Annotated in this window: 403 protein-coding genes, 2 tRNA genes, 6 pseudogenes and 2 riboswitches (1 of these 413 only partly in view); of the genes and pseudogenes, 226 read left to right on the top strand and 185 right to left on the bottom strand. The window is 62.2% G+C overall.

Going from position 1 to position 452,292, the window contains the following annotated elements:
• The first annotated feature begins 372 nt into the window (after positions 1–372).
• The gene (locus tag ACW4TB_RS00005; RefSeq protein WP_279930278.1) at positions 373–2,214 is read left to right on the top strand and encodes an amidohydrolase; all 1,842 of its coding nucleotides are present in this window, start codon (positions 373–375) and stop codon (positions 2,212–2,214) included.
• A 149-nt stretch (positions 2,215–2,363) separates the two neighbouring features.
• On the opposite strand, the gene ACW4TB_RS00010 is transcribed toward ACW4TB_RS00005, so the two are convergent.
• The 4 genes from ACW4TB_RS00010 to ACW4TB_RS00025 form a co-directional block, all read right to left on the bottom strand.
• Entirely contained in the window at positions 2,364–2,636 is a 273-nt protein-coding gene (locus ACW4TB_RS00010; RefSeq protein WP_012312170.1) for a DUF3077 domain-containing protein, read from the bottom strand.
• Between the two features lie 4 nt (positions 2,637–2,640).
• Entirely contained in the window at positions 2,641–2,910 is a 270-nt protein-coding gene (locus ACW4TB_RS00015) for a hypothetical protein (RefSeq protein ID WP_012312171.1), read from the bottom strand.
• A gap of 365 nt (positions 2,911–3,275) precedes the next feature.
• Positions 3,276–4,538: an OprD family porin gene (locus ACW4TB_RS00020; protein ID WP_279930106.1), complete on the bottom strand. Its 1,263-nt coding sequence runs from the start codon at positions 4,536–4,538 to the stop codon at positions 3,276–3,278.
• 118 nt (positions 4,539–4,656) lie between these two features.
• The gene (locus tag ACW4TB_RS00025) at positions 4,657–5,568 is read right to left on the bottom strand and encodes a LysR substrate-binding domain-containing protein (protein WP_012312173.1); all 912 of its coding nucleotides are present in this window, start codon (positions 5,566–5,568) and stop codon (positions 4,657–4,659) included.
• Positions 5,569–5,703: 135 nt separating this feature from the next.
• Between ACW4TB_RS00025 and ycaC (ACW4TB_RS00030) the strand changes: the two genes are divergently transcribed.
• Positions 5,704–6,333 carry an isochorismate family cysteine hydrolase YcaC gene (gene ycaC / locus ACW4TB_RS00030; protein WP_119688057.1) on the top strand — a complete coding sequence of 210 codons (630 nt, stop codon included), beginning with the start codon at positions 5,704–5,706 and terminating at the stop codon, positions 6,331–6,333.
• Between the two features lie 196 nt (positions 6,334–6,529).
• On the opposite strand, the gene ACW4TB_RS00035 is transcribed toward ycaC (ACW4TB_RS00030), so the two are convergent.
• The 3 genes from ACW4TB_RS00035 to ACW4TB_RS00045 all read right to left on the bottom strand — a co-directional run bounded on the left by ACW4TB_RS00035 (position 6,530) and on the right by ACW4TB_RS00045 (position 10,228).
• A complete protein-coding gene (locus ACW4TB_RS00035) occupies positions 6,530–7,108 on the bottom strand; it encodes a PBECR2 nuclease fold domain-containing protein (protein ID WP_254466971.1) in 579 nt (192 codons plus the stop codon).
• A 195-nt stretch (positions 7,109–7,303) separates the two neighbouring features.
• Positions 7,304–9,091, bottom strand: a complete 1,788-nt coding sequence (locus ACW4TB_RS00040) for a monovalent cation:proton antiporter-2 (CPA2) family protein (RefSeq protein WP_279930098.1) — start codon at positions 9,089–9,091, stop codon at positions 7,304–7,306.
• Between the two features lie 162 nt (positions 9,092–9,253).
• The gene (locus ACW4TB_RS00045) at positions 9,254–10,228 is read right to left on the bottom strand and encodes a GlxA family transcriptional regulator (RefSeq protein ID WP_012312175.1); all 975 of its coding nucleotides are present in this window, start codon (positions 10,226–10,228) and stop codon (positions 9,254–9,256) included.
• A gap of 178 nt (positions 10,229–10,406) precedes the next feature.
• On the opposite strand from ACW4TB_RS00045, the gene ACW4TB_RS00050 reads away from it, so the two are divergent.
• Positions 10,407–10,778: a helix-turn-helix domain-containing protein gene (locus tag ACW4TB_RS00050; protein WP_039602819.1), complete on the top strand. Its 372-nt coding sequence runs from the start codon at positions 10,407–10,409 to the stop codon at positions 10,776–10,778.
• Positions 10,779–10,851: 73 nt separating this feature from the next.
• Positions 10,852–11,478: an isochorismate family cysteine hydrolase YcaC gene (gene ycaC, locus ACW4TB_RS00055; RefSeq protein ID WP_012312177.1), complete on the top strand. Its 627-nt coding sequence runs from the start codon at positions 10,852–10,854 to the stop codon at positions 11,476–11,478.
• Between the two features lie 59 nt (positions 11,479–11,537).
• Here ycaC (ACW4TB_RS00055) and ACW4TB_RS00060 read toward each other — a convergent pair whose 3' ends face one another.
• Entirely contained in the window at positions 11,538–16,595 is a 5,058-nt protein-coding gene (locus ACW4TB_RS00060) for a trifunctional serine/threonine-protein kinase/ATP-binding protein/sensor histidine kinase (protein WP_279930093.1), read from the bottom strand.
• 241 nt (positions 16,596–16,836) lie between these two features.
• Between ACW4TB_RS00060 and ACW4TB_RS00065 the strand changes: the two genes are divergently transcribed.
• Positions 16,837–17,829, top strand: coding sequence for a response regulator (locus tag ACW4TB_RS00065; protein ID WP_279930090.1), 993 nt, complete (start codon positions 16,837–16,839; stop codon positions 17,827–17,829).
• A complete protein-coding gene (locus tag ACW4TB_RS00070) occupies positions 17,826–18,200 on the top strand; it encodes a response regulator transcription factor (RefSeq protein WP_254466975.1) in 375 nt (124 codons plus the stop codon). Before ACW4TB_RS00065 ends, ACW4TB_RS00070 begins: the two co-directional genes overlap by 4 nt.
• Positions 18,201–18,403: 203 nt before the next feature.
• Here the strand turns inward: ACW4TB_RS00070 and ACW4TB_RS00075 are convergent, their stop codons facing one another.
• The 3 genes from ACW4TB_RS00075 to ACW4TB_RS00085 form a co-directional block, all read right to left on the bottom strand.
• On the bottom strand, positions 18,404–19,711 hold the full coding sequence (locus tag ACW4TB_RS00075) for an Nramp family divalent metal transporter (RefSeq protein WP_012312181.1): 1,308 nt from the start codon (positions 19,709–19,711) through the stop codon (positions 18,404–18,406).
• A 219-nt stretch (positions 19,712–19,930) separates the two neighbouring features.
• Positions 19,931–20,191 carry a DUF2790 domain-containing protein gene (locus ACW4TB_RS00080; protein WP_012312182.1) on the bottom strand — a complete coding sequence of 87 codons (261 nt, stop codon included), beginning with the start codon at positions 20,189–20,191 and terminating at the stop codon, positions 19,931–19,933.
• Positions 20,192–20,330: 139 nt separating this feature from the next.
• The gene (locus ACW4TB_RS00085) at positions 20,331–21,821 is read right to left on the bottom strand and encodes a YifB family Mg chelatase-like AAA ATPase (RefSeq protein WP_012312183.1); all 1,491 of its coding nucleotides are present in this window, start codon (positions 21,819–21,821) and stop codon (positions 20,331–20,333) included.
• A 254-nt stretch (positions 21,822–22,075) separates the two neighbouring features.
• Between ACW4TB_RS00085 and ACW4TB_RS00090 the strand changes: the two genes are divergently transcribed.
• Positions 22,076–24,103, top strand: a complete 2,028-nt coding sequence (locus ACW4TB_RS00090) for a DUF4034 domain-containing protein (protein WP_279930084.1) — start codon at positions 22,076–22,078, stop codon at positions 24,101–24,103.
• 16 nt (positions 24,104–24,119) lie between these two features.
• Here the strand turns inward: ACW4TB_RS00090 and ACW4TB_RS00095 are convergent, their stop codons facing one another.
• Positions 24,120–24,383, bottom strand: a complete 264-nt coding sequence (locus tag ACW4TB_RS00095) for an accessory factor UbiK family protein (protein ID WP_012312185.1) — start codon at positions 24,381–24,383, stop codon at positions 24,120–24,122.
• A 363-nt stretch (positions 24,384–24,746) separates the two neighbouring features.
• Here ACW4TB_RS00095 and glnK point away from each other — a divergent pair, with 363 nt between their 5' ends.
• From glnK to sutA, 3 genes are all read left to right on the top strand, one after another.
• Complete coding sequence (gene glnK / locus ACW4TB_RS00100) at positions 24,747–25,085, top strand: P-II family nitrogen regulator (protein WP_002555808.1); 339 nt, start codon at positions 24,747–24,749, stop codon at positions 25,083–25,085.
• Positions 25,086–25,132: 47 nt separating this feature from the next.
• A complete protein-coding gene (locus tag ACW4TB_RS00105) occupies positions 25,133–26,467 on the top strand; it encodes an ammonium transporter (protein WP_012312186.1) in 1,335 nt (444 codons plus the stop codon).
• A gap of 429 nt (positions 26,468–26,896) precedes the next feature.
• On the top strand, positions 26,897–27,226 hold the full coding sequence (gene sutA / locus ACW4TB_RS00110) for a transcriptional regulator SutA (RefSeq protein ID WP_012312187.1): 330 nt from the start codon (positions 26,897–26,899) through the stop codon (positions 27,224–27,226).
• A gap of 80 nt (positions 27,227–27,306) precedes the next feature.
• On the opposite strand, the gene ACW4TB_RS00115 is transcribed toward sutA, so the two are convergent.
• Genes ACW4TB_RS00115 through lptM form a run of 6 tightly spaced genes read right to left on the bottom strand, consistent with a single transcriptional unit; the run spans position 27,307 to position 31,917 of the window.
• On the bottom strand, positions 27,307–28,002 hold the full coding sequence (locus ACW4TB_RS00115; protein ID WP_012312188.1) for an HAD family hydrolase: 696 nt from the start codon (positions 28,000–28,002) through the stop codon (positions 27,307–27,309).
• Positions 27,999–28,898, bottom strand: a complete 900-nt coding sequence (gene xerC / locus ACW4TB_RS00120; RefSeq protein WP_012312189.1) for a tyrosine recombinase XerC — start codon at positions 28,896–28,898, stop codon at positions 27,999–28,001. Before xerC ends, ACW4TB_RS00115 begins: the two co-directional genes overlap by 4 nt.
• A complete protein-coding gene (locus tag ACW4TB_RS00125; protein WP_012312190.1) occupies positions 28,898–29,608 on the bottom strand; it encodes a DUF484 family protein in 711 nt (236 codons plus the stop codon). The genes xerC and ACW4TB_RS00125 overlap by 1 nt, the downstream gene beginning before the upstream one ends.
• A gap of 13 nt (positions 29,609–29,621) precedes the next feature.
• On the bottom strand, positions 29,622–30,446 hold the full coding sequence (gene dapF, locus ACW4TB_RS00130) for a diaminopimelate epimerase (RefSeq protein ID WP_455842877.1): 825 nt from the start codon (positions 30,444–30,446) through the stop codon (positions 29,622–29,624).
• A gap of 10 nt (positions 30,447–30,456) precedes the next feature.
• Entirely contained in the window at positions 30,457–31,704 is a 1,248-nt protein-coding gene (gene lysA / locus ACW4TB_RS00135) for a diaminopimelate decarboxylase (protein ID WP_279930076.1), read from the bottom strand.
• Positions 31,705–31,713: 9 nt separating this feature from the next.
• Positions 31,714–31,917 (bottom strand): LPS translocon maturation chaperone LptM, encoded by a 204-nt coding sequence (gene lptM, locus ACW4TB_RS00140; protein WP_012312193.1) that lies wholly within the window; start codon positions 31,915–31,917, stop codon positions 31,714–31,716.
• A 252-nt stretch (positions 31,918–32,169) separates the two neighbouring features.
• Between lptM and cyaY the strand changes: the two genes are divergently transcribed.
• The 3 genes from cyaY to rnk all read left to right on the top strand — a co-directional run bounded on the left by cyaY (position 32,170) and on the right by rnk (position 33,261).
• Positions 32,170–32,502: an iron donor protein CyaY gene (gene cyaY, locus ACW4TB_RS00145; protein ID WP_012312194.1), complete on the top strand. Its 333-nt coding sequence runs from the start codon at positions 32,170–32,172 to the stop codon at positions 32,500–32,502.
• 1 nt (position 32,503) lies between these two features.
• Positions 32,504–32,716: a DUF1289 domain-containing protein gene (locus ACW4TB_RS00150; protein WP_012312195.1), complete on the top strand. Its 213-nt coding sequence runs from the start codon at positions 32,504–32,506 to the stop codon at positions 32,714–32,716.
• Between the two features lie 134 nt (positions 32,717–32,850).
• Positions 32,851–33,261 (top strand): nucleoside diphosphate kinase regulator, encoded by a 411-nt coding sequence (gene rnk / locus ACW4TB_RS00155; RefSeq protein ID WP_012312196.1) that lies wholly within the window; start codon positions 32,851–32,853, stop codon positions 33,259–33,261.
• Between the two features lie 4 nt (positions 33,262–33,265).
• Here the strand turns inward: rnk and ACW4TB_RS00160 are convergent, their stop codons facing one another.
• The 3 genes from ACW4TB_RS00160 to ACW4TB_RS00170 all read right to left on the bottom strand — a co-directional run bounded on the left by ACW4TB_RS00160 (position 33,266) and on the right by ACW4TB_RS00170 (position 36,891).
• On the bottom strand, positions 33,266–36,130 hold the full coding sequence (locus ACW4TB_RS00160; protein ID WP_254466978.1) for a class I adenylate cyclase: 2,865 nt from the start codon (positions 36,128–36,130) through the stop codon (positions 33,266–33,268).
• Between the two features lie 146 nt (positions 36,131–36,276).
• Complete coding sequence (locus ACW4TB_RS00165; protein ID WP_012312198.1) at positions 36,277–36,522, bottom strand: TIGR02647 family protein; 246 nt, start codon at positions 36,520–36,522, stop codon at positions 36,277–36,279.
• Between the two features lie 69 nt (positions 36,523–36,591).
• Positions 36,592–36,891 (bottom strand): hypothetical protein, encoded by a 300-nt coding sequence (locus tag ACW4TB_RS00170; RefSeq protein ID WP_012312199.1) that lies wholly within the window; start codon positions 36,889–36,891, stop codon positions 36,592–36,594.
• Between the two features lie 147 nt (positions 36,892–37,038).
• Between ACW4TB_RS00170 and ACW4TB_RS00175 the strand changes: the two genes are divergently transcribed.
• Complete coding sequence (locus tag ACW4TB_RS00175; protein ID WP_012312200.1) at positions 37,039–37,701, top strand: glutathione S-transferase; 663 nt, start codon at positions 37,039–37,041, stop codon at positions 37,699–37,701.
• 131 nt (positions 37,702–37,832) lie between these two features.
• Here ACW4TB_RS00175 and argH read toward each other — a convergent pair whose 3' ends face one another.
• On the bottom strand, positions 37,833–39,227 hold the full coding sequence (gene argH / locus ACW4TB_RS00180) for an argininosuccinate lyase (protein ID WP_279930070.1): 1,395 nt from the start codon (positions 39,225–39,227) through the stop codon (positions 37,833–37,835).
• Positions 39,228–39,536: 309 nt separating this feature from the next.
• On the opposite strand from argH, the gene ACW4TB_RS00185 reads away from it, so the two are divergent.
• From ACW4TB_RS00185 to ACW4TB_RS00215, 7 genes are all read left to right on the top strand, one after another.
• Positions 39,537–40,280: a LytR/AlgR family response regulator transcription factor gene (locus tag ACW4TB_RS00185; protein WP_012312202.1), complete on the top strand. Its 744-nt coding sequence runs from the start codon at positions 39,537–39,539 to the stop codon at positions 40,278–40,280.
• 134 nt (positions 40,281–40,414) lie between these two features.
• Positions 40,415–41,356 carry a hydroxymethylbilane synthase gene (gene hemC / locus ACW4TB_RS00190; RefSeq protein ID WP_279930068.1) on the top strand — a complete coding sequence of 314 codons (942 nt, stop codon included), beginning with the start codon at positions 40,415–40,417 and terminating at the stop codon, positions 41,354–41,356.
• Positions 41,353–42,120, top strand: a complete 768-nt coding sequence (locus ACW4TB_RS00195; RefSeq protein WP_279930065.1) for a uroporphyrinogen-III synthase — start codon at positions 41,353–41,355, stop codon at positions 42,118–42,120. Before hemC ends, ACW4TB_RS00195 begins: the two co-directional genes overlap by 4 nt.
• Before the next feature lie 45 nt (positions 42,121–42,165).
• Positions 42,166–43,266: a uroporphyrinogen-III C-methyltransferase gene (locus ACW4TB_RS00200; RefSeq protein ID WP_279930062.1), complete on the top strand. Its 1,101-nt coding sequence runs from the start codon at positions 42,166–42,168 to the stop codon at positions 43,264–43,266.
• Positions 43,263–44,501 carry a heme biosynthesis protein HemY gene (locus ACW4TB_RS00205; protein ID WP_254466981.1) on the top strand — a complete coding sequence of 413 codons (1,239 nt, stop codon included), beginning with the start codon at positions 43,263–43,265 and terminating at the stop codon, positions 44,499–44,501. Before ACW4TB_RS00200 ends, ACW4TB_RS00205 begins: the two co-directional genes overlap by 4 nt.
• 221 nt (positions 44,502–44,722) lie before the next feature.
• Positions 44,723–45,229 (top strand): disulfide bond formation protein B, encoded by a 507-nt coding sequence (locus ACW4TB_RS00210; protein ID WP_279930059.1) that lies wholly within the window; start codon positions 44,723–44,725, stop codon positions 45,227–45,229.
• Between the two features lie 231 nt (positions 45,230–45,460).
• On the top strand, positions 45,461–45,931 hold the full coding sequence (locus ACW4TB_RS00215) for an Rsd/AlgQ family anti-sigma factor (RefSeq protein ID WP_012312208.1): 471 nt from the start codon (positions 45,461–45,463) through the stop codon (positions 45,929–45,931).
• 9 nt (positions 45,932–45,940) lie between these two features.
• Here the strand turns inward: ACW4TB_RS00215 and ACW4TB_RS00220 are convergent, their stop codons facing one another.
• Entirely contained in the window at positions 45,941–46,606 is a 666-nt protein-coding gene (locus ACW4TB_RS00220) for an FKBP-type peptidyl-prolyl cis-trans isomerase (RefSeq protein WP_254466982.1), read from the bottom strand.
• 224 nt (positions 46,607–46,830) lie between these two features.
• Here ACW4TB_RS00220 and ACW4TB_RS00225 point away from each other — a divergent pair, with 224 nt between their 5' ends.
• A complete protein-coding gene (locus ACW4TB_RS00225; RefSeq protein ID WP_254466983.1) occupies positions 46,831–47,847 on the top strand; it encodes an AlgP family protein in 1,017 nt (338 codons plus the stop codon).
• Here the strand turns inward: ACW4TB_RS00225 and ACW4TB_RS00230 are convergent.
• On the bottom strand, positions 47,823–48,305 hold the full coding sequence (locus ACW4TB_RS00230) for a TIGR02444 family protein (RefSeq protein ID WP_012312211.1): 483 nt from the start codon (positions 48,303–48,305) through the stop codon (positions 47,823–47,825). The genes ACW4TB_RS00225 and ACW4TB_RS00230 overlap by 25 nt on opposite strands.
• 50 nt (positions 48,306–48,355) lie before the next feature.
• Here ACW4TB_RS00230 and ACW4TB_RS00235 point away from each other — a divergent pair, with 50 nt between their 5' ends.
• Complete coding sequence (locus tag ACW4TB_RS00235; RefSeq protein WP_455828197.1) at positions 48,356–50,266, top strand: ATP-binding cassette domain-containing protein; 1,911 nt, start codon at positions 48,356–48,358, stop codon at positions 50,264–50,266.
• 230 nt (positions 50,267–50,496) lie between these two features.
• Positions 50,497–51,129, top strand: coding sequence for a LysE family transporter (locus ACW4TB_RS00240; protein WP_012312213.1), 633 nt, complete (start codon positions 50,497–50,499; stop codon positions 51,127–51,129).
• A gap of 30 nt (positions 51,130–51,159) precedes the next feature.
• On the opposite strand, the gene ACW4TB_RS00245 is transcribed toward ACW4TB_RS00240, so the two are convergent.
• Both ACW4TB_RS00245 and ACW4TB_RS00250 read right to left on the bottom strand, forming a co-directional pair.
• Entirely contained in the window at positions 51,160–51,912 is a 753-nt protein-coding gene (locus tag ACW4TB_RS00245) for a slipin family protein (protein ID WP_012312214.1), read from the bottom strand.
• A 2-nt stretch (positions 51,913–51,914) separates the two neighbouring features.
• Positions 51,915–53,264: an NfeD family protein gene (locus tag ACW4TB_RS00250; protein ID WP_455828198.1), complete on the bottom strand. Its 1,350-nt coding sequence runs from the start codon at positions 53,262–53,264 to the stop codon at positions 51,915–51,917.
• A 96-nt stretch (positions 53,265–53,360) separates the two neighbouring features.
• On the opposite strand from ACW4TB_RS00250, the gene ACW4TB_RS00255 reads away from it, so the two are divergent.
• The 3 genes from ACW4TB_RS00255 (at position 53,361) to ACW4TB_RS00265 (ending at position 54,832) form a co-directional block, all read left to right on the top strand.
• Entirely contained in the window at positions 53,361–53,819 is a 459-nt protein-coding gene (locus ACW4TB_RS00255) for an aminoacyl-tRNA deacylase (protein WP_039601719.1), read from the top strand.
• A 61-nt stretch (positions 53,820–53,880) separates the two neighbouring features.
• A complete protein-coding gene (locus tag ACW4TB_RS00260) occupies positions 53,881–54,123 on the top strand; it encodes a DUF2789 domain-containing protein (RefSeq protein ID WP_012312217.1) in 243 nt (80 codons plus the stop codon).
• Between the two features lie 70 nt (positions 54,124–54,193).
• Entirely contained in the window at positions 54,194–54,832 is a 639-nt protein-coding gene (locus ACW4TB_RS00265; protein WP_012312218.1) for a hypothetical protein, read from the top strand.
• A gap of 6 nt (positions 54,833–54,838) precedes the next feature.
• Here ACW4TB_RS00265 and ACW4TB_RS00270 read toward each other — a convergent pair whose 3' ends face one another.
• From ACW4TB_RS00270 to ACW4TB_RS00285, 4 genes are all read right to left on the bottom strand, one after another.
• The gene (locus ACW4TB_RS00270; RefSeq protein WP_012312219.1) at positions 54,839–55,276 is read right to left on the bottom strand and encodes a CBS domain-containing protein; all 438 of its coding nucleotides are present in this window, start codon (positions 55,274–55,276) and stop codon (positions 54,839–54,841) included.
• A gap of 192 nt (positions 55,277–55,468) precedes the next feature.
• Positions 55,469–57,199: a dipeptidase gene (locus tag ACW4TB_RS00275; RefSeq protein ID WP_279930044.1), complete on the bottom strand. Its 1,731-nt coding sequence runs from the start codon at positions 57,197–57,199 to the stop codon at positions 55,469–55,471.
• Positions 57,200–57,360: 161 nt separating this feature from the next.
• Positions 57,361–57,437: transfer RNA gene (locus tag ACW4TB_RS00280), tRNA-Arg, on the bottom strand.
• Complete coding sequence (locus ACW4TB_RS00285; protein WP_012312221.1) at positions 57,428–57,790, bottom strand: hypothetical protein; 363 nt, start codon at positions 57,788–57,790, stop codon at positions 57,428–57,430. Before ACW4TB_RS00285 ends, ACW4TB_RS00280 begins: the two co-directional genes overlap by 10 nt.
• A gap of 126 nt (positions 57,791–57,916) precedes the next feature.
• On the opposite strand from ACW4TB_RS00285, the gene ACW4TB_RS00290 reads away from it, so the two are divergent.
• Positions 57,917–58,387, top strand: a complete 471-nt coding sequence (locus ACW4TB_RS00290) for an Lrp/AsnC family transcriptional regulator (protein ID WP_012312222.1) — start codon at positions 57,917–57,919, stop codon at positions 58,385–58,387.
• Between the two features lie 94 nt (positions 58,388–58,481).
• Here ACW4TB_RS00290 and ACW4TB_RS00295 read toward each other — a convergent pair whose 3' ends face one another.
• The gene (locus tag ACW4TB_RS00295) at positions 58,482–59,858 is read right to left on the bottom strand and encodes a CYTH domain-containing protein (RefSeq protein WP_279929393.1); all 1,377 of its coding nucleotides are present in this window, start codon (positions 59,856–59,858) and stop codon (positions 58,482–58,484) included.
• A 114-nt stretch (positions 59,859–59,972) separates the two neighbouring features.
• Here ACW4TB_RS00295 and argE point away from each other — a divergent pair, with 114 nt between their 5' ends.
• The gene (gene argE / locus ACW4TB_RS00300; RefSeq protein WP_012312224.1) at positions 59,973–61,115 is read left to right on the top strand and encodes an acetylornithine deacetylase; all 1,143 of its coding nucleotides are present in this window, start codon (positions 59,973–59,975) and stop codon (positions 61,113–61,115) included.
• Positions 61,116–61,240: 125 nt separating this feature from the next.
• Positions 61,241–62,539 carry an amino-acid N-acetyltransferase gene (gene argA, locus ACW4TB_RS00305; protein ID WP_012312225.1) on the top strand — a complete coding sequence of 433 codons (1,299 nt, stop codon included), beginning with the start codon at positions 61,241–61,243 and terminating at the stop codon, positions 62,537–62,539.
• A 63-nt stretch (positions 62,540–62,602) separates the two neighbouring features.
• On the opposite strand, the gene ACW4TB_RS00310 is transcribed toward argA, so the two are convergent.
• Positions 62,603–63,979: a glutamine synthetase family protein gene (locus ACW4TB_RS00310; protein ID WP_254466988.1), complete on the bottom strand. Its 1,377-nt coding sequence runs from the start codon at positions 63,977–63,979 to the stop codon at positions 62,603–62,605.
• 272 nt (positions 63,980–64,251) lie between these two features.
• Positions 64,252–64,512 (bottom strand): hypothetical protein, encoded by a 261-nt coding sequence (locus ACW4TB_RS00315; RefSeq protein ID WP_279929385.1) that lies wholly within the window; start codon positions 64,510–64,512, stop codon positions 64,252–64,254.
• 41 nt (positions 64,513–64,553) lie between these two features.
• Here ACW4TB_RS00315 and ACW4TB_RS00320 point away from each other — a divergent pair, with 41 nt between their 5' ends.
• The 21 genes and pseudogenes from ACW4TB_RS00320 (at position 64,554) to ACW4TB_RS00420 (ending at position 87,482) form a co-directional block, all read left to right on the top strand.
• Positions 64,554–65,912, top strand: a complete 1,359-nt coding sequence (locus ACW4TB_RS00320) for a glutamine synthetase family protein (RefSeq protein ID WP_012312227.1) — start codon at positions 64,554–64,556, stop codon at positions 65,910–65,912.
• A gap of 49 nt (positions 65,913–65,961) precedes the next feature.
• A complete protein-coding gene (locus tag ACW4TB_RS00325; RefSeq protein WP_279929382.1) occupies positions 65,962–67,323 on the top strand; it encodes an aspartate aminotransferase family protein in 1,362 nt (453 codons plus the stop codon).
• Between the two features lie 170 nt (positions 67,324–67,493).
• Complete coding sequence (locus tag ACW4TB_RS00330; RefSeq protein WP_012312229.1) at positions 67,494–68,591, top strand: polyamine ABC transporter substrate-binding protein; 1,098 nt, start codon at positions 67,494–67,496, stop codon at positions 68,589–68,591.
• A 190-nt stretch (positions 68,592–68,781) separates the two neighbouring features.
• Positions 68,782–69,846, top strand: coding sequence for a polyamine ABC transporter substrate-binding protein (locus ACW4TB_RS00335; protein WP_455842878.1), 1,065 nt, complete (start codon positions 68,782–68,784; stop codon positions 69,844–69,846).
• A gap of 60 nt (positions 69,847–69,906) precedes the next feature.
• A complete protein-coding gene (gene potA, locus ACW4TB_RS00340; protein ID WP_012312231.1) occupies positions 69,907–71,049 on the top strand; it encodes a polyamine ABC transporter ATP-binding protein in 1,143 nt (380 codons plus the stop codon).
• Entirely contained in the window at positions 71,046–71,966 is a 921-nt protein-coding gene (locus tag ACW4TB_RS00345; RefSeq protein ID WP_012312232.1) for an ABC transporter permease subunit, read from the top strand. Before potA ends, ACW4TB_RS00345 begins: the two co-directional genes overlap by 4 nt.
• Positions 71,963–72,781 (top strand): annotated as a pseudogene (locus ACW4TB_RS00350) (ABC transporter permease subunit); the annotation flags it as partial. The gene ACW4TB_RS00345 and the pseudogene ACW4TB_RS00350, both read left to right, overlap by 4 nt.
• 282 nt (positions 72,782–73,063) lie before the next feature.
• Positions 73,064–74,152 carry an efflux RND transporter periplasmic adaptor subunit gene (locus ACW4TB_RS00355; RefSeq protein WP_012312234.1) on the top strand — a complete coding sequence of 363 codons (1,089 nt, stop codon included), beginning with the start codon at positions 73,064–73,066 and terminating at the stop codon, positions 74,150–74,152.
• Complete coding sequence (locus ACW4TB_RS00360) at positions 74,149–75,216, top strand: efflux RND transporter periplasmic adaptor subunit (protein ID WP_012312235.1); 1,068 nt, start codon at positions 74,149–74,151, stop codon at positions 75,214–75,216. The genes ACW4TB_RS00355 and ACW4TB_RS00360 overlap by 4 nt, the downstream gene beginning before the upstream one ends.
• On the top strand, positions 75,213–78,278 hold the full coding sequence (locus tag ACW4TB_RS00365) for an efflux RND transporter permease subunit (RefSeq protein ID WP_254466990.1): 3,066 nt from the start codon (positions 75,213–75,215) through the stop codon (positions 78,276–78,278). Before ACW4TB_RS00360 ends, ACW4TB_RS00365 begins: the two co-directional genes overlap by 4 nt.
• 184 nt (positions 78,279–78,462) lie before the next feature.
• Positions 78,463–78,645, top strand: coding sequence for a sulfur starvation response protein OscA (gene oscA / locus ACW4TB_RS00370; RefSeq protein WP_012312237.1), 183 nt, complete (start codon positions 78,463–78,465; stop codon positions 78,643–78,645).
• A gap of 48 nt (positions 78,646–78,693) precedes the next feature.
• A complete protein-coding gene (locus ACW4TB_RS00375) occupies positions 78,694–79,701 on the top strand; it encodes a sulfate ABC transporter substrate-binding protein (RefSeq protein ID WP_039602412.1) in 1,008 nt (335 codons plus the stop codon).
• Between the two features lie 171 nt (positions 79,702–79,872).
• Positions 79,873–80,691 carry a sulfate ABC transporter permease subunit CysT gene (cysT, locus tag ACW4TB_RS00380; protein WP_115273332.1) on the top strand — a complete coding sequence of 273 codons (819 nt, stop codon included), beginning with the start codon at positions 79,873–79,875 and terminating at the stop codon, positions 80,689–80,691.
• An 11-nt stretch (positions 80,692–80,702) separates the two neighbouring features.
• Positions 80,703–81,575 carry a sulfate ABC transporter permease subunit CysW gene (gene cysW, locus ACW4TB_RS00385; RefSeq protein WP_279929372.1) on the top strand — a complete coding sequence of 291 codons (873 nt, stop codon included), beginning with the start codon at positions 80,703–80,705 and terminating at the stop codon, positions 81,573–81,575.
• A 3-nt stretch (positions 81,576–81,578) separates the two neighbouring features.
• A complete protein-coding gene (locus ACW4TB_RS00390; protein ID WP_012312241.1) occupies positions 81,579–82,568 on the top strand; it encodes a sulfate/molybdate ABC transporter ATP-binding protein in 990 nt (329 codons plus the stop codon).
• 303 nt (positions 82,569–82,871) lie between these two features.
• Entirely contained in the window at positions 82,872–83,666 is a 795-nt protein-coding gene (locus ACW4TB_RS00395; RefSeq protein WP_279929368.1) for an energy transducer TonB, read from the top strand.
• A 30-nt stretch (positions 83,667–83,696) separates the two neighbouring features.
• On the top strand, positions 83,697–84,416 hold the full coding sequence (locus tag ACW4TB_RS00400; protein ID WP_012312243.1) for a MotA/TolQ/ExbB proton channel family protein: 720 nt from the start codon (positions 83,697–83,699) through the stop codon (positions 84,414–84,416).
• A gap of 1 nt (position 84,417) precedes the next feature.
• Positions 84,418–84,819: an ExbD/TolR family protein gene (locus tag ACW4TB_RS00405; RefSeq protein ID WP_012312244.1), complete on the top strand. Its 402-nt coding sequence runs from the start codon at positions 84,418–84,420 to the stop codon at positions 84,817–84,819.
• Positions 84,820–85,043: 224 nt separating this feature from the next.
• Positions 85,044–85,625: an alpha/beta hydrolase gene (locus ACW4TB_RS00410; protein ID WP_012312245.1), complete on the top strand. Its 582-nt coding sequence runs from the start codon at positions 85,044–85,046 to the stop codon at positions 85,623–85,625.
• Positions 85,626–85,689: 64 nt separating this feature from the next.
• A complete protein-coding gene (locus ACW4TB_RS00415; protein WP_254466994.1) occupies positions 85,690–86,520 on the top strand; it encodes a sigma 54-interacting transcriptional regulator in 831 nt (276 codons plus the stop codon).
• A gap of 176 nt (positions 86,521–86,696) precedes the next feature.
• Entirely contained in the window at positions 86,697–87,482 is a 786-nt protein-coding gene (locus tag ACW4TB_RS00420; protein ID WP_012312247.1) for a MetQ/NlpA family ABC transporter substrate-binding protein, read from the top strand.
• A gap of 238 nt (positions 87,483–87,720) precedes the next feature.
• Here the strand turns inward: ACW4TB_RS00420 and ACW4TB_RS00425 are convergent, their stop codons facing one another.
• Positions 87,721–90,084 carry a penicillin acylase family protein gene (locus ACW4TB_RS00425; protein ID WP_279929363.1) on the bottom strand — a complete coding sequence of 788 codons (2,364 nt, stop codon included), beginning with the start codon at positions 90,082–90,084 and terminating at the stop codon, positions 87,721–87,723.
• A gap of 86 nt (positions 90,085–90,170) precedes the next feature.
• On the opposite strand from ACW4TB_RS00425, the gene ACW4TB_RS00430 reads away from it, so the two are divergent.
• Positions 90,171–90,737, top strand: coding sequence for a sugar O-acetyltransferase (locus ACW4TB_RS00430; RefSeq protein ID WP_012312249.1), 567 nt, complete (start codon positions 90,171–90,173; stop codon positions 90,735–90,737).
• Here ACW4TB_RS00430 and ACW4TB_RS00435 read toward each other — a convergent pair.
• Positions 90,716–91,285: a DUF6436 domain-containing protein gene (locus ACW4TB_RS00435; protein WP_279929359.1), complete on the bottom strand. Its 570-nt coding sequence runs from the start codon at positions 91,283–91,285 to the stop codon at positions 90,716–90,718. The genes ACW4TB_RS00430 and ACW4TB_RS00435 overlap by 22 nt on opposite strands.
• A 119-nt stretch (positions 91,286–91,404) precedes the next feature.
• Here ACW4TB_RS00435 and ACW4TB_RS00440 point away from each other — a divergent pair, with 119 nt between their 5' ends.
• Positions 91,405–92,331: a phospholipase BipL gene (locus ACW4TB_RS00440; protein WP_012312251.1), complete on the top strand. Its 927-nt coding sequence runs from the start codon at positions 91,405–91,407 to the stop codon at positions 92,329–92,331.
• Here the strand turns inward: ACW4TB_RS00440 and ACW4TB_RS00445 are convergent, their stop codons facing one another.
• Positions 92,332–93,084, bottom strand: coding sequence for a DUF2059 domain-containing protein (locus ACW4TB_RS00445; RefSeq protein ID WP_012312252.1), 753 nt, complete (start codon positions 93,082–93,084; stop codon positions 92,332–92,334).
• A gap of 122 nt (positions 93,085–93,206) precedes the next feature.
• Between ACW4TB_RS00445 and ACW4TB_RS00450 the strand changes: the two genes are divergently transcribed.
• Both ACW4TB_RS00450 and ACW4TB_RS00455 read left to right on the top strand, forming a co-directional pair.
• Entirely contained in the window at positions 93,207–93,830 is a 624-nt protein-coding gene (locus ACW4TB_RS00450; RefSeq protein WP_455842868.1) for a 2OG-Fe(II) oxygenase, read from the top strand.
• Complete coding sequence (locus ACW4TB_RS00455) at positions 93,817–94,320, top strand: DUF523 domain-containing protein (RefSeq protein WP_279929355.1); 504 nt, start codon at positions 93,817–93,819, stop codon at positions 94,318–94,320. Before ACW4TB_RS00450 ends, ACW4TB_RS00455 begins: the two co-directional genes overlap by 14 nt.
• A gap of 60 nt (positions 94,321–94,380) precedes the next feature.
• Here the strand turns inward: ACW4TB_RS00455 and ACW4TB_RS00460 are convergent, their stop codons facing one another.
• Complete coding sequence (locus ACW4TB_RS00460; RefSeq protein WP_012312255.1) at positions 94,381–94,869, bottom strand: transporter substrate-binding domain-containing protein; 489 nt, start codon at positions 94,867–94,869, stop codon at positions 94,381–94,383.
• Between the two features lie 197 nt (positions 94,870–95,066).
• Between ACW4TB_RS00460 and ACW4TB_RS00465 the strand changes: the two genes are divergently transcribed.
• Positions 95,067–95,543, top strand: coding sequence for a DUF4399 domain-containing protein (locus tag ACW4TB_RS00465; RefSeq protein ID WP_279929351.1), 477 nt, complete (start codon positions 95,067–95,069; stop codon positions 95,541–95,543).
• Between the two features lie 129 nt (positions 95,544–95,672).
• Here the strand turns inward: ACW4TB_RS00465 and serA are convergent, their stop codons facing one another.
• Positions 95,673–96,902 carry a phosphoglycerate dehydrogenase gene (serA, locus tag ACW4TB_RS00470; RefSeq protein WP_039602651.1) on the bottom strand — a complete coding sequence of 410 codons (1,230 nt, stop codon included), beginning with the start codon at positions 96,900–96,902 and terminating at the stop codon, positions 95,673–95,675.
• Between the two features lie 171 nt (positions 96,903–97,073).
• On the opposite strand from serA, the gene ACW4TB_RS00475 reads away from it, so the two are divergent.
• From ACW4TB_RS00475 to ACW4TB_RS00490, 4 genes are all read left to right on the top strand, one after another.
• Entirely contained in the window at positions 97,074–98,471 is a 1,398-nt protein-coding gene (locus tag ACW4TB_RS00475; protein WP_254466999.1) for an FAD-binding oxidoreductase, read from the top strand.
• A gap of 24 nt (positions 98,472–98,495) precedes the next feature.
• Entirely contained in the window at positions 98,496–99,161 is a 666-nt protein-coding gene (locus ACW4TB_RS00480) for a fumarylacetoacetate hydrolase family protein (protein WP_012312259.1), read from the top strand.
• A 106-nt stretch (positions 99,162–99,267) separates the two neighbouring features.
• On the top strand, positions 99,268–100,188 hold the full coding sequence (locus ACW4TB_RS00485) for an SdiA-regulated domain-containing protein (protein ID WP_254467000.1): 921 nt from the start codon (positions 99,268–99,270) through the stop codon (positions 100,186–100,188).
• A gap of 89 nt (positions 100,189–100,277) precedes the next feature.
• Complete coding sequence (locus tag ACW4TB_RS00490; RefSeq protein WP_012312261.1) at positions 100,278–101,189, top strand: SdiA-regulated domain-containing protein; 912 nt, start codon at positions 100,278–100,280, stop codon at positions 101,187–101,189.
• Between the two features lie 93 nt (positions 101,190–101,282).
• Here the strand turns inward: ACW4TB_RS00490 and rpiA are convergent, their stop codons facing one another.
• Positions 101,283–101,957, bottom strand: coding sequence for a ribose-5-phosphate isomerase RpiA (gene rpiA, locus ACW4TB_RS00495; protein WP_012312262.1), 675 nt, complete (start codon positions 101,955–101,957; stop codon positions 101,283–101,285).
• 133 nt (positions 101,958–102,090) lie between these two features.
• Between rpiA and ilvA the strand changes: the two genes are divergently transcribed.
• Positions 102,091–103,605 (top strand): threonine ammonia-lyase, biosynthetic, encoded by a 1,515-nt coding sequence (gene ilvA, locus ACW4TB_RS00500; RefSeq protein ID WP_161871724.1) that lies wholly within the window; start codon positions 102,091–102,093, stop codon positions 103,603–103,605.
• A 38-nt stretch (positions 103,606–103,643) separates the two neighbouring features.
• Complete coding sequence (locus ACW4TB_RS00505; protein ID WP_012312264.1) at positions 103,644–104,069, top strand: DUF2269 family protein; 426 nt, start codon at positions 103,644–103,646, stop codon at positions 104,067–104,069.
• A 102-nt stretch (positions 104,070–104,171) separates the two neighbouring features.
• Here the strand turns inward: ACW4TB_RS00505 and ACW4TB_RS00510 are convergent, their stop codons facing one another.
• Complete coding sequence (locus ACW4TB_RS00510) at positions 104,172–104,828, bottom strand: histidinol-phosphatase (RefSeq protein ID WP_279929334.1); 657 nt, start codon at positions 104,826–104,828, stop codon at positions 104,172–104,174.
• 141 nt (positions 104,829–104,969) lie between these two features.
• On the opposite strand from ACW4TB_RS00510, the pseudogene ACW4TB_RS00515 reads away from it, so the two are divergent.
• Positions 104,970–105,425: pseudogene (locus tag ACW4TB_RS00515) on the top strand (RNA pyrophosphohydrolase); the annotation flags it as partial.
• A 46-nt stretch (positions 105,426–105,471) separates the two neighbouring features.
• Positions 105,472–107,751: a phosphoenolpyruvate--protein phosphotransferase gene (ptsP, locus tag ACW4TB_RS00520; protein WP_012312266.1), complete on the top strand. Its 2,280-nt coding sequence runs from the start codon at positions 105,472–105,474 to the stop codon at positions 107,749–107,751.
• A gap of 114 nt (positions 107,752–107,865) precedes the next feature.
• Here ptsP and ACW4TB_RS00525 read toward each other — a convergent pair whose 3' ends face one another.
• Positions 107,866–108,612, bottom strand: a complete 747-nt coding sequence (locus ACW4TB_RS00525; RefSeq protein ID WP_012312267.1) for an NRDE family protein — start codon at positions 108,610–108,612, stop codon at positions 107,866–107,868.
• Positions 108,613–108,741: 129 nt separating this feature from the next.
• On the opposite strand from ACW4TB_RS00525, the gene ACW4TB_RS00530 reads away from it, so the two are divergent.
• The 3 genes from ACW4TB_RS00530 to ACW4TB_RS00540 are packed head-to-tail and all read left to right on the top strand — an operon-like array spanning position 108,742 to position 111,370.
• Positions 108,742–109,524, top strand: coding sequence for a sulfite exporter TauE/SafE family protein (locus tag ACW4TB_RS00530; RefSeq protein WP_012312268.1), 783 nt, complete (start codon positions 108,742–108,744; stop codon positions 109,522–109,524).
• Positions 109,525–109,540: 16 nt separating this feature from the next.
• Entirely contained in the window at positions 109,541–110,350 is an 810-nt protein-coding gene (gene lgt / locus ACW4TB_RS00535; RefSeq protein WP_012312269.1) for a prolipoprotein diacylglyceryl transferase, read from the top strand.
• 48 nt (positions 110,351–110,398) lie between these two features.
• Positions 110,399–111,370: a thymidylate synthase gene (locus tag ACW4TB_RS00540; RefSeq protein ID WP_012312270.1), complete on the top strand. Its 972-nt coding sequence runs from the start codon at positions 110,399–110,401 to the stop codon at positions 111,368–111,370.
• Positions 111,371–111,410: 40 nt separating this feature from the next.
• Here the strand turns inward: ACW4TB_RS00540 and cadR are convergent, their stop codons facing one another.
• Positions 111,411–111,854, bottom strand: coding sequence for a cadmium resistance transcriptional regulator CadR (gene cadR / locus ACW4TB_RS00545; RefSeq protein ID WP_254467004.1), 444 nt, complete (start codon positions 111,852–111,854; stop codon positions 111,411–111,413).
• Positions 111,855–111,936: 82 nt separating this feature from the next.
• Here cadR and ACW4TB_RS00550 point away from each other — a divergent pair, with 82 nt between their 5' ends.
• The 5 genes from ACW4TB_RS00550 to ACW4TB_RS00570 all read left to right on the top strand — a co-directional run bounded on the left by ACW4TB_RS00550 (position 111,937) and on the right by ACW4TB_RS00570 (position 119,117).
• Positions 111,937–114,189, top strand: a complete 2,253-nt coding sequence (locus tag ACW4TB_RS00550) for a heavy metal translocating P-type ATPase (protein WP_254467005.1) — start codon at positions 111,937–111,939, stop codon at positions 114,187–114,189.
• Between the two features lie 100 nt (positions 114,190–114,289).
• Positions 114,290–115,159, top strand: a complete 870-nt coding sequence (locus ACW4TB_RS00555; RefSeq protein WP_254467006.1) for a LysR family transcriptional regulator — start codon at positions 114,290–114,292, stop codon at positions 115,157–115,159.
• Positions 115,160–115,276: 117 nt separating this feature from the next.
• A complete protein-coding gene (locus tag ACW4TB_RS00560; RefSeq protein ID WP_254467007.1) occupies positions 115,277–116,335 on the top strand; it encodes a putative 2-aminoethylphosphonate ABC transporter ATP-binding protein in 1,059 nt (352 codons plus the stop codon).
• 1 nt (position 116,336) lies between these two features.
• Positions 116,337–118,061, top strand: coding sequence for a putative 2-aminoethylphosphonate ABC transporter permease subunit (locus ACW4TB_RS00565; protein WP_254467008.1), 1,725 nt, complete (start codon positions 116,337–116,339; stop codon positions 118,059–118,061).
• A 30-nt stretch (positions 118,062–118,091) separates the two neighbouring features.
• Positions 118,092–119,117: a putative 2-aminoethylphosphonate ABC transporter substrate-binding protein gene (locus ACW4TB_RS00570; RefSeq protein WP_279929326.1), complete on the top strand. Its 1,026-nt coding sequence runs from the start codon at positions 118,092–118,094 to the stop codon at positions 119,115–119,117.
• Positions 119,118–119,200: 83 nt separating this feature from the next.
• On the opposite strand, the gene ACW4TB_RS00575 is transcribed toward ACW4TB_RS00570, so the two are convergent.
• Complete coding sequence (locus tag ACW4TB_RS00575; RefSeq protein WP_012312277.1) at positions 119,201–120,565, bottom strand: GTPase/DUF3482 domain-containing protein; 1,365 nt, start codon at positions 120,563–120,565, stop codon at positions 119,201–119,203.
• The gene (locus tag ACW4TB_RS00580) at positions 120,558–121,937 is read right to left on the bottom strand and encodes a DUF2868 domain-containing protein (protein ID WP_455842869.1); all 1,380 of its coding nucleotides are present in this window, start codon (positions 121,935–121,937) and stop codon (positions 120,558–120,560) included. Before ACW4TB_RS00580 ends, ACW4TB_RS00575 begins: the two co-directional genes overlap by 8 nt.
• A 66-nt stretch (positions 121,938–122,003) precedes the next feature.
• On the opposite strand from ACW4TB_RS00580, the gene ACW4TB_RS00585 reads away from it, so the two are divergent.
• Positions 122,004–122,519, top strand: a complete 516-nt coding sequence (locus ACW4TB_RS00585; protein WP_012312279.1) for a dihydrofolate reductase — start codon at positions 122,004–122,006, stop codon at positions 122,517–122,519.
• 34 nt (positions 122,520–122,553) lie between these two features.
• Here ACW4TB_RS00585 and ACW4TB_RS00590 read toward each other — a convergent pair whose 3' ends face one another.
• Positions 122,554–123,945 (bottom strand): L-cystine transporter, encoded by a 1,392-nt coding sequence (locus ACW4TB_RS00590; protein WP_279929323.1) that lies wholly within the window; start codon positions 123,943–123,945, stop codon positions 122,554–122,556.
• A gap of 241 nt (positions 123,946–124,186) precedes the next feature.
• Between ACW4TB_RS00590 and ACW4TB_RS00595 the strand changes: the two genes are divergently transcribed.
• Positions 124,187–125,242 carry an HAD family hydrolase gene (locus tag ACW4TB_RS00595; RefSeq protein WP_012312281.1) on the top strand — a complete coding sequence of 352 codons (1,056 nt, stop codon included), beginning with the start codon at positions 124,187–124,189 and terminating at the stop codon, positions 125,240–125,242.
• Positions 125,243–125,623: 381 nt separating this feature from the next.
• Here the strand turns inward: ACW4TB_RS00595 and ilvD are convergent, their stop codons facing one another.
• Positions 125,624–127,465: a dihydroxy-acid dehydratase gene (gene ilvD / locus ACW4TB_RS00600; RefSeq protein WP_012312282.1), complete on the bottom strand. Its 1,842-nt coding sequence runs from the start codon at positions 127,463–127,465 to the stop codon at positions 125,624–125,626.
• Between the two features lie 479 nt (positions 127,466–127,944).
• Between ilvD and mgtE the strand changes: the two genes are divergently transcribed.
• The gene (gene mgtE, locus ACW4TB_RS00605; protein WP_254467010.1) at positions 127,945–129,000 is read left to right on the top strand and encodes a magnesium transporter; all 1,056 of its coding nucleotides are present in this window, start codon (positions 127,945–127,947) and stop codon (positions 128,998–129,000) included.
• Positions 129,001–129,039: 39 nt separating this feature from the next.
• Here the strand turns inward: mgtE and ACW4TB_RS00610 are convergent, their stop codons facing one another.
• Complete coding sequence (locus tag ACW4TB_RS00610) at positions 129,040–130,236, bottom strand: class I SAM-dependent rRNA methyltransferase (RefSeq protein WP_254467011.1); 1,197 nt, start codon at positions 130,234–130,236, stop codon at positions 129,040–129,042.
• Between the two features lie 155 nt (positions 130,237–130,391).
• Between ACW4TB_RS00610 and ACW4TB_RS00615 the strand changes: the two genes are divergently transcribed.
• Together ACW4TB_RS00615 and mutM are read left to right on the top strand one after the other, a co-directional pair.
• Entirely contained in the window at positions 130,392–131,264 is an 873-nt protein-coding gene (locus ACW4TB_RS00615; RefSeq protein WP_012312285.1) for an HDOD domain-containing protein, read from the top strand.
• Between the two features lie 3 nt (positions 131,265–131,267).
• Entirely contained in the window at positions 131,268–132,080 is an 813-nt protein-coding gene (gene mutM / locus ACW4TB_RS00620; protein ID WP_279929316.1) for a bifunctional DNA-formamidopyrimidine glycosylase/DNA-(apurinic or apyrimidinic site) lyase, read from the top strand.
• Positions 132,081–132,138: 58 nt separating this feature from the next.
• Here mutM and ACW4TB_RS00625 read toward each other — a convergent pair whose 3' ends face one another.
• The 5 genes from ACW4TB_RS00625 to ACW4TB_RS00645 form a co-directional block, all read right to left on the bottom strand.
• Positions 132,139–132,390, bottom strand: coding sequence for a YfhL family 4Fe-4S dicluster ferredoxin (locus ACW4TB_RS00625; RefSeq protein ID WP_009683359.1), 252 nt, complete (start codon positions 132,388–132,390; stop codon positions 132,139–132,141).
• A 107-nt stretch (positions 132,391–132,497) separates the two neighbouring features.
• Positions 132,498–132,977, bottom strand: a complete 480-nt coding sequence (coaD, locus tag ACW4TB_RS00630; RefSeq protein ID WP_012312287.1) for a pantetheine-phosphate adenylyltransferase — start codon at positions 132,975–132,977, stop codon at positions 132,498–132,500.
• 111 nt (positions 132,978–133,088) lie between these two features.
• Positions 133,089–134,687 carry a GMC family oxidoreductase gene (locus ACW4TB_RS00635; RefSeq protein ID WP_279929311.1) on the bottom strand — a complete coding sequence of 533 codons (1,599 nt, stop codon included), beginning with the start codon at positions 134,685–134,687 and terminating at the stop codon, positions 133,089–133,091.
• A 21-nt stretch (positions 134,688–134,708) separates the two neighbouring features.
• A complete protein-coding gene (locus ACW4TB_RS00640; protein ID WP_012312289.1) occupies positions 134,709–135,194 on the bottom strand; it encodes a hypothetical protein in 486 nt (161 codons plus the stop codon).
• 10 nt (positions 135,195–135,204) lie between these two features.
• Entirely contained in the window at positions 135,205–136,635 is a 1,431-nt protein-coding gene (locus tag ACW4TB_RS00645; protein ID WP_042111078.1) for a coniferyl aldehyde dehydrogenase, read from the bottom strand.
• 151 nt (positions 136,636–136,786) lie between these two features.
• On the opposite strand from ACW4TB_RS00645, the gene ACW4TB_RS00650 reads away from it, so the two are divergent.
• Positions 136,787–137,452 (top strand): TetR/AcrR family transcriptional regulator, encoded by a 666-nt coding sequence (locus tag ACW4TB_RS00650; RefSeq protein ID WP_012312291.1) that lies wholly within the window; start codon positions 136,787–136,789, stop codon positions 137,450–137,452.
• A 35-nt stretch (positions 137,453–137,487) separates the two neighbouring features.
• A complete protein-coding gene (locus tag ACW4TB_RS00655; RefSeq protein ID WP_279929306.1) occupies positions 137,488–138,342 on the top strand; it encodes a sulfurtransferase in 855 nt (284 codons plus the stop codon).
• Positions 138,343–138,351: 9 nt separating this feature from the next.
• Here ACW4TB_RS00655 and ACW4TB_RS00660 read toward each other — a convergent pair whose 3' ends face one another.
• From ACW4TB_RS00660 to ACW4TB_RS00685, 6 genes are all read right to left on the bottom strand, one after another.
• Positions 138,352–139,344 (bottom strand): hydrolase, encoded by a 993-nt coding sequence (locus tag ACW4TB_RS00660; protein ID WP_279929304.1) that lies wholly within the window; start codon positions 139,342–139,344, stop codon positions 138,352–138,354.
• A 71-nt stretch (positions 139,345–139,415) separates the two neighbouring features.
• Complete coding sequence (locus tag ACW4TB_RS00665; RefSeq protein WP_279929302.1) at positions 139,416–140,810, bottom strand: M16 family metallopeptidase; 1,395 nt, start codon at positions 140,808–140,810, stop codon at positions 139,416–139,418.
• Positions 140,807–142,150, bottom strand: a complete 1,344-nt coding sequence (locus ACW4TB_RS00670) for a M16 family metallopeptidase (RefSeq protein WP_012312295.1) — start codon at positions 142,148–142,150, stop codon at positions 140,807–140,809. The genes ACW4TB_RS00665 and ACW4TB_RS00670 overlap by 4 nt, the downstream gene beginning before the upstream one ends.
• An 85-nt stretch (positions 142,151–142,235) precedes the next feature.
• On the bottom strand, positions 142,236–142,838 hold the full coding sequence (gene rsmD / locus ACW4TB_RS00675; protein ID WP_012312296.1) for a 16S rRNA (guanine(966)-N(2))-methyltransferase RsmD: 603 nt from the start codon (positions 142,836–142,838) through the stop codon (positions 142,236–142,238).
• Positions 142,838–144,322 (bottom strand): M16 family metallopeptidase, encoded by a 1,485-nt coding sequence (locus ACW4TB_RS00680; RefSeq protein WP_012312297.1) that lies wholly within the window; start codon positions 144,320–144,322, stop codon positions 142,838–142,840. The genes rsmD and ACW4TB_RS00680 overlap by 1 nt, the downstream gene beginning before the upstream one ends.
• On the bottom strand, positions 144,315–145,670 hold the full coding sequence (locus tag ACW4TB_RS00685; RefSeq protein WP_279929296.1) for a M16 family metallopeptidase: 1,356 nt from the start codon (positions 145,668–145,670) through the stop codon (positions 144,315–144,317). Before ACW4TB_RS00685 ends, ACW4TB_RS00680 begins: the two co-directional genes overlap by 8 nt.
• Before the next feature lie 232 nt (positions 145,671–145,902).
• Between ACW4TB_RS00685 and ftsY the strand changes: the two genes are divergently transcribed.
• From ftsY to rpoH, 4 genes are all read left to right on the top strand, one after another.
• On the top strand, positions 145,903–147,465 hold the full coding sequence (gene ftsY / locus ACW4TB_RS00690) for a signal recognition particle-docking protein FtsY (protein ID WP_254467019.1): 1,563 nt from the start codon (positions 145,903–145,905) through the stop codon (positions 147,463–147,465).
• Positions 147,462–148,133 (top strand): cell division ATP-binding protein FtsE, encoded by a 672-nt coding sequence (ftsE, locus tag ACW4TB_RS00695; RefSeq protein WP_012312300.1) that lies wholly within the window; start codon positions 147,462–147,464, stop codon positions 148,131–148,133. The genes ftsY and ftsE overlap by 4 nt, the downstream gene beginning before the upstream one ends.
• Positions 148,130–149,155 carry a permease-like cell division protein FtsX gene (gene ftsX / locus ACW4TB_RS00700; protein WP_012312301.1) on the top strand — a complete coding sequence of 342 codons (1,026 nt, stop codon included), beginning with the start codon at positions 148,130–148,132 and terminating at the stop codon, positions 149,153–149,155. The genes ftsE and ftsX overlap by 4 nt, the downstream gene beginning before the upstream one ends.
• Positions 149,156–149,266: 111 nt before the next feature.
• Positions 149,267–150,121, top strand: coding sequence for an RNA polymerase sigma factor RpoH (gene rpoH / locus ACW4TB_RS00705; protein WP_012312302.1), 855 nt, complete (start codon positions 149,267–149,269; stop codon positions 150,119–150,121).
• A gap of 112 nt (positions 150,122–150,233) precedes the next feature.
• Here the strand turns inward: rpoH and mtgA are convergent, their stop codons facing one another.
• Entirely contained in the window at positions 150,234–151,010 is a 777-nt protein-coding gene (mtgA, locus tag ACW4TB_RS00710; protein ID WP_455842870.1) for a monofunctional biosynthetic peptidoglycan transglycosylase, read from the bottom strand.
• Between mtgA and ACW4TB_RS00715 the strand changes: the two genes are divergently transcribed.
• The 4 genes from ACW4TB_RS00715 (at position 151,009) to trmB (ending at position 153,265) form a co-directional block, all read left to right on the top strand.
• On the top strand, positions 151,009–151,380 hold the full coding sequence (locus ACW4TB_RS00715) for a DUF423 domain-containing protein (protein WP_012312304.1): 372 nt from the start codon (positions 151,009–151,011) through the stop codon (positions 151,378–151,380). The genes mtgA and ACW4TB_RS00715 overlap by 2 nt on opposite strands.
• Positions 151,381–151,483: 103 nt before the next feature.
• Entirely contained in the window at positions 151,484–151,684 is a 201-nt protein-coding gene (gene thiS, locus ACW4TB_RS00720; protein WP_012312305.1) for a sulfur carrier protein ThiS, read from the top strand.
• A gap of 54 nt (positions 151,685–151,738) precedes the next feature.
• Positions 151,739–152,533, top strand: a complete 795-nt coding sequence (thiG, locus tag ACW4TB_RS00725) for a thiazole synthase (RefSeq protein WP_008092966.1) — start codon at positions 151,739–151,741, stop codon at positions 152,531–152,533.
• 9 nt (positions 152,534–152,542) lie between these two features.
• Positions 152,543–153,265 carry a tRNA (guanosine(46)-N7)-methyltransferase TrmB gene (gene trmB, locus ACW4TB_RS00730; RefSeq protein ID WP_012312306.1) on the top strand — a complete coding sequence of 241 codons (723 nt, stop codon included), beginning with the start codon at positions 152,543–152,545 and terminating at the stop codon, positions 153,263–153,265.
• 169 nt (positions 153,266–153,434) lie between these two features.
• Here the strand turns inward: trmB and ACW4TB_RS00735 are convergent, their stop codons facing one another.
• From ACW4TB_RS00735 to ACW4TB_RS00775, 9 genes are all read right to left on the bottom strand, one after another.
• The gene (locus ACW4TB_RS00735) at positions 153,435–153,761 is read right to left on the bottom strand and encodes a DUF3392 domain-containing protein (RefSeq protein WP_003257821.1); all 327 of its coding nucleotides are present in this window, start codon (positions 153,759–153,761) and stop codon (positions 153,435–153,437) included.
• Positions 153,762–153,770: 9 nt separating this feature from the next.
• Positions 153,771–154,958: a radical SAM family heme chaperone HemW gene (gene hemW, locus ACW4TB_RS00740; protein ID WP_254467020.1), complete on the bottom strand. Its 1,188-nt coding sequence runs from the start codon at positions 154,956–154,958 to the stop codon at positions 153,771–153,773.
• On the bottom strand, positions 154,955–155,548 hold the full coding sequence (rdgB, locus tag ACW4TB_RS00745) for an RdgB/HAM1 family non-canonical purine NTP pyrophosphatase (protein WP_455842879.1): 594 nt from the start codon (positions 155,546–155,548) through the stop codon (positions 154,955–154,957). Before rdgB ends, hemW begins: the two co-directional genes overlap by 4 nt.
• Positions 155,548–155,982, bottom strand: coding sequence for a DUF4426 domain-containing protein (locus ACW4TB_RS00750; protein ID WP_012312309.1), 435 nt, complete (start codon positions 155,980–155,982; stop codon positions 155,548–155,550). Before ACW4TB_RS00750 ends, rdgB begins: the two co-directional genes overlap by 1 nt.
• Before the next feature lie 22 nt (positions 155,983–156,004).
• Positions 156,005–156,625, bottom strand: a complete 621-nt coding sequence (metW, locus tag ACW4TB_RS00755) for a methionine biosynthesis protein MetW (RefSeq protein WP_012312310.1) — start codon at positions 156,623–156,625, stop codon at positions 156,005–156,007.
• Between the two features lie 7 nt (positions 156,626–156,632).
• Positions 156,633–157,772, bottom strand: a complete 1,140-nt coding sequence (gene metX / locus ACW4TB_RS00760; protein ID WP_012312311.1) for a homoserine O-succinyltransferase MetX — start codon at positions 157,770–157,772, stop codon at positions 156,633–156,635.
• Between the two features lie 88 nt (positions 157,773–157,860).
• The gene (locus ACW4TB_RS00765; RefSeq protein ID WP_012312312.1) at positions 157,861–158,451 is read right to left on the bottom strand and encodes a YggT family protein; all 591 of its coding nucleotides are present in this window, start codon (positions 158,449–158,451) and stop codon (positions 157,861–157,863) included.
• Positions 158,452–158,461: 10 nt separating this feature from the next.
• A complete protein-coding gene (proC, locus tag ACW4TB_RS00770; protein ID WP_012312313.1) occupies positions 158,462–159,280 on the bottom strand; it encodes a pyrroline-5-carboxylate reductase in 819 nt (272 codons plus the stop codon).
• Positions 159,281–159,318: 38 nt separating this feature from the next.
• Entirely contained in the window at positions 159,319–160,005 is a 687-nt protein-coding gene (locus ACW4TB_RS00775) for a YggS family pyridoxal phosphate-dependent enzyme (RefSeq protein WP_012312314.1), read from the bottom strand.
• Between the two features lie 65 nt (positions 160,006–160,070).
• On the opposite strand from ACW4TB_RS00775, the gene ACW4TB_RS00780 reads away from it, so the two are divergent.
• Complete coding sequence (locus tag ACW4TB_RS00780; RefSeq protein ID WP_012312315.1) at positions 160,071–161,069, top strand: type IV pilus twitching motility protein PilT; 999 nt, start codon at positions 160,071–160,073, stop codon at positions 161,067–161,069.
• A gap of 36 nt (positions 161,070–161,105) precedes the next feature.
• Here the strand turns inward: ACW4TB_RS00780 and ACW4TB_RS00785 are convergent, their stop codons facing one another.
• A complete protein-coding gene (locus ACW4TB_RS00785) occupies positions 161,106–161,732 on the bottom strand; it encodes a C40 family peptidase (protein ID WP_012312316.1) in 627 nt (208 codons plus the stop codon).
• Between the two features lie 176 nt (positions 161,733–161,908).
• Between ACW4TB_RS00785 and ACW4TB_RS00790 the strand changes: the two genes are divergently transcribed.
• The gene (locus tag ACW4TB_RS00790; RefSeq protein WP_279929276.1) at positions 161,909–162,328 is read left to right on the top strand and encodes a TM2 domain-containing protein; all 420 of its coding nucleotides are present in this window, start codon (positions 161,909–161,911) and stop codon (positions 162,326–162,328) included.
• A 44-nt stretch (positions 162,329–162,372) separates the two neighbouring features.
• Here the strand turns inward: ACW4TB_RS00790 and ACW4TB_RS00795 are convergent, their stop codons facing one another.
• From ACW4TB_RS00795 to ACW4TB_RS00805, 3 genes are all read right to left on the bottom strand, one after another.
• A complete protein-coding gene (locus ACW4TB_RS00795; RefSeq protein ID WP_012312318.1) occupies positions 162,373–163,071 on the bottom strand; it encodes an SPOR domain-containing protein in 699 nt (232 codons plus the stop codon).
• A 1-nt stretch (position 163,072) separates the two neighbouring features.
• A complete protein-coding gene (argS, locus tag ACW4TB_RS00800; RefSeq protein ID WP_012312319.1) occupies positions 163,073–164,809 on the bottom strand; it encodes an arginine--tRNA ligase in 1,737 nt (578 codons plus the stop codon).
• 164 nt (positions 164,810–164,973) lie between these two features.
• Positions 164,974–167,193 (bottom strand): primosomal protein N', encoded by a 2,220-nt coding sequence (locus tag ACW4TB_RS00805; RefSeq protein WP_042111864.1) that lies wholly within the window; start codon positions 167,191–167,193, stop codon positions 164,974–164,976.
• A 167-nt stretch (positions 167,194–167,360) separates the two neighbouring features.
• Here ACW4TB_RS00805 and rpmE point away from each other — a divergent pair, with 167 nt between their 5' ends.
• The 3 genes and pseudogenes from rpmE to ACW4TB_RS00820 form a co-directional block, all read left to right on the top strand.
• Positions 167,361–167,576, top strand: a complete 216-nt coding sequence (rpmE, locus tag ACW4TB_RS00810; protein WP_012312321.1) for a 50S ribosomal protein L31 — start codon at positions 167,361–167,363, stop codon at positions 167,574–167,576.
• Positions 167,577–167,578: 2 nt separating this feature from the next.
• The gene (locus ACW4TB_RS00815; RefSeq protein WP_455828200.1) at positions 167,579–168,400 is read left to right on the top strand and encodes a thermonuclease family protein; all 822 of its coding nucleotides are present in this window, start codon (positions 167,579–167,581) and stop codon (positions 168,398–168,400) included.
• Positions 168,401–168,579: 179 nt separating this feature from the next.
• Positions 168,580–169,797 (top strand): annotated as a pseudogene (locus ACW4TB_RS00820) (malic enzyme-like NAD(P)-binding protein); the annotation flags it as partial.
• 192 nt (positions 169,798–169,989) lie between these two features.
• On the opposite strand, the gene ACW4TB_RS00825 reads toward ACW4TB_RS00820, so the two are convergent.
• The gene (locus ACW4TB_RS00825) at positions 169,990–172,443 is read right to left on the bottom strand and encodes a penicillin-binding protein 1A (RefSeq protein WP_279929268.1); all 2,454 of its coding nucleotides are present in this window, start codon (positions 172,441–172,443) and stop codon (positions 169,990–169,992) included.
• Positions 172,444–172,622: 179 nt separating this feature from the next.
• Here ACW4TB_RS00825 and pilM point away from each other — a divergent pair, with 179 nt between their 5' ends.
• The 11 genes from pilM to ACW4TB_RS00880 all read left to right on the top strand — a co-directional run bounded on the left by pilM (position 172,623) and on the right by ACW4TB_RS00880 (position 187,607).
• Positions 172,623–173,471, top strand: a complete 849-nt coding sequence (gene pilM / locus ACW4TB_RS00830) for a type IV pilus biogenesis protein PilM (RefSeq protein ID WP_279929267.1) — start codon at positions 172,623–172,625, stop codon at positions 173,469–173,471.
• Entirely contained in the window at positions 173,471–174,007 is a 537-nt protein-coding gene (locus ACW4TB_RS00835) for a PilN domain-containing protein (RefSeq protein ID WP_279929266.1), read from the top strand. Before pilM ends, ACW4TB_RS00835 begins: the two co-directional genes overlap by 1 nt.
• Positions 174,004–175,020 (top strand): pilus assembly protein PilP, encoded by a 1,017-nt coding sequence (locus ACW4TB_RS00840; RefSeq protein WP_279929265.1) that lies wholly within the window; start codon positions 174,004–174,006, stop codon positions 175,018–175,020. The genes ACW4TB_RS00835 and ACW4TB_RS00840 overlap by 4 nt, the downstream gene beginning before the upstream one ends.
• Positions 174,944–176,212 (top strand): type IV pilus secretin PilQ, encoded by a 1,269-nt coding sequence (locus tag ACW4TB_RS00845; RefSeq protein WP_279929263.1) that lies wholly within the window; start codon positions 174,944–174,946, stop codon positions 176,210–176,212. Before ACW4TB_RS00840 ends, ACW4TB_RS00845 begins: the two co-directional genes overlap by 77 nt.
• Before the next feature lie 4 nt (positions 176,213–176,216).
• Complete coding sequence (aroK, locus tag ACW4TB_RS00850; RefSeq protein WP_039602073.1) at positions 176,217–176,735, top strand: shikimate kinase AroK; 519 nt, start codon at positions 176,217–176,219, stop codon at positions 176,733–176,735.
• A gap of 94 nt (positions 176,736–176,829) precedes the next feature.
• A complete protein-coding gene (aroB, locus tag ACW4TB_RS00855; protein ID WP_279929260.1) occupies positions 176,830–177,927 on the top strand; it encodes a 3-dehydroquinate synthase in 1,098 nt (365 codons plus the stop codon).
• 15 nt (positions 177,928–177,942) lie between these two features.
• Positions 177,943–179,523 carry an SPOR domain-containing protein gene (locus ACW4TB_RS00860; RefSeq protein WP_012312332.1) on the top strand — a complete coding sequence of 527 codons (1,581 nt, stop codon included), beginning with the start codon at positions 177,943–177,945 and terminating at the stop codon, positions 179,521–179,523.
• A 373-nt stretch (positions 179,524–179,896) separates the two neighbouring features.
• Positions 179,897–184,342 carry a glutamate synthase large subunit gene (gltB, locus tag ACW4TB_RS00865; RefSeq protein WP_254467027.1) on the top strand — a complete coding sequence of 1,482 codons (4,446 nt, stop codon included), beginning with the start codon at positions 179,897–179,899 and terminating at the stop codon, positions 184,340–184,342.
• A 123-nt stretch (positions 184,343–184,465) separates the two neighbouring features.
• A complete protein-coding gene (locus ACW4TB_RS00870; RefSeq protein ID WP_279929256.1) occupies positions 184,466–185,884 on the top strand; it encodes an FAD-dependent oxidoreductase in 1,419 nt (472 codons plus the stop codon).
• A 151-nt stretch (positions 185,885–186,035) separates the two neighbouring features.
• Positions 186,036–187,100 carry a uroporphyrinogen decarboxylase gene (gene hemE / locus ACW4TB_RS00875; protein WP_115273378.1) on the top strand — a complete coding sequence of 355 codons (1,065 nt, stop codon included), beginning with the start codon at positions 186,036–186,038 and terminating at the stop codon, positions 187,098–187,100.
• 159 nt (positions 187,101–187,259) lie between these two features.
• Positions 187,260–187,607 carry a YgiW/YdeI family stress tolerance OB fold protein gene (locus tag ACW4TB_RS00880; RefSeq protein WP_279929251.1) on the top strand — a complete coding sequence of 116 codons (348 nt, stop codon included), beginning with the start codon at positions 187,260–187,262 and terminating at the stop codon, positions 187,605–187,607.
• A 116-nt stretch (positions 187,608–187,723) separates the two neighbouring features.
• On the opposite strand, the gene ACW4TB_RS00885 is transcribed toward ACW4TB_RS00880, so the two are convergent.
• Positions 187,724–189,001 carry an MFS transporter gene (locus ACW4TB_RS00885; protein WP_455842871.1) on the bottom strand — a complete coding sequence of 426 codons (1,278 nt, stop codon included), beginning with the start codon at positions 188,999–189,001 and terminating at the stop codon, positions 187,724–187,726.
• Between the two features lie 75 nt (positions 189,002–189,076).
• Here ACW4TB_RS00885 and ACW4TB_RS00890 point away from each other — a divergent pair, with 75 nt between their 5' ends.
• Positions 189,077–189,976 (top strand): LysR substrate-binding domain-containing protein, encoded by a 900-nt coding sequence (locus ACW4TB_RS00890; protein WP_455828201.1) that lies wholly within the window; start codon positions 189,077–189,079, stop codon positions 189,974–189,976.
• A gap of 90 nt (positions 189,977–190,066) precedes the next feature.
• On the top strand, positions 190,067–190,840 hold the full coding sequence (locus ACW4TB_RS00895) for a ParA family protein (RefSeq protein WP_279929247.1): 774 nt from the start codon (positions 190,067–190,069) through the stop codon (positions 190,838–190,840).
• Here ACW4TB_RS00895 and trxC read toward each other — a convergent pair.
• The 7 genes from trxC to betI form a co-directional block, all read right to left on the bottom strand.
• Entirely contained in the window at positions 190,837–191,271 is a 435-nt protein-coding gene (gene trxC, locus ACW4TB_RS00900) for a thioredoxin TrxC (RefSeq protein ID WP_012312340.1), read from the bottom strand. The two genes, ACW4TB_RS00895 and trxC, sit on opposite strands and share 4 nt — an antisense overlap.
• A 136-nt stretch (positions 191,272–191,407) precedes the next feature.
• Positions 191,408–192,868, bottom strand: coding sequence for a protein adenylyltransferase SelO (gene selO / locus ACW4TB_RS00905; protein WP_455828202.1), 1,461 nt, complete (start codon positions 192,866–192,868; stop codon positions 191,408–191,410).
• 170 nt (positions 192,869–193,038) lie between these two features.
• Positions 193,039–196,347: a mechanosensitive channel MscK gene (mscK, locus tag ACW4TB_RS00910; RefSeq protein WP_254467031.1), complete on the bottom strand. Its 3,309-nt coding sequence runs from the start codon at positions 196,345–196,347 to the stop codon at positions 193,039–193,041.
• 35 nt (positions 196,348–196,382) lie between these two features.
• Positions 196,383–198,125: a potassium/proton antiporter gene (locus tag ACW4TB_RS00915; RefSeq protein ID WP_012312343.1), complete on the bottom strand. Its 1,743-nt coding sequence runs from the start codon at positions 198,123–198,125 to the stop codon at positions 196,383–196,385.
• Positions 198,126–198,311: 186 nt separating this feature from the next.
• The gene (betA, locus tag ACW4TB_RS00920; protein ID WP_012312344.1) at positions 198,312–200,003 is read right to left on the bottom strand and encodes a choline dehydrogenase; all 1,692 of its coding nucleotides are present in this window, start codon (positions 200,001–200,003) and stop codon (positions 198,312–198,314) included.
• 160 nt (positions 200,004–200,163) lie between these two features.
• On the bottom strand, positions 200,164–201,636 hold the full coding sequence (betB, locus tag ACW4TB_RS00925; RefSeq protein ID WP_012312345.1) for a betaine-aldehyde dehydrogenase: 1,473 nt from the start codon (positions 201,634–201,636) through the stop codon (positions 200,164–200,166).
• A gap of 38 nt (positions 201,637–201,674) precedes the next feature.
• The gene (gene betI / locus ACW4TB_RS00930) at positions 201,675–202,331 is read right to left on the bottom strand and encodes a transcriptional regulator BetI (RefSeq protein ID WP_279929237.1); all 657 of its coding nucleotides are present in this window, start codon (positions 202,329–202,331) and stop codon (positions 201,675–201,677) included.
• A 476-nt stretch (positions 202,332–202,807) separates the two neighbouring features.
• Here betI and ACW4TB_RS00935 point away from each other — a divergent pair, with 476 nt between their 5' ends.
• Together ACW4TB_RS00935 and ACW4TB_RS00940 are read left to right on the top strand one after the other, a co-directional pair.
• The gene (locus ACW4TB_RS00935) at positions 202,808–204,811 is read left to right on the top strand and encodes a BCCT family transporter (RefSeq protein ID WP_012312347.1); all 2,004 of its coding nucleotides are present in this window, start codon (positions 202,808–202,810) and stop codon (positions 204,809–204,811) included.
• A gap of 119 nt (positions 204,812–204,930) precedes the next feature.
• Complete coding sequence (locus ACW4TB_RS00940) at positions 204,931–209,598, top strand: dermonecrotic toxin domain-containing protein (RefSeq protein WP_279929235.1); 4,668 nt, start codon at positions 204,931–204,933, stop codon at positions 209,596–209,598.
• 5 nt (positions 209,599–209,603) lie between these two features.
• Here the strand turns inward: ACW4TB_RS00940 and ACW4TB_RS00945 are convergent, their stop codons facing one another.
• The 4 genes from ACW4TB_RS00945 to gpmI form a co-directional block, all read right to left on the bottom strand.
• Positions 209,604–210,371, bottom strand: coding sequence for a divergent polysaccharide deacetylase family protein (locus ACW4TB_RS00945; protein WP_042111092.1), 768 nt, complete (start codon positions 210,369–210,371; stop codon positions 209,604–209,606).
• Between the two features lie 8 nt (positions 210,372–210,379).
• Complete coding sequence (locus tag ACW4TB_RS00950; protein WP_012312350.1) at positions 210,380–211,693, bottom strand: S41 family peptidase; 1,314 nt, start codon at positions 211,691–211,693, stop codon at positions 210,380–210,382.
• 92 nt (positions 211,694–211,785) lie between these two features.
• Positions 211,786–213,072: a murein hydrolase activator EnvC family protein gene (locus ACW4TB_RS00955; RefSeq protein ID WP_012312351.1), complete on the bottom strand. Its 1,287-nt coding sequence runs from the start codon at positions 213,070–213,072 to the stop codon at positions 211,786–211,788.
• Positions 213,073–213,234: 162 nt separating this feature from the next.
• Positions 213,235–214,770: a 2,3-bisphosphoglycerate-independent phosphoglycerate mutase gene (gene gpmI, locus ACW4TB_RS00960; protein ID WP_279929231.1), complete on the bottom strand. Its 1,536-nt coding sequence runs from the start codon at positions 214,768–214,770 to the stop codon at positions 213,235–213,237.
• 206 nt (positions 214,771–214,976) lie between these two features.
• Here gpmI and ACW4TB_RS00965 point away from each other — a divergent pair, with 206 nt between their 5' ends.
• The 3 genes from ACW4TB_RS00965 to secB are packed head-to-tail and all read left to right on the top strand — an operon-like array spanning position 214,977 to position 216,171.
• Positions 214,977–215,390 (top strand): rhodanese-like domain-containing protein, encoded by a 414-nt coding sequence (locus ACW4TB_RS00965; RefSeq protein ID WP_279929229.1) that lies wholly within the window; start codon positions 214,977–214,979, stop codon positions 215,388–215,390.
• A 1-nt stretch (position 215,391) separates the two neighbouring features.
• Complete coding sequence (grxC, locus tag ACW4TB_RS00970) at positions 215,392–215,646, top strand: glutaredoxin 3 (protein WP_279929227.1); 255 nt, start codon at positions 215,392–215,394, stop codon at positions 215,644–215,646.
• 39 nt (positions 215,647–215,685) lie between these two features.
• On the top strand, positions 215,686–216,171 hold the full coding sequence (gene secB, locus ACW4TB_RS00975; protein WP_279929225.1) for a protein-export chaperone SecB: 486 nt from the start codon (positions 215,686–215,688) through the stop codon (positions 216,169–216,171).
• A 70-nt stretch (positions 216,172–216,241) separates the two neighbouring features.
• On the opposite strand, the gene trmL is transcribed toward secB, so the two are convergent.
• The gene (gene trmL, locus ACW4TB_RS00980; RefSeq protein ID WP_012312356.1) at positions 216,242–216,703 is read right to left on the bottom strand and encodes a tRNA (uridine(34)/cytosine(34)/5-carboxymethylaminomethyluridine(34)-2'-O)-methyltransferase TrmL; all 462 of its coding nucleotides are present in this window, start codon (positions 216,701–216,703) and stop codon (positions 216,242–216,244) included.
• Here trmL and ACW4TB_RS00985 point away from each other — a divergent pair.
• Positions 216,702–217,139 (top strand): hypothetical protein, encoded by a 438-nt coding sequence (locus ACW4TB_RS00985; RefSeq protein ID WP_012312357.1) that lies wholly within the window; start codon positions 216,702–216,704, stop codon positions 217,137–217,139. The two genes, trmL and ACW4TB_RS00985, sit on opposite strands and share 2 nt — an antisense overlap.
• Positions 217,140–217,497: 358 nt before the next feature.
• Here the strand turns inward: ACW4TB_RS00985 and ntrC are convergent, their stop codons facing one another.
• The 3 genes from ntrC to glnA form a co-directional block, all read right to left on the bottom strand.
• Positions 217,498–218,934: a nitrogen regulation protein NR(I) gene (gene ntrC / locus ACW4TB_RS00990; protein ID WP_012312358.1), complete on the bottom strand. Its 1,437-nt coding sequence runs from the start codon at positions 218,932–218,934 to the stop codon at positions 217,498–217,500.
• Positions 218,931–220,016 carry a nitrogen regulation protein NR(II) gene (gene glnL, locus ACW4TB_RS00995; RefSeq protein ID WP_046784991.1) on the bottom strand — a complete coding sequence of 362 codons (1,086 nt, stop codon included), beginning with the start codon at positions 220,014–220,016 and terminating at the stop codon, positions 218,931–218,933. The genes ntrC and glnL overlap by 4 nt, the downstream gene beginning before the upstream one ends.
• 542 nt (positions 220,017–220,558) lie before the next feature.
• On the bottom strand, positions 220,559–221,965 hold the full coding sequence (glnA, locus tag ACW4TB_RS01000; RefSeq protein WP_012312360.1) for a type I glutamate--ammonia ligase: 1,407 nt from the start codon (positions 221,963–221,965) through the stop codon (positions 220,559–220,561).
• A 471-nt stretch (positions 221,966–222,436) separates the two neighbouring features.
• On the opposite strand from glnA, the gene thiI reads away from it, so the two are divergent.
• On the top strand, positions 222,437–223,891 hold the full coding sequence (gene thiI, locus ACW4TB_RS01005) for a tRNA uracil 4-sulfurtransferase ThiI (protein WP_039604090.1): 1,455 nt from the start codon (positions 222,437–222,439) through the stop codon (positions 223,889–223,891).
• Between the two features lie 126 nt (positions 223,892–224,017).
• Positions 224,018–225,838 (top strand): translational GTPase TypA, encoded by a 1,821-nt coding sequence (gene typA / locus ACW4TB_RS01010; RefSeq protein ID WP_012312362.1) that lies wholly within the window; start codon positions 224,018–224,020, stop codon positions 225,836–225,838.
• A gap of 146 nt (positions 225,839–225,984) precedes the next feature.
• Here typA and ACW4TB_RS01015 read toward each other — a convergent pair whose 3' ends face one another.
• Positions 225,985–226,389, bottom strand: coding sequence for a YkgJ family cysteine cluster protein (locus tag ACW4TB_RS01015; RefSeq protein ID WP_012312363.1), 405 nt, complete (start codon positions 226,387–226,389; stop codon positions 225,985–225,987).
• A 186-nt stretch (positions 226,390–226,575) separates the two neighbouring features.
• Between ACW4TB_RS01015 and ACW4TB_RS01020 the strand changes: the two genes are divergently transcribed.
• The 3 genes from ACW4TB_RS01020 (at position 226,576) to ACW4TB_RS01030 (ending at position 230,802) form a co-directional block, all read left to right on the top strand.
• Positions 226,576–229,026, top strand: a complete 2,451-nt coding sequence (locus ACW4TB_RS01020) for a glycogen/starch/alpha-glucan phosphorylase (RefSeq protein ID WP_012312364.1) — start codon at positions 226,576–226,578, stop codon at positions 229,024–229,026.
• 165 nt (positions 229,027–229,191) lie between these two features.
• Complete coding sequence (locus ACW4TB_RS01025) at positions 229,192–230,202, top strand: class 1 fructose-bisphosphatase (RefSeq protein ID WP_012312365.1); 1,011 nt, start codon at positions 229,192–229,194, stop codon at positions 230,200–230,202.
• A 3-nt stretch (positions 230,203–230,205) separates the two neighbouring features.
• The gene (locus ACW4TB_RS01030) at positions 230,206–230,802 is read left to right on the top strand and encodes a DUF924 family protein (RefSeq protein WP_012312366.1); all 597 of its coding nucleotides are present in this window, start codon (positions 230,206–230,208) and stop codon (positions 230,800–230,802) included.
• Between the two features lie 35 nt (positions 230,803–230,837).
• Here ACW4TB_RS01030 and ACW4TB_RS01035 read toward each other — a convergent pair.
• A pseudogene (locus ACW4TB_RS01035) lies at positions 230,838–232,604 on the bottom strand (methyl-accepting chemotaxis protein); the annotation flags it as partial.
• A gap of 348 nt (positions 232,605–232,952) precedes the next feature.
• Between ACW4TB_RS01035 and bamE the strand changes: the two are divergent.
• Together bamE and ACW4TB_RS01045 are read left to right on the top strand one after the other, a co-directional pair.
• Positions 232,953–233,207 carry an outer membrane protein assembly factor BamE domain-containing protein gene (bamE, locus tag ACW4TB_RS01040; RefSeq protein WP_012312368.1) on the top strand — a complete coding sequence of 85 codons (255 nt, stop codon included), beginning with the start codon at positions 232,953–232,955 and terminating at the stop codon, positions 233,205–233,207.
• Positions 233,204–233,776, top strand: coding sequence for a lipocalin family protein (locus ACW4TB_RS01045; protein ID WP_254467034.1), 573 nt, complete (start codon positions 233,204–233,206; stop codon positions 233,774–233,776). The genes bamE and ACW4TB_RS01045 overlap by 4 nt, the downstream gene beginning before the upstream one ends.
• 34 nt (positions 233,777–233,810) lie before the next feature.
• On the opposite strand, the gene ACW4TB_RS01050 is transcribed toward ACW4TB_RS01045, so the two are convergent.
• On the bottom strand, positions 233,811–235,175 hold the full coding sequence (locus tag ACW4TB_RS01050) for a formimidoylglutamate deiminase (protein ID WP_279929209.1): 1,365 nt from the start codon (positions 235,173–235,175) through the stop codon (positions 233,811–233,813).
• A 143-nt stretch (positions 235,176–235,318) separates the two neighbouring features.
• On the opposite strand from ACW4TB_RS01050, the gene hutC reads away from it, so the two are divergent.
• The 7 genes from hutC to hutG all read left to right on the top strand — a co-directional run bounded on the left by hutC (position 235,319) and on the right by hutG (position 243,635).
• Positions 235,319–236,029, top strand: a complete 711-nt coding sequence (gene hutC / locus ACW4TB_RS01055; protein ID WP_174141112.1) for a histidine utilization repressor — start codon at positions 235,319–235,321, stop codon at positions 236,027–236,029.
• Positions 236,026–236,598 (top strand): HutD/Ves family protein, encoded by a 573-nt coding sequence (locus ACW4TB_RS01060; protein WP_279929207.1) that lies wholly within the window; start codon positions 236,026–236,028, stop codon positions 236,596–236,598. Before hutC ends, ACW4TB_RS01060 begins: the two co-directional genes overlap by 4 nt.
• A 257-nt stretch (positions 236,599–236,855) precedes the next feature.
• Positions 236,856–238,529, top strand: a complete 1,674-nt coding sequence (gene hutU / locus ACW4TB_RS01065; RefSeq protein WP_254467037.1) for a urocanate hydratase — start codon at positions 236,856–236,858, stop codon at positions 238,527–238,529.
• Between the two features lie 69 nt (positions 238,530–238,598).
• Positions 238,599–240,131, top strand: a complete 1,533-nt coding sequence (gene hutH, locus ACW4TB_RS01070; protein ID WP_279929203.1) for a histidine ammonia-lyase — start codon at positions 238,599–238,601, stop codon at positions 240,129–240,131.
• A gap of 65 nt (positions 240,132–240,196) precedes the next feature.
• The gene (locus ACW4TB_RS01075; protein WP_012312375.1) at positions 240,197–241,600 is read left to right on the top strand and encodes an amino acid permease; all 1,404 of its coding nucleotides are present in this window, start codon (positions 240,197–240,199) and stop codon (positions 241,598–241,600) included.
• 15 nt (positions 241,601–241,615) lie between these two features.
• Entirely contained in the window at positions 241,616–242,821 is a 1,206-nt protein-coding gene (gene hutI / locus ACW4TB_RS01080; protein WP_279929198.1) for an imidazolonepropionase, read from the top strand.
• A complete protein-coding gene (hutG, locus tag ACW4TB_RS01085; protein ID WP_455842872.1) occupies positions 242,805–243,635 on the top strand; it encodes an N-formylglutamate deformylase in 831 nt (276 codons plus the stop codon). Before hutI ends, hutG begins: the two co-directional genes overlap by 17 nt.
• A 54-nt stretch (positions 243,636–243,689) precedes the next feature.
• Here hutG and ACW4TB_RS01090 read toward each other — a convergent pair whose 3' ends face one another.
• A complete protein-coding gene (locus ACW4TB_RS01090; RefSeq protein ID WP_420094564.1) occupies positions 243,690–245,063 on the bottom strand; it encodes an NEL-type E3 ubiquitin ligase domain-containing protein in 1,374 nt (457 codons plus the stop codon).
• Between the two features lie 3,126 nt (positions 245,064–248,189).
• Positions 248,190–249,233 (bottom strand): annotated as a pseudogene (locus ACW4TB_RS01095) (dermonecrotic toxin domain-containing protein); the annotation flags it as partial.
• Between the two features lie 193 nt (positions 249,234–249,426).
• Between ACW4TB_RS01095 and pip the strand changes: the two are divergent.
• The 7 genes from pip to ACW4TB_RS01130 all read left to right on the top strand — a co-directional run bounded on the left by pip (position 249,427) and on the right by ACW4TB_RS01130 (position 258,217).
• Complete coding sequence (gene pip, locus ACW4TB_RS01100; RefSeq protein WP_012312379.1) at positions 249,427–250,398, top strand: prolyl aminopeptidase; 972 nt, start codon at positions 249,427–249,429, stop codon at positions 250,396–250,398.
• Positions 250,395–250,832, top strand: a complete 438-nt coding sequence (gene dtd / locus ACW4TB_RS01105; RefSeq protein WP_012312380.1) for a D-aminoacyl-tRNA deacylase — start codon at positions 250,395–250,397, stop codon at positions 250,830–250,832. Before pip ends, dtd begins: the two co-directional genes overlap by 4 nt.
• A 322-nt stretch (positions 250,833–251,154) precedes the next feature.
• Positions 251,155–252,834: a glucan biosynthesis protein G gene (locus ACW4TB_RS01110; protein ID WP_042111094.1), complete on the top strand. Its 1,680-nt coding sequence runs from the start codon at positions 251,155–251,157 to the stop codon at positions 252,832–252,834.
• On the top strand, positions 252,827–255,400 hold the full coding sequence (gene mdoH, locus ACW4TB_RS01115; protein ID WP_012312382.1) for a glucans biosynthesis glucosyltransferase MdoH: 2,574 nt from the start codon (positions 252,827–252,829) through the stop codon (positions 255,398–255,400). Before ACW4TB_RS01110 ends, mdoH begins: the two co-directional genes overlap by 8 nt.
• A gap of 215 nt (positions 255,401–255,615) precedes the next feature.
• Positions 255,616–256,416, top strand: coding sequence for a transporter substrate-binding domain-containing protein (locus tag ACW4TB_RS01120; RefSeq protein WP_012312383.1), 801 nt, complete (start codon positions 255,616–255,618; stop codon positions 256,414–256,416).
• A 111-nt stretch (positions 256,417–256,527) separates the two neighbouring features.
• Entirely contained in the window at positions 256,528–257,490 is a 963-nt protein-coding gene (locus tag ACW4TB_RS01125) for an amino acid ABC transporter permease (RefSeq protein WP_012312384.1), read from the top strand.
• Positions 257,483–258,217 (top strand): amino acid ABC transporter ATP-binding protein, encoded by a 735-nt coding sequence (locus ACW4TB_RS01130; RefSeq protein WP_012312385.1) that lies wholly within the window; start codon positions 257,483–257,485, stop codon positions 258,215–258,217. The genes ACW4TB_RS01125 and ACW4TB_RS01130 overlap by 8 nt, the downstream gene beginning before the upstream one ends.
• A gap of 145 nt (positions 258,218–258,362) precedes the next feature.
• Here ACW4TB_RS01130 and ACW4TB_RS01135 read toward each other — a convergent pair whose 3' ends face one another.
• The 11 genes from ACW4TB_RS01135 to ubiE form a co-directional block, all read right to left on the bottom strand.
• The gene (locus ACW4TB_RS01135; RefSeq protein WP_012312386.1) at positions 258,363–260,306 is read right to left on the bottom strand and encodes a methyl-accepting chemotaxis protein; all 1,944 of its coding nucleotides are present in this window, start codon (positions 260,304–260,306) and stop codon (positions 258,363–258,365) included.
• A 182-nt stretch (positions 260,307–260,488) separates the two neighbouring features.
• Positions 260,489–262,405, bottom strand: coding sequence for a methyl-accepting chemotaxis protein (locus tag ACW4TB_RS01140; RefSeq protein WP_012312387.1), 1,917 nt, complete (start codon positions 262,403–262,405; stop codon positions 260,489–260,491).
• Between the two features lie 100 nt (positions 262,406–262,505).
• Positions 262,506–263,213: a 16S rRNA (uracil(1498)-N(3))-methyltransferase gene (locus ACW4TB_RS01145; protein ID WP_012312388.1), complete on the bottom strand. Its 708-nt coding sequence runs from the start codon at positions 263,211–263,213 to the stop codon at positions 262,506–262,508.
• On the bottom strand, positions 263,210–264,001 hold the full coding sequence (gene tatC / locus ACW4TB_RS01150) for a twin-arginine translocase subunit TatC (RefSeq protein WP_012312389.1): 792 nt from the start codon (positions 263,999–264,001) through the stop codon (positions 263,210–263,212). The genes ACW4TB_RS01145 and tatC overlap by 4 nt, the downstream gene beginning before the upstream one ends.
• Positions 263,998–264,366 (bottom strand): Sec-independent protein translocase protein TatB, encoded by a 369-nt coding sequence (tatB, locus tag ACW4TB_RS01155; protein WP_012312390.1) that lies wholly within the window; start codon positions 264,364–264,366, stop codon positions 263,998–264,000. The genes tatC and tatB overlap by 4 nt, the downstream gene beginning before the upstream one ends.
• A gap of 3 nt (positions 264,367–264,369) precedes the next feature.
• Entirely contained in the window at positions 264,370–264,642 is a 273-nt protein-coding gene (locus ACW4TB_RS01160; protein WP_012312391.1) for a twin-arginine translocase TatA/TatE family subunit, read from the bottom strand.
• 25 nt (positions 264,643–264,667) lie between these two features.
• Complete coding sequence (locus ACW4TB_RS01165) at positions 264,668–265,003, bottom strand: phosphoribosyl-ATP diphosphatase (RefSeq protein WP_012312392.1); 336 nt, start codon at positions 265,001–265,003, stop codon at positions 264,668–264,670.
• A 1-nt stretch (position 265,004) separates the two neighbouring features.
• Entirely contained in the window at positions 265,005–265,397 is a 393-nt protein-coding gene (gene hisI, locus ACW4TB_RS01170) for a phosphoribosyl-AMP cyclohydrolase (RefSeq protein ID WP_012312393.1), read from the bottom strand.
• A 73-nt stretch (positions 265,398–265,470) separates the two neighbouring features.
• Positions 265,471–267,090 (bottom strand): ubiquinone biosynthesis regulatory protein kinase UbiB, encoded by a 1,620-nt coding sequence (gene ubiB, locus ACW4TB_RS01175; protein ID WP_455828203.1) that lies wholly within the window; start codon positions 267,088–267,090, stop codon positions 265,471–265,473.
• A complete protein-coding gene (locus tag ACW4TB_RS01180) occupies positions 267,087–267,710 on the bottom strand; it encodes a ubiquinone biosynthesis accessory factor UbiJ (RefSeq protein ID WP_254467042.1) in 624 nt (207 codons plus the stop codon). The genes ubiB and ACW4TB_RS01180 overlap by 4 nt, the downstream gene beginning before the upstream one ends.
• Positions 267,710–268,480: a bifunctional demethylmenaquinone methyltransferase/2-methoxy-6-polyprenyl-1,4-benzoquinol methylase UbiE gene (gene ubiE, locus ACW4TB_RS01185; protein ID WP_012312396.1), complete on the bottom strand. Its 771-nt coding sequence runs from the start codon at positions 268,478–268,480 to the stop codon at positions 267,710–267,712. Before ubiE ends, ACW4TB_RS01180 begins: the two co-directional genes overlap by 1 nt.
• A gap of 124 nt (positions 268,481–268,604) precedes the next feature.
• Here ubiE and ACW4TB_RS01190 point away from each other — a divergent pair, with 124 nt between their 5' ends.
• The 3 genes from ACW4TB_RS01190 to ACW4TB_RS01200 all read left to right on the top strand — a co-directional run bounded on the left by ACW4TB_RS01190 (position 268,605) and on the right by ACW4TB_RS01200 (position 270,254).
• Entirely contained in the window at positions 268,605–268,880 is a 276-nt protein-coding gene (locus ACW4TB_RS01190) for a polyhydroxyalkanoic acid system family protein (protein WP_012312397.1), read from the top strand.
• A 179-nt stretch (positions 268,881–269,059) separates the two neighbouring features.
• Positions 269,060–269,479, top strand: coding sequence for a phasin family protein (locus ACW4TB_RS01195; protein ID WP_012312398.1), 420 nt, complete (start codon positions 269,060–269,062; stop codon positions 269,477–269,479).
• A 10-nt stretch (positions 269,480–269,489) separates the two neighbouring features.
• The gene (locus ACW4TB_RS01200; RefSeq protein WP_279929176.1) at positions 269,490–270,254 is read left to right on the top strand and encodes a phasin family protein; all 765 of its coding nucleotides are present in this window, start codon (positions 269,490–269,492) and stop codon (positions 270,252–270,254) included.
• Between the two features lie 126 nt (positions 270,255–270,380).
• On the opposite strand, the gene ACW4TB_RS01205 is transcribed toward ACW4TB_RS01200, so the two are convergent.
• From ACW4TB_RS01205 to gshB, 14 genes are all read right to left on the bottom strand, one after another.
• On the bottom strand, positions 270,381–270,995 hold the full coding sequence (locus ACW4TB_RS01205) for a TetR/AcrR family transcriptional regulator (protein WP_012312400.1): 615 nt from the start codon (positions 270,993–270,995) through the stop codon (positions 270,381–270,383).
• A gap of 13 nt (positions 270,996–271,008) precedes the next feature.
• Positions 271,009–272,691, bottom strand: coding sequence for a class II poly(R)-hydroxyalkanoic acid synthase (gene phaC, locus ACW4TB_RS01210; protein ID WP_012312401.1), 1,683 nt, complete (start codon positions 272,689–272,691; stop codon positions 271,009–271,011).
• Between the two features lie 54 nt (positions 272,692–272,745).
• Entirely contained in the window at positions 272,746–273,597 is an 852-nt protein-coding gene (gene phaZ / locus ACW4TB_RS01215; RefSeq protein ID WP_042111097.1) for a poly(3-hydroxyalkanoate) depolymerase, read from the bottom strand.
• Positions 273,598–273,660: 63 nt separating this feature from the next.
• Positions 273,661–275,340 carry a class II poly(R)-hydroxyalkanoic acid synthase gene (gene phaC / locus ACW4TB_RS01220; RefSeq protein WP_455828204.1) on the bottom strand — a complete coding sequence of 560 codons (1,680 nt, stop codon included), beginning with the start codon at positions 275,338–275,340 and terminating at the stop codon, positions 273,661–273,663.
• A gap of 352 nt (positions 275,341–275,692) precedes the next feature.
• Complete coding sequence (locus tag ACW4TB_RS01225) at positions 275,693–276,070, bottom strand: gamma-butyrobetaine hydroxylase-like domain-containing protein (RefSeq protein ID WP_012312404.1); 378 nt, start codon at positions 276,068–276,070, stop codon at positions 275,693–275,695.
• Between the two features lie 161 nt (positions 276,071–276,231).
• On the bottom strand, positions 276,232–277,578 hold the full coding sequence (gene hslU / locus ACW4TB_RS01230; RefSeq protein ID WP_455842880.1) for an ATP-dependent protease ATPase subunit HslU: 1,347 nt from the start codon (positions 277,576–277,578) through the stop codon (positions 276,232–276,234).
• A gap of 73 nt (positions 277,579–277,651) precedes the next feature.
• Positions 277,652–278,182: an ATP-dependent protease subunit HslV gene (gene hslV / locus ACW4TB_RS01235; RefSeq protein WP_012312406.1), complete on the bottom strand. Its 531-nt coding sequence runs from the start codon at positions 278,180–278,182 to the stop codon at positions 277,652–277,654.
• A gap of 253 nt (positions 278,183–278,435) precedes the next feature.
• Positions 278,436–279,707: a dihydroorotase gene (locus ACW4TB_RS01240; RefSeq protein ID WP_012312407.1), complete on the bottom strand. Its 1,272-nt coding sequence runs from the start codon at positions 279,705–279,707 to the stop codon at positions 278,436–278,438.
• Positions 279,704–280,708 (bottom strand): aspartate carbamoyltransferase catalytic subunit, encoded by a 1,005-nt coding sequence (locus ACW4TB_RS01245; RefSeq protein WP_012312408.1) that lies wholly within the window; start codon positions 280,706–280,708, stop codon positions 279,704–279,706. Before ACW4TB_RS01245 ends, ACW4TB_RS01240 begins: the two co-directional genes overlap by 4 nt.
• A gap of 13 nt (positions 280,709–280,721) precedes the next feature.
• Complete coding sequence (pyrR, locus tag ACW4TB_RS01250; RefSeq protein ID WP_012312409.1) at positions 280,722–281,240, bottom strand: bifunctional pyr operon transcriptional regulator/uracil phosphoribosyltransferase PyrR; 519 nt, start codon at positions 281,238–281,240, stop codon at positions 280,722–280,724.
• A 49-nt stretch (positions 281,241–281,289) separates the two neighbouring features.
• Positions 281,290–281,715 (bottom strand): Holliday junction resolvase RuvX, encoded by a 426-nt coding sequence (ruvX, locus tag ACW4TB_RS01255; RefSeq protein WP_012312410.1) that lies wholly within the window; start codon positions 281,713–281,715, stop codon positions 281,290–281,292.
• The gene (locus ACW4TB_RS01260) at positions 281,715–282,284 is read right to left on the bottom strand and encodes a YqgE/AlgH family protein (RefSeq protein WP_012312411.1); all 570 of its coding nucleotides are present in this window, start codon (positions 282,282–282,284) and stop codon (positions 281,715–281,717) included. The genes ruvX and ACW4TB_RS01260 overlap by 1 nt, the downstream gene beginning before the upstream one ends.
• A 119-nt stretch (positions 282,285–282,403) precedes the next feature.
• Positions 282,404–283,306 carry an energy transducer TonB gene (locus ACW4TB_RS01265; RefSeq protein WP_012312412.1) on the bottom strand — a complete coding sequence of 301 codons (903 nt, stop codon included), beginning with the start codon at positions 283,304–283,306 and terminating at the stop codon, positions 282,404–282,406.
• Between the two features lie 146 nt (positions 283,307–283,452).
• On the bottom strand, positions 283,453–284,406 hold the full coding sequence (gshB, locus tag ACW4TB_RS01270; protein WP_279929159.1) for a glutathione synthase: 954 nt from the start codon (positions 284,404–284,406) through the stop codon (positions 283,453–283,455).
• 243 nt (positions 284,407–284,649) lie between these two features.
• Here gshB and ACW4TB_RS01275 point away from each other — a divergent pair, with 243 nt between their 5' ends.
• The 7 genes from ACW4TB_RS01275 (at position 284,650) to trhA (ending at position 294,176) form a co-directional block, all read left to right on the top strand.
• Positions 284,650–285,051 carry a response regulator gene (locus ACW4TB_RS01275; RefSeq protein ID WP_012312414.1) on the top strand — a complete coding sequence of 134 codons (402 nt, stop codon included), beginning with the start codon at positions 284,650–284,652 and terminating at the stop codon, positions 285,049–285,051.
• A gap of 47 nt (positions 285,052–285,098) precedes the next feature.
• The gene (gene pilH, locus ACW4TB_RS01280) at positions 285,099–285,464 is read left to right on the top strand and encodes a twitching motility response regulator PilH (RefSeq protein ID WP_012312415.1); all 366 of its coding nucleotides are present in this window, start codon (positions 285,099–285,101) and stop codon (positions 285,462–285,464) included.
• Positions 285,461–286,015, top strand: coding sequence for a chemotaxis protein CheW (locus ACW4TB_RS01285; protein WP_012312416.1), 555 nt, complete (start codon positions 285,461–285,463; stop codon positions 286,013–286,015). Before pilH ends, ACW4TB_RS01285 begins: the two co-directional genes overlap by 4 nt.
• An 11-nt stretch (positions 286,016–286,026) precedes the next feature.
• Positions 286,027–288,087, top strand: a complete 2,061-nt coding sequence (locus ACW4TB_RS01290) for a methyl-accepting chemotaxis protein (protein ID WP_012312417.1) — start codon at positions 286,027–286,029, stop codon at positions 288,085–288,087.
• A 9-nt stretch (positions 288,088–288,096) separates the two neighbouring features.
• Positions 288,097–292,986: a hybrid sensor histidine kinase/response regulator gene (locus ACW4TB_RS01295; protein WP_279929152.1), complete on the top strand. Its 4,890-nt coding sequence runs from the start codon at positions 288,097–288,099 to the stop codon at positions 292,984–292,986.
• On the top strand, positions 292,979–293,440 hold the full coding sequence (locus tag ACW4TB_RS01300; RefSeq protein ID WP_012312419.1) for a chemotaxis protein CheW: 462 nt from the start codon (positions 292,979–292,981) through the stop codon (positions 293,438–293,440). Before ACW4TB_RS01295 ends, ACW4TB_RS01300 begins: the two co-directional genes overlap by 8 nt.
• Positions 293,441–293,558: 118 nt before the next feature.
• Positions 293,559–294,176 (top strand): PAQR family membrane homeostasis protein TrhA, encoded by a 618-nt coding sequence (trhA, locus tag ACW4TB_RS01305; RefSeq protein ID WP_012312420.1) that lies wholly within the window; start codon positions 293,559–293,561, stop codon positions 294,174–294,176.
• On the opposite strand, the gene ACW4TB_RS01310 is transcribed toward trhA, so the two are convergent.
• The 3 genes from ACW4TB_RS01310 to ACW4TB_RS01320 all read right to left on the bottom strand — a co-directional run bounded on the left by ACW4TB_RS01310 (position 294,173) and on the right by ACW4TB_RS01320 (position 297,040).
• Positions 294,173–294,892, bottom strand: coding sequence for a 16S rRNA (uracil(1498)-N(3))-methyltransferase (locus ACW4TB_RS01310; RefSeq protein WP_279929148.1), 720 nt, complete (start codon positions 294,890–294,892; stop codon positions 294,173–294,175). The two genes, trhA and ACW4TB_RS01310, sit on opposite strands and share 4 nt — an antisense overlap.
• Before the next feature lie 171 nt (positions 294,893–295,063).
• Entirely contained in the window at positions 295,064–296,470 is a 1,407-nt protein-coding gene (locus tag ACW4TB_RS01315; RefSeq protein ID WP_254467049.1) for an adenosylmethionine--8-amino-7-oxononanoate transaminase, read from the bottom strand.
• A 78-nt stretch (positions 296,471–296,548) separates the two neighbouring features.
• On the bottom strand, positions 296,549–297,040 hold the full coding sequence (locus ACW4TB_RS01320; protein ID WP_279929144.1) for a hypothetical protein: 492 nt from the start codon (positions 297,038–297,040) through the stop codon (positions 296,549–296,551).
• A gap of 208 nt (positions 297,041–297,248) precedes the next feature.
• Here ACW4TB_RS01320 and ACW4TB_RS01325 point away from each other — a divergent pair, with 208 nt between their 5' ends.
• The 3 genes from ACW4TB_RS01325 to ACW4TB_RS01335 all read left to right on the top strand — a co-directional run bounded on the left by ACW4TB_RS01325 (position 297,249) and on the right by ACW4TB_RS01335 (position 300,313).
• Positions 297,249–298,946 carry a flavin monoamine oxidase family protein gene (locus ACW4TB_RS01325; protein WP_012312424.1) on the top strand — a complete coding sequence of 566 codons (1,698 nt, stop codon included), beginning with the start codon at positions 297,249–297,251 and terminating at the stop codon, positions 298,944–298,946.
• Between the two features lie 205 nt (positions 298,947–299,151).
• The gene (locus ACW4TB_RS01330; RefSeq protein WP_012312425.1) at positions 299,152–299,703 is read left to right on the top strand and encodes a cytochrome b; all 552 of its coding nucleotides are present in this window, start codon (positions 299,152–299,154) and stop codon (positions 299,701–299,703) included.
• 34 nt (positions 299,704–299,737) lie between these two features.
• Complete coding sequence (locus ACW4TB_RS01335) at positions 299,738–300,313, top strand: YceI family protein (protein ID WP_455842881.1); 576 nt, start codon at positions 299,738–299,740, stop codon at positions 300,311–300,313.
• 579 nt (positions 300,314–300,892) lie between these two features.
• Here the strand turns inward: ACW4TB_RS01335 and ACW4TB_RS01340 are convergent.
• The 5 genes and pseudogenes from ACW4TB_RS01340 to ahcY all read right to left on the bottom strand — a co-directional run.
• Positions 300,893–302,266, bottom strand: a pseudogene (locus ACW4TB_RS01340) (DEAD/DEAH box helicase); the annotation flags it as partial.
• Between the two features lie 216 nt (positions 302,267–302,482).
• Positions 302,483–303,271: a substrate-binding periplasmic protein gene (locus ACW4TB_RS01345; RefSeq protein WP_012312428.1), complete on the bottom strand. Its 789-nt coding sequence runs from the start codon at positions 303,269–303,271 to the stop codon at positions 302,483–302,485.
• Positions 303,272–303,347: 76 nt separating this feature from the next.
• Positions 303,348–304,424, bottom strand: coding sequence for a hypothetical protein (locus ACW4TB_RS01350; RefSeq protein WP_254467052.1), 1,077 nt, complete (start codon positions 304,422–304,424; stop codon positions 303,348–303,350).
• 94 nt (positions 304,425–304,518) lie between these two features.
• Complete coding sequence (gene metF / locus ACW4TB_RS01355) at positions 304,519–305,364, bottom strand: methylenetetrahydrofolate reductase [NAD(P)H] (RefSeq protein ID WP_012312430.1); 846 nt, start codon at positions 305,362–305,364, stop codon at positions 304,519–304,521.
• Between the two features lie 166 nt (positions 305,365–305,530).
• Positions 305,531–306,940, bottom strand: coding sequence for an adenosylhomocysteinase (gene ahcY, locus ACW4TB_RS01360; RefSeq protein ID WP_012312431.1), 1,410 nt, complete (start codon positions 306,938–306,940; stop codon positions 305,531–305,533).
• Positions 306,941–306,960: 20 nt separating this feature from the next.
• Positions 306,961–307,057: riboswitch (S-adenosyl-L-homocysteine riboswitch) on the bottom strand.
• A 179-nt stretch (positions 307,058–307,236) separates the two neighbouring features.
• Between ahcY and ACW4TB_RS01365 the strand changes: the two genes are divergently transcribed.
• Entirely contained in the window at positions 307,237–307,638 is a 402-nt protein-coding gene (locus ACW4TB_RS01365; RefSeq protein ID WP_012312432.1) for an acyl-CoA thioesterase, read from the top strand.
• An 89-nt stretch (positions 307,639–307,727) separates the two neighbouring features.
• Here the strand turns inward: ACW4TB_RS01365 and ACW4TB_RS01370 are convergent, their stop codons facing one another.
• Complete coding sequence (locus tag ACW4TB_RS01370; RefSeq protein ID WP_012312433.1) at positions 307,728–308,963, bottom strand: cation:proton antiporter; 1,236 nt, start codon at positions 308,961–308,963, stop codon at positions 307,728–307,730.
• A 202-nt stretch (positions 308,964–309,165) separates the two neighbouring features.
• On the opposite strand from ACW4TB_RS01370, the gene ACW4TB_RS01375 reads away from it, so the two are divergent.
• Both ACW4TB_RS01375 and ACW4TB_RS01380 read left to right on the top strand, forming a co-directional pair.
• On the top strand, positions 309,166–309,999 hold the full coding sequence (locus tag ACW4TB_RS01375) for an EamA family transporter (RefSeq protein WP_012312434.1): 834 nt from the start codon (positions 309,166–309,168) through the stop codon (positions 309,997–309,999).
• Between the two features lie 25 nt (positions 310,000–310,024).
• The gene (locus ACW4TB_RS01380; protein WP_012312435.1) at positions 310,025–310,411 is read left to right on the top strand and encodes an MAPEG family protein; all 387 of its coding nucleotides are present in this window, start codon (positions 310,025–310,027) and stop codon (positions 310,409–310,411) included.
• Between the two features lie 49 nt (positions 310,412–310,460).
• Here ACW4TB_RS01380 and mltA read toward each other — a convergent pair whose 3' ends face one another.
• Entirely contained in the window at positions 310,461–311,612 is a 1,152-nt protein-coding gene (mltA, locus tag ACW4TB_RS01385) for a murein transglycosylase A (RefSeq protein ID WP_012312436.1), read from the bottom strand.
• A gap of 115 nt (positions 311,613–311,727) precedes the next feature.
• Between mltA and ACW4TB_RS01390 the strand changes: the two genes are divergently transcribed.
• Positions 311,728–312,174 carry a c-type cytochrome gene (locus ACW4TB_RS01390; protein WP_012312437.1) on the top strand — a complete coding sequence of 149 codons (447 nt, stop codon included), beginning with the start codon at positions 311,728–311,730 and terminating at the stop codon, positions 312,172–312,174.
• Positions 312,175–312,230: 56 nt separating this feature from the next.
• Here ACW4TB_RS01390 and ACW4TB_RS01395 read toward each other — a convergent pair whose 3' ends face one another.
• From ACW4TB_RS01395 to ACW4TB_RS01415, 5 genes are all read right to left on the bottom strand, one after another.
• Positions 312,231–312,626, bottom strand: a complete 396-nt coding sequence (locus ACW4TB_RS01395; RefSeq protein WP_279929121.1) for a DUF1090 domain-containing protein — start codon at positions 312,624–312,626, stop codon at positions 312,231–312,233.
• Between the two features lie 127 nt (positions 312,627–312,753).
• Positions 312,754–313,149 (bottom strand): DUF1090 domain-containing protein, encoded by a 396-nt coding sequence (locus ACW4TB_RS01400; protein WP_012312439.1) that lies wholly within the window; start codon positions 313,147–313,149, stop codon positions 312,754–312,756.
• 132 nt (positions 313,150–313,281) lie between these two features.
• Positions 313,282–314,985, bottom strand: a complete 1,704-nt coding sequence (gene ligB, locus ACW4TB_RS01405) for an NAD-dependent DNA ligase LigB (protein ID WP_279929118.1) — start codon at positions 314,983–314,985, stop codon at positions 313,282–313,284.
• 166 nt (positions 314,986–315,151) lie between these two features.
• Positions 315,152–316,342, bottom strand: coding sequence for a methionine adenosyltransferase (gene metK / locus ACW4TB_RS01410; RefSeq protein WP_012312441.1), 1,191 nt, complete (start codon positions 316,340–316,342; stop codon positions 315,152–315,154).
• 19 nt (positions 316,343–316,361) lie between these two features.
• Entirely contained in the window at positions 316,362–317,354 is a 993-nt protein-coding gene (locus ACW4TB_RS01415) for an ArsR/SmtB family transcription factor (RefSeq protein WP_012312442.1), read from the bottom strand.
• Positions 317,355–317,580: 226 nt separating this feature from the next.
• On the opposite strand from ACW4TB_RS01415, the gene tkt reads away from it, so the two are divergent.
• The 10 genes from tkt (at position 317,581) to ACW4TB_RS01465 (ending at position 327,837) form a co-directional block, all read left to right on the top strand.
• Positions 317,581–319,578, top strand: coding sequence for a transketolase (gene tkt / locus ACW4TB_RS01420; RefSeq protein WP_279929112.1), 1,998 nt, complete (start codon positions 317,581–317,583; stop codon positions 319,576–319,578).
• Positions 319,579–319,734: 156 nt separating this feature from the next.
• Positions 319,735–320,796 (top strand): erythrose-4-phosphate dehydrogenase, encoded by a 1,062-nt coding sequence (epd, locus tag ACW4TB_RS01425; protein ID WP_279929110.1) that lies wholly within the window; start codon positions 319,735–319,737, stop codon positions 320,794–320,796.
• 12 nt (positions 320,797–320,808) lie between these two features.
• On the top strand, positions 320,809–321,972 hold the full coding sequence (locus ACW4TB_RS01430) for a phosphoglycerate kinase (RefSeq protein WP_012312445.1): 1,164 nt from the start codon (positions 320,809–320,811) through the stop codon (positions 321,970–321,972).
• Positions 321,973–322,004: 32 nt separating this feature from the next.
• Positions 322,005–322,223 (top strand): hypothetical protein, encoded by a 219-nt coding sequence (locus tag ACW4TB_RS01435; RefSeq protein ID WP_012312446.1) that lies wholly within the window; start codon positions 322,005–322,007, stop codon positions 322,221–322,223.
• A gap of 64 nt (positions 322,224–322,287) precedes the next feature.
• Positions 322,288–322,617, top strand: a complete 330-nt coding sequence (locus tag ACW4TB_RS01440; protein ID WP_012312447.1) for an MliC family protein — start codon at positions 322,288–322,290, stop codon at positions 322,615–322,617.
• A gap of 101 nt (positions 322,618–322,718) precedes the next feature.
• Positions 322,719–323,783, top strand: a complete 1,065-nt coding sequence (fba, locus tag ACW4TB_RS01445) for a class II fructose-bisphosphate aldolase (protein ID WP_008093958.1) — start codon at positions 322,719–322,721, stop codon at positions 323,781–323,783.
• Between the two features lie 196 nt (positions 323,784–323,979).
• Positions 323,980–326,100 (top strand): putative bifunctional diguanylate cyclase/phosphodiesterase, encoded by a 2,121-nt coding sequence (locus ACW4TB_RS01450; RefSeq protein WP_012312448.1) that lies wholly within the window; start codon positions 323,980–323,982, stop codon positions 326,098–326,100.
• 39 nt (positions 326,101–326,139) lie between these two features.
• Positions 326,140–326,640 (top strand): M48 metallopeptidase family protein, encoded by a 501-nt coding sequence (locus ACW4TB_RS01455; RefSeq protein WP_279929105.1) that lies wholly within the window; start codon positions 326,140–326,142, stop codon positions 326,638–326,640.
• 12 nt (positions 326,641–326,652) lie between these two features.
• Positions 326,653–326,949 (top strand): winged helix-turn-helix domain-containing protein, encoded by a 297-nt coding sequence (locus tag ACW4TB_RS01460; RefSeq protein ID WP_012312450.1) that lies wholly within the window; start codon positions 326,653–326,655, stop codon positions 326,947–326,949.
• A 150-nt stretch (positions 326,950–327,099) separates the two neighbouring features.
• Complete coding sequence (locus ACW4TB_RS01465) at positions 327,100–327,837, top strand: substrate-binding periplasmic protein (protein WP_254467058.1); 738 nt, start codon at positions 327,100–327,102, stop codon at positions 327,835–327,837.
• A gap of 23 nt (positions 327,838–327,860) precedes the next feature.
• Here ACW4TB_RS01465 and yccS read toward each other — a convergent pair whose 3' ends face one another.
• From yccS to ACW4TB_RS01500, 7 genes are all read right to left on the bottom strand, one after another.
• Positions 327,861–330,044, bottom strand: coding sequence for a YccS family putative transporter (gene yccS, locus ACW4TB_RS01470; RefSeq protein ID WP_012312452.1), 2,184 nt, complete (start codon positions 330,042–330,044; stop codon positions 327,861–327,863).
• 83 nt (positions 330,045–330,127) lie between these two features.
• The gene (locus ACW4TB_RS01475) at positions 330,128–331,309 is read right to left on the bottom strand and encodes a BaiN/RdsA family NAD(P)/FAD-dependent oxidoreductase (RefSeq protein WP_042111100.1); all 1,182 of its coding nucleotides are present in this window, start codon (positions 331,307–331,309) and stop codon (positions 330,128–330,130) included.
• 133 nt (positions 331,310–331,442) lie between these two features.
• Positions 331,443–332,828, bottom strand: a complete 1,386-nt coding sequence (gene dbpA / locus ACW4TB_RS01480) for an ATP-dependent RNA helicase DbpA (RefSeq protein WP_455842873.1) — start codon at positions 332,826–332,828, stop codon at positions 331,443–331,445.
• A gap of 64 nt (positions 332,829–332,892) precedes the next feature.
• Entirely contained in the window at positions 332,893–334,320 is a 1,428-nt protein-coding gene (gene mdtD / locus ACW4TB_RS01485) for a multidrug transporter subunit MdtD (protein ID WP_012312455.1), read from the bottom strand.
• A gap of 74 nt (positions 334,321–334,394) precedes the next feature.
• Complete coding sequence (locus ACW4TB_RS01490; RefSeq protein ID WP_279929097.1) at positions 334,395–335,726, bottom strand: TldD/PmbA family protein; 1,332 nt, start codon at positions 335,724–335,726, stop codon at positions 334,395–334,397.
• Positions 335,726–337,168, bottom strand: coding sequence for a TldD/PmbA family protein (locus ACW4TB_RS01495; protein ID WP_279929095.1), 1,443 nt, complete (start codon positions 337,166–337,168; stop codon positions 335,726–335,728). Before ACW4TB_RS01495 ends, ACW4TB_RS01490 begins: the two co-directional genes overlap by 1 nt.
• A 30-nt stretch (positions 337,169–337,198) precedes the next feature.
• Positions 337,199–339,001 carry an acyl-CoA dehydrogenase gene (locus ACW4TB_RS01500; RefSeq protein ID WP_254467062.1) on the bottom strand — a complete coding sequence of 601 codons (1,803 nt, stop codon included), beginning with the start codon at positions 338,999–339,001 and terminating at the stop codon, positions 337,199–337,201.
• Between the two features lie 344 nt (positions 339,002–339,345).
• On the opposite strand from ACW4TB_RS01500, the gene ACW4TB_RS01505 reads away from it, so the two are divergent.
• Positions 339,346–340,074, top strand: a complete 729-nt coding sequence (locus ACW4TB_RS01505; RefSeq protein WP_144415439.1) for a hypothetical protein — start codon at positions 339,346–339,348, stop codon at positions 340,072–340,074.
• Between the two features lie 61 nt (positions 340,075–340,135).
• On the opposite strand, the gene ACW4TB_RS01510 is transcribed toward ACW4TB_RS01505, so the two are convergent.
• Positions 340,136–340,543: a hypothetical protein gene (locus ACW4TB_RS01510; protein ID WP_158621129.1), complete on the bottom strand. Its 408-nt coding sequence runs from the start codon at positions 340,541–340,543 to the stop codon at positions 340,136–340,138.
• 935 nt (positions 340,544–341,478) lie between these two features.
• On the opposite strand from ACW4TB_RS01510, the gene ACW4TB_RS01515 reads away from it, so the two are divergent.
• A complete protein-coding gene (locus ACW4TB_RS01515) occupies positions 341,479–341,742 on the top strand; it encodes a DUF3077 domain-containing protein (protein ID WP_012312461.1) in 264 nt (87 codons plus the stop codon).
• A 170-nt stretch (positions 341,743–341,912) separates the two neighbouring features.
• Here the strand turns inward: ACW4TB_RS01515 and putA are convergent, their stop codons facing one another.
• The gene (gene putA, locus ACW4TB_RS01520; protein ID WP_279933771.1) at positions 341,913–345,866 is read right to left on the bottom strand and encodes a trifunctional transcriptional regulator/proline dehydrogenase/L-glutamate gamma-semialdehyde dehydrogenase; all 3,954 of its coding nucleotides are present in this window, start codon (positions 345,864–345,866) and stop codon (positions 341,913–341,915) included.
• A 119-nt stretch (positions 345,867–345,985) separates the two neighbouring features.
• Between putA and ACW4TB_RS01525 the strand changes: the two genes are divergently transcribed.
• The 9 genes from ACW4TB_RS01525 (at position 345,986) to ACW4TB_RS01565 (ending at position 355,865) form a co-directional block, all read left to right on the top strand.
• Complete coding sequence (locus ACW4TB_RS01525; RefSeq protein WP_279933772.1) at positions 345,986–346,138, top strand: hypothetical protein; 153 nt, start codon at positions 345,986–345,988, stop codon at positions 346,136–346,138.
• 84 nt (positions 346,139–346,222) lie between these two features.
• Positions 346,223–347,701, top strand: a complete 1,479-nt coding sequence (putP, locus tag ACW4TB_RS01530) for a sodium/proline symporter PutP (protein WP_254467066.1) — start codon at positions 346,223–346,225, stop codon at positions 347,699–347,701.
• Positions 347,702–347,830: 129 nt separating this feature from the next.
• Complete coding sequence (locus ACW4TB_RS01535; RefSeq protein WP_012312464.1) at positions 347,831–348,667, top strand: 23S rRNA (adenine(2030)-N(6))-methyltransferase RlmJ; 837 nt, start codon at positions 347,831–347,833, stop codon at positions 348,665–348,667.
• A 184-nt stretch (positions 348,668–348,851) separates the two neighbouring features.
• Positions 348,852–350,609, top strand: a complete 1,758-nt coding sequence (locus tag ACW4TB_RS01540) for a carbamoyltransferase family protein (protein ID WP_279932609.1) — start codon at positions 348,852–348,854, stop codon at positions 350,607–350,609.
• A complete protein-coding gene (locus tag ACW4TB_RS01545; protein ID WP_012312466.1) occupies positions 350,593–351,723 on the top strand; it encodes a glycosyltransferase in 1,131 nt (376 codons plus the stop codon). Before ACW4TB_RS01540 ends, ACW4TB_RS01545 begins: the two co-directional genes overlap by 17 nt.
• Positions 351,723–352,619, top strand: coding sequence for an antimicrobial resistance protein Mig-14 (locus tag ACW4TB_RS01550; RefSeq protein ID WP_012312467.1), 897 nt, complete (start codon positions 351,723–351,725; stop codon positions 352,617–352,619). Before ACW4TB_RS01545 ends, ACW4TB_RS01550 begins: the two co-directional genes overlap by 1 nt.
• Entirely contained in the window at positions 352,616–354,019 is a 1,404-nt protein-coding gene (locus ACW4TB_RS01555) for a PIG-L family deacetylase (protein WP_279932606.1), read from the top strand. Before ACW4TB_RS01550 ends, ACW4TB_RS01555 begins: the two co-directional genes overlap by 4 nt.
• 48 nt (positions 354,020–354,067) lie before the next feature.
• Positions 354,068–355,024 carry a glycosyltransferase family protein gene (locus ACW4TB_RS01560; RefSeq protein ID WP_012312469.1) on the top strand — a complete coding sequence of 319 codons (957 nt, stop codon included), beginning with the start codon at positions 354,068–354,070 and terminating at the stop codon, positions 355,022–355,024.
• Between the two features lie 103 nt (positions 355,025–355,127).
• Positions 355,128–355,865 carry a glycosyltransferase family 2 protein gene (locus ACW4TB_RS01565; RefSeq protein WP_455842874.1) on the top strand — a complete coding sequence of 246 codons (738 nt, stop codon included), beginning with the start codon at positions 355,128–355,130 and terminating at the stop codon, positions 355,863–355,865.
• Between the two features lie 57 nt (positions 355,866–355,922).
• Here the strand turns inward: ACW4TB_RS01565 and ACW4TB_RS01570 are convergent, their stop codons facing one another.
• The gene (locus ACW4TB_RS01570; protein ID WP_012312471.1) at positions 355,923–356,528 is read right to left on the bottom strand and encodes a serine/threonine-protein kinase; all 606 of its coding nucleotides are present in this window, start codon (positions 356,526–356,528) and stop codon (positions 355,923–355,925) included.
• A gap of 228 nt (positions 356,529–356,756) precedes the next feature.
• Here ACW4TB_RS01570 and msbA point away from each other — a divergent pair, with 228 nt between their 5' ends.
• Entirely contained in the window at positions 356,757–358,565 is a 1,809-nt protein-coding gene (gene msbA / locus ACW4TB_RS01575; RefSeq protein ID WP_042111867.1) for a lipid A export permease/ATP-binding protein MsbA, read from the top strand.
• Positions 358,566–358,695: 130 nt separating this feature from the next.
• On the top strand, positions 358,696–360,117 hold the full coding sequence (hldE, locus tag ACW4TB_RS01580) for a bifunctional D-glycero-beta-D-manno-heptose-7-phosphate kinase/D-glycero-beta-D-manno-heptose 1-phosphate adenylyltransferase HldE (RefSeq protein ID WP_012312473.1): 1,422 nt from the start codon (positions 358,696–358,698) through the stop codon (positions 360,115–360,117).
• A gap of 32 nt (positions 360,118–360,149) precedes the next feature.
• On the opposite strand, the gene ACW4TB_RS01585 is transcribed toward hldE, so the two are convergent.
• The 4 genes from ACW4TB_RS01585 to ACW4TB_RS01600 form a co-directional block, all read right to left on the bottom strand.
• Complete coding sequence (locus ACW4TB_RS01585) at positions 360,150–361,118, bottom strand: metal ABC transporter ATPase (RefSeq protein WP_279932603.1); 969 nt, start codon at positions 361,116–361,118, stop codon at positions 360,150–360,152.
• Between the two features lie 50 nt (positions 361,119–361,168).
• Positions 361,169–361,981 carry an aldo/keto reductase gene (locus ACW4TB_RS01590; protein ID WP_012312475.1) on the bottom strand — a complete coding sequence of 271 codons (813 nt, stop codon included), beginning with the start codon at positions 361,979–361,981 and terminating at the stop codon, positions 361,169–361,171.
• A complete protein-coding gene (locus ACW4TB_RS01595; protein WP_012312476.1) occupies positions 361,978–363,153 on the bottom strand; it encodes an NAD(P)/FAD-dependent oxidoreductase in 1,176 nt (391 codons plus the stop codon). The genes ACW4TB_RS01590 and ACW4TB_RS01595 overlap by 4 nt, the downstream gene beginning before the upstream one ends.
• Positions 363,154–363,229: 76 nt before the next feature.
• Positions 363,230–363,562 (bottom strand): DMT family transporter, encoded by a 333-nt coding sequence (locus ACW4TB_RS01600; protein ID WP_012312477.1) that lies wholly within the window; start codon positions 363,560–363,562, stop codon positions 363,230–363,232.
• Between the two features lie 86 nt (positions 363,563–363,648).
• On the opposite strand from ACW4TB_RS01600, the gene ACW4TB_RS01605 reads away from it, so the two are divergent.
• The gene (locus ACW4TB_RS01605; protein ID WP_012312478.1) at positions 363,649–364,539 is read left to right on the top strand and encodes a LysR family transcriptional regulator; all 891 of its coding nucleotides are present in this window, start codon (positions 363,649–363,651) and stop codon (positions 364,537–364,539) included.
• An 11-nt stretch (positions 364,540–364,550) separates the two neighbouring features.
• On the top strand, positions 364,551–365,822 hold the full coding sequence (gene waaA / locus ACW4TB_RS01610; RefSeq protein WP_279932598.1) for a lipid IV(A) 3-deoxy-D-manno-octulosonic acid transferase: 1,272 nt from the start codon (positions 364,551–364,553) through the stop codon (positions 365,820–365,822).
• 85 nt (positions 365,823–365,907) lie between these two features.
• Here the strand turns inward: waaA and ACW4TB_RS01615 are convergent, their stop codons facing one another.
• On the bottom strand, positions 365,908–367,296 hold the full coding sequence (locus ACW4TB_RS01615; RefSeq protein ID WP_012312480.1) for an aminotransferase-like domain-containing protein: 1,389 nt from the start codon (positions 367,294–367,296) through the stop codon (positions 365,908–365,910).
• A gap of 420 nt (positions 367,297–367,716) precedes the next feature.
• Here ACW4TB_RS01615 and ACW4TB_RS01620 point away from each other — a divergent pair, with 420 nt between their 5' ends.
• The 10 genes from ACW4TB_RS01620 to ACW4TB_RS01665 all read left to right on the top strand — a co-directional run bounded on the left by ACW4TB_RS01620 (position 367,717) and on the right by ACW4TB_RS01665 (position 379,678).
• Positions 367,717–368,742: a TauD/TfdA family dioxygenase gene (locus ACW4TB_RS01620; RefSeq protein ID WP_042111104.1), complete on the top strand. Its 1,026-nt coding sequence runs from the start codon at positions 367,717–367,719 to the stop codon at positions 368,740–368,742.
• Between the two features lie 31 nt (positions 368,743–368,773).
• A complete protein-coding gene (locus ACW4TB_RS01625; protein WP_012312482.1) occupies positions 368,774–369,559 on the top strand; it encodes a sulfite exporter TauE/SafE family protein in 786 nt (261 codons plus the stop codon).
• Between the two features lie 25 nt (positions 369,560–369,584).
• Positions 369,585–370,346, top strand: coding sequence for an SDR family NAD(P)-dependent oxidoreductase (locus tag ACW4TB_RS01630; protein WP_012312483.1), 762 nt, complete (start codon positions 369,585–369,587; stop codon positions 370,344–370,346).
• 128 nt (positions 370,347–370,474) lie between these two features.
• Positions 370,475–373,543 (top strand): formate dehydrogenase-N subunit alpha, encoded by a 3,069-nt coding sequence (gene fdnG / locus ACW4TB_RS01635; RefSeq protein WP_150105113.1) that lies wholly within the window; start codon positions 370,475–370,477, stop codon positions 373,541–373,543.
• Positions 373,543–374,499, top strand: coding sequence for a formate dehydrogenase subunit beta (fdxH, locus tag ACW4TB_RS01640; protein ID WP_012312486.1), 957 nt, complete (start codon positions 373,543–373,545; stop codon positions 374,497–374,499). Before fdnG ends, fdxH begins: the two co-directional genes overlap by 1 nt.
• Positions 374,496–375,152, top strand: coding sequence for a formate dehydrogenase subunit gamma (locus ACW4TB_RS01645; protein WP_012312487.1), 657 nt, complete (start codon positions 374,496–374,498; stop codon positions 375,150–375,152). Before fdxH ends, ACW4TB_RS01645 begins: the two co-directional genes overlap by 4 nt.
• On the top strand, positions 375,133–376,083 hold the full coding sequence (gene fdhE, locus ACW4TB_RS01650) for a formate dehydrogenase accessory protein FdhE (protein WP_012312488.1): 951 nt from the start codon (positions 375,133–375,135) through the stop codon (positions 376,081–376,083). Before ACW4TB_RS01645 ends, fdhE begins: the two co-directional genes overlap by 20 nt.
• A gap of 146 nt (positions 376,084–376,229) precedes the next feature.
• Positions 376,230–377,657 carry an L-seryl-tRNA(Sec) selenium transferase gene (gene selA / locus ACW4TB_RS01655; RefSeq protein WP_012312489.1) on the top strand — a complete coding sequence of 476 codons (1,428 nt, stop codon included), beginning with the start codon at positions 376,230–376,232 and terminating at the stop codon, positions 377,655–377,657.
• Entirely contained in the window at positions 377,654–379,576 is a 1,923-nt protein-coding gene (gene selB, locus ACW4TB_RS01660; protein ID WP_254467070.1) for a selenocysteine-specific translation elongation factor, read from the top strand. The genes selA and selB overlap by 4 nt, the downstream gene beginning before the upstream one ends.
• A 6-nt stretch (positions 379,577–379,582) precedes the next feature.
• Positions 379,583–379,678: transfer RNA gene (locus ACW4TB_RS01665), tRNA-Sec, on the top strand.
• A 9-nt stretch (positions 379,679–379,687) separates the two neighbouring features.
• Here ACW4TB_RS01665 and ACW4TB_RS01670 read toward each other — a convergent pair.
• Together ACW4TB_RS01670 and ACW4TB_RS01675 are read right to left on the bottom strand one after the other, a co-directional pair.
• The gene (locus ACW4TB_RS01670) at positions 379,688–380,677 is read right to left on the bottom strand and encodes an asparaginase (protein WP_279932587.1); all 990 of its coding nucleotides are present in this window, start codon (positions 380,675–380,677) and stop codon (positions 379,688–379,690) included.
• A gap of 72 nt (positions 380,678–380,749) precedes the next feature.
• Positions 380,750–382,192, bottom strand: coding sequence for an alanine/glycine:cation symporter family protein (locus tag ACW4TB_RS01675; RefSeq protein ID WP_012312492.1), 1,443 nt, complete (start codon positions 382,190–382,192; stop codon positions 380,750–380,752).
• A gap of 178 nt (positions 382,193–382,370) precedes the next feature.
• Here ACW4TB_RS01675 and ACW4TB_RS01680 point away from each other — a divergent pair, with 178 nt between their 5' ends.
• From ACW4TB_RS01680 to ACW4TB_RS01690, 3 genes are all read left to right on the top strand, one after another.
• Positions 382,371–383,180, top strand: a complete 810-nt coding sequence (locus ACW4TB_RS01680) for a helix-turn-helix domain-containing protein (protein ID WP_012312493.1) — start codon at positions 382,371–382,373, stop codon at positions 383,178–383,180.
• A 211-nt stretch (positions 383,181–383,391) separates the two neighbouring features.
• Entirely contained in the window at positions 383,392–384,276 is an 885-nt protein-coding gene (locus ACW4TB_RS01685) for a sugar nucleotide-binding protein (protein WP_039603270.1), read from the top strand.
• Positions 384,269–385,201 carry an NAD-dependent epimerase/dehydratase family protein gene (locus ACW4TB_RS01690; protein ID WP_279932582.1) on the top strand — a complete coding sequence of 311 codons (933 nt, stop codon included), beginning with the start codon at positions 384,269–384,271 and terminating at the stop codon, positions 385,199–385,201. The genes ACW4TB_RS01685 and ACW4TB_RS01690 overlap by 8 nt, the downstream gene beginning before the upstream one ends.
• A gap of 47 nt (positions 385,202–385,248) precedes the next feature.
• Here the strand turns inward: ACW4TB_RS01690 and ACW4TB_RS01695 are convergent, their stop codons facing one another.
• Positions 385,249–385,692, bottom strand: coding sequence for a winged helix-turn-helix transcriptional regulator (locus ACW4TB_RS01695; protein WP_012312496.1), 444 nt, complete (start codon positions 385,690–385,692; stop codon positions 385,249–385,251).
• Between the two features lie 104 nt (positions 385,693–385,796).
• Between ACW4TB_RS01695 and ACW4TB_RS01700 the strand changes: the two genes are divergently transcribed.
• Positions 385,797–387,002, top strand: a complete 1,206-nt coding sequence (locus tag ACW4TB_RS01700; protein ID WP_254467073.1) for an MFS transporter — start codon at positions 385,797–385,799, stop codon at positions 387,000–387,002.
• On the opposite strand, the gene ACW4TB_RS01705 is transcribed toward ACW4TB_RS01700, so the two are convergent.
• The 5 genes from ACW4TB_RS01705 to ACW4TB_RS01725 all read right to left on the bottom strand — a co-directional run bounded on the left by ACW4TB_RS01705 (position 386,990) and on the right by ACW4TB_RS01725 (position 390,856).
• The gene (locus tag ACW4TB_RS01705; protein ID WP_279932578.1) at positions 386,990–387,673 is read right to left on the bottom strand and encodes an OmpW/AlkL family protein; all 684 of its coding nucleotides are present in this window, start codon (positions 387,671–387,673) and stop codon (positions 386,990–386,992) included. The two genes, ACW4TB_RS01700 and ACW4TB_RS01705, sit on opposite strands and share 13 nt — an antisense overlap.
• Positions 387,674–387,782: 109 nt before the next feature.
• On the bottom strand, positions 387,783–388,298 hold the full coding sequence (locus tag ACW4TB_RS01710) for a DUF3299 domain-containing protein (protein ID WP_012312499.1): 516 nt from the start codon (positions 388,296–388,298) through the stop codon (positions 387,783–387,785).
• Positions 388,299–388,307: 9 nt separating this feature from the next.
• On the bottom strand, positions 388,308–389,573 hold the full coding sequence (locus tag ACW4TB_RS01715; RefSeq protein ID WP_012312500.1) for an ABC transporter permease: 1,266 nt from the start codon (positions 389,571–389,573) through the stop codon (positions 388,308–388,310).
• Complete coding sequence (locus ACW4TB_RS01720; protein ID WP_012312501.1) at positions 389,573–390,283, bottom strand: ABC transporter ATP-binding protein; 711 nt, start codon at positions 390,281–390,283, stop codon at positions 389,573–389,575. The genes ACW4TB_RS01715 and ACW4TB_RS01720 overlap by 1 nt, the downstream gene beginning before the upstream one ends.
• Complete coding sequence (locus ACW4TB_RS01725; protein ID WP_254467076.1) at positions 390,284–390,856, bottom strand: DUF2796 domain-containing protein; 573 nt, start codon at positions 390,854–390,856, stop codon at positions 390,284–390,286.
• Positions 390,857–390,989: 133 nt separating this feature from the next.
• On the opposite strand from ACW4TB_RS01725, the gene ACW4TB_RS01730 reads away from it, so the two are divergent.
• On the top strand, positions 390,990–391,334 hold the full coding sequence (locus ACW4TB_RS01730; protein ID WP_012312503.1) for a hypothetical protein: 345 nt from the start codon (positions 390,990–390,992) through the stop codon (positions 391,332–391,334).
• Positions 391,335–391,392: 58 nt separating this feature from the next.
• Here ACW4TB_RS01730 and trxA read toward each other — a convergent pair whose 3' ends face one another.
• Genes trxA through ACW4TB_RS01745 form a run of 3 tightly spaced genes read right to left on the bottom strand, consistent with a single transcriptional unit; the run spans position 391,393 to position 393,409 of the window.
• On the bottom strand, positions 391,393–392,265 hold the full coding sequence (trxA, locus tag ACW4TB_RS01735; RefSeq protein WP_012312504.1) for a thioredoxin: 873 nt from the start codon (positions 392,263–392,265) through the stop codon (positions 391,393–391,395).
• 31 nt (positions 392,266–392,296) lie between these two features.
• The gene (locus ACW4TB_RS01740; RefSeq protein ID WP_012312505.1) at positions 392,297–392,956 is read right to left on the bottom strand and encodes a class I SAM-dependent methyltransferase; all 660 of its coding nucleotides are present in this window, start codon (positions 392,954–392,956) and stop codon (positions 392,297–392,299) included.
• Positions 392,957–393,409 (bottom strand): YbaY family lipoprotein, encoded by a 453-nt coding sequence (locus ACW4TB_RS01745; RefSeq protein WP_012312506.1) that lies wholly within the window; start codon positions 393,407–393,409, stop codon positions 392,957–392,959.
• Positions 393,410–393,515: 106 nt separating this feature from the next.
• Here ACW4TB_RS01745 and nrdR point away from each other — a divergent pair, with 106 nt between their 5' ends.
• The 12 genes from nrdR to ACW4TB_RS01805 all read left to right on the top strand — a co-directional run bounded on the left by nrdR (position 393,516) and on the right by ACW4TB_RS01805 (position 402,214).
• Positions 393,516–393,980, top strand: a complete 465-nt coding sequence (nrdR, locus tag ACW4TB_RS01750; protein WP_008092351.1) for a transcriptional regulator NrdR — start codon at positions 393,516–393,518, stop codon at positions 393,978–393,980.
• A gap of 2 nt (positions 393,981–393,982) precedes the next feature.
• On the top strand, positions 393,983–395,113 hold the full coding sequence (gene ribD / locus ACW4TB_RS01755) for a bifunctional diaminohydroxyphosphoribosylaminopyrimidine deaminase/5-amino-6-(5-phosphoribosylamino)uracil reductase RibD (protein WP_279932571.1): 1,131 nt from the start codon (positions 393,983–393,985) through the stop codon (positions 395,111–395,113).
• Between the two features lie 42 nt (positions 395,114–395,155).
• Positions 395,156–395,821, top strand: coding sequence for a riboflavin synthase (locus ACW4TB_RS01760; protein ID WP_279932569.1), 666 nt, complete (start codon positions 395,156–395,158; stop codon positions 395,819–395,821).
• Complete coding sequence (gene ribBA / locus ACW4TB_RS01765; protein ID WP_217433226.1) at positions 395,822–396,931, top strand: bifunctional 3,4-dihydroxy-2-butanone-4-phosphate synthase/GTP cyclohydrolase II; 1,110 nt, start codon at positions 395,822–395,824, stop codon at positions 396,929–396,931. It begins immediately after the preceding gene.
• Positions 396,932–397,028: 97 nt separating this feature from the next.
• Positions 397,029–397,499: a 6,7-dimethyl-8-ribityllumazine synthase gene (gene ribH, locus ACW4TB_RS01770; protein ID WP_455842882.1), complete on the top strand. Its 471-nt coding sequence runs from the start codon at positions 397,029–397,031 to the stop codon at positions 397,497–397,499.
• Positions 397,496–397,996 carry a transcription antitermination factor NusB gene (gene nusB, locus ACW4TB_RS01775; protein WP_012312511.1) on the top strand — a complete coding sequence of 167 codons (501 nt, stop codon included), beginning with the start codon at positions 397,496–397,498 and terminating at the stop codon, positions 397,994–397,996. The genes ribH and nusB overlap by 4 nt, the downstream gene beginning before the upstream one ends.
• A gap of 18 nt (positions 397,997–398,014) precedes the next feature.
• Positions 398,015–398,974: a thiamine-phosphate kinase gene (thiL, locus tag ACW4TB_RS01780; RefSeq protein ID WP_279932565.1), complete on the top strand. Its 960-nt coding sequence runs from the start codon at positions 398,015–398,017 to the stop codon at positions 398,972–398,974.
• Positions 398,971–399,474: a phosphatidylglycerophosphatase A family protein gene (locus tag ACW4TB_RS01785; RefSeq protein ID WP_012312513.1), complete on the top strand. Its 504-nt coding sequence runs from the start codon at positions 398,971–398,973 to the stop codon at positions 399,472–399,474. The genes thiL and ACW4TB_RS01785 overlap by 4 nt, the downstream gene beginning before the upstream one ends.
• 16 nt (positions 399,475–399,490) lie before the next feature.
• Positions 399,491–400,234 (top strand): substrate-binding periplasmic protein, encoded by a 744-nt coding sequence (locus ACW4TB_RS01790; protein ID WP_279932562.1) that lies wholly within the window; start codon positions 399,491–399,493, stop codon positions 400,232–400,234.
• 134 nt (positions 400,235–400,368) lie between these two features.
• Positions 400,369–400,986 (top strand): GTP cyclohydrolase II, encoded by a 618-nt coding sequence (gene ribA, locus ACW4TB_RS01795; RefSeq protein WP_279932560.1) that lies wholly within the window; start codon positions 400,369–400,371, stop codon positions 400,984–400,986.
• On the top strand, positions 400,983–401,402 hold the full coding sequence (locus ACW4TB_RS01800; RefSeq protein ID WP_279932558.1) for an MFS transporter: 420 nt from the start codon (positions 400,983–400,985) through the stop codon (positions 401,400–401,402). The genes ribA and ACW4TB_RS01800 overlap by 4 nt, the downstream gene beginning before the upstream one ends.
• Positions 401,402–402,214 carry a cobalamin-binding protein gene (locus ACW4TB_RS01805; RefSeq protein WP_012312517.1) on the top strand — a complete coding sequence of 271 codons (813 nt, stop codon included), beginning with the start codon at positions 401,402–401,404 and terminating at the stop codon, positions 402,212–402,214. Before ACW4TB_RS01800 ends, ACW4TB_RS01805 begins: the two co-directional genes overlap by 1 nt.
• Here ACW4TB_RS01805 and ACW4TB_RS01810 read toward each other — a convergent pair.
• The 5 genes from ACW4TB_RS01810 to ribB all read right to left on the bottom strand — a co-directional run bounded on the left by ACW4TB_RS01810 (position 402,192) and on the right by ribB (position 408,144).
• A complete protein-coding gene (locus tag ACW4TB_RS01810) occupies positions 402,192–404,063 on the bottom strand; it encodes a TonB-dependent receptor domain-containing protein (RefSeq protein WP_279932555.1) in 1,872 nt (623 codons plus the stop codon). The two genes, ACW4TB_RS01805 and ACW4TB_RS01810, sit on opposite strands and share 23 nt — an antisense overlap.
• Before the next feature lie 121 nt (positions 404,064–404,184).
• A complete protein-coding gene (gene dxs / locus ACW4TB_RS01815; RefSeq protein WP_254467080.1) occupies positions 404,185–406,080 on the bottom strand; it encodes a 1-deoxy-D-xylulose-5-phosphate synthase in 1,896 nt (631 codons plus the stop codon).
• A 109-nt stretch (positions 406,081–406,189) separates the two neighbouring features.
• Entirely contained in the window at positions 406,190–407,077 is an 888-nt protein-coding gene (ispA, locus tag ACW4TB_RS01820; protein ID WP_254467081.1) for a (2E,6E)-farnesyl diphosphate synthase, read from the bottom strand.
• Positions 407,074–407,316, bottom strand: a complete 243-nt coding sequence (locus ACW4TB_RS01825) for an exodeoxyribonuclease VII small subunit (protein WP_008092375.1) — start codon at positions 407,314–407,316, stop codon at positions 407,074–407,076. Before ACW4TB_RS01825 ends, ispA begins: the two co-directional genes overlap by 4 nt.
• Positions 407,317–407,493: 177 nt before the next feature.
• Positions 407,494–408,144, bottom strand: a complete 651-nt coding sequence (gene ribB / locus ACW4TB_RS01830) for a 3,4-dihydroxy-2-butanone-4-phosphate synthase (RefSeq protein ID WP_039604856.1) — start codon at positions 408,142–408,144, stop codon at positions 407,494–407,496.
• Positions 408,145–408,224: 80 nt separating this feature from the next.
• Positions 408,225–408,366: riboswitch (FMN riboswitch) on the bottom strand.
• Between the two features lie 161 nt (positions 408,367–408,527).
• On the opposite strand from ribB, the gene ACW4TB_RS01835 reads away from it, so the two are divergent.
• Entirely contained in the window at positions 408,528–409,508 is a 981-nt protein-coding gene (locus ACW4TB_RS01835) for a zeta toxin family protein (protein WP_254467082.1), read from the top strand.
• An 11-nt stretch (positions 409,509–409,519) separates the two neighbouring features.
• On the opposite strand, the gene ACW4TB_RS01840 is transcribed toward ACW4TB_RS01835, so the two are convergent.
• Positions 409,520–410,425 (bottom strand): alpha/beta hydrolase, encoded by a 906-nt coding sequence (locus ACW4TB_RS01840; protein WP_279932551.1) that lies wholly within the window; start codon positions 410,423–410,425, stop codon positions 409,520–409,522.
• 507 nt (positions 410,426–410,932) lie between these two features.
• On the opposite strand from ACW4TB_RS01840, the gene ACW4TB_RS01845 reads away from it, so the two are divergent.
• Both ACW4TB_RS01845 and ACW4TB_RS01850 read left to right on the top strand, forming a co-directional pair.
• On the top strand, positions 410,933–411,175 hold the full coding sequence (locus ACW4TB_RS01845; protein ID WP_012312526.1) for a hypothetical protein: 243 nt from the start codon (positions 410,933–410,935) through the stop codon (positions 411,173–411,175).
• 142 nt (positions 411,176–411,317) lie between these two features.
• Positions 411,318–411,413: a DUF3077 domain-containing protein gene (locus ACW4TB_RS01850; protein WP_080516454.1), complete on the top strand. Its 96-nt coding sequence runs from the start codon at positions 411,318–411,320 to the stop codon at positions 411,411–411,413.
• A 238-nt stretch (positions 411,414–411,651) separates the two neighbouring features.
• Here the strand turns inward: ACW4TB_RS01850 and ACW4TB_RS01855 are convergent, their stop codons facing one another.
• From ACW4TB_RS01855 to exaC, 9 genes are all read right to left on the bottom strand, one after another.
• The gene (locus ACW4TB_RS01855; RefSeq protein WP_012312528.1) at positions 411,652–412,353 is read right to left on the bottom strand and encodes a LexA family transcriptional regulator; all 702 of its coding nucleotides are present in this window, start codon (positions 412,351–412,353) and stop codon (positions 411,652–411,654) included.
• Between the two features lie 171 nt (positions 412,354–412,524).
• The gene (gene ppa / locus ACW4TB_RS01860; RefSeq protein ID WP_003255365.1) at positions 412,525–413,052 is read right to left on the bottom strand and encodes an inorganic diphosphatase; all 528 of its coding nucleotides are present in this window, start codon (positions 413,050–413,052) and stop codon (positions 412,525–412,527) included.
• A 93-nt stretch (positions 413,053–413,145) separates the two neighbouring features.
• Positions 413,146–413,961 carry a M90 family metallopeptidase gene (locus tag ACW4TB_RS01865; RefSeq protein ID WP_012312529.1) on the bottom strand — a complete coding sequence of 272 codons (816 nt, stop codon included), beginning with the start codon at positions 413,959–413,961 and terminating at the stop codon, positions 413,146–413,148.
• Positions 413,962–413,969: 8 nt separating this feature from the next.
• Positions 413,970–414,617, bottom strand: coding sequence for a DedA family protein (locus tag ACW4TB_RS01870; protein WP_012312530.1), 648 nt, complete (start codon positions 414,615–414,617; stop codon positions 413,970–413,972).
• Between the two features lie 191 nt (positions 414,618–414,808).
• Positions 414,809–415,267 (bottom strand): GNAT family N-acetyltransferase, encoded by a 459-nt coding sequence (locus ACW4TB_RS01875; RefSeq protein ID WP_012312531.1) that lies wholly within the window; start codon positions 415,265–415,267, stop codon positions 414,809–414,811.
• Between the two features lie 107 nt (positions 415,268–415,374).
• Positions 415,375–416,193: an ethanolamine ammonia-lyase subunit EutC gene (eutC, locus tag ACW4TB_RS01880; protein WP_279932547.1), complete on the bottom strand. Its 819-nt coding sequence runs from the start codon at positions 416,191–416,193 to the stop codon at positions 415,375–415,377.
• A gap of 8 nt (positions 416,194–416,201) precedes the next feature.
• A complete protein-coding gene (locus ACW4TB_RS01885) occupies positions 416,202–417,596 on the bottom strand; it encodes an ethanolamine ammonia-lyase subunit EutB (protein ID WP_012312533.1) in 1,395 nt (464 codons plus the stop codon).
• 48 nt (positions 417,597–417,644) lie between these two features.
• A complete protein-coding gene (eat, locus tag ACW4TB_RS01890) occupies positions 417,645–419,093 on the bottom strand; it encodes an ethanolamine permease (protein WP_039604782.1) in 1,449 nt (482 codons plus the stop codon).
• Positions 419,094–419,262: 169 nt separating this feature from the next.
• A complete protein-coding gene (exaC, locus tag ACW4TB_RS01895; RefSeq protein ID WP_012312535.1) occupies positions 419,263–420,783 on the bottom strand; it encodes an acetaldehyde dehydrogenase ExaC in 1,521 nt (506 codons plus the stop codon).
• A gap of 256 nt (positions 420,784–421,039) precedes the next feature.
• Between exaC and ACW4TB_RS01900 the strand changes: the two genes are divergently transcribed.
• From ACW4TB_RS01900 to ACW4TB_RS01915, 4 genes are all read left to right on the top strand, one after another.
• Positions 421,040–423,025, top strand: a complete 1,986-nt coding sequence (locus ACW4TB_RS01900) for a sigma-54-dependent Fis family transcriptional regulator (RefSeq protein WP_012312536.1) — start codon at positions 421,040–421,042, stop codon at positions 423,023–423,025.
• Between the two features lie 66 nt (positions 423,026–423,091).
• Entirely contained in the window at positions 423,092–424,441 is a 1,350-nt protein-coding gene (mpl, locus tag ACW4TB_RS01905; protein ID WP_012312537.1) for a UDP-N-acetylmuramate:L-alanyl-gamma-D-glutamyl-meso-diaminopimelate ligase, read from the top strand.
• On the top strand, positions 424,438–425,067 hold the full coding sequence (ubiX, locus tag ACW4TB_RS01910; protein WP_012312538.1) for a flavin prenyltransferase UbiX: 630 nt from the start codon (positions 424,438–424,440) through the stop codon (positions 425,065–425,067). Before mpl ends, ubiX begins: the two co-directional genes overlap by 4 nt.
• On the top strand, positions 425,064–425,351 hold the full coding sequence (locus ACW4TB_RS01915) for a YceK/YidQ family lipoprotein (protein WP_042111119.1): 288 nt from the start codon (positions 425,064–425,066) through the stop codon (positions 425,349–425,351). The genes ubiX and ACW4TB_RS01915 overlap by 4 nt, the downstream gene beginning before the upstream one ends.
• Positions 425,352–425,397: 46 nt before the next feature.
• On the opposite strand, the gene ACW4TB_RS01920 is transcribed toward ACW4TB_RS01915, so the two are convergent.
• The 3 genes from ACW4TB_RS01920 to ACW4TB_RS01930 all read right to left on the bottom strand — a co-directional run bounded on the left by ACW4TB_RS01920 (position 425,398) and on the right by ACW4TB_RS01930 (position 428,353).
• Positions 425,398–426,042, bottom strand: coding sequence for an oxidoreductase (locus ACW4TB_RS01920; RefSeq protein WP_012312540.1), 645 nt, complete (start codon positions 426,040–426,042; stop codon positions 425,398–425,400).
• 27 nt (positions 426,043–426,069) lie between these two features.
• On the bottom strand, positions 426,070–427,803 hold the full coding sequence (locus tag ACW4TB_RS01925; protein ID WP_279932540.1) for a C13 family peptidase: 1,734 nt from the start codon (positions 427,801–427,803) through the stop codon (positions 426,070–426,072).
• 94 nt (positions 427,804–427,897) lie between these two features.
• Positions 427,898–428,353 (bottom strand): MaoC family dehydratase, encoded by a 456-nt coding sequence (locus ACW4TB_RS01930; protein ID WP_012312542.1) that lies wholly within the window; start codon positions 428,351–428,353, stop codon positions 427,898–427,900.
• A gap of 144 nt (positions 428,354–428,497) precedes the next feature.
• On the opposite strand from ACW4TB_RS01930, the gene ACW4TB_RS01935 reads away from it, so the two are divergent.
• From ACW4TB_RS01935 to ACW4TB_RS01945, 3 genes are read left to right on the top strand one after another with little or no spacing between them, the layout of a single operon-like run.
• Positions 428,498–428,860, top strand: a complete 363-nt coding sequence (locus ACW4TB_RS01935) for a CidA/LrgA family protein (protein WP_012312543.1) — start codon at positions 428,498–428,500, stop codon at positions 428,858–428,860.
• Positions 428,857–429,573, top strand: a complete 717-nt coding sequence (locus tag ACW4TB_RS01940; protein ID WP_279932536.1) for an LrgB family protein — start codon at positions 428,857–428,859, stop codon at positions 429,571–429,573. The genes ACW4TB_RS01935 and ACW4TB_RS01940 overlap by 4 nt, the downstream gene beginning before the upstream one ends.
• A gap of 9 nt (positions 429,574–429,582) precedes the next feature.
• Positions 429,583–430,173, top strand: coding sequence for an LON peptidase substrate-binding domain-containing protein (locus ACW4TB_RS01945; RefSeq protein ID WP_012312545.1), 591 nt, complete (start codon positions 429,583–429,585; stop codon positions 430,171–430,173).
• A 72-nt stretch (positions 430,174–430,245) separates the two neighbouring features.
• Here the strand turns inward: ACW4TB_RS01945 and ACW4TB_RS01950 are convergent, their stop codons facing one another.
• Both ACW4TB_RS01950 and ACW4TB_RS01955 read right to left on the bottom strand, forming a co-directional pair.
• Positions 430,246–431,562, bottom strand: coding sequence for a bifunctional DedA family/phosphatase PAP2 family protein (locus ACW4TB_RS01950; RefSeq protein ID WP_012312546.1), 1,317 nt, complete (start codon positions 431,560–431,562; stop codon positions 430,246–430,248).
• A 3-nt stretch (positions 431,563–431,565) separates the two neighbouring features.
• Positions 431,566–432,258 carry a DNA-3-methyladenine glycosylase gene (locus ACW4TB_RS01955; protein ID WP_279932533.1) on the bottom strand — a complete coding sequence of 231 codons (693 nt, stop codon included), beginning with the start codon at positions 432,256–432,258 and terminating at the stop codon, positions 431,566–431,568.
• A 204-nt stretch (positions 432,259–432,462) separates the two neighbouring features.
• Here ACW4TB_RS01955 and ACW4TB_RS01960 point away from each other — a divergent pair, with 204 nt between their 5' ends.
• The 13 genes from ACW4TB_RS01960 (at position 432,463) to ACW4TB_RS02020 (ending at position 444,868) form a co-directional block, all read left to right on the top strand.
• Complete coding sequence (locus tag ACW4TB_RS01960) at positions 432,463–433,734, top strand: glutamate-5-semialdehyde dehydrogenase (RefSeq protein ID WP_279932531.1); 1,272 nt, start codon at positions 432,463–432,465, stop codon at positions 433,732–433,734.
• Position 433,735: 1 nt separating this feature from the next.
• A complete protein-coding gene (gene nadD / locus ACW4TB_RS01965; protein WP_012312549.1) occupies positions 433,736–434,395 on the top strand; it encodes a nicotinate-nucleotide adenylyltransferase in 660 nt (219 codons plus the stop codon).
• Positions 434,396–434,440: 45 nt separating this feature from the next.
• Positions 434,441–434,863 carry a ribosome silencing factor gene (gene rsfS / locus ACW4TB_RS01970; RefSeq protein ID WP_012312550.1) on the top strand — a complete coding sequence of 141 codons (423 nt, stop codon included), beginning with the start codon at positions 434,441–434,443 and terminating at the stop codon, positions 434,861–434,863.
• A gap of 9 nt (positions 434,864–434,872) precedes the next feature.
• Positions 434,873–435,340: a 23S rRNA (pseudouridine(1915)-N(3))-methyltransferase RlmH gene (gene rlmH, locus ACW4TB_RS01975; protein WP_008090421.1), complete on the top strand. Its 468-nt coding sequence runs from the start codon at positions 434,873–434,875 to the stop codon at positions 435,338–435,340.
• A 16-nt stretch (positions 435,341–435,356) separates the two neighbouring features.
• Positions 435,357–437,246, top strand: coding sequence for a penicillin-binding protein 2 (gene mrdA, locus ACW4TB_RS01980; RefSeq protein ID WP_254467088.1), 1,890 nt, complete (start codon positions 435,357–435,359; stop codon positions 437,244–437,246).
• Complete coding sequence (gene rodA / locus ACW4TB_RS01985) at positions 437,243–438,388, top strand: rod shape-determining protein RodA (protein WP_012312552.1); 1,146 nt, start codon at positions 437,243–437,245, stop codon at positions 438,386–438,388. The genes mrdA and rodA overlap by 4 nt, the downstream gene beginning before the upstream one ends.
• 17 nt (positions 438,389–438,405) lie before the next feature.
• The gene (gene mltB / locus ACW4TB_RS01990) at positions 438,406–439,416 is read left to right on the top strand and encodes a lytic murein transglycosylase B (RefSeq protein ID WP_012312553.1); all 1,011 of its coding nucleotides are present in this window, start codon (positions 438,406–438,408) and stop codon (positions 439,414–439,416) included.
• Entirely contained in the window at positions 439,416–440,414 is a 999-nt protein-coding gene (locus tag ACW4TB_RS01995) for a septal ring lytic transglycosylase RlpA family protein (RefSeq protein WP_012312554.1), read from the top strand. Before mltB ends, ACW4TB_RS01995 begins: the two co-directional genes overlap by 1 nt.
• Before the next feature lie 254 nt (positions 440,415–440,668).
• Positions 440,669–441,829, top strand: a complete 1,161-nt coding sequence (locus ACW4TB_RS02000) for a D-alanyl-D-alanine carboxypeptidase family protein (RefSeq protein ID WP_012312555.1) — start codon at positions 440,669–440,671, stop codon at positions 441,827–441,829.
• 72 nt (positions 441,830–441,901) lie between these two features.
• Positions 441,902–442,177 (top strand): DUF493 domain-containing protein, encoded by a 276-nt coding sequence (locus tag ACW4TB_RS02005; RefSeq protein WP_012312556.1) that lies wholly within the window; start codon positions 441,902–441,904, stop codon positions 442,175–442,177.
• The gene (gene lipB, locus ACW4TB_RS02010) at positions 442,177–442,824 is read left to right on the top strand and encodes a lipoyl(octanoyl) transferase LipB (RefSeq protein WP_012312557.1); all 648 of its coding nucleotides are present in this window, start codon (positions 442,177–442,179) and stop codon (positions 442,822–442,824) included. The genes ACW4TB_RS02005 and lipB overlap by 1 nt, the downstream gene beginning before the upstream one ends.
• A 2-nt stretch (positions 442,825–442,826) precedes the next feature.
• Positions 442,827–443,843 (top strand): lipoyl synthase, encoded by a 1,017-nt coding sequence (gene lipA / locus ACW4TB_RS02015; protein WP_012312558.1) that lies wholly within the window; start codon positions 442,827–442,829, stop codon positions 443,841–443,843.
• An 86-nt stretch (positions 443,844–443,929) separates the two neighbouring features.
• Positions 443,930–444,868, top strand: a complete 939-nt coding sequence (locus ACW4TB_RS02020) for a S66 peptidase family protein (protein WP_279932522.1) — start codon at positions 443,930–443,932, stop codon at positions 444,866–444,868.
• A gap of 108 nt (positions 444,869–444,976) precedes the next feature.
• Here ACW4TB_RS02020 and ACW4TB_RS02025 read toward each other — a convergent pair whose 3' ends face one another.
• The 5 genes from ACW4TB_RS02025 to leuS all read right to left on the bottom strand — a co-directional run bounded on the left by ACW4TB_RS02025 (position 444,977) and on the right by leuS (position 450,989).
• Complete coding sequence (locus ACW4TB_RS02025; RefSeq protein WP_254467090.1) at positions 444,977–446,293, bottom strand: lytic murein transglycosylase; 1,317 nt, start codon at positions 446,291–446,293, stop codon at positions 444,977–444,979.
• 60 nt (positions 446,294–446,353) lie between these two features.
• Positions 446,354–446,518 carry an alternative ribosome rescue factor ArfA gene (gene arfA, locus ACW4TB_RS02030; protein ID WP_012312561.1) on the bottom strand — a complete coding sequence of 55 codons (165 nt, stop codon included), beginning with the start codon at positions 446,516–446,518 and terminating at the stop codon, positions 446,354–446,356.
• Between the two features lie 122 nt (positions 446,519–446,640).
• The gene (gene holA, locus ACW4TB_RS02035; RefSeq protein ID WP_012312562.1) at positions 446,641–447,696 is read right to left on the bottom strand and encodes a DNA polymerase III subunit delta; all 1,056 of its coding nucleotides are present in this window, start codon (positions 447,694–447,696) and stop codon (positions 446,641–446,643) included.
• A 19-nt stretch (positions 447,697–447,715) separates the two neighbouring features.
• Positions 447,716–448,321, bottom strand: coding sequence for an LPS-assembly lipoprotein LptE (locus ACW4TB_RS02040; RefSeq protein ID WP_012312563.1), 606 nt, complete (start codon positions 448,319–448,321; stop codon positions 447,716–447,718).
• Positions 448,322–448,382: 61 nt separating this feature from the next.
• On the bottom strand, positions 448,383–450,989 hold the full coding sequence (gene leuS / locus ACW4TB_RS02045; RefSeq protein ID WP_254467091.1) for a leucine--tRNA ligase: 2,607 nt from the start codon (positions 450,987–450,989) through the stop codon (positions 448,383–448,385).
• 227 nt (positions 450,990–451,216) lie between these two features.
• Between leuS and ACW4TB_RS02050 the strand changes: the two genes are divergently transcribed.
• Positions 451,217–451,531, top strand: a complete 315-nt coding sequence (locus tag ACW4TB_RS02050; RefSeq protein WP_012312565.1) for a hypothetical protein — start codon at positions 451,217–451,219, stop codon at positions 451,529–451,531.
• Positions 451,532–451,665: 134 nt separating this feature from the next.
• Positions 451,666–452,292, top strand: partial view of a YdcF family protein gene (locus ACW4TB_RS02055; protein ID WP_012312566.1) — the 5' portion only. 135 nt of this gene lie beyond the right edge of the window; the window shows 627 of its 762 coding nt (coding positions 1–627); it begins with the start codon at positions 451,666–451,668; its stop codon lies beyond the right edge, outside the window.

Consider the following 452,292-nt stretch of genomic DNA (forward strand, 5'->3'; position numbering starts at 1 on the left):
CCACGGTCTGTACTGCTGCGAACAGTCAGAAGCCGGCTTTAGGTCCCACCCACCCCTTCGAGTCCTACCATACAAGCCGGCTTGCCGGCGAAGGGCCGGCCCCGGCAGCACAAAATGTGAACGGGGCTAACCTTCATCAACCCACCGCACATCCATGCAATCCTTGGCCAGGCTTGAACCGGCATGCTCCGCAGTTGCCCCAGCCACCGCCGCACCCAGACGGAGAAGAAGATGTCCCAGGACCCCAACGACAAGACCCGTCGCCAGTTCCTCGCTACCAGTACCGTGCTCGGTGCCGCCGGCGCGCTCTGGTCCGCATTGCCCTTCACCGGCGCCGCCGGCTCCGCCCACGCATCCATCCAAGGAGGTTCCATGACCGCCGACCTGATCCTGTTCAACGGCAAGCTGCATACAGTCGACCGTGAAAAGCCCACGGCCACCGCCGTCGCCATCAAGGATGGCCGCTTCATTGCCGTGGGCAACGACGCCGAGGCCATGGCCCACAAGGGTGCTGCCACGCAGATCATCGACCTGAAGCAGCGCACGGTTATCCCGGGCCTGAACGACTCGCACCTGCATCTGATCCGCGGCGGCCTGAACTACAACCTTGAACTGCGCTGGGAGGGTGTGCCGTCGGTGGCCGATGCCCTGCGCATGCTCAAGGACCAGGCGGCGCGTACGCCAACCCCGCAGTGGGTGCGCGTGGTCGGTGGCTGGAACGAATTCCAGTTTGCCGAAAAACGCATGCCCACCCTGGAAGAAATCAACCAGGCTGCGCCCGATACCCCGGTGTTCCTGCTGCACCTTTACGACCGCGCACTGCTCAACCGCGCCGCGCTCAAGGCCGTGGGCTACAGCAAGGACACGCCAAACCCGCCGGGCGGTGAAATTCAGCGCGACAAGTTCGGCAACCCGACCGGCATGCTCATCGCCCGCCCCAACGCGATGATCCTTTACGCAACACTGGCCAAAGGGCCGAAGCTGCCGCTGGAATACCAGGTCAACTCGACCCGTCAGTTCATGCGTGAGCTCAACCGCCTGGGCCTGACCAGCGCCATTGACGCAGGTGGCGGCTACCAGAACTTCCCCGACGACTACTCGGTGATTCAGGAGCTGGCCGACAATAACCAGCTGACCGTGCGCATCGCCTACAACCTGTTCACCCAGAAGCCCAAGGAAGAACTGGACGACTTCAGGAAGTGGACCTCCAGCGTCAAGCTGCACAGTGGCACCGACTTCCTGCGCCATAACGGCGCCGGTGAGATGCTGGTGTTCTCTGCCGCCGACTTCGAGGACTTCCTCGAACCGCGCCCGGACCTGCCGCAAACCATGGAAGAAGAGCTGGAACCGGTGGTGCGCCACCTGGTCGAGCAGCGCTGGCCGTTCCGCCTGCACGCTACGTACAACGAATCGATCACGCGCATGCTCGACGTGTTCGAGAAGGTCAACCGCGACATCCCTTTCAACGGGCTGCCATGGTTCTTCGACCACGCCGAGACCATTACCCCGCAGAACATCGAGCGCGTGCGTGCGTTGGGCGGTGGTATTGCCATCCAGGACCGCATGGCCTTCCAGGGTGAGTACTTCGTCGATCGCTATGGTGCGAAAGCCGCCGAGCAGACCCCGCCGATCAAGCGCATGCTCGAAATGGGTGTGCCTGTGGGCGCCGGTACCGACGCCACCCGGGTCTCCAGCTACAACCCGTGGACTTCGCTGTACTGGTTGGTCAGCGGCAAGACCGTAGGCGGTATGGAGCTGTACCCGGAAGGCCTGAGCCGCGACACCGCACTGCAACTGTTCACCCAGGGCAGCGCCTGGTTCTCCAGCGAGCAGGACAAGAAAGGCCAGATCAAGGTTGGCCAGCTGGCGGACCTGGCGGCGCTGTCGCTGGACTTCTTCAGCGTTGATGAAGAGGCGATCAAGGGCATCGAGTCGGTACTGACTATCGTCGACGGCAAGGTGGTGTACGGCGCTGGCGAATTCGACAGGCTTGGCCCGCCACAGGTGCCGGTGCTGCCGGAGTGGTCGCCGGTGGCCAAGGTGCCGGGGCACTGGCGCGTGGGTACGCCATCACTGGCTGCAGCGGTGCACCAGTGCAGCGGGCCTTGCGGGGTGCATGCGCACAGCCATGAAAAGGCGCGGCATTCGAGTGTGCCGGTGAATGACTTCCAGGGCTTCTGGGGAGCCTTGGGGTGTTCGTGCTTTGCGTTTTGAGCTGATGTAAGAAAGGGCGCTCTGCGGTAATGCCAGTCAGTTAGTTATCAGGGCTGCTACGCAGCCCATCGCCGGCAAGCCGACTCCCACAGGGCCTGGTTTGCCGGCGATGGGCCGCAAAGCGGCCCCAAACGCTTGACTGACGGGTATCAACGCTGTCTGTTCTTGGCGATCTCGATATCGTCCATCAGCGCTTTGGCCAACAGGCTCAGATAGTCGGCTGCCGACAGCAGCTTGTGGTCATCCTCCATGTCGCCTTCACGCACCAGGTGCTTGATGTAGCTGAGCAGCACGGATACCTGCTCGTAGGCATCGTCAATCGGAATGCCGGGCTGCACACGCAGCAGATCAACCGGCGGGTTACCCACATCGAGGAAGGTCGCCACGCCAACGGTGGTCAGGACCTTGGGTTCGTCTGCCATGGCTTCACTCCTCGGTCCGTTGGCAAAAAAGCCGAGCGTGCACGTGCTCGACCAGCGAATGGGCGATCTCGCTGGCATGCATGGCATTGCTCAGCATGTTCAGGCCAGGTTCGCCTGCGCGGGCGCGGCAGTGTTCGTCGATGGTTTCGATGACGCCGCGCAACAGCTCGCTGGCATGGGCCAGGGCGTCGGGCGGGTACATGTCGGACTGGACGGTGAAGAATGGGGTAGTGACGGGTTTACGGCTGGGTGGGTCGGGTACGATCTTCTTCATGGTGTAATTCCTTTTTTTTCAAAATGGGAACTACCACTCGAATCTTTCTCACAGATTGTGGGTGGCAGCCGTACGCGGGGTGAGAAAACCGAGGAAAAAAGGCAAAACCCGGCCGAGCCGAAGCCCGCCCACGTACGGCAACCATTACGGTGCTGCTGTTTTATCGGTCGGGTTTCTCACACCCGGTCGCCTGAGCGACCCGAAAACGTTATCCCTGAGGCATTTCCCCGACAACAGCGATACTTCAGCAGCGCTCGTAGGATAATTCCCAAGCAGGTCGATGCTGAAGCATTTGGTTTCAGGTTCAGAAATGTCTTACGGCTAAAGCCTTGGTCTGGAAGACTCCCGCAGAAGAGGTGCTCAGGTCAGAAGCTGCCTTTGAGTGGGTATTCGATGATCAGGTAGATGCGGTCAATGTCGTCGCCTGCCTGTGCCTCGTTGGCGCGGTGGCTGACGTGTGAGAACGACAGGCTGAGGTCCTTGGCGGCGCCGGACTGCACCACATACTTGAGGTCGATGTCGCGTTCCCAGTGGCGCCCACCTTGACCCTGCTGGCCCGTGTAGGCACCGCCCGCCGGAGCATGCGAGCCATCGATCGCGCTACCACTTACATAACGCGCCATCAGGCTAAGACCGGGCACGCTGAGGGTGGCGAAATTGAGGTCGTAGCGCAGTTGCCAAGAGCGCTCGCCTGGGCCGTTGAAGTCGGCGTATTTGATCGAGTTTGCCAGGTAGATGGAGTCGCCGCCGACGAAGTCGAACGGGGTGTCGCCCTCGATCTTCTGGTACGCCAGGGTCACGGCTTGAGCACCGAAGCGGTATTTGCCTGAAAGGCTGTAGGCGAGGGTGTCGATGGCGCCGGCACTGGCGTTGCCGGTGTCGCGGGTCTGGTACAGGTTGCCGTCCAGGCGCCAGTTGCCCTCGGCCAGGTTCAGGTTGAGGTAGGCCTGGCGCCAGGTGTCCTGCAGCTGCCCGGCGTACAGCGCGCCGCCGAACGGCCCATCAGGCGCGAAAGTGGCGCCGGCCAGGCTGATGGCTCGGCCTTGGGTGGTGGCGCCGTAGCCGCTGAAGTCGTCATGGGTCGAGCTGTTGTCCTGGTTGTTGAACGCGGTGAAGCGCCCAGCCTGCAGGTGCCAGTCGGGCAGGTCGGTGTTCTCCAGCAGCCAGCCGGTGGCGTATTCCGGGTGCAGGCGTTTGTCGCCGGTGTCGAACACCGGGGTTTCCACCATCAATTCGCCGTAGCGCAATTGCGTGTTGCCCAGGCGGAACTTCAGGGCGGCGCCGGCGCTGGAATAGTCGGACGCGGCGCGGCCGTCGCTGTCACGTGGCAGCAGGCCGGTGCCGGCATGGCCTCGGCCACCGTCGAGCTTGAGGCCAAGGAAACCATGGGCGTCGATGCCTACACCGACAGGGCCTTCGGTGAAACCGGAGCGAATCTCGCCGATGAAACCTTGGGCCCATTCCTGGCGGTAGTTCTGGCCGCTGCCGGAAGGCGAGCGGAAGTCGCTGTGCAGAAAATAGTTGCGGCTGAGCAGCGACCAGCCGGGGTCTTCTGCCTGACTGAGCGCGGGGCAGAGGGCGAGGGTGGCGAGCAGGGCGCGGCCTGGTCCGTGAGTGGCGCGGATCATGGGGGCTCCGGGATGGATGATCCGGGACTGTGCGGGAAGCGTAGAACAGGGTCTTGTAAGGGTGTGCTGGTTTAGATGGCCCTATCGCCGGCAAGCCTGCGATAGGGCCTGTACTGACTCAGGCCATGTCGCTGATCGCGAATTCCTCCGCCAGGTGATCGATCAGCGACCGCACCGACGGCAGCAACCCACGCCGCGAAGGAAAGATGGCATGCACGATGCCGCAGCGCGGGTGCCACTGCGGCAACAGTTCCACCAAACGGCCTTCGGCCAGGTCTTCGCGCACCGCCACCCGTGGCAAGTGCGCGATACCAACTCCGGCCACCACGAAATGGCGCAGGGCAAACAGGTCATCGGTGACCATGCGCGGTGTGTGCGGGATCACGATGCTGCGGCTCATGTCCTCGCCCTGGAACAGCTCCCACTGGTACTCGCGCTGGGCGCTACCCCAATGCACGCTGGGCAGCGTGCCGAGCAACTGCGGGTTGAAGCCCTTGGGCAAGTGCTCCAGATACTGCGGGTGCCCCACCAGGCACTGGGTGCTGTTGCTCAGTACTTTCATCACCATGTCGGTGTTTTCCAGCGGCGGGAAGCGCACGCGCAGCGCTACGTCGAAGCCTTCGTGCAGCAGGTCGACGCGGCGGTTGGTGCTCTCGATGAACAGCTCTACCTGCGGATACTTGAGCATGTAGCGGGTGAGCATTGGCCCGACCCAGGAGTTGAGCAGGGTAGTCGGGCAGCTGATGCGCACCAGCCCGCGCGGTTCGCTGCGGTTGCGCTCGATGATTTCTGCCGCGCCCTCGGCCTCTACGCGCATGGCCAGACAACGGTTGTAGTAGGCCTGGCCGATCTCGGTGAGCGAACAGTGCCGGCTGGTGCGGTGCAGCAGGCGCACGCCCAGGCGGTCCTCAAGGTCGGCGATGCGGCGGCTGAGTTTCGACTTGGGCATGTCCAGCGCCCGCCCGGCCGGGGCGAAGCCGCCGTGCTCTACCACTTGGGTGAAGTAGTAGAGGGAGTTGAGGTCTTCCAATGATCGTTCTCCAGGTGGAACGCTAAGGGCAATTTTCGCAGTCTACCGCTCTAAAGGTGATGATTTTAATCTGTGCCCATCAACGCGAAACACCCCAGATTGCTGAAAAATTCATAAACCTAAGGAGCACAGAACATGAGCAAATTCACCTACAACCGCCTCAACAAAGACGACGCTGCCGTGCTGCTGGTCGACCACCAGGCTGGGCTGCTGTCGCTGGTGCGTGACATCGAGCCTGACAAGTTCAAGAACAACGTGCTGGCCCTGGCGGACCTTGCCAAGTTCTTCAACCTGCCGACCATCCTCACCACCAGCTTCGAGCAAGGCCCCAACGGCCCGCTGGTACCGGAGCTCAAAGCACTGTTCCCGGACGCCCCGTACATTGCCCGCCCTGGCCAGATCAACGCCTGGGACAACGAAGAATTCGTCAAGGCGGTGAAGGCTACTGGCAAGAAGCAGCTGATTATTGCCGGTGTGGTGACCGAGGTGTGTGTGGCGTTCCCGGCACTGTCGGCGCTGGAAGAAGAGTTCGACGTGTTCGTGGTGACCGATGCATCCGGCACCTTCAACGAGATGACCCGCGATGCGGCCCATGACCGCATGAGCCAGGCGGGTGCGCAGATGATGACCTGGTTTGGTGTAGCGTGTGAGCTGCATCGCGACTGGCGCAACGATGTTGAAGGGCTGGCGGCGCTGTGCTCCAACCACATCCCGGATTATCGGAATTTGATGACCAGCTATAACGCGTTGACTGCTGGTAAGTAATACAAAGTAACTTGACGGATGGCTTCTGCAAAAGGGCCATAGTTGACTTGATCCAGAAGTGTTGTTAGCGTTTTAACTGAGCGCGAAACCAGCTGCCATTCAGCGGCAATAGCTGGTGTAGGAACCCCGTCGATGGCTGGATCATCAACGTCGGGTGAGACCTCCACACCCTGGCTTGAGGGCGTGTATATGAATATCAAGCATGATTACAGGGCCACTGGTGACAGTGGCCCTTTTCTTTGCTCGACAGCACACAGTATCGCTTGTAGAGCAGCTTCCCATGACGATGCTTGTTCAGTGCCTTTGCATCGCACTGCATGAAGTTCCACAACATCTTGCCGTTGTGGAGAGTTACGACCACTAGCATTTGCCGCTTGGTCTCGTAGACGCCTATGAAGGCGAGCCTATTGGTGCCATTGGTGTAAGCGACCTCCCACACCTCGAACGGCCCGGTTAATGTATCCAGCGCTACTTTCACATATCGCTCCCTAGCGTCTTGTCGTTTTTCGACGATGTGACGGACACAGCTGCGCTGAATCCGGATGACGCCCATTGGGGTGGTGACCGCTACTGAGTTAGTCCTTGTACTGCTCAAACCCAGATGGAGTGCAGCAAGCTCCATTGCGGCATCGTGCGATGCGGCAGCGGCTAATTCTTCGACAGGATGGTTACGCATTTCACGGACAAGCGTTCTGAGATCGGGCTGTAGCTTGTCCCGCCAGGTATTCTGGCCTTTCTTTTCGGCGACTCTCACGGTTGAATTATTGGGGCTCAATGGATACCTGGCTGCGATCAGAGCCGCTGAAGCGGTAGCGACCAAGTGAGCCTATGGAGAAGGGTTTCCGCGGGCTATCAGACGAGGGGGGACCAATTGTGTAGGGCTTTTCCTCAATTGAGGTGGGGTAGTCCTCGACGCTTCCAGGCCAAAAAAAGAGGGCCTGAGCCCTCTTTGTGTGTCGACGTACAAGCCTCAATCCGCATCCGAATCAAACAACCGCTCCAACTCCACCCGCGCTTCGTTGGCCGTCTGCATCACCTTGGCCCGGTCATCACGCACCTGCCCCTGCGCCTCCAGCACTTCCTCGTCATGCTGGGCAAACCGATCGATGCGGTCCGCCGCCTGTTCACTGCTCAGCCCCAACCCGACCAGCGCCCGGCGGGTCATTTCCAGGCTCGAATAGAACGTCTCGCGAATTGGCTCTGCGCCCACGTCTACCAGCTTGTGCACATGCTGCCGGTTACGCGCGCGTGCCAGTACCTTAAGGTGTGGGTACAGGCGTTTGACCCGCTCCGCGGTGCGTGTGGTCACTTCCGGGTCGTCGGTGGTGATGACGAAATACTCCGCTTCGCCGACCTTGGCTGCATGCAGCACCTCGGGGCGCTGCGGGTCGCCGTAGAACACCGGGGCCTGTTCGAACATACGGGTCATCTCGATGGCGTCCACCGAGGTTTCCAAGGCGACGAAGGGGATTTTCTGCGCCCGCAGGATACGCGAGACGATTTGCCCCATGCGGCCCATGCCGACGATCACCACACGCGGGGTACCGGCATCGATGGCCTTGTATTGCTCGGGTACTTCGCGTGCAGGTTGCGTGTGCTTGAGGGCGCGGGCGCAGCCGAGCATCAGCAGCGGGGTGAGGGCCATCGACAGGGTGATGGTCATCAGCAGCAGGTCGTAGGTCTGAGTGTCGAACAGGCCCTGGTCCTTGCCCAGCTTGAACACCACGAAGGCGAACTCACCACCGGCGGCCAGCACCATCCCCAGGCGCAGTGCGCTGGCGCTGTTCAGGCCTCCGGCCAGGCGGCCGACGCCGATCAGCAGCACCAGTTTGACCGTCACCAACAACAGGGTCAGGCCCAGCAGAACGAGCGGCATTTCCAGCAGCAGGCTGAGGTTTGCGCCCATGCCGACACTCATGAAAAACAGCCCCAGCAGCAGGCCTTTGAACGGTTCGATCTGCGATTCCAGCTCATGTCGGTATTCCGAGTCGGCCAGCAGCAGGCCCGCGAGGAAGGCGCCCAGGGCCATGGAAATGCCGGCTTCCTCCATCAGCCAGGCGGTGCCGATCACTACCAGCAGCGCGGTGGCGGTCGACACTTCCGGTAGGCCGGTGCGGGCCACGATGCGGAACACCGGGCGCAGTAGGTAGCGCCCGCCGACGATCACCACAGCGATGCTGGCGAAGACGTTCAGGCCATTTTGCAGGCTGTCACCGTGGCTGGTCTCCGGGCCGCTGGCGGCCAGCAGTGGCACCAGGGCGATCAGCGGGATCGCGGCGATGTCCTGGAACAGCAAGATGGCGAATGCCAGGCGGCCATGCGGGGCGTTGAGCTGCTTGTTCTCGGCCAGGCTCTGCAGGCCCAGGGCGGTGGACGAAAGGGCCAGGCCAAGGCCTACCACGATGGCGGCAGAGAGTGACTGGCCGAAGCCGAACAGGGCGATGGCGCCGATGAGTGCGCCGGTCAGCAGCACCTGTGCAGTACCGACGCCGAACACTGACTTACGCATCAGCCACAGGCGCTTGGGCGACAGTTCTAGGCCGATGATGAACAGCAGCAGGACCACGCCCAGCTCGGAAATGTGCGCCACACTTTCGGTGTCGCGGATAAGACCCAAGGCCTGTGGGCCGATGGCCACGCCAGCCAGCAGGTAGCCGATAACGGCGCCAAGTTGCAGGCGTTTGGCCAGGGGGACGGCGAGGACGGCGGCGAGCAAGAAGATCACCGCGGTTTGCAGAAGGCTGCCTTCGTGTGGCATTGGCTCGAACTCCATGAGCTGCCGGGGCAGCGTTAGAACAGTGTGGCGGGCAATTCTGGGGATTGCCGGTGCCTAAGACAATCTGCCGGAGAGGAGAAACATTGTCCCACCAAGTGTGACAGTCTTGCCTGGCCTCTTTGCGGGCAACAGAGATCTATCAGCTCAAATGCCGCCAAACTGCGCCCGATACTGCGCCGGCGTCATCCCTATCCGCTCGCAGAACACTTTGCGCATATGCCGGTCGCTGCCAAAGCCACATTGCGCCGCCACCACCTTTAACGGCCGGTCGCTGCCTTCGAGCAGTTTGCGTGCCTGGTCGATCCGCGCGTTCTGCAGGTACTGCAACGGCGTGATGCCCACCTCGCGCTGAAAGGTACGCGCGAAATTGCGCCCACTCATCGCCACCAGATCGGCCATCTTCTGCACGGTAAAAGCCTGGTCGATATGGTCGACGACATACGCTTGTACCCGTGCTGTTACCGAGCCGTCCCGTGGCACCGCCGCGAGCAGTGGACTGTAGGGCGTCTGCCCGCCCTGGCGATGACGGGCCACCAGTAGCACCTTGGCCACTTCCAGGGCCAGCGCCTTGCCGTGATCTTCCGCGACGACGGCCAACGCCAGGTCGATACCTGCGGTGATACCACCTGAAGTAATCAGGCCACGGTCGACCACATAGATCTGCTCGGTCTCGACTTTCGCCTCGGGGAATGCGCGGGCCAGGCGCTCCACATAATTCCAGTGGGTGGTACAGCGATAGCCGCCCAGCAGCCCGGCCCGGCCGAGCAGGAACACTCCGGTGCAGATGGCGCCGAAGCGTTTGGCACTGTGCACGGCGTGCCCAAGCCAGCGCTCCAGCCTGGGCAGGGCGACGTCATAGGCTCCTGGCCCGCCGGGCACCAGTAGCAGGTCGACGTTGCCCGGTAGGTCTTCCAGGCGCAGGTCTGCCATGACCTTCAGGCCACAGGAGCCCCGAATGGCACTTTGGCTTTCGGCCACGGTGATCAGCCGGTAGCGCCTGTCTTCGGGCAAGAACCGGTTGGCGATGGCGAAGGCGTCCATGGGCCCCGTGACATCCAGCAACAGCACATCGTTGAACAGCACCATGACCACGGTGCGATGAGCGGGATTTTCCTGCATACCTCTTACGCCTTGAATGCTGGCCGCTTGTGCGGCCTGAAGCTGAATTCGGAGTGCATTTTAAGTTATCGGCAGGGCATCGGGGCCAGCAGTGCACAATTAAGAACTATTCAGGTTTGGCTCAGGACTTTGTCATGTCCCGAGGGCGAGACTTCCTGCATTGAACAGGAGAGTCCCCATGAACCCTGGCACGCCCGAAGACAACCCTCATTCCCCCGGTGCCCTGACCCCCGCGCGGTTACGCCAGGCCAAGGAACTGATGCTGCGCAGCTCGCTGTCGATCATTGAGATCGCAGGGGTGTGCAACCTCACCCGTAGCCATTTCTCCCGTGCCTTCAAGGTCAACACCGGCCTTTCGCCCCAGGCCTGGCGACTGCTGGCGCGGATGGAGAAGGCCAAGCGCCTGTTGGCCACCGAGGCGCCTATCACCCATGTGAGCCTGGAGTGCGGTTTTTGCGACCAGGCCCATTTCACTCGCGCCTTCAGCCGCTTGGTCGGCCAACCGCCCAAGGCCTGGCGCCGGGCAGCGCGCATCGACGCACATCCTTAAGACAGTTTTATCCACAGGTATAAGCCCTCGGGACAGTACCGAGGCCATTTTCCCCACCCAAGGAGTTACCCCAATGAGCCAACCAGATTACAAGCGCCTGAACAAAGACGACGCCGTGGTGTTGCTGGTCGACCACCAGACCGGCCTTATCTCACTGGTGCAGGACTTCTCGCCAAATGAATTCAAGAACAACGTTCTGGCGCTGGGCGACCTTGCCAAGTTCTTCGGGCTGCCGACCATTCTCACCACTAGCTTCGAACAAGGTCCTAACGGTCCGCTGGTGCCTGAACTCAAAGAGATGTTCCCGGACGCGCCGTACATCGCCCGCCCTGGCCAGATCAATGCCTGGGACAACGAGGACTTCGTCAAGGCAATCAAGGCCACCGGCCGCAAGCAACTGATCATTGCCGGTGTGGTTACCGACGTGTGCGTGGCGTTCCCGACCCTCTCGGCACTGGCCGAGGGTTTCGAGGTTTTCGTGGTGACAGATGCATCGGGCACCTTCAATCAAACCGTGCAGCAGGCAGCGTGGGTACGCATGACCGAGGCGGGCGCGCAGATGATGAACTGGTTCTCGGTGGCCTGTGAGCTGCACCGTGACTGGCGCAACGATATCGAAGGGCTGGGCAACTTGCTGTCACAGCGCATTCCAAACTACCGCAACCTGATGAACAGCTATGCGGCCTTGAGCGCGCGTTGATGTGAATCAAGGGCCGCTATGCGGCCCAATCGCCTGCAAGCCGGTGCAGACAGCAGAATTCAGACCTGCTGCACCGGGATGGTAAGCCGAATCCTGCACCCACCAAGCGCCGAAACCTGCGCCTGCAACTGCCCTCCATGGGCCTGTACCACCGAATTGCAGATCGCCAGGCCCATCCCCAAACCGCCGCTCTTGGTCGTGTAGAACGCCCCGAATACCTGATCCCGCTCCTCTGGAGCGATGCCCGGGCCGTTATCGTCGACGCAGATCTCCACTTTGTCTGCCAGCACCTCGGATGAAATCTGCAGCCGCCCATCACTGCGATAGCCCGCCAGCGCCTCCAGCGCATTGGTGATGAGGTTGAACACCAACTGCTGCAACTGCACCGGGTCAGCCATCACGCTTACCGCTGCATGCAGCCGGGTCTGCACATCCACCTTGCATTTGCCGGCATCGCCAGAGGTCAGCCGCACTACTTCCAGAATCAGTTCGTCCAGCTTCACCGTCTTGAGTTGCATCGGCGTTTGTTTGGCCAGCGAACGCAGTGCCCGCACGATGTTGGCTGCGCGCTCGCTGTCGTTGCGAATGTCTTCAAGGCCGGCAATGGCTTCCTTCAGATCGGGCGTTTCGCGCTTGAGCCAGCGCAGGCTGGCTGCGGCATTGGAGGCGATACCCAGAAGCGGCTGGCTGATTTCGTGGGCGATGGATGCCGAAAGCTCGTTCATCACCTGCTGGTGCGCACTGCTGGCAAGCTGCGCACGTGAACGGCGCAGTTCGGCTTCCATCTGCGCGCGAGTCTGGTTGTCTTCCGCCAGACGGGTATAGAACTTTGCTGTCTGCAGCGACACCGCCGCTTGTGATGCCAGAATCTCCAGCATGGCCAGGCGCTGGCCGCCGAACAGGTTCGGCACCAGGCGGTTCTCCAGGTAGACCAGGCCGATCAGCACACCCTGAATAACCAGTGGCAGGCACAGTACCGAGCGCGCATTACGCGCCTGCAGCTCCTGGCGGAAGGCTTCCGGGCATTCGCTCAGGGCATCGTTGAGCACCAGCGGTTTCTTGGTGCGCATGGTGGCGTTGATGATCGACAGCGGGGCCTGGGTGAGGAATTTCTGGCAGTTGTCCATGCGCACATGCAGGCCGACATCATCGATATAGGCCAGGGCAGCCATCTGGAACTCGGCGCCACTGACGATCAGCAGTGCGCCGTGATCGGCACCGGAGTGCTGGGTCAGGTGGCCCATAAGCGTCTCGATGAGGCCTTCGAGCAACACCTCTTCGGACAGCGCCCGCGCAGCTTCGATACCCGCTTCCAGGTCCAGCCGCGCCTGGCTGGAGGAACGGTGGGTTTCCTGTACCGGCTGGGTGCGCAGGAACGGGTGCAGTGTCTCGAGTTGACGTACTTTGCCGGTCGCGCCCCAGATATGAAAACAGTCGCGGGCGATGCGCAGGTGCAGGTTGGCGCCAGAGATCAACCCGTTGGGGATGCACACCTCGGCCAGTTGTTCATGAGCCAGAGCCTGTTCATGAATGAAACCGGCCGCTGTGGCGGCGATCTGCGCCTGATCGAAGCAGCGGATGGCGGCCATGCCGTCGCCATTGAGTTTGGCGATGACCCCTTCTATCAACAGCAGCTTGTTGCGGAAGGTAACCGGGTTGAAGTTGGCCCAGCTGGCAAAGCGCACGCGCACTGCCTGCAGCGCGGCCAGTTTACTGGCAAGGCTGCCAGGTGCTTCCGGGCTGCCCAGAGCCAGGCCATGAAACAGGTGGTAGTCCGCCAGGTTGATGTGCGCGGGTGCCGCCCAGGCATGCTCGCCAGCACAGGCGAGGCTATGTATGGCCTGCTTGATGTTGCCCAGATAGAAGGCCGACATGCCGCTGAACAGGTGTTTGAAGAACAGAGTCGTTCGTGATTTCACCCCTACGGTCGAGCCTGAGAAGGCGTTGCCACACAGGTCGGCGACGAATGCTTGCTGGGCCAACAGGATATGTTCAATGTCGCTGTAGCTGTACCTGCGCACGGTGGCCAGGCCCTGTGCCACCTCATCGGCTACTTCCGGCAGGTAGCGCCCCATGAACAGCGAGTCCGAGACCAAGTGATTGCTGGCATAGCAACTCATTGCCAGGTCGCCGCTCAGGCGGCCTGAATCAATAGCCTCCAGGGCAGTGCGCCGGGCGAATTCCATGGGTGCGGTCCAGGCGCTGACCTGGTCCAGGGCAAGCAGCGCGCTGGTCAGGTCTGCCTCGAAGCCGTGACGCTCGATCAGTTTCAGCGCCGCCAGGCAGCAGGCATGCCCATCGTGGTAGGCACCGAAGCGCTCGGCGATCATCACGCCGTACCAGGCGAGCCCATACGTGCTGCCTGGCGCAACACCCTGGCTCAGGGACAATTCCATGAGCTTGGCCAAGTGCAGGAAACAGATATCGTCCTGGACGAAAAAAGATGATGAAAGGGTCGCCAGAAGGCCAACGGCAACCGTCACTTCCTGCGCATTGCAACGCGGCAGTGACTCCAGGCAGTGGCGGCCTTTGCGCTCGATCAGGGCCTGCACATGGGCAAAGCTGGCCTCGACCTGGGCCTGATTGCTTCCGCGGTCCAGTGTGATGCCCAGTAGCTCAAGGCCGTAGACCGCTGCGCTGATGGCCGCTTGGTAGTCGCAGCGCAAGGTATGCAGGCGTGCCTGCAGCCTGCATACCCGTGCCTGGTCAAGGGCCGTTCTCGCCCGGTTCTGGCAATCGGCGAGGCGGGCCTCAGCCTGCGGCATGCGTGACAGCTGCATGTCGCACTCCGCTGCCATGCAGGCGATGCTGAAGGCGTGTTCGGCATGGGCTGAGGGTGTCGCGCTGACGCGTAGCACATGGTCGGCGGTGTGCAGGTAGGCGGCCGCCTGGTCAACGGCACCACTGTCGCGCGCACGCAGGGCGGCCTCGTGCAGTAATGGCAGGAAGGCCTCGCAGTCATTCGTTTCGAACGCTTTCGGGCTGGCGCGTTGTAGCTGGTTGGCGATATCGAAGACGGCATCTTGCAGATCGTCTTGCCATGTAAGCTGCATGGCCTGCGCGATCCGCGCATGCAACTGTGCCCGTTCACGCATCGGCGTGAGTTCGTAGGCGGCGTCCTGCACACGGTCATGGGCGAAACCAAGGCCTCTCTGCCCAGGCAGAAGGAAGCCTGCGGCAGTCAGTGCTTTGAGCGATGCGGCGGGTAGCCCTGCAGGCAGCGCCAGGATGCGCTCGAGCAACCGCTCATCGCAGCGGTTGCCCACGGCGCTGGCAATGCGCAGCACATCGCGCTGGACAGCGGGCAGGCGGGCCATGCGTTGGACCATCAGGTCGGCGACGTTATCGGCATAACGGTGGCGCGCCACCGCTTCCAGTGACCATGACCAGCGCATGGCTTGGGTGTCGAACGTAAACAGCCCATCCTCGACCATCGCAGTGAGAATCTGGTTGATGAAAAACGGGTTGCCCGCGGTCTTGTCGTGCACCAGCTGCGCAACCTCCAAAGCCGCCTCCTGCTGCACGTGGTATCGCTCGCCAATAAGCTCTGTCACTGCGCTCACGGTAAGCGGGCGCAGGTTCAAGGTGGTACTGCGCACAGCGGCAGCAGGCGTGAAGGCATTGCTGCTGGGGTGCGCATCGTTGCGCCGGGCGAAAATCAGCAAAAGGTTACCCGGCGGCTTGGCGAACAGCTCCGCCAGCAAGTGCTGTGTGCCATCGTCAGCCCACTGCATGTCATCCAGGAATAGCGCCAGCGGGTGGCCGGGCCGGCTGAACACGTGGAGGAACTCGACGATGGCCCGTAGCTCCTTCTGCAGTGCCGACCGCGTAGGTTTTTCCGGCAGTTCGGGCAGTGGGCCGATGATCAGGTTGAGGTCTGGAGCCAGCTTGCCCAGCAGTCGGCCGCGGCCTTTTAGCCGACGCAGGATCTCGCGGCGCAGCGTTTGGAGGTCCTGGCTGTTTTTCGCCAGCAACTGCGTGGCCAGCGACTGCAGAATTTCGATCCAGGGCGCGTAGGGCACTGCCTGTTCGAGGCTGTTGCATTTCCCGATGGCCCAGTAACCGTCGGCGCCGGCCTTCAGCGCCGTTTCGACCAGGCGTGACTTGCCCATGCCGGTGGCACCACTGACGAACAGCGCTTGCGGTGTGCTGTCACGGCGCAAGGCTTTCATCAGCAGAGCGATCACCTTCTGTTCGGCATCGCGACCGTACAGGCGTTCGCGGCTGGGCGCGATACCGTCCGCGCTGCCCGGTTCAAAGCCTTCGATGGCCTGTGAGGCGGCCCACTGCCGTTGACAGTGGTCAAGGTCGATGGCCAGGGCACGTGCGCTCTGGTAGCGGGCTTCAGGCTCTTTGGCCAGCGCTTTGGCCAGGATGTCGCTGAGCGCCAGCGGCACCCTGGCGTCGACTTCGTTGGCTGCCCGCGGTTGCACGCCGGCATGCAGCTGGCGCCAGTGCAGTGTGTCGCGCCCGCTCAAGGGCAGCTCGCCCAGCAGCAACTGGTAGAGGATCGCGCCCAAGGCATAGATGTCGCTGCGCTGATCGCGGCTGGTGCCATGGGGGCAGAGCTGCTCTGGTGCCAGATAGGACCAGTTGCCGATCGCCATTTGCTGTGCGCTGCCCTGCACTTGAGTGTCGGCGCGAAAGCAACCAAGCCGAACACGTAGCGCTTGCCCGATGCAGATGTGTTTCGGTTGCAAGGCTCCATGCAGCACATTGTGCTCATGTGCCTGCGCCAGGGCCCGCGCAGCGTTTACCGCAACGCGGAGAAAGGGCGCAAGCGCCGCAGGGCCTTGGGCGATGAGGTCAGCGATCGAACGGCCGGCCGGGTATACCAGCAATGGGCCTTCGGCGGAGCGCAGAAAGGCCGAAGGGAGAACCGCCCACTCAGGGTCAAGGTGCAGACGGTAGTCGCGCTCCAGGCGTTGGCAGGCGGCTGGAGCTTCGACCGGGGCGCGCACGGCGAGCCAGGCCAGGCGTGTGACGGGGTCATGCAGGCGGAAGAAGGTGAGGTCACCTTCCTGGTCCAGTTGCGTGATGTCACACCGGCTCAACCAGCCGTCGTCGATAGACTGAGCGTAATCGACGGGCCTTTGCACAAGGCGTTCATCGAGCATCCATCACCCCCCGCTTGGCGACATCCAGAGGCGCGAGTATACGCAGCGAAACCCTTGCGCTTGGTGCATGCAGGCCGCTTGGCAGGAATGGGCACCATCTTGACCGTTATGAGCCCCGGTGCAACGGCGCGCGCTTGTATAGTCCTAAGGCCAACCTATCCCTCGGGATAATTGTTACATCGCGCCCGCTGGCCTAGATTGCACAAGGCCGCGCAACCGCCCGTGCCCGCGAGAGAAGCCCATGATCCGATTAGGCAATGCCCAAGTATCGTTGGAGCGGCGAGAAGCCTTTGTCGACGGCAAGCCGGTCCCATTGGGTGGGCGCGCGTTCGAGGTACTGGCCACTTTGATCAAGGCCAAGGGCCGCGTGGTCGGCAAGGACGAGCTGTTCAGCGAGGTCTGGGCGGGCACGGTGGTTGAAGACAACAACCTGCAGGTGCAGATCTCTTTGCTGCGCAAAGCCTTTGGCGCCCCGGGTCTGATCCAGACGGTACCACGCCGCGGCTACCGGCTGGCTGTCGACGTTGTCCTCGATCTGCCATGCACTGCGCTGGGTAGATCGCCCTTGAAGGATGCGGCAGAGGCCCTCGTGCCTATGGGCGACAGTGCGAGCGTACCGGTGCTCGTGGTGGATGATGACCCGTCGGTGCGCAAGGCTCTGGCGCGGCTGTTCCGTTCGCAGGATATCGCGCATCGGTTGTATGCCTCGGCCGAAGAATTGTTCGAAGGCCAGGTCGAAACGCCCTACGCGTGCCTGTTGCTGGACATGAACCTACCGGAGGCCAGCGGGCTGGAGGTTCAGGATGTGTTGCGTCGGCTCGACCTGCCCTGGCCGATCATCTTCATGACCGGTTACGGCACCATCCCCCTGACGGTGCAAGCCATGCGCGCAGGTGCGGTGGAGTTTCTGACCAAGCCCTTTGACGAAGTCCAGTTGCTGGCGGTACTCGACGCTGCGCGCGCACGTGCCATGGTGCAAGGACGCAAATGGCATCAAGCGCGGCAGGTGAAGCAGAAATACCAGCGCCTTACCCAGCGTGAGCGCCAGGTGTTCTCGTTGGTGGTCGATGGCCTTTCGCACAAACAGATTGCCAAGCAGATCGGCACCAGTGAGGTGACGACCAAGGTCCACAAGAAGAACATCATGAACAAGATGCAGTCCCGCTCACTGGTCGAACTGGTAGCCATGCACCACGTCATCGAATCGCGTGTCGAGGGCCAGGGCCCGGCATGAACAGTGCGGTGTGTATCGTTGATGACGATGCTTCAGTGCGAAAAAGCCTGGCCAACCTGTTGCGTTCGGCCGGGGTTGCCACGTTGCTGTTCGCCTCAGGTGAAGAGCTGCTGGCATCTGACCTGGCACCGATGGCCGGCTGTGTGCTGTTGGATCTGAAGATGCCTGGGTTGAGCGGCCTTGAGGTTCAGCGGGAGATGGCGCGGCTGGGTTGGCGGTTGCCGGTGATCTGTATGTCGGCGCATTGGGATGATTTGGCGGTGGAGGCGTCTATGCGCAACGGGGCCTTGGCATGCCTTGGTAAACCGTTCAGCGAAGAGGTTTTGCTTCGGGTTGTCGAAGAAGCACTGGCAGCTTTAAGACATTTCTGAACCTGAAACCAAATGCTTCAGCATTGGCCTGTTTGGAGAATTGAGTAGCGATGGGTTTACGGCTGGGTGGACCGGGTACGATCTCCTTCATGGCTTTTAGCCTATTGGCCAGAGCGCTGATGGACGATATCGAGATCGCCAAGAACAGGCAGCGTTAACCTTCAGTGCACCATCGCCGGCCTGCCGGCGATGGTGCAAGGGGCTCAGCCCAGGCCGAGCAGATCCACACCCAACTGGAAGGCCACCCACAACGCCAGCCCGGTCGCGAATGCCAGCGCGATGTTTTCGAACAGGTTGTTGCGGTATTCCTTGCTGAGCAGCGACTTTTGGTTGGACATGATCAGCAAGCCCAGCGAAATGACGGGCAAGCCGATGATGTTCAACGCACTGACGCCAATGGTCAGGGTCACGAAGTCGGGCATGCCCGGGATCGACCAGATCAGCGGCGTGACCAGAATGAACAGCATGAACCACTTGTGCATCGGGTCTTTGTGGAACTCTTTGCCGTAACGCTCGCGCCGCTGCGGCTGTACATGCTGGAAGGCATCGGTAATCAGCATCGGGAAGGCCGTGGTCTTGCCGGAAATGCTGGCAAACAGCGTGGCGAACACGCCGATGAAGAAGATGTACCAGCCGATCGGGCCGAAGAAGATTTCCAGCGCCTTGCCCAGGTCGCCGAGGGTTTTCACTTCGATGCCGTTCGGCCGCAGGATTTCCGCGCCGACGATCCAGATGGCCAGGTTGATGACGATACCGACGAACACCGCGAACAGCAGGTCGTTGCGCTGGATGCGTTTGTGTTGCGGGCCTACCCAGCCCTTCTGGCGCATCACGTACGGGTGCACGAAGTTGGCCACCGAGCCTGCCACCGCGCCGATCACCGAGACCGCCACTAGCAGCGCCCCGTGCACGCCTTCGTCAGCCGGGATGCTGAAGCCGATCGTACCTTTGACGATACCGGCCACATCCGGGCCAGACATCACGGCCAGTGCCAGAAACGCCAGCGTCATCACGGCGAGCAGGACCTTCATCACGCCTTCGATCATTGCGTAGATGTTGCGCCCGACCAGCATCCACACAGCCAGCACCACAGCCATCGAGCACAGCAGCGGGTAGTCGATGCGCAACAGCATCGCCAAGGCTTCGCCGGCGCCCTTGATCATGTAGGCGTTCATCAGGTGGCCCATCAGCAGCGCATAGGCCAGCATGAACCAGGCAAATACGGGGTGCAGTTGCGCATACCCCTGAAGGATGGTCATGCCTTGGTTATTGCACAGCTGGAAGCGCGCGATGATGTTGACGATCAGGTATCTGAGCAGCAGCGAAACGGCCAGTACCCACATCATGGCGTAACCGTAGTTGGCGCCGGCCACGGATGAGGTTATCAGATCACCTGCGCCAAGCCAGGACAGCACCGCGATGATGCCTGGGCCCAGCAGTTTGATCAGCCGTGTTACACGGCCTTGAGAGGGTGTGGCAGCACTGCCCTCGGCCGAATGAATGCTCGACATGGGGATGTCTCCGATTATTGTTCTTGTTAAACGAGCGCAGTCGAACACAGTAGATAGGATGTCGTACAACTACATTTTGTTTTCAAATGTTTCTAAGTATTACAGATTTTAGGTGATGCCTTGTTACTACTGGTGTCGCGAGCAGATGCCTTGAAAGTGCCAGTATCCTGAAGATGAAAAAGGCCGTTTGCACGGCCTTCCTCAGTCTCGCATGGGCATTTAGTTCTGGTTGCCTTGAGCGTCGTCTGGTTGGTAGTAGCGAATGCTCCGAACCTGGCCAGTGCTGTCCCGGTAGGTCATGGTCGCGGTGCTTGCCTGGCCTTGGCTTGTGGCCGAGGGGGCGAGGCTGATCACTTCGGCGATGTCCAGGTTCATGCCGTAGTGGTAGGGCGTCGCTTCGGTGGACTGGGCAAAGGCGCCGGCGCTGGTGCCCAGTGCAAGGGTAGCGAGGGTGAGTGCGAAAACGGTGCGAAGGGTCATGGTCGTTCTCCAGATTCAGTAAGGGTTGGCGACGATTGCTTGCTGTCTGGAATTAATATTGCGCGCAATTAGTTAGCGCACAAAATATATTGCTGCTATGGGCAGCATTGAGTGCGCATATGAGGGGCAGGCCGCAGGGCTAATGACTACCGGGCCGATACTGCAGGGCCTCGGCCAGATGCGCCCTGGCAATCGTGCTGGCCCCCTCCAGGTCGGCCAGCGTGCGCGCTACCTTCAACAGCCTGTGTGCGGCGCGAAGGGAAAGCGTCAGGCGCTCGCAGGCACTCTCCAGCCAGGCCTGATCGGCGGCGCACAATTCACAGTGCCGGCGCAGCCCCTCTAGGTCCAGAAACGCATTGGCACAGCCTTGCCGGCGGTGCTGCACCTCGCGCGCCTCGGCCACCCTGGCCGCCACATCGGCACTTGTCTCGCCGCAAGGTTGATTGTTGAGCGTGGTGGTTTCACGCGCCACGGTCAGGTGCAGGTCGATGCGGTCCAGCAGCGGGCCGGAAAGCTTGTTGCGGTAGCGCTGGATCTGTTCGGTGCTGCAGCGGCAGCGGCCCGTGGGGTCACCCAGGTAACCGCAAGGGCACGGGTTCATGGCCGCCACCAGTTGGAAGCGCGCCGGAAAGCGTACTTTGTCCCGTGCCCGGGCAATCACGATCTCGCCAGACTCCAGCGGCTCGCGAAGCACCTCAAGTACACGGCGCTCGAACTCCGGCAGCTCATCCAGAAACAGTACCCCATGGTGCGCCAGGGTGATTTCACCTGGCTGTGGCCGGCTGCTTCCGCCTACCAGCGCGGGCCCGGACGCTGAGTGGTGCGGATGGCGAAACGGCCGTTGCGGCCAGCTATCAAGCGGTTTGTGCCCGCTTACCGACTGGATGGCTGCCACTTCCAGCGCTTCATGCTCATCCAGCGGCGGCAGCAGGCCGGGCAGGCGGCTGGCCAGTAGTGTCTTGCCCGTGCCGGGCGGCCCCGTGAACAGCAGGTTATGCGCACCTGAAGCCGCCAGCAGCAAGGCACGCTTGGCGGCCACCTGGCCCTGCACCTCGCTGAGGTCGGGGTAAGGGCGGCTGTGCAGCAACAGACCGTTGGCGGCAAAGGGAGGCAGCGGCACCTGGCCGTTGAGGTGCGCGACCAGTTCCAGCAGGTGCCCCACGGCGTACACCACCAGCCCACCCGCCAGGCTCGCCTCTTCGGCGTTTTCCCGCGGCACCACCAGTGCCCGGCCAGCCTCGCGCGCCGCCAGTGCGGCAGGCAGCACGCCCTGCACCGGGCGCAGCTTGCCCGAAAGCGCCAGCTCGCCCAGGCATTCGATGTCGGTCAACGTGGCCACCGGCACCTGGCCGTCAGCGGCAAGGATGCCCAGGGCGATGGCCAGGTCGTAGCGCCCGCCATCCTTGGGCAGGTCTGCCGGTGCCAGGTTTTGGGTGATGCGCCTTTGCGGGTAGTTCAGCCCGGAGTTGACGATGGCGCTGCGCACCCTGTCCTTGCTTTCCTTGACGGTGGTTTCGGGCAGGCCGACCAGGGTGAGGTGGGGCAGGCCGTTGGCCAGGTGGGTTTCGACGCTGACAGCAGGTGCCTGCACGCCAACCTGGGCGCGGCTGTGGACGAGGGCAAGGGACATGGACGCTCCGTTGTCGATGATGAGGACGCCGCTTCCTGCGGCTTGGGCAAGCATAGAGAGGGTAGGGGGAACAAGCGCAAGAAGAGTGCGTCCTTGTTTTTCAGGTCAGGGATCTCCCCTGCTTTTCATACAACCTGACAAACAATGGATCCAATATCTTTGCGCCTGGCAAAGCTATGGCTTAGTGTTCAACCGTTACTGCCTTGCCATGGGATGGCAATGCGTCTCCTCCAAATGGACTTAAGGTACTGCCCGTGCAAACGCTCACTCGCATCCGCCAGCAGATCCATGAACAGGTAAAGGCCAAGGAGTTCGCTGAACTCAACCATTTCTTCGATACCCTTCAGGCGCAGTGGCGGCAAGCGCGCCCAGGGGCGTGCCCGGCCTACCTTGAGGCTGTTCAGGGGCACATGCTGGTCGACTGGGATGTAGAAGGCAGCAAGGCCCTCACACAACGCCTCAAAGCCTGGATCGATGCCTGCCCCAAGGCTTATCACCCCCAGGTAGCCATGGGCTTTCACTGCTTCAATCGCGCTTGCCGTATTCGCGGTACGGTTGCCGCCAATGAGGTATCCGCAGCGCGCTGGCTGGCCGCCGAGCAGGCCTGCGAAATGGCCGCAGCGCACTTCCTGCGGGCCATTGAGCGTTGCGCGCAGCCTGTAGCGGCGGCGATCGGTATGTTGCAGATCAGTGCGCATTTTCGTGAACCGGGCTGGCTGGTGGAGCTGTTTCAGGGACGGACGGCGTGCTTTCGGCCCAGTGCCCATGCCGATGTCGAAGTGCAGGAGGCTGCGGCACCGCTGCTGGTCAAATATGGGCTGGCACCCCTGGTTGAGCTGCCGCAAGTGCTGCCTTCGTGCCTGACTCACCGCCTGCTGGCTGAGCAGGAGCCTGCGCGGGACTACTGGCTGCGCCATGCCTTGAACTGGTTCCCTGGTTGCTTCGAGGTGGTCGAGGCCTATGCCAGCTACCTCACACCCCGTTGGGGCGGTAGTTATGAGGCCATTGATGCCGTGGCCAGCGGCCCTTTATGCCGGGGCTGGCCTGAAACCCTGCGTAATGCGATCCGTTGGCTGGCACTTGAGGATCAGTTCCGGCTGCCTTCTGCCGATCAGGTGCAGCAAGTCGCGGCTTGGCAGCGACTCTTCGAGCGGTGGATGCAACGCGAGCTCAGGCCAAAGGAACGCGCCACGCTCATGGCCCGACGAGGGGCTTTTCGCCGCTTTTCGCTAAAGGATTACCCCGGTGCGATGCACGACTTCGTCGCTTCTGTGGCGCTATACCCCGATCAGGGCTTCGTACCGGCCATTGGTGAGCCGTTCTACAGCTTTGTCTGCCTGGTAGTGACACATGGCGTGCAAGACGATGCGCAAAGCTTGCGTATCGCCATCGAGCGGTTAAGCGAAAACCGCAGGCAAGCGGCGGCCTGTGCTTTGCGGTCCGTGGGGCACCAGTTCGGGTTGTGGGGTTTCAGGCAATGCGCCGAGCAGGCCCGCACCTGGCTGAACGCTGCGGTTAAACGACAGTGCGGCCGCGAGGGGCTGGGCTTTGATGTACTCGAGGTAGCGCGCCTGCTTTGGGCCGCCAAGTATTACGAGGCCGCGTATTTCCTCTACAGGCAGTGTGCCGAGTGCAAGTTGCCCGATGCCGCCGCCGCGCTTTACGCGCTGCATTGCGGTCGGCTCGAGGGGACGCCGGAACACTACATAGACTCTGGTGCAGCAGCGCATTGGCTGCTGTGTGCCGCGCAGGCAGGCAGCCAGATGGCCAAGTACGACCTGGCCTGCCAACGCATGCGTAATGACCAGAACTTGAGCGAGCGTAGCGCGATGCTGGCGGTAAGGCGCTTGCTGCTCGATTGCCTGGGCAACGAGGCGCTCGATGCCCAGGCCCGCTTGCAGTTGGCCATTCTGCAGCGCCAGTTCGGCGACCCCCGGGAGCGTGCAGAGGCAGTCGCCTACCTGCTGGATCTGGTGCACTACGTTGATTGCGCGATAGCCGGGCGTGCCAGCGCGGAGCTTGGCCTGGCCTGGATGCACGGGCATGGTACGCGCAAGCCGAGCCGCTTCGCGGCCATCGAATGGGCCAACCGTGCGGTCGCGCTGCAGCCAGAGGATTCGGTCATCGAGGGCATTCAGGCCCGGATTCGCAATTCGCACAACCTGTTCAGGACGCTGTTCACGGTGTGCGGTGCAACGCTGTTTCGAGGGGACCTGCATGCCAGTGAGCTGCCGCCCAAGCCAAGCAGCCAGGCACCCGGCCGGCTGCGGGCTCCCGCGTGAGGGCAGGGCGCGGAGCTTAATCCTGTGCCGCGGGTGCCATGCGGGCTTCCAACTCGGCGACCTGTTTCTCCAGGGCCTCCAGGCGCGCACGGGTGCGGGCCAATACGACCATCTGGCTGTCGAATTCTTCGCGGCTGACCAGGTCCAGCTTACTGAAGGCACCTTGCATCAGCACCTTGAACTGGCTTTCCAGTTCGGCGCGGGGCTGGGCGGTGTCGCCACTGAACAGGCGCGAGGCCTGGTCGCTCAGGGCATCGAGAAGGGCTTTGGGCGCGAGCATGATCGGCTGTCCACTGCTGATGGGAATGGCCGGCAGTGTAACACGTGGCCCTTTCGCGCTTCGTTGCACGTTTTTCGAGCAGGCCCGTGCACTGATGTGCACCAAGGCTGTGCATCTTTTTAATGCTGGCGACTGGCCAATCCTGACTCTTTCACGCAACTGCCTGTTTTTCGGCGCTTTAACGGAACTGGCAAGGTTTCTGCAAAGACCTGTACGAGCCATGCACTGATGCAGTTCCTTGTGACCAGGCAGTGCGCACGCGGAGCCGGATGCCGACGACGCGTTACAAAGCCAACCGCTGCGCTTAGACTTGAGACGGGTTTGTTTTCCTGGGGCAAGTCCACCAAATCGGGAGAGAGTTTCATGAAGCTAGTCACAGCCATCATCAAGCCGTTCAAGCTGGACGACGTGCGAGAGTCACTGTCGGAAATCGGCGTGCAGGGCATCACCGTCACCGAAGTCAAAGGCTTCGGTCGGCAGAAGGGTCACACCGAGTTGTATCGCGGTGCGGAATATGTGGTCGACTTCCTGCCCAAGGTGAAGATCGACGTCGCCATCGACGACAAGGACCTCGATCGAGTGATCGAAGCCATCACCAAGGCTGCCAACACCGGCAAGATCGGTGACGGCAAGATCTTCGTGGTGAATCTGGAGCAGGCAATCCGCATCCGTACCGGCGAAACCGATACCGACGCGATCTAAGCGCCCAAAAAAGCCTCACCAAACCCAACGCCCCAGGAGAAAACAACATGACTCTGCGTAAGATCGCAGGGCTAGGAGCCCTATTGTCCCTCGTAATGCCGGGCATCGCCCTGGCAGAGGAGGCTGCCGCCCCAGTTCTGAACTCAGGTGACACCGCCTGGATGCTGACTGCCACGGCGCTGGTGCTGTTCATGACCATCCCGGGCCTGGCCCTGTTCTACGGCGGTATGGTGCGTTCGAAGAACGTACTTTCGGTGATGATGCAATGCTTTGCCATCACCGGCCTGATGAGCATTCTCTGGGTCGTTTACGGCTACAGCATGGCCTTCGATACCACCGGTATGGAAAAGGGCGTGCTCAACTTCAATTCCTTCGTCGGCGGCTTCTCCAAGGCGTTTCTCAGCGGCGTCACTCCGGACGGCCTGACGTCGGCTGCCGCACTGTTCCCTGAAGCGGTCTTCATTACCTTCCAGATGACCTTCGCCATCATCACCCCGGCGCTGATCGTGGGTGCCTTCGCCGAACGCATGAAGTTCTCGGCAATGCTGGTGTTCATGGGCATCTGGTTCACCTTGGTCTACGCACCGATCGCGCACATGGTCTGGAGCGGTGATGGCGCGCTGATGTGGGACTGGGGCGTGCTCGACTTCGCTGGCGGCACCGTGGTGCACATCAACGCAGGTATCGCCGGCCTGGTCTGCTGCCTGGTATTGGGCAAGCGCAAAGGCTACCCGACTACCCCGATGGCCCCGCACAACCTGGGCTACACCCTAATGGGCGCAGCCATGCTGTGGATCGGTTGGTTCGGCTTCAACGCCGGCTCCGCCGCAGCCGCCAACGGCACTGCCGGCATGGCCATGCTGGTGACCCAGATCGCCACCGCTGCTGCAGCGTTGGGCTGGATGTTCGCCGAGTGGATCGGCCACGGCAAACCTAGCGCCCTGGGCATCGCCTCGGGTGTGGTCGCCGGCCTGGTTGCCATCACCCCTGCTGCCGGCACCGTGGGCCCGATGGGCGCCCTGGTGATTGGCCTGGTGTCTGGCGTGCTCTGCTACTTCTGCGCTACCACCCTCAAGCGCAAGCTGGGTTATGACGACTCCCTGGATGCCTTCGGCGTGCATGGCATCGGCGGCATCATCGGCGCCATCCTCACCGGTGTGTTCGCGGCTCCGGCCCTGGGCGGCTTCGGCGCGGTCACCGATATCGGTGCGCAGGTCTGGATCCAGGCCAAGGGCGTGATTTTCACCGTGGTCTACACCGCCATCGTCACCTACGTGATCCTCAAGGTGCTGGACGTGGTGATGGGCTTGCGGGTCAACGAAGAAGAAGAGTCGGTCGGCCTCGACCTGGCTCAACACAACGAACGCGGTTACAACCTGTAACTGCGACGCTGGAAAAACTTGCCCGGCTTGCCGGGCATTTTTTTGCCTGTTTTTTGCCATTTCCCGCAGAGCAAACGGTTTATCAGTCACGTTCGCGACGTAGGCCAAAAACTTACAACAAGCAGGGCGTTTATGGAGCTTTGCTTTTTCCACGGGCGCGCTAGAATGCGCGCCGAGAGGTGTTGCACGAGTTGTCCGCACGCTTCGTCAGCCTTTGCTAGGCTTGCCAATAGCGTGTGGCCAGCAAGGGCTGCAAGGTTTTGTCAGGTCCTGCCAGGAGCAGGGCCTGCCGGGCGGGGCGTCCCATCAGGAGTGCCGTCCCAAGGGCAGTGGCCAACCCACGGCCAGTTGAATTTTCACTGGTGGCTGCCGGTCTACGGCTGCACTGGTCTATAACTAACCTGCTTTTCGCAAGTCATGAGGTAGAACATGAGCGACGACGATCTGGAAAATGATGACCTCGAAGTAGGCGACGAAGACGAGGCTGATGATGGCCTCGAAGCTGCGGCTGACGATGGCGCTGAAGACGCTGGCGATGACGACAGCAGCCCGGCACCGGTTGCCAAAGGCAAATCCAAGGCGGCTGTTTCGGTAGACGAGATGCCGAGCATGGAAGCCAAGCAAAAGGAGCGTGATGCCCTGGCCAAGGCGATGGAAGAATTCCTTTCGCGCGGTGGCAAGGTGCAGGAAGTCGAGGCCAACGTAGTCGCCGACCCGCCCAAGAAGCCGGACAACAAGTACGGCAGCCGCCCTATCTGAGTGGCTGAACACCAAAAAGCCCGCCGTCGCTGCGGGCTTTTTTGTGGCTATCGGTTTTCACTGCCGCAAAGCGGCCCCTGTCAGCGCCAGCGCGCAAGTATGTCGGGCAGCTGCGACAGGCGCTGGATTTCGGCATCCGGCGCCGCTTCCCCCAACCAGGCCTTGCCCTGGGGGTTGAACCAAACCGCCCGCAAGCCTGCGCGCTGGGCGCCGCCAATGTCATCCCCGGGATGATCGCCAACATGCACGGCGGCACTGGCTTCTACTTCGCCACGCTTCAGCGCTTCGATGAAGGGCGCCGGGTCTGGTTTGCCTATCCCCAGGTCCTCGGCGCACAGGGCGAAGCGGAAGTAATCGGCCAGGCCCAGGCGGCGTACGTCGGCATTGCCATTGGTGACCACCCCCAGGGTGTAGTGGTGGCGCAGAATTTCCAGCACCGGCTGCACTTCTGGGAACACCTCAACCTGGTGCCGGGCATGCAAGAACACCTCAAACCCTTCGTTGGCAAGCTCCTGAGCGTGCTTTTCGCTGTATCCCACCTCTTCCAGCGCATGGAACAGCACGCGCCGGCGCAAAGCGCTGATACGGTGCTTGAGGCCTGGCTCAGCCTGCACCAGACGTTCGCGAATGGCGAACAGGTGCTCCACCGGCACGCCGCCAAGTATCGGAGCGTTGGCCTGCAGCCAGTCGCGCAGCACGACTTCCGCGCTGGCAATCACTGGCGCGGTGTCCCACAAGGTGTCGTCAAGGTCGAACGTGATCAGCTTGATGCTCATGAGTCTGTGCCTTTGCTGCGTTTGGCCCGTGGGTGGGCGCTGTCGTACACCGCCGCCAGGTGCTGGAAGTCCAGGTGGGTGTAGATCTGTGTGGTGCTGATGTCGGCATGGCCGAGCATTTCCTGCACCGCCCGCAGGTCCTGGGACGATTCCAGCACATGGCTGGCGAATGAATGGCGAAGCATGTGCGGGTGCAGGTGCTGGCCCAGTTCGCGTTCACCGGCTGCCTTGACCCGCATCTGGATAGCCCGTGGCCCAAGGCGATTGCCTTGACGGCTGATGAAAACGGCGCCGTCACGCGGGCCGCCGATGCCGCGCAGCCGCAACCATTGCTGCATGGCTTCGCGCGCTTTGCGGCCGACAGGCAGCACGCGCGCCTTGCCACCTTTGCCGAGCACCTGTACCAGGCCGGCAGCAAGGTCCAGGTGCTCAAGGTCGAGGTTGGTCAGCTCGGACAGGCGCAGGCCAGAGGAATAGAACAGTTCGAGGATGGCCTGGTCGCGGCGGGCGATGAAGTCGTCGTCCACGCCGCCGTCGAGCAGTTGCAGGGCACGGTCGGTGTCCAGCACCTTGGGCAGCCGGCGCTCGCCCTTGGGGGCGCTCAGGCCGCTGGCGGGATCGTGCTGGCAGAGGCCTTCACGGTTCAGGTAGCGATACAGCCCGCGTACCGCCGACAGTAGCCGCGCCAGGCTGCGCGAGGATTGCCCCTGATGATGCTGGCGGGCGATCAGTTGGCGCAGTTGCTGGATCTGCAAGGCGCCCCAGCCAGCTATGCCTTGGGTGTTGCAGTATTCGATGACCTTTTCGAGGTCGCGGCGGTAGGCCAGCAGCGTGTGTTCGGACACCTGGCGCTCGTTGCGCAGGTGGGCGCAATAAGCCTCCAGCTGGCGTTCCATCAGCGCACCGGGCGCAGGGGCTGGGTAACGCGCGGCACCACGCGGCCTAGCACTTCGGCGATGTAGCCAAGGAACAGGGTGCCGACGCTGCTCTTGTAGTGTTGCGGATCGCGGCTGCCGATCGCCAGCACGCCGTGCAACCCTTGGTACTCCAGGGCAGCGACGGCGCTGGAGCCCACTTCATGGTGCTGCTCCTCACCGAACAGGAAGGCCAGTTCGTGCTCACGCAGGTTGCCACTGACTGTCTTGCCGCCGCCCAGCAGGCCGCCGATGGCCTGCTGGGCCTCGGCATTACTGACCCAACGGCCAACCGGCGCTGCATGGTCACCGAACAGGATCAGGCTGACGAACGGGACCTGGAACTCCTGGCGCAGGCTGTCTTCGACCGCCATGACCACTTCTTCCAGGCTGCCGGCATCGAGCAGGTCGAGGATCAGCCGGCGAGTCTTTTCGAACAGCCGGTCGTTGTCCCGGGCCACGTCCATCAGTTGTGATAGGCGATGGCGCATCTCGATGTTGCGATCGCGCAGCAGTTTGAGCTGGCGTTCCACCAGCGACACGCTGTCGCCACGCTGGTGAGGGATACGTTGCTCGACCAACAGTTCGTCGTGTTCGGCGAAGAAGGTCGGGTGGGCGCGCAGGTAGGCGACCACCGCTTCGGCATCGAGCTCACTGGACTGCTGGGGTACAACCTTGGGCTGATCGGTCATGGCGGTTACTCGCTTAGAGACGAACCTGTCCTTCGTAGACGCGTACGGCTGGGCCAGTCATCAACACGGACGTGCCGGGGCCGGCCCACTCGATGTTCAGGCGCCCACCAGGCAGGTCCAGGGACACCGGAGAGTCCATCCAGCCCTGGCTGATGGCGGCCACGGCTGCTGCACAGGCACCGGTGCCGCAGGCCTGGGTCTCGCCGGCGCCACGTTCCCATACCCGCAGGTTGGCGCGGTGGCGGTCAATGACCTGGAGAAAACCGGCGTTCACCCGCTGCGGGAAGCGTGGGTGGTTCTCGATTTTCGGGCCCAGGCCATGGACCGGCGCAGTACGTATGTCATCGACGCGCAGCACGGCATGCGGATTACCCATGGATACGGCAGCAATAGAGTGCAACTCGCCGTCGACTTCCAGCGGGTAATTGAGCGCCTGCTCATCAGCGACGAATGGGATTTCGGCGGGAATGAAGCGCGGTGGCCCCATGTCGACACACACCTGGCCGTCGTTCTGCACGTCCAGCTCGATGATGCCGCCCTTGGTTTCAACACGGATGCGCTTTTTCGCGGTCAAGCGTTTGTCCAGCACGAATCGTGCGAAGCAGCGCGCACCGTTGCCGCATTGTTCCACTTCCGAACCGTCGGCATTGAAGATCCGGTAGCGGAAATCCACTTCCGGATTGTTCGGTGCCTCGACGATCAGCAGTTGGTCGAAGCCGATGCCGGTGTGGCGGTCGCCCCATTGCTTGGCGTGCTTGGGCTGGATGTGTGCGTGCTGGCTGACCAGGTCCAGGACCATGAAGTCATTGCCCAGCCCATGCATCTTGGTAAAACGCAGAAGCATGGGGTCACTCCGGCAGCAGGCTTTCGCCAGCGTACAGTTCGGCAATGGTCTCGCGACGGCGGACTTCGAAAGCCTGATCGCCGTCGACCAGGATTTCCGCACAACGGCCACGGGTGTTGTAGTTCGAGCTCATGACGAAACCATAGGCGCCCGCAGACTGCACAGCCAGCAGGTCACCTTCGGCCAGGTTCAGCTGGCGGTCCTTGGCGAGGAAGTCGCCGGTTTCGCAGATTGGCCCGACCAGGTCGTAGGCACGCCCTTCGCCCTCACGTGGGGTGACCGCGCTAACGCCCATCCAGGCCTGGTACAGGGCTGGACGGATCAGGTCGTTCATCGCCGCATCAATGATGGCGAAGTCTTTGTGTTCGGTGTGCTTGAGGTATTCCACGCGGGTCAGCAGGGCACCGGCGTTGGCCACGATGTAGCGGCCCGGCTCGAACACCAGGGCCAGGTCACGGTCGCCGACGCGCTCGCGGATGGCCTTGATGTAATCGGCTACCAGTGGCGGCTCTTCGTCGCGATAGCGCACGCCAACACCGCCGCCCAGGTCCAGATGGCGCAGGTGGATGCCGCAATCGGCCAAGCGGTCGACCAGGTCCAGCAGGCGGTCGAGCGCGTCGAGGAATGGCTCTACGGTGGTCAGCTGCGAGCCGATGTGGCAGTCGACACCGACCACTTCCAGGTTTGGCAGCTGCGCGGCACGCACGTAGATGGCTTCGGCGTCGGCGATGGCGATGCCGAACTTATTCTCTTTGAGGCCGGTGGAAATGTAAGGGTGGGTGCCGGCATCGACGTCCGGGTTGACCCGCAGCGAGACGGGGGCGACCTTGCCCATCTCGGCGGCAACCACCTGCAGGCGCTCCAGTTCGTCGGTGGATTCGACGTTGAAGCAATGAACGCCGACTTCCAACGCGCGCCGCATGTCTTCGCGGGTCTTGCCGACGCCGGAGAACACCACACGGTCAGCCCGCCCACCGGCGGCCAGTACCCGCTCCAGCTCACCGCCGGAAACGATGTCGAAGCCTGCGCCGATGCGGGCCAGAACGTTCAGCACACCAAGGTTGGAGTTGGCCTTGACCGCGAAGCACACCAGGTGCTCGACACCTTGCAGGGCATCGGTATAGCTGCGGTACTGGGCCTCGATGTGGGCGCGCGAGTACACGTAGGTGGGGGTGCCGAAACGTTCGGCGATGGCCGACAGGGCCACGCCCTCCGCGAACAGTTCACCGTCGCGGTAATTGAAAGCGTTCATCTGATTTCCTTACTGCTCTGGCGTTTGCTCGGGCTCGATTGGCTGCTCATCCTGTGGCTGGACAGGCTGAGCGTGCTGGTGCTGATGCGACTTCTGGCTGCCCTTGCCGTCCTTGCCGTCTTCTGGCAGGTACAGGGGGCCCTTCTGACCGCAGGCCGAAACGAGGCAGGCAACCGCGACCAGCGCCGCGAGCGAGGAAATCAGGCGCTTCATGGGTGAAATCCTTTGAAATATGCAGTATTGCGCCCGAGTATACCGAGCGACTGCCGGATTGCCTATGCAAGAGCCGGTCCGCCGGGCGGGCAGAAATTAGCCACAAGCGGTGAGCGGCAAGCGGCAAGAAAAAGCCCTCAGGTGTACGCTGACCTTTTTCTTGCAGCTTGGAGCTCGCCGCTTGCGGCTGGCGCCAAGCGCCCGTATCTTGCCCGACCTGCCTGTAACGCAGCCAATTTCGAGGTTCCTGCAATGAGTTTGAGCGAAGCGCGTTTCCATGATCTGGTCGACGCCACCCAACAGGCCCTGGAAGACCTGTTCGACGAGAGCGGCCTGGACTTGGACATGGAGAATTCCGCCGGCGTACTTACCATCAAGTTCGACAACGGCAGCCAGCTGATCTTCAGCCGCCAGGAGCCACTGCGTCAGCTTTGGCTGGCCGACCGCTCCGGTGGCTTCCACTTCGACTACGACGAAGAGAGCGGCAAGTGGGTCTGCGAGAAGAGCGAAGAGCTGCTGGGCGAGATGCTCGAGCGGATTGTCTGGGAGCGGGCCGGCGAAAAGCTGGACTTCGACGAGATCTGATATGAGCGCCCAGGCGCGGCCCGCCAAGCCGCTTTACAGCAACGTCAGCCCAGCGGTGCCGTCGCCGTGCATCAGCGTGTGCCGGCTGGATGAACAGCGCGTTTGCACAGGTTGCCATCGCCATGTCGAGCACATTCGCGAGTGGCGCTCGGCCGACGACGAACGGCGCCGGCAGATTTGCCGCGAAGCCGATGCCTTGCGCGCGCAGGCTTGAGTATTTGCCCGGCTGTGGTAGTGTCGGGTTATGCGTCGGTGACGCCAAAGCACTCATCAAACCCCGCCCTCTGGGCGGGGTTTTGCTTTATCTGCCCCTAGAAAACCAACCGTTCAATGGAGTCTGACTGGATCATGAGCACCAAGCCTTCCCTCATCCTTACCCGATTGGACGTGCAGCGTCTGGAGCGCCTGATCGACAGCCTCGACGAAAGTACCCCGGGTGTGCTCGCCCTTCAGGACGAGCTGGACCGCGCCGAGCAGGTGGTCGGTCACGAGGAAGTGCCGGCGGGTGTTGTGACCATGAATTCGCGCGTGCACTGCCGTGAGGAAGCCAGCGGCAAGGACTACCATCTGACCCTGGTGTATCCGAAGGATGCCGGCGGCGAAGGCAAGGTATCGATCCTGGCGCCGATTGGTTGCGCACTGCTGGGCTTGTCGGTGGGCGAGCAGATCGACTGGCCTGCGCCAGGGGGCAAAACCCTCAAGCTCAAGTTGCTGGCCGTCGAGTACCAGCCTGAAGCTGCGGGCGATTTCGACCTCTGAGGGTTCAAGGCTCCAGGGTAGCCTGCAACTGAGCCAGGCCATCGTTCAGGGCCTGCTCCAGTTCGCGCTTGTAGCGCAGGTAGAGGACGGTCGAGCCCCTTTCGTCATCGAGCAGTTCGGACAGGTCAAGATCTGTGATGTAACAGCGGTAGTGCCCGGCGCTGCGGCGCTGGCTGAGAATCTGCCGGGCGACCACGGTGTAGAGCTCATCGCCGTGGTCCAGCTCGGAAAACTCCTGCTGATTGCAATAGAGCGTGACATGCATGTCATCGCCCGTGCCGGCCTGGAGGATGGCCTGCACTTCGTAATACGGCTGATCATTGAGGTCGTTGGGCGTTGACCGCGGCTCTATGCTGCGTGCCTTGCCCGGCCCCGAGGGCAACAGTTGCGCATAGTGGGTCTGCAATGGTGCTTGCTGCAGGTTGTCCAGCGGCACGCGTGCGTCGTGGCGCATTACCATCGAGCGCAGAAAGCGCTGCAGCGGCAGCAGCAGGTGGTTTTCGTCGTGCAAGGGCAGGCGTTGCTGCCACAGGGCATTGTACTCATCCAGCACATACAGGTCGGCCCAGCCCTCAAGCAGGCGGTAGAACACCTGGATGCAGCCGGGGCGGCCGTGTTCCAGCACCAGTGGCAGGTCGTGGTCCTGCAGGGCATTGGCATCCAGGTATAGCGGGCTGTAGGTGCTGCGTTCTTCGCCCAGGCAATCGAGTACGGCCTCATGCTCTGCGAGCGTGGTCAGGCTGACCTGGCCGGGCAGCAGTTCCAGCACGTGTGTGTGCTGCGCCACCTGCAGCAGGTAGCGGTGGTTGCGACCCTGGTCGAGCAACAGTTGCACCGTGTCGAAAATCTCCTCGACCCGCTGGCTGATGGCCTGGGCGCGGTTGTGGCAGAAACAGCGCACCCGCACGCTCGGCCGATGGCTGCGCTGGCCGAGGCTGTTGAGGAAATCGCGCAGGCAACGCATCAGGGCGTGCTCGCCGTCGTAGCGCTGGACCAGCACTTCGTTCCAGCTGTTGAGGGTAATCTGGTCGAGGGTCAGCACCAGGTTTTCGCGAACGCCCGCGTAGCTCAACGAGTCGGTCCGCTCGGTGGTCATCAGGATGTTCAAGTCGCGATGGTGTTGCAACGGATCGACGCCGACGTTGACCAGCAGCAGAATCTCGTTGGCCACGCTCGGTTGCAACAGGCGCACTTCACTGACGGTTTCCAATGGCAAAGGGATGCTCTGCTGCAGGCTGCCGAGCAGGTTGAACAGCTCGAACTCGTTCAGGTCACTGACGCCGGGGTGCAGCGCCAGGCGCGTGGTGTTGTCGATGACGCCGTTGCGGTGTGCCCAGGTCAGCAGCTCGATCAGCTCTCGGCAGCGTTTGATCGGGCTGAAGTGCTCCCATTCGTGAACACTCAGGCTACCGTTGTACAGGCCCCAGTGATGGCTGCCGGGTTCCTTGCGATTTGGCGACTGGACCAGGGTCAGGGTGTCCTCGGCGAGATCCGGGGCAATGCCGGGGTTGATCACTTCTATCTTGCCGGCACGGCGCTCGAACGCGGCATAAAGGCGCCGGCCCAGGACATTCAGGTCGCGCTGGTCGGCGCGGCTGCTGGCATTGTTGTTTTGCGCGAACTGGCTGAGGAAGCGGTAGCTATGGTTCAGCTCGGCAACCAGTTCGCGGCGCTCCACGGCCACCTGACGCACTTTCCACTGGCTGCGGCTGTCGAGCAACGCCAGTTGGCGCTCGTCCCAACCCCACTCATCGGCCAGGCGCTTGAGCAACCGGCGCTGCCAGCCGTTGCTTCGTGCGCGGTCCAGGCCGCTGAGTTTCTTGTTGACCTTCAGGTAAAGGCTGCGCCTTGCCAGCTCCAGCCGCCTGGTTTCACCGCGTGCTTGCAGGTAGCGTTCGATGCGCCGGTAAACCATGACGTAGGGATCAAGCGCATCGAGGTCGAGGTGGTTGGCGAATACCGCCTGTTTATAGTCCAGGCTCAGGCAGCGTACGGCTGGATGTTCGCTGGCGTAGACCTCGGTCAGCAACAGCTTGAGCAGTGACTTGTAAGGTGAGTCGATACCTTTGAACAGCTGCCACAGGCCAGCGCCGACATACTCGCCGGCCGGGATGTGGGCCAGGTTGCCGAGATCGAGAGCATCGGTGCTGCGGATGAAACGCTTGGACAGCAAGGTTTCGGTGTAGCTGCTGTAGTTGCGCTCTTCATACACCGGCACCAGCCACCACAGCGGTGTGCGCCCGGCCAACCAGATGGCCGTGCGGTAGAACTCGTCGAGCAGAAGGTAGTGCTGGGTGGTACCACAGTCGTCGGAGCTGAGCTGGCTGTCGCGCTGGCCTTGGGCGAAGCTTTGCGGGTCGATCAGGAAGCAGTGTGCTTCGGCGCCCAGGCTGGCGGCCCAGGTTTCGAGCAACTGGCATTTGCGTCGCAGTTCATCGAGCTGGCTGTCACCCAGGCCGGGGGCATGACAGACCCACAGGTCGATGTCGCTTTGCTCAGCCTGGGCCAGCGTGCCAAGGCTGCCCATCAGAAACAGGCCGTGTATCGGGCGGTTGGGGTTGCCCAGGCGTGTTTTGTAAGTGAACGATCGCGCCAGCCGTTGGCCCTCGGCGACCAGGTTGGCATCGGGCTCGAAGCCCGACACACCGGCCGGGGTGCTACCCGAAACGTAGCCAGGCAGCAGCGGGTGGTTGACGTGAAACAGCAGTGGTAGCAGGGTCAACACCTGTTGCTGGCGGGTCGAAAGCCCATCCATGGCGCGCTGTAGCCGGCCTGTGTTCAGTTGCAGAAACCGCGCACGCAATTTCGCCAGCACCTTGCGATCGATGCCTTCGTCGATATCGGGGCGGATTTCGTGGGGGTGGGTCATTGCACACTCAGGGCAGGCCGGGGAAGCTCTGTCGAGTTTAGCCTGAGTAATGCACTCGGATAAGCGGCAATTGGAGTTTTGACGCCATTTTTCTTGCGCCTTGGCGGGCCCCATCGCCGGCTTGCCAGCGATGGGGCGGGGCAGGCTTATGCCGGCTGGGGCGACTTGAGAATGTTCAGCAACAGTTGCACGCTTTCGACTGCGTCATGCCCAAGGCTGGTGAGGTAACCGCCATCGGGCTGATCGGTCAATTGCTTTTCATGCAGGCGTCGAGCTGCTGCGACCAGCGCGGGGGAGGCATTGGCGTGAATCTTGATGCCTTCCTGGCTGCTGTCCAGGTTGAACAGGGCAAGGACTTCCAGTTCAGCAATCAGTTCGGGGGTGAAGGACATGGCGACTCCTGACTTCCAGACGAGGATGGCGGCACCGCCAGCGGTGCCTGACCCTGGAGTGTAGTCGGGTTATTCGGCCTCGCCTTGATCTGCCTCAGGTGGCAGCTCGGGCAGAGCGCGCAGGGCGGTTTCGTACCACTCGGTGTTGAAAGGACGGTCCTCGTCGAGCATGTTGTCGATCTCGATGGCCAGCACGTGGGCCATGAGGTTGAGGATGTCTTCGCGCTCGTAGCCGACCAGGCTCAGTTTGTTGAACGTAGCCTTGGCTGCCGGCGGTTCGCCGCTTTCTATCTGGTTTTCGATGGCCTGGGTCAGCGTCGCTTCGGCGAAGGCTTCGTCGTCATTGTCGATGTCGGTGGGCTCGCTCATGGCGCTACTCCTGTGAATGGGCACACAGTGTGCCATGCCCGCGTCGGCAATGCCCGGTCATCGACCAGGTGCATGACGCTGGTCAGGCACAGCCGTAACGAGCTATAAAAGCCCGGCCAACCCCTACGGCCTGGAGGCTGTTACCCCATGCTCAAGCTTCACGGATTCTCGGTCAGCAACTACTACAACATGGTCAAACTGGCCCTGCTGGAAAAGGGCCTGCCGTTCGAAGAGGTCACCTTCTATGGAGGTCAGACGGCTCAGGCGCTGGAAATCAGCCCGCGCGGCAAAGTGCCGGTGCTGCAGACCGAACACGGCTCGCTCAGCGAAACCGGTGTGATTCTCGACTATATCGAGCAGACCCAACCGGGCAAGGCGCTGCTGCCAGCCGACCCGTTCGAGCAGGCCAAGGTGCGCGAGCTGCTCAAGGAGATCGAGCTGTATATCGAGCTGCCGGCCCGTACCTGCTATGCCGAGTCGTTCTTCGGCGCAGCGGTAGAGCCATTGATAAAGGAGCGGGCGCGTGCGGATCTGCTGGCGGGGTTCGCCACCTTGAAGCGCAATGGCCGTTTTGCGCCCTATGTGGCCGGTGAGCAACTGACGATTGCCGACCTGATGTTCTGCTTCTCGGTCGACCTGGCTTGTGCAGTAGGCAAGAAGGTGCTGAACGTCGACTTCCTCGCCGATTTCCCTGAGGCCAGAGCGTTGCTGCAGAAAATGCACGAAAACCCGCACATGGCGCGGATCGTGGCAGACAAGGAGGCGGCGATGCCGGCCTTCATGGAGATGATTCGCAGCGGTAAGCGCTGAAGACGAGGGCTGCTTCGCAGCCCAATCGCCGGCAAGCCGGCTCCCACGGGTACTGCACAGGGCTTGAAGCCGATGCGGTCGAGTGGGAGCCGGCTTGCCGGCGATCGAGGGCCAAGCCCTCGCAGTGGCGCTTAGCGAGAGGCCAGCAGCGCCTTGCCACGTACAACTGCAGCGAGTACCTGCGCTGGTGCAGTGCCGCCAATGTGGTCACGGGCATTCACCGAGCCTTCCAGGGTCAGCACGGCAAACACATCCTGCTCGATCTGGTCGCTGAACTGGCGCAGTTCGTCCAGGCTCATCTCGGCCAGGTCCTTGCCGGTGTCGACACCATACTTCACGGCATGGCCGACGATCTCGTGGCAATCACGGAACGGCAGGCCGCGGCGAACCAGGTAGTCGGCCAGGTCGGTGGCGGTGGAGAAGCCGCGCAGGGCTGCTTCGCGCATGATCGCGTGGCGTGGCTTGATCGCGGGGATCATGTCGGCAAAGGCACGCAGCGAATCGCGCAGGGTATCGGCGGCGTCGAACAGCGGCTCCTTGTCTTCCTGGTTGTCCTTGTTGTAGGCCAGCGGCTGGCCTTTCATCAGGGTCAGCAGGCCGGTCAGGGCGCCGAACACGCGGCCGCTCTTGCCACGCACTAGCTCGGGCACGTCGGGGTTCTTCTTCTGCGGCATGATCGAGCTGCCAGTGCAGAAACGGTCGGGCAAATCGACGAACTGGAACTGGGCGCTGGTCCACAGCACCAGCTCTTCGGAGAAGCGCGACAGGTGCATCATCGCCACGCTGGCGGCAGCGCAGAATTCGATGGCGAAATCACGGTCCGAAACGCCATCCAGCGAGTTGCCGGCAACGGCTTCGAACCCCAATAGCTTGCAGGTCAGCTCGCGGTCGATCGGGTAGGTGGTGCCAGCCAGCGCAGCGCTGCCCAGAGGCATGCGGTTGGTGCGTGTGCGGCAATCGACCAGGCGCTCGTAGTCGCGGCTGAGCATTTCGAACCAGGCCAGCAGGTGGTGGCCGAAGGTGACTGGCTGCGCGGTCTGCAAGTGGGTGAAGCCAGGCATGATGGTTTGCGCTTCACGCTCGGCCTGTTCCAGCAGGCCCTGCTGCAGGCGGGTGATTTCGGCCAGAATCAGGTCGATTTCGTCGCGCAGCCACAGGCGGATGTCGGTCGCGACCTGGTCGTTGCGGCTACGGCCGGTGTGCAGCTTCTTGCCGGTGATGCCGATGCGGTCGGTCAGGCGTGCTTCGATGTTCATGTGCACGTCTTCGAGGTCGACGCGCCAGTCAAAGTTGCCGGTCTCGATTTCACCCTGGATGGTGTTCAGGCCATCGATGATGGTGTCGCGCTCGGCATCGCTGAGTACACCGACCTGCGCCAGCATGGTGGCGTGGGCGATCGAACCCATGATGTCGTGGCGGTACAGGCGCTTGTCGAAATCGACCGAGGCGGTGAAGCGGGCGACGAAGGCGTCGACGGGTTCACTGAAGCGGCCGCCCCAGGACTGATTGGTCTTGTCGGTGCTCATGGATTCACTCGTTGAAGGCGTGAACGAAAAAGTGGCGGCGATAATAGCAGGGTTGGGCTTGCGTCCGAAGGACGCCGGTCGACAGAAATCGGCATAAAACACCGCTCAATGCAGGCAAAGACGATATTCAACGATTGAACGGCAGTGTTCCACGGACCGTCTACAGTTGGACAAAGGACTGGCAGCGAATCTGCCGGCGCAGTGAATCTTTGGCCATCGTATTGGTCTAGAGCGTGACCGCAGTGTCGCTCGACCTGCAACTGTCTACGCTATACCTGTGCGAGACTCACTCAGGAATCCAGAGCAATTATGAATGTCCTGATCGTTGATGACGAACCCCAAGCCCGTGAACGCTTGACGCGGTTATTCGCGGAACTGGAGGGGTACACCGTGCTGGAGCCCAGCGCCACCAACGGCGAGGAGGCCCTGGCCCTGATCGAAAGCCTCAAGCCTGATGTGGTCCTGCTGGATATCGGCATGCCGGGCCTTGACGGCCTGCAGGTCGCTGCCCGCTTGTGCGAGCGCGAAGCACCGCCATCGGTGGTGTTCTGCACCGGTGACGATGAATACGGCGCAGAGGCTTTCACGGACAGCACCCTCAGCCATGTAACCAAACCTATCCATCCCCATGCTCTGCGTGATGCCTTGCGCAAGGCTGAGAAACCCAGCCGTACGCAGCTGGCGGCGCTGACCCGGCCTGGCAGTGAAGGGGGAGGGCCGCGCAGCCATATCAGCGCGCGTACGCGCAAGGGCATCGAACTGATCCCTTTGCCCCAGGTGATCTATTTCATCGCCGACCACAAATATGTGACGTTGCGCCATGAAGCAGGTGAAGTGCTGCTTGATGAGCCACTCAAGGCCCTGGAAGATGAATTCGGCGAACGCTTCGTGCGTATCCACCGCAACGCTCTGGTCGCCCGCGAGCGCATCGAGCGCTTGCAGCGCACGCCGCTTGGGCATTTTCAACTGTTCCTCAAAGGCCTGGATGGTGATGCCTTGACTGTCAGCCGTAGGCATGTGGCTGGCGTACGCAAGATGATGCAGACGCTCTGAGCCCTCCAGCGGCCTCATCGCCGGCAACCCGGCGATGAGGCCGCTGGAGGCAGAGCCGGATCGTGACCCGAATCTGCTAGCGATACCGACGGAGCTGTTATCATCGGCGGCATTCCTAAGCATCGGGGCGTTCCATGTCCACTCGCGAAATCCGCATTGCCACCCGTAAAAGTGCCTTGGCCCTGTGGCAGGCCGAATACGTCAAAGCCCGCCTCGAGCAGGCACATCCTGGGCTGCTGGTGACCTTGGTGCCCATGGTCAGCCGCGGTGACAAGCTGCTCGACGCGCCGCTGGCGAAAATCGGCGGCAAAGGCCTGTTCGTCAAGGAGCTGGAAACCGCCCTTCTGGACAATGAAGCCGACATCGCTGTGCATTCGATGAAGGACGTACCCATGGACTTCCCCGAAGGCTTGGGCCTTTACTGCATCTGTGAACGTGAAGACCCGCGTGACGCCTTCGTTTCCAACCGTTTTTCCAGCCTCGATGCACTGCCTGCCGGCAGCATCGTCGGCACCTCCAGCCTGCGCCGTCAGGCCCAGTTGCTGGCCCGCCGCCCTGACTTGCAAATCCGCTTCCTGCGGGGCAACGTCAACACTCGTCTGGCCAAGCTCGATGCCGGTGAGTACGACGCCATCATCCTTGCAGCGGCGGGCCTGATCCGCTTGGGCTTTGAAGAACGGATCACCGCCAGCATCAGCGTCGACGATAGCCTGCCGGCCGGTGGCCAGGGCGCGGTGGGCATCGAATGCCGTAGCGCAGACAGCGAGATCCATGCGCTGTTGGCGCCTTTGCATCACATTGATACCGCTGACCGTGTGGTGGCCGAACGAGCGTTGAACAAGCACTTGAACGGCGGCTGCCAGGTACCGATTGCCTGCTATGCCGTGCTCGAAGGCGAGCAGCTATGGCTGCGCGGCCTGGTTGGCCAGCCCAGCGGTGGGACCCTGTTGATGGCTGACGCCCGTGCACCGCGGGCATCGGCCGAAACGTTGGGGGTACAGGTGGCCGAAGACCTGCTGGGCCAAGGTGCTGCGGCCATTCTCAAGGAAGTCTACGGTGAGGCCGGGCACCCGTGAGCTCGTGGCGCCTGCTGCTGACCCGTCCTGAAGAGGACTGTGCCGCGCTGGCGCAGACGCTGGCAGCTGCCGGCATTGGCAGCGAGTGCCTGCCTTTGCTGGCGATCGAACCCGTGCAACTGGGCGCTCGGCAGCGCCAGCAGCTTGCCGGGTTAGGGCAGTGCCAGGCCATGATTGTGGTCAGTAAACCGGCAGCCAGGTTGCTGCTTGCGCAGCTCGCACATGCAGGGCTGCAGCCCCCCCCAGCCGGTTGGTTCACTGTAGGTGAAGCCACGGCGGCGGTGTTGCAGTCTGCGGGGCTGACGGTGACTTACCCTGCTCAGGGTGACGACAGCGAAGCCTTGCTCACGCTCCCGGCCTTGCGCGAGGCTATGGTGGGCCCTGCGCCACGTGTTCTGATCGTCCGTGGTGTAGGAGGTCGCGAACTGCTGGCCGAGCGTCTTGCAGAGCAAGGTGCTAGTGTCGATTATCTGGAACTGTATCGTCGTTGCCTGCCGGTGTATCCGGCGGGCACGCTGGTGCGTCGCATCGAAGCGGAACGCCTGAACGGCGTGGTGGTCAGCAGTGGGCAGGGTCTTGAACACCTGCAACAGTTGGCCGCTGCCGATTGGCCGCGTGTGGCGCGCTTGCCATTGTTCGTGCCGAGCCCCAGGGTGGCCGAGCAGGCCAGGGCCGCTGGGGCACAACAGATTGTGGATTGTCGTGGCGCGAGTGCCACGGCCTTGCTGGCAGCCGTGCAGCGCAGCGCTGCACCTGCCTCTTAAGGCGCTAAGCTCAGAGCGACGCGCCCCCATGCAAAGGATGGATACGTGAGCGAAACTGTCTTGTCCCACAATGATCAGCCGTCGGCGCAAGAGCCGACGCAACCCGTCACCCCCCCACCTGCCAAACGTTCCGGCACAGGCCTGGCCTTGCTGGCACTGTTGGTGGGTGCTGCCGGGGTCGCAGTGGGCGGGTGGGGTGTCTGGCAGGTGCGGCATCTGCAAGGCAGTGAGCTGAGCCAGGGTCAGCACCTCGAGGCGCTGAGCCAGCGTGCCGCTGCACTGCAGCAGCGCGAGCAACAGATCAGTGCCCAGTTGGCCAGCCTGCCGGCAGCCAGCGAACTGGAAGACCGCCGCCGCCTCGTGGCGCAGTTGCAAGGTGATCAGCAGCGCTTGAGCCAGCGGCTGGAAACCGTGCTTGGCGAAAGCCGCAAGGAATGGCGCCTGGCCGAGGCCGAGCACCTGTTGCGCCTGGCCACCCTGCGGCTTTCGGCCCTGCAGGACATCACCAGCGCCAAGGCCCTGGTCGAAGGCGCCGACGAAATCCTGCGCGAGCAGAGCGACCCTGGCTCGTTTGCCGCGCGCGAGCAGTTGGCGCGTAGCCTGGCAATGCTCAACAGCACCCAGCAGCCGGACCGTAGCGGTTTGTATCTGAAGTTGGCTGCCCAGCGGGAGTTGGTGCAGCAGCTCAATGCCCAGTCGCCAGAGTTCGACAGCGATGCCGATGCCCTCGGTGCTTTGACCGCCGATGGCGATGGCACCAGCCGCCTGGCGCAGTGGTGGGCGGAGATTTCCAAGTATTTCCAGATTGATTTCAACGCCGACGACAACGTCCGTCCGTTGCTGGCCGGGCAGTCGCTCAACCAGTTGCGCCTGGCCCTGAGCCTGACCATCGAGCAAGCCCAATGGGCTGCGCTCAATGGCGACGCCAAGGTCTACACCCAGGCGCTGGATGATGCGCGCAGTGTGCTGGTGGCCAATTTCAACGCTGACAACCCGCAGAGCAAGGCCATGCTCGAAAGCCTCAATGCGCTGGCCGAGCAGCCGGTGTCGGTGGTTACCCCGGACCTGAGTGAAAGCCTGGCGGCGGTGCAGGCGTATATCCAGCGCCGCCATCTGCCTGCCGAGGGTGAGGGGGGCAAGCCATGAAACGTGTGTACCTGCTGGCCGTGCTGGCGATCGTGATCGCTGCGGCACTGGGCATCGCGGTGGCCAAGCACAGTGGCTACGTGTTGATTTCCTACGGTGGCTTCCGTTACCAGTCCGGGCTGTGGGCGGCTCTCGCGGCGCTGGTTGCCGTGCTTGCCCTGTTGTGGCTGCTGCGCTATCTGGTTGGGTTGGTGCTGACGTCCAGTGGTGTGGTCAACCCCTGGTCGCGACGTAACCGCAGCCGGCGCATTCGCATCGCAATCGAGCAGGGCCAACTGGACCTCGCAGAGGGCCGTTGGGCCAGCGCCCAGCGTCACTTGCACCGCGCCGCCGAGGCCGAACGCCAGCCATTGCTGTATTACCTCGGTGCCGCCCGTGCGGCCAATGAACAGGGGCGAAAGGAAGACAGGGATAACCTGCTCGAGCGTGCGCTGGAGCGTCAGCCCCAGGCGGAACTGGCGGTCGCCCTGACTCATGCGCAATTGCAGATGGACCGTGGCGAAAGCGATGGCGCCCTGGAAGCCCTGCTGGCCATGCAGGAGCGGCACCCGCACAACAGTCAGGTCTTGCGCCTGTTGCAGCGCCTGTATCTGGAGCGCGGCGACTGGTCGGCGTTGATTCGCCTGTTGCCCGACCTGCGCAAGGGCAAAGTGCTGCCGCCCGAGGAGCTTGCTGCACTTGAACAGCGTGCCTGGGGTCAGAACCTGGGCCTTGCGGCGGCCCGTGGTGACGATGAGCAAAGTGCCCGTCAGTCGTTGGAGCGGGCCTGGCAACAGCTGACTGCGGCCCAGCGTCAGGAACCTAGGTTGGTGCTGGCTTATGCCGAACAACTGCGCCAGGTGGGAGCTCAAGGTGAAGCCGAACAGGTACTACGCGCTGCCCTCAAACGTGACTACGAAAGTCACCTGGCGCGCCTGTATGGCCTGGTGCGCGGCGATGATCCGGCGCGTCAACTGCAAACAGCCGAAGGCTGGCTCAAGGCGAATCCCCAAGACCCGAGCCTGTTGCTGACTCTTGGCCGCCTTAGCTTGCAAAACCGCCTTTGGGGCAAGGCGCGCGATTACCTGGAAAGCAGCTTGCGCATGGAGCGCAACCCTGAAACCTGCGCCGAACTGGCTCGGCTGCTGGCTGGCCTCGGTGAGACCGAGCGCAGCAACCAACTGTTCCAGGAAGGCCTGGGTCTGCTTGATGAGCGTTTGTTGGCCCTGCCATTGCCGGAGGGCGTGCGCGCCTGAAAGGCTCCATGAGCCCGCACCGGGCGGGCTCATGGGGTGGTTGGTGAGTCTTGCGATACCTGTTTTTTTCTGTAATGCGCTTCGCAAGAAATTTCCCACAATGCGAGTGGAAATTTCTTCTACCCCTCAGTGACTTATCTCCCCTGTAGTGCCTTGAAACAAAGGACATCTTTCCTCTACCGTTCCAAGCCACTCAATTTGCCCCGGGACAACCACCTTTCATGTTGCCGGCCCGCTTGCGCACTTTTTTTCTACCGGCCAGCCTTGCCTCATTGGCGGTGCTGCTTGCGTCCTTTTACCTGGAGAGCGCTCTGGGCCTGGTACCTTGCCCGCTGTGCTTCAGTCAGCGGTTCCTGGTGGGCGTGTATGCCATGATCTGCCTGTGTGCGGCCATTCATGCGCCGGGCGTTGCCGCTATGTGCCGGTATGCGCGAGCAGCTTTGGGTTGTTCGGTGGCCGGAGCCCTGCTGGCGGCCAGGCATGTCTGGTTGCAAGGGGAGATTGGTACAAGCCATGAGTGCCCGGTGCCATTCTGGCAAACACTGGAAAGCTCCTGGCGTGAAGCGGCCCGTCAACTCTTGCTTGGCGGGCCGGATTGCAGCTCGTTGACCTGGAGCTTTCTTGACCTGACCTTGCCCGAATGGAGCCTGCTGGCCTTCCTGTTGCTGGCAATGCTACCCATGGCCTGTCTGCTGGCGTATCGTTTCCGCACACTGGGCAAAGCCTGACTTGGCGCAGGCTTCAGTAGATGGCACGACCAGTGGTGATACCCCAGGGTATTAAACACTTGTATGAACTTTGTCTGCTGCGTACCTTGAAGGGCAGCACGTGCGGGAATAATCTCCCAGCACGCATACCAAAAACACAACTGCTCGATGCCGTCCTGCTGATGTCACCTTTGTACCGCACGATCGGGGTGCGAGGTGCAGCGGCATCTACCCAGAAGGGAAGAGATCGCCATGCTCGATAGTTGTCAGAACGCCCAGGAACGCTGGGGTGGGGTTCACAAGCTGATCGACACCTGGCTCAAGGAGCGGGAGGAGTTGGTTCAGGCTTTCGGTGCCTTGCGCGATGCCAAGCCGGCATTTGCGGACAAAGACAAGAGCCGCGACTTTTGTGCGGTGCTTGTCGATTATGTGTCAGCCTGGCATTTCGAGGTCAGTGAACAACTGGTCACTGAGGCCAAGGCGTTTGGTGACCAGAAAGCGCTGAAGCTGGCTGAAGAGATCAACCCGCGGATCAATGACATTACCCAGATTGCGCTGGCTTTCAATGACCACTGCGAGAAAGGTGATTGCAAGGACACTGAGCGCTTCGCCGATAAGCTCGGCAAGCTCGGCAGCCTGCTGCACGAACGCTTCGAGCTGGAAGACTGCCTGATCGAAGTGTTGCACAACGCGCACAAGGAAGAAGACGCGATCGAGGCCTGATGGTCGACGTCAGCCGCCGACCGCCAGAAGCTCGATTTCGAATACCAGCGGCGTGTAGGGCGCGATCAGGTCTCCCGCGCCCTCGGCACCGTAGGCTTGTGCCGATGGGATCACCAGGCGCCATTTCGCTCCCGTTTTCATGTGTGGCAACGCCACCTGCCACCCTTCGATGACCGAATCCAGGCTGAACCACTGTGGTTGCTGGTTCTGATCGAACACCGTGCCGTCAGGCAACCTGCCTACATAGCGGACCTGCACCTTGCCCTTGGGGCTGGGCTGCGCGCCGATACCACTTTTCAGTTCACTATAGAGCACACCCTCAGGCAGCTCATGCACACCGGCGCGTGCGCGCTCGTTGGCCATGAAGCGCGCCTCGGTGGCTTGCAGTTTTTCCACTTCGGCTTGCACGGCGGCGTTGTTCGCCTGTTCTTCATGCTGCTGAAGAATGGCTTGCATGCGAGCCTTGTCGAGTTTGAGGGGCTGGTTCTGATAGGACTGGCGAAGGCCTTCAACCAACGCCTCCAGCTGCAATCCAGGCACCTCCTGGCGCAGTCGCTCCCCAAGGCTGGCGCCCAGGCTGTAGGCCACGTCGTGATCACTGGCAGGAGCCGACTCGGGGGCGGCGAGCGCGATAGGAGCCACCAGGCACAGGCCGATAAAAAGATAACGAGGCATGGTCAACTCCGAGCTCAAGAGCTGCGAAGTATGCCAGCCTTGTTGCTTCGATTTGCGTAAATGTCGGCAACGATTTGCTAAGCAACTACACTTTCACGCAGCTGCAAGACAACAACTTTGCCCAGGCATGCAACGCGGCGCCAACGATACTGTCAACATGCCCTAGCGGCGGTAGCAGCACAAGCATAGTATTAGCCGCAATCTCGTCAGCCAGGAGGTAAACCATGTCGGCCAAGAAGAAGCCAGTAAGTACGCCGTTACACCTGCTCCAGCAACTTTCGGGCAGCTTGCTCGAACACTTGGAAGATGCCTGCTCGCAAGCGCTGGCTGATGCGGAAAAACTGCTGGCGAAGTTGGAAAAGCAGCGTGGAAAGGCCCAGGAAAAACTGCACAACGGTCGCCTGAAGTTGCAGGACGCGGCCAAGGCAGGTAAAGCCAAGGCCCAGGGCAAAGCCCAGAAAGCCATTGGTGAACTTGAGTCGTTGCTCGACTCGCTCAAAGAGCGTCAGACGCAAACCCGTACTTATATCCAGCAACTCAAACGCGATGCCCAAGAAAGCCTGAAGCTGGCCCAGGGTGTAGGCAAGGTGCGCGAGGCTGCTGGCAAGGCACTGGACCAGCGGGCTGTGGCAGCCAAATCGGCTAAGCCGGCCACTGCAAAAGCGCCTGCCAGAGCAGCGGCCAAACCTGCAGCAAGACCGGCCGCCAAAGCTGCCGCAAAAGCGCCTGCCAAGGCCGCCGCTGCCAAGGCGCCGTCGCGGGCTGCTGCTGCCAAACCTGCTGCCGCAAAAGCCCCGGCCAAGGTTGCGGCTAAACCTGCAGCCAAACCAGTCGCTGCCAAAGCGGCTGCTGCCAAGGCGCCATCGCGCGCTGCTGCGGTCAAGCCTGCTGCCACCAAGGCTCCGGCCAAAGTCGCTGCTGCCAAGCCTGCCGCCAAACCAGCCACTTCCAGAGGGGCTGCGGCTAAACCGGCTGCGGCCAAAGCGCCGGCTAAAACCACCGCAGCCAAGCCTGCTGCGAAAGCTGCCGCGAAACCTGCAGCCAAGCCAGCCGCCAAAGCCCCGGCCAAGGCTGCGGCCAAACCTGCGGCAAAACCTGCCGCTGCCAAGCCGGCCGCCAACAAGCCGGCTGAACCCAAACCGGCTACGCCTGCGGTGACCAACTCGGCAGGCCCCGCAATCCCGGCGCCGTCCTCCGCACCGGCAAGCACCTCGCCTCAGACGCCGTCTTCGGCCTCTTGAAGCCCTGTGGCGGCGACTCGCAGCTGAGCCAGCGAGTCGTGGCCACGGACCTGGTCGGGCGCCAGCCTGGCCAGCCAATCGTCTGCGGGCTCAAGCGAGCCCGTGGGCCATTGCCGTGCGCATTCCTCAAGGCGTTGCAGCAAGCGCTTCTCCGCCTGCAGTTCCAAGCCCTTTACTTGCTCACGCAACGCCTCCAGGTGCGGGTCATGCTGCGCGGTAGTCCGCCATTTCTGGCGCAAACTGCGTAGCGGCGTTACCACTTCAGTTTGCCAAGGCTCGGCAATTGCGCGCAAAGCGTCGATTCGCCCGGCTTCTACGGCGACACCTCGGGTTTGCAGCCAGCTCGCGCACAGCAACAGGCACACATCGCCCCCCTCGGCCTGCACGCTCAGGCAAGCCGCTTCAACTCCCGGCCGGGCATACAGGGCCAGGGCGTAATTCCACAGGTCGGTGTACATGATTCCACTTACGCTCCGGGTCGAGGAAGCTGGTAGACTCCGCGACCATCATGATCAGACTATCCAACCTCACTTTACAGCGTGGTCCGCAGCGTTTGCTAGAAGGCGCCGAGATGACCCTGCACGCCGGTCACAAGGCCGGCCTGATCGGCGCTAACGGCGCCGGAAAATCCAGCCTGTTCGCTTTGCTGCGCGGTGAGCTGTCGCCTGATGGTGGCGACTGCCAACTGCCGGGTGACTGGCGCATCGCCCACATGCGTCAGGAGGTCGATACCCTCGATCGCCTGGCCGTGGACTATGTGCTCGATGGCGACGCGCGCCTGCGCAAGGTCCAGGCCGAGCTCACTTTCGCCGAGTCGGCCCAGGACGGCACTGCCCTGGCACGCCTGCACAGTGAGCTGGAAAGCGCAGACGGCTATACCGCCGATGCCCGTGCGCGCAAATTGCTGGCCGGTCTTGGTTTTACCAACGAGCAGATGGACCGCCGCGTTGGCGACTTCTCCGGTGGCTGGCGGATGCGCCTGAACCTGGCTCAGGCCCTGATGTGCCCATCCGACCTGCTGCTGCTCGACGAACCGACCAACCACCTGGACCTCGATGCGATCTTGTGGCTCGAAGACTGGCTCAAGGGCTACCCGGGCACGCTGTTGCTGATTTCCCACGATCGCGACTTCCTCGACGCTGTTGTCGACCATGTATTGCACGTCGAGCAGCGCAAGCTGAACCTATACAAGGGTGGCTATACCGCCTTCGAACGCACCCGTGCCGAGCGCCTGGCGCAGCAGCAGCAAGCCTACGAGAAGCAACAGGCCCAGCGTGCGCACATGGAAAAGTACATTGCCCGTTTCAAGGCCCAAGCCACCAAGGCCCGTCAGGCGCAGAGCCGGATCAAAGCCCTGGAGCGCATGGAAGAGCTGTCGGCGGCGCATGTCGATTCGCCGTTCGACTTCGTTTTCCGTGAATCGCAGAAGATTTCCAGCCCGCTGCTGAGCCTTTCCGAAGGCTGTCTGAGCTACGGCGACAAGGCGATCCTCGACAAGGTCAAGCTGCAACTGGTGCCCGGTGCGCGCATCGGCCTGCTGGGCCCTAACGGCGCCGGCAAATCGACCCTTATCAAGAACCTTGCCGGCGAACTTGCGCCGCTGTCGGGCCGCCTGGTGTTGGGTGAGAACCTGGCCGTCGGTTACTTCGCCCAGCATCAGTTGGACTCGCTGGACGACAAGGCCAGCCCGCTGCTGCACTTGCAGCGCATTGCGCCGGCCGAGCGCGAGCAGACGCTGCGTGACTTCCTCGGCGGTTTCGACTTCCATGGCGACCGCGTGGACGAACCGGTGGTGAATTTCTCCGGGGGCGAAAAAGCCCGCCTGGCGCTGGCCCTGATCGCCTGGGAGCGGCCAAACCTGCTGCTGCTCGACGAACCGACCAACCACCTGGACCTGGAAATGCGCCTGGCGCTGACCATGGCGTTGCAGGAGTTTGCCGGTGCCGTAGTTGTCGTGTCCCACGACCGTCATTTGCTCAAGAGCACCACCGACGATTTCCTGCTGGTGGCCGATGGCAAGGTCGATACCTTCGATGGCGACCTGGACGACTACAGCCGCTGGCTGGTCGAGTACCGGCAGCGCAGCGCACCGGCGAGCAACGCGCCGGTCAACCCGGACAAGACCGACAAGAAGGCCCAGCGCCAGGCCGCCGCTGCCTTGCGCCAGCAACTGGCACCGCACAAGAAGGCTGCCGACAAGCTGGAGGCCGAACTCAACCAGGTGCATGCGCAACTGGCCGAGATCGAAACCGCCTTGGGCGACAGCGGCCTCTACGAGGTGGCGCGCAAAGATGAGCTGCGCGACCTGCTGGCCCGCCAGAGCAAGCTGAAGCAGCGTGAAGGCGAACTCGAGGAAGGCTGGATGCAAGCCCTGGAAACGTTGGAGAGCATGCAGGCCGAGCTTGAGGCGCTGTCCTGAGGCCGGAGTTGGCGCAGGCGGGGGGAGCTAGATCGCGGTAGGGTTTGCGGGTGTCAGGCTGTGTATTTGCAGCGAGCACAAAATCGAGCGCCGCCCGCGCGGGTGGCGCTCGATTTACAACACACCCAAAACCCCAAGCTTTCCCTTTGAACCCTACAAAATTCGCTGGTTATTTTTTCGCCAACACCTTAGCTTAACGTTTTGCAACATATGTTCGAGCGAGGTGTGTGATGTCGATGGAAGTGTGGCTGGGCTTCTTTGCCGCTTGTTGGGTGATCAGCCTTTCACCCGGGGCCGGGGCGATCGCCTCGATGTCCAGCGGCCTGCAATATGGTTTCTGGCGCGGTTACTGGAACGCGCTGGGCCTGCAGATTGGTCTGGTCGTGCAGATCGCCATCATCGCAGCGGGTGTCGGCGCCATCCTTGCGGCTTCCGCTACAGCGTTCACCATCATCAAATGGTTCGGCGTCGCCTACCTGGTCTACCTGGCCTACAAGCAATGGCGCGCTTTGCCGATGGACATGACCGATGAGTCCGCCGTGCGTCCGATCGGCAAGCCGTTGAGCCTGGTGTTCCGTGGTTTCCTGGTCAACGTCAGCAACCCCAAGGCGCTGGTGTTCATGCTCGCTGTACTGCCGCAGTTCATCAACCCGCATGCTCCGCTGTTGCCACAATACGTGGCAATCACGGTCACCATGGTCACCGTCGACATGCTGGTAATGGCGGGTTATACCGGGTTGGCTTCACGGGTGCTGCGCCTGTTGCGCACCCCCAAGCAACAGAAGCGCTTGAACCGGACCTTCGCCGGCTTGTTCATTGGTGCTGCCACGTTCCTGGCGACCCTGCGCCGCGCGCCTGTCTGACCGATTTGCGGGGGGCCTCGCACAGGCCCCTCATTTCTCTCGGTCCATCATCCCCTTGAGCAAGTCCAACGGCATCGGAAACACGATGGTCGATGTCTTGTCGCCGGCAATCGACCCCAGCGTTTGCATATAGCGCAACTGCATGGCCCCCGGCTCCTTGCTGAGCATCTGCGCCGCCTGCATCAATTTCTCCGATGCCTGCAGTTCCCCTTCGGCATGGATGACCTTGGCCCGGCGTTCACGCTCGGCTTCGGCCTGACGGGCGATGGCGCGGACCATCGATTCGTTGAGGTCGACGTGCTTGATCTCGACGTTGGCCACCTTGATGCCCCAGGCATCGGTTTGCGCGTCCAGCACCTGGCGGATATCCAGGTTCAACTGTTCCCGCTCGGCCAGCAGCTCGTCAAGTTCATGCTTACCCAGGACCGCGCGTAGCGTTGTCTGTGCCAGCTGGCTTGTGGCGACCAGGAAGTCTTCGACCTGGATGATCGCTTTCTGAGGGTCGAGCACACGGAAGTACAGCACCGCATTGACCTTCACTGACACGTTGTCGCGAGTTATCACATCCTGCGGCGGTACATCCAGCACCACGGTGCGCAGGTCTACCCGAACCATCTGCTGGATCACGGGGATGAGCAGGATCAGCCCCGGGCCTTTGACCTGCCAGAAGCGCCCAAGCTGGAACACCACGCCGCGCTCGTATTCGCGCAAGATACGAAACGCAGACAGCAGTAGAACGCCCAGCAGCATCAGCAGGGCGCCGAAACCCAATTGCATGAACATCGTCATTCTCCTTGCGCTGTAGGGGCAGCAGCGCTCACTTCGAGCATCACGCCATGACGCGCGGTGACCCGCACCTGCTGGCCGAGCTGCAAGGGCGTAGTGCACTGGACCTGCCATTGTTCGCCCTGGGCCATTACCGCGCCACAGAACGGATTGCCTGCCACCACCTGAGTGACGGTCACCAAGCTGCCTACCAGGCCGGCATCACCGCTGACCAAGGCTCGCTTGCGAGCTTTGAGGGCCATGCCCAGCACACCACCGATCAACAATGCCGACAGCATTGCCAGGCTCGCGATCAACCCCAACGGAATACCAAAGCCGGGGGCGTCGGTGTCTATCAGGATGACCGCGCCTACCACGAACGCCACTATGCCGCCGAAGCCGACCACACCAAAGCTGGGGAGGAACGCCTCGGCGATCATGAAGGCGATACCGAGCATGACCAGCGCGACACCGGCAAAGCTCACCGGTAGCAATTGCAGGGCATACAGCGCCAGCAACAGGCAGATTCCACCGACCACGCCGCCCACGCCGGAGCCTGGGTTCATGAACTCGAACAGCAAGCCATAGACGCCGATCATTATCAGAATCAGTGCCACGCTAGGGTTGGTGATCACGGCCAGCAGGCGCGTGCGCCAGTCCGGCACATGTTCGACCAGGCTGGCGTCGCGAGTCTGCAACTGGCGCGGCTGGTCAGCGGCGATCAGGGTCTTGCCGTCGAGCTGGCGCAGCAGGTCAGGCAGGTCGTTGGCCACGTGGTCGATCACCTTCTGCTTGAACGCTTCGCTGGCCGACAGGCTTACCGCTTCGCGTACAGCCTTTTCTGCCCAGTCGGCGTTGCGCCCGCGCAGCTGCGCCAGGCCGCGGATATACGCGGCTGCATCGTTCACTTGCTTGCGCGCAAGGGCTTGTTCATTGGTGTCGTTTTTGGCCTTGTCATCCTTTGGCGCACCCGTGGGGCTGCCAACCTGCACGGGTGTGGCGGCGCCGAGGTTGGTCCCGGGAGCCATGGCCGCTACGTGACTGGCATAAAGGATGTAGGTGCCAGCGCTGGCTGCACGGGCACCGCCTGGGGCAACGAAGGTCGCGACCGGCACGGGGCTGGCGAGAATAACCTTGATGATCTGACGCATGGCGCTGTCCAGGCCGCCGGGTGTATCCATGCGGATCACCACCAATTGCGCGCCTTGTTCCCTGACCTGATCCAGGCCGCGCATCAGATAATCGGCACTGGCCGGCCCTATGGCATCGTCGATGCTCAGCACCCAGATAGCGCCGGGCGCAGCCTGGCTGCCCGGTGCAAAGCCAAGCATCAAAACCAGCAACCACCAGCGCCAGCAGCGAGCGATCACCTGTCGTCACCTTGTTCGCCTCTATACCGCAAGTTTAGTCATGCCTGCCCAGGCAAGGCCTAAAATTGGAGATGGGGGCGAAACCGGAGGTGCATCATGCGAATGGCCAAGACCCTGCAGCAGCGCCTGGACCAGGCCAACTGCGATTACGACATCATTCCCCATCCCCACTCGGCGACCAGCCTGGAGTCGGCGCGTACGGCTGGCGTGCCGGCCGAGCGGGTCGCCAAGTCGGTCATGCTCGACGACCGCCATGGCAATTACATCATGGCGGTGCTGCCTGCCAATCGGCACCTGGACATGAGCAAGGTGCGCATGTCCGGCGCCTGGCAACTAACCCGTGAAAGCGGCCTGCCGAGCTTGTTCGGTGACTGCGAGCGTGGCGCCATTCCGGCAATGGGCGACGCTTATCAGATAAAGATGCTGCTCGATTCGAGTCTTACCCGCCAAGGCGATGTCTACCTGGAGGCGGGTGACCACGATCACCTGATCCACATGAGCATGGAGCAGTACCTGAAACTGGTGCCGCAAGCCGAAGTACGCGAGCTGTGCTGATGTTCTCAAACCAATGCCGGGCCGGCGTCGTGGATGGCCCGCCCGGTACCGAGGAGTAAACATGGAAGCGCCTACCCACCACTTTTCCGAGCTGTTCAAGCAGTTGGGCTTGCCCGACGATCCTCAGAGTATCGATCAGTTCATCACCAGCCATTCACCGCTGAAAAACGAGATCAAGCTGGTGGATGCGCCGTTCTGGAGCGACTCCCAGCGTGCTTTTCTCAAGGAAAGTATCATTGAAGATTCCGATTGGGCAGTGCCCTTCGATCAACTCAACGAAGCATTGCGCCGCCCCCGAAAATAAAGCGCCGAGCGGCACCTGACGAGTGATCGGCCGTTGCTATGCTCAGGAAAACAATAAGGGGATATGCGCGATGAAAGATCCCTACGCACCAGGTTTCTGGTGCACCGTGACCATCCTGGGCACTCTGACGGCCGGTTACTTCTACGGTATCCGCCATACACACCAGATGAGCCAGGCTGTGCAGTTCCTGTACGCGGCGGCGGCAGTCGCGGCGGCGGTCGCGCTGCTGGGCCTGACGTGGATCGCCTGGCAGCAACTGCACCTGAACAAGCGCGAGGTGATCCAGGGGCGAACATTGCTCACCATCTGGAACACCAAGGTAGCGCTACGCCGGGTAGAGACGGTTTTCGACCGGTATTTCTGGGGCAGCTATTGGCATTCGGGGCGCACCTTCGAGGAAGTGATGGGCGAGCTCAAAGGCACCCCCCTGGAGCAAAGCCTGGATGCGCTAAAGCGCCAATGTCGGGCGCTGGACCGTGAGGTCCACGACCATCACCATCACTGGTTGGCCAATGCCCGCGACTTATCAAGTGTGGCCACGGCCATGGCACGCGAGCGTTATCAACTCGACCTGTGCGAGCCCTTGAGTAGTGGCCAGGGCAACACAGCAGTACTCAATCGTGACCTTGAAGTGCTGGTTTACACCTGGTCGGCGCGCCTGCGCAGCTTCGACCATCAGTTGGACGAACTGGAGCGCGCTTACCATTGAGGGTGGTCATTCGCCGCGGATGTACTGCTCCAGTTGCAGGATCAGGCTGGCCTGTTCGGCGATGGTTTCCTTGACCAGGTCGCCGATCGACAGCAGCCCGAGCAGCTCGCCATTACTGACCACTGGCAGGTGGCGCAGGTGGCGGTTGGTCATCAGGTTCATGCAGTACTCAAGATTCTGCTTGGGCTCCACCGTGACCACAGGTGCACTCATGATTTCCCGCACTGGCGTGGCCGCCGAAGAGCGCCCCTTGAGCACGAGCTTACGGGCATAGTCACGCTCGCTGACGATTCCCACTACCTGGTTGTTCTCCACCACCGGCAGCGCACCGACGTTTTTCTCCGCCAGCATTTTCAGGGCGTCGAGTACCGAGTCATCCGGGCCGATGGTGTAGACGGTCTGGTGCTGGGACTTGGTCTTGAGAATTTGTTCGACGTTCTTCATACAGGCCTCTGCGGATGGAAAAAACGGGCTCTTGGAGTAACTAAAGCATCCGGTAAGGTGGCTTGCACGGCAATGCAGGAAACGGCATCGAGTCGATTGAAAAACGTCATGGATGCGTCCTGCTCGATACGCTTACCAAGGGGCCGCTCTGCGGCCCATCGCCGGCAAGCCAGCACTCCCCATAGCTCAGGCTTACAGCTTCGGCATCTGCCCGATTCGCGCCACCATCTCGCTCACCACCTGCAAGTCCAGCATGAACTGCTCTACGGTCTTGAACTCGTTGTCATTGTGCCCGGTGTACTTCACGTCCGGCATTGCCAAGCCAAACTGCACGCCGTTGGGCAGGTCATGTACCGAGGTGGCGCCGGCTGAAGTGCCGAACGCGTGCTTCATGCCCAGGTTCTCGGTGGCCACGTCGAGCAGCGCCTTGACCCATTCGCCTTCCGGGTTGCGGTACATCGGTTCGTCAAGGCTATAGTCGAAGGCCACCGAGGTGTGGCTCTGGCGTGTCCAATTGCCGAGTTTGTCGGCCAATTCGTCCTTGATCGTCGCCAGCGATTTGCCTTTGGGGATGCGCAGGTTGACCGCAAGTTTCAGGCCTTTTTCATCCACGCCTACAAACGTCAGCGATGTCGTCAGCGGGCCCATGAACTCGTCCTCAAAGCCTATGCCGAGGTGTTTGCCCAGGTAGTCCAGCCCCCAGTTGTCGGCAGCGTAGCGTGCAGCATCGGTGAAGTGGTTGTGCTTGAGCGGCACCTGCGCGCCAAGGCCATTGATGAAGACCAGCATGCGCGCCACCGGATTGACCCCCGATTCCGGCTCGGAAGAATGCGCAGAAACACCTGTCACGGTAAGCAGTACGTTTTTGCCATCGACCTTGGCATCGATGCTGAAGTCGCCACCATTGCGCTTCACAAAGTCGGCACCTGCTTTTTCAAGCTGCGTTGCCAGTTGCGCCGGATTGTCGGCGGCCAGGGTGGCTACCGAGGTGGTCGGAATCTGGTTGGTGGCCAGCCCGCCGGTGAGGTGGGTGATCTCCGCTCCCTTGCCACTGCCTGGGCGTGTACTGAAACTGGCCATGACCGTGCCGTAGCCTTTTTCGGCTATCACAACCGGGTAACCGCCATCGAGCGCCAGATTGTAAGCGGGCGTGGGGTTGCGCTCGAAGTAGTAGGGGATGGCATCACCGCTGGTTTCCTCGGTGGTGTCGATGAGTAACTTGAACTGCCGGGCCAGCGGCAGGTTCTCGTCTTTCGCAACTTTAAGCGCGTAAAGCGCGACGACGATGCCGTTCTTGTCGTCTTCGGTTCCACGCCCGTACATGCGGTCGCCCACCAAGGTGACCTTGAACGGGTCCAGGCGTGTACCGTCGGCCAGTTTCCAGTTGTCCGGGTTGACCGGCACGACGTCGGCGTGGGCATGGATGCCTACCACTTCCTGGCCGGCACCCAGCGAAACTTCGTAGACGCGGTTGTCGATATTGCGGAAGGTCAGGCCAAAGCCCTCGACCAAAGCTTTGATCTTTTCAGCGATCTTGAGGAACTCGGGGTTCTCGTGCTGAGGGACACCGTCGACGCTGAAGGTGGGGATGGCCACCAGTTCACGCAGGGTATCGGTAGCAGCCTTGCCATACTTGATGCGGGTATACAGGCCGAGCAGGCGGTTAATTTGGTTCTGCTGCTCGGCGTTGAGCGGCGTACCCGCCAGGTAGGTGTCGAGGGTGCCGTCCAGGTTGTCGGCTTTAGCCTGTTCGCTGGCCTTAAGCTTGCCGAGGAATTGCTTGAAGTCGCTTGGCTCGGTGCCGTCGAAGGCCTTGACGATCGCGGCGGACTGCTGCTGCGTAAGGTTGGCCTGGGCGGGTTGGGTGAACAGGCCGATGCTGGCCAGCAGCAGGGTAGTGGCAGTGAGCTTTTTCAAATGCATGGGTGTGCGCATTCCTTCGCAGGTCAGTGTCAATGGGATGCCCGTCGAGAAACGGGAAGGTGCCCACGCTAACATCAATGACCCATGGCACGGGAGTGCCAGAAACGCGATGTACTGCACAAACGAAAAAGCCCCGGGCGCATGCCCAGGGCTTTTTGATATGGCGCACTCGGCGGGATTCGAACCCACGACCCCTGCCTTCGGAGGGCAGTACTCTATCCAGCTGAGCTACGAGTGCAACGCGCACGCATGATACCCATCTGATTCGGTTGCGTCCATCGCCTTGATCTTGGTCCATTTTTCCTGATCCAGGCTCACTTGCGCGACGCACACCAGATTGCGCAATTTTTGCGCAATCACCTCCGCCCGGTGTCCACTCAGGCCGCCGATACCTATTTCGATATCCAGCCAGTCATCCTGCCGGCTGACCTGCACGCTGTGCGGCGTCAGAAACTGCAGGGCGAACAGGTTGAGTACCCGGCACAGGGTGTCCGGCTCGGCTTCGGCTTGCAGGCGATAGCACACGGTGCGGTGGTTACTGCTGGCGGCCCAGACATCGGTTCGGGGCAGGGGGCGTTCGAAAGGGTTCATGCTGGTCTCCGCAAGGTAGGGAGAAATTCTGGCAGGTTGATGACGGTATTTTTTCGCTATGATTTGACGAATTAGCCGTTCAGGCGAATTGATCAATTTGAAATATGCAAGCTTTGGGGGTTTTTAATGCAAAGCGAACTGGATGCGTATGATCGGCGGATCCTCGAGCTTCTTCAGGAGGATGCTTCACTGTCCAGCGCGCAGATTGCCGAGCGCGTAGGGCTGTCGCAGTCACCGTGCTGGCGCCGTATTCAGCGGCTCAAGGACGAGGGGGTGATCCGTGGGCAGGTCACCTTGCTTGATCGCAAGAAGGTCGGCCTGAACACGCAGATCTTTGCCGAGGTGAAACTGAACGCACATGGTCGCTCCAACTTCACCGAGTTCACCGAGGCGATCCGGGGCTTTCCCGAGGTGCTGGAATGTTATGTGCTGATGGGGTCAGTAGACTTCCTGTTGCGTATCGTCACACAGGATATCGAGGCTTATGAGCGGTTCTTCTTCGAAAAGCTGTCGAACGTGCCAGGGATTCAGGAGGTCAATTCCATTGTGGCGCTGTCGGAGATCAAGTCCACCACCAGCCTGCCGCTGATGCGCTGAGACTGTCGCCGGCAAGCCGGCCCCTACACGTCAACCACGGCTCTCGGGGCCGTGGCGATCGTAGGGCTTGCCGGCGATGATGCACAAGCGAATGTCAGGCCTTGAGCAGATGCTTCCAGCCACGGCTCTGATCAATCGCACGGGCCTGTTCCACGCGGGCCTCCAGCAGCTCGCTAGGCTCTTCGGCCAGTGGCAGCTCAGCCAGCTCAAGCAGCTTTTTCAGGTCGCCATACAGGCGGTCCATCTGCGGAGCCTCGAGCACATGGCGCGCATGGTGCAGCCAGGCCAGCAACTGTTCGATGCGCGGCAGTTGTTCTGCCAGGTCTTCCGGGCGTTGGGTGTAAAGCGGTAGCTTCAGCGCACGGCCTTCTTCGCCCAGCAGGTGTGCCACCCAGCTGGCCAGTTGCGCCTTGCCCTGGCGTTCGCCACGGCCCTTGCGCTCTGCGGTCCAGGCACGGGCCAGCAGCCAGCGTGATGTTTCCAGGGAAAATTGGCCCCAGCGCACGTCTTCGAGCTCTTCGAGGAACTGCTCTGGCGCGGCGCGACGGATGTCTTCGTCGTCATTGCCGGCCTGTACCAGCGGGCGCCAGTCTTCCAGCAGCGCGTCCAGGCTGGCGCGCAGGTCACGGGTGCTGGCGCGCGGCGCGGCTTGGCCAAGGCTTGCGACCAGTGCACGCAGTTCTGCCAGGCACTGTACCCAGTCCTGCAGCAGGCGCCAGTGGCCATTGTGGCGGTATTGCTCGGCCAGGCGCTGGCTGCTGCCCAGCAGTTGCCAGGCAAGGGCAGCGAAGGCATCGTCGACTGGCATTTCGGCGTCCAGTTCGGTGCTTGGCAGGCCCAGTTCGTAGCTGTCCGGCTCCAGCAGGCGGTAACCGCGCTCGGCCTTGCTGATGTCGCACGGCATCAGGGGCAGGCTGGCGGCCAGCTCGGCGGCCAGCTCCAGCAGCGCTTCGGGGGCACCTTCGCGCAGTTCCAGCTCCAGCTCGCAGATCTCTTCCTTGCGTTTGCCGGCAATCACGAAGCCCTGGTCCAGCGCTGCCTCGATCACCACTTTGCTCTTGCCGCGGCCCCAGGCGATCTCAGCGAATTCGCGAGTGAAATCGGTGGTGAACAGCGGTTTGATGGATTTTTTGTCCAGTTCGGCCAGTTGCTCAGGCCAGCAGGTGGCGTCGAGCTTTTTCAGGTCGAGTTTGACTTTATCCAGGTGCCACTCGTATTCGTTGCGTTCGGACAGGCCGGCGACGCTTTGGCCACGGCACTTCAGGGTCTGGATGATCACCTCGCCGTCGCGGCGCAGGCGCAGCGCGACGCGGGCAGCAGAAAGGTCGCGCTCAGGGGTATCGAAGTACTGGTTGAGCAGCTCGCGGGTCTGCCAGCCGGACTTGTTGCGCTTTTTCAGCAGAGGGTGCTCGCGCAGTGCGGCCAGGGTGTCGCGGCTGGCGCGGAGCTTGAGTTCGGTTTCTTTGTGCATCGCAGGCTCGAAGAGGGGCGTGATTGCCGTGCAGTCTACAGCAGTGTGCCGGCAACGGTTTATTCCTTACGGCGGATGGCCCTATGATGGGCAATGCTTCCGAGGAGTTCGCGCATGTCGTTGCCCACGCTGAAAGACCAGTTTGCCGCTTTGATCGCCGCGCCCTCGGTCAGCTGCACCCAACCTGCACTGGACCAGTCCAACCGCCAGGTCATCGACCTGCTGGCAGGCTGGTTGGGCGACCTGGGGTTTAGCTGCGACATCCAGCAGGTCAGCCCAGGCAAGTTCAACCTGTTGGCCAGCCGTGGCACTGGGCCGGGCGGGCTTGTGCTGGCTGGCCACAGCGACACCGTGCCGTATGACGAGCAGTTGTGGACGAGCGACCCGCTCAAGCTGACCGAGGTCGATGGTCGCTGGGTGGGCCTGGGCAGCTGCGACATGAAGGGTTTTTTCGCCTTGATCATCGAAGCGGTGATTCCGTTGCTGGAGCATGACTTCAAGCAGCCGCTGCTGGTCCTCGCTACCTGCGACGAAGAAAGCTCGATGTCCGGTGCCCGCGCCTTGGCCGAGGCGGGTCAGCCGCTTGGCCGTGCGGCGGTCATCGGTGAGCCGACCGGTCTGCGCCCGATCCGCATGCACAAGGGGATCCTCATGGACCGCATCGACATTCTCGGGCGCAGCGGCCATTCCTCTGACCCAAGCCTTGGCCACAGCGCGCTGGAGGCCATGCACGCGGTGATGGGTGAGCTGATGGGCCTGCGCCGGCAATGGCAGGAAACCTACCGCAACCCGCAATTCACCGTGCCCACGCCGACCATGAACTTTGGCTGCATCCACGGTGGCGACAACCCCAACCGTATTTGCGGCCAGTGTGCCCTGGAGTTCGACCTGCGCCCACTGCCAGGCATGGATGTAGAGCAGTTGCGTGCAGCCATCCGTGAAAAGCTTCGACCGGTGGCCGAGCGCCATGAGGTGCGTATTGACTACGCGCCGCTGTTCCCCGAGGTGCCACCATTCGAGCAGGCGGCCGATGCCGAACTGGTGCAGGTGGCCGAGCGCTTGACCGGCCATCGCGCCGAAGCGGTGGCGTTCGGTACCGAAGCGCCTTATCTTCAGCAGCTGGGTTGTCAGACCATCGTTCTTGGCCCTGGCGACATTGCCTGCGCCCACCAGCCGGGCGAATACCTGGAAATGTCACGAATCGAGCCTACCGTGCGTCTATTGCGTGACCTGATCCGGCACTATTGCCTGAATTAAACGTCCACCCTGCTGATTCGTCTTTGCCTAGAGGAGACCGCGCGTGACCGCAAGCCTGTTCCGACGATGATCCTGAACGCCGTGTGATCCAACGTTCTCCGTCCACTTTATCCACAGGCCCTGTCATGCCCGATTACGTCAACTGGCTGCGTCATGCCTCCCCGTACATCAATGCCCATCGCGACTGCACCTTTGTGGTCATGCTCCCCGGCGATGGGGTAGAACATCCGAATTTCGGCAATATCGTCCATGACCTGGTTCTGCTGCACAGCCTGGGCGTGCGCCTGGTGCTGGTGCATGGCTCGCGCCCGCAGATCGAGAGCCGGCTGGCGGCCCGTGGCCTGACTCCGCACTACCACCATGGCCTGCGCATTACTGATGCGGCAACCCTGGATTGCGTGATCGACGCGGTGGGTGCCTTGCGTCTGGCCATCGAAGCACGCCTGTCGATGGACATCGCCGCCTCGCCGATGCAGGGCTCGCGCCTGCGCGTGGCCTGCGGCAACCTGGTGACCGCCCGTCCTATCGGCGTGCTCGAAGGGGTGGACTACCACCACACCGGTGAAGTACGGCGCATCGACCGCAAAGGCATCAGCCGCCTGCTCGACGAGCGCTCGATTGTGTTGCTTTCGCCGCTGGGCTATTCGCCGACTGGTGAGATCTTCAACTTGGCCTGCGAAGATGTGGCCACCCGTGCTGCCATCGAATTGGGTGCCGACAAGCTGTTGCTGTTTGGCGCCGAGCCCGGGCTGCTGGATGAGAGCGGCAAGCTGGTGCGTGAATTGCGCCCGCAACAGGTCGCACCGCACCTGGCGCGGCTGGGTAGTGATTACCAAGGCGAGTTGCTCGATGCCGCCGCCGAGGCATGCAAGGGTGGCGTGGCGCGTAGCCACATCGTCAGCTATGCCGAGGACGGCGCACTGCTCACCGAACTGTTCACCCGCGGCGGTGGCGGCACGCTGGTGTCGCAGGAGCAGTTCGAAGTAGTGCGCGAGGCGACCATCGAGGATGTGGGGGGGTTGCTGGAACTGATCAGCCCGCTGGAAGAGCAGGGCATTCTGGTGCGGCGCTCACGTGAAGTGCTGGAGCGTGAGATCGAGCAATTCAGCGTGGTCGAGCGCGAGGGCATGATCATCGCTTGCGCGGCGTTGTATCCGATTGCCGATTCTCAGGCGGGTGAGCTGGCGTGCCTGGCAGTGAACCCGGAGTACCGCCATGGCGGGCGCGGTGACGAGCTGCTGGAGAGGATCGAGAGCCGGGCGCGGGCTTTGGGGTTGAATACCTTGTTCGTGCTTACCACCCGGACCGCGCACTGGTTCCGCGAGCGTGGCTTTGCCCCCAGTGGGGTAGAGCGGCTGCCGTCGGCGCGAGCATCACTGTACAACTACCAGCGCAATTCGAAGATTTTCGAAAAGTCTCTGTAAGCCAGGGAATCGAGTGCCCTGCCAACCAACGAAAAACGCCGCCCCAGAGGGCGGCGTTTTCATTTACACGGTATGCAGATACCAGTTGTACTCGAGGTCGGAGATCGAATGCTCGAACTCCTCCAGCTCGCTCTCCTTGCACGCGACGAAGATGTCGATGTACTTCGGATCGATGTACTTGTTCAGGATCTCGCTGTCGTCCAGCTCGCGCAGAGCATCGCGCAGGTTGTTCGGCAGGCTCTGATCCAGCTGCTCGTACGAGTTGCCTTCGATCGGCTCACCCGGCTCGACCTTGTTGGTCAGACCATGGTGCACACCAGCCAGCACGGCGGCCATCATCAGGTACGGGTTGGCGTCGGCGCCGGCCACGCGGTGCTCAAGGCGTACTGCGTCGGGCGAGCCGGTCGGCACGCGCAGGGCTACGGTGCGGTTGTCCAGGCCCCAGCTCGGCGCGTTCGGCACGTAGAACTGAGCGCCAAAGCGACGATACGAGTTGACGTTCGGGCAAAGGAACGCCATCGACGCAGGCAGGGTCTCGAGCACACCGCCGACAGCGTGACGTAGCGCGGCGTTCTGCTCGGGATCCTCGCTGGTGAAGATGTTGTTGCCATCCTTGTCCAGCACGGAAATGTGTACATGCAGGCCGTTGCCTGCCTGGCCCGGGTAGGGCTTGGCCATGAACGTGGTATCCATTTCATGGTCGTAGGCGATGTTCTTGATCAGGCGCTTGAGCAGCACTGCATAGTCACAGGCCTTGAGCGGGTCGGGGACGTGGTGCAGGTTGACTTCGAACTGTGCCGGGGCGCTTTCCTTGACGATGGCGTCGGCCGGAATGCCTTGCTCCTTGGCGCCTTCGAGGATGTCCTGCAGGCAATCGGCGTATTCGTCGAGATCGTCGATCAGGTACACCTGGGTCGACTGCGGGCGCTTGCCCGAGATCGGTGAGCGTGGTGGCTGCGGGCGGCCGTTCACGTTCTCCTGGTCGATCAGGTAGAACTCCAGTTCGAACGCGGCGCAGATGGTCAGGCCCAGGTCGTCGAACTTGCTCACCACCTGACGCAGCACTTCACGAGGGTCGGCGAAAAAAGGCTCGCCTTCAAGCTCGTGCATGGTCATCAGCAGCTGTGCGGTTGGGCGTTTCTGCCACGGCTCGTTACAGAGCGTATCCGGGATCGGATAGCAGATGCGGTCAGCATCGCCGATGTCCAGGCCAAGCCCGGTGCTTTCGACGGTGGAACCGTTGATATCGAGGGCGAAGAGGGAGGCCGGCAGGTTGATGCCTTTCTCGTAAACCTTGTGGAGGCTGGTGCGCTCTATGCGCTTGCCGCGCACCACACCATTCATATCTGCAATCAGAAGGTCAACGTAGAGAACCTCAGGATGTTCCTTAAGGAACGCGTTCGCTTCGTTAAGCTGAACGGCACGCGGGGGTACCGACATGATGCAACACCTTTGTTGTTAAAAATATCAATCAAGGGGGGCTTGCAGGACCAGTCAATCGAAAAGCCTTACTGATGTCAAGCCAACCCCATGATGCCCTGAAATGGCACATCGACGGCAGATTTGCTGCATATCGGGGCGTGCCATTATCCGCTATTTCCCTGTCATAGGGCTATCTCCGACATGCCGTGTTTTATTTTTTACGGAGGTGTTGTGTAAAAAAATGAACAAGGCTAAGCTCGGTCTCAACCCAAAACACAATAATACGAGGGTCACATGGTCCGCTTGTCGCGACCTGAAAGCGCTGCCTGTGCAGCGCGCTCGGGTATCCCTGCCGTTCCGGCACGCATCAATTGCGCTGTGGTCGCACTGGCCGCAATAATTGACGCCTTGCGCTTCTGGACCATCCCTCGTAGCGCCGTTTCGCTTCCTTTCTTGTATTCCTGCCCTTCGAACTCATTACGGACACGCTTGTTTCCAGTGTATCCACTGTGCTCCTGCGTGGGGGTTTTTGCTTTAGCAACCCACTCCATCCAGAATCAATGCGCGGACCACATTACCTCCTGAGGTATCTATGAGTAACAACCTCGACCAGCTCACCGATTGGTTGAAAGAGCACAAGATCACCGAAGTCGAATGCCTGATCAGTGACCTGACCGGCATTACCCGCGGCAAGATCTCGCCAACCAACAAGTTCATCGCCGAAAAAGGCATGCGCCTGCCCGAGAGCGTGTTGCTGCAGACCGTGACCGGCGATTACGTCGATGACGACATCTATTACGAACTGCTCGACCCGGCCGACATCGACATGATCTGTCGGCCCGATGAAAACGCTGTGTTCCTCGTGCCGTGGGCCATCGAGCCTACCGCCCAGGTGATTCACGATACCTACGACAAGAAGGGCAACCCGGTCGAGCTGTCGCCGCGCAACGTACTGAAGAAAGTCCTGCAGCTGTATGCCGACAAGGGCTGGCAACCGATCGTCGCGCCAGAGATGGAGTTCTACCTGACCAAGCGCAGCGAGGACCCGGACTTCCCGCTGCAGCCGCCGGTAGGTCGTTCTGGCCGCCCGGAAACCGGCCGTCAGTCGTTCTCCATCGAAGCTGCCAACGAATTCGACCCGCTGTTCGAGGACGTTTACGACTGGTGCGAGCTGCAGCAGCTGGACCTTGACACCCTCATTCACGAAGACGGCACGGCGCAGATGGAGATCAACTTCCGTCACGGCAACGCCCTGCATCTGGCCGACCAGATCCTGGTGTTCAAGCGCACCATGCGCGAAGCGGCGCTCAAGCACAATGTGGCCGCCACGTTCATGGCCAAGCCCATGACCGGCGAGCCGGGCAGCGCCATGCACCTGCACCAGAGCGTGGTCGATTCGGTCACCGGCAAGAACATCTTCAGCAATGAAGACGGCAGCATGAGCGAGCTGTTCCTGCACCACATCGGTGGCCTGCAGAAGTTCATCCCCGAGGCGCTGCCGCTGTTTGCCCCGAACGTCAACTCGTTCCGCCGCTTCCTGCCAGACACTTCGGCCCCGGTGAACGTCGAGTGGGGCGAGGAAAACCGCACCGTCGGTTTGCGCGTACCGGATGCTGGCCCACAGAACCGTCGCGTCGAGAACCGCCTGCCAGGCGCCGATGCCAACCCTTACCTGGCCATCGCTGCGAGCTTGCTGTGCGGCTACATCGGCATGGTCGAGGGCATTGCCGCCAGCGCGCCGGTGCAGGGGCGCGGCTACGAGCGGCGCAACCTGCGCCTGCCGCTGACCATCGAGGACGCCTTGGAACGCATGGAAGTCAGCCGCGCGCTGACCCAATACCTGGGCAAAAAATTCATCACCGGTTACGTCGCTACCAAGCGCGCCGAGCATGAGAATTTCAAGCGTGTCATCAGCTCCTGGGAGCGTGAGTTCCTGCTGTTTGCTGTGTGATCAACCCCTGAGGCCGCCCGCCGGCGGCCTGTGGACCCTGGAGAAGCACATGAGCGTCAAAAACCCGCAAACCCGTGACTGGCAAACCCTGAGCGGCGAGCACCACCTTGCACCTTTCAGTGACTACAAGCAGCTGAAGGAAAAGGGGCCGCGCATTATCACCAAGGCGCAGGGTGTGCATTTGTGGGACAGCGAGGGGCACAAGATCCTCGACGGCATGGCCGGCCTGTGGTGCGTCGCGGTGGGTTATGGCCGTGAAGAGCTGGTGCAGGCTGCCGAAAAGCAGATGCGCGAACTGCCGTACTACAACCTGTTCTTCCAGACGGCCCACCCGCCTGCGCTGGAGCTGGCCAAGGCCATCACCGACGTAGCGCCCGAAGGCATGACCCATGTGTTTTTCACAGGCTCCGGCTCTGAAGGCAATGACACCGTGCTGCGCATGGTCCGCCACTACTGGGCGCTCAAGGGCAAGCGGCAGAAGCAGACCATCATCGGCCGTATCAACGGCTACCACGGCTCGACCGTCGCCGGTGCGAGCCTGGGCGGCATGAGCGGCATGCACGAACAGGGCGGTCTGCCGATCCCGGGCATCGTGCATATTCCGCAACCGTACTGGTTCGGTGAAGGCGGCGACATGAGCCCGGACGATTTCGGGGTGTGGGCGGCCGAGCAATTGGAGAAGAAAATTCTGGAAGTGGGTGAGGAAAACGTCGCGGCCTTCATCGCCGAGCCGATCCAGGGTGCCGGCGGCGTGATCATCCCGCCAGAAACCTACTGGCCCAAGGTCAAGGAGATCCTCGCCAAGTACGACATTCTGTTCGTCGCTGACGAAGTGATCTGCGGTTTTGGCCGTACCGGCGAGTGGTTCGGCTCCGACTACTACGATCTCAAGCCCGACCTGATGACCATCGCCAAAGGCCTCACTTCCGGTTACATCCCCATGGGCGGTGTGATCGTGCGTGACAAGGTGGCCAAGGTGCTCAGCGAAGGCGGAGACTTCAACCACGGTTTCACCTATTCCGGCCACCCGGTGGCGGCTGCGGTAGGCCTGGAAAACCTGCGCATCCTGCGCAAGGAGAAGATCGTCGAGAAGGTCCGTACGGAAGTGGCACCCTACTTGCAAAAACGTCTGCGTGAGCTGCAGGACCACCCGCTGGTGGGCGAGGTACGCGGCCTGGGCCTGCTCGGCGCGATCGAACTGGTCAAGGACAAGGCCTCCCGCAGCCGTTACGAAGGCAAGGGTGTTGGCATGGTGTGCCGCAACTTCTGCTTCGACAACGGCCTGATCATGCGCGCGGTGGGTGACACCATGATCATCGCTCCGCCCTTGGTGATCAGCCATGCAGAGGTGGACGAGCTGGTGGAAAAGGCGCGCAAGTGCCTGGACCTGACCCTCGAAGCGATCCGTTGAGCGCCTGCTAGGCTAGCGATGTGACATTAAGTCGTTACAAGGGGATGGTTTCCTTGAAACAGCGCCTTGTAACTTGCCAGACTAGCGGCTGTTTCAGTCGCCCGGCGCTCTGCACGGTAGGTTCTGGCTGCTGAACAGATGGCTAAATAAAAAATTCTGGAGCATGACGCATGAAGAAAATGGGCAAGACGTTGCTGGCCGCCGCCCTGATGGGTGCCATGGCCACCGCTGTACAGGCTGAAGACAAGGTGTTGAACGTCTACAACTGGTCGGACTACATCGCTCCGGACACCATCGCGAAGTTCGAAAAACAGACAGGCATCAAGGTCAAGTACGACGTCTTCGACAGCAACGAAACCCTGGAAGCCAAGCTGCTGGCGGGCAAGTCCGGCTATGACGTGGTCGTACCGTCCAACAACTTCCTGGCCAAGCAGATCAAGGCGGGGGTCTACGAAGAGCTCGACCGCTCCAAGCTGCCGAACTGGAAGAACCTCGACGAAGACCTGCTCAAGGCCGTCGGTGACGCCAGCGACAAAGGCAACAAGCACGCTTTCCCTTACATGTGGGGCTCGATCGGTATCGGCTACAACCCGGAGAAGGTCAAGGCCGCGCTGGGCGTCGACAAGATCGATTCGTGGGACGTCGTGTTCAAGCCTGAGAACATCGCCAAGCTCAAGAGCTGCGGTGTGAGCTTCCTCGACGCGCCGACCGAAATGCTGCCGGCCGCGCTGCACTACCTGGGCCTGCCTAGCGACAGCACCAAGAAAGAAGACCTGAAGGCGGCCGAGGACCTGTTCCTGAAGATTCGTCCTTCGATCACCTACTTCCACTCGTCCAAATACATCGGCGACATGGCCAACGGCAACATCTGCGTGGCCGTGGGTTACTCGGGTGACCTTGAGCAATCCAAGGCCCGCGCCCATGAAGCCGGCGACAAGGTCAAGGTCGATTACGTCATTCCTAAAGAAGGCGCCGGTACCTTCTACGACATGGTCGCCATCCCCAAGGATGCCGAGCACAAGGAAGCCGCCTACAAGTTCATGGACTTCCTGATGCAGCCGGAGATCATGGCTGAGATCACCAACGCCGTACGCTTCCCGAACGGTAACGCTGCTGCGACCCCGTTCGTGGACAAGGACATCACCAGCGACCCGAGCATCTATCCGCCTGCTGACGTGAAAAAGCACCTGTACGCGATCGCCGCGCCAGAAGCTGCTGCCCAGCGCCTGATCACCCGCAGCTGGACCAAGATCAAGTCGGGTAAATAAGCCCGATGCAGTATCTCTGGGCCGGGGTTTTCCGGCCCAGAGCCGGTGAATGGCAATTGATGATTGCGGCATCGTGGCTGCGAAGGTAAGTTGCGCGCCGGTTTTGCGTGCGTGGCAGCGCTGCGCCGTTACCAAGGCACTGATTGTGAGGACCACCCACTTGTCTATTTCTGTATTACGCAAAGCCTTGATGGCTGGAGCGGGCCTGACGCTGGCATGCAGCGTCCAAGCGGCGCCTACGGTGCACTTTTATAACTGGTCCGACTACATTGGCCCGACCACGCTCGAAGACTTCGAGAAAGCCACGGGTATCAAACCTGTGCAGGACGTGTTCGACTCCAACGAAACCCTGGAAGGCAAGCTGCTGGCCGGCAACACCGGCTATGACGTGGTAGTGCCGTCTAACCATTTTCTCGGCAAGCAGATCAAGGCGGGCGCGTTCCAGAAGCTCGACAAGAACCTGCTGCCCAATTATTCCAACCTGGACCCGGCGTTGATGAAGCGCCTGGAAAAGAACGACCCAGGCAACCAGTACGCCGTGCCTTACCTGTGGGGCACCAATGGCATCGGCTACAACGTCGACAAGGTCAAGGCGGCACTGGGCGTGGACACCATCGATTCCTGGGCCGTGCTGTTCGAGCCCGAGAACATGAAGAAGCTCTCCCAATGCGGCGTGGCCTTCCTGGACTCGGCGGATGAAATGCTGCCAGCGGTGCTCAACTATATGGGGCTGGACCCCAACAGCACCAACCCCAAGGACTACGAGAAGGCCGAGCAAAAGCTGCTGGCGGTACGCCCGTACGTGACCTACTTCCACTCGTCCAAGTACATCACGGACCTGGCCAACGGCGACATCTGCGTCGCGGCAGGTTTTTCCGGCGATGTGTTCCAGGCCAAGGCCCGCGCTGAAGAAGCGGAAAAAGGCGTGAACCTGGCCTACGCGATTCCCAAGGAAGGCGGCAACCTCTGGTTCGACGTGCTGGCAGTCCCCAAGGACGCCAAGAACGTCAAAGAGGCTCACGCCTTCATCAACTATTTGCTGAAACCTGAGGTTATCGCCCAGGTCAGTGATTACGTCGGTTACGCCAACCCGAACCCCAAGGCTGGCGACCTGATGGACCAGGCCGTGAGGACTGACGCCGCGGTTTACCCACCGCAGGAAGTGCTGGACAAGATGTTCGTCAACAGTGAGTTGCCACCGAAGGTGCAACGTTTGATGACCCGCAGCTGGACCAAGGTCAAGTCGGGCAAGTAACAATCCAGGCCCGTCGCCAAAGCAGGGGCGGGCACACAAATCTTGTTGGGAGTTTCACTCATGGCAGTTGCCTCCGGTGCCTATAAGAAAGCCCTCGAGGGTGGCCAGCAACCCAAGCAGGTGTTGGTCAAGATCGACCGGGTCACAAAAAAATTCGACGAAACGGTAGCGGTGGACGATGTGTCGCTGGAGATCCGCAAGGGCGAAATCTTCGCCCTGCTCGGTGGCTCCGGTTCGGGCAAGTCGACCTTGCTGCGCATGCTGGCCGGTTTCGAGCGCCCGACTGAAGGGCGTATTTTCCTCGATGGCGTAGACATCACCGACATGCCGCCCTACGAGCGGCCGATCAACATGATGTTCCAGTCCTACGCGCTGTTCCCGCACATGACCGTAGCGCAGAACATCGCCTTCGGCTTGCAGCAGGACCGGATGCCCAAGGCCGAAATCGATGCCCGCGTGGCCGAGATGCTCAAGCTGGTGCACATGACCCAGTACGCCAAGCGCAAGCCGCACCAGCTCTCCGGTGGTCAGCGTCAGCGTGTGGCCTTGGCCCGTTCGCTGGCCAAGCGCCCCAAGCTGTTGCTGCTCGATGAGCCAATGGGGGCGCTGGACAAGAAACTGCGTTCGCAGATGCAGCTGGAGCTGGTCGAGATCATCGAGCGCGTGGGCGTGACCTGCGTGATGGTGACCCACGATCAGGAAGAGGCCATGACCATGGCCCAGCGCATTGCCATCATGCACCTGGGCTGGATTGCTCAGATCGGTTCACCTGTGGATATTTATGAGACGCCCACCAGCCGCCTGGTGTGCGAGTTCATCGGTAACGTCAACCTGTTCGAGGCCGAAGTGATTGACGATGCCGAAGGCCATGCGCTGATCGCCTCGCCGGAGCTCGAGCGCAAGATCTACGTTGGCCACGGTGTGTCCACTTCGGTTGAAGACAAGCACATTACCTACGCCCTGCGCCCGGAAAAAATGCTGGTGACTACCGAGCAGCCGGATTTCGAGCACAACTGGTCACGCGGCAAGGTCCATGACATCGCCTACCTGGGTGGCCACTCGGTGTTTTACGTCGAGCTGCCCAGCGGCAAGGTGGTCCAGTCTTTCGTCGCCAACGCCGAGCGCCAGGGCACCCGCCCGACCTGGGGCGATGAAGTGTACGTCTGGTGGGAAGACGACAGCGGCGTGGTACTGCGGTCATGAAACTGCGCAAGCTCAAGCGAGCCTTCCAGCGCCTTATCCCCGAGGGGCGGCACCTGGTGATCGGCGTGCCGTTCATCTGGCTGTTCCTGTTCTTCATGCTGCCGTTCTTCATTGTGTTGAAGATCAGCTTTGCCGAAGCCGACGTGGCGATCCCGCCCTATACCGAGATCTACAGCTACGTCGAAGACAAGGTGCAGCTGGTAATCAACCTGGCCAACTATGGCCTGTTGACCGAGGATGAGCTGTACATCTCGGCCTATCTGGGCTCGCTGAAGATGGCCTTCATCAGCACCGTGCTGTGCCTGCTGATCGGCTACCCGATGGCCTACTCGATTGCCAACGCACGCAAGGAAACCCAGACCGTGCTGTTGCTGCTGATCATGATGCCGACCTGGACCGCGATCCTGATCCGCGTCTATGCCTGGATGGGCATCCTCAGCAACAACGGCCTGCTCAATGGGTTCCTGATGTGGACCGGGCTGATCGATCAGCCGCTGCAGATCCTCAACACCAACCTGGCGGTGTATATCGGCGTGGTCTATTCGTACCTGCCGTTCATGATCCTGCCGCTGTTCGCCAACCTGGTAAAGCACGACCAGAGTCTGCTCGAAGCCGCATCGGACCTGGGTTCGAGCACCTTCAACAGCTTCTGGAAGATTACCGTGCCGCTCTCGAAAAACGGCATTATCGCCGGCTGCATGCTGGTGTTCATCCCGGTGGTGGGCGAGTTCGTCATTCCGGAACTGCTGGGCGGCCCGGAAACCCTGATGATCGGTAAGGTGCTGTGGCAAGAGTTCTTCAACAACCGTGACTGGCCGGTGGCATCTGCCCTGGCGGTGGTGATGCTGGCGATCCTGATCGTACCGATCCTGCTGTTCAACCGTAGCCAGGCCAAAGAGATGGAGGGCAGGGCATGAAGCGCTTCAGTTTCTCCAAGCTGATGCTGGTGCTCGGCTTGCTGTTCATCTACCTGCCGATGCTGATCCTGGTGATCTATTCGTTCAACGCCTCCAAGCTGGTAACGGTGTGGGGCGGCTGGTCGATCAAGTGGTACGTCGGCCTGCTCGACAACACCCAGCTCATGGGTTCGGTGATGCGCTCGCTGGAGATCGCCTGCTACACGGCGGTGGCGGCGGTGGCTTTGGGTACCCTGGCAGCCTTTGTGCTGACCCGGGTCACCCGCTTCAAGGGCCGCACGCTGTTCGGTGGCCTGGTCACTGCACCGTTGGTGATGCCTGAAGTGATCACCGGCCTGTCGCTGTTGCTGCTGTTCGTGGCCATGGCGCAGATGATCGGTTGGCCGCAGGAACGGGGCGTGGTCACCATCTGGATCGCCCACACCACGTTCTGCGCGGCTTATGTGGCGGTAGTGGTGTCGGCGCGCCTGCGCGAGCTGGACCTGTCGATCGAAGAAGCGGCCATGGACCTGGGTGCCAAGCCGTGGAAGGTGTTCTTCCTGATCACCATCCCGATGATCGCCCCATCGCTGGCGGCGGGCGGCATGATGTCGTTCGCCCTTTCGCTGGATGACCTGGTACTGGCCAGCTTCGTGTCCGGGCCTGGTTCGACCACCTTGCCGATGGAAGTGTTCTCCGCTGTGCGCCTGGGCGTTAAGCCGGAGATCAACGCCGTGGCCAGCCTGATCCTGCTGTCGGTGTCGTTGGTGACCTTCATGGTCTGGTACTTCAGCCGTCGCGCCGAAGAGCATCGCCGCAAGGCGATTCAGCAGGCGATCGAAGAGGGTGCTGCGGCCAGCGTGTCGCAGCCGCAGATCAAGCGCCCGACGGCAGCCGCTGCGTCGGCCTGAGCGCGGTAGTCGCGGGCAAGCCCGCTTCCACAGGTAGGTTGCACGCCGCGAGGGCTGCATCGATCCAGCGGAAGCGGGCTTGCTTGTTTCAGGGCCCGCATTGTCGACATGACCGCCCAACTGACCCTGATCAGTGTTTTTTCTGAACCCTGATCTACGCTAACAGTCGCATCCCACGAATCATTTGCGCGCAAGCCAGGAGCCTGCATGAGGGTGACGCGTTCACTGTTGGTTGTAGGCATGGGGCTGCTTGGCCTGCTCGCAGGCTGCAGCAAGGAAGAAGCTCCCGAGGTTTTGCCACGGGTCGGTGTATTGCAAGTTCAACCCACTGACTTCGCCGCCAGGGTCACCCTGACCGGTGATGTGCAGGCGCGTGTGCAGACCGATCTTTCGTTTCGTGTGGGTGGCAAGATCATCTCGCGCAGCGTTGACGTGGGCGATCATGTGAAGGCCAATCAGGTGCTGGCCCGGCTGGACCCCAAAGACCTGCAGAACAATGTCGATTCGGCCAAGGCCGAGGTGTTCGCCGCTCAGGCGCGTGTCACCCAGACCAGCGCCGCCTTTGTGCGCCAGCAAAAACTGTTGCCCAAGGGCTACACCAGCCAGAGCGAGTACGATTCCGCCGAAGCCGCGCTGCGCAGCAACCAGAGCGCGCTCAAGGCAGCCCAGGCGCAACTGGCCAATGCCCAGGAGCAACTGAGCTACACCGCATTGGTGTCGGAGGCTGACGGGGTGATCACCGAGCGCCAGGCCGAGGTCGGGCAAGTGGTCCAGGCGACCATGCCGATCTTCAGCCTTGCGCGCGATGGCGACCGCGATGCTGTGTTCAATGTCTACGAGTCCCTGCTGGTGGCGCCGCCGAGCGATGCCGGTGTGATGGTCAGCCTGCTCGACGACCCTAAGGTCCAGGCCCAAGGATTTGTTCGTGAAATCACCCCGACCGTATCGGCACAGAGCGGCACGGTGCAGGTCAAGGTGGCCCTGCGCAATGTGCCAGCGGCCATGCGCCTGGGTTCGCCTGTTACCGCCACGGCCAACGCGCAGGGGCGGCCGAGTATCGAGTTGCCCTGGTCGGCACTGACCAAGGCGTTGCATGAGCCTGCGGTGTGGGTGGTGGGCGAAGGCGACAAGGTTGAGTTGCGCAAAGTCCAGGTAACCCGTTATCTGACCGGCAAAGTGGTCATCGCCCAGGGCATCAAAGGCGGTGAGACGGTTGTCGTCAGCGGTGGTCAGTTGTTGCATCCAGGCATGCAGGTCGAGAAGATCGATGCCAAGGGCGGAGGCGCCGCGCCATGAATAAAGTACTGCTGATGTGTGCGGCATGCTTGCTGTTGATGGCCTGTGGCAGAGAGGAAGAACAACCCGAAGCTGTGCGACCGGTGCTATCAACCGTGGTCGAAGCCCAGGCGCAGTCGCAGCTTGGCCGCTTCGCCGGTACCATCCAGGCGCGCTATGAGAGCACGCTGGGTTTCCGGGTGGCCGGGCGCATTGCCCGGCGCTGGTTGGATGTGGGGGCTCAGGTCAAACCGGGTGACACGCTCGCGACCCTTGATCCCACCGACCAGCAGAACCAGTTGCGCGCTGCCGAGGGCGACCTGGCCAGGGTCCAGGCGCAATGGATCAACGCCCAGGCCAATGCCCGCCGGCAACAACAGTTGTATGACCGTGGCGTCGGCGCCCAGGCCCAGTTGGACATTGCCCAGACCGACCTGAAAACCACCGGCGCGAGCTTGGAGCAAGCGCGCTCGGCGGTCAGCCAAGCGCGTGACCAGCTCGATTACAGCACCTTGCGCAGCGACCATACAGCGGTGATCACGGCCTGGCAGGCAGAGGCCGGGCAGACGGTCACCGCCGGTCAGGCGGTGGTCACGCTGGCCCGGCCTGACATCAAGGAAGCCGTGATCGACCTCCCCATCAGCATCGCCGAACAGCTGACCAAGGACCTGACGTTCACGGTTGCCTCGCAATTGGACAACAGCATCAATACCACTGCCACGCTGCGTGAGCTGGAGCCCCAGGCTGATGCCGCCACGCGCACCCGGCGTGCCCGCCTGACCCTTGCCAGTACACCCGATGCCTTCCACCTGGGCACCGCGATCAGTGTCACACTGACCTCGGCAATCACCCCGCGCAGCGAATTGCCGCTGAGCGCGCTGCTTGAACGCGATGGCAAGACCCAGGTGTGGGTCATCGACCCGCAGCAAAAAACCGTCGCTACCCGCGACGTTGCCCTGCTGGACCGCACCGGCGACAGTATCGTGCTGGCGTCTGGAGTGCAGCCTGGCGAGCGTGTGGTCACTGCCGGCGTCAACAGCCTCAAGCCTGGCCAGAAGGTCACCTTCGACGAGGATGCGCAATGAAAGGAAGCTTCAACCTGTCCGAATGGGCTTTGCGCCATCAGTCTTTCGTCTGGTACCTGATGTTCGTCGGCCTACTGATGGGGATTTTTTCCTACTTCAACCTTGGCCGCGAAGAAGACCCATCGTTCACCATCAAGACCATGGTGATCCAGACCCGCTGGCCTGGCGCGACCCAGGACGAAACCCTGTACCAGGTTACCGACCGCATCGAGAAAAAACTCGAGGAGCTGGACTCCCTCGACTACACCAAGAGCTACACCCGCCCGGGTGAGTCCACCGTCTACGTCTACCTGCGCGACACCACCAAAGCCGCCGACATCCCGCAAATCTGGTACCAGGTGCGCAAGAAGATCCAGGATATTCGCGGAGAGTTCCCACAGGGTATCCAGGGGCCAGGGTTCAACGACGAGTTCGGCGATGTGTTCGGCTCGATCTACGCGTTCACCGCAGATGGGCTGACCCTGCGCCAGCTGCGCGATTACGTGGAGCAGGCCCGCGCCGAGGTGCGCGAAGTCCCCAATATCGGCAAGATCGAGCTGGTCGGCACCCAGGACGAAGCGCTCTACCTGAAGTTCTCCACCCGCAAACTGGCCGCTCTGGGCATCGACCAACGCCAGGTCATGCAGGCCCTGCAGCAACAGAACGCGGTAACCCCGGCCGGGGTGATCGAAGCGGGCCCAGAGCGGATCTCGGTGCGCACCACCGGGCAATTCGCGTCGGAGAAAGACCTGCAGACTGTCAACCTGCGCATCAATGACCGTTTTTTCCGCCTGGCCGACATCGCCGATATCGAGCGCGGCTATGTCGATCCTCCGTCACCGATGTTCCGTTACAACGGCCAGACCGCGATTGGCCTGGCCATTGGCATGAAGGCCGGCGGCAACATCCAGGTGTTCGGCGCCGCACTCAAGAAGAAGATGGACAGCATCGTCAACGACCTGCCGGTTGGCGTGGGCGTTCACACCGTGTCCGATCAGGCGGTGGTGGTCAAAGAGGCGGTAGGGGGCTTCACCAGCGCACTGTTCGAGGCCGTGGTGATCGTGCTGGCAGTGAGTTTCGTCAGTCTTGGCGTGCGTGCAGGGCTGGTGGTGGCCTGCTCGATCCCGCTGGTGCTGGCCATGGTCTTCGTGTTCATGGAGTACAGCGGCATCACCATGCAGAGGATCTCACTCGGTGCGCTGATCATCGCGCTGGGCCTGCTGGTGGATGATGCGATGATCACTGTCGAGGTCATGGTCACACGCCTGGAAATGGGTGATAGCAAAGAGCAGGCGGCGACGTTCGCCTATACCTCGACCGCGTTCCCCATGCTTACCGGCACCCTGGTGACCGTGGCCGGCTTCGTGCCGATCGGCCTGAACGCCAGCTCCGCCGGTGAGTACACCTACACCCTGTTCGCGGTGATTGCCGTGGCGCTGATCGTGTCCTGGGTGGTTGCGGTATTCTTTGCGCCAGTGCTCGGTGTGCATATTCTCAAGAGCGACAAGCTCAAGGGCCATGAGGCGGAGCCCGGCCGCGTGGGGCGGGCGTTCGAAGGTGGTTTGCTGTGGTGCATGCGGCACCGCTGGCTGACCATCATCGGCACCATCCTGCTGTTCGCCCTGTCGCTGTTCAGCATGCGCTTTGTGCAAAACCAGTTTTTCCCGTCCTCGGACCGTCCGGAAATCCTCGTCGACCTCAACCTGCCGCAGAACGCCTCGATCGAGGAGACGCGCAAGGTGGTCGATCGCCTGGAGGCAAAGATCAAGGACGACCCCGACATGGTGCGTTGGAGCACCTACATCGGCCAGGGCGCCATCCGTTTCTACCTGCCGCTGGACCAGCAGCTGCAAAACCCGTACTACGCCCAGCTAGTCATCGTCAGCAAAGGCTTCGAGGAGCGTGCAGGCATGATGGCGCGCCTGCAGAAGCTGCTGCACGAAGAGTTCGTCGGCATCGGCACCAATGTGCAGTCGCTGGAAATGGGCCCGCCGGTGGGGCGGCCGATCCAGTACCGGGTCAGCGGCAAGGACATCGACCAGGTGCGCAAGCATGCGATCGACCTGGCCACGATGCTCAATACCAATGAGCACATCGGCGAGATGATCTACGACTGGAACGAGCCGGGTAAGGTGCTGCGCATAGAAATCGCCCAGGACAAGGCGCGGCAGCTCGGGCTGTCGTCCGAGGATGTGGCCAATGTGATGAACAGCATCGTCAGCGGCGCGCCCGTCACCGAGGTCAACGACAACATCTACCTGGTGGACGTGATCGCCCGTGCCGTGGACAGTGAGAGGGGCTCACCAGACACTCTGCAGAACCTGCAGATCGTCACGCCCAGTGGCACCTCGATACCCTTGCTGGCATTCGCAACGGTGCGCTACGAGCTGGAGCAGCCGCTGGTATGGCGCCGCGACCGTAAACCTACCATCACCATCAAGGCGTCGGTCAACGGTGAGATCCAGCCTACCGACCTGGTCGCGCAGCTCAAGCCGAAGATCGACGAGTTCGCCAGCCAATTGCCAGTCGGTTATGAAGTGGCCACCGGCGGTACGGTGGAGGAAAGCAGCAAGGCGCAGGGCCCGATCGCCAAGGTCATTCCATTGATGCTGTTCCTGATGGCGACGTTCCTGATGATCCAGCTGCACAGCGTGCAGAAGCTGTTCCTGGTGGTCAGCGTGGCGCCGCTGGGGTTGATCGGCGTGGTCGTGGCGCTGGTGCCGACGGGCACGCCCATGGGCTTTGTGGCGATTCTCGGGATTCTCGCGCTGGCCGGCATCATCATTCGTAACTCGGTCATTCTGGTGACCCAGATCGATGAGTTCGAGGCCCAGGGCTACTCACCCTGGGATGCGGTGCTGGAAGCCACAAACCACCGCCGCAGGCCAATCTTGCTGACTGCCGCAGCGGCCAGCCTGGGTATGATCCCGATTGCCCGTGAGGTGTTCTGGGGGCCGATGGCCTACGCCATGATTGGTGGCATCATCAGTGCAACGCTGCTGACGCTGCTGTTCCTGCCGGCGCTTTACGTGGCCTGGTACAAGATCCGCGAGCCAGAAAACAGCGAAAAACCTGCGGCGTGATCTTTGTGGGAGCTGGGCAAAACAGCTCCCACAAACGCATCGAACCGTAATTTCAAAACGGTTATATAAAAATTCTTAAACAGTATTTTTAAGAATAACTGCGGCTGGCTACTATTGCTCTCAAGCCAGGCGCAAACCCCCTTCAAAAACTTCTGCCCGGCACCTCACTCACAGGAGAACGAGCATGAGTGCATCTGTGCGCAGCATCGACGGTCAGGACGAAGCCACCATTTTGCGTGAGATCCAGAGCGCCTTGCGCGATCTGCGTTTCGGTGCGGTGGAGATAACCGTGCACAACGCTCAGGTCGTGCAGATCGAGCGTAAAGAGAAGTTCCGCCTGCAACAGCCTGGCAACAAACCCGGCTGATCACGCACCACACACAAAATTAGAAAAATGCCAATCGGGAGCTTCACCATGTCCATCCGCCGTTATGCACTCGCCGCGTTGGCCAGTGCTGTTTTTGCCGGTTCCGCCATCGCCAAGGACTACGAACTGCTGAACGTGTCCTACGACCCGACCCGTGAGCTGTATCAGCAATACAATGCTGAATTCATCAAGCACTGGCAGCAGTCTCACCCGGACGACAAGGTGAAGATCCAGCAGTCCCATGGTGGCTCAGGCAAACAGGGCCGCGCGGTAATCGACGGCCTGCGCGCCGACGTGGTGACCCTGGCCCTGGCGGGTGACATCGACGAGATCGCCAAGCTGGGCAAGACCTTGCCGGAGGACTGGCAGAAGCGCCTGCCGGACGCCAGCACCCCGTACACCTCGACCATCGTGTTCCTGGTGCGCAAGGGCAACCCGAAAGGCATCAAGGACTGGGGTGACCTGATCAAGAAGGACGTTTCGGTCATTACCCCCAACCCTAAAACCTCCGGTGGCGCTCGCTGGAACTTCCTCGCCGCTTGGGCCTACGGCCTGAAGCAAGGTGGCAGCGAAGCCAAAGCCAAGGAATACGTGCAGGAGCTGTTCAAGCACGTGCCGGTTCTGGATACCGGCGCCCGTGGCTCGACCATCACGTTCGTCAACAACGGTCAGGGTGATGTTCTGCTGGCCTGGGAAAACGAAGCTTTCCTGGCGCTGAAGGAGGACGGCGGTACCGACAAGTTCGAAATCGTCGTTCCTTCGCTGTCGATCCTGGCCGAACCGCCTGTGGCGGTGGTCGACAAAAATGCTCAGAAAAAGGGTAATGAACAGATCGCCGAGGAGTACCTCAAGCACCTGTACAGCCCGGCTGGCCAGAGAATCGCTGCCGAAAACTTCTACCGCCCACGTGACGCGAAGGTCGCAGCCGAATTCGGCAAGCAATTCCCGAAACTGGATCTGGTAACCATCGACAAGGACTTCGGTGGCTGGAAGACAGCACAGCCCAAATTCTTCAATGATGGCGGTGTGTTCGACCAGATCTATCAGGCGCAGTAAACAGCCATGGAGAAGCGGGGCCGCCTTGCGGCCCTTTCGCGACACAAGGCCGCTCCTACAGGTAGAGCGTGGCCTTGCGTCGCGTAAGGGCTGCGCAGCAGCCCCAGGATTCACAAGCCTGCACCGGCCCGGCATAACCGCCGGGCTTCGTGCGTTCAACCAGGGATCTTTATGTCACGTCGCATTTCCCCCGTCATACCCGGCTTCGGGCTGACACTGGGCTACACCTTGGTGTATCTCAGCCTGATCGTGCTGATACCGCTGGCCGCCATGTTCGTGCATGCCGCGCAGCTGACCTGGGAGCAGTTCTGGAACATCATCAGTGCGCCGCGTGTGATCGCCGCGCTCAAGCTGAGTTTCGGCACCGCCCTGTTCGCCGCCATCATCAATGGTGTTATCGGTACCCTGCTGGCTTGGGTGCTGGTGCGCTATACCTTCCCAGGGCGCAAGATCATCGATGCGATGATCGACCTGCCGTTCGCGCTGCCCACCGCCGTTGCAGGCATCGCCCTGACGGCCTTGTACGCACCTGGGGGCTGGGTCGGTCAGTTCGCCACCGACCTGGGCTTCAAGATCGCCTACACCCCACTGGGCATCACCCTGGCGCTGACCTTCGTCACCCTGCCGTTCGTGGTGCGTACAGTGCAACCGGTGCTGGCGGATATCCCGCGGGAAGTCGAAGAGGCTGCTGCCTGCCTGGGCGCGAAACCACTGCAGGTGTTCCGGCACGTGCTGGCACCGGCCCTGCTGCCCGCCTGGCTCACAGGGTTTGCCCTGGCCTTTGCCCGTGGCGTGGGCGAGTACGGTTCGGTGATTTTCATTGCCGGCAACATGCCGATGAAGACCGAGATCCTGCCGCTGCTGATCATGGTCAAGCTTGACCAATACGACTACACCGGCGCGACTGCCATCGGCGTGCTGATGCTGGTGGTTTCCTTCATCCTGCTGCTGCTGATCAACCTGCTGCAGCGCCGCATCGAAACCCCTTGAAGGAGGCCGGCATGTCCAGTTCATCCCTGAGCACTACCGCCGCCGCCAATGCCGCACGGCGTGGCAGCGCCACGTCGCGGCGCATCCTGATCGGCCTTGGCTGGCTGGTGTTCGCACTGTTTCTGCTGCTGCCGCTGGTGATCGTGGTATCGCAGGCGTTGAAGAACGGTTTCGGTACCTTCTTCGAGGCGATCTTCGAGCCTGATGCCTTGTCGGCGCTGAAGCTGACGCTGCTCGCCGTCGTCATCTCGGTGCCGCTGAACCTGGTATTCGGCGTCAGCGCCGCCTGGTGCGTGAGCAAATACACCTTCCGTGGCAAGAGCATCCTGGTCACCCTGATCGACCTGCCATTCTCGGTATCGCCGGTGATCGCCGGCCTGGTCTACGTGTTGATGTTCGGCGCCCAAGGCTTGTTCGGGCCTTGGCTGCAGGACCACGATATCCAGATCGTCTTCGCTTTGCCGGGCATCGTGCTGGCGACCATCTTCGTCACCGTGCCCTTCGTTGCCCGTGAGCTGATCCCGCTGATGCAGGAGCAGGGTACCCAGGAAGAAGAGGCTGCGCGTCTGCTCGGTGCCAACGGCTGGCAGATGTTCTGGCACGTGACCCTGCCGAACATCAAGTGGGGCCTGATCTACGGCGTGGTGCTGTGTACCGCGCGGGCCATGGGCGAGTTCGGTGCGGTATCGGTGGTCTCGGGCCATATCCGTGGCGTCACCAATACTTTGCCGCTGCACGTGGAGATCCTCTACAACGAGTACAACCACGTCGCGGCCTTCAGCGTGGCCAGCCTGTTGCTGATCCTGGCGCTCTTCATCCTGCTGCTCAAGCAGTGGAGCGAGAACCGTATTAACCGCCTGCGCCATAGCGCAGCGGAGGAATAAGTCATGTCGATCGAAGTTCGTAACGTTAGCAAGCGCTTCAACAGCTTCCAGGCCCTGGACAACATCAACCTGGATATCCACAGCGGCGAGCTGGTGGCCCTGCTCGGCCCCTCTGGCTGTGGCAAGACCACCCTGCTGCGCATCATCGCCGGCCTGGAAACGCCGGATGACGGCAATATCGTGTTCCACGGCGAAGACGTATCCGGCCATGATGTACGTGATCGCAACGTTGGTTTCGTGTTCCAGCACTACGCGCTGTTCCGCCACATGAGCGTGTTCGACAACGTTGCCTTCGGCCTGCGCATGAAGCCCAAGGGCGAGCGCCCGAGCGAGAGCAAGATTGCCGAGAAGGTTCATGAGCTGCTGAACATGGTGCAGCTGGACTGGCTGGCGGACCGCTACCCTGAACAGCTTTCCGGTGGCCAGCGCCAGCGTATCGCCCTGGCCCGCGCTTTGGCGGTGGAGCCCAAGGTGCTGCTGCTCGATGAGCCGTTCGGTGCCCTCGATGCCAAGGTGCGCAAGGAATTGCGCCGCTGGCTGGCGCGTTTGCACGAGGATATCAATCTGACTTCGGTGTTCGTTACCCACGACCAGGAAGAGGCCATGGAAGTGGCCGATCGCATCGTGGTGATGAACAAGGGGGTGATCGAGCAGATCGGCTCCCCAGGGGAAGTATATGAGAAGCCGGCCAACGACTTCGTCTACCACTTCCTCGGCGACTCCAACCGGCTGGCGTTGAGCGAGGGTCATCATGTGCTGTTCCGCCCGCACGAGGTGTCGCTGTCGCGCCATGAAACAGAAGGGCACCATGCCGCCGAAGTCCGTGATATCCGCCCATTGGGCGCGACTACCCGGGTGACCTTGAAGGTGGAAGGGCAGAGCGAGCTGATCGAGGCGGAGGTGGTCAAGGATCACGACAGCCTGACCGGCCTGGCGCGAGGTGAGACGCTGTTCTTCAGGCCAAAGGTCTGGCAAAAGGTGGCGGATATCTGATTCGCTTCAGAGGATGAACAACCCGGGCTTGGTCCCGGGTTTTTTTTGTCCTGGGGATTATGGGTGCTGTGCTGCAGCCCTGGTGCAAATTCGATGTCTTTTAGGAATGTTTACCATGCAAGGATTGCATCACATGTGTAGTGCTAGCGCGCAGGCCCCGTATTACGCGGGTTTCAAGATTTAGGCAAAAGACCATATATGAAAAAGATCTAATTTTAGCTTTAAACATTACTTTAAGAGATAAGTCTCCTGCCCTGATGATTCAGCCACACACCTGAATCAAGAACCCCAGGAGTTTGATCAATGGGTAATGTCCATTCGGCCGTCAGGGCCTACGACCAGCCACGGCACCCTGCACCGGGTGACCTGGTCGAGCTTGGACGGACGCTTCGCTTGCCGTTGGGCCAGCTCCGCCTGCAACGTACCCCGGCCAGCGGCCTCAAGCGCCGCGACAAGCTGGCGCTGGCTTTGCTGGTGCTGGCTGTGCACGGTGCTGCCGCCTTTTGGGTGAGCCGGGCCCCGACGCGGGAGTTGCCCGTAGTACCGCCACAAATTCCTCCCATGACCATCGAGTTTGCCGCCCCGGCACCTCCGGTAGTCGAGCCGCCACCGCCGGCCCCGGCACCGCCGGTTGTCGAGCCGCCTCCACCTGTAGTTGACGAATTGGCCGCCAAACCCAAGCCCAAGCCAAAACCCGCTCCTAAGCCGCTGGCCAAGCAACCGCCCAAACCACAGCCCAAGCCTGTGGAGGCACCACCGCCTGCCCCCACACCGGTCGCCGCTTCTTCAACGCCTGCGCCACCCGCGCCGGCCCCGGTAACGCCGCCCTCGGCCAACGCTGCGTACCTGAAGAACCCGGCGCCGGAGTACCCGCAGATGGCTCAGCGCCGCGGCTGGGAAGGCACCGTATTGCTACGGGTGGAGGTTTTGGCCAGCGGCAAACCCGGGCATATCCAAGTCCAGAAAAGCAGTGGTCGCGATGCCCTCGACGCTGCCGCCCTGGCTGCGGTCAAGCGCTGGAGTTTCGTCCCCGCCAAGCAGGGCGACGTGGCGCAGGCCGGCTGGGTCAGCGTGCCGATCGATTTCAAGCTTCGTTAACTTTTTCGCAGAACAAAGGAAGACACCCTCATGAGCCTGCTGGCATCCCCCCTCGAATCCGTTGAAAGTGCAGTCATCTGGCTGCTGGTCGGTTTTTCCGTCGTCACCTGGGGCCTTGCCCTGGCCAAGATCGTGCAATTCGTGCGGCTGAAAAACCAGGACAAGCGCTTCCACACGCAGTTCTGGGCCGCCTCAAGCCTCGACGCGGCGGCCCAGGTCAGCCACGAACTGCCTGGCCCGGCCGCCCGCGTCGCCCAGTCCGGCTATGCCGCCATTGCCGTCGGCGAGGCACAGACCAATGACCTGAGCCATGCGATCAATCACCAGGACCGCCTCGAACGCGCCCTGCACCAGCAGATAGTGCGGGAGCGGCGCTCGCTTGAAACCGGCCTGGCGGTGGTGGCCAGTATCGGCAGCACTTCGCCCTTCATCGGCCTGTTCGGTACCGTATGGGGCATCATGGAAGCACTCAAAGGCATCAGCGCGGCGGGTTCGGCCAGCCTGGAAACCGTGGCCGGCCCTATTGGCGCTGCACTCGTAGCTACCGGTGTGGGTATCGCCGTCGCGGTGCCGGCGGTGCTGGTCTACAACTACTTCCTTCGTCGCCTCAAGTTGACTGCCGCTGAGCTGGATGACTTTGCCCACGACTTCTACAGCCTGGCGCAGAAGAGTGCCTTCCGCGTGCTGGTGCATCCTGGCGTGCAGAAGGTGCAGGCCGGCTTTACCCAGCCTGTGAAGGAGGCGTCCTGATATGGCCTTTTCGACGCAGGACAGCGACGAAGTTCTAAGTGAAATCAACGTTACGCCCCTGGTGGACGTCATGCTGGTGCTGCTGGTGGTATTCATCGTCACCGCGCCGCTGCTGACCAACGCCATCCCCATCAACCTGCCCAAGACCGAGTCCGTGGCCCCGGTTGAGCAGAAGGACCCATTGGTGGTGAGCATCGATGGCGCCGGCAAGCTGTTCATCAACAAGGACGAGATACAGCCGGACCTGCTGGAGACCAACCTCAAGGCCGCCAGGGACAAGGACGCGAACGTTCGTGTGCAACTGCAGGCCGACGACGGCGTCAACTACGGCGAGGTGGCCCGTGCCATGGCCGCCATCGAACGTGCGGGGATCACCAAGCTGGCGGTGATAACCGCACGCTGATACCTGTAAAACCTCATCAGGCAAGTGACTTTCGCGAGTGCGTTGGGGCCATATCTCTTGGCAGGGGTTGGCCCTTTTTTTTGTCCGGGCATTTCGCGTCACTACAGGGTCCGCGCCTGGGGAAATCTTTTTTGGTTATTAATAAATATCTTCTTATTCCTTTACGGATATAACTCCCTCCCTATACTTGTCTCCAAGCACGCAAACTTACTGGAGGCGTCCCCATGCGCAATGAGTCTATTCGTTACCTGATTGTGTCGGGCTGGCAAGGATCGCCAGACAACCATTGGCAAAGTCACTGGCAGCGTACCCTGCCCAACAGTGCACGGGTCGAGCAGCACGACTGGCTCACCCCGCAACGTGAGGACTGGGTGCAGGCGCTGGAGCAGGCGGTTGCCGCTGAATGTGCGCCGGTGATCCTGATTGCCCACAGCCTTGGCTGCATCACTGTCGCCCATTGGGCCGCGCAGGCCAGCCCGGCCTTGCTGCGCAGGGTGCGTGGTGCACTGCTGGTGGCGCCGGCAGACGTCGAGCGCCCCACCTGCGCGCCAGCCCTGCGTAACTTTGCGCCGATCCCTACCGAAGCGCTGCCGTTTCCCAGCCAGGTAGTCAGCTCGGACAACGACCCGGCCGTGAGCGTGCCACGGGCGCTGTACCTGGCCCAGGCATGGGGCGCCGAAGCGGGGTTGCTGAGCAATGCCGGGCACATCAACGTCAAGTCCGGCCATGAGCGCTGGGAACAAGGCTTCGCCTACTTGTATCGCTTGCAGAGCCGGGTCGAGCAGCGCGCACTGCGTCGCGCCTGACAGCCCTCACTGCTTACCGTTTACCTGACGCCCGGCCTATGCAGGCCTGGGGCGGGAGTTCGTCATGACGCTTCAACACCCGTTTGGCCAGCCACTGCTGACCTTCCCCGAGCTGGACAAAAGCCCGCTGAGCATCCGTGCCAAGGCCTTGGTGTTCATCGACCCGCGTTCACAGCAGTTACGCGAAGACCTTGAGCGTCTGGCACCGCAACCCTTGCCGGTGCTGATCCGTGGCGAAACCGGCACGGGCAAGGAACTGCTGGCCCGGCAGATCCATCGTGCCAGCGACCGTGGAGGGCTATTCGTGTCGGTCAACTGTGCGGCTATCAGCCCCACTTACGCCGATGCCGAGCTGTTCGGCTATAGCGCTGGCAGCCATGGCGGTACGGCCAGCAGCCGCGCCGGCTGGTTCGGTTCGGCCAACGGCGGCACGCTGTACCTGGACGAGATTGCCGACTTGCCGCTGGCTATCCAGGGTAAGCTGCTGGCGGCCCTGGAAAACCGCGAGGTCACCCGGGTGGGCGCGCAGCAGCCACAGCCGGTCGACGTGCGCCTGGTGGCTGCGACCAGTATTGACCTGGCCCGGGTGGTTAAAGCTGGCAGGTTCAATGAACGCTTGTACCAGTACTTGCACGAAGGTGCGCTGGAGCTGCCTCCGTTGCGTGAGCGCTGCGGCGATATCCTGCCGTTGGCTGAGTATTTCGTGGGGATCTACTGCGCACGCCTGCAGCGCCCTGTGCCGTTGATCAGCGAAGCGGCTCAGCAGGTGCTCGAAGCCCACGCGTGGCCCGGCAATACCCGTGAACTGGAGAACATCATCCACTTCGCCCTGCTGGTGAATGATAGTGAAGAGATCCAGCCAGAGGACCTCGACCTGCCGAATACCCCGCGCTAGACGTTGCTCATAAACAAAGTGGGCAATGGCAGTTTGCTTTTGGAATAAGCAGCTAATTAAAAGGTATTGTTGCGGAATAAAAAATCTCGGTATCTTCCGCCTCACGCCCGCTGATGAAACGGTTGGGCACCTGACTTCGCCATCACAGATGGCCCAGAAACAAAATAAGGACCACCATGAAGAAGACCCTGCTGACCACTGCCCTGGCCGCTGCCCTGTCGTTCTCCGGCCTGGCTGCCGCCGCCGAGAAACTGGTGGTCGCCGCTACCCCGGTGCCGCACGCCGAAATTCTGGAGCTGATCAAGCCGACCTTGGCCAAGGAAGGCGTGGACCTGCAGATCAAGGTCTTCACTGACTACGTACAGCCCAACGTACAGGTAGATCAGAAGCGCCTGGACGCCAACTACTTCCAGACGCTGCCTTACCTGAAGAGCTTCAACGAAGGTAAAGGCACCCATTTGGAAACCGTGATCGGCGTGCACGTCGAACCGTTCGGTGGCTACTCGAAGAAGATCAAGAACCTGTCCGAACTGAAGGACGGCGCCACCGTTGCCATTCCTAACGAAGGCAGCAACAGTGGCCGCGCCCTGATCTTGCTGCAGAAGGCTGGCCTGATCACCCTGAAAGATCCAAAAAACGCCCTGGCCACTCCGAAAGACATTGCCGAGAACCCGAAGAACCTGAAGTTCAAGGAGCTTGAGTCGGCCATGCTGGCGCGTGTGCTGGATCAGGTCGACCTGGACATGATCAACACCAACTACGCGCTGGAAGCTGGCCTGAACCCGGCCAAGGATGCGTTGGTGATCGAGGGTAGCGACTCGCCTTACGTGAACTTCCTGGTGGCCCGCCCGGACAACAAGAACAGCGAGGCTATCCAGAAGCTGGCCAAGGCCCTGACCAGCCCTGAGGTCAAGGAATTCATCGCCAAAAAGTACAGCGGTGCGGTGCTGCCGGCGTTCTGATTCGCCTGCTTAGCCCTTGCATGAAAAACGCCGACGCATTCGCGTCGGCGTTTTTTTTGGGGGGGCACAACGCTCAGCGTTGGCTACCTAATGCCCGGCTCAATGCCAGCAGCCACAGCAGTTGTTCGTTGGAGTCAGTCGGGCAGGGGCTTTTCATCGTTATCGTCCTTGTAGTGTGATGGCCGTGCGGATCGCAGTCTGAAGCTGTTGGAGAAGCCGACCCGAAGAAAAGTTTCCATCACTCTGCCGGCACCAGACGCAAGGTAGTGCGAGCCGGTATCACCCCCATCTGGGCGCGCTGGTACTGCCCCTCGATATAGCCTTCAGCCTGATCCGAATAGTGCCGATCGAACGGCACACCACTCTGCCCGACCGGGTTGCTGGTCAACGCCTGCCCAGCGTCGGCGAAGTCGATCAGCCTCCGTGTCGATGGCCCATACGTCACCGGCCACGGCGCAGGCCCGATTTTCGCCGATAGGTTGTTGGGTACCTCGTGGGTGCCCGGCGCGGCAAACGGGCCGACGTTGAACAGCAGGTTCATCGGCTTTTTAGCACCCAGTGGATGGTTGTGCGTCAGGGTATGCGCCTTGCCCCATTGCCAGCTGGCCGGGTCTTTGCCAAAGGTTTCGCGCAGGTGCTCGAGGGTTTGCTGCCAGGCGATGCGCACGATGGCGGTGCGGTCGGTACGTTGGTTGGCACCGCGCGTGTTCCACCACGGTGATTGCGCGTCCGCCGCCAAGCGTGGCAGTGCAGAGTCGATGGTGCGGGTACTGATGAGCACCGGGAACCAGGTATCGCCCAGCTCGTCATGCAGCGCGGCATGTGCCAACTGGTAGAGAAACTGGTTGAACAGTGTGGCGTTGGTCGAGTCCAGCGGGTGATCTCCGCGCCAGGCGGCCAGTTGCTCTACCAGCTCTTTTTCCTCATCGCCCTGGGCGATGTCGCGCAGCGTCGCAAGCAGGGGCGCCAGGGTACGTGGGCCGTAGTCGTTGGCGGTGTCCAGTTGCAGCGCCTGGCTGTTCTGGGTATCCCACTTCACCTGCGGGTTGGCTAAGTGGCGCTCCAGCTGGCGGCCCCGGTCCGGCAAGTTGTAGTAGCCCGGTATCGGTACCGCCGCTGGCGGCTGGTAGTTCGCTGAAACGATGTAACCGCTGGCCGGGTTTTCCTGCTGTGGGTTGACGCTGAAAGGGTAAAAACCCAGCTTGTCGGCCTGGTGGCTCGCGCCATCGAGGATGAACGACGGGTTGACGTCATCCGGGCGGATCGGTAGTTGCGCCGCAGCCCACCAACCAATATCGCCACCTGCACTGGCCCAGACGAAGTTGAGCCCCGGCGCCTGAACCTTGGCCGCCGCCTCGCGCATCTTGGCAAGGGAGTCGGCACGGTTGAGCTGATAGAAGCCTTCGAGGATCGGATTCTCGGTTTCCAGAAAGGCCCACCACATCGCGATTGGCGTGGTGCCGGCGGTCGCGCCAAGCACGTCGTTGACGATCGGCCCGTGGGGTGAGCGGCGCAGGCTGATGCTGACCGGCTGCTCGCCTTTGACGGCGATTTTCTGCTCAGTCTTTTCCAGTGTTCGCCATTGGCCCTGGACCATGACCTGATCGCTGTTGGTCGGGTTGGTCTTTTCCGCAATCAGGTCGACATCGTCGTTCTGGAACATGGTCAGGCTCCAGCCGAAGTCGCGATTGTGACCGAGCAGCGCGAACGGGTTCAGCGCCTGGAAGTAGCCGTACAGGTTGAACCCTGGCGCCGACAGCTCGGCCTCGTACCAGACGGCCGGCACCGCGAAGCTGATGTGCGGATCGCCGGCCAGCAGCGGCTTGCCGCTGCGGGTACGGCCGCCGGCCACTGCCCAGGCATTGCTGCCTTCGAATTGGGGAATGCCGGCATCGCCAAGGGCTTCGTGGCTGAGGCGGGCGAGGGCTTCAAGGCCCTGCCAGTCCGCCGTCGCCAGCGGGGTTCCCAGCGCGCCGTCAGGTTGCCAGTCGAGGTCGAAAATCTTCAGGTACTGCGGCCCGAGCTGGTCGCGGATGTAGGTCAACGCAGGCTCGGTGCGGAACGCGGCGGCAAAACTGTAGGCCAGGTACCCGGCAATGCTCAGGGTATCTTCAGCGGTGAACGGCCTGGGCGTGATGCCTATAAGGTCGAACTCCATGGGTTTGGGTTGGCTCGCCTGCCAGGCGTTGATGCCATCGAGGTAGGCTTGCAAGGCCTTCCACGCGGGGGATTGGTGGTCCAGGCGCTGAACCATCAGCGCCGCCTGATCACGGATGCGCAGGCTGCGGAACAGGGTATCGGTGGGCAGCAGCTTGTCACCCAACACCTCGGCCAGCTCACCGCGGGCCAGGCGGCGCATGATTTCCATCTGGAACAATCGGTCCTGGGCATGCACGTAGCCGAGGGCGCGGTACAAGTCTGCTTCGTTCTGCGCCTGCAGGTGCGGCACCCCGCGGGTGTCATAGCGCACACTGACTGGGGCCTGCAGGCCGGCTACCGCTACCTCGCCGTCACGCTGCGGCAGTTTACCGTGCACGTACCAGTAACCGGCACCGGTGGCCACGGCCACTACCACGGCCAACAGGGTCAGGCTGCGCTTCATTGAGGCTCCTTGTGCATTCGAGCGGAAATTGTGGTCCGATCTTCGGCGGATTCGCGCAAAGAGCATAGCCCTCGACAGGAGTTTCCATGTCCCTCAGCGAAAAACAGAAAATGCTTAGTGGCCAGCTCTACCATGCCGGCTGCCCCGAACTACAGGCCGAGCAAATCGCCACCAAGCACTGGATGCAGCGTTACAACACCAGCTTCGACCTGCTTAACGAAGCCCGCAACGGCCTGCTTGCCGAGCACTTCGGCCATGTGGGCGAAGGCACGGTCATCCGCCCGCCGTTCTATTGCGACTACGGCTACAACATCAGTGTCGGCCGCAATACCTTCATGAATTTCAATTGCGTGATCCTGGACGTGCTGCCGGTGCGTATCGGCGATGATTGCCAGATTGGCCCGGCGGTGCAGATCTACACCGCCGATCACCCGCTCGACCCTGAACTGCGGCGCACTGGGCTGGAGAGCGGACGGCCGGTGACTATCGGTAACAATGTGTGGATCGGTGGCGCTGCAATCATCCTGCCCGGGGTGACCATTGGCGATAACGCAGTGGTTGGTGCGGGCAGTGTGGTGACCCGCGATGTGCCGGCAGGCGCGGTAGTGGTCGGTAACCCGGCGCGCGCGCGTCAGCCGGCCCAAGGGCAATAGCAGCCGACGGCCAGCGTGTTCGATGCGGTGACGTGGCGGTCATCGAGCAGGGCCTTTAGGATCGGTTCGATGAAGCTGTTTGTGGCGTTGCACACCGCGCCTTCGCTGTAGGGGCCGAAGTAAGCGAGGTTGCCTTGGCGGTCCCAGATCGCTACGGCCGGAGAGGCGGGCAGGTTTTCACTGCCGGGCAGATGGGTGATGGGCTGCAGGCGGGTGAGGTTGGCCGGCAGCCGGCCTTGGCTGCCGGGCTTTTGCACGACGTGGAATGCCACGCCCTTGTCTGCGAAGTGGCTGAGCAGGTCACCCAGGTGCTGCTGGTTGCCGACATTGCATGGGCAGGTCGGGTCCCAGAAGTGTACTACGCGCACAGGGCCGGGGCCGGCGAGCTCGGCGGGCAGGCGTAGCTGGGTGCCGTCGAACAGCGTGGTCTGGCTTTCGAACGGGCGCAGGTAGCGGGACTTAAAGCTGTCGTATGCCCACCAGAGCACGGCGGCGCATGAGAGCAGTGCAATGGCTAAAATTATCGGCTTGATTGTTCGATTTTTCATGGCCCATCCGCAGCCCTTTGAGGAGCGGCATTGTTGATTCAAAAGTGGCCAAGCTTGCCACGGCGCAGCCAAGAGCTGAATATCCCGGATCAATACTCGCTTCGCTGTGGATGTACCCGATGCCTGCCGCTTTTCACCCCGACCGCCTGCGCGCCAGCCTCGCGCCCCTTGGCAAACGCCAACCCTTGTCCGTTCAGGCGCAGGATTATCAGCGCTTCTACGGCTTGAACCTGCCAGCGCAGAGCTGGCTGGGCGGTTTTCAGGCGGCGGGTTTCGAGCTGGCGGGGCAGGTCTGGCTACCTTCGCAGCCCGTGGCGACACTGTTTCTGCTGCATGGCTATTACGACCACATGGGCCTCTACCGCCACGTGATCGAATGGGCACTGCAACAGGGTTATGCAGTGATCAGTTGCGACCTGCCTGGCCATGGCCTGTCCAGTGGCGAGCGCGCCAGCATCACTGATTTCGCACTCTATCAGCAGGTGCTCGATGCCCTGTTCGAGCAGGCGCGCAGCCTTGCTTTGCCGTGCCCGTGGCACTTGTGCGGGCAAAGCACTGGTGGCGCCATTGCCGTCGATCATCTGCTGCACCAGGGGGTACAGAGCCCGGTTGATGGCCAGGTGATCCTGCTTGCGCCGCTCGTGCGCCCACGTGCCTGGCTGTGGTCGAAACTCAGTTATCGAGTGTTGCGTCACTTCGTCAATGGCATTGAGCGGCGCTTCAGCGAGAACAGCAACGACCCGACGTTCCTACCGTTTCTGGAGGCCGACCCGCTGCAGCCTCGGCGCCTGCCGACAGCCTGGGTCGGCGCGCTGATGGCCTGGGTCAAGCGGATCGAGGCCGCGCCGTGCAGTGCGCGGCGACCGTTGATCGTTCAGGGGGAGGCTGACGGCACGGTGGACTGGCCCTACAACCTCGAAGTGCTCAAGGCCAAGTTTGCTGAGCCACAGATCCTGCTGCTGCCCGAAGCCCGTCACCACCTGGCCAATGAACTGCCGGGCATCCGTCAGCGCTATTTCGACTTCATCAACCAGCGCTTGGGCTGACTACTTGAGGTTCGCGCCGTTCTGGCCGACTGCCAGGCCGGCGCGCACCGCTGCCACTGCGGCCTGGTAGTACGCTTTGCCTTCAGGTGACTCGGCGAAAGTGGCGAACTCTTCCAGCTCGGCGTCGGAAAGGTCGCGGTAGACGTAAAGCAACGTGTTGTTGAGGTCTTCGCCAATCTGGTTCATCAGCCGCTGGCGCTGGCCATCGAGCAGGCCTTGGGCCTGGCCGCCGCCGAACAGACCGGGGATCATCGAGCTGAGGCTGTCGGCCGCCACGCCGGCGATAGCCAGGCTAACCTCGGCACCGGCTTCGCGGGCCGGGAGGGCCTGAGCCAGGTGTCCGATGATCAACAGACGGTTATCGCTGGCCTGAATTTTCGGCAAGCCCTTGGCGTGCTTGGCCAGCTGGTCCTTGCGCGTGGCCAGCAGTTCGGCGGCGACGATCTTGCGCCCCAGCGGTGACTGGAAAAAGGCCAGCGCCGGCGCAGGGTCGGGCAGGGCGCTGCGCAATTGTGCCTGGGCACGGCGGTCCATGGCCGCTGCCTGGAAGCGCTGGTTGCTGTTGCTGACCAGAGCCTGGTAAACCGCAGGCGGCAGGCTGTTGCGGTAGCGCTGCTGGGCGGCGCTCACGGCATCATTGAAATGGGCGCGCTGGTCGGGCCAACCGGCGGCCTTGTAGAGCTGATCAAGGCTGTCTGCCCAGACAGGCATGGTGCAGATCATCAGCAGAATCAGGGAAAACAGACGGCGCATTCAGGACTCCTGTCGGCAGGTGGCTATTGTCCTTGGCTCGGCGCCGGTTTGTCGAGATAGGGGCGTAATTCTCGGCCAAGTGGCGCTGTGCGAGTGCATGGCTAATGGATATGATGCGCGCCATGCATATCTCCCCTGAACACCCGATGCTTGCGGCCGTCGTTGACGATCTGGCCTCCCATGGCTGGTCGCAGCAGGCCCTTTTCCTGCCGGCTGAGCTGGTGCGTGCGCTTGCGGCCGAGTGTCGGCGCCGTGATGCCGAAGGCCAGCTCAACCCTGCCGGGGTGGGGCGCGGTGTGGCCCAGGAAGTGCGCGAGGCGATCCGTGGGGACCAGATCCAGTGGGTCGACCCGGGGCAGGCCGAGGCTTGCGACAAATACCTGGAAGCCATGGACCAGCTGCGTCTGGCAATCAACCAGGGCCTGTTCCTTGGCCTTGAAGAGTTCGAGTGTCACTTCGCCCTATACCCGCCAGGTGCGTTCTACCGTCGCCACCTGGACCGTTTTCGCGACGACGACCGGCGCATGGTCTCGGCTGTGCTTTACCTCAATGAAGACTGGCAGCCGCAGGATGGTGGCCAGTTGCGCATGTTCCTGGCTGACGCTGTCGAGCATGACGTGCAGCCCGTTGCCGGCTGTCTGGTGGTGTTTCTATCGGGTGAAGTGCCTCACGAAGTCTTGCCAGCGGGGCGTGAGCGGCTTTCGTTGACGGGTTGGTTCCGGCGCCGTGGCAATGACCCGTTCTGACCCGCCCAAGGTGCTGGTCAGCGCCTGCCTGCTGGAACAGCCGGTGCGTTATGACGGGCGGGCCAGCGGCCATCCTGATCTGTTGCAGCGCTGGCAGGCTGAAGGGCGTGTAGTGCCGTTGTGCCCGGAGGTGGCCGGCGGCCTGCCCACACCGCGCCCGCCCGCGGAGATCCCGGGCGGGCAGGGCGGCGAGGTGCTCGACGGGGCGGCGCAGGTGCTGACGGTGAATGGCGAGGACGTAAGCGCGGCCTTTCTTGCCGGTGCCCAGCAGGCGCTGGCGCTGGTGCGTCGGCATGGCATCCGGGTGGCTGTGCTTAAGGCGGGCAGCCCTTCGTGTGGCAACCGCTTGACCTACGATGGCACGTTCGCTGGGGTGAAGGTGCCAGGGCAGGGGGTGACCACCGCACTGCTGCGGCGGGAGGGAGTGCTGGTGTTCAGTGAGCTGGAGCTGGAAGAGGCCCAGCGAACGCTGGCTGGGTTGTCAGCGTAGTTTGGTGCTGGCCCTTTCGCGAGGTTACCCGCGAAAAAGCTGGTGCAGGCAATAAGTGACTCACTGCCCGGTAGCCGTCTCCGGCACACCCTTGAACCACTTCTGCTCAAGCTCCGCTGTACGGCCGCTGTCCTTGAGGCGCTGCAGCGCGTTGTTCACCGCACTCTCGAACGCCGGGTTGTCTTTCTGGAACGGGATGACCAGCTTCCTCTCGCCAAAAGGCTGGCTCAGATCAAACGGCGTATCGGCCTTGGGAGCATTGTCCGATGGGGTCACAGTGATGTCGTATTTGCCACTTTCAACACCCGGCAGTATCTCGGCCACAGGCGTTTCAATGAACTCGACACGCAGGTCCAGTTGTTTGGCCAGCTCTTGGCCGAATTCGATTTCAAACCCCGTCAGATGGTCGTTTTGCTTGAAGGCATACGGCGAGTTGTCGGCCTGTACGGCAATGCGCAGTTCGCCCCGGTCGGCGATTTCGTCTATCAGCTCGGCTTGAGCCAATGGCGTGATCAGTACTGCCAGCAGTACACCCATGGTCGAACGCATCTAATGCCCCTTTTCTTTGGCAAATGAATAACTGTCGCCACGACTTTCTTCCTCGTCGTGGTCGAGCGCAGCCTATGACCTTGAAGCCTTGGCGAGGTTTAACCCTAACTGAATTTTTTCTCTTTGTGGGCTATGGTGAACTTCCGCCGCCGTTCGTTTGCAGGTTGCGGTCAATAAGTGAATCACAGGAGAAGTGAATGAACAGCCTATTTTCGCGTGCTGCCGTAGCCGGTCTGCTGATGGGGGCCTCGGTACTGGTCAGCGCTGCGGATGCGCTGAAGAGCCAGGAGCCGCCCAAGGATGCCAAGGTCTTCATCGTTTCCCCCGCCGACGGCGCAACGGTCGACAAGACCTTCACCGTCAAGTTTGGCATCGAAGGCATGGGGCTCAAGCCTGCGGGTGACCAGACCCCGCACACGGGCCACCACCACCTGCTGGTGGATGTGGACAAGGAGCCTGTTGCCGATCAGCCATTGCCGACCAGCCTGATGCCGGAAGGCGGGGCAGCGCTGCCTGCCGGCCCGCAGGTGCTGCACTTCGGCAAGGCCCAGACCGAGACCACCCTTACCCTGACGCCGGGCAAGCACACCCTGCAGCTGGTGCTGGGTGACCAGTATCACGTGCCGTTCAAGCCAAGCGTTGAGTCGAAGGAGATCACGGTTGAAGTGAAGTAAGCCGAGCCATTACGCAGCCCTTAAGCTGGCAAGTCGATCCCTACTGGCATCGTGGTGTGAGCTGGCTTGTTGGCGAAACAAAAAAAGGGAGGCCACCAAGGCCTCCCTTTTTTCATACCGCAATTACGCTCAGAACAGTACGCGCGAGCGGATGGTGCCCTTGACGTGCTGCAGCTTCTCTTGCGCAAGGTCCGAGTACTCGGCGTCAACGTCGATTACCACGTAACCCACTTTCTCGTTGGTCTGCAGGAACTGACCGGAGATGTTGATACCGTTCTCGGCGAAGACTTTGTTGATCTCGCTGAGCACGCCCGGAATGTTTTCGTGGATGTGCAGCAGGCGATGCTTGCCCGGGTGCGCCGGCAGGGCGACTTCCGGGAAGTTGACCGACGATACCGAGGTGCCGTTGTCGCTGTACTTGACCAGCTTCTCGGCCACTTCCAGGCCGATGTTGGCTTGGGCCTCGGCGGTGGAGCCGCCGATGTGCGGGGTGAGGATCACGTTGTCCAGGCCGCGCAGCGGGCTTTCGAACTCTTCATCGTTGGAGCGTGGCTCGACCGGGAACACGTCGATGGCGGCGCCGATCAGGTGCTTGTCCTTGATGGCTGCGGCCAGGTGGTCCAGTTCTACCACGGTGCCACGGGCGGCGTTGATCAGGATCGAGCCCTTCTTCATCGCGCGGATTTCTTTTTCGCCGATCATCCACTGGGTGGATGGCAGCTCAGGCACGTGCAGCGAGACGATGTCGGCCAGGCCCAGCAGTTCGTGCAGGCTGGTGACTTGTACGGCGTTGCCCAGTGGCAGCTTGGTCAGCGGGTCGTAGAAGTAGACCTGCATGCCCAGGCTCTCGGCCAGTACCGACAGCTGGGTACCGATCGAGCCATAGCCGACGATGCCCAGCTTCTTGCCGCGGATTTCGAACGAGTTGGCCGCGCTCTTGATCCAGCCGCCACGGTGGCAGGAGGCGTTTTTCTCGGGGATGCCGCGCAACAGCAGGATGGCTTCGGCCAGTACCAGTTCCGCCACCGAACGGGTGTTGGAGTATGGCGCGTTGAACACGGCAATGCCGCGCTCGCGTGCAGCGTCCAGGTCGACCTGGTTGGTGCCGATGCAGAAGCAACCGACGGCGACCAGTTTCTTGGCACAGTCGAAGATCTCTTCGGTCAGCTGGGTACGCGAACGGATGCCGATGAAGTGCGCATCAGCGATCTTTTCCTTGAGTTCTGCTTCCGGCAGCGAGCCAGTGAGGTACTCAATGTTGGTGTACCCGGCGGCCTTGAGGGTATCCACCGCGTTCTGGTGCACCCCTTCAAGAAGAAGGAACCTGATCTTGCTCTTGTCGAGAGAAGTCTTGCTCATCTGCGTAAACCTGTATCCCGGAGAAAAAATGGCGAGAAGTGATGCTAGGCGCAGCGCGGGCCTTAGCACGAACAGCGGGGGCGCTATGCTAGCATACGCGACACAATCTGAGCTTATCCCGACAGGTGAAGAGTACTCAGGGTGACTATGAATAAGTCGAGAGTTCCGGCGATGACGCACCCCGCGGTAATTGATGAACTGATGACCTTGGTAGACCCTGGCAAGGTCCTGACCGATGCCGTTTCCCTGGAAGCGTACGGCAAGGACTGGACCAAGCATTTTCCGCCCGCACCCACAGCAATCGTGTTCCCCAAAAGCGTGGAACAGGTTCAGGCCATCGTTGGCTGGGCCAATCGCCATCAGGTGGCGCTGGTGCCTTCCGGCGGTCGGACCGGGCTCTCCGCCGGTGCCGTGGCAGCCAATGGTGAAGTGGTAGTCGCCTTCGACTACATGAACCAGATTCTCGATTTCAATGCCTTCGACCGCACGGTGGTCTGCCAGCCAGGGGTCATCACTCGCCAGCTGCAGGCATTCGCCGAAGAACAGGGGCTTTATTACCCGGTGGATTTTGCCTCGAGTGGCTCCAGCCAGATCGGCGGCAACATCGGGACAAACGCCGGCGGCATCAAGGTCATTCGCTACGGCATGACCCGTAACTGGGTTGCTGGCCTGAAAGTTGTCACTGGCAAGGGCGAGTTGCTCGAGCTGAACAAGGACCTCATCAAGAACGCCACGGGCTATGACCTGCGCCAGTTGTTCATCGGCGCCGAAGGTACCCTGGGTTTCGTGGTCGAGGCCACCATGCGCCTGGACCGCGCCCCACGCAACCTAACCGCGATGGTGCTGGGCACGCCAGACTTCGATTCGATCATGCCGGTGTTGCATGCCTTCCAGGGCAAGCTTGACCTCACGGCATTCGAGTTTTTTTCCGACAAGGGCCTGGCCAAGATCATGGCACGTGGCGATGTACCTGCGCCGTTCGCCACCGACTGCCCGTTCTATGCCCTACTGGAGTTCGAGGCCAGCACCGAGGAGGTGGCCAACGATGCGCTAGCCACCTTCGAGCACTGCGTCGAGCAAGGCTGGGTAATAGACGGGGTGATGAGCCAGAGCGAAGCTCAACTGAAAAACCTTTGGAAGTTGCGCGAGTACCTGTCCGAAACAATCTCCCACTGGACGCCGTACAAGAACGACATTTCGGTCACGGTCTCCAAGGTGCCGGCATTCCTGCGCGACATCGATGCCATCGTCAGCCAGCACTATCCTGACTATGAGGTGGTCTGGTACGGGCACATCGGCGACGGCAACCTGCACCTGAACATCCTCAAGCCCGAGTCCATGAGCAAAGACGATTTCTTCGCTTCATGCGCCAAGGTCAACAAGTGGGTGTTCGAGATCGTCCAGCGCTATAACGGCTCGATCTCCGCCGAGCACGGTGTGGGCATGACCAAGCGCGATTACCTTGGCTATAGCCGCTCACCACAGGAAATCGCCTGCATGAAGGCGATAAAGGCCGTCTTCGACCCTAACGGCATCATGAATCCGGGTAAGATCTTCGCTCCTGAATAAAAGCAGTAATCAAAGGAGTCGGCCATGAGTTACCAGCACCAGTACGTAGACGGCACCCGTATCCACTTCCCGCTGGGCAAGGTGGTGTGCGTTGGCCGCAACTATGCCGAGCACGCCAAGGAACTGGGCAATCCCATTCCGACCGAGCCGTTGCTGTTCATCAAGCCGGGCAGTTGCGTGGTGCCGCTGGAGGGTGGTTTCAAGATTCCTACCGACCGTGGTTCGGTGCATTACGAAGCCGAAATCGCGGTGTTGCTGGGCAAGCCGCTGTCGGCACATCCATCTGAAGAGGAAGTGCTGGATGCCATCTCCGGCTTTGCCCCGGCGCTGGACCTGACCCTGCGTGACGTGCAGGCCAAGCTCAAGGAAAAGGGCATGCCGTGGGAGACTTGCAAGAGCTTCGACGGTGCCTGCGTACTGCCGCCTTTCGTCGCTGCCGGCACGTTCGAAGACCTGGCCGACATCCCGGTGCGCCTGACCATCAATGGTGACGTTCGCCAGGACGGTAACAGCGCGATGATGCTCAACCCGATCGTGCCGATCATCCAGCACATGGCCTCGCACTTTTCGCTGCTGCCGGGGGATGTGATCCTGACCGGGACCCCGGCAGGCGTCGGCCCCTTCGAAGTGGGTGATGAGCTGGTGCTGGAGTTGCCGGGCGTCAGCCGCTTCGAAAGCCGGGTACTCTGAGCAGAGACTGTGTCGCCCGCGAAGCGGGCGACGCGATTTACCGTTTTTTTCACAACCTATCTGGATAATGCGCGAATCTCCGCCTATTTACCCAGGAATACTCTGTATGGCCCTGTCTTCCAGCGCTCCCGTATCCACCAAGCGTCGCTTCTACCTGCGCTGGCCGTTCGGCCTGGCTGTGGCTGCGGTGATCGGCTATGGCGTGGCCGTGGCGATGCACTGGGATGACCGTGGCCGACTGTGGGTCCAGGAAGGCTTCGAGAGCAGCGCCGAGCGCAGCGAAAGCGTCTGGTTGCCGGACTATAAGGTCGATATCGATGCCAAGCCTATGCCGGGCATGGAAGATGATGAAGCCTCGGACGTAGCGTTCAATCCGCATACCCGCACGCTGTTTGTGGTCATGGGCAAGAACCCGTTCCTGGTCGAGCTGAGCCTGGATGGTGATGTGCTGAGGCAGATCCCCTTGCAGGGGTGGAACAACCCCGAAGGGGTTGCCGTGCTGGAAGATGGCCGCTTGGCCATTACCGATGAACGTCTGCACGACCTGACCGTGGTCAAGGTGGACGCACAAACCAAGTCGCTGAACCATGCAGATTTTCAGAGCCACGACCTGGGCGAGTCGGTGAAAAGCAACAAAGGCTTCGAAGCTGTGGCATGGGACCCGATGCGCCAGCGTCTGGTGATCGGCGAGGAGCGGCCGCCAAAGCTCTATACCTGGAGCACCGATGGGCGCAGCCCGCTCAAAGGTGACAAGCAGCCGCTGGCCAGCAACGAACTGGACCTGCGCAACCTCTCAGCCTTGAGCGTCGACCCGCGTACGGGCCACCTTTTGGTGCTGTCGGCGGACTCCAACATGCTGCTGGAGCTCGACGAGCAAGGTCAGCAGGTGAGTTTCATGACCTTGCTGGGCGGTTTCAACGGCCTCAAGGACACCATTCCGCGTGCTGAAGGGGTGGCGATGGACGATCAGGGCAACCTGTACATGGTCAGTGAGCCGGCGCTGTTCTATCGGTTCAAGAAAAACTGACGGCCATTTCAGATTTTTCGCATGCTGGCATTAAGCTTTACTTCAGTTGTTCGTGGTTAGATTCGTCATCCTCAAACCGAGTCTGCCCTATGCGTCGCTATGTTCGTCTGCCCCTGGTCCTGGCTGTCATTGGCCTGCTCGCCGTGCTCTTGCTGGGCGTGGCGGAGCAGCAGTTCCGTTTGCTCGAGCGTGGCTGGTTCAACTTCAAGACCTGGTGGCAGCCCGCTGAGCAAAGCATGGGCCTGGATCGCTATCGGGTAGTGACCGAGGCGCAGCCTATAGACGGGCTGGACGATGATGTTTCGGCACTGACTTACGACCCCGACCGCAAGACCCTGTTCACGGTGACCAACAAGCGGTCCGAACTGATCGAGTTGTCCCTCGACGGCCGTATCCTGCGGCGGGTGCCGTTGACCGGTTTCGGCGACCCCGAGGCGGTGGAATACGTAGGGCCCAACAGTTACGTGATCACCGATGAGCGCCAGCAACGGCTGATTCGCGTGCGCCTTGAGGACGACACAATGTTCCTGGATGCCAACGATGCCGAGCAGTTGAGCCTTGGTATCGGCCTGAACGGCAACAAGGGGTTCGAGGGGCTGGCCTATGACTCGGCGGGCAAACGCCTGTTCGTGGCCAAGGAGCGGGACCCGATGGTGATCTACGAAATTCACGGTTTTCCCCATGAAAACCCGGAGCAGCCTTATGCAGTGCATGTGGTGCAGGACCGCAAGCGTGATGCGCGGCTGTTCGTGAGGGATCTGTCGAGCCTGCAGTTCGACGAGCGCAGCGGGCATCTGCTGGCGCTGTCGGATGAATCACGCCTGGTGCTGGAGCTGGATGTGAAGGGTAAACCGCTGAGCACGCTGTCGCTGCGCAAGGGTTACCAAGGGCTGAAACAGACGGTGCCGCAGGCGGAGGGGATTGCCATGGATGAAGCGGGGACCATTTATCTGGTCAGTGAGCCGAACCTGTTCTATGTGTTCAAACAGCCATCGGATTGACCCGGCTTTTGAGCGTCATTGCCGGCAAGCCGACTCCCACAAGTTCTCCACTGCTGTGGATTGCCTGGGGGAGCCAGCTTGCCGGCAATGGCATCACTCGGCTTTCAGGCTCTTCACGCCTTCCGGGGTGCCCAGCAACAGCAAGTCTGCCGGCCGTGCGGCAAACAGGCCATTGGTCACCACGCCGACGATCGCATTGATCTGCGCTTCCAGCTCCACGGGGTTGGTGATCTGCAGGTTGTACACATCCAGGATCACGTTGCCGTTATCGGTGACCACACCCTCACGGTACACCGGGTCTCCGCCCAGCTTGACCAGTTGGCGCGCCACGTGGCTGCGGGCCATCGGGATGACCTCGACCGGCAGCGGGAAGGCGCCCAGCACCGGCACCAGCTTGCTGGCATCGGCGATGCAAATGAAGGTCTTGGCCACGGCCGCGACGATTTTCTCCCGCGTCAGTGCCGCGCCACCGCCTTTGATCAGGTTCAGGTGTGCGTCGCTCTCGTCGGCGCCGTCGACGTAGAACTCCAGCTCGCTGACGCTGTTCAGCTCATAGACCGGGATGCCATGGCCCTTCAGACGCTGTGCAGTGGCCTCGGAGCTGGCGACCGCGCCGTCGAACGCCGTCTTGTGCTGGGCCAAGGCGTCAATGAAGAAATTGGCAGTCGAACCGGTGCCGACGCCGACGACGCTCTTTTCATCCAGCTTGGGCAGAATGAAGTCGACAGCGGCCTGGGCGACGGCCTGTTTGAGTTGGTCCTGGGTCATGCGGGCTCCGGAAAGGGGCAGGGCGGTATGAAAGGAGGCTAGTATAACGGCTCGGGCGGCTTTGCTGTGGTCGCCCGACGTAGCGCTGGGGTAGACTCGCAGCCCTTGTCCCGCGGCCAGTGATGCTTTCCCGATGCTTGAACAGTACGTCAAGAAGATCCTCACCTCGCGCGTCTACGACGTCGCTGTCGAAACCCCGCTGCACAGCGCCGGGCAACTGAGCAAGCGCCTGGGCAACCAGATTTTGCTCAAGCGTGAAGACCTGCAGCCGGTGTTCTCCTTCAAGATCCGTGGGGCTTACAACAAGCTGGCGCAACTGAGCCCGGAAGAACTGGCGCGCGGCGTGGTCACCGCCTCGGCCGGCAACCATGCACAGGGGCTGGCCCTGGCAGCCCGCGAGCTGGGCATCAAGGCCACCATCGTGATGCCCAAGACCACCCCGGAGATCAAGATCGAAGGCGTACGCTCGCGTGGCGGCAAGGTGGTACTGCATGGCGACTCGTTTCCCGAGGCGCTGGCCTACTCGCTGAAACTGGTCGATGAAAAGGGCTTCGTCTATATCCATCCTTATGACGACCCGCACACCATTGCCGGGCAAGGCACCGTGGCAATGGAAATCCTGCGCCAGCACCCTGGCCGGCTGGATGCTATCTTCGTGCCGGTGGGCGGCGGTGGGCTGATCGCCGGCATCGCCGCCTACGTTAAATACCTTCGCCCTGAAATCAAGGTGATTGGCGTCGAGCCGGATGACTCCAATTGCCTGCAAGCGGCCATGGCCGCCGGGGAGCGCGTGGTGCTGCCGCAGGTCGGGCTGTTTGCCGATGGCGTGGCCGTGGCGCAGATCGGCCAGCATACCTTCGACATCTGCCGCTTGCATGTGGATGAAGTGATCACCGTCAGCACTGACGAGATCTGCGCAGCAATCAAGGATATCTACGACGATACCCGCTCGATCACCGAGCCTGCAGGTGCCTTGGGTGTCGCTGGGATCAAGAGGTATGTCGAACTCAACGGCGTCACCGGGCAAACGCTGGTGGCTATCGATTCGGGCGCCAACGTCAACTTCGACCGCCTGCGTCATGTCGCCGAGCGTGCCGAGCTGGGCGAGAAACGCGAAGCGATTATCGCCGTGACCATTCCCGAGCGGCCGGGCAGCTTCAAGGCGTTCTGCGAGGCCATCGGCAAGCGCCAGATCACCGAATTCAACTACCGCAAGCACACATCTGACGAAGCCCATATCTTCGTTGGCGTGCAGACCCATCCGGAGAACGACCCGCGCGCTGCGTTGGTGCAGCAACTGACTGAGCAGGGCTTCCCGGTCACCGACCTTACTGACAACGAACTGGCCAAGATGCACATCCGCCACATGGTGGGTGGCCATTCGGCCGGCGCCCGCGACGAGATTGTGCTGCGCTTCGAATTCCCTGAGCGGCCTGGGGCGCTGTTCAACTTCCTCAACAAGCTGGGCGGGCGCTGGAACATCTCGATGTTCCACTACCGCAACCACGGTGCTGCCGATGGGCGTGTGGTGGCGGGGTTGCAGGTGCCTGAGGACGAGCGCCACCTGGTGCCGGCGGCGCTGGCCAAGATCGGATATCCGTACTGGGATGAGACAGACAATCCGGCTTACCGGCTGTTCCTGGGTTGAGCGACTAAGCTTGGCTAACCCTCCAAGGATGTGAAGACATGGAACACCTGACCACCCTCAAGGCCCTGCACCTCATTGCCACCGCCCTGTTATTGCTGGGCGCATTGGGCTTGGCGATCTGGACCGTACACGCCCGGCGCCAAGGTGACGCCCAAGTCTATGGCAAGCTGCTGAGTCGGCCTTTGGTGTTCGTCTGGCTGGTGATGGGCGTTAGCCTGCTGAGCATGCCGTTCACCGGTTGGTGGCTGGTTCACTTGGTAGGTTGGCCGCTGGGGCAGACCTGGGTGCTGGCGTCCAGCGTCATCTATACCCTCGGTGCGTTCGCCGCGTGGTGGCTGCTGGTGCGTCTGAACCGGCTGCGCAAGGCTGAGGTGGTGGGTTTGCGGTTTACCCTGGCCTTGGCGGTCTTCAGCGGTGTCTGCTTCCTGTCCATCGCCGGTTTGATGGGCGCCAAGCCGGTCTGAAGTTTGACCGGGCCACCCTGCAGCCCATCGCCGGCAAGCCAACTACTTACCTCGTGGGAGCTGGCTTGCCAGCGATGGGGCGCAAGGCGGCCCCAAAAAGCTTCAATCCCTAAGCGAAATCACCGGCCATCCGCGCCGTTGAGCCTCCGCCTGCAGGTTAGGGTCCGGGTCCACCGCGACAGCATGTGACACCCGCTGCAACAGCGGCAAGTCATTCATGGAGTCGCTGTAGAAATAGCTGTCTTGCAGATCGAACCCGTTCTCCAGCATCCAGCGTTCCAGCCTCGTCACCTTGCCTTCACGGAAGCACGGTATATCAGTACTGCGCCCGGTATAGCGGCCATCGCGTGTTTCGCATTCGGTCGCCAATAGCGTGCGAACGCCCAGGCGGCGGGCAATCGGCGCTGTGACGAAACGGTTGGTGGCGGTGATGATCACCAGTTGGTCGCCTGCCTCACGGTGTTGCTGCAGCAGGGCCAGGGCTTTGGGCAGGATGATCGGCTCGATGCAGTCGTGCATGAACTCGAGGTGCCATTGGTCGAGTTGGGCGGGTTCGGTGGCTGCGAGAATTTCCATGGAAAAGGCCAGGTAGGCCTGCAGATCGAGGGTGCCGTTCAGGTAATCCTGATAGAAGTCATCGTTACGTTTTTTGTACGCGATCGGGTCAAGAATCCCCCGTTCGCACAGGTAATCACCCCACGCGTGGTCACTGTCGCCACCGAGGAGGGTATTGTCCAGGTCGAATAAAGCCAGGCGCATTGCGGTTACTCGCGTCAGCCATAGGGTAGGCCCGCAGAATACGGAGTTTTGACCTCGCTGCACATAAGCGTGGCGGGCGCGTTGCTGCGCTCGCAGGCTTTGTGGAACAATGCGGTGACATGCGTTTGCGAGGTTGCTGCCGTGATCGACCCGGATGGTTTTCGCCCAAATGTCGGGATCATTCTCACGAATGATGCCGGGCAGGTGCTATGGGCTCGGCGGATCAACCAGGATGCCTGGCAATTCCCTCAGGGTGGTATCAACCCTGACGAGACGCCGGAAGATGCCCTGTACCGCGAGCTGAACGAAGAAGTTGGCCTTGAACGCGATGATGTGGAAATTCTTGCCTGCACCCGCGGCTGGTTGCGTTATCGTTTACCCCAGCGTCTGGTACGTACCCACAGCCAACCGCTGTGTATCGGCCAGAAGCAGAAATGGTTTTTACTGCGCCTGGTGAGCAATGAGCAACGGGTGCGGATGGACCTGACCGGCAAGCCCGAATTCGATGGCTGGCGCTGGGTCAGCTATTGGTACCCGCTGGGCCAGGTGGTGACCTTCAAGCGTGAAGTGTATCGCCGCGCCCTGAAAGAGCTAGCACCGCGTCTTTTGACGCGCGACTGACGACGGAGTTCGACCCCGAGCCATGCTCAATACGCTGCGCAAGATCGTCCAGGAAGTGAACTCCGCCAAAGATCTCAAGACGGCGTTGGGGATCATTGTCTTGCGCGTCAAGGAGGCCATGGGCAGCCAGGTCTGCTCGGTCTACCTGCTCGACCCAGAAACCAACCGCTTCGTGCTGATGGCCAGCGAAGGCCTCAACAAGCGTTCCATCGGCAAGGTCAGCATGGCCCCCAACGAAGGCCTGGTTGGCCTGGTCGGTACCCGGGAAGAGCCGCTGAACCTCGAAAACGCCGCTGATCATCCACGTTACCGCTACTTCGCTGAGACGGGCGAGGAGCGTTTCGCTTCCTTCCTGGGTGCACCGATCATCCACCACCGTCGTGTGGTCGGCGTGCTGGTCATTCAGCAGAAAGAACGCCGCCAGTTCGACGAGGGTGAAGAAGCTTTCCTGGTCACCATGAGTGCTCAGCTCGCCGGAGTTATCGCTCACGCCGAGGCCACCGGCTCGATTCGTGGCCTGGGCCGCCAGGGCAAGGGCATCCAGGAAGCTCGCTTCGTCGGCGTGCCAGGCTCGCCGGGTGCTGCCGTCGGGCGTGCCGTGGTCATGTTGCCACCTGCCGACCTTGAGGTGGTGCCGGACAAGACGGTCGAAGACATCGACGCTGAACTCAAACTGTTCCACAACGCCCTTGAGGGCGTGCGCGCCGACATGCGCAAGCTTTCGGCCAAGCTGGCTACCCAGCTGCGCCCGGAAGAACGCGCGCTGTTCGACGTGTACCTGATGATGCTTGAGGACGCCGCCCTGGGCGGTGAGGTGACTGACGTCATCAAGACCGGCCAGTGGGCCCAGGGCGCCTTGCGCCAGGTGGTCGGCGAGCACGTAAACCGGTTCGAGCTGATGGACGACGACTACCTGCGCGAACGCGCCTCGGACGTCAAAGACCTCGGTCGCCGCCTGCTGGCCTACCTCCAGCAAGCCCGTTCGCAATCGCTGGTGTATGCCGACAACACCATCCTGGTCAGCGAGGAGCTGACCCCGGCGATGCTGGGTGAGGTGCCGGAAGGCAAGCTGGTAGGCCTGGTCTCGGTGCTGGGCTCGGGCAACTCCCACGTCGCCATCCTGGCCCGTGCCATGGGTATCCCGACGGTGATGGGCCTGGTCGACCTGCCGTATTCCAAGGTCGATGGTATCGAGCTGATCGTCGATGGCTACAAGGGCGAGGTGTTCACCAACCCCAGCGACGTGCTGCGCAAGCAATACAGCGAGGTGGTCGAAGAAGAGCGTCAGCTGGCCCAGGGCCTGGATGCGTTGCGCGAACTGCCGTGCGTCACCCCGGACGGTCATCGCATGCCGCTGTGGGTCAATACCGGCCTGCTTGCCGACGTGGCCCGTGCCCAGCAGCGGGGCGCCGAAGGGGTGGGCCTGTACCGCACAGAAGTGCCGTTCATGATCAACCAGCGCTTCCCCAGCGAAAAAGAGCAGTTGGCCATCTATCGAGAGCAGTTGGCGGCGTTTCACCCGCTGCCTGTGACCATGCGTACCCTCGACATCGGTGGGGACAAAGCACTGTCGTACTTCCCGATCAAGGAAGAAAACCCGTTCCTGGGGTGGCGCGGCATTCGCGTGACCCTCGACCACCCGGAAATCTTCTTGGTCCAGACCCGCGCCATGCTCAAGGCCAGCGAAGGCCTGAACAACCTGCGCATTCTGCTGCCGATGATCTCCGGCATTCACGAACTGGAAGAGGCGCTGCACCTGATTCACCGCGCCTGGGGCGAGGTGCGTGACGAAGGCACGGACGTGCCCATGCCACCGGTTGGGGTGATGGTCGAGATCCCGGCGGCGGTGTACCAGACCAAAGAGCTGGCGCGTCAGGTGGATTTCCTTTCGGTAGGCTCCAACGACCTGACCCAGTACCTGCTGGCAGTGGACCGCAACAACCCGCGGGTTGCCGACTTGTACGACTATCTGCACCCTGCAGTGCTACAAGCCTTGAACACTGTGGTGCGTGATGCTCATGGCGAGGGCAAGCCAGTCAGTATCTGCGGCGAGATGGCCGGTGATCCGGCAGCAGCGGTCCTGTTGATGGCCATGGGCTTCGACAGCTTGTCGATGAACGCCACCAACCTGCCGAAGGTGAAGTGGATGCTGCGTCAGATCAACATGAGCAAGGCCAAGGAGCTGCTGGCCGATGCCCTGAGCCATGACAACCCGCAGGTCATCCACAGCTCGTTGCAATTGGCGCTGAAGAACCTGGGGCTGGCGCGGATGATCGGGCCAGAGGCCAACAAGACCCTGTGAATTCTGGGGCCGCTTTGCGGCCCTTTCGCGACGCAAGGCCGCTCCTACAGGCGACGCGACCCTTGTAGGAGCGGCCTTGTGTCGCGAAAGGGCTGCAAAGCAGCCCCATGGCCCTCAAACCCAAAGCTCAACCTCCCCCAAGTGCCCCCCAAAAGGCCCGAAACTGCGCTCGATAAGCCGTCTTTTACCCTGATCATCCACGATCAGCACCGTACTGGCCCGCGTCCCATAATTCTGGCTGGCAATAAACACACTCGACAGCAGCTTCTCTGTCGCCACCCCCACGCCAGTTTCCGGCAGCTCCGCCTCAGGCGCCGTCTCACCATCGGCCAGCAACGCCATCAAACGCTGTGGGTCTGCTGACCCCAGTAACCGTTCCAGCCCGTCGCGCGCCTTGACCAGCTTGGGCCACGGCGTGTCCAGCCCGGCATTGGAAAGCCCATACACACCAGCCGCCAGCAAGCGCGGCGCCGCTTCTCGAGCGTGCAGGTACCCGAGGCGCACACCATCGCCAACCAGCAGGTTGAACCCCGAATACTGTTTGCTGCGGCTGGCGACCTGGTCCAGATATGCCTCGACCCCAAGTTCACCCTGCAGGTATGCCGCCACCAGCTCGCCGCGCGAGCGGGAGCCCAACGGCTGCCCTGGGTCGCGAATATTGGTCAGGGCGGCGAACCGCCCCCGCGGCCCCACGCCAAGCCAGGTACCGCCGGCCTCCAGGTCACGCCCGGCATGCACGCCGGGCGCATCTTCCCAGTGTGCCAGCGCCTGAGTGGGCCGGGCATAGAACTCGTCGCGGTTGGCCGCCACGATCAACGGCAGGGCATGCCCTGGCCGCCAGGCGAATACGATCAGGCACATAGGTTGGGCCTCTGTGTTTTTTGCCACTCTACCCACTGCGGCGGCGCCGATCCATCCTGTCACAGAGTTCACTAGAGCCCCGAGCCCGGCTTCCGTTACCATGCCGGATTGTTTTTTCGGGGACGACGAATGGAGTTCGCACTCTATCTGCTTCTGGGCGCCTGTGCCGGCGTGCTTGCCGGGCTGTTTGGCGTGGGCGGCGGCATCATCATCGTGCCGGTGCTGGTGTTCAGCTTCACCCTGCAAGGCTTCGACGCTTCGGTGCTCACTCACCTGGCAGTCGGTACCTCGCTGGCAACCATCGTCTTCACTTCGATCAATGCCGTGCTCGAGCACCATCGCCGGGGTGCGGTGCAGTGGCCGATCTTCGCCTGGATGACCGTGGGTATCCTGCTGGGCGCCGGGGTGGGCGCCAAGACGGCTTCGCTTATCCAGGGCCCGCTGTTGCAGAAAATCATCGGCGTATTCGCCCTGATCATTGCCGCGCAAATGGCACTGGACCTCAAGCCCAAGGCCAGCCGCGGCATTCCCGGCAAGCCCGCACTGATCGGCGCCGGTGGCGTGATCGGTTGGGCCTCGGCAATCTTCGGGATCGGCGGTGGTTCGTTGACCGTGCCATTCCTGACCTGGCGCAGCCTGCCGATGCAGCAGGCGGTGGCCACGTCTTCGGCCTGCGGCCTGCCGATTGCCGTGGCCAGCGCCCTGAGTTTCATGTGGCTGGGTTGGCACGATGAGCATCTGCCAGCCCATAGCGTGGGCTTCGTGTACCTGCCAGCGCTGGTCGGCATTGCCGTGACCAGTATGTTTTTCGCCCGCTTCGGCGCGCGGCTGGCGCACAAGTTGTCGCCCCGTCTGCTCAAGCGTTTGTTCGCCGCGCTGCTGTTTAGCGTAGGTCTGAGCTTTTTGATTTGAAACCAGAGGAATATCCATGCTGCCTTACCCGCAGATAGACCCCGTGGCCGTTGCGCTCGGGCCGCTGAAAATCCATTGGTACGGCCTGATGTACCTGATCGGCATTGGCGGCGCGTGGCTGCTCGCCTCACGCCGGCTCAACCGCTTCGACCCCACCTGGTCGCGCGAAAAGCTTTCTGACCTGGTGTTCTGGTTGTCGATGGGGGTTATCGTCGGCGGACGCTTGGGTTATGTGCTGTTCTACGACCTGCACGCCTACCTGGCCAACCCGACACTGATCTTCGAGGTATGGAAGGGGGGAATGTCGTTCCACGGCGGCTTCATCGGCGTCATGCTGGCAGCCTTGTGGTTCGGCAAGCGCAACAACAAGTCGTTCTTCGAACTGATGGACTTCGTCGCACCGCTGGTGCCGATTGGCCTGGGGGCAGGGCGTATCGGCAACTTCATCAATGCCGAATTGTGGGGCAAGGCCACCGATGTACCTTGGGCAATGGTCTTCCCGCCGTTCAGCGACCCTGCTCAGTTGCCCCGTCATCCGTCGCAGCTGTACCAGTTTGCCCTGGAAGGTGTGGCATTATTCGTGATTCTCTGGTTGTACTCGCGCAAACCGCGCCCGACCATGGCCGTTTCCGGTATGTTCGCGCTGTTCTACGGCATTTTCCGCTTTATCGTGGAGTTTGTACGGGTGCCCGACGCCCAGCTTGGCTACATCGCCTTTGGCTGGTTGACCATGGGTCAATTACTCTGCGTGCCGATGATCGTCGGTGGCCTGTTCTTGATCTGGTTGGCCTACAACCGCAAACCTACGGCAAAACCAGCCGTATGATTTTCACGGCAGGGGCGATCCCCCTGCCGTTCTTGTTACAGGAAAGTCATGAAACAGTATCTAGATCTGGTCCGCGACGTCATCGAAAACGGCACCCTGCAGGAAAACCGCACCGGCATCCGCACCATCAGCCTGCCGGGCGCCATGCTGCGTTTCGACCTGCAGAAGGGTTTCCCGGCCATCACCACGCGCAAGCTGGCGTTCAAGTCGGCAATCGGCGAGATGGTCGGTTTCCTGCGGGGCGTGAAAAACGCCGGTGAGTTCCGCGAGTTGGGCTGCAAGGTGTGGGATCAGAACGCCAACGAGAACGCCCAGTGGCTGGCCAACCCGTTCCGCCAGGGCCATGACGACCTCGGCGAGATCTACGGGGTGCAGTGGCGCCAGTGGCCGGGCTACAAGCGCATCCCGCTGAGCAACCCGGCAGCGATCGAAATGGCCGAAAAAGCAGGCTTTCGCAGGATTGCCCAGGACGAGGAAGATGGCCAGGCGTTCGTCGTCCTGTACAAGGCCATCGACCAGGTGCGTCAGTGCCTGGACACCATCGCCAACGACCCTGGCAGCCGACGCATCCTGTTCCATGGCTGGAACTGCGCGCAGCTGGACGAAATGGCGCTGCCGCCGTGCCATCTGCTGTACCAGTTCCACCCGAATGTCCAGACCAGGGAAATCTCCCTGACGCTCTACATCCGCTCCAATGACTTGGGCCTGGGCACGCCGTTCAACCTCACCGAAGGTGCGGCGCTGCTGTCGCTGTTCGGCCGCCTGACCGGATACACGCCACGCTGGTTCACGTACTTCATTGGCGATGCCCATGTGTACGAAAACCATCTGGACATGCTTAACGAGCAACTCAAGCGCGAGCCGCTGGAAGCGCCGAAGCTGGTGATCAGCGACCGCGTGCCTGCGTTCGCCGAAACGGGCAAGTACGAGCCAGAATGGCTGGAGAAGATCGAACCGAGCGATTTCAGCCTGGAAGGCTATGAGCACCATGCACCGATGACGGCGCCGATGGCGGTCTGATTTACTCAAATGCCGAGGGCTGCGCAGCAGCCCTGCGGCTTCAATGCCCGTGGCTACGCCCCACGTGCGAATGCTCGGTATCCGGCACAGATACTGCTCCGTTCACCTCCAACCGCTGCAAGATCGCGCATTCCACTCCCTGCGCACTGCACCGCCTGCGTAATTCCACCAGTTGCTCCTGCAATGCCACCAGACCATTGATCCGCGCCTGCACGTGTTCGATATGTTCGTCGATCAACGCATTGACGCTGCCACATGAGCCTGCTGGGCTATCGCGCAGGCGCAAAAGGCTGCGTATCTCGTCCAGCGTCATATCCAGGGTGCGGCAGTTGCGTATGAAGGTCAGCCGCTCGACATGGGCCTGGGTATACAAGCGGTAATTCCCGTCGGTACGTGCTGGCTCCGGCAGTAGCTGCTCACGCTCGTAGTAACGGATGGTCTCCACCGCACAGTCGGTGGCTTTGGCCAATTCTCCGATTTTCATGGCGAATCTCCAGCAGGTGGCTTGACCCTATAGTGGCTACAGGGTGTTCACTTGGCAACAGGTGCTCAATAAGGACGACCCCATGAACCAGCCTGTCAGCCACGAACACGTGCATGACCATGACCACGTCAACGCCGGTAAAAGCCATTGCCACGACGCACATGCGCACAGTTGCTGCGGTTCCAGTGCGGCGCCTGCGTTTGTGCAATTGAGCGAAAAAGCCAGTGACCAGGCCCGGCTCAGCCGTTTTCGCATACAAGCCATGGACTGCCCGACAGAACAGACCCTGATCCAGGACAAGCTCGGCAAGCTGGCCGGCATCGAGCAGCTGGAGTTCAACCTGATCAACCGCGTACTGGGCGTGCGCCATACCTTGGATGGCACTACTGAGATTGAGCGGGCCATCGAAAGCCTGGGCATGAAGGCAGAACCGCTGGCTGTAGAGGAAGAGGGTGGCGTCATCGCACCCGCGCCAGCCAAGACTCGCTGGTGGCCATTGGCATTGTCCGGCATCGCGGCGATCGCTGCCGAAATCATTCATTTCAGCGCGCTTGCTCCCGAGTGGGTGGTAGCCGCGCTGGCGCTGGCAGCGATCCTAGGCTGTGGCCTGGGCACCTACAAGAAGGGCTGGATTGCCCTGAAGAACCGCAACCTGAACATCAACGCTCTGATGAGTATCGCCGTGACCGGTGCCGTGCTGATCGGCCAGTGGCCTGAGGCGGCCATGGTCATGGTGCTGTTCACCATCGCCGAACTGATCGAGGCACGTTCACTTGACCGTGCGCGCCATGCCATCAGTGGCCTGATGCAGCTTACGCCGGACATGGCCACAGTGCAGCAGGCCGACGGCCAATGGCGTGAGGCCGAGGTGCGCCACGTGGCGATCGGTACGCTTGTGCGGGTACGCCCCGGTGAGCGTATCGGCCTGGACGGTGAAGTGGTCAGTGGGCAATCCAGCGTCGATCAGGCGCCGATCACCGGCGAGAGCCTGCCTGTGGACAAGGCCCCTGGCGACAAGTTGTTCGCCGGCACCATCAACCAGGCCGGCGCTCTGGAGTACCGGGTAACTGCAGTGGCAGGGCATTCCACATTGGCCCGTATCATCAAGGCCGTGGAGCAGGCGCAGGGCGCTCGAGCGCCTACCCAGCGTTTCGTCGATACCTTCTCGCGCATCTACACACCTGTGGTGTTCGCCCTGGCTTTGGCCGTAGCGCTCATCCCGCCGCTGTTCATGGCTGGCGCCTGGTTCGACTGGGTCTACCGCGCCTTGGTGCTGTTGGTGGTGGCCTGCCCATGTGCCCTGGTGATTTCCACCCCGGTGACCATTGTCAGTGGCCTGGCGGCTGCGGCGCGCAAGGGCATCCTGATCAAGGGGGGTGTGTACCTGGAAGGGGGCCGCAAACTGGACTTCCTGGCCTTGGACAAGACCGGCACTCTTACCTACGGCAAGCCGGTGCAGACCGATACCAAGGTGCTAGACCCATTGTTCGAGGGCCGCGCCCAGGCACTGGCGGCAAGCCTGGCCGAGCGCTCAGACCACCCGGTATCGGCCGCCATCGCCCAGTTCGCCAGGGCGCAGGGGCTGGCCCTGAGTGAGGTCAGCGCGTTCTCTGCCTTGGCGGGGCGTGGTGTGCGTGGTGACATCGATGGCGAAACCTATCATCTGGGCAACCATCGCCTGGTCGAAGAGCTGGGCTTGTGCTCACCGCAACTTGAAGCACAGCTGGACCAACTCGAGCGTCAAGGCAAGACGGTGGTGCTGTTGCTTGACCGCTCTGGCCCGTTGGCGCTGTTTGCCGTTGCCGACACGGTCAAGGAAAGCAGCCGTGAGGCCATCGCCGAGTTGCACGCGCTGGGCATCAAGACTGTCATGCTTACCGGCGACAACGCCCATACTGCCCAGGCCATCGCTGCCCAGGTAGGTATCGACCGCGCCGAAGGCAACCTGCTCCCTGCCGACAAACTGAGCACGATCGAGCAGCTCTACGCCCAGGGGCACCGGGTTGGCATGGTCGGTGACGGCATCAACGATGCGCCGGCGCTGGCCCGTGCCGAGATCGGTTTCGCCATGGCGGCTGCCGGTACCGACACCGCCATCGAGACCGCCGATGTGGCGCTGATGGATGACGACTTGCGCAAAATCCCGGCCTTCGTCAGGCTGTCGCGGCAAAGTGCGGCGATCCTTAAGCAGAACATCGTGCTGGCGTTGGGCATCAAGGCCATCTTCCTGGCAATCACCTTTGCCGGCATAGCCACGCTGTGGATGGCGGTGTTCGCCGACATGGGCGTCAGCCTGCTGGTGGTGTTCAATGGCCTGCGCCTTTTGCGCAAGTAGCAGCTGCAAGCTACAAGCTGATCGAGGTGGAATCCAGACTTATGAAACTACACAGCGCTGCCTCTGCTTACGGCTGCTTTTGCGGCTGCGGAGCCCCGCAATGCTAAGTGCCGAGCTCAAAGCCTTCTACATGGTGGCCCGCCTGGGCAGCATCACCCTGGCGGCAAAGAAACTTGGCCTCAGCCAGCCGACGGTGACCACCCAGATCCGCAACCTCGAAAGCCAGTACGCGGTGGAGCTTTTCTACCGCGGCGGCCGACGCCTGGTGCTGAGCGAGGAGGGCGTGCGCCTGCTGCCGATGGTCAAGGCGCTGCTGCAACAGGAAGCCGATATCGAGTTCGAGCTGCGCAACAGCGGCCATGCCCAAGGCAACCTGCGCATCGCTGCCACCGCGCCGTATTACATCCTCGACCTTGTGAAGATCTTCCGTGAGCGCTTGCCACAGGTGGGCGTGACCGTGGAAATCGGCAATTCGCAGCAGGTGCTGGAGATGCTGGAGGACTACCGCGTCGATGTCGCCGCCTCTTCACAGTTGGTGGAGGATGCTCGCCTGGTGAGGCGCGTGCTGGGCACTGACCCGCTTGTGGTGGCGGTGCACCGCAATCATCCGCTGGCGCACCGTCAAGTGGTATCTATCGAGGTGGTGGCAGGGCAATGCCTGCTGATGCGCGAAAAAGGCTCGACCACGCGCAAGCTCACCGAAGAAATGATGCACGGCGCTGGGGTGAAGGCCGAAGCGGTGCTGGAAATCGGCAGCCGCGAGTCGATCCGTGAGGCGGTGCTGCGCAATATCGGCGTCAGCGTGATTGCCCGGCACGAGGTGCCGCACAACTCGGAGCTGCGGGTGCTGACACTGGAAGACGCGCCGGTGATGCATGAGTACCTGTACTGCCTGAAGGAAAGACGCCAGGCCCGGTTGCCGGCAGCCTTCCTCGGTGTAGCGCAAGAAGTGGTGGGGTCGCAGTTCTGAACCGGCAGCGTCACTACAAAATCTGCCTATACCACTATCGCCCGCTTTTGCCCCGCCGCCACAGAACCTTCGCACAGCCTTTTTAGCATGGCCACATCTGCTCGATGAGGCTTTGCCATGAACCACGCCACCCCGGGCGCACAAATGAAAGTGCGCGGTATCCACAAGCGTTTCGGCGCCTTCACGGCGTTGAACAATGTCTCCCTGGACATCGCCGCCGGCGAGCTGGTTTGCCTGCTCGGCCCTTCCGGCTGCGGCAAGACCACCCTGCTGCGATGCATCGCAGGGCTGGAACGCCAAGACCGTGGCGAGTTGTACATCGGTGAGCGTGACATCAGCGAATTACCCCCCCAGGCGCGTGACTACGGCATCCTCTTTCAATCCTACGCGCTGTTCCCCAACCTCAATGTCGAAGCCAACATTGCCTACGGCCTGAACCGCAGTGGCCGTGAAGAAAGCCGCCAGCGCGTAGCCGAGATGCTGGACCTGGTAGGCCTGGCCGGCAGTGAAAAGAAATACCCCGGGCAATTGTCCGGTGGTCAACAGCAGCGGGTTGCGTTGGCCCGTGCCCTGGCCCCGTCGCCCTCGCTGCTGTTGCTCGACGAGCCGATGTCGGCGCTGGATGCGCGTGTGCGTGAGCACCTGTGTACCGAACTTAGACAGCTGCAGCGTCAACTGGGTATCACCACGCTGATGGTCACCCACAACCAGGACGAGGCCATGTTGATGGCCGACCGCATTGCGGTGATGAACAACGGCCAGGTCGAGCAGTACGCCACCCCTCAGGAAATCTACGATCAGCCGTCCACGCCGTTCGTTGCCGAGTTCGTTGGCCAAGGCAACTGGCTGCCGTTTCAGCGTACTGGCGACAGCCACGCTCAAGTGGGCGCCATGAGCATGCGTCTGGCAGCGGGTGCGCTGCGGGCCAGCAGCGGAAGACTGTTCTGCCGCCCGGAGGCAATCACCGTCAACCCAGTGATGCACGAAGAAAACCTCTTCCCGGCCAAGGTCCATGAAATCACATTCCTCGGCAACCGCTGCCGCATGAGCTTTGAGCTCAAGGCCCTGCCGGGCCATCCGCTGCTCGCCGAGTTGGCGCCAGAAGCCATGCCACGCCTGGGCTCGCAGGACATCTGGGTGGCTCTACCGCCACAGAGCCTGCAGGTGTTTGCCTGAGATGGCCGCGCCCATGCCCTTGTCGCTGACCCAATCCAAGCACACAGCGCGCAATGATGTTGCCTTCGGTGATCGGTTGTTCGTCGTCGGTGGCAAGTGCCTGCTGCTGACCTTGCTGTTGCTGGCGGTGCTGATGCCGTTGCTGGCGATCTTCTGGCGCGGCTTCAGCGGTGATGCCGGCCAGGGTGGCGGCCTGCTGGCGGCTCGTGAATTGTTCGCCAGCGAAAACTTCCACTGGCTGCTTGGCAACAGCTTGTCGGTTGCCTTCACGGTTGCCGCGATCGTGGTCCCCCTGGCATACCTGTTCGCTTATGCCTTGCAGCGCACGCTGATACCGGCCAAGGGGCTGTGGCGGGGGATCTCGCTGCTGCCACTGCTGGCGCCGTCGATGTTGCCGGCGATTGCCCTGGTCTATCTGTTCGGTAACCAAGGCCTGCTGCGCGGGTTGCTCAGTGACAACATCTATGGCTTCTGGGGCATTGTCCTGGGGGAGGCCATCTACACCTTCCCGCATGCGCTTATGATCCTGCTGTCGGCCTTGTCGCTGGCCGACGCACGGTTGTTCGATGCCGCCTCCAGCATGGGGGCCGGGGCGTCGCGGGCGTTTCGCAGCATTACCTGGCCGGCAACGCGCCAGGCGGTGTTCGCGGCGTTCTGCCTGGTGTTTACCCTGACCATCACCGATTTCGGTGTACCGGTGGTTGTCGGTGGCGACTACCAGGTGCTGGCGCTCGAGGCCTACAAGGCGGTCGTCGGCCAGCAGCAATTCGGCCGGGGTGCATTGATCGGCATGGTACTGCTGGTGCCGGCATTGCTGAGCTTTGCGGTAGATGCCTGGCTGCGTCGCCGTCAGGGCGAGGCCATGAGTGGTCGTGCCCAGGTGTTCGAGCCCAAGCCGTCGTCTGGTCGTGATGCCTGCTATCTGGTGATCGTCCTGCTGGTATGCACGGTGCTGGTGGGCGTGATCGGTATGGCGGTGTACTCGTCTCTGGTGACCTTCTGGCCCTACAACCTGACCTTGTCGTTCAAGCACTACATGTTCGAAGACACCGCTGGCGGTGGCTGGCTGGCCTATCGCAACAGCGTGACCATGGCCATCGGCACCGCGCTGATCGGCAGCATGGTGATTTTTGCCGGTGCCTACCTGATGGAGAAAACCCAGGGCCAGCGTTTGCTCAACCAGGCCCTGCGCCTGCTCAGCTTCATCCCCATGGCGGTGCCGGGGTTGGTGCTGGGCCTGGGCTATGTCTTCTTCTTCAACCTCAGTGGCAACCCCCTGCACGTGTTCTATGGCGGCATGGGGCTCTTGGTGGTATGCACCATCGCCCACTACCTGACCACTGCGCAGATGACCGCAACCACGGCGTTGCGCCAGCTCGATGGCGAGTTCGAGGCCGCCGCGCTGTCGCTCAAGGCGCCGTTGTACAAGCACTTCGTGCGGGTCACCGTGCCGATCTGCCTGCCCGCACTGCTGGACATCATCCGTTATCTGTTCGTCTCGGCCATGACCACGGTATCGGCGGCAATCTTCCTGTACAGCCCCGACACCATTCTCGCCGCCGTCGCTGTGCTGAACATGGACGATGCCGGCAATGTCGGCGGCGCTGCCGCCATGTCGACCTTGATCCTGCTGACCAGTGCGGCTGCATCGCTGCTGCTGGCCGGCGCTTCCCGCGGCCTGCTACGCCGCTCCCAGGCCTGGCGCCAGCGCGCTCCCGGCCATTGACCGACTGCCCACACTGACAGGAAACGCATCATGTTCAAGCCCCTCGCACTTGCCGCTGCCGTGTCCGCTGTATTCAGCCTGCAGGCTTCGGCCGCCAGTACGCAGCTGACCGTCTACACCGCCCTGGAAGCCGAGCAGCTCAAGACGTACAAGCTGGCCTTCGAAAAGGCCAATCCGGACATCGAGATCAAGTGGGTGCGTGACTCCACCGGCATCATCACTGCCAAGCTGCTGGCCGAGAAAGAGCGCCCGCAGGCCGATGCGGTATGGGGGCTGGCGGCTTCCAGCCTGGCCATCCTCGACCAGAACGGCATGCTTGAAGCCTATGCACCGAAAGATCTGGGCAAGATCTCCGCCAACTACCGAGACGCTGCCAACCCGCCAGCTTGGGTCGGCATGGACGTTTGGGCCGCGACGATCTGCTTCAATACCATCGAGGCTCAGAAGCAGGGCCTGAGCAAACCGGTGAGCTGGCAGGACCTGACCAAGCCGGAGTACAAGGGCAAGATCGTGATGCCGAACCCGGCGTCGTCGGGTACCGGCTTCCTGGATGTGAGCGCATGGCTGCAGACCTTTGGCGAGCCTCAGGGCTGGGTTTATATGGACGCGCTGCACCAGAACATCGGCCAGTACGTCCATTCCGGCTCCAAGCCTTGCAAACTGGCTGCGGCAGGGGAGTTCCCGATCGGTATCTCCTTCGAGTACCCGGCGGTGCAGCTCAAGCGCCAGGGCGCGCCACTAGATATCGTCCTGCCCAAGGAAGGCCTGGGCTGGGAGATCGAGGCGACTGCAGTGATCAAAGGTTCACCGAAGGCTGATGCCGCCAAGCGGCTGGCGGATTTCTCGGCAAGCCCTGCGGCCATGGAGCTGTACAAGGAAAACTTCGCTGTACTCGCTGCGCCGGGCATTGCCAAGCCGCAAACCGAGCTGCCCGCGGACTATGAGCAGCGCCTGATCAAGAACGACTTTGCCTGGGCTTCGAAGAACCGTGACCAGATCCTGGCCGAGTGGCGCAAGCGTTATGACGGCAAGTCGGAGAAGGTGGCGCAGCAGTAAGATCTGTGAGGCTTGCGCCCTCAGGTTGGCAGTGCCAAACCTGAGGGCGCGGGTTTACCCGCGATCAGGCTGGAACGGATAGCTCAAATCTGCAATACCAGTGCTTCCAGCTGTTCCTGCCGCTCAGTCTGGTTCACCCGCGCCCCCGGATTGAGCGTCGACCACTGCGGATGCGCCCGCGCTTTGCTCAGCGCCTCGGGAAGCTTGCCTTCACGCCAGGTTTTCTCGTCCGGCTCATTCAGGCGAATACTGTTCTGTGCTGCATGCCCGCGGGTATCCAGTGCTGCCATCAACTGTTGCTGACGCAACGCCAATAGCCGCAACACCGTGTCATCCACCGTCAGCTCGCGCTGGCCCTTCAGTTTGCCCATCAACCGTGCGCCATAGTTGCGTGCAGTCTGCAGGGCTCCGCCGGCAATGGCTCCGGCCAAGGCGGCAGCACCCAGCGTAAGGCCACCGACCAGCAGGTCGACCCCCGCGCCGGCCGCTGCCCCTGCCGCCACGCCGCTGCCCAGGCGTACGCCCAATAGCTTCAAGGTTTCAGGGTTGAACAGGTCATCGCCCCAGCGCCCGTTCAACAGCGGCAGGTCACCGGCATTGGCATCTTCGCGACGGAAACCGTAGAGCTTCAGAAGCGCTTCGACGCAGCGCTGTTCTCGCTGGCGCACATCTTGGCGCAAGGCCTCGATGGCCTTGGCTTCAGCCGCTGGTTCAGTTTCGACGCTGCGCCGACATGCTGCGCAGTCGAGCAGCAGCTCTGCGATCAGCCGTTTACCGCTGTGCTGGCGGGCCAGCCGCTGTGCCTGCTGGTCGTCGATCAGCCGCTGCAGGGCGGGGCGGGCGTCTTCAAGCAGCAATGCCAAGCTCTCGTAAAGGCGGCGCTCGCCGTCTTCGGGAGGCGCAACGCTGTCGAACCGTACCAGCGCATGCAGCCCGAGGCGGGCCAGGGCCTCGCGCCATTCAGGTTCGCGATGCTGGCTGCTGGCGACGAAGTTGAGCACCGGCAGCAATGGCTTGCCGCAACTGGCCAGCACCTCCAGTTCGTCGCGGTATTTGGCCAGCACCGGCTCGCGGGCATCGATCACATACAGGCCGGCATTGCTGGCCAGCAACTGGCGCAGCACCTTGGCTTCCTGCTCGAAGCGCTGACGTGCTTCGCTGCCCTGCAGAAAGCGCTCCAGCCGTGCCGGGCCGTCCAGGCGCTCGCCCGGCCGTTCAAGGCGCTCCAGGTAGTCGAGCAAGGCAATGGCATCTTCCAGCCCGGGGGTATCGTAGAGCTCAAGCAGCGGCTCACCGTCCACCGAAAGGCGCGCGCCCTCGACGTGGCGGGTGGTGCTCGGGCGATGAGACACCTCGCCGAAGCCGACATCGCGGGTCAGGGTGCGCAGCAGCGAGGTCTTGCCGACATTGGTGTGGCCGACCACGGCCAGTTTCAGTGGCTCAGTCATGGCCATGCTCCAGCCAGTTCATGGGGGCGCTGTCGGCGTGGGGCAGGCCCAGCCGGTCGAGGGCTTCATGCCAGTCCCCCAGGCGCTCGGCGTCCAGGACCTGGCCCGGGGCAGCCTGCAACAACCAGATGCGCGTGGCACCGGCATTGCGTGCCAGCTCTGCCAGAAGTGCCAGGCTGCCGCGGTCAGGTGAGCGGCGGGGGTCACAGGCGATGGCCAGGCGTGCCGGAGGGAAGCGGCTCAACTGCTCGAGCAGCCGGTTGCGCGATTCACGGCTGTCGAGTACGCCGGCGTCGGTCACCCCCTTGGCCAGCGCAGGCGGCCATGGGCGCTGGTCGTCCAGTTCGAGGCCGACCAGCAAGGCCCCACTGCTGCCGGTTTCCAGTTGACCTGCCTGGAGCTGTGGCAACGCTTCGGGGGCGGTGTCCTGCACACCAATCCGTTCGCTGCGGGGCATCAGTGCATCGCGCAGTTGGGCGTAGCCGGGCAGGCTGAGGTCCAGTGCCAGGCGTCGGCGACCCTGGTACCAGCGCCACAGGCACAAACCAGCCAACAGCAGGCGCGGCAGCAGGCCATAAACCAACACTACGCCCAGCAGCCAGCTGGCCCAGGCCTGGCGGGCGATATCAACGGCCAGCTGGGTGTCGCCGCTGGCGCGGATCATGCCCTCGTCCGGCACGGCAAAGCCGAGCAGTGAGGGCAGGGCACCAAGCGTTTGGGTAAGGGTGATGAAGGGCTCGGGGGCGAGCAGGGTGGTTTCCCAGACGAAGCCGTAGCGCCGGGTGGCAAGCAACACCAGCAGTAGTGTCAGCGCACTGAGCATGGCCGCCAGCCACAAGCTGTGCACGAGCAGGCCAAGCAACCAGCGGTTGAGGCGCTGGCGCTGCAGTAGCACCAGCAGTGCTGGCGCCAGGTGTACGGCCTTGGCGTCGCGCGCGAAGCGTTCGCTCAGCCAGAGCCACAGCCGTCCCAGGCTGGCGCCATGTTCGCCACTCAAGGCCAGCCCGGCGGCCCAGCCCAGAAGCATCAGCAGGTTGAGCCCGAGCAGGCTGCCCAGCGCCCAGAACACGTTCACCGGGCGCAGGCCATCGCCGAGGGCGGCAAAGGCAAGGCCCGCGCCGCTGAGTATGGCCAACAGCAGCAACGCCAGCAGGGCCAGGCGTGCGCCTTGTTTCCAGTGCTGCAGGGCAGTGGTCATGCCATCCCGATCGGCCAGGAACAGTGCACGTGCTTCGATGCGGGCCGCCAGGTCGCCGCCCTGCTGGCGGGCGTGGCGGTTGGCTTCCTGATCCTCCAGGGGGCCGGCGTGTTCCTCGCGCAGGCGCACCGCTTCGGTGAGCCAGCGCTTGTCCAGTGGAGTATGTCCAGTCACAGGGTATTCCATTGCACGGTTCAGGGCGCAAGCATAACCCACCATGGGTTTGCTATCCTCGCCGGCATGACTACTTCACTCCCCCTCAGCCTGATTGCGGCCCTCGCCGAGAACCGCGTCATCGGCATCGACAACACCATGCCCTGGCACTTGCCGGGGGATTTCAAATACTTCAAGGCCACCACCTTGGGCAAGCCGATCATCATGGGCCGCAAGACCTGGGATTCGCTGGGCAGGCCGCTGCCGGGGCGCCTGAACATCGTGGTCAGTCGTCAGACGGGCTTGGCGCTGGCCGGCGCCGAAGTGTTCGCTTCGCTCGAAGATGCGCTGGAGCGCGCTGAGCAATGGGCGCGTGAGCAGGGTGTTGACGAACTGATGCTGATCGGCGGGGCGCAGTTGTACGCTCAGGCCCTGGAAAAGGGCTTGGTGAGCCGTATGTATCTGACCCGGGTGGAGCTTTCGCCGCAAGGGGATGCGTGGTTCCCGGAGTTCGACAAGGCGCAGTGGCAGCTGGCATCGAGTGAGCCGCAGACAGAGGCGGACAAGCCTGCGTATCACTTCGAGGTGTGGGACAAGTCTTGAAGTGGTTGGGGCTGCGCAAGCAGCCCCGTTGAGATCAGGAGTGGCTCAACTCGGCATGCTCATCGCCGGCCATCACATCCTTGTCGGTTTCTTTCAACAACTGGCTGGTCACCACGCCCGCCGTCATCGAGCCGTTCACGTTCAAGGCCGTTCGGCCCATGTCGATCAGCGGTTCAACCGAAATCAGCAGTGCCACCAGCTCGACCGGCAGCCCCATCGCTGGCAGCACGATCAGCGCTGCGAAGGTCGCACCGCCGCCCACGCCGGCAACGCCAGCGGAACTCAAGGTCACGATGGCCACCAAGGTCGCGATCCACAGCGGGTCGAAGGTGTCGATACCCACTGCCGGGGCCACCATCACCGCCAACATGGCCGGGTAGAGCCCGGCGCAGCCATTCTGGCCAATGGTTGCACCGAACGAGGCGCTGAAGCTGGCGATCGACTGTGGTACGCCCAGGCGACGGGTCTGCGCCTCGATGTTCAACGGGATGCTTGCCGCGCTGGAGCGGCTGGTGAAGGCGAAGGTCAGCACCGGCCATACCTTGCGCAGGAAGCGCAGCGGGCTGACGCCGGTTGCGGCCAAGATGATGCCGTGCACCACGAACATGAGGCCCAGGCCGATGTACGACACTACGACGAAACTGCCGAGCTTGAGGATGTCGTCCAGGTTGGAGCTGGCCACCACTTTGGTCATCAGCGCCAGCACGCCGTACGGGGTCAGCTTCATCACCAGGCGCACCAGGCGCATTACCCAGGCCTGCAGGGTATCGATGGCCGAGAGGGCGCGTGCGCCCTTCTCGGAGTCATCCTTGATCAGCTGCAGCGCGGCCAGCCCGACGAACACGGCGAAGATCACCACGCTGATGATTGAGGTCGGCTTGGCCCGTGCCAGGTCGCCTACCGGATTGCTTGGGATGAACGAAAGCAGCAGTTGCGGGATGTTGAGGTCGGCGACCTTGCCGGCATAGTCACTGTGGATGGCCTGCAGGCGTGCGCTTTCCTGTGCGCCTGCCACCAGCCCCTCGGCGCTCAGGCCGAACAGATTGGTCAGGGCGATACCTATCAGCGCTGCGATGGCAGTGGTCAGCAGCAGTGTGCCGATGGTCAGGAAGCTGATGCGGCCAAGCGAGGAGGCGTTGTGCAGGCGGGCCACGGCGCTGAGGATCGAGGCGAAGATCAGCGGCATGACGATCATCTGCAGCAAGCCGACATAGCCGTTGCCGACTAGGTCCAGCCAGCCGATGGTGGCTTTCAGTACCGGGTGGCCAGCACCGTAGAGGGTGTGCAGCACCAGGCCGAAGCCCACACCCAATGCCAGGCCGAGCAAGACTTTCTTGGCCAGGCTCCAGTCGGTATGGCGAGTTTGCGCCAGGCCCAGCAGCAAGGCCAGGAACACTAGCAGGTTGAGAGACAGCGGCAGGTTCATTGAAGCTCCAGGAAAAAGCAGAAGAGGCATCGCCTCTGTGAGCGATTGCGAACGGAAATGCTAACAGCCTGAAAACAAACGAATTTATACCCAAAGGTAATTTGCTTAGTCGTTTATGGAATAACAGGTGGTCGTAAATAGCAATGAACACGACGTTTACAATTGTATGAGCGTCGCAGTGGAAGGGGGCTCGGGTGAGTGGGTGGTCTAGCTTTTCCCGATCAATTCAGGAGATTCGTACATGAAGTTTGCTCCGAAAGCCTTGGCCATCGGTTTGTCGCTGCTGTTCAGTATCGAAAGCGGAGCCACTGAGCTTAAGCACTGGCCAACTGAGGCGGCCAAGCAGCTCGACGCGATGATTGCCGCCAATGCCAACAAGGGAAATTACGCGGTGTTCGACATGGACAACACCAGCTACCGCTACGACCTTGAAGAAGCCTTGCTGCCGTTCATGGAGAACAAGGGCCTGCTGACCCGCGAAAAGCTCGACCCGTCACTCAAGCTGATCCCGTTCAAAGACACCGCCGAGCACAAGGAAAGCCTGTTCAGTTACTACTACCGCCTGTGCGAAATCGACGACATGGTCTGCTACCCGTGGGTGGCCCAGGTGTTCTCGGGCTTTACCCTCAAGGAGCTGAAAGTGCAGGTCGATGAGCTGATGGCTTCTGCCACGCCTATCCCTAGCACCTACTTTGAAGGGGGCAAGGTAAAAGCCATCGAGGTGCAACCACCCAAGGTCTTCACCGGCCAGGCCGAGCTTTACAACAAACTGATGGAAAATGGCATCGAGGTGTATGTCATTTCGGCAGCGTCCGAAGAGCTGGTGCGCATGGTCGCGTCCGACCCCAAGTACGGCTACAACGTGAAACCGCAGAACGTCATAGGCGTCAGCCTGCTACTCAAGGACCGCACCAGCGGCCACTTGACCACCGCACGCAAGCAGATCAGTGAAGGCAAGTACGATGCGACGGCCAACGCTGGCCTGGAACTGACCCCTTACCTGTGGACGCCGGCGACCTGGATGGCTGGCAAACAGGCGGCGATCCTTACCTATATCGATGAGTGGAAGAAGCCGGTACTGGTGGGCGGTGATACCCCGACCAGTGATGGCTACATGCAGTTTCATGGCGTGGACATTGGCAAGGGCGGTATCCACCTGTGGATAAACCGCAAGGCCAAATACATGGACCAGTTGAACGGGATGATCGCCAGGAACGCGGCGGCCCAGGCGAAGGCGGGGTTGCCGGTGACAGCGGACAAGAACTGGGTGATCGTCACGCCGGAGCAGATTCAGTAGGCCATTGGGTGCCTGTGCAGGCCCACATGGACCGCGCAGATCCTGAGGTCTGCGCTGTACATGTGGGAGACTCTATGGTTATCAGCAAGCCATTTTCGCGCCTTTGGTGACCTATTCGTTCTGATTTTTCATCAGGGCGAATGCCACTCGTGCGAATTTTCTAGCCAGGATTACCTTTGCGGGGCTTTCTTTTGAGTCTTGTATCGGATTTACCGGCCCTATCGCCGGCAAGCCGGCTCCCACTGGGTTTGCGCTGAGCTTGAGAGCAGCGGGGTGCCTGTGGGAGCCGGCTTGCCGGCGATGGGCCGCAAAGCGGCCCTAAATCACTTGACTGCCTGGCACTAGGGCTCAGGGCGCCGGTTTCTTCACGTCTTCAAGGCCTCACAGCCCTTCAAGCATCGCCTTGTTGCGCACAGCACCCTTGTCGGCACTGGTCGCCAGCAGGGCGTAGGCTTTCAGCGCGGTGGTCACCTTGCGTGGGCGTACTTCGGCCGGTTTCCAGCCTTTCTTGTCCTGCTCCACGCGGCGTGCAGCCAGCTCTTCATCACTGACCTGCAGGTTGATCGAACGGTTGGGGATGTCGATCAATACCTTGTCGCCGTCACGTACCAGGCCGATCGCGCCGCCAGCAGCGGCTTCTGGCGAGGCATGGCCGATCGACAGGCCCGAGGTACCACCCGAGAAGCGGCCATCGGTGAGCAACGCGCAAGCTTTACCCAGGCCTTTGGATTTCAGGTACGAAGTCGGGTAGAGCATTTCTTGCATGCCCGGGCCACCTTTCGGACCTTCGTAACGGATGATGACGATGTCACCGGCCTTCACTTCGTCGGCGAGGATGCCGCGCACGGCGCTGTCCTGGCTTTCGAAGATTTTTGCGTTGCCTTCGAACACGTGGATCGACTCATCGACACCTGCGGTTTTCACCACGCAGCCATCCAGGGCGATATTGCCGTACAGCACTGCCAGGCCGCCTTCCTGTGAGTAGGCATGTTCGAAGCTGCGGATACAGCCGTTTTCACGGTCGTCGTCCAGGGTTTCCCAACGGGTCGACTGGCTGAAGGCAGTCTGGGTCGGGATACCCGCCGGGCCGGCTTTGAAGAAGGTGTGCACCGCTTCATCGTCGGTTTGGGTGATATCCCATTTGGCGATGGCTTCTTCCATGCTGCGGCTGTGTACCGTCGGCAGGTCGGTGTGCAGCAGGCCGCCGCGGGCCAGCGAGCCGAGGATGCTGAAGATGCCGCCGGCGCGGTGGACGTCTTCCATGTGGTACTTCTGGATGTTCGGCGCCACTTTGCACAGCTGCGGTACTTTGCGCGAGAGACGGTCGATGTCACGCAGGTCGAATGCCACTTCGCCTTCCTGTGCTGCGGCCAGCAGGTGCAGGATGGTGTTGGTCGAACCGCCCATGGCGATGTCGAGCATCATGGCGTTTTCGAACGCCTTGAAGTTGGCGATGCTGCGCGGCAGTACCGAGTCGTCGTTCTCGCCGTAGTAGCGCTTGCACAACTCGACGATCGTGCGGCCGGCGGTGAGGAACAGCTGCTCACGGTCGGCGTGGGTGGCCAGGGTCGAACCGTTGCCTGGCAAGGCCAGGCCGAGTGCTTCGGTCAGGCAGTTCATCGAGTTGGCGGTGAACATGCCGGAGCAGGAACCGCAGGTCGGGCAGGCGCTGCGCTCGTATTCGGCAACCTTTTCGTCGGAGGCCGAAGAGTCTGCAGCAATGACCATGGCGTCGACCAGGTCCAGGCCGTGGCTGGCCAGTTTGGTCTTGCCGGCTTCCATCGGGCCGCCGGACACGAAGATCACAGGGATGTTCAGGCGCAGGGCGGCCATCAGCATGCCGGGGGTGATCTTGTCGCAGTTGGAAATGCACACGATGGCGTCGGCGCAGTGGGCATTGACCATGTATTCCACGGCGTCGGCGATGATCTCGCGGCTCGGCAGGGAGTACAGCATGCCGTCATGGCCCATGGCGATGCCGTCATCCACCGCAATGGTGTTGAACTCTTTGGCCACGCCACCGGCGCGTTCGATTTCGCGGGCGACCAGCTGGCCCAGGTCCTTCAGGTGCACATGGCCCGGGACGAACTGGGTGAACGAGTTGGCGATGGCGATGATCGGTTTCTTGAAATCTTCGTCTTTCATCCCGGTGGCGCGCCACAGGGCACGGGCGCCGGCCATGTTGCGGCCTTGGGTGGAAGTCTTGGAACGATAATCAGGCATGAAGCACTCCTGGCGGCTTAATCAGGTCACAAAAAGGGGAGTGAGCTTCTCTTTTCCTATGCGCCTTAGGCCGGTTGCCACTGGCACGGATGGGGCCGAAGACACAACGGGATCGCCGCGTGCTCGACCAGAGCTCATAAACCCGCCGGGGATGACTGGCGATGAATAGCCCGATTCTACACCGCTGGCGCAGCGAGGGAATGGCGATGTGTCTGGGCGGTGGCTCGGGGAGCATGACCGGCACTTTGTAGGACCGATCTGAAAAGCCCGGTGCGCAGCTGACAGGTGCGTCTTGGCTGCTTATGATCCGCCGCGCCGCATGTGCGGCTTCACGAGACATTACCTCAATGGACCTTCCCAGTTTCAGTTCATACAGAACCTGCAAATTGGCACTGAGCGCGCCGTCGCCAGGGCTTCCGAAGGCTTGAGCCCGTGTGGCTGAGGTTTACGGGTGCCTGCGTCGGCGCCTGGAGAATCTCATGCAACACACTTCCGATTTCGTCGTTTCCCCGCTCGACCTGCGTCAGGCTGCCCAGGCGCGTCGTGATGGCCTGCTTCATCCTGAAGGCTACCCCGAAGGCACAGCCGGTTACCTGATGACCAGCGAGTATTCGTGTCTGGATGCCGGCCTCACTGCCAGCCAGGCGATCGACATGCTGCGCCGTGAGGCCGCAGATGCAGAAACCATCTATCAGTCCTATGTGCTCGACGAGAGACGCAACCTGCTGGGTACACTTTCCCTGCGCGAGCTGATCCTTGCCGCGCCTGAACAACCGATCGAGCAGTTCATGGTGCGTAAGGTCATTTGCGTCTGTACCTCGACCCGCCAGGAAGAAGTGGCGCGGTTGATCCGCGAGCACGACCTGCTGGCGGTGCCGGTGCTGGATGAGGCCGGCCGTTTGGTAGGCCTGGTGACCTGCGATGACGCACTCGATGTGGTCGTCGAAGAGGCTACCGAGGACTTCCACAAGGGCGCATCCATCACTAACCACGTGGGCAATCTCAGGGACGCCACTGTCAGTCTGCTGTACCGCAAGCGGGTGTTGTGGCTGGTGCTGCTGGTGTTTGGCAATCTGTTTTCAGGGGCGGGGATCGCGGCATTCGAGGAAACCATTGCCGCGCATATCGTCCTGGTGTTTTTCCTGCCGCTTTTGGTGGACAGCGGTGGCAACGCGGGTGCGCAGTCGGCGACACTGATGGTACGTGGCCTGGCAACGGGCGAGGTGGTGATGCGCGACTGGTTGCGCATGCTGGCACGTGAATGCGCTGTGGCGCTGGCGCTGGGCGGCACTATGGCGGTGGCGGTGGCATCGCTGGGGGCGCTGCGCGGTGGGGCGGATGTCGCCTTGATCGTTGCCAGCAGCATGCTGGTGATCGTCCTGCTGGGCAGCCTGATTGGCATGAGCCTGCCCTTCATGTTTACCAGGCTCAAGCTCGATCCGGCCACTGCCAGCGGGCCGCTGGTGACTTCTATCGCCGATGCGGCAGGTGTGCTGGTGTATTTCGGTATTGCTTCTTACGTGCTGGACATCTGAGGCATCCAAGGGGCCGCAGCGCGGCCCCTTGGACGTGTATCAGCTGTTGGGCAGCAACCGGCAGGTAATGCTCTTGATATAGCGGGTTTCAGCGATGGCCGGGTGAACCGGGTGGTCCGGGCCTTGGCCGCCGCGTTCGAGCAGTTGCAGGTTGCGGTCCAGGTGGCGGGCGCTGGTCAGCAGGATGTTGTTCAGGTCGTCCTCTGGCAAGTGCATCGAGCACGAGGCGCTGACCAGGATGCCATCCTTGGTAAGCATGCGCATGGCCTGTTCGTTGAGGCGGCGGTAGGCGGCTTCGCCGTTTTTCAGGTCTTTCTTGCGCTTGATGAACGCGGGTGGGTCGGCAATGATCACGTCGAAGCGCTCCTCAGCGGCTTTCAGCTCGCGCAGAGCCTCGAACACGTCGCCTTCGATGCAGGTCAGTTTTTCGCTGATGCCATTGAGCGCGGCATTACGTTCAACGCCATCCAGGGCAAAGCCTGAGGCATCCACACAGAACACTTCGCTGGCGCCGAATGCGCCGGCCTGCACGCCCCAGCCACCAATGTAGCTGAACAGGTCGAGCACACGCTTGCCTTTGACGTAGGGCGCCAGACGCGCGCGGTTCATGCGGTGGTCATAGAACCAGCCGGTCTTCTGGCCTTCGCGTACCGGCGCTTCGAACTTCACGCCGTTTTCTTCCAGTGGCACCCAGTCCGGCACTTCGCCGTAGACGGTTTCGACGTAACGCTGCAAGCCTTCGGCGTCGCGGGCGGCGGAATCGTTCTTGAACAGGATGCCGCTGGGCTTGAGGACCTGGACGAGGGCGGCGATCACGTCGTCCTTGTGCAGTTCCATGGTGGCGGAGGCCAGCTGTACCACGAGAATGTCGAAGAAGCGGTCGACCACCAGGCCCGGCAGCAGGTCGGAATCACCATAGACCAGGCGGTAGCACGGCTGGTCGAACAGGCGCTGGCGCAGGGACAGCGCAACGTTGAGGCGGTGTACCAGCAGCGACTTGTCCAGCGGCAGCTTGGCATCGCGCGACAGCAGGCGGGCGCAGATCAGGTTGTTCGGGCTCAGCGCCACGATACCCAGCGGCTTGCCGTTGGCGGCCTCGAGGATCGCCTGTTGGCCGGCCTCAAAGCCCTGCAGCGGCGTCGCGGTGACATCGACTTCGTTGCTGTAGACCCACAGGTGGCCGGCGCGCAGGCGGCGGTCGGCATTGGCTTTGAGGCGAAGGCTGGGCAGGGACATGACGTCGCTCCGGGAAAAAAGAGCGGGAGTATAACCGGTTGGCCCTTGATTCGGTGCAGGGTACGACAAACTGCCCTGCCTGTTCGCGGGCACAAGCGCTACAAGTCGAGCGACCTACAGGGTTAGAATCCCCCGTCCTCAACGAGTATGTACGTATGTCCCAAGAACTCAGCGCCGAACAGATCCAGCAAGCCTTGCAAGGCATTACCATCCCGCCGCAACCGCAGATCATGGTCGACCTGCAGTTCGAGCAGTACATGCCCGACCCGGACCTGGAAACCATCGCCAAGCTGATTTCCCAGGACCCTGGCCTGTCCGGTGCCTTGCTCAAGCTGGTCAACTCGCCGCACTTCGGGCTGTCCAACAAGATCGGTTCGATCCAGCGTGCGGTAAACCTGCTGGGTAGCCGTTCGATCATCAACCTGATCAACGCCCAGTCGATCAAGGGCGAAATGAGCGACGAGACCATCGTTACCCTCAACCGCTTCTGGGACACTGCCCAGGATGTTGCCATGACCTGCCTGACACTGGCCAAGCGTACCGGCATCCAGGCGGCGGACGAGGCCTACACCCTCGGGCTGTTCCATGATTGCGGCGTCCCGCTGATGCTCAAGCGTTTCCCCAACTATATGGATGTACTGGAAGAGGCCTACGCCAAGGCTGATGCGCAAACACGGGTGGTCGACACCGAGAACCGTGCATTCAACACCAATCATTCGGTGGTCGGCTATTTCACCGCCAAGTCCTGGCGCCTGCCGGAGCACATCAGCGCGGCCATCGCCAACCATCACAATGCCCTGGCCGTGTTCCGCGAGGAGTCGCCGCGCAACACCCAGAGCCAGCTGAAGAACCTGCTGGCGGTGCTGAAGATGGCCGAACACATCTGCGCGTCCTGCCGGGTGTTGGGCAACCAGCATGTCGACCATGAGTGGAATGCGGTCGGCCCGCTGGTACTGGACTACATCGGTTTGTCGGAGTACGACTTCGAGAACCTCAAACAGACCATTCGCGAGCTGGGCGGGCACTGATTCATGCCGGAATTACCCGAAGTAGAGACCACGCGGCGTGGTATCGCGCCGCACCTGGAAGGCCAGCGGGTCAGCCGCGTGGTTGTGCGAGACCGGCGCTTGCGCTGGCCAATCCCGGAGGACCTGGACGTGCGTTTGTCCGGGCAGCGTATTCTCAGCGTCGAGCGGCGCGCCAAATACCTGCTGATCAATGCCGAGGTCGGCACCTTGATCAGCCATCTGGGCATGTCGGGCAACCTGCGTCTGGTGCAGCTGGGGCTACCGGCGGCCAAGCATGAGCACGTCGATATCGAACTGGAGTCGGGGCTGATGCTGCGCTACACCGACCCACGTCGTTTCGGTGCCATGCTCTGGAGCCTTGATCCGCTCAATCACGAGCTGCTGCTGCGTCTGGGCCCAGAGCCGTTGACCGACCTGTTCGACGGCGAGCGCCTGTTTCAGCTGTCGCGTGGGCGGACGATGGCCGTCAAGCCTTTCATCATGGATAACGCGGTGGTGGTGGGCGTGGGCAATATCTACGCGACCGAGGCGCTGTTTGCCGCCGGTATCGACCCACGCCGTGAGGCGGGCGGAATTTCCCGTACCCGTTACCTGAAACTGGCCATCGAGATCAAGCGCGTGCTGGCGGCAGCCATCGAGCAAGGGGGCACGACCTTGCGCGATTTCATTGGCGGCGACGGACAGCCGGGTTATTTCCAGCAGGAACTATTCGTGTACGGCCGGGGCGGGATGCTGTGCAAGCTGTGCGGCACTACCTTGCGTGAGGCCAAGCTTGGGCAGCGGGCCAGCGTTTACTGCCCGCGTTGCCAGCGTTGAATGGTATGGCCCAATCGCCGGCTTGCCGGCGATTGGGCCATACGGAGCGGCGCATCGATCAAGCCTTGCCGGTAATCCGGCGGTACTTGGCCATCAGCTGTTCTTCGGTTTCCGGGTGCGCTTCATCCAGCGGGATGCAGTCGACCGGGCAGACCTGCTGGCACTGCGGCTCGTCGTAGTGACCCACGCACTGGGTGCACAGGTTCGGATCGATCACGTAGATCTCTTCGCCTTGGGAGATGGCCTCGTTCGGGCACTCGGGTTCGCAGACGTCGCAGTTGATGCAATCGTCGGTGATAATCAGGGACATGGGGACTCCGGCCGGGGCTCACCGCCCGGGCATGTTCAACGCAATGGGCACAATTGTGCCGCATTCGCGCCCGCAGTGCACGCGGGCGCGATAATCAGCGCTCAGGCTTATTTCTTGAAGCGTTCAGTCAAAGCCTCGGCCACCACCGGGTGCACGAACTTGGTGATGTCGCCTCCCAGTGCAGCGATTTCCCGGACCAGGGTCGAGGAAATGAACGAATAGCGCTCCGAAGGCGTGAGGAACAGGCTTTCGACCTCTGGCGCCAGTTGCCGATTCATGTTCGCCAGCTGGAATTCGTATTCGAAGTCGGACACTGCCCGCAGCCCACGCAAGAAGACGTTGGCGCCCTGTTCCTTGGCAAAATGCGCAAGCAGGGTGGAAAAGCCGATGACTTCGACATTGGGCAGGTGCTTGGTCACCTCACGGGCCAGCGCTACCCGTTGTTCCAGCGGGAACAGCGGGTTCTTCTTCGGGCTGGCTGCCACTGCGATGATCACGTGGTCGAACAGCCGCGAGGCGCGCTCGACCAGGTCGCCATGGCCCTTGGTAATAGGGTCGAAAGTACCCGGGTACAACACTCGGTTCATCGCGTCATCCTGGCTGGAGTGCGTTGGGGAGTCGGATGGTAGCGCAGCGATTGCGCGCGGCCAAGTCATGCGGCAGGCTGATGGCACTATAGACAGCAGGGGCATTTGTTGTCATGCACTCTGTGCCAGGCGGGAGAGCAGGGCGTCGGTGAGCTTCGCGCTGATGGCGTAGACCGACAGTTGCGGGTTTGCACCGATGCTGGTCGGGAACAGCGAGCCGTCGTGAATCGACAGGTTTTCCAGCTGATGGTGACGGCCCAGGCTGTCGCACACCGCGTGACGTGGGTCTTCGCCCATTGCGCAGCCGCCCATCACGTGGGCGCTGCCCAGGCGCGTATGGAACGGCTCCAGCTGCAAGCCGTCGATCATGCGTTGGGCCTGCGCCAGGCTTGTAGCCGCGCGGGCACTGCTGTGCGCGGGTGTAACCTGTGTGGCGCCCGCCGCGAACTGAATCTGGGCCATGCTGTGAAAGGCCCGGCGCAGGCCGTCTCGCAAGTAGTCGGTGACCTGGTAATCGAGCACCGGTGAGCCATCGCCACGCAGTTCCACCGTGCCGCCCGGGCTTTCTGGGTGGAAACCGTCGCGCAACAGCGCAAGCATGACGTGGGTGTGCGGCAGCTCGGCCATGCGCAGGGCATTTTCGACACCATCGCCACCGAGCAAGGTGCTGGCCAGCGCCGGGTGCAGGGGCGGTACTTCAAGTTTGTAGCCGACCGCGCCATCGACGCCGTCCTGCCATTGAAAGTGGTCACTGTAGATGGACTGCGGAGCGCCGTAGTAAGGGTCGATGCGTGCGTCGAAGCGTGCCGCGCTGAAGTTGACCAGGTGCAGGAAAGTCCGCTTGCCCAGGCACTGGTGGGGGTCAGGAGCCTTGGAGCGCAGCAGCAGGGCGGGGCTGTTGATGCCACCGCCTGCGAGGATGTAGTGGCGTGCGCGCACAGTGATGCTGCGCCCGTTGGTGTGTATTCCTCGTGCGTCCAGCCCTTGGCAGCGCAGATGCTCGATGCGCTCGCCATCATGCTCAAAGCGTTCGGCCCGGGCCAGGTACAGCAGCTCGCCGCCCTTGTCGAGCATGGCTGGAATGCGCGTCACCAGCATCGATTGTTTGGCGTTGACCGGGCAACCCATGCCGCAATAGCCAAGGTTCCAGCACCCCCGGACATTGCGCGCAATTACGGCCCATCGGTAGCCGAGCTGTTCACACCCACGGCGCAGTACGTCGTTGTTGGCGTTTGGTGGCACCGCCCAGGGGGTAATCCCGAGGTCTTGCTCGATGCGTTCGAACCAGGGGCGTAGTGCGTCTTTGTCCAGCCCTTTTACGTTGTGGGCCGTGGCCCAGTGGGCCAAGGTCGGCGCGGGCGTGCGAAAGCTGGAGGTCCAGTTGACCAGCGTGGTGCCGCCTACCGCACGGCCCTGCAGAATGGTAATGGCGCCGTCCTTGCTCATCCTGCCCAGGCCTTCCTGGTAGAGACTGGCGTAGGCCTCATTCTCTAGCAGGTGGAAGTCACTGCTGGTTTTGAGGGGGCCTTCCTCGATCAGCAGTACCTTGAGGCCTGCGGCACTGAGCATCTGCGCGCTGGTGGCGCCGCCGGCACCGCTGCCTATCACGGCAATGTCGGCTTGCAGGCTGAGGTCCTGCTCCAGGCGTGAGCCATCATGGGTAATCCAGCCGCGTTCGAGGCCTTGGCGAAACGGGTCGATGACAGGCATTGAAGATGCTCTTGTTGTTGGTCAGATTTTCGGCGGCCCGGGGTAACCACAGGCTGCCCAGCTTTCCGGGCGTTCGTACCAGGCCATCGTCAGCAGTTGCACGATCGACGAGTGCCCCATGCGCAGCAGGTTCAGCGAACTGTCCTGCCAGCGTTGCAGAAAAGCGGTTATCTGCGGTTCACCGGCCTGTTCCCAGGCGCCCCAGACCCCGGTCAGCGGCCCACGGGTCAGCGGCAGGCTGAGCACATCGAACAACTGCCGGGTGAGCTTGAGCATTTGCGGGGACAGTGCCGCCAGTTTGTCGTCGAGAGTGGGCAGCACCAGTACTGCGCTTGCCGAAGTACCGGCAAGCACCACCGGGATCAGTGCCCGCAGCAATGGCAGGTCGTCTTCGCGCAATACGTGGTACCCGGATGCAGGCGCCTGAGGGCTGCAACCGACCAGGCTGGCACTGGCCAGGAACACACTGGCCCCCAGGCTGAAACGCATGAATTCGCGCCGCTGCATGGCCCGGACCTCAGCGGATGAACAGTTTGTAGACCAGGCGCTGCAACGCCTTGCCATACGGCGGGTAGATCAGGCGTGCGGCGTTCAGGCGCTGCTTGGCCAGCACTGCCTTGGCCTTGCTGAAGGTCAGGAAGCCGTCATGGCCGTGGTAGTGGCCCATGCCCGAAGGGCCGATGCCGCCGAACGGCAGATCGTCCTGAGCGACATGCAGCAGTGTGTCGTTGAGGCATACACCGCCGGAGTGGCTGTGCTGCAGTACATGTTCCTGCTCGGCACGGTCGTAGCCGAAGTAGTACAGCGCCAGTGGGCGTGGCCGTTCGTTGATGTAGTCCAGGGCATCGTCGATGCTGTCATAGGGTATTACCGGCAGCAGCGGGCCAAAGATTTCGTCCTGCATCACCTGCATGCTGTCATTGACCTCCAGCAGCAACTGCGGCGGCAGGCGCCTGCCCTGGCGGGGCTCGTCCGGGTACAGGTCGATGATCTGCGCGCCCTTGCTGCTGGCGTCGTCCGCCAGGTGTTGCAGGCGCTGCAGTTGCCTCGGATTGATGATGGCGCTGTAGTCTGGGTTGTCGGCGATGCGTGGGTAAAACCGGTGGACCGCCCTGCGGTAGGCATCGCTGAAGGCGATCAGGCGTTCGCGTGGTACCAGGACGTAATCTGGGGCGACGCAGGTCTGGCCGGCGTTGAGGGTCTTGCCGAACGCGATACGCTCGGCGGCGCTATCCAGCGGCACGCTGGACGAAACGATGGCCGGCGACTTACCGCCGAGTTCCAGTGTGACCGGGGTCAGGTTTTGCGCTGCGGCCAGCATGACCTGGCGCCCGACGCTTGTGGCGCCGGTGAACAGCAGGTGATCGAAGGGTAGCCGGGCAAATGCCTGGCCGACTTCCACCTCGCCCAGCACCACGCTGACCAAGTCGTGCGGGAATACCTGCTCAAGCAAGGTTTTCAGCGCCAGGGCGCTGGCAGGTGTGGCCTCACTGAGCTTGAGCATCACCCGGTTGCCGGCGGCCAGGGCGCAGGTCAGCGGGCCAATGGCGAGAAACAGGGGGTAGTTCCACGGCACGATGATGCCCACTACGCCCAGCGGCTGATATAGGACTCGGGCGATGGCCGGCTGGAAGGCCAGGCCTACGGTTCGCCTTGCTGGTCGCATCCAGCGCTTGAGGTGGCGCTCGGCATGGCGAATACCTTGTACCGAAGGCAGCAGTTCGGCCAATAGGGTTTCGTCGGCGCTGCGGCCGGAGAAATCCGTATCGATGGCTTCTATCAGTCGTTGCTGATCCGCCAGCAAGGCCTCGCGCAGGCTTTTCAGCCATTGCCGGCGTTGGGCCAGGGGCGGCATGGGGTTGCCCGCAAATGCTTTGCGCTGGGTGGCGAACGTGGCCGCCAGGTCGATGTCGGACTGCAAGGGAGGCACGGCGATAGGTGAAGTCACGGCGGCTCTCATCGGGGCTAGAGAATCTCTAGAGCCTATACTCTAATCGGGACGATGGTACGAATATTTTCGCGCCACCGCACGGTGCATCCGGGCCCTGTTACCCCGTAATATGAACCCTTACCGTAAGCCTGCAGACTGGGAGCTGAGCATGGCCCCGCGCATGAAGACCCGAGAGCGCATCGTGCAGAACAGCCTTGAACTGTTCAACCAGCAAGGCGAGCGTAGCGTGAGTACCAACCACATTGCTGCGCACATGGAAATCTCGCCCGGCAACCTCTACTACCACTTCCCTAACAAGCAGGCGATCATCGCCCTGTTGTTCAGCCAGTATGAAGAGTTGGTGGACAGCTTCCTGCGCCCGCCGCAGGGGCGCGCCGCTACCGTCGAAGACAAGCGCTTCTACCTCAAGGCGTTGCTCGCAGCGATGTGGAACTACCGGTTCCTGCATCGTGACCTTGAGCACCTGCTCGACAGCGACCCTGAGCTGGCCGCCCGTTACCGGCGCTTTTCCGAACGTTGCCTGCGCCAGGGCCAGGCGATCTACCGGGGCTTCGTTGAGGCCGGCATTCTGGTCATGGCACCTGCGCAGATCGAATCGCTGACCATCAACGCCTGGATCGTGCTTACCTCTTGGGTCCGCTTTCTCAGCACCACGCGGGAGCATTCCGCTCACCTGGGTGAAGAAGCCTTCAAGCGTGGTGTCTATCAGGTACTGGTGCTGGAGCTCGGCTTCGTCACCGCCAGCGCCCGCAGTGCTGTGGACGCCCTGTGTCAGGAGTTTCATGTTCCGTTCAACCAGGCCCTGGAACGTTAGCCCAGAGCCTTCGTGCCATCGATCAGGAGATTGTCATGCCCCTTGCGCAATTGATCACCCCGCAGCAACTGGCTGAGCGCCTGGGCTCGCCCAAGTTGGTGATCCTCGATTGTCGGTTTGCCTTGGAAGACGTGGATTACGGCCAACGCAGCTATGCCGAGGGGCATATCGCCGGGGCTCACTTCGCCGACCTGGAGCGCGATCTGAGTGGGCCGGTAAGCAAGGGCAAGACCGGCCGCCATCCCTTGCCTGATCCGCAGCGGCTGGTCGAGCGCTTGCGTGAGTGGGGGCTGGACAATGACAGCGAGGTGGTGCTGTACGACGATGGGCCTGGTGCCTTTGCCGCCCGTGCCTGGTGGCTGCTGGCCTGGTTGGGTAAACGCACAGGTGTGGCCATGCTCGACGGAGGCCTCAAAGCCTGGCACACCGCAGGCCAGCCATTGAGCCTGGACGCGCCGGCACGCTATGAGGGTACGTTCAACGGCGAGCCGGATACGAAGCTGCTGATTGACGCAGAGCACTTGGTCACTGAGCTTGCAAGCCCCGAGCTGACATTGATCGATGCGCGTGCGTTGCCGCGTTTTCGTGGGGATTTGGAGCCGATCGATCCGGTGGCCGGGCATATTCCTGGCGCTCAGTGCGCAGCCTTCACCGACAACCTGGGCGAAGATGGGCGTTTCCTCGCGCCAGAGCAGCTCAGGCAGCGCTTTGCCGAGAAACTGGCGGGGCGTTCGCCGGAACACTTGGTGGCGTATTGCGGTTCGGGAGTGACGGCTTGCCATAACCTGTTTGCCCTGGCATTGGCGGGGTATCCGCTGGGCAGGCTGTATGCCGGGTCGTGGAGTGAGTGGATCAATGAGCCAACCCATCAGGTTGCCACGGGCGACTGATCCGCTGGTTTATCGCCCATCCACCAGCCACTGCGGAATCCGGCGCTCAAGGTAATACCCCGGATTTCGCAGGCTGCCTTCGACAAACCCCACATGCCCACCCCGCTCGTGCAGCTCGAACTGAGTCTGCGGTGTCAGCTCGCTCGCCGTGGGCTGGCTGTGGCGGGATACGAACGGATCATCGTTTGCGTGGATGATCAGCGTCGGCGTGCGGTTTTCCCCGAGATAGTAGCGGCTCGATGAGCGACGGTAGTAGTCGTGTACATCGTCAAAGCCGTTGAGTGGCGCGGTCACTTTGCCGTCAAAATCCCAGAAGGTACGGAGCTTGCGCAATGACCCGAGCCGGTCGAGTGCGGCAAGGCCTTCATGATGGCCCTGTGCGCGAAAGTGCCGTTGTTTGACCTGCACATAGGCCATCATTTCGCGCATGAAATGTGCCTGATAGACCTTCGAAAAGCCTTGGCCGATGCGGTCGGCGCACTGATCCAGGCGAAACGGTACGGAAACCGCCACGGCCGCCTGCAACTGGCTGGCGCTGCCACTTTCACCCAGGTACTTCAGCAGCACATTGCCGCCCAGCGAATAGCCGACGGCATACAAGGGGGCCAGCGGGCGTTGGGCGCGCAGGTGGGCGACAACCTCGGCCAGGTCCCCGCTGGCCCCGGAATGGTAACTGCGTGCCAGCAGGTTCGGCTCCCCCGAGCAGCCACGCCAGTTCAGCGCAACGCTGGCCCAGCCGCGGGCATTGAGCGCTTGCTGCAAGCCTTTGACATAAGGCGAATGGGACGAACCGGTCAGGCCGTGCAGCACCAGCACCAGCGGTGTATCTGGCTGGTGAGGCCCGTGCCAGTCGAGGTCCATGAAGTCGCCATCGGCCAGCCACAGGCGCTCGCGCTTGCGTTCAAGCGCAGGCAGCTTGCGCCATAGCGGGCCCCAAAGGGTTTGCAGGTGAGGGTTGGACAACCCGGTGGCCGGGCGAAAGGTGGCGGGAAGACTGGGCATGCTGGGCGACTCGTGTTGTGCTTGCCTAGACTGCCATGAAACACCGCCGTTGTACTCACGCTATTGGTCCGTCAGGACAGCTCGGGCAAAGATTTTTGTGCATGGGACGGGCCGACAGTGATGAACACTTCCTGCGCAGGACTCAGCCATACGCGGGCGGCTTCGCGAATGTCCTTGGGGGTCAGCGCTGCCAGGCTTTGGATGTAGGTTGCAAAATGATCTGCTGGTTGCCCAAGGTGGCTTGACGTTGCCAGACTCTCGGCCAGCTCTGCGTTGCTCACCATGGTGCGATGCAACCTGCCTGCTATCTGGTTGCACGCCATGTCGCACTCCGCCTGGCTTGGGCCATGCTCGCGCAGGCAAGCCAGCATTCCTGAAATCAGGTCACGCGAGGCATCGCGGTATTCGGGTGCGATGTCCCATTCAATCTGCAGCAGGCTCGCCGCATCAAAGGGTTTGAGCGACGAGCGGATGGTGTAGGTCAAGGTACGACGGCTTCGTAGCTCTTGTGTCAGACGCGACTCGAAACCGCTGCCGAGGATTTCGTCAAGCATGGTCAAAGCTGCATACCCTGGCTTGTCGGGTGATATGGGCAGCAGCAGAGTCAGCGTGGCCCGTGTGGTACTTGCGGTGTGTTCTTGATGCCGGGTGAGGGCCTCTGGCAACGGCGCCGGTGGCGGGGGCTGTCCTGCCCAGTGTTGCGGTAGCGCCTGAAGGAGTTCCGTGATGAGTGTCTGCGCCTCGTCGCGCGACAGGTCGCCCACCAGGCCGATATCGAGGTTGTTGGCAGAGTAGGCACGTCGGTGGAAGTCGCGCAGCTGCTGCTCGTCGATCTGGTTGAGGCTCTCAGGCGTGCCAGCCCAATGTGTGGCGTAGGGGTGGCCATCGAACACATGGCTCATTGTCGCGTGGGACATCCCAAAGACCGGGGTCGATGCCATTGCGCCAAGGTAGTTGAGCAGTCGTTCGCGGATACCTGCGACGGCTTCTTCCCGGAAGGCGGGGCGTGCCAGCATTTGCGTGAGCAGTTGCAGGGCGCTTGTACGCAGCGCCGGCAGGCTCAGGCAGCGCAGCGTGATCACAGCCTCATCCTGGTTCATCTGCCTCGCCATGATCGCGCCTAGCCCCTCGATGGCCTGGGCGAATTGGGCGGCATCCAGACCCTCGGTACCCTGGTCGAGGCTGTAAAGGACAAGCGCGGCGAGGCCCGGACGATTGCCATCGAGCGCACTGCCAGCGCGAAAGCGCAGCGCCAGGTCGAATATCGGGCGGTCATGGGATGGCGTGAAGCTGACCTTGGCGCCTTCGTCGGTCTGCCATTGCTGTATCTGGGCCGGCAGGGGCTGGTGCTGCTCCAGGTCAAGGCCTTGCGTGGACTCCAGCCTGGCCATTGCTGCCACGGCGGTATCGGTCATGGGGCCCTTGCAAATCAGTGGCATGCTGCTGGTTGTAAGAGGTTTGTTCATGCCGCTGCTCCTGTTTGCAGGTGAGTGATGGTCAGCCTTTCGCGGCTCAGATAGTCGAACGCTACCTGTCGTAATGTCGCGCTATCGAGGTGGCGGACACTTTCGGCTTCTTGATCAATCAGCGAGGTAGACAGACCCGCGGCCGCCCCTGCACCGATGCGCTCAGCTTGAAGGGTGATGCTGTCGCGGCTGAACAGGCGGCGGGTAAGCATGCGCAGTTTCGCGCGCTCCAGTTCCTGGGGGGAAAGCAGCGTATGGCGCAGGGTATCGATCAAGGCATAGATCGCTTCTACGGCGTGCTCGTGCGTGGATCTTTGACTGTTGATATAGGTTGAGAGGGTCAACAGCGTGTCGCCACGCGCTATTGGCTCATATGACAGGCCGATGCCCTTGAGCAGCCGTTGGTCTCGCACCAGCTCGCTGTAGAGCCTTGCGCTGAACCCCTTGCCAAGCACTTCACAGAGCAGGCCCAGGGCAGGCACTGTGCTTGCGTCGATGGCCGTGGCGTGGCTTGGTACATTGAAGGACATGAACAAACCATCACGCAGGCCTGGCAGTTCCAGCTTCTGGCTTCGTTCCTGCAGGTGCGCGTCATGCCGGGGGACCGGTACTGCGCCAAGCGAAGCCCTGGCGATGCTGGCGAAATAGCGGCTTACGTGCTGGCGAAGCGTGGGAAGATCGACCGCGCCCACCACCACGAGGGTGGCGTTATTGGGCCGGTACCACGTTTGATACCAGGTACGCACCATATCCAAGCGCAAGTTGCTCAGGTCTGACGGGTTGCCAAACGTCGCCGTGGCATACGGGCTGCCACCGTGCGCAAGCGCCATGTGTCGTTCGGCGGCTTGCTGTGCAGGAACGTTTTCAACTTTGAGTCGCCGCTCGTCTTCGATCGCTTTGACTGCCCGTTCCATTTCTGCTTGGCCAAAGGTTGCGCCCGTCATGGCATCCGCCATTATTTCCAGCGCAATCGGCAATCGTGCCGCGGGTAACAGTACGTCGTATGCCGTTGCATCATCGGTGGTAGTGGCATTGGCCTCTCCGCCGAGCCGTGCTATCACCTGGGTGTATCGGCCCGCCTCGAGTTTGCGGCTGCCTTCGAATATCAGGTGTTCCAGCAGGTGCGAGAGGTTGGTATGGCCGGCTGGTTCATGGCTGGTGCCAACGTGGTACCAGAGCTGGATTGCGGCGAGCGGGGTGCTGTGGTCCTCGCGCAGGTAGACACTCAGGCCGTTATCCAGTGTGAAGTGCTGCAACGAGGGCTGGGTGGCATCCGCGATGGACTCGATGCCGGCTGACAGTGTTTTGTCGTCGAGGGTAAACGGGGGAGTCGATGGCATTGCTCAAGTGCTCCTGGTTTAGGTGACCAGGAGCAGCTTCGGTGAGATTGTGCCTTTGCCTGCGTTAAATAGTTAGGGCTCGCAGTCAGGCACGCTGCCACAGCGCGTAATGCACTTGGCCAGTCTTTTTTTCGCGGTGCAGGCGCCAGTTGCCTGGCATTTGCAGGGTAGAGGGTGCCGCTTCGCTCTCGGTGTAGATCCACGCCTGCTCGCGAAGCCACTGGTTCTGCTCAAGCAGGTTGCAGGTGTTGGCCAGCAGGTCCTGATGGAACGGCGGATCGAGAAACACGACGTCGAACTGTTGCTTGGCCGGGGCTTGCAAGTAGCGCTGGGCGTCGGTCTGGAGGATTTGCCCGCGCGGACAGCGCAGGATTTCCAGGTTGTTCTTCAGGTTGTTGATAGCTGCCGCGTTGCTGTCCAGTGCGACGGCATCTGCAGCACCGCGGGACAACGCTTCGAGCACCAGGGCGCCACTGCCGGTAAAGGCATCCAGCACCCGGGCGCCTTCGATGTAGGGCGCCAGCCAGTTGAACAGGGTTTCACGCACCCGATCGGTGGTCGGCCGTAGGCCTTCGCCTTCAGGCACCGCCAGGCGGCGACTGCGCCACTCGCCGGCGATGATGCGCAGGTGGCCCTGACCCTTGCTTTGGCCCTGCTGAGGGCGGGCGGGAGGGGTGGATCTAGGCATTAGTGCTCCGGTACGCCGAGGGGCTGCTCGGCGGGTTTGTCAGTAGGGGCTGGCAGCGGTTTTTGCGGCACGCTCGGGCCGACGGTAACGATCACCAGTTTGTCGGCTGCCAAATGCTTGTTCATGGCTGCCTTGACCTGCTCGACGGTCAGCGCTTGGGACTGCTGCATGAAGTCTTCCAGCCAGGTCAGTGGCAGGTTGTAGAAGCCGATGGCGCCCAATTGGCCGACGATGCTCGCATTGCTGGCGTTCGACAGTGGGAAGCTGCCGGCCAGTTCGCGCTTGGCGTCGTCCAGCTCCTGCTGGGTCGGGCCGCTCTTGAGGTAGTCGGCAAGGATGCCCTGCACCAGCTTGAGGGTGCCCTCGCTGAGTTCGGCACGGGTTTGCAGGTTGATCATGAACGGGCCGCGCACCTGCATCGGGCTGAATACCGAGTATACGCCGTAGGTCAGGCCGCGTTTTTCCCGCACTTCGCTCATCAGGCGGGTACCGAAGGCGCCGCCACCGAGAATCTGGTTGCCCAGCGACAGGGCTGGCCAGTCCGGGTCTTGGCGGTCGATGCCCAGCTCTGCCAGCATCAGGTGGGTCTGCTTTGACGGGAAATCGATGTGGGTAGCGCCAGCCTTGGGCTCGACGGGTTGCGCAGGCTTGGCTAGCGCCGGGCCTTTGGGCAGGGCGGCGGAGACCTGGGCGGCAATCGTCTCGGCCTCTTCACGGCTGAGGTCGCCGACCAGGGCGATTACCGCGTTGCCCGCTGCATAGGCTTTGGCGTGGAATGCGCGCAGCTGTTCCAAGGTGATGCCCGGGATGCTTTCAGCGCTGCCGTCGCTTGGATGGGCGTAAGGGTGTTCGCCATAAAGTTTGCCGAACAACGCTTTGCCGGCGATCTTGCCGGGGTTCTGCTTCTCGTATTCGAAACCGGCCAGCAGCTGGTTCTTGATTCGTTTGAGTGCGTCCTCCGGGAAGGTCGGCTTGCCGGCCACTTCAGCGAACAGCTTCAGGGCCGGTTCGCGCTTGTCCTTCACACTCAGGCTGCGCAGCGAGGCCACGGCCATGTCGCGGTAGGAACCGTTGCCGAAGTCTGCGCCGAGCCCTTCGAAGCCTTCGGCGATGGCGGTCACATCCTTGCCGGCAACGCCTTCGTTGAGCATGGCATTGGTCAGGGTGGCCAGGCCCGGCGTGTTGCCGTCCTGGCTGCTGCCGGCGGCGAAGGTCACGCGCAGGTCGAACATCGGCAGCTCGCGGGCCTCGACGAACAGGACGCGTGCGCCTTCGGCAGTGGTCCAGTTCTGGATGTTCAGCTGGCGCCGGCTGGGGGCCTTGCCGTCCAGCTCGGCCAGCGACTGCAGGGTATTGGCGGGGCGCGCCGCGGTGCTGTCGGCTTCGGCGTGGGCAGGGCGAGCCAGGACGCAGGTCAACGCCACCACCAGTGCGATGATGCCCGTGCCGATCAGGGTGTAGCGTGGTGCGCTGCGATCACTCATGAGCGGACTCCTCAGGCAGTACATGGGCAACGCTCAGGCGTTCGCGGGTGAAATAGGTGCGTGCGGCGGCCTGGATGTCCTCTGGGGTCACACGCTTGAGTTCGTCCAGTTCGCTGTCGATCAGTTTCCAGGACAGGCCGACCGTTTCCAGCTGGCCGATGGTGGTGGCCTGGCTGCTGATGGAGTCGCGGTCGTAGACCAGCCCGGCGATCACCTGGGCGCGTACACGTTCCAGTTCCTCGGCACTCGGCGGGGTGGTCTTGAGTTCATCGAGCAATTGCCAGACGCCTTTCTCGACATCGGCGAGGGTCTTCTGCTTCTGCACGTTAGGGGTAGCCGAGATCAGGAACAGGCTGTCGCCGCGGGTAAAGGCGTTGTAGCTGGACGAGGCGCCGGCCACCAGCTCCTGGCCACGCTCCAGGCGCGCCGGCAGGCGGGCGCTGTAGCCGCCGTCGAGCAACGCCGAAATCAGGCGCAGGGCGTGCGCGGTGCGCGGGTCCTTGGCGGTCGCAAGGCCCGGTACGTTGAAGCCGTAGATCAGGCTTGGCAGTTGGGTGCGTACGTGCAGGGTCAGCTGGCGCCGGCCTGGCTCGGTCAGCTCCAGCGGCAGCTTGGCCGGCGGCACGGCGCGCTTGGGGATACTGCCGAAGTACTTCTGCGCCAGGCCTTTGACCTCGGCGGCGGTAACATCGCCGACTACCACCAGGGTGGCGTTGTTCGGCGCGTACCAGGACTCGTACCAGTGGCGCAGCTCCTCGACCTTCATGCGTTCGAGGTCGGCCATCCAGCCGATGGTCGGGGTGTGGTAGCCGCTGGCCGGGTAGGCCATGGCGCGGAACAGCTCGAAAGCCTTGGCGCTTGGCTGATCGTCAGTGCGCAGGCGGCGCTCTTCCTTGATCACCTCGATTTCGCGGCTGAACTCATCGGCCGGCAGGCGCAGGCTGGCCAGCCGGTCGGCCTCCAGCTCCAAAGCCACCGGCAAGCGGTCGCGGGCCAGAACCTGGTAGTAGGCGGTGTAATCGTCGCTGGTAAAGGCGTTCTCTTCCGCGCCCAGGTCGCGCAGGATGCGTGAAGCTTCGCCGGGGCCGACCTTGGCGCTGCCCTTGAACATCATGTGTTCCAGAGCGTGGGACAGCCCGGTCTGGCCGGGTGTCTCATAGCTGGAGCCGACCTTGTACCAGATCTGCGAAACCACCACTGGCGCGCGGTGGTCCTCGCGCACGACCACTTTCAGGCCGTTGTCGAGGATGAATTCGTGGGTGGGTTGCACATCGGCGGCAAAGGCTGCGAGCGGCAGGCAGAGCGTGCTGAGCAACAGGCCAGCGGCGCGGCGGGCTAGAGCATTCATAAGGTGTTTAACCTGTTCGGCGGCCCGCAGGGTTTAGCGTCGGCGGGCCAGGAGGTGCTAGGATACTGATCCGGTTGCCTGGCGACCATGCCTGTCGCCGTTCTGGCCTGCAGGTCCATTAAGACAAAACATTGCGCATGAACCAGCCGGCTTCAAAACAGTCTGTTCTGCGTTTAGAGAATTCCAGATGAGCCGCTGCTGGCCCATCGCTACCCTGAGATAGCCGTCTTCCATGTTTGGTTCCAACGACGACAAAAAAGCGCCGGCCGAGGCTGGCGAGAAAAAAGGCCTGTTCAGCTGGTTTCGCAAGAAGCCGCAGCAACCTGTCGCCGAACAGCCACAAGCCCCTGATGCTCAGGCAGTAGAGCCGGTATCGCCGCAGCCTGCCGCCGAGCAGCCTGAAGCGGCTGCGGCCGAGCCGGTGGTTGCCGAAGCGCCCCCGCCTGCCGTTGAACCGGTGCGGCCCGCTGAGCCGGTGCTGGCCCCCCAGCCTGCGCCTGTCGTTGAGCCTGCTCCGACCCCGGAGGTCGCACCGGCCCCTGAGCCTGCTCCGGCCCCGGAGGTCGCACCGGTTCCTGAGCCTGCTCCAGCCCCTGAGCCAGTGCCGGTTCCCGAGCCTGCCCCTGCCCCTGTGAGGGCGGAGTTGCCTGCGAGTGCTGAGCCCGCTGCTGCGCAGCTCGAAAGCCCTGCTCCAGTCGCAGCAGCCCCCGAAGCTCCGGTCAGCAACCTGGTCTTGCCCGTTGCCGAAGAGCCGGTCGCCCTGGTTCCAGACCTTGAGCCAAAAGCCCCGCCAGCGATTCCCGAGCGCCCGGCCCCCGAACAGGCCGTCGCCGCCGCTACCCCAGCCGTTGCCGAACCTGCCAAGCCCGGCTTCTTCGCTCGCCTCAAGCAGGGCCTGTCGAAGACCAGCGCCAGCATCGGCGAAGGCATGGCCAGCCTGTTCCTGGGCAAGAAGGTCATTGATGACGACCTGCTAGACGAGATCGAAACACGCTTGCTGACCGCCGACGTTGGCGTGGAGGCGACCTCGACCATCGTTCAGAACCTGACCCAGAAGGTCGCGCGCAAACAGCTGGCCGATGCCGATGCCCTGTACAAGTCGCTGCAGGAAGAACTGGCCGCGCTGCTGCGCCCGGTCGAGCAGCCGCTGAAGATCCAGGCGCAGAACAAGCCCTATGTGATCCTCGTGGTAGGCGTCAACGGCGCCGGCAAGACCACCACTATCGGCAAGCTGGCCAAGAAGCTGCAGCTCGAGGGCAAGAAAGTCATGCTGGCTGCGGGTGATACCTTCCGTGCCGCCGCAGTCGAGCAGTTGCAGGTCTGGGGCGAGCGCAACCAGATCCCGGTGATCGCCCAGCACACCGGTGCCGACTCCGCGTCGGTGATCTTCGATGCCGTGCAGGCCGCCAAGGCCCGTGGCGTCGATGTGCTGATCGCCGATACCGCCGGCCGTCTGCACACCAAAGACAACCTGATGGAAGAGCTGAAAAAGGTTCGCCGGGTCATCGGCAAGCTTGACGCCGAGGCGCCGCATGAGGTGCTGCTGGTGCTCGATGCCGGTACTGGCCAGAACGCCATCAGCCAGGCCAAGTACTTCAATCAGAGCGTCGAGCTGACCGGCCTGGCCCTGACCAAGCTGGATGGCACCGCCAAGGGTGGGGTGATCTTCGCCCTTGCCAAGCAGTTCAACATCCCGATCCGCTTCATCGGCGTGGGTGAAGGCATCGACGACCTGCGCACCTTCGAAGCCGAGCCGTTCGTCAAGGCTCTGTTTGCCGAGCGAGAGCACCCATGATCCGATTCGAACAGGTTGCCAAGCGCTATCCCAACGGCCATGTTGGCTTGCATGAGCTGAGTTTCCGGGCGCGCCGGGGCGAATTCCTGTTCGTCACCGGCCATTCCGGCGCCGGTAAGAGCACCTTGCTGCGTCTGCTGCTGGCCATGGAGCGCCCCACTAGCGGCAAGTTGATGCTGGCAGGGCAGGACCTGGGCCAGATCAGCAATGCGCAGATCCCGTTCCTGCGTCGGCAGATCGGGGTGGTGTTCCAGAACCACCAGTTGCTCTTCGACCGCACCGTTTTCAATAACATCGCCCTGCCGCTGCAGATTCTCGGCCTGTCCAAGGCAGAGATCACCAAACGCGTGGATTCGGCGCTGGAGCGTGTGTCGCTGGTCGACAAGGGTGAGCTGTTCCCGGCGGACCTGTCCACCGGCCAGCAGCAGCGGGTCGGTATCGCCCGTGCGATCGTCCACCAGCCCGCCTTGCTGCTGGCCGACGAACCCACCGGTAACCTCGACCCGCGCCTTGCCGCAGAGATCATGGGGGTGTTCGAGGACATCAATCGGCTGGGTACCACGGTGTTGATCGCCAGCCATGACCTGGCACTGATTGCGCGCATGCGCCACCGCATGCTGACCTTGCAGCGCGGCCGTCTGATCGGCGATGGGGAGGCCGGGCAATGAGCACTACACGTACACCCAAGGTTTCCGAGCGGGTGGCGCCCAAGGCCGCCGACGCGGATACCAGGAAAAAGCGCGGCGAGCATGATGATGACGGCCCGGACTTCCGCACGCTGTTGCATGCCTGGCTGGACAGTCATCGTGCCAGCCTGGCCGACAGCCTGCGTCGCCTGGGCAAGCAGCCGATCGGCAGCTTCTTCACCTGCCTGGTGATGGCCGTGGCGCTGAGCATGCCCATGGGCCTGTCGCTGCTGTTGAAGAACGTCGAGAAACTGGGGGGCTCCTGGCAGCGCGCCGCGCAGGTTTCCCTGTACCTGAAGCTCGATGCGGGCAGCAAGGAGGGGGAGGCCCTTCGCGAAGAGATCAAAGGCATGCCTGGAGTGGCCGATGCCTTGTACATCAGCCCAGGGCAGGCGCTGGAAGAGTTCCAGCAGCAGTCCGGGTTGGGCGAAGCCCTGCGAGAGTTGCCCGACAACCCGCTGCCTGGCGTCGTGGTGGTGACCCCGACCGAAGTCGATAAGCCGGCCCTGGAAGCGTTGCGTCAGCGTCTGGCCGAGCTGCCGCGGGTGGAAAACGCACAACTCGACCTGGTGTGGGTGGAGCGCCTGGCGGCGATCCTCAAACTGGGCGACCGGTTCGTCTTCGGCCTGGCGGTGATGCTTATTTCTGCCTTGTTGTTAGTAATCGGTAACACAATTCGTCTACATATTGAAAACCGCCGCACCGAGATCGAAGTCATCAAGCTGGTAGGCGGCACCGACAGCTACGTACGTCGGCCTTTCCTGTACATGGGCGCGTTGTACGGCCTGGGTGCGGGCCTGCTGGCCTGGGGTATCCTCGCGTTCGGCCTCAACTGGCTGAACGAGGCCGTTGTAGGGCTGTCCGGGCTCTACGGCAGCGACTTCTCCCTGGGCGGGGTGCCAGCATCCGATGGTCTGTCGCTCTTGATCGGGGCGGTACTGTTGGGGTATATCGGTGCATGGATTGCGGTCGCTCGCCATTTGAACGAGCTGGCCCCGCGATAGTTTTTCTGAGCCAGCATTGACAATTTTTCATTTTTGGAACTTGCACCTTGGTTCCAGGTCTATGTTGGCAGTGCTCACAAGGCACGAGTCTGGTAAGTCGGAGGTTCTTGAATGACCACATCGTTGCAACCTGCCTATGCCCTGGTTCCCGGTGCAAACCTGGAAGCCTATGTGCACACGGTCAACAGCATCCCGCTGCTGACTGTCGAGCAGGAGCGTGATCTGGCCGAGCGTCTCTATTATGAGCAGGATCTTGAGGCCGCTCGGCAAATGGTGATGGCCCACCTGCGCTTCGTCGTACATATCGCCCGTAGCTATGCTGGCTACGGATTGGCCCAGGCCGACCTCATTCAGGAAGGCAACGTCGGCTTGATGAAGGCGGTCAAGCGCTTCAACCCCGAAATGGGTGTGCGCCTGGTGTCGTTCGCTGTGCACTGGATCAAGGCTGAAATCCACGAATTCATCCTGCGCAACTGGCGCATCGTCAAGGTGGCTACCACCAAGGCCCAGCGCAAGCTGTTCTTCAACCTGCGCAGCCAGAAGAAGCGTCTGGCCTGGTTGAATAACGATGAAGTCCACCGCGTGGCTGAAAGCCTCGGTGTCGAACCGCGAGAAGTGCGTGAGATGGAAAGCCGTCTGAGTGGCCAGGACATGGCCTTCGACCCTGCAGCGGAAGCGGACGACGACAGCGCCTTCCAGTCGCCTGCACATTACTTGGAAGACCATCGCTACGACCCGGCTGTGCAGCTTGAAGACGCTGACTGGAGCGACAACTCCACCAGCAATCTGCATGAAGCCTTGCAGGGCCTGGACGAGCGTAGCCGCGACATTCTCTACCAGCGCTGGTTGGCTGAAGAAAAAGCCACGTTGCATGAGCTGGCCGACAAGTATAGCGTTTCGGCTGAGCGTATTCGTCAGCTGGAAAAGAATGCGATGAACAAGGTAAAAGCGTTGATTGCAGCCTGATTGGCGCCTGATGCACTAAAAAGCCGCTGACCTATGACAGGGTGAGCGGCTTTTTTTGTTTGCGCAGTCTTTACCGGCCTCGGGAAGGGGCAGCTAAAGTCAGCGTGTTCATTCAGGGCCTGCGCGAAGCATCCAGTTGCATCAGATAGCTTGGCCCACCCAGCTGGCTCATCTGCCTGCGAATCCAGCCTGCCCGGCTCGCCACGTAGGCACTAGGCCGGCTGGCGCTCCACTTGATGGGGCTTGGCAGCACTGCAGCCAATTGAGCAGCCTGCTGGCGGCTCAGCCGGCTGGCATCGATACCAAAGTGGTAACGCGCCGCAGCTTGGGCACCAAACACCCCTTTGCCCCATTCGGCACTGTTCAAGTAGACCTCAAGGATCCGCTCTTTCGACCAGAACAGCTCAATCAGCGCCGTGAACCAGGCCTCCAGCCCCTTGCGCAACCAACTTCGGCCCGACCACAGGAACAGGTTCTTGGCCACCTGCTGGGTCAATGTGCTGGCACCACGGATGTTGCCGCCGCGCTCGTTATAGGCCAGCGCCGCCTGGATGGCGGGGATGTCGAACCCCCAGTGGTTAGCGAACTTCTGATCCTCACCGGCGATGACCGCGACCTTGAGGTCATCGGAGATACTCTCCCACGGCTGCCAGTCGCGCTGCAGGTCGATCGGCTCGCCACTGACCCACGACTGCACCTTGCGCTCGACCATCAATGCCGTGCCGGGAGGCGGCACCCAGCGGAACACCAGCACCAGCACGATACTGCCGGCAGCGAACCAGAACAGGGCGCGGGCGAGGCGACGGAGTAGGGATGACAGCATGGCGATGGCTTGGCCGGACCGGTGGAACGGGCCATTATACAGACCCGATCCCAGGAGTCGTCCCATGCTTCGCACCTTCCTCATGCTCGCCGCCTTTTTCGGCTTTACCGGTGTCGGCCTGGGCGCATTCGCCGCCCATGGGCTGAAAAACCGCCTGAGCGCTGATTACCTGGCCATCTTTCAAACCGGGGTGACTTATCAACTGGTGCATGCCTTGGCAATCTTCGGTGTCGCGCTGCTCGCGGCGCACTTGCCTGGGCGCCTGGTTGGCTGGGCCGGTGGTCTGTTCGCCCTGGGCATCGTGCTGTTCTCCGGTAGCCTGTACCTACTGACCCTGAGCGGGCTGGGCAAGCTTGGCATCATCACCCCTATCGGCGGCTTGTGCTTCCTGGCCGGCTGGGTCTGCCTGGGTATGGCGGCATGGCGTTTGGGCTGACCAAGCGGTCCACAATCACGACTAATGGCGTGCACCGCCCTTGGGTTAACGCGTTGATCGGCGCTAGAATGCTGGCCCCCAACGCACAATGGTGGCCGTGCGCATGCGCATTCAATTGAACGGTGAACCCTATGAATTGCCCGCGGGCGAAAGCGTCGCGGCGCTGCTGACCCGCCTGGAGCTGACCGGGCGCCGGGTGGCAGTGGAATTGAACCTGGATATCGTGCCGCGCAGTCAGCACGACAGCACGCAGCTCAATGACGGCGACCAGGTCGAAGTGGTCCACGCCATCGGTGGCGGCTGATTCCGGCCTGGCGATTCACCTGCAAGCCCAGCAACCTTTTCCAGAGGATCTTTGATGAGCAACGTTCGTAGCGACAAGCCCTTTACCCTGGCCGGGCGTACTTTCCAGTCGCGCCTGCTGGTCGGCACCGGCAAGTACCGTGACATGGAAGAAACCCGCCTGGCCATCGAGGCCTCGGGCGCCGAAATCGTCACTGTCGCCGTGCGCCGCACCAACCTAGGCCAGAACCCGGGCGAGCCGAACCTGCTCGACGTGCTGCCACCGGACCGTTACACCATTCTGCCGAACACCGCCGGCTGCTATGACGCCGTAGAAGCGGTGCGCACCTGCCGTCTGGCCCGTGAATTGCTCGATGGTCATAACCTGGTCAAGCTGGAAGTCCTGGCAGACCAGAAGACCCTGTTCCCCAACGTGATCGAAACCCTGAAGGCCGCCGAAGTACTGGTCAAGGATGGCTTCGACGTGATGGTCTATACAAGTGATGATCCGATCATTGCTCGTCAGCTGGCCGAAGCTGGCTGCATCGCGGTCATGCCGCTGGCCGGCCTTATCGGCACTGGCCTGGGTATCTGCAACCCGTACAACCTGCAGATCATCCTGGAAGAATCCAAGGTGCCGGTGCTGGTCGATGCAGGCGTGGGTACCGCCTCCGATGCAACCATCGCCATGGAAATGGGCTGTGAAGCGGTGCTTATGAACTCGGCTATCGCCCACGCCCAGCAGCCGGTGCTGATGGCCGAGGCCATGAAACACGCAATCGTCGCTGGGCGCATGGCCTACCTCGCCGGGCGCATGCCGAAGAAACTCTATGCCAGCGCGTCTTCGCCGCTGGATGGTCTGATCAAGTAAGAGCTACTGATGACTGAATCGCAAGATACGCCGATCACCACCGACGGCGAAGCGCGCCCACACCGCCGCATCAAGAGTTTCGTGATGCGCGCCGGGCGCATGACCGAAGGCCAGCAACGAGGCCTGGACCAAGGCGGCCCGCTGTATATCCTGCCGCTGGCCGAAAGCCCGGTGGACTATGACCAGGTGTTCGGTCGTTCGGCGCCGCGCACCCTGGAGATCGGCTTCGGCATGGGCCATTCCCTGTTGGAAATGGCCGCTGCTGCACCTGAACAAGACTTCATCGGTGTTGAAGTGCACCGCCCGGGTGTCGGCGCGCTGCTTAACGGCGTGCTGACCGAGGGTCTGAAAAACCTGCGGGTGTACGATTGCGACGCCATTGAAGTGCTCAACCGCTGTGTGGCCGATAACAGCCTCGACCGCTTGATGCTGTTCTTCCCCGACCCATGGCACAAGGCGCGCCACCACAAGCGTCGTATCGTGCAGTTGGAGTTCGCCGAGCTGGTGCGTCGCAAGCTCAAGCCGGGAGGCATATTCCATATGGCCACCGACTGGGAACCGTATGCCGAATACATGCTGGAAGTAATGAGCGCGGCCCCGGGGTACCGAAACCTGGCAGCGGACGGGGCTTATGTGCCGCGTCCCGAAGAGCGTCCGATCACCAAGTTCGAGCGCCGTGGTGAGCGCTTGGGACATGGAGTTTGGGATTTGAAGTTCGAGAAGGTGGGTTGATTGGCTGTCTGAGCCTTTCGATGTTGCGCTGAGCCGCCTATGCAAGCCCTCCGGGGCTTGTTTGTAATCAAGGCCGAGGTGGGCATGCCTGACTGCCTCGGTGACTCCCTGCAATGGGCAGTCGAGTGGTAGAGCTGCCCTGGTTCTGCGGGGCAGCTTCCAGTGAGCTTTACCCCCGCCGATCAGCGACCACGCCAATCAACACCAGCACCACCAACAGCACCGGCGCCAACGCGTAGTTGTTGAACTGGCTCAGCCCCTTCACCACCCACGGCGTGGCATAAATCAGCGCCGCGCCGCTGCCGATCATCACCAGCAGCGCCATGAATGGAACCCTCAGGGCACCTGCCAGGCCGCCTAGCCGTTGTTCCACCCAGCCCTTGATGTCGGTGCCAAACAGCACCAGCAGGCAGCCTACCAAGGCCAGCGAAATCTCAGACAGGTTGCTACGGCTCCAGCGAGAAACCGTTGCCAGCAGGTCAAGTACCAGATCCATGGGTCATCCTTAGGTCAAGAAATACTGCAGCAGGTCATTGAGGAACAACTGGCCGCGTGGCGTGGCCACCAGCCGATCCGGTTCGACCTGCAAAAGCCCTTTTTGTTCGGCGGCGCGGCGGGCCTCAGCCAGTTGCACCAGCGGCAAGCCGGTACGCTGGCTGAACAGCTCGGCTTCCACGCCATCTGTCAGGCGCAGTGCGTTCATCAAGAACTCGAACGGCAGCTCGTCCACCGGCAGCAGCTTCTCGCCGGCCTTGAACGGCTTGGCCAGGTTCAGGTAGTCCTTGGGCAGGCGGGTCTTCCAGGTGCGCAGGATGCGGCCGTCGGCAAAGGTCTGCTTACCGTGGGCGCCGGCGCCGATGCCGATGAAATCGCCAAAGCGCCAGTAGTTCAGGTTGTGCTTGGCGGCACGCCCAGGCTGGGCATAGGCCGAAACCTCATACTGCTTGTAGCCGTGGGCCGCCATCAGTGCCTGGCCGGCCTCCTGAATGTCCCAAAGAATGTCGTCCTCGGGCAGTTCCGGCGGTTGGTTCCAGAACACCGTGTTTGGCTCCACGGTCAGTTGGTACCAGGACAGGTGCGTTGGCCCCAGGTCGATGGCCTGGCGCAAGTCACCCAACGCATCGTTCAGCGACTGATCTGGCAGGCCGTGCATCAGGTCCATGTTGAAGTTGTCGAAGCCGGCTGCCCGGGCCATGTCCGCTGCGCGGATTGCTTCGTCGCCATTGTGGATGCGCCCCAGCGCTTGCAGTTTGGCCGGCTGGAAGCTCTGTACGCCAATCGACAGACGATTGATGCCCGTTTGCCGGTACGCCTTGAATTTCTCCTGCTCGAACGTCCCGGGGTTGGCTTCCAGGGTGATCTCGATGTCCGGCTCGAAGGGGATGCGTTGCTCCACGCCGCGCAGCAGCCTGCCAAGGGCATTGGCGCTGAACAGGCTAGGGGTGCCGCCGCCGAAGAAGATCGATGATATTGGCCTTCCCTGAACAGCAGGCAGCTCTTGGTCGAGGTCGGTCAGCAGGGCATCGACATAGGCCTCTTCCGGAAGATCAGGCCCAGCCGCATGGGAGTTGAAGTCGCAGTAAGGGCATTTGCGCACGCACCACGGAATGTGGATGTACAGTGCCAAAGGTGGCAGCGTGGCGAAACCCGCCACGCCAGGCTGGCGCGGCTGGGTAGACAACAGTTCGATCATGCCAGGCCCAGACGTTGGCGCAGCAGAGCCATGGCGCGGGCGCGGTGGCTGAGCTGGTTCTTGTCGGCAGGCGCGAGGTCGGCGCTCGAGCAGTTGCGCTCAGGCACCCAGAACAGCGGGTCATAGCCAAAGCCTTGTTCGCCGCTGGCTTCGCACATGATGCGCCCATGCCACAGGCCTTCGCAGAGGATGGGCAGTGGATCGTCGGCATGGCGTACCAGTGCCAGTACACAGACAAACTGGGCGCCGCGCTGATCTTGCGGTACATCCTTGAGTGCTTCGAGCAGTTTGGCGTTGTTTGCCGCATCGCCTTTGCCGTCGGCATAACGCGCCGAGTAGATGCCTGGCGCGCCACCGAGGAAGTCGACCGCCAGGCCAGAGTCGTCGGCCAGCGCCGGCAACCCGGAGATGCGTGCGGCATTGCGCGCCTTGAGGATGGCGTTCTCGACGAACGACAGGCCGGTTTCTTCGGGTTCTACCTGGCTGAACTCACCGATCGAGCGCAGTTGCACGGCCTGGCCGAGCATGGCCTGGAGTTCCTTGAGTTTGCCGGCATTGTGGCTGGCCAATACGAGTTGCTGGAGATTCATCATTCGCCTGGGAACACTTCCTGGTTGAAGCTGAGTTTATGGCTGACCCCGCCGGTTTCGACATTCAGGTCGAAGGTCAGCGTCTCGGCCTGTTCGATCTTGAACTGGGCGATGTAGTAGATCGCGCCTCGATCGGTAATCTGCTTGAACGACAACGGGTTGCTGCGCCCGGTGAGGTCTTTTACCGTGCCGCTGACCACCGCCATGGCGGGTTTGCTGGCCTTGAGCACGGCGATGTTGAGCACCCCCTGATTCTTGCTGCGGACAAGCCCTGTGGCGGCGGCAACGTCCGGCTGCAACATGCTGGAGGTGAAGGCGCTGTAGTGCACCGTCACATCGCCGAACACTTCCTTGCGCTCGGGTTTGGCGGCATCGGCAGCCAGTACCGGCAGTGCCAGGCACAAGCTGATCAGAAACAGGGCTAGGCGACGCATGGTGCGATTCCTCTGCTGGGCGTCAGACCGCGAGCTGGTGCTCCTGCAGGCCTGGGCTACTGACGCGATAAATGCCGATTTCCCCTAACAGATTAGGCCAAAGCCGGCCGCCCCACCCATTGCGGTGCAAGTGGTCGACCGCCAGACGGTCCAGGACCTTGGCGCGGCGCTCATGGCACAGCTGCTCGAAGTCGGCAAAGGTGCAGAAGTGGATGTTCGGCGTGTTGTACCAGGTGTACGGCATGAAGTCCGAAACCGGCATGCGGCCTTTGGTCGCCAGGTACCAGCGGCAACGCCAGTGGCCGAAGTTGGGGAAGGTGATGATGCACTGGCGGCCCACCCGCAGCATCTCGTCGAGGATGCGGTCAGGGTACTCCACGGCCTGCAGGGCCTGGGTCATGATCACTACGTCAAAGCTGTTGCTGGCGAAGTTGCCCAGGCCTTTGTCCAGGTCCTGTTCGATGACGTTGACGCCTTTGGCCACACAGGCGGCGATGTTGTCGGGGTCGATCTCCAGGCCGTAGCCGGTGACCTGCTTGCGATCACGCAGCGAGGCCAGCAGCTCGCCACTGCCGCAGCCCAGGTCGAGTACCCGGCTGCCGGCGGGAATCCAGTCGTGGATGATTTCCAGATCGGCTCTCATGCTGTCCTCAGATGGCGATGCGGTTCATGTAGTTCGCGAAACCCTGCATGTAGCGAGGCGTGGGGATCAGGAAGGCATCGTGCCCGTAAGGGGAGTCGATTTCCAGGTAACAGACGTTCTTGCGTGCTGCCATGAGGGCATCGACGATCTCGCGCGAGCGGGCCGGCGAGAAGCGCCAGTCTGTGGTGAACGACATGATGCAGTAGTCGGCTGTGACGTGGGCCAGGGTCGCGGCCAGGTCGCCGCCATTGGCCGCCGCCGGGTCGAAGTAATCCAGCGCCTTGGTCATCAGCAGGTAGGTGTTGGCGTCGAAGCGGCCAGAGAATTCTTCGCCCTGATAGCGCAGGTAGCTCTCGACCTGGAATTCGACGCTGTGGAAGTCGTAATTGAGCTTGTCGCTCTTGAGCTCCCGGCCAAACTTTTCACCCATCGAGTCGTCGGACAGGTAGGTGATATGCCCGACCATGCGCGCCAGCATCAGGCCACGCTTGGGGATCACGCCTTGGTCCTGGAACGAGCCGCCGTGGAATTCGGGGTCGGTGAGGATGGCTTGGCGCGCCACTTCGTTGAAAGCAATGTTCTGGGCCGACAACTTCGGTGCCGAGGCGATGTCGACGCAGTGGCGCACGCGGTCGGGGTAGGTCATGGTCCATTGCAGGGCCTGCATGCCGCCGAGGCTACCGCCGACAATGGCCGCCCACTGCCGGATGCCCAAGCGATCGGCCAGACGTGCCTGGCTGTGTACCCAGTCTTCAACGGTCAGTACCGGGAAATCTGCGCCATACGGCTTGCCGGTGGCGGGGTTGACGCTGCTGGGGCCGGTGCTGCCGTTGCAGCCACCGAGGTTGTTCAGGCTGACCACGAAGAAACGGTTGGTGTCGATCGGCTTGCCGGGGCCGATGCAGCTGTCCCACCAGCCGGGCTTGCGGTCGGTGGTGGCGTGGTAGCCGGCCGCGTGGTGATGGCCAGACAGGGCATGGCAGATCAGCACAGCATTGCTTGCGCTGGCATTCAGGCTGCCATAGGTCTCGTAAACCAGCTCGTAGCTGGCCAGAGAACGGCCACAGGCCAGGGCCAGCGGTTCATCGAAACGGGCTGTTTGCGGTGTAACCAGACCGACGGAATCTTCGGGAAGGACAGTGGACATCGACCCTGCTCACGCTTGACGGAGGCGTAAGTCTAAAGAGCGCTACCCCCAGCGGCAAGCAAAGGCTTGCCGCTGGGAACAACAGGGGTCAGATCATCCGCCACAGTTCTTGTGGCATGCCGGCATAGGCTGCCAGCGGTGGCATGACAAACGACTGGAGCACCTGGATCGCGATGAAGGCGAAGATCGGCGAAATGTCCATGCCGCCCAAGTTGGGCACAATGCGACGGAACGGCGCCAGCACTGGTTCGCTGATCTGGTAGGCCAGCTCGGCCGCCGGATTGTGGCTGTTCGGCGCAACCCAGGACACGATCACCATAACGATCATCGCGACCCAGAAAATCTTCAGGAACAGCGAGGTGATGCCGATGATCGCCCACATCAGCAGGTGCAGCACATCGCCGAAGGTGCCGTAGGTCACCATCAGCACGAAGCCCATCAGCAGAGCCTGGATCACCACCGCCAGCAGCAGCGACGAGGTATCCAGGCCGCCGACGCTTGGGATGATGCGCCGGATCGGCTTGAGCAGCGGCTGCGTGGCGCGCACCGCGAACTGGCACAGCGGGTTGTAGAAGTTGGCCTTTACCAACTGCAGCACGAAGCGCAGCAGGACGATCACCAGGTACAGGCTGACCAAGGTTTGCACCACGAAGATCGCGGCGCCGGACAATGCATTCATCTAATACTCCTTATTTGCCCAATTGCTCGGCCAGCTCGGCAGAACGCTTCGCCGCGGCTGCCAGTGCCTGCTCGACGATGGCTTCGAAACCGTTGCTCTGGAACGACTTGATTGCAGCCTCTGTGGTGCCGGCTGGCGAAGTGACCCGGCGACGCAGCTCGGCGGCGTCAACGTCACTGGCCACCGCCATGTGCGCGGCACCCAGTGCGGTCTGCAGGGTCAGCTGGGTAGCGGTTTCGCGTGGCAGGCCAAGCTTCTCGCCAGCGGCAGTCATGGCTTCGATCAGCAGGAAGAAATAGGCCGGCCCGCTGCCCGAGACAGCTGTCACGGCATCGAGCTGGTGTTCATGCTCAAGCCACAAGGCGGTGCCCACGGCCGATAGCAGCTGCTCGGCCTGCTGGTGCTGTGTGCTGCTCACTTCGGCGGTGGCATACAGCCCGCTTACGCCTTGGCGCAGCAGGGCCGGCGTGTTGGGCATGCAACGCACTACCGGGCGGGCCCCGAGCCAGGCCTGCAGGCTGGCGCAGGTGATGCCGGCGGCAATCGAAACGATCAGTTGGCCATCCTGCAGGTTCGGCTGCAGGGCCTCGCAGACGGTTTTCATCACCTGCGGTTTGACTGCCAGGACGATCACGTCGGCCCCGGCGATGGCCTGTGCGTTGTCTTCGAATACCTCGATACCGTGCTCGGCCTGGACCCGGGTGCGGGTCTCGGCGCCTGGATCGCTGGCGCGGATCTGCGTGGCGTCCAGGCCCTGGGCGCGCAGGCCGCCGATCAGGCTGGCAGCCATGTTGCCGGCGCCGATGAAGGCAATACGTGTCTTGCTCATGTCAGGTCCTTGAGGGAAAGAGTGAGTAAAGCATGGAATCAGGCGGGGCCGTAGCTGCGGGCGCCGAACAGGGCGGTGCCGATACGCACCCAGGTCGCACCCTGCGCGATCGCGGCTTCCAGGTCGTGGCTCATGCCCATGGACAGGGTATCAAGGCCAAGATTCAGGCCCTCCTGCAACTGCCGCAGGCTGGCGAAGGCGGCTTCTTGCTCGGCGCGGTCTTCGCTGGGTTCGGGGATCGCCATCAGCCCGCGCAGGCGCAGGTTGGGCAGTACGGCCACGGCATTGGCCAGTGCCGGCAGGTCCTCGGGGGCGCAGCCGGATTTGCTTTCTTCGCCGCTGACATTCACCTGCAGGCAGATGTTCAGAGGTGGCAGGTCTTTGGGGCGCTGTTCGGACAGGCGTTGGGCGATCTTCAGGCGGTCCACGGAGTGTACCCAGTCGAAATGCTCGGCAATGGCTTTGGTCTTGTTCGACTGAATGGGGCCGATGAAGTGCCAGATCAAGGGCAAGTCCCGCAGGTCGTCCTGTTTGGCCAGGGCCTCCTGCAGGTAGTTTTCACCGACATCACAAACGCCTGCGGCATGCAGCTCGCGGATGGCACTAGCCGGTTTGGTCTTACTGACTGCCAGCAGATGAAGGCTGGCCGGGTCGCGTCCGGCGGCCTTGGCTGCGCTATCGATACGTGCGGCAAGGGCGCAAAGGTTGTCTGCTATGGTGGACATGGATCGATGCCGTTGGCTCAGGAGTCTGCGGCATTCTACCTGCTTGATGGCCGTTGGGGAGTCTCATGGACGTGACTGACCTGTTGGCCCGGGCTGGCGATGCAGGGGCGAGTGACCTGCACCTGGCCGCGGGCGAGATACCAATGCTACGCGTGGATGGCGAACTGCGGCGCATGGCGCTACCGAGCGTGACGCCCGTGGCGTTGAGCGATGCCCTGGCGCCGCTGCTCGATGAGGGCCAGCGCCAGCGGTGGGCGCAAGGTGATGAGCAGGACCTGGCACTGGATCTGCCCTCGCTCGGGCGCTTTCGTCTAAACCTCTTTCGCCAGTTGAATGGCCCGGCGGCCACCTTTCGCTTGATCCCGAAGCGGATTGCGACACTCGACGAGCTCGGCCTGGAAGATGTGTTTCGGTCTGTTGCACATTGGACTGACGGTCTGATTCTGGTCGGCGGGCCTACCGGCAGCGGTAAATCCAGCACTATGGCTACCCTGATCGATCAGTTGAACCGCCAGCGCTCCTTGCACATCATCACCCTCGAAGACCCAGTCGAAGTTATCCACAGCAGCGAGCGAAGCCTTGTCAATCAGCGTGAGATCGGTCGGCACTGCCGTGACTTTTCGCAAGGGTTGCGCAGCGCGCTGCGTCAGGACCCAGATGTGATCGTCATAGGCGAATTGCGCGACCTGGAGACGATTCGCCTGGCGTTGCGGGCCGCGGAGACCGGGCACCTGGTGCTGGCAACGGTGCATACGCGCTCGGCTGCTGGCAGTGTCGACCGGCTGGTGGAAGTGTTTGCCGCCGAGGAGAAACCGCTGATGCGGGCGATGTTGGCGGAGTCACTGCGTATGGTGGTTGCACAGGTGCTGGTCAAGGGTGTGGGGGGTGGGCGGGTGGCCGCCCGGGAGGTGCTGGTGGCTACGCCTGCGGTGCGCAACCTGATCCGCGAGGGGCGTATGGCACAATTGAATTCGGTGATGCAGACGGGGGCTGCGCAAGGAATGCGGACGATGGAGGGGGCGTTGCAGCGATTGAAGACCGAAGGTTTGATCGGGGCCGTATAGCAGTGGCCCCAGCAATCCATGGGTGAACTGGCCAGGTTAGCGCTTGGCCAGGGCCAACTGCTGCGGCGCCTTCGGCAACACCCGCTTGGCCACGACATAGTGCTTCTGCCAGTAAGGTTTGCTCAGGTTGTCGATGCTCACCCGCTTGCCGCGGCGCGGTGCGTGGATGAAGCGATCGTTGCCCAGGTAGATGGCTACGTGGTTGACGCGCCGGCTCTTGATGTTGAAGAAGATCAGGTCGCCAGGCTTCAGATCGCTTTTAGCCACCTTCACGCCGTGGCCCTGGGCCATGGCATTGGAGGTGCGCGGCAAGTCGACATCAGCCACATCGTTGAAGGCGTACTTGACCAGCCCGCTGCAGTCGAAGCCTTTTTTAGGGCTGCTGCCGCCCCAAACATAAGGGGTACCGAGCACGTTCACGGCGCGGCTTAGCACATCGCTGCTCTGTTTCGGCGACATGGCGGCGACCGGCAGGTTATGAACCTGACCAGCGTTATTGGCGCGTGCACGCATCGCGGTGTGCTTGCTCGGCGCGTGTTTCACCGTGGCATTGGTGGTATAGCCGGTGAAACCATTGGGAAGACGTTGCTCACGGTTGGTGGCGTGGGCGGCCAGGGGCAATAATAGGCAGAGGGTCAGCCATGTCTTTAACAAAGGCGGCATAGATGAAGCTCTTGTGAAGTTTTGATGTTGGTTTTGGTGTTGGCGCGCAACTTTATAACAGCTTTTTGATCAATTTCTGATCCGTTGGTCGATTGTCATGCTGCCGTACGTCGGCCTGCACCGCAAAAGTCACATTTTTTTTTAGAAAATTTTCGGCTAAGCCATGGGGGCTATGAATGAACAGCTATGAAAGCGGGGCGCCGTTTCACGACACCCACAGCAAGGTCATCGGCTATCTGTTGTGGATTTTCGGCTTCACTGGTTCGCATCGTTTCTACTACGGCAAGCCGATTACCGGGACGATCTGGTTCTTCACCCTGGGTCTGCTCGGCATAGGCTGGCTGATCGACCTGTTCCTGATTCCGTCGATGGACCGGGAGGCCGACTTGCGCTTCCAGTCTGGACGCATCGACTACAACATTGCCTGGATACTGCTGACCTTCCTCGGTATTTTTGGCGTGCATCGCCTGTACCAGGGCAAGTGGATCACCGCGATCATCTACTTCTTCACCGGTGGCCTGTTCCTGGTGGGTGTGCTGTATGACTTCTGGACGCTGAACAGTCAGGTTTCCCAGGCCAACGCCAAACGCCGTTGAGCACAAAAAAGGCCTTGTCACGCAGAGCGACAAGGCCTTTTTCGTTACTGGCGGGTCTGCCGCTGCTGCAGTAGCAGGTTACTGAACCCCGCTCCGGCCAGCTGCTTCTGCGCACCGGTCAACTGTTCACGGTTGCTGTATGGGCCGACCAGCACGCGGTACCAGGTTTCATCCTTGACCGTGCCCGACTCCACCTTCACCGTCTGGCCCAGCAGGATGATCTGCGCCCGCACCTTGTCGGCGTCGGCCTGTTTACGGAACGACCCGGCCTGAAGGAAGTATTGCGTGGTGGCCGCAGGCTTGATCACTGGCGGAGCCGGGGGTGGCGTCTGGCCCAACAGTGCAGCCTGGGCGCGCGCAGTGTCGATTTTCGCCGCTTCGGCAGGTGTGACCGGAGTCACCGGCTGGGCTGGGACAGGCGGCGTCTTCTCAGGCACGGCTTCTGGCGGCACGATCACTTCCGACTCGGGCAGCAGAGTGTAGAAGTCATACTTGGGCTTTACCGGCTGCTGCGTCGTGGCCGCCGTGGACTTGCCCGCCTCGGCAACTTTCTCGGGCTTCTGCTGCTCGGGCTTGGCGCGCTTGATATCGCCACCGCCAGGCTCGAGCTTCATCAGAAAGACGATGAAGGCGCCGACCGTCAGGCCGACCGCCAACCATATCCAACCGGGGATCGGCTGTTTGGCCGGTGCCTGGGTGCGGCTTGCACCGCGCTTGGGAGCTGGTTTTTTCTTGGCGGCCAACTTACATGCGCTCCAGGGTTTCCAGGCCGAGCAGTTCCAGACCTTGCTTCAGGGTGCGACCCGTCAGGGCCGCCAGGCGCAGACGGCTCTGCTGCTGCTCGGGGGTTTCGGCGGCGAGGATCGGGCAATTCTCGTAGAAGCTGGAGAACAGGCCGGCCAGGTCGTACAGGTAGGTGCACAACACGTGCGGGGTGCCCTTGTCCGCGACGTTGTTGAGGATTTCGCCGAATTGCGCCAGGCGTGCAGCCAGGTCCTGCTCGTGGGCAGCCTGCAGGACGATGTGGCCTTCCACCTCGTCAAAGCCCTTGCCCAACTTGCGGAACACGCCGGCCACGCGGGTGTAGGCGTACAGCAGGTAGGGCGCGGTGTTGCCTTCGAAGTTGAGCATCAGCTCAAAGTTGAAGCTGTAGTCGCTGGTGCGGTGCTTGGACAAGTCCGCGTATTTCACCGCGCCGATACCGACCACTTCACCGATGTGGCGCAATTCGTCCTCGGCCAGGCTCGGGTTTTTCTCCTTGACCAGTGCGTAGGCACGCTCCTTGGCCTCGGTGAGCAGGTCGATCAGCTTCACGGTGCCGCCGTCACGGGTCTTGAACGGGCGGCCATCGGCGCCGTTCATGGTGCCGAAGCCCATGTGTTCCATCTGCATCGGGTGCCCGACGAAACCGGCACGGCGCGCCACTTCGAACACCTGGTTGAAGTGCAGCGCCTGGCGCTGGTCGACGAAGTACAGTGCGCGGTCGGCCTTGAGCACATTGCTGCGGTAGCGCACTGCAGCCAGGTCGGTGGTGGCGTACAGGTAGCCGCCGTCGGCCTTCTGCACGATCACGGGCAATGGCTCGCCTTCGCTGTTCTTGAACTCTTCGAGGAACACGCACTGGGCGCCTTGGTCCTCGACCAGCAGGCCTTTGGCCTTGAGGTCGGCAACCACGTTGGCGAGGTCGGCGTTATAGGCGCTTTCGCCCATCACGTCGGCCATGGTCAGTTTGACGTTGAGCAACTCGTAGGTTTTCTGGCAGTGCGACAGCGAAATGTCCTTGAAGCGCGTCCACAGGGCCATGCAGTCCGGGTCGCCGGCCTGCAGCTTGACCACCAGGCCGCGGGCGCGGGTGGCGAATTCCTCGGACTCGTCGAAGCGCTTCTTGGCGGCGCGGTAGAAGTTCTCCAGGTCAGACAACTCGTCGCTGGTGATCGGGTTTTCTTCCAGATAGGCCAGCAGCATGCCGAACTGAGTACCCCAGTCGCCCACGTGGTTCTGGCGGATGACCTGGTCGCCCAGGAATTCCAGCACGCGGGCGACGCTGTCACCGATGATGGTGGATCGCAGGTGGCCGACGTGCATCTCTTTGGCCAGGTTCGGTGCCGACATATCGATCACCACCTTCTGCGCAGGGCCAGCCTTGCGCGCACCCAGGTGTGCATCGGCCAGGGCGGCGTCCAGGCGGTTGGCCAAGGCGTCGGTGTTCTGGAAGAAGTTCAAAAAGCCTGGGCCTGCGATTTCGGCCTTGCTGATGTCTGCACTGGCCGGCAGGGCTGCAATCAGCTTTTCGGCCAGGTCACGCGGCTTCATGCCAGCCGGCTTGGCCAGCATCATCGCGATGTTGCTGGCGAAGTCGCCGTGTGTCTTGTCCCGGGCGTTTTCCACCTGGATCGCCGGCGACAGCCCTTCAGGCAGCACACCGTCGGTGACGAGTTGGGTGAGGGCTTGCTGGATCAGCTGGCGAATGGTGTCTTTCATGGGGATCTCTTTTCGACCGCTAGCGCGGTGGAGCGCCTGGATGCGCAGGTGGAAAAACTGGGTATTATCCGTTGCTGGGGCCGGGTTGCCAACCTTTGAGCTGCAAGCTGCAAGCTGCAAGAAAAAGCGCCATCGCCCGGCCTGCTCTTGCTCTTGCTTGCAGCTCAATAAAGGTCGACCGGGTCGACATCCAGCGACCAGCGTACTTGTCGCCCGCCTGGAAGCTGCTCCAACACTAGCAACCAGGCACTGATCAGTCGATGCAGCGGTGCCCGGGTTTCGGCCTGTATCAGCAATTGCGCACGGAAGCGCCCGGCCTTGCGCTCCATCGGAGCAGGCACCGGGCCCAACAGTTCAATGCCGGGCAAGCGTTGCTCCGCAACCAGGCGCTGCGCTGCGTTGCAGGCTTCGTCGAGAAAACCTTCGGCCTGCCCTGGCTTGTGCGCTTCGGCGCGCAGCAGGGCAAGGTGGGAATACGGTGGCAGGCCGGCGGCGCGGCGCTCGTCCAGGGCCTGTTCGGCAAAGGCGAAGTAGCCTTGCTCGGTCAACTGTACCAGTAGGGGGTGGTCGGCCAGGTGCGTCTGGATGACCACTTTGCCGGGCTCCTCGGCACGCCCGGCGCGCCCGGCCACCTGCACGATGAGTTGTGCCATGCGCTCGGTGGCGCGAAAGTCGCCGGAGAACAGCCCCCCATCGGCATCGAGAATCGCGACCAAGGTAACCCGCGGAAAGTGGTGCCCCTTAGCCAGCATCTGCGTCCCGACCAGGATGCTCGGCTGGCCGCGCTGAATGGTGCTGAACAAATTGTTCATGGCGTCCTTGCGGGCCGTGCTGTCGCGGTCGACCCGCAGGATTGGGTAATCGGGGAACAATACCTTCAGACGTTCCTCGGCGCGCTCGGTACCTGCACCTACCGGGCGCAAGTCGACATGGTTGCACTTAGGGCACTGGTGCGGCAGGCGTTCGTCGTACCCGCAATGGTGGCAGCGCAGCACGCCGGCGCGCTGGTGCACGGTCATGCGGGCATCGCAGCGCGGGCATTCGCTGAGCCAGCCGCAGTCGTGGCATAGCAGCGTCGGGGCGAAACCGCGGCGGTTGAGGAAAACCAGCACCTGCTGGCCTGCTTCCAGTGTCTGGCGGATGGCCTGTTGCAGGGGACCGCTGATGCCACTGTCCAGCGGCAGGCTTTTCACGTCCAGGCGTAACATGCGTGGCGGGCGCGCGCCCCCTGCGCGTTGGTTCATGCGTAGCAGGCGGTAGCGGCCGGTCAGGGCATTGTGCAGGGTTTCCAGCGAAGGGGTGGCCGAGCCGAGCAGAATCGGGATGTTTTCCTGGTGAGCGCGCACCATCGCAAGGTCGCGGGCGTGGTAGCGCAGGCCTTCCTGCTGCTTATAGGAACCGTCATGTTCCTCGTCGATGATGATCAGGCCCGGGTTCTTCATTGGGGTGAACAGCGCCGAACGCGTGCCGATGATGATATCGGCCTCGCCATCTCGCGCTGCCAGCCAGGCGTCGAGGCGTTCGCGGTCATTGACGGCCGAATGCACCAAGGCGATGCGTGCGTTGAAACGCTGTTCGAAACGCGCCAGGGTTTGCGGGCCGAGGTTGATTTCCGGGATCAGCACCAGCGCCTGCTTTCCAGCCTCCAGGGTTTCGCGGATCAGTTGCAGGTAGACCTCGGTCTTGCCGCTGCCGGTAACGCCGGCCAGGAGGAACGCATTGAAACCGCCAAAGCCATCGCGCACAGCCTCGAATGCTTCGCGCTGCTCGTCGTTGAGCGGCAGTTCCGGTTGGGCCAGCCAGTGTTCATGCCGTTGCGCCGGCAGGTGGCGGCGTACTTCCTGCTGAACCAGGTCCTTGGCGAGCAGCAGATCGAGGCTGTCCTTGTTCAGGTTCAGTTTGCTCAAAAGGCTGTGGGCAACGCCATGCGGGTGTTGGGCCAAGGTTTTCAGGGCGTCGCGCTGGCGCGGTGCGCGTGCGATGCGGGGGTCTTCAAGGCGGGCGCCGGGGGCCACGTGCCAGAAGCGTTCCTGGCGCATCTCGGCCGGCTCGCCCTGGCGCAGCAAGGTGGGCAAGGCCCAGCTCAGGGTGTCGCCGAGGCTGTGCTGGTAGTACTGGGCCGTCCACAGGCATAGCTTGAACAGCGGCGCCGGCACCGGTGAAACGGGGTCGAGCAGGGCGCTGGCCGGTTTCAGCTTGTCGGCAGGGACTTCGCTGTGGTCGCAGACCTCTACCAGCACGCCGATCATCTCGCGGCGGCCGAACGGCACTCGGATGCGCATCCCGGGAGTGAGTGCCTGGCGCGCCATGCTCGCCGGCGCCCGGTAGTCGAACAGGCGACGCAGGGGGGAGGGCAGGGCAAGGCGCAGGATGACGTCGGACACGCGTAAGGTCTCGCAGGGCATTTCAAAGACTGGCGAGCCTAGCAGACGACAGTCGGTGCAAGCGACAACTTGCGTCGACGCAGCTCTCTGGTATTATTCCCCGCCTAATTACGTGCGGTATTCAACAATTGGTGTTGGGTGGCGGCACGCAGCTCGAGGAAGTGACCATGAAAGCTGATATTCATCCGAACTACGAAGCAGTTGCTGTGACCTGCAGCTGCGGCAACAAATTCGAAACCCGTTCGACCCTGGGCAGCACCCTGGCGATCGACGTTTGCAACCTGTGCCACCCGTTCTACACCGGTAAGCAGAAAGTGCTGGACACCGGTGGTCGCGTTCAGCGCTTCGCCGATCGCTTCGGTATGTTCGGTACCAAGAAGTAATCATGCGCATGGCGAATCCTTCGGGCTTCGCGTTGTTGCTGAAAAAGGCGCCCCTTGTGGGCGCCTTTTTTGTGGGCGCGCTTTGGCAAGTGCCGGCCCTGGCGTTTTGCCCATTGCCGGACAGGCCGCAGATCGTGGCAGTGCGTCAGGTGGTCGATGGCGATACCCTGCGCCTTACCGATGGTCGCAGCGTGCGCATGATTGGCATCAACGCCCCGGAGATAGGGCGCAAGGGGCGCACCAGCGAACCGTTTGCCGAGGCCGCCAAGCGGCGTTTGCAAGCCTTGGTCAAAGCCAGCGACGGCCGTGTCGGCTTGGTGCTCGGCGTCGAGCCCAAGGACAAGTACGGCCGGACGCTGGCACATGTTTACGCCCGCACTGGCGACAATCTTGAAGCGCGATTGTTTGGCGAAGGGCTTGGTTATCGCGTCGCGGTTGCGCCCAATGTGCGTTTGGTGGCGTGCCAGCAAGTGGCCGAGCAATCGGCGCGCAAGGCAGGCGCTGGCCTTTGGCGCAGTTCACCGGTACTTCGCGCAAGCCAGGTCCGCGAGTCGGGCTTTGCAGTGATCGGCGGCACCATCCGGAATATTGCACGCAATCGTGGCGGCATCTGGCTGGAACTGGAAACTGGCGTGGTGCTTCAGGTTCCCGCTCGTCTGCAACGCAACTTCCCCAAAGGCTTCTTCGATAACCTCAAGGGACGCCAGGTCGAGGCGCGTGGTTGGGTGCTGGATCGTTCCCGCAAGGGTGGGCTCAAGCCGGGGCAGCGACGCTGGGTGTTGCCAATCACCGATCCGAGCATGCTGGAGCGCATTTCAAGCTGAAAAGATGTAGACATTTCGCTACTAGATTGTACACACTGTCGCTTGAATGCCCCCGTGTGTTATAGCGTAAAGTCGTAGGCTAAAGGCCTTGACACAAGTGACCGACCAGTCTTGTGGCTCCCCGGCTCTTTGCGTATCCTCGGCGGTCCGTCAGAACAGTAAATAGCGGAATGCCCACCATGTCAGACCTGAAAACCGCCGCTCTCGAATACCACGCTCAACCTCGTCCGGGGAAACTGAGCGTCGAGCTCTCCAAGCCCACCGCCACCGCCCGCGATCTCGCCCTGGCCTACAGCCCAGGCGTTGCAGAACCGGTGCGTGAAATCGGCCGTGATCCTGAGCTGGCCTACAAATACACTGGCAAGGGCAACCTTGTTGCAGTTATTTCCGATGGCACCGCCATCCTCGGTCTGGGTGACCTTGGCCCACTGGCTTCCAAGCCGGTCATGGAAGGCAAGGGTGTTCTGTTCAAGCGTTTCGCCGGTATCGACGTATTCGATATCGAAGTCGAGTCGGAAAGCCCGCAAGCTTTCATTGACACCGTTCGCCGCATCTCGATCACCTTCGGTGGCATCAACCTCGAAGACATCAAGGCGCCAGAGTGCTTCGAAATCGAGCGCACCCTGATCGAGCAGTGCGACATTCCAGTGTTCCACGATGACCAGCACGGCACCGCAATCGTTACCGCAGCCGGTATGATCAACGCCCTGGAAATCGCAGGCAAAAAGCTCGAAGACGCCAAGATCGTCTGCCTGGGTGCCGGCGCTGCCGCCATCTCCTGCATGAAGCTGCTGGTCAGCATGGGTGCCAAGGTCGAAAACATCTTCATGATCGACCGCAGCGGCGTGATCCACGCTGGCCGTGACGACCTGAACCAGTACAAGGCCCAGTTCGCTCACGCTACCGACAAACGCACCCTGGCTGATGCGCTGGACGGTGCCGATGTGTTCGTTGGCCTGTCCGGCCCGAACCTGCTGAGCGCGGAAGGCCTGAAATCGATGGCTGCCAACCCGATCGTGTTCGCCTGCTCGAACCCGGACCCGGAGATCTCGCCAGAGCTGGCTCATGCCACCCGCAACGACGTGATCATGGCTACCGGTCGTTCCGACTACCCGAACCAGGTCAACAACGTGCTGGGCTTCCCGTTCATCTTCCGTGGTGCCCTGGACGTACGCGCCAAGCGTATCAACGAAGAAATGAAGATCGCCGCCGCCATCGCCCTGAAGGACCTGGCCAAGCTGCCGGTGCCTAAGGAAGTTTGCGAAGCCTATGGCGTTGAAGGCCTGGAATTCGGTCGCGAGTACATCATTCCGAAGCCGCTGGACGCACGTCTGATCACCGTGGTTTCCGATGCCGTAGCCAAGGCTGCCATCGAATCCGGCGTGGCTACCCTGCCATATCCGAAGCACTACCCGCTCAACAGCGTTGACGAAGTGTTCAACGGCTGAAGCAGGGCGCAAAAAAGAACCGGCTCATATGAGCCGGTTTTTTTTTGTTCAAGCTGCGAGCTACAAGCTACAAGCCGGATCGTGCTAGTACTGACTGGCGCGGTGGGACAGCCAGTATAGGAACCTCTTGCAGCTTGCAGCTCAGAACAGATCCATGGGCGCCGCTTCATCGGCCGGCAGCGGGCTGCCCGGCGCTGCACCGTTGCCCAGTTCATCCACCGACGGTGGCGAATCTTCAGCCTTGAACAGTTCGAAGTAGGCGTTAGGCGTGCTTGGAGAGGCCGCACGACCGCTGACCGGGTCGACCCGCAGGCTGAGGATGCCTTCCGGTTCTGCAGGCGGGTGGTTGGGCTTGTCCTTCAGGGCCGCGCCCATGAAGCTCATCCAGATCGGCAGGGCAGCCGTCCCGCCGTATTCGCGGCGACCCAAGGTTTCCGGCTGGTCGAAACCGACCCAGACGGTAGTGACGTAATCGGCGTTGTAGCCGGAGAACCAGGCATCCTTGGACTCGTTGGTGGTGCCGGTCTTGCCCGCCAGGTCCGTACGACCCAGGGCCAGGGCGCGGCGCCCGGTCCCGCGTTTGATCACGTCTTGCAGCATGCTGGTGAGGATGTAGGTGGTACGGCCATCAATGATCTGCTCGGCGGTTACCGGTACCTGTGTGGCGGGTGCGGGCAGGCCAGGAACGGACGGCGCCTCACCTGGCAGCGACGCCGTGCTGATCGGCTGTTCTGGTGCCGCCAGGCCCGCATCGTCTTCGGCGCCCTGCGGCACGCGCGCAGGGTTGGCGGTGAACAGCGTCTCGCCGTTGCGGCTCTCGATGCGCTCGATCAGGTACGGGTTGATCTTGTAACCACCGTTGGCGAAGGTGCTCCAGCCGGTGGCGATTTCCATTGGCGTCAGGGTCGCGGTGCCCAATGCCAGCGACAGGTTGGGCGGCAGGTCCTGTTTGTTGAAGCCGAACTTGGTGATGTAGTCGATGGTACGCCCTACGCCCATGGCCTGCAGCAGGCGGATCGATACCAGGTTGCGCGACTTGTACAGCGCTTCGCGCATTCGAATCGGGCCGAGGAAGGTGTTGGTGTCATTCTTGGGTCGCCATTCCTTGTCCAGGTACTCGTCGACGAACACGATCGGAGCGTCGTTGACCAGGCTGGCGGCGGTATAGCCACTGTCCAGTGCTGCGCTATAGATGAACGGCTTGAAGCTTGACCCTGGCTGGCGCTTGGCCTGCATGGCGCGGTTGTAGTTGCTCTGCTCGAACGAGAAACCCCCAACCAGCGCACGGATGGCGCCGTTGTAAGGGTCCAGAGTAATCAGTGCACTCTGTGCTGCCGGCACCTGGCTGAACTTCAGTTTGCCGTCGTCCAGCCGCTGCACGCGCACCAGGTCGCCAATCTGGGCTACGTCTGCCGGCGATTGTGGCGCCCGGCCCTGCGCATTGCTATTGATGAACGGGCGCGCCCACTTCATGGTGTCCCAGGCGACGTCTTCTTCCTTGCCGCCACGGGTCAGCACCTTCAGGCCACTCTTATCAACCTGGGTAACGATGGCCGGTTCCAGCCCGCCCAAGGTGCGCTGCTTGTTCAATTCCTGCAGCCAGGCAGCCTGGCCTTTGCCCGGGAAGCGCGATTCAGGGCCGCGGTAGCCGTGGCGCTCATCATAATCGGACAGGCCACCGTGAACGGCCTTGTTGGCGATTTCCTGCATGTCGCTCGGCACTGTGGTGGTGACGCGGAAACCCTCGGTATACGCATCGCTGCCATAGCGGCCAACCATTTCGGCACGGGCCATCTCGGCGATGTAGGGCGCGTTAACCTCAGGCGCCGATACGTGGTAGCTGGCGTTGAGCGGTTCGGCCAGGGCGGCCTGGTAGCTCGCCTCGTCAATTTTGCCGAGCTTGTACATGCGGCCCAGGATCCAGTCGCGACGCTCTTTTGCACGCACCGGGTTGGCCAAAGGGTTGAAGCGCGACGGTGCCTTGGGCAGGCCGGCGATCATCGCCATCTGCGCCAGGCTCACGTCACGGATCGACTTGCCATAGTAAACCTGTGCGGCAGCGTCGATGCCGTAGGCGCGGTTGCCCAGGTAGATCTTGTTCACGTACAGCTCGAGGATTTCGTCCTTGGTCAGTTCGCGCTCGATCTGCAGGGCCAGGAGAATCTCGTTGGTCTTGCGCGAGAAGCTGCGCTCGCTGGTGAGGAAGAAGTTCTTCGCCACCTGCATGGTGATTGTGCTGCCGCCGGTCTGTATGTGACCGGTTTTCACCAGTTGGGTCGCGGCGCGCATCAGGCTTCCCGGGTCGACGCCGTAGTGATTGAGGAAATTGTCGTCCTCTGCTGACAGAAGCGCCTGAATGAATTGCGGGGGAATGTCCGCGAAGCGGATGGGCGAGCGGCGCATTTCGCCAAACTCGGCGATCAGCTTGCCATCGCTGCTGTACACCCTCAGGGGGATCTGCAACTGGATGCTTCTGAGCGAATCGACCGACGGCAGGTTGGGGCTAAGATACAGAAACGCACCGCTCACACCGAGTACGAGCGCGCAGATGACTGCGACGAAAGACCACCAGAAGAACTTCAGCAGGCGTATCAAGGCTTTTGGGTGTCCAGGTTGAGGGGTGAGTTGCGCACGGAGCCGGCGGACGAAAAAAACGCTGGGCATTATAAGCATTTTTCGCCTCGCCGGGTGACCGGCCGGGCGGCCCGCTGCACCGTCTGGTCATCAAACCATGGTGCTGGCGCGGGTTTCAGGGCTGACACAAAGGAGCAGCGATGCTTGGACGCATTGGCAAGGATGCCGGTTCACTGTTGGGGGTTGAAATTGCCGCCGATTCGGTTCGGCTTGTACAACTGCGACGTAGAAAAGGGCGCTGTGAGCGTCTTGCCTGGGAGGTTGAGCGATTCGAGCCCGCAGGTACTGCTGATTGGTGGCAGGTGCCCGATCGCGTTGTTGCGGCGCTGCGTAGTGCTTGTCGGCGCAGTGGCAGTCGCCAGCGCCGGGTCGCAGTGGCCCTGCCTGCCTCGCAGGTAATCTGCAAGTTGTGCCAGCTACCGGCAGACCTGCCAGTAGCCGAGATGGAGGCGCAACTTTTGGCTGATGCGGACAGGTTGTTTCCGTTTCCGCTGGAAGACCTGGTGATGGACTTCCAGGTTTTGGGTGCTTCATGTGGACAGGCTGGCGCACATGATGTCCTGGTGGTGGCCTGCCGGCAGACCGTGCTGCAGCCGTTGGAAGCGCTGTTCGATGAGGCTGGGTTGCAGCTGGAGGTCGTGGAGGTCGACAGCATCGCCTTGTTGCGAATGATGCCACAACCGCGTGCAGACGGCTCCGCGCTGCTGCGTCTCGAGGCCGGCGGCGCAACCCTGCATTGCTGGTCACAGGGTATGTTGCCGCAGCGGCGCGAAGTGGCCTTGGGCCGGCTGGGTGAACTGTTTGTCGATGATCTACAGGTACAAGACCTGCTTCTGACGGGAAGCGTGCTGCTTGAGCAAGGTCGGCTCGGTGAATTGTTCGACCAGTTGAGTATGCCTTGCCGGCCATTGCCGCAGGTGGCTGGTCTTACATGCCACGACGACAATATGGCACTGGCGGCCGCCCTGGCGCTGGGAGCTTTGCGCTGATGCTGCGTATCAATCTTCTGCCCTGGCGCGAGCAGCAGCGCCAGGCGGCGCTTCGCCGCTTGCGGTTCATGCTGCTTGGCGGTGTGGTGCTGGCACTGTGTGTTGTGTTGTTGATGGATCAGCTGGCACGCCAGCGTGCGCAGCATCATGCTAATGCCAACCTCGCTCGCCAGGCCGTCATCACAGAGCTCAATACGCAGTTGGAGCAGCTAGACGGTATTCAGAAGGCCATCGAGGCAGTAAGGGCCCAAACGACCGTACTGGACGCCTTGTACGCTGATCAAGAGCTTCTGACGACGCTGTTTACCGATCTGGAGCGGGCATTGCCTGAGGGCGTTCAGGTTGTCGAACTGAGGGTCGAGGGTGAGCGGTTGCACTTGGCTGGGCTGGCCGCTTCCAGTGCTGTGATCGCTCAGTTGATGCGGGATCTCGGGCGCTCCGGGATATTGCTCGATCTGGAACTGAAGCGGATCAAGAGCATGCCTGCAGGAGAAGAGTTCTTGCTGCTGGCGCGGATGTCGGCGTCCTGGTCGTGAATCTGCTCTTGCGTCTGGACTGGCAGGCGCTCGTCGCGCGCTCGCGCTTGTTCCGATGTGCACTGCCGATAGTCACGGCGTGCCTTGTATTTGCGGCTGGGTGCCTGGTTCGCTGGCCGGAATGGCGGCAACTGCAGCAGACAGAGCAGGCAAACCAAAGGGCCCTGAACGACATGCATCAGGCCAAGGCCACCCAAGTGTTGGCACGTGTGCATTCCCCGCAAGCGCTGAGTGAAGCCCAGCGGCGCCTGGACGATATGCGATGGCGCCTGGCGGCTGGGGGCGAAATCAGTGATCTGCTCGATCAGTTGGCCGCGTCGGGGCCTGTGCATGGGCTGCATTTCGAGCAACTTGAGGTACTGGAGGAGCAGAGTCAGGCAGGTTTTGGACGAACGCCGCTGGATGTGCAGGTAGTGGGGCGTTACGCGGCATTGCGAATGTGGCTCGATGATTGGCTTGGGCAGGTTCGCCTGCTGCGTGCCGGTGATATGCATCTGGCCAGTGCTCATGGCAGGCCCGGATTGTTGAGGTTAAGGCTGCGTGTCGACGCCTTCCATGCCGATGGGGCGGTGGCAGAGCCGGAATCACTGGCTTGGTTGCCTGCCCGTGATCAGGTTAAGCCCCCTGTTGCCGATCCGTTTTCAGTTTGGTCGGGCCGCGCTGTCAGGCAAGGGCTCGCCAATATACCGCTTGCTCAGCTTGAAATGGTCGGCAGCTTGTCCCGAGGCATGCAGCATGAGGCTCTGCTGTTGTCTTCAGGGCGGCTCTATCGCGTGCGTTCCGGTGACCGGCTGGGGCGCGATGAGGGGATGGTAGTGCGCGTAGATGAGCAACAGGTCGAGGTGTGCGAACGGTTGTTCGTAGGAGGCACTTGGCGTGAGCGTACTACATTGCTGACGCTCAGGAAGGGCGTGGACAGGGAGATCCAGGAGGACAATGAACGGGTTGATGAAGTGGCTGGTGGCGGCATTGCTGCCGATGCCGTTGCTGGCGGCAACGCCTTATCGGGGTGAACCGATTTCGCTGAACTTCCAGGACGTAGAAGTGCGCCTTGTGTTGCAGGTGCTTGCCGATTATGCCGGGATCAATCTGGTCGCAAGCGACACGGTGCAGGGCAGTATTACCTTGCGTCTGCAGGATGTTCCTTGGGATCAGGCTCTGGAACTGGTGTTGCGCAGCAAAGGGCTGGGCCGGCGGGAGGAGGGCAATGTGCTGTTGGTGGCGCCAGCGGCTGAGCTGGCCGAACAGGCCCTGGGAGCGCGCATGGGGTTGGAGCTGGAGGCCCAATCGCGGCCGTTGCGCCGCGAGTTGCTGCCGATACACCACGCCGAGGCCTCGGAACTTGCCGAGTTGCTGCTGGCTACGTTGGCCGATGACGGCATTCTGACTGGCCGCGGTAGTTTGAGTGTGGATGTGCGCACCAATACGCTGGTTGCGCACCAGCCTGAGGACCGGCTTGCCGAGTTGCGCCAGTTGGTTGCGCAACTGGATGTGCCGGTACGACAGGTAGAGATCGAGGCGCGCATCGTGGAGGCCAATGTCGATTACGAGAACAGCCTTGGGGTGCGCTGGGGCCCTCGCCTCTACAGCGAAGCCCCTGCTTTGGGCAAGGACGTGTTTGTTGATCTTGGCATGGAGCGGGCCGGCTCCAGCATCGGCTTTGGGGTGTTGCGTGGGGGCGTGCTGTTGGACCTTGAACTCAGCGCCATGGAGAAGACCGGTAATGGTGAAATCATTTCCCAGCCCAAGGTGGTCACCGCTAACAACGAAACTGCCCGCATCCTCAAAGGTACCGAAGTCCCTTACCAGGAGACCACGAAGAGTGGCGCTACGTCGGTTACATTCCGCGAGGCGTCGCTGTCGTTGGAGGTCACTCCGCAGATCACGCCGGACGGCAAGGTGATCATGACGGTCAAGGTGACCAAGGACGAGCCTGATTTCGTCAATGCCTTGAACGATGTACCGCCGATCCGCAAGAACGAGGTCAATGCCAAGGTACGGGTAGCTGACGGGGAAACCATCGTCATTGGCGGTGTGTATTCGACGACGCAAAACAATGTGGTGGACAAGGTGCCATTTTTCGGCGATCTGCCGTATGTTGGGCGGCTGTTTCGACGCGATGCATTACAAGAGAAAAAATCCGAGCTGCTGGTCTTCCTGACTCCGCGTATCATGAATGACCAGGCGATTGCTGTGAGTCGTTGATTCTGTGCGAAATTTGATACTTGTAGGGCCCATGGGCGCTGGAAAAAGCACCATCGGGCGCCTGTTGGCCAAAGAGCTGCGCCTGCTGTTCAAAGATTCCGACAAGGAAATCGAACTGAAAACAGGCGCCAACATCCCGTGGATCTTCGACAAAGAAGGCGAGCCGGGCTTCCGTGACCGTGAGCAGGCGATGATCGCCGAGCTCTGCGCGCTCGATGGCGTGGTCGTGGCGACCGGCGGCGGCGCGGTGATGCGCGAGGCCAACCGCCAGGCCCTGCACCATGGTGGCCGGGTGATCTACCTGCACGCCTCAGTGGAACAGCAGGTCGGGCGTACTGCGCGCGATCGCAATCGCCCGTTGCTGCGTACTGCCAATCCGGAAGCGACTTTGCGTAGCCTTCTTGAAGCACGCGACCCGCTCTACCGTGAGATCGCCGACATCGTGGTTGAAACCGACGAACGGCCCCCGCGCATGGTCGTACTGGATATTCTCGAGCGCTTGCAGCAGTTGCCGCCCCGGTAGGCCGGGACTATTCTCGGCCAGCGCCGAGGCGAGGTTCAACGTTACCGCGTGGGTCGCTCAGCCGACGCCGCGCCCAAGTACATTGTGGGGATACATGCAGACACTTAAGGTCGACCTGGGCGAGCGCAGCTACCCGATCTATATTGGCGAAGGCCTGCTTGACCAGCCAGAACTGCTGGCGCCGCATATTGCCGGCCGGCAGGTTGCCATCGTTTCCAACGAGACCGTCGCGCCCCTGTATCTCGAACGCCTGAGCAAGACGCTGGGTGCCTATTCGGTGCTGCCAGTGATCCTCCCGGATGGCGAAGCCCACAAAAACTGGGAAACCCTGCAGTTGATCTTCGACGGGCTCCTCACGGCCCGGCACGACCGCCGCACCACGGTGGTGGCCCTCGGTGGTGGCGTTATCGGCGACATGGCCGGCTTCGCTGCGGCGTGCTATCAGCGCGGCGTCGATTTCATCCAGGTACCGACCACCCTGCTTTCCCAGGTGGACTCCTCTGTCGGCGGCAAAACCGGCATCAACCATCCGCTAGGCAAGAACATGGTGGGTGCGTTCTACCAGCCCAACGCCGTGCTGATCGACACCACCACTCTCAATACCCTGCCCGAGCGCGAGCTGTCGGCGGGCCTGGCCGAAGTGATCAAGTACGGGCTGATCTGCGACAAGCCCTTCCTTGGTTGGCTCGAGGACAATATCAAGGCTTTGCGCGCCCTCGAGCCAGCGGCGCTGACCGAAGCGATCCAGCGCTCGTGTGCAGCCAAGGCAGCGGTGGTCGGGGCTGATGAACGTGAGTCTGGTGTGCGCGCGACGCTCAACTTGGGGCATACCTTCGGGCATGCCATCGAAACGCATATGGGCTACGGTGTCTGGTTGCACGGCGAAGCCGTGGCAGCGGGTACGGTGATGGCCCTGGAGATGTCGATGCGTCTGGGCTGGATCGATCAGTCCGAGCGCGATCGCGCAATCCGCCTGCTGCAGGATGCAGGTTTGCCGGTGGTGCCACCACAGGAAATGACCCCGGCGCATTTCATGGAGCATATGGCGGTCGACAAGAAGGTGATTGATGGGCGTTTGCGTCTGGTGCTCCTGCGCCAGATGGGCGAAGCCGTGGTTACCGACGACTATCCGAAAGAGATTCTTCAGGCCACGCTGTCGGCGGATTACCGCGCGATCGTGGCCCAGCTTTGAGGTTGTGACAGCGCAATGACCAGTTTGCATGCCGATGAGGCGTTTCTCGACCATTACCAGTTGAGCCACGATCCGTTCGCGCCGCGTGTGCCCGGCTTCAAGTTTTTCCCTGCCCAGCGCAAGCCTGTGCTCGGCCAACTGCACCACCTGGCCCGTTACAGCCAGCTGATGCTGGTGGTTACAGGCCCGGTCGGCAGTGGTAAAACCTTGTTGCGCCAGGCCTTGGTGGCCAGTACCAACAAGCAGTCGGTACAGAGCGTAGTGGTATCGGCGCGCGGCGCCAGCGACGCCGCCAGCGTGCTGGGCCAGGTGGCCCAGGCGCTGGACGTGGCCCCGGCGGAAGTTCAGGCGATCCTCTCCAAGGTGGTACAGCTTGCCCTCACCGGGCAGGAAGTCTATTTACTGGTGGACGATGCGGAACAACTCGACGAGTCGGCACTCCAAGCGTTGCTGGAGCTGGCGGCAGGTGTCCCGGAGGGGCGCCCGCACGTGTTCCTGTTCGGCGAAGCGTCGCTGATCGCCGGGTTGGATGAGATCCATGTCGAGGAAGAACGTTTCCACGTCATCGAACTCGCCCCCTACAGCGAGGAAGAGACCCGCGAGTACCTGGAGCAGCGCCTGGAAGGTGCAGGCCGGGGCATCGAGGTGTTCACCCATGAGCAGATCGTCGATATTCATGAACACTCCGACGGTTGGCCTGGCAACATCAACCAGGTCGCCCGCGATACCTTGATCGAAGCCATGATCGCCAGCCGTAGTACGGCGAAGCGACCAACCATGGGGTTCAAAATGCCTAAGAAACACGTGCTCGCGCTGTCCGCTGTCGTTGTGGTGGCCGTTGCTGCCGCGGTTCTCATGCCCAAGAAAAGCGACAAGGCGGCTACGGATGCGCCCGCGGCCCAAGCCCAATTGCCGCTGGGGGAAGCAAAGCCCACTGACCCGGCCATCGAATTCTCAGGCTCGTCGCAGCCGATGCCACTGCCCTTGGTTGGCCAGTCGCAGCCGGTGATGCGCGAGCCGCTGGCGCAGGCCGCCGGCATGGGGGATGGTGAAGAAGGTGGCCCGGCGGACAGCACTGCGCTGCAGCCAGGCAATCCGCCAACGGTAACGACCATTGCCCCGCCGCAGGGTGAGGCTGCAGGCCCCGCACCCACCATGGCCCAGGCCACCACCAGCGCGCCGCCGGCTCAGCCGGTTGCGCCTGCGCAGAAGCCGGTAGCAACCCAGCCGGCCAAGCCGGTTGCACCTGCCAAGCCCGCTCCGGCACCGACCCAGGTTGCCACTGCCAAACCGGCTGGCGGCAGCGGTAACAGCGGCTGGTACTCCGGACAGAAACCAGGCAATTATGTAGTGCAGATCCTTGGTACGAGCTCCGAAGCGTCGGCGCAGGCCTTCGTCAAGGCGCAGGGTGGCGACTATCGCTACTTCAAGAAAAACCTGCAAGGCAAGCCGCTCTACGTGGTCACCTACGGCAGCTTCGCCAACCGCGATGCAGCGGTTGCGGCAATCAAGAACTTGCCAGCGAAGGTTCAGGCTGGTAAACCTTGGCCACGTACTGTCGCCAGCGTCCAACAAGAGCTGGCTACGGCCCGCTGATACCTTCCGGGCGGCACCACCCCGCCGCCCAGTTGCTGAGCGATAACTGACTTTCGTCTAGCCTGCTGCGCCCGAGCGCGGCAGGCTTTTCTGTCCCAGGCTGCCGGCCACAAGCCAACCTTGCAGTCATGGCTGAAACGCTTCAGACTCGAGCCAAGCCGCTATCACGGCGCATGGCGCAAAAACATTCAAAATAGCGACATAAATTTTCAATGGTGAGACATGAAAATTTGTGGGCATCGCTGTCGCTGTGCAACAATGGTTTTCCATGGCCACCGCAAAAAAGCTGGCATTTGATCGGCGTGGATGGTAAGTGGTTGTTAAAAAAGAGATTTGCCTCCGGTTGAGAGGTGAACCTGGTGAGAAAGTGTCTATGAAAACAGGTCTGTACCATCCCGAAGAATTCAAGGACAACTGTGGTTTTGGCCTGATCGCCCATATGACGGGCGAACCCAGCCACCACCTTCTGCAAACTGCCATGCAGGCCCTGACTTGCATGACCCACCGCGGCGGCATCAACGCCGACGGCAAGACCGGTGACGGTTGCGGTCTGCTCATGCAGAAACCCGATCAATTCCTGCGCGCCGTGGCCCAGGAACACTTTGCCGTCGAGCTGCCCAAGCAGTACGCCGTTGGCATGGTGTTCTTCAATCAGGACCCGGTAAAAGCAGAAGCCGCTCGCGCCAACATGGACCGCGAAATCATCGCTGCCGGCCTGACCCTGGTTGGCTGGCGCAAAGTTCCGATCGACACCAGCGTGCTAGGCCGCCTGGCGCTGGAGCGCCTGCCGCAGATCGAACAGGTGTTCATCGGCGGTGAAGGCCTGAGCGATCAGGAATTCGCCATCAAGCTGTTCAGTGCCCGTCGCCGTTCGTCCGTGGCCAACGCCCACGACGCCGACCACTACATCTGCAGCTTCTCGCACAAGACCATCATCTACAAAGGCCTGATGATGCCGCGCGATCTCGCGGCCTTCTACCCAGACCTGGACGACGAGCGCCTGCAAACCGCAATCTGCGTGTTCCACCAGCGCTTCTCTACCAACACCCTGCCGAAATGGCCGCTGGCGCAGCCGTTCCGCTTCCTCGCCCACAATGGCGAGATCAACACCATCACCGGTAACCGCAACTGGGCCATGGCCCGTCGCACCAAGTTCGCCAACGACCAGATCCCCGACCTCGAAGAGCTCGGCCCGCTGGTCAACCGCGTAGGGTCCGACTCCTCGAGCATGGACAACATGCTAGAGCTGATGGTCACCGGCGGTATCGACCTGTTCCGCGGCGTGCGCATGCTGGTACCGCCAGCCTGGCAGAACGTCGAGACCATGGACGCCGACCTGCGCGCGTTCTATGAATACAATTCCATGCACATGGAGCCGTGGGATGGTCCGGCCGGCATCGTCATGACCGAAGGCCGCCATGCGGTCTGCCTGCTTGACCGCAACGGCCTGCGCCCGGCGCGCTGGGTGACCACCAAGAATGGCTATATCACCCTGGCGTCGGAAATTGGCGTGTGGGACTACAAGCCTGAGGATGTAATCGCCAAGGGCCGTGTCGGCCCAGGCCAGATCTTCGCCGTGGATACCGAGACCGGCCACATCCTCGACACCGATGCCATCGACAACCGCCTGAAGTCGCGCCACCCGTACAAGCGCTGGCTCCGTCAGCACGCCTTGCGCATCCAGGCGACGCTCACCGACGACCAGGGCGCGGCCAGCTACGACGCTGACCAGCTCAAGCAGTACATGAAGATGTTCCAGGTCACTTTCGAGGAGCGTGACCAGGTTCTGCGCCCACTCGGTGAGCAAGGCCAGGAAGCGGTCGGTTCGATGGGTGACGACACGCCAATGGCCGTGCTGTCGCAGCGCGTGCGTTCGCCTTACGACTTCTTCCGCCAGCAGTTCGCCCAGGTCACCAACCCGCCGATCGACCCGCTGCGCGAAGCGATCGTCATGTCGCTGGAAATCTGCCTGGGTGCCGAGCGCAACATCTTCCAGGAATCTCCAGAGCACGCCTCGCGGGTAATCCTCAGCTCCCCGGTCATCTCGCCCGCCAAGTGGCGTTCGCTGATGAATCTGGAACGCGAAGGCTTCGACCGCCAGCTGATCGACCTCAACTACGAGGAAGGCATTGGCCTGGAAGCGGCCATCCGTAACATCGCCGACCAGGCTGAAGAAGCGGTCCGCGCGGGCAAGACCCAGCTGGTACTCAGCGACCGTTACATCGCACCGGGCAAGCTGCCGGTGCATGCTTCGTTCGCCGTTGGCGCGGTCCACCACCGCCTGACAGAAAAGGGCCTGCGTTGCGACAGCAACATTCTGGTCGAAACCGCCACCGCCCGTGACCCGCACCACTTCGCCGTGCTGCTGGGCTTCGGCGCCTCTGCGGTATACCCGTATCTGGCGTATGAAGTGCTGGCCGACCTGATCCGCACCGGCGAAGTGCTGGGCGACCTGGACGAAGTCTTCAAGTACTACCGCAAAGGCATCTCCAAGGGCCTGCTGAAGATCCTGTCGAAGATGGGCATCTCCACCATCGCCTCCTACCGTGGCGCCCAGCTGTTCGAAGCTGTGGGCCTGGCCGAAGAAGTCGTCGGCCTGAGCTTCAAAGGCGTCTCCAGCCGTATCAAGGGTGCGCGTTTCGTCGACCTCGAGGGCGACCAGAAGCTGCTCGCCGCTGAGGCCTGGAGCGCACGCAAGCCGATCCAGCAGGGTGGCCTGCTCAAGTTCGTCCACGGTGGCGAGTACCACGCCTACAACCCGGATGTGGTCAATACTCTGCAGGCCGCCGTGCAGCAGGGCGACTACGCCAAGTTCAAGGAGTACACCACGCTGGTCGACCAGCGCCCGGTGTCGATGATCCGCGACCTGCTGAAAGTGAAGGTGGCCGACGAGGCCCTGCCGCTGGATCAGATCGAGCCGCTGGAGGCGATCCTCAAGCGCTTCGACTCCGCCGGTATCTCGCTGGGTGCGCTGTCGCCAGAGGCTCACGAAGCGCTGGCCGAGGCCATGAACCGCCTGGGCGCGCGCTCCAACTCCGGTGAGGGCGGTGAAGACCCGTCGCGTTACGGCACCATCCGCAGCTCCAAGATCAAGCAGGTGGCCACCGGCCGCTTCGGCGTGACCCCGGAATACCTGGTCAATGCCGAGGTTCTGCAGATCAAGGTTGCCCAGGGCGCCAAACCGGGCGAGGGCGGCCAGTTGCCAGGCGGCAAGGTCAACGGCCTGATCGCCAAGCTGCGCTATGCGGTACCGGGCGTGACCCTGATCTCGCCGCCACCGCACCACGATATCTACTCGATCGAAGACCTGGCCCAGCTGATCTATGACCTCAAGCAGGTCAACCCTCAAGCCCTGGTATCGGTCAAGCTGGTGGCAGAGGCAGGCGTTGGCACCATCGCCGCTGGCGTGGCCAAGGCCTATGCCGACCTGATCACCATCTCAGGTTATGACGGTGGTACCGGTGCTTCGCCGCTGACCTCTATCAAGTACGCCGGCGCTCCGTGGGAACTGGGCCTGGCCGAAACCCACCAGACCCTGCGCGGCAACGACCTGCGCGGCAAGGTACGGGTACAGACCGACGGCGGCCTGAAGACCGGTCTGGATGTAATCAAGGCCGCTATCCTCGGTGCCGAAAGCTTTGGCTTCGGTACCGCACCGATGATCGCCCTGGGCTGCAAATACCTGCGCATCTGCCACCTGAACAACTGCGCCACTGGCGTGGCCACGCAGAACGACAAGCTGCGCAAGGACCACTACATCGGCACCGTCGACATGGTGATCAACTTCTTCACCTTCGTCGCCGAGGAAACCCGCGAGTGGCTGGCCAAGCTGGGTGTTCGCAGCCTGGGCGAGCTGATCGGCCGGACCGACCTGCTCGACGTGCTGCCAGGCGATACCGAACGCCAGCACTACCTGGACCTGTCGCCGCTGCTGGGCAGCTCGCACATCCCGGCCGACAAGCCGCAGTTCTGCGAAGTCGACAAGAACCCGCCGTTCGACAAGGGCGAGCTGGCCGAGAAGATGGTCGAAATGGCCCTGCCGGCCATCCGCGATCAGGCCGGTGGCGAGTTCGCGCTCGACATCTGCAACTGTGACCGCTCCATTGGTGCGCGCATCTCCGGCGAAATCGCCAAGCTGCACGGCAACCAGGGCATGGCCGCAGCGCCGATCACCTTCCGCTTCAAGGGTACCGCGGGCCAGAGCTTCGGCGTGTGGAACGCCGGTGGTCTGAACCTGTACCTGGAAGGTGACGCCAACGACTACGTCGGCAAAGGCATGACCGGTGGCAAGGTCACCATCGTGCCGCCAGCGGGCAGCCCGTTCGAAACCCAGCACAGCGCTATCGTCGGCAACACCTGCCTGTACGGCGCCACGGGCGGCAAGCTGTTCGCCGCCGGCACCGCAGGCGAGCGCTTTGCTGTGCGTAACTCCGGCGCCCACGCTGTTGTCGAGGGTACTGGCGATCACTGCTGTGAATACATGACCGGTGGCTTTGTCTGCGTTCTGGGCAAGACCGGTTACAACTTCGGCTCTGGCATGACTGGCGGCTTCGCCTACGTGCTCGACATGGACAACAGCTTCGTCGACAAACTTAACCACGAACTGGTGGAAATCCAGCGTATCAGTGGTGAAGCGATGGAAGCCTACCGTAGCCACCTGGCGCGGGTCCTTGGCGAATACGTGGAAGAAACCGGCAGCGAGTGGGGGCGTGAGCTCTCGGAGAACCTGGACGATTACGTGCGGCGCTTCTGGCTGGTCAAGCCGAAGGCGGCCAACCTCAAGCAACTGCTGTCCAGCACCCGTGCCAACCCGCAGTAAAAACAGCTGCAAGTGGCAAGCCTCAAGCTGCAAGTAAGAGCAGCTCGAGGTTTGCCCGGCTTAAGTGATCGTCTTGCGGCTTGCAGCTTGTAGCTTGCAGCTGCTGTTAAGAGGTTTTGAAAAATGGCTGAACGTCTGAGTAACGACTTCCAGTTCATCGAAGTGGGCCGAAAGGACCCGAAGAAAAAGCTGCTGCGCCAGCGCAAGAAGGAGTTCGTGGAAATCTACGAGCCCTTCAAACCCCAGCAGTCCGTAGAGCAGGCACACCGCTGCCTGGGCTGCGGTAACCCGTATTGCGAGTGGAAGTGCCCGGTGCACAACTTCATCCCTAACTGGTTGAAGCTGGTCTCCGAAGGCAACATCCTGGCTGCGGCGGAACTCTCGCACCAGACCAATACCCTGCCGGAAGTCTGCGGCCGTGTGTGTCCGCAGGACCGCCTGTGCGAGGGTGCCTGCACACTGAACGATGGCTTCGGCGCGGTGACCATCGGTTCGGTGGAGAAATACATCACCGACACCGCTTTCGCCATGGGCTGGCGCCCGGACATGTCCAAGGTCAAACCGACCGGCAAGCGCGTTGCCATCATCGGTGCTGGCCCGGCGGGCCTGGGCTGTGCCGACGTGCTGGTGCGCGCCGGGGTTACCCCGGTGGTGTTTGACAAGAACCCTGAAATCGGCGGCTTGCTGACCTTCGGCATCCCTGAGTTCAAGCTGGAAAAGACCGTGCTGAGCAATCGTCGCGAAGTCTTCACCGGCATGGGTATCGAGTTCCGCCTGAACACCGAAGTGGGCACCGACATCACCATGGAACAACTGCTCGCCGAGTACGACGCCGTGTTCATGGGTATGGGTACCTACACCTACATGAAAGGCGGCTTCCCAGGCGAGGATCTGCCTGGCGTGCATGACGCGCTGGACTTCCTGATCGCCAACGTCAACCGCAACCTGGGCTTCGAGAAGTCGCCGGAAGACTTCGTCGACATGCAGGGCAAGAAAGTCGTGGTGCTGGGCGGTGGCGACACCGCAATGGACTGCAACCGCACCTCGATCCGCCAGGGCGCCAAGGCGGTGACCTGTGCCTACCGTCGTGACGAAGCCAACATGCCGGGCTCGCGCAAAGAGGTTAAGAACGCCAAGGAAGAAGGCGTGAAATTCCTCTACAACCGTCAGCCGATCGCCATCGTCGGTGAAGACAAGGTCGAAGGCGTGAAGGTGGTCGAGACCCGTCTTGGCGAGCCTGATGCCCGTGGCCGCCGCAGCCCTGAGCCAATCCCGGGCTCCGAAGAAATCCTCCCGGCGGACGCCGTGGTGATCGCGTTCGGCTTCCGCCCGAGCCCGGCACCCTGGTTCGAGCAGCATGGCATCCAGATGGACAGCCAAGGCCGCGTGGTGGCCCCGGAAAAAGGCAAGTTCAAGCACCAGACCAGCAACCCGAAAATATTCGCCGGTGGCGATATGGTGCGCGGTTCGGACTTGGTGGTGACCGCCATTTTCGAAGGTCGTACCGCTGCCGAAGGTATCCTGGATTACCTCGAAGTCTGATGGCTCCGATGGGGCCGGACAGCGGCCCCATCATTTTTTGTATACAAAATTGCTTGATCCACGGCACCCAATAGACAAAACGCATGGTCTCAACCGTGCCTTTTGCGCTGGCGTCTGAGAAAATGCCCGCACTTTTTTGCCGGATGCCGACATGACTGCCCTGAAGAACGATCGTTTCCTGCGTGCACTGCTCAAGCAACCCGTAGACGTCACCCCTGTATGGATGATGCGCCAGGCCGGCCGCTACCTGCCGGAATACCGCGCCAGCCGCGCCAAGGCCGGTGACTTCATGAGCCTTTGCATGAACCCGCAGTTCGCCTGTGAGGTCACCCTGCAGCCGCTGGAGCGCTACCCGCTTGACGCAGCGATCCTGTTCTCGGACATCCTCACCATTCCTGATGCCATGGGCCTGGGCCTGTACTTCGAGACCGGCGAAGGTCCGCGTTTCAAGAAGGTCATCAGCACCCCGGCCGATATCGAAGCCCTGCCAATCCCTGATCCGCAAAAAGACCTCGGCTACGTAATGGATGCCGTCAGTACCATTCGGCGCGAGCTGAACGGCCGTGTGCCGCTGATCGGTTTCTCCGGCAGCCCGTGGACCTTGGCCACCTACATGGTCGAAGGCGGTTCGTCCAAAGACTTCCGCAAGACCAAGGCGATGGCCTACGACAACCCGCAAGCCCTGCACTTGTTGCTGGACAAGCTGGCACAGTCGGTCACCAGCTACCTCAACGGGCAGATCCTGGCTGGCGCCCAGGCCGTGCAGATCTTCGATACCTGGGGCGGCAACCTGTCGGCGGCGGCGTATCAGGAGTTCTCCCTGGCCTACATGCGCAAGATCGTCAGCGGCCTGATCCGTGAGCACGATGGGCGCAAGGTGCCGGTAATCCTGTTCACCAAGAACGGCGGCCTGTGGCTGGAGAGCATCGCCGAAGCCGGCGCTGATGCCCTGGGCCTGGACTGGACCTGCGAGATCGGCGACGCCCGCCGCCGCGTTGGCGACAAGGTTGCCCTGCAAGGCAACATGGACCCGACCGTGCTGTACGCCAAGCCCGAGGCCATTCGCAACGAAGTGGCACGTATCCTGGCGAGCTATGGCAAAGGTACCGGCCATGTGTTCAACCTCGGTCACGGCATTACGCCGGAGGTCGACCCGGAGCATGCGGGTGTGTTCATCAACGCCGTGCATGAGCTGTCGGCGCAGTATCACCAGTGATCTGAATGCTAGTCAGGCAAGCGATTGGGGCCGCAAAGCGGCCCTGATAGCGCTAACTGACCGGCACTAGCCCGCGGGCCGGTTTTTGTTGCATTAAGTTTTAATTCAGCGATCGTCGCTAATCTGGTCCCATCGAAACCGAAACAGGACCCGATCCTCATGAAAACTCGTTACCTTGCCCTGATCCTCGCCCCCTTCTTCAGTACCGCTGCATTGGCCGCCGGCTACACCGGCCCGGGCGCCCAGTCGGTGACTACCGTTGCCGCTGCCAGTGACGCAGCCGATGACACCCCCGTGGTGCTGCAGGGCTATGTCACTAAGAAGATCGACAACGACGACAAGTACGAATTCAAGGACAGCACCGGCACCATCACCGTTGAGATCGACGATGAAGACCTGCCGCCGACGCCGTTCAACGACAAGACCAAGGTCAAGCTGACCGGTGAGGTGGAAAAGCACCTGATGAGCCGTGAAATGGATGTGGACATTGTCGAGATCGTGAACTGATCTGAAGCCCCAATCGCCGGCAAGCCGGCTCCCACAGGTATCCCACTGCCCTTGATTACAGTGGTTTACCTGTGGGAGCCGGCTTGCCGGCGATTGGGCTGCAGAGCAGCCCTGTTTCAGGCAGCCTTGGGCGCCAGCTTGCTAAGGTGCAACGCCACCAGCAACGCTACCGCCAGGAGGCTGCCGATGAACAGCCCGATGCCACTCCAGCCCCATTGGTGCCAGAATACCCCGCCTGCCGTCCCGGCCACACTCGATCCCGCGTAATAGCAGAACAGGTACAGCGAAGAAGCCTGCCCCTTGGCCTTCAGCGCTCGGCGGCCGATCCAGCTGCTGGCCACCGAGTGCGCTCCGAAGAAGCCGAAAGTAAAGATCAGCATCCCAACGATAATCATCACCAGTGGGCTGGCCAATGTCATCAACAGCCCGGCCGCCATGACCAGAATGCTCGCCCAGAACACCCGCCGGCGCCCAAGTTTATCTGCCAGCGCACCCACTTGCGCCGAGCTGTAGATACCCGACAGATAGACCACCGAGAGCAGACCGACCAGCGCCTGGTTCATGTGATAGGGCTCGGCCAGCAAGCGATAGCCGATGTAGTTGAACAGGGTGACGAACGCGCCCATCAGCAGGAAGGCTTCGAGGAACAGCCAAGGCAGGCCCGCGTCCTTGAAGTGCATGACGAAGCCGTCCAGCAGGCTGCGCGGTTTGAGCGTCTGCGCCCTGAAATTTCGCGATTCGGGTAGCACCTTCCAGAACACCAGCGCGGCGATCAGGGCCAGGCCGCCGATGGTCAGCATTGCCGTGTGCCAGCTGACGAAGTCGATCAGAACACCGGTGATCAGGCGGCCGCTCATGCCGCCGATGGCATTGCCACCGATATACAAGCCCATGGCCAGGCCAATGTGCTGCGGGTGGATTTCTTCACTCAGGTAGGTCATCGCCACAGCCGCCAGGCCGCTCAGCGACAGACCCACCAACGCCCGCGTGGCGAGTACGCCTTCCCACGTCGGCATCACCGCGCTGACGATGGTCGATAACGCTGCGCAGAGCAGCGCAAAAACCATCACCGGCTTGCGCCCGATGCGGTCGGAAATCGGCCCGGTGATCAGCAGGCCGAACGCCAGCATGCCGGTCGACACCGACAGTACCAGGCTGCTCTGCGCGGCATTGATCGAAAACTCCTGCGACAGCAGCGGCATCATCGGCTGCACGCAATACAGCAGGGCGAAGGTCGCGAAGCCGCCGCTGAAAAGGGCCAATACGGTCTTCATGAAGGCAGGGGTGCCTTTCTCGATCCAGATATCGTTCAGCGGGGCAGGCTCGGGGTCGGCAGGAAGGGGGGCTACAGCAGTTTTCACGGGCGGGTACCTCTGGCGCAATGGAAAAAGCATATAGCTGGCTAATGATTAGATCCAATATATTGTTCGACCTATTTAAGATGTTTTACGACCTATTAGGGAGGCTTCATGGAACTGCGCCACCTGCGTTACTTCATTGCGGTTGCCGAAGAGCTGCACTTCGGGCGTGCGGCCCTGCAGTTGGGTATCTCTCAGCCACCCCTGAGTCAACAGATCCAGGCCCTTGAACAGGAACTGGGCGCGCGCCTGTTCGAGCGTACCAATCGTCGGGTCGAGCTGAGTGAGGCCGGGCGGCTGTTCCTCGAGGAAGCCCGCCAGGTACTCGCGCAGGTGGAGAAGGCGGCCGATGTTGCGCGCCGTGCGCAATTGGGTGAGCTGGGCGAAATGAAGATCGGCTTTACGTCGTCGGCGCCGTTTACCTCGAAGATTCCCAAGGCGATTCATGCCTTCCGCCGGCGCTTCCCGGCGGTGCACTTGAACCTCAAGGAAATGAGCAGCCGCGATGTCGCCGAAGGGGTGTTCGACGAGTCCATCGAGGTCGGGCTGATGCGCCCCATGCCCTTGCCGGAAGGGCTGGTGGCCACCGAACTGTTTCGCGAACCGCTGGTGGCGGTGATCAATGCCTCACATGCGCTGGCCGAGGGCACCGAGCACGGCGTACACATGGCCGCGCTGGCCCATGAACCGTTCGTGTTCTTTCCGCGCAGTTACGGCAGTGGGTTACACGCCCAGTTGCTGAGCCTGGCGCGGCAGGCAGGGTTCAATCCGCATTTCGCCCAGGAAGCAGGGGAGGCCATGACCATCATTGGGCTGGTGTCGGCGGGGCTTGGGGTGTCGATTCTGCCCGCTTCCTTTCAGCGCATGCGCATCGAGGGCGTGGTGTACCGAACGCTTCTGGATGAAGGCGCCACCTCTGCTGTATGGCTGGTCCAGCGTCAACATGGCGGGTCGGCAATGGCCAAGGCCTTTGCCGAATTGCTGACGGGCGTAACCGCAGGGGTCCATTGAACCCTTGCCATCGGCGTGGGGCAATTGGCGCTGGCCAATGCCGCTGCTCCGCCACATACTCGGGCATTCGTTGATACACGGAGGTCTCTCATGCGGCGCGTGGTGTTCAATCAGAAAGGTGGCGTGGGCAAGTCGAGCATCGCTTGCAATCTGGCGGCGGTCAGCGCCAGCGAGGGTTATCGGACCCTGCTGATCGACCTGGATGCCCAGGCCAACTCGACTCAGTACCTGACCGGCCTAACCGGCGAAGACATTCCAATGGGCATCGCCGATTTCTTCAAGCAAAGCCTCTCCAGCGGGCCGTTCAGCAAGAAGAACAAGGTCGATATCTACGAAACCCCGTTCGACAACCTGCATGTGATCACCGCCACGTCCGAGCTGGCCGATTTGCAGCCCAAGCTTGAGGCCAAGCACAAGATCAACAAGCTGCGTAAGTTGCTCGACGAGCTCGACGAGGATTACGAGCGGATCTACGTCGATACGCCGCCTGCGCTCAACTTCTATGCGGTATCCGCGCTGATTGCGGCAGACCGTGTGCTGATCCCGTTCGACTGCGACAGTTTCTCGCGCCAGGCGCTGTATGGGCTGCTGGCTGAGATCGAAGAGTTGAAGGATGACCACAACGAAGAGCTGGTGGTCGAAGGCATTGTCGTCAATCAGTTCCAGTCCCGCGCCAGCCTGCCCCAGCAGATGCTCGACGAACTGCTGGCCGAAGGCCTGCCGGTATTGCCTGTATACCTGAGCAGTTCGGTAAAGATGCGCGAGTCGCACCACGCCAGTTTACCGCTGATCCACCTGGAGCCACGGCACAAGCTGACCCAGCAGTTTGTCGAGCTGCACTCGCTGCTCGAGGAAAACGCTTAAACCCCTTGGCTGCGTAGCCACTCCAGCAACGACTGCAGTGGAAACGCGCCAGCCTGGCGGCTGACTTCGCGGCCGTTCTTGAACAGGATCAGGCTGGGAATCGAACGGATACCCAACTGGCCAGCAAGGTTGCGGTTGGCTTCACTGTCGAGCTTGGCCAGGCGGCAGCGGCCGTTGAGCTGGCGCGCGGCCTGTTCGAAGGTGGGGGCGAAGGACTTGCACGGGCCGCACCAGTCGGCCCAGACGTCGATCAGCAGCGGCAGGTCGCCTTTGATCTGGCTGGCGTAGTTGCGTTCGCTGAGCTCGAACGACCGGCCCAACAGCACATCCTGTTTGCAGCGGCCGCATTTCGGCGCATCGCCCAGGCGGGTGGCAGGCAGGCGGTTGAGGCCGTCGCAGTGGGGGCAAGGGATCAGCAGTGGGTCGGACATGTCGTTTCCTTGTAGTGTTTGTTTGGACCCTACCGCCGGCCGGCCGGTGCCCACAGGTTTCGCACAAGACCCAGGTCCAGTGGGGTCCCTGTGGGAGCCGGCTTGCCGGCGATGAGGCCGGTACTGCGGTCAGCCATCATGAGGAGCAGCTGATTTCCAAGTGTTTGCCCCATTCTGGCGGTCGCTCGGCGTAGGCCTGCATTCCTGCTTGTTCCTCGAATGGCGTGCTCAGCACCTGATGCAGCCGCCGCACTTCACTGTAGTCACCGGCCTCGGCGGCTTCGACGGCTTTTTGCGCCAGGTAATTGCGCAGCACGTACAGCGGGTTCACCGCATGCATACGCTCGCGGCGCCCATCGCCATTACCGGCTTCACGCTCACAGCGGGCCAGATAGTCCGCGCCCCAGGCATCGAAACCTGCCAGGTCGATGAAATCGTCGCGTACGCCCTTGAGTGCCTCGGCTACCGGTTGTTCGCCCAGCCTGCGGAAGAACAGGTTGTAGTCCACACCCCCGCTCTGCATGCGTTGCAGCAGGCGCTCGACCAGCGCCATGTCGTCGTCCTCGGCCGTGGTCAGGCCAAGGCGTCGGCGCATAAGGTCCAGGTAATGTGCCTGGTACAGTGGCAGGAACAGCCCCAACGCCTCCTTCAAAGGCTCGACCTCGATCACGGTGGTCAGGGCCTGGGCCAGCGCGCTGAGGTTCCAGTGGGCTATCGGCACCTGGTTGGCATAGCTGTAGCGGCCACGATCATCGGAATGGTTGCAGATGAAGTTGGCGTCGAAGTCGTCGAGGAAGGCATAGGGGCCAAAATCGAAGGTGATGCCCAGGATCGACATGTTGTCGGTGTTCATCACCCCATGGCAGAAGCCGTACGCCTGCCAGTGAGCAATCAGTTCGGCGTTACGCTCAACGATGGTGCGGAACATGGCCAGGTATGGTTGCTCGGCCCCACGGCATTCGGGGTAGTGCTGTTCCAGCACATGGTCGATCAGTACCCGCTGCTGTTCCGGTTGCTTGGTGTAGTAGAAATATTCGAAGTGGCCGAAGCGCACATGGCTCTGCGCCAGGCGGGTGAGCATGGCGGCGCTCTCGCGGGTTTCGCGCCATACCGGGGTGCTGGAGCCGATCACGCACAGTGCCCGGCTGGTGGCGATACCCAAGGCGTGCAGGGCCTCGGATGCGAGAAACTCGCGAATGGAAGAACGCAGCACTGCGCGGCCGTCGCCCATGCGCGAGTAGGGCGTCTGGCCAGCACCCTTGAGGTGCAGGTCCCAGTGCTCGCCCGCGTCGTTGACTACCTCGGCCAGCAGCAGGCCGCGGCCATCGCCCAGGCGCGGGTTGTAGGAGCCGAACTGGTGGCCGGAATAGACCATCGCGCGCGGATCGGCCTCTTCCCAGAGCTTGTGCCCGCTGAACAATTCGGCGAACACGGGCGTATCGGCCTGAGCATGGTCCAGGTCGAGCAAGGCCATGGCCGACTTGCTTGCTACGACAAGGCGCGGATCTGCGATGGGTTCTGGCAGGACCTGAGTGGAGAACGCATCGCCCAGGCGGGCGAAGCGGTTGTCGAAGGTGAGTTGGTCGAGGGCTTTCACGGGCTGCTCCTGGGGATCGGTGCCAAGGGGCCGCTTTGCGGCCCAATCGCCGGCAAGCCGGCTCCCACATGACTATCGCAGCGGCGCGGACCCTGTGGGAGCCGGCTTGCCGGCGATCGAGGGCGCAGCCCTCGTATGTATTTTGGGTGTTCAAGCGCTACGGCGTCTACTCACACTGGTTGAGTACCATCCGGTTTTGGCTGCTCCGCCGGTATCAGCTGCTGCTTGCCGCCCTGCATGTCCATCAGGTACACCTCGACCTGGCGAACAGAGATCTTGATGTTGTGCGCTTTGAACTCGCGATTGATAAAGCGGTTGATCTCGTCCAGCGTCGGGTTGCGGTCGCCCAGGTCCCGTACATGCATGCGCAGTTCGTGGTCCAGCGAGCTTTCGCCGAAATTGAGGAAGTACACGAGCGGCTCCGGGTCCTTGAGCACCCGTGGGTTCTCGTGGGCGCCCTTGAGCAGCAGCTCGCGCACCAGGTCCAGGTCGGAGCCGTAGTCGATGCCCAGTTTCAGCGTGACGCGGGTGACCGTATCGGTGAGCGACCAGTTGATCAGCTGGCCGGTGATGAAGGTCTTGTTGGGGACGATGATGTCCTTGCGGTCGAAGTCGGTGATGGTGGTGGCGCGGATACGGATCTTGCTCACGGTGCCGGACAGGTTGCCGATGGTGATGGTGTCGCCGATGCGCACCGGGCGCTCGAACAGGATCATGATGCCGGAGATGAAGTTGGCGAAGATCTCCTGCATGCCGAAGCCCAGGCCGACCGAAAGGGCTGCCACCAGCCACTGCAACTTGTCCCAGCTTACGCCGAGGGTCGACAGGGTACTGACGATGCCGATCCCGACGATGGTGTACGACAGCAGGGTGGTGGTGGCATAGGCGCTGCCCTGGGCCAGGTTCAGCCGCGACAGCACCAGCACCTCCAGCAGGCCCGGCAAGTTGCCGGCCAGGGCGAAGGTAATGCCGACGATCACCAGTGCACCAAGCAGGTCGCCGAGGCTGATCGGCACCATGCTGGCGGCCGTGCCGGTACCGCTGGTGTATTCGTACAGGGTGAAGTTGTTGAGGTAGGCGAACACCGTGATCAAGTCGGCCCACACCCAGTACAGGCCGGCAATGAAGCCACCGAGCAAGGCCAGGCGGATCAGGCGCAACGACTGCTGGTTGACCTGCTCGATGTCCAGCGTCGGCTCCTCGGTAATGACTTCGCCATCCAGGCCTTCCTTGGCTGCCGCACGCTTGCTCAGGGCACGCTGGTAGGCCAGGCGCCTCGCGGCAACCGACAGGCCGCGTACGAAGGCGGCCTCGATCACCAGCCAGAACATCAGCAGGTAAAGGGTGTAGATCAGCCGGTCGGTGAGTTTGAGTGCGGTGTAGTAATAGCCAAAGCAGACCGCCACGAACAGGGCGATCGGCAAGGCTGTGAAGGCCAGCCCGACGGCCCTGCGGAACAGCGAGGCGTCGCGGTGCGCGGGGCTGCTCAGCAACAGGCGGCTGAGTAGCCAGGCCATCAGTGCATAACAGGTCAGCACTACCCCGATGCCCAGCACGTCGTCGGCCAGTGCCGACGGCTGGTGCTCGGCCACCGCCACGACGCCGACCAGCGCCAGCACCACGGTGCCGAGCCTGCGCACCCAGCCGCGCAGGAACTCGACCTGAGGCTTGTGCCAGCGGAAGTGAATTTCTGCCACTCCGCCGGGAGCGAGGATGCGGTAGGCGGTGTAGAACACCAGCCAGGCCTGGGCCAGTTGCCAGAGCGCGGAGCCAAGGTTGGCATTCTGCCCTCGGGCGTCGATCTGCAAGGCATAGCTGCACAGGGCAAGGCCCAGGCTCACTGGCATAGCCAGGAGGATGTTGATCAGGATCGCCTGGGGCGTATGCCACTGGCTGTCACGGCGGAAATGGCCGATATCCTGGTGCACCTTGTTCAGCCGTTGGTAGAGGTACTTGCGGCGCCACAGCAGGGCGCCGATCACCAGCAGCAACGGCAGGAACAGCAATGGGCGCTGGCTCAGCCCGTCGCCCAGCTCCTTCAGGCCAGAGCCCCAGGGCAGGTCGGCGACCTGCTTGGCAAAGCGTTCCGGAACAGTCTTCAACCAGTCCCAGTCCAGCGGCTTGTTGCTCGGGATCCAGAACATCTGCTCGTCGAGCGTGGTGCGCAGGCCTTGCGCAGTGCTGAGCAGCTGCTTCTGGTTGAGCTGCAGGGTGATCGATTCGTTGAGCAGGGCCGACAGCTCGCGGTTAAGGCGCTCGAGCAGGTCGCTGCGGGTGATCGCCACTTCCAGCAGAGCCTTGCGCAAGGCCGGGGTGACGTCTTGCTGCGGCTGGTTGGCCAGCAGTTTGTCGACGTAGGTCACCGGGCTGCTCATCTGCTCGCGTTGCTGGTTGATCTCGAACTGGTACAGGCGGATGTCGGCGATCTGGTCTGCCAGGTCGCGGTCAAGCTTCAGATGCGGCAGGGCTTGTTTCTGCTTGTAGAGGATCTTCGACAGCAGCAGGCTGCCTTTGAGTACGCTGATCTGCTCGTCCAGGGCCTGGTCGGCCTGGGTCAGGCTGTCGAGCTGCTGCTTGGTGCGCAGGTTCTGCTGGGTCAGCTCGTTAAGGCGGTCGGTGCTCTTGAGCAGGTAGTCAGAGAGCTTGAGGTTGGCTGCGCTTTCGCTGGCCAGCAGGCTGCTGCCACCAGCCTTCTGCGCTTCGATCGACTGCTGGGTGACGGTTTGCTGGGATTGGGCCAGACGCTTCTCATTGATCAGCGTCTGCAGGTCCTGGATTTCCTGCTCCAGGCGAGCGGTGCGTTCAATCAGCAGGTCGTGGCGGGCGTTGCCCAGGTCTTGCAGCAGGCCGTTGCCGGCCAGCTCCTGGCGGCGCAGCAGGGTCACGGCGTTGAGCGAAGCCAGTTCCGCATTGAGCTGGTTACGCTGGTCGGCATTGATTGATTTGCCGCCATCCTTGCCGCTCTTGAGGATAGTGTTGATCTGCTGGCTGCGGGTCTGGTTGTTGCTGATCTCAGCCTGAGCGCGCTCGGGGCGGGTCTGCGAATTGATGATCAGGCTGTTGGCGTCGGACAGCGCTTTTTGCAGCTCGCCCTGCAGGGTGTTGCGTTCGCTGAGCATCTGCTCCAGTTGCGGCACGCTAAGGCTGGCGTAGCGCTGGGCGACCGGTTGTGGCTTGCTGGCCTTGAGCTTGGCCAGTTCTTTCTGGCTGTCGCTGGTCTCTTTGGGGGCGTCAGCCAGCTGCTGCTTGAGCGCGGCAAGCTTCTTCTCGCTGTCTTCCTTGTTGGCAAGCAGGCTCAGGGTTTGTTCGAGCACCTGCTGCAAGGCCTTCTGATCGGCCTCGGGCAGCTTGCGTTCGGCGATCTTGTCGAGGCTGTTCTGGATACTGGCAGCGCTCGGCGCTTCGGCCGCAGCAGCGGCGAACGACAGGGACAGGCACAGCCCGAGCAGGGCTGTGCGAAGGTACACGCGCAGGGACATAGGCAGACTACTTGTGGATCATGCAGATTCGGAGTTTAGAGGAACAATCCTGGTCCGGGTCGCGTTCCTTCGGGGAATCTGACGCCCACTTTCTGGATCTTGTTCCCGTCCATGGTCGCCACGGTCCAGATCGTGCCGTGCCATTCCACCTGATCGCCCACTACTGGAGCGCCCCCGACCTTCTGTCGGATGAACTGCGCCAGCGGCATTTTTGCGTCCAGGCCGTCGAGTTTCAGGCCGTAAAGAGCTGCCACCGCGCCCAGTTCGGCATCGCCCTCGAGCACGAAGTCGCCGAAGAAACGCAGGTCCAGGCCGCGTTGCGGGGCTTGGCTGAACAGCTTGCCCAGCGCTGGCAGGTTATGTTCGTGGCCGATCACGCAGAGCATGTCGCCGACTTCGAGTACGGTGCTGCCGGAGGGATGCAATAACTGTTCGCCACGGAACAGTGCGGCAATACGCGTGCCCTCGGGCATCTTCAGTTCGCGCAGGGCGGCACCGATGCACCACTTCTCCGCACCCAGGCGATAGACGAACAACTCCCACTCGCTGGTGATGTGCACCTCGAGCGCAGAGCGCGAGATCGGCGCCGGGTCCGGTGGTACCGTGACTTTCAACAGCTTGGCCATCCACGGCAGGCTGGTGCCCTGTACCAGCAGCGATACCAGCACGATGAAGAACGCCAGGTTGAAGAACAGCTGCGCGTCAGGCAGCCCGGCCATCAGCGGAAACACCGCAAGGATGATGGGTACCGCGCCGCGCAGGCCGACCCAGGAAATGAAGGCTTTCTCGCGGCCGTGGAAGGCCTTGAACGGCAGCAGGGCGGCAACCACCGACAGCGGCCGCGCGATCAGGATCATCCACAGCGCCAGGCCCAGCGCCGGCAGGGCGATCGGCAGCAGGTCATGCGGGGTGACCAGCAGCCCCAACACCAGGAACATGCCGATCTGGGCGAGCCAGGCCATGCCGTCGAGCATGTGCAGGATGCCGTGACGGCTGCGGATCGGTTTGTTGCCCAGCACCAGGCCGCACAGGTAAACGGCTAGGAAGCCGCTGCCGTGCAGGGCGTTGGTCAGCGAGAACACCGCCAGCCCGCCAGCGATGACCAGAATAGGGTACAGGCCACCGGCCAGGTTGATCCGGTTGACCAGTTGCAGCATCAGCCAGCCACCGCCCAGGCCCAGCAGGCCACCGATGCCGAACTCGCGCAGCAGGTGCCCCAGCAGGCTCCAGTGCAGCCCTGTCTGACCGCTGGCGATCATGTCGATCAGGGTGACGGTGAGGAATACGGCCATGGGGTCGTTGCTGCCCGATTCGATCTCCAGCGTGGCCGTGACCCGTTCGTTCAGGCCTTTGCCCCCGAGCAGCGAGAACACCGCTGCGGCGTCTGTGGAGCCGACGATGGCGCCGATCAGCAGGCCCTGGATGAGGCTGAGGTCAAACAGCCAGGCCGCGACCAGTCCGGTGAGGGCAGTGGTGATCATCACGCCGACGGTGGCAAGCGACAACGCCGGCCACAACGCCACGCGGAAGCTCGCTACCCGCGTGCGCAGGCCGCCGTCGAGCAGGATCACCGCCAGTGCCAGGTTGCCCACCAGGTAGGCGGTCGGGTAGTTGTTGAAGATGATGCCGCCACCATCCACGCCTGCGAGCATGCCGACCGCGAGGATGATGACCAGGATTGGAATGCCAAGGCGCGACGACAGCGAACTGACCAGGATACTTGCGCCCACCAGCAATGCGCCGATCAGGAACAGGCTGTTGATGGTGCTTGCATCCAAAGGCAGGTACTCCGGGATAACGCGGGGAAGAGGACTCGATAGCTTTGAAGAACTAGCAGGTCGCGTGCCAATCGATTCTAACCTGATGAATTGGCAGCATGTAAAGCGTTTCTGCAGATGTAGAAAAGGCACCGCGGTGGGTGCCTTTCCTTGTGTTGCCTATGCCGGCGATGAGGCTGTTGCAGGTCAGGCCTGCTTCACTTCACGCATTGGCTTGCCTTTTACCGGGGCGCCGTTGGCCACGTAGTACTTGGCAGTGCTGCGAGGCAGCGGCTTGCGGTTGCGGATCTTGTCCGAAATTTTCTCGGCGATCATGATCGTGGTGGCGTTGAGGTTGCCGGTGATGATGATCGGCATGATCGACGCATCCACTACACGCAGGCCCTGCATGCCGTGCACGCGGCCTTCGCCATCGACCACCGCCATGTCGTCGGTACCCATCTTGCACGAGCAGGACGGGTGGAAGGCGGTTTCGGCGTGCTCGCGGATGAACTTGTCCAGCTCTTCGTCCGTCTGGACGTGCGCGCCCGGGCTGATTTCACGGCCACGGTACGGGTCCAGCGCTGGCTGGGCCATGATCTCGCGAGTCAGGCGGATACCGTCACGGAACTCCTGCCAGTCCTGCTCGGTGGCCATGTAGTTGAACAGGATGCTCGGGTGCTGGCGAGGGTCCTTGGACTTGACCTGGATGCGGCCACGGCTAGGCGAACGCATCGAGCCCATATGTGCCTGGAAACCGTGTTCCTTCACGCCGTTGGAACCGTTGTAGTTAATCGCGACAGGCAGGAAGTGGTACTGAATGTTCGGCCATTCGAACTCAGGGCGGGTACGGATGAAACCGCCTGCCTCGAACTGGTTGCTGGCGCCGATGCCGGTGCCGTTGAACAGCCACTCGGCACCGATGGCCGGCTGGTTCCACCACAGCAGCGACGGGTACAGCGACACCGGCTGGGTGCAGGCGTATTGCAGGTAAAGCTCGAGGTGATCCTGCAGGTTCTCGCCGACGCCCGGCAGGTCGTGCACGACCGGGATGTCGAGGCTCTCCAGTAGGGCGCGCGGGCCCACGCCGGAGCGCTGCAGCAGTTGCGGCGAGGCGATGGCGCCAGAGCTTACGATGACTTCCTTGCGGGCGCGGGCTTCGACGCGCTCTTCACTGTCGCCGACCAGGTAGGTCACGCCAACGGCGCGCTTGCCTTCGAACAGCACGCGGTCGCTCAGGGCATGGGTGACGATGGTCAGGTTCGGGCGCTTCTTGGCCTGGTCCAGGTAACCGCGGGCGGTGCTGGAGCGGCGGCCGTTCTTGGTCACCGAACGGTCCATCGGACCGAAGCCTTCCTGCTGGTAGCCGTTCAGGTCTTCAGTGCGCGGGTAACCGGCCTGGACGCCGGCCTCGACCATGGCGTTGAACAGCGGGTTGTTGCCAGCTTTGGGCGTGGCAACGCTGAGCGGGCCTTCGCCACCGTGGTAATCGTTGGGGCCGATGTCACGGGTTTCCGCCTTGCGGAAGTACGGCAGGCAGTCCAGGTAAGCCCAGTCTTCCAGGCCCGGCAACTTAGCCCAGCCGTCGAAGTCCAGGGCGTTACCGCGGATGTAGCACATGCCGTTGATCAGCGAGGAACCACCCAGGCCCTTGCCGCGGCCACATTCCATGCGGCGGCCGTCCATATGCGGCTCCGGGTCGGTCTCGTAGGCCCAGTTGTAGCGACGGCCTTGGAGCGGGAATGCCAGGGCGGCCGGCATCTGGGTGCGGAAGTCGAAGCGGTAGTCGGGGCCACCGGCTTCGAGCAGCAGGACGGTGACGCTGGCGTCTTCAGTCAGGCGAGTGGCCAGGGTGTTACCGGCCGAGCCGGCACCAACGATGATGTAATCGTATTCCATGGGCTTTCTCCTCGAAAGCAGCGGCAAGCTTCAAGCTACAAGCTGCAAGAAAACACAGCCGTGCGAAGCTCGCGAATGGATTAGGGCTGCAAGGGCCGGTGGCGTGGATGCAACCGGCTCTTGCTTGCAGCTAGTAGCTCGCGGCCTGGAGCTGAGTTTCTTAGAAGACCGACGAGTAGCCGCCCAGTTCGACCTGGACCGACTTGATGCGAGTGTATTGCGCCAGCGAGCTGATGCCGTTTTCACGGCCGACGCCCGACTGCTTGTAGCCACCGACCGGCATTTCGGCCGGCGATTCACCCCAGGCGTTGATCCAGCAGATGCCGGCTTCGAGCTTGTGGATGATGCGGTGGGCGCGGGTGATGTCGTTGGTGCACACGCCTGCGGCCAGGCCGTATTCGGTGTCATTGGCGCGACGGATGACTTCTTCTTCGGTTTCGTAGGTGAGGATGCTCATCACCGGGCCGAAGATCTCTTCCTTGACGATGGTCATGTCGTCGGTGCAATCGGTGAACACGGTCGGGGCCACGAAGGCACCCTTGGCGAAATCACCTTCGGTCAGACGCTCGCCGCCGCACAGTACGCGGGCACCCTCTTGCTTGCCCTTGGCGATGTAGCCCAGCACGCTTTCCATGTGCTGGAAGCTGACCAGCGGGCCGAAATTGGTGTTTTCGTCTTCCGGGTTGCCGGCGCGGATACGGGCAACGCGCTCGGCGATCTTGGCTTCGAAGGCCGCTTTCATCTGGGCAGGGATGAACACGCGGGTACCGTTGGTGCAGACCTGACCGGAGCTGTAGAAGTTGGCCATCATGGCGATGTCGGCGGCCTTGTCCAGGTCGGCGTCGGCGCAGATGATCAGCGGCGACTTGCCACCCAGCTCCATGGTGACTTCCTTGAGCGAGGAGCTCGAAGCGCTGGCCATGACTTTCTTGCCGGTGGTGGTGCCGCCGGTGAAGGAAACTTTCTCGATGCGTGGGTGTTCGGTCAGCCAGGTGCCGACTTCGCGGCCGCTGCCGGTCAGCACGTTGAATACGCCGTCCGGCAGGCCGGCTTCGGTGTAGATCTCCGCCAGTTTCAGGGTGGTCAGCGAGGTGACTTCCGAAGGCTTGAAGATCATCGCGTTGCCGGCGGCCAGGGCCGGGGCGGACTTCCACAGGGCGATCTGGATCGGGTAGTTCCAGGCACCGATACCGACGGTCACGCCCAGCGGCTCGCGGCGGGTGTAGACGAACGAGCTTTCACGCAGCGGAATCTGCTCGCCTTCGATGGCCGGTACCAGGCCTGCGTAGTATTCCAGCACGTCGGCGCCAGTGACGATGTCGACGTAGCGGGTTTCGGAGTACGACTTGCCGGTGTCCAGCGTTTCCAGCATGGCCAGCTCGTCGTTGCGCTCGCGCAGAATGTCGACGGCACGGCGCAGGATGCGCGAACGCTGCATGGCAGTCATTGCGGCCCAAATTTTCTGACCGCGCTCGGCGCTTTCGACGGCTTTCTCGACGTCGGCCTGAGTGGCGCGCTGCACGTGGGCGAGGACTTCGCCGGTCGCCGGGTTGATGGCTTCGAAGGTGGCATCGCTGCCAGCGTCGACATAACCGCCGTCAATGTAGAGTTTTTGCGTTCCGAAACGGGCCATAGTGTCCTCGCAAGTGCAGTGTGTGAGTGGCTTTCGCGTCACGCTCCGGCCGGCTGGGCAAGGGCTGTGCGCATTTTTTCAGAGGCCGGTGGTTGCGTGTCCGGGCGCTGCTGTTTAGCCAGTTGTAGTTCCAGGTATTCGTAAGCGATCTGTATCGCCTGGTCGGTGTCGAAGGCGTCGCCCGACAGCGCTCCGCGCAGCCACAGCCCGTCGATCAAGGCAGCCAGGCCGCGGGCGGCGGTGCGCGCTTCATCGAGCGGCATGGCGCGGCGGAACTGGCAGCACAGGTTGGAATACAGGCGGTGATCGTTGATCCGCTGCAACCTGTGCAAGGACGGCTGGTGCATGCTGCAGGCCCAGAAGGCCAACCAGGTTTTCATTGCCGGGCCATTCACCTGGCTGGCATCGAAGTTGCCTTCGATGATCACCCTCAGGTGGGCTCGCGGACTGTCGTCGGTCAGTGCCTGGCGACGAGCGATCACGCCCTCGTTGAGCATGTTCATGATGTAGCGCATCGTCGCCGCTATCAGGCCGTTCTTGTCCTGAAAGTAGTGACTGATGATGCCGTTCGACACACCGGCCAAACGGGCAATCAGCGCAATGCTGGCATCTCCCAGGCCGACCTGATCGACTGCTTGCAGCGTAGCTTCGATCAATTGCTGGCGGCGGATGGGTTGCATACCGACCTTGGGCATCTTGCTATCTCCTCAGGCCTGGCGAGCAGACGAAGTGCGGCTGACTCGGCGAGGACCAGTCTATTTTGTTTTGATTGAACGTTCAATCAATAAAGAATAAGCTCTGCGACAATTTGTGCCATTGACAGTTTCTAAGGCTGTTTCAGTGGCACGAATTGACACCCCAGGAAATCGCGTAACCCCCGTAATACAAGGTGTTGACGGGTATTAGCGATGCGAAATGCAGAATTTGCTCAACGGCCATGCGCCTGCGGCAGGCCCTTGGAGCGGGCGGGGTGCTCTGTGACGAATGCGCGCACCAAACTGATTTGGCGAGGCATTTGCGCAGACCACCTGTCTGGTTTTGCAACGTTTCTATTCGGGATCACGGTTTCCAAGTTGCTTTTATAACACCTGACGCAGTGGGGGTATTCCACCAATTGCTCGGGAAAAGACTGATTAGCCTCCACAGCCGCACTGCCCGGAGCATTCGTGCAATGAGTTCTGCCTCCCTTACCAAACCCCCCGCCGAGAGGGTACGGGTCAATCGCGTAGTGTTTTTCACCTCCGCGCTGATGATCCTCGTTTTGACTGCCTTGCTTATCGCTGTTCCCGAAACTGCCGGTCAGGTACTGGGCGTGGCCCAGAAGTGGCTGACACGCACCTTCGGCTGGTACTACATGCTGGTGATCTGCGGTTACCTGCTGTTTGTCGTTTACCTGGCGTTCTCCGACTACGGCAAGCTCAAGCTCGGCGGCAAGGATGACCAGCCCGACTTCAGCTACGGCGCCTGGGCCGGCATGCTGTTCTCCTCCGGTATCGGTATTTCGTTGCTGTACTTCGGCGCCTCTGAGCCGCTGGACCACTACTTCAATCCGCCCCAGGGCACCCCTGCCAGCCTCGAGGCCGCGCGCCAGGGCCTGCAACTGACCTTCCTGCACTGGGGGCTGCATGGCTGGGCGATCTACGCCCTGGTCGGTCTGGCAGTAGGCTACTTCGCCTACCGCCACAATCAGCCGCTGGCACTGCGCTCGGCACTGTATCCGCTGGTCGGTGAGCGTTGGGTCAAGGGTGCTGCTGGCAACGCCGTGGATATCTTTGGCATGTTCGTCACCCTGCTGGGTCTGGTGACCAACCTGGGGATCGGCGCGATGCAGGTGTCCTCGGGCCTTGAATACCTGTTCGGCATGGACCACAGCCAGACCAGCCTGCTGGTGGTGATTCTGGTCATGGCCGGCGTGGCTACGGTGGCTGCGGTATCAGGTGTGGAAAACGGTATTCGCCGCCTGTCCAACCTGAACATTATGCTGTTCAGTGGTTTGCTGATCTTCGTGCTGCTGGGCGGTGAGACCCTGCACCTGCTCAACGGCCTGGTGCAGAACGTCGGCGACTACCTCAACGGCATCGTACTGAAGACTTTCGACCTTTATGTCTACGAAGGCGAGGCCGGCAACTCTGAGCGCTGGTTAGGCCTGTGGACCGTGTTCTACTGGGCGTGGTGGATCTCCTGGGGTCCGTTCGTCGGCATGTTCATTGCCCGTATCTCCAAGGGCCGTACCGTGCGCCAACTGGTCTGCGGCGTACTGCTGATCCCGCTGGGCTTCACCCTGGCCTGGTTGTCGATCTTCGGTAACACCGCACTTGACCTGGTGATCAACCAGGGCGCCGTCGAGCTGGGCAAGACCGCGCTGGAGCAGCCGTCGATGTCGATCTACCAGCTGCTGGAGTATTTCCCAGCCGCCAAGATCGTGATCGGTGTGGCGGTGTTCGTGGGCTTCGTGCTGTTCCTCACTCCGGCCGACTCCGGCGCGGTGATGATGGCCAACCTGTCGTGCAAAGGTGGCAAGGTCGACGAAGATGCTCCGCACTGGATGGTGGTGTTCTGGTCGGTGATCATCACCCTGGTCACCATTGGCCTGCTGTTCGCCGGTAACTTCGAAGCCATGCAGACCATGGTGGTGCTGGCGGGCCTGCCGTTCTCGGTGGTGCTGGTACTGTTCATGTTCGGCCTGTACAAGGCCATGAAGCAGGACGTTGCCGTGGAGCAGGAGCGTGCCGAGCTGGCTGCCCGTGGTCGCCGCGGTTTCAGTGAGCGTCTGAGCCAGTTGGAGCTGCAGCCGACCCAGGCAGTGGTGCAGCGCTTCATGGACAGGCAGGTCAGTCCGGCCCTTAAAGAGGCTGCCGAGCAGCTGCGCACCCTGGGCTTTGATGTCGAGAGCCGTGTTGGCCAGTCGCGCAACATGATGGGCCTGCGGGTGATGATGGAAGAGGGCAACCCTTTCGTTTACGAAGTGAGCCTGGACGGTTACATGGCCGCACCGAGCGATGCGCCGGTCGAGGGCGAGCCAGAGGTGCGCCAGCGCTTCTATCGCGCCGAAGTGTACCTGCACGATGGCAGCCAGGAGTACGACCTGATGGGCTTCGCGCCTGAGCAGATCGTGCGTGATGTTCTCGACCAGTTCGAGAGCCATCGCCAGTTGCTGGGTCGCGTCTACAGCTGATCCGGTCAGCCCCTGCGCGGCCGGATACCTGGCCGCGCAGGGGCTACAGCTTTATGTAACGCAGTGAACTCTGCCCCTTGGCACATCCTTGCGCTCCATTTGCCGCGAGGAAGCCGCCCATGCCCATCCAGCCAAGTCCTGTTCCTGACTTTCGTCGGGCAGTCGCTACCGAGTTTCTCAGTCGCCCAACCCTGCGTAGTGTTCTGAGCCAGCAGGTTCTCGAATTGCTGGTCCCCTGCCATGCCACTCTGGCTGGTGCCGGGCTGCCCGATGCCGAATCGCTCATACTCAACATCCCTGCCCACATTGCGTCCGGCCCACAGACCTACGATGCCTGGACACCTCGGCCATTGTTGGAGGTCATGCTTGAAGCATTGCACGCCCGTCAGCCCCTGGCGTCGCTAGGGGCTGACGGTGGGGATTTCCTGCTGGCGGTCCGGGAACCTTGGTTCCTGCGCGACCAGGCGGGTAACCCGTTGCCGTCCGGGGCGATTTCAATCGGGGCCCAACTGGCTGAGCTGGATGACCTCCTGCTTTTGCTTGCGGACAGCTTCTGCCAAGCCCAGGTCGATTTCTGGAAGGCGCCAGGCAGTCAGGGCGTTAGCCGGGACCTGTGGCTGCAGCACCTGCTCAAAAGGGTGTTGTTGCATAATTTGCCACTGCAGGGGCTGGATGAACAACAACGTCAGTGTTTGCTCAGCTTGCTTAAGAATCACGGCTCCACTCCTTCGGTTTTTCTGGTCCAGGTGCAACTCGATAAGGATGTTCAGTGGCTGCCCAACCTGCTGGTCAGGGGCGAGTGGGACGAACGCGAGGTGTTTCTGTGGTGCGCCCCGTCCAGCCTGGTGAGGGCATTTTCATCGCTGGATCTCTTCGCTAAAGCGCTGCGGGACGAACTTGCCGAGCGCCAGCGCTTCGAATCCATGGCATGGCACCGCTATGAGCTCGAAGGCGACGTGTTTGCCCAGCAAAGCAGCCTGCTGCTGGAGATCATGCTCGATGACATTGAGCGTTTGCGTTATGCGCAGTTGCCAAACTGTTCGCTGCTTGAGAGGGACTTTGCTGCACTGAGTGACCCCGCGCGCTGGTTCATTGAAGGTTACGGCCAGGCCAGCGGGGCACAGATTGCGTTGCCGCCTGGCCTGCGCCATAGCAGTGCTGCGAATGGCTTTGCCTATCAGCGGGGGGTGTTCGAACTGGCGTTGGCTCAGGCTCAGTCCGAAGGGAGCGGGGCGCTCGAGGATGTGCTCGATCTGCGCAGTTATACCCGGCAGGTGCTGCGGGCGCAGATGCTTGCCGATTTTCCGGTCGAAGCCAATTACTTCTCGGATGACCTGGTCCTGCAGTTGACCATCAATGCTGGCTGGCCCGGTGGTGCAGGCGTTGGGCCGGGTGATTCGACGGTTGAACACCGCAGCATGACCTTGACCGAGTTCGCCATCGGTAATCTCTGGTCGCTTCAAAACGCACAGCTTACCGCCGTAACGCACCGTGAAAACCAGTTGATCATGGACTGGATGAATGCCGACTACGTCAAGTCGCTGGTGCAGCGGGTCGACATCGGCAAGCACTACCCCACCTACGTCGCGCGGAAGCTGGACGACCCCGCTACCCAAGCCGAGCGGATCAAACGCTTTGGCCGTGAATGGCGGTGTTCACTACTGTTCAGCGCGCTCTATGCCCGCTTGCAGGGCGAGCTGAGCGACGCAGGCTTGCAATGTGTTACAGACTTCTGCCACGGCTACCTTGATCCGCAATTGCCAGCGCTGATGCTGATGCCTCTGGCCTTCAGGCTCGAAGCGGGCGAGATCGAACAGGATGAGGTCAGTGGCATGTATGTTCTGTTCGCTACGGAGCCTGCAAGGGTTTTGCTGTATCGGCCTCTGTACAACGAAACGCCTCTGCTCGAGTTTGCCAGCCTGGACCTGATGATGGCTGCAATCCGCAGGCCCGGGCCGTTGCAGGACAGCGTCCTTGAGTGGATGTCGCCTGCCTCGCGAGCCGTCTACGCGTATGGCGGCTTTTACGAGCCGCATTGGCCAGGGCCTATCCTGAACACCCAGCTACTGCCTGAGCGAGGGCACCCGCCAACCTTTGCAGCGCAGTTCTGGCGCAATGATGTTGATGTGAAACTCTATATGGCCAATCGCAACCTGCTGGTGGAGCTGGCTGACCGCGAATCGGTTTCCAACGCCGAGAGTCGCTGGGCGATTCTCGTTCGGGGGGCTTGGCTGTTGTTCGATGTTGTGACGTTGATGCTGCGTGGGCCAGTGGCCGGCGTTGCCTGGCTGGTACAGGCCATTTCCGGGTTGCACAACGACCTTGCGGCCTTGCGAGATGGCAGCGCGTTCGAGCGCAGCGCAGCTGTGGTCGACTTATTGCTCAACGCTTGCATGGCCTTGATGCATTTGCGTCTACCGCAGTTACCCCTAGGCGAGCCTGTACAGAACATTCCCCGTCGGGGCGCAATGCCCGCATGGGGTGGCGCAGAAGCACTGGTGGTTCCCGTACAAGGCAAGGTCGGTGTTCCGGGAGGGCTGGCGCAACATGGCTCGACCCGGCTGGATTTTTCCTGGCGCGGCGCACAGGGGTTCAATGTGCTCTCGCCCCAGCAGCGCAAGGTGGTGTCCGGCATGCGCGTCGAGCAATCGCTGGAAGGCCTGGAACCGCTTGCAGCGGGGCCTGGACGCGGGTTGTACCGCGTTGGTGAGCACTATTACCTTACGCTGGGCGACGGTGTATATCGGGCCACCTTTGAAGAACAAGGTTTGCGTATGGTCGGGGCCGACGGTGTCATGGGGCCTTGGTTGGCGTTCGAGCATGGACAGTGGCGTGTCGATCGTGGCTTGCGCTTGCGAGGCGGCATGCCACGCAGTCGCCTTGAAGCCCTGAAAGAGGAAAACCGCAAGAAAGTCGAGCAACTCAAGAGCGAAGAATCGGTACTGGCCAACCAGCATAATGCGCTGGCCGAAACCCTGAACAGGCATCGCGACCTGCTCAATGAAAAGGACAAGCGCATCGCAGTGCTGGAAGCGGTGACTGAACCGGACGAGCTGACGACTCGCGAGCTTGAGTTGACCCGGCGTCTGCGCAAGCAGATCCATTTGAAAATCATCTACGAAGTCAAAGGCCTGGCTGAGAGCTCACTCAAGCATGAGCAAGTGATCAACAGCCTGTTCAATATGCGCCACGAAGATTCCGCCTACAGCATTGTCGTCGCAGGTCAGCGCAGCCTGATCCGTCAGAGCTTGATCGAAAATATCTCAGTCTTCTACAACGAGATGGCCAAGATCATCAATGCAGAGGACCTGGCAAACCTCGCCGAGCAGGTTGTCATCCACCCTGAGAGCGAGGAGGAAATCAGCCAGTACAAACACTTTCGCTCTGTACTGGAGGAGGTCATCCAATGGGAGGTGGATCTGGTTGACATGTCCCGGCTGCTTGACGCGCTACTCGAAGAGACCCTCAAAGACGACACTTTCGTGTTCAAGGACGATGACACGCAGGAGCGCATCAACAAAGATAACGAGCTCAAGGGCACCATCGAGGCGCGGCGCTTGTCGGCCATCGACCTCGATTTTCGTCTGCTTCAAGACCTGGCCGAAGCCAGCCTGGAAAGGCTGGCCGATGTTGAGGAGCGGGTTTTATCGCAATACCTCGATTACCTGGCCGGTGACAGCCTGAAAAGTGCAGGCAACGCGCATGGCGACCTGGCAGGAAGTGAGCTGTCGCTGGCTGAACGGATCGAGGTACTGAGCGGCATCCTGGAGGGCTACGAGGAGGCTGCGGCAATGGCCGACTATCTGGGCAGTGTGGGGGGCGCGGCTATCAGGCAGGAGGCGCTGCAACTGTACAAGAAAACCTTGCACGGATTGCAGCGCGCTGCTCAAGGTGACCTCGCCCAGGCAGTGCGAGAGCAGGAACTCTGCGAGCCCGCCCCACCGCGTCCAACGGTCTATGCCCCACGCGGTGGGCGGCGCAAGCTGGTCAGGACTCAGCGCGGGCGCAAAGTTCTCGCTCAGGAAGTCGAGGTAGATGGTGTCGCCATCGTCCAGCAACGTGATGAGCGTACTCAGCATGTACTGAAGACCTTCCACCAGCGCGGCAGCGAGTGGGTCGAGGATGTGCCGCAACCCGCTGAGTCAGAGCCGCCATTCTCCCCGCTGGAACCCCGCCTGGCGCGAAAGCGTGCACAGGCCCTGCTTGCGGAGGTCGAGCGGATCAACAAGCTGGCCAGAAGTTTCTTTCAGGCAGAGCAGCCCAATAGTCTGGCCACGGTTGTCGACGGGCACCTGGAAAAACTGCGTCATGCCCTGAGCACGTTGCCAAGGATGAGCCCCGAAGATGCCTTGTTCGAGAATCTGGGTGAGGCCATCGAGCGTTTGCAGGCAACCCGCCGAGACCTGTTGACCGGCATCTATCTGTCCACCGACCACCCCGACGCACGGAGCCTCAAGTTTCTGCTCGACAACAACCAGGTCACTGTCCAGCGCGCTGGGCCACGCAAGGCATTGGCAGCAGGTGATTACCTGGATGTCTACGAGGTCAGGCGCCTGCCGCGGGCCGGCCAGGGTCAGGGCGATGGGCTGTGGGAGGCACACTTTCACTACCCGGACATCGGCACTCCGGCGCGGCAGTTCAGCAAAGGCCACCTGAAACTGTGGGCACAGCGCAAACTGGGGCGCCTGGCGCAGCTGCGGGCTGCCACCAGCGGCGAAGACCTGGTCGCTATTTACCGGGGAGATTTACGCCTGAACCAGGTGGAGGGGCTGATCCCCTTTGAATGAATGGCTCAGCGATTGCTGTAGCGGCCGTGCTTGCCATGGGCAGGCATGGCCTGATTACCGCGTTCGGCAATCATCTGTGTCAGTGTTACCAACTCAATGCCCTGGCTTCGCAGCCGGGGCATTTCCTGTTCCAGCACCTGCAGGGTTTGCGGATAAGGATGCCCGATCAGCACAGCCGAGCCTTGCCTGCGTGCCAGTGCCACGCCTTGCTGCAGCTGTGTGGTGATGGCCTCTGTGGTGCGTACGTCGTCCAGAAACACGTCGCGCGAGACATGCCCAAGGGCCTGTGCCTGCGCCTCGGCGGCAGCGACGGTGGCAGCACTGGTACGGCTGTCTACGAAAAACAGATGCCGCCGTTGGAGCTCACCCATCAGCCAGGTCATGGCGCCACGCTGTGCGGTCATGCGGCTGCCCATGTGGTTGTTGATGCCGGCGGCGTAGGGCACCTTGGCCAAGGCCGCGTCCAGTCGCCTGGCGAGCTCCGGCAAGGCGATGTCCGGGTGCCAGGCATAGGGCCCGGTGGCGGGGTCCATGGGCATATGCAGGATTACCGTCTTGCCTGCCTTGTGCGCCTGGCGGGCGAACTCGCTGGCGTGGGGTGTATCCGGCATGATCGCCATCGTCACAGGGCCCGGCAGCGCAAGGGTTCTGCTGTCGCGCTCGGTGCTCTGGCCCAGGTCGTCGATGATGATGCTCATGTAGGCCTTCTTGGCCGGCGCTGCATGGGCGAACGCGGCTGACAGGCATAACAGCACGGGCAGCAGATACCGCATCGGATGAATCATTTGCCGGAGGTGATGTTCAGCCCCTTGAGCAGGCTGAGGGCCTGGCTCAGCTGGAAGTCATCGTCCTGCGGGCGCTCCTTGCGCTTGCTGCTGCCGGTCGGGCGGTCAGCGCCACCGTTGCCATTGCCCAGGTGGCCTTGCAGGTCAGCTTCCTTGAAGTTTTCGGTATCGACCTCTGCGGTAAGTTTGGCCGGGCGCACCTCGATGTCGGGCACGATACCCTGGGCCTGGATCGAGCGGCCATTGGGGGTGAAGTACAGCGCGGTGGTGAGCTTCAGGGCACGGTCGTTGGCCAGCGGCAGCACGGTCTGCACCGAGCCTTTTCCGAAGCTGTCAGTGCCCATCAGTACGGCGCGTTTCTGGTCTTGCAGGGCACCGGCGACGATTTCCGATGCCGAGGCGCTGCCACCGTTGATCAGTACCACCAATGGTACGGCCTCGCTGGCGTCGGCCGGGTCAGCGGAGAAGCGCAGTTCGGAGTTGGCGATACGGCCCTTGGTGTACACGATCAGGCCCTTGGTCAGGAAGTGGTCGGCCACTTCCACCGCCGACTGGAGGACGCCACCGGGGTTGTTGCGCAGGTCCAGAACAACGCCGCGCAGTTTCTTGCCATTGTCTTTGCGCATCTTGGCCAATGCCTTGCCGACTTCGTCGCCGGTCTTGACCTGGAACTGGGTGATGCGGATGTAGCCGTAGTCGTTTTCCAGCAACTGGCTCTTAACGCTCTTGACCTGGATCACCGCACGGACCAGGTTCACATCGAACGGGGTGCCGCCGTCACGTACCAGGGTCAGGGTGATCTTCTCGCCGACTTTGCCGCGCATCTTGTCGACCGCTTCGGTCATGCTCTGGCCACGGGTGGGCGCACCGTTGATCTTGACGATGAGGTCGCCAGCCTGCACGCCGGCGCGCGAGGCGGGGGTGTCATCGATGGGCGAGACAACCTTGACGAAGCCGTCTTCCTGGCCGACTTCGATACCCAGGCCACCGAACTCGCCACTGGTGCTTTCCTGCAGCTCCTGGAAGTCCTCGGGGCCAAGGTAGGCCGAATGTGGATCGAGGTTGCTGAGCATGCCTTTGATGGCGTTCTCCAGCAGCGTCTTGTCGTCTACCGGCTCGACATAGGCCGCTTTGATGCGGTCCATGACCTCGGCGAAGGTGCGCAGCTCTTCCAGTGGCAGCGGGGCCTTGGCGGTCACCTCGGTGGCTGGCACCGCGGCGGGCGCCGGCTCGGCAGCGATGGCCAAAGGCATACCAGTCGCCAGGGCGATGGTCAGGGCCAGCTGGGTGAGACGAGGCGAGTGCAGCATGTCGAACGAACTCCTGATCCTGTAGGCGCTCCTTGGGGAGCATCGGCCCAGCGTGGAGCGCCAGGCCGTGAAAAAGTGACTAGGCTTGAACCCTAACCTCTGCACCACTGCGAAGGGTCGGTGGGCCGGCCCTGCTGGCGGATGGCGAAGTACAAGCCGGCGGCATCCTGGCCGCCGCTGTCGCCAACTGTGGAAATGGCTTCGCCGGCCTTGACGATGTCCCCGGCGCTCTTGAGCAGGCTCTGGTTGTGGCCGTACAGGCTCAGGTAACCATTACCATGGTCGAGAATGACCAGAAGTCCAGCACCGCGCAACCAGTCGGCGAATACCACGCGCCCGCCGTGCACGGCGCGCACCTGGGTGCCGGGGTTGGCGCTGATCATCACGCCGTCCCACTTGGCTCGGGCATCGCTGCCACGGGCTTCACCGAAACGTGCCAGCAATCGACCATTGACGGGCCAGGGAAGTTTGCCCCGTGCAGCAGAAAAAGCACCGCCGTAGGTTGAGCTGTCGCTGGAAACCAACGGGCCAAGGGTGGTGCGCGCCTTTTTTGGCGGTTCGCTGTCTTGCTGTGCGGCCAGCGCTTGCTGCTGTCGGCGCTTTTGGGCCTCCTGCTCGGCCAGCAGGGCCTTCTTGCGCGCTTCCTCGGCCTCACGGGCCTGACGGGCAAGGGTTTCCTCGATGGTCTTGAGCACCTTGGCAAGGTCCGCCTGGTCTTGTTCACGGGCCTGCAGCTTCTTGTCGCGGTCTTTCATGTCACTGTTGAGCTTGGCCAGCACCTGCTGACGTTTTCCACGCTCGGCTTCCAGAGCCTGGCGACGGCTGTCGAGGTCGGCGCGCTGGGCCAGCAATTGTTCTTGCTGGCGGGAAATGTCCTGCTCGACATTGGCCAGCTGGCGCAAGGTCTCGTTGAAGGCACGCAGTTGCTCCATGCGCGCCTTGCTCAGGTAGTCGTAGTAGCTGAGGGTGCGGGCGAACTTCTCTGGGTTCTGCTGGTTGAGCAGCAGCTTGAGGTATTCCTCACGGCCATTGTTCTGGTAGGCGGACCGCGCCTGAATGGCGATCAGTCGCTGTTGTTCAATGCGCGAGCTCTGGAGTTTTTTTTTCTCGGTATCAAGGCGCTCCAGCTCGCCCTCGGTCTTTTTTAGTTCTTGCTGCAGAGCCTCCACCTGCTTTTCGAGGTTGCCGATGTCGGTCTCGGTGGCTTTTAGGTCTTTCTGCACGCCGGATTTTTCTTCCTGGAGCTTGCCCAGCGTCTTCTTGAGCTCGGCGATGTCCTGGCGGGTGGCGTCCAGTTGTTGCTGGGTCTGTGCGCGCTCGTCGGCGAAGGCCGGGCTGAGCAGGCAAGACAGGGCTAGGAGGATCAGGGCGCGAAGCATGAGGTTGGGCGTACCAAGGATGGAGACTGGCCTAGTATGCCCGCCCGGGCCTGCAAAAAAAACGCCTCACGGCGTCAGCGGTAGGCTTCAAGCTACAAGCGGCAAGAAAAAGCAGGCGCCGGGCCAGGTTTCGCTTGCAGCTTGCAGCGTGAGGCTTGCAGTTTAATCGTCGACCAGGATCGAGGTTCCGGTCATCTCCGCAGGCTTTTCCAGCCCCAGCAGCTTGAGCATGGTCGGCGCCACGTCGGCCAGCACGCCGCCCTCGCGAACTTTGACCTGGCGTTTGCCGACATAGATGAACGGCACCGGCTCGGTGGTGTGGGCGGTGTGCGCCTGGCCGGTGCATTCGTCCTCCATCTGCTCGACGTTGCCGTGGTCTGCAGTGATCAGCGCTTCGCCGCCCACCTTGTCCAGGGCCCCGACGATGCGACCGACACAGCCGTCCAGGGCTTCGACGGCCTTGACTGCGGCGTCGAACACGCCGGTATGGCCGACCATGTCACCGTTGGCGTAATTGACCACGATCACGTCATAGCGCTGCTGCTCGATGGCCTCGACGATACGGTCGGTGACCTCTGGGGCGCTCATTTCCGGCTGCATGTCGTAGGTGGCGACTTTCGGCGACGGGATCAGAATGCGCTCTTCGCCTTCGAACGGCTCTTCGCGCCCCCCGGAGAAGAAGAAGGTGACGTGTGCATATTTCTCGGTTTCGGCGATGCGCAGCTGAGTCTTGCCGTTTTTTGCCAGGTATTCACCCAGCACGTTGTTCAAACTGGCCGGGGCAAACGCCGCAGGGGCCGGGATTTTCGCCGAGTACTGGGTCAGGCCGATGTAGGCAGCCAGTTTTGGCAGGCGTGCCCGTGGGAACTCGTTGAAATCGGCTTCGACGAACACGCGTGACAGCTCACGTGCGCGGTCGGCACGGAAGTTCATGAAGATCACGGCATCGCCATCTTCGACCTTTACCGCTTCGCCAATGCGTGTGGCCTTGACGAATTCGTCGCTCTCATCGCGCGCATAGGCCGCTTCGAGTCCAGCAATGGCGCTGTCTGCCGTGTGTTCGGCAACGCTGTCGACGATCAGGTTGTAGGCGGCGCTGACGCGGTCCCAGCGGTTGTCGCGGTCCATCGCGTAGTAACGGCCGATCAGGCTGGCGATACGGCCTTTGCCGAGCTTGGCAAAGGTCGAATCGAGCAGCTCGATGGACGATTGCGCGCTGCGCGGCGGGGTGTCACGACCGTCAAGGAACGCATGCAGGTAGATCTTCTCGGCGCCACGCTGCGCGGCCAGTTCGGCCATGGCGATCAGGTGATCCTGGTGGCTGTGGACGCCGCCGTCGGAGAGCAGGCCGAGGATATGCACGGCCTTGCCGGCACCTGCAGCCTGGTCCACCGCGCCAGTCAGCACCGGGTTCTCGAAGAAATCGCCGTCGCGGATGGCTTTGGTGACGCGGGTGAAGTCCTGGTAGACGACACGGCCGGCGCCGAGGTTCATGTGACCGACTTCGGAGTTGCCCATCTGCCCGTCCGGCAGGCCGACATCCATCCCTGAACCGGAAATCAGGCCATGCGGCGCGGTGGCGCGCAGGCGATCATAGACCGGCGTGTTGGCGGCATAGATGGCGTTGTATTCGGGGTTTTCGCTGTGGCCGAAGCCATCCAGAATGATCAGGACCAGGGGTTTGGGCGTACTCGTCATCAATCAAACTCACGGTTGTTCAAAGATGATAAAGACACGCATTTTAGGGCAAATGCGCCACCTGCGGCGAATATTCGTCCTGTTCCCTGACCAGCGTGGCGCCCGCAGCAACATGAAGGTACTTTCCCGGCCGGCCCGTCGGGCTTTGGCGGTCTTGGGGGGCTGTGTATACTGGCCGGCATTTTCAATCGCCTGGAACACCGCTGATGGTTGCTCACCTGATTCAATTCGCGACAGATCACTACATCCTGGTTGCGATCTTCGTTGTTCTGCTGGTCCTGCTGCTGCTCAATGAAATCCGCCGTGGCGGACAGAGCCTGAGCAATGGCCAACTGACCGCCCTGGTCAATGCCGAGAAGGGCCTTGTCATCGATATCCGCCCTGCCAAGGAATACTCCACCGGCCACATCGTCGGTGCGGTGAACATCCCGCAGGACAAGGTCGCCACCCGCATGACCGAACTGGACAAGCACAAAGAGAAGACCCTGATCGTCGTCGACGCAATGGGCCAGCAGTCCGGCACCATCTGCCGCGAACTGCTCAAGGCTGGTTACAACGCCGCCAAGCTGAGTGGTGGCGTTTCCAGCTGGAAAGCCGATAACCTGCCCCTGGTGAAGTGATATGAACGACGTCATCGTCTACTCCAGCGACTACTGCCCCTACTGCATGCGCGCCAAGTACCTGCTTCAGAGCAAGGGCGTGGCCTTCGAGGAAATCAAGGTCGACGGCAAGCCGCAGGTGCGCGCCGAGATGAGTCAGAAGGCCGGCCGGACTTCGGTGCCGCAGATCTGGATCGGCAGTAAACATGTCGGTGGCTGCGATGACCTCTACGCCCTGGAGCGCGCCGGGAAGCTCGACGCGCTGCTCAAGGCCTGATTTGCACTGCATTAAAAAACATTAGGATAAGGATCTGCCATGACTGACCAACAGACCACCGGCGCAGCAGCCGAAGACAACAGCCCTCAGTTCTCCATGCAGCGTATCTACGTACGCGACCTGTCGTTCGAGGCCCCGAAAAGCCCGCAGATCTTCCGTCAGACCTGGGAGCCGAGCGTTGCCCTGGACCTGAACACCAAGCAGAAGGCCCTGGAAGGCGACTTCCACGAAGTGGTGCTGACCCTGTCGGTGACCGTCAAGAATGGTGACGAAGTGGCGTTCATCGCTGAAGTTCAGCAGGCCGGTATCTTCCTGATCAAGAACCTCGACGCCTCTTCCATGAGCCACACCCTCGGTGCGTTCTGCCCGAACATCCTGTTCCCGTACGCCCGCGAGACCCTGGATAGCCTGGTGACCCGTGGTTCGTTCCCGGCCCTGATGCTGTCGCCGGTCAACTTCGACGCCCTGTACGCGCAAGAGATGCAGCGCATGCAGGAAGCGGGTGAAGCACCGACCGTGCAGTAATCTTGCCCGGTAGCACAGAGGCGACCTTCGAGGTCGCCTTTTTATTACCCGACTGTCTACTCCCTGCTTGTCAGCTGCCGGCAAACCCTTGCTGCCGCCACGCTTCATACACCGTCACCGCCACGGTGTTGGACAGGTTCAGGCTGCGGCATCCCGGCATCATCGGCAAGCGCAGGCGCTGCTCGGCCGGCAGGCTGTCCAGCACCTCGGCCGGCAGGCCACGGCTTTCTGGCCCGAACAGGAAGGCGTCGCCCGGCTGGTAGGCAACCTCATGAAATGGGTGCGAACCCTTGGTGGTAAAGGCGAACAAGCGTGGGTTGCCCAGGTTCTCCAGGCATCGGGCCAGGCTTTCGTGGCGCTTGAGCGTGGCATACTCATGATAATCCAGCCCTGCGCGGCGCAGCCGCTTGTCGTCGAGCTCGAAGCTGATTGGCTCGATCAGATGCAGGGCGCAGCCGCTGTTGGCGCAGAGGCGAATGATATTGCCGGTATTGGGCGGAATTTCAGGTTGAAAGAGGATGACGTGAAACATGCACGGCTCCAAGCGTGAAGATGGCGAGCATTCTACCCCCGAACCTGATGTGCGTTCGAAGGGCTTGCCGAAGGTTTTGCTCTCGTTGGCGATCGTAGGCCTGATGGTCGGTTTGATGATCGGCCGTCTGACTGCACCCGAAGCGCTAGTGCTTGAGCAGGTGGAGGTGGTGCAGGATGGGCTGGACCTGTGGTTCAACGATGAGCCCAAGCTGCATGGCGAGAATGTCCAGGGTACGGTCGCGTTGCTGTTCCAGGCTGATGGCAAAGCCCAGCGCGGGCAGCTGACCCTGCAGGGCAAGCCGGTGAGCTGGCGTTTGCAGAAAAGTGACGAAGGGTTGCTGCTGAGCGTGATTGCCGCGCGCCCTCTGCGTGGCGAATGGGCCGGTGCAGAGGACGCGGGGCGCTGGCGGGTGCAGGTGAGGCTGCATGAATAAAAGAGGGGATGTCCCGGCCTGCCTGTACCAGGGTCCCCAAAGCTTGCGCTACTGCGTGTAAAAGAGGGGATTCCCGGCCTGCCTGTACCGAGGTCCCCAAAAGCTGGAGCAACTGCGTATAAAAGAGGGGTTCACCCGGCCTGCCTGTACCGAGGCCCCCGAAACTGGAGATACGTTGCTTATTGCAGGTGGCGTGCCAGTTTTGAAAACCCGTAAACATTGGGTTTAAGGGCGATCTGGCCGGGTTTTGATGGGATTTGTGCCTTGGCGCGGTGCAGCTGGCACAGCTTCGGTGCATGGCCCAGAAATGGCTGGGGCCGCAAAGCGGCCCCAACGGTGTTAGTGATTCATCGGGAAGTCAGTGATCATCGCCCTCATCGTCATCCCCGCCATCCACGTTCATCCCCAGTTCCTTGATCTTGCGAGTCAGGGTATTGCGCCCCCACCCCAGCAGCACCGCTGCATCCCGGCGACGCCCGGCAGTATGCTTGAGCGCCGTCTCGATCATGATCCGTTCAAAGCTGGGCACGGCGCTGTCGAGCAGGTTGGACTGCCCGCGTGCCAAGGCCTGGTCGGCCCATTGGCGTAGCGCCTGCTCCCAGTTGGTCACCGGTGCAGCGTCTTGCGGCAGGTTGAGCAATTCCGGTGGCAGGTCGCCGATCAGCACTTCGCGGCTGGAGGCCATGACGGTGATCCAGCGGCAGGTGTTTTCCAGCTGGCGGACGTTGCCAGGCCAAGGCAGGTTGCGGATGAATTCTTCGGTTTCCGGCTTGAGCAGCTTCGGTTCGACGGCCAGCTCCTGAGCAGCGCGGCCAAGGAAGTGGCGGGCCAGTGCAGGGATGTCCTCGCGGCGGTCGGCCAGGCGCGGGATATGAATACGGATTACGTTCAGGCGATGGAACAAGTCTTCACGGAACTTGCCAGCCTGTACCAGTGACTCGAGATTTTGATGGGTCGCAGCGATTATTCGCACATCGACCTTTACGGGCACATGACCGCCCACACGATAGAACTCGCCATCGGCCAGCACACGCAGCAGGCGGGTCTGCGTATCGGCAGGCATGTCACCGATTTCGTCGAGGAACAAGGTGCCGCCGTCCGCTTGCTCGAAGCGGCCGCGCCGCAGGTTGGCCGCACCGGTAAAGGCGCCTTTTTCGTGGCCGAACAGCTCCGATTCCATCAGGTCCTTGGGAATGGCGGCCATGTTCAGGGCAATGAACGGTGAGGCAGCCCGCGGGCTGTGGCGGTGCAGGGCGTGGGCCACCAGCTCCTTGCCGGTACCCGACTCGCCATTGATCAGTACGGTGATGTTGGAGTGGCTCAGCCGGCCAATGGCGCGGAACACCTCCTGCATCGCCGGGGCTTCACCGATGATTTCCGGCGTACGGGCCAGGGCCTGAGGTACATCGAGGCCTTGCTGTTCCTGCGCATGCTGGTTGGCGCGCTTGACCAGCGAGACCGCCTCATCGACATCGAACGGTTTGGGCAGGTACTCGAAAGCGCCCCCCTGGTACGACGCCACTGCGCTATCCAGGTCGGAATGGGCGGTCATGATGATGACCGGCAGGCGCGGGTGTTGGTCGCGAATTTGTGCCAGCAGGTCGAGGCCACTGGCGCCAGGCATGCGAATGTCGGAAATGATAACGTCCGGCTGCTGCCGGGCCAGGCGGCCCATCACGCCATCGGCGCTGTCGAAGCTCTGGGTGGTCATGCCCTCCTGTTGCAGGGCTTTTTCCAGGACCCAGCGGATGGAGCGATCATCGTCGACGATCCATACGGTTTCACTTCGGCTCATGAGGCGGTGGCTCCTTGTTCCAGTGGCAGGAAGATCGAAAAGGCGGTGTGGCCGGCGTGGCTTTCACACTCGATCAGGCCCTGGTGCTGACTGATGATGTTCTGAGTAATGGCCAGGCCCAACCCGGTACCGTCGGGGCGGCCACTGACCATGGGATAGAAGAGGGTGTCTTGCAGTTCACTGGGGATGCCGGGGCCGTTGTCGATGATCTCGACGCGGGCCACCAGACGGTGGCGCACATGGCCGATGGTGAACTGGCGCATCGCGCGGCTGCGCAGGGTGATGCGGCCCAGGCGCAACTCGTTCTGCGAACTGATCGCCTGCATGGCGTTGCGCACGATATTCAGCACCGCCTGGATCATCTGCTCGCGGTCGATCAGCACGTCCGGCAGGCTCGGGTCATAATCGCGCACCAAAGTGATGCATCCTTGGCTTTCTGCGTCGACCAGGCTGCAGACCCGCTCAAGGACTTCGTGAATGTTGGTCATGGCCAGCGATGGCAGCTTGTTCGACCCGAGCATGCGATCGACCAGGTTGCGCAGGCGATCGGCCTCTTCGATGATCACGTTGGTGTAGTCGCGCAGGCCGTCTTCGGGTAATTCCCGAGCCAGCAGTTGCGCCGCGCCACGGATGCCACCCAGTGGGTTCTTGATCTCGTGGGCGAGGCCGCGGACCAGCATTTTGGTGGTTTCCTGCTTGCTCAGCTGGGCTTCTTCCTTGGTGATGCGCAGCAGGCGGTCACGCGGGTGCACCTCCAGCAGCAGCAGGGTGTTGCCCTGGTGCAGGATGGGCGTTACGGCATAGTCGACGGTGATGGTCTGCCCGGTCAGCGAAGTCAATTGGGCTTCGCGCTTGGTGAACGGGTGCGCCTGTTCGACCGCCTGGCGCAGGGAGTTGAGCGCCTCGGACGATTCGGTGAACAGTTCACTGATGAACTGCCCGTGGCTGCGCTGCCCACTCACGGCCAGGAGCATTTCCGCAGCCGGGTTCATGTACTCCAGGCGCAGCTCGGCGTTGAGCAAGAGCGTGGCGGTGGTCAGGTTGTCCAGAAGCAGACGGTGCTGTGCATCGCTGATGGTCATAAGGCGTCGTTGACCTCTTTTGGCGCTTGCCGGGCATGGCGGTGAGCGTGGCCGGCGCACTATGGATTTGCTCATGCCAGGCTCTTTGCGTAGAAAATGCAAGAAACAAACCAAGGCTCCGAAAAGAAGCGGGATTGCTTTATAAATCCCCGAAATTGCGCCTATTCGGACCAGAAAGCACTGATTTACCGTTCAGCGTGACCTGTTTTGGTATGCGGGGCAGGGCATGTGACGTCGCATTGCACCAATATAGAGCATCAGCGTGCCTGGGGTACGACGCAGAGGTGCTGGGTGGCTCGCGCCAGAGCCTGGTGGAGTAAAGGATCTTGGGTGCGCAGCGCGAGGGCGTCAGCCAATTTGCGCGGGCAATCCTCTGGTTGCCGTTGATCGAAGCGCCGCAACTCGAAGAGCAGCGTCTCCTGAAGCTGGTCCAGGCGGGGGCGAAGTTCATTGGCAAGGTCGATTCGGGCGGCTGGAAAACAAAAACGGCCTTCATGAGAAGGCCGTTTTCGGGATTTCATCGGCGCAAGGCGCCAATCAAATCAGCAGCTGTAGTACAGCTCGTATTCCAGCGGGTGCACGAAGGTACGGACCTTGATCTCTTCTTCGCTCTTCAGTTCGATGAAGGCATCGATGAAGTCGTCGGAGAACACGCCGCCTTTGGTCAGGAACGCACGGCCTTTGTCCAGCTCTTCCAGAGCTTCTTTCAGGCTGCCGCAAACTTGCGGAATATCTTTCGCCTCTTCAGGCGGCAGGTCGTACAGGTTCTTGTCGGCAGCATCGCCTGGGTGAATCTTGTTCTGGATGCCGTCCAGGCCAGCCATCAGCAGGGCCGCGAAAGCCAGGTACGGGTTGGCCGATGGGTCCGGGAAGCGCGCTTCGATACGACGGGCTTTAGGGCTGCCGACGTAAGGAATGCGGATCGAGGCGGAACGGTTGCGTGCCGAGTATGCCAGCATAACCGGGGCTTCGAAGCCTGGAACCAGACGCTTGTAGGAGTTGGTCGACGGGTTGGTGAAGCCGTTCAGGGCCTTACCGTGCTTGATGATACCGCCGATGAAGTACAGGGCAGTTTCGGACAGACCGGCATAGCCTTCACCCGCGAAGGTGTTCTTGCCGTCTTTCCAGATCGACATGTGTACGTGCATGCCCGAGCCGTTGTCGCCGTACAGTGGTTTTGGCATGAAGGTGGCGGTACGGCCGTATGCGTCGGCAACATTGTGCACGACATATTTCAGGGCCTGTACTTCGTCAGCTTTCTTCACCAGGGTGTTGAACTTGACGCCGATTTCGTTCTGGCCGGCAGTCGCCACTTCATGGTGGTGAACTTCGACGGTCTGGCCCATCTCTTCCAGTGCGTTGCACATGGCAGTACGGATTTCGTGGTCGTGGTCGAACGGCGGAACCGGGAAGTAGCCGCCTTTGACGCCAGGACGGTGACCTTTGTTGCCGCCTTCTACGTCAGCGCCAGTCATCCACGAGCCTTGCTCGGAGAAGATCTTGAACATCGAGCCGGAGATGTCCGACTGGAACTTCACTTCGTCGAAGATGAAGAACTCAGGCTCTGGGCCGGCGAAGACGGTGTCACCGATGCCGGTGCTCTTGAGGTATTCTTCAGCGCGCTTGGCGATCGCACGTGGGTCGCGATCGTAGCCTTGCATGCTCGACGGGTCGACGATGTCGCAGGTGATGATCAGGGTCGGCTCTTCGGTGAACGGGTCCAGTACGGCGGTATCGTCGACCGGCATCAGGATCATGTCGGAGGCTTCGATGCCTTTCCAGCCAGCGATGGAGGAGCCGTCGAACATCTTGCCGACTTCGAAGAAGTCTTCGTCCAGGCCATCACGCGCTGGCATGGTCACGTGATGCTGAGTGCCTTTGGTGTCCGTGAAACGCAGATCAATCCACTTGACGTCATGATCTTTGATGAGTTGAACCGACTTCGACATGTTGTCCTCCGGATGGTCTAGAGCGCGGTGGGCCGCTGCCCTGGAAAAAAGGGTGTTGCCGGGCGCGGATAGTCGGCCAAGCTTACCTGCCTCACAAGGGAGCAAATTGCATGCCAGTGCCCGAAAATGGCGAGGCCGGGATAAAAAGGGGCGTTTGCGGGCATTTGGCGGTGGCTTGGCGGTTAAAGATGCACCCTTACGAGGCGGTTTTTCGGGTTGGCGCACCAATATCGTGCATCGAATGGGTTGTGTGCTTCCTTTAAGGGCCTCATCGCCGGCAAGCCAGCTCCCACATCTAGGCGCAGGTCTTGAGGCCTACCGATGTCCTGTAGAAGCTGGCTTGCCGGCGATGAGGCCAGTACAGGCAATATAAATCCAACCTTCTGTACAAAAGTTGGTCAAATCCTGAGCAATTTCCGATATAATTCGCGCCCCTCATTTTTCGGCAGGCCCTGCGCGCGCTGTTAACCAATGAAACTTATCGTCAAAGTCTTCCCAGAAATCACCATCAAGAGCCGGCCGGTACGCAAGCGTTTCATCCGCCAGCTCGGCAAGAACATCCGTAACGTGCTCAAGGATCTCGACCCTGAGCTCGCGGTCGATGGTGTCTGGGACAACCTCGAAGTGGTCACCCGCGTCGAAGACGAAAAAGTCCAGCGCGAGATGATCGAGCGCCTCACCTGTACCCCGGGTATCACCCACTTCCTGCAGGTGGAGGAATACCCGCTCGGTGACTTCGACGATATCGTCGCCAAGTGCAAGCAGCACTTTGGCCACCTGCTGGCCGGCAAGTATTTCGCCGTACGCTGCAAGCGCGGGGGCCACCATGACTTCACCTCGATGGACGTCGACCGCTACGTTGGCAGCCAGCTGCGCCAGCAGTGCGGCGCCGCTGGCATCGAGCTGAAGCAACCTGAAGTGACAGTGCGCATCGAAATCCGCAACCAGCGCCTGTACGTGATCCACAACCAGCACCAAGGCATCGGCGGCTACCCGCTGGGCGCCCTGGAGCAGACCCTGGTACTGATGTCCGGCGGCTTCGACTCAACCGTGGCGGCCTACCAGATGATGCGCCGCGGCCTGATGACCCATTTCTGCTTCTTCAATCTCGGCGGCCGTGCCCACGAACTGGGCGTGATGGAAGTGGCCCACTACCTGTGGAAAAAGTACGGCAGCAGCCAGCGCGTACTGTTCATCAGCGTACCGTTCGAAGAAGTGGTCGGCGAGATCCTCAACAAAGTCGACAACAGCTACATGGGGGTGACCCTCAAGCGCATGATGCTGCGCGGCGCTGCACGCATGGCCGACCGTCTGGAAATCGATGCGCTGGTCACCGGCGAAGCGATCTCCCAGGTGTCCAGCCAGACGCTGCCGAACCTGTCGATCATCGACTCGGCCACCGACAAGCTGGTGCTGCGCCCATTGCTGGCCAGCCACAAGCAGGACATCATCGACCAGGCGACCGAAATCGGCACCGCCGACTTCGCCAAGCACATGCCTGAATATTGTGGCGTGATCTCGGTTAACCCGACCACCCATGCCAAGCGTCACCGCATGGAGCATGAAGAGAAGCAGTTCGACATGGCCGTGCTGGAGCGCGCCCTCGAACGTGCCAAGTTCATCTCGATCGATCATGTGATCGACGAGCTGGGCAAGGACGTGGAAATCGAGGAAGTAAGCGAAGCGCTGCCAGGCCAGATCGTGATCGACATCCGTCACCCTGACGCCCAGGAAGACGAGCCTTTGGTGCTCGAGGGTATCGAAGTTCAGGTGATGCCGTTCTACGCGATCAACAGCAAGTTCAAGCAGCTGGATGAAACCCGCCAGTACTTGCTGTATTGCGACAAAGGTGTGATGAGCCGATTGCACGCACACCACCTGCTCAGTGAGGGACATGCCAATGTGCGTGTTTATCGTCCGGCATAAGACCCCAGGGCTGTATGGCGGCAGCATCCGCCATCGCCCTCCCGACCGCCGGGCCCGCTGAGCCTTTTACCTTCATATTGGCCGCCTAGACTGGCGGCAACCGAATCCTCTGATCGAGATACAGTTGTGATCGAAAATCTGCGTAACATCGCCATCATCGCCCACGTTGACCATGGTAAAACCACCCTGGTCGACAAACTCCTGCGTCAGTCCGGCACCCTGGAACGTAACGAGCTCAACGACGAGCGCGTAATGGACTCCAACGACCAGGAAAAAGAGCGTGGCATTACCATTCTGGCGAAAAACACCGCCATCAACTGGAACGGCTACCACATCAACATCGTCGACACCCCCGGCCACGCCGACTTCGGTGGCGAGGTTGAGCGTGTAATGTCCATGGTCGACTCCGTGCTGCTGCTGGTCGACGCCCAGGACGGCCCTATGCCGCAAACCCGCTTCGTGACCAAGAAGGCCTTCGAAGCCGGCCTGAAGCCGATCGTCGTGATCAACAAGGTCGACCGTCCGGGCGCGCGTCCTGACTGGGTTCTGGACCAGATCTTCGACCTGTTCGACAACCTCGGTGCTACCGACGAGCAGCTGGACTTCAAAGTGGTCTACGCCTCGGCCCTGAACGGCATCGCCGGTCTGGACCACACCGCCATGGCCGAAGACATGACCCCGCTGTACCAGTCGATCGTCGACAACGTACCTGCGCCGGACGTTGACCGTGAAGGCCCGTTCCAGATGCAGATCTCGGCACTGGACTACAACAGCTTCCTGGGTGTTATCGGCGTTGGCCGTATCGCCCGCGGCCGCGTCAAGCCGAACACCCCGGTTGTCGCCATCGACACCAACGGCAAGAAGCGTAACGGCCGTATCCTCAAGCTGATGGGCCACCACGGCCTGCACCGTGTGGACGTCGAAGAAGCTCAGGCTGGCGATATCGTCTGCATCAGCGGCTTCGACGAGCTGTTCATCTCCGACACCCTGTGCGACCCGACTGCCGTCGAAGCGATGAAGCCGCTGACCGTTGACGAGCCGACCGTTTCGATGACCTTCCAGGTCAACGACTCGCCGTTCTGCGGCAAGGAAGGCAAGTTCGTCACCAGCCGTAACATCAAGGACCGTCTGGACAAGGAGCTGCTGTACAACGTTGCTCTGCGCGTTCAGGAAACCGATTCCCCTGACAAGTTCAAGGTATCGGGCCGTGGTGAGCTGCACCTGTCGGTACTGATTGAAACCATGCGCCGCGAAGGCTTCGAGATGGCCGTAGGCCGCCCTGAAGTGATCATCCGCGAAGTCGGTGGCGTCAAGCAGGAACCGTTCGAGAACGTCACCATCGACATCCCTGAAGAATCCCAGGGCAAGGTCATGGAAGAAATGGGCCTGCGTAAAGGCGACCTGACCAACATGGTTCCGGATGGCAAGGGCCGTGTTCGCCTGGAGTACAACATTCCAGCCCGTGGTCTGATCGGCTTCCGTAACCAGTTCCTGACCCTGACCAACGGTGCAGGCATCCTGACCTCGATCTTCGATCGCTATGACACCATGAAGTCGGGCCAGATGTCCGGCCGCCTCAACGGTGTACTGGTTTCGGTTGAGACCGGCAAGGCACTGACCTACTCCCTGGAAACCCTGCAGGCGCGCGGCAAGCTGTTCGTCGAGCACGGTCAGGAGATCTACAACGGTCAGATCATCGGCCTGAACAGCCGTGACAACGACCTGGGCGTGAACCCGACCAAGGGCAAGAAGCTCGACAACATGCGTGCTTCGGGCAAAGACGAAGTCATCGCCCTGGTTCCGCCGGTTCGTCACACCCTCGAACAGGCCCTGGAATTCATCCAGGACGACGAGCTGTGCGAAGTCACGCCGAAGTCGATCCGTCTGCGCAAGAAGATCCTGGACGAAGGCGAGCGTACCCGCGCTGCCAAGAAAGCCAAGAACTGAGTTAGCTCAGGCTGAATGAAAACGCCCCCGGTCGAAAGGCCGGGGGCGTTTTTTTGTCTGGGCTTTTTGTATCGGTTTTATCGGCCTCATCGCTGGCAAGCCGGCTTCCACAGGTCCTTGCGCAACTGTTTTGGCGAGGCCAATGATCAGCGCGTGGTCGCCTTGGGCTTGTAAGCGCAATACCCCGGCCGCGGGCCTACCTTCGGATGGTTCCGGCAAGTATCCGGGCGCTTGTCATAAATGGTGCACAACCGGCTCTTGCGGTCCAGATACATGCAATCATCGTTGCTCATCCGGGTCAGGGTGAAGATCCCCGACTTCTGGTTGAAGCGTTCGATGATGCCTTCCTTCTGCAGGCGTTTGGCCACATTCTTCGGGGGTTCGTCCTTTTCGAACTCGTCCACTACGCCGATGCGGATCAGGTCTTTGATCTTCACTTCCACAGGCAGGGTGCAGCAGGTCGAATGGCAACCTCCGCACATGTGGCTGGCATAGCGCTGCCAGGTTTCCAGGCGGTCGACTTCGGCTGCGGCAATCAGGGTCGTTTTCATCGTTATAGGTGGCGGATCACGGTCTTGGGGCGCGCGATCATACCGGAGTTGTTCAATTTGTGAACAACCTTTTGCCGGATTGGCCAAGCCGGCATGAAAACTGCGAACAGAGGCTGTCAGTCCCTGTCGAAGGGTCTAGTCTCAACACTCTCCCGCCGCTTTTGCCAATTTGCCCGAGGATGCCGCATGTCCCAGGAACCCAAAGCACGTGACGCCGAGGTGGCCGACTTTCGCGCCGCTGTACTGGACAAGCTGACCTACGCGGTCGGCAAGGACCCGGAGCACGCCTTTGACCACGACTGGTTCGAGGCCATTGCCCTGGCTGCCCGTGATCACATGGTCGATCACTGGATGGATCACACCCGTCAGGCCTATCGACGCAGCCAGAAACGGGTCTATTACCTCTCTCTGGAATTTCTCATCGGGCGGCTGCTCTACGACAGCCTGAGCAACCTTGGCCTGCTGGACATCGCCCGTGATGCGCTGGAGGGGCTGGACGTGGACCTTGAGCGCATCCGGTTGCTGGAGCCGGACGCCGCATTGGGCAACGGTGGCCTGGGCCGCCTGGCTGCCTGTTTCATGGAGAGTATGTCGACGCTGGGCATCGCCGCCCACGGCTACGGCATCCGCTATGAGCACGGGCTGTTCCGCCAGGCCATGGTCGACGGATGGCAGCAGGAACAGACCGAAAACTGGCTGGATTTCGGCAACCCTTGGGAGTTCGAGCGCGCCGAGGTGATCTACCCGATCAGTTTCGGCGGCAGCGTCGAAACGGTGCAAGATACCCATGGTCAGCAACGTCAAGTGTGGTGGCCGGGCGAGACGGTACGGGCGGTCGCCTACGACACGCCGGTGGTCGGCTGGCGCGGCTCCAGTGTCAACACCTTGCGCCTGTGGCGCGCACGGGCGCTGGAAGAGCTGCACCTGGAACGCTTCAATGCCGGTGACCACCTTGGCGCGGTGGCCGAAGTGGCTCGCGCCGAGAGCATCTCGCGTGTGCTGTACCCGGCCGACAGCACAGAAGCGGGGCAGGAATTGCGCCTGCGCCAGGAATACTTCTTCGTATCGGCGTCGCTGCAGGACCTGCTGCGACGCCACCTGAACATGCACAAGGACTTGCTCAACCTGCCGGATGCTGCGGCCATCCAGCTCAACGACACGCACCCGTCGATTGCCGTGGCCGAATTGATGCGGCTGTTGGTCGACCAGCATGAAATCCCGTGGGAAAAAGCCTGGGAGCTGACCGTCGGCACCTTGGCCTACACAAACCACACCCTGCTGCCAGAGGCGCTGGAGACGTGGCCGGTGGCCTTGATGGAGCGCATGCTGCCGCGGCACATGCAGATCATCTACCTGATCAATGCCTACCATATCGATGCCCTGCGCGCGAAAGGCCTGCATGACTTCGACGTGCTGCGGGCGGTGTCGCTGATCGAGGAAGACAACGGCCGCCGGGTGCGCATGGGCAACCTTGCCTTCCTCGGCTCGCACAGCGTCAACGGTGTATCCGCGCTGCACAGCAGGCTGATGAAAAGCACGGTGTTCGCCGAGTTGCACAAGCTCTACCCCCAGCGAATCAACAACAAGACCAACGGCATTACCTTCCGCCGCTGGCTGTACCAGTCCAACCCGCAGTTGACGGCGATGCTGGTGGAGGCCCTGGGGCCAGAATTGCTTGACGACCCGCAAGGGCGCCTGGCCAATCTGGTGCCGTTCGCCGACAAGGGCGGCTTCCTCAAGCAGTTCGCCGCGCAGCGCCTGCACAGCAAGCGCGCGTTGGCCGGCATCATCCAGGACCGGGTGGGTGTCACGGTCAACCCTGAGGCGCTGTTCGATGTGCAGGTCAAGCGCATTCACGAGTACAAGCGCCAGCTGCTCAACCTGTTGCACACCGTGGCGTTGTACCAGGCCATCCGTAACGACCCGGGCACCAACTGGGTGCCGCGGGTGAAGATCTTTGCTGGCAAGGCCGCAGCCAGCTACCACCAGGCCAAGCTGATCATCAAGCTGGCCAATGACATCGCCCGGGTGGTCAACAACGACCCTACCGTGCGGGGCCTGCTCAAGGTGGTGTTCCTGCCCAACTACAACGTCAGCCTGGCCGAGAGCATCATCCCGGCGGCGGACCTGTCGGAACAGATTTCCACGGCCGGCTACGAAGCGTCGGGCACCAGCAACATGAAGTTCGGGCTCAATGGTGCACTCACCATTGGTACCCTCGATGGCGCCAACGTCGAGATGTGCGAACAGGTGGGTGCTGACAACATGTTCATTTTCGGCTTGACCGCGCAGCAGGTAGAGGCGCGCAAGCGTGACGGTGATTTTGGTGCCGTGGCCGCGATAGCCGCCTCCCACCGCTTGAATGATGTGCTACAGGCGATCCGCAGTGGCGTGTTCTCCCCCGATGATCCGTCGCGCTATGCCGGGCTGATCGACGGGCTGGTGGCTTACGACCGCTTCCTGGTCTGTGCCGACTTCGATGCCTACTGGGATGCCCAGCGGCGGGTGGAGGAGTTGTGGCATACGCCACAGGCGTGGTGGCGGATGGCGGTGCTCAACACCGCGCGGATGGGGTGGTTCTCTTCGGACCGGACCATTCGCGAGTATGCGACCGAGATCTGGAAGGTGCTGGATTGAGGCTTGGGGCCGCACAGCGGCCCCAACTGACCATCGGCCTGGCGAACGCTGAACTACCGACCTGTTGTGCCGTCTGACTGCCCAGGCGTGTCTCTTTACTCGCTAGCATTGAACTCTCCCTGTAAACTGCGGGGGTTTTTCTCCCCCATCCTTTCGGAGCCATACATGTCCCGCGTTACCTTGAGTCGCTATCTGATTGAGCAGACCCGCAGCAACAATACCCCTGCCGATCTGCGCTTCCTGATCGAAGTGGTGGCGCGTGCGTGCAAGGAAATCAGCCATCACGTGTCCAAGGGCGCCCTCGGCGGCGTGCTGGGCAGCATGGGCACTGAAAACGTGCAGGGCGAAGTGCAGAAGAAGCTCGACGTCATTTCCAACGATATCCTGCTTGAGGCCAACGAGTGGGGCGGCCACCTGGCCGGCATGGCGTCCGAGGAAATGGACAACGCCTACCAGATCCCGGGCCGATACCCCAAAGGTGCCTATCTGCTGGTCTTCGACCCGCTGGACGGCTCGTCCAACATCGACGTCAACGTTTCGGTCGGCACCATCTTCTCGGTACTGCGTTGCCCTAACGAATATCTGAGCCAGAACGAAACCCTGAACGAAAACGCTTTCCTGCAGCCAGGTACTGAGCAGGTCGCCGCCGGTTATGCCATTTATGGCCCGCAGACCATGCTGATCCTGACCCTGGGCAACGGCGTCAAGGGCTTCACCCTGGACCGTGAGCTGGGCAGCTTCGTCCTGACCCACGAAAACATCCAGGTCCCGGCAACCACCGCCGAGTTCGCCATCAACATGTCCAACCAGCGCCACTGGGAAGCCCCGGTTCAGCGCTACGTGGGCGAGCTGCTGGCCGGTGAAACCGGGCCGCTGAAAAAGAACTACAACATGCGCTGGATCGCCTCGATGGTGGCCGACGTGCATCGTATTCTGACCCGTGGCGGTCTGTTCATGTACCCGCGCGACGCCCGCGAGCCGAGCAAGCCGGGCAAGCTGCGCCTGATGTACGAAGCCAACCCGATGTCGTTCATCATCGAGCAGGCCGGCGGCGCCTCCACCAACGGTTACGAACGCATCCTCGACATCAAGCCAGAGAGCCTGCACCAGCGTGTATCGGTGATTCTCGGCTCGAAGGAAGAGGTCGAGCGCGTCACCGCCTATCACAAGGAGTAAATCATGCTCGCACCTTGGCAGCCGTTGCTGGAGTGGTGGTTCGGTTGGGGCACCAGTCCCCAGGCCGTGGCTGACGAGAAGAGCACGCTGTGGTTCGGCAAGCATCACGATGCCGAAGCCCAGGCGCTGTTTGGCGAGCTCGTCGAGCATGCCCTGGCGGGTGGGCTCGAGGAGTGGCAGCAAAGCCCTCAGGGCTGGCTCGGCCTGTTGATACTGCTGGACCAGCTGCCGCGCATGATCTACCGCGACACGCCGCGCGCTTTCGAGGGCGACCGGCGTGCCCAGGTGGTGGCCATGCAGGGGCTGCAGAAGGGCTGGGATTACCAGCTGCTGCCGATCCAGCGGGTATTCGTGCTGCTGGTGCTGGAGCATGCCGAGGTGCTGGACTGGCAGAACCTGTGTGTCGAGCGGTACCAGGTGCTGCTGGATGAGCAGCCCGAGGCCAACCGTCGGTTGTTCGAAGGGTTCCTCGACTATGCCGAGCAGCACCAGCGGGTGATTGCCCGGTTCGGGCGCTTCCCGCATCGCAATCTGTTGCTGGAGCGGCCGAGCACCAGTGAAGAGATGGACTTTTTGCTGGAGCCTGGCTCCAGGTTTTGAGTGATGCATGGGGCCGCAAAGCGGCCCCATTCGTTTCAGATCCTGAAACTCCCTACCAGATGCTTCAACCGCTCGACCTGGTGTTCAAGGTCGGTGCAGGCACGCAAGGTGCTCTGCAGGTTCTGCACTCCTTCCTGATTCAGCGTATTGATCTCGGTGATGTCGACATTGATCGACTCGACCACCGCTGTCTGCTCCTCGGTAGCGGTAGCCACTGACTGGTTCATGCCATCGATTTCGCCTATGCGCTGGGTCACACTGCCCAGGCGCTCTCCGGCCTGGTTGGCAATCCCGACGCTCTGGTCGCTGTGCTCACGGCTCTGGTTCATGGTGCTGACGGCCATCTGGGCACCGGCCTGCAACTCTTCGATCAGGCGCTGAACCTGCTGCGCCGACTCTTGGGTGCGGTGCGCCAGGTTGCGGACCTCGTCGGCGACCACGGCAAAACCACGGCCGGCTTCACCGGCACGGGCCGCCTCGATCGCGGCATTCAGAGCCAGTAGGTTGGTCTGTTGGGAAATGCCGCTGATCACATCGAGAATCTGCCCGATGTTGGCGGTGTGGGCATTGAGCGTTTCGATGTTGCCGCATGAATCGCTGATGCGCGCCGACAGCTGGTTCATCACGTCGATGGTGCGCCCAACCACTTGTTGACCGTCTTCGGCCAGGCCGCGTGCCTCGCTGGAATGTTGCGAAGCCAGCGCTGCGTTCTGGGCGATCTCCTGGGCTGCGGCACCCAGCTGGTTGATGGCCGCGGCCACGCTGTTGGTTCGGCTGGACTGCTGGTCGGCATTGTGGATCGAGGCATTCGAGGCGCTCACCACCTGCGTGGCCACCGCGTTGACCTGGCCAGTGGCCGAGGCCACTTCGCGTATCGACTCGTGAATACGCTCGACGAAACGGTTGAACGACTGGCCAAGGCTGCCGAACTCGTCCTGCGCGTGGATGGCCAAGCGCCGGGTCAGGTCACCTTCGCCTTCGGCAATGTCATGCATGGCGCGACCCATCAGGTGCAAGGGCTCCATCAACACGCGGATCAGCAGGCCGAGCAGGGCGATGATGACCAGTATCGCGATCAGCGTCGCGACGATGGCCGAGGTACGCAGCTCGCTGAGCATGGCGAAGGCGGCGTCCTGGTCGACCACGAGGGCCACGTACCAGTCCGCTGAAGGCACGCCGTCGACGTGGGTGAAACTGATGAACTGCTTGCGCCCATCCAGCTCGACTTCCTTGAGGCCGCTGCTGATGTGCGGTGTGTCGCCTGGGTAGACATCCGCCAAGGTTTTGAGTGCCAGGTCGGCCTTGGGGTGGATCAGGATCTTGCCTTCGCCGTTGACGATGAAGGCGTGGCCGTGGCCATCGAAGTCGAGCGTGTTGATCAGATTGCTGATGGTTTGCAGGTCGGTGTCCACGCCGCTGACGCCAATCAGCCGGCCCCCTTGCTGCACGGGGGTTGCCAGGGTGATGACCAGTTTGCCGGCAGAAGCCGAAATGTACGGTTCGGTGACGATGGTCTCGCTGCCTGCGCTGGCTGCCTTGTACCAGCCGCGGGCACGAGGATCATAGTCGGCGGCGCGGTTGCCGACCGGCACCGACTGCATGCTGCCGTCCTGGCCGCCGAAATAGGTGAGCTGGAAATTGCTGGCGTATACCGGCAGTGCCAGGCTTCTGTCGAGGCTGGCCTTGCCCGGCCCATCGGCGGCAATCTGCTGGGCCAGCGAGGCCAGCAACTGCTTGCGGCTGTCGAGCCAGGTGCGGATGTTGCCTGCGGTGAGGCGGCCGAGGTCCTGCAGGTTGGTCTGTGTATCGCTGCGCAGGGACTGGCGCTGGCGGTAGTCGTTGAACAGCACGAAACAGGTAAAGGCGACGGCCACCACCAGGGCGGCGGCCAGCAGGATCTTGTGGCTGAACTTGAGATTCTTGGTCATTTTTTGTGGTCTGCACAAGGCAAGGCGGAGGAGGGCTGCGATCACGCGTCACAGCGTGCCCGCTGTGTCGACTCGGCACGGCAAAACATTAATCGTTTGCGCAGCGCCTGCCGACCAATGGTGTAGAACGAAAAAGGCCTGTCAGGGAACCAGGGACCGTTTTTCCCGTCGAAGGTCCCTGCAGGCCTCTCGCCTGCACCCACCTTTCAGGAGTGTTCCTTCATGTCGTTGCGTTCCCTCGCCCTGTTGTCCCTGTGCGTCATCCTGACTGCGTGCAGCAAGATCAATCAGGAAAACTATTCCAAGCTCAAGGCCGGCATGAACAAGGCCGAGGTCGAGCAACTGCTCGGCACGCCCACCGAGTGCTCCGGCGCATTGGGCATGAGCAGCTGTACCTGGGGGGACGAGAAGAGCTTCATCAGCGTGCAGTACGCGGCCGATAAAGTACTGATGTATTCAGGGCAGGGCCTCAAATGACGCGTCTGCACCTGCTGCTGGGGTTGTGCCTGGTGATGCTGTTGGGTGGCTGCGCCACTTCGGCCAACGATCCGTTGGCACCCAAGACCGCCGGCAATGTCGACCTCAAGCGCTACCAGGGCAAATGGTACGAGCTGGCGCGTTTGCCGATGCCGTACCAGAGCGAGTGCGCCCAGTCCGAAGCGCATTACAACCTCAAGCCTGATGGTTCGTACGGGGTGCTGAACCGCTGCCGCACGATGGGTGACGAGTGGCTGCGCGCCGAGGGGCATGCCAACATCCAGCAGCCGGGGCATACCGACAGGTTGTGGGTTGAGTTCGATAACTGGTTCACCCGCCTGGTACCGGGCCTGACCAAGGGGGAGTACTGGATCCTTTACGTGGACGACCGCTACCGCACGGCGATTGTCGGCAGCCCTGACCGCAAGTACCTGTGGATACTGTCGCGTACGCCGACCCTGCCGGCATGGGAGCGCGAGAGCCTGCTGGCCAAGGCCCGGCAGCAGGGCTATGACACCAGCCGCTTGATCTGGCGCATGGCGGACAAGCAGATCGTGCAGATGCATTGAGCCCGTAGGGGGCCGCTTTGCGGCCCTCTGGTCGTCAGCCCAGCAGCTGTCGCAACACCTCGACATACGCCCGAGCGCTTTCCTCTTCTTGCCCGTGGCGCCCCTGGCGCACCACCCACTGCCCGTTGACCATCACATCGCGCACCTGGCGGTCGCTGCCGGCAAACAGCCAGCGGTTGAGAATTGCATCTTCGTCGGCCGTGGCGATATACGGGTCTTGCCCATCGAGCACCAGCCAGTCGGCACGTTTGCCCACGGCCAGCTCACCCACGGGTTGTCCCAATGCCTGAGCCCCACCCATCAGTGCTGCGTCATACAGGGTGCGGCCAACCATCGGCTGATCCTCGCGATAAAGCCGGTTGCGCCGCTGGTCACGAAGGCGCTGGCCATATTCGAGCCACCGCAGCTCTTCGACCACGCTCAGTGATACATGGCTGTCAGAGCCGATACCCATCCGGCCACCCTGGCTCAGGTAGTCCACTGCCGGGAAAATTCCGTCACCCAGGTTGGCTTCGGTGGTCAGGCACAATCCGGCCACGGCGCCACTGCGGGCCATGGCCGCCACTTCGTCAGCCTGCGCGTGGGTGGCATGCACCAGGCACCAGCGGGCATCGACCTGCACATGCTCATACAGCCACTGCAACGGGCGCAGGCCGCTCCAGGCCAGGCAGTCGTCGACTTCCTTCTGTTGCTCAGCGATATGAATATGGATCGGACATTGCTGATTGCCCGCTGCCAATACCTGGGCAATCTGCGCCGGTGTAACCGCCCGCAGCGAGTGGAAGCACAAGCCCAGCTGCTGCGCGGGTTGTGCAGCGATTGTCGCAGCGAGTTGCGCGTGCAATTGCAGGTACTGCTCGGTGGAATTGATGAAGCGCCGCTGCCCCTCGCTGGGTGGCTGGCCACCGAAGCCGGCATGGCTGTACAGCACCGGCAGCAGGGTCAGGCCGATACCGCTGCTGGCCGCCGCAGCGCTGATGCGGCGGGACAGCTCGGCTGGGTCGGCATAGGCCTTGCCCGCCTGATCATGGTGCACATAGTGGAACTCGGCCACCGAGGTGTAACCGGCCTTGAGCATCTCGATGTACAGCTGACGGGCGATGACCTGCAGTTGTTCCGGGGTGACCTTGCCGACCAGGCGATACATCAGTTCGCGCCAGGTCCAGAAACTGTCGTTGGGGTTGCCCGCTACTTCTGCCAGGCCGGCCATTGCGCGTTGGAAGGCATGCGAGTGCAGGTTGGGCATGCCGGGTAGCACCGGCCCGGCCAGCCGTTCGGCGCCGTTGGCCGAAGCGCCGGACTCGATATGGGTCATTGTGCCATCGCTGGCGACCTCGATTCGGACATCGCTGGCCCAACCATCGGGCAGCAGGGCGCATTCGGCGAAGTAGGCGGACATCTGTGAAATCCTGTCATGGTTTGCTTGTATATACATATACAGTTGTTTGCCTGCCGGGTAAACTGCGGCAAGCTACCGCTCATTCAATCGCACAAGGATCCAACGCCGTGCCGACACCTCCTGTCTCCGCGCTGGTTGCCCAGATGGGCGAGGGCCCGGCGCCGCTGTACGCGCGGGTCAAGCAGATGATCATCCAGCAGATCGACAACGGCAGCTGGCCGCCCCATCACCGGGTCCCTTCGGAGAGCGAACTGGTCAGCCAGCTGGGGTTCAGCCGCATGACCATCAACCGCGCCCTGCGTGAGCTCACTGCCGAAGGCCTGCTGGTACGCATGCAGGGGGTAGGGACGTTCGTAGCCGAACCCAAGAGCCGCTCGGCGTTGTTCGAAGTCAACAACATCGCCGACGAGATCGCTGCGCGTGGTCACCAGCATAGTTGCCAGGTGATCACCCTTGCCGAAGAAGCGGCCGGCTCCGAGCGCGCTCTGGCACTGGACATGCGCGAAGGCCAGCGGGTGTTCCATTCGCTGATCGTGCATTACGAAAACGGTATCCCGGTCCAAATCGAGGACCGCTACGTCAACGCGGCGATCGCGCCCGATTACCTCAAGCAGGATTTCACTCGACAGACGCCTTACGCCTACTTGTCCCAGGTTGCACCGTTGACCGAGGGTGAGCACGTGGTCGAGGCGATCCTGGCTGAGCCGCACGAGTGCCAGCTGCTGCAAATCGAACGGGGCGAGCCTTGCCTGCTGATTCGCCGCCGTACCTGGTCTGGTCGCCAGCCAGTGACGGCTGCGCGGTTGATCCACCCCGGTTCCCGTCATCGCCTGGAAGGACGTTTCAGCAAATGAACCCGTTGCAGTTGTTGCGTGCACAGGACTACCCGCGCATGCCATGGAAGAACGGGGGTGGCTTCACCGAGGAAATCACCCGCGACAGTGGCGAGGGCCTGGAGGGGTTCGGCTGGCGGCTGTCGATTGCGGATATCGAAGCGTCTGGTGGTTTCTCGGTGTTTACCGGCTACCAGCGGATCATCACCGTCTTGCAGGGTGATGGCATGCGCCTGCTGGTTGACGGGCAGGCCAGCCGGCCGCTGCTACCGTTCGACGCCTTCGCTTTCGCTGGCCAGAGCCAGGTCAGCTGCAAGCTGCTGGGTGGGACGATCCGTGATTTCAACCTGATCTACTCGCCGCAGCGCTACCGGGCGCGCTTGCAATGGTTCGATGGCACCAGCCGGCTGTTCAGTTCGGCGCCGACTGTGCTGCTGTTTTCGGGTAGTAACCAGGTTGAGGTGCAGTTGGCCGGGCATGATTTGGAGCGGCTGGGGTTGTATGACTGCCTGCGGCTTGAGGGGAACGAAGCGCTGCTGGAATTGCAGGTTCAGGGGCGGTTCTGCCTGATCGAGCTGATTCCAACCTGAGCTGGCCGAGGCTGCTGAGCAGCGCTTTCGCGACACAAGGCCGCTCCTACCGGAAACCGCGCCCGTCTGGGCAAACGCGATCTGTGTAGGAGCGGCCTTGTGTCGCGAAAGGGTCGCGCAGCGGCCCCGGTTTCCTCCAGGCTGTTCAGAAGCGGTCCCAATAATTTGGTTGTCCATGCTTGTACATACAAGTAAAGGTGTGTTTGTATATCCAACACGACACACCTGCCCGCGGACGACCGCAGAGGACCCTTCCCGTGACCGACAACAATAAATACCGTGACGTTGAAATCCGTGCCCCACGTGGCAACAAGCTGACCGCCAAAAGCTGGCTGACCGAAGCGCCACTGCGCATGCTGATGAACAACCTCGACCCGCAGGTCGCGGAAAACCCCAAGGAACTGGTGGTTTACGGTGGCATCGGTCGCGCCGCCCGCAACTGGGCCTGCTACGACAAGATCGTCGAGACTCTGACCCGCCTGGAAGATGACGAAACCCTGCTGGTGCAGTCTGGCAAACCGGTCGGGGTATTCAAAACCCACAGCAACGCTCCACGCGTTCTGATCGCCAACTCCAACCTGGTGCCGCACTGGGCCAACTGGGAACACTTCAACGAACTGGACGCCAAGGGCCTGGCCATGTACGGCCAGATGACCGCCGGCAGCTGGATCTACATCGGCAGCCAGGGCATCGTCCAAGGCACCTATGAAACCTTCGTCGAGGCCGGCCGCCAGCACTACGGTGGCAGCCTCAAAGGCAAGTGGGTACTGACTGCAGGCCTTGGCGGCATGGGCGGCGCCCAGCCCCTGGCCGCGACCTTGGCCGGCGCCTGCTCGCTGAACATCGAATGCCAGCAGAGCCGTATCGATTTCCGCCTCGAAACCCGCTACGTCGACGAGCAGGCCAAAGACCTCGACGACGCCCTGGCACGCATCGCCAAGTACACCGCCGAAGGCAAGGCCATCTCCATTGCCCTGCACGGCAACGCCGCTGAAGTCCTGCCGGAGCTGGTCAAGCGTGGCGTGCGCCCGGACATGGTCACCGACCAGACCAGCGCCCACGACCCGCTCAACGGCTACCTGCCGGCCGGCTGGACCTGGGAGCAGTACCGTGACCGCGCGCAGACCGAGCCGGCTGCCGTGGTCAAGGCCGCCAAGCAGTCCATGGCCGTGCACGTACAAGCCATGCTCGACTTCCAGAAACAGGGCATTCCGACTTTCGACTACGGCAACAACATTCGCCAGATGGCCAAGGAAGAAGGCGTGGCCAACGCTTTCGATTTCCCGGGCTTCGTGCCGGCTTATATCCGCCCGCTGTTCTGCCGCGGCGTGGGGCCGTTCCGCTGGGCTGCGCTGTCCGGCGAAGCCGAGGATATCTACAAGACCGATGCCAAGGTCAAGGAACTGATCCCCGACGACGCCCACCTGCACCGGTGGCTGGACATGGCTCGCGAGCGCATCAGCTTCCAGGGCTTGCCTGCGCGCATCTGCTGGGTTGGCCTGGGCCTTCGCGCCAAGCTGGGCCTGGCCTTCAACGAAATGGTACGCAGCGGCGAGCTGTCGGCGCCAATAGTCATCGGCCGTGACCACCTGGACTCAGGCTCCGTATCGAGCCCCAACCGTGAAACCGAATCGATGCGTGACGGTTCTGACGCTGTCTCCGACTGGCCGTTGCTCAACGCCTTGCTCAACACTGCCAGCGGCGCTACCTGGGTTTCGCTGCATCACGGTGGGGGGGTAGGCATGGGCTTCTCGCAGCACTCGGGCATGGTCATCGTCTGCGATGGTACCGATGAAGCCGCCGCACGCATCGCCCGCGTGCTGACCAACGACCCGGGCACCGGTGTCATGCGCCACGCCGACGCCGGCTACGACATCGCCGTGGACTGCGCCAAGGAACAAGGCCTCGACCTGCCAATGATCACAGGCTGATCGCTGCACTTTGACCAATACTGAACAACAAGAAGGGGCCTGCGGGCCCCGGCAGAATGGAGTAGCGAAGTGACCGAACTGACCCTCAAGCCTGGCACCCTGACCCTGGCCCAGCTGCGCGCAATCCACGCCGCACCCGTGCGCCTGCGCCTGGACGCCAGCGCCGATCAGCCGATCAACGACAGCGTTGCCTGCGTCGAACAGATCCTTGCCGAAGACCGCACCGCCTACGGTATCAACACCGGCTTCGGCCTGCTGGCTTCAACCCGTATTGCTAGCCATGACCTGGAAAACCTGCAGCGCTCGCTGGTGCTGTCCCACGCCGCCGGTATCGGAGCACCGCTGGACGACGACCTGGTGCGGCTGATCATGGTGCTCAAGATCAACAGCCTCAGCCGAGGTTTCTCCGGCATCCGGCGCAAGGTGATCGATGCGCTGATCGCCCTGGTCAACGCTGAGGTCTATCCGCATATACCGCTCAAAGGCTCGGTCGGCGCCTCCGGCGACCTGGCACCGCTGGCGCACATGTCGCTGGTGCTGCTCGGTGAAGGCAAGGCACGTTACAAGGGCCAGTGGCTCTCGGCTACTGAGGCCTTGGCCGTCGCTGGCCTGGAGCCGCTGACCCTGGCCGCCAAAGAGGGCCTGGCCCTGCTCAATGGCACCCAGGCGTCTTCGGCCTACGCCTTGCGCGGTCTGTTCTACGCCGAAGACCTTTACGCCGCCGCCATTACCTGCGGTGGCCTGACTGTCGAAGCAGCACTGGGCTCGCGTTCGCCGTTCGATGCACGGGTGCATGCCGTGCGCGGGCAGCGGGGCCAGATCGATACTGCGGCCTGTTTCCGTGACCTGCTGGGTGACTCCAGCGAAATCTCGCAATCGCACAAGAACTGCGACAAGGTTCAGGACCCGTACTCGCTGCGCTGCCAGCCGCAGGTCATGGGTGCCTGCCTGACTCAGTTGCGCCAGGCCGCCGAGGTCCTCGGTATCGAGGCTAACGCGGTGTCGGACAACCCGTTGGTGTTCGCTGCCGAGGGCGATGTGATCTCGGGTGGCAACTTCCACGCAGAGCCTGTAGCCATGGCCGCTGACAATCTGGCCCTGGCCATCGCCGAAATCGGCTCGCTGAGCGAGCGCCGAATTTCACTGATGATGGACAAACACATGTCCCAGCTGCCGCCGTTCCTGGTGGAAAACGGTGGGGTCAACTCCGGCTTCATGATCGCCCAGGTCACGGCTGCAGCCTTGGCCAGCGAGAACAAGGCCCTGTCGCACCCCCACAGCGTCGACAGCCTGCCTACCTCGGCCAACCAGGAAGACCACGTGTCGATGGCCCCGGCTGCAGGCAAGCGTTTGTGGGAAATGGCGGAGAACACCCGCGGCGTGCTGGCCATCGAATGGTTGGGCGCCTGCCAGGGGTTGGACCTGCGCAAGGGGCTGAAGACCTCGGTCAAACTGGAGCAGGCGCGCCAGGCGCTGCGCAGCGAGGTGCCGCACTACGACCGTGACCGCTTCTTTGCGCCGGATATCGAAAAGGCCGTCGAGCTTTTGGCCAAGGGCAGCCTGACCGGCCTGCTGCCGGCTGGGGTTCTGCCGAGCCTGTGATGCCCTTGGGGCCGCCATGCGGCCCATTCGATCTCACGACCACAAAAACAAGATCAGGACGTGACATGCAACAAGCTCAAGGTCTCAAGCGTGGGCTATCGGCCCGACATATCCGTTTCATGGCGCTCGGTTCCGCAATCGGTACCGGGCTTTTCTATGGTTCCGCCTCTGCCATCCAGATGGCCGGGCCGGCCGTACTGCTGGCCTACCTGATTGGCGGCGCAGCCGTGTTCATGGTCATGCGCGCCCTCGGCGAGATGGCTGTGCACAACCCCGTCGCCGGCTCCTTCGGCCATTACGCCACGACCTACCTCGGCCCAATGGCCGGTTTTATCCTTGGCTGGACTTACGCATTCGAGATGGTCATCGTCGCCATCGCCGACGTCACGGCCTTTGGCATCTACATGGGTTTCTGGTTTCCTGAAGTGGCCCGCTGGATCTGGGTGCTAGGCATCGTCTTCCTGATAGGCGGCCTGAACCTGTGCAACGTCAAGGTGTTCGGCGAGATGGAGTTCTGGCTGTCGCTGCTCAAGGTCGGTGCCATCGTCGCGATGATCCTCGCCGGCCTCGGTATCATGGCCTTCGGCTTCAGCCAGGTTGGCACCGGGCATGCGGTTGGTTTGAGCAACCTGGTCGAGCACGGCGGCTTCATGCCCAATGGCGTCGGCGGCTTGATCGCCTCCTTCGCGGTGGTCATGTTCGCCTTCGGCGGCATCGAAATCATCGGCGTCACTGCCGGTGAGGCCAAGGACCCGCAACGGGTCATCCCCAAGGCCATCAATGCCGTGCCGTTGCGTATCCTGCTGTTCTACGTACTGACCCTGTTCGTGCTGATGTGCCTTTACCCGTGGCCGCAGATCGGCAGCGAAGGTAGCCCGTTCGTGCAGATATTCAGCAACCTGGGGATCGGGTCGGCGGCGGCAGTGCTCAACGTCGTGGTGATTTCCGCTGCGGTTTCTGCCATCAACAGTGACATCTTCGGTGCTGGCCGCATGATGTACGGCCTCGCCCAGCAAGGCCATGCGCCGCGCGCCTTCAGCCAGCTGTCCAGGCACGGAGTGCCGTGGATGACGGTAGTGGTGATGGGGGCTGCGCTGTTGATTGGCGTGGTGCTCAACTACCTGATCCCCGAGAACGTGTTTCTGCTGATCGCCTCCATCGCCACGTTTGCCACCGTGTGGGTGTGGTTGATGATCCTGGTTACCCAGGTTGCCATGCGCCGCAGCATGAGCCGCGAGGAAGCGGCCCGGCTCAAGTTCCCGGTACCGTTCTGGCCCTACGGCCCGGCCATGGCCATTGCGTTCATGGTGTTCATCTTTGGCGTGCTCGGTTACTTCCCCGATACACAGGCAGCGTTGCTTGTCGGCGTGATCTGGGTGGTGTTTCTGGTTGCGTCCTACCTGTTGTGGTGCAAACCGCGGGCAGGGCAGGGCGAGGTGGCCCAGGCAGCGGCCGAGCTGCATCGCTAGTTCAGGAGATTGCATATGAGAACCCTCTGGCAGCACTGCCATGTGGCAACCATGGTGGACGGCCGTTACTCGATCATCGAGGACGCAGCGATCGTTACCAGCGGCGGCGTGATCGAGTGGCTCGGCCCACGTAGCGAAATGCGGCCGGTCGAGGCGCAACGTACGGTTGACCTGGGCAATGCCTGGGTCACCCCCGGGCTGATCGACTGCCACACCCACGCCGTGTTCGGTGGCAACCGCAGTGGCGAGTTCGAGCAGCGCCTGCAGGGTGTGAGTTATGCCGAAATCGCTGCGCAAGGCGGGGGCATCGCCAGTACCGTGCGGGCCACCCGCGCGGCCAGCGAGGATGAGCTGTTCGCCAGTGCCCGCCAGCGGGTACAGGCGCTGATGCGCGATGGTGTAACCACAATCGAAATCAAGTCCGGCTACGGCCTGGACCTGGCCAACGAGCGCAAGATGCTGCGTGTGGCCCGGCGCCTGGCCGATGAATTGCCCCTTGCCGTGCGCGCCACTTGCCTGGCTGCCCATGCACTGCCGCCGGAATACGCCGGTCGCGCCGACGACTACATTGCGCACATCTGCAACCAGATGCTGCCCGCGCTGGCCGCCGAGGGGCTGGTGGACGCCGTGGACGCCTTCTGCGAGCACCTGGCGTTTTCCCCGGCGCAGGTCGAGCAGGTGTTCGTCAGGGCGCGTGAGCTGGGCCTTCCGGTCAAGCTGCACGCCGAGCAGCTCTCATCGCTGCACGGCTCCAGCCTGGCCGCGCGCTACCAGGCGCTGTCGGCCGACCACCTGGAATTCATGACCGAGGAAGATGCAATGGCGATGGGCGAGGCCGGCACTGTCGCGGTGCTGCTGCCGGGTGCGTTCTACTTCCTGCGCGAAACCCAACTGCCTCCAATGGACGCCTTGCGCCGCCACGGCGTGAGGATTGCTCTTGCCAGCGACCTCAACCCCGGCACATCACCAGGTCTGTCGCTGCGGCTGATGCTGAACATGGGGTGCACGCTGTTTCGCATGACGCCGGAAGAAGCCCTGGCTGGAGTTACCATCCATGCCGCCACGGCACTGGGCATGGGCGACACCCATGGTTCGCTGGAAGTCGGCAAGGTGGCGGACTTTGTCGCTTGGCAGATCGAGCGCCCCGCCGACCTGGCCTACTGGCTGGGCGGCGACCTGCCCAAGCGCGTGGTGCGCAAAGGCCATGAAATATCCCACTGAGCGAGGCGAGATGGACAAGGTACTGAGTTTCCACCAGGGCCGTTTGCCCCTGCTGATCAGCATGCCCCACGCGGGGCTCAAGTTGACCCCTGCCGTGCGCGACGGTTTGGTCGACCAAGCGCGAAGCCTGCCCGACACCGACTGGCATATCCCGCGCCTGTACGATTTCGCCCGTGAGCTGGGGGCCAGTGTGGTGGCGGCAGAGTATTCGCGCTTCGTCATCGACCTCAACCGTCCGGATGACGACAAGCCGTTGTATGCAGGAGCTACCACGGGCCTGTATCCGTCGGTGTTGTTCGAAGGGCAGCCGCTGTTCAAGGAAGGCTGCGAGCCTTCTGCCGATGAGCGTAAGGTTTATCTCGAGCGAATCTGGCGGCCGTATCACCAGCTTATCGAGCACGAGCTGGCACGCTTGCGCAGCGAGTTCGGCTATGCACTCCTATGGGATGCCCACTCGATCCGCTCCTTCATTCCCCACTTGTTCGAAGGCAGGTTGCCAGACTTCAATCTGGGCACCTTCAATGGTGCCAGTTGTGCTCCGGCACTGGTCGAACGGTTGCAAAGCGCATGTGCACAAGCGCAAGGCTATAGCCATGTGCTCAATGGCCGCTTCAAGGGGGGGCACATCACCCGGCATTATGGCGACCCTGGCGGACATGTCCATGCCGTGCAACTAGAGCTGGCGCAAAGTACCTACATGGAAGAGAGCATACCGTTCGAATATCGCGAAGATTTGGCGCAATCGACGCAAGTCGTCCTGCACCAGCTTTTGACGGCCATGTTGGCGTGGGGGCGGGAGCACTATGCACAGTGACTGGCGAAGGCCTGGCCGGTTGGGAAGGCCTTCGCAGTTCGTTTCAGGGTGTGATCATTCGTGCCGACCCTGCATACGGGTCAGTTCCTGAAGCAGCTCCAGCTCTTGGTGGTCTTTGTCGTTTTGCAGGTTCTGCTGCAATACCAGCTCCTCCGTCAGCGGCAGGTCGAGCGCAGCCAGTTCGAGCACGTGCTCGCCAAAGCGTTGTTCTATCTCGGCAAACTGGCCGGGGTATTCAGCGCGCAATCGGCGTGTCCAGTCATCGTTCGCCAGCATGTACTGGATGAACGCATCACTGTTTTCCTTTTCCCGGATGCGTTCCAGAACACTGGAAATTTCACCCGGCGCCAGCATGGCCGCGCCGCGAAAACGCATACTGTCGGCAATCGGCAGGTCCAGCTCGCGGGCCAGCTCCCGGCGGTAAGCCAGGCGTACCGAGACCCGGTCACCCTGACCTGTCCGGCTGTTGGCCAGCAGTTCCAGCTGACCGATCCGGTACAGTTGAAGCAGGCGCCGATAAAAGGCCGGCAAGGAGTCGCCCGCGTCAGTGAGGATGCGGTTCGACATCAGGTAAAGCTCGATATTGTTGAACTCCTGAAGCGCGCCATCGTGGCAGGTCTGCGAGCCGGTGACCGGGTCGGGCAGGGCTGCCGCGGCGATGCTGCTCATGGTTGGCAGCTCATGCTCATGGGTTGCCGCAATCACCAGCATCATGCGCACGCGCTCGCAGAATGCGGCTTGCGAGGTAGGGTCGAGGTAGGGCGCCGCATTGCGCAAGCGGCCAGCGAGGGCCAACAGGTTATGACCACTTTCGAGCGTCTGCAGCCTTTGCCAGCAGTCTCGCAGGGCTTCGTTCTGCGCTTCGTTGCCAAGCGCCCAATCCTCCAGTCTTGGTGAGTCGTCGCCGGCGTAGGGCACTGGGAAGTGAGGATGATCGAGTAGTGAACCCTCATCAGAAGATTCGGGCAGGACAAGGTTGTCGGGGATGTCGAGGGCGAAGGAGAGGCTGTGCTGGCTGTCGGAAAACGTGCGCACCCGTTGGATCGTATCTTCTGACAGAGGGTTGTCGAACATCGAGATCGAGGAGATCGGCATCGGGTTGTGGATGTTTTCCAGAATATGGTTGGGCAGCTCCGAGATATGGTTGGAGCTCAAATCCAGCAACTCCAATGGCAGCAGGGCATCGCACCAGGCTGGCCAGGCGTGCAGGTTCATGTTGGTCAGGCTCAGTGATGTCAGGTTCGATGAGAGGTTTGCTGGTATCTGGGTAATGGCACCGATCTGGTTACCCGACAGATCCAGCGACGAAAGTTGCGGTAAACGCCCGAAGGCTTCGATCATGGCCTGGTCGATTTCCAGGCCCATGTTTCGAAATTCCAGATGCGCGAGCCGCTGCAACCGTACCAAGGCCGATGGCAGCGATGGCATTGGCGCTACGTGCGCTTCGAGGGTTAGCCGGGAGATATTGGGGAAGCGCCCCAGCAATTCGTTGAGCTGAGCGGTTGAGCCGCTGACGCGTGTCAGCGTCAAGGCGGTCACGCGTTCGCCGAAGAAGCTCGGCAGCCGCCGCGGGAAGTGCTCCAGTGCCACATCTTCAAGTTGCAGCCGAAGGTATTGCAAACCCTGCTCCTGCCTGGACCAGAACTCGGTGATCGCCACTTCGATGCGTTGCCTGTCCTCAAGCACCGCTTGGGTCAGAGGGGCATTGGAGCTTGAGGCTTGCGCCCAGCCTTCGATCGCCTCGCGCAGTTGCTGCCGCTCATTCTGGATTCGCTCAAGTCGTTGGGTCAGTTCAGGGGGATGATCCACATTGACCTGAACATTCATCCGGCTCTCGCTCAGTAGCAGGCGCTGCAGATGGCTTTCGTTGATGTCGTTGCCCTCCAGCGAAAGACTCGATGGACGTTGGATAGCTTCTGCTTCGGTAAACAGGAACGAGGGGAGCGACCGGAGGTTGTTGTTACGCAGCGAAAGGTGAGCAATTCGCTCCAGGGCGTCGCTGCCCAGCCCGATAGGCCACTGATGCAGTTGCATGGTGTTCAGGCCGAGGTAGTCCAGAGAAAGTTCATGGAAACTGGGGCTGTCGCGCTGGGCGAAGCGATTACCACTCAGGTCCAGATACCTGAGCTGAGGCATCTGGGCCAGTTGGCTCAAGTCATTGGAGGTGAGTGCGACGTTCTGGTTGATGAAGCTCAGCGCTCGCAGCCCAGGCAAATGCTCGGTGATCGTAGGGATGCTGAAAATGAAAGAGGACGGTGTAGCGGTGGGGTCGTAGGCCCGGCTGATCTCCAGAGATTCGAGTTGCGGTACCTGCCTGAGCAGACGTTGCAGCAAGCGTTCGTTCTGCGCCCAACCGGCGAGGGTGCCTGATGGCAGGTCGTAAAGCCGCAACCTGCGAATATTTGAGGTGAAGAACCCCGGCAGGGTCATGGGGATATCGGCCAGAGGCACGTGCTCCAGGCTCAACTCACTGGTGTGGCTGTCACCCTCGATCAATGCCGTGTCGTACCAGTGCTGCATGATGGCTTGCCGCAGGGCGTTGTATCGCTGCGCTGCCCGATCGGACTCTGGCGAAATGCCCTCGTTCCAGTCGTCCAGCCGGCTTTGCATCTCCATGCGTTGATCCACCAGTTGCTGCAGCCGTCCAAACACTTGCTGCGGGTTGCGGCCATTGCGGGCGATGATCATCAGAATCTGATCCGCCGACCTGGGTGTATGTTCGGTGAGCCCTGTTGCGTTGACGGCATCGAGCAAGATATGGCGGCTGATACCTGGTGCCGCCGGCAGACCGCCGCTCAACGGATACCCAATGCGCCCGTCAGCGAGCCGCATGGGGGAGCGGTAACCCGGCCGCACAGGTTGCATGCCCAGCACCTGCCTGAGTGAGGCACGTGGCAACAGTGGGCCTTCCTGCAACTGCAGACGCAATTCAGCCCCGTTTACAATGCCCATTCGGGTCATCGCCTGGGGCAGCGCTGAATATATAGCCGTACACAGATCGCCATGTACGGTGACCGGGTTTTGCGCCCCTGTCTCGGCATGGACGATATACCCTGCTTCAGCGCTGGTAATTACCCTGACATACCGCGCATCCGTTGGCCCCACGTTTTCACGATGAGCAGGCCAGAAACGGTGCTGGCGAAGCTCGAGCCTGGTCTCACCTGGCCAGCCAGGCAGCAGTTCGAGTGAGTGCATGATCAGCCGATCAGTGTCGCCGTTACGAACGCTGCTCAGGAATAGCCCTTCGTAGGCCCTGGCGAGGCGTACCTGCTGTTGGAAGATGCGTATTTCTTCAGTCAGGCGCACAGGTAGCTTGCCGGCGCTCAGTGCCGCAAGTTCGTCGCTGGCGGCGTTGCGCAACAACTCTTCGGTGATTGCTGCAGGCAAGTTCGGATAGACCCGCTGAATGACTGCCGCGCCGGTAGCCTGGCTCGCTGGCAGGTGCGCGTAGGCACGTTCGAGCTCAGCGGGCCATTGGTGCCTGTCAGGCAACCGACGGACGGCCTGGTCCAGCCTGAAGCGGGCCAGAGTGTCCTCAAGCAGGCCAGGCAGCCTCAGGTTCTCTGTCAGGGCATGGCGCAGAACGTCTTCATGTACGTCGCAGACACGCAGTATCTGCAAGGCTGTTTCTTCTGAGAATTGCCGGCTCGCAAGGCCCATGCGTTGCACCAGGGTCGTTCTTGACCATTGCAGAGGGTGCTCCAGCGGCAACAGCCAGGCGCCGGCGCCGTTATGGCGAAGCGCTGGCTCATGTGCCACAGGCCTGGACGGGTGCACGAGACGGTACTCGTCAGTTGCCGCGGCTGGCCTGACGATGTACTGGTTCCCCTGCAAGACAAGCCAGCGCTTGCCTTGATAGTGAAGCAGGCCATGTTCATCGGGTTCCAGGTTTGCGGGCAGCATCTGGGGACTGCGGTACGGCGTCAGGTCGGGCTTCCATAGGCGAGCCTCGCCATTAGGCAATTCGACATTTTCCAGCTCTTCGATAAAGGAGGGCGTTTCCACGGGAATACGCTCCACCTCGTGTTCCTCTGCCGGTGCGCCTGCAGCGTCTTGCCCTTCGTTCTTCAAAGCCTTGGCTGCGGCAGAGAGCGCCACCATGAGCGCCACGTTCTCGACAACATCGACCAGATACCCGTAGGCCGCATCGCGTTCGTCGTTTTTCCACGCTTCGATTCCTTCATAGACCTCACAGGCCAGCTGTGTCAGACATACAGCCATCATGGCCTCGCCCAAGCCCGGAACGAAAAAGCCTGCGATGTTCAAGCCCGTCAGCACTCGCCCGGCAATCAACTGTCGGTGGGCGTGGGCGGCACGTCGGTCGACGATCTCTGTGGGTACAGCGTGGAAAAGCACATCCTTTTCGTGGCGCTCGGCTTTCTGGAAGGCCATGACACCCTGAAATGCATGACGGAAAGGCTGTGCGACCGGGTACAGCGTTGCATGCGGATCCGGCACCCGCTCATGCAGGCCGCGGATGCTCCAGCCGATGGGGGTCAGGCGGTCCTTGAGGCGGGCGATCACCGAGGCTTTGTCGCGGTCGGCAACATGCCTGTCCAGGTAAGCGATGTTCGCCCTTAGCCGACTGCTCAGATCGGCCTTCAGGGCTTCCAGGGAGGCGAATTCCTTCAGCGGTGTCTCGCTGTCATCTGGTATGTACAGCGCCACGGTTTCTTGAGCCGATGATCGCAAGGTGATGAGCGCGATGCCGGTGAGTTCGGTTTCCCAAAGTGTGAGCAGGCTGAACGCGATCGCCGGTCTTTCAGGTTCAGCCGGCAGCTTGTCGAGGGGGGTGACAAGGGCGGTGGTGTACAGCACCTCGCTGATGTCGCCCTTGAGCCGGGCGAAATGTAGGGATTGCCTGAATGCCGATACTTCGGCGCGGCCCAAAGCTTGATACACGTTCAGCGCAGCTTCATCGGCGCTCAGCTGTGCTGTGGCTTCGGGATAGTAGATGGCGTGAAGCCTGTCGTGGTATTTGCGGCCCAGGTCCAGCTCACGGCACAAGTCTGCAAACCCCTCCGCGGCCATGTCCAGGGTGTTGGTGATGGGCACCGTACCCATGAAACGTCGGTGATCGAGAATGACGGATTTCTTCAGTGGCCCGCCATCGGCATCCATCCCACCCTCGACGGCGGCTGCAGCATCGAAGTTCTGCAGGGCGCAGTGCAGCAGGGAGCGGGTGGCGCGGTCGATGGCCTGACGGCTGTCGATGGCATTGGCCATGTCGATAAGGCGTGCATCCACCAAGTAGCAGTTATCCACATCGACAGTCAGGCCAAACCGCTCGGTGATTGCGTCTGTCAGTTGCTGTCTGGCCCAGGACTGCAGGTCGGGAAGCGCTTCAAACAGCCTGCGCACCTGTGCCGCGTGGTCGCGGTGGCGCGCATGCTCGTCACGCCAGGCTTTGGCGATGTCCGGCATTTGCAGGATGGCCGTGGCCAGCCAGGTGGGGGCCTGCTTCCAGTTGCGCATTGGGTGCAGGGTGGCGGGGGAAGCTGTTTTCAGCCAGGCAGGGATTTTTTGTTCGATGGTGGCGTACGGGGTACCTGGCGAGGTGAGGGTCTTGCCGGTCGGGCTAGGCATGCTGAGGTCCATTGCGGGAAACGGGGCAAAGGACTATGGAGAGTGGCCAAGCCTCGGTGGGGTAGATAAATCTGGCGTGGTGTCAGCGCAGCGGCAGAGGCATGGCAGGCTTGTGCGGGGGGGAGATGTCTTCTGACACATGCTCAAAGCGCAATTCAGGTTTATGATGCCCAACGGCAGACTAAATCCTCACACGGAGTGCGCAATGCAGACCCTCTACCCGCAGATCAAACCCTACGCCCGGCACGATCTGGCCGTGGAAGCGCCGCATGTGCTGTATGTCGATGAAAGCGGCTCGCCTGAAGGTCTGCCGGTGGTGTTCATCCACGGTGGCCCGGGCGCGGGTTGCGATGCCCAGAGCCGTTGCTATTTCGACCCCAACCTGTACCGCATCATCACGTTCGATCAGCGCGGTTGTGGCCGTTCCACCCCGCACGCAAGCCTGGAGAACAACACCACCTGGCACCTGGTCGAGGATCTGGAGCGCATTCGCGAGCACCTGGGCATCGACAAGTGGGTGCTGTTCGGCGGCTCCTGGGGCTCTACCCTGGCCCTGGCCTATGCCCAGACCCACCCCGAGCGGGTTCACGGCCTGATCCTGCGCGGCATCTTCCTGTGCCGCCCGCAAGAGATCGAGTGGTTCTATCAGGAGGGCGCCAGCCGCCTGTTCCCCGATTACTGGCAGGACTACATCGCGCCGATTCCGCCGGATGAGCGTAATGACCTGGTCAAGGCATTCCACAAGCGCCTGACCGGCAACGATCAGATCGCCCAGATGCATGCCGCCAAGGCCTGGTCCACCTGGGAGGGCCGCACTGCCACCCTGCGCCCCAATCCGCTGGTGATCGACCGCTTCTCCGAGCCGCAGCGGGCCTTGTCCATCGCCCGCATCGAATGCCACTACTTCATGAACAACGCGTTCCTTGCACCCGACCAATTGATCCGCGACATGCCCAAGATCGCCCACCTGCCGGCCGTGATCGTGCATGGCCGCTATGATGTGATCTGCCCGCTGGATAACGCCTGGGCGTTGCACCAGGCATGGCCCAACAGTGAGCTGAAGGTGATCCGCGACGCGGGCCATGCGGCGTCCGAGCCGGGGATCACCGATGCGCTGGTACGGGCAGCCGATCAGATGGCCCGTCGCCTGCTCGATTTGCCGCTGGAAGAAGCATGAAGGGGCTGCTGCAGCGTGTGCGCGGCGCGCGGGTAGAGGTGGCGGGTGAAATTGTCGGCGCCATCGACCAAGGCTTGTTGGTGCTGGTGGCGGTAGAGCCTGAAGATACCCGTGAACAGGCCGATAAGCTGTTGCACAAGTTGCTCAACTACCGCGTTTTCAGCGATGAGCAGGGCAAGATGAACCTATCCCTCAAGGATGTGGGCGGTGGATTGCTGCTGGTGTCCCAGTTCACCTTGGCTGCGGACACCCGCAGCGGCATGCGTCCGAGCTTTTCGACGGCTGCGCCGCCAGCGCTCGGTGCCGAATTGTTCGACTATCTTTTGCAGCAAGCCCAGGGCCAGCATGCAGATGTGGCAAGCGGCCGGTTCGGTGCTGACATGCAGGTGCACCTGGTCAATGATGGCCCTGTGACTTTTCTGTTACAAATATGAAGGAAAAAACGGCCTTGGTTGCGCGAAACAAGGTGTTTTGTACGATAAATAGTTGATCCAGCCTGATGCGTTGTAACGCATCCTGCTGGATAATCGCGCGCTGTTAGGGCCTGCGTTCGCAGGTTCGTTTTACTCTGACTCGAGCATTGTCTGGAACCGTTTGGGGAATCATTACGCCCTCACGGGGTCCGAACAGTGCTCGCCAACCCGGCATTTGTCGCTGGCCGTTGGTTTCATGATCTGTTTTCGGCGAGGGTTGCTCGTGATTGTTAGTCCCCATAAAGCATCTAGAATCCCCGGCAATCGGCTGCGCAAGGCCCTGATGGCCAGTGCCGCACTGGTCGGCCTGATGAGCGCGGGCCAGCTGTGGGCATTCAATCTTGACGATGTTGCAGCCAAGGCAAAGGATCTCGCCGGCCAGAAGTACGAAGCACCGAAAAGCAATCTGCCGGCAGTCTTCCGCGACATGAAGTTCGCCGACTACCAGAAGATTCGCTTCCTGCAGGAAAAGGCCGAGTGGGCCAAGGACAAGACGCCGTTCAAGCTGTCCTTCTACCACCAGGGCATGCACTTCGACACGCCGGTGAAAATCAACGAAGTCACCGCCACCACCGTCGAGGAAATCAAGTACGACCCGAGCCGTTTCGAGTTCGGCGACGTGCCCCACGATCCGGAAACCACCAAAAACCTGGGCTACGCCGGTTTCCGCGTGCTTTACCCGATCAACAAGGCCGACAAGCAGGATGAAATCATGACCCTGCTTGGGGCCAGTTATTTCCGTGTGGTCGGCAAAGGGCATGTGTACGGCCTGTCGGCCCGTGGCCTGGCCATCGACACCGCGCTGCCGTCGGGCGAAGAGTTCCCGCGGTTCACCGAATTCTGGGTCGAGAAACCCAAGCCGGCCGACAAGCACCTGGTGATCTACGCCTTGCTGGATTCGCCGCGTTCAACCGGTGCCTACAAGCTGATCCTGCGCCCCGGCAACGATACCGTGGTCGATGTGCAGTCCCGCGTGTTCCTGCGTGATCACGTCAGCCGTCTGGGCATCGCGCCGCTTACCAGCATGTACCTGTTCGGCCCTAACCAGCCCTCCAAGGTCATGAACTATCGTCCGGCCCTGCATGATTCCGAAGGCCTGTCGATCCACGCCGGTAACGGCGAGTGGCTGTGGCGCCCGCTGAACAACCCCAAACACCTGTCGGTGAGCAACTTCAGCGTCGAGAACCCGCGTGGTTTCGGCCTGATGCAGCGTCATCGCGATTTCAAGGATTACGAAGACCTCGACGACAACTACCAGAAGCGTCCGAGCGCCTGGATCGAGCCTAAGGGCGACTGGGGCAAAGGCACCGTCGATCTGGTCGAGATCCCGACTGCCGACGAAACCAACGACAATATCGTTGCCTTCTGGAGCCCGGAAACCCTGCCGGAGCCGGGCAAACCGTTCGAGTACGACTACCGCATGCACTGGACCATCGACGAGTCGCGTTTCCAGGCCCAGGAGCTGGGTTCGGTTACCCAGACCATGCGTTCCACCGGTGACGTCAAGCAGTCCAACCTGATCCGTCAACCAGACGGTAGCGTAGCGTTCCTAGTCGACTTCGCCGGCCCGGCCTTGGCCGCCCTGCCGGAAGACGCCGCAGTACGAAGCCAGATCAGCGTCGGCGACAACGCAGAGGTGGTCGAGAACAATCTGCGCTATAACCCAGAGACCAAGGGCTGGCGCCTGACCCTGCGGATGAAGATCAAGGAGGCCAACAAGGCTACCGAGATGCGTGCCGCACTTGTTCGCGACGTGCCGGTCGAAGCGGCCAAGCCTGCCGAAGAAGCCAAGCACGACAAGACCGCTGCCAAGCATGGCAAGGCTGAAAAAGCCGCCAAGGCCGAGCAATCTGCCAATGCCGAACAACCTGCCGCCGATGCGGCATCCACCAACGGGACCCCGGCCACCACCGAAAAAGTGCTGACCGAGACCTGGAGCTATCAGTTGCCTGCCGATGAGTAACTCAAGCGCAAGGCCGGAATCGCTTGGCGAGTACCTGGCCCACCTCCCACTGAGCGATGAGCAGCGCGCGGAACTCGCCAGTTGCACCTCGTTCAGTGAGTTGCACCAACGTCTGGCGGGCAATGCGACCGCCACCACCACCGAGGCCGTGCAGGCCTCGGTGGGCCCGCGCCTGACTGTAGGTAGCGCGGCCGAACTGGAAGATGCCGAGATGCTCGGCGTCGACGGCAGCGGCCGGCTTTGCCTGAAGATCGCACCGCCGATCAAGCGTACCCGGGTCGTGCCCGAGCCATGGCGCACCAATGTGCTGATCCGCATGTGGCGGCGCATGACCGGCCGTACCAACGCGCCGCAGCCGCCCAAGCGCGAGCTGCCTCCGGCGCGCTGGCGCACGGTCGGCTCGATCCGCCGCTATATCCTGCTGACCCTCATGATCGGCCAGACGCTCGTCGCCGGCTGGTACATGAAAGGTATCCTGCCTTACCAGGGCTGGTCGTTCGTCGACCTCGACGAAGTGGTCAATCAGCCGCTGTGGGACACAGTGGTGCAGGTATGGCCGTATGCGTTGCAGACGTCCATCCTGATCCTCTTCGGTATCCTTTTCTGTTGGGTGTCGGCGGGTTTCTGGACCGCGCTGATGGGCTTCCTCGAGCTGCTCACCGGCCGTGACAAATACCGTATCTCCGGCAGCAGTGCCGGTAGCGAGCCGATCGCCCCTGAAGCACGTACCGCGCTGGTGATGCCTATTTGCAACGAAGACGTGCCGCGCGTGTTCGCAGGGTTGCGGGCGACATTCGAGTCGGTCGCAGCCAGCGGCAACCTCGACCGTTTCGACTTCTTCGTGCTCAGCGATACCAACGACACTGACATTGCCGTGGCCGAGCAACAGGCCTGGCTGGACGTGTGCCGTGAGACCAAAGGCTTCGGCCGCATCTTCTACCGCCGCCGCCGCCGTCGCGTGAAGCGCAAGAGCGGCAACCTCGACGACTTCTGCCGTCGCTGGGGTGGCGAATACAAGTACATGGTCGTGCTCGACGCCGACAGCGTCATGAGTGGCGAGTGCCTGAGCAGCCTGGTACGCCTGATGGAGGCCAACCCGGACGCAGGCATCATCCAGACTGCGCCCAAAGCGTCGGGTATGGACACGCTGTATGCACGCATGCAGCAGTTCGCCACCCGCGTGTACGGCCCGCTGTTCACCGCCGGCCTGCACTTCTGGCAACTGGGCGAGTCGCACTACTGGGGGCACAACGCGATCATCCGCATGAAGCCTTTCATCGAGCACTGCGCCTTGGCGCCGTTGCCGGGCAAGGGCGCCTTCGCTGGCGCGATCCTTTCCCACGACTTCGTCGAAGCGGCGCTGATGCGCCGTGCCGGCTGGGGCGTGTGGATTGCCTATGACCTGCCGGGCAGCTATGAAGAGCTGCCGCCGAACCTGCTCGACGAGCTCAAGCGCGACCGCCGCTGGTGCCACGGCAACCTGATGAACTTCCGCCTGTTCCTGGTCAAGGGCATGCACCCGGTGCACCGTGCGGTGTTCCTCACGGGCGTGATGTCTTACCTGTCGGCGCCGCTGTGGTTCTTCTTCCTGGTGCTGTCGACCGCGCTGCTGGCAACCAACACGCTGATGGAGCCGCAATACTTCATCGAGCCGTACCAGCTCTACCCGCTGTGGCCGCAGTGGCACCCGGAGAAGGCTGTGGCGCTGTTCTCCACCACCATCGTGCTGCTGTTCCTGCCCAAGCTGCTCAGTATCATCCTGATCTGGGCCAAGGGCGCGGTCGAGTTTGGCGGGCGGATCAAGGTCACCCTGTCGATGCTGATGGAGATGCTGTTCTCCATGCTGCTGGCGCCAGTGCGGATGATCTTCCACACCCGGTTCGTGCTGGCCGCATTCCTCGGCTGGGCTGCGACCTGGAACTCGCCGCAGCGCGACGACGACTCCACCCCGTGGAGCGAGGCGGTACGTCGCCATGGCCCGCAAACCCTTTTGGGTATTGCCTGGGCGGCGCTGGTGGCGTGGCTGAACCCGAGCTTCCTGTGGTGGCTGGCGCCGATCGTTGGTTCGCTGGTGCTGTCGATCCCGGTTTCGGTGATATCCAGCCGTACACGCCTGGGCTTGGCAGCCAAGGACGAGAAGCTGTTCCTGATCCCTGAGGAGTACGCAACACCCCAGGAGCTGCTCGCCACCGACCAGTACACCCACGAGAACCGCTGGCACGCCCTGCACGACGGCTTTGTCCGCGCTGTGGTCGACCCTCGGCAGAACGCCCTGGCCTGTGCCATGGCCACTGCCCGTCATGGCCAGGCAGCACCGATCGAGGCGATGCGCGCCGAGCGCCTTGCCAAAGCGATCGAGGTCGGGCCCAAGGGGCTGGACCTGGGTACTCGCCTTGCCTTGCTGAGCGACCCGGTCGCCTTGGCGCGCCTGCATGCGCAGGTATGGGCCGAGCACAATGCCGCCTGGATCGACGTGTGGCGTGCATCGATCAACAACGACCCACATTCGCCGTTGTTGCCGTTGCACCCGGCGAACGAGGCACAACCTAGCCTGGTTGGCGCCTGACCGACTCTGGGGCCGCTATGCGGCCCTTTCGCCGGCTTGCCGGCGACAGGGTTTTCCAATCTTTCTCATCCCCTCGGATTTTGGCCAACAAAGTCCCCCCCGGCTCTAGGTCCCAGGGCCGCCATGCGTTAGCATCCCTCTCCGATAAGCCACGCCGGCCGGTACGGCCGTGCCAACAATAAGATTCGCTACTTTTCTTGCTAGGGGACTTGGTGATGATGAAGAAATACCTTTCGCGACTGCTGGTCGGCGTCACGGCGCTGGTCGCGGTGGCCTCGGCCCAGGCCGGTGCCATCGACGACGCGGTCAAACGCGGTACTTTGCGGGTGGGCATGGACCCGACCTACATGCCGTTCCAGATGACCAACAAGCGCGGCGAGATCATCGGCTTCGAAGTCGATATCCTCAAAGCCATGGCCAAATCCATGGGCGTCAAGCTGGAGACCGTCTCCACCGCCTATGACGGCATCATCCCGGCACTGCTGACCGACAAGTTCGACATGATCGGCAGCGGCATGACCCTAACCCAGGAACGCAACCTGCGCCTGAATTTCAGCGAACCCTTCATCGTGGTTGGCCAGACCCTGCTGATCCGCAAAGATCTGGCGGGCGAGATCAAGTCGTACAAAGACCTGAACAACGAGAAGTACCGCATCACCTCCAAGCTCGGTACCACCGGCGAAATGGTCGCCAAAAAGCTGATCGCCAAGGCCACTTACCACGGCTACGACAACGAGCAGGAAGCGGTGATGGACGTGGTCAACGGCAAGGCTGATGCCTTTGTTTACGATGCGCCGTACAACGTGGTGGCGGTCGATAAGGCCGGTGCCGGCAAGCTGCTGTTCCTCGAAGAACCCTTCACCTACGAGCCGCTGGCTTTCGGCTTGAAGAAGGGCGATTACGACAGCATCAACTTCATCAACAACTTCCTGCACCAGATCAAGCACGACGGGACCTACGATCGTATCCACGACAAGTGGTTCAAGAACAAGGACTGGCTGAAGGAAATGGAATAAGAAGTAGCTTCAAGCCGCAAGCTGCAAGCTGCTAAGGGAGGTGGGCCCATACGCGGTCTGGTTTTCCTTGCAGCTTGTAGCTTGCGGCTTGCCGCTTTCTGGAGTAACCCCGTGATCAAACACAAGAAAGCCCAATGGCCCTGGCATGCGCTGACGGCGCTGGTTCTGGTGGGCCTGGCGATCAGCCTGTACCTGGCTACCTCGATGATTTCCTACGAGTGGCGCTGGAACCGCGTACCACAATACTTTGCCTACAAGGCCGAGGACGTGCAGCGTGCCAGCGATTACGGCACGGTGCAGGACATCGTCGTCTCTGGCGATAACGCCCGCGTTACGCTCAAGGATGAGAACGGCGGTGAGCAGGTGCTCGATGTGGCCAAGGACAGCCTGCAACTGAGCCGCGGTGACGATGTGGCCGAAGGTGATCAGGTCGGCGTCACCCGTCACTGGGCTGCTGGCCCACTGGCCTGGGGCCTGTGGACCACCTTGTGGATCTCGGTGGTGTCCGGCGCGTTGGGCCTGGTGATCGGCCTGTTTGCCGGGTTGTGCCGGTTGTCGAACAACCCGACCCTGCGCGACCTTTCAACCGTCTATGTCGAACTGGTGCGCGGCACTCCGCTGCTGGTGCAGATTTTCATCTTCTACTTCTTCATCGGTACCGTGCTCAACCTGTCCCGTGAGTTCGCCGGGGTGGCGGCGCTGGCGCTGTTCACCGGTGCTTACGTGGCCGAGATCGTGCGTGCCGGCGTGCAGTCGATCGCCAAGGGGCAGAATGAGGCAGCCCGCTCGCTCGGCCTTAACGCCAGCCAGTCGATGCGCCACGTGATCCTGCCGCAGGCCTTCAAGCGCGTACTGCCTCCGCTGGCCGGGCAGTTCATCAGCCTGGTCAAGGACACCTCGCTGGTCTCGGTGATCGCCATCACCGAACTGACCAAGAGCGGCCGTGAGGCCATCACCACGTCGTTCTCGACATTCGAGATCTGGTTCTGCGTGGCAGGCCTGTACCTGCTGATCAACCTGCCGCTGTCGCATTTGGCCAGCCGGCTCGAGCGGAGGCTTGCGCAAAGTGATTGAAGTCCGTGACCTTTTGAAAGTGTTCGACACCCGAGGCCAGGTAGTGCGTGCGGTGGACAACGTCACCACCCAGGTAGCCAAGGGTGAAGTGGTCGTGGTGCTTGGCCCGTCGGGGTCCGGCAAGTCTACGTTCCTGCGCTGCCTCAACGGCCTGGAGCATTTCGACGAGGGCCATGTGGCCATCAACGGGCTGCGGTTGGAAGACCCGAAAACCGACATCAATGCCTACCGCCGCGAAGTCGGCATGGTGTTCCAGCATTTCAACCTGTTCCCGCACATGACGGTGCTGGAGAACCTGTGCCTGGCGCAAAAGGTCGTGCGCAAGCGTGGTAAGGCCGAGCGTGAGGCCAAGGCGCGGGCGTTGCTGGAAAAGGTAGGTATCTCGGAGAAGGCCAATGAGTACCCGTCGCGGCTTTCCGGTGGTCAGCAACAACGGGTGGCGATTGCCCGTGCGCTGGCAATGGAGCCTAAGGTGATGCTGTTCGACGAGCCGACCTCGGCGCTCGACCCGGAAATGGTCGGTGAAGTATTGGACGTGATGAAGACCTTGGCCCAGGAAGGCATGACCATGGTCTGCGTGACCCATGAAATGGGCTTTGCCCGCGAAGTGGCCGACCGCGTGCTGTTCTTCGATCACGGCAAGTTGCTGGAAGATTCGGCTCCTGCGGCGTTCTTTGCCTCGCCGAAGGATCCGCGGGCGCAAGCGTTCCTGCGCCAGGTGCTCTGAAAGCAGCAGCAAGCTACAAGCTACAAGCTACAAGCTACAAGCTACAAGCTACAAGCTACAAGCTACAAGCTACAAGCTACAAGCTACAAGCCGAGCGGTGATGGACGGTCCATGGCGTTCGGCTTTAGCTTGTGGCTTGAAGCTTTCAGAGGCTGAAACGCCCGACCATCCCTCGCAGCTGCTGCCCCAGGTGCTCCAGCTCGCCGCTTGAAGCTGCCGTTTGTTCACTGGCCGCACTGGTCTGGTCCGACGCATCGCGCACGCTTATTACACTGCGGTTTATCTGTTCGGCCACTACACTCTGTTCCTCGCTCGCCGTGGCAATCTGCTGGTTCATGCCCTGGATACTCGACACCGTGTCGGTGATCTGGCTCAAGGCATCCCCGGCCTTGCGGCTCAGCTCGACACTTTGCTCGGTCAGGCGCTTGCTGTTGTCGAGCAGGCTGGTCACCTCGTCGGTGCCGCTGTGCAAGCTTTCGATCAATTGCTCGATCTCCTCCGTGGACTGCTGCGTGCGTTGGGCCAAGCCGCGAACTTCGTCAGCCACCACGGCAAAGCCACGCCCGGCCTCACCAGCTCTGGCGGCTTCGATGGCGGCGTTTAACGCCAACAGGTTGGTTTGCTCGGAGACCGATTTGATCACATCGAGAATGCTGCCGATTCGCTGGCTTTCGCCCGCCAAATGCTGCATTGCCGCCAGGCAATCGTCCATTTGCCTGGCCAGTTGCTCGATACGGCCTATGGCCTCGGTCACCACCTGATCGCCCTGCTGGGCCTGCTGGTCGGCGTTGGTTGCCGCCAATGAAGCTTGTTCGGCGTTCTGCGCTACTTCCTGGACCGTGGCGCTCATCTGGTTCATGGCAGTGGCGACCTGATCGGTTTCGTCGCGTTGCTGGCTGATGCGCAGCTTGGTGTCCTCGCTGCTGGCTGCCAGTTGCGTGGCGGCCTGTGACAGATGGCCGACGCCTTGATCGATACCGCCGATCAGCTCGCGCAGGCTCAGGGTCATTTCCTGCATGCTGGCCTGCAACTGGCCCATTTCGTCACGACGATCCACAGGCTCCACCTGGCTCAGGTCACCCCGGGCGATGCGTGCTGCCACCGCCAGGGTCTGGCGTAGCGGCTGGGTGATCTGCAAGGTGATCAGCCAGCCGGCCGCTACGCCCACCAGCAAGGCCAGCACCGCAACACTGGTCAACAGCGAGCGGGCGGCCAGTGCTTCGCTGTCGCGCTGCTCGACCTTCCTTTTACTCAACTCCAGGCTCACAGCACGCAGTTCGTTGCCCATCTGCTCCATGTCGTTCTGCAACTGCTCGACACTCAGGGCGGCGCGTCGGTACTGCTCGAGGCTGGCGCGGTATTTCCCCAGTTCCACGCCGGGTTGCTCCATCACTGCACGCGAAAGGCCCAAGGGGGCAAGGGCCTGGATCAGCTGCCCCAGGCTTTTGTCGGCAGCGTCCAGCGCTGCCTGGCCAACCTTGGCGAAGTCCTCCAGCGGCACAAAGGTGTACGCCGGCACCAGGCTTTGCTGGTTGGCGCCGTCCACATGCCGGGTGAGGCTGTCCATCAGGCCCAGCAGGCCGCTTTGCTGGCTGTCGGCGGGCATCTTCAGCAGGGCCTGGGTTTCCAGTTCGTCGATGACGCCGTTGAGCTTTTGCTCCTGCGCCTGCATGGCCTCGCGCAATCCACGTCGGCTTTCAACGGTGCGCTGCAAGGTGGCGAAATTTTCGTGCAGGCGCTGCAGCAGTTGCAGCTTCTGGCCCAGCATCTGGCGCGACTCATCGACACTGCTGCGTTGCTGCAGCGTGGTCAGCATGGCGTCGAGTTGTTGCAGGATGCGGGTGATCTGCGCTTTGCTGGCATCATCGGCCAGCACCCTGTAGGTGATGCGCTCGGCGCGCAGGTCCTTGACCAGATCATTGATCCGGCCAATTTCGCTGAGCTGCTCCGAGCGCGTAATGGCATCGTCCAGGGCGCGCCAGCCGCTGGCGGCAGTGGCCACGGTGAGCAGCAGTACCACGGCAAAACCCAGAGCGAGCTTGGCGCCGACGCTGATGTTGCCAATCCTGCGGTTGAGGTAGCCGAACATGGCAAGTCTCCATCCAGTTGAGTAGGGGAGCCATGCCGGCGTTTTGCTGGCATGACACCCCTGCCCATCGGCGGAAGGCTTGTAGGACTTGACCTGAGAATTGGGTAGGAAATTTCAGCAGCGCGTGTGGGAATCCACACTGGCCCCACCGCTGGCTCGCCGGCGATGGGGCCAGTACGGGATTACAGCCTGAAGCGCCTTACCAGGTCCTGCAGGTGCGTGCCCAGCCGCGCAAGCTCGACACTGGAGCTGGCCGTCTCCTCACTCGCCGCTGAAGTCTGGTCGGAGATATCCCGCACATTGATCACGCTGCGATTGATCTCCTCGGCGGTAGCACTCTGCTGTTCGGCGGCCGTGGCAATCTGCTGGTTCATCGCCTGGATCGACGACACGGTTCGGGTGATGGTCTCCAGTGAAGTGCCCGCGCGGCGGGTCAGCTCGACGCTGCTGTCGGTGAGCTGGCGGCTGGCGTCCATCACGCTGGCCACCCGCTGCGTTCCGCTTTGCAAACCGGCGATCAGCTCTTCGATCTCTTCGGTGGACTGTTGGGTACGCTGCGCCAGGCTGCGCACTTCGTCGGCGACTACGGCGAAGCCACGGCCGGCCTCACCGGCCCGCGCCGCTTCGATAGCGGCATTGAGAGCCAGCAGGTTGGTCTGCTGGGCCACCGACTTGATCACATCCAGCACGCTGCCGATCTTGTCGCTTTCGGCCTTGAGCTGGTTCATCGCCTCGCTGGAGTTGACCACTTCACCGGCAAGGCGCTCGATTTGTGCCACGGCTTCGCTGACAACCCGATCACCTTCACGCGCCTGTTGGTCGGCCATGAGCGCCGCTTCAGAGGCTTGCTCAGCGTTACGTGCCACTTCATGCACGGTGGCAGCCATTTCGTTCATGGCGGTAGCAACCTGGTCGGTTTCGACCTTTTGATTGTTGACCCCGGCGCTGGTCTGTTCGGTTACCGCCGAAAGCTCTTCGGCGGCGCTGGCGATCTGCGTGACACCGTCACCGATACCACCGATCAGTTCGCGCAGGCCCTGGGTCATGCGCTGCATGCTGGCTTGCAACTGCCCCAACTCGTCGCGGCGGGTTGTCACAAGGTCCTGGCGCAGGTCGCCGTTGGCCACGCGCTCGGCGGCGGCCAGTGTCTGGCGCAGCGGGACGATGATCTGCCGAGTGATGGCCCAGGCCGCGAGCAGGCCCAGCACCAACGCCAGTGCCGTGGCTGAGGCAAGCAGGGCCTTCGCCTTGCGCGAGCCTGCATCGCGGACTTCTGTCTGTGAAACCGTCATCTTCTGGCTGTTATCCATCAGCACGGTGCCTTGATCAGTCATCACTTGCAGGGCCTGATCGCTGGCCGATTGCGCGCTACCGAACTGGTTGACCGCATCGCGGTAAGCGGCGAGGGCCGACATCGAGTCATCGAGGCTGGCGGCATATTCGGCGGGCAGCTTGGCCGGTAGCGCCTTGAGGTTGGTCATGGCCTGGTCGATGGCGTTGAGCGCAGTCTGCTGGTAGTTCGCATCACCACTGTAGGTGTAGCCGCGCACCTGGAAGCGTGCTTGCTGTATCAAGGCACTTACCTCTACCGTGCTCTGGTAGGGCGTGATATCGCCGGCTTGCAGCAGGCGCTCCTGGACCCTGCTGGTAAGCTCGGCTGCCTTGTCGGCACTGTCACCCAGTACGCTTCGGCTGGCTTCGCGTCGTTGCCCGGCCTGCTTGAGGTCAGCGAAAGCTTGCTGATATTTGCGCACGGCCTCCTGCTGTTGCTGCAGGCGCTGATGATCGACGGGTTGCTCGATCTGGCCGAGCATGATGCTGATCTGGCGGTCGAGGCCAGCGAGGGCTTTTTCCAGTTCGCCGATCGCCGCTTCGTTGCGATCGCGCTGGTAATGCTGGCGCGCGATGCGCAGTTCCTGGGTGCCCTGACTGATGACCGAAATATTGCCCAGCTTGTCACCACGGTCGATGATGCTGTCCATACCTTGCCAGCCTGTGAAGGTGATGGCCAGGGTCAGTAGCAGTACCAGGCCAAAGCCCAGCCCCAGTTTGCGATTGACGCTCACATTTCCCAGCGTTTCGGTAACCCATCGGAACATGTTCGACTCCCCGGTAAACTTGGCAGCACAGATTATTGTTGTGTTGCCTAGGCATCGGCCTGCGCCGGGGAAACTTGATGGGAAAAACCTGACCCGCCTGTCAGAAAATCCTTGAGAGCAAGGCTGTTACGGCGGTTTCCACACGCAGGATGCGGTCACCCAACTGTACCGGCGCCAGGCCTGCTTTGCCCAGCAGTTCGACTTCGTAGGGGATCCAGCCACCCTCGGGGCCAATGGCCAGTGTTACCGGGCCTTCGACGGCGCGCGGGCACGCGGGGTAGGGGCCGGGGTGGCCAACCAGGCCCAGGGTGCCGTCGACGATGGCGGGCAGGCGGTCTTCGACGAACGGTTTGAAGCGCTTTTCGATGACCACCTCGGGCAGCACCGTGTCGCGAGCCTGTTCCAGGCCCAGTATCAGGTTGTCGCGGATGCACTCGGGGTTGAGGAACGGCGTCTGCCAGAAGCTTTTCTCGACCTTGTAGCTGTTGACCAGGATCAACCGCTGTACGCCCAGCGTGGCGACGGTCTGGAACAGCCGGCGCAGCATTTTCGGCCGCGGCACGGCAAGCACGAGGGTCAGCGGCAGCTTGGCCGGCGGAGGCTGGTCGAAGCCGACTTCAAGCTCGGCTTCGTGCTGTGCCAGGCGTACCACGGTGGCGGTGCCCATCAGGCCATTGATGCGGCCCACGCGCAGGCTGTCGCCCACCACCACGCGGTGAATCTCCTGCATATGGGTGAAGCGCCGATCGGCAAGGACGACGCGGTCGGCCGACACGAAGTCGGCCTCTTCAAGAAGCAACAGATTCACGGCTGGGTCGCTGGTGGCTGGTCGTTGGGGTCGTTTGCCGTGTCATCTTCGGCGTGGCTGCGCTTGCGGATCAGGCTGCCACACAGCACGCCGATCTCGAACAGCAGCCACATGGGCACGGCGAGCAAGGTCTGCGAGAAGATGTCGGGCGGGGTCAGGATCATGCCGACCACGAAGCAGCCGATGATCACGTAGGGACGGATTTTCTTCAGGTATTGCACGTCGACTACGCCGATCCACACCAGCAGCACCACCGCTACCGGGATCTCGAAGGCAACACCGAAGGCGAAGAACAATGTCATGACGAAGTCCAGATAACTGGAAATGTCGGTCATCATCGACACACCTTCCGGCGTGGCGCTGGCGAAGAAGCCGAAGATCAGCGGGAACACCAGGAAGTAGGCGAAGGCCATGCCGGCATAGAACAGGAAGATGCTCGACACCAGCAACGGAATGGCGATGCGCTTTTCGTGGCGATACAGGCCAGGCGCGATAAAACCCCAGATCTGCTGCAGGATGAACGGGATCGCCAGGAACAGCGAAACGATCATGGTCAGCTTGAACGGCGTGAGGAACGGCGAGGCCACGTCGGTGGCAATCATCGTGGCGTTTGCCGGCAAGTGCTCGCGCAGTGGGGCCGAGACCAAGGTGTAGATCTGCTGGGCGAAGGAGAACAGCCCGGCAAAAATAAGGAAGATGGCGGCCACGCAGCGCAGCAGGCGGGTGCGCAGTTCGGTCAGGTGCGAGACCAGCGGCATGGGCTGGTCGTCTTGCGGTTTTTCGCTCATGGGGCTCGCGGCGGTTGAGGCTGTTCGGGCTGCTCAGCTGCAGGGGCCGGCGCTACCGATGTCGGCGTGGCAGCGGGCTGCTCGGTGGCCACTGCAGCGGGTGTCGGGGCAGGCGGCGTCAGCGGGTTGAGGATGCGCTTGGCTTCCTGTTCCATTTGCAGGATGTGCTCGTTATGCAATTGGCGGCGGATGTCATCGGCACCGATTTCGCGCTCGACTTCCATCTTGATGGAATTGAAACTGCGCTTGAGCCGGCCGATCCACAGCCCTGCAGTGCGCGCGGCACCGGGCAGACGCTCAGGGCCGAGCACCAGCAGCGCGACCAGGCCGACGAGCAGTAACTCGCTGAAACTCATGCCGAACATGGTTCAGTCTTTCCGCTGCGGCTCTTGGACCGGCTGGGCCTGGCCCTCGATGGTGTGGCCCTGTGGCTGTTGTGCTGTGTTCTGTACGGGCGGTACCGGCTGGGCAGGCGGTGGGGTCTGCTCGGCGGGTTTGCTTTCTTCTTCGTTCATGGCTTTGCGGAAGCCCTTGATCGATTCGCCAAGGTCACTGCCGAAGTTCTTCAGCTTCTTGGTGCCGAACACCAGGACGACGACGACCAGCAGGACGATCCAGTGTTTCCAGTCAAAAATACCCATGGTGCTCTCCTAGAATGCAATTTGGTCAGGCCGAGGGCTCGCGAGCGGCCTTTTCATCGTGCCCGGAAAGGCCGAAGCGGCGCTCCAGTTCATCGAGCACGGCTTGTGGATGCTGGCCCAGTGCACTGAGCATGACCAGGCTATGAAACCACAGGTCGGCGGTTTCATAGATGACATCACTGTAATCCTTGCTGACCGCGGCGTCCTTGGCAGCAATGATGGTCTCGACGGACTCTTCGCCCAGCTTTTCGAGGATCTTGTTCAGGCCCTTGTGGTACAGGCTGGCCACGTAGGAGCTGTCGGGGGCCGCTTGTTTGCGTTCTTCGAGCACTTCGGCCAGACGGTTGAGGGTGTCGCTCATGTCAGTGTCCTGCGTTGTAGATGGCATCCGGGTCTTTCAACACCGGATCGACGGTTTTCCACTGGCCGTCTTCGAAGACGCGGTAGAAGCAGCTTTCACGGCCGGTATGGCAGGCGATATGGCCCAGTTGCTCGACCATCAGGATGATCACGTCGGCATCACAGTCCAGGCGCATTTCGTGCAGCTTCTGCACATGCCCCGATTCTTCGCCCTTGCGCCACAGCTTGCCACGTGAGCGCGACCAGTAGATGGCGCGTTGCTCGGCGGCAGTGAGGGCCAGCGATTCGCGGTTCATCCAGGCCATCATCAGCACGCGTCCGGTCTTGTGGTCCTGGGCGATCGCCGGTACCAGGCCGTCGCTGTTCCACTTGATCTCGTCCAGCCACTCTTTCATCGTCGACTCCAAAACCGGGCCCGCTCCTGTACCGGGCCCTTTGCGCTAGTGTGCCAGCCAGCAGCGCGGCTGGCTATTGGCGCACGATCAGGTACAGGCCTGCGGCCAGCATCAGCCACGCCGGCCATGCAGCCGGGGCGGCCAGGCTGGCGGCCTCGGCGGCGCTTGCGGCGAGCACCGCACCGCCACCCAGCAGGCCTGCACCGAGCAGGCGCAGCGCCCAGCGGTCGCCTTGGCGGCGCCGCTCTGGCAGCTGTGGGTCGTGCAGGTGCGGCTGGGAAAGACGTTCGAGCAGGTCGCGGGTCATGCCGGCCAGGTGCGGCAGCTGTTCGGCCTGGCTGTACAGGTTGCCGAACATGGCCTTGGGGCTGTAGCGCTCGCGCATCCAGCGTTCCAGGAACGGTTTGGCGGTGCTCCACAGGTCAAGGTCAGGGTACAGCTGGCGGCCCAGGCCTTCGATGTTGAGCAGAGTCTTCTGCAGCAGCACCAACTGCGGCTGGACTTCCATGTTGAAGCGCCGAGCTGTCTGGAACAGGCGCATCAGCACTTGGCCGAAGGAAATGTCCTTGAGCGGTTTTTCGAAGATCGGCTCGCACACGGTACGGATGGCCGCTTCGAATTCATTCACCTTGGTGTGCGCCGGTACCCACCCCGAATCGATGTGCAGCTCGGCGACTCGGCGATAGTCGCGCTTGAAGAAGGCAATCAGGTTGCGCGCCAGGTAATCCTGGTCTTCGGCGGTGAGGCTGCCGACGATGCCGCAGTCGATGGCGATGTACTGAGGGCTCCACGGCTTGACTGTGCTGACGAAGATATTGCCCGGGTGCATGTCGGCATGGAAGAAACTGTGGCGGAACACCTGAGTGAAAAACACCTCCACACCGCGTTCGGCCAGCAGTTTCATGTCGGTGCGCTGGTCGGCCAAGGTGGCCATGTCGGTCACCGGCACGCCGTAGATGCGCTCCAAGACCAGCACCTTGGGGCGGCACAGGTCCCAGTAGACCTGGGGCACGTACATCAGCTCCGAGCCTTCGAAGTTGCGCCGCAGCTGGCTGGCGTTGGCCGCTTCGCGGAGCAGGTCGAGCTCGTCGTAGATGGTTTTTTCGTAGTCGCCGACGATTTCCACCGGGTGCAGGCGGCGGGCATCGGCCGAAGCCCGCTCGGCGCCTTTTGCGATCAGGAACAGCCAGGCAAGGTCCTGGGCGATCACAGGCTTCAGACCTGGGCGCACGACCTTGACCACCACTTCCTCGCCGGTCTTCAGGCGCGCGGCATGCACCTGGGCCACCGAGGCCGAGGCCAGTGGCTCGACGTCGAAGCGGCTGAACACTTCACCCACTTTGGCGCCAAGCTGGCTTTCTATCAGCGCCACGGCCTGTTTCGGGTCGAACGGCGGTACACGGTCCTGCAGCAGCATCAGCTCGTCGGCGATGTCGGTGGGCAGCAGGTCGCGGCGGGTGGACAGCAACTGGCCGAATTTGATGAAAATCGGCCCCAGGTCCTGTAGCGCCAGGCGCAAGCGGGCACCCCGGCTGAGTTCGGAGGGTGTGCGAGGCAACCAGCGCCACGGCATCAGCAGGCGTAAGCTGCGCAGCCACCACGGCAGCGGCAGGTCGAAGAGCAGGTCATCGAGGCGGTAGCGGATCACCACGCGCTGGATGCGAAAGAGACGACGGACGGCGAGCAGCTTCATGCGTTATCGCTGGTATCAAGGGATCGGAAGAGGCGCTGCAGGCGCGCCTCGAGGCGTTCTGTATCGACCTTCAGGGTGTCTAGTTCGCTGAAGGCGGCTTCGGCTTCGCGCTTGCCTACCAGGGTACGCGACTCTTCGGCCAGGTACTCGGACAGGTTCTGGCTGAACCGTGCCAGGCCTTGGCGGGTCCAGCGTGCACGCAGGCGCACGTGGCCGGCGAGCAGCGAGGTGCCGACCGGGCCGAGCCAGCGTTGCAGTTCGTGCTCCCAGTCCAGTTCCAGGTCCTGCAGTATGCCGAACAGGTCAAGCAGCACCGCACTGTCGCCATGCAGCTCGACCTGAGGGCTATGCAGCACGGCCGTCTTGTCCTTGGCCACGGCAAGTTGCAGCAGGCTACCGGCTGGCGCGCGCAGGCTGCAGTCGACCTCGCCTTGCCAGTGGGCGGCAAGCATCAGGCCCTCTTCATCGGGCAGGATGAACACTTGCAGGGCCGGCTGGCGACAATCGATTTCGATGACCTTGCCTTCCAGCGCGCCCAGCCGCGGCAATGCCGTGCTGTCCATGCGCAGGATGCGGTTCAGGCCATGTTCGACGCTGGCGAGCAGCCCTGCCAGCAGCATCAGGGCTTGATTCCCCGGTGCACGGCGACAATGCCGCTGGTCATGTTGTGGTAGGTGACCCGGTCGAAGCCGGCATCAACCATCATGGCCTTTAGGGTTTCCTGGTCGGGGTGCATGCGAATCGACTCGGCGAGGTAACGGTAGCTCTCGGAGTCATTGGTGATCAGCTTGCCAGCCAGCGGCATGAAGGCGAACGAGTAGGCGTCGTAGGCCTTGGACATCAGCTTGTTGGTCGGTTTGGAGAACTCCAGGATCAACAGACGCCCGCCCGGCTTGAGCACGCGCAGCATCGAGCGGATGGCTTCGTCCTTGTGGGTGACGTTGCGCAGGCCGAAGGCGATGGTAACGCAGTCGAAGTGGTTGTCCGGGAATGGCAGTTTCTCGGCATCGGCCTGGACAAACTCGATGTTGCCGGCAACACCGCGGTCGAGCAGGCGGTCGCGGCCGACCTTGAGCATCGAGTCGTTGATGTCGGCGAGCACCACTTGGCCGGTAGGGCCGACCAGGCGCGAAAACTTGGCTGCCAGATCACCCGTGCCGCCGGCGATGTCCAGCACCCGATTGCCGCTACGCACACCTGACAGCTCGATGGTGAAGCGCTTCCATAGGCGGTGCATGCCGCCGGAAAGTACATCGTTCATCAGGTCGTACTTGGCAGCCACCGAGTGAAACACTTCGGCGACTTTCTTCGCCTTCTGGCTCTCGGGCACATCCTGGTAACCGAAATGGGTGGTGGGTTCGGCGTGTTCGCCTTTGCGCTGGTCGTTCATATCGCTTCACCGGAAAAAATTATCGCCATTCTAGGGCGAACGGGCGCATTTGTCTTGGCAGGGTGTACCGTGCGGCAGGGGCGGGCATAATGCCGATTATGTCTTCATATCCAGGAACACCCGTATGACCCAGATCAGCGTCGAACGCAAACACACCCTCGGTCGCGAGGCCGCCCGTGCCAAGGCCCAAGCGCTGGTGGACAAACTGAGCCAAGAGTACGACCTCAAGGCCACCTGGAACGGTGACCGTGTGGACGTCGCCCGCAGCGGCGCCAACGGCAGCGTGCACATTGGCGAGGACAGCATCCGGGTCGAATTGAAGCTGGGCATGATGCTGTCGATGATGAGCGGCACCATCAAGAGTGAGATCGAGCGGGCGCTGGACAAGGCTCTGGTCTGAAAGCTCCAGGCTGCAAGCTGCAAGAAAAAGCGTAATCGCGCCGACACTGCCGACAGCTTTAGGCTTGAAGCTTGCAGCTCCTCTTAGGGTGAAGATTCTAATTTCACTCATTACCTTATGCTCAAGCCCAACCTCCATGGGCGGTTTCTCCCTCCACTCATGAGCATGAGGTACAGAGCATGGCCAAAGTGAATGTGAAGAAAAAGGATGACGCCCAAAGCACGCTGGGCGAGGTGCGCGGCTACGCGCGCAAGATCTGGCTGGCTGGCATCGGCGCTTACGCCCGTGTTGGCCAGGAGGGTTCGGATTACTTTCAGGAGCTGGTAAAAGCCGGTGAAGGGGTCGAGAAACGTGGCAAGAAGCGCATCGATAAAGAACTCGATGCCGCCAACACCCAGATCGACGAAGCGGCCGAGGAAGTCAGCCGCGTACGTGGCAAGGTCGAAGTTCAGCTCGACAAGATCGAGAAGGCTTTCGACGCACGGGTCGGTCGCGCCTTGAATCGCCTCGGCATTCCGTCTAAACATGACGTTGAGGCGTTGTCCATCAAGCTTGAACAGCTGCATGAGCTGCTCGAGCGCGTCGCGCACAAACCATAAGGAGAGCAGGATGGCTGGCAAGAAGAATTCCGACAAAGACGGCAGCTCCTGGGTCGGCGGGATCGAGAAGTACTCCCGCAAGATCTGGCTGGCAGGGCTGGGTATCTATTCGAAGATCGACCAGGACGGCCCGAAGCTGTTCGACTCGCTGGTGAAAGATGGCGAGAAGGCCGAGAAGCAGGCGAAGAAAACCGCCGAGGATGTCGCCGATAACGCCAAGGCCTCGACCACTTCGCGTGTTTCCGGCGTGAAAGATCGCGCACTGGGCAAGTGGAGCGAGCTCGAAGAAGCCTTCGACAAACGCCTGAACAGCGCTATCTCACGCCTTGGCGTGCCAAGCCGGAACGAGATCAAGGCCCTGCACCAGCAGGTCGATAGCCTGACCAAGCAGATCGAGAAGCTGACCGGCGCATCGGTCACGCCGGTCTCCTCGCGCGCTGCTGCAGCCAAGCCGGCAGCAGGCAAGACTGCGGCCAAACCGCTGGCCAAGGCAGCAGCCAAGCCTGCGGCGAAAACCGCGGCGGCGAAACCTGCGGCCAAGACTGCTGCTGCCAAGCCAGCAGCGAAACCTGCAGCCAAGCCGGTTGCCGCCAAGCCTGCAGCCAAACCCGCTGCAGCGAAGAAGCCCGCCGTGAAAAAAGCGCCGGCCAAACCCTCCGCCGGCAAACCGGCAGCCCCAGCGGCCAGCGCCACACCGGCCGCTACCGCAGCGCCGTCGCCAAGCGCGGCACCGGCAAGCAGCACGCCGTCGGCACCGGTGAGCGCTGAAGCCTGACACCGGGTTGCCCTCATCGCCGGCAAGCCGGCTCCCACAGGTACCCCGCTGGTTTCAATGCCAGCAGGGTAGGTATGGGAGCCGGCTTGCCGGCGATGGGGCCAGCTGCAGCGCCTTGTAAACTATCTACCCCTCCAGATACCGCACCGCCAACTGCTCCGCCGCCTCCCGCGCAGGCGCCTGCAGATGCGGCGCCACCAGCATCATCACCTGATACACCACGATCCCTACATCCCCTTCGCGGCCCAGTACGCGCTGGTAATCCAGCGAAAACATGAGCGTCAGGGTGATCTGTTCCACCAGTTGCCCCAGTGCCTGCGTCTCACTGACTACCTGGCCCTGGCCCTTGAGGCTGGCCAGCAATGCCGCCAGTGTGCGCTTGAGCGCATTGATCAGGCTGCGCATGCCCCGCGCCAGCTTGGGCAGGCGACCGGTCAGGTTCGACAGATCCTGGAACAGGAAGCGGTACTGGGCCATGCGTTCGACAATCAGGTGCAGAAACAGCCAGTAGTCCTCGGCATCCAGGCGCACTTCCAGCGGCGGGTCCAGCAGCGGCATAAGCGCTTCTTCGAAGCGCTCGAACAGGCCGATTATCAAAGGCTCCTTGCCGTGGAAGTGGTAATACAGGTTGCCAGGGCTGATGCCCAGCTCGTTGGCAATCTCAAGGGTCGAAACGTTGGGCTCGCCCTGCTGGTTGAACAGCTGCAGGGCGCATTCGAGAATACGGTCGCGGGTCTTCATCCAGTCGTTGTGCTCATCGGGTCAGGACATAGGTGCCTGGCGCGGGGCCCAGCGGTGGGTAGGTTGCGTTGCCCAGCTCCACCCTCGGCGCCTTGAGCGGACCGGAACGTGGCGTTATCCACTCCAGCCACAGGGGCCACCAGCTGCCGTCGTTGCGCTTGGCATCGTGGAACCAGGCCCGCGGGTCGCTCGATAGCCTGGGGTTGTCCAGGTAGTAGGCCTTGGGGTTGCCGGGCGGGTTGATGATGCTCTGGATGTGCCCGCTGTTGGCCAATACGAACCGTCGCTCGCCGCCCAGCAGCAGGGCCGAACGGTACACGGCATCCCATGGAGTGATGTGGTCATTGCTGCCGGCCACGGTAAAGCTGTCGAGGTTGACTTGCTTGAGGTCGATGGGTGTGCCGCAGACTTCCAGCCCGGCGGGGTGGGTCAGCGGGTTGAGCTTGAAGAAGTCCAGCAGTTCGCCATGCAGTGCAGCGGGCAGGCGCGTGCTGTCGGCGTTCCAGTAGAGAATGTCGAAAGCAGGGGGCGTCTTGCCCAGCAGGTAATTATTGACCCAGTAGTTCCAGATCAGGTCATTGGGCCGCATCCAGGCAAAGATCCGCGCCACTTCGCTACCATCCAGTACTCCGCGCTGATAAGAGCGGCGCTTGGCCGCTTCGATGGTCTGCTCGTCGGCGAACAGGCTGGCGGGGCTGTCGAACTTGCTGTCGAGCAAGCTGACCAGGTAGGTGGCGCTGCGCACCCGGCGCAGTTGGTGCTTGGCTTGCAGGTGGCCCTGCAGCGCGGCCATGGTCAGGCCGCCGGCGCAGGCCCCCATCAGGTTGGGGTCGCGGTTGCCGCTGATACTGCGGCAGGCGTTGAGTGCCTCTTCAAGCGCCTCCACGTAGCTGGACAGGCCCCATTCGCGGTGGCGCGGGTCGGGGTTGCGCCAGCTAACCATGAACACTTGCAAACCGTTCTTGAGCATGTATTGGACGAAGCTGTTGTTCGCCTGCATGTCGAAGATATAGAACTTGTTGATCTGGGGGGGCACCACCAGCACAGGCCGAGCGTGCTGTTTTTCACTCATCGGCTTGTACTGGATCAACTCCAGCATCTCGTTGCGAAACACCACCGCGCCCGGAGTTGCTGCCAAGTTGCCGCCCACTTCGAAGGCCCGCTCATCCACCTGGCGCGGCAGGCCGTCGTTGTGGCGCAGGTCATCGAGCAGGTGTGCCACGCCGCGCACCAGGCTCTGCCCGCCGGTATTGAGCAGTTCCTTGACCGCCAACGGATTGAGCAACGAGTTGCTCGGTGCCAGGGCGTCGTTGATCTGGTTGAACAGGAAATGCGCACGGGCCCGGTCATCGTCGTCCAGGTGGCTTTCATCTATCCACAGGCGGGTCTGCTTCTGCCAGGCCAGATAGGCCTGAAGGCCACGGCGGTAAAACGGGTTCTGGCTCCATGTAGGATCGCTGAAGCGCGCATCCCGCGGGCTTGGCGAGTAGGGCGTGTCGCCGAGCATCACGCGACCCAGCTGGCCGCTCAGGGCGAGCAGGTGGCGTGCGGTATGCAACGGGTTGAGCAAACCATGGCGGCCAACATTGCGCAGCGTGGAAATCAGATCGCGGCCGCGCAGGCCGACGATCGCGTTCTGTGCGTTCATGCTCATGGCGGGGAGCGTTGTCGTTCCTTTGGCCGGTTTGTCTTTCATGGCAGCACTCCTTCGTCAGGCCACGGTCGGGACAGAACAACAGCAAACAGCACCCTAGCCGCCGGAGGCCGGGCGGGGGTGCATGACCGCGCGCTGACGTTCTTGCTCGAGGAACTTCATGATGATCGGGGCGACGGCTTCGGCCCTGGTGATCAGGAACAGATGACCGTCGTCGATAATATGTAGCTGGGCATTGGGAATTCGCCAGGCCAGCAAGCGCATGTTGATCAGTGGGATCAGCGGATCGTCGTCGCCGGCCAGCACCAGGGTGGGCTGCTGGATCTTGTGTAGCCAGTGGATGCTGGTCCACCCCAGCCCGGCGAACAACTGCCAGTAGTAGCCCAGCTTGCCGCCGGAGCGCACCTTGGAGGCATGGTGCATGGCAAGGTCAGGGTCGCGGCGAAAGGCGCCGCCATAGATCAGCGGAGCGATACGGATCACATGTGAGGGCTGGATGTAACGCCGGGGGCTGGCCATGTTCCACAACACCTGTGGCTTGCCCGGTACCATGAATGCACCGGCGGCGGTGGCGGCCAGTACCAGCTTCTTGCAGCGCTCAGGGTAGTCATGGGCGAACTGCTGGGCCAGGGCGCCGCCCCAGGACACCCCGATCACGTTGACCTGGCCGTAGTCCAGGTAGTCGAGCATGCGTGCGGTCAGCTTGGCCAGGCCGGGGAAGCGATAGGGGTGGCGGGGGGTGGAGGAGCCACCTACGCCTGGCACGTCGAAGGCAATGACTTCGAGGTCCGGGTCCAGCGCTTCGATGAACGGGAACACCAGCTCCAGGTTGGCGCCGATGCCATTGAAAATCAACAGCGGCGTCAGGTGCGGCTTGCCTGGGCGCACGGCAGTGCGGATGGACTGGTCGTCCAGCTCGACGGTCCGGAATATGTAGTGTGACGACATGCGCATGACTCTGTGGTGAATGAAGCGCCGTGGCCTGCCCGTGGGCAGGTGCGGCGTTACAACTCAACGTTCGTGAACGTAAGTTCCCGGTGCGGCTTCACCTGCGGCATAGGCACGGTTGCCCAAACGGGCCGGCGCCTTTTTCAGGTCGCCGGCGCGCTCGCTCAGCCATGTCTGCCAATACAGCCACCAGGAGTCGGCATGCTTGTCTGCGTTCTCTTGCCAGGCCAATGCGTCGCCGGGGCGGTCTGCACCGGTCAGGAAACGCGCTTTTGGGTTACCGGGCGGGTTGAGGATGCTCTGGATGTGGCCGCTGTTGGACAGGACAAACTCGATCTTGCCGCCAAACAGGTGCGCCGAGCGGTAGCACGACTGCCACGGGGTAATATGGTCAGCGGTGCCGGCCACACTGAAGATGTCGCACTTGACCTTTTTCAGGTCGATGGCGGTCCCGCACACTTCCAGTGCATCGGCGCGGGTCAACGGATTGTTCTTGAACATCTCGATCAGGTCGCCGTGGAAGGCCGCTGGCAGGCGCGTGGTGTCGTTGTTCCAGAACAGGATGTCGAACACCGGCGGCTCGTTGCCGAGCAGGTAGTTGTTGACCCAGTAGTTCCAGATCAGGTCGTTGGGGCGCATCCAGGCGAACACTTTGGCCATGTCGCTGCCTTCGAGCACGCCTGCCTGGTAGGAGTGACGCTTGGCCGACTCGAGGGTCTGCTCGTCGACGAACAATGCGACCTGGGTATCCAGGGTGGTGTCCAGCACGCTGACCAGCAGGGTCAGGGCATTCACCTTCTTCTCGCCCAGCGCGGCGTAGTGGCCAACCAGTGCGGTGCAGGTGATGCCGCCAGAGCAGGCACCGAGCTTGTTCAGGTCCTTGCTGCCGGTAATCGCCAGGACCGCGTCGACCGCTTCCTTGAGCGCGTCGATGTAAGTCGACAGGCCCCACTCACGCTGGGCTTTGGTCGGGTTGCGCCAGCTGATGATGAAGGTCTGCTGATGCGAGCGCAGGCAGAAGCGCGCCAGGCTTTTTTCCGGGCTTAGGTCGAAGACGTAGAACTTGTTGATCTGTGGCGGCACCACGAGCAACGGGCGGGTGTGTACCTGCTCGGTTATTGGGCTGTACTGGATCAGCTCCAGCACGTCGTTGCGGTACACCACGGCGCCTTCGCTGGTGCCGAGGTTCTTGCCTACTTCGAAGGCGTCCATGTTGACCTGGCTGGGCATGCCGCCGTTGTTGACCATGTCCTTGGCCAGGTTGGACAGGCCGTCGAGCAGGCTCTTGCCGCCAGTTTCGAAGAAGCGTTTGACCGCCGCCGGGTTGGATAGGGTATTGGTCGGCGCCATGGCTTCGGTCATCAGGTTGATGACGAATTGCCCGCGGCTGATGTCCTGGGGCGACAGGTCGCTGTTGCCGATCCAGTCCTGCAGCTCCTTGCGCCAGGCCAGATAGGTTTGCAGGTAGCGGCGGTACAGCGGGTTCTTGCTCCAGGCCGGGTCCTGGAAGCGACGGTCGTCGCCCTCGGGGGCGAGGCTGGACTTGCCCAGCAGCACGTTTTTCAGCTCCAGGCCGAAATGTGCCACGTGTTTGGCGCTGTGCAGCGGCTGGCGCATGGCCTGGCGCAGCACGGTACGCGCAGAGCTCAGCAGGTCCTTGCGGCGGATGCCGATGACCGGGTTCAGGCCCAGGGTGTTGTCCGAGGCTTGCCGCTGCAACTCATCGTTGTTCTTGTTACTCATCTACGACGCTCCGTTGTCCTGAGACGAGTACCGGTTTGCTGTGGCAAATGCACAGTCGACAGCCCGGTACTGCTACTCGGGTGACCAGTGATAAGGAACAGCGGTGCTGCGGGCCGGATGCAATCGGCGATGAGCTGCGGGGGAATCTGCGTGTGAAGACAGCCTGCTTTCGCTCGCGACCTCTACATACCAGCCATGCCCTGACTGCCTTCAAAGCAATGCAGGGAACTTGCCAGCTCCATTGGTTACCCGACTTTCATGTAATGCGCAAGACAGCCCTTGAATGAGCTGTCTGTAGGGCATTCAAGCAGATGAGATTAGAAAATGCGCTCTAAAGCGTGGAAGGCTTGAGCTAGAGCATCAGTTTGACCACTGTTTCGGCAGGATCGCGGGATTTGCCGGCCTTGTGCAACTCATCGAGGTACTCGGCCCAGAGTTGTTCCTGCCGCAGGCACAGCTGCTCCAGGTATTCCCAGGTGAACAAACCGCTGTCATGGCCGTCGTCGAAGGTCAGTTTCAGTGCATATTGGCCAGCGGGCTCAAGGCCGCTGAGGCCGACATTGATTTTGCCGAATTGCAGGATGGGGTTGCCGTGGCCCTGGACCTCGGCGGAGGGGGAGTGCACGCGCAGAAATTCTGCGGGCAGGTGGTAGACCTCGTCGGGGCCATAGGTAAGGCTGAGGGTCTTGGAGGCTTTATGCAGGTTGATGGCGGTGGGCATGCGGGCCATGGTCTGAATCTCTTCTGAGCGACAAGCTTCAAGCTTCAAGCTTCAAGCTTCAAGCTTCAAGCTGCAAGAAGTGATATTGGAGCCACCATGGAGCGATCATGTGAACGCAGTGCTGCAAGCGACGCCAAACAGCTTGTCGCTTGCAGCTTGCAGCTTGCCGCTTACAGGATGTAGCGCGACAGGTCTTCGTTCTGTGCCAGCTCACCCAGATGGCCGTTCACGTAAGCTGCGTCGATCTGGATCGGCGCTTCATCATGTGCGCTGGCCAGGTCGCCGGCACTGAACGATACCTCTTCGAGCAGGCGCTCGAGCAGGGTGTGCAGGCGGCGGGCACCGATGTTTTCGGTCTTCTCGTTGACCTGGTAGGCGATCTCGGCCAGGCGCTTGATACCGTCGGCTTTAAACTCGATGTTCAGCCCTTCGGTCTTGAGCAGCTCTCGGTACTGTTCGGTCAGCGAAGCGTGCGGCTCCTGCAGGATTCGCTCGAAGTCTTCCGGGGTCAGCGCCTTGAGTTCCACGCGAATCGGCAGGCGGCCTTGCAGCTCAGGGACCAGGTCGCTCGGTTTGCTCAGGTGGAACGCGCCGGAGGCGATGAACAGGATGTGGTCGGTCTTGACCATGCCCAGCTTGGTGTTGACGGTGCAGCCTTCGATCAGCGGCAGCAGGTCGCGCTGCACGCCTTCACGGGACACATCAGCGCCGCCGACGTTGCCACGCTTGGCCACCTTGTCGATTTCGTCGATGAACACGATGCCGTGTTGCTCGACCGCTTCCAGGGCCTTTGCCTTCAAGTCATCATCGTTGACCAGGCGGCTCGCTTCTTCGTCGCGAACCATCTTCAACGCTTCCTTGACCTTGAGCTTGCGCGCCTTGCGCTTGCCCTTGCCCATGTTGGCGAACAGGCTCTGCAGCTGGTTGGTCATCTCTTCCATGCCTGGCGGCGCGGCGATTTCGACGCCGACGGCATCGGCCACCTCGATTTCGATTTCCTTGTCGTCCAGCTGGCCTTCACGCAGGCGCTTGCGGAACAGCTGGCGAGTATTGGAGTCGCTGCTGGTCTGCGCGGCTTCCTCGCTGAAGCTGGTGACCCGGGCTTGCGGCAGCAGTGCGTCGAGAATACGGTCTTCGGCGGCATCTTCGGCGCGGTGGCGCACGCGGATGATCTCTTGCTCACGCAGCATCTTCATGGCGGCGTCGGCCAGGTCGCGGATGATCGACTCGACATCGCGGCCAACGTAGCCCACCTCGGTGAACTTGGTTGCTTCGACCTTGAGGAATGGTGCGTTTGCCAGCTTGGCCAGGCGGCGGGCAATTTCGGTCTTGCCGACGCCGGTGGGGCCGATCATCAGGATGTTCTTCGGGGTCACCTCGGCACGCAGCTCGGCTGGCAGCTGCATCCGCCGCCAGCGGTTGCGCAGGGCGATGGCCACGGCGCGCTTGGCGTCGTCCTGGCCGATGATGTGGCGGTTGAGTTCGTGGACAATCTCGCGGGGGGTCATGGACATGATGAAAATGGTCCTCGAGCGGAGTGAATCAGCGTGGAAAAGCCCCATCACCGGGACGGGGCGCCAGAACAGCTGATCACTCGGCCAGGTCCTGCTCCTCGATGGTCAGGTTGTGGTTGGTGAACACGCAGATGTCACCGGCGATGTTCAGTGCGGTTTCGGCGATTTCGCGGGCCGAAAGATCAGTCTTGTTCAACAGGGCGCGTGCCGCGGCCTGGGCGTAGGCGCCGCCGGAGCCCATGGCGATCAGGCCGTCCTCTGGCTCGACCACGTCACCGTTGCCGGTGATGATCAGCGATGCGTCCTTGTTGGCCACGGCCAGCATGGCCTCCAGGCGGCTCAGGGAACGGTCGGTACGCCATTCTTTGGCCAGCTCGACGGCGGCACGTACCAAATGCCCGGAGTGTTTCTGCAGTTGGGCTTCGAAGCGCTCGAACAGGGTGAACGCGTCGGCAGTGGCGCCGGCGAAACCGGCGATGACCTCACCGTTGTAAAGGCGCCGCACCTTTTTGGCGTTGCCTTTCATGACGGTGTTGCCGAGAGATACCTGGCCGTCGCCGCCCATGACGACTTTGCCGTGACGGCGGACAGAAACGATGGTGGTCAAGGGGAGAGTCTCCACGCAGCGGGGCAAAATTGCCTGATGCTGACTCATATGGGGGTGGGGGGAAGGATTTCAACCGAGGGGGATGAATGGTTGCTATCAGCCTGTGCGGGGCGCGGTTGCTGTAGGAGCGGCCTTGTGTCGCGAAAGGGCCGCAAAGCGGCCCCAAGATCCCGGCACTATTCGGAAATTCCCGGGGCTGCTTCGCACCCCTTTCGCGACACAAGGCCGCTCCTACAGCGAGCGGTGTGCTTACTCAGCCCTCGTGGCAGACGTGCCCGTCGACCACGGTGTAACGCACCGCGCCGGGCAGGCAGTGGCCGATGAACGGGCAGTTGTCGCCGCGCGAGTACCACTGTTCGCCGGCAACCGTCGAGGCCGTGGCATCGAACAGCACCAGGTCTGCCGCACCACCCAACTTCAGTTCACCCGCCGGCAGGCGCATGGCAGCGGCCGGGCCGCTGGTCAGGCGGGCGAGCAGGGTCTGCAGGTCGAGCAGGCCATCATCGACCAGCGTCATGGCCAATGGCAGCAGCAGCTCGACGCTGCTGATACCTGGCTCGGTGGCACCGAACGGGGCCAGCTTGGCATCGCGCTCGTGCGGCTGGTGATGGCTGGAGATCGCCTGGATCACACCTGATCTGACTGCTTCGCGCAAGCCATCGCGGTCGGCGGCGCTACGCAGTGGCGGCTGCACGTGGTAGAGGCTTGAGAACTCCCGCAGCGACTCGTCGGTGAGGATCAGCTGGTACAACGCCACATCGGCGGTCACTGGCAGGCCGAGTTGTTGGGCCTGGGCGATCAGCCGCGCGCCACGGGCGCTGGTGATCTGGGTGAAGTGCGCACGTACGCCGGCCTGCTCGACCAGCAGCAGGTTGCGCGCCAGGGCCACGGTCTCGGCGGTTTCCGGAATGCCGGGCAGGCCGAGGAAACTGGCCATCGCGCCTTCATGGGCCAGGCCGCCCAGGGCCAGGTCGCGGTCCTGGGAGTGGAAGACCACGGTCAGGTCGAAGGTGGCAGCGTATTCCAGGGCACGGGCCAGGGTACGGTTGTTGGGGATTTCTTTCAGGCCGTTGCCGAAGGCTACGCAACCGGTGTCACGCAGGGCGACCAGTTCGGCCAGTTGCTCGCCTTCCAGGCCCTTGGTCAGGGCGCCGATGGGGTAGACCTTGCTGTTGCCGGCTTCGCGGGCGCGGTCGAGGATCAGCTCGGCCACTGCCGAGGTATCGAGCACCGGCTTGGTCTGCGGTGGGCAGCACAGGCTGGTGACGCCACCGGCCACGGCGGCACGGGTTTCACTGGCAATGGTGCCCTTGCGGCTGTAACCCGGCTCGCGCAGCGATACGCCGAGGTCGACCAGGCCGGGTGCGGCGATCAGGCCATTTGCCTGGATTGTACGGCTGGCGCTGAAGCCGGCCGGGGCCGCGCCGATGGCGGCAATGCGGCCACCGTCCAGGTGCAGGTCGGTGACTTGGTCCAGGCCACTCTTGGGGTCGATGACCCGGGCGCCAAGAATGCTGAGGGTCACTGGGCGTTCTCCTGGTCGAGTTGACGTTGCGTGTTCTGCCCGCTCATGGCCATGGACAGCACCGCCATGCGCACGGCGATGCCGTAGGTGACCTGGTTGAGGATCACCGAATGTTTGCCGTCAGCCACCGCCGACTCGATCTCCACGCCGCGGTTGATCGGCCCAGGGTGCATGACGATGGCGTCCGGCTTGGCGCCGGCAAGGCGCGCGGTGGTCAGGCCGAACAGGCGGTAGAACTCACCCTCGCTGGGCAGCAGGCCGCCGGCCATGCGTTCACGCTGCAGGCGCAGCATGATCACCACATCGACGTCCTTCAGGCCTTCGGTGAGGTCGGTGTAGACCTTCACGCCGTATTGCTCGATACCGATCGGGATCAGGGTTTTCGGGCCGATCACGCGGATGTCCGGGCAGCCCAGCGCCTTGAGCGCGAGCATGTCGGAGCGTGCCACACGCGAGTGCAGGATATCGCCAACGATCGCCACGGACAGGTTCTCGAAGCTGCCTTTGTGGCGGCGGATGGTCAGCATGTCGAGCATGCCTTGGGTAGGGTGCGCATGGCGGCCGTCACCGCCGTTGATCACCGCGACATCCGGGCATACATGCTCGGCGATGAAGTGCGCGGCACCCGAGTCGGAGTGGCGCACGACGAACATGTCGGCGGCCATGGCTTCGAGGTTGCGCAGGGTGTCGAACAGGGTTTCGCCCTTGCTGGTCGAGGAGGTCGACACATTCAGGCTGATAACGTCGGCCGACAGGCGCTGGGCGGCCAGTTCGAAGGTGGTGCGGGTGCGGGTCGAGTTTTCGAAGAACACGTTGCACACGGTCTTGCCGCGCAGCAACGGGACTTTCTTGACGGCCCGTGCGCCGACTTCGAGGAACGAGTCGGCGGTGTCGAGGATCTCGGTGAGCAGTTCGCGGGGCAAACCGTCGAGCGAGAGGAAGTGGCGCAGCTGGCCCTGATCATTGAGCTGCAGCGGGCGCTTGGCGTCGATTGGCGTCATCGCGAGTGGACTCTTAAAGGGCGGAAGCGGTGGCGAGGTCCTGGCGCTCAAGTGCGAGCGGTGCGGGGCCGGTCAATTTTACCCGTTCATGGGCGGCCAGTGACAGGGTTGCACCCAGCACGTTAGGGCGGATCGGCAGTTCGCCGGCGTCCAGGTCAAGCAGGCAGACCAGGGTCACGCTGGCCGGGCGCCCGTAATCGAACAGTTCGTTGAGCGCGGCGCGAATGGTGCGGCCGCTCATCAGTACGTCGTCGATCAGTACCAGGTGCTGGCCTTCGACCTCGAACGGCAGCTCTGACGGGCGCACTTGCGGGTGCAGGCCGTTCTGGCTGAAGTCGTCGCGGTAGAACGACACGTCCAGGGTGCCCAGTGGGCTGGTATCGCCCAGTTCCTGCTGCAGGGCCTGGGCTACCCAGACGCCGCCGGTGCGGATGCCGATGTAGCGCGGCTCGGTGATGCCGCGGCGGGCGAGATGGGCGCGAAGGTCGACAGCCATCTGCCGGATCAGGTCGGCGGGATTGGGTAGGCTCATTGCGTGTCTCCAGGAGGGCGCCGGGTTGGCGCGACGGCAAAGCGGAAAATTAGGTGTTGGCCTCCAGCCAGCCTTGCAGTAGCAGGGCCGCGGCGATGGCATCGACCGGATTGTCACGGTAGCTGCCGCGCTGGCCGCCACGGGCCATGCGCTCACCCTTGGCCTCGAAGGTGGTCAGGCGTTCATCGTGGGTGTGCACCGGCAGGTTGAAGCGGCCGTTGAGGCGACGCGCGAACTTTTCGGCGCGGGCGCTCATTTCGCTTGGCGTGCCGTCCATGTTCAGCGGCAGGCCGACAACGATGGCGTCGGGCTTCCACTCATTGATCAGCTTTTCCACCTGGGCCCAGTCCGGCACGCCATTCTGCGCTTTGAGCGTGCACAGCTCACGTGCCTGACCGGTCACTACCTGGCCGACGGCCACGCCAATCTGTTTGCTGCCGTAGTCGAAGCCCAGCAGCAGGCGCAGCTCGGCCATCAGGCGTGGCCCGCCTGGCTGGTCAGCAGGCTGAGGTTGATGCCCAGACTGGCGGCTGCGGCTCCCAGGCGCTGTTCACTGGCCAGGCCAAAAATGATGTCTGGGTCGAACGGGCAGTTCAGCCAGGCGTTGTCGGCGAGTTCCGCCTCCAGTTGCCCCGCTTCCCAGCCGGCATAGCCCAGGGTGATCAGGCTCTTTTGTGGCCCGACACCTTCGGCGATGGCGAACAGCACATCCTGCGAGGTGGACAACGACAGGCCCTGCAGCTCGACAGTGGCCTGGTAGCTGCATTCGCTGCTGTGCAGTACGAAGCCGCGGTCGGTCTGCACCGGGCCACCCTGGTAGATCGGCACCTGCAGGGTGCTGGCCGGCGGTTCCTCGTCCGGGCGCAACTGCTCGAGAATGTCCGCCAGGTTCAGCTCCTGAGGTCGATTGACCACCAGGCCCATGGCGCCATTGGCGTTGTGCTCGACGATGTACGTGAGGGTCTGGGCGAAGTTCGGATCGGCCATGTGCGGCATGGCGATCAGGAACTGATGCTTGAGGTAGCTCGGGGCGAGGGTTTTCATGGGGGATAGTGTGGCGCCAGGTGGCGAGGCTGACAAGGCATTCAAGCTTTAAGCTACAAGCTGCAAGCTACAAGAAAAAGCGATCAGTGAGTACCATGCTTTTTCTTGCAGCTTGCATCTCAGTTACTGGAAAGCCGATCTCCACGGGCAAACCGCCAGGTACGGATGATTTCCAGTCGGTCGTATTCCGCCAGGTCTCCGGTAAACGGCGCAAACGGCGCCGCCAGCCGCACGATGCGCTGGGCTGCCTGGTCCAGCACCGCCTGCCCGGACGACTCCAGTACCAGCACTTCATACAGCGATCCATCACGGTTGATCGACACCATCATCCGCAGGTTGCCGTAGATCTGCTGGCGGCGTGCTTCGTCGGGATAATTGAGGTTGCCCACCCGCTCGACCTTCTTGCGCCACTCCTCCTTGTACCAGGCGCCCTTGTCGCGCATGGTCGAGGCAGCGTTCAGGCGGTGAATGCGCGGGCGCTTGGCGTACATCTGCTGTTCGTTGGACAGCTCGGCTTCAAGGCTGGCGATCTGGCTCGACAGCTGCGAGCTGTCGAAATCCGGCGTTGCTGCCGGTTTGGGCTGCGGCTTGCTTTCCTTCGGCTTGGGCTCGACCTTCTGCGCCTTGGGCGCCTGGGTGGCCACGGCGGATTTTTGCGGTGCAGGCGGCGGTTTCACCTCAGGCTTTGCCGCCGGCGGCGGGGTGACCTTGTTGATCTTGCTGTCTTGGAACGGCGCGATCTCGGTGGTGGTGGGTACCGCCTTCTTCTCCAGGGTGCCACTGCCTTGCTGGTTGGCCTGGGCCTGGAAATCGGCCTTCTCGGGCGGCTTCTCGCTTTTGAAGGTGGCCAGGGTGATGTCCATGGTCTGGCGGATTTCAGCCGGCTTGACCACGGTAAAGCCCACGCCGAGGATCAGCGCCAGGTGCACCAGGGCAGCCAGGAACAGGGTAAAGCCAAGCCGGTCCACCGGGCGAACGCGGGGTGGAAGCAGGTCGGCGGGGATGTCGGCGGGCAGCGTCATCAGGTATCCACAGTCAGCTTCAAGCTACAAGCCGCAAGCTGCAAGTAAGAGCAGATTGGTGCAGGCCGGCTTTTTTTGCGGCTTGCAGCTTGAAGCTTGCGGCTGCGCATCATACCCCACTCTGCGCTTTTGCTCCGCGTCGGCGGTCAGCGCGCCTTCAACTGGCGATCAATGGCATCCATCAGCTTGCAACCGATATCGGTGTTGTAAGCCGCGTCGATCTCGCGGATGCAGGTCGGGCTGGTGACGTTGATCTCGGTCAGGTAGTCGCCGATCACGTCAAGACCGACGAACAGCAGGCCTTTTGCACGCAGGGTCGGGCCGACCTGGGCGGCAATCCAGCGGTCACGCTCGCTCAGAGGGCGTGCTTCGCCACGGCCGCCGGCGGCCAGGTTGCCGCGTGTCTCTCCGCTGGCCGGGATGCGCGCCAGGCAGTAGTCGACCGGTTCGCCGTCGATCATCAGGATCCGCTTGTCGCCGTCCTTGATGGCCGGCAGGTAGGCCTGGGCCATGATTTGCTGGGCGCCGAGTGCGGTCAGGGTTTCGAGAATGACCGACAGGTTGGGGTCACCAGCCCGGTGGCGGAAGATCGAGGTGCCACCCATGCCGTCCAGGGGCTTGAGAATCACGTCGCCATGCTGGGCGGCGAAGGCGCGAATGATGTCCGGGCGGCGGCTGACCAGGGTAGGCGGCGTGCATTGCGGGAACAGGGTGGCGAACAGTTTTTCGTTACAGTCGCGCAGGCTCTGTGGGCGGTTGACCACCAGCACGCCTTCGGCTTCGGCCTGCTCCAGCAGGTAGGTGCTGTAAACGAACTCCATGTCGAACGGCGGGTCCTTGCGCATCAGGATCACGTCCAGTTCGGCCAGCGGGCTGTCTTGCTCATCGCCCAGCTCGAACCAGCGCGCCGGGTCGGCGAACACTTTGAGTGGGCGCATCCGCGCGCGGGCCTTGCCTTCGGCCTGGTACAGATCGCGCTGTTCCATGTAGAACAGGCTCCAGCCACGGGCCTGGGCGGCCAGCAGCATGGCCAGCGAGCTGTCCTTCTTGTAGGAGATGGACGCGATGGGGTCCATGACAATGCCGAGGCGAACGCTCATGGGGGTGGTTCCTCTTGGCGGCGGGTAGCCGCGACGAATCGAAAGATAAAGTGGCTCAGGGTGGCGCCGCGAACGCTGCGGGTCAAGGGGCGCGGTAGATGGAATGGCCACCCGGAGTGTGCTAAAAATGAGCTGCAAGCCTTAAGCTACAAGCCTCAAGAAAAAGCCAGCCATGCGCCAGCCCGTTTTTTCTTGCACCGTGGCGCTTGCAACTTGCAGCTCAATTTCTTCTGGTAGGCATTTATGGAACAACCCCTGAAGGTGATGGTGATCGACGATTCACGCACGATCCGCCGCACCGCGCAGATGTTGCTCGGTGAAGCAGGCTGCGAGGTGATCACCGCCAGCGACGGTTTCGATGCCCTGGCCAAGATCGTTGACCACCAGCCACAGATCATCTTCGTCGACGTGCTCATGCCGCGCCTGGATGGCTACCAGACCTGCGCCGTGATCAAGCACAACAGTGCCTTCAAGGACATCCCGGTCATCCTACTGTCGTCGCGCGATGGCCTGTTCGACAAGGCGCGCGGGCGGGTGGTCGGCTCCGACCAGTTCCTGACCAAGCCATTCAGCAAGGAAGAACTGCTCGACGCTATCAGCGCCCACGTGCCCGGGTTCGCCGCGCACGAACAAAACGCACCCTGACCACGCCCGAGGTGGCGTGGCCTTTATTTTCCTGATGGGGAAACAGCATGGCCCGAGTTCTGATTGTCGATGATTCGCCGACAGAGATGTACAGATTGACCGAGTGGCTCGAAAAGCATGGCCACCAAGTGCTCAAGGCCAACAACGGCGCTGACGCTGTGGCCCTGGCCCGCCAGGAAAAGCCCGACGCGGTGCTGATGGACATCGTCATGCCCGGCATGAATGGCTTCCAGGCCACCCGGCAATTGAGCAAGGACCCGGAAACCAGCGCAATTCCTGTGCTCATCGTTACCACCAAGGACCAGGAAACCGACCGTATCTGGGCGCAGCGCCAGGGTGCGCGCGGCTTCGTCACCAAGCCGGTGGAAGAGCACGCCCTGATCGCAAAGCTCAACGAAGTGCTGGGCGCTTGACCACCCGCCCCCAAGGCGCGTCGCTGACCGCCTTCGAGCTGTTGCTGGACATCGACCGGCGATGCCGACTGCTGGTTGCCGACCAGCCGCCGCAGGACACGCGCCTGCAGCAATGGAGCGGTATCGGCTTTCGCGTTGCCGGGCAGTGGTTCGTCGCGCCGATGGGCGAGGTGGCCGAAGTGTCGCGCGAGCCGCGCAGCAGTCGGGTGCCGGGCGTGCAGCCTTGGGTTTGCGGGGTAGCCAATCTGCGCGGCAGGTTGTTGCCGGTGATGGACCTGAGCAGCTTTTTCGGCCTCGGTCCTGCGGCATCGGGCAAGCAGCGACGCGTGCTGGTGCTGGACCATGAGGACCTGTTCGTTGGCCTGCTGGTGGACGAAGTGCTCGGCCTGCAGCATTTTGCCCTGGATACCTTGGAGCTTTCGCCGCCACAGCCGCTGATCCGCGCCGCTGTACGATTCGTTCAGGGGCATTTCCCGCGTGAGCGCAACTGGGCCATCTTCAGCCCCTTCGCCCTGGCCCAGGCGCCGGGCTTTCTCGACGTGGCGCTATAGGACATTCGAACGTGAACAAGCCGGCCACCAATGTCGCCCCTACCAGCATGACCCCGCGCACGCGCAGCATCGCTCAGATCACTGTGCTGTTTGTAGTGCTGATCCTGTCGATCATCCTGCTGTTCGCCAATTTTGCGTACCTCAACACCCAGTCCAATCACGACAAGCAGTACATCGGCCATGCCGGCGAGTTGCGCGTGCTGTCGCAGCGCATCGCCAAGAACGCCACCGAGGCTGCTACCGGCAAGGCGTTGGCCTTCAAACTGCTCTCGGATGCGCGCAACGATTTCGAGCAGCGCTGGAGCTACCTGCGCGAAGGTGACAAGTCCACTGGCCTGCCAGCGGCGCCCGCCGCCGTGAAGGATGAAATGGAGGCGGTGCGACAGGACTGGGAAAACCTGCGCAAGGACACCGATATCATCCTGGCCAGCGAGCAGACCGTGCTATCGCTGCATCAGGTGGCGGCGACCCTGGCAGAAACCGTACCGCAGCTGCAGGTCGAGTATGAAAAGGTTGTGGAGGTCTTGCTGCAGAGTGGGGCACCGGCCAGCCAGGTGGTGGTAGCCCAACGCCAGTTGCTGCTCGCAGAACGCATTCTGGGGTCGGTCAACACGGTGCTGGCTGGCGACGACGCAGCCGCCCAGGCCGCCGATGCCTTCGGCCGCGATGCCAGCCGGTTTGGTCAGGTGCTCGAAGGCATGCTGGCCGGCAACCCGGCGATTCAGGTGACACGCGTCGAGGATGCCGACGCACGTGCGCGTCTGGCCGAAATCGCCGAACTGTTCCAGTTCGTCGCCGGTTCAGTCGATGAAATCCTCGAAACCTCGCCCGAGCTGTTCCGCGTTCGCGAAGCGGCCGGGAACATTTTCAGCCTGTCGCAAACTTTGCTCGACGAAGCCTCGCACCTTGCCAACGGCTTCGAGAACCTGGCAGCCGGGCGTACCCTCGATACCGTCGGTGGCTATGTACTGGGGCTGTTGGCGCTGGCCTCGATCATCCTGATCGGCCTGGTGATGGTGCGGGCAACCCATCGTCAACTGCAGGAAACCGCCGAGAAAAATGAGCGCAATCAGCAAGCGATCATGCGTCTGCTCGATGAGATCGAAGAGCTCGCCGACGGTGACCTGACCGTGACCGTGTCAGTGACCGAGGACTTCACCGGTGCCATCGCCGATTCGATCAACTATTCCGTCGACCAATTGCGCGACCTGGTGGCCACCATCAACCACAGCGCCGAGCAAGTGGCTGCCGCAGTGCAGGACACGCAAAACACTGCCCGCCAGCTGGCTAAAGCCTCAGAGCACCAGGCCGAGCAGATCAGTGAGGCGTCAGAGGCTGTGGGCGACATGGTCGAATCGATCGACCGGGTTTCCGCGCATGCCTACGAGTCGGCCAAGGTGGCCGAGCGTTCGGTGGCGATCGCCAACAAGGGCAACGAGGTGGTGCATAACACCATCAACGGCATGGACAACATCCGCGAGCAGATTCAGGACACCGCCAAGCGGATCAAGCGTCTGGGTGAATCTTCCCAGGAAATCGGCGACATCGTGAGCCTGATCGACGACATTGCCGACCAGACCAACATTCTCGCTCTGAATGCCGCCATCCAGGCCTCGCTGGCGGGGGAGGCCGGTCGTGGGTTTGCCGTGGTGGCCGATGAAGTCCAGCGCCTGGCTGAGCGTTCGTCTTCGGCGACGCGGCAGATCGAGGCACTGGTACGCACCATTCAGGCCGATACCAATGAGGCAGTGATCTCCATGGAACAGACCACCGCCGAGGTCGTGCGTGGCGCACGCCTGGCGCAGGACGCCGGGGTGGCGCTGGCCGAAATCGAAGGGGTGTCGCAGAACCTCGCCGAACTTATCCACAGTATCTCCGACGCCGCCCAGTTGCAGACCTCTTCGGCCGGGCAGATTTCCCACACCATGTCGGTCATACAGCAGATTACCGCGCAGACCTCCGCTGGCTCCGGTGCCACCGCCGACAGTATCCGCCACCTGGCGCGGATGGCCAGCGAGATGCGCCGCTCCGTGTCCGGTTTCACCCTGCCGGCACCAGCCGAGCGGCGCTGAGGAGTCATGATGGCTACAGCAGTAAGCCCTGAGCGCCACGATACCGTCGCCCTCGCCTGGACCAAGGCGGCCATCCTCGATTGCCTGGGGCAGGCGCGTCAGGCCCTTGAGCGCTTTGCCGGGGAGACGGACGATTTGTCCATGCTGGCGTTCGTGGTGGATAACCTGCACCAGGTTCACGGCTGCCTGCGCATGCTCGAACTGCGCGGTGCCACGCGCCTGGCCGAAGAGCTGGAGTTGCTGGCCAGGGCCTTGGCCGAGGGCCAGGTAAGCCCCCGCGGCGACTGCCTGGGCCCGCTGTTCCGCGGCCTTGAGCAACTACCCTCGTACCTGGAGCGGCTGCGCGGTGCGCGGCATGACCTGCCTTTGGTCATGCTGCCGCTGCTCAACCAGTTGCGGGCTTGCCGGGGTGTCGAACCGTTGGCCCAGGGCAGCCTGATCAGCGGAGCGGCGCAGCGCTTTGCAGGCTCGGACGACCTGGCCAATCTCGACCTGTCGCTGGGCAATTGGCGTGAGCAGGTTCAGGCAGGGCCTGGGCGTGATGCCCTGCGTTCGGTGATCAGCGCCTTGTGCGACGACCTGATGCGCATCAAGGAGCGTCTGGACCAGTTCGTACGCGGGGATCGTCAGCACAGCGAACAGCTGGACAGCCTGTTGGCCCCCTTGCGTCATGTGGCTGATACCCTTGCGGTCCTGGGCTTTCAGCAGCCTCGGCGGGTCATCATCGATCAGGTATTGGCCCTGCAGGCGTTGGCCCAAGGCCAACGCGTGGCGGATGACGCCGTACTCATGGATGTGGCGGGTGCCTTGTTGTATGTGGAGGCGAGCCTCAATGGCATGGTCGGCCCGCTGGATGAAGGCGGGCAGGGGGGCTTGCCCGGTTCGGACCTGGCCGAGATTCGCCAACTGGTGTTGAACGAATCGCTGAACGTGTTGCAGCAGGCCAAGGACCTGATCGGAGATTGCCTCGAGTCCGGTTGGCCGCGTCAGCGCCTGCAACCACTGCCGGGGTTGCTGCAGCAAGTACGAGGGGCGTTGGCGATGCTGATGCTGCCGGCAGCTGCCGAAGTCTTGGCCGGATGTGCGGGTTACGTGCACGGCTGGTTACAGCACTTGGACGTCGAGCCGCCGCCGGATGAGCTTGACCACCTGGCCGATGCCCTCAGCGCCAGTGAGTGTTACCTGCAATGGCGGGTAGCCGACCCTCTGGCCGATGCCCAGCCTTTCCTCGACAGGGCGCGCGTCAGCCTGGCGGCGCTCGGTGTGCAGTGCACGCTTGGCGAAAGCGTCATTGCCCAGGACGGCAGCACCGACGGGGTTGATGACGAGTTGCGCGAGGTCTTCCTTGAAGAGGCCGGCGAGCTGCTGCCGCAGATCGAGCGGCATTGGTTGCGCTGGCGCGCCGATAACAGCCTGCGGGATGCCTTGCTGGAGGTGCGCCGGGACCTGCATACGCTCAAAGGCAGTGGCCGCATGGTCCACGCCCAGGCGGTGGCCGAGTTGGCCTGGGGCGGTGAGCATTTGCTCAACCGGGTACTCGAAGGGCGTATGGCGCTGGCCCCGGAGGGTGTGGTGGCCCTGCAGCAGGTAGTGGTTCATTTGCCTGATCTGCTGGCCGACTTTGCCGCCGGCCAGATGCCACAGGTGACCGAAATTGAGCAACTGGCGAGCCATCTGCATGCGCTGGCGGAAAACGATTCGCCGGCAGGTGCCGAAATCGATGGCCTGGATCCGCTGTTGCTGGACATCTTCCGCAATGAAGCGCAGGGCCATCTGGCCAGCCTGGAGGCATTTTTGCAGGGCGCCGGCGGCCATGACACCGATGTCAGCGATACCCTTCAACGCGCCTTGCATACCCTCAAAGGTAGCGCTGCGATGGCCGGCGTATTGCCGATCGCCGAGCTGGCCACCGCGTTCGACCGGCTGGTACGCGAATACCGGGGCCACCACTTGCCTTTGCAAATGGCCGAGCTGGAATGGCTGGAAGCGGCACGCGCACTGTTGCACCTGAGCCTCGCGCAATTGGGCAGCAGCCCGCTGGCTCCCATTCCGGGCGCGGCGGAGTTGATCGAGCAGGTCGGTGAGGCCGTGGACATGCGCTTGGCCAGCTTGCATGACGAGCCGCAGCATGGGCGGCGGGGCAAGCGTGACCCACAGTTGATCGCCAGCTTCCTGGCCCAGTCGATGGACATTCTGCTGGATGCCGAGGCCCTGTTGTCACGCTGGCAGGAGCAGCCTGGGCAACGCCAGTCGCTGGACAGCTTGCTCGATGAGCTGACCACCCTCTGTCACGGTGCGCACCTGGCCGACCTGAGGCAGATGGACGATGTCTGCGAAGCATTGCTGGATCTGTATGGCGCGGTGGAAGAGGGCAGCCTTGCTGCCGATGAACGCTTCTTCGCCCAGGCACGGCAAGCCCATGGGGTACTCCTCGACATGCTCGACGAGATCGCTGCCGGCCAGGAACCGTCCGCCCGCCCAGACTGCATCGATGGCTTGCGTGGCTTGCTGGACGACGCCCTGGCACCCGATGCCACCGGCCTGGTGGCACCCGGGTCGGTCACGCGCCTCGATGGTCCCCTGGCGCTGGCCGAAGAGGCCGAGAACCCGGGCGACAAGGAGCTGCTTGAAGTCTTCCTCGAAGAAAGCTCAGACATTGTTGAAAGCGCCGCCGCCGCGCTTGCGCGTTGGCAGGCCGACCCCCGCAACAGCGCCGAGGTGGACAACCTGCTGCGTGATTTGCACACGCTCAAGGGCGGGGCGCGCATGGTGGAAATTGCCGCTATCGGCGACCTGGCCCACGAACTGGAGTTCCTGTACGAATTGCTGGCTGCTGGACGCTTGCCACCTAGTGCACCGTTGTTCGCTCTGCTGCAGAACTGCCATGACCGTCTGGCGCACATGCTTGACGCCGTGCGTCTGGGGCAGCCGCTGCATGCGGCTACTGCGTTGATCGACTACATCCGCAACTTTAGCAGCGCCGCCCTGGCCGACAGCGTTGCCGGGCAGGCCCCGGCCGGGGCTGCACCTGCCGACGCACCTGCCACTACGCCGGAGCGCCCCCCCGGTGACCTGGTCAAGGTGGACGCCGAACTGCTCGATGACCTGGGAAACCTGGCTGGTGAGCACTCGGTCATCCGTGGACGTATCGAGCAACAGGTCAATGACGCCCAGTTCGCCTTGAGCGAGATGGAAACCACGCTGGAGCGCATGCGCGACCAGTTGCTGCGTCTGGATATGGAAACCCAAGGGCGAATCAGCAGCCGTCAGCCGTTCGAAGGTGACGCTTACGAGGATTTCGACCCGCTGGAAATGGACCGCCATTCCCAACTGCAGCAATTGTCACGGGCGTTGTTCGAATCGGCCTCTGACCTGCTTGACCTGAAAGAGACGTTGGCCCAGCGCGCGCAGGAGGCGCAGGCCCTACTGCAGCAGCAGGCGAGGGTGAACAGCCAGTTGCAGGAAGGCCTCACCGCCACGTTGATGGTGCCGTTCGAGCGTCTCGTGCCGCGCCTGCAGAGGGTGGTGCGCCAAGTGGCCAGTGAATTGGGCAAGCAGGTCGAACTGGTGGTCGGCAACGCCGAAGGCGAGCTTGATCGCAGTGTTCTCGAGCGTATGGTTGCGCCCTTGGAGCACATGCTGCGCAATGCTGTCGATCATGGCCTTGAGACCCGTGAAGCGCGCTTGGCTGCCGGCAAGCCTGAGCTGGGTACCATCCATCTCAATTTGCTCCATGAGGGGGCCGATATCGTCATCGAAATGACCGACGACGGTGCCGGCGTGCCGCTGGATGCTGTGCGGCGCAAGGCGATCAAGCGTGGCCTGCTGGACCCCCAGGCACGCTTGAGTGATCACGAGATCCTGCAGTTCATCTTGCGCCCGGGGTTTTCCACCGCTGAGAAGATCACCCAGATTTCCGGGCGTGGCCTGGGCATGGACGTGGTGCACGAAGAGGTCAAGCAACTGGGCGGCTCGATGAGTATCGAGTCGGCGCAAGGCAAGGGCGCACGCTTTCTGATTCGCCTGCCATTCACGGTGTCGATCAACCGTGCGGTGATGGTCCACCTGGGTGAGGAGCAGTACGCCATACCGCTCAACACCATCGAAGGTATCGTGCGCGTGCCGCCGGCCGAGCTGGCTATCTGTTATCAGCGGGATGTGCCCCGCTACGGCTATGCTGGCCATGAATACGATTTGCGTTACTTGGGCGAGCTGCTGCAAGGCCTGCCACGGCCAGGTCTTCTGGGCCAGAGCGTGCCATTGCCGGTGTTGCTGGTGCATTCCCAGGAGCAGTCGTTCGCCATTCAGGTCGATAGCCTGTCGCCGAGCCGCGAGATCGTGGTGAAGAGCCTGGGCCCCCAGTTCGCCGCCGTGCCTGGGTTGTCCGGCGCGACTCTGCTCGGTGATGGTCGGGTGGTACTGATTCTTGATCTGCTTGGCCAGTTGCGCGGCCAGCAGCGTCGGCTGGCGCGGCTGCCGGGTGGTAGCGGGGTGCAGCGTACGCTGTTCGGCCCGGCGCCGCGGCGGGCGTCGCTGGTGATGGTGGTGGATGATTCGGTGACAGTGCGCAAGGTGACCAGCCGCCTGCTGGAGCGCCATGGGATGAGCGTGCTGACGGCCAAGGACGGTGTCGATGCCATGGCGTTGCTGGAAGAGCACCGCCCGGATGTGTTGCTGCTGGACATCGAAATGCCGCGCATGGATGGCTTTGAAGTGGCCACCCGTATTCGTCGCGACGAGCGCCTTAAAGGCCTGCCGATCATCATGATCACCTCGCGCACCGGGCAGAAACACCGCGACCGGGCCATGGCCATCGGCGTCAACGACTACCTGGGCAAGCCGTATCAGGAGTCGGTGCTGCTGCAGAGTATTGCCCATTGGAGCCAAACCCATGCTTGAGCTGATCGCAGGCCAGCGCAGCAGCCTGACCGGCCTGCTGTTGCCCTTGGGCGACCGAACCCTGGTGTTGCCCAATGTGGCAGTGGCCGAGCTTATCGGCCAGCGCAACCTGGTGTGCCAGCGTGCCGAACCGGCCTGGCACCTGGGGTGGATCGATTGGCGCCAGCAGCACCTGCCGCTGATCGGCTTCGAAGCGGCGTGCGGTGGTGAAACCCCTTGTGGCGAGCGGGCACGTATCGTAGTGCTGAACGCCTTGGGTGATACCGGGCTGCGATATCTGGCGGTGTTGCTGCAGGACATCCCACGCTCGTGCAAACTCGACAGCCAGCTCAACTATGTGGATGTGGCGTTGGGTAGCCTGGAGTTGGCGGCAGTGCAGGTGGGCGAGCAGGTGGCACGGGTGCCAGACCTGGTTGGGCTGGAAAGGCTGGTGCGTGACGCGCAGTTGCAATGACTGAAGCTGTAAGCTTCAAGCTTCAAGCTGATCGCGTTGAGTGGGGGAGTATTGCTCTTTCTCGAAGCTTGTAGCTTGGAGCTTGAACCTTGCAGGTGGTCGGGAGGTCTGTGTTTGCATGTATCACGGTGAACGTTTCAACGCTTGGACCCATCTGGTCGGTGCAATCCTGGCCTGCATTGGCGGCATCTGGCTGATCGTCGTCGCAGGCCTGCAGGGTGACCCCTGGAAGATCGTCAGTTTTTCCATCTACGGCGGCACGCTGTTGCTGCTCTACAGCATCTCGACCCTCTACCACAGCACCCGCGGCCGGGCGAAGGTGATCATGCGCAAGCTCGATCACCTGTCCATCTACCTGCTGATCGCCGGCAGCTACACACCGTTCTGCCTGGTGAGCCTGCGCGGGCCCTGGGGCTGGAGCCTGTTCGGGGTGGTCTGGGGGTTGGCGGTGATCGGTATGCTGCAGGAAATCAAGCCACGATCGGAGGCGCGGGTCCTATCGATCATCATCTATGCGGTGATGGGCTGGATCGTGCTGGTGGCGGTCAAACCGCTGCTGCAAAGCCTGGGCACCGCCGGCTTTGCCTGGCTGGCGGCTGGCGGTGTGTTTTACACCGTGGGCATCATTTTCTTCGCATTTGACAGCCGATTCCGCCACTGGCACGGCATCTGGCACCTGTTCGTGATTGCTGGCAGCCTGATGCACTTCGTGGCGGTATCGCTCTACGTGCGTTAAAAATCGCCCCACAGCTGTTGCGCCACCGACAGGGCCACCACCGGCGCTGTTTCAGTGCGCAGGACCCGCGGGCCAAGACGGGCAGCTTGGAAGCCTGCCCCCTTGGCCTGGTCGACTTCCGCTTCGCTCAAGCCTCCCTCGGGTCCGATCAGAAACGCCAGGCGTGCCGGTTTGTCATGACTGGTCAGCGGCTCAGCGACAGGGTGCAAGACCAGTTTCAGGTCAGCATCGCTACCCTTGATCCAGTCACCCAAGGTCACTGGCGCGTGGATGATCGGCAAGATCGAGCGGCCGCATTGCTCGCAGGCGCTGATCGCGACCTGGCGCCAATGGGCGAGGCGCTTGTCGGCGCGCTCGTCTTTGAGGCGCACTTCGCAGCGCTCGCTGACGATCGGGGTGATTTCATTGGCGCCCAGTTCGGTGGCCTTCTGGATGGCCCAGTCCATGCGCTCGCCGCGGGAAAGGCCTTGGCCGAGATGAATGTGCAATGGCGACTCGGCCTGGCCTGCAACGGCCTGGTCGAGGCTGACGCGCACGGTCTTCTTGCCCACTTCGAGCAATTGGCCCAGGTATTCCTGGCCGCTGCCATCGAACAATTGCACGGCATCGCCGGGGGCCATGCGCAGCACGCGGCCGATGTAATGGGCCTGGGCTTCGGGCAGGTCGTGCTCGCCGAGGCTCAGGGGGGCGTCGATGAAGAAGCGGGACAGTCTCATGGTTCTGCTCAGGAAGAAGGTTGAACATCGTCCCTGTAGGCGCGGCCTTGTGTCACGAAAGGGCCGCACAGTAGCTCCGGTCATTTGGCGGCGCTGCTGATCTTTGGGGCTGCTGTGCAGCCCGTTCGCGACGCGAGGCCGCTCCTACAAGGCGTTGCGATTGCTGGTCGGTCAGCCCGGGTCGCGGAAGTCGGGGTGGAAGTTTGCCGGCACCGCCACGCTGACGCTGTCTCGCGTGGCGATATCGATGCCTTCACTGGCCACCTCGGCAAGGAAGTCGATCTGCTCTGGCGTGATCACGTAGGGCGGCAGGAAGTACACCACGCTGCCCAGCGGGCGCAGCAGGGCGCCGCGGGTCAGGGCATGCTCGAACACTTTCAGGCCGCGGCGCTCCTGCCACGGGTAGGCGACCTTGCCCGCCTTGTCCTGGACCATTTCGATCGCCAAGGCCATGCCGGTCTGGCGGATTTCGGCAACATGGGCATGATCGGCCAAGTGCGCAGTGGCTCTGGTCATGCGTGCGGACAACGCCTTGTTGGCCTCGATCACGTTGTCCTGCTCGAAGATGTCCAGGGTCGCCAATGCCGCCGCGCAGGCCAGCGGGTTGCCGGTGTAGCTGTGCGAATGGAGGAACGCGCGCAGCGTTGGGTAATCGTCGTAGAACGCCTGGTACACCGTATCGGTGGTCAGGCACGCGGCCAGCGGCAGGTAGCCGCCGGTCAGCGCCTTGGACAGGCACAGGAAATCGGGGCGGATGCCAGCCTGCTCACAAGCGAACATCGTGCCGGTGCGGCCAAAGCCCACGGCAATTTCGTCGTGGATCAGATGCACGCCATAGCGGTCGCAAGCCTCGCGCAGCAGCTTGAGGTAGACCGGGTGGTACATGCGCATACCGCCGGCACCCTGGATCAACGGCTCGATGATCACCGCCGAGAGGGTTTCGTGGTGTTCGGCCAGCGTCTGTTCCATGGCTGCGAACATGTTGCGCGAGTGCTCCTCCCAGCCCATGCCCTCGGGGCGCAGATAGCAATCCGGGCTGGGCACTTTGATGGTATCGAGCAGCAGCGCTTTGTAGGTTTCGGTGAACAGCGGCACATCGCCCACCGACATCGCGGCGATAGTCTCGCCGTGGTAGCTGTTGGTCAGGGTGACGAAGCGTTTTTTTGCCGGTTTGCCGATGTTCTGCCAGTAATGGAAGCTCATTTTCAGCGCCACTTCGATGCACGACGAGCCATTGTCGGCATAGAACACCCGATCCAGACCTGCAGGCGTCATCGCGACCAGACGCTCGGAAAGCTCGATCACCGGCTGGTGGCTGAAACCCGCAAGGATCACATGCTCGAGCTGGTCGACCTGGTCCTTGATGCGCTGGTTGATGCGCGGGTTGGCGTGGCCAAACACGTTCACCCACCAGCTGCTGACCGCATCCAGGTAGCGTTTGCCTTCGAAGTCCTCGAGCCACACGCCTTCCCCGCGCTTTATCGGGATAAGCGGCAATTGCTCGTGGTCTTTCATCTGGGTGCAGGGGTGCCACAAGACCTTCAGGTCACGCTGCATCCACTGATCATTGAGGCCCATCGGCACTTCTCCTGGCGTTACGGCATGTTTGACCGCGTAAGCCTAAGCAATGCCGGGGGGTAGGACAACCGCTATGGGTCAATGGCGACAGGTGTGGGTCCATTCGAGCTTGCGGATATGCACGGTGCCGGCTCTGGAGGTGGAGATGGTCAGGCGCCGAAAAGGCCCGGGGAGGTGCTGATAGCAAGGTTGGGTGGAGAAATGCCCAGGCATGAATTCGGTATATCCGCTGCCTGAAAGCGTCAGCCAGTAAAAGTTGTGCGGGGGCGGGGCAATCACGCCCCAATCGAAGCCCTCGGTATCCATGAGCATTGTTACATCTTCGAAGTGCTGGTCGCTGACGACGTAGCATTCCAGACGAAGGCTTTCGACTTCCTGGCTGAAGCTGATTTCCACCTCACTCTGCTCGCCAATCACCAGTTCGGTGCCATCTTCGCCTTTGAAGGCTTCATGAATACTGGCCCAGGAAGTGCCATTGCTGCGGATACGCAAGCCTGAGGGCGTCAGTAACGTTTGTTTGTGCCACAGGAGCTGCCTTTTGACGTGGGCAAAATGCTCCTCATAGATCATGCGCAGCTCCTTTTGTCGGTTTTTCCAGCTACCCGGACCAGCGTTGCGCAAGGGCAGCAGGCCTGTCTACTGACAAAAATGCCAGTTGGCAAAAGGACTTGATGGCGCTGTGGTGGCAGGGTCGGCATACCTGACGTATTCTTAACGCATCATCTCGGGGCGTTTTGCCTCTTCCCATTTCTGTAACGTCAACTCGGAGTTCGCCATCATGGCTGCTGCTTGGGTGCGCCTGTGCGCGTTGGTATTGATCGGTGTGTCCAGCGGCGCCGCGCTGGCGAAGGACAAGACACCTTCGGCAATCGTGGTAGGTGGCGGCCTTGCAGGCCTGACGGCAGCCTACGAGCTGCAGAGCAAGGGTTGGCAGGTGACCTTGCTGGAGGCCAAGGCGGGCATGGGCGGCCGCTCGGGCCTGGCCACCAGTGAGTGGGTCGGCAACAGCAAGGCTCAGCCGGTGCTCAACCAGTACCTTGAGCGTTTCAAGCTTGAGACACTGCCCGCGCCTGAGTTCGTACGTACTCCAGGGTATCTGATCGATGGGGAGTACTTCAGCGCCAGCGACCTGGCTACCAGGCAGCCTGCTACCGCCGAAGCACTCAAGCGCTACGAGAAGACCCTCGATGACCTGGCCCGTTCGATCGATGACCCGCTCAAACCACAGGCGACCAGTACGCTATTCGCCCTCGACCAGATGAACGTTTCCACTTGGCTCGACAAGCTGCAGTTGCCCAGCACTGCACGGCAACTGATCAACCAGCAGATCCGTACCCGCTACGATGAACCGTCGCGTCTCTCATTGCTGTACTTTGCCCAGCAGAGCCGTGTCTACCGCGGCGTCAGCGACCGTGACCTGCGTGCCGCACGCTTGCCTGGTGGCAGCCCGGTGCTGGCCCAGGCTTTCGTCAAACAGTTGAAAACCATCAAGACCAGTTCGCCAGTCACCTCCATCGTCCAGGACCGCGGCGGGGTCACCGTCAAGGTCGGCAGCGCCAGCTATCAGGCCGATTACCTGGTCATGGCCGTACCGCTGCGTGCTCTGGCCAAAATCCAGATCACCCCGGCCCTGGACACCCAGCACGTCGCGGCGCTGAGGGGCACCAACTATGGTTGGCGCGATCAGCTGCTGCTTAAGTTCAAGCAGCCAGTCTGGGAAAGCCGCGCGCGCATGTCTGGCGAAATCTTCAGTAACGCAGGCCTTGGCATGCTATGGATCGAGCCAGCACTCAAAGGGGGCGCCAACGTGGTGATCAACCTGTCGGGTGACAACGCCCGCCTGCTGCAGGCTTTCGGCGACAAGCAGATGGTCGACCAGGTGTTGATCCGCCTGCACGCTTTCTATCCAAAGGCCCGCGGTGCGTTCACCGGGTATGAGGTCAAGCGCTACAGTGCCGACGCCGGTACCGGCGGCGCCTACCTGGCCTACGGGCCAGGGCAGATCAGCAAGTACTGGCGCCTGTGGGAGCGTCCGGTGCAACGCATTGCGTTTGCCGGTGAGCATACCGATGCGCTGTACCCAGGCACTCTTGAAGGTGCCCTGCGCAGTGGCCAGCGTGCCGCCAGCCAAGTGCAGGACCTGTTGGCCGGCAAGTCGTTCGACCCCGTCAAAGCTACCCCTGTAGCGGCAACTGCTGGAGCGCAGAAGGACAAAGGCGGGTTCTTCTCCAACATGTTTGGTGGTTCATCCGACAAAGAGGACAACGCCGAAAAGGCACCTGCCAAAGCCGAACCGGTGAAGGCCGAGGAGGCGCGGGTGGACAAGCCAGGTTTCTTCTCGCGGTTGTTCGGCAGCGCTGACAAGCCTGAAGCCAAGACTGCTCCGGCGCTCAAACCTGTCGAGGCCAAAGAAGCCCCGGCCAAATCGGCGCCTGAAAAACAGGCCGTTACCCACTCCCAGGTCAAGGCTGGCTGATTGCGATCGCTTGGCCCTGTCGCCGCCGAGCCCGACGACAGGGCCAGGGCTAAGCTTGAATTACCCGCTATCGTTAATGTTTTCTTAATAGCGAGCTCGGACAATAAATATCGGATTTATCGATAATCCAGAGCAATTTTTTGTGCTTTTATTCGATACGTTACGCGTTAGTCTGTGCATAGCTTTCACGGGGAAAAACGGCATCATGCAACTGCGCAACTCACCTTCTCGCTATGGCGTGATCAGCATCGTCCTGCACTGGGTTGTTGCGCTGGCAGTCTTCGGCCTGTTCGGTCTTGGCCTGTGGATGGTCGGTCTCGACTATTACAGCCCTTGGCGCAAGGCTGGCCCGGACCTGCACAAGAGCATCGGCCTAGTGCTTCTGGCTGTCATGCTGGTGCGTGTGCTGTGGCGCTTGATCAGCCCGCCACCACCGGCGCCTGCCAACCACGGAGCATTTACCCGTCTGGCCGCCAAGTTGGGGCACCTGGCGCTGTATATAGGCCTGTTCGCGGTGATGGTCGCCGGCTACCTGATCTCAACCGCCGACGGTGTCGGTATTCCTGTGTTTGGCTTGTTTGAAGTGCCGGCTCTTGTCAGTGACCTGCCTGACCAGGCGGATTTGGCCGGCGTTATTCATCTGTGGCTGGCGTGGGGCCTGGTGATTTTCGCCGTGCTGCACGCGCTGGCCGCCCTGAAGCATCATTACATCGACCGTGACGCGACCCTGGTTCGCATGCTGGGCCGCAAAGCTTGACTCTCAACCTCAATTGCAAGGAACTGAAAGGATGTTGAAAAAGACTTTTGCCGCTCTGGCGCTCGGTACCGCTCTGCTCAGCGCTGGCCAGGCCATGGCCGCCGAGTACAAGATCGACAAGGAAGGCCAGCACGCGTTCGTCGACTGGAAAATCAGCCACCTGGGCTACAGCTTCATTCACGGTACCTTCAAGGACTTCGACGGTAACTTCACTTGGGATAGTGCCAAGCCTGAAGCCAGCAAGATCAGCGTCGACCTGAAAACCGCCAGCCTGTGGTCGAATCACGCCGAGCGCGACAAGCATATCGCCAGCGCTGACTTCCTGGATGTGAAGAAGTATCCGGAAGCGAAGTTCGTTTCCACCGCCGTCAAATCGACCGGTGAAAAGACCGCCGACGTGACTGGTGACCTGACACTGCATGGTGTGACCAAGCCTGTGACCTTCAAGGCCACCTTCAACGGTGAAGGCAAGGACCCATGGGGCGGCGAGCGTGCTGGCTTCAACGCTACCACCACGCTGAACCTGAACGACTTCGGCATCAAGGGCCCAGGTGCAACCTCGCAGACCCTGGACCTGGACATCAGCGTCGAAGGTGTGAAGCAGAAGTGATCATTGCCTGAGCAATAAAAACGCCGCCCCATGGGGCGGCGTTTTTGTTTGCCGGTAGCGTCAGCCGCCCTTGCGGGTCAGTAACGCAGGCCGCTCACCGCGTGGTCGGCTTGGCAGGTCGTCCAGTTGCTCAGGCGTTGGGAAACGGTCGAGCTTGGACTCCTTGCGGATGATCACAGGCTGGTTTTGCGGCTCTCGCGAGCTACGTACTGCCGGTTCCTGACGGGATACGTCATCACGGCCGGCCGAACGGTTGCGGCCGCCACCGTTGCTATCGCGGCGCGCATCACCACCCTTGTTGTTGCGCGGCGGGCGTTTCTCGCCACTGGCGTTGCGCGGCTGGCCGCCGTTACGCCCTTGGCCACCACCACTGTTGCTGCGCCCAGGGCTGGCTTGGCCTTGACCGGCTCCGGCACTAGCACCCGGGCGACGGTTGCGGCCCTGGTTCTTGGCATTCTGGTAGGGGCTGACGTAGTCGGCACGGTTACCGAAGTTGTCGATTTCGTCGTCCAGGAATTCATCCGGAGCACGGTCGGCCGGTGCCTTCGGCACACTGTTCTGGCTGGCTTGCTGTTGGCGCGGCTTCTTGTCGCGCGGCTTGCGCGGCTGCTGCTTGTCGGCGGACTTTTCCTTGTCGGCAGGCTTGTCGGCAGCCTGCTGCTTGGCCTTGCCTTTATCTTTGCCTTTGTCCTTGCGGCCGCCACTGCCATCTTTGCCACCGTCACCACGGGCCTGCTGATTGCGGCCGCCGCGACCGTTGTTCTGCGGGCGTTCACGCACCTCAGGTTTCTCGGCTTCTACCTGGCTTGGGTCGAAGCCCATCAGGTCGCCATCGGCGATCTTCTGCCTGGTGACCCGCTCAATGCTCTTGAGCAGCTTTTCTTCATCCGGCGCGACCAGCGAAATGGCCTCGCCCGAGCGGCCGGCACGGCCGGTGCGGCCGATACGGTGAACGTAGTCTTCCTCGACATTGGGCAGCTCGAAGTTGACTACATGCGGCAGCTGATCGATGTCCAGGCCACGGGCGGCAATGTCGGTGGCGACCAGTACGCGTACGCTGTTGGCCTTGAAGTCGGCCAGGGCCTTGGTTCGAGCGTTCTGGCTCTTGTTGCCGTGGATGGCAGCGGCGCTCAGACCGTGCTTTTCCAGGTACTCGGCCAGACGGTTGGCACCGTGCTTGGTACGGGTGAATACCAGTACCTGCTCCCAGGCGCCAAGCGTGATCAGGTGGGCCAGCAGCGCGCGCTTGTGGCTGGCGGGCAGGCGGTAGACGCGCTGCTCGATACGCTCGACGGTGGTGTTCGGCGGGGTGACCTCGATGCGCTCCGGGTTGTGCAGGAGCTTGTCGGCGAGGTCAGTGATGTCTTTGGAGAACGTCGCCGAGAACAGCAGGTTCTGCCGTTTGGCCGGCAGGCGGGCGAGGACCTTCTTGACGTCATGGATGAAGCCCATGTCGAGCATGCGGTCGGCTTCGTCGAGGACCAGGATTTCCACGTGGGCCAGGTCGACGCGGCCTTGCCCTGCCAAGTCCAGCAGGCGACCCGGACAGGCCACCAGAACATCGACACCCTTGGCGATGGCCTGGATCTGCGGGTTCATGCCAACGCCGCCGAAAATGCAGGCACTGACCAGTGGCAGGTCGCGAGCGTAAACCTTGAAGCTGTCGTGTACCTGAGCCGCCAGTTCGCGGGTCGGGGTCAGGACCAGCACGCGCGGTTGGCGCGGGCCATGGCGCTGTGATTTGTCCGGGTGACCTGCCGGGAACAGGCGCTCAAGGATCGGTAGGGCGAAACCGCCGGTTTTACCTGTACCTGTCTGTGCGGCGACCATCAGGTCGCGGCCTTGCAACACGGCGGGAATCGCCCGCTGTTGCACCGGAGTCGGCTGGGTATAGCCCGCAGCCTCGATAGCGCGGACAAGTGCCTCGGAGAGACCGAGGGAAGCAAAGGACATGGGCAATCCTGTTCTGTGGGGGCTGGGCCCGTAGGGATATTCTGCCTGGCGCGACGGGCATCGGTGGGATGCGATCGCGTCCGGTCCAGCTGGGCTTTCACTGCACATCCGGAAAACGGAGTTAGGACGCAAGGTGCGTCGGTGCCGATCGGGATGCCTGTTGCGAGGCCGAGCGTCCGGGCGTGAGCCGGGCGGGAAGGCCCGAGTATAACAGAGCTATCGCTGTGTGCTGCTTTCCTGCTGCTCAACGGTGTGAGGAAGGTGGCCGGTGCTGCCGATGTAGCGTTCGATTATCGCTAGGTAAGCGGGCTCCTGCTTGAAGCGCCGCAGCCCTTCGGTAAACGCCAGTGCCAAGGCATCGCGGCCAGGTTTACGCGCCAGCCCCAGGTATTGCGCCTGACGGCTGATGACCAGTGGCAGTTCCTCTACCTGCTGCTCAAGGCCGAGTTGGCGGCGCAGGTAGCGCCCGACCAGGCGATCGGTGACCAGCAAATCGATGCGCCCGAGCACCAGTTTGCCAAAATTGGCTTCGTGGCTTGACGCCGCTTCACGCCGAAAGCCTGATGCATCGTTGAACTCCGCTCCATAGGCATAGCCCGGTGAGGTGCCGACAGTCAGGTCGGTGAGGTCGCTCAGTCGGTTTACTGCATGGCGACGGCGGCTGGATTGATACAGCACGAACTCGACATCCGACATGGGCTCCAGCGGGTAGACCATGTATGCCTGGCGCGAGTCCACTTTGAAGATGTCCATGACCCCGTCGGCCTGGCCTTGTTCGATCATGGCCAGGCATCGCTTCCAAGGCATGAATTCCCACTCCAGCTCGATACCTAGGCGCCTGAACACCTCAGTGGTGACTTCGTAATCTATGCCCTTGGGCTGGCCGTTATGCTGGTACACATAAGGCGCCCAGTCATCGGTAACCAGGCGCAGGCGTTCTGCCTGCGCCATGGGGCTCAGGCAGGCGAGCAGCAGGATGCAGAAGAAGCGGAAGATGAACGGCATGACGCGAGATTACCCGCTCGGCTCTGGTAAGGCCAGTTGAAGGCGCTGAGGCAGCACCTTCGCGGGAACAGAACGCTTATAGCTTTGTGGACTGCAGCAGATGCGCTTCGATTTCCTTGCGTTGGGCTCCAAGCGAGAGGCGCAGGCATGGGTGGCGCAGGCACTGGCGCAACTGCTCCGGTTCCATCGGGCCATAACGATCATTGAGATTTTGCAATGCCTTGTCCCACCAGGCGGGAGCACAGGCGCGGTCAAATTCGTTGGGGTAGGGGTAGCTGCCATACAACAGTTCGCGGGCAAACTGACGCTCGCGGCTGGGCAGGGTCAGGCTCATGGCCTTGTAACCCAGGCGCTGCAATGTCGGCGGGCGCGGCAACTGGTCATTCACCAACAGCACGTCGGCCAAGGCGGCAGTGCTAAGTGGGTGGTCTGCGTGCTTGCGCAGCCAGGCCTGTATCTTGGCCCGGAACTGAGCCTTGCGGCTCCAGTAGTGGTGGATTACGTCGGTGCATTCAGCCAGCGCCAGCTTGCGGTAGGCGGCAACCGCGAGGCAGAACTCTTCCAGCGTATAGGCCGTGCGAGCCAGTGGATGGAGCTCGTCCATCAGCGCGATCGAGTGGTCCAGTATCCCCGCATCTTCGGCGGTCAAGCCAATCACCCCGGAGTTGACCAAAGGCATCTGGCAGTCTGCCAAGTCCCGCGCCTGGAGGATGGTCAGCAGGTTCTTGTAGAGTAGGCACTGCTGATTTTCGCCGTAGCGCCCGCCGATCGCGTTGCACAGCAGGCTGCCGGCTTTGACCCGCTGGAACAGGTTCAGTGGTGACTTGCGGAAGAATGTGTCGGTGTCGATCAGCACAGCCTGCGAATGCTGCTGGAGTACCTGGCGCAACACCACGTGCTTGCTGCGGAAATGGTAGCCGTGAGGTTCGTTCCAGGCCTTGCGCGTTGCTTCATCGAGCAGATGAACGGTAACCGGCAGCTTGCCGTAGGGCGCGGGGTTGTCGGTGTAGACCTGTATATCCATGGCCTCGCCCGCAGCCGTGTCCAAGTGGGTCAGGGCGCTGACGATGCTGAAGCAGGCTTCCTGATGGTAGGTGGCCGAGCCGAAGGCCAGGTAGATCAGTTGAGGGCGCGAGGGCGTGAGATGTTGCATGGCTGGCAAGACCCGTCTGAACCGGAAATGAAATAAGGCCTTAGTCTATGACTAAAGCCTTAAGCATTTCTGAATAGGACTTTACCAAATAATTTCAGCGAGGCAGCTTCAGGTTGTTCCAGATTGCCAGGCTCGCCTCTGCCTGGTTCAAGGTATAGAAATGCAGCCCCGGTGCACCGCCTTGCAGCAGTTGTTCGCACATGCGGGTGATGACTTCTTCACCGAAGGCCTGGATGCTGGCGGTATCGTCGGCATAGGCTTCCAGCTGTTTGCGGATCCAGCGCGGGATTTCGGCGCCGCAGGCGTCGGAGAAGCGCGCCAGCTTGCTGTAATTGGTGATTGGCATGATGCCGGGCACTACCGGAATCTCCACGCCCAGTTTCTGCGCGCGTTCTACGAAGTAGAAGTAGCTGTCGGCGTTGAAGAAGTACTGAGTAATGGCGCTGTCGGCACCAGCCTTGACCTTGTGTACGAAGTTGGCAAGGTCGGCTTCGAAGTTGCGTGCCTGCGGGTGCATTTCCGGATAAGCGGCCACTTCCAGGTGGAAGTGATCACCTGTTTCCTGGCGGATGAACTCGACCAGGTCGCTGGCATAACGCAGTTCACCACTGGCCATGCCCATGCCCGACGGCAGGTCACCGCGCAGGGCGACGATACGCTTGATGCCCGCTGCCTTGTATTCGGCCAGCAGGGCGCGCAGCTCGTCTTTTGTATCGCCAACGCACGACAGATGCGGTGCGGCAGGCACCTTCACTTCGTTCTCCAGCTGCAGCACGGTGTTTAGTGTGCGGTCGCGGGTCGAGCCACCGGCACCGTAGGTGCAGGAGAAGAAGTCTGGCTTGTAGGCAGCGAGCTGGCGGGCCACGCCCATCAGCTTTTCATGACCGGCATCGGTCTTGGTCGGGAAGAATTCGAAACTGTAGCGGCGTTCTTGTGACATCACTCGTTCCTCAAGCAGCAAGCTACTAGCGGCAAGCTGCAAGTAAAAGCCAGATCGGTGATGGCCGATCTGGCTTGGGCATCGTTCAAGATCGTGGGTGCTGGAGCTGCAAGCGGCAACGGCACGGTCTGCCTTTTCTTGCCGCTTGCCGCTTCAAGCTAGCCGCTTAGTAGCGGTAAGCGTGCGGCTTGAACGGGCCTTCGACAGTCACGCCGATGTAGTCGGCCTGTTGCTGGGTCAGCTTGGTGACCACGCCGCCGAAGCCGCGGACCATCTCCAGGGCCACTTCTTCGTCGAGTTTCTTCGGCAGCACTTCAACGGTCAGGCGTTCAGCTTTCTTCTCGGCCGACAGGTCGGCGAACTTCTGCTCGAACAGGAAGATCTGTGCCAGTACCTGGTTGGCGAACGAACCGTCCATGATGCGGCTTGGATGGCCGGTGGCGTTGCCCAGGTTCACCAGGCGGCCTTCGGCCAGCAGGATCAGGTAGTCGTCGTTCTGCGGGTCGAAGTCGCCAGCGCCGGTACGGTGGATCTTGTGGACCTGAGGCTTGACCTCTTCCCATGCCCAGTTCTTGCGCATGAAGGCGGTGTCGATCTCGTTGTCGAAGTGGCCGATGTTGCAGACCACGGCGCGCTTCTTCAGGGCCTTGAGCATGTTGGCGTCGCAGACGTTGACGTTACCGGTGGTGGTGACGATCAGGTCGATCTTGCCCAGCAGGGCCTTGTCGATGCTGGCTTCGGTGCCGTCGTTGATACCGTCGATGAACGGCGAGACCAGCTCGAAGCCGTCCATGCACGCCTGCATGGCGCAGATCGGGTCAACTTCGGTGACCTTGACGATCATGCCTTCCTGGCGCAGCGACTGCGCAGAGCCCTTGCCCACGTCACCGTAGCCGATCACCAGGGCCTGCTTGCCCGACAGCAGGTGGTCGGTACCGCGCTTGATGGCGTCGCTCAGGCTGTGACGGCAGCCGTATTTGTTGTCGTTCTTGCTCTTGGTGACCGAGTCGTTGACGTTGATGGCCGGGACCTTCAGCTCGCCTTTGGCCAGCATGTCCAGCAGGCGGTGCACGCCGGTGGTGGTTTCTTCGGTGACACCGTGAACGCGGTCCAGTACGGCCGGGTACTTCTTGTGCAGCAGCTCGGTCAGGTCACCGCCGTCGTCGAGGATCATGTTGGCGTCCCATGGCTGGCCATCCTTGAGGATGGTCTGCTCCAGGCACCACTCGTACTCTTCCTCGGTTTCACCTTTCCAGGCGAACACCGGGATACCGGCAGCAGCGATGGAGGCTGCGGCCTGGTCTTGGGTGGAGAAGATGTTGCAGGACGACCAGCGCACTTCGGCACCCAGGGCAACCAGGGTTTCGATCAGCACGGCAGTCTGAATGGTCATGTGGATGCAGCCCAGAATCTTCGCACCCTTGAGCGGCTGCTCAGCGAGGTATTTGCGACGCAGGCCCATCAGGGCAGGCATTTCCGATTCGGCGATGATGGTTTCGCGACGACCCCAGGCGGCCAGGGAGATGTCTGCGACTTTGAAATCGGTAAAACCTGCAGGCGTGTTTACAGCGCTCATGAGAGCCTCCATTCGTAGTGTGCGAATGGGCGCCGTTGTGCGTTGAGCGTCCGCGGGAGCGGACAACGCCCCATCCGAGCCTGACAGGGTGACCCTGCTGCAGCGCCCCTCGGACAGGTGGCGGGCATGGCACCGCGGCGGGTGGCCATGTGAATCGGCGCAGATTATAGCCTTGGCGGGAGTCTTCGCCCAAGGTTTTCTGTCGATTAATAGCGACGATAGTCGATGATCAATGGAGCGGCGCGGGCCGCTCTGCCATCATTACCGCACGTTAGCCAAGCAGGTCAGGAGTACAGATGAACTTTCACACCCGCAAATGGGTAAAACCCGAAGACCTCAACCCCAACGGCACACTGTTCGGCGGCAGCCTGTTGCGCTGGATCGACGAAGAGGCGGCGATCTACGCCATCGTCCAGCTGGGCAACCAGCGTGTGGTGACCAAGTACATGTCGGAGATCAACTTCGTCAGTGCCTCGCGCCAGGGCGACATCATCGAGTTGGGCATTACCGCCACCGAGTTCGGCCGCACCTCGATCACCCTCAAGTGTGAAGTGCGCAACAAGATCACCCGCAAGAGCATCCTGACTGTCGACAAGATGGTCTTCGTCAACCTGGGCGAGGATGGCCAACCGGCTGCCCACGGGCGGACCGAGATCAAATATGTTCAGGACCAGTTTCCGGACAGCGCGGTGGAATAACGTGATGGGGCTGCTTCGCAGCCCCTTCGCCGGCAAGCCGGCTCCCACAGGCACTGCCTAGGGCTTGAAGTCGATGCGGCCCCGGGTTTTCAGGGTTGTGCGCTGACCTTGCGCACCACCCGTCCGATGCTCAAGCCCTGTACCAGGATCGACGACAGCACCACGATGTAGGTGATCGACAGCAGCAGGTCTCGTTCCTCGCCCAAGGGCAGCGACAGTGCCAGGGCCACCGACACCCCGCCACGCAGGCCACCCCAGGTCAGCACCCGTACTGTGCCTTTCGGTACCGGACGCCAGCGGCGCAGCAGCACGATCGCCGGGGCCACGGTCAGCAGCCGCGACAGCAGCACCGCCAGCGCCAGGACGCTGCCAGCTGCCAGGTGCAGCCAGTTGAACGGCAGCAGCAACAGCTCCAGGCCGATCAGGGCGAAGAGCAGGGCGTTGAGCATGTCGTCGATCAACTCCCAGAAACCGTCCATGTAACGACGGGTCATGTCGTTCATCGCCAGGTTGCGCCCCAGGTTGCCGATGATCAGCCCGGCCACGACCATCGCGATCGGTGCCGAGACATGCAGCTCGTAGCACATCGCCGAACCACCGATGACCAGCGCCAGGGTCAGCATGACCTCGACCTGATACTGCTCGACGCTTTTGATCATGCGGTAGGTGGCGTAACCGAGCAGCCCGCCAAACACCACGCCGCCAATGGCTTCGCGAGCGAACAGGATCGCCGTGTCAGTGATGCTTGGCGTTTCACCCAGTTGAATGATACCCAGCAGGACGGTGAACACCACTACGGCGGTGCCGTCGTTGAACAGTGACTCACCGACGATGGTGGTCTTTAGTGGTTTGGAGGCGTTGGCGGTCCGCAGGGCCCCCAGCACAGCGATCGGATCGGTGGGCGAGATCAGTGCACCGAACAGCAGGCAGTAGATCAGCGGCACCTGCCAGCCGAACATCGCAAACACCCAGTGCGACAGAAAACCGATCACCACCGTGGCGATCAGCACGCCGAGCGTTGCCAGCAGCCCGATCGGCCAGCGGTAGCTGCGCAGATCGGTGAGGTTGACGTGCAGTGCGCCGGCGAACAGTAGAAACGCCAGCATCCAGTGCATCAGCAGGTCATTGAAGTCGATCTGGTTCATCAGCCCTTCGACGCGTTCTTCAAGGCCTGGGAAGCCGATCAGGCTCAGGCCCTGCAGCATCAGCGAGAACAGCAGCGCCGTGACCATCACGCCGATGGCGGGTGGCAGGCCGATAAAGCGGTAATTGACATAGGTGAGGAGAGTGGTGAGGCAGATAAACGCAGCAACTAATTCAAGCATCCCGAATCCTGTAACAATGGCTTCCAAGTCGTAACCCGAATGGCTCGGGCAGTTCTTTGATGATCTGGCGAGGGTTTCGGGACACAGTTTTTGACCTGGCTGGCTGGTTTCGTTCCGCATTTGATGCAGAACCGCCTCGCGCCCATTGTCACTACCAAGGCTATATATTCAGTGGCTGATAACGTCACAAGGACCTGAAGGCGTGCTGGCAACTTCCCTGGTATTGGTCGCGGCCCTGCTGCACGCGACCTGGAACACCCTGATCAAATTCAGTGGCGAGCGCTTGCTGGTGATCGCCAGCATGGACTCCGTAGCCCTGGCCTTTGCCGTGCTTGCCGTGGCCTTCGTGGACCTGCCGCCTGCCGAGATCTGGCCTTGGCTGATCGCTTCGGCATTGGCAGAGCAGTTGTATCGATTCCTGCTGATCCAGGCTTATCGGGTAGGCGATCTGGGGCTGGTCTATCCTCTGATGCGTGGCCTGTCACCGCTGGTGGTGCTGGGGCTGACCCTGGCGTTCGCCGGCGAGTCGCTCAGCCAGCAGCAGATCATCGGCATATTGCTGATCCCGTGTGGCATGGCGTGCCTGCTGTGGCAGGGGGGTGGGGGTGAGCGCCTGCCCTGGTCGATGCTGCCGGTGGTGGCACTGATCGGCCTGTGCATCGGTTGCTACACCTGGTTCGACGGGCAGGCCGTGCGGTTGTGGGGCAAGCCCTGGGACTACCTGGTATGGCTGACCCTGCTAAGCGCCTGGCCCTTTCCATTGCTTGCCGGTGTGGCGCGGCGGGGGCCGTTCGTGCTGTTCTGGCGCACCCAATGGCGCTTGGGGTTGGCAGTGGGCTTTTGCGTGTTGTTCAGCTACGCGCTGGTATTGTGGGCCATGCATCTGGGTTCGGTGGCCGAGGCGGCGGCCTTGCGCGAGCTGAGCGTTATCCTGGTGGTGCTGCTGGGCATGCGCTACCTCAAAGAACCTTTTGGCGGTCCGAGACTCCTAGCTTGCGGGCTGGTGCTGGCAGGCATGCTGGTGATGAAGCTCTAACCTAACGACTGAAGGAGTCCTGTCCATGACCGTTGCCCTGTGGTGCATCCTGATCGCATTGTTCCTGCCGCCGCTGTGCGCCTTGATCGCCAAGGTGAGCAGTGGCCGCTTCGGCTTGAAGGACAATCACGACCCGCGCGCTTTCCTCGACACACTATCGGGCCTGCCACGGCGTGCCCATGCCGCGCAGCAGAACAGCTATGAAGCGTTCCCGGCGTTTGCCGCAGCGGTGTTGGTGGCCGATATCGTCGGCAATGCCGAGCAGGTGACGCAGGACGTGCTGGGGGTCTTGTACATCACCAGTCGGCTGCTTTACATCATCTGCTATCTGGCGGACTGGGCGGCTTTACGCTCGCTGGTGTGGTTCGCTGGCGTGGCGTTGATCGTGTCTTTCTTCGTTGTTTCGGCCTGAAACCCGGCTGCTCTGCTCGCGGGTATGCCGCGAGCAGAGCAGCAATCAGTCAAAGGACTTTAGGCACGTCAGGCAGCGGCTTGCCCTTTGGCCAGAGCATCCAGATCTGCCCCTGCTGCTTCATGTTCCCTGCCAGTTCGCCGGCCTCAGGCCCGGTGCCCCAGAATAGATCCGCACGTACTTCGCCGGTAATCGCACCGCCCGTATCCTGAGCGCCCACCGGCCTGACCACCGGTGTACCGTCCGGGCGCGTGGTGGACAGCCAAAGCAGGCTGCCCAGTGGAATGACCTTGCGATCGATGGCCACGCTGTAGCCTGCGGTAAGCGGTACATTCAGTGAGCCGCGCGGGCCTTCGTTGCTGTCGGGGCGGGTGCTGAAAAACACGTAACTGGGGTTGCTCGCCAGCAATTCAGGCACCCGCTGTGGATTGGCCTGAGCCCAGGCATGAATGGCGCCCATGCTCACGTCTTCCTTCTTCAACTGGCCCTGCTCGATCAGCCAGCGACCGATCGGCCGGTACGGGTGGCCGTTCTGATCGGCGTAGCCGAGGCGCAATTGGCGGCCATCTTCCAGCTTTACCCGGCCTGAACCCTGGATCTGAAGAAACTGCAGGTCCATCGGGTCGGTCAACCAGGCCAGTACCGGGGCCTTGACGCCGTCCCGATAAATCACTTCAGCGGTGTCATAGGGCTTGAGCACGCGGCCGTCGAGGCGACCGCGCAGGCGCTTGCCCTTCAGTTCCGGGTAAACGCTGGCCAGGTCGACCACGATCATGTCATCCGGGATGCCATACACCGGTACGTTGGCTGCTTCGGTGCGTGTCAGGCTGCCGGGGTAGACCGGTTCGTAGTAGCCGGTGATCAGGCCAGTGGCGTTGTTCTCGGCCGAGCGCAGGCCATAAACCTGCAATTGCCCTTGCAGGAACGTGCGCACCTGGGTCGCTTCCAGTGCGATCGGCTGTGCTGCTTCGCACGTGGCGGCCCACACCGGGTCACGCTTGAGTTTTTCACAACCAGTGCGCCAGGCGTTGAAACCCGCGACCAGATCGCTGTCGCTGACGCTGGGCAGGTCAGCCCAAGCCGCAGGGGTGTAAGTAGCGACGGCGTGGGGTTCGGGCTTGGCGTTTTCGCCGCCGTTGCAGCCGGCCAGCAAGGCCAGGGCCGGCAGCGCCCAGGCGAGATGGCGCAGAGCAGATTTCATGGTTGAATCCTTGGAGGGCAGCAGCTGATGGCAGCCCATAGTGTTCGTAAGGGTATTGGTCTTTGCATGGCAGGCGAGGATACTGTTGGCCCTTTCCTCTGCCAATGTGACCGTGATGTTCAAATGTTTCACCGCCATACTGCTGGTCAGCCTGTCCCTGGTGGCCTGCGACCGTGTCGATCCTAACTCACCCTTGGGGCAGCGCAAGGCGATCTTCAAGCAGATGCTCAAGACCAGCGAGGACATGGGTGGCATGCTGCGCGGGCGGTTGCCGTTCGATGGGGGGAAATTTGCCGAGGGTGCGGTGAAACTCGATAGCCTGGCCCATGCGCCCTGGCAGCATTTCCCGCAGGTACAGGATGATGGCGACAGCAGTGCGCGGCCCGAGGTCTGGGAGCGTCAGGCGCGCTTTCATGACTTGGCGCAAGCGTTGGAGGGGGTGACGGGCGAGTTGCTGGCGTTGACACGCAAGCAGCCGCTGGATGCGGCGATGCTCAAGGAACCTATGGACAAGGTCGAGGCAGCCTGCAAGGCCTGCCATACAGAGTTTCGTAATCATTGATGCGCCAGCCAATGTTTTGCAGGCTGCTGGCTGGCGCGCGTGACTGAAGCTTCAGGTCACTTGGTCAATTCGGCTTTTGCGTCTTCGAGTTCCGCTTTGGATTCGGCCAGTTTCTTTTCGCGCTTGGCAATTTTGCTCGTATCGCCTTTCGCCTGCGCCTGCTTCAGGTCTGCTTCGCGCTCTTGGACTTCTGCTTCGGCTTCACGCACTTTCTGTTCACGCTCTTCTTTCAAGCCAGCATCGGTGCAGTGCTCGGTGTTCTCCTGCAGGGCCTTTTCCAGGCCGCGGATCTCACCCGAATTATTGTGCGCCCTGGCATATTGCAGCTGGTTTTCGATGGCGCTGCGCTTGGCGGCGCAACCGGTCAAGCCTTGCGTCGGCTGTGCTGCTTGGGCGGCGGATGCGCTCAAGCCGAGAACAGCCAGCATGACTACGGAAGAAATAACTTTCATGGGAGCCTCCTTGTAGGGGCATATGGCAGTAATCGCTGCAATGGTGCCCCCTCCCTAAGACCAAGTGAACCCTTCAGCGGGCAACTTCAGAAAAGTCCTACAAGCCAAGTTGAGTAGGAGCATGCTGTCAACGTTCCAGATCGTCGACGGCCTCCTGCAACTCCTTTTTCGCCTCGGCAAGTTTGTCTTTGCGCTTGTTGACGTGCTCCGGGTCGCCCTTCTTCATGGCCTTGTCCAGGTCCTTGGTGCGCTGGTTGACCTCGTGCCGGGCCTCGAGCACTTTCTGTTCGCGCTCTTTACGCAAGCCGGCGTCGGTGCAGTTCGCGTCAACTTCGCTCAGGGCCTTTTCCAGACCGCTTTGCTGTTCGCTGTTGTTGTCAACCTTGGCCTGTTCGATTTGTTCGCTGATCGCCTGACGCTTGGCGGCGCAGCCGGTCAGGCCTGTTTGTTCTTGGGTGGCCTGCACGGCGTGAGCCGACAGAGCAAACGTCGCCAGCAGGAAAAGGGTAGACATACGCTTCATGAAAAAGCCTCCTAAACGGGGCGGGGCAGCAAAAAGTGGAGAAATCCTGCCTTGGTTTTGTCGATTTTTAAACCCTTGGTGGTTTTTTCAGGCTGGGATTGGGAAATATTCCGCGTACGCTTTGCCCGTGAACTATTGCGAACCAACGTCGTCTGTCCCGTGAAAACCATCGATCCCACGGGTTCCCAGCAGCGTGGCTATCCGTTGTACTTGCTCATGGGTGAAAAAGTTCGCGAGTTGAGTGGCGCGTGTTGCGCCAATGCCGGGCAAGGTTTGCCAATCGCTGGCAGACCGGCCGGCCAGCGTTTGCCAGTTCTCGTCCCGTGGCACCTGAGCTGGCGCCGGTACGCCCAACCCTTTGCGCCACTGAGCGAAAGGTCTGTTGCGGCCTATGTCGAAACTGCGTTGTAGCTGTGTGGCGGTTTTCCTGCTGATGCCCGGTACCGATAACAGCTGTTGGGCATCGAGCGTCAACCAATCCGTCAGCGATGTCACCAGCCCTGCCTGAACCAGCCGCTTCCAGGTGCCCTTGCCGGTGCCTGGCATGGCCAGGCCCTGCTTGCCACTGAGCCAGACGAGGCGCGCGATAAACTGCTCTTGGCAGTCGTCGCTGGCTTGCCAGCAACTGTGTTGGCCGTACTGTTCAGCTTCGGGTACAGGTAATACCTGACGCTCGACGGCGCGGTGGACCACTTGGTCGAAGCGTGGAATGGTCAGGCCGGCAAGGCTGATCGCAACTTGATCGCCCGGGCGAATGTCGAGCGCCCGCCAGCGGGCCAGGGACCCGAGGCTGACCTGGCTGATCCGGCGATCATCCAGGGTGACCGGTTTGAGCCTGAGCAACGGCGTGACTTTGCCTGTGCGGCCGATTAGAAAGCGTACCTCCCGTACCTCTGCCAGCGCTTGGGCGAAGGGGTATTTCCACGCGGCGATCCAATAGGGGGCGTTGGGCTGCCAGCGGTCGGCCGGGGGGCGGCTGTCCTGGCGCAGAATCACGCCATCGGTGGCGAAGGGCAGCGGTGAGCGGTACCAGTGCAGGCGCCAGTGGGTAGCCTCTTCGGGGGTGTCGATAGCTGTGCTGAAACGCTGACTGTCGGGGAACCCCCAGGCTGCAAGTTGTGTGAGGCGCTCGCCCTGGTTGTCCGGCCCGTGCGGCCAGTCCCAGACGAACAGGCCGATGCTCGCGCCCGGTTCAGGGCCAAGCTGCTTGCGTGCCAGCATCCCGGCCACGGTGCCGCGCACATTGCTGCTGCCTGCCTCAGCTTGCACGTGCGCTTGCAGGCGCAGGTACAACTCGCCTTGCAATACGACGTCCAGTGGTTGAGGCAATTGCCTAGTGATGCTGTCGAGGTCCTTGATGTGGCGGCTCCAGTCATGCCCCTGGAGGCCATCACCACGGCTGAGCAGCTGTACCAGCCGGCCTTGGCGATAGACCAGTGAGACTGCCACTCCGTCGACCTTCGGCTGCACCCATACGCCCTTCTTGCCGGTCATCCAGCGTGCAACGGCAGCTGCGTCATGGAGTTTCTCGACGCCGGTGTGGGCAACGGGGTGGGCAATAGGGCCGCGTGCGCTGGCCAGTGGGCTTGGATCTGTGAATTCCTGACCAAAGCATTGTTGCAGGTGCAGCAGGTGGTGTCGGGCCTGGTCGTAGAGTTCATCGGCTACGAGCGCTATACCCTGGCGGTGGTAATGGTCGTCCCAGTTGGCCAGGGTTGCGCGAAGTTGGGCAACTTCGGTTCTGGCTTGCTTGGTACTCCAGTCCGGACAGTGACTGGCTTGGGCGATGGACGTGTGGAGCAGCAACAGGGCTGCGAGGCGCAGGAAAAAAGACATGGCCAGCATCCTTGCGTGGCGGAGTGGAGTGTTCAGGCTAGGCAAGCGGGGCGGAGGTTGGCGGGGTCAGTTGTCAGGTGATGTGTCGAGAGCGATGCCATGAAAACTAAAAAAAAGCCCCTGCCGATCACTCGGCAAGGGCTTCGATTCACCGCTGCAGGAAAAATTACAGGCCGGCAGCATCACGCAGCGACTGGGCGCGGTCGGTGCGCTCCCAGGTGAAGGTGGTGAAGGTGTCATCGCCGACAGTCTTCTGCTGCGGGGTACGGCCGAAGTGGCCGTAGGCAGCGGTTTCCTGGTACATCGGATGCAGCAGGTCGAGCATCTTGGTGATGGCGTACGGACGCAGATCGAAGCACTCACGTACCAGCTGGATGATCTTGTCGTCCGAGACCTTGCCGGTACCGAAGGTGTTGATCGAGATGGAAGTCGGCTGGGCTACGCCGATGGCGTAGGACACCTGGATCTCACAACGTTCGGCCAGGCCGGCGGCGACGATGTTCTTGGCCACGTAACGACCGGCGTAGGCAGCAGAACGGTCGACCTTGGACGGGTCCTTGCCGGAGAACGCGCCACCACCGTGGCGGGCCATGCCGCCGTAGGAGTCGACGATGATCTTGCGGCCGGTCAGGCCACAGTCACCCACCGGGCCACCAATGATGAAGTTACCGGTCGGGTTGATGTGGTACTGGGTGTCTTTGTGCAGCAGTTCGGCAGGCAGGGTGTGCTTGACGATCAGCTCCATCACGGCTTCCTGCAGGTCTTTTTGCGAGACTTCAGGGTTGTGCTGGGTCGACAGGACCACTGCGTCGATACCGACTACCTTACCGTTTTCATAGCGGCAGGTGACCTGGGACTTGGCGTCCGGGCGCAGCCAAGGCAGCAGCCCGGATTTGCGCGCTTCGGCCTGGCGCTCGACCAGGCGGTGCGAGAAGCATATCGGCGCCGGCATCAGCACGTCGGTCTCGTTGCTGGCGTAGCCGAACATCAGGCCTTGGTCACCCGCGCCCTGGTCTTCCGGCTTGGAGCGGTCGACGCCCTGGGCGATGTCCACCGATTGTTTGCCGATGATATTCATCACGGCGCAGGTGGCGCCGTCGAAGCCGACGTCGGAGCTGTTATAGCCGATGTCGATGATGACTTTGCGCACCAGCTCTTCCAGGTCGACCCAGGCCGAGGTGGTGACTTCGCCAGCGATGATGGCGACACCGGTCTTGACCAGGGTTTCACACGCCACGCGGGCGTATTTGTCCTGGGTGATGATGGCATCCAGGACCGCATCCGAAATCTGGTCGGCGATCTTGTCCGGATGCCCTTCGGACACGGACTCGGAGGTGAAAAGGGAGTATTCGCTCATCTCGACGGGTTCCTAAAATTTACCGATGGTGTGTGTCGCCAGCCGTCCGCTGAAAATGGCGGACCTGTATCTGGAAACCGTTACGCAAGCCCACATAGAGGCTGTCCCCCGGGGCCAGCCCGGCAGCGTTGGCCCAACGGGCCAGGTCGTCCTGTTCAAAACCAAGCCAGAGATCGCCGCAGGCTTCCCGCGCCCAACCCTGATCGTGGCTGCACAGTTCGGTGACCAGCAGGCTGCCGCCCGCCTTCACCCGTTTGGCCAAAAGGCGCAGGGCCAGGGCCGGGTCGCTGAAATGGTGCAGGACCATGTTCAGCACAACGCAGTCGGCTTCCACATCCGTTGCACCCAGTGCATCGGCCAACTGCAGGTTTACATTATCCAGACGTTCGCGTTCGCAGACCTGGCGCGCCAGCTCGAGCATGGTCGGGCTGTTGTCCATGGCTGTGACACAGGCAAAGCGCCTGGCCAGGTCGGGCAGGAAGCCGCCGTCGCCGGGGCCGACTTCCAGCGCGCTGGCCGTCGGCTCGAAATTCAGTGTGTCGAGCAGCGCCAGCAGGCTTTCGCGGTACTGCGGCAGGCCGGCGATCAGGTCCTGCTGGGCGCGGAACTTTTCTTCCACACGCAGGAAAAAGTCCTGGCTGGTGGCGGCGCGGCGTTGTTGCACCTGGGCGATGCGCGCCTGCACGTCCAGCGGCAGTGTCAGGTCGTCGACCTCTTCGAGCAGCGCGGTGTGCAGGCGACCGCCCAGGCGGTGGCTGTCGGGCAGGGCCCTGCGGTAGAAAATCGCATTGCCTTCGCGGCGCGTAGCCACCAGCTCGGCCTGGGCTAAAACTTTGAGGTGATGGCTCATGCCCGACTGCCCGATGTCGAAAATCTGTGCCAGCTCCAGGACGCCGAACGAGTCACTGGCCAAGGCGCGCAGGACATTCAGGCGCAGTTCGTCGCCACTGGCTTTGCACAGGGCTGCCAGTGTGTCGCTTCGCTGAGGGATCGGTTGCGCACGGAGGTTCATGACGCGGCAGTCTAGACAGGCATCGTTGCCCTAGCAAGGCCAATATCAAAAAGTTTTGATATTGGCGATGAGTTGCAAGAAATAGAGCCTTGCGCGCACGGTTCGGCTTTCTCTTGCTGCTTAAAGCTTGCCGCTTGCCGCTTAAATGTTTGCCCCCAGCCCCCCAGTGGGGGAAAATGGCCGCCTTTTTCGTTACACCACCTATTCAAGCCCCAGGAGATAAGCGATGCCCAGCCGTCGTGAACGTGCCAACGCCATTCGTGCCCTCAGCATGGATGCCGTGCAAAAGGCCAACAGCGGCCACCCAGGTGCCCCCATGGGCATGGCGGATATCGCCGAAGTGCTTTGGCGCGACTATCTGAAGCACAACCCGAGCAACCCGAGCTTCGCCGACCGTGACCGCTTCGTGCTGTCCAACGGCCACGGCTCGATGCTGATCTACTCGTTGCTGCACCTGACCGGCTACGACGTCACCATCGACGACCTCAAGTCGTTCCGCCAGCTGCATAGCCGTACCCCGGGCCATCCCGAGTTCGGCTACACCCCAGGTGTGGAAACCACCACCGGCCCGCTGGGCCAAGGTTTGGCCAACGCCGTGGGCTTTGCTTTGGCTGAGAAAGTGCTGGGTGCCCAGTTCAACCGCGAAGGCCACAATATCGTCGACCACAACACCTACGTGTTCCTCGGCGACGGCTGCATGATGGAAGGTATCTCCCACGAAGTCGCCTCGCTGGCCGGCACCCTGGGCCTGAACAAGCTGGTTGCCTTCTATGACGACAACGGCATCTCCATCGACGGTGAAGTGGAAGGCTGGTTCACCGACGACACGCCCAAGCGTTTCGAGGCCTACAACTGGCTGGTGATCCGCAACGTCAACGGCCACGACGCCGACGAGATCCGCACGGCCATCGAGACTGCGCGCAAGAGCGATCGTCCGACCCTGATCTGCTGCAAGACCATCATTGGTTTCGGCTCGCCTAACAAGCAGGGCAAGGAAGACTGCCACGGTGCTCCGCTGGGCAACGACGAAATCGCCCTGGCCCGCAAGGAGCTGAACTGGAACCACGCTCCGTTCGAAGTTCCTGCCGACATCTACGCCGAATGGGATGCCAAAGAAGCAGGCGCCAAGGCTGAAGCCGAGTGGAACACGCGTTTCGATGCCTATGCCGCCGCCTTCCCGGATCTGGCCAGCGAGCTCAAGCGCCGTCTGAGCGGTGACCTGCCGGCCGACTTCTCGGAAAAAGCCGCTGCCTACATCGCTGAAGTCGCTGCCAAGGGCGAGACCATCGCCAGCCGCAAGGCCAGCCAGAACACCCTGAACGCCTTCGGCCCACTGCTGCCGGAATTCCTTGGCGGCTCGGCCGACCTGGCCGGTTCCAACCTGACCCTGTGGAAGGGTTGCAAGGGTGTGGACGCCAACGACGCCAGCGGCAACTACGTGTTCTACGGCGTGCGCGAGTTCGGCATGACCGCGATCATGAACGGCGTCGCCCTGCACGGCGGCCTGGTGCCTTACGGCGCGACGTTCCTGATGTTCATGGAATACGCCCGTAACGCCGTGCGCATGTCCGCCCTTATGAAGCAGCGCGTCATCCATGTGTACACCCACGACTCCATCGGTCTGGGCGAAGACGGCCCGACCCACCAGCCGATCGAGCAACTGACCAGCCTGCGCAGCACGCCGAACCTGGACACCTGGCGCCCGGCCGACGCAGTCGAGTCGGCTGTGTCCTGGAAGCACGCCCTGGAGCGCAAGGACGGCCCTTCGGCGCTGATCTTCTCGCGTCAGAACCTGCAGCATCAGGACCGCGACGCCCAGCAGATCGCCGATATCGCCCGCGGCGGTTACGTGCTCAAGGACTGTGCCGGCGAGCCTGAGTTGATCCTGATCGCCACCGGCTCGGAAGTGGGCCTGGCCGTTCAGGCGTTCGACAAGCTGACCGAGCAGGGCCGCAAGGTGCGTGTCGTGTCGATGCCGAGCACCAGCGTGTTTGACGCCCAGGATGCGGCCTACAAGCAGTCCGTACTGCCGCTGCAAGTGGGTGCCCGCATCGCCATCGAAGCGGCTCATGCCGACTTCTGGTACAAGTACGTGGGTCTCGAAGGCCGTGTCATCGGCATGACCACTTACGGTGAATCGGCTCCGGCCAGTGCACTGTTCGAGGAGTTCGGCTTCACCCTGGAGAACATCCTGGGTACTGCCGAAGAGCTGCTGGAAGACTGATGTAACCCTGGAGGGCTTGGCCCTCCATCGCGACGCAAGGCCGCTCCTGCAGTTCCCGCGCAGCCCGATGTTGGCGCGGTGCCTGTAGGAGCGGCCTTGTGTCGCGATGGGCCGCAACGCGGCCCCAACAGCCACCATGCGTTAGCGAGCCCATCAATGCCCCACCCGCGTCCCTACAAAGTTGCACTCAACGGTTACGGCCGCATCGGCCGCTGTGTCCTGCGCGCACTGTTTGAGCGTGGGGCAAAGGCTGGCTTCGAAATCGTGGCGTTGAACGACCTGGCCGACCAGGCCAGTGTGGAATACCTGACACGCTTCGACTCCACTCACGGCCGATTCCCCGGCGACGTGAAGGTCGACGGCGACTGTCTGCATATCAATGGTGACTGCGTGAAGGTCATGCGCAGCGCCACCCCCGAGGGCGTCGATTGGGCCGCCCTGGACATCGACCTGGTGCTGGAGTGTTCCGGCGCCTATCACACCCGTGCCGATGGCCAGCGCTTTCTTGATTCCGGTGCGCCGCGGGTGCTGTTCTCGCAGCCCATGGCCAGCGAGGCTGATGTGGATGCGACGGTGGTCTACGGTATCAACCAGGCTTGCCTGACCGGCACCGAGCGCCTGGTGTCCAACGCATCCTGTACCACCAACTGTGGCGTACCGCTGCTGCGGGTGCTGGACCAGGCGTTCGGCATCGAGTACGTACAGATCACCACCATTCACTCGGCAATGAACGACCAGCCGGTGATCGACGCCTACCATCATGAGGATTTGCGCCGCACGCGCTCGGCTTTCCAGTCGGTGATCCCTGTGTCCACTGGTCTGGCGCGTGGTATCGAGCGCCTGCTGCCGGAACTTGCCGGGCGAATACAGGCCAAAGCGGTACGCGTGCCGACCGTCAACGTGTCGTGCCTGGACATCACCCTGCAGACCGGCCGTGACACCAGCGCGGCTGAAGTCAACCGGGTGCTGCGCGAGGCGGCGCTGGACGGCCCGCTCAAAGGCTTGTTGGCTTACACCGAATTGCCCCACGCCAGCTGTGATTTCAACCATGACCCGCATTCGGCGATCGTCGATGCCAGCCAGACACGCGTCTCGGGCCCCCGCCTGGTGAACCTGCTGGCCTGGTTCGACAACGAATGGGGTTTTGCCAACCGTATGCTCGACGTTGCCGAACATTATCTGCACGTCGTCCACCCAACCCGCACCAAACAGCCCTGAAGGACTGCATTCATGACCGTGTTGAAGATGACCGACCTCGACCTGCAAGGTAAACGCGTACTGATCCGCGAAGACCTCAACGTGCCTGTGAAGGACGGTGTGGTAACCAGCGACGCGCGTATCCTGGCTGCGCTGCCGACCATCAAGCTGGCCCTGGAGAAGGGCGCGGCGGTAATGGTCTGCTCGCACCTGGGGCGCCCGACCGAAGGTGAGTTCTCGGCCGAGAACAGCCTCAAGCCGGTTGCCGACTACCTGAGCAAGGCCTTGGGCCGCGACGTTGCACTGGTCGCCGACTACCTCGATGGCATCGAGGTCAAGGCTGGTGACCTGGTGCTGTTCGAGAACGTTCGCTTCAACAAGGGCGAGAAGAAGAACGCCGACGAACTGGCGCAGAAGTACGCGGCTCTGTGCGACGTTTTCGTCATGGACGCCTTCGGTACCGCTCACCGTGCCGAAGGCTCCACCCACGGCGTAGCCAAGTTCGCCAAGGTCGCTGCGGCAGGCCCGCTGCTGGCCGCCGAGCTGGACGCCCTGGGCAAAGCCCTGAAGGCACCGGCCAAACCAATGGCCGCCATCGTTGCCGGCTCCAAGGTTTCCACCAAGCTGGACGTGCTGAACAGCCTGAGCTCGGTTTGCGACCAGTTGATCGTTGGTGGCGGCATCGCCAACACCTTCCTGGCCGCTGCCGGCCACCCGGTGGGCAAGTCGCTGTACGAGCCTGACCTGGTGGAAACCGCCAAGGCCATCGCCGCCAAGGTCAGCGTACCGCTGCCCGTCGACGTGGTGGTTGCCAAGGAGTTTGCCGAGAGCGCCGAGGCCACCGTCAAGGCCATCGCCGACGTGGCTGCTGACGACATGATCCTGGACATCGGGCCACAGACTGCGGCCAACTTCGCCGAACTGCTGAAGTCGTCGAAAACCATCCTGTGGAACGGCCCGGTCGGTGTGTTCGAGTTCGACCAGTTCGGCAACGGCACCAAGGTACTGGCCAAGGCTATCGCCGACAGCGCCGCATTTTCCATCGCCGGCGGTGGCGATACCCTGGCGGCCATCGACAAATATGGCGTCAGCGCCGAGATCTCCTACATTTCTACCGGTGGTGGTGCATTCCTCGAGTTCGTCGAAGGCAAGGTACTGCCGGCCGTGGCGATCCTGGAAGAGCGGGCAAAAGCCTGACAATGGCGGCGCCTGGCAAAGGGAGCGACCTGATGGTCAAGCAATTGCCTGTGATCTTGCTGGCTGGTTTGCTGAGCGCATGCTCCAGCAGCCCGTCCTCGGACAACGATCCGGCGCAGCCGCCCAAGGGCGGCTGCTACCAGTCTGAGTGGCAGGCCGAGACTGTGCCGGTAATCAGCAAGCGCGTGGGCCCGGAAGGCCTGGAAAAGTATGACGAAGACCACCAGCGCAAGGCGCCTGGCTGCCCATGAAGCGATGCGCTTCGTCGGAGCAGGCAACCAAGCGACCGTTGTGTGGTCATCTAGAGGATATGCAATGAAAGCGCTGATGGCCTTGATGGCCCTGGCGACACTGGCAGGATGCTCGCTGCTGCAGCCGGCGCAACCCGCCCCTGCGGCCGCCTGGACCCGTTGGGTCTGCGACAGCCAGACCGATGTGCTTTGGCGCTTCGCCGATGTACAACAGGATTCGGTCGACGTGCGCCTCGGCGGCGGCGACCAGGTCTACCGGCTCAAGTCCGAGCCGAGTGCGTCGGGCGCGATGTACAGCGATGGCGTGCTGGCCTTCCACACCAAGGGCGAGGAAGGCCTGGTGTACTGGGTGGCAACCAACGATCTGATTGGGCGGGGCTGCAAGGCACCGTGACTGGCCGGGCCGCACCGGTGGCCCACACTACTTGAACAGCAACCGCCCCAGCGGCAGGCTTGCACGAAACAAAACGACGCTTGTCGGGAGAGAGATACACAATGGCACTCATTAGCATGCGCCAGATGCTGGACCACGCCGCCGAGTTCGGTTACGGCGTTCCAGCTTTCAACGTCAACAACCTCGAGCAGATGCGCGCCATCATGGAAGCGGCCGACAAGACCGACTCCCCAGTGATCGTCCAGGCTTCGGCCGGTGCCCGCAAATACGCTGGCGCGCCGTTCCTGCGTCACCTGATCCTGGCCGCCATCGAAGAGTTTCCGCACATCCCGGTGTGCATGCACCAGGACCACGGCACCAGCCCTGACGTGTGCCAGCGCTCGATCCAGCTGGGCTTCAGCTCGGTGATGATGGACGGCTCGCTGGGCGAAGACGGCAAAACCCCGACCGACTACGAGTACAACGTCCGCGTCACTCAGCAGACTGTCGCCATGGCGCACGCCTGTGGTGTTTCGGTCGAAGGCGAGCTGGGCTGCCTGGGTTCGCTGGAAACCGGCATGGCCGGTGAAGAAGATGGCATCGGCGCCGAAGGCGTGCTGGACCACAGCCAGATGCTCACCGACCCGGAAGAAGCCGCCGACTTCGTCAAGAAGACCCAGGTGGATGCCCTGGCCATCGCCATCGGCACCAGCCACGGTGCCTACAAGTTCACCAAGCCGCCAACCGGTGACGTGCTGGCGATCGACCGCATCAAGGAAATCCATAAGCGCATCCCCAACACTCACCTGGTGATGCACGGTTCTTCCTCGGTACCGCAGGAGTGGTTGGCGATCATCAACCAGTACGGCGGCGACATCAAAGAGACCTACGGCGTACCGGTCGAAGAAATCGTTGAAGGCATCAAGCACGGCGTGCGCAAGGTCAACATCGATACCGACCTGCGTCTGGCCTCCACCGGTGCCATGCGCCGCCTGATGGCGCAGAACCCAAGCGAGTTCGACCCGCGCAAGTTCTTCGGTGAAACCGTGAAAGCCATGCGCGATGTGTGCATCGCTCGTTACGAAGCCTTCGGCACCGCCGGTAATGCCTCGAAGATCAAGCCGATCTCACTGGAAGGCATGTTCCAGCGTTACCTGAAAGGTGAACTGGCCGCCAAGGTCAACTGATCACAGGCCGCCATGAAAAACCCGCAGAAATGCGGGTTTTTTTATGGTTCAACGGCCGGCAAACGACCGTTAGTCGACTACCCTTACCTTTAGTCACTGATAGCGTTCTGATTCCATTGCGTGTTACACACTCGAGTCTAGAGTGTTAAACCGGATCCAATTGCAAGTCGAAGTCGGTCATACAAGAGAAAGCAGCATGGATGGCGCTTACCCTCAACCACCGGATGGCAAGTCGGTTCTCCTGGTGGTGGACGATTACCCTGAGAACCTCATAAGCATGCGAGCCTTACTGGCCCGCACAGATTGGCAGGTGCTGACCGCAGGTTCAGGGACGGAAGCCTTGAGCGCCTTGCTGGAGCACGAAGTCGACCTTGTGTTGCTCGACGTGCAGATGCCGGAAATGGACGGTTTCGAGGTTGCGCGGCTGATGCGTGGTAGCCACCGTACCCGGCTGACCCCGATCATCTTCCTTACCGCCAACGAGCAGTCCGATGCCGCTGTGCTCAAGGGCTATGCCAGTGGTGCGGTGGACTACCTGTTCAAGCCGTTCGACCCGCAGATCCTCAAGCCCAAGGTGCAGGCGCAACTGGACCAGCAGCGTAACCGGCGTATGCAGCAACGGCTGACGCGCGAACTGGAGGCGGCCAGGGCGTTCAATGCGTCCATCCTGGAGAATGCCGCCGAAGGTATTCTGGTGGTCGACGCCCACGGCAACATCAGCTTTGCCAATCCGGCGATCTCGCGCTTGCTCGATGCCCCGGTTGAGCAATTGCAGGGCGCGCAGCTGCTTGAATTGCTGCAACTGCCCCATGCCACCTTATGGAGCGAGTCGGATTTCCATCAGGCGTACCAGTCACGGCAGATCTTCCGAGTACACGACGCCCACCTGCGCACCGCAGGCGGTCACCTGGTCCCGGTGGCATTGTCCTGCGCGCCGTTGCCGGCCGATCAGCAGGCTATGGTGGTGACGGTGCTCGACATGTCGGTAGTGCGCAATTTGCACCAGCAGCTCGAATACCAGGCTGTCACCGACCCGCTCACCGGCCTGCTCAACCGCCGTGGGTTCTATCAGGCAGCTGAAAGCGTGCTGCTGCGCAACGAACGTTCGGACAAGGCCCAGGCCTTGATGTACATGGATTTGGATGGTTTCAAGCGGATCAATGACTCGCTTGGCCACGAGGCCGGGGACCGGGTACTGGGTTGGGTTGCCGAGCAGCTCAAGGACTGCCTGGGCAGTGAGGCGCTGCTGGCGCGCATGGGAGGAGACGAGTTCACTGCGCTCTTCGATAGCCTGCCGTATCCGGAACAAGCCGGCCGCTTTGCCGAGCAACTGCTCGAGCGTATGTCCGTCCAGCGGCAGGTGGCCGGCCTGGATGTCTGCCTGGGTGTCAGCATTGGTATTGCCACCTTCCCGGACTGCGGTGCCACTGTCGAAGGCCTGTTGCGTGCCGCCGATGCTGCTATGTATGCGGCCAAGCAGGCTGGGCGCGGGCAGTATCGCTTCTATGACCAGGAGCTCAATGGCCGGGCGCGTTCACGGCTGATGCTTGAGGACAGCGTACGTGACGCAGTCGAGTCGCAAGGCTTCAACATGGTGTATCAGCCCCAGGTCGCTTTCGCCGATGGTCATCTGCGCGGTTTCGAAGCCCTGCTGCGCTGGCAGCACCCCAGCGTCGGCGATGTACCGCCGGGGCTGTTCATCCCCTTGCTTGAGGAGGCGCGACTGATAACGCGCCTGGCCAGCTGGATCTACCGCCAGGGCGCGGCGCAGCGTCAGGCCTGGTGTGAGCGTTTTGCTCCGGATCTGGTGCTGGGTATCAGCCTGAGCCGCGCTCAGTTCGCCATGCCTGGGCTTGTCGATGAGTTGCAGCGGGTGATACAGGATTACCGGCTCAACCCGGCGCAACTGGAAGTGGAAGTTGCCGAGACCTCACTGATGTACAACATCGACGCGGCGATCAAGCAGATCCACCGCCTGCGCGAGCTGGGAGTGCGCGTGGCGCTGGACGACTTTGGTGCTGGCGACTGCTCGCTGCGCATGCTGCGCGACCTGCCTGTCGACACCTTGAAGCTGGACCGCCATCTGGTGGCGCGCCTGCCCGATTCGGCGCCGGACGCCGCTTTGGTGCGTAGCGTCATTGGCCTGTGCGCCGATTACAACGTCACGGTCATCGCCGAGGGCGTAGAAACTGAGGCCCAGGCTGCTTGGCTCAAGGCAAACGGTTGCGCCTACGTGCAGGGCTTCCTTGTCGCCCGCCCGATGACTGCCGCCGATGCCAGCGGCTTTCCGGCATTTTTTCCCTGGCCGCAGTCCTGATTGGCTAGAATCGGCATTCGTTACGCCGAATGTCATGCCATGACCGTATTACGCTATTTGCAAGCTTACCCGCCGCACCTGCAGGAGCAGGTGCAGCAGATGATCGACAGCGACCGCCTGGGTGAATACCTGCAGCGCCGCTATTCCGGTCGCCATGATGTGCAGAGCGACAAGGCACTGTACGGCTACGCCCAGGAGCTGCGTCAGCAATACCTGCGCAGTGCACCAAGCCTGGACAAGGTATTGTTCGACAACCGCCTGGACCTCACCCACCGGGCGCTGGGGCTCAATACTGCGGTATCGCGGGTACAGGGTGGCAAGCTCAAGGCGAAGAAGGAAATCCGCATCGCCTCGCTGTTCAAGGAGGCGGCGCCGCAGTTCCTGCGCATGATCGTGGTACATGAACTGGCGCACCTGCGCGAGCGTGACCACAGCAAAGCCTTCTATCAGCTTTGTCAGCACATGGAGCCGGACTACCACCAACTGGAATTCGACCTGCGCGTCTACCTGACCTATCGGGAGCTGCCGGGTAACCTGTAAGGATCACGCAGCATGGATGTGAGCAAGACCAAGAGCAGCTTTTATCGCCGCCTGTACGTGGCCTGGCTGATCGACAGCCAGACCGCTACCAGCGTGCCAGCCTTGATGGAAGCCACCGGCATGCCACGCCGCACCGCGCAGGACACCATCGCTGCGTTGGCCGACCTGGACATTGTCTGCGAGTTCGAGCAGCAGGAAGGGGCGCGCAACCACGCCGGGCATTATCGTATCCATGACTGGGGTGCGATCGACAAGCAGTGGATCATTCGCCATCTACGCCAGATCAGGGAAGTGCTCGGCTACCCGTAAGCCAGGTACCCTGCCTGCTTCGGCCAAAATAGAGGCTAAATGACACTATTGGCCGCTGCCCTCTGCGGCGGCTTTGTGTAGTCTCTTTACCAGCGTTATCGAAGACCGCCATCAACAGCCTGTGCCCCCCACCTGCAAAAGGACTTGAGCATGCGGCCACTGTTTTGCGTTCTGGGAGTGTTGGCCGTGATGCTGGCGGCGCCAGCCTTGGGCCAGGGCAAACTGCGGCTGGTGGCCGATACCTGGCCGCCGTTCACCGATGCCGGTATGCCCGGAGCTGGCCTTGCCACCAGCATCGTCACCACGGCGCTGGCGCGTGCAGGTTACCCCAGCGAGTACGAGGAGGTACCGTGGGCACGGGCGCTGCTCGGGGTTAGCGAAGGCCGCTACGACGTATTGATCAATGCCTGGTACAACGATTCGCGCACCCGCATCGGCCAGTTTTCCAAGGCCTACCTGACCAACCGCATCCGTTTGCTAAAGCGCAAGGGCGACAGCTTCCGTTACAGGCGCCAGGCTGATCTTTATCCCTACAGCATTGCCGTGGTGCGTGATTATGCCTACTCACCCGAATTCGATAGCGACACCCGCTTGCACAAGGTGCCGGTAGGCAACTTTTCCTCCGCCGTGCGCATGCTGGCGGCAGGGCGGGTCAACCTGGCGGTGGAAGATGAATTCGTGGCGCGCTACAACCTGCAGCGCGAACCCGAAGCGGTGCGCGATGGGGTGGTGATGGTCGAGCCCCCGCTGGGCGAGAACACCCTGCATATCCTGGTGAGCCTCAAGCATCCTGAGCATCGGCAGATCGTCGAGCGGTTCGAGCGCAGCATTGCAGCGATGAAGGCAGACGGCAGCTATGCACGGCTTCTGCGCCAGCATGGCTTTTGATCTGCAGCGCAGGCAATGAACAATCAGGCCGGTGAGCCCTGTTTGATCAAGTGCGCTGCCAAGGTCCGCAACGGCCCCAACTGCCGGCAGATCAGCGCCAATTGGGTCTGCACCAACCGTTGATGTTCGTCCAGTTCCTCAGGCATCTGTTCCAGCGTATTGGCCAAGGCTTCCTCGGCATCGCTGTGAATCGCCACGGGTAACCGCGCCGCCAGGCCGTTGGCGATTTCGTCGAGGCTGGCGGCCAATGCCTGCCCCGCCCCCTCGATCAACTGTTCATGGACCTCTGCCGGCAGCGCCGTATCACGGTGTGCCCCCAGCCCAGAGAGGTAGCTGAGCAAGGTATGCGACAGCACCAGGAAGCGGAAGCCCACATCGGCCTCCTTACGGAAGTGCCCCGGCTCCATGAGCATGTTGGCCAGCGTAGTGGACAGCGCAGCGTCAGCGTTGTGTGCGTTGCGCCGGGCCAGGCGGTAGGCCAGGTCATCACGCTTGCCGTGGGCATACTGCTGCATGATCTGACGCAGGTACACACTGGCGCAGGCCAGGGTGTTGGCCAGTGCCTTGTTCAGGCGTCGGCCCTGCCAGTCGGGGAGGAACAGGAACACTGCGAGAATGGCGATCAGGCTACCGACCAATGTATCGAACAGCCGTGGCAGGAACAGGCCGTAGCCATCGCCGATCTGGTTGAAGCAGAACAGGATCATCAGCGTGATCGCCGCCGTGGCCAAGGTGTAGCGGGTGGTCCGGTTGACGAAGAAAACCACCCCGGCTACCACTGCGAACGCCGACTGGATGAGCGGATTCGGGAACAGGTCGAACAGGGCCCAGCCAACGGTCAGACCGATGGCCGTGCCGAAGATCCGCTGCACAAGCTTGCGCCGCGTCGCGCCATAGTTGGGCTGGCAGACGAACAGGGTGGTGAGGATGATCCAGTAGCCTTGGGTCGGGTGGATCAAGTGCACCATGCCGTAGCCCACCGACAGCGCCAGCGACAGGCGCAGGGCATGGCGGAACAGCAGCGAGGTAGGTGTGAGCTGGGTGCGCAATCGCTTCCACACATCCTTGAGGTTGCGTGGCGAACGGTCGAGCAGGCTGCTGTCGCTGGCGTCGGCCAGGCTGTCCGGGTTGCTGGCGGCGCCAAGCAGGCGGTCCAGCGTGGCCAGGTTTGCAGCCAGGGCGCGTAGTGAGCGCAACAGGCCACGCCAGGCCGGGTTGTTCTGGTTGCGCAGGTGTTCCAGCGAGGCGTTGAGGTCCTCAAGGGCCTCGGCGAAGCCGGTGGCCAGAACGAACGGCTGGCGCAGCCGGATCGAGCGTGCCAGTTCCTGGCAGGATGCCCCTTGTTTGCGCAGTAGGCGCTGGCAGCGGAACATCACGTCGCTGTGGAAGAACGCCTCGGTCAGGGCGTTGTAAGGGTAGTGTGAGGCGCTCACCCTTTCGTGGATGTCCTGGGCCAGGAAGTACAGCTTCAGGTAACGGCTGACCTTGGAGTTGGGCTGGCTGTTGCCAACCCGGTGCAGAATGATTTCCTTGGCGGCATTCAGCGCGCCCACCACTTTGCCGTTTTGCTGGGCTAACGCCAGGCGTTGGGCTTCGACGTCGAGTGTGCGAATCGGCTCGAACAGGCTGGCCTTGAGCTTGAGGTAGGTGCCCAGTTCGAAGAACAGTTTGGCCAGGCTCTGCTGTACCGGTTGGTTGGAGAACAGCGCCTGCCACAGCACCGAGAGCATGCCATACCAGGCGGCACCGGCCACCAGCAGCAACGGTTCATGCCAGAAGTCGCTGACTTCGCCGCCGCGCTGGTCCACGCCGATCATGGTGTACACCGAGAGAATCAGCGTTGCCGACGCGATCGCTCCGTAGCGTTCACCCAATGCACCAAGCATGGTCAGGGAGAAGGCGGCCAAGGCCATGGAAATGGCGAAGATCCAGGGGTAGGGGAACAGCAGTTCCACCGAAAGCGCGGCAATGGCGAAACACAGCAGGGTGACCAACAACGCGCTGAGGCGGCCTTGCCAGCTATCGTCGGTCTCGGCCAGGGCGCTGGCGATGATGCCGAGGAACAGCGGGATGAGCAGGCTCATCTCGTTCTGGTACCAGCACCAGGCCATGCTGCCGGTGAGCGCAATGGTCACGCGGATGGCGTAGCTGAACTTGTCTTGACCCCACAGGCGACGCAATGACTGACGGAACGAACTCGATGACATGATGGCCTGCTGGCAGTGATCGAATGAATGCATTGCGGCACGGACCAGCAAGAAGCGTTCCGTGCTGCTGAATGGATTCTACTCTACACGAACTGTGCTGCAGCGTTTGCCGATGCCCAGGCCCATTGAAAATTGAAACCGCCCAGGTGGCCGGTGACATCCAGCACTTCACCGATGAAATAGAGGTTGGGGCTCTTCAGCGATTCCATGGTTTTCGACGACACCTCGCGGGTATCGACGCCACCCAAGGTGACTTCGGCGGTGCGGTAGCCTTCGGTACCTGCCGGTACCAGCTGCCAGGCAGCCAGTTTGTCGGCGATCTGCGCCAGCTCCGCCGGGGTGTACTGCTTCATCGGTTTTGATTCGAACCACTGCTCGGCCAGCAGGTTGGCCAGCTTGCGGGTGAACACCTCGCCCAATACGGTCTTGAGTTCCGCGTTGGCGCGCTCGGCCTGCTGCTGTTGCAGCCAGGTCAGGGCATCACGGTCGGGTAGCAGGTTGATTTCGACTGTATCGCCGGCCTCCCAGAACGACGAAATCTGCAGGATCGCCGGGCCGCTGAGGCCGCGGTGGGTGAACAGCAGGTTTTCGCGGAAGCTGGTGCCGTTGCAGCTGGCTGTGCAATCGAGCGAGGTGCCTGATAGCTCGGTGCACAGGGCCTTGAGCTGGGGCTCGGTAATGGTGAACGGCACCAGACCTGCGCGGGTCGGCAGCAAGGTATGGCCGAACTGGCGCGCTACCTGATAGCCGAAGCCGGTCGCGCCCAGCGTTGGAATCGACAGGCCTCCGGTGGCGATCACCAGTGATTGACAGGCGAACTGGCCGGCGCTGGTTTGCAGGATATAGCCGCTTTCGGTCTTCTCGATATGCTCGATACTGGTTTGCATGCGCAGTTCGGCACCGGCTTCGTCGCATTCGGCCAAAAGCATGTCGAGGATGTCGCTGGCCTTGTTGTCACAGAACAGCTGGCCGAGCTTCTTTTCGTGGTAGGGCACGCCATGCTTGGCCACCAGCTCGATGAAGTCCCACTGTGTGTAGCGGGCAAGGGCCGACTTGCAGAAGTGTGCGTTCTGCGAGAGGAAGTTGGCCGGCTCGGTGTACATGTTGGTGAAGTTGCAGCGCCCGCCACCAGACATGAGGATCTTTTTGCCTGGCTTGTTGGCGTGGTCGAGCAGCAGCACCCGGCGGCCACGGCGGGCGCTGAGCTGCGCGCACATCAGGCCGGCGGCGCCGGCGCCGAGGATGATCACGTCGGTGGTGTGCACGGGGTACCTCATTAAGAGTGCTGGGGCTGCTGCGCGGCCCTTTCGCGACACAAGGCCGCTCCTACAGGCATACGCAATCCATTGTAGGAGCGGCCTTGTGTCGCGAAGGGCCGCAAAGCGGCCCCAAAAGATTTCAGAGAATGCGAACTTTCAGGGCGCGGCCCTTGATCTTGCCGCTGTTCAGGCGCTGCATCGCCTGCTTGGCCAGGGCCCGCTCCACCGCCACGAAGGCCTGGAAGTCGAAGATGGCGATCTTGCCCACTTGCTTGCCCGGGATGCCGGCATCACCGGTCAGCGCACCCAGGATGTCTCCCGGGCGCAGCTTGTCCTTGCGACCAGCGGCGATGCATAGCGTGGTCATGACCGGCAGCAGCGGTTCGCCACCTTTGTTCTTCAGGCTGTCCAGCTGGTCCCAGCGCAGCGGACTCTTCTGCAGCGCCTCGATGGCCTGGGCGCGATGGCCTTCGGCCGGGGCGACCAGGCTCACGGCAATGCCTTTCTCGCCCGCGCGACCGGTACGGCCGACGCGGTGCACGTGGATCTCGGCATCGCGCGCCAGCTCCACGTTGATGACCATGTCCAGGCCATCGATATCCAGACCGCGTGCGGCCACATCAGTGGCCACCAGCACCGAACTGCTGCGGTTGGCGAACATGGTCAGCACCTGGTCGCGGTCGCGCTGCTCGAGGTCGCCGTGCAGGGCCTGGGCCACGATGCCCTTGGCGGTGAGGTGGGCAACCACGTCCTCGCACTGCTGCTTGGTGAAGCAGAACGCCACGCAGGACTGCGGGCGGTAGTGGCCGAGCACGCGGGTGACGGCCTCCAGGCGCTGTTGCGGGTCGATCTCGATGAAGCGCTGTTCGATCTGGTTGTCGGTGTGCAGGCTCTCGACCTTGACCTGCTGCGGCTTGCGCATGAAGTCGGCGGCCAATTGCTCGATACCGGCGGGGTAAGTGGCCGAGAACAGCAGGGTCTGGCGGCGCGACGGGGTCTTGCCGATGATGCTGGCGATAGCGTCGAAAAAGCCCATGTCGAGCATACGGTCGGCTTCGTCCAGCACCAGGGTATTGAGCCCGTCGAGCACCAGGGTGCCTTTGTCCAGGTGTTGCTGGATGCGCCCTGGGGTGCCGACGATGATGTGCGCGCCATGCTCCAGCGAAGCGATCTGCGGGCCAAGCGAGACGCCACCGCACAGGGTGAGGATCTTGATGTTGTCTTCGGCGCGGGCCAGGCGGCGCAGTTCTTTGGCAACCTGGTCGGCAAGCTCGCGGGTGGGGCACAGTACCAGTGCCTGGCAACCGAAGTAGCGCGGGTTGATCGGGTTGAGCAGGCCGATGCCGAAGGCGGCGGTCTTGCCGCTGCCGGTCTTGGCCTGGGCAATCAGGTCCTGGCCCCTGAGGATGACGGGCAGGCTCTGGGCCTGGATCGGCGTCATCGAGGCATAGCCGAGGGCGTCCAGGTTGGCCAGCATGGCGGCGGACAGCGGCAAGGTGGCAAAAGCGGTGGTTTCGGTGGTCACGAGGCGGGCCTGCGTTGCGAAGCGAAAAATGCCGCATAGTCTACCAGCCTCGTGGCCATTCGCCCTAAGACTCCATGTGCTGTTCCGGACGACGGGCACGCCTTCCGTCTGTCGGCGACAGCTGCAGGAATATCGCTGCCGCCAGCATGGCCATGATACCGATGGTCACGAAGGTCAGCTGGAAGGCGCCCAAGGTGGTTTCTACACCATCGGCATTGCCGGCTGCAGTGAAACCGCCCAGCAGTGCGCCTGCGCAGGCCACGCCCAGGCTCAGTGACAGCTGCGCGACCACCGACAGCAGGCTGTTGCCGCTGCTGGCGCTGGCATCGTCGAGGTCGATCAGGGTTACCGTGTTCATGGCGGTGAACTGCATGGAGTTCACGGCGCCCAGCAGGGCCAGTTGCACCAGCAGTACGGCATACGGGGTCTGCCCGTCGACCAGCCCCAGGCTGGCCAGCAGCAGGCCGAGCAGCACGGTGTTGCCGGTGAGGACGATGCGGTAACCGAGGCGTTCGATCAGCGGCCGGGCTACGGACTTGGCGACCATTGCCGCCGCCGCCAGCGGGATCATGCTCATGCCGGCCTGTGCCGGCGAATAGCCCAGCGCCACCTGCAGCAGCAACGGCACCAGGAAGGGCAGGGCGCCGCTGCCCAGGCGTGCGAACAGGTTGCCCAGAATACCGATGGCGAAGGTGCGCACGCGGAACAGGCTGGGCGAGAACAGTGGTTCGGGATCGCGCCCGGCGCGTAGCCAGTAAGCCGCAAGGCAGGCCATGCCGGCGAACAACAGGAGCATCACCCGCAGGTGCGGCAGGTGCAATTCGCCCAGGCCTTCCATGGCGATGGTGATCAGCACCATCGCCGCGCCGAACAGGATGAAGCCGGGGCCATCGAAGGTGGTGCGTTCGGCACCGCGCAGGTCGGGGATGAACTTCCACACGGCGTAACAGCCCAGCGCGCCCACGGGCAGGTTGAGCAGGAATATCCAGTGCCAGGTGAGGATCTCGACCAACCAGCCGCCCAACGTCGGGCCTAGCAGCGGGCCCAGCAGGCCGGGGATGGTGATGAAGCTCATGATCCGCACCAGTTCGCTGCGTGGATAGGCACGCAGTACCACCAGCCGCCCGACCGGCAGCATCAGTGCGCCGCCCAGGCCCTGCACCACGCGGGCGAAAATCAGAAAGCCCAGGCTGTTGGCCATGGCACATAGCAGCGAGCCGAAGCTGAACAGCAAGATGGCGCTGAAAAAGATGCGCTTAGTGCCAAAGCGGTCAGCGATCCAACCCGAAGCAGGAATCAGCAGGGCCACGGTGAGCATGTAGGCGATGATCACACCCTGCATGCGCAGCGGGTTTTCTTCGAGCGAGCGGGCCATGGCCGGCAGTGCGGTGTTGAGGATGGTGCCGTCCAGGGACTGCATGAAGAAAGCGATCGCCACAACCCAGGGGAGCCAGCGGGCGGTGACAGGGTCCAGCGGAGTGCGTTCGGGCATATGAACCTCAATGTTCAGTGTTGCCTGTCCTGGCCTCATCGCCGGCTTGTCGGCGAGGAGGCCGGGATAGCCGATCACAATGTCAGGGTCAGCCCTTTGACCAGCGCCCCCGGCAAATGACTCGAACCGGTACTGCGTTGTCCATAGGTGCTGGTCGACAAGATCATTTCCCGCTCACAGGTCAGGTCTTCCAGCTGGCTGCCCAGCAAACTGTACAGGCTGTCATCGAAACGCATGGTGCTTACCGGCCCCTGGATCCGGCCGTTCTCCACCCAGAAGGTGGCGAAGCGGGTGAGCCCGGTCATGCGCGCAGCCGGCAGGTCCGAGTAATTCAGGTACCACAGGTTGCTGATGTACAGGCCAGTACCCAACCGCGCAAGGATATCTGCGTTGGCAAGATTTCCCGCTGCCAGGCTGAGTGCGCAGGGCGATTCGTAGCTGTCCGCGCCATTGGCAAGCAACTCGAACTCGGCGGCGCTGCGGGCACTGACCAGCCTGTCCAGCGCTTGCCCCTCCCTTATCAGCGGCACATCCTGACGCGGCGAGCCTTCATCGGAAAACGCCGGGCTCAACGACCCGCTGACCTGCTCGTGGAAACACACCAGCGGGCTCAGCCGGGCATCGCCGCTGTACAGGCGCTGCAACGCACTGTTGCCAGTGGCCAGAGCCTGCGCAGAGAAGCCGCCCCAGCACAGCATGCCGGCGATTTCGTCCATCGCGGCAGGCGCCAGATAGGCGCGGTAGCTTCCAGGTTTCAGGGTAATTGCCGGGCGGCCGAGGAAGCCCAGCTGTTCGCGGGCCTGGCGCAGGCGGGCGGTGAATTCGTCGGCATTCCACGCCTGGCCGGCATAGTTCGCCTTCACGGCCTGGCCATTACTGTGGAACAGGCTCCAGTCAAAGTTGAAACTGTTTGCCTGGTGCCAGCCGAAGGCCCCGTAAGAGCTGGCAAACCCCCTGCAGATCGGGCCGGCGGCATAGATCCCAACCAGGTCCAGGTCGCCTGCTTCGCCCTCGAGCAACGCCAGTACTTCGCTCAACTCAGGCAGCGCCTGATCCTGCAGGCTGTTGCTGTGCCAAGCGCTCTGGTCCAGGCGCAGGTAGGGGTCCGCAGGCAGAAGGGGCAGCGTCTGGCGCAGCTGTTCAAGGGCTTCGCCCAGGCGCTGACGGTCCACTTGCCCATCGCCGCTCAGGGTCACTTGCCGTTCAGCCTGGCGCCCGTCGCGGATCAGCCGCAGGTGCGCACTGGCCTGGCTGACCTCGCCGGCCTGGCGCACCTTGGCATGGTTGAAACGCACGAATTGCGATTGTTCAGCGCTGTAGCCAAGGGTGAACTGTTCTTCTGCATGTTTCACTTCATGCAGGGCACTGACCAGTTGTTCGAAAGCATGTTGTGGTGTTGCGCTCATCAGGCGTCCCCTCCGAATACGTCGATCTGGCGGAACACGCAGGCCGGCGCGGCATGGCCTACCCGCACCACCTGGTTGGGTTCACCCTTGCCGCAGTTGGGCGTGCCCAGTACCTGGAAGGTGCTGCGGTCACCAACCGCCGCGAGGTTGCGCCAGAACTGCGCGGAGATGCCGCGGTAGTTGGGGTTTTTGACGATGCCTTTCAGCTCGCCACCCTCGATCAGCTGGCCCCACTCGCAACCGAACTGGAATTTGTTGCGCGCATCGTCGATGGACCACGAGCGGTTGGTGCGCATCAGGATGCCGTGCTCGATTCCTTGAATCAGTTGTTCAAGGGTTTGATCACCCGGCTCGACATTGAGGTTGGCCATACGGTCGATCGGTGCGCGGTTCCAGCCGCAGGCGCGGCTGTTGGCCACGCCATCGAGCCCGGAACGGAACTGCGACAGCGCGCCGCCCAGCGGGCGCAGCAACAGACCTTCACGGATCAGGAACTGCTTGCTGGCCTGGCTGCCGTCGTCGTCATGGCTGTAGCTGGCGAGTTCCTCCCCAATGGTCGGGTCGAAGGTCACGTTGAGCAGTGGCGAGCCGTATTGCAGGTGACCGAAATCACTGGCTTTGACGAAGCTGGTGCCAGCGTAGTTGCGCTCGTCGCCGAGGATGCGGTCCATTTCCAGTGGGTGGCCGATGGACTCATGGATCTGCAGCATCATCTGGTCTGGCATCAGCAGCAGGTCACGCTGGCCGCTGGGTGTGTTGGCCGCCAGCAGCAGCTGCAGCGCCTCGTCGGCCACACGCTGAGTAGCACCGACCAGGCCGCAGCGTTCGATGATTTCGAAGCCACCCTGCTGGCCGAAGTTGTCCCGGCCCAGGCTACGGCTCTGGCTGTCCTGGCCGTCGCTGGCGGTGACGCTCAGCCCCGGGAACAGGAACCGCTGAGCATGGCGCAGTTCGGCACCGGCGGAGTTCAGGTAGGTCTGCTCGACCAGGCTTTGGCTCAGGCTGGCCTGCCAGTCCACCAGGCGGCTGTCCTTGGGTACGCTGGCCGATTCGGCGGCAAGCAGGCCCAGGCAGTCGGCGAGGGTGGGCAATGGGCGGTCGAAATTTGGCGAAATATGGTCGTGGCGCGAGCTGGGCACCGGCTGGTCGCGCAGGTCAAGCAGGCTGTGCCTGGCGATCTGCCGGGCCATGGCTTCGGCATGCTCCAATGCCCGTTGCAGCCCTTGCTGGGACAGGTCGGCGGTGGCCGCGTAGGCCTCTACGCCATTGACCCGCACCGTAAGCATGGCGCCCTCGTCCTGGCTGAAGAATGGCGGCTCGGCCACGTTACGGCGTACCGAGAGCGCCTGGTGGGACTGTTTCACATGGCGCAGCGAAAACAACTCGGCCGTGCTGCGCAGCGTGGCAAAACGCTGGCGCAGCAGGGCGCTGGAATCGAACATGGAAAACCTCCGTGTGCACGGTGGCTCCCCCTAGAACCACCCGTCTTGCATGGCCAGGCAGGTATCGTCGCGTGCCTCGAGCAATGCCAGCTCATTATGGCAGCCTGGTACTTCCCAGGTCAGGAAATAACGGGCTGCCTGCAGTTTGCCCAGGTAGAAGTCGCGGTCTGCGGCATTGCCCTTGCACAGGCCAAGCTCGGCATATATCGCTTGTTCCAGCCAGCGCCAGCCGATCACGCAATGGCCAAAGGCCTTGAGGTACAGGGCAGAGTTGGCAAGGGCTCCGGCAGTCTGGCCATGGGCCAGATCACCCAGCAGGCCGAGGGTCACGGCTTGCAGGCGAGTGACCAGTTGTTCAAGCGGTTGGCGCAAGGCATCAAGGTTCGGGTGGTGGCTGGCGCGCTCACCGGTGCTTGCGATCAGGCGAATCAGTTGTTTGAGGCCGGCTCCGTTGTTCTGTGCCAGCTTACGGCCCAGCAGGTCGAGTGACTGGATGCCTTCGGTGCCCTCGTGGATCGGGTTCAGACGGTTGTCGCGGTAGTATTGTTCTACCGGGTATTCGCGGGTGTAACCGTGGCCGCCCAGGATCTGGATCGCCAATTCGTTGGCCTTCAGACAGAAGGTCGAAGGCCAGGATTTGACAATTGGCGTCAGCAGATCGAGCAAAGCTTGTGCCTGCTGGCGTGCGCTTTCGCCATCAGCCGTCTGGGTGTCGTCGAACAGGCGCGCTGCGTACAGGCCCAGGTCGAAGGCGCCTTCCACGTACGCCTTCTGTGCCAGCAGCATGCGTTTCACATCGGTGTGCTCGATGATCGGCACCGCCGGGCTGAGAGGGTCCTTGCTGTCCGGCAGCCGGCCTTGAGGCCGCTGGCGGGCATACTCCAGCGAATACAGGTAGCCGGCGTAGCCGAGCATCACTGCGCCCATGCCAACACCGATGCGTGCCTCGTTCATCATCTGGAACATGCAGGCAAGGCCCTGGTGTGGCTGGCCGACGAGGTAGCCGACGCACTGACCGTTGTCGCCGAAGTTCAGTGCCGTGGAGGTGGTGCCGCGCCAACCCATCTTGTGGAACAGCCCGGCCAGCAGTACGTCGTTGCGCCCGCCACAGCTGCCATCCTGATTGACCAGATACTTGGGCACGATGAACAGCGAGATGCCTTTCACACCGGGTGGCGCGTCCGGCAGCTTGGCCAGGACCATGTGCACGATGTTTTCCGACAGTTCGTGGTCACCACCGGAGATGAAGATCTTGTTGCCCTTGATCCGATAGCTGCCATCCCCGGCGGGTTCGGCACGTGTGCGGATGTCGGCCAGGGACGAACCTGCATGCGGCTCTGTCAGCGCCATGGTGCCGAAGAACCGGCCTTCGATCATTGGCTGCAGGAACAGGTGTTTTTGCTCGTCGCTGCCGAAGCTTTCGATCAGGTTGGCCGCGCCCATGGTCAGGAAGGGGTAGGCCGTGGTACCAGCGTTGGCGGCCTGGAAGTGGGCGAAGCAGGCCTGCGAGACCAGGCTGGGTAGCTGCATGCCGCCGACCTCGAAGTCGCGATTGGCGTTGAGGAAGCCGGCCTTGAGGAAGGCATCGACGGCAGGCTTGACCTCGGGGATCAGTTCAGCGCGGCCGTCCACGTAGCGCGGCTCGTTTTCGTCGGCCTTGCGGTTGTGCGGGGCGAAGTACTTTTCGGCGATGGTGCGCGCGGTGGTCAGCGCCGCGTCGAAGGTTTCGCGGCTGTGCTCGGCAAAGCGCGGGCGCTGGGTGAGGGCTTGGGCGTCGAGCACTTCGTAGAGTTCGAAGGCCAGGTTGCGGGGGCTGAGCAGGGTCTCGGGCATGGGGGCGGTCCTTGAGCGGGCTTGAGGCGAGTCTAGGATTGGCCGAATAAGACTGGCTACCATGATTGATTGAGATGATGTTCAGTCAAAAATCCTCGCATTTGGAGCCTCTGATGTTGGTTGACGGGGGAAGGGGCTGGGTTGAGTGAGCGTCAAGGCCACCCGTTCGCAGCAAATCTTGAAGCACGTGTGAGATCAAAAGGCATTCATCTGTCAGCCTTGGCACCTTTTAAGCTCTGCTATTCCACTGACTGCATGAAAAATTTGAGGCGTCAGAGGCGTGCTTGTAGAAGGCGACAGGAATATTCCTACGCGCTGCGCCGAAATCTCCTACGACCGCAGTGATGGAAAATGAGGTAGATATTGATTCTTCACTGTGGAGGAATTCTATGGACAGGATTTGTGAGTGGCGCGACGTTTGGAAAGAAGATTTAGAGAGGGTTGAAGACCCTTTTTTTGCTTGTTCGGTAGTTCAGAGGGCTTTGCTGGAAAATACGACCCTGCGTGGATTGTGTGACTTCCAGAAAGCATGTGATTTGCCTCTGGGGCGTCCTTTGCTGCAGGATGATATCTGGCGAGCTTTGAAGCTGGTGGAAGACGGCAGGTGGTTCCTTATTCGGGAGCAGCCAATTTCTCCAATTGATGTGTCGCGTTACCCTCGTTTGAGATGGGCGGAATCAAAGCTGGATTTACTGCTGTCTGAGAGTAAATACCCAGAAGCTGATGGCCCTGGCAAGTGGAAAACATTTAGTATTGATACAGATTTATTGTGGTCTGGGGTGGCGTTGGCCGCAAACTTTTTAACATCCCGAGGTGACGAGGGACGTCTTTTTTCGAGCGAGGGGAAAGACTATGCTAATACCCGTAGATTGGTAAGTCAGAGGTGGGTGCCATTAGGCGAAAAGGAGCGGAGCTTCGCCAGACTATCGGCTACACATCGATATGGGGATGTACGACGGATAACGCAAAACTATGTACAGGCAGATGATGCCTGGGCGATCACGGGGGAGTCCTGGCACTGGCGTCCTGTGGTACCTGACGAGGAGTATGAATATAGAATAGGGGCCTATTGATGGTGTCAACTACCAATAAGCAGCGAGCTCTATATTTGCTTTGGGCAAGTATGGATGCGTTTTATATTATTTTGTACATCTTGCGTAATATCGCCCGAGGCGCAATACCTTTTTTGTCGGATTTGAATAGTGGTCTTGACGTAGTGCGGAGTTGGGGTGGTTCAGGCATTGTGATCTGGGCCGGGCTGTTTTTACAGTTTTCAGTTATTGTTACATGCGTGGGTTTTTTCAGGTGTAAAAAAATCGTGGTGTTTTTGGCGCTGGTGCAGATGCCATTCAGATTTTTTTTCATCGTTCCGTCAGTTTCGGTGGTTTTGCTCTTGCCTATGGTCGTTGCTGGCATCAATAACTGGATATGGGTTGGGTTGTTGCTTGCTTCAGAAGCGTTTAAGGGGTGGAGTATCTGGTGGCTTTGGCGTAACTCTGGGGCGCGCATGGTGGAAAGATAGCGTGGCAACTGCTCGGCCATGGTTGCCCGCTTTGTGGTTTGACGGTATTTCCCTGTTGGCGCGGCTGCCGCCCCGCATTCCTTCGCTCATGCGACAAGGCTGACAACCATGGCCTCACAGGCATGGCCACGTTGCAACAAATGTGAGCAGCCTTGTGCTGCGCAGCGCCGCGCGGGCGGCGCTCGGCCTCACAGGCGCTGAAAAGGGTGAGGCGCGAACACCTGCCAGTCTCACCGCATTCCGGCCAGTTTCGGCAGATCATTTTAGGTTTTCACCTATTCCATGTAGTCCATTTCCCAAACATACTCCCAACCCCCTCCAAGCCATTGCGGTGCTCTGGGTAGGGCCCTAGTCTCGGGTGGTCGCTGCCGAATCAGTGACCGGCTTTGACAGGCCGCTTAGGTCAAACCGAATCGCTTTGCCTTTATGGCAGCTGTGCATGGGGCACTTCGTGTGCGCCGGGTTTTGGTTTGCCTACCGGTCTGTCAACCCATGTACAGCTGCCACCCTCTTGTTTGACAGCAGGTGTGTAGTGGCCTTTATCACTAGGTGAACCATGATGCTGAAGATAGTCCCCGATCCACCCTAACGCCCATTCCCTTGAAGACACCCTGATCCAGGCCACGGATCACGCGCTGTGTGCCGCAACCGTGGTGCACCACGCCATGCAGCTGCAGCCCAGGTCGCCGGCTTCGATCCTGATGATGACCACGATGCATGAACTGGAGGCGCTGCGGGCTTTGCTTGAGTCTGCATTGGTTCAGGTGCAGATGCCCGCTGAGGCCAGACCTGTGCATTGAGGCTGCGTAATGTGTTGCCTGGGCTGGCCTCTTCGCGGGTAAACCCGCTCCCACAGGTACTGTGCAAGCCTTGGGGCTTGTGATGAACCTGTGGGAGCGGGTTCACCCGCGAAAGGGCCAGGCCAGGCAGTCGAGAATTATCAGGGGATTGAACAATGACAACAGAAGACACCCAGTTCACCGTCGGCAAGACCACCTTCTACCAGGGCGAGAATGGCACACATCCACTGTTTCGCATCGAGCCGGGTATCCCGTGCCGGGATGCCCGAGAGCAGTCTTCGGAGTTGATGGGCTATGTGCGCGAACTGACCATTACCGGGTTGATGGATGAGAAACCGATGATGCTCTGGGCTGCGCATTATTTGAGTGCGATGGCCAAGGCACTGATGGATGATGCTGAGTTGGGGATGAAGCAGTGAGGGCCTGGCTTCAGGCTGCATGAAGGCCCCAATGTATTCGCCGCAGCAGTTTCAGCGCCTGTGAGATCGAGCGCCGCGCGGGCGGCGCTCGATCTCACAGGCGCCAAACATCTCAAGATATGCGCCCATAAAAAAGGAGAGCCGAAGCTCCCCTTTTTTATCAACAGCAATCAGCCAATGGTCATCAAGCTGGCATTCCCCCCCGCCGCCGCGGTGTTCACACTCACCGCCCGCTCAATCACCAGCCGCTCCAGCGCAATCTGGTGATCCCCGCTGGACAGCCCGTGCACACCGACGATCGCACCAGCACGCTTGGCCACCTGCTGGCACACGCTGCGCAGCTGGTCCGAATCGCCATGGTGAATCACGGCGTCGAACGCCACTTCATCCTTGTTCCAGTCCGCCACCAGCTTGACCTTGGCCTGCAGCTCACGCGGCAGGCGGGCACGCAGGGCTTTGCCAGGCTCGCTGTCTGCCCACACCGCCGAGCTGCCGACGGCCAGTACTGCGGCCAACTGCGCCAGCAGGTCAGCCTCGTTGTCGGCCAGGCACAGCACGTGCTCGCGTGGCAGGATGGTGTAGCTGTTGCGCTCGCCGGTCGGGCCTGGCAGCAGGCGGGCGATGCCGCTCTGCGACTGGCTGGCGAACTGGTCGCACAGCGCAGCCAAGTCGGCCAGCTGGTTGCTCTGGGCCCAGGCCTTCAGGCCGTGCAGCGGCTTGATCAGCTGATCGTGCAGGGTGCGGTCCGGTTTGCCTTCGCCATCCTGCTGCTGGAAGTGACGGCCAATGGCGTCTGCCGGGCGGGTCGACAGCAGGCGGTACAGGTACAGCGGGCCACCCGCTTTCGGGCCGGTACCGGACAGGCCTTCACCACCGAACGGCTGCACGCCCACCACCGCACCAACGATGTTGCGGTTGACGTACATGTTGCCGGCGTTGGCGTTCTCCACCACCTTGGCGATGGTCTCGTCGATGCGGGTATGCACGCCGAGGGTCAGGCCGTAGCCGGAGTTGTTGATCTGCTCGATCAACTGGTCGAGGTTGCGGCGGTTGTAACGCACCACGTGCAGTACCGGGCCGAAGATCTCGCGCTTGAGCTCATCGAAGCTCTCCAGCTCGATCAGGGTCGGCATCACGAAGGTGCCACGCTTGGTTTCAGCAGCATCGGCGATGGCGACCTGATAAACAGGGCGGCCTTTTTCGCGCATGCCCTGGATGTGCTTCTCGATACCGGCCTTGGCTTCGGCATCGATTACCGGGCCAATGTCCACGGCCAGGCGGTCAGGGTTGCCCAGGCGACTTTCGGCCATGGCACCTTTGAGCATCTCGATCACGCGGTCAGCCGAGTCTTCCTGCAGGCACAGCACGCGCAGGGCCGAGCAGCGCTGGCCAGCACTGTCGAAGGCCGAGGACACCACGTCGATCACCACCTGCTCGGTCAGCGCCGAGGAATCGACGATCATCGCGTTCTGGCCACCGGTTTCGGCGATCAGCGGGATCGGACGGCCCTGGTTGTCCAGGCGCCCGGCGACGTTGCGTTGCAGCAGGCGCGCCACTTCGGTGGAACCGGTGAACATCACGCCCTTGACGCGTTCGTCGCCGACCAGGCCGGCACCAACGGTTTCGCCGCGCCCTGGCAGCAGTTGCAGCACGCCTTCCGGAATACCGGCTTCGAGCAGCAGGCGCACAGCCTGGGCTGCGATCAGCGGGGTCTGTTCGGCGGGTTTGGCCAGCACCGGGTTACCGGCAGCCAAGGCTGCGGCCACCTGGCCGGTGAAGATGGCCAGCGGGAAGTTCCACGGGCTGATGCACACCACCGGCCCCAGTGGGCGGTGGGCGTCATTGCTGAAATCGTTGCGTGCCTGCACGGCGTAGTAGCGCAGGAAGTCAACGGCCTCGCGCACTTCGGCGATGGCGTTGGCGAAGGTTTTGCCGGCCTCGCGGATGAGCAGGCCCATCAGCGGCTGGATCTCGGCTTCCATCAGGTCAGCGGTGCGCTCCAGGATCGCTGCGCGCTCAGCGGGTGGAGTGGCCTGCCAGATCGGTGCGGCATTGAGCGCGCACTGGATGGCGTTGTCGACGTCGGCAACGGTGGCTTCCTGCACGTGGCCGACCACGTCGCGATGATCTGCCGGGTTCAGTACCGCTGTGGCAGCGCTTTCGCTGGCGGCGCAGGCCAGCAATGGGGTGGCTTTCCAGTCATTGTGGGCTGTGGCCAGCATGGCGCAGGACAACGACGCCAGGCGGTGTTCGTTGGCCATGTCGATACCGGCCGAGTTGGCCCGCTCACTGCCATACAGGTCACGTGGCAACGGGATGCGCGGGTGCGGCAAGCCGATGCTGCCTTCCTGGGTGGCCATACGCTCGATACTGGCGACCGGGTCGGCGACCAGTTCCTGGATGGAGATCGAGTGGTCGGCGATACGGTTGACGAACGAGGTATTCGCGCCGTTTTCCAGCAGGCGGCGCACCAGGTAGGCCAGCAGGGTTTCGTGGGTGCCGACCGGCGCGTAGACGCGGCACGGGCGGTTAAGCTTGCCTTCCGAGACCTTGCCTACAACCTGCTCGTACAGCGGTTCGCCCATGCCGTGCAGGCACTGGAACTCGTACTGCCCCGGGTAATAATTCTGACCGGCGATGTGGTAGATGGCCGACAGGGTGTGGGCATTGTGGGTGGCGAACTGCGGGTAGATGGCTTCCGGTACCGCCAGCAGCTTGCGGGCGCAAGCGACGTAGGAAACGTCGGTGTACACCTTGCGGGTATAGACTGGGTAGCCTTCCAGGCCCTCCACCTGGGCGCGCTTGATTTCGCTGTCCCAGTAGGCGCCTTTCACCAAGCGGATCATCAGGCGGTGACGGCTGCGTTTGGCCAGGTCGATGACGTAGTCGATCACATACGGGCAGCGCTTCTGGTAGGCCTGGATGACGAAGCCGATGCCGTTCCAGCCGGCCAGTGATGGCTCGAAGCACAGGCGCTCGAGTAGGTCGAGCGACAGCTCCAGGCGGTCGGCTTCTTCAGCGTCGATGTTCAGGCCGATGTCATACTGCTTGGCCAGCAGGGTCAGCGACAGCAGGCGCGGGTACAACTCTTCCATCACTCGCTCGTATTGAGCGCGGCTGTAGCGTGGGTGCAGTGCCGAGAGCTTGATCGAGATGCCCGGGCCTTCATAGATGCCGCGGCCGTGGGAGGCCTTGCCGATCGAGTGGATCGCCTGCTCATAGGACGCCAGGTATTTCTGCGCATCGTGCTCGGTCAGCGCGGCTTCGCCGAGCATGTCGTAGGAGTAGCGGAAGCCCTTGGACTCGAAGCGGCTGGCGTTGGCCAGTGCTTCGGCGATGGTCTCGCCGGTGACAAACTGTTCGCCCATCAGGCGCATGGCCATGTCGACGCCCTTGCGGATCATCGGTTCGCCACTCTTGCCGATGATGCGGGTGAGCGAGGTGGTGAGGCCGGCTTCGTTGTGGGTGGAGACCAGCTTACCGGTCAGCAACAGGCCCCAGGTGGCCGCGTTGACGAACAGCGACGGGCTGTTGCCCAGGTGCGGGTGCCAGTTGCCGCTGCTGATCTTGTCGCGGATCAGCGCGTCACGGGTGCCTTTGTCGGGAATACGCAGCAGGGCTTCGGCCAGGCACATCAGCGCCACGCCTTCTTGGGACGACAGCGAGAACTCCTGCAGCAGGCCCTGGACGATGCCGGCGCGGCCACCGGCGCTCTTCTGGTTGCGCAGCTTCTCGGCGATGCCGGCGGCCATCTTGTTGGTCGCCTCGGCCAGAGGTGCGCTCAGGCGCGCCTGTTCCAGCAGCATCGGCACCACTTCCTGCTCGGGGCGGCGATAGGCGGCTGTAATGGCCGAGCGCAGCACCGACTGGGGCAGGATGCTCTCAGCGAACTCCAGGAAGCACTGGTGCGCATGGTCGGGCTGTACTTCACCGGCATCATCGGCCGGGCTGTTGGCCTGACCGTTGAGTTCGGTCAGGGTGGCGCCACCCTCGAGCTTCTCCAGGTAATTGAAGATTGCTTGCTTGATTAACCAGTGCGGCGTGCGGTCGATGGACTGCGCAGCTGCCTTGAGTCGCTCACGGGTAGGGTCATCGAGTTTGACCCCAAGGGTGGTCGTCGCCATTTCTTATCCTCGTTATTGCCACGGTTGTGGCCTAAGCTAACGCCAAGAGTAGCCGTAGGACATTTCGGGTGCAACCAGGTGCAACCCGATTTTTTGACGGAAAAGGTGCAACTCGTCTGATGAATGATCCTACGCTTCAAAGACGCTTTTTTCTGATGCGTTTTGTTCTGAAAAATGCGGGTTTTGCTCCAGAAAGGAGCAAAAAAGCGGCATTACCTGAAAATGCACGAGAAGGTGCAACTGGCGGACGAAAAGTGGTTGCACCCTATTAACGTTGTTGCATAGGATTCGCCGCCTGGGTGCAACCGTCCCGATTCGGTTGTGCATGAAATAAAAACAAACGCCAGGGCACAAGCATGGGCAATCCACTAACGATCACTTTCGTGATCTATATCGCGGTAATGGTACTGATCGGCTTCGCCGCCTATCGCTCCACCAAGAACCTTTCCGACTACATTCTGGGCGGCCGCAGCCTGGGTAGCGTTGTCACCGCGCTTTCCGCTGGTGCTTCCGACATGAGCGGCTGGCTGCTGATGGGCCTGCCGGGCGCCATCTACTTTTCAGGCCTGTCCGAGGCCTGGATCGCCATCGGCCTGACCGTCGGTGCCTACCTCAACTGGTTGTTCGTCGCTGGCCGTCTGCGCGTGCAGACCGAGCACAACGGCGATGCGCTGACCCTGCCGGACTACTTCTCCAGCCGCTTCGAAGACAGCAGCGGCCTGCTGCGGATCATTTCGGCCATCGTCATCCTGGTGTTCTTCACCATCTATTGTGCCTCCGGTATCGTCGCTGGCGCCCGACTGTTCGAAAGTACCTTCGGCATGTCGTACGAGACTGCGCTGTGGGCCGGTGCTGCGGCAACCATCGCTTACACCTTCATCGGTGGCTTCCTGGCGGTGAGCTGGACAGACACCGTGCAGGCTTCGCTGATGATCTTCGCGCTGATCCTGACTCCGATCATCGTGCTGATCTCCACGGGCGGCTTCGACACGACTTTCCTGGCCATCGAAGCGCAGAACCCGGCGAACTTCGACATGCTCAAGGGCGCGACCTTCATCGGCATCATTTCGCTGATGGGCTGGGGCCTTGGCTACTTCGGTCAGCCGCACATCCTGGCGCGCTTCATGGCCGCTGATTCGGTCAAATCGATCGCCAACGCCCGCCGCATCTCCATGACCTGGATGATCCTGTGCCTGGTCGGTACCTGCGCCGTGGGCTTCTTCGGTATCGCTTATTTCTCCGCTCACCCTGAGCTGGCCGGCCCGGTCACCGAGAACCACGAGCGTGTGTTCATCGAGCTGGCGAAGATCCTGTTCAACCCTTGGGTAGCCGGTGTGCTGCTGTCGGCCATTCTGGCCGCGGTGATGAGTACCTTGAGCTGCCAGTTGCTGGTGTGCTCCAGTGCGCTGACCGAAGACTTCTACAAGGCCTTCCTGCGCAAGAATGCCTCGCAGCGTGAATTGGTCTGGGTCGGTCGCCTGATGGTGCTGGCCGTGGCCCTGATCGCCATCGCCATGGCTGCCAATCCGGAAAACCGCGTGCTGGGCCTGGTGGCCTACGCCTGGGCCGGCTTTGGTGCCGCCTTCGGTCCGGTCGTGTTGATCTCGGTGCTGTGGAAAGGCATGACCCGTAACGGCGCGCTGGCCGGTATCGTGGTCGGTGCACTGACCGTGATCCTTTGGAAACAGTTCGACACCATCGGGTTGTACGAAATCATCCCGGGCTTCCTGTTCGCCAGCATCGCCATCGTCGTGGTGAGCAAGCTCGGCAGCCCGTCGAACAGCATGGTTTCGCGCTTTGAAACCGCTGATGCCGCGTATCACGCTGAAAAGTAATACCTGACACCTGTCGGGTCGAGGTGCCCCGATCGCCGGTAAACCGGCGGTCGGGGCGTTGTCGATCGGCAGCCAGGCCTGACTCCGCCGGCAAGGCAAGGTAAACTTGCCGCCCGCGCAGGAGTTGCCATGAACTATCGTCACGCCTTCCACGCCGGCAACCATGCCGACGTCCTCAAGCACATCGTGCTGACCCGCCTCATCGCCCTGATGTCGCGCAAAGAACAGCCGTTCGCCTATATCGATACCCACGCCGGCCTGGGTCTGTATGACCTGCAGGGCGACCAGGCCACCCGTACCGGTGAGTACCTGGAAGGGGTCGCGCGCCTGTGGAATCGCGATGATCTACCCGCCATGGCCGCCGATTACCTGCGCATCATCAAGCGCCTGAACAGCGATGGCGAGTTGCGCTACTACCCCGGCTCGCCGGAGCTGGCCCGCCGCCTGATGCGCCAGCAGGACCGCGCCCTGCTCAACGAGAAGCACCCCGAAGACGGGCCGCTGCTCAAAGAGAACATGAAGAAAGACCCGCGCGTGGTGGTGCACCTGGGTGAAGGTTGGCACGTGCCGCGGGCGTTGTTGCCGGTGCCGGAAAAGCGCGCGATCATGCTGATCGACCCGCCGTTCGAGCAAGCCGATGAGCTCAAGCGTTGCACCACGTCGCTCAAAGAGGCGATCGGCCGGATGCGCCAGACCGTCGCGGCCATCTGGTACCCGATCAAGGACCAGCGCTCGCTCACCCGGTTCTATCAGGACCTGACCAGCACTGGTGCGCCCAAGCTGCTGCGAGTCGAGCTGTACGTTCACCACCAGGACAGCCCGCAGGGCCTCAATGGTTCGGGCCTGGCCATTGCAAACCCGCCATGGGGGCTGGAAGAAGAACTCAAGGAGCTGCTGCCCTGGCTAGCCAAAGAGCTGGCGCAGACGGCCGGCAGTTACCGGATGGACTGGCTGATTGCTGAATAAAGCGGTTGCCCAGGCTGGCCCTGTCGCCGGCGCGGCGCCGCTCTTTGCGCCGCGCCGCGCCTGTGGGGGCCGGCTTGCCGGCGATAGGGCCAGTTGGAAGTGTTTGCGTTATAATCCCGCCTTTTAGCCGCCACCCGCCCCTGGGGCCGCTGGCGCATCTCTACCGAATGAAGAGGCTAATCCCTTGGCATTGACGATTCTTGGCCTGTCCGGCGCCCTTAGCCATGACCCTTCCGCGGCCCTGTACATCGACGGCAAACTGATTGCCGCCGCCGAAGAAGAGCGCTTCGTGCGTGACAAGCATGCGAAGAACCGCATGCCTTACGAGTCGGCGAAGTTCTGTCTGGAACAGGCAGGCATCAAGCCGTCCGATGTCGACGTGGTCGCCATCCCGTTCGCCCCGATCAGCCTGTTCGGCAAGGCTCGCTGGCACTATGCCAAGCGCTACTGGTACGCCCCGGATCGGGCCCTCGACGCGATCCTGATGGGCAACCGTCGCTACAAGCGCTACCGCAAGAAGATCGTCTGGTGCCTGGAGCAACTGGGCTTCGACCCGAAAAAAGTCAAGATCGAGCCGGTCGAGCACCACCTGGCGCATGCCTCCAGTGCCTATCACTGCTCGGGCTTCAAGGAAAAGACTGCGATCCTGGGTATTGACGGCAAGGGTGAGTACGCCACCACTTTCTTCGGCTATGGCGAAAACGGCAAGATCCACAAGATCAAGGAATTCTTCGACCCGGATTCGCTGGGCGGCCTGTACGGCGCGATCACCGAATTTCTCGGCTTCGAAATGCTCGATGGCGAATTCAAGGTCATGGGCATGGCGCCCTATGGCGATGCCAGCAAATATGACTTCTCCCGCCTGGCCAGCTTCGAGAACGGCGACCTGGTGATCAACACCGAGTATGCCAACGTCATCGGCCTGCGCCGCTATAAAGAGAAGGGCAAGGGCTTCTACTTCTCGCCGAAACTGATCGAATGGCTGGGCCCCAAGCGCGAAGGCGACATTGCTGACGAGCCCTATATCCATTACGCAGCGAGCATGCAGGCACTGTTCGAGAAGCTGGCCCTGCAGATGATCGACCACTACCTGGGCGACACCCTGCGTGAAACCGGCAAACTGGCCTTCGCCGGCGGCTGCGCACTGAACGTCAAACTCAACCAGAAGATCATCGCCCGCCCGGACGTCAAAGAGCTGTTCGTCCAGCCGGCCTCCGGTGACGCCGGTACTGCAGTCGGTGCTGCGGCCTATGTGTCCCACGCCCGTGGCGTACCGGTCGAGAAGATGGAGCACGTCTACCTCGGCCCTTCGTACTCCAACGAAGACGTGATTGCCGCCTGTGCCCGTCACCCGAACCAGCCGAAGTGGCGCAAGCTCGACGACATGCCCCGGCAGATCGCCCGGATCATGGTCGACGGCAACCCGGTGGCCTGGTTCCAGGGCCGCATGGAGTTCGGCCCGCGCGCTCTGGGTGGCCGTTCGATCATCGGCTGCCCGAGTGTCGAAGGGGTGGCTGACCGTATCAACCACCAGATCAAGTTCCGCGAACGCTGGAGACCTTTCTGCCCGTCGATGCTGGACACCGTCGCCCCGCAAATGATCAAGATCGATCACCCGGCGCCGTTCATGACCTTCACCTTCGAAGTGGCTGAAGAGTGGAAAACCCGAGTGCCGGAAGTGGTTCACGAGGATGGCACTTCGCGTGCGCAGGTGCTCAAGCGTGAGTACAACCCGCGTTACTACGACATGATGAAGGCGCTGGAAGACCTGACCGGTAATGGCGTGTCGCTGAACACTTCGCTCAACCGCCGTGGCGAGCCGATGATCTGCTCGCCGACCGATGCGCTGAACATGTTCTTCGGCTCGGACCTGCAGTACCTGATCATGGAAGACATTCTTGTTGTGAAGGACGGCGCCGCCGCGTATGACCAGCCGCTCTGAGCCGCGCATCCTGCAGTTCTGCCATGGCTATGACGGGCCGTTCCTCGACTGTGCCCGTCAGTACGCCAGCCTGTTCCAGGGCAGCGGCTACAAGGTGACCACGGTATTCCTCACCGGTGCCGCCGACCCGCAGGTTGCGGCTGGCTGCGCGTCGGACGAGGTGCTGTTCCTCCAGTTCAGCTCCAAGGCCGTTCGCGGCCTGAAGCTCGGCGCCATACGCGCCCTGCGCCGCATCGCGGCCGAGCGCAATTTCAGCTTCTGCATCGCCCACCGCTTCAAGCCGATCTACGTGGCTTTGCTGGCGACGGGCCTGCCGGTGATCGGCGTGCACCATGCGTTCGGCGACTATGAGCGCAAGGGGCGGCGCCTGTTCGCCAACCTGTTCAGCAAACGGCTGAGCCTGCTTGGCGTGTCGGACGCCGTGCGTGACGACATGCGCCGTTGCCTGCCTCAGTGGCCGGCCGAACGTATCCAGACGCTGTACAACCGTATCGACATCGAGGCCCTGCAGGCCACGCTGGTTCCGCGCGCTGAAGCGCGTCAGGCCCTTGGCCTGGATGCGCAGGCGTGGGTCGTCGGCAATGTCGGGCGCCTGCACCCGGACAAGGATCAGGCGACCTTGCTGCGCGGCTTTGCCCAAGCCCTGCCTGAGTTGCCGGCCGGCGCTCGTCTGGCGATCCTCGGCATGGGGCGCCTGGAAGACAAGCTCAAGGCGCTGGCTGGCGAGCTGGGCATTGCCGGGCAAGTCGACTTTCTGGGCCAGGTCCCGGATGCGCGCCGCTACTTCCAGGCATTCGACGTGTTTGCCCTGAGTTCCGACCATGAACCGTTCGGTATGGTCCTGCTCGAAGCCATGGTGGCCGGCGTACCTGTGCTGGCAACGGCCTGCGGCGGGGCTCGTGAAGTGGTCGAGGGCGTGGGTGTATTGTTCCCGCTCGGCGATGCCTCGCAGCTGGCCCAGGGTTTGAAGCATATGGCGTTGCTGGACGAGCAGCAGCGCGATGCATGCGCCTCGCACATGCTGCGGCGCCTGCGCGAGCGTTTCTCCGACCAGGCCGTGCGCGAAGCCTTCTGGCAACTGCCGCAGGTAAGTGCGCTGGTGGTGCGCAAGTGATGCTCAATCATATTCAGGCTTGGCGAGAGCGCGGATGGCAGGTGATCGACGCTGCCGCCTACGCCGAGACGTGGGCACGGTTCGGTGGCAGCGTTGCCACACACCCGCTGGTGATCGAGCAATTGGCGGACCTGGCGCAGATACCCGTGCGTTACCTGGGCTGGCATCAGGCAGGTGAGCTGAAGGCTGGCGTTGCGACTTGGGGGCGTCATTTGGCGCTGTCCAAGGACGTGCTCAAGCGTGCCGGCAAGAAAGGCCTGTTTGACCTGGGCAATGCCGAGATCATTCTGCCAGCCGCTGGCGATGCCGCCGCGCCCTTGCGCCATACCGCGCGCTACCTGTCCGAGCTGAACCAGGGGCGCTTCAGCGGCCTGAAGGCTCAGAAAGAGCAGTTGGCGATGGCCCGGGCGCATGAAGACCTGTCGAAGAAATTCCGCTACAACCAGCGCCGTGAGTTGCGCCTGCTGGAAGAGGCGGGTGGTGTGGTGCGCCCGATTACCGACTTCAGTGCCCAGCAGATCGCTGCTATGTACTGCGACCTGTTCCAGCGCCGCTGGGGGTTCCCGGCCACCGGTGCCGAGCGTATGGCCGATGTGCTCGAGCGCCTGCGTGAGCTGCTGATCGGCTCGGTGCTGTTGCTCGACGACAAGCCCATCGCCATACAGTTGGTCTATCGGGTCGAAGCGCCGCAGTGGATCAGTGTCGAGTACGTCAACGGCGGCGTCGACCCTGAGACCAAGGCCTTCAGCCCTGGCAGTGTACTGAGCTTCCTCAACACCCAAGCTGCCTGGGACGATGCTCGCGCACGCAACAAACCTCTGCGCTTCTCGTTCGGCCGTGCCGACCGCGAGTACAAGGACCGTTGGTGCAACCCCGTGCCGGTGTTCCAAGCGTGAGCCGCAAACAACAGTTGCTCAAGCGCCACCGGCGCAACAAGCGCTTGGGGCTACTGGGCGGCCTGGCGGTGCTGGTTGCCGTGGGCGTATTCGCCTGGTGGTGGCTGCCGTTGTTGCTGCTGCCGCTGCTCTGGGCTGCCCACGAAGCTTGGTTCGCTGATCATCTGTTCTATGCACCGGGCGAAGATTACGCCTACAACTTCGGCGAGCAGACCGGCGAAGCGCCTGTCACCTTGCGTGACGGCGTGCTCAAGGTCGATAAGGCGCTGCAGGGTAATGAAACGCTGATCCTTGAAGTGCGGGTAAAAAGCGGATGGCTGGGGCGTTTTCTCGACCCGTGTGTCGAACTGCTGGCCGATGAGCGTGCTGACCGGCAGACGTTCGAGCGCGGTGTCGACGGCGTTCGCTTCCTGAACCTTACCGGGCTGGCTGCACCGCTGCAGGCGGGTACGCTGCGCGTGTGCGGCCGTCACTGTCGACTGCAGGGCCAGCCGCGGCTGTGGATAACCCCCGGCGTAGAAATGCAGCGCCGTCGCGTGATGGTGATAGCGCCACATGCCGATGATGCCGAGCTGGCGGCCTATGGCCTTTACAGCCAGGCGGACGAAGCCTGGGTGGTGACCTTGACCGCTGGCGAAATCGAAGCAGAACACTACCAGCAGATGGGCATGGGCAAGGCCGAGGCAGCACGGCTGAAGGGCCGTCTGCGTGCCTGGGACAGTATTACCGTGCCGCGCTGGGCCGGGGTGCCAGAGGCGCGTTGTGTGCAATTAGGCTACTTTTGCCTGCAGCTGCCCGCCATGCAGGCAGCGCCCGATGTGCCGGCCGGTTCCCGAGAAGCCGACATGGTCGATATTCGCCCGTTCCGTCGCTTCAACCCGTTGTCGTTGCCGGCCGACAGCGATGGCGCGCCAACCTGGAACAACCTGCTGGCTGACCTGCGTGCGCTGTTGGAGATGGCCCGGCCTGAAGTGCTGGTGATGCCGCATCCGCAACTGGACCCGCACCCTGATCACATCTGCGCCCATATGGCCGTCATGCAGGCACTGCGGGGCTTGGTGTGGCAGCCGCAGACGCTGCTGTGCTATGCCAACCATCTGCACGACAACGACCGCTGGCCCATGGGCGACAGCGGCGATGGGGTGGCCTTGCCACCGCAACTGAGTGCCGACCAGCCGTGGGCACCCTGCAGCCTGGTGCTGGACCTGCTGACGCAGCGTGACAAGGCGATGGCCCTGGGCATGATGCACGACCTGCAACCTGCCGCGCCGTTCAAGCGCCGATTGCGTCGGCTGTTGCAGCGCTGGCTGGCAGGGCGCCGGCCATCCCCCTACGGTGAGAACGAGTTCTTCCGCAAGGCCGTGCGCCGCCATGAACTGTTCTGGCGCCGTGAGCTGTAGATTATGCCCATGGTTGACCGCGAAGGCGCAGAGCGCCCAAGGAAAGCAATGAAAGTCTTATTTCTGGTGCAGAAGGAACAGCGGGCGATCCTCGATCGCCTGTATGACGGCGTCGCGGCCAACTGTGAGTGCGACCTGCGCTGGTTGACCAGCGATGACCAGCGCAACCTGCGCCGTTATTTCAAACGTGAAGTGCAGGTCGAGCGCTACGACCGCATCGTGTTCTTCTTGCGCTTCAAGCAGGAGATACGCCAGGCGGCGTTTATCCGTACCGTGCCGAACCTGGTGATCCTCGAACATGATGCCTACCAGAACTACATCCCCTGCAAGTACACCGGCAAGTTCAGTGCGCATTACCGCAAGCTGCCGTGGGCACGGGTGATCAGTTCCGGCTACATGGTCAGTGAGCGCCTGCGTCGGGAAGGTTTCGATGCGGTGTTCGTGCCCAAGGGTTATGACGAGCGCCTGCTCACGGACCAAGGGCTTGAGCGCGATATCGAGCTGGCGTTCGTCGGCAGTACCAACAGTGTTGCCTACAGCGGGCGCAAGGCGTTGCTGGATGAACTGGGGCGGGTGGAAAACCTGGTGGTGACCCGCACCAAATCAGGCGAAGACTATTGCAATACCCTCAACCGGATCCGTTTCTTCGTCAGTGCCGATGTGGGCATGGGCGAGTACATGATCAAGAACTTCGAGGCCATGGCCTGCGGCTGCGTGCTGCTGGCGTTCGACCAGGGGGCAGAAGAAAATAGCGCTTTGGGCCTGCAGGATATGCACAACGTGGTGTTATACGACAGCATCCCGATGCTCCAGGCGAAGCTGCGCACCCTGCGCGCCGATCCGGACCTGGCGCAGCAAATTGCGGAAAATGGGCGACACCTGGCGGTTTCCCGCTTCAGTTTCGCTGAAGTTGGCCGTAGCATCGTCGACCATATGCGCCCGGCACTCAGGCCGCACCCGCCCTTGTCCGCATGGCAGAGGCTGCGGTTGACGCTGGGCATTTAATCAAAAGAGCTTTCGTGGCCAGGGAGTGTCTACGCAAAGTCTGTTGTCGCAACGCGGAGGGAGTCCGGTGCGCTTTTCAAATGATAGTGATGTCACGCTTGTCGTGACCAGCTGCGGTCGGTTCGATCTGCTCAAGGAAACCCTTGAGAGCTTCGATCGCTACAATACAGCGCCCATTCGCGAGGTCTTCATTACCGAGGACTCCGGTGACGACGCTGTTCACGGTGCCGTACCCGAGCACTGGAAACCCCACTGCACGGTGTTCGTCAACCGCCCCAAGCTTGGGCAGCTCGCGTCGATCGACCTGGCGTACAGCCATGTGAAGACGGCTTACATTTTCCATTGCGAGGACGACTGGCGCTTCTATCGCCAGGCCTTCGTCGAAGACTCCAGGGCGATCCTCGAGGTCAGTCCCGGTGTGCTGCAAGTCTGGTTGCGCAGCCACGCCCATGACTTGTCGATCCACAGCCCTTACATTCATCTGGGGGATCGCCAGGTAATTGCCGGCGTGCCGTGCTATCCATTGCACTCCGAGAAAGCCGAATGGCAGGCCTTTTCCCTGAATCCGGGCTTGCGTCGGCTGAGCGATTATCAGCGCTGTGCGCCATTTGCCGGCTATGCGGGCGAGAAGGCACTGTCGCGCCGTTACGCGGAGTTGAACCTGACAGCGGTCACCCTGGAGGGAGACGCGGTACTGCACACAGGCTTTGGCAGCCACGTTACCGTGCCTGAAGAAGTTCACCGCAAGGCCAAACGGCGTAATCGCGACAGGATCAAGCTCGCATTGACGCTGGTGATCGGTGCCTTGGCAGGCATGGGTATATCCATCTTCGTGCACTGACACTGCGCTCGGCGCAGCGCCTGGCAGGGCTTTGGTAACGGCCTGCCAGGCTGATGTTCAACGCGCCAGCAGGGCCGCTTGGAAATCGGCGAGGGGGAAGCGGTCGCCCAGTTTCTCGCGCGCGATGTAACTCACCATGTGTTGCACGTTGCGTCGAACCATACGGGCAGACAGTGGCGGGCGCAGGAAGCGCATGTCAGCAACGTCGATCAGGCCCAGGTGCTGATCGGGCGTGACCACCACATTGCCCAGGTGCAGCGAGCGGAAGTACACGCCGCTACGGTGCAACTGGCGGATCAGGGTGATCAGGCGTGGCAGGTAGATGTCCCAGCTGAAGCCTTCGTCCCGCGACATCTGCAGCAGCGTGCGCCCCGGCAAAGGCCGGTACAGCACCGCTGTTCTGCCCGGCAGGTCGAGCTTGTGCTGGCTGATCACCTCGAGCGTAGGGATACCCAGCTGCGCAAGTCGCGCAGCGTTGTCCACGAAGCGCTGGGAGTAGGGGCGCAGCAGCGCAGATGAAATCAGACGCTTGCGCCGAAAAACCTTGAGGAAGTTACCATCCTTGAGCAGGTAGACTTTGGCGCCATGGCTGTCCGCCTCCAGTATCTGGGCGCCAAGTGTCAGCTGATCGAAGTCGACCTGGGTGAGCCGAGAGCATTGCATGAGTTGAGCCTTGTCGTCTGGCGAGCAAAATGACCGGCAATAATGCCGAAAATAATCCTCCAGCACCACGTTGGTCTCTTTTGACTGACCAGTCGGGCTCATGCCGGACGAAAAAAAACGGGCGCAGGCCTTGTGGGTCGCCGGCCTGGCATGTTGTTGCCTCGCAGGCGTGCCGAAAATGACGCCTGTGGTAAAATTTCCGGTTCAACCTGAACAGCGAGCTCGATGATGGCCGAAACACCGCTACCGGCGGAGCACACCTCCAGCCTGAAGATCTACTTCCGGTTGCTGAGCTACGTGAAACCCTATATCGGCATTTTCCTGCTGAGTATTGTCGGTTTCGTGATCTTTGCCTCGACCCAGCCAATGCTGGCCGGGATCCTCAAGTACTTTGTCGATGGCCTGAGCAACCCCGAAGCGGTGTTGTTCCCCAACGTCCCCTACTTGCGCGACCTGCAATTGCTGCAGGCGGTACCGCTGCTGATCATCCTGATCGCCGCGTGGCAAGGCCTGGGTTCGTTCCTCGGCAACTACTTCCTGGCCAAGGTTTCCCTTTCCCTGGTGCATGACCTGCGTGTGGAGTTGTTTAACAAGCTGCTGGTACTGCCCAACCGCTATTTCGACAATCACAACTCCGGGCACCTGATTTCACGCATCACCTTCAACGTGACCATGGTGACGGGTGCCGCCACCGATGCAATCAAGGTGGTGATCCGTGAAGGCCTGACCGTGGTGTTCCTGTTTGCCTACCTGCTTTGGATGAACTGGCACCTGACCCTGGTAATGGTCGCCATCCTGCCGGTGATCGCGGTAATGGTCAGCGTCGCCAGCAAGAAATTCCGTAAACAGAGCAAGAAGATCCAGGTGGCGATGGGCGACGTGACCCACGTAGCTTCCGAAACCATCCAGGGCTACCGTGTGGTTCGCAGCTTCGGCGGCGAGGCTTACGAGCAGCAGCGCTTTGGCCGTGCCAGCCAGAGCAACACCGACAAACAGCTGCGCATGACCAAGACTGGCGCCCTGTACACGCCGATGCTGCAACTGGTGATCTACAGCGCCATGGCCGCGTTGATGTTCCTGGTGCTGTTTCTGCGGGGCGACTCGACCGCCGGTGATCTGGTGGCCTACATCACCGCTGCGGGCCTGCTGCCAAAACCGATCCGCCAGCTTTCGGAGGTCAGCTCGACCATCCAGAAAGGCCTCGCCGGCGCTGAAAGCATCTTCGAGCAGCTCGACGAGCAGCCCGAGATCGACCGCGGTACGATCGAGAAGGAGCGGGTGGCAGGTCGCCTCGAAGTGCGCAACCTGAGCTTCACCTACCCGGGTACCGAGCGCGAAGTGCTGAGCGACATCAGCTTTACCGCCGAGCCTGGGCAGATGATCGCGCTGGTCGGGCGCTCTGGTAGCGGCAAGTCGACCCTGGCGGCGCTGATCCCGCGCTTCTATCACCACGATCAGGGGCAGATTCTGCTCGATGGCGTGGAGATCGAAGACTACCGCCTGCGCAACCTGCGCCGGCACGTTTCGCAGGTGACCCAGCATGTGACCCTGTTCAACGACACAGTGGCCAACAACATTGCCTACGGCGACCTGGCCGGCGCGCCGCGCGCAGACATCGAAGCTGCGGCTGCCGATGCCTATGCCAAGGAGTTCGTCGACCAGTTGCCCAAGGGCTTTGACACCGACGTGGGCGAAAACGGCGTGCTGCTGTCCGGTGGCCAGCGCCAGCGCCTGGCGATTGCCAGGGCTCTGTTGAAGAACGCGCCGCTGCTGATCCTCGACGAAGCAACTTCGGCACTGGACACTGAGTCCGAGCGGCATATCCAGGCTGCCCTGGACCATGTCATGCAGGGCCGCACCACGCTGGTGATCGCGCACCGCCTGTCCACAATCGAGAAAGCCGACCAGATCCTGGTGATGGACCAGGGCCGCCTGGTGGAGCGCGGTACCCATGCCGAGCTGCTGGCGGCCAATGGCTATTATGCCCGCTTGCACGCCATGGGCCTGGAAGAGCCGGCGAAGGCCGATATCACCTGAGTTGCCCTTGATCGGGGCCGTACGGCCCCGATTGTCACCGGAATTTTCCAGGGCCCGATCTGGCCGTAAAGCCGTCGCCTACCCTGTGCTAATATCCTGCCCCTGTTCATTATTTCCATATGGGTTGCCCATGAAGTTGTCCATGCCGCGTTTCGATCAAGCCCCGGTATTGGTGGTCGGCGATGTCATGCTGGACCGCTACTGGCATGGCGGTACTTCGCGTATCTCGCCAGAAGCGCCAGTGCCGGTGGTAAAGGTCGATCAGATCGAGGATCGCCCCGGCGGCGCGGCCAACGTTGCGTTGAACATTGCCGCCCTCGGTGCCCCGGCGGCACTGATCGGCGTCACCGGCCAGGATGAGGCCGCCGACAGCCTGGCCAACAGCCTGCAGGCTGCGGGGGTACGTTCGGTGTTCCAGCGCATTGCGCACCAGCCGACCATCGTCAAGCTGCGGGTCATGAGCCGTCACCAGCAGCTGTTGCGCATCGATTTCGAAGAGCCGTTCGCCACCGACCCGCTGTCGCTGGGCGCCGAAGTCGAGAGCCTGCTCGAGGGTGTCAAGGTGCTGGTGTTGTCCGACTACGGCAAAGGCGCACTGAAAAATCATCAGAGCCTGATCCAGGCCGCACGTGCCAAGGGTATACCGGTACTGGCCGACCCCAAGGGCAAGGACTTCTCCATCTACCGCGGTGCCAGCCTGATCACGCCGAACCTCAGCGAGTTCGAGACCATCGTTGGCCGCTGCGCCGATGAGGCCGAGCTGGTCGCCAAGGGCCTGCAGCTGTTGCTGGACCTTGACCTGGGCGCATTGCTGGTGACCCGTGGCGAGCACGGCATGACCCTGCTGCGCACCGGCCAGCCGGCGCTGCACCTGCCGGCCCGTGCCCGCGAAGTATTCGATGTGACCGGCGCTGGCGATACCGTGATTTCCACCCTGGCTGCCGCCATCGCGGCCGGTGAAGACTTGCCCCACGCGGTCGGCCTGGCCAACCTGGCGGCTGGCATCGTGGTCGGCAAACTGGGTACTGCAGCGATCAGTGCACCTGAGCTGCGTCGCGCGATTCAGCGCGAGGAAGGTTCCGAACGTGGCGTGCTTGGCCTGGAGCAACTGCTGCTGGCCATCGACGATGCGCGTGCGCACAACGAGAAGATCGTGTTCACCAATGGTTGTTTCGACATCCTGCATGCAGGGCATGTGACGTACCTCGAGCAGGCGCGTGCCCAGGGTGATCGTCTTATCGTCGCGGTCAACGACGATGCTTCGGTAAGCCGCCTGAAGGGCCCTGGCCGCCCGATCAACAGCGTCGATCGGCGCATGGCCGTGCTGGCTGGGCTGGGCGCGGTGGACTGGGTCATCAGCTTCCCTGAAGGTACGCCGGAGAATCTGCTGAGCCAGGTGAAACCGGATGTGCTGGTCAAGGGCGGTGACTACGGTATCGACCAGGTGGTGGGTGCCGATATCGTCAAGGGCTACGGCGGCACCGTGAAGGTGTTGGGGTTGGTCGAGAACAGTTCGACTACCGCGATAGTCGAAAAAATCCGCAAGAACTGATGTGCCCGGGGCCGCAAGGCGGCCCCGGATATTCATTTGCTCAGCGAGGTGCGCGCGCGCTCCAGCAGTGCCCGCGCCTTGTCGCCAAAGCGTCGCAGGTGTGAAGCCTTTGCTGCTTTGCTCTCCACCAGCCCCTGCTGCCTTACCCAATCCTTCCAGCGTATCCGCTCGTCCGCGACCACCCACCCGTCCTGCCGAGCAAAGCTCTCCGCCAGGTACAGCCCGCGGGTGCTGGCCGGCACCAGTTCATCTTTCCTCAATGTATACAGCTCGGCCTGCGGCTGACCGTCCTGCACCGGCATCAGGTACAGGTCGGGCCGTTTACGGTTGAGCCGAGCGACCAGCTGATCACCTTCAAGGCGTTCATCGACATGGAACAGGCTCAGCTTCTTGGCGTCCCTGGGTACTTGCAGGCGCATGTCGTAGATCAGTTGCAGCGATGCCGTAGGCAGGTGCACATACGCCCGTGGGCGCTCCAGCAACATCAGGTTGGCGCAATACACCGACCGGGCGGCACCCGATTCCGGCGTCAGGACGAACGGCAGCGCCTCCCGGTAGTGCAGGGCGGCAGCGTAAGGTGCAGGTAGCCAGGTGTCGTTGAAGCGACCTCCCAGCCAGCCTTCCGGCGTTTCCAGCAGGCACTCTTCCGCCACTTCCTGGACCGCGGTGTGCAGCGGCAGGTTAAGTTCTTGAGCCGGTACATACCCTGAAATCAATTTAAGCACCACGTCGCCCCGGTCCTGGCGGCGCTGGCGCACCAGTACCCAGTAGTCGCGGTTCTGCCAGTGCAGGGTCAGGCGTACCGAAACGCCGAGGTTGGCCAGCTCTGCCACGAAACGCTGGTTATCGGGCAGCTCGATGGCCCGGCGCCGTTGTTGCGTCTGGGCAAAGTTCAGTGGCATGCCGATGCTCTGATAAACCAGGCTCTCGGGGGTGGCTTCGACATGCAGTGGCAGTGTTTTGAAGTTGCTCGGGTTCTTGCGGATCAGCGTACGCGGCACGAGGCTCCTCCTTGCGTCGGGTCAGTGTCCAGGCCCGGGGTGGGGACAACTCAATGCTGGCCCAGGATGCGGGCGACGGTGGCCACGTTGTGGGCCAGGTGCAACGGGTTGATGGTGCCGACGATAGCACTGCTGACGCCAGGGTGGGCGAACAGCAGTTCGAAGCTGGCGTGTACCGGGTCGACACCAGGTGCAAGGCAGACATGCCCACTGGCCAAGGCCTTCTTCACCAGAATGGCTTTGCCGTGTTCGGCAGCGTAGTCCAGTACCGGTCGTTCTGCCTGCTCGTTGAGATTGAAGGTGACCATGGCACAGTCGCCTTGCTCGAGAGCTTTCAGTCCGCCGGCGACTGTTTTGCCCGACAGGCCGTAGCCGAGAATCTTGCCCTCTTGCTTGAGGGCTGCGAGGGTCTGGTAGACCTCTTGCTGCTCGAGAATCTCCAGGTCGTTGCCATCGGAGTGCACCAGCACCAGTTCGATGCGGTCGGTTTCCAACCGGCGCAGGCTGCGTTCGACCGAAAGACGGGTGTGGGCTGCACTGAAGTCGAAGCGCGACTGGCCGTTTTCGAACTCTTCGCCAACCTTGCTGACGATCACCCATTCATCGCGCTGGCCGCGCAGCAGCGGCCCCAGACGCTCTTCGCTGCAGCCATAGGCCGGTGCCGTGTCGATCAGGTTGATACCCAGTTCGCGCGCCTGGGCCAGCAGCAGGCGCGCTTCGTCATCGCCGGGAATCGTGAACCCGGTGGGGTACTTCACGCCTTGGTCGCGGCCAAGTTTGACCGTGCCCAGGCCCAGGGGTGACACCTTGAAGCCTGTGCTGCCCAGCGAGCGGTGGAAGTCGTGCAGGGTCGGCAGGGTCATGGCAGCAGTTGCTCCCAGGCAGGCACGCCGAGTGGCGGGCGTGGCAGCCCTGCAAGCTCGGCTTGGGCGCTTGGGCGGATGCCGTCACGTTCCAGGCTGGCCAGCACACGGTCACTGAAGTCGGGCGCCAGGGCAAGTTTGGTTGGCCAGCCCACCAGTAGGCGCTGCTGGTCGGCGAGGAACGCGTTGTCGGGCCGCACCAGGCCCGATTGTGCAGGTTCTGCGCGGTCGACTCGCAGCGTGGCCCAGCGGACCAGGCGTTGATCGACCCACGGCAAGAGCTGGCTGACCTCCTTCTGGGCTGCGGCAATCTGCGCCTGCGTGTCGCGCGCTACGCCATCGGCTTCAGCCAGGTCGCCGCCCAGGTACCAGACCCATTGGCCGTCGGCTGCAGGGTGGGTGGTGATTGTGACGCGCGGCTTGGGGCCGCCGCCCAGGCAGTGGGCATACAGTGGTTTGAGGTTAGGGCCTTTGGCCATGACCATATGCAGCGGCCGTGTTTGCATGGCCGGTTGCTCAAGGCCCAAGGCGTGAAGCAGGCCCTCGGTGCCCGCGCCAGCACTGAGCACGATGCGCTGGGCACGGATTTCACGGCCGTCCACGCGCAGGCCAACCAGTAATTCACCTTCATGCAGGGGCTCGATGTGCTCACCGGCGAGCAAGGAGTCGCCAGCCAGTTCAGCCAGGTTGGCCAGCAGGCTGGGGACATCGATCACCAGTTCGGCCAAGCGATACACCTTGCCTTTGAAGGCGCGGTCCTGCAGCGCAGGAGGCAATTGATCCCCCTTGACCTGGTCAACCCGGCCGCGCACGGCCTTGCTGGCGAAGAAGCTGGTGAGGTTGCCGGCCAGGGTGCCGGGCGACCACAGGTAGTGGGCGTCGGAAAGCAGGCGGGTGCGGCTCAGGTCCAGTTCGCCGCTGCCGGCCACGGCTTCGCGCCAGCGCCGTGGCATGTCGGCGATGGCTTCCGAGGCGCCCGTCAACGCACCGTGCAGGGCGTACTTGGTACCGCCATGGATGATGCCCTGGGACTTGATGGTCTGTTCGCCGCCAAGGCTGGCGCGCTCCACCAGCACTGTCGAATAACCCAGGCGGCGCAGGCGGGCATTGAGCCACAGGCCTGCGACCCCGGCGCCGACGATGAGCACGTCAGTGGAAATGGCGGATGGCATGGCGGTACCTCGAAGTCTGGGACAGCTGGCAAGTATACAGGCTATGCCTGGATTGGCTCATCGCCGACGGGCCCCATCAATGCCCGGCAGTCTTGGAGAACAACTGGATCACCACCACGCCGCCAACGATCATCGCCATCCCCAGCATCGCCGGCACATCGAGTTTCTGCCCATAGATGACCAGCGCCGCCACGCTGATCAGCACGATCCCCAGCCCCGACCAGACCGCATAGGCGATGCCTACCGGAATGGTGCGCACCACCAGCGTCAGCATCCAGAATGCGATGCCATAGCCGACCACCATCAGCAGCAGTGGCAATGGCGTGCTCAGGCCTTTCACGGCTTTCATGGAGGCTGTGGCGATGACTTCGGCGACTATGGCGATGGCGAGGCAGGTGTAGGCGTTCATGGTTCGTTCCTCCGGTTCTGGACGGGCATTCTAGTGTGTCCCAGGATGCGGTAAAGTCATTACCTATCGCCCCGGGAGATAGGTTGATGGCCGATCAGTGGAACCTTGAGCAGCTGCGTACCTTCGTGCGCGTCGTCGAACTGCGCTCGTTTTCTGCCGTCGCCCGTGAGCAGCGCAAAGCGCAGTCAGCCGTCAGCAATGCCATTGCAATGCTCGAAGCGGACCTCGGCGTCACTTTGTTCGAGCGCAGCAGCGGCCGCCAGCCCAGGCTGACCGAAAACGGTACCGCGCTATTGGCGGATGCCCGCGAGCTGCTGCGCCAGTGCGAACGGCTCGATGGCCGCGCTCTGGCCCTGATGCGTGGCCAGGAAGCCTTGTTGCGGGTGGCGCAGGATGAAGCCATGCCTTATCAACCTGTGATCGACAGCCTCGACGAACTGGCCATTCATTACCCTTTTCTGGAAGTGCAACTGGCCAGCGGAGCCCAAGGTGACGTAGCGCGCAAGCTGGTGGAGCGACGTGCCGACCTGGGTTTGTTTTTCCACCATGAAAGCATGCCTGCCTCACTGGAGCGGCGTGCCCTGGGTAGCGTAGAGATGGTCACGGTGTGCGCGGTGGATCATCCATTGGCATGTGAAAGCCGCGTCACACGCCAGCAGCTGGCACGCTACCGCCAGTTGCTGATCGCCCCGCAGCAAAGTGGCTATCCCGGTGGCGAAGCGATCAGCCCGCAGGTATGGCGCGCTGACAGTTTCTACGCCATGGCCGAGCTGCTGATGCGTGGGCTGGGCTGGGCGTGGCTGCCACGCCATGTGGTGCAATACCCGACCTACCAGGCGCACATGGTTGAGCTGGCCAGCGAATGGCGGCCACCGGCCCTGGTCGTCGAACTGGCCTGGCGCCGTGACGAACCGCTGGGGCCCGCCGCGCAATGGCTGGCCGAGCGCTTTGCGGTGCACTTGCGCGCGATCGGGTAAACTTCGCCGCCATGAACAGAACTCTCTATACCCTGTTGTTCCACCTGGGCCTGCCGCTGGTCGCGCTGCGCCTTTACCTGCGTGCCCGCAAGGCCCCGGCCTACGGCCAGCGTATCGGCGAACGTTTCGCCCGCAACCTGCCGGCGATGCGCCAGGGAGGCATCTGGGTACATGCCGTATCGGTAGGTGAAAGCATTGCCGCCGCGCCCATGGTGCGAGCTTTGCTCAAGGCCTACCCGGACCTGCCGGTCACGCTCACCTGCATGACGCCCACCGGCTCAGAGCGCATTCGTGCGCTGTTCGCCGATGAACCGCGCATCCAGCATTGCTACCTGCCTTATGACCTGCCGTGGGCGGCGGGGCGTTTTCTCGACCATGTGCGCCCGCGGCTGGGCATCATCATGGAAACCGAGCTGTGGCCCAACCATATTCACCAATGCGCCAAGCGTGGCATTCCGGTTGCGCTGGCCAATGCTCGGTTGTCCGAGCGTTCCGCCCGTGGCTATGCGCGTTTTGCCAGTCTGACCCGGCCGATGCTCGCCGAGATGAACCTGATTGCGGTGCAGACCGAAACCGAGGCGCAACGCTTCCGCGACTTGGGTGCGCGTCCTGAGTGCGTGCAGGTCACAGGTTCGATCAAGTTCGACCTGAAGGTCGATGACCAGCTTTTGCCGCGTGCCAGGGCACTGCGTGAACAGTGGGGCGCCAGCGGGAGGCTGGTGTGGATTGCGGCCAGTACCCATGAAGGTGAGGACGCGCTGATCCTGCAGGCTCATCAGCAGTTGCTGCAGGTGCATGGCGACGCGCTGCTGATCCTGGTGCCGCGCCACCCCGAGCGTTTCGATGCAGTGCATGCCTTGTGCAGCGGGCAGTTCGCTACCGTGCGCCGTTCTGCCGGTGCGGCGGTCGATGGCCAGACCCGCGTGCTGCTCGGCGATACCATGGGCGAGCTGCTGTTCCTCTACGCACTGGCCGACATCGCCTTCGTCGGCGGCAGCCTGGTCGCCACTGGCGGCCACAACCCACTGGAGCCGGCAGCGCTGGCGCTGCCGGTGATCATGGGGCCGCATGTGTTCAACTTCCTCGAAATCAGCGCGATGTTGCGTGATGCCGGGGCGTTGCAGCAGGTGGACGATGCCCAAGGGTTGGCAGAGGCAGTGCGGCAGTTGATCGAGTTGCCGCAGGATGCCCAGCGCATGGGTGAGGCGGGCAGGGCGGTGATGCAGGCCAATCAGGGGGCCTTGCAGCGGTTGCTGGATGGGCTGGGGCGGTTGATCCGCTGAGCCGCATTTAGTGTTCATGAGGGCGCTACGCCCACAGGGCAGGGCGCTCAGACGGTTCGTGAGCACCCTGCGGCCTTCTTCATTTCTAGTAGAAAAGCCGCGGCTCGGATGAGTCCAGCAAGCTGGCAAGTTTGGTCAGGGCAAAGCTCAGCTCGGCACGGCTTGGCGTCATTAGGGCGATGCGCACTCCACAGCTGGCTGGGCTGCGCTCAGGCAGGAACTGGCTCCCACTGACCACGGTTACGCCATTGTTGCGCGCCAGGTTGGCGAATTCATCGCTGGTCCATGGCTCAGGCAGTTCCAGCCAGATATGGAAGCTGTTGGGCTGGCTACGCACCTTGTACCTGCCAAGGATTTCCTGGGCCATCAACTGGCGTGCGGCGGCTTCTTCCTGCTGCACCCGCACCAAATGCTCGGCCATACCGCTGTTGATCAGGTTGCTGGCCAGTTGAGCCATCAGCGGGGAAGGCATCCAGACGCTGCTGCGCACCATAGACGACAACCGCGACAGCGTTTGTGGCGGCGCGTAAAGGTAGCCGATACGCAGCGCCGGCAGCACGCTCTTGGACAGGCTGGTCAGGTACACCGAGCGCTCAGGTGCATAGGCGGCCAAGGGCTTGTAGTCAGGCGCCGGTTCGAGGAAGCCGTAGATATCGTCATCCACGATGAACAGGTCGAACTCGCGGGCAATTTGGGCGATAGCTTCGCGACGCGCGTGCGGCATTACCGAGTTGGTCGGGTTCTGGTGAGTGGTCACACATACCAGCAGCGAAGGGCGGTGCTCCACGCAGGCAGCCCGCAAGGCCTCGGGAATCAGGCCGTGCTCGTCCATGGCTACCCCGCGCAAGCGGCGGCCCATGCTGTGGGCAAGGGAAATGATGCCGGGGTAGCAGAGTGCCTCGCACAGAATCACATCATCGCTCTTCGACAGGCTGCTGATGGCCACCAACAGGCCATGCTGGGCGCCGGAGGTCAGCACCACCTGTTGCGAGCGAGCTTCGGGCAACCAGCGCTGAATCCATGTGGCGCCGGCCTGCTTGTGCGTCGCATGGCCGCCGTCGGTAACGTAGTCGAGCACTTGGTCAAGGTCGGGGGATGCAGCCAGCTCGGTAATTGCTCCGCGCAGCCAGTCGGCCATGTGCGCATCGTTGGGCTTGATGATCGAAAGGTCGATCTGGCCGCTTTCATGCTTGAGCGGTGCGGGCCGCGAGAATGCGGTGGGGGTAGGCGCCGGTCGTTGCTGCAGGACGAAAGTGCCGCGGCCGACCTCGCCAACCACCAGGCCCCGCTTGGCCGCTTCGTCATAGGCTCGGCCAATGGTGCCAGGCGTCACGTGCAATGACTCGGCAAGATCCTTGAGTGTTGGCAAGCGGTCGCCCGGCGCCAGCCGGCCGTTGCCTATGTCCTGCTCAAGAGCATCGGCGATCATCAGGTAGACCGGCTGCGCCAGGTCGCTGTAGTGAGGAACCCACATGGAAATGGCACCAGAATCTTCAAGAACGCGGAAGCCTAGCACGAAAGGCAAGATCGGAGTAATCGCGTTTTTGATGTGTAAATTGCCTCTATTGATATGACTGCAGTGCTTATGGCCGTAGGTAGTCGGTACACGTCGGGAGCACAAGCGAAAGCGCGTTCAATTCGCGTAACGAGGAAATCTTTTGAAATCAATAAGTTGATTGTCTCGATTCAATGGTGATGGCAATCGGCCAATGAAATAAATTGAATCGATTCTATTTTTGTAATTACAATGATTGAGTCGATGCAATGTGGTGATGCCGGGACCGGCATCTCTCGTTCGTATCGCTCAGCTGTGAACGGTTTCAAAAAAAGACAATGACTGCCGCCTCTGCCCGGCATAGCACGACACCGAATGGCCAATGGAATAGCACCCGAAATGGAAAGCGCATACCTGCAACAAGCAGCCGAGCCTCAGACTTCACTGGAGATCCGCCTGCCCTGGGTTGTCTCCAGCGCCTGGCAAACCTTGCTGACCAACACCCCGCTCGATTTCGAAACCAGCAAAGAGCTTTACCCGCAACTCAAGGAGCAGGCACAAGAGGTCTTGGGCAAAGCGCTGTGCCAGCAAATCCGGGGTTTCGTTGAGGATCCGCAACTGACCAGTATGATCGTGCGTAATTGCCCACGCGATCGCGATGTGCCTCCTACCCCTTACTCTGGTGTGCTCAGCCCGCGCAGTACGCCAATTGCCTGTCTGGTCAGCCTGACCATGCAGAACCTGATGGGTATCAACCCGGTTGTCTATGAGGGAGAAAATGATGGTCGGCTGTTTCGCCATGTAATCCCGGCCCGTACGTCATCCAGCCAAAAGAGCTCGCATGGCTCTCGGCTGCGCTTTTCCTATCACGTCGACAATCCCGACCTGCCATTGTCTTCCGAGCCGCTGGGTACGGTTTCCTGCTGCCCGGAATACCTGTCGTTCTTTGGCATGCGCTGTGATCCACGTATCAGCACAACCTTGGTCAACCTTGATGCAGTGATCGCATCGCTGCCCTTGGCTACCGTGCGCGAACTGTGCGAAGCGCAATTCGAAATCCGCCGCCCTGACTCGTTCACCGGTAACCGCCGCTGCACCGCCGAGCTGCCGGTGCTGGTGCGTGGCCATTCAGGCGAGTGGTTATGCCGCTTCGACAGCGAGAACACCCACGGGCTGAACCTGCGCGCCGAGCAGGCCCTGGCCACCCTGCGCGGCTTGTTGGAAACCCGGCGTTTCGATGAGCCACACCTGCTGCTGCCAGGCGATTTCATGATCTTCAAGAACCAGCGCGTGCTGCATGCCCGCGATGGCTTCGAGCCGCAAAACGACGGCGCTGACCGTTGGCTGCTGCGGGTGTTCGCTGTCAACGATCTGAACCGGGTGCGCTTCGCCCGGGCCGACCACCTTTACGAAGTGCTCTCCTGATCAATCTTCATTTTTCGACGGAATTACTGCTATGGAACTGTTAGGCGCTTACTGGGCGGAACACTGGCTGCTGGCGATCCTGCTACTGGGCGCAATTGCCTTTGTCGCGGGCTTCGTGGACAGCATTGCCGGTGGGGGCGGGTTGTTCCTGGTACCAGGGTTTCTGCTGGTGGGCATGCCGCCTCAGGTAGCCCTGGGGCAGGAAAAACTGGTCAGTACGCTGGGCACGCTGGCTGCCATCCGCAACTTCCTGGCCAACAGCAAGATGGTCTGGCAGGTGGCGCTGGTAGGCGTGCCTTTCTCACTACTCGGCGCCTACCTGGGGGCGCACCTGATCGTGTCGATCTCTCAGGAAACCGTAGGCAAGATCATTCTGGCGTTGATCCCTTTCGGCATCCTCATCTTCCTCACCCCCAAAGACCGCCCGATAGAGGAGCGAGAGCTGTCGGCGCGGATGCTCTACACCGTCGTGCCGTTGACCTGCCTGGCCATCGGTTTTTACGACGGCTTCTTCGGCCCAGGTACTGGCAGCATGTTCATCATCGCCTTCCACTACCTGCTGCGCATGGACCTGGTTTCCAGTTCGGCCAACTCCAAGACCTTCAACTTCGCCTCCAACATCGGTGCGCTGGTCGCATTCATCATGGCCGGCAAGGTGGTCTACCTGCTGGCGCTACCGCTGGTGGCCTGCAACATCCTCGGCAATCACATGGGCAGTGCACTGGCACTGCGCAAAGGCAACGACGTGGTGCGCAAGGCGCTGGTGTTTTCGATGCTGTGCCTGTTCACCAGCCTTGGCGTGAAGTACCTGGTCTGACATTACCTTCTGGGAGACAAACCTGATGAAAACTGCATTCGTGACCGGCGCCTCCTCAGGCTTTGGCCGGGCCATATGCCGCACCCTGGTTGCCAAGGGCTATCGCGTGATCGGTGGCGCCCGCCGTATGGACAAGCTGCAGGCACTGGAGCATGAACTTGGCGACAACTTCATTCCACTGGCGCTGGATGTGACCGATGGGCAGTCGATCAGCGCAGCGGTTTCGCAGATCAACGAAGCTGCGCCGGCCATCGATGTGCTGGTCAACAACGCAGGGTTGGCGCTGGGTATCGAGCGAGCCCAGGCCTGCAGCGCCGAGAACTGGCAGCGCATGATCGACACCAACATCACCGGCCTGGCCATGGTCACCCATGCGGTATTGCCGCAGATGGTCCAGGCCGACAGCGGCATGATCATCAACATTGGTTCGATTGCCGGCACTTATCCCTACCCGGGGGGCAACGTTTATGGCGCGAGCAAGGCGTTCGTGCGTCAGTTCAGCCTGAACCTGCGCGCCGATCTGGCTGGGACCCGTGTGCGGGTCAGCAACATCGAGCCCGGGCTGTGTTCCGGGACCGATTTTTCGGTGGTGCGCCTGAACGGTGACCTGAATGCAGTGGATGCGCTGTACCGTGATGTGCAGGCGATTCTGCCCGAGGACATTGCCGCTACGGTTGCGTGGATCGCAGAACAGCCGCCACACGTAAATATCAACACGCTCGAAATCATGCCGGTGGCGCAGAGCAGCGCGGCCTTGAATGTGGCGCGCAATCTGCCGCCTTGCTGATCGGGGTCAATCGCACTTTTGGCATTCTTGGCTAGTCTTAACGGTTGGCGGCATCACTTTGCCGCCACCGTGATGACCCGAGGCGCCGGCAATGCCCCGAGCGCCCGAAACCTGATCAGGAGTGCACGATGGACCTCAACCGTCGGCAATTCTTCAAGGTCGCCGCTGTCGGCCTTGGAGGCTCGAGCCTGGCGGCGTTGGGCATGGCCCCGACGCCGGCCTTCGCCGAGCAGGTGCGCCACTTCAAGCTGGCGCACACCAAGGAAACCCGCAACACCTGTCCCTACTGCTCGGTCGGCTGCGGCTTGATCCTCTACAGCCAGGGCGATGCGGGCAAGAACGTCAAACAGAACATCATTCATATCGAAGGCGACGCCGACCACCCGGTCAATCGCGGCACTCTGTGCCCGAAAGGCGCCGGTCTGCTGGACTTTATCCACAGCGAGAGCCGCCTCAAATACCCCGAGGTACGCAAGGCGGGCAGCAAGGAGTGGGTGCGGGTCAGTTGGGACGAAGCGCTCGACCGCGTTGCCCTACTGATGAAGCAGGACCGCGACGCCAACTTCATCGAAAAGAACGCCCAGGGGCAAACCGTCAACCGCTGGCTTACCACCGGTTTTCTCGCTGCCTCCGCCGCCTCCAGCGAGGCCGGCTATCTGACCCACAAGGTCATCCGCGCAACCGGCATGCTGGGGTTCGATAACCAGGCACGTGTCTGACATGGCCCGACGGTGGCAAGTCTTGCCCCGACGTACGGCCGTGGCGCCATGACCAACCATTGGTCAGATATCGCCAACGCGAATCTGGTCCTGGTGATGGGTGGCAACGCAGCAGAAGCGCACCCGTGCGGCTTCAAGTGGGTGACCGAGGCCAAGGCGCACAACAAGGCGCGGCTGATCGTGGTCGACCCGCGGTTTACCCGTACCGCCTCGGTGGCGGACTACTACGCGCCAATTCGTACCGGCAGCGACATCGCCTTCATGGGCGGGTTGATCAACTACCTGCTGAGCAATGACAAGATCCAGCACGAGTACGTGCGCAACTACACCGACGTTTCGTTCATCGTCAAAGAAACCTATGGTTTCGAAGACGGGCTGTTCAGTGGCTACGACGCGGCCAAGCGCGTGTATGCCGACAAGTCCGGCTGGGGTTACGAACTGGGCGAGGACGGCTTCGCCAAGGTCGACCCGACCCTGCAGCACCCGCGTTGCGTGTTCCAGCTGATGAAGCAGCATTACAGCCGCTACACCCCCGAACTGGCGAGCATGACCTGTGGCATGCCGCAGGACGCCATGATGAAGATCTGGGAAGAGATCGCCACCTGCTCGGTACCGGGCAAGACCATGACGATCCTCTATGCACTGGGCTGGACGCAGCATTCGATCGGCGCGCAGATCATCCGCAGTGCCGCCATGGTCCAGTTGCTGCTGGGCAACGTCGGCATGCCGGGTGGCGGGGTCAATGCCCTGCGCGGGCATTCCAACATCCAGGGCCTGACCGACCTTGGTTTGCTGTCCAACTCGCTACCGGGCTATTTGAGCCTGCCAGGGGATGCCGAGCAGGACTATGCCGCCTACATTGACAAGCGGGCCTCCAAGCCGCTGCGCCCTGGGCAGCTGTCCTACTGGCAGAACTACGGCAAGTTCCATGTCAGCCTGATGAAGGCCTGGTATGGCGCCAATGCCACGGCAGAAAACAACTGGGGCTACGACTGGTTGCCCAAGCTCGATGTGCCGGCCTATGACGTGCTGCGCATGTTCGAGATGATGAGCCAAGGCAAGGTCAACGGTTACTTCTGCCAAGGCTTCAACCCGATCGCCGCGTTGCCGGACAAGAACCGCGTGACCGCTGCCCTGGGCAAGCTCAAGTGGCTGGTGGTCATGGACCCGCTGGCCACCGAGACCTCGGAGTTCTGGCGCAATGCCGGGCCCTTTAACGATGTCGACACGGCCAATATCCAGACCGAAGTGATCCGCCTGCCCACCACCTGTTTCGCCGAGGAGGATGGTTCGCTGGTCAACAGCAGCCGCTGGCTGCAGTGGCACTGGAAGGGCGCTGACGGCCCGGGCGAGACCCGCACCGACGTGCAGATCATGAGCGAGTTGTTCCTGCGCATGCGTCAGCGCTATCAGACAGAGGGTGGCACTTACCCTGATCCGATCATGAACATTAGTTGGCCCTACAAGCTGCCTGACGAGCCGTCCCCGGAGGAACTGGCCAAGGAAATGAACGGCTGGGCGGTCACTGATGTGACCGACCCCACCGGCGCGCTCATCAAGGCCGGGCAACAGTTGGCAGGCTTCGGCCAGCTCAAGGACGACGGCAGCACTGCGTCCGGCTGCTGGATCTTCGCCGGTTGCTGGACCGAGCAGGGCAACCAGATGGCGCGGCGCGACAACAGCGACCCGTACGGCATGCACCAGGCGCAGAACTGGGCCTGGGCCTGGCCGGCCAACCGCCGCATCCTTTACAACCGTGCCTCCAGCGACCTGCAAGGCAAGCCATGGGACCCGGAGAAAAAGCGCCTGGTATGGTGGAACGGCAAGGCCTGGACAGGCACCGACGTGCCCGACTTCAAGGTCGACTCGCCACCGGAAGCGGGCATGAACCCGTTCATCATGAACCCCGAGGGCGTGGCGCGGTTTTTTGCCATCGACAAGATGGCCGAAGGGCCGTTCCCCGAGCACTACGAGCCGTTCGAGACACCGATCGGCATCAACCCGCTGCACCCGAAGAACAACAAGGCCACCAGCAACCCGGCCGGGCGGATCTTCGATTCGGTGTGGGACACCCTCGGCAAGCACGACGAATTCCCCTATGCGGCTACGACGTATCGGCTGACCGAGCACTTCCACTTCTGGAGCAAGCATTGCCGGCTCAACGCCATTGCCCAGCCCGAGCAGTTCGTCGAGATCGGTGAGGTGCTGGCCAACGAGAAAGGCATCAAGGCGGGGGACCGGGTGCGGGTATCGAGCAAGCGCGGGCATATCGAAGCGGTGGCGGTGGTGACCAAGCGGATTCGCCCGCTGCAGGTTAACAACCAGACCGTGCACCAGATCGGCATTCCTTTGCACTGGGGCTTCACCGGCGCGACACGGCACGGTTACCTGACCAACACCTTGGTGCCCTTCCTCGGTGACGGCAACACGCAGACGCCGGAGTCCAAGTCGTTCCTCGTCAAAGTGGAGAAACTCTGATGGCCAGCCAAGACATCATCGCCCGCTCGGCCACCACCACCGTACCGCCTTCGGTGCGTCAGCAGGAGGAAGTCGCCAAGTTGATCGACACCACCAAGTGCATCGGCTGCAAGGCCTGCCAGGTGGCGTGTTCGGAGTGGAATGAACTGCGTGACGAGGTCGGCCACAACCACGGTACCTACGACAATCCCCAGGACCTGACGGCCGATACCTGGACCCTGATGCGCTTTACCGAACACGAGCGCGACGACGGCAACCTGGAGTGGCTGATCCGCAAGGACGGCTGCATGCATTGCGCCGAGCCGGGTTGCCTGAAGGCCTGCCCGAGCCCGGGTGCGATCATCAAGCACGCTAACGGCATCGTCGATTTCAACCAGGACCATTGCATCGGCTGTGGCTACTGCATCACTGGCTGCCCGTTCAACATTCCGCGCATCTCGCAGAAAGACCACAAGGCCTACAAGTGCTCGCTGTGTTCCGACCGCGTGAGCGTGGGCCTGGAGCCTGCCTGCGTGAAAACCTGCCCGACCGGCGCGATCGTCTTCGGCAGCAAGGACGAAATGAAGGTGCATGCTGCCGAACGCATCGTCGACCTCAAATCGCGTGGCTACGACAACGCCGGTCTCTACGACCCGGACGGCGTCGGTGGCACGCACGTGATGTATGTACTGCACCATGCCGATACGCCCAGGCTGTATGCCGGTCTGCCGGACCAGCCGGTGATCAGCCCGCTGGTGGGCTTGTGGAAGGGCATCACCAAGCCGCTGGCGCTGCTGGCGATGGGCGCGGCGGTGCTGGCGGGGTTCTTCCACTATGTGCGGGTTGGCCCGCAGCGGGTCGAGGAGGACGAACACCCCACCACCACGCCACCTGATGACAGCGTGCACCAGGTGGACCCGGCGGTGCATGTCTACGATCCGAAGCAGCCCGGTGGGCAAGGGGAGCAGCGGCCATGAACGACGACAAACCCATCCTTCGCTACAACGCCAACGAGCGGACCAACCACTGGATCGTCGCCATCCTGTTCGTGCTGGCCGGGCTTTCGGGGCTGGCGCTGTTCCATCCGGCGCTGTTCTGGCTCAGCCATCTGTTCGGCGGCGGGCCGTGGACACGCATCCTGCACCCCTTCATCGGGGTGGCCATGTTTGTGTTCTTTCTGTTCCTGGTGGTGCGTTTCTGGCGCGCCAACTTCATCACTGCCAACGACCGCCTGTGGCTGCGCCGCATTGACCGGGTAATGCTCAACAAGGAGGAGGGCGTGCCGCCGATCGGCAAGTACAACGCTGGGCAGAAGCTGCTGTTCTGGACGTTGTTGGTGTGCATGCTGGTGTTGCTGCTCAGCGGCCTGGTGATCTGGCGTGCGTATTTCAGCCATTTCTTCGACATAGGTTCGATTCGCCTGGCGTCGTTGGCCCATGCGCTGGCGGGCTTCGTGCTGATTCTCAGCATCATCGTGCACATCTACGCCGGTATCTGGATCAAGGGTTCGATCGGCGCCATGTTGCATGGCTGGGTCAGCCGCGCCTGGGCACGCAAACACCATCAGTTGTGGTACCGCGAGGTGACCGGCGACAAGACGCCGAGTGACCATGGACGTAAAGAAGGATGAACGCTTGAGCACGATACTCGAACCGGGGCAGATCGAAGCGTCGGCGGTGATGCCGCCGTTTCTGCACCTGCCGCCCGCCAACCTGTTCGAACTGCGCGCCCTGCGCCTCGAACAGCTCGCTGCAGGGCATGCCCTTGGCGACTACCTGCGTCTGATCGCCCGGCTGTGTCGCATTCAGCAGCAGCTTGTGGATAACCCGCCTGGTGGTTTGCCAGTCGCCGATGACCGACAGCGCCTGTGCATAAGTCATGGTTTGCCACCCCTCGCGGCCGACGGCCTGGTGCGCGAGGGGCCCTGGCTGGCGTGGTTGCAGGCACTGATCGATCATTTCGACGGCGAGGCCAGTGGCCCTTTGGCGGCAGCATTGCAGGCACTGCGCGGCAGTGATGACAGCCAGCGCAAAGGCTGGGGGAGCGCATTGCTGGCGGGGCAGTACGACGCTGTGCCTGTAGCACTGGTGCCGTTTCTGGGGGCCGCGCTGCAGGCGGCCTGGTCCAGCTGGTTGCTGGCACTGCCATCACATGAACTCAAGCCGTCGGGCAGTCAGGCCCAGTGCCCGGCCTGTGGTTCGCCGGCCATGGCCGCAGTGGTGCGTAACCGTGGCAAGCACAACGGCCTGCGTTACCTGGCGTGCTCCTTGTGTGCCTGCGAATGGCATGTGGTGCGGGTCAAGTGCGTGTATTGCGAATCGAGCAAGGGCTTGCGCTACACCAGTCTGGAGGATGACCGCCATGCGCCGGGCAAGGCGCCGCTGCGGGCAGAGTGCTGCCCGGGGTGCAATACCTACCTGAAACAGAATTACCTTGAGAACGACGCTGCTGCCGAGCCGTTGGCCGATGACCTGGCCAGCCTGGCGCTGGATATCCGGTTGGACGAGGAGGGCTTTCATCGGCTGGCACCCAACCTGATGCTGGCGCCGGGTGGTGGGTGAGTGTCTACACTGCACAATTGATTTGCCCTCATCGCCGGCAAGTCGGCTCCCACAGCTATTTCACTGCTCCCGAGAGCGATGCAGTCCTGTAGGAGCCGGCTTGCCGGCGATGAGGCCCGAACAGACAATGGATAAGGTAGTACCTGATGTCTTCAAGCCTCGCCAGCAATACGCCACGGCTCCCTTCCATCGACACCCTGCTACGTCACCCGGCCTGCCTCCCGCTGATCGAGCGTCATGGCCGCGACGCAGTGCTCGCCACCCTGCGCCAACTGCTCGACGACCTGCGCGAACCTGTTCGCAACGGCCAGCTCGACGCTGCCGAACTGGGCGCTGAAATCCTCCTGGGCCGCAGCGGCGAGCGCCTGGCCCTCCAGCAGCGCAGCCAGGTACGACGCGTCTTCAACCTTACCGGCACGGTACTGCACACCAACCTCGGTCGTGCCCTGTTGCCTGAGGAAGCCGTTGAAGCCATGCAGACCGCCGCCCGCTATCCGCTTAACCTGGAGTTTGACCTTGCCACCGGCAAGCGTGGCGATCGAGACGATCTGATCGAAGGGCTGATCCGCGAGCTGACAGGCGCCGAAGCGGTCACCGTGGTCAACAACAACGCGGCCGCCGTGCTGCTTGCGCTCAACAGCCTGGGCGCGCGCAAGGAGGGCATCATTTCCCGCGGTGAGCTGATCGAGATCGGCGGCGCCTTTCGCATTCCCGACATCATGGCCCGTGCCGGTGTACGCCTGCACGAGATCGGCACCACCAACCGCACCCATGCCCGCGACTACGAAGCTGCCATCGGCCCGCGTACCGGCTTGTTGATGCGGGTGCATTGCAGCAACTACAGCATCCAGGGTTTCACCACCCAGGTGCCTACTGCGGAGCTCGCGCGAATCGCCCATCAGCATGATCTGCCGCTGCTGGAAGACCTGGGCAGCGGCAGCCTGCTCGACCTGACCCGCTGGGGCCTGCCCGCCGAACCGACCGTGCGCCAGGCCCTGGCCGATGGCGCGGATATCGTGACCTTCAGCGGTGACAAGCTGCTTGGCGGCCCCCAGGCCGGGATCATCGTTGGTCGCAAGGATTTGATCGCGAGGATCAAGAAGAACCCGCTGAAACGTGCACTGCGCGTCGACAAAATCACCCTCGCTGCCCTCGAAGCCGTGCTGGCGCTGTACCGCAACCCGGACAAGCTGGTCGAGCGCTTGCCCAGCCTGCGCCTGTTGACCCGCAGCCAGGCTGAAATCCACGCCCAGGCCGAGCGCCTGGCACCCGAGCTCAAGGCCCGTCTCGGGGGGCAATGGGCCGTCAGCGTCGAGCCGGCGCTCGGCATGATCGGCAGCGGCAGCCAGCCGGTTGCACGCCTGCCCAGCGCCGCGCTGTGCCTGCGCCCACAGGTGTCGAAGAAACTGCGCGGGCGTAGCCTGCATGTGCTGGAACGCGCCTTGCGCGATCTTGCGGTGCCCGTGCTCGGCCGTATCGACGATGACGCGCTGTGGCTCGACCTGCGTCAGCTGGACGACGAAGCTCAGTGGTTGGCGCAGTTACCGGCCCTGCAATTGGGGCCAGTGCAGTGATCATTGGTACCGCTGGCCACATCGACCACGGCAAGACCGCATTGCTCCAGGCCCTGACCGGGCAGGCCGGCGACCATCGCCAGGAAGAACGCGAGCGCGGCATGACCATCGATCTGGGCTATCGCTATGCCGCCCTGGCTGAAGGCGCGCCATTGACGGGCTTCATCGATGTGCCCGGCCACGAGCGTTTCATCCACAACATGCTTGCTGGCGCCCATGGTATCGATCTGGTGTTGCTGGTGGTGGCTGCTGATGACGGCGTCATGCCGCAGACCCGTGAGCACCTGGCGATCATTGAGTTGTTGGGCATTCCCCTGGCACTGGTAGCAATAAGCAAGTGCGACCGGGTCGCGCCGGTGCGCGTGGCCGAAGTGCAGGTGCAGATTGCACAGTTGCTGGCGCCCGGGCCTTATGCCGGGGCAGCGCAGTTCCCGCTGTCGAGTGTTACCGGCGAGGGGGTCGAGGCGCTGCGTCATGCTTTGCTCGCGGCGGGCGAGGGCTTGAAGCAGCGCAGCGTGCGTGGCGGCTTTCGGTTGGCTATCGACCGCGCCTTCGCGGTCACCGGGGCTGGCCTGGTGGTCACGGGTACGGCGCTGGCCGGGCGTGTCAGCGCGGGTGATACGTTATTGCTCGGCAAGGCCGGTAAAGCAGTGCGGGTACGCGGTCTGCATGCGCAAAACCAGGCGGCGCTGGTGGCTGAAGCGGGACAGCGTGTGGCGCTGAACATTGCAGCCGAGCGCCTCGCGGTTGAGCAGGTGCGCCGTGGCGATTGGCTGGTATCGCAATGGCTGCACGCGCCCAGCACACGGGTCGATATCGAACTGCAGCTGCTCGCCGGCGAGTCCCGCCCTTTCGAACATTTCAGCGCCGTGCACGTACATCTGGGGACCCAGGACGTCACCGCACGGGTCGCCCTGCTCGAAGGCGAGCGGCTGCCTGCTGGTCAGCGCATGTTCGCCCAATTGTTGCTCAATGCGCCGCTGCAAGCCGTGCATGGCGACCGCCTGGTGCTGCGTGACCAGCGTGCCCAACGCACCCTTGGCGGCGGTACGGTGCTGGACCCGTTCGCACCGAGCCGGCAGCGTCGCAGCGAGGCGCGCTTGCGCCAGTTGAAGGTGCTACGTGATGCCAAGGGCCTGGAGCAAGCCTTGATGGCGTTGCTCGACACCGCGCCAGGTGGGCTCGACCCACAGCGGCTTGAACGCCAGTTCAACCGCTTGCGTGAGGGCTGGCAATTACCAGCTGACGTGCTGGTGGTCGCAACCAGGCAAGGCCAGTTGTTATTCGCTAAAGCCCAGTGGCAGGCGCTCAAACACCAGGTGCGCGAACAACTGGCGTTGTTCCACGAGCAGGAACCCGACCAGCTGGGCCCGGACCGTGACCGCCTGCGGCGCTTCGCCGCCTTGCCAGTCGAGCGTCCCGCATTCGTCAGCCTGCTCGAGGAGATGCTCGGCGAAGGCACTATTGCCAGCAGCGGGCCGTGGTTGCATCTGCCTGGTCACAAGGTGCAGTTGAGCGAGGCCGACAGTGCGCTATGGTCGCGGCTGCAGCCGAGGTTGCTGGAAGGGCGGTTCGATCCGCCTTGGGTGCGGACGCTGGCCAGCGAAGAGAAATGTGCCGAGGCGGATGTGCGCCTGTTGTTGCGAAAGTTGGCCAGGCTTGGCGTCGTGCATCAGGTGGTACGTGACCTGTTCTACCCTGAGGCGACGCTACAGCGCATGGCAGAGCTGCTGCTTGGGCAAGCGAATGAAACACCGATAGTGCAGGTGGCCGCATTTCGCGATATGTTGGGCATCGGTCGCAAGCGCAGTGTGCAGATTCTGGAATACTTCGACCGTATCGGCCTGACCCGCAGGGTTGCCGATCAGCGTCACATCCGCGCCGACAGCGCCCTGGCCCAGCAGCAGGCCAGGCACTGAGTTCAAGGAAGGCAATCGCGCCCGGTGGCGCGGCCGGGCTTCAAACCCGGTTGGGGACGGCAGCCGTTCCCGGGCAGGTTCGACTCCCGCTGCCTTCCGCCAATTTCCTGTTCAAGCGCGCTCGCCGCACAGGTCCAGCGCAAACCACTGCTCTGCAGCATCTGCATCCAGCCCCGCGCCCAGCAGCGCAAACATCTTGCCCAGCGCCGCCTCACGGGTCATGCCACCGCCACTGACCAGCCCGGCACCGCGCAGGCGGTTGCCCGCCGCATAGGTATCGAACACCACCGAACCCTCGGGGCACTGGCTGATGGCAACCAGCATCACCCCACGCTGGCGCGCCGAGCGCAGCACGTCGAGCAAGGCTTGGTCATCCGACGGCCCGGTGCCGCTGCCGTAACATTCCAGCAGTAGCCCTTGCACCCCGGTGTCGAGCACCGCACGCAGGTGTTCGGCCTGCAAACCGGGGAATACCGGCATCACGGCAAGGTTCACCGGTTGGCGCTGCTGGCGATAACCCAAAGTGGCAGGTATGTCTTTCGCCCGCTCGCCTTCACGATGACGCGGCAACGCGGCGAAGGCGTCGAACGCTTCGCTGCGAAGCTTCGAGGCGCGGCAGCCCTGTAACAGCTGGCCATGGAAGTACAGCTGCACGCCAGCCTCAAGGCCTTGCTCGAACTGGCGCAGGGCACCGCACAAGTTGTCCCAGGCATCACTGCCCGGTGCACCGGCCGGCAACATTGACCCGGTCAGCAGCACCGGTACTGGCAGGCCCAGCAGCAGGAACGACAACGCCGCAGCGCTGTGGGCGAGGGTGTCGGTGCCATGCAGCACCAGCACGCCATCATGGCCGCCATTGTCCACTGCACGGACGATGGCATCGCGCATTGCCAGCCAGTTGTGCTGCTGCATGTTGGCACTGTCGAGCAGCGGGTTCATTTCCTGGAGCGTCCACTGCACCTGAGGTGCATCGCTCAGTTGGGCGAAGTGTTCGCGCATCCGCGCATCGAAACCACCGGCCGGCGCCAGGCCTTCGGCGGTTTCGAGCATGCCGATGGTGCCGCCGGTGTAGAGGACGAGAAGATTCGTGACTGCACGCATGGAAAGCATCCGTAGCGGTGACCGGAGAGTAGGCAGCCGCCCGCGAACGGGGCGGCTGGGCAGGCGAGGATATCAGCGCTGCGGTTGAACTTCGCCGACGGCTTTGTCAACGGCTGTTTCGGCCTGCGGATTGGCCGGCCAGGCGTTGCGATCCAGGTCCAGGTCGGCGAACTTGCTCGAGTCGAAAACGGGCTGCTTGATGCCGGCTTTGCGCTGGTCGTCGTAATCGCGCATCACGCGCAGGCCGACCTTGAACAGCAAAGCCAGGGCGACCAGGTTGACGAAGGCCAGGCAGGTCATGGTGATGTCGGCGAATGCGAACACGGTCGACAGGTCCTGCACCGAACCCCATACCACCAGCGCCAGTACCAGGCCGCGGAACACCAGCAGTACCAAGCGGTTGCGGCTGAGGAACTGCAGGCTGTTCTCGCCCAGGTAGTAGTTGTAGAGGATGCAGGTGAAGACGAACAGCGACAGCGCGACGCTGACGAACAGCCGGCCCCAGTCACCGACCACGGCAGCCAGCGAGTTTTGCGTCAGGACGATACCGTCACCTTCGAAGCCCGGGGTATAGAACCCAGACAGCAGGATCAGCAGGGCGGTGCAGGTGCAAATCAGGAAGGTGTCGAGGAACACACTGAATGCCTGGACCACGCCTTGCGCACCCGGGTGCTTCACGGCAGCCACGGCAGCGACGTTGGGCGCACTGCCCAAGCCTGCTTCGTTGGCGAACACGCCGCGTTTCACGCCCATGACGATGGCGCTGCCGAGCAGGCCGGCGAATGCAGGGTCCAGGCCGAAGGCGCTCTTGAAGATGGTTTCCAGCATTGCCGGTACGTGTTCGATCTGGGTGCCGATCACGTACAGGGTCACGCCGATGTAGGCCAGGGTCTTGACCGGTACCAGCAGGTCGGAAACTGCGGCGATGCGTTTGATGCCACCCAGGAACACGATGGCCAGCAGCACCGCCAGGGCGATACCGGTGTGGCTTGGGTCGAAGCCGAAGGCGTTCTGCAGCGAATGAGTCACGGTGTACGACTGCAGGCCCATGAAGGCGAAGCCATAGGTGACCAGCAGCAGGATCGAGAACACGATGGCCATGCTCCTGAGCTTCAGGCCGTGCAGGATGTAGTAGGCCGGGCCACCACGGTACAGGCCGTCGCCATCGGCGCGCTTGTACACCTGGGCCAAGGTACATTCGAAGAAGCTGCTGGCCATGCCCACCAGTGCGGTGACCCACATCCAGAACACGGCCCCCGGGCCACCCAGGGTCACGGCGATGCCGACACCGGCGATGTTACCGGCACCAACGCGGCCGGCGAGGCTCAGCATCAGGGCCTGGAAGGAGCTAAGCTGGCCTGCCTGGCCACGCAGCGATTCTTTGAACACGCTGAACATGTGGGCGAAATGGCGGAACTGTACGAACCGCGAGCGGATGGTGAAGTAACCGCCGAGACCGACGATCAGCACGATGAGAAGCTTCCCCGAAAGGAAATCGTTGAGTGCTTCGAGCATTGGGAAATGACCTCGATTCTTATTCTTCGCGTGAAAAGACCAGCGGACGGCAGGCGCACCGCTATCGTTGGGGCGCATGGTTGGCCATGACAAGAGTGGTTACAATTTCGCGGGTTGCTCTGAATTGGCGCGACTTGATGCTACACTTGCGCCATTCGCGTCACCCTGGATTCAAAACATGAGCGATCATTTCGCTACCAACCTCAAATTGGCCTGCAGCCACTACCGCTCTATCTCCGAAGTTTGCCGCCAGCTGTCGATCAACCGTGCGCAGTTCAACAAGTACCTGAGCGGGCAGAGCCGTCCGACAGCGTTCAACCTCAAGCGCATCGGTGATTTCTTCGGTGTCGAGGATTACGAACTGAACTTGCCACCCGAGCAGTTCGCCCGCCTGATCGGCGCCCGGGTATCGGCCGTGGCCGACCAGCCCAGCGACCCGATCAGCGAGCTGTTCCGCCCGCTGCACGAGCACGCCGGCAACCTGTCGCGCTACTGCGGCTATTACTTCGAGTACTCCAACTGCATGTCGGTACCCGGCACGATCCTGGTGTCACTGGTGCACCTGCGCGAGGAGCGCGGCCGCTTCCTGTTCGAACGCCAGGAGCGTCAGGAGCGCTCCACCGCCACCGACCTGCATGCCGAGGTGCGTTGCCGCTACCTGGGCGCGGCGTTCCAGCTGCAGGACCGGATGTTTCTCATCGACTACGAGTCGTTGACCCTGAACGAGATGAGCCAGACCATCCTCATCCCCAGCTTCAAGAGCCGCATCACCCGCTTGAATGGCCTGAAGACCGGCGTTTCCAGCGGCGACCGGCGCAACCCGGCCTGCACACGGGTGGTGTGGGAGTACCTGGGTGAGGAGATCAACCGCATCAACGCCTACCGGCAGGTGAAGCTGTATCAGCCGGACGATCCGCGAATCGATGACGATGTGCGTGAGCGGTTGAGTGTGGGGCCGCTCAGTAACGGCTTGTTCGAAATCGAATAGATTGCGCATCTGTACGGGCATTGCCTCTTGGCGTCCGATGTCACGGGCAGGCTCAGCAGGCTTGTAGTTCAATGAATGCGAGAGGGAGGACCGCGGGTCTGGCCCTAGCGTTTACCCCGGTAGTGCTGTCAGCCTCAGGGTTGGACTTCCCCGTCTGGAAACCGCAAAATGACCCCTTTCCCTCATCAACCTGTTCGGATCTGCTGACTCTATGCGTATGCGCCTGATGCTGTTGGGTGGTGGCAATGCCCTTGGGCAAGCGCTGATTCGTCTCGGGGCCGAGGAGGACATCGCATTTCTGGCGCCGCGCCCGCCGGAAGACGGCTGGACGCCGGCAAGCCTGACCCAGCTGCTTGACGATCATCGCCCTGATGCGCTGGTCAACCTGGCTTACTATTTCGACTGGTTCCAGGCCGAGTCGGTCAGCGAGCCGCGCCTGGCTCAGCAGGAGCGGGCGGTGGAGCGCTTGGCGGAGCTGTGCCAGCATCACCAGATCACCTTGGTGCAGCCTTCCAGCTACCGGGTGTTCGATGGTTCGCGTGCCACGGCCTATAGCGAAAAAGATGAGCCGGTGCCGTTGGGCCTGCGTGGCCAGGCCTTGTGGCGCATCGAACAGAGCGTGCGTGCGGCGTGCCCGCAGCATGTGCTGCTGCGCTTCGGCTGGCTGCTGGACGAGAGCATCGATGGTGCCTTGGGTCGCTTCCTGACCCGCGCCGAGCAACCGCAGGAGCTGCTGCTGGCCGATGACCGCCGCGGCAACCCGACGCCGGTCGACGATGCCGCGCGGGTGATCCTGTCAGTGCTCAAACAACTCGATTGCACCGCGCCGCTGTGGGGCACTTACCACTACGCCGGTAACGAGGCGACGACGCCGCTGGCGCTGGGCCAGGCGATCCTGGCCGAGGCCGGGCAGCATCGCCAGCTGGCCGTGCAGGCGCCGACCGCGCAGGCGCATGCCGCCCGCCCGGATGCCAGTGAAGAGCCGCAGAACGCGGTGCTGGCCTGCAAGAAAATCCTTCATACCTTCGGCATCAAGCCGCGTGCCTGGCGCGCCGGCCTGCCGCCTCTACTGGACCGTTTCTACCGCCATGGCTGACGCCCCCATCCTGATCACCGGCGGCGCCGGCTTCATTGGCTCCCACCTGTGCGATGCGTTGCTGGCTAAAGGCTACGCGGTGCGTGTGCTGGACGACCTTTCCACTGGCAAGCGCGACAACCTGCAACTGGGCAACCCGCGCCTTGAGCTGGTCGAGGGTGATGTTGCCGATGCCGCATTGGTGCAGCGCGCCGCGGCAGGTTGCAGCGCTGTGGTCCACCTGGCCGCGGTGGCTTCGGTGCAGGCGTCGGTCGAAGACCCGGTCAAGACCCACCAGAGCAATTTCATCGGCACCCTCAATGTTTGTGAGGCCATGCGCCTGCAGGGCGTGCGCCGGGTGTTGTTCGCCTCCAGCGCGGCGGTGTACGGCAACAACGGCGAAGGCCAGTCGATTGCCGAGGATACGCCCAAGGCACCGCTGACCCCCTATGCGGTGGACAAGCTGGCCAGCGAGCAGTACCTGGACTTCTACCGCCGCCAGCATGGGCTGGAGCCGGTGGTGTTCCGCTTCTTCAACATCTTCGGGCCGCGCCAGGACCCTTCCTCCCCGTACTCCGGGGTGATCAGCATTTTCAGTGAGCGGGTCACCCAAGGGTTGCCGATCACGGTGTTCGGCGACGGCGAGCAAACTCGGGATTTCCTGTATGTGGGCGACCTGGTGCAGGTGATGGTGCAGGCGCTCGAGCAGCCGCAGGTGGAAGAGGGCGCGGTGAATATCGGCCTGAACCAAGCGACTTCGCTGAACCAGTTGCTCAAGGCGCTGGAAACCGTGGTCGGCAGCTTGCCGCCTGTCAGCTATGGCGAGGCTCGTTCGGGTGACATTCGCCACTCGCGGGCGGATAACCAGCGTTTGCTGGCACGATTCGATTTTCCGCAGCCGACTTCGATGGTCGAAGGGCTGGCGCACTTGCTCGGCAAGGCGTGAAATCAAGGCCTCTGTAGGAGCGGGCTTGCCCGCGAAGAGGGCACCGCTCAGCCGTGGTTGATCACCCGTCTCCGGCAGTCCTCCGGCCCCACAACCCGGCCATCCTGCGCCCGTACCAGCAGCGTCTCGATCGGCTTGCCGCTGGCGCTATCCAGCAGCTGCGACCGTGCTTCCCCCGCCTCGAACAAAAACCTCTCCCCCCACTGCCGCAGCCCCACCACGATCGGAAACACCGACCGACCTTTGTCGGTGAGCACATATTCCTTGTAGGCACTGCCATCCGACGCCGGCTGCAGCTGCAGCATGCCGCTTTCCAACAGAAGCTTAAGCCGCGATGCGAGGATGTTCTTCGCAAGCCCAAGGTTCTTCTGAAATTCACTGAAGCGGCGCAGGCCATCGAAGGCATCGCGCAGGATCATCAGCGCCCAGCGGTCGCCCAATACTTCCAGGGCCCGCGCTACAGGGCATTGAGCGTTCACGTCATCGAGCATCGGGTGCAACCTTCGGTGATCATCTGGTTGCAGATTAAAACCACATTTGCTAAATAGCCAGTATGTGGTTTCAATTTGAAACCAGTTTCACTGGAGCTGAACCGATGAACGATGTGCTGACGCGCGGGATAACCCTGCTGCTCGCCGCCACCTGCGCCATGGCCGTGGCCACGGTCTATTTCGCCCAACCTTTGCTCGAGTCGATCGCGGCGGACCTGGGCGTGCCTCAGGCGCGCATAGGCTGGGTTGTCGGTGCCACCCAGGCGGGATACGCGCTGGGGCTGATCCTGATCGTGCCGCTCGGTGACTTGTTCGACCGCAAGCGCCTGGTACTGGGCCAGCTGCTGGTTGCGGCGCTGGCGCTGGCCGCCGTGGGCCTGGCGCACAGCTGGGCGGTAATGCTTGCCGCTTTGGCCCTGGTCGGGCTGATGGCGGTGATGGTGCAGGTGATGGTGGCGCATGCCGCGATCCTTGCCTCGCCCGCCCGCCAGGGGCAGGCCGTGGGTACGGTCACCAGCGGTGTGGTGCTGGGCATTCTGCTGGCGCGCCTGGTCTCCGGTGCGCTTGCCGATGTGGCGGGTTGGCGCAGCGTCTACTTCGTGGCGGCGGGGTTGCTGTTGCTGATGACCCTTGTGCTCTGCCATTGCTTGCCAGCAGGGCGCCGCCCGCAACATCGATCAGGTTACCTGGCACTGATCGGCTCGCTGTTCAGCCTGTACCGCCAGGACCGCTTGCTGCGCCGGCGTGGCCTGTTCGGCCTGTTGATCTTTGCCGCCTTCAGCGTGCTATGGAGCAGCATGGTCTTGCCCCTGGGGGCCGCACCCTTGGCGTTGAGCCACAGCGAAATCGGCCTGTTCGGCCTGGCAGGTATTGCCGGTACGTTGGCCGCGTCGCGTGCAGGGCGTTTGGCCGATCAGGGGTTGGCAGAACGCACCACCGGCCTGGCGCTGGCACTGTTGACGCTGTCATGGCTGCCGACAGCCTTCGTCGGGCAATCGTTGATGGCTTTCACGCTGGGTGTGCTGATGCTGGACTTCGCCGTGCAGGCGGTGCACGTCACCAACCAGAGCCTGTTGTTGGCCGGGCGGGGCGAACTGGCCAGCCGGTTGATCGGCGCCTACATGTGTAGTTATGCCATTGGCAGTGGGCTTGGCGCGGTGCTGGCGAGCTGGGCGTATGCCCGCTGGGGCTGGGGCGCAGTGTGCGCGCTGGGGATGTCGTTCAGCGCACTGGCGCTCGGTTACTGGCTGTGGCTGCAAACAGAAAGGGCGGCCTCGGCCGCCCTGCATCGCAGTGGTCAGAACTTGTAGCCAAGGCCGACCATGTAGACCCACGGGTCGACTTCCACGTTGACCTTGGTCTTGCTGTAGCCCAGCGCGCTCGGACCGTCGACGGTGGCCTTGGTGTCGATATCCACGTACCAGACCGAGGCGTTGACCAGCAGGTTGTCAGTGAGCATATAGTCCATGCCCAACTGACCTGCGATACCGACCGAGTCCTGCAGCTTGAGGTTGCTGAAGCCTTGTTGCTTGCGCGCGCTGCTCAGGTCTTCGTCGAAGAACAGGGTGTAGTTGATGCCGATACCCGCGTACGGCTGGAAGCGCGAGTTCGGTGCCATCGGGTAGTACTGCAGCGACAGGGTCGGTGGCAGTTGCTTGATGTCGGCCAGCTTGCCGTCCAGGCCGCCACCCAGGCCCTTCACGCCCACGGTGTGCTGGAACGGCGTGGCCGCCAGCAGTTCAAGGCCGACGTGGTCGGTGAGCATGTAGGCGAAAGTCAGGCCCAGTTGGGTGTCGCTGTCCAAGGTCGCCTTGGTGCCCGACACCTTGTTGCCGTCGAACTTCAGGTCGCCGCTGCTTTCGTTCGGGGCGGTGGTGATGGCGCCTGCGCGCAGGATCATGTCTCCCGCCTGGTAAGCGTGTGCGGCAGGAACGGCGAGCGCAAGGGCCACAAGTGAGGCGCCGAGCAAGGACTTGTTCATGGAAGCTCCGAAAGGACGTGAGTAATCAAGTTGTCCAATGGTACGGAGCCGTCTAAACCGAATGTTTGACCCAGCTCAAAGAACTGCGTTCACGAATTCGAAACAGTTCTCACTTCAGCTCATAAACATATATTTTTTCGGCTTCCATCTGGTAACCGGCGTCGGCCAGCTCGCTGCTGGAGGCTCTGACGTGCAGCTTTCCTTCAATCCAGTAGGGCTGGTACAGGTCTTCGACGCGTACGCCCATTTCGCTGAAAATATGCACGATCTGGTTGGAGGGCGGTGGCGGTACATGGATGCAGGCGCCGTAGTAGGGCACTAACAGGAACTCGGTAGTGCGACCTTCTTCACTGACTTCCAGGGGCACGATATAGCCGGGAAGTTTGATTTGCTGGCCGTCCAGGCCCTTGACCACCGGCGCGTCGGGCGCTTGCTGGCGCGCCGCTGGAGCTGATTCAGCGGACAGGGCACTGCTCAGTTGCGACATGTCGTGCAGTGGGGCGAGTTGCGGCGGGATGATCGGCGCGCCCTCCGGGATCAGTGCAGGCCAGTCGAGTTCGCGGGGTTCGGCCGCCCAGGTGGGGGCGGCGAGCATCATTAGGGATAAAAACAGCGCGCGAAGCATGGCGTTTTCTCAGAGGTGAATCGACAGACCATCGGCCAGCGACTGCCGATAGGCGCGCCAGGCCGGCACGCTGCCCATCAGCAGCGCTGCGCCGAGGATGATAGCAAGCAGCGTCCACTCGTGCGTGCTGGGCCAGGCCAGCGGCAGGTACAGGCCGTAATTGGCCTGAACGTAGCCTTGGGCGAGGGCGATGCCGCCATACAGCAGGCCAAGCCCGGCAACGATACCGGCACTTGCCAGTGCCAGCGCTTCGAGAACCAGTAACCCGGCAATGTGCCAAGGCCGGGCCCCCACCGAGCGCAGAATCGCCATCTCCCGGCGACGTTCGTTGAGGCTGGTGAGAATGGCCGTGAGCATGCCGATCAAACCGGTCAGTACGACAAACAGCGAGACCACGAACAACGCCTGTTCGGCCGTGCCCATCAGGCTCCACAACTCCTGCAGCGCTACCCCGGGCAAGATCGCCAGCAGCGGCTCGCTGCGGTATTCATTGATCTCGCGCTGCAGGCTGAAGGTGGCGATCTTGCTGTTCAGGCCCAGCATGAATGCGGTGATCGCGGCGGGCTGCAGGTCCATGGCGCGAGCCTGTTCGGCACTGATGCGCCCGGCACCACGTGCAGGCACGCCGTTATGCCAGTCGACATGGATCGCCTCCATCCCCGCCAGGCTGATGTGCAACGTGCGGTCGACCGGTGTGCCGGTGCGTTTGAGCACGCCGACCACGGTGAACGGCTTGTCGTCGTGCTTGACCAGGCTTATTGCCGCCACACCATGGGCAAGCACCAGCTTGTCGCCAAGCCTGTAGTGCAGCGCCTCGGCCACCTCGGCGCCCAACACCACCTCGAACGGGTCGCCGGCGAACTCACGGCCCTGACTCAGCTCCAGATGCTGCCGGCGACCGTACTGGTAATGGCTGAAGTACTCAGCGGTGGTGCCCATCACTCGATACCCGCGGTGCGAGTCGCCGAGCGAGATGGGAATCGCCCACTTCACCCGTGGGTCCTGAGCGTAATGCTGGTAACTGTCCCAACGGATATTGTTGGTGGCGTTGCCGATGCGGAACACCGAATACAGCAGCAGGTTTACCGAACCCGAGCGGGCGCCGACGATCAGGTCGGTGCCGCTGATGGTGCTGGCGAAACTGGCGCGTGCTTCGGTGCGCACACGTTCCACGGCCAGCAACAGGCACACCGACAGGGCAATGGCGAAGGCGGTGAGAAACGCCGTGAAACGGCGATTGGCCAGGCTGGCCAGGGCAAGGCGAAGCAGGTACATCAGGCCTCCCGGGGCTTGGCTGCGCGGTTGAGTTCGGCCAGTGACAGATGACGGTCGAACAGCGGTGCCAGGCTCTGGTCATGGCTGACGAACAACAGGCTGGAGCCGGCGGCGCGACATTCATCGAACAGCAGGCGGATGAACGCTTCCCGGGTGTCGGCATCCAGTGCCGAGGTCGGTTCGTCGGCAATGACCAGCTCGGGTTGGCCGATTAATGCTCGGGCAGCGGCCACCCTTTGTTGTTGGCCGATCGACAGGCTGTCGGCGCGGCGGGCAAGCAGTGCCGGGTCGTTCAGGCCCAGATGGGCAAGCAGCTCGCTGGCAGCTTGGTCGACACTGCCGTGGCGTTGGCGGGCGCGGTCGGCCCGGCTGTGCGAAAAGCGGCAAGGCAGTTCGACGTTTTCTCGTACCGAGAGGAACGGCAGCAGGTTGAACTGCTGGAAGATATAACCGGTGTGATCGACCCGAAAGCGGTCGCGGGCGCCTTGGCCAAGGCTGCCGAGATCCTGGCCGAGCAACTGGATATGGCCCTGAGCTGGCACGTTCACCCCGCCCAGCAGGCCCAGCAAGGTGGTCTTGCCACTGCCGCTGGGGCCTTTGAGGAACAGGGCCTCGCCTGCTTCCAGGCGAAACGCGGGGATATCCAGCAATGGCGGCTGCCCTGGCCAGGCGAACAACAGGTCTTGCAGCGCGATCAACGGCAGGCTCATTCAGAACGCAACCACGGCCTTGGCAGGCGAGATGTCCAGGCCTTTCTGACCGCTCGGGCCGATCAACTGCACATTGATTTTCTGCGTGGCGGGGAAGGTCTTGAACAGCGGCGTGAGGTCGAGCTGAGAGAGCTTGTCCGGGGCGGAGCATTTGAGCTGATAGTGGGCACTGATGTCGCTGTGCTGGTGGCCATGCTCATGTTCATCACCGTCGTCATCTTTTGCCGCATCACCGAACAGTGGGCTCTCCAACTCCTGAGCATCTTCCTTGCAGCCAGCAGCCGCTGCCAGGCCAAACAGCTTCAGAGGTTGCTCGAGCTGCTGGCGCACGGCGGCAACCTTGGCTTTGTCGGCATCACTGCTGGCGCTGTGTTCAAAGCCGACCAGGTTCATTGCCGGGCTCTCCAGCTCCAGCTCAAGGGTGTTGCCGTCGAGCACCACATTGAGCTTGGCCACACCGTGCTCATGCGCCCCGAGTGTGCCGTGGGCGTGATCATGGTCATGGTCTTCGTGGGCATGAGCCACGGCCAGGGGCAGCAGGGCGAAGGGCAGGGCGAGCAGCAGGCGACGCATGGACGACTCCAGAAGCAGACTGGGAATGATTTGGTAATGTTATAACAACTTTTCTCTGTGCCGCCAGCCTGCGTGGTGCAGGTTTCATGTTGTTGTAGCATGAGGGTATTGAACGCGCTTGAAGGAATGCATCGTGAGAATTCGTGGACAGATTGGTGACTGGCCGGTGGACCTGACCATCGAGCTGGAGCCCGCGGAGTGGGCGCAGTTGGGCCGGCAGCTTGCAGTGCCTGTGGTCGCCGAAGCGGCATCGCCGGCCATGGCGGCGGCGTCGCGCCAGGATGACGGGCAGTGGACGGCTGCGCGGGAGGTGCTGCGTCAGGCGGGGCAGATGAACGGGCCAGAGTTGCTGGACCGGTTGGAAGGGCTGGCGGGTAGTACGGCGGCGGGCAAGCGGCTGCTGGTGCGGTTGCGACACAGCAGTGAGGTGAAGGTGGAAAGTGGCGCTGATGCGCCGGTGTATCACTGGGTCGGGTAAAGCTGTAGGCGTTTTTTTGCCCAGCAAGCGAGGGCATGGCCCTCGCCTACTGCGCTAATCAGAACATGGCCGAAGACAGCCTGCGGCGGTACACAGCCACCAGCGGATGGTCGCCACCGAGCAGGTCGAACACTTGCAGCATCGCCTTCTGCGGCAAGCCGTTTTCATAGGCGCGGTTACGCTGGAACAGCTTCAGCAGCCCATCCAGCGCCGCTTCATATTGCTGGCGCGCCAGTTGCTGGATGCACAGCTGGTATGCCGCCTCATCATCCTGCGGGTTCTGCGCCAGGCGGCTTTTCAGGTCGGCGACTTCCGGCAGGCTGGCGGCCTGGCGCAGGAAGGTCAGCTGCGCTTTGGCACCGGCCAGGGCGGCCTTGTGCTCATCGGTCTTGACCGCGTCCAGCACGATCTGCGCTTCGCCCAGCTCACCGCGCTCGGCCAGGCAGCGGGCATACAGGATCAGCGCCTCGGCATTGCTGTTGTCTTCCCCCAGCAGGGCCTGCAGCAATGCCTCGGCCTCGGCGAAACGGCTCTCGGCGAACAAGCCTTTGGCTTGCTCCAAGGGCGAGGCGGCCGGTGCGGCAGGCATCTGCACATGTGGCTCGAGCATGGCGCGGATCGCCGACTCCGGCTGCGCGCCGGCAAAGCCGTCGACCGGCTGGCCATCCTTGAACAGCACTACTGTGGGCAGGCTACGAATGCCGAACTGGGCAACGACTTGCTGCTCAACGTCGCAGTTGATCTTGGCCAGCAGCAGCTCGCCCTGATAACCCTCGGCGATTTTCGCCAGCAATGGCATCAGCGCCTTGCAGGGCGCGCACCACTCTGCCCAGAAGTCCACGAGGACCGGCTTGTGGAAGGAGTTTTCGATCACCAGTTGCTGGAAGTTGGCGTCGGTGGCATCGAAGATAAAAGGTGTTTCCTGGCTCATCGCGACTCTCGCAAATCCGTGAATGGCACCACTATAAAGGCTCGCGGCTGGCGTGGTACAGGCTGACCCGGCGGAATTCGTGCGGCTCGGCCAGGTCCGGGAGGGTCAGTGCTTCAAGCACGCCCAACTGCTGGTAAAGCGGGTGGCTGAAGTCGCGTACACGTGAGTCGGCCACCAGGGCCTGGCGACCGCGGCCAAGGAAGGCATCGAGTAGCGGCAGGTTGGCGCGGTCGTACAGCACATCGGCAACCAGAATCAGGTCGAAACGGTCGTCTTCGGCGAAGAAGTCGTTGCTGTAACTGAGCTCAACCCCGTTCAGCTCGGCATTGGCGCGGCTGGCATCGAGTGCCAGCGGGTCGAGATCGCAGGCCACCACTTCCAATGCACCGGCGCGCGCTGCGGCAATGCCGGCGATACCGGAGCCGGAGCCAAAGTCCAGCACGCGCTTGCCGGCGACCCATTCAGGGTGCTCGGCCAGGTAGCGGGCCATGGCCAGGCCGCTGGCCCAGCAAAAGCTCCAGTACGGTGGGTCTTCGAGAATACGCCGGGTTTCTTCAATGCTGAAGGCGCGGTCCATGTTCTGATCGTCGATCAACCAGAGTTTGAGCGCGCACCCAGGCAGTTCGCTGACGACCAGCCGCGCTTCGCCGATCAGGCCGCTGAGGGCCTGTTGCAAGGCAAGCGGTGCCACCTAAGGCGCCTTCTTGAAACGCAGCGGGCCAGTGGCCTGAGTCTGGGCCTGGGTGATGCGCACGGGCGGCAGGTGCATGATCAGTTGGCCCGACTGGCTGGCGCGGCCACGCAGCTCGACCCGAGCGCCGGCCGGGAAGACCTCTGGGTTGAAGCGCAGACGGTAGGGCAGCGCCTGGCCCGTCCCGGTCAGTGTGCTGCTGGCCAGAAGCTGTTGCGGGCGGTCGCGCTCGTCGATGACCAGCAAGGCCAGTTCCACGTCGGCACCGCGGGGGATTTCCAGCAAGGTACCACTCAGTTCGCGTTGATAGGCGGGCAGCGGGCCCAGCGGTTCGGCCTTTTTCGCCACCTTGGCGGGCGCAGGTGCCGGGGCTGGCTCGGTCTTCGGCCGATCGCTGCCACAGGCGGCGAGCAGGGCGGCGCAGCCCAGCACGACGAGCGCTCGATAATGCATGGGGTAATCCTTCAGGGGCAGATTTACCTTGGATGTTAACCCCTTTGGCTTGTCTTGCCAGTGGGATGCGCTACCATGGCCCTCCCTTTTTTTGTTGCCTGCCACCATGCACTGTCCCTTTTGCGGTGCCAACGACACCAAGGTCATCGACTCGCGCCTGGTCGCCGAGGGCGAACAAGTGCGCCGCCGTCGCGAATGCGTAGCCTGCGGCGAGCGTTTCACCACCTTCGAAACCGCGGAGCTGGTATTGCCCCGGCTGATCAAGCAGGACGGCACGCGCCAGCCTTTCGACGAAGAAAAGCTGCGTGCCGGCATGCAGCGGGCGCTGGAGAAGCGCCCGGTCAGCGTTGAACGCCTTGAGGCGGCCCTGGCACATATCAAGAGCCGGCTGCGCGCTACGGGTGAGCGCGAGGTCAAGTCGCTGGTGGTGGGTGAGCTGGTGATGGCCGAGTTGCGCAAGCTCGATGAAGTGGCCTACATCCGTTTCGCTTCGGTGTACCGGCGCTTCCAGGACCTCGATGAATTCCGCGAAGAAATCGACCGCCTGGCCCGCGAGCCGGCTAAAGAGTGAGCATGCCGAGCCAGACCGCGATCCTCGACGCCCATTACATGGCCCGTGCCCTGGAGCTTGCCCGCAAGGGCATCTACACCACTCACCCCAACCCGCGCGTGGGTTGTGTGATCGTCCGTGACGGCGAAGTGGTGGGTGAGGGCTGGCATGTGCGCGCCGGTGAACCACATGCCGAGGTACATGCCCTGCGCCAGGCCGGTGAGCGTGCCCGCGGCGCCTGTGCCTACGTGACGCTCGAGCCTTGCAGCCACCATGGCCGCACCCCACCGTGCGCCGAAGCGCTGGTACAGGCAGGCGTAGCGCGGGTGGTGGCAGCCATGCAGGACCCCAACCCGCAAGTCGCCGGGCAGGGCCTGCGCCGCCTGGCCGAAGCGGGCATCGAAATCGCCAGCGGCGTGCTCGAGGCCCAGGCCCGTGCCCTGAACCCCGGTTTCCTGAAGCGCATGGAGCATGGCTTGCCGTTCGTGCGGGCCAAGCTGGCCATGAGCCTGGATGGCCGCACCGCAATGGCCAGCGGCGAAAGCCAATGGATCACCGGCCCTGCCGCCCGCTCTGCAGTGCAGCGCTTGCGTGCCAGTGCCAGCGTGGTGCTGACCAGCGCCGCCAGCGTGCTGGCCGATAACGCACGGATGACCGTGCGCGGTGCCGAGCTGGGCCTGGACCCCGACGCCACCGCGCTGGCGCTGAGCCGCACCCCCCTGCGCGTGCTGATCGATGGCCGCCTGCGCCTGCCGCTGGACGCGCCGTTCTTCCAGGCCGGCCCTGCCCTGGTGGTAACCGCCATGGGGGACGATACGCGGTACGCCCAGGCTGGCCACGAGCTGCTCAGCCTGCCGGGCAGCAATGGCCAGGTCGATCTGCTCGCCTTGATGCAGGCACTTGCAGCGCGTGGCGTCAACGACATCCTGCTGGAAGCCGGCGCTGGCCTGGTCGGCGCTTTTGCCCAATTGGGCCTGATCGACGAGTACCAGCTGTTCGTCGCCGGCACCTTCCTTGGCTCCCAGGCCCGTCCGTTGCTGGACTGGCCACTGTCGAAGATGAGCGAAGCGCCACGGCTGAAAATCACCGAAATGCGTGCAGTGGGCGATGACTGGCGGGTCACGGCCATCCCTCTGCCGGCGCCCGGCGTATAATGCCGGGCTTGCCCTGCGCAACCCGTTTTTGAGGAAGTCCCCATGTTCACCGGCATCATCGAATCCATCGGCACCATCCGCAGCCTGACCCCAAAGGGCGGTGACGTGCGCGTCTACGTCGAGACCGGCAAGCTCGACCTGGGTGACGTCAAGCTCGGCGACAGCATCGCCGTCAACGGCGTGTGCCTGACCGCCGTAGAGCTGCCAGGTGATGGTTTCTGGGCTGACGTCAGCGTCGAGACCCTCAAACGCACCGCGTTCATCGACCTCAAGAGTGGCAGCAAGGTCAACCTGGAGAAGGCCCTGACCCCGACCACCCGCCTGGGCGGCCACCTGGTCAGCGGCCATGTCGACGGTGTCGGCGAAATCATCTCGCGCAGCGATAGCGCTCGCGCCATCCAGTTCCGCGTGCGTGCACCCAAGGAACTGGCCAAGTACATTGCCCACAAGGGTTCGATCACCGTCGACGGCACCAGCCTGACGGTCAATGAGGTCAATGGCGCCGAGTTCGAGCTGACCATCGTCCCGCACACCCTGTCCGAAACCATCATGGCCGACTACCGCGCTGGGCGTCGGGTAAACCTTGAGGTCGATTTGCTGGCCCGTTACCTGGAGCGCTTGCTGCTGGGCGACAAGGCTGCCGAAGCGAGCAAGGGCAGTGGCATTACCGAAAGCTTCCTGGCCGCCAACGGCTTCTTGAAATCCTGATTGAGAAGGGGGTGCCGCGTGGCGCTCAACAGCATCGAAGAACTGGTCGAAGACATCCGCCAGGGCAAAATGGTCATCCTCATGGATGACGAAGACCGTGAAAACGAAGGCGACATCATCATGGCGGCCGAGTGCTGCCTGCCTGAGCACATCAACTTCATGGCCAAGCACGCCCGTGGGTTGATCTGCATGCCGATGACCCGCGAGCGATGCGAAACGCTCAAGCTGCCGCTGATGGCGCCGCGCAACGGCTCGGGCTTCGGCACCAAGTTCACCGTGTCGATCGAAGCGGCCGAAGGTGTTACCACCGGCATCTCGGCGGCCGACCGCGCACGTACCGTGCAGGCTGCAGCCGCCAAGGACGCCAAGGCCGAAGACATCGTAAGCCCTGGCCACATCTTCCCGCTGATGGCCCAGCCCGGTGGTACCCTGGCGCGCGCCGGGCACACTGAGGCCGCCTGCGACCTGGCGCGCATGGCCGGGTTCGAGCCTAGCGGTGTTATCTGTGAAGTGATGAACGATGACGGCACCATGTCGCGTCGCGCCGAACTCGAAGTGTTCGCCGCCGAGCATGGCCTGAAGATCGGCACCATCGCTGACCTGATCCACTACCGCATGATCCACGAACGCACCGTGCAGCGCGTTTCCGAGCAGCCGATCGAGAGTGAGCTGGGTGAGTTCAACCTGGTCACCTACCGCGACGCCGTGGAAGGCGACGTCCACATGGCCCTGACCCTGGGCAAGGTCTGCGCCGAAGAGCCGACCCTGGTGCGGGTGCACAACATGGACCCGCTGCGCGACCTGCTGCTGGTCAAGCAGCCCGGCCGCTGGAGCCTTCGCGCGGCCATGGCCGCAGTTGCCGAGGCCGGCAGCGGCGTGGTGCTGCTGCTGGGCCACCCACTGGACGGCGACGTGCTGCTGGCACATATCCGCGAAAGCGCAGGCGATGCACCGACCAAGGCACCGACCACCTACAGTACCGTGGGCGCCGGTTCGCAGATCCTGCGTGACCTTGGCGTGCGCAAGATGCGCCTGATGAGTTCGCCGATGAAATTCAATGCGATATCCGGATTCGATCTGGAAGTTGTAGAATACGTGCCCTCCGAGTGACTTGAGGCGGCGCTTGCGCCCTCACGCTCGAGTCCAAACCCTCCCGAGGCCGCCAGTGCGCGGCCTCGCTCTTGAAGATGAGAACATCGGAATGACCCTGAAGACCATCGAAGGTACCTTCATTGCCCCCAAAGGTCGCTATGCTTTGGTGGTTGGCCGCTTCAACAGCTTCGTCGTAGAAAGCCTGGTGAGCGGTGCCGTTGATGCCCTGGTACGCCACGGTGTCAGCGAAAGCGACATCACCATCATCCGTGCGCCGGGCGCGTTCGAAATCCCGCTGGTGGCTCAGAAAGTCGCCCAGCAAGGTGAATACGACGCGATCATCGCCCTGGGTGCAGTGATCCGTGGCGGTACCCCGCACTTTGAATACGTGGCGGGCGAATGCACCAAGGGCCTGGCCCAGGTGTCCATGGAGTTCGGTGTGCCGGTGGCCTTCGGTGTCCTGACCGTCGACTCCATCGAGCAAGCGATCGAACGTTCCGGCACCAAGGCCGGTAACAAAGGTGCTGAAGCTGCCCTGTCCGCTCTGGAAATGGTCAGCCTGCTGGCGCAGTTGGAGGCCAAGTGATTAGCGACGAAAGCGATCGTTTCAACCCGCGCGATCCAAAACCTGCGGATGCCGGCAAGCCATCGAAGAGCGCCAAGCGCCGCGAAGCCCGCAAGCTCGCGACCCAGGCCCTGTACCAATGGCACATGGCTCAGCATTCGCTGAATGAGATCGAAGCGCAGTTCCGGGTCGATAACGATTTTACCGATGTCGATGGCGCCTATTTCCGCGAGATCCTGCATGGGGTTCCGGCAATCAAGAGCGAAATCGACAGCGCACTGAAACCGTGCATGGACATCGCCCTGGAAGAGCTCGACCCAGTCGAACTGGCCGTATTGCGCCTGTCTACCTGGGAGTTCATCAAGCGCGTCGATGTACCGTATCGCGTTGTGATCAACGAAGGCGTAGAGCTGGCCAAGGTATTCGGCGCCACTGACGGCCACAAGTTCGTCAACGGCGTGCTGGACAAGCTGGCACCTTCGCTGCGCGAAGCAGAAGTCAAGGCGAACAAGCGCTGATCCTGGCGCTGTCGAGCCATGGGTGAGTTCGAGCTGATCTACCATTACTTCGCCGCCGCGCCCTGTGCGCAGGGCGGTGAGGGCGTGGCACTGGGCATTGGCGACGACTGCGCCTTGCTCGAGCTTCCCCCGGGCGAGCAGTTGGCGGTGTCTACCGACACCCTGGTTGCCGGGGTGCACTTCCCGACGGTTTGTGACCCGCGCCTGCTGGGGCAGCGCTCACTGGCCGTGGCGGCCAGCGACCTTGCAGCCATGGGCGCCAATGCCATCGGCTTCACCCTTGCCCTCACCCTGCCTGACGTCGGTCCCGACTGGCTCGCAGCCTTTGCCGACGGCCTCAGCCGCATGGCCCAGCGTTGCCGCATGAGCCTGATTGGTGGCGACACCACTCGCGGCCCCTTGAGCATCACCGTCACTGTTTTCGGCAGCGTCCCGGCTGGCCAGGCACTGTGCCGCAGCGGTGCCCGGCCGGGTGACCTGCTGTGTGTGGGGGGCGTGCTAGGCAAGGCTGCCGGTGCGTTACCGTTGGTGCTGGGCGAGCGACAAGCCCCTGCCGAGCAGGCCGAGCCCCTGCTGGCCCACTACTGGTCGCCGTTGCCTCAACTCGGCCTGGGCCGGCGCTTGCGCGGGCGAGCGACGGCGGCGCTGGACATCTCCGATGGCCTGCTTGCCGATTGTGGTCATATCGCCAAGGCCTCCGGGGTCGCCCTTGAGGTTAACCTGGCGCAGGTGCCAGTGTCTCCTGCACTAGAGGCCTTTCTCGGCCGCGACGCGGCGGTGCAGGCGGCGCTCACCGGTGGCGACGATTACGTATTGGCGTTCACCCTGCCCCTTGAGGCGCTTTCATCCCTGGCGGACGCCGGCGTACATGTCATCGGCCGAGTGCTCCAAGGGCAGGGTGTGACCCTGCGTGACCCCCAAGGCCAGGACATCACTCCCGTACAACGGGGCTATCAACACTTTAGGGAGACACCGTGACCGACCACCCCAATCAGGTGCCTGCGGAGTTCGTTCCGCCATCGGTCTGGCGCAACCCGTGGCACTTCATCGCCTTCGGCTTCGGTTCGGGCACCATGCCCAAAGCGCCCGGGACCTGGGGCTCGATGGTGGCCATCCCGTTTATCCCACTCTGGCAGATGCTGCCCGATTGGGGTTACTGGCTGCTGCTGGGCATCACCATGCTGTTTGGCTTCTGGCTGTGCGGTAAGGTCGCCAATGACTTGCGCGTACACGACCATGAAGGCATTGTCTGGGATGAAATGGTCGGCATGTGGATCACCCTTTGGCTGGTGCCGGAAGGGTGGCAGTGGATTCTGGCGGGGTTCCTGATGTTCCGCTTCTTCGACATCCTCAAGCCATGGCCGATTCGCTGGATCGATCGCCATGTGCACGGCGGTGTCGGCATCATGCTCGACGATATTCTGGCTGGCGTGTTCGCCTGGCTGGGCATGCAGGTTCTGGTGTGGGCGGTTGGCTGAGACAGGGAGCGCTTTGATGGCCATTCGGACTGTGCTGCTGGCAATTTTGTTCAGCGTTGCCCATGGGGCGCTGGCAGCCGAAGGCGTGCCGAAACAGGTCCATCTGGTCAGTGAAGAGTGGCTGGATTACACCAATGCCGATGGTACCGGTGTGGCCTGGGATGTCTTGCGCAAGGTCTTCGAGCCTGCCGGCGTCAAGGTCGTGGCAAAGAGTGCCCCTTACAGCCGTGCCGTCGGGCTGGTCAAACGCGGCGAGGCCGATGCCTGGGTAGGGTCTTACAAGGATGAGAACGACGACAATCTCTACCCGCGCTGGCACTTCGACATGGACCACATCTATGCGCTGGGGCTTGCCAGCAAACCGGTGCCTACCTTGGACACCGTTGGTCAGTATCGCTTGGCCTGGGTGCGTGGCTACGATTACGGCAGCTACCTGCCGAACGTAAAGGAGTCGCGCGAGATTCAGCGCCGCGAAGGCATCCTGCCAATGCTTGAGCATGATCGCGTGGACTTCTACATCGATGCGCTGACCGAGGTTGACTACGTGCTTGGCCAAACCTCTCAGCCGGAACGGTTTCGTCGAACCCATGTCGCCGAACTGCCGTTGTACCTGGCCTTTGCCCGCAACGAGCACGGCAAGGTCCTGCGTGAACTGTTCGACAGACGCATGGCTGAACTGGTACGTAGCGGCGAGTTGAAGCCTATCTTCGAGCACTGGAAACAGCCGTATCCCTTTACTGCCGACAGCAAGCCTCAATAGCACCAAGGGCTGCCACAGGTTAACCGAACATCGAACTTTTCGATCTTAACCCACGGTATTCAGCCAGCGCACAGGCGCTGACCTGCTGATACAATCGCTTCACGAGAATTTTCCTACTTATCCAGGAGCACAACGTGCCCGTCGTCTTTGTTGCCGCCTCTAAACTCCCGACCCCCTTCGCGACTTTCACCATGCATGGTTTCCTCGACGAAGCCAACGGCCGTGAGCACGTGGTGCTCAGCCTGGGTGACATAGCCGACGGTGAGCCGGTGCTGGGGCGCCTGCACTCCGAGTGCCTGACTGGCGATGCCCTGTTCAGCCAGCGTTGCGACTGTGGCTCGCAACTGGAAGCCGCCCTGCAGGCCATTGCCCGTGAAGGCCGCGGCGTGTTGCTGTACCTGCGTCAGGAGGGCCGTGGCATTGGCCTGCTGAACAAGATCCGCGCCTATGAGTTGCAGGACGGTGGTGCCGACACTGTTGAGGCCAACGAGCGGCTGGGGTTCGCTGCCGACCAGCGTGATTACGCGATCTGCCTGCCGATGCTCGAGCACCTGGGCGTGAAATCGCTGCGCCTGATGACCAACAACCCGCGCAAGGTCAAGGCGCTGACCGACATGAACATCAAGGTTGCCGAGCGCGTACCGCTGCATACCGGGCATAACCCACACAACCGTTACTACCTGGCGACCAAGGCCGACAAGCTTGGCCACATGCTGGGTAACGAACATCAGGGTGAGGTTCCCCAGGCGTGACCCGCAGCGAGGTGAAGCGGCGCCTGGCGCTGGCCTGGTGGCAATACCTGGCGGTCGGCCTGGTGCCGCTGCCGGTGATGGCCTGGGCCTTTGGTGGTGGCGATGCGCTGATCCCGGTGCTGGCCATGCCGCTGTTCATCGGCGGTGCGGCAACCATGTTCCTCAGCCTGCCGCGTTTCGGCGCCTACAAGCGTGCCTTGATCGCCACCTCCAAGTTACTTGGCACGGCTGAAGAACCGGCCGCCTGGATCGAGTTGGCCCGGGTACGGCGCATGGCCATGCTGTTCGCCTGCTTCCCTGCCTGGGTCGCCGCATTGTCGGTGCTGGTAGGGCTCGAAGCGGTGCCGCAAATTCTTTTGGCGTTATCCACCGTGGTGGTGCTCTACCTCTACCGCATCCCGCGTCAGCTAGGGTGATGCGCCGCCTGCTTTGCCTGCTGGCGATGCTGGCCTGCACCGTCCAGGCTGGCGAGCCTCTGCGTGTGGTCAGCCTTGCGCCTTCGATGAGCGAAATCATGCTTGAGCTGCAGGCCGACGACTTGCTGGTGGGCATGCTCGACGGCGGCGAGCGCCCAGCGGCGCTGCGTAATCTGCCTTCGGTGGGGCGCCAGGGGCAACTGGATATGGAGCGCCTGCTCAGCCTCAGGCCTGACCTGCTGTTGCTCTGGCCCGGCAGCGTGCCACCAGCCCAGCGCGATCAGCTCACGCGGCTGGGTATCGCGACCTTCAGTGCAGAACCCCACGACCTTGAGCAACTGCTTGAACAGATCGAGGCCATTGCCGTGCGTGTAGGGCGGGCAGAGCAGGGTCGGCAGTATGTGGGAGGCCTGCGTGAACGGTTGCGGCAACTGCGTCAGCACTATCGGCGTGAACAGCCGCTACGGGTGTTCTATCAGGTCTGGGACCGGCCGCTGTACACCTTGGGTGGGCGACAGGTGGTGAGTGATGCCTTGGCGGTGTGTGGGGCACGCAATATCTTTGCCGACCTGAGCCAGCCGGCACCGCAAGTGAATGTGGAATCAGTGCTGATGCGCGATCCGCAGGTGATTCTGGCTGGCGACCAGGGGCAGTTGGCAAGCTGGAAGGCTTGGCCAGATTTGGACGCTGTGGCCGGTGATCGTCTGCTGGTGGTGCCGGACAAGGGCCTGGAGCGGCCCAGCGGGCAGATGATCGAAGCCACCGCCCGCTTGTGTGCGCTGCTCGAATCTAAAGCGCCGGCGTCCAGGTGACGCTGAACAGGGCCGTGCGGCCCTCTTCGCGGTAGCCGTAGCTGGCGCCATCGTAGCTGTACAGCGCACGGCTGTAGCCTTTGTCCAGCAGGTTATCCAGCTTGAGTTCCAGCTTCAGCTCGTCGGTCGCTGCCCAGCTGCTGCGCAGGCCCAGCAAGCCGTAGCCGCCGAGGCGGTTGCGGTTGGCCTCGTCGTCGTAACTGGCGCTGACGGCCTGCCAGCTGCCTCCTACCGTAAAACGCTCGAATTGACGGTCCAGGTCCAGGCTCAAGGTGCGCCTTGCGCGGCGGGCGAGGGTGTGGCCGCTATCACGATCACGCGGATCGATCAACGCCAGGCCCAGCTGGCTGCGCCATTGGCCCCACTGTTGCTCCAGTGCCATTTCCACGCCGTTGATACGCGCCGAGGCGACATTGCGCGGTATCGAGTCCTGACCAAAGATAATCGCATCGCGCAGGTCAGTGCGGTACAGCGAAGTTTCCAGGCGGCTGTCGCGGCTGAGCTGGCTGCGCCATTGCAGCTCGAAACTTCTGGAGTGCTCCGGGTCCAGCTGCGGGTTGCTGTACTGCGGGTAGTACAAATCGTTGAAGGTCGGCGCACGAAAGCCTTCGCTGTAGGACAGCAGCACATCGTTGTGCGTATTCAGCGGCACGGTCAGGCTACCGCTCCACGTGGTCTGGCCGCCAAACTGCTGGTTCTCGTCGCGGCGCACGCCCAGTTCGGTAGAGACGTGCTCGCCGCGGAAGCGATGCTGGATGAAGGCGGCGCGGTTCCAGCGGCTGTCTTCGCTGAAATCGGTGCTGGCGTGCACGCGGTCTTCGTACCAGTCGCCGCCGATCAACAGGTTCTGCCGCTCGCTCAGGGCCAGGTCGTTCTGCCAAGTGACCTGGTCGCGATAGGTGTTGAACACCGAGCGCTCGTCACTGAGTTTGTCGCGCTTGTCGTCGCGGTTTTCGCCATGGCCCAGCTCCAGGCGTGAATGCCATATGTCATTGAGCTGAGCATCGAAATACGTACCCAGGCTGCTGACGCTGAAGTCGGTGTAGGGCTTTTGCCCGAAGCTTTCGAAGGTTACCGGGTCGAAGCCACCGAACGGATTGTCGTACTCGCTGCGCCCTCGGCTGTCGAGCAGGTTCAGGCCGGTTTCGAAACGTTCGCCAAAGGTGTGGCTCAGGCTCAGGTTGAACGACTTGTTGCGGTAGGCGTCATGATCGCCGTCGCTGGCAAAGGACGGGCCGGTCGAGTCGATGCCTGCCGTTTCGTCCAGGCTGGCGCCCAGGTTGAAGCGGGTCGCGCCGTCGCCTCCGGACAGGCCCAGGCTACGTTGCCAGGTCTGGTTGCTGCCTGCTGCCATGCGCAGGCGCGGCTGCAGGCCCGTGCCGTTGCTGCGACGGGTGAAGATCTGAATGACACCGCCGATGGCATCGCTACCGTAGATCGCCGAGCGTGAGCCGCGCAGCACTTCGACACGTTCGATTTGGTCGACGTCGAGAAACTGCAGGCCGCTGTCGCCCGAGGTGGCGTTGGCGATGCGCACGCCGTCGACCAGCACCAGGCTCTGGGCGGCCTTGGTGCCACGGATGAAGATACCCGGCAGGCTACCGCGGCCACCGGTGGGCGCGACTTGCACGCCGGGCACGCGGGCGAGCAGGTCGGTGACACTGGTCGGTTGCAGGCGGTCGATGTCGTTGCGGGTGAAGACGGTATTGGCTGCGCTGGTAGCGGTGCGTGATTCGACCTGGCGGTTGGCGCTGATCAGCACGTCGGGGAGCTTCAGGGCGTCGTCGCGTTCGGCGGCCAGAAGCGGCAGGGGCAGGCAGAGCAGGGTGGCGAAGGTTGAGGTTTTCATGGGCAGTACCAGTTGCGAGGGCTGCGCCCTCGATCGCGACACAAGGCCGCTCCTACAGGATTCCGCGGTCCTGTGTAGGAGCGGCCTTGTGTCGCGATGGGCCGCAAGGCGGCCCCAGGAATTACAGGCCGAGCTTGGCCATGCGGGCCTTCACCGAAGCTTCGATGCCGGCCGCATCCAGCCCACATTCAGCCAGCATCTGCGCAGGCTTGGCGTGCTCGACATAGATATCCGGCAGGCCCAGGTGCAGCAGCGGCTTGATCACCGCCTGGCTGGCCAGGAACTCACCCACAGCAGCCCCCGCACCGCCCATGATGGCGTTCTCTTCGAGGGTCACCAGCAGCTCATGACTGCCTGCCAGTTCCAGCACCAGTGCCTCGTCCAGCGGCTTGACGAAACGCATGTCTACCACGGTGGCGTTGATTTGCTCGGCAACCTGCAGGGCTTCGGCCAACTGCACGCCAAACACCAGCAAAGCGACCTTTTCGCCCTGACGACGGATGACGCCCTTGCCGATTTCCAGCGGTTCCAGGTCGCCACTGATCGGCGCGTTGGGGCCGGTACCGCGTGGGTAGCGTACCGCTGCCGGGCCGTTGTACAGGTGGCCGGTGCTCAGCATCTTGCGCAGTTCGTTTTCGTCGCTGGGCGTCATCACCAGCATGCCCGGGATGCAGCGCAGGTACGACAGGTCATAGCTGCCCGCGTGGGTCGGGCCGTCTTCGCCGACCAAACCTGCCCGGTCAATGGCGAACAGGACGTCGAGGTTCTGTACCGCCACGTCGTGTATCAGCTGGTCGTAGGCGCGCTGCAGGAAGGTCGAGTAGATCGCGACCACCGGCTTGCTGCCTTCGCAGGCCATGCCCGCCGCCAGCGTGACGGCATGCTGCTCGGCGATGGCCACATCGAAGTAGCGCTCGGGGTAACGCTCACTGAAGGCAACCAGGTCGGAGCCTTCCTTCATTGCCGGGGTGATGCCCACCAGGCGGTTGTCGGCAGCGGCCATGTCGCACAGCCATTGGCCGAATACCGCAGAGTACTTCGGCCCGCTGGCCTTCTTCGGCGCGGCCGGCTTGTCGGCAGGCTCGAGCTTGGTGATGGCGTGGTAGCCGATCGGGTCGATCTCGGCCGGAGCGAAGCCTTTGCCCTTCTTGGTCACCACGTGCAGGAACTGCGGGCCTTTGAGGTCACGCATGTTGCGCAGGGTGGCGATCATGGTAGGCAGGTCGTGGCCATCGATCGGGCCGATGTAGTTCCAGCCCAGCTCTTCGAACAGGGTGCCGGGCACCAACATGCCTTTGGCGTATTCCTCGGTGCGACGGGCAATCTCCCAGGCACCTGGCAGGCGCGACAGCACCTTCTTGCTGCCCTCGCGCATGCTTGCGTAGGTGCGGCTTGAAAGAATCTTGGCCAGATAATTGGACAGCCCGCCAACGTTACGCGAGATCGACATGTCATTGTCGTTGAGAATAACCAGCATGTCGGCGTTGACTTCCTGGGCATGGTTCAACGCCTCGAACGCCATACCGGCTGTCAGGGCACCGTCACCGATCACTGCAATCGACTTGCGCGCGCTGTTCTGCAGGCGGGCGGCAATGGCCATTCCCAGTGCGGCGCTGATCGAGGTGCTGGAATGGCCGACGCCAAAGGTGTCGTACTCACTCTCGCTGCGGCGCGGGAAGGCGGCGATCCCGTCCTTCTGGCGCAGGCTCAGCATGCGGTTGCGCCGGCCGGTGAGGATCTTGTGCGGGTAGGCTTGATGGCCGACGTCCCACACCAGCCGGTCGTCCGGGGTGTCGAAGACGTAGTGCAGGGCGATCGTCAGTTCGATCACGCCCAGACCGGCGCCAAAATGCCCACCGGTCTGACCCACGGTGTAGAGCAGCTCCTGGCGCAGCTCGTCGGCCAGGTGCTCAAGGTCGGCTTCGGCCAGCCGGCGCAGGCCGGCAGGCGTGTCAGCACGGTCGAGCAACGGCGTGACCGGGCGTTCGCGGGGGATCTCTTGAAACGTCGTGGGCATCAGGCGAGTCGTTATAGATGTTAAGACGCGGCAGTTTACCCCATTGTGGGAAAAGTGCCCATTCGACCAGAGGTTGGACGCCCCCTGTGTGCTGGTATGGAGTCAGTGCTTAATGGCGGCGTTCGACGATGTAACGCGCCAACGCTCGCAGGGGCTCTGCGTTTTCACCAAACCCTTCAAGTGCGACCAGCGCCTGGTCGCGCAGTTCGATCGCATAGGTTTTGGCTGCTTCCAGGCCCAGCAGGGCCGGGTAGGTCGGTTTGTCACGGGCGATGTCGGCACCCTGGCGCTTGCCGAGGGTGGCGGTGTCGCTTTCCACGTCGAGGATGTCGTCCTGCACCTGGAATGCCAAGCCAATGGCCTGTGCATAAGTCTGCAGGGCGTCCAGCTGCGCCTGCTCGGCGCGGCCGCTGGCCAAGGCGCCAAGGCGCACGCTGGCTTCGATCAGCGCGCCGGTCTTGTGCCGGTGCATGAACTCCAGGGCCTGCTGGTCCAGCTTCACGCCGACCGAGCCAAGGTCTATGGCCTGGCCTGCGACCATGCCGGCAGGGCCTGCAGCCTTGGCCAGGGCCTGGACCATGGCCAGGCGGATGGCGTCGGGCTGCGGGCTCAGCCGTGGGTCGAGCAGGGCGCTGAAGGCCAGGCTCTGCAGGCCGTCGCCGGCGAGTATCGCACAGGCTTCGTCGAAGGCTTTATGGGTGGTCGGCTGGCCACGGCGCAGGTCGTCATCGTCCATGGCCGGCAGGTCGTCGTGCACCAGCGAATAAGCATGGATCAGCTCTACCGCGCAGGCGGCGCCGTTAGCCTGCTCGGCCGGTGCGCCCAGTGCTTGGCAAGCAGCATAGGCGAGCAGCGGGCGCACGCGCTTGCCGCCGTTCATCACGCTGTAGCGCATTGCGGCGTACAGCCGCTCAAGCTCCTTGGTGGGCGCGATGAACAGGGGTTCAAGGGCCGCATCGACGCGCGCCTGGCTGCTGGCTTGATAGGCGCCGATCATGCCTCTGGCTCCGCATCGAAGGGCTGAGCGGCTAGCTCGCCGTCACGCTCCAGCAGTATCTGCACTTTCTGCTCGGCCTGGGCCAGGGCGCCCTGGCAATCGCGGGTCAGGGCGATACCTTGCTCGAAGGCGGCCAACGAGTCTTCCAGCGACAACTCGCCGTTCTCCAGGCGTTCGACCAGCGCTTGCAGGTCGGCGAGGGATTGCTCGAAATCGATGGAGGCTTTTTTGCGGGCCATGGCGACGGGTCTCGGTGGCTGTTCAGAACGGCGCGACACTAGCAGAGCGGGGCGGGGGGAGCAAACTTGAGGGTGGTTTTTCCGGCCCACAGGTACAGCACAATGCCAGGAGGCTGTGCTTTACCTGTGGAAGCCGGCTTGCCGGCGATTGGGCCGCAAAGCGGCCCCGTCGATCAATCAGGCTGGCACAGCTTCCAGCTCTACCATCGCCTCACGGCAGCGTGCCAGCTCTGCGATGGTCAGCACCGGCAGATTGTACTGGCGAGCATACACCGCCACCTGCTCGCCGCGGGCCATGCTGCCGTCGGGGTTCATCAGCTCGCATAGCACCGCTGCCGGGCGCAGGCCCGCCAGGCGAGCCAGGTCCACCGAGCCTTCGGTATGGCCGCGACGGGTCAGCACCCCACCATCACGCGCCCGCAGCGGGAACACGTGGCCGGGGCTGACGATGTGCCGTTGCTGCGCCGTCGAGCGCAGCGCTGCTTCGATGGTGGTGATGCGGTCCTGGGCGCTAACGCCGGTGCTCACACCTTCTGCCGCTTCGATGGTCACGGTGAAGCCGGTGCCATGGCGAGCCTGGTTGTTCGGCACCATCGGTGCCAGTTGCAGGGCATCGACGGTGGCTTCGTCCAGGCACAGGCAGACGATGCCGCTGCAATCGCGAATCATCATGGCCATGGTCTGCAACGACAGGTTTTCGGCGGCGGCAACGATGTCCGCTTCGTCCTCGCGGTCGTCATCGTCGAGCAGCAGCACGGGGCGGCCGGCCTGGAAGGCGGCGATGGCAGCGGACACATTGGGGAATTGCTGGTGATGCATGGGGGACATGAAACGCTCCTCGTGAATGATCGATGAACGTCTCGGGGCGAACAAAATGCGCGCGCAAGGGCGCCCGAATGGCCCTTGCCTGACGCCTTCTTTCATCCGGACTATGACCGTCGGCTCTGGAGTCGCACCAGATCTGCTGACCCCCGGCATGGCCGGGGCGCTCGCGGGCTTATCTTTCGATTTACCGCCGGTGGGGACTTTCACCCCGCCCTGAAGACCGGGCAAGCATACCGCACAGCCTTACCCTGCTGGCAACCCTGTGGCCTACGACTTTCGAAGGGATCAGCCGCCAAACGCGAACGTATTAGTTATCTACCGCTCGCCCGCCAGTCATGGCTCTACCGTGGTGGCTTTCGCCACTCACCATCAAGGAAGTTTGCGCCATGTCCGACACTTATTCTTTTACAACAGCCGATGTGCATGCTGCGTTTACTTCACTCGCCTCATCGTTGTTCGATAAACCACGTGACTATATAGACGGCGAGTTAAAACCCAAGATGCTCATCATCGCCGGTGCCCAAGGCTCAGGTAAGACCTACCTCTTGGAAAACACGCTGCTTAAAAAAAGCAAGTACGCCAATTATGTGCGCCTGTACGAGACGCGCTTTCGCCAACTGCACCCGCACTATGAGGCCATGAAGGATAAAGGGGTGCTGCACGTTTATGAACATACCGAGCAGTTCATCTGGCAGTTGGGCACGATGATCTGTACCTACGCTATGCAGAACAGCTACAACATCATCATGGAAACCGCCCTTGATAGCCCTGTTTTCGCCGATTTTCCTCCTGTTGCGGCCCAGCAGGGCTACCAGGCCGAAGTCCACCTGATTGCGTGCCAGAAAGAATTCAGCCACTGGTCGACGCTTGACCGCGTGGTCGCCAGCGTGGGCGAAGAAGAGATAGAACGGGTCGTCAGCCTGGCGCAGATCGAACAAGCGCAGCTCAACGCCAGGTCGATTATCGATGCTTTCGAAAATGCCTGTACCCAAGTGCCGGGTGCGGAAATCGTCATCTATCAACGCGGCCTGGAGACCGGCAAGGAAAGCATGCCGGTCTGTCACAGCATCTGCACCGAGCACGGCGTGCTGACGCCCCAGGAAACTTACAAGGGGAAAGCGTTTTTCCGCGCCCCGCATTTGAACGTGGACTTCAAGGTCTTGCGGGGCCCTGCTTCTGATTTTCCCTGTTCCTACATTCAATATGCCCAGGTTGTGCATGCAGGGTTGCTCGGCGCGAATCATCGACAGTCTATGGCCGAACTCAACTGCAAAACCCTGGGGCGAGCACAGCGCCTGCTGCCACAACTCCCCGTCGATGTCTACCGGGAGTTGTGCCTGTATGTACTCAAGTACGCTCAGCCTTGATCGGGTAACGATCAACGGGTATTGGGCGCGTCGGACATGCCTTCGACTACCCGGTGCAGTGATGCGGCCAGCATGGGGCCGTGCCCCAGTCCCGCAAAGCGCTCAAAGCGCACCTGCAACCCTTGTACCTTGAGCAAATCTGCGGCCAGCGTTTGCGCCGGCCGCTGCGCGTCACCGGTCACCGGTGCGCGCGGGCTCGACGGTTCGTCGCCACCGCGCATGAGCAACAGTGTCGGTCGGTTATTGCCCAAGCGCTGCTGTAGCCCCTGCGCTTGCCGAACGATAGCTCCATCGTGCCACCATAATGACGGGCTGGCCGCCGCATAGTCGCTGAACGCTCCAGGCCGAGTGAACAACGCGTGCAACACCGCCAAGCCGCCATAGGAATGCCCCCACAGCGTCTGCCGCTGCGCGTCGATGGGCGCCATGCCGGCTACCAGCGGCCGCATGCGCTCGGTAAGCAAGTCCAGGAATGCATCCACCCCACCGCTGGGCAGGTGGGTCAGCGGATCGCGCTGTTCTGCAAGCCCGGCAATTGCCGGTGTGTAGTCGTAGGTACGCCCGGTTCGCTCGATGCGCTGCTCGGTCTGATACCCAACCGCCACCAGCAGCGGTGCCTGGCCCGCTGCGAGTTTGCCCAGTAGCGCACTGTCCAGTGCGCCGAGTGCGGCATTGCCGTCAAGCATCCACAACACCGGGTAACCTGCGGCGGGCGCCGGGCGGTCCGGCTTGCCGACCCACAAGCGGTAATGGCGCTGGCCATCGGCCGAGTCCAGGTCCAGGTGGCTGAAACGATAGGCCAGGTCCTGGCGCTGCAGCAGTGAAGTGTCCATCTTCTGCTCGCGTTGCGGCTGCGCCAGGGCAAGCGGGGCCGCAAGGGCCAACGCCAATGCCAGGGACAGGGTGATCTTGCTCATCAGGCGCCTCATCAATAATGCTTTGCAAGGATCGCAAGGCGGGAGAGCACAAATGATAATCAGTCCTGATTTAGCGTAAAGCGTATTAAGTTTCTAAACATTCCTGGGCAACAGGCAGCAACAGGTGCAGGCCGCGCGGCATGATGGCTGGCGCAGGTTACGATTTCTGACGTATTTCCCAGGAAATATTCAGATTTTTACCGTTGCTTGTAGTCCATTTCTGAAATAGCTTGCTACCGCCTTTTCGGCATTGTGCTGCTTTTCTCTGCGGCCTAGTCTGGGCCCGTCGTTGCCAAATCAGCGACCGGGCCTGCAAGCCCGCAGACGAATCCCAGCGCTATCCGAGGTGCCTAGTGTCGGCAGCTTCGGCCAATGGTGGCTGCGTGCTGGAGATCTTCGGATCTGCCGGTTTTCGTCTGTCCGGTCTTGCAGACCTGCACGTAGCCGCCACCCATCAAATGCAAGTGATGTCGTGGTGGTCCATCAGTACACAGACGAGATTCCATCATGTTAAAAATTGTCCCCGATCCGCCCCACGATTCCCATTCCCTTGAAGACACCCTGATCCAGGCCACGGACTATGCGCTGTGCGCCACGACTGTGGTGCACCAGGCGCTGCTATTGCACCCCAAGTCCCCGGCATCGATCTTGATGATGACCTCGCTGCATGAAATGGAGGCGCTACGGGTTTTGCTCGAATCGGCGCTGATCCAGGTGCAGATGCCCACAGGCCCTCGGACCTTGCATTAAGCCTTAAATGATCTGCCGCCTGAGCAGGCCCACAGGGTTCAGCAGCGCTGCGGGCATTGTAGGAGCCGGCTTGCCGGCGATGAGGCCAGGCCGGGCAGCGGAAATTTCAAGGAGTTTGAGCAATGACCACTCACACGACCAGATGGATGAGAAACCCATGATGATCTGGGCTTCGCATTACCTCAGTGCCATGGCCAAGGCGCTGATGGATGATGCCGAACTGGGCATGATGCATTAAGGGCAGGCATTAAAAAGCCGGCTTGTGGCCGGCTTCTCGGGGACGCTTCCGGCTAATTTATGGTAAGCCGCAACCGCCTTAACTGTGTGGCCATCAAGGGCCTGAAAGAGATGGCGAACGTTCGTGTGAAACGTTGCCGAGCCCTCTGGACTGCGGCTTGCGCCGGTCGGGGCTGAATGTGGCGCGTAGCATACAAGGGCCTGCTCAGGATGCCCAGCAAAAAATGGCACAGGGTGTTTCATTCGGGGCGTTGCTGGCAAAAATGCGACCAGTGGAATACCCAGCCGAGTATCTTCAAGTGCTGTGCCTGGCGTTGGGCGGGGGTAAAACGTTCCACGGTGTAGTTGCGCCTGTCATGGCTGTGCAGGCACAGGGTGCCCTTGTGGCCGAGGCTGAGGCTGTTCACCCTGAGGGTGCCATTGTGCAGCAGGGCATAGGTTTCACCGTCCTTGACCTGTGTCTGGCTGACGTCAATGGCCAGTATCGCGTCGCGTGGCACCAACGGCGTCATGTTTTGGTTTGGCATGGCCAGGCAGACGACATTTTCTGTTGCCACGCCCAAGGCTTGCAGCGCTTCAATCGGGAGTTGCAGGTATTTGCCGTCGAGAGCCACGAGCTTGCCGTCGTGCACTTGCTGAAACGGCACCTGCAAGAGCCGGGTAGCCTGTGTCGACAGCGAGGATGGCGAATTATCCGAGGCGGGCGGCAGGGCACAGCTGTGCAGGATCGAGCTGGGGTGTTTGGGGCCTTCGCCACAGCGTAGCCAGCGCCGGTGCACGCAGAACAGATCGGCCAGTTCGTCCAGGCGAGCCAGGGGAACGCCGCGCTTGAACCAGTTGTTGATGTGCTGGGGCGTCACACCGCGCTGGGCGGCGAAGTCGGAAGAGGTCAGGCCACACTCGTGGAGGAGGGCCTTGAGGCGGTCACCGGAGGTTTTCATGCAGCCGAGTGTAGCGGCGCTGTGCCAGTAGGGATATGAACCGGGTGTTGACGTGATGTGTACGAAAAACGCCTAACGGTAGGACGCTGGATTAGGACTGCGTAGGATTTTTTACCATTGCAGCGCGCACACAAAAAAGCCCCGCCGAAGCGGGGCTTGGTGCAACCGGTATCAGCCCTTGTAGGCAGCGACCGATTTGGTGATCGCGGCGCGGGCGGCGTCGGCGCCTTCCCAGCCTTCGATCTTGACCCACTTGCCCTTCTCGAGATCTTTGTAGTTCGCGAAGAAGTGCTCGATCTGCTGAATCAGCAGTGCTGGCAGGTCGGTGTATTCCTTCACGTCAACGTACAGCTGCGACAGCTTGTCGTGCGGAACAGCGATGACCTTGGCGTCGCCGCCGCCGTCGTCGGTCATGTTCAGAACGCCGACTGGGCGAGCGCGGATGACCGAACCTGGGGCGACCGGGTAAGGCGTAACCACCAGCACGTCCAGCGGATCACCGTCGTCGGCCAGGGTGTTCGGGATGAAGCCGTAGTTGGCCGGGTAGAACATCGGGGTAGCCATGAAGCGGTCGACGAACAGGGTATCGCTGTCCTTGTCGATTTCGTACTTGATCGGCGCGTGGTTGGCCGGGATCTCGATGGCGACGTAGATGTCGTTCGGCAGGTCTTTGCCAGCCGGAATCTTGCTGTAGCTCATTGGGCAGTGCCCCCGTGTTTGATCAAAAAAGTGGCGGCGATTATAGGCACATTCGGCCTGGGCATGCCACGCCCGACCTGATGCGCGGGCGCATCAGACGTGGCTTTCGCGGTAGTCAGGGTGTTCGGCCTGCAACCGCGTCAGGCGCGCCAGAGGGTCCTGGCGGTAGAACAGTGACAGTTGCCGGTACACCTGTGGATAAGCCTGCTGCAAGAGGTCGGGCGCGCTGAAGAAGTACTCGCTGGTGACGGCAAAGAATTCAGCCGGGTTTTCGGCCGCATAAGGGTCGATGGCCGTTTGCGTTTCAGGGTCGGCGTCCAGCTGGCGGTTTAGGTCGTCATACGCCTGCTGCATGGCTGTGGCCCAGTCTTCAACCTGCATGTCGCTGTGCAGCGGTGGCAGGCCATTGGCATCGCCATTAAGCATGTCGAGCTTGTGTGCCAGCTCGTGGATCACCAGGTTGTAGGCTTCCCAGCCGCCGCTGGCCAGTACTCCGGCCCAGGCCATGATCACCGGGCCTTGCTGCCACGCCTCGCCGCTGTGTTCTCCATCCCAGACATGCTCCACGCCACTGGCGTCGCGATGGCGCTGGGGGCTCTTGAAGTCGTCCGGGTAGAGGATGATCTCGTGAAAGCCCTGGTACCAGTTGAGGTCCCCAAGGTGCAACAGCGGTAGCTGGGCCTGGGCGGCGAGGAACAGCCGTTGCTGGTCATCCAGCTCGACGCCGGGCAAGGTGGTCAGGTGTTTGTCGAGCAGGAACAGTATGCAGGCATCACGTAGCCGACGGTCTTCGTCGTCGCTGATGCCATCGAGCATTGGCAGGCGTTCACGGATCGCCTGCCATTGCTGCGGGTCGACCGGGTAGCGCGCCAACGTGCGCTTGCGCCGCCAGGCGCTGAAGGACCACATGGCGTTTGTCAGTGTGCCTTGGCGGTGCGGCCCAGGCGGCCGCGCAGCAGGCCCAGGACCATGGGTACCAGCGACAGGAAGATGATGCCGACCACCATCAGCGAAAGGTGCTGCTTGATGAATGGCACGTTGCCGAAGAAGTAGCCGAGGGTCACCAGGCCACCTACCCACAGCAGCGAGCCTGCAACGCTGAAGGCCAGGAAGCGCGGGTAATGCATGTGGGCGATGCCCGCGACGAACGGCGCGAAGGTGCGCAGGATCGGCAGGAAGCGCGCCAGGGTCACGGTTTTGCCACCATGGCGTTCATAGAATTCATGGGTGCGCTGCAGGTAGTCGCGGCGGAAGATTTTCGAATCGGGTTTGTTGAACAGCCGTTCACCTGCCGTTCGCCCGATCACGTAATTGGTGCTGTCACCCATGATTGCCGCAGCCATCAGCAGGCCGGCCAGCAGCACCGGGTCCATGCCGCCACCTGCGGCCACGGCGCCGGCGATGAACAGCAGTGAGTCACCCGGCAGGAAGGGCATTACCACCAGGCCGGTCTCGCAGAAAATCACGGTGAACAGGATGGCGTAGATCCAGGGGCCGTAATTGGTGACCAGCAGATCAAGGTAGGCATCGAGATGCAGGATGAGGTCCAGCGGGTTGAAATCCATGTACAGCACCTGTGTTCTTGACCCGCAGCTACGGGCGAGCGGACTTGCGGTAGGGTAAATTTTCAGACATGCCAGGAGCAGGCATTATACGGCCAAGTCGCGAGTATGCCCGGAGAGTTTGTAGCGGGGGGTTACTGAGGGTGTCGGTACCGGCCCGATCGCCGGCCAGCCGGCGGTCGGGCCAGTACTGATCAGTCTTGGCTGATCGGCAATATGTAGCTTTCGAACTCGGTATCCTTGCGAAAACCGATGGATTCATAGGTCCTCTGCGCCACCTCGTTGTTGGCGCTGGTCGAAACCCGCATGCGTACGGCCTGGGTGTCCTTGGCCATCTTCTTTGCCTCACGGATCAGGTGGTCAGCCACAAGCATGCGCCGTGAGTCTTCGGCCACATAGATGTCATTGAGAATCCACACCCGCTTGAGCGACAGCGACGAGAAGCTCGGGTAGAGCTGGCAGAAGCCCAGCAGTTTGGCGTCGTCATCGTCCGGCAGTGCCAGGTAAATGACCGACTCGTCGCGTTTGAGGCGCGTTTCCAGGAATTTGCGCGAGCTGTCCGGGTATGGCAGTTGCCCATAGAACTCGCGGTATCGGACAAACAGCGGGGTGAGCAGGTCGAGGTGTTCCAGGGTTGCCTTGATGATGCGCATGTGCGGCCCTCAGAGTCCATTTGGGAAACAGCGAAATGCCAGCAGCTTTCAATCGCATGCTGCCCAATGCCGGCCAGAAGCGCAATCCGCCGTCCGTGACATGTTCTTTACCCTTCACCGAGTAGGAAATTGCCTTTTTGATTAGAGGTGTTTTCACTGTCGATAGTATGGACCTCCGCTTCGTCCTTAAGATTCACGCCAGACAGCTGTCGGCGACAGGCCTCGCGCATCAGGTATAGCAGGCGATGCGCGGCCATGCCGTAGCTCAGGCCTTCCAGGCGCACGTTGGAGATGCAGTTGCGGTAAGCGTCGGTCAGGCCCACCTTTGGCGCGTAGGTGAAATACAAACCCAAACTGTCGGGTGAACTGAGCCCGGGGCGCTCGCCGATCAGCATTACGGTCATGCGCGCCCCCAGCAGTTGGCCCACTTCGTCGGCCACGGCTACCCGGCCTTGCTCCACCAACACCACCGGTGCGCTGGTCCAGCCATCGGCGGCGGCCTGTTCCTCGAAACGTGCCAGGAACGGCAATGTATGGCGATGCACGGCCAGGGCCGAGAGGCCGTCGGCCACCACGATGGCAAGGTCGCAGCCGCCAGGGTTGGTCTTGGCGTGCTGGCGCAACTGTTCCACCGAGCGCTCGTTCAGGCGCCGGCCCAGGTCCGGGCGTTGCAGGTACTGGTTGCGGTCGCTGGCGGCGCTGTGCAGTACCAGGCTGTCACGCCCGCGTTCCTTCAATTGTTCGCTCAGTGCCGTGTGGTCGAATGCCAGGTGCACGGCATCGCGGGCCTGGGCGTGGGCGAACTGGAAGTCCAGCTGGGCGCCGGTTGGCAGGCTGATGCCGCTGCGGCCAAGGGCGATGCGTGCCGGGGTCAGGCTGCGAAGGGCCAGCCAAGGGTTTTCGGGGGTGGGTATCTGACGGTCCATGGTCACCTCTATGCCAGCTGCGCCAAGGCCTGGCGGAACGCCGGCGGCAGGTTGTCGCCGAAGCGTACCCGGCCATCGGCCTGGGTGAATATACCGGTGCGCTGCAACCAAGCCTCGAACTCAGGCCCGGGTTTGAGGCCCAGGGTCTGGCGCGCATACAGCGCGTCATGGAACGAGGTAGTCTGGTAGTTGAGCATGATGTCGTCGGAGCCGGGGATGCCCATGATGAAGTTGATCCCGGCCACACCCAGCAGGGTCAGCAGGGTGTCCATGTCGTCCTGATCGGCCTCGGCGTGGTTGGTGTAGCAGATGTCGCACCCCATCGGCACGCCCAGCAGCTTGCCGCAGAAGTGGTCCTCAAGGCCGGCACGGATGATCTGCTTGCCGTTGTACAGGTACTCCGGGCCGATGAAACCGACCACGGTGTTGACCAGAAACGGCTTGAAATGGCGGGCCACGGCATAGGCGCGGGTTTCGCAGGTTTGCTGGTCGACGCCGTGGTGAGCGTTGGCCGACAGGGCGCTGCCCTGGCCGGTTTCGAAATACATGAGGTTCTGCCCCAGCGTGCCGCGCTTGAGCGACAACCCGGCCTCGTAACCTTCCTGCAGCACGTTGAGGTTGATGCCAAAGCCGGCGTTGGCCGCCTCGGTGCCGGCAATCGACTGGAACACCAGGTCCAGCGGCACGCCGCGGTTGATTGCCTCGATCGAGGTGGTGACGTGGGTCAGTACACAGGCCTGGGTGGGAATGTCATAGCGCTGGATGATGGCGTCGAGCATTTCCAGCATGGCGCAGATCGAGGCGATGCTGTCGGTGGCAGGGTTGATGCCGATCATGGCGTCGCCGTTGCCGTACAGCAGGCCATCGAGAATGCTGGCGGCAATCCCAGCCGGCTCGTCGGTCGGGTGATTGGGCTGCAAGCGGGTCGAAAGGCGCCCGCGCAAGCCCATGGTGCCGCGAAAACGGGTGACCACACGGATCTTCTGCGCCACCAATACCAGGTCCTGTACGCGCATGATCTTCGATACGGCAGCGGCCATTTCCGGAGTCAGGCCAGGCGCAAGGGCGTGCAGGCTGTCCTCGTTGGCTTCGTCGCTGAGCAGCCAGTCACGCAGGCCGCCGACGGTGAGGTGGCTGACCGGGGCGAAGGCCTGGGCGTCGTGGGTGTCGATGATCAGGCGGGTAACTTCGTCCTGCTCGTAAGGGATCAGCGCTTCGCTGAGGAAGTGGCTGAGCGGAATATTGGCCAGTGCCATCTGCGCCGCCACCCGTTCACCATCATTGACGGCGGCAACGCCAGCCAGGTAATCCCCGGAACGTGCGGGGCTGGCTTTGGCCATCACTTCCTTGAGGCTGTCGAAGCGGTAGACCAGGTGGCCTACCGTGTGTACGAAACTTGCCATACAGAATCTCCAGAGTGCCGCGGGCGTGCCCGCGGCAGGTGTCGGCAATCAGTGCAGAGCCTCTTCGGCCTTCTGGATCGCGGCGAATTCCTCTTCCGGTGTGCCCGCGACCAGGTGGTGGCGGCTGTAGAACGCAAAGTAGGCAATCAATACTGCATAGATCACTGCAGCGCCAATCACCACCCGTGGGTCGACCAAAAAGCCTGCGACCACGGCGATGCATGCCAGCACCAGGGCGACGCCCGAGGTGAAGATGCCACCAGGGGTGCGATAGGGGCGTTCCATCTTGGGCCGGCGGATGCGCAGGGTGATGTGCGCAGCCATCATCAGTACATAAGACAACGTCGCACCGAACACCGCAACCAGGATCAGCAGGTCGCCCTGGCCGGTAAGTGACAAGCCGAAACCGATGATGCCAGGGATGATCAGGGCCAGTACCGGGGCCTTGCTCTTGTTGGTTTCAGACAGTTTTCGCGGCAGGTAGCCCGCGCGTGAAAGGGCGAAGATCTGCCGCGAATAGGCATAGATGATCGAGAAAAAGCTGGCAATCAGACCAGCCAGGCCAACCAGGTTGACGAAGCCGCCCATCCAGGTGGAGCCGCCATACGCCTTGGAAAGTGCTTCTACCAGTGGGTTGCCGGAGGCTTTGAGCGCTTCGGAGCCCGCCCCCCCCGGGCCTACCACGAGGATCAGCAGGGCAAAAGCCAGCAACACCAGCATGGCGCCAATCAGGCCACGTGGCAGGTCGCGTTTCGGGTTCTTGGTTTCCTCGGCAGCCAGTGGTACGCCTTCTACCGCCAGGAAGAACCAGATCGCGTAGGGGATTGCCGCCCACACGCCAACGTATCCGAACGGTAGGAAACTGCTGGCGCCGACCGCGTCGGTCTGGGCGATGTCGAACAGGTTCGCCGCATCAAAATGGGGCACCATGCCCACAAGGAAGACAGCCAGGGCGATGGCGGCGACGGCAGTGATGATGAACATCAGCTTCAAGGCTTCACCGACCCCGAAGATGTGGATGCCGATAAAGACGATGTAGAACGCCAGGTAGATCATCCAGCCGCCAATGCCGAACAGGGACTGGCAGTAGGCACCGATGAACACCGCGATGGCTGCCGGTGCAATGGCATATTCGATCAGGATCGCCGTGCCTGTCAGAAAGCCGCCCCACGGGCCGAAGGCGCTGCGGGCAAAGCCGTAGCCGCCCCCGGCGGTAGGGATCATCGATGACAGTTCGGCCAGCGAAAAACACATGCACAAGTACATGGTGGCCATCAGCAGGGTGGCGAGGAACATGCCGCCCCAGCCGCCTTGGGCAAGGCCGAAGTTCCAGCCGGCATAGTCGCCGGAGATCACGTAGGCAACGCCCAGGCCCACCAGCAGGACCCAGCCGGCGGCGCCTTTTTTCAGTTCTCGTTGCTGGAAGTAGTCCGACCCGACCTTTTCAAAATCGACGGAAGCGCCTGCCGGTGCGCCGGAGGATTGATCGCTTGGCATAGTTTCACCTGTTCTTTTTCTTGGTGGCCGGACGGGTGCCGGCCGATGGTGATGGGTACTGCAGGAAGCGAGCCATGGAAGCTACAAGTCGCAAGCTACAAGCCTCAAGAAAAAGCGGGTCGGCGTTCTATCCGTTTTTTCTTGCTGCTTGCAGCTTGCAGCTTGCCGCTTAGAAGAAGCCCAGCGGGTTGATGTCGTAGCTCACCAGCAGGTTCTTGGTCTGCTGATAGTGGTCGAGCATCATCTTGTGGGTTTCACGGCCCACGCCGGACTTCTTGTACCCGCCGAACGCGGCGTGCGCCGGGTACAGGTGGTAGCAGTTGGTCCATACGCGGCCAGCCTTGATGCCGCGGCCCATGCGGTAGGCGCGGTTGATGTCGCGGGTCCATACACCGGCGCCAAGGCCGAACTCGGTGTCGTTGGCGATGGCCAGTGCCTCGGCCTCGTCCTTGAAGGTGGTGACGCTGACTACCGGGCCGAAGATTTCTTCCTGGAACACGCGCATCTTGTTGTTGCCTTTGAGCAGCGTCGGCTGGATGTAGTAACCGGTCGCCAACGCGCCTTCCAGCTTCTCCACCTTGCCGCCGGTCAGCAGTTCGGCGCCTTCGTCCTGGGCGATCTGCAAATACGACAGGATTTTTTCGAACTGTTGTTGCGAAGCCTGGGCGCCGACCATGGTGTCGGTGTCGAGCGGGTCGCCGCGCTTGATCTGCAGCACCTTCTTCATCACCACTTCCATGAACTGCGGGTAGATCGACTCTTGCACCAACGCCCGCGACGGGCAGGTGCATACCTCGCCTTGGTTGAAGAACGCCAGCACCATGCCTTCGGCAGCCTTGTCGATGAAGCTCGGCTCGGCCTGCATGATGTCTTCGAAGTAGACGTTGGGTGATTTGCCGCCCAGTTCGACGGTAGACGGGATGATGTTCTCGGCGGCGCATTTCATGATGTGCGAGCCGACCGGGGTAGAACCGGTGAAGGCGATCTTGGCGATGCGCTTGCTGGTGGCCAGTGCTTCGCCGGCCTCGCGGCCATAGCCCTGGACTACGTTGAGCACGCCGGGCGGCAGCAGGTCGCCAATCAGCTCTACCAGCACGGTGATGCCCAGCGGGGTCTGCTCGGCCGGTTTGAGCACCACGCAGTTGCCAGCGGCCAGGGCCGGGGCCAGTTTCCAGGCGGCCATCAGGATCGGGAAGTTCCACGGGATGATCTGCCCGACGACGCCCAGTGGCTCATGGATGTGATAGGCCACGGTATTTTCGTTGATCTCGGCGGCACCGCCCTCTTGGGCGCGTATGCAGCCGGCGAAGTAGCGGAAGTGATCGACCGCCAGCGGAATGTCGGCGTTGAGGGTTTCGCGGACCGGCTTGCCGTTGTCCCAGGTTTCGGTGATGGCCAGCACTTCCAGGTTCTGCTCGATGCGGTCGGCGATCTTCAGCAGCACGTTGGAGCGGTCCTGCACCGAGGTGCGGCCCCAGGCATCGGCGGCAGCGTGGGCGGCGTCGAGCGCCTTGTCGATGTCTTCGGCAGTGGAGCGGGGAAATTCAGCGATCAGCTTGCCATTCACCGGGGAGGTGTTGTCGAAATACTGCCCCTTGACCGGAGCTACGAATTCACCACCGATGTAGTTGCCGTAGCGGCTCTTGAAGGAAACCTTCGCGCCCTCGGTACCGGGATGTGCATAACGCATGGTGTGTCTCCTGGTTAATTGTGTTTGTTGAGGAGTTGGAAAGCGTAGAGCAAAGGTTGGGCCAGCGTGGTGAGGGCCTTTGGAATCAATAGATTGCGTGGTTTCTGGGTGAGTCTGCAGGGGTTGCTGTGCCAGGGATGGCACGGTCTGTGTGACACTTTGTACCGTTTGCGGCACGCTTGATTGCGGTGCATTGCAAAGCCCGGGCGGGTGGAGGATGCTGGCAGGACGCTCTATCTGCGGAGAACAAAAACCAATGCAGAGCCACCACCTCAGTCGTCATGCCCAGCAAGTGCATACCGTTGCCCACGGCGAAGCCGGCGGTGCCGGCAGCGACCCGTCCATTGCCCGATCCTGGCTGCGATGCCTGGAGGACTACCATCTTGATCCCGAGGTGCTTGCGGCGCCGGTCGTGCTGGAACACGGCCGCCTGCTCGAAAGCCGCGAGCGCCTGAACCAGGTGCTGAAAATCGCCGATAATGAAATGAACAGCTTGCACCAGCAGCTATCAGGTGCCGGGCACGCGGTCCTGCTTACCGATGCGCGCGGTGTCATCCTCAACTGTGTCACCGCACCCAGCGAACGGCGCATTTTCGAACGTGCGGGGTTGTGGTTGGGCGCTGACTGGAGCGAGGCGCGCGAAGGCACCAATGGCATCGGCACATGTCTGGTCGAGCGCCAGGCGCTGACCATCCATCAGAACGAACACTTTCGCGGTCGTCATACCGGGCTGACCTGTTCGGCCAGCCCGGTATTCGATCCGCATGGCGAGCTGCTGGCAGTGCTCGATGTGTCATCGGCGAGGCCGGATGTCTCGCGTCAGAGCCAGTTTCATACCATGGCGCTGGTCAACCTCTCGGCGAAGATGATCGAGAGCTGTTATTTCCTGCGCCACTTCGAACAGCAATGGTTGCTGCGCTTTCACCTGCAGGCCGAGTCGGTGGGGTTGTTCAGCGAAGGGCTGCTGGCTTTCGATGCCGATGGCCGTATCTGCGCGGCCAACCAGAGCGCCCTCAACCTGCTGGGCACCATCCGTGGCGGGGTGCTGGGCAAGCCGCTGGAAATGTTCTTTGCCTGTAACCATGATGAGCTCTTCAGCCGCGCCATGCCCAATGGCAGCCCGGCCTGGCCGCTGTATACACGTGATGGTCGGCAGGTATTTGCCAGCTTGCGGGGTCAGGCGAAGGCACCGGTGTGGGCGGTGCCGGCTGGTTTGCCCGAAGCCCGGCCAGAGGCTGCCCCCGGAATTTGTCTGATGGACCCGGCGCTGCAAGGTGACTTCCTGCGTGCGCTGCGGGTCTTCGAGCGTGATGTGCCACTGCTGGTGTCGGGCGAGACCGGCTGTGGCAAAGAAGCCTTTGCCCAGGCAGTGCACCAGGCTAGCCAGCGGCGCGGCAAGCCGTTCGTGGCAGTCAACTGCGCCTCGATTCCTGAAAGCCTGATAGAGAGCGAGTTGTTCGGTTACCGCGGCGGCAGTTTTACCGGGGCGCGCAAGGAGGGCATGCGCGGCAAGCTGCTGCAGGCCGATGGCGGCACATTGTTGCTCGACGAGATCGGTGACATGCCGCTGGCGCTGCAGACCCGCCTGCTACGCGTGCTGGAAGAACGCCAGGTGGTGCCGATCGGCGGTGAGCCGCAAGCGGTCGATGTGCGGATCGTCAGTGCTACCCACCGCGACCTGCTTGAGCGAGTGGAGCAGGGCACATTCCGCGAGGACCTCTATTACCGGCTCAATGGCTTGGAAGTGGCAATGCCGGCGGTGCGCGAGCGTAGTGACAAGGCTCAGTTGCTGGATTTCCTGTTGCGGCAGGAAGCGCAAGGCCAGGCCATCGAAATCGAGCCAAGCGCCCGCCAGGCGCTGCTGGATTTTGCCTGGCCGGGCAATGTGCGCCAGATGCGCAACGTGCTGCGTACGCTGGTGGCATTGTGTGAGGATTGTCATGTCGCGTTTGCGGATCTGCCCGCAATCGTGCGCAACACCTCCAGCCCTGTAGGGGCGGCCTTGTGTCGCGAAAGGACCGGTGAGCGGCCCCAGGATTTCGATAACGCTGCCCAGTTTGCGGGGGCCGCTTCGCAGCCCTTTCGCGACACAAGGCCGCTCCTACAGGCGGAGGGCCAGGCCCTGTTGTCCGTATTGGAGGCAAACCGCTGGCACCTGACCCGTGTCGCCGAGCATTTGGGTATCAGCCGCAATACCTTGTATCGAAAACTGCGCAAACACGGCATCGCCAGGGGCGTTTGAGCGAAACAGCGGGTGCGATTTCCCGCGCCCTGGGCTACCCTGCCTCGAAGTTTTGCGAGGTCGACCATGCATATTCATATTCTCGGTATTTGCGGCACTTTCATGGGTTCGCTGGCGGTGCTGGCCAAAGAACTCGGCCACCGTGTGACCGGTTCGGACGCCAACGTCTACCCACCGATGAGCACCCAGCTCCAGGCCCAGGGCATCGAGCTGACCCAGGGCTACGACCCGGCCCAACTGGACCCGGCACCTGACCTGGTGGTGATCGGCAACGCCATGTCGCGGGGCAACCCTGCGGTGGAGTATGTACTCAACAAAGGCCTGCCTTATGTGTCGGGCCCTCAGTGGCTGGCCGACCATGTACTGCAGGGGCGTTGGGTGCTGGCTGTGGCCGGTACCCACGGCAAGACCACCACCAGCAGCATGCTGGCCTGGGTTCTGGAGCATGCCGGCATGAGCCCTGGTTTCCTGATCGGCGGTGTGCCGCAGAATTTCTCGGTCTCGGCACGCTTGGGTGATACGCCGTTCTTCGTGGTGGAAGCCGACGAATACGACAGCGCCTTCTTCGACAAACGTTCAAAATTCGTGCACTACCATCCGCGCACAGCCATTCTCAACAACCTTGAGTTCGACCACGCGGACATTTTCCCGGACCTCGCCTCCATCGAGCGGCAGTTCCATCACCTGGTACGCACCATTCCGAGCGAAGGCCTGGTCATCCACCCGACCACCGAGCAGGCGCTGGAGCGGGTAATCGGCATGGGCTGCTGGACGCCAGTGCAGACCACCGGGGAGGGTGGCCAATGGCAGGCGCGTCTGCTCAGTGCCGACGGCTCGCGCTTCGAAGTGCTGTTCGAGGGGCAAGCGCAAGGCATTGTGGACTGGCCCCTGACTGGCCAGCATAACGTTGCCAACGCGTTGGCAACGTTGGCCGCCGCCCGACACGTGGGGGTAGTGCCTGCCATGGGCATCGATGGCCTGAGCGCGTTCAAGAGCGTCAAGCGGCGCATGGAGACGGTCGCAGAAGTGCAGGGCGTAACCATCTATGACGATTTCGCTCATCATCCGACGGCTATCGCCACCACTCTCGACGGCCTGCGCAAGCGGGTGGGCGAAGCACCGGTGATCGCCATCATCGAGCCCCGCTCCAACTCCATGAAGCTGGGCGCGCACCGTGACGGCCTGCCGGAAAGCGTCAACGATGCAGACCAGGTAGTCTGGTATGCGCCAGCCAACCTGGGCTGGGACCTGGCGGCGACTGCGGCGCAGTGCAAGGTGCCGAGCGTGGTCGCCGACAGCCTCGAAGCGATCATCGAGCGGGTCAAGGGCCAGGCGCGGCCGGGCACACACGTGGTGATCATGAGCAACGGCGGCTTTGGCGGCCTGCATGGCAAGCTGGCCGAGGCCCTGAAGTGAGCGGGCCGGAACGTATCACGCTGGCCATGACCGGCGCCTCCGGCGCGCAGTATGGCTTGCGTCTGCTCGATTGCCTGGTGCGCGAAGACCGTGAGGTGCATTTTCTCATCTCCAAGGCCGCGCAATTGGTGATGTCCACCGAGACCGACGTGCTGCTGCCGCCCAAGCCTCAGGCCATGCAGGCCTTTCTCACCGAGTACACCGGTGCTGCCGATGGGCAGATCCGCGTGTACGGCAAGGAGGACTGGATGTCGCCGGTGGCCTCGGGCTCCGGCGCACCGGCTGCCATGGTGGTGGTGCCGTGCTCCACCGGCACCTTGTCGGCCATCGCCACCGGGGCCTGCAACAACCTGATCGAGCGTGCCGCCGACGTGACCCTCAAGGAGCGTCGCCAGCTGATCCTGGTGCCGCGGGAGGCGCCGTTTTCGACCATCCATCTGGAGAACATGCTCAAGCTCTCGCAGATGGGGGCGGTTATCTTGCCGGCGGCCCCCGGCTTCTATCACCAGCCGCAGACAATCGATGACCTGGTCGACTTCGTCGTGGCGCGCGTTCTCAACCTGCTGAACATCCCGCAGGACATGTTGCCGCGTTGGGGGGAGCATCATCTTGGGGCGGATGATTGAAGCGCACTTTACCTGCAATGCTGGCCGTCCTGCTGCTTGACGGCTGTGCCACGGTGCGCACGCTTGATGCCAACAAGCCGGGCGCGCCGGTGGTGTATGCCGGCACCCGGTTGGACTTGTACGTGATCAATGGCGGGTGCTGCCCCAAGGACCATTTCGGGGCTCAGGCGCCGACATATCCACGGCTGGACCTGCCTGGGAGCATGCTGCTCGATACCCTGCTGTTGCCATTATCGTTGCTGACGGCTGCCGGGATCGGCTTCCAGGCCACTGGCGGTCTGTAACGGCCTCACCGCCGGTTCGCCGGCGACAGGGCCTTACAGGTGGGCGCTATTTCTTGCCTAATCTACGCAGCTCATCCGACTCGACAACCCGAATCCCGTCCTCTTCCTCCAGCGCCAGGCGCCACAGCGCCCGCGCCAATGTGCAGGCTTCGATCCCCCGATACTTGCCCGGCATCAACCGCGCAAACGGGGAAGCCAGCCGTTCGCCCAGGCGCGGCGCGATACGTTCGCCCAGCAGCAGCGAAGGCCTGACAATCGTCAGTTGCGGCCAATCCTGCGCTTTGAGCGCCTCTTCCATCTCGCCTTTGACCCGGTTGTAGAAGATCGACGACTTGGGATCGGCGCCGATGGCGCTGACCACCAGCAGGTGGCGCGCACCCATCTCCCGTGCACGCTTGCTGAAGGCCACCACCATGTCCAGGTCGACGGCGCGGAACGCCTGCTCGGAGCCGGCCTGCTTCAAGGTAGTGCCCAGGCAGCAATAAGCGATGTCCACGCGCCCGGCCAGTTGCGGTAGAAACACCGCAGGGTCGCCGACCGGGTTTTCCAGGTGTGGGTGTTCGGCCAGTGGTCGACGGGTGGGTGCCAGAACGCGGCTGATGGTGGGCTCGTTGAGCAGGCGGTCAAGCAGGTGTTCACCCGTCAGGCCCGTGGCTCCGGCAAGCAGGACATGCTGAGGCGTCAAGTACATGATGTCTCTCCTGTGTTACACACAAGTCTAGTGTGGGGCTGGCCTTTTTTCCTGCCCTTGCGAAGTCGCTTGTGCGGCATTGCGTAAGGCTTTTTCAGCTTGCTGCTGGCGCAAGCGTTGCCAATGTGCCAGTACGGCTGGTGGTGCCCAGATCTGTGGCTCGGAGGCTTCGAAACCTTCCCTCTTCTCCCGTTCGGCAACACTGCTGCGCGCCAGTTCGAATGCGTGTTCGAGGTCGTCGGTCTGGTTCAGCGCCTGGGCAAACAGAGCCTCGCCGAAATAGGTGAAATCGGCTTCTTCCGAGCAGCCGAATGACACCCTGTCCGCCCGTGCGGCAGTCATGATGATTGTTCGCTCATCTTTGAGCGGGGTGATGTAACCCCCTGAATAGCAGGCGGAGATGACGATTACCTTGTCGCGCTCCTTGAGCGGCGCCAAGGCACTGGCCAGTTCGTCGGCGGACAGGTCGGCAAGCTGCAGGCGTGGTTGGTCGAATACCAACTGGTGGTCCTGGCTGCCATGGCTGGTCAGGTAGATGAACACCAGGTCCTGCGGGCCAGTGCGCTCGGCCAGTGTGCGGGCGGCGCGGGTAAGGTTTTCGCGGGTTGCCATGGGCCGTGTGGACATCTGGTCGCGGTGATTGACCAGCGTGATCTGGCCGTGGGCACCGAAGCGCACCTTCAAAAGATTGCTGACGTAGTCGGCCTCGCGCAGAAATACACTCTGCTGGCCGTCACCAGCGACCACCAGGCTATACAGCTCAATGGGCGGCGTGGAGCGCGGTACGCGCGCCAGCGCCTCCTCCAGCAGCTTGCCTTGATTGAGCAGGGCCAGTTCCAGCGGGTCGGGGAGCAGTTTGCCGTTGTGGTCGCGAACGCGCACACCATTGACCCAGTAACCGCTTTGGACCTTGCCACTGGCCAGGGTCAGTTTACCCTGACCCTGGTAGGCATCGTTTTCGAAGCCGCCGACATAGTGGCTGCCATCTGGCAGTTGCAGGCTGCCCTGGCCGGCCAGGCGCCAATCGACGAAGCTGCCCTTGTAGTGGCTGCCATCGCTGCCCAGCATTTCCCCCTCGCCAAGCAGCGAGCCGTCCTTGAACTCGCCGATCCAGACATCGCCTTCGGCGTTTTCATAGCGGCCACGACCTTCCAGGCGATTGTCCTTGAACTCGCCGATATATTGCTCGCCATCGACACTGTCGTAGGTGCCGCTGCCCTGCAACAGACCGTCGACGAAGCGGCCGCTGAACTGATTGCCGCTGGCATCGCTGCGTACGCCGGCACCATTGGGCTTGCCTCTGGCAAACAAGCCCTGGTAACGGCTGCCGTCCGCCAGTTCGAGCTCGCCCGCGCCATGGTACTGATCGTCCTTGAACTGGCCGCGGTAGGTCTGATCGGCCTGCTTGAGCGTACCTTCGCCGTCGCGTCGGCCGTGGCTGAATGTCCCTGCATAGTGGCTCCCTGGGGTGGTCAGGTCGCCCACGCCCTGGAACAGGCCGGCGGCGAACTGCCCGCGATAGACCTCGCCATTACTGCCATGCCACTCGCCCTGACCATGCCATTGGCCATCCTTGAAGCCGCCGGCATACCAGCTGCCGTTGGGGTAGTCGATGCGCCCTTCGCCTTGCAGAAGGCCGTCAACCACCTGGCCCCTGTAGCGACCGCCGTCGGGCAGGCGTGCATCCGGTGGCAGCAGCGATTCGCCATCGCCACAGGCAGCGAGCATCAGGGTCAGGGTGATAGGCAACAGAGCACGCATGGCCGAATCCGGGCAAAAGTTATGCCGAGTATGCCGCACAATGGGGCGGATGAGACAGCCATGGCAGGGGCCGCGTGGCGACCCCAAAAAACGGTCAGACGAAGCAGAGCGAAAGCGGCTCGGCGATATAGGCAGGCTTCTCCTCGCCTTCGATCTCCAGTGTCGCGGTAGCCTTGAGCAACCACTGCCCAGGTTTCTTCTCGGTCACCTCACCCAGATCCACCTTCAGGCGCACCTTGCTGTCGACTTTCACCGGCTGAATGAAACGCACACTGTCGAGCCCGTAATTGACCACCATCTTCAGGCCTTCAGGCAGCACCAGAATGTCTTCCATCAGCTTCGGAATCAGCGACAAGGTCAGGAAGCCATGGGCAATGGTGCAGCCGAATGGTGTCTTGGCCGCTTTGTCAGGGTCGACATGGATGAATTGAAAATCGCCCGTGGCCTCAGCGAACAGGTTGATGCGTTGCTGGTCGATCTTCAGCCAGTCGGAACGTCCCAGTTCCTTTCCAACGTACTGCGAAAGCTCGGTAACCGGTACATAGGGCATCACGACTCTCCAGGTTGTCATTTGGTACGAGTGTGCAAGATCAGCACGGCGGACAATTACAGTCAAGTTGCCAGTGCCAGGACGAATGCCTGCCCATAGCCTTGCGCGTGCTTATAATGGCCGGCATGCCGAAAGGAGATCCTTATGCTGCTGCGTGGTTTGACCTGGCTGGTGCTGTTCCAGCTGCTGGGTACGGCGTTCAATCATCTGTTGGTGCCGATACTGCCCGGGCCGATCATCGGCCTTTTGCTCTTGTTGTTGTTCCTCATGGCCCGCGGTGAGGTCGGCAAGCCGTTGAACGAGGCGGCGAGCAGCCTGTTGCGCTATCTGCCGCTACTGTTGGTGCCGCCAGCAGTAGGTGTGATGGTGTATGCCAAGGATATCGCTGCAGACTTCTGGGCCATCGCCGGCGCGCTTTTGATCTCCTGCCTGGCCACCTTGGTCTTTGTCGGGGTATTGATGCAGAAACTCATGCATCGCCAGGGCAAGCGCGGGGAGCAGCCATGATGCTCGATTCGCAAGGTGCACTCGATGCGGTTGTCCACCATCCGCTGTTTGGCATTGGTATTACGCTGGGTGCCTATCAGGTGGTGCTGGCAGCTTACGAGAAAACACGCTGGATCTTCCTGCAGCCGGTACTGGTGTCGATGGTCATGGTGATCGGTGTGTTGCTTGTCTGTGGTATCGACTACCGTGAGTACCGCAAGAGCACCGAGATCATGAACATTCTTCTGGGGCCGGCCACGGTGGCCTTGGCCGTGCCGCTCTACCTCAACCTGCGGCGTATCCGTCAGCTGTTCTGGCCGACATTTACTACGCTGGTAATCGGAGGCTTGTTCGCCACGCTCAGCTGCCTGTTGCTGGGTTGGTGGTTCGGTGCCGAACACATGATCCTGATGACCATGGCGCCGAAGTCGGTGACCTCACCGATCGCCATGCTTGTGGCCGAGCAAATTGGTGGTGTGGCGGCGCTGGCGGCGGTCTTCGTGTTGATCACCGGGGTGATCGGGGCCATTTTCGGCCCAGCATTGTTGAGCCGTTTTGGTGTGCATAGTCCCGAGGCGCGCGGCATGTCATTGGGCGTGACCGCGCATGCCGTGGGTACCTCGGTGGCCTTGCAGGAAAGTGACGAGTGCGGCGCGTTTGCCGCACTGGCGATGAGCCTGATGGGGGTGGCCACGGCAGTGTTCCTGCCGTTGGCGGTCAGCCTGGTGGCTTGAGGAGTTGTGATGACGCTACCGCTGTTTCCCCTCAATACTGTGTTGTTTCCCGGTTGCCTGCTGGATTTGCAGATATTCGAAGCCCGCTACCTGGACATGATTGGCCGCTGCATGAAGCAGGGCACAGGTTTTGGTGTGGTGTGCATCGTCGAAGGCGAGCAGGTCGGCAAGGCGCCACCTGTGGTTGCATCGATCGGGTGCGAGGCGCTGATCCGTGATTTTGTCCAGCAGGACAATGGTTTGCTGGGTATCCGTGTGGAAGGTGTGCGGCGCTTCGAGCTTAGCCAGACCGAAGTGCAGAAAGACCAGTTGCTGCTGGGCGAGGTGCATTGGCTGGCGGAGCAGGCGGACAGCCCGCTGACCGACCAGGACGATGACCTGCTGGCCTTGCTGGTGGCGTTGGGTGAGCACCCGATGGTCGAGGCACTGGACATGCCTCGTGACGTCACGGGGCGCCAGGCACTGGCCAACCAGCTGGCTTATCTGCTGCCGTTCATGGAAGAGGACAAGCTGGACTTGCTGGCGATCGACTCGCCGTCGGAGCGGCTGGCGGAAATCCAGAGGCTGCTGGAGCGGATTCAGGGTGAGCTGTTTGCCTGATAGAGGCTGGTTGCCTTTACGGCCCTATCGCCGGCAAGCCTGCTTGTCGGCGACAGGGCTGTACAGCCCACGTCAATATTGGTAACGCTCCAGGGCCAGCGGCAAGGCATACAGGGCAAAGAAAGCCAGTAATGCGATACACGCCGGTAGTACCAGCCACCATACCCGTTGTGGCAGTGCATTGAGCGGCTGGCGATATTGCACTAGCGTCAGGCTGAGCGCGCAGACGCAGCAGGCCAGCAAGGCCCCGGCCAGGATGTCGGTTGGCCAATGCGCCCCCAGGTATACGCGCGACAGGGCGATCGCCAGCGCCGGAATGCACCCCAGCATCACCCAGGTCAGGCGCATGCGTGGCGGCTGGCCACGCCCGGCCAGCACCGCCATAACCAGAAAGAACGCAAACGAGGCCGAGCTATGCCCGCTGGGCATGCTGTAACTGGTCAGGGGGTCGGTCAACACCTCCGGACGCGCCCGGGCAAACAGCCATTTAAGTGAGCCATTGGCAATTGCCGTACCCATCAATGCGCCACCGGCGAACAGTGCGTGCCGCCATTGTCGGGCGAGCAGCAGCAGGCCGGTGAGCAGCCCCCCCAGGAACAGTTGGGTGCGGAAATCGCCCAGGCGGGTTACCAGCACCATGGTGCCGTCCACGGCTTGGCTGCGATGCTCCTGCACCAGGGTCATCACGCCTTGGTCGAACTCGTGAAAGTACGGCCACCCCAGAAACACGCCGGCCAATGCAAAAAAGCTCAAGCCGGCGATCAGTCGCGTCCCGTGGCGCTGGTCGCGTACGCTGCTGTTCAGGCTCAGCCCGATCAGCACTGCCAAGGAGCCGGCGATGATGCCTGCATCCAGCCAGAATCCTTCCGGCAATGGCAGGCGCATGGCCGCCCCTGTAGCCCAGCCCGGCAACAGGTAGGCGACCGACCAGCCGGCACCGGCCAGCACGCTGACCGCAATGAAACGCGGCAACGGCATGTCGAACATGCCCGCGACCATCGGCAGCATCGGCCGCAACGGGCCTATGAAACGGCCAACCAGCAAGCTGGCTATGCCGTAGCGCTGAAAGTAGGTTTCAGCGCTGCCGATCCATTCCGGATGGTGGCGCAATAGGGGTAGGCGGCGGATGTTCTGGTGAAAGTACTTGCCTATCGTGTAAGACAGGGCGTCACCGAGCAGGCCGCCGAGGAACCCCAGCAGCAGTGTTTCGCCCAGGCTGAAGGTACCGCTGCCGGCCAATACCGCGACCGCAAACAGCAGTACCGTACCAGGTACGATGATGCCGGCGATGGCGAGGCATTCGATGCAGGCCACCAGGAAAATTGCCACGCCAAGCCACTGCGGGTTGGCGCTGAGCCAGCCGGTCAGGCTGTCGAGCCATTGGCCCATGTTTCAGCTTCCTTGTTTGAGAATGAAAAAGTCTTGCCCTTCGACTTGCCCCCGGCGCAGCGGGTTCCGGGTGCAGAAGCGGGCGTATTCGGCATCGATGAAACGGTACGGCAGGTGCTCATCGCGACCATGGGGGATACCCAGGCGCGCGGCCTGGACCACTTTGGGCACGGCGATCGCACAATCCTCGACGTACAGGCGTTCAGGGTCGAAGCGCTGGGCATCCCATTGCGGTACCTTCAAGCCCAGGGCCCGGCAGAGCAGGGTCTGGCCGGCGCACAGGCGTTCGGCTGGGCGCAGCTTGCCGCTGGCGTCGGGGTTGTTCAACTGCATTTGCGCCAGGCTGTTGGCACCGGAAAGGGCGTCCACCCAGGGGTAGGCCGACTTTATGAGCACTGCATTGCCTGGGCCGTGTGCGCTGAAATTGAGCGAGTCACCTCCGCGGGCGTAATACATGTAGATATGCCCGCCATCGAGAAACAGCGCCTTGCGTTTCTCTGTGTAGCCAAGCGAGGCATGGCTGCCCCTGTCCGTCAGGTAATAAGCCTCGGTTTCGATGATCCGTGCGGCCAGCCACAGGTCGCCATACCGATGCCTGATGACCTTGCCGAGCAGGGCCTTGGCCAAGATCTGGGCGTCCCGGTCGAAGAAGCTGTCGGGCAAGACGCGGGCAGGGCAGGGGGGAGTGTCTAGCATGCTGGCGATTCGTGGTGGTGTAGGCGCGGATGATAGCAATGATTGCCTTAATCGAGGCTGAAGCAAGGCAGTTCGATAAGAGCGGTTACATCTTTCCTACAGATTCTTGTCTGCCATTTTCTACCATCCGCCACCCGCCGCTGGGCGTATACCTGCGCGGCAGTTATAATCAGCCGATTTCCCCTTCGCCAAGACACCGAACCCATGACTGAGTCCGTTCTTGACTACATGACCCGTTTGGGTCGCGCCGCTCGCCAGGCCTCCCGGGTGATCGCCCGCGCCAGCACTGCGCAGAAAAACCGCGCCCTGCAGGCTGCTGCCGATGCACTGGACGCCGCGCGTGCCGAGCTTGCCGCAGCCAACGAACAGGACCTGGCCGCCGGCCGTGCCAATGGTCTGGAGCCTGCCCTGCTCGACCGCCTGGCCCTGACCCCTGCGCGTATCGACGGCATGATCACCGGCCTGCGCCAGGTGGCCAGCCTGCCGGACCCGGTCGGCGCCATCCGCGACATGAGCTATCGTCCGTCGGGTATTCAGGTCGGCAAGATGCGCGTGCCGCTGGGGGTGATCGGGATCATCTACGAATCGCGCCCGAACGTGACAATCGATGCCGCCAGCCTGTGCCTGAAGTCAGGCAACGCCACCATCCTGCGCGGCGGCTCCGAGGCCATTCACTCCAACCGCGCCATCGCTACCTGCATTCAGCGTGGCCTTGCCGAGGCCGGCCTGCCGGCCGCCGTGGTTCAGGTGGTCGAGACCACCGACCGTGAGGCGGTTGGCGCGCTGATCAGCATGCCTGAGTTCGTCGATGTCATCGTCCCTCGGGGTGGCCGCGGCCTGATTGAACGCATCAGCCGCGATGCCCGCGTGCCGGTCATCAAACACCTGGACGGTATCTGCCACGTGTACGTCGCTGAGCACGCCGACCTGGACAAGGGCTGGCGTGTTGCTTTCAACGCCAAGACTTACCGTTACGGTATTTGCGGTGCGATGGAAACCCTGCTGGTCGACCAACGTGTGGCTGAAGGCTTCCTGCCGGAAATGGCCCGCCGTTTCCAGGAAAAGGGCGTCGAACTGCGCGGGTGCGAGCGTACATGCGCGCTGATCGAGGCCAAGCCGGCCAGCGAAGACGATTGGCACACCGAGTACCTCGACGCCATCCTGTCGATTCGTGTGGTCGATGGCCTGGACCAGGCCATCGAGCACATCAACCACTACGGCTCGCATCACACCGATTCGATCATTACCGAACACCAGGGCCAGGCTCGTCAGTTCATGGCCGAGGTGGACTCGGCGTCGGTGATGCTCAACACTCCGACCTGTTTCGCCGACGGCTTCGAGTATGGCCTGGGCGCGGAAATCGGTATTTCCACCGACAAACTGCACGCCCGCGGCCCGGTCGGCCTGGAAGGCCTGACTTGCGAGAAGTACGTGGTGATCGGCGATGGCCAGCTGCGCGGCCAGGAGTCCTGCTGAGTTGAGCAAGGCCCAGGCAGTCCGGCGCATCGGCATTCTTGGCGGTACTTTCGACCCCGTGCACATCGGCCACCTGCGCAGCGCGCTTGAGGTCACTGAGTTCATGGGGCTGGAAGAACTGCGCCTGTTGCCCAATGCCCGGCCACCGCACCGCGACACCCCGCAGGTGGCGGCCGAAGATCGCCTGGCGATGGTGCGTGAGGCCGTGCAAGGCGTCGAACGCCTGAGCGTGGATGCCCGAGAGCTTGAGCGCGACAAACCGTCCTACACCATCGATACGCTGGAGTCGGTCCGCGCCGAACTGGGCGCTGATGACCAGCTGTTTCTGGTGCTGGGCTGGGATGCCTTCTGTGGCTTGCCTGGCTGGCACCGCTGGGAAGAATTACTGCAACACTGTCACATCCTGGTGTTGCAACGCCCGGATGCCGACGTTGAACCCCCTGACGAGCTGCGCAACCTGTTGGCCGCGCGCTCCGAGAGCGATCCCACCGCCATGTCCGGCCCGGCGGGTAGTATTTCGTTCGTCTGGCAGACACCGCTTGCGGTGTCGGCTACACAGATCCGACAGCTGCTGGCCAGCGGCAGGTCGGTGAGGTTCCTGGTGCCGGACGCCGTACTGGCCTACATCGAGGCGCATGAACTGTATCGTGCGCCTAACTGACGGTGCCCTGTGGGCGCCTCATCCAACGAGTTGAACGAGTTTTATATGAGCAAGCAGAAAATCAATGGCGAAGAACTGGTCAAGCTGACCATCAGCGCGCTGGAAGACGTCAAGGCCCAGGATATCCAGGTCATCGACGTTCGCGAGAAGCACAGCCTGACCGACTACATGATCATTGCCACCGGTACCTCCAATCGCCAGATCAACGCGATGCTGGAAAAGGTCCGTGAAGCGGTCAAGAAAGAAGGTGCGCAGCCTCTGGGCGAAGAAGGCAAGGGCGACAGCGACTGGGTACTGCTGGACCTGAACGACGTCATCGTGCACATGATGACCGCCGCTGCCCGCCAGTTCTACGACCTGGAGCGCCTGTGGCTGGGTGCCGAACAGAGCCGCGCCGCCGATGCCAAGCACCACAGCCCGGAAAACGCCAGCGACTACTTCACCGACAAGCTCAAAGACCGGGAATAAGGAAGCGTCGTGCGTCTGCGCCTGATCGCGGTCGGCTCGCGCATGCCCAAGTGGGTCGAGGAAGGCTGGCATGAATATGCCAAGCGCCTGCCACAAGAGCTGTCGCTGGAGCTGGTGGAAATTCCGCTGAACACCCGTGGCAAGAATGCCGACGTCGCCCGCCTGATTCGTCAGGAGGGTGAGGCCATGCTGAGCAAGGTTCAGCCTGGGGAACGCATCGTCACCCTCGAGGTCCATGGCAAGCCCTGGAGCACCGAGCAATTGGCGACCGAGCTGGACCGCTGGCGGCTGGACTCGCGCACGGTGAATTTGATGGTGGGCGGCCCGGAAGGGCTGGCGCCTGAGGTTTGTGCGCGCGCCGAGCAACGCTGGTCGCTGTCGCCGCTGACCTTGCCGCACCCGTTGGTAAGGATACTCATCGGCGAGCAGATCTACCGCGCCTGGACAGTGTTGTCCGGGCACCCTTACCACAAATGAGCCTGTAAGCAGTCCGATGTCGCAGCCGATCCGCCTCAAGGACCACGAGAAAGACGCCCGCCTGGTGCGTAACCGCGTCGTGGTCGGCGCCGTGGCGATCATGCTGCTTGTCTGCGTGTTGATCGCACGCCTGTACTACCTGCAGATCATCCAGTACGACTACCACTCGACGTTGTCGGAAAACAATCGTGTGCACGTGCAACCGATTCCGCCGACCCGCGGGCTGATTTTCGATCGCAACGGGGTGATCATCGCTGACAACAGGCCCAGTTTCAGCCTGTCGATGACCCGCGAGCGTGCTGGCAACTGGCAGCAAGTACTGGATACCATCGTCGAAGTGCTGGAGTTGACAGCGGACGACCGTGCGCTGTTCGAAAAGCGCATGAGGCAGGGCAGGCGCCCCTTCGAGCCAGTACCGATCCTGTTTGAGCTGAACGAAGAGCAGATTGCCCGCGTGGCGGTCAACCAGTTCCGTTTGCCTGGCGTCGAAGTGGTCGCCCAGTTGGTGCGGCATTACCCGCAAGGGGCGCATTTCGCCCATTCGGTAGGGTATGTCGGGCGGATCAACGAGAAAGAGCTCAAAAGCCTTGATCCTGTGAACTACAGCGGCACCCACCATATCGGCAAGACCGGCATCGAGCGCTTCTACGAAGCCGACCTGCACGGCCAGGTCGGTTACGAGGAAGTCGAGACCAACGCTCGCGGGCGCGTGCTGCGGGTCCTCAAGCGTACCGACCCGAAACCTGGCAAGGACATCGTGCTGAGCCTGGACATCAAGTTACAGGAAGCTGCCGAAGCGGCCCTGGGTGGGCGCCGCGGTGCGGTGGTAGCGCTCGACCCGCGCAACGGCGAAGTGCTGGCGATGGTCAGCCAGCCGAGCTTCGACCCCAACCTGTTCGTCACCGGCATCAGTTTCAAGGCCTACGCCGAGTTGCGCGACTCGATCGACCGGCCGCTGTTCAACCGCGTGCTGCGCGGCTTGTACCCGCCGGGGTCGACCATCAAGCCGGCGGTTGCCATCGCCGGCCTCGACAGCGGTGTAGTCAATGCCGGCAGCCGTGTGTTCGACCCGGGGTATTACCAACTGCCCAACTACGATCACAAATACCGTAACTGGAACCGCAGCGGAGATGGCTGGGTCGACCTGGATACCGCAATCATGCGTTCCAATGACACCTATTTCTACGATCTTGCCCACAAGATGGGTATCGATCGGCTTTCCACCTACATGAACAAGTTCGGCATCGGCCAGAAGGTTGCCCTGGACATGTTCGAGGAGTCGGCGGGGCTGATGCCGTCGCGTGAATGGAAGCGCGCCACCCGCCGCCAAGCCTGGTTCCCCGGTGAAACCCTGATTCTGGGCATCGGTCAGGGCTACATGCAGGCAACACCGCTGCAACTGGCCCAGGCCACCGCGCTGATCGCCAACAAGGGCGTATGGAACCGTCCGCACCTGGCCAAGACCATCGAGGGTCAATCGCCCGTGGACCCGAACCCGATGGAAAACATCATCCTGCGTGACAAGTCCGACTGGGCCAAGGTCACCCACGGCATGGAGCAGGTGATGCACAACGCCCGCGGTACCGCACGCAAGGCTGCGGCCGGTGCCCAGTACCGCATTGCCGGCAAGAGCGGTACCGCGCAGGTGGTAGCGATCAGGCAGGGCGAGAAATACGACCGCAACAAAATTCAGGAGCGCCACCGCGACCATGCGTTGTTCGTCGCCTTCGCCCCGGCCGACGATCCGAAGATCGTGGTCTCGGTGATGGTCGAGAACGGCGAGTCCGGCTCCGGTGTAGCCGCACCCGTGGTGCGGCAGATCATGGACGCCTGGCTGCTCGACGAGAACGGTCGGCTCAAAGCCGAGTTCGCTCCTGCCACTGTCGCCCAGGAAACGGCCCCGTGAAGAACAATTTCGATCGCATGCTCTCCAGCGAGGACGTGATGCGTCGACGCGCCAGCTTCCTGCAGCGCATCCACATCGACGGCCCCTTGCTGGTCATCCTGCTGACCCTCGCCGCCGGCAGTCTGTTCGTGCTCTATTCTGCCAGCGGCAAGAACTGGGATTTGCTACTTAAGCAGGCCACTTCATTCGGTATCGGGCTGGTGTCGATGTTCGTCATCGCTCAGCTTGAACCCCGCTTCATGGCGCGCTGGGTGCCTCTTGCCTATCTCACAGGGGTGCTGCTGCTGGTCGTGGTGGACGTCATGGGCCATAACGCCATGGGCGCCACGCGCTGGATCAACATACCCGGGGTAATCCGCTTCCAGCCCTCGGAGTTCATGAAGATCATCATGCCGGCGACCATCGCCTGGTACCTGTCCAAACGCACCTTGCCGCCTCATTTGAAACATGTGGCCATCAGCCTGGTGCTGATTGGCGTGCCGTTCATCCTCATCGTCCGCCAGCCGGACCTGGGTACGGCGTTGCTGATCCTTGCCTCCGGCGCCTTCGTGCTGTTCATGGGCGGCCTGCGCTGGCGCTGGATCCTCAGCGTGCTGACGGCGGCCGTGCCTGTGGCGGTGGCCATGTGGTTCTTCGTCATGCACGACTACCAGAAACAGCGTGTGCTGACTTTCCTCGACCCTGAAAGCGACCCGCTGGGTACCGGCTGGAACATCATCCAGTCCAAAGCGGCCATTGGTTCGGGTGGCGTGTTCGGCAAGGGCTGGCTGCTTGGCACCCAGTCGCACCTGGACTTCCTCCCCGAGAGCCATACCGACTTCATCATCGCCGTGCTCGGCGAGGAATTCGGCCTGGTCGGTATCTGCCTGCTGCTGATCGTTTACCTCTTGCTGATCGGTCGTGGGCTGATGATCACGGCTCAGGCGCAGACCTTGTTCGGCAAGCTGCTTGCAGGCAGCCTGACCATGACCTTCTTTGTATATGTATTCGTCAATATCGGTATGGTCAGCGGCCTATTGCCCGTGGTGGGCGTGCCGCTGCCCTTCATTAGTTATGGCGGAACTTCGTTGGTGACGCTGCTGTCAGCGTTTGGCGTTCTCATGTCGATCCATACGCACCGTAAATGGATCGCACAGGTTTGAAAAAGGTGAAGAATTTCATGCAAGCAGTGCGTAACTGGGCTGCCCGTTTTGCGCCGTGGTTCGGCGCGGTGGGCCTGTTCGCCGCTGTCCAGCAGGCGCATGCCGGCGATTATGACGGCTCGCCTCAGGTGGCCGAATTCGTCGGTGAGATGAGCCGCGACTATGGCTTTGCCAGCGAGCAGTTGATGGGCGTGTTCCGCGAGGTTCAGCGCAAGCAATCGATCCTGGACGCCATTTCGAGGCCGGCCGAGCGGGTAAAACCGTGGAAGGATTACCGGCCGATGTTCATTACCGACGCGCGCATCGCCCGCGGTGTGGACTTCTGGCGCCAGCATGAAGCGGTGCTGGCCCGGGCGGAGCAGGAATACGGCGTACCGGCGCAGTACATCGTCGCGATCATCGGCGTAGAAACCTTTTTTGGCCGCAACACTGGCAACTACCGTGTGATCGATGCCTTGTCGACCCTGGGCTTCGATTACCCGCCACGCGCCGAGTTCTTCCGCAAGGAGCTGCGCGAGTACCTGCTGTTGTCGCGCGAAGAGCAGCTCGACCCGCTGACCCTCAAAGGTTCATACGCCGGTGCCATGGGCCTGCCGCAGTTCATGCCGAGCAGCTTTCGCAACTACGCGGTGGACTTCGATGGCGATGGCCACATCAATATCTGGAACAACCCCGACGATGCCATCGGCAGTGTCGCCAGCTACTTCAAAGAGCACGGCTGGGTGGCTGGGCAGGGCGTGGTCAGTCGCGCCCAGGTCAGTGGTGCGCGGGCAGACGAAGGCCTGACCACGGGCATCGAGCCGGTGAAAACCGTCGCAGAGTTGCAGGCGCTTGGCTGGTCGAGTCATGATGCGTTGCGCGGTGATCTGCCAGTCACCGCCTTCCGTCTGGAAGGCGCAAGCGGGCCTGAATACTGGTTGGGCCTGAAGAATTTCTACGCGATCACTCGCTACAACCGCAGCGTGATGTATGCCATGGCGGTGCATCAGCTTTCGGAACAGCTGGTCCAAGCACGGGGCGTCAAGTAATGCGCGCAATGATTTCTGCCAATACCTTCAAGTTGCTGGCCTGCATGACCGTCGGCATGCTGCTGGTCAGTTGCTCCTCCAGCCGGCCCGCCCCCCAGAAAAGCGGCAATACCGTTCGTGCGCAGCCTGGCCTGGATATCAACCGTGCCCACAAGGACGGTGCGCCGTGGTGGGACGTGGATGTGAACAAGATCCCGGACGCGACGCCGACCGTGCACACTGGCAACTACAAGGCCAACCCTTACACGGTGCTGGGCAAGACCTACTACCCCATGCAGGACTCGCGCAACTACCGTGCCGAAGGCACCGCCTCCTGGTACGGCACCAAGTTCCACGGGCAGAACACCGCCAACGGTGAGCTGTACGACCTGTATGGCATGAGCGCAGCGCACAAGACCCTGCCGCTGCCGGCCTACGTGCGGGTGACCAACCTCGCCAACGGGCGCAGTGTGATCCTGCGGGTCAATGACCGTGGCCCGTTCTACTCCGACCGCATCATCGACCTGTCCTATGCCGCAGCCAAGAAGCTCGGCTATGCCGAGAGCGGCACCGCGCACGTGCGGGTCGAAGGTATCGATCCCCAGCAATGGTGGGCCCAGCGTGGCCAGCAGCCGCCGTTGATGCTCAAGGAGCCTCAGGCCACCCAGACTCAGGCGATTGCGGCCAGCACCGGGCGTGTCGAGCAATGGTCGCCGCCGGCGCAGCAACACGCAGCGCCCGTAGTGCCAGTGCAAGTGGGGGGCAACAATGTGCCGGCAGGCAACGGTGGCAGCTTCCTGCAGGTGGGCGCGTTTGCCAACCCGGACGCCGCCGAGCTGTTGCGTTCGAAGCTGAGCACCATGGTCAGCGCACCGGTGTTCATCAGCTCCATCGTGCGTAACCAGCAGACCCTGCACCGCGTGCGCCTGGGGCCGATCAGCAGCCAGGGCGAAATCCAGCAGGCGCAGGACAGCATTCGCCTGGCGAACCTTGGCCAGGCCAAGCTGGTCACAGACTGACGGCAGCGGCAAGCCGCAAGCTTCAAGCAGAAGCCAAGTTGCACTTAGCCTTGTCTTGCAGCTTGAGCCTCTAGCTGTCTGTTTTGTCATGAATTGACGGGCGCGGCCATGTACAATGTCCGCTTTTGCCTGCAGCGACATAAAGCCGCACTTCGTGGGCTCGGCCCTGAGCCGCAAAAATTAGACTGACTGGCGCTGGGCACACGATGTGGCCCAGGGAACATCTCAGACCATTAGCGATTTTCGAGAGACGGATGAACATCACCAACCTTGCCAAACGACTTTGCCTGCCCGTACTGCTGATGATCACGCCTGCTGCCTTTGCGGCAGAGCAGATGATGCCGGCACCACCGCAACTGGCAGCCAAGTCCTACGTACTCATGGACGCGTCCAGCGGCAATGTGCTGGTCGAGAACAACGGTGACGAGCGCCTGCCGCCGGCCAGCCTGACCAAGCTGATGACCGCCTACATCGCCACCCTGGACATCCGCCGTGGCCAGATCGGCGAGAACGATCCGGTCACCGTCAGCGAGAATGCCTGGCGCACCGGTGGTTCGCGCATGTTCATCAAGGTCGGTAGCCAGGTCACCGTCAGTGACCTGCTGCATGGCATCATCATCCAGTCGGGCAACGATGCTTCGGTCGCCTTGGCCGAGCACATCGCTGGCAGCGAAGATGCCTTTGCCGACATGATGAACAAGACTGCCGCCGACCTGGGCATGTCCAACAGCCACTTCATGAACCCGACCGGTCTGCCGCACCCGGACCACTACTCCTCGGCCCATGACATGGCTACCCTGGCTCGCGCGATCATCAACGTCGACCCGGCCCACTACGCGATCTACTCGCAGAAAGAGTTCTTCTGGAACAACATCAAGCAGCCAAACCGCAACCTGCTGCTGTGGCGTGACAAGACGGTCGATGGCCTGAAGACCGGCCACACCGAAGAAGCCGGCTACTGCATGGTGGCCTCGGCTGTACGCGACGGCCAACGCTTGATCGCGGTGGTGTTCGGCACCAACAGCGAGCAGTCCCGTGCTGCCGAAACCCAGAAGCTGCTGACCTATGGCTTCCGCTTCTTCGAAACCCAGACCTTCTATCAGAAGGGCACCGAACTGACCCAGGCCCCGGTCTGGAAAGGCGCCACCAGCATTGTCAAGGCCGGCCTGGCCGACGACCTGACCCTGACCATGCCTAAAGGCCAGATGAAGCGTCTCCAGGCGTCGATGACCATGAACCCACAGCTCACTGCACCGATCGCCAAAGGTGACGTGATCGGTAAAGTGGAAGTCAAACTGGACGAGAATGTGGTTCACAGCGCCGACCTGATCGCCCTCGATGGCGTTGAGGAAGGTGGTTTCATCCGTCGTATGTGGGATAGCATCCGTCTATTCTTCTACGGGTTGTTCAACTGATACGTGACCTGCACGCCCCCGAAATCCTGCGGGGGCGTTGTTGTTGCCACGGCTTACGAGGCCGTTTCCGCCATGAGCGAACCTGACGTCAAGTCGCACAAGATCGAATTCCCCTGCGCCGATTACCCGATCAAGGTCATCGGCGATACCGTTGTCGGCTTCAAGGACATGGTGATCGAGGTCCTGAGCAAGCATGCCAAAGTCGACCTCGCCACTTTGGCCGAGCGCCAGAGCAAGGAAGGCAAGTACACCACGGTGCAGTTGCACATCGTTGCCGAGAGCGAAAATCAGCTGCACGATATAAACAGCGCACTGCGTGCCACCGGCATCGTGAAAATGGTGCTCTGATGTCCCTATGTCTCGGTTTTCGCGAGCTTGGCCTGCAGCCCTATGAACCGGTGCTGGAAGCCATGCGTCGCTTTACCGAGCAGCGTAGCCCGGACAGCCAGGACGAAATCTGGCTGGTCGAGCACCCCGCGGTTTTCACCCAGGGCCAGGCCGGCAAGGCCGAGCACCTGCTGGTACCGGGCGATATTCCGGTGGTGCAGACCGATCGGGGTGGCCAGGTGACCTACCACGGCCCCGGGCAACTGGTTGCCTACCTGCTGCTGGACGTGCGCCGCCTTGGCTTTGGTGTGCGCGAACTGGTCAGCCGCATCGAACAGACGCTGATCGAGCTGCTTGCCAGTTACGGTGTCAGCGCTGCGGCCAAGCCCGATGCGCCGGGTGTCTATGTCGACGGAGCGAAAATCGCCTCCCTCGGCCTGCGAATCCGCAATGGCCGTTCTTTTCACGGCCTTGCTCTGAACGTGGACATGGACCTTGCGCCATTCCGCCGAATCAACCCCTGCGGGTATGCGGGGCTGGCCATGACCCAGCTGCGTGACCTGGCAGGCCCGATCGAACTCGACGAGGTCAGGACAAGGCTGCGCGGACAGCTGGTCAAGCACCTCGACTATGCTGAGCAGACGACCCTGACGGGCGGAATCGACTGAATATGACAACTGTGCAAGAAGCCGTGCCGAACCTGATACCTACCCAGGATGCCACCCCGCGCCCAGCGCCGAAGAAGGTGGAAGCTGGGGTCAAGCTGCGTGGTGCCGACAAGGTGGCGCGTATCCCGGTGAAGATCATCCCTACCGATGAGCTGCCCAAGAAACCCGACTGGATCCGCGTGCGCATCCCGGTTTCCCCCGAGGTGGACCGCATCAAGCAACTGCTGCGCAAGCACAAGCTGCATAGCGTATGCGAAGAAGCCTCCTGCCCGAACCTGGGTGAGTGCTTCTCCGGTGGTACCGCCACCTTCATGATCATGGGCGACATCTGCACCCGTCGCTGCCCGTTCTGCGATGTCGGCCACGGCCGGCCGAAACCGCTGGATGTGGACGAGCCGAAAAACCTGGCTGTTGCCATCGCCGACCTGCGCCTGAAGTACGTAGTGATCACCTCGGTAGACCGCGACGACCTGCGCGACGGTGGTGCCCAGCACTTCGCCGACTGCATCCGTGAGATCCGCGCGCTGTCGCCGGGCGTACAGCTGGAAACCCTGGTGCCGGATTACCGTGGCCGGATGGATGTGGCCCTGGAGATTACCGCGCAAGAGCCGCCGGATGTTTTCAACCACAATCTTGAAACCGTCCCGCGCCTTTACAAGGCCGCACGTCCTGGTTCGGACTACGACTGGTCGCTGGACCTGCTGCAGAAGTTCAAGCAGATGGTGCCACACGTACCGACCAAGTCGGGCCTGATGCTCGGCCTGGGCGAGACCGACGAAGAAGTGATCGAAGTGATGCACCGCATGCGTGAGCATGACATCGACATGCTTACCCTCGGCCAGTACCTGCAGCCTTCGCGCAGCCACCTGCCAGTGCAGCGTTTCGTGCACCCTGACACCTTCGCCTGGTTTGCCGAGGAAGGCTACAAGATGGGCTTCAAGAACGTCGCATCGGGCCCGTTGGTGCGTTCGTCCTACCATGCCGACCAGCAGGCTCACGAAGCCAAGATCAAGCTCTGATCCTGGTTTGAGCCGTACATGCCGATGCACGCCGTAAGGCGGCATCGGCATTTTTGTTTTTGTGCCCAGCGCTGCAAGGAGTTGCGATGAATTGCGCCGAAACGTTTGAACACCGCCTGCCCGCCGCGCTGCCCGGCAATGCCTGCTTCGCCATCGTCGCTCCGGCCGGGCCGGCAAGGCTGGATGCGCAAAAGGCTGGCCAGTGGTTTGCCGAGCGCGGTTATCGCTGCCGTATCTACCCTGGAGTGGGGCAGGCCGAAGGCTATCTGGCGGGCTCCGATCAGCAACGGTTACAGGATCTGCACGATGCTTTCGCTGACCCGACCATTGACGCGGTCCTGTGCATGCGCGGTGGCTATGGCAGCATGCGCCTGCTCGATCAGCTCGACTTCGACCTGATCCGGCGCAACCCCAAGCCGCTGATCGGCTATAGCGATATTACCGCGCTGCACACGGCTATCTACCGCCATAGCGGCCTGATCAGCTTTCATGGGGCGATGCTTAACGCTGACCTGCTGGGCGCCAAGCTCGCACCGACCGAGTCGTCGCTGATGGCGCAATTGAGTGGGGCGCTAGGGCAGGGTGATGTCATCGTGCACCCGGCTGAGTTCGTCTTGAATTGCGTGGTGCCTGGCGTTGCCAGTGGGCGTTTGCTGGGCGGCAACCTGTCGATTCTGGGTGCGACCCTGGGAACACTGGCGCAGATCGATACGAAGGGCTGCATCCTGTTCATCGAGGATGTCAACGAGCCGCTTTATCGGGTGGACCGGCTGCTGACCCAGTTGCGCCTGGCAGGCAAGCTCGCGGGGGTGAAGGGGGTGCTGGTGGGGGATTTTGCCGGGATCAGCGTGGCGGCGTTGACACCCCTGTTGCTGGACATCTTCGCGCCGTTGGGTGTGCCGGTGCTGGCAGGGTGGCGCAGCGGGCATTGTGACCCGAACGTATGTTTGCCGCTGGGGGCTGAGGTGGTGCTGGACAGCGAGGCGCGGAGCCTGGTGTTGGCGCAGGATTTGTTCAAGGGGTGAGATTGTCGGGGCCGCTTTGCGGCCCATCGCGACACGAGGCCGCTCCTACAGGGGGATGAGCAGGAGCGGCCTTGTGTCGCGATGGGGCGCAAAGCGCCCCCGGCATTATCACCGTTGACGCAGGCTATCGAGCAACTTATGCGTCGGGTACCCATCCGCTGGCCAGCCAAAGCCCTGCTGGGCATTGCGAATGGCTTTGCGGGTATTGGCACCGATGATGCCATCGGGGTTGCCCGCATCATGCCCGTTAGCGTTGAGCAGGTTCTGCAGCTCCATGCGCTCGCTGCGGCTTAGCGGCAAGTCTTCCTTCGGCCAGCTGCCAGCGATGAAGCCCCAGCCCGAGAAACGATCGCCCAGCAAGCTCACGGCCAGTGCATAGGACGATGAGTTGTTGTACTTGAGAATGGCGCGGAAGTTGTCCAGCACCAGGAATGCCGGGCCACGGGCGCCGGCCGGCAGCAGCAGGGCTGCGGAAAGGTCGTTGCTGCCCATTGGCAGTTTTGTGCCCGCCGGTAGTTTCACACCCAGTTGCAACCACTCACTGACGGGCTTGCGCAGTGCGCCATCGGCCAGCCAGAAGTCGAAGCCTGCAGGTACCTGAACCTCGAAGCCCCATGGCTGCCCGCGCTTCCAGCCGGAGCTCTGCAGGTAATGCGCAGTTGATGCCAAGGCATCCGCAGTGCTGTTCCAGATATCGCGGCGGCCGTCACCGTCGAAGTCTACCGCATGGGTGTTGTAGGTGGTGGGGATGAACTGGGTCTGGCCCATGGCGCCGGCCCAGGAGCCACGCATGGCCTCTGGCTGGATGTCCCCATGCTGGATGATCTGCAGCGCGGCAATCAGCTGATCCTGGGCAAACTGCGGGCGGCGGCCTTCATACGCCAAGGTAGCGAGTGAGCGAATTACCGACTTGCTACCCTGGAACTGGCCAAAGTTGCTCTCCATGCCCCAGACCGAGACCAGGACCTGACGGTCTACGCCATAGCGCTGTTCGAGGCGGGCGAGCAGTTCGGCATTCTGCTCAAGCAGTTTCTTGCCGTTTCGCACTCGCAATGGCGACAGCGCACCCTCCAGGTATTCCCACACCGGGCGGGTGAACTCGGGCTGGCTGCGGTCTGCCTTGATCACATCCATGTCCGGCGTCACGCCAATGAACGCGCGGTCGAAGGTGTTTGCCGAGATACCGGCCTGCAGCGCTTGCTGGCGGAAGCCGGCCTGCCATTGGGCAAATGTTTGCAGCGGCTGAATTTCAGTACTCACGTCGGGCTTGGCGCTGGGCAGAGTCACTACCGGCGCGGGCTGGGCGGGGGCCAGCGGCAGGGCGTCGGCGGCGGTGGGCTTTTCCGCGCAGGCGACGAGCAGGATTAAGCTGGAGGCCGCGAGCAGCTGGCGGGATTTCCAGCGGGGGGTAAGACTGAAGGGCATGCACAGATCCAGAATTTCAGGTCAGGTGTCGACCATATCATGCCTGCGCTTTCGATGCTTTCATGCGGCCAAAAAGTAAGAAGCCTCCCAATCTCTCGATTGGAAGGCTTCGCGGCGGTAGCTGCCTTTGCCTTTGTCCGGTCGTTCCTGACGGCAGCGGAACAAGGGTTGGGCGACGATGGATTTGGCCTTGTTGTGGCCTTGCTTCTTCGGCTTTTTGCTCATGGCGGGTTTCCCGGATCGGGTGGGTTTCGGGGCGGACTCTAGGCCTGTAGGGAGGCCGGGGCCAATTGATTGTGTCAATGGTTTGAAATACCGAGGCTGCAAACAGGCTCCCTGTATTTGAGTCACTCAGGCGGTAGAGCCAACCGCTGCCCGGCCATGAGCAATGACAAGCGTGACAGCCCGGTCCATGGAGAGCCCTCGGCTTGCCCCTTGATCTGCGCATCGATGCGCTGGGCATCCTGCAGCAGCTGCGCCCAGCGTTGCGCCGACAGGCGCTGCAGGGCTTTGCTGACCAGCGGCCGGCGCTTGTCCCATACCGGTGGACGGGCCTGGCTGAAGGCCTTGTCCAAGGGCACGCCCTGGCTGAACTGCTGCGAAAGCCCTGCCAGCAGACGCAGCTCGCGCGCCAGGGCCCACAGAATCACAGGCGGCTCCACGCCTTCACCGCGCAGGCCTTCGAGCATCCGTAGGGCATGCACAGCTTCGCCATTGAGAATGGCATCGACCAGGCCGAAGACATCGAAGCGCGCGCTGTCGGCAACTGCCGCCTGCACAGTCTCGACGGTGACCTGGCTGCCGTCGGCGAGCAGTTTGAGCTTTTCGATTTCCTGAGCAGCAGCCAGCAGGTTGCCTTCGACACGTGCGGCAATGAGGTCGACCGCATCACGCTGGGCCGAAAGACCGGCCTGTGCCAAACGCTGGCTGATCCATTGCGGCAACTGCTGGGCATCCACCGGCCAGATCTGGATGAACTGGCAATGGCTTCCCTCGATCAGGGCCTTGCCCCATTTGGTCTTCTGCGCACTGCCATCGAGTTTGGGCAGGCTGACCAGCAGCAGGGTGTCCTCGGCAGGGTTGGCGCAGTATTCCATCAACGCTGCAGCGCCTTTGTCACCAGGCTTGCCCGAGGGCAGGCGCAGTTCCAGCAGCCGGCGTTGGGCGAACAGGGACAGGCTGGCGCCCGCCTGCAGCAGGGTTCCCCAGTCGAAACTGGCGTCGGCGCTGAACACCTGGCGCTCGTCAAAGCCCTGCTGACGCGCAGCATTGCGTATGGCGTCGGCGGCTTCCTGGCACAGCAGCGGATCGTCGCCACTGACCACATAGACCGGGGCCAGAGCGCCTAGCAGGTGCTTGTTGAGTTGGGCGGGGGCGAGCTTCATCGGAAACAGGCGGGGCACCGGAGTGCCCCGCACGGGCTTAATTGCCCGGAATTTCCAGCGGCGATTGCTGCGGCGTTTCCGCCTGCTGGCTGCGCGCAGCCTCCAGTGCGGCGGCTTCGGCCTTGGCGCGTTCGTCAGCTTCGCGCTGCAACTGGTCCAGCTGAGGCGGGGTCAGCATCTGCAGGCGCACGACCATGGCGTTGACCAGGTCGCGGCGCATTTCTTCGCGGGCAACAGTGGCTTCCTGGTCGGAGCCGGTGATGTTACCGCCGTCGCGTACATAGATTTTGCGCACTTCCAGCTTGTCGCTCATCAGCTCCAGGTTGTTCAGGCCAAGGATGCTGTAGCTGAGCACTGTGGTCAGTTCGTACTCGGCAGATTGGTTGCTGCTGGCGTAGGACGCTGCGCGCTGGGTTTGCTGTTCGTTGGTCAGTACCAGGCGATACGGGGCGCCGGTGTGCACATTGACGCCGCTGCGCTCCAGTACTTCGCGCAGTTGAGTCACGGTCGGGCCGTAGGCATCACGTGCACTGACGTCCATTTCCTTGACGCTGAGCTCGGAGGTGCCGGTGCCGCGCAGCTGGAAACCGCAGGCGCTGAGCATGATGGCCAGGCCCAATACCAGCAGATTGCGTTTGATCATGTTGTTGCTCCCTTGTGGGCCGATACCGCCCACCCGCACTGGCTGCAGGTGGGCGTTGCCATCAGTTGGCGACGATGTTGACCAGCTTGCCTGGCACTACGATGACCTTGCGGATGGTCAGGCCATCGATGAAGCGCAGGACATTTTCGTTGTTGCGGGCGGCGGCTTCGATTTCTTCGCGGCTGGCGGCTGCAGGCATTTCTACCTGGCCACGCAGTTTGCCGTTGACCTGGACCACCAGGGTTACGGTGTCCTGCACCAGAGCGCTCTCATCGACAACTGGCCAGCAAGCATCGATAACGGCTTGCTCATGGCCCAGCGCCTTCCACAGTTCGTGGGAAATGTGCGGGGTGATCGGGGCCAGCAACAAGGTGACGGCTTCCAGACCTTCCTGCAGCAGCGCACGATCTTGCTCGGTGCCCTGAGGGGCCTTCTCCAGGACGTTCATCACGGTCATCACCTGGGCGATGGCGGTGTTGAACTTGTGGTACTGGCCCACATCGGTGCTGGCCTGCTTGATCGCGGCGTGAATTGCACGGCGGATGACCTTCTGCTCGTCGTTCAGCGCGGCGACGTCCAGTTTACCCGGCAGGCCCTGGTTTACGTGGCCCTGGGCCAGGCGCCAGACACGACGCAGGAAGCGGCTTGCACCTTCGACGCCAGAGTCCGACCATTCCAGGCTCATGTCGGGCGGCGAGGCGAACATCATGAACAGACGGCAGGTGTCGGCGCCGTAGGCTTCGATCATCGACTGTGGGTCGACGCCGTTGTTCTTCGACTTCGACATCTTCTCGGTACCGCCGATTTCCACCGGCAGGCCGTCGGTCTTCAGGCGTGCGCCAATGATCTTGGCCTTGGCATCGCGCTCGATTTCGACGTCGGCCGGGTTGAACCAGTCCTTGCCACCGTTGCTGGCGACGCGGTAGTAGGTCTCGGCGACCACCATGCCCTGGGTCAGCAGGTTCTTGAACGGTTCATTGGAGGTGACCAGGCCTTCGTCACGCATCAGCTTGTGGAAGAAACGCGCGTAAAGCAGGTGCAGAATGGCGTGTTCGATACCGCCGATGTACTGGTCGACCGGCAACCAGTGGTTGGCCGCTTTCGGGTCGACCAGGCCTTTGTCGTAGTTCGGCGAGGCGTAGCGGGCGAAGTACCAGGACGACTCGACGAAGGTGTCCATGGTGTCGGTTTCACGCTTTGCCGCGGCGCCGCATTTCGGGCAGCTGCACTCGTAGAACTCAGGCATGCGCGCCAGGGGCGAACCGGCGCCGTCCGGCACCACGTTCTCTGGCAGGGTGACCGGCAGTTGGTCTTCCGGCACCGGCACGTCGCCGCAGGACGGGCAGTGGATGATCGGGATCGGGCAGCCCCAGTAACGCTGGCGGCTGATGCCCCAGTCGCGCAGGCGGAACTGGGTGCGGGATTTGCCCAGTTCCTTGCGGATCAGGGCCGCCTCGATGGCGTCGAAGGCGCCGGCGAAGTCCAGGCCGTCGAACTCACCGGAGTTGATCAGCTGGCCGTGCTCGCCGTAGGCAGCCTGCCATTCGCTGCCGACTTCGTCGCCGGCGCTGGTGCGCACCACAGCCTTGACCGGCAGGTTGTACTTGTGGGCGAACTCGAAGTCGCGCTCGTCGTGGGCCGGCACGGCCATTACGGCACCGTCGCCGTAGTGCATCAGCACATAGTTGGCGACCCATACCGGCAGCTTTTCACCGGTGAGGGGGTGCTCGACCAGCAGGGAAGTGGGCATGCCCTTCTTCTCCTGGGTGGCCATGTCGGCCTCGGCAACGCTGCCGCTCTTGCACTCGTCGATGAATGCCTGCAGCGCCGGGTTGCCCTGGGCAGCCTGGGTAGCCAATGGGTGCTCGGCGGCAACGGCAACGTAAGTCGCGCCCATCAGGGTGTCCGGACGGGTGGTGAAGACTTTCAGCGTACCTTCGTGGCCGATGCTCGCCTGATCGTACGGGAACTGTACTTCCATGCCGCGCGACTTGCCTATCCAGTTGCGCTGCATGGTCTTGACCTGCTCAGGCCAGCCCGGCAGTTCGTCGAGGCTTTCCAGCAGCTCGTCGGCGTAGTCGGTGATGCGGAAGTAGTACATGGGGATTTCGCGCTTTTCGATCAGCGCGCCCGAACGCCAGCCGCGGCCGTCGATGACCTGCTCGTTGGCGAGCACGGTCTGGTCGGCCGGGTCCCAGTTCACGGTACCGTTCTTGCGGTAGATGATGCCTTTTTCGAACAGGCGGGTGAACAGCCACTGTTCCCAGCGGTAGTAGTCTGGCTTGCAGGTGGTGACTTCACGTGCCCAGTCGATGGCAAGGCCCAGGCTCTTGAGCTGGGTCTTCATGTAGTCGATGTTTTCGTATGTCCACTTGGCCGGGGCGACATTGTTTTTCATCGCCGCGTTTTCCGCGGGCATGCCGAAAGCGTCCCAGCCCATCGGTTGCAGGACGTTCTTGCCCAGCATGCGCTGGTAGCGGGCAATCACGTCGCCGATGGTGTAGTTGCGCACGTGGCCCATGTGTAGCTTGCCGCTCGGGTACGGGAACATCGATAGGCAATAGTAGGTGTCTTTGCCTGGCTGTTCGGTAACAGCGAACGACTGTTGCTCGTCCCAGAAATGCTGGGCGGCGGCTTCGATATCACGGGGCGTGTATTGTTCGTGCATGGCTACTTTTGGCTGAGAGAGAAGAGACCTTGTTCCAGGCAGCGGAACCTCGCTGCGTCCGGCACTCCGGTGTCGTGAGAGTGAACGCCGTAGCATACAGTAGCGCCGCGCATCGTGGGAAACCCTGATTGCGAATGCCCGCTGGTCGCTGCATCGGGCTGCTTTTCGAAGCGGCGCTAAGCTCAGGTGTGGGGGGAGATATTCTTTATCTTCAATGAGGTGAACGGATGGGAGAGACGCAGCTACCCGCAATCAAACCGGAGCTTTACGAACGCCTGATCGACCGTCTTGGCCTGGCCCTGGAAGTCGCCAGAACGTCGGTACGATTGCGCGACGAGATGCCAGCCGAGCTGGAGTTGCGTGGCCTGAGCCATGCAGAGTTCGAAGTGATCAAGGCTTACCTGGACTCGGTCCCGGAACGCCGTAATGCCTGCGCCGGTAGTTACCCGCATGCGGAACCGACATCGGCGAAGATCATCTGGCTCAAGGACAAGAAACGCCCCGCCACGACGGCGACACCCAGGACGCTGCCACATCGCTAGCCGTTCAGGACGCCCGGCGCAGGCCATCGCGCCCCGGTAATTCAACAAACACTTCACTCGATCGGCGTCGGCAGCGCACTTGTTGACCGGCGCCGATCCTCATAGGCTGCACGCCTGCCAAGGAGGTGTAGCCGATGCCGATTCGATTTTTCATCAAACAATGGTTGATGCCGCCGGGCATCCTGTTCCTGCTGTTGCTGGCAGCCTGGTGGTTGCGCGCCCGGCGCCCGCGGCTTGCGGCGCTGTGCTTTGTGCTGGGGCTGGGCGGGTTGTGGTTGATGAGCCTGCCGCTGGTGGTGCAGCACGGTGCGCGCCTGCTGGAAACCGAGCCGCCGCTGGCATCAGGCGATTGGGCCAGACTTGCGCAAAGGGCGGATGCCATCGTCGTGCTGGGCGCAGGGCGTGAGCGTGGCGACCCGGCCTGGGGCGGTGAGGACCAGCCTTCGGCAACGGCGCTTGAGCGCATGCGCTTCGCCGCGCGACTGGCCAAGGCTTCGGGTTTGCCGGTGCTGACCAGCGGCGGTTTGCACTACGGTACGCCGCCGAGCGAGGCGCAGCTGATGGCGGATCGGCTGCGTGAAGATTTCGCTGTCGAGGTCAAATGGAAGGAAGAGGCCAGCCGGACCACGTGGGAAAATGCCCAATTCAGCGCGCAATTACTCAAGCCACTGGGTATTGGGCGTGTGGTGCTGGTGACCCAGGCGTGGCACATGCAGCGTTCGCGCTGGAGTTTCGAGCAGGCCGGGTTTGAGGTGATACCG

It is taken from the genome of Lelliottia jeotgali, from assembly GCF_977070485.1.

Bases quoted from the DNA above. Each gene is read 5' to 3' on its own strand.
- ACW4TB_RS00570 (WP_279929326.1), top strand. From the start codon at position 118,092: ATGTTCAAGCCCCTCGCACTTGCCGCTGCCGTGTCCGCTGTATTCAGC.
- ACW4TB_RS00455 (WP_279929355.1), top strand. From the start codon at position 93,817: ATGACCCGTTCTGACCCGCCCAAGGTGCTGGTCAGCGCCTGCCTGCTG.
- ACW4TB_RS01370 (WP_012312433.1), bottom strand. From the start codon at position 308,963: ATGCTTGAATTAGTTGCTGCGTTTATCTGCCTCACCACTCTCCTCACC.
- ACW4TB_RS00255 (WP_039601719.1), top strand. From the start codon at position 53,361: ATGCGAATGGCCAAGACCCTGCAGCAGCGCCTGGACCAGGCCAACTGC.
- ACW4TB_RS00880 (WP_279929251.1), top strand. From the start codon at position 187,260: ATGAAAACTCGTTACCTTGCCCTGATCCTCGCCCCCTTCTTCAGTACC.
- ACW4TB_RS01925 (WP_279932540.1), bottom strand. From the start codon at position 427,803: ATGCGTGCTCTGTTGCCTATCACCCTGACCCTGATGCTCGCTGCCTGT.
- mgtE (WP_254467010.1), top strand. From the start codon at position 127,945: ATGCAACACACTTCCGATTTCGTCGTTTCCCCGCTCGACCTGCGTCAG.
- hemW (WP_254467020.1), bottom strand. From the start codon at position 154,958: ATGATCGAACTGTTGTCTACCCAGCCGCGCCAGCCTGGCGTGGCGGGT.
- ACW4TB_RS00260 (WP_012312217.1), top strand. From the start codon at position 53,881: ATGGAAGCGCCTACCCACCACTTTTCCGAGCTGTTCAAGCAGTTGGGC.
- ACW4TB_RS00685 (WP_279929296.1), bottom strand. From the start codon at position 145,670: ATGAATGCTCTAGCCCGCCGCGCCGCTGGCCTGTTGCTCAGCACGCTC.
- ACW4TB_RS01805 (WP_012312517.1), top strand. From the start codon at position 401,402: ATGCGCCGCCTGCTTTGCCTGCTGGCGATGCTGGCCTGCACCGTCCAG.
- ACW4TB_RS00150 (WP_012312195.1), top strand. From the start codon at position 32,504: ATGAGCGCCCAGGCGCGGCCCGCCAAGCCGCTTTACAGCAACGTCAGC.
- ACW4TB_RS01440 (WP_012312447.1), top strand. From the start codon at position 322,288: ATGAAAGCGCTGATGGCCTTGATGGCCCTGGCGACACTGGCAGGATGC.
- ACW4TB_RS00330 (WP_012312229.1), top strand. From the start codon at position 67,494: ATGAAGAAAATGGGCAAGACGTTGCTGGCCGCCGCCCTGATGGGTGCC.
- ntrC (WP_012312358.1), bottom strand. From the start codon at position 218,934: ATGAGCCGAAGTGAAACCGTATGGATCGTCGACGATGATCGCTCCATC.
- lysA (WP_279930076.1), bottom strand. From the start codon at position 31,704: ATGAACGCTTTCAATTACCGCGACGGTGAACTGTTCGCGGAGGGCGTG.
- eutC (WP_279932547.1), bottom strand. From the start codon at position 416,193: ATGGACCGTCAGATACCCACCCCCGAAAACCCTTGGCTGGCCCTTCGC.
- ribB (WP_039604856.1), bottom strand. From the start codon at position 408,144: ATGTCCCCCATGCATCACCAGCAATTCCCCAATGTGTCCGCTGCCATC.
- ACW4TB_RS00230 (WP_012312211.1), bottom strand. From the start codon at position 48,305: ATGTACACCGACCTGTGGAATTACGCCCTGGCCCTGTATGCCCGGCCG.
- ACW4TB_RS00750 (WP_012312309.1), bottom strand. From the start codon at position 155,982: ATGCGTCGCCTAGCCCTGTTTCTGATCAGCTTGTGCCTGGCACTGCCG.
- argS (WP_012312319.1), bottom strand. From the start codon at position 164,809: ATGAAAGACACCATTCGCCAGCTGATCCAGCAAGCCCTCACCCAACTC.
- ACW4TB_RS00375 (WP_039602412.1), top strand. From the start codon at position 78,694: ATGTCCATCCGCCGTTATGCACTCGCCGCGTTGGCCAGTGCTGTTTTT.
- ACW4TB_RS01525 (WP_279933772.1), top strand. From the start codon at position 345,986: ATGAATGATCCTACGCTTCAAAGACGCTTTTTTCTGATGCGTTTTGTT.
- ACW4TB_RS00610 (WP_254467011.1), bottom strand. From the start codon at position 130,236: ATGTCCCTGCCCAGCCTTCGCCTCAAAGCCAATGCCGACCGCCGCCTG.
- ACW4TB_RS00510 (WP_279929334.1), bottom strand. From the start codon at position 104,828: ATGCGCCTGGCTTTATTCGACCTGGACAATACCCTCCTCGGTGGCGAC.
- ACW4TB_RS01600 (WP_012312477.1), bottom strand. From the start codon at position 363,562: ATGAACGCCTACACCTGCCTCGCCATCGCCATAGTCGCCGAAGTCATC.
- ACW4TB_RS00655 (WP_279929306.1), top strand. From the start codon at position 137,488: ATGCCCCTTGCGCAATTGATCACCCCGCAGCAACTGGCTGAGCGCCTG.
- ACW4TB_RS00215 (WP_012312208.1), top strand. From the start codon at position 45,461: ATGCTCGATAGTTGTCAGAACGCCCAGGAACGCTGGGGTGGGGTTCAC.
- metK (WP_012312441.1), bottom strand. From the start codon at position 316,342: ATGAGCGAATACTCCCTTTTCACCTCCGAGTCCGTGTCCGAAGGGCAT.
- ACW4TB_RS01365 (WP_012312432.1), top strand. From the start codon at position 307,237: ATGAACTTTCACACCCGCAAATGGGTAAAACCCGAAGACCTCAACCCC.
- ACW4TB_RS01450 (WP_012312448.1), top strand. From the start codon at position 323,980: ATGGATGGCGCTTACCCTCAACCACCGGATGGCAAGTCGGTTCTCCTG.
- phaC (WP_012312401.1), bottom strand. From the start codon at position 272,691: ATGAAAGACAAACCGGCCAAAGGAACGACAACGCTCCCCGCCATGAGC.
- ACW4TB_RS00635 (WP_279929311.1), bottom strand. From the start codon at position 134,687: ATGCCTGTCATCGACCCGTTTCGCCAAGGCCTCGAACGCGGCTGGATT.
- ACW4TB_RS01075 (WP_012312375.1), top strand. From the start codon at position 240,197: ATGCAACAAGCTCAAGGTCTCAAGCGTGGGCTATCGGCCCGACATATC.
- ACW4TB_RS00285 (WP_012312221.1), bottom strand. From the start codon at position 57,790: ATGAACCCTTTCGAACGCCCCCTGCCCCGAACCGATGTCTGGGCCGCC.
- ACW4TB_RS00460 (WP_012312255.1), bottom strand. From the start codon at position 94,869: ATGCGTTCGACCATGGGTGTACTGCTGGCAGTACTGATCACGCCATTG.
- potA (WP_012312231.1), top strand. From the start codon at position 69,907: ATGGCAGTTGCCTCCGGTGCCTATAAGAAAGCCCTCGAGGGTGGCCAG.
- ACW4TB_RS02000 (WP_012312555.1), top strand. From the start codon at position 440,669: ATGAACATCACCAACCTTGCCAAACGACTTTGCCTGCCCGTACTGCTG.
- ACW4TB_RS00020 (WP_279930106.1), bottom strand. From the start codon at position 4,538: ATGATCCGCGCCACTCACGGACCAGGCCGCGCCCTGCTCGCCACCCTC.
- ACW4TB_RS00045 (WP_012312175.1), bottom strand. From the start codon at position 10,228: ATGCAGGAAAATCCCGCTCATCGCACCGTGGTCATGGTGCTGTTCAAC.
- hemC (WP_279930068.1), top strand. From the start codon at position 40,415: ATGTCCACTCGCGAAATCCGCATTGCCACCCGTAAAAGTGCCTTGGCC.
- ACW4TB_RS01680 (WP_012312493.1), top strand. From the start codon at position 382,371: ATGAGCGATCATTTCGCTACCAACCTCAAATTGGCCTGCAGCCACTAC.
- mtgA (WP_455842870.1), bottom strand. From the start codon at position 151,010: ATGGGACGACTCCTGGGATCGGGTCTGTATAATGGCCCGTTCCACCGG.
- ACW4TB_RS00890 (WP_455828201.1), top strand. From the start codon at position 189,077: ATGGAACTGCGCCACCTGCGTTACTTCATTGCGGTTGCCGAAGAGCTG.
- cadR (WP_254467004.1), bottom strand. From the start codon at position 111,854: ATGAAAATCGGAGAATTGGCCAAAGCCACCGACTGTGCGGTGGAGACC.
- ACW4TB_RS01180 (WP_254467042.1), bottom strand. From the start codon at position 267,710: ATGCTGCTGGCAGGGCTGCTCGCCAGCGTCGAACATGGCCTGAACCGC.
- ACW4TB_RS01515 (WP_012312461.1), top strand. From the start codon at position 341,479: ATGACAACAGAAGACACCCAGTTCACCGTCGGCAAGACCACCTTCTAC.
- ACW4TB_RS00790 (WP_279929276.1), top strand. From the start codon at position 161,909: ATGAACAGCTATGAAAGCGGGGCGCCGTTTCACGACACCCACAGCAAG.
- ubiB (WP_455828203.1), bottom strand. From the start codon at position 267,090: ATGAAGCTGCTCGCCGTCCGTCGTCTCTTTCGCATCCAGCGCGTGGTG.
- pilH (WP_012312415.1), top strand. From the start codon at position 285,099: ATGGCCCGAGTTCTGATTGTCGATGATTCGCCGACAGAGATGTACAGA.
- ACW4TB_RS01720 (WP_012312501.1), bottom strand. From the start codon at position 390,283: ATGAGCCTGCCGTTGATCGCGCTGCAAGACCTGTTGTTCGCCTGGCCA.
- thiS (WP_012312305.1), top strand. From the start codon at position 151,484: ATGCGCATTCAATTGAACGGTGAACCCTATGAATTGCCCGCGGGCGAA.
- fdxH (WP_012312486.1), top strand. From the start codon at position 373,543: ATGGCCAGCCAAGACATCATCGCCCGCTCGGCCACCACCACCGTACCG.
- ACW4TB_RS01850 (WP_080516454.1), top strand. From the start codon at position 411,318: ATGGATGAGAAACCCATGATGATCTGGGCTTCGCATTACCTCAGTGCC.
- ACW4TB_RS00650 (WP_012312291.1), top strand. From the start codon at position 136,787: ATGGCCCCGCGCATGAAGACCCGAGAGCGCATCGTGCAGAACAGCCTT.
- ACW4TB_RS00165 (WP_012312198.1), bottom strand. From the start codon at position 36,522: ATGTCCTTCACCCCCGAACTGATTGCTGAACTGGAAGTCCTTGCCCTG.
- dtd (WP_012312380.1), top strand. From the start codon at position 250,395: ATGAAGGGGCTGCTGCAGCGTGTGCGCGGCGCGCGGGTAGAGGTGGCG.
- ACW4TB_RS00485 (WP_254467000.1), top strand. From the start codon at position 99,268: ATGGCCCTGTCTTCCAGCGCTCCCGTATCCACCAAGCGTCGCTTCTAC.
- ACW4TB_RS00940 (WP_279929235.1), top strand. From the start codon at position 204,931: ATGCCCATCCAGCCAAGTCCTGTTCCTGACTTTCGTCGGGCAGTCGCT.
- ispA (WP_254467081.1), bottom strand. From the start codon at position 407,077: ATGATCGGCGCCTATCAAGCCAGCAGCCAGGCGCGCGTCGATGCGGCC.
- ACW4TB_RS01030 (WP_012312366.1), top strand. From the start codon at position 230,206: ATGCTCGCACCTTGGCAGCCGTTGCTGGAGTGGTGGTTCGGTTGGGGC.
- tkt (WP_279929112.1), top strand. From the start codon at position 317,581: ATGCCCAGCCGTCGTGAACGTGCCAACGCCATTCGTGCCCTCAGCATG.
- ACW4TB_RS00870 (WP_279929256.1), top strand. From the start codon at position 184,466: ATGGCTGAACGTCTGAGTAACGACTTCCAGTTCATCGAAGTGGGCCGA.
- ACW4TB_RS00425 (WP_279929363.1), bottom strand. From the start codon at position 90,084: ATGAAGCGCAGCCTGACCCTGTTGGCCGTGGTAGTGGCCGTGGCCACC.
- ACW4TB_RS01710 (WP_012312499.1), bottom strand. From the start codon at position 388,298: ATGCTTCGCGCGCTGTTTTTATCCCTAATGATGCTCGCCGCCCCCACC.
- ACW4TB_RS01430 (WP_012312445.1), top strand. From the start codon at position 320,809: ATGACCGTGTTGAAGATGACCGACCTCGACCTGCAAGGTAAACGCGTA.
- ACW4TB_RS00015 (WP_012312171.1), bottom strand. From the start codon at position 2,910: ATGAAGAAGATCGTACCCGACCCACCCAGCCGTAAACCCGTCACTACC.
- ACW4TB_RS01090 (WP_420094564.1), bottom strand. From the start codon at position 245,063: ATGCCATCGCTGCCATCGGCCTTGGTACGGTTGCAGCGGCTCGCGCAT.
- ACW4TB_RS01300 (WP_012312419.1), top strand. From the start codon at position 292,979: ATGCTTGAGCTGATCGCAGGCCAGCGCAGCAGCCTGACCGGCCTGCTG.
- ACW4TB_RS01025 (WP_012312365.1), top strand. From the start codon at position 229,192: ATGTCCCGCGTTACCTTGAGTCGCTATCTGATTGAGCAGACCCGCAGC.
- ACW4TB_RS00860 (WP_012312332.1), top strand. From the start codon at position 177,943: ATGACCAGTTTGCATGCCGATGAGGCGTTTCTCGACCATTACCAGTTG.
- hutI (WP_279929198.1), top strand. From the start codon at position 241,616: ATGAGAACCCTCTGGCAGCACTGCCATGTGGCAACCATGGTGGACGGC.
- ACW4TB_RS00075 (WP_012312181.1), bottom strand. From the start codon at position 19,711: ATGTCGAGCATTCATTCGGCCGAGGGCAGTGCTGCCACACCCTCTCAA.
- ilvD (WP_012312282.1), bottom strand. From the start codon at position 127,465: ATGCCTGATTATCGTTCCAAGACTTCCACCCAAGGCCGCAACATGGCC.
- ACW4TB_RS01160 (WP_012312391.1), bottom strand. From the start codon at position 264,642: ATGGGTATTTTTGACTGGAAACACTGGATCGTCCTGCTGGTCGTCGTC.
- ACW4TB_RS00735 (WP_003257821.1), bottom strand. From the start codon at position 153,761: ATGGATCTGGTACTTGACCTGCTGGCAACGGTTTCTCGCTGGAGCCGT.
- ACW4TB_RS01455 (WP_279929105.1), top strand. From the start codon at position 326,140: ATGACCGTATTACGCTATTTGCAAGCTTACCCGCCGCACCTGCAGGAG.
- thiG (WP_008092966.1), top strand. From the start codon at position 151,739: ATGAGCAACGTTCGTAGCGACAAGCCCTTTACCCTGGCCGGGCGTACT.
- betI (WP_279929237.1), bottom strand. From the start codon at position 202,331: ATGCCCAAGGTCGGTATGCAACCCATCCGCCGCCAGCAATTGATCGAA.
- ACW4TB_RS00780 (WP_012312315.1), top strand. From the start codon at position 160,071: ATGGACGTGACTGACCTGTTGGCCCGGGCTGGCGATGCAGGGGCGAGT.
- gpmI (WP_279929231.1), bottom strand. From the start codon at position 214,770: ATGACGAGTACGCCCAAACCCCTGGTCCTGATCATTCTGGATGGCTTC.
- ACW4TB_RS01625 (WP_012312482.1), top strand. From the start codon at position 368,774: ATGGAACTGTTAGGCGCTTACTGGGCGGAACACTGGCTGCTGGCGATC.
- ACW4TB_RS01545 (WP_012312466.1), top strand. From the start codon at position 350,593: ATGACCAGCCGCTCTGAGCCGCGCATCCTGCAGTTCTGCCATGGCTAT.
- ACW4TB_RS01245 (WP_012312408.1), bottom strand. From the start codon at position 280,708: ATGACGCCAATCGACGCCAAGCGCCCGCTGCAGCTCAATGATCAGGGC.
- ACW4TB_RS00985 (WP_012312357.1), top strand. From the start codon at position 216,702: ATGCACGGCTCCAAGCGTGAAGATGGCGAGCATTCTACCCCCGAACCT.
- rpiA (WP_012312262.1), bottom strand. From the start codon at position 101,957: ATGACCCAGGACCAACTCAAACAGGCCGTCGCCCAGGCCGCTGTCGAC.
- ACW4TB_RS00320 (WP_012312227.1), top strand. From the start codon at position 64,554: ATGAGTAACAACCTCGACCAGCTCACCGATTGGTTGAAAGAGCACAAG.
- ACW4TB_RS00440 (WP_012312251.1), top strand. From the start codon at position 91,405: ATGCCTGCCGCTTTTCACCCCGACCGCCTGCGCGCCAGCCTCGCGCCC.
- sutA (WP_012312187.1), top strand. From the start codon at position 26,897: ATGAGCGACGACGATCTGGAAAATGATGACCTCGAAGTAGGCGACGAA.
- ACW4TB_RS01855 (WP_012312528.1), bottom strand. From the start codon at position 412,353: ATGAAAACCTCCGGTGACCGCCTCAAGGCCCTCCTCCACGAGTGTGGC.
- hisI (WP_012312393.1), bottom strand. From the start codon at position 265,397: ATGAAAGAGTGGCTGGACGAGATCAAGTGGAACAGCGACGGCCTGGTA.
- ACW4TB_RS01690 (WP_279932582.1), top strand. From the start codon at position 384,269: ATGGCTGACGCCCCCATCCTGATCACCGGCGGCGCCGGCTTCATTGGC.
- ACW4TB_RS00085 (WP_012312183.1), bottom strand. From the start codon at position 21,821: ATGTCCCTTGCCCTCGTCCACAGCCGCGCCCAGGTTGGCGTGCAGGCA.
- ACW4TB_RS01500 (WP_254467062.1), bottom strand. From the start codon at position 339,001: ATGCCCGAGACCCTGCTCAGCCCCCGCAACCTGGCCTTCGAACTCTAC.
- ACW4TB_RS01495 (WP_279929095.1), bottom strand. From the start codon at position 337,168: ATGTTCGATTCCAGCGCCCTGCTGCGCCAGCGTTTTGCCACGCTGCGC.
- metX (WP_012312311.1), bottom strand. From the start codon at position 157,772: ATGTCCACTGTCCTTCCCGAAGATTCCGTCGGTCTGGTTACACCGCAA.
- ACW4TB_RS00505 (WP_012312264.1), top strand. From the start codon at position 103,644: ATGGAACACCTGACCACCCTCAAGGCCCTGCACCTCATTGCCACCGCC.
- serA (WP_039602651.1), bottom strand. From the start codon at position 96,902: ATGAGCAAGACTTCTCTCGACAAGAGCAAGATCAGGTTCCTTCTTCTT.
- ACW4TB_RS01715 (WP_012312500.1), bottom strand. From the start codon at position 389,573: ATGTACCTGCTTCGCCTTGCCCTGGCCAGCCTGGCCAATCGCCGTTTC.
- ycaC (WP_012312177.1), top strand. From the start codon at position 10,852: ATGAGCCAACCAGATTACAAGCGCCTGAACAAAGACGACGCCGTGGTG.
- ACW4TB_RS00785 (WP_012312316.1), bottom strand. From the start codon at position 161,732: ATGCCGCCTTTGTTAAAGACATGGCTGACCCTCTGCCTATTATTGCCC.
- grxC (WP_279929227.1), top strand. From the start codon at position 215,392: ATGAACGACGTCATCGTCTACTCCAGCGACTACTGCCCCTACTGCATG.
- ACW4TB_RS00765 (WP_012312312.1), bottom strand. From the start codon at position 158,451: ATGAATGCATTGTCCGGCGCCGCGATCTTCGTGGTGCAAACCTTGGTC.
- ACW4TB_RS02025 (WP_254467090.1), bottom strand. From the start codon at position 446,293: ATGCCCTTCAGTCTTACCCCCCGCTGGAAATCCCGCCAGCTGCTCGCG.
- ACW4TB_RS00560 (WP_254467007.1), top strand. From the start codon at position 115,277: ATGAACCACGCCACCCCGGGCGCACAAATGAAAGTGCGCGGTATCCAC.
- lptM (WP_012312193.1), bottom strand. From the start codon at position 31,917: ATGAAGCGCCTGATTTCCTCGCTCGCGGCGCTGGTCGCGGTTGCCTGC.
- rsmD (WP_012312296.1), bottom strand. From the start codon at position 142,838: ATGCCTAGATCCACCCCTCCCGCCCGCCCTCAGCAGGGCCAAAGCAAG.
- ACW4TB_RS01865 (WP_012312529.1), bottom strand. From the start codon at position 413,961: ATGTGGTCCTTCAGCGCCTGGCGGCGCAAGCGCACGTTGGCGCGCTAC.
- ACW4TB_RS01140 (WP_012312387.1), bottom strand. From the start codon at position 262,405: ATGTTCCGATGGGTTACCGAAACGCTGGGAAATGTGAGCGTCAATCGC.
- ACW4TB_RS00660 (WP_279929304.1), bottom strand. From the start codon at position 139,344: ATGCCCAGTCTTCCCGCCACCTTTCGCCCGGCCACCGGGTTGTCCAAC.
- ACW4TB_RS00225 (WP_254466983.1), top strand. From the start codon at position 46,831: ATGTCGGCCAAGAAGAAGCCAGTAAGTACGCCGTTACACCTGCTCCAG.
- ACW4TB_RS01695 (WP_012312496.1), bottom strand. From the start codon at position 385,692: ATGCTCGATGACGTGAACGCTCAATGCCCTGTAGCGCGGGCCCTGGAA.
- rpoH (WP_012312302.1), top strand. From the start codon at position 149,267: ATGACCACATCGTTGCAACCTGCCTATGCCCTGGTTCCCGGTGCAAAC.
- ACW4TB_RS01460 (WP_012312450.1), top strand. From the start codon at position 326,653: ATGGATGTGAGCAAGACCAAGAGCAGCTTTTATCGCCGCCTGTACGTG.
- ACW4TB_RS00435 (WP_279929359.1), bottom strand. From the start codon at position 91,285: ATGAAAAATCGAACAATCAAGCCGATAATTTTAGCCATTGCACTGCTC.
- ACW4TB_RS01195 (WP_012312398.1), top strand. From the start codon at position 269,060: ATGGCCAAAGTGAATGTGAAGAAAAAGGATGACGCCCAAAGCACGCTG.
- mutM (WP_279929316.1), top strand. From the start codon at position 131,268: ATGCCGGAATTACCCGAAGTAGAGACCACGCGGCGTGGTATCGCGCCG.
- ACW4TB_RS01670 (WP_279932587.1), bottom strand. From the start codon at position 380,677: ATGCGTGCAGTCACGAATCTTCTCGTCCTCTACACCGGCGGCACCATC.
- ACW4TB_RS00325 (WP_279929382.1), top strand. From the start codon at position 65,962: ATGAGCGTCAAAAACCCGCAAACCCGTGACTGGCAAACCCTGAGCGGC.
- ACW4TB_RS00240 (WP_012312213.1), top strand. From the start codon at position 50,497: ATGTCGATGGAAGTGTGGCTGGGCTTCTTTGCCGCTTGTTGGGTGATC.
- pip (WP_012312379.1), top strand. From the start codon at position 249,427: ATGCAGACCCTCTACCCGCAGATCAAACCCTACGCCCGGCACGATCTG.
- ACW4TB_RS01945 (WP_012312545.1), top strand. From the start codon at position 429,583: ATGACGCTACCGCTGTTTCCCCTCAATACTGTGTTGTTTCCCGGTTGC.
- ACW4TB_RS00555 (WP_254467006.1), top strand. From the start codon at position 114,290: ATGCTAAGTGCCGAGCTCAAAGCCTTCTACATGGTGGCCCGCCTGGGC.
- ACW4TB_RS01760 (WP_279932569.1), top strand. From the start codon at position 395,156: ATGTTCACCGGCATCATCGAATCCATCGGCACCATCCGCAGCCTGACC.
- trmL (WP_012312356.1), bottom strand. From the start codon at position 216,703: ATGTTTCACGTCATCCTCTTTCAACCTGAAATTCCGCCCAATACCGGC.
- ACW4TB_RS01595 (WP_012312476.1), bottom strand. From the start codon at position 363,153: ATGCCATCCGCCATTTCCACTGACGTGCTCATCGTCGGCGCCGGGGTC.
- metW (WP_012312310.1), bottom strand. From the start codon at position 156,625: ATGAGAGCCGATCTGGAAATCATCCACGACTGGATTCCCGCCGGCAGC.
- ACW4TB_RS01605 (WP_012312478.1), top strand. From the start codon at position 363,649: ATGGCCGATCAGTGGAACCTTGAGCAGCTGCGTACCTTCGTGCGCGTC.
- mltA (WP_012312436.1), bottom strand. From the start codon at position 311,612: ATGAAATCTGCTCTGCGCCATCTCGCCTGGGCGCTGCCGGCCCTGGCC.
- ACW4TB_RS00175 (WP_012312200.1), top strand. From the start codon at position 37,039: ATGCTCAAGCTTCACGGATTCTCGGTCAGCAACTACTACAACATGGTC.
- thiL (WP_279932565.1), top strand. From the start codon at position 398,015: ATGGGTGAGTTCGAGCTGATCTACCATTACTTCGCCGCCGCGCCCTGT.
- ACW4TB_RS00525 (WP_012312267.1), bottom strand. From the start codon at position 108,612: ATGTGCCTGATCGTATTCGCCTGGCGGCCAGGGCATGCCCTGCCGTTG.
- nrdR (WP_008092351.1), top strand. From the start codon at position 393,516: ATGCACTGTCCCTTTTGCGGTGCCAACGACACCAAGGTCATCGACTCG.
- ACW4TB_RS01875 (WP_012312531.1), bottom strand. From the start codon at position 415,267: ATGCGCATCATCAAGGCAACCCTGGAACACCTCGACCTGCTCACCCCG.
- selA (WP_012312489.1), top strand. From the start codon at position 376,230: ATGTCTTCAAGCCTCGCCAGCAATACGCCACGGCTCCCTTCCATCGAC.
- ACW4TB_RS01165 (WP_012312392.1), bottom strand. From the start codon at position 265,003: ATGAGCGACACCCTCAACCGTCTGGCCGAAGTGCTCGAAGAACGCAAA.
- ACW4TB_RS01205 (WP_012312400.1), bottom strand. From the start codon at position 270,995: ATGAAGACCCGCGACCGTATTCTCGAATGCGCCCTGCAGCTGTTCAAC.
- hutG (WP_455842872.1), top strand. From the start codon at position 242,805: ATGAAATATCCCACTGAGCGAGGCGAGATGGACAAGGTACTGAGTTTC.
- ACW4TB_RS01620 (WP_042111104.1), top strand. From the start codon at position 367,717: ATGGAAAGCGCATACCTGCAACAAGCAGCCGAGCCTCAGACTTCACTG.
- proC (WP_012312313.1), bottom strand. From the start codon at position 159,280: ATGAGCAAGACACGTATTGCCTTCATCGGCGCCGGCAACATGGCTGCC.
- ACW4TB_RS02020 (WP_279932522.1), top strand. From the start codon at position 443,930: ATGAATTGCGCCGAAACGTTTGAACACCGCCTGCCCGCCGCGCTGCCC.
- ACW4TB_RS01350 (WP_254467052.1), bottom strand. From the start codon at position 304,424: ATGCAACATCTCACGCCCTCGCGCCCTCAACTGATCTACCTGGCCTTC.
- ACW4TB_RS00270 (WP_012312219.1), bottom strand. From the start codon at position 55,276: ATGAAGAACGTCGAACAAATTCTCAAGACCAAGTCCCAGCACCAGACC.
- ACW4TB_RS00955 (WP_012312351.1), bottom strand. From the start codon at position 213,072: ATGCTTCGCGCCCTGATCCTCCTAGCCCTGTCTTGCCTGCTCAGCCCG.
- glnA (WP_012312360.1), bottom strand. From the start codon at position 221,965: ATGTCGAAGTCGGTTCAACTCATCAAAGATCATGACGTCAAGTGGATT.
- ACW4TB_RS00115 (WP_012312188.1), bottom strand. From the start codon at position 28,002: ATGAGCATCAAGCTGATCACGTTCGACCTTGACGACACCTTGTGGGAC.
- ACW4TB_RS00420 (WP_012312247.1), top strand. From the start codon at position 86,697: ATGAAGAAGACCCTGCTGACCACTGCCCTGGCCGCTGCCCTGTCGTTC.
- ACW4TB_RS00950 (WP_012312350.1), bottom strand. From the start codon at position 211,693: ATGCTGCACTCGCCTCGTCTCACCCAGCTGGCCCTGACCATCGCCCTG.
- ACW4TB_RS01310 (WP_279929148.1), bottom strand. From the start codon at position 294,892: ATGAGACTGTCCCGCTTCTTCATCGACGCCCCCCTGAGCCTCGGCGAG.
- ACW4TB_RS01120 (WP_012312383.1), top strand. From the start codon at position 255,616: ATGATGAAGAAATACCTTTCGCGACTGCTGGTCGGCGTCACGGCGCTG.
- ACW4TB_RS01935 (WP_012312543.1), top strand. From the start codon at position 428,498: ATGCTGCTGCGTGGTTTGACCTGGCTGGTGCTGTTCCAGCTGCTGGGT.
- ppa (WP_003255365.1), bottom strand. From the start codon at position 413,052: ATGAGCTACAGCAAGATTCCGGCTGGCAAAGACCTGCCGAACGACATC.
- ACW4TB_RS01590 (WP_012312475.1), bottom strand. From the start codon at position 361,981: ATGACCCTGCCGACCCTGCACGACTTCCACCGCTCGCTGGGCAGCACA.
- ilvA (WP_161871724.1), top strand. From the start codon at position 102,091: ATGCTTGAACAGTACGTCAAGAAGATCCTCACCTCGCGCGTCTACGAC.
- ACW4TB_RS01225 (WP_012312404.1), bottom strand. From the start codon at position 276,070: ATGGCCCGCATGCCCACCGCCATCAACCTGCATAAAGCCTCCAAGACC.
- ACW4TB_RS00585 (WP_012312279.1), top strand. From the start codon at position 122,004: ATGACTACTTCACTCCCCCTCAGCCTGATTGCGGCCCTCGCCGAGAAC.
- ACW4TB_RS01570 (WP_012312471.1), bottom strand. From the start codon at position 356,528: ATGCAATGCTCTCGGCTCACCCAGGTCGACTTCGATCAGCTGACACTT.
- ACW4TB_RS00490 (WP_012312261.1), top strand. From the start codon at position 100,278: ATGCGTCGCTATGTTCGTCTGCCCCTGGTCCTGGCTGTCATTGGCCTG.
- ACW4TB_RS00040 (WP_279930098.1), bottom strand. From the start codon at position 9,091: ATGCCACACGAAGGCAGCCTTCTGCAAACCGCGGTGATCTTCTTGCTC.
- ACW4TB_RS00575 (WP_012312277.1), bottom strand. From the start codon at position 120,565: ATGACTGAGCCACTGAAACTGGCCGTGGTCGGCCACACCAATGTCGGC.
- ACW4TB_RS01020 (WP_012312364.1), top strand. From the start codon at position 226,576: ATGTCCCAGGAACCCAAAGCACGTGACGCCGAGGTGGCCGACTTTCGC.
- ACW4TB_RS00410 (WP_012312245.1), top strand. From the start codon at position 85,044: ATGCGCAATGAGTCTATTCGTTACCTGATTGTGTCGGGCTGGCAAGGA.
- ACW4TB_RS00070 (WP_254466975.1), top strand. From the start codon at position 17,826: ATGAACAGTGCGGTGTGTATCGTTGATGACGATGCTTCAGTGCGAAAA.
- ahcY (WP_012312431.1), bottom strand. From the start codon at position 306,940: ATGAGCGCTGTAAACACGCCTGCAGGTTTTACCGATTTCAAAGTCGCA.
- ACW4TB_RS00895 (WP_279929247.1), top strand. From the start codon at position 190,067: ATGCGGCGCGTGGTGTTCAATCAGAAAGGTGGCGTGGGCAAGTCGAGC.
- betA (WP_012312344.1), bottom strand. From the start codon at position 200,003: ATGGAATACGATTACATCATCGTTGGTGCCGGCTCGGCCGGTAACACC.
- ACW4TB_RS01060 (WP_279929207.1), top strand. From the start codon at position 236,026: ATGAACCCGTTGCAGTTGTTGCGTGCACAGGACTACCCGCGCATGCCA.
- ACW4TB_RS00275 (WP_279930044.1), bottom strand. From the start codon at position 57,199: ATGCATTTGAAAAAGCTCACTGCCACTACCCTGCTGCTGGCCAGCATC.
- cyaY (WP_012312194.1), top strand. From the start codon at position 32,170: ATGAGTTTGAGCGAAGCGCGTTTCCATGATCTGGTCGACGCCACCCAA.
- ACW4TB_RS00775 (WP_012312314.1), bottom strand. From the start codon at position 160,005: ATGTCCACCATAGCAGACAACCTTTGCGCCCTTGCCGCACGTATCGAT.
- ACW4TB_RS01315 (WP_254467049.1), bottom strand. From the start codon at position 296,470: ATGGGCCTCAATGATCAGTGGATGCAGCGTGACCTGAAGGTCTTGTGG.
- ACW4TB_RS00220 (WP_254466982.1), bottom strand. From the start codon at position 46,606: ATGCCTCGTTATCTTTTTATCGGCCTGTGCCTGGTGGCTCCTATCGCG.
- trxC (WP_012312340.1), bottom strand. From the start codon at position 191,271: ATGTCCGACCCACTGCTGATCCCTTGCCCCCACTGCGACGGCCTCAAC.
- yccS (WP_012312452.1), bottom strand. From the start codon at position 330,044: ATGTCATCGAGTTCGTTCCGTCAGTCATTGCGTCGCCTGTGGGGTCAA.
- ACW4TB_RS00205 (WP_254466981.1), top strand. From the start codon at position 43,263: ATGAAACGTGTGTACCTGCTGGCCGTGCTGGCGATCGTGATCGCTGCG.
- ACW4TB_RS01200 (WP_279929176.1), top strand. From the start codon at position 269,490: ATGGCTGGCAAGAAGAATTCCGACAAAGACGGCAGCTCCTGGGTCGGC.
- leuS (WP_254467091.1), bottom strand. From the start codon at position 450,989: ATGCACGAACAATACACGCCCCGTGATATCGAAGCCGCCGCCCAGCAT.
- aroB (WP_279929260.1), top strand. From the start codon at position 176,830: ATGCAGACACTTAAGGTCGACCTGGGCGAGCGCAGCTACCCGATCTAT.
- ACW4TB_RS01510 (WP_158621129.1), bottom strand. From the start codon at position 340,543: ATGGCCGAGCAGTTGCCACGCTATCTTTCCACCATGCGCGCCCCAGAG.
- lipA (WP_012312558.1), top strand. From the start codon at position 442,827: ATGACAACTGTGCAAGAAGCCGTGCCGAACCTGATACCTACCCAGGAT.
- pilM (WP_279929267.1), top strand. From the start codon at position 172,623: ATGCTTGGACGCATTGGCAAGGATGCCGGTTCACTGTTGGGGGTTGAA.
- ACW4TB_RS00095 (WP_012312185.1), bottom strand. From the start codon at position 24,383: ATGCTCGCGCCCAAAGCCCTTCTCGATGCCCTGAGCGACCAGGCCTCG.
- mdtD (WP_012312455.1), bottom strand. From the start codon at position 334,320: ATGCCCGAACGCACTCCGCTGGACCCTGTCACCGCCCGCTGGCTCCCC.
- ACW4TB_RS01465 (WP_254467058.1), top strand. From the start codon at position 327,100: ATGCGGCCACTGTTTTGCGTTCTGGGAGTGTTGGCCGTGATGCTGGCG.
- eat (WP_039604782.1), bottom strand. From the start codon at position 419,093: ATGCCAAGCGATCAATCCTCCGGCGCACCGGCAGGCGCTTCCGTCGAT.
- ACW4TB_RS00480 (WP_012312259.1), top strand. From the start codon at position 98,496: ATGAGTTACCAGCACCAGTACGTAGACGGCACCCGTATCCACTTCCCG.
- ACW4TB_RS01675 (WP_012312492.1), bottom strand. From the start codon at position 382,192: ATGCTCGAAGCACTCAACGATTTCCTTTCGGGGAAGCTTCTCATCGTG.
- ftsE (WP_012312300.1), top strand. From the start codon at position 147,462: ATGATCCGATTCGAACAGGTTGCCAAGCGCTATCCCAACGGCCATGTT.
- ACW4TB_RS00965 (WP_279929229.1), top strand. From the start codon at position 214,977: ATGGTTGCTCACCTGATTCAATTCGCGACAGATCACTACATCCTGGTT.
- ACW4TB_RS00310 (WP_254466988.1), bottom strand. From the start codon at position 63,979: ATGTCGGTACCCCCGCGTGCCGTTCAGCTTAACGAAGCGAACGCGTTC.
- ACW4TB_RS01835 (WP_254467082.1), top strand. From the start codon at position 408,528: ATGTCCGACACTTATTCTTTTACAACAGCCGATGTGCATGCTGCGTTT.
- ACW4TB_RS01700 (WP_254467073.1), top strand. From the start codon at position 385,797: ATGAACGATGTGCTGACGCGCGGGATAACCCTGCTGCTCGCCGCCACC.
- oscA (WP_012312237.1), top strand. From the start codon at position 78,463: ATGAGTGCATCTGTGCGCAGCATCGACGGTCAGGACGAAGCCACCATT.
- ptsP (WP_012312266.1), top strand. From the start codon at position 105,472: ATGCTCAATACGCTGCGCAAGATCGTCCAGGAAGTGAACTCCGCCAAA.
- ftsY (WP_254467019.1), top strand. From the start codon at position 145,903: ATGTTTGGTTCCAACGACGACAAAAAAGCGCCGGCCGAGGCTGGCGAG.
- ACW4TB_RS01490 (WP_279929097.1), bottom strand. From the start codon at position 335,726: ATGAGCGCAACACCACAACATGCTTTCGAACAACTGGTCAGTGCCCTG.
- cysT (WP_115273332.1), top strand. From the start codon at position 79,873: ATGTCACGTCGCATTTCCCCCGTCATACCCGGCTTCGGGCTGACACTG.
- ACW4TB_RS00125 (WP_012312190.1), bottom strand. From the start codon at position 29,608: ATGACCGATCAGCCCAAGGTTGTACCCCAGCAGTCCAGTGAGCTCGAT.
- ACW4TB_RS01045 (WP_254467034.1), top strand. From the start codon at position 233,204: ATGACGCGTCTGCACCTGCTGCTGGGGTTGTGCCTGGTGATGCTGTTG.
- ACW4TB_RS00815 (WP_455828200.1), top strand. From the start codon at position 167,579: ATGCGCATGGCGAATCCTTCGGGCTTCGCGTTGTTGCTGAAAAAGGCG.
- phaZ (WP_042111097.1), bottom strand. From the start codon at position 273,597: ATGTCGTCACACTACATATTCCGGACCGTCGAGCTGGACGACCAGTCC.
- bamE (WP_012312368.1), top strand. From the start codon at position 232,953: ATGTCGTTGCGTTCCCTCGCCCTGTTGTCCCTGTGCGTCATCCTGACT.
- ACW4TB_RS01345 (WP_012312428.1), bottom strand. From the start codon at position 303,271: ATGCCGTTCATCTTCCGCTTCTTCTGCATCCTGCTGCTCGCCTGCCTG.
- ACW4TB_RS00835 (WP_279929266.1), top strand. From the start codon at position 173,471: ATGCTGCGTATCAATCTTCTGCCCTGGCGCGAGCAGCAGCGCCAGGCG.
- ACW4TB_RS01015 (WP_012312363.1), bottom strand. From the start codon at position 226,389: ATGAAAACGACCCTGATTGCCGCAGCCGAAGTCGACCGCCTGGAAACC.
- ACW4TB_RS00235 (WP_455828197.1), top strand. From the start codon at position 48,356: ATGATCAGACTATCCAACCTCACTTTACAGCGTGGTCCGCAGCGTTTG.
- ACW4TB_RS00885 (WP_455842871.1), bottom strand. From the start codon at position 189,001: ATGCTTTTTCCATTGCGCCAGAGGTACCCGCCCGTGAAAACTGCTGTA.
- ACW4TB_RS00365 (WP_254466990.1), top strand. From the start codon at position 75,213: ATGAAAGGAAGCTTCAACCTGTCCGAATGGGCTTTGCGCCATCAGTCT.
- ACW4TB_RS00550 (WP_254467005.1), top strand. From the start codon at position 111,937: ATGAACCAGCCTGTCAGCCACGAACACGTGCATGACCATGACCACGTC.
- lgt (WP_012312269.1), top strand. From the start codon at position 109,541: ATGCTGCCTTACCCGCAGATAGACCCCGTGGCCGTTGCGCTCGGGCCG.
- ACW4TB_RS00400 (WP_012312243.1), top strand. From the start codon at position 83,697: ATGAGCCTGCTGGCATCCCCCCTCGAATCCGTTGAAAGTGCAGTCATC.
- epd (WP_279929110.1), top strand. From the start codon at position 319,735: ATGCCCCACCCGCGTCCCTACAAAGTTGCACTCAACGGTTACGGCCGC.
- argE (WP_012312224.1), top strand. From the start codon at position 59,973: ATGTCGTTGCCCACGCTGAAAGACCAGTTTGCCGCTTTGATCGCCGCG.
- ACW4TB_RS00360 (WP_012312235.1), top strand. From the start codon at position 74,149: ATGAATAAAGTACTGCTGATGTGTGCGGCATGCTTGCTGTTGATGGCC.
- ACW4TB_RS01560 (WP_012312469.1), top strand. From the start codon at position 354,068: ATGAAAGTCTTATTTCTGGTGCAGAAGGAACAGCGGGCGATCCTCGAT.
- mrdA (WP_254467088.1), top strand. From the start codon at position 435,357: ATGTCGCAGCCGATCCGCCTCAAGGACCACGAGAAAGACGCCCGCCTG.
- putA (WP_279933771.1), bottom strand. From the start codon at position 345,866: ATGGCGACGACCACCCTTGGGGTCAAACTCGATGACCCTACCCGTGAG.
- mscK (WP_254467031.1), bottom strand. From the start codon at position 196,347: ATGTCCCTGCGCGTGTACCTTCGCACAGCCCTGCTCGGGCTGTGCCTG.
- trhA (WP_012312420.1), top strand. From the start codon at position 293,559: ATGTATCACGGTGAACGTTTCAACGCTTGGACCCATCTGGTCGGTGCA.
- msbA (WP_042111867.1), top strand. From the start codon at position 356,757: ATGGCCGAAACACCGCTACCGGCGGAGCACACCTCCAGCCTGAAGATC.
- hemE (WP_115273378.1), top strand. From the start codon at position 186,036: ATGACTGCCCTGAAGAACGATCGTTTCCTGCGTGCACTGCTCAAGCAA.
- pyrR (WP_012312409.1), bottom strand. From the start codon at position 281,240: ATGAGCCTACCCAATCCCGCCGACCTGATCCGGCAGATGGCTGTCGAC.
- ACW4TB_RS00355 (WP_012312234.1), top strand. From the start codon at position 73,064: ATGAGGGTGACGCGTTCACTGTTGGTTGTAGGCATGGGGCTGCTTGGC.
- ACW4TB_RS02040 (WP_012312563.1), bottom strand. From the start codon at position 448,321: ATGATCAAACGCAATCTGCTGGTATTGGGCCTGGCCATCATGCTCAGC.
- ACW4TB_RS01535 (WP_012312464.1), top strand. From the start codon at position 347,831: ATGAACTATCGTCACGCCTTCCACGCCGGCAACCATGCCGACGTCCTC.
- ACW4TB_RS01415 (WP_012312442.1), bottom strand. From the start codon at position 317,354: ATGAACCTCCGTGCGCAACCGATCCCTCAGCGAAGCGACACACTGGCA.
- ribD (WP_279932571.1), top strand. From the start codon at position 393,983: ATGCCGAGCCAGACCGCGATCCTCGACGCCCATTACATGGCCCGTGCC.
- ACW4TB_RS01955 (WP_279932533.1), bottom strand. From the start codon at position 432,258: ATGCTAGACACTCCCCCCTGCCCTGCCCGCGTCTTGCCCGACAGCTTC.
- ACW4TB_RS01950 (WP_012312546.1), bottom strand. From the start codon at position 431,562: ATGGGCCAATGGCTCGACAGCCTGACCGGCTGGCTCAGCGCCAACCCG.
- ACW4TB_RS01260 (WP_012312411.1), bottom strand. From the start codon at position 282,284: ATGAAAACCCTCGCCCCGAGCTACCTCAAGCATCAGTTCCTGATCGCC.
- ACW4TB_RS00445 (WP_012312252.1), bottom strand. From the start codon at position 93,084: ATGCGCCGTCTGTTTTCCCTGATTCTGCTGATGATCTGCACCATGCCT.
- ACW4TB_RS00475 (WP_254466999.1), top strand. From the start codon at position 97,074: ATGACGCACCCCGCGGTAATTGATGAACTGATGACCTTGGTAGACCCT.
- ACW4TB_RS00845 (WP_279929263.1), top strand. From the start codon at position 174,944: ATGAACGGGTTGATGAAGTGGCTGGTGGCGGCATTGCTGCCGATGCCG.
- cysW (WP_279929372.1), top strand. From the start codon at position 80,703: ATGTCCAGTTCATCCCTGAGCACTACCGCCGCCGCCAATGCCGCACGG.
- ACW4TB_RS00005 (WP_279930278.1), top strand. From the start codon at position 373: ATGACCGCCGACCTGATCCTGTTCAACGGCAAGCTGCATACAGTCGAC.
- ACW4TB_RS01810 (WP_279932555.1), bottom strand. From the start codon at position 404,063: ATGAAAACCTCAACCTTCGCCACCCTGCTCTGCCTGCCCCTGCCGCTT.
- ACW4TB_RS01920 (WP_012312540.1), bottom strand. From the start codon at position 426,042: ATGTACTTGACGCCTCAGCATGTCCTGCTTGCCGGAGCCACGGGCCTG.
- ACW4TB_RS01325 (WP_012312424.1), top strand. From the start codon at position 297,249: ATGGCTGCTGCTTGGGTGCGCCTGTGCGCGTTGGTATTGATCGGTGTG.
- tatC (WP_012312389.1), bottom strand. From the start codon at position 264,001: ATGAGCGAAAAACCGCAAGACGACCAGCCCATGCCGCTGGTCTCGCAC.
- fba (WP_008093958.1), top strand. From the start codon at position 322,719: ATGGCACTCATTAGCATGCGCCAGATGCTGGACCACGCCGCCGAGTTC.
- ACW4TB_RS01960 (WP_279932531.1), top strand. From the start codon at position 432,463: ATGACTGAGTCCGTTCTTGACTACATGACCCGTTTGGGTCGCGCCGCT.
- ACW4TB_RS01870 (WP_012312530.1), bottom strand. From the start codon at position 414,617: ATGGATTTCAACCCGCTGGACCTCATCCTGCATCTCGATGCCTACCTT.
- ACW4TB_RS00050 (WP_039602819.1), top strand. From the start codon at position 10,407: ATGAACCCTGGCACGCCCGAAGACAACCCTCATTCCCCCGGTGCCCTG.
- ACW4TB_RS00565 (WP_254467008.1), top strand. From the start codon at position 116,337: ATGGCCGCGCCCATGCCCTTGTCGCTGACCCAATCCAAGCACACAGCG.
- ACW4TB_RS00265 (WP_012312218.1), top strand. From the start codon at position 54,194: ATGAAAGATCCCTACGCACCAGGTTTCTGGTGCACCGTGACCATCCTG.
- arfA (WP_012312561.1), bottom strand. From the start codon at position 446,518: ATGAGCAAAAAGCCGAAGAAGCAAGGCCACAACAAGGCCAAATCCATC.
- rdgB (WP_455842879.1), bottom strand. From the start codon at position 155,548: ATGAATCTCCAGCAACTCGTATTGGCCAGCCACAATGCCGGCAAACTC.
- ACW4TB_RS00715 (WP_012312304.1), top strand. From the start codon at position 151,009: ATGCTTCGCACCTTCCTCATGCTCGCCGCCTTTTTCGGCTTTACCGGT.
- ACW4TB_RS00080 (WP_012312182.1), bottom strand. From the start codon at position 20,191: ATGACCCTTCGCACCGTTTTCGCACTCACCCTCGCTACCCTTGCACTG.
- gshB (WP_279929159.1), bottom strand. From the start codon at position 284,406: ATGAGCGTTCGCCTCGGCATTGTCATGGACCCCATCGCGTCCATCTCC.
- mpl (WP_012312537.1), top strand. From the start codon at position 423,092: ATGCATATTCATATTCTCGGTATTTGCGGCACTTTCATGGGTTCGCTG.
- glnK (WP_002555808.1), top strand. From the start codon at position 24,747: ATGAAGCTAGTCACAGCCATCATCAAGCCGTTCAAGCTGGACGACGTG.
- ACW4TB_RS00105 (WP_012312186.1), top strand. From the start codon at position 25,133: ATGACTCTGCGTAAGATCGCAGGGCTAGGAGCCCTATTGTCCCTCGTA.
- ACW4TB_RS01390 (WP_012312437.1), top strand. From the start codon at position 311,728: ATGTTCAAATGTTTCACCGCCATACTGCTGGTCAGCCTGTCCCTGGTG.
- ACW4TB_RS01645 (WP_012312487.1), top strand. From the start codon at position 374,496: ATGAACGACGACAAACCCATCCTTCGCTACAACGCCAACGAGCGGACC.
- xerC (WP_012312189.1), bottom strand. From the start codon at position 28,898: ATGGAACGCCAGCTGGAGGCTTATTGCGCCCACCTGCGCAACGAGCGC.
- ACW4TB_RS01845 (WP_012312526.1), top strand. From the start codon at position 410,933: ATGTTAAAAATTGTCCCCGATCCGCCCCACGATTCCCATTCCCTTGAA.
- ACW4TB_RS00625 (WP_009683359.1), bottom strand. From the start codon at position 132,390: ATGTCCCTGATTATCACCGACGATTGCATCAACTGCGACGTCTGCGAA.
- ACW4TB_RS01380 (WP_012312435.1), top strand. From the start codon at position 310,025: ATGACCGTTGCCCTGTGGTGCATCCTGATCGCATTGTTCCTGCCGCCG.
- ACW4TB_RS00680 (WP_012312297.1), bottom strand. From the start codon at position 144,322: ATGAGTGATCGCAGCGCACCACGCTACACCCTGATCGGCACGGGCATC.
- thiI (WP_039604090.1), top strand. From the start codon at position 222,437: ATGAAACTTATCGTCAAAGTCTTCCCAGAAATCACCATCAAGAGCCGG.
- ACW4TB_RS00640 (WP_012312289.1), bottom strand. From the start codon at position 135,194: ATGCAGCGGCGCGAATTCATGCGTTTCAGCCTGGGGGCCAGTGTGTTC.
- ACW4TB_RS00290 (WP_012312222.1), top strand. From the start codon at position 57,917: ATGCAAAGCGAACTGGATGCGTATGATCGGCGGATCCTCGAGCTTCTT.
- ACW4TB_RS01505 (WP_144415439.1), top strand. From the start codon at position 339,346: ATGGAAAATGAGGTAGATATTGATTCTTCACTGTGGAGGAATTCTATG.
- argA (WP_012312225.1), top strand. From the start codon at position 61,241: ATGCCCGATTACGTCAACTGGCTGCGTCATGCCTCCCCGTACATCAAT.
- ACW4TB_RS01685 (WP_039603270.1), top strand. From the start codon at position 383,392: ATGCGTATGCGCCTGATGCTGTTGGGTGGTGGCAATGCCCTTGGGCAA.
- ACW4TB_RS00670 (WP_012312295.1), bottom strand. From the start codon at position 142,150: ATGCCATCGACTCCCCCGTTTACCCTCGACGACAAAACACTGTCAGCC.
- ACW4TB_RS00390 (WP_012312241.1), top strand. From the start codon at position 81,579: ATGTCGATCGAAGTTCGTAACGTTAGCAAGCGCTTCAACAGCTTCCAG.
- trmB (WP_012312306.1), top strand. From the start codon at position 152,543: ATGACTGAATCGCAAGATACGCCGATCACCACCGACGGCGAAGCGCGC.
- ACW4TB_RS00540 (WP_012312270.1), top strand. From the start codon at position 110,399: ATGAAACAGTATCTAGATCTGGTCCGCGACGTCATCGAAAACGGCACC.
- ACW4TB_RS00395 (WP_279929368.1), top strand. From the start codon at position 82,872: ATGGGTAATGTCCATTCGGCCGTCAGGGCCTACGACCAGCCACGGCAC.
- coaD (WP_012312287.1), bottom strand. From the start codon at position 132,977: ATGAACCGAGTGTTGTACCCGGGTACTTTCGACCCTATTACCAAGGGC.
- mdoH (WP_012312382.1), top strand. From the start codon at position 252,827: ATGAGTAACTCAAGCGCAAGGCCGGAATCGCTTGGCGAGTACCTGGCC.
- gltB (WP_254467027.1), top strand. From the start codon at position 179,897: ATGAAAACAGGTCTGTACCATCCCGAAGAATTCAAGGACAACTGTGGT.
- ACW4TB_RS01825 (WP_008092375.1), bottom strand. From the start codon at position 407,316: ATGGCCCGCAAAAAAGCCTCCATCGATTTCGAGCAATCCCTCGCCGAC.
- ACW4TB_RS02005 (WP_012312556.1), top strand. From the start codon at position 441,902: ATGAGCGAACCTGACGTCAAGTCGCACAAGATCGAATTCCCCTGCGCC.
- ACW4TB_RS01930 (WP_012312542.1), bottom strand. From the start codon at position 428,353: ATGCCCTATGTACCGGTTACCGAGCTTTCGCAGTACGTTGGAAAGGAA.
- metF (WP_012312430.1), bottom strand. From the start codon at position 305,364: ATGTCACAAGAACGCCGCTACAGTTTCGAATTCTTCCCGACCAAGACC.
- betB (WP_012312345.1), bottom strand. From the start codon at position 201,636: ATGGCCCGTTTCGGAACGCAAAAACTCTACATTGACGGCGGTTATGTC.
- hldE (WP_012312473.1), top strand. From the start codon at position 358,696: ATGAAGTTGTCCATGCCGCGTTTCGATCAAGCCCCGGTATTGGTGGTC.
- tatB (WP_012312390.1), bottom strand. From the start codon at position 264,366: ATGTTCGGCATGAGTTTCAGCGAGTTACTGCTCGTCGGCCTGGTCGCG.
- ACW4TB_RS01630 (WP_012312483.1), top strand. From the start codon at position 369,585: ATGAAAACTGCATTCGTGACCGGCGCCTCCTCAGGCTTTGGCCGGGCC.
- ACW4TB_RS01050 (WP_279929209.1), bottom strand. From the start codon at position 235,175: ATGTCCGCCTACTTCGCCGAATGCGCCCTGCTGCCCGATGGTTGGGCC.
- ACW4TB_RS01330 (WP_012312425.1), top strand. From the start codon at position 299,152: ATGCAACTGCGCAACTCACCTTCTCGCTATGGCGTGATCAGCATCGTC.
- ACW4TB_RS01725 (WP_254467076.1), bottom strand. From the start codon at position 390,856: ATGCGTCGCCTGCTGCTCGCCCTGCCCTTCGCCCTGCTGCCCCTGGCC.
- ACW4TB_RS01295 (WP_279929152.1), top strand. From the start codon at position 288,097: ATGGCTACAGCAGTAAGCCCTGAGCGCCACGATACCGTCGCCCTCGCC.
- ruvX (WP_012312410.1), bottom strand. From the start codon at position 281,715: ATGGCCGAGCTGCGCCTGCTGCTGGGCTTCGACTACGGCAGCAAACAG.
- waaA (WP_279932598.1), top strand. From the start codon at position 364,551: ATGAACAGAACTCTCTATACCCTGTTGTTCCACCTGGGCCTGCCGCTG.
- ACW4TB_RS01900 (WP_012312536.1), top strand. From the start codon at position 421,040: ATGCAGAGCCACCACCTCAGTCGTCATGCCCAGCAAGTGCATACCGTT.
- ACW4TB_RS00160 (WP_254466978.1), bottom strand. From the start codon at position 36,130: ATGACCCACCCCCACGAAATCCGCCCCGATATCGACGAAGGCATCGAT.
- trxA (WP_012312504.1), bottom strand. From the start codon at position 392,265: ATGAGCCAGGAAACACCTTTTATCTTCGATGCCACCGACGCCAACTTC.
- rnk (WP_012312196.1), top strand. From the start codon at position 32,851: ATGAGCACCAAGCCTTCCCTCATCCTTACCCGATTGGACGTGCAGCGT.
- exaC (WP_012312535.1), bottom strand. From the start codon at position 420,783: ATGCGTTATGCACATCCCGGTACCGAGGGCGCGAAGGTTTCCTTCAAG.
- ACW4TB_RS01885 (WP_012312533.1), bottom strand. From the start codon at position 417,596: ATGGCAAGTTTCGTACACACGGTAGGCCACCTGGTCTACCGCTTCGAC.
- ACW4TB_RS00415 (WP_254466994.1), top strand. From the start codon at position 85,690: ATGACGCTTCAACACCCGTTTGGCCAGCCACTGCTGACCTTCCCCGAG.
- ACW4TB_RS00170 (WP_012312199.1), bottom strand. From the start codon at position 36,891: ATGAGCGAGCCCACCGACATCGACAATGACGACGAAGCCTTCGCCGAA.
- ACW4TB_RS01265 (WP_012312412.1), bottom strand. From the start codon at position 283,306: ATGACGCTGCCCGCCGACATCCCCGCCGACCTGCTTCCACCCCGCGTT.
- ACW4TB_RS00060 (WP_279930093.1), bottom strand. From the start codon at position 16,595: ATGCTCGATGAACGCCTTGTGCAAAGGCCCGTCGATTACGCTCAGTCT.
- ACW4TB_RS01395 (WP_279929121.1), bottom strand. From the start codon at position 312,626: ATGAAAGTTATTTCTTCCGTAGTCATGCTGGCTGTTCTCGGCTTGAGC.
- ACW4TB_RS00935 (WP_012312347.1), top strand. From the start codon at position 202,808: ATGAGTTCTGCCTCCCTTACCAAACCCCCCGCCGAGAGGGTACGGGTC.
- ACW4TB_RS00010 (WP_012312170.1), bottom strand. From the start codon at position 2,636: ATGGCAGACGAACCCAAGGTCCTGACCACCGTTGGCGTGGCGACCTTC.
- ACW4TB_RS01940 (WP_279932536.1), top strand. From the start codon at position 428,857: ATGATGCTCGATTCGCAAGGTGCACTCGATGCGGTTGTCCACCATCCG.
- ligB (WP_279929118.1), bottom strand. From the start codon at position 314,985: ATGTCTTTTTTCCTGCGCCTCGCAGCCCTGTTGCTGCTCCACACGTCC.
- ftsX (WP_012312301.1), top strand. From the start codon at position 148,130: ATGAGCACTACACGTACACCCAAGGTTTCCGAGCGGGTGGCGCCCAAG.
- ACW4TB_RS01550 (WP_012312467.1), top strand. From the start codon at position 351,723: ATGCTCAATCATATTCAGGCTTGGCGAGAGCGCGGATGGCAGGTGATC.
- argH (WP_279930070.1), bottom strand. From the start codon at position 39,227: ATGAGCACCGACAAGACCAATCAGTCCTGGGGCGGCCGCTTCAGTGAA.
- ACW4TB_RS01110 (WP_042111094.1), top strand. From the start codon at position 251,155: ATGGCCAGTGCCGCACTGGTCGGCCTGATGAGCGCGGGCCAGCTGTGG.
- ACW4TB_RS01435 (WP_012312446.1), top strand. From the start codon at position 322,005: ATGGTCAAGCAATTGCCTGTGATCTTGCTGGCTGGTTTGCTGAGCGCA.
- putP (WP_254467066.1), top strand. From the start codon at position 346,223: ATGGGCAATCCACTAACGATCACTTTCGTGATCTATATCGCGGTAATG.
- ACW4TB_RS00295 (WP_279929393.1), bottom strand. From the start codon at position 59,858: ATGCACAAAGAAACCGAACTCAAGCTCCGCGCCAGCCGCGACACCCTG.
- ACW4TB_RS00335 (WP_455842878.1), top strand. From the start codon at position 68,782: ATGGCTGGAGCGGGCCTGACGCTGGCATGCAGCGTCCAAGCGGCGCCT.
- hutC (WP_174141112.1), top strand. From the start codon at position 235,319: ATGGGCGAGGGCCCGGCGCCGCTGTACGCGCGGGTCAAGCAGATGATC.
- ACW4TB_RS00345 (WP_012312232.1), top strand. From the start codon at position 71,046: ATGAAACTGCGCAAGCTCAAGCGAGCCTTCCAGCGCCTTATCCCCGAG.
- ACW4TB_RS00315 (WP_279929385.1), bottom strand. From the start codon at position 64,512: ATGGAGTGGGTTGCTAAAGCAAAAACCCCCACGCAGGAGCACAGTGGA.
- ACW4TB_RS01320 (WP_279929144.1), bottom strand. From the start codon at position 297,040: ATGATCTATGAGGAGCATTTTGCCCACGTCAAAAGGCAGCTCCTGTGG.
- fdhE (WP_012312488.1), top strand. From the start codon at position 375,133: ATGGACGTAAAGAAGGATGAACGCTTGAGCACGATACTCGAACCGGGG.
- ACW4TB_RS01615 (WP_012312480.1), bottom strand. From the start codon at position 367,296: ATGTGGGTTCCTCACTACAGCGACCTGGCGCAGCCGGTCTACCTGATG.
- ACW4TB_RS00945 (WP_042111092.1), bottom strand. From the start codon at position 210,371: ATGCGGTATCTGCTGCCCGTGCTGTTATGCCTGTCAGCCGCGTTCGCC.
- ACW4TB_RS00595 (WP_012312281.1), top strand. From the start codon at position 124,187: ATGAAGTTTGCTCCGAAAGCCTTGGCCATCGGTTTGTCGCTGCTGTTC.
- ACW4TB_RS01745 (WP_012312506.1), bottom strand. From the start codon at position 393,409: ATGCATTATCGAGCGCTCGTCGTGCTGGGCTGCGCCGCCCTGCTCGCC.
- ACW4TB_RS00210 (WP_279930059.1), top strand. From the start codon at position 44,723: ATGTTGCCGGCCCGCTTGCGCACTTTTTTTCTACCGGCCAGCCTTGCC.
- glnL (WP_046784991.1), bottom strand. From the start codon at position 220,016: ATGACCATCAGCGATGCACAGCACCGTCTGCTTCTGGACAACCTGACC.
- ACW4TB_RS00245 (WP_012312214.1), bottom strand. From the start codon at position 51,912: ATGTTCATGCAATTGGGTTTCGGCGCCCTGCTGATGCTGCTGGGCGTT.
- secB (WP_279929225.1), top strand. From the start codon at position 215,686: ATGACTGACCAACAGACCACCGGCGCAGCAGCCGAAGACAACAGCCCT.
- ACW4TB_RS00590 (WP_279929323.1), bottom strand. From the start codon at position 123,945: ATGAACCTGCCGCTGTCTCTCAACCTGCTAGTGTTCCTGGCCTTGCTG.
- ACW4TB_RS00465 (WP_279929351.1), top strand. From the start codon at position 95,067: ATGAACAGCCTATTTTCGCGTGCTGCCGTAGCCGGTCTGCTGATGGGG.
- ACW4TB_RS00450 (WP_455842868.1), top strand. From the start codon at position 93,207: ATGCATATCTCCCCTGAACACCCGATGCTTGCGGCCGTCGTTGACGAT.
- ACW4TB_RS01135 (WP_012312386.1), bottom strand. From the start codon at position 260,306: ATGTTCGGCTACCTCAACCGCAGGATTGGCAACATCAGCGTCGGCGCC.
- ACW4TB_RS00185 (WP_012312202.1), top strand. From the start codon at position 39,537: ATGAATGTCCTGATCGTTGATGACGAACCCCAAGCCCGTGAACGCTTG.
- ACW4TB_RS00430 (WP_012312249.1), top strand. From the start codon at position 90,171: ATGTCCCTCAGCGAAAAACAGAAAATGCTTAGTGGCCAGCTCTACCAT.
- ACW4TB_RS01840 (WP_279932551.1), bottom strand. From the start codon at position 410,425: ATGAGCAAGATCACCCTGTCCCTGGCATTGGCGTTGGCCCTTGCGGCC.
- dxs (WP_254467080.1), bottom strand. From the start codon at position 406,080: ATGCCCACGACGTTTCAAGAGATCCCCCGCGAACGCCCGGTCACGCCG.
- ACW4TB_RS01400 (WP_012312439.1), bottom strand. From the start codon at position 313,149: ATGAAGCGTATGTCTACCCTTTTCCTGCTGGCGACGTTTGCTCTGTCG.
- ACW4TB_RS01190 (WP_012312397.1), top strand. From the start codon at position 268,605: ATGACCCAGATCAGCGTCGAACGCAAACACACCCTCGGTCGCGAGGCC.
- ACW4TB_RS01995 (WP_012312554.1), top strand. From the start codon at position 439,416: ATGCGCGCAATGATTTCTGCCAATACCTTCAAGTTGCTGGCCTGCATG.
- ACW4TB_RS00615 (WP_012312285.1), top strand. From the start codon at position 130,392: ATGTCCCAAGAACTCAGCGCCGAACAGATCCAGCAAGCCTTGCAAGGC.
- lipB (WP_012312557.1), top strand. From the start codon at position 442,177: ATGTCCCTATGTCTCGGTTTTCGCGAGCTTGGCCTGCAGCCCTATGAA.
- ycaC (WP_119688057.1), top strand. From the start codon at position 5,704: ATGAGCAAATTCACCTACAACCGCCTCAACAAAGACGACGCTGCCGTG.
- ACW4TB_RS00065 (WP_279930090.1), top strand. From the start codon at position 16,837: ATGATCCGATTAGGCAATGCCCAAGTATCGTTGGAGCGGCGAGAAGCC.
- phaC (WP_455828204.1), bottom strand. From the start codon at position 275,340: ATGAGTAACAAGAACAACGATGAGTTGCAGCGGCAAGCCTCGGACAAC.
- mltB (WP_012312553.1), top strand. From the start codon at position 438,406: ATGCAAGCAGTGCGTAACTGGGCTGCCCGTTTTGCGCCGTGGTTCGGC.
- rsfS (WP_012312550.1), top strand. From the start codon at position 434,441: ATGAGCAAGCAGAAAATCAATGGCGAAGAACTGGTCAAGCTGACCATC.
- ACW4TB_RS01275 (WP_012312414.1), top strand. From the start codon at position 284,650: ATGGAACAACCCCTGAAGGTGATGGTGATCGACGATTCACGCACGATC.
- ACW4TB_RS00665 (WP_279929302.1), bottom strand. From the start codon at position 140,810: ATGAACAAACCTCTTACAACCAGCAGCATGCCACTGATTTGCAAGGGC.
- ACW4TB_RS01790 (WP_279932562.1), top strand. From the start codon at position 399,491: ATGGCCATTCGGACTGTGCTGCTGGCAATTTTGTTCAGCGTTGCCCAT.
- ACW4TB_RS02050 (WP_012312565.1), top strand. From the start codon at position 451,217: ATGGGAGAGACGCAGCTACCCGCAATCAAACCGGAGCTTTACGAACGC.
- ACW4TB_RS00405 (WP_012312244.1), top strand. From the start codon at position 84,418: ATGGCCTTTTCGACGCAGGACAGCGACGAAGTTCTAAGTGAAATCAAC.
- rpmE (WP_012312321.1), top strand. From the start codon at position 167,361: ATGAAAGCTGATATTCATCCGAACTACGAAGCAGTTGCTGTGACCTGC.
- ACW4TB_RS00530 (WP_012312268.1), top strand. From the start codon at position 108,742: ATGGAGTTCGCACTCTATCTGCTTCTGGGCGCCTGTGCCGGCGTGCTT.
- ACW4TB_RS01705 (WP_279932578.1), bottom strand. From the start codon at position 387,673: ATGAACAAGTCCTTGCTCGGCGCCTCACTTGTGGCCCTTGCGCTCGCC.
- ubiE (WP_012312396.1), bottom strand. From the start codon at position 268,480: ATGAACGACCAGCGCAAAGGCGAACACGCCGAACCCACCACCCATTTC.